The organism is Nonomuraea sp. NPDC052129 (assembly GCF_040680095.1).
Lineage (GTDB): Bacteria > Actinomycetota > Actinomycetes > Streptosporangiales > Streptosporangiaceae > Nonomuraea.
In genome coordinates, this window is the sequence record NZ_JBFAVX010000006.1 from 1 (window position 1) to 415,508 (window position 415,508).

Sequence of the window (415,508 nt, forward strand, 5' to 3'; positions counted from 1 at the left end):
GCCCCGGGGCCCCGCGCCGGTCAGATCAGACGCGCCGGTCGGATCAGAACAGTCCTCCGAAGAAGTCGTCAAGGCCGCTCTGGTCAAAGTAACGGACGAAACGGCCAGTGGTATCGCTGATGGTGCCGGTCTTCGTCATGGGCGGCTCCTGCTCCATCGGCTTGTAGTCCTGTCTCATGCCCTGGCCCGAGTTCGAGGGCGGGACCAGGTTAGGCGGCGGTTCCCCGTCCGGATACATCTTCCCGTTGCAGAACACCGAGACGGATTGGGTCGGCTGCGAGACGCCGTTGTTGCCGTAGACCTGTCCCGGCCGCACGGCGGCCAAGCGGGTCGCCCTGGGCGGCGACTGCCGTTGCGCGGCTCGGTGGCTGGTCGGTCTCCTGGCGGGACGTGGGCGTGACGCGGGTCTGGATGGGAGCCTGGTCACCCGCCCGTTGGTCACCTTCTTCACGTGCTTCCTGGTCTGCCTCCTCCGGATGGCGACCTCACCGTTGCCGGCGCTCGGCGCGCCGATTGCGGCACCTGCTCGCCGGTCGACCGGCGCACCGTGCGAACCTCTTACACGAAAGCGGGCCCGGCGCCCGTCCGACTGTGAGGAGCCCGACGTGTCCCCCGTGATCCTTTCCGCCGCAGGCACCTGTCTCGTCCTTGACGTCGCGGGCTCCGGCCTGCCGCGAGTGCGCCATTTCGGCGCCGACATCGGTGCGGTCGCCGAGGAGCAGCTCCTGCCCGCGCTGGCCTCTCTGACGCCGGCGCCGCCGCTGGTGCCGCTCCAGGGCGACAGCTGGTACGGGCGGCCGGGCCTGTCAGGAGCCCGCACGTCCGCGCATCGGCCGGTCAGGTGGAGCCTCGACGGCCTGGTCGTGACGCGGCCCGCGCCCGGTGCGGGCGGCAGCGTGACCGTGACAGCGAGCGACGATCGGGCGGGGCTCCGGCTGGTGAGCGAGCTGGCCATGGACGCCAACGGCGTGGTCACGATGCGGCACGCGCTGACCAACACCGCCGCCGACCCGTACCGCGTGGAGGAGCTGACCTGCGCGTTGCCGCTGCCCGCGCGGGCGGATGAGCTGCTCGACTTCACCGGGCGGTGGGCGCTGGAGAAGGTGCCGCAGCGCCGGCCGCTGGCCTACGGCCTCTGGTCGCGGGAGAACCGGCGCGGGCGCACCGGGCACGACGGCACGGGCCTGCTGGTGGCGGGAACGGCCGGGTTCGGGTTCCGGCACGGCGAGGTGTGGGCGGCGCACGCCGGATGGAGCGGTGACCACATCCACTACGTCGAGCGGCTGCCGGAGGGCGTGACGCTGCTGGCGGCCGGTGAGCTGCTCGCGCCCGGCGAGATCATCCTGGGCGAGGGCGAGACGTACGAGACCCCGCTGGTCTATTTCACCTGGTCGGACTCCGGGCTGGACCCGGCGGCCGGGCGGCTGCACGGTCACCTGCGCTCGCGCGGCCCGCGCCCGGCCCGCCCGGTCACCCTGAACAACTGGGAGGCCACCTACTTCGACCACGGCCTCGACCGGCTGCTGGCGCTGGCCGACCGGGCCGCGGAGGTGGGAATCGAGCGGTTCGTCCTCGACGACGGCTGGTTCCGGCACCGCCGCGACGACAAGGCCGGGCTCGGCGACTGGTACGTGGACGAGGGGGTGTGGCCCGACGGCCTGCACCCGCTGGCCAAGCACGTGCGCAAGCTCGGCATGCAGTTCGGGCTCTGGTTCGAGCCGGAGATGATCAATCTCGACTCCGACCTCGCCCGCGAGCACCCCGAATGGGTCCTCGGCCGCGCCGACCGGCTCCCGCCGCCGCAGCGCAACCAGCACGTGCTCGACCTGGCCCGGCCGGAGGTCTTCGACTACCTGCTGGACCGGATCGGCACGCTGGTGGGCGAGTACGAGCTGGACTACATCAAGTGGGACCACAATCGCGACATCGCCGAGCCCGTCCACGACGGTGTGGCGGGTGTGCACGCGCAGACCGTGGCCGCGTACCGGCTGATCGACGAGCTGCGGCGCCGCCATCCCGGGCTGGAGATCGAGTCCTGCTCGTCCGGCGGCGCGCGGATCGACTACGGCATCCTGGCCCGTACCGACCGGGTCTGGACCTCCGACAGCAACGACGCGCTCGACCGGCAGGCGATCCAGCGCTGGACCGGTCTGCTCGTGCCGCCGGAGCTGATGGGCAGCCACGTCGGCGCACCCCGCGACCACGTCACCCACCGGTCGCTGGCGCTGTCGTTCCGCTGCGCCACCGCGTTGTTCGGTCACATGGGCGTCGAGTGGGACCTGACGTCGGCGAGCGAGGCCGAATGCGAGGAGCTCGCGGAATGGATCGCCCTGCACAAGCGGCTGCGGCCGACGCTGCACGGCGGGACCGTGGTCCGCGCCGACCATCCCGACCCGGCGGTGCTGCTGCACGGCGTGGTCCGGGACGGGCACGCGGTGTTCGCCTGCGTCCAGCTCGCCTCCCGGGTGGCCATGGGCCCGGCCCCGCTGCGCCTGCCCGGACTGGACCCCGAGGCCGTCTATGAGGTGCGGGTGGCCGGCCGCCTGCCCACGGGTGTCGGGCTGCCGGAGTGGACGGCCGCCCCGGTACGCCTGCGGGGCTCGGTCCTGGCCGGGCTCGGTCTGCCGTCCCCGGCGCTGAAGCCCGCCACCGCGCTGGTCTTCGAGCTGGAGGCCGTCTAGAGACTGGCTTTCAAGGGATTGCGGGTGCGCTGAACCTGGCTCGGTAACCGGACGGGCTCATCGCGAAGAACTGCCGGAAGCGGCGGCTGGCGTAGTTGGGGTCGCTCCACCCCACCTGCCTGCCGATCGCCGCGACCGGCAGGTCCGTCTCGATGAGCAACGCCGCCGCCCGCTCGGCGCGCAGCCGGTTCAGGTACGCCATCGGCGAGATGCCGAGCTGGGCGGTGAACGTCCTGGCCAGGTGGGCGGCCGAGACGCGCGCGAGCGCCGCCAGGTCGTCCACCGACCAGTCCCGCCGCGGGTCGCCCTCCAGCTCCCGTACGGCCAGCAGCACCGCGGGATGCGTCCCCGCGCTCCCGGCGGCGGGCTCACCGAGCGAAGTCAGCGAGGCCAGCGAGGCCGCCGCCCCGCCCAGCAGGCACAGCAGCGCTCCCACCTGCGTGATGTGCCCGCCCACCGCCGCCGGAAGCGCGGCCTCCACCACCGCGAGCGCCCCGTCGTCCAGCCGCGACACATGCCCCGAGCGGTGCAGCAGCCTGCCGACATGCGGTTCGGCCCGCAGCCAGGCCAGCTCCCGCTGGAACATCTCCGGACCGACATACACGTTGTGCACCACCAGCCCACGGCAGTCGCGGTAGCCATGCCAGTCGCCCGGTCGCAGCAGCGCGACCGAGCCGCGGCTCAGCTCCTGCTCCCCGATGGCCGAGACGTGCGTGGCCGTGCCCTTGGTGACCACGGCCAGCTCCAGGAAGTCGTGGCTGTGGGCGCTGTTGTCGGCGGCCAGCTCGTGCCGCTCAGCCACCACGGGCAGCCGGTCGGGGGTGAAGACGTCGTCGCGTCGTACATGGTGCACATCAGGATTGTGCTACATGCGAGCAACCCCCGTCCTAGCCCGTCCCGGCACCGCCCGGCAAGAGTGGAGGCACCACCGACAAGGGAGAAGAACATGCTTGACGACGCTCAGGTGTCCGCGTACCGACGTGACGGTTTCATCCACCTGCCCCAGGTGATCTCGCGTGAGGAGGCCGCCCGGTACGCCAAGGCGGCGCTGGCCGCGCAGGAGACCGTGCGGAACAACCGGGAGGGCGACATCTTCGTCCAGTTGCTGCAGCTCTGGCAGCAGGACGAGACCCTGCGCGAGCTCACCCTGCACCCGGGGCTCGCCGCGCTCGCGACCCAGCTGGCGGGCGTGCCGCTGCGGCTGTGGCACGACCAGCTGCTGATCAAGAAGCCGCACAACGGCGCGGCCACCGAGTTCCACCAGGACCAGCCGTACTGGCCGCACACCGGCTCGCGGCACGCCCTGTCGGCCTGGATCGCGCTGGTCGACGTGCCGGTCGAGCGGGGCTGCATGACGTTCGTGCCCGGCTCGCAGGACCTCCAGGATCTGCGCGCCCAGGACTTGTCGGACGGCCAGGACCTCTTCCGGATCGCGCCCGAGCTGCGGTGGCGGCAGCGGGTGACCGTCCCGTTGAAGGCGGGCGACTGCACTTTCCACAACTCGTACCTGGCGCACTGCGCCACGCCCAACTTCACCGACGACCCGCGCATCGCGCACGTGGTCATCTACATGGACGCCGACGCGGTCTTCGCCGCCGAACCGGCGCACGTGCTGACCGACCCGCTCGGCCTCACCCCCGGCCTGCCGCTGCCCGACGAGCACTTCCCCAGCTTCGCTCGCTGATCGACCCCGACGTCACGCGAGTCGACGCGTCGTGCTGCCTCTGGACCCCGGCGTCACCCGGGTCGGCGCGTCGCGCTGCCTCTGACGATGAGGCTCGTGGCGAGCTCGATCCGGGTGCCGGCCGAGCCCTTGCGGTGGGCCAGCTCTTCGGTGATCAGCCGGACCGCCTCGTTGGCCATGTCGTCGAGCGGCTGACGGACCGTGGTGAGCGGCGGGGACAGCATCTCGCACAGCGGGGAGTCGTCGAAGCCGACCACGGACACCTCGTCGGGGATGCGGATGCCGCGCTCGGCCGCCGCCTGGTAGACGCCCGCGGCCTGCAGGTCGGAGCCCGCGAAGATGGCCGTGGGCCGGTCGGGGTGGTCGAGCAGCTCGGCGCCGAACGTCTTGCCGCCGGAGACCTGGAAGTCGGCGAACCGCGTGAGGTCCGCCGACGGCTCGACGCCGAAGGTGCGGTGCGCGGCCAGATAGCCCTCGTAGCGGTCGAGGGTGCACTGCGTGTCGAGCGGCCCGCCGATGAAGCCGATCCGCTCGTGCCCCAGCTCCAGGAGATGGGTCGTCGCCATCACCCCGCCCGACCAGTTCGTCGCGCCCACGGTCGAGAGCCGGGGGTCGCGCTTGCCGACCGGATCCAGGAGCACCAGCGGGACCCGCAGCAGCTCTTCGACCGCTGCGATCTCCTCCTGGTTGGCGCGCGAGAGCACCAGGACGATGCCGTCGGTGCCGCGCTTGCGCACCATCCCGATCCAGCGCCGCAGGTCGAAGTCGGAGCGCGCGGAGGAGGTCACGACGAGCGAGAATCCCCAGCGCGCGGCCGCCTGCTCCGCGCCCTTGACCAGGACCTCCGCCCAGGGCGAGCCGAGCCCGTCGATGAGCAGGTCGACGAGGCCGACCTGCGGGGCACTGGGCGGGCGGAGCGCTTCGTACCCGGAGGCGCGGACCGCTTCGAGCACCTTGCCGCGGGTGGCGGCGGAGACGTGCTTCTTGCCGCTCAGCACTTTCGAGACCGTCGGGACCGACACTCCGGCCGCCGCCGCGACATCGGAGAGCGTGGGTCGGGGCACAGTACCTCCCGTTTGCCGACTTTCGGAAAATCGTCTGGCCCGCAGACGCTTATCTAACTGGGCTGATTAGGCGCGTTCGGCAAGTGTTGACACGACTACAAGCCGGAATCTACCGTAACAAAACGGCAATGTCACGGCGTCTTTTCGGAAAACTATCCGGAAACTTTCCGATGCGATGACGGAAGCCCGCGCCCAACCGGGCGCACCAGATCAACAGTGAGGGTGCGTGCATGACGATCGATGAGCGTCGAGCGCGACGCGTCGGCGACCTGCTGGCCGACATGTCGCTCGACGAGAAGCTCGCGCAGCTTGTGGGCGTGTGGCTGAACGTCAATCGCGAAGAGGGTGTCGTCGCGCCGCTGCAGGATTCGATGCAGGGCGAGGACGTCGCGTTCGAGGAGTTCGCCCGCCACGGACTCGGGCAGATCACCCGGCACTACGGGACCCGGCCCGTCGATCCGGAGTGGGCGAGCACCCTGCTGGCCGCGCGGCAGCGATGGCTGCTCGACCACACCCGCCTCGGCATCCCGGCACTGGCGCACGAGGAATGCCTCACCGGGCTGGCGGCCTGGCAGGCGACGACCTATCCGGTCCCGCCGGCCTGGGGTGCGTCATTCGACCCCGAGCTGGTCGAGCGGATGGGCCGGCGGATCGGGGCGAGCATGGCCGCGCTCGGCGTTCATCAAGGGCTCGCTCCCGTGCTCGACGTGATTCGCGACCAACGGTGGGGGCGGGTCGAGGAGTGCGTGTCCGAGGATCCGTACGAGGTCGCGACGATCGGGGCGGCGTACGTGCGGGGGCTCCAGTCCGCTGGCGTGATCGCCACGTTGAAGCATTTCGTCGGCTATTCGAACTCCCGCGCCGGACGGAACCTGGCCCCGGTCCACGCGGGGCCGCGGGAGGTGGCCGACGTGCTGCTGTTCCCGTTCGAGGTGGCGATCCGGGACGCGGGGGCGGGTTCGGTGATGAACTCCTACGCCGAGATCGACGGGATTCCGATCGCCGCGGACGGCCACTACCTCACCCGGGTCCTGCGTGACGAGTGGGGGTTCGACGGCACCGTCGTCGCGGACTACTTCGCGGTCGCCTTCCTGCACACGCTGCACGCCGTCGCCACCGACGCCGAGGACGCCGCCGTGCAGGCGCTCACGGCGGGGATCGACGTCGAGCTCCCCACCGGGGTCGCCTATCTGGCGCCGTTGAAGCAGGCCGTGTCGAGCGGGCGGATCGCCGAGTCGCTGATCGACCGGGCGTTGAGCCGGGTGCTGCTGCAGAAGGCGAAGCTCGGCCTGCTCGACGACGACTACGAGCCGGCTCCTTCGGGGCCCGTCGACCTGGACGGCGCCGAATCCCGGGCGCTGGCGCGGCGGCTGGCGGAAGAGTCCATCGTGCTGCTGACCAACAACGGCCTGCTCCCCCTCGGCGACGCTGCGGGACAGCGTGTGACCGTCATAGGCCCGAACGCGGACAGCGTCACCGCGCTGTTCGGCTGCTACTCCTTCGTCAACCACGTCCTGCCGCACTTTCCCGAGGTCGAGCCGGGCATCGAGTCGCCCACGCTGCTCGACGCCCTGCGGGCGGAGTTCCCGGACGCGGTGCTGCGGGTCGCGCACGGCACGGGTGTCGACGACGGCGACCGCGCGGGGTTCGGCGAAGCCGTGGATCTGGCGGCCGCCTCCGACGTGGTGATCCTCGTGCTCGGCGACCGGTCCGGCCTGTTCGGCCGGGGCACCTCCGGCGAGGGCTGCGACGTGGACACCCTCGATCTGCCCGGCGCCCAGCAGGCACTCGCCGACGCGGTCCTCGCCACGGGCACTCCGGTCGTGGCGGTCCTGCTGACCGGCCGGGCCTACGCCGTGCCGGGCATCCTCCGCGAGGCCGCCGCCGTGGTGCAGGCATTCTTCCCCGGCGAGGAGGGCGCGGGGGCCATCGCCCGGGTGATCAGCGGAGCCGTCAACCCGTCGGGGCGGCTGCCGATGAGCCTGCCCGGCTCGGCCGCCGGTCAGCCGTACAGCTACCTGCATCCCCGGCTCGGCGCGGCCAGTTCGGTGAGCAACATCGACCCCGCTCCGGAGCTGGGGTTCGGTCACGGGCTGAGCTACACGAGCTTCGCCTACGACGAGGTGTCCGTGGCAGCGACCGCTCCGGCTGCGGACGGGTCGATCCACTGCTCGGTCGTCGTCCGCAACGCGGGTGATCGGGCGGGCGCGGAGATCGTGCAGGTCTACGCGTCGGACGTGGTCGCCTCGGTGACCCGGCCCGTCGCCCAACTGGTCGGATACGCGCGCGTCGAGCTCGCGCCCGGCGAGCGGGTGTCGGTCGGCTTCGAGGTGCCGACGCGGCTGCTGGCCTTCACCGGGCGCGACGGCCGGCGCGTCGTCGAGCCCGGCGAGGTGACGGTGACCATCCGCCGCTCCGTCACTGACGTCGTCGCCGAGCGGTCGGTGACGCTGACCGGGCCGGTGTACGAGATCACCGGCGCCGAACGGCGGCTGACCACGGTCGTTCAGACGAGCGTCCTGCTCCGCTGAGCGGCGGCTGACCACGGTCGTTCAGACAAGCGTACTGAGCGGCAGCTGACCACTGTCGATCAGACAAGCGTCCTTCTCCGCTGAGCGGCCCGCCGCCATGACGCCAGTCGTACCACCGGCGCCACGAGCACCACGACCGCGACGACCAGCACCGTCAGCCCGGCGGTCCGCTGGTCGGCGGACAGGTCCGATACCCCCGGCGGCGACACCAGCGTGAACCAGTCCACGCCCACCCCCGGCCCGAACCGCAGGGCCAGCCCGAGCGCGAGCTGCGCCACGGCGACCACCGCGAGCAGCCGCACCCGCGCCACCCAGGTGATCGGGCGCGGCAGCGGATCCACTCCGGCCAGCACCCAGAAGCACAACACCCCGGTGCAGAAGAGCACCGCCAGGGTGAGCAGATGGAGCGCGTAGCTGTACAAGGACTGCCCCAGCCAGCCGGTCCCGTACAGCACCGCCATCGGCACGATCTGCGCGGCGGCGACGGTCACCGGATGGGTGAGCCGCGAGGCCAGGCGGCTGTCCAGGATCGCGCGGGTCACGTCGCCGTATTGGGACCGGTCCGTGGTGGTCTGGGCGGCGAGCGTCAGCGGCGCGCCCAGCGCCAGGAGCAGCGGCGCCACGAGCGCGACCAGGCCGTACTGCAGCGCCTGCGCGGACAGCATCGCGCGGGCGTAGCCGCCCACGCCGCTGAGCAGGGCGAACGCCAGCACCGCGAGCCCGGCGAGCCACGCGGCGGTACGGCCGGGCGGCCACACGATCCCATCGCGGGCCAGGCGGCGCAGCCCGACGAGGTAGCCGATCGCGAGGACGGCCAGCACGAGCAGGATCAGCGGGTCCAGCCTGATCTCGGTGACCAGGCCGCCGATCGAGAAGGGCGGCAGGTTGTACTCCAGCAGGAGGTGGTCGTGGCCGCCGCCGCCCTCTGAAGGCGGCGGCGGGGTGCGTGACAGGGCGACCGCGAGCCCGACGGCCGCCGCCATGACGATCGCCTCACCGGTGGCCAGCCGGACGAACGTGCGCCGCACCGGGTGTTCGGCCAGGCCCGCGACGGTACGGCGGCGATGGTTCTGGCCGAAGACGCCCAGGGCCACCAGCGCGGCCGCCTTGGCCAGGATGAGCAGGCCGTAACGGGTCTGCCACAGCTGCGCGACGGCGTCGAGGCGCACCCAGGCGCTGGCCACGCCCGATACGGCCACCGCGCCGAAGCAGGCCAGGGCCAGCGTGCTGAACCTGGGCACCACCTCCGTGAGCCGGTCCGACCGCCGGAAGTGGACCAGGACGGCGGCCAGGCCGCCCACCCACACCGCCACCGCCGCCAGGTGCGCCATCAGCGCGGAGATCGCGATGTCGTGGTCGCCCGCCGAGGCGGCGTGGCCGACATAGGCGGGCGGCAGGATCGCGAAGACGGCGACCGCCAGCAGGAGGGCGTTCCACCAGGGCGAACGCCATAGGCTGGTGCCGATCGCCACCACCCCCGCCGCCGCGGCCACGATGAGCAGCGCCTGGGTCTGCGGGACGGTCGTGCCGAACGACAGGATCGACGGGCTCTCGAACAGGTCGGTGAGCGGCAGGCCGACGACCTCCGAGATCGTCAGCAGGTACGTCACCGCCGCAGCGGCGGCCCAGCCCAGCCCCCAGCGGCCGGCGGCGCGCAGGCAGGCGGCGGCCTGCGGCGTGCCGCGCGGCGCCAGGATCACGGCGGCCACCAGCGTTCCGACGGTGGCGAAGGCGCACAGGTCATAGGCGAACCGGGCCAGGGGCATCCCCCAGTCGGTGAACGGTCCCGCCTTGGGCAGGCCCGGGATCGACGGCTGCGGCACGCTTCCGCCGAACAGCAAGGCCGCGACCAGCACCAGGACTCCGGCGGCCACGGCGACGACGGCATATCGGCGGGCCGGCGTCGCCCCGCCTCGGAAAGTGGACACGGCTGCTCAGGTGCCGAAGGGCAGGGATCGACGGCGTTGGGGGGTTGACGGCATGGTGATCTCCACGTGGCTGCGGGACGGGGGTCAGAAGGCAGCCGGGAGCGGGGGTCCACGCCGGACGACCGCGTGACGCAGGACGCTTTCATACGGTCCGCCGGGTGAGCGATAGGCGGGCGCCGGTGCAGTGCGTGGGAATGTGGAGCACGGCGCCAGGACCTGGAGCAGGCGTACGGCCAGCCGCCGCAACACCGCCCACAGCGCGGTCTCGCCCCTGGCCACCCACCATCCGGTCACCAGAGCGGCGGTGAGGTGGCAGAGCACCATGCCCAGGTCGGTGGCCGGTCCGTGTCCAGGCGGCATGGGCGCGGGTGCGTCGTGCCAGGAGAACAGCCCGTGCAGGAGGACTTGCGCCGAGCCGAGCAGGACAGCGATCAGGACCGGTTCGCGCTCCCGGCCGGCCAGCGCGGCGGCGCCCGCCGTTACTAGCCCGGCGCCGAGCGCGAGATGGCCGGGGCCCGGCAGAGTGCCGTCGGCGAACCAGTGGGCCAGGGCGGCCAGCGTCACACAGACGGCCGCGAAGAGGGCCGACCGCGCTAATCGCAACGGCAGCATGGCTCGCATGGTGCCCAAATGCTCCCACACCAGCAGCTCGCCGTGAGGCGCGTTCCCACCTATAGCGTTTATCCGAAATTTCAGCTTTTCCAGGCTTATAACGGTGACGCCGAGCGGCTCGCTCAACGCATGAGCGCGCGCCGGTGGCATCCGTATCGGGACCACCGGCGCGCTGATCAGGTGAGCGTCAGGCGTGCAAGCCCCGACAATTGATCTTGAACGAGTCGCCGTAGCCTTCCCAGACCCCTACCAAGGTCCATCCCTGGGCGACCTTGTCAGCGTGCTGCCAGGTGCAGGCCGCATGCAGGTCGAGGCGGATCTGAGCACCGTCGTTCCTGGTGCAGACCCAGCCGGTCACATTGTCGCCCAAGTGCTTCGCGCCGTTGTAGCCGATCGACTGGCAGAAACCGGCGAGGTTCATGCCCTTGTAGAACTCGGTCGCTCCCGGCGTGGCATGGCACTTCCACTCGCCGGCGCTGGTGCCGTTGGTCGACGCGGTGACCGGATAGCCGGCGGCCACGAGCGGACTGAACTGCCACTGGCAGGCGCTGACCACCGAGAGGCCGACTTCGTCGTTGCCGCTGACGCACCGCCAGCCATCGAAATGGCTGCCCACCAATTTGGCGTGGTCGTACCCGATCGACCTGCAGTAACCGTTGAGGTCGACGCCGCCCAGGTAGGCGTCGACTGATTGGACTGTGAGCGGTGCGGCTTGGGCGGGTGAGGCGCCCAGCCAGGTCGCGCCCAGGCACGCCAGCAGCACGGTCAGGATGAGATGACGCAGTCGCATACCGATCCCTTCGTCGGAGGGTGGATGGCGCCGCAGCCGAACCACGCCGCGGCCTGCCAAGTATCAAATTCGCCCGGCGAGCAGGTCTTCGTGGCGGCGACACAAGGTCACACGCGCTGTTGCGCGTTCGCGTAAGGAGCATTGATCCACGACGAGCGGGACGACGAATACGCCGGGGGGCAAGCACCGAACCTGACCGTTGAGGGGGAACGGAACGTGGGCGGACTGTTCGAGTCGTTACGTGAGCAGGTGGAGGACAACGCGCGCAACGCCGTGTCGGCGTATCAGCGCGAGATCCCCGAGTATCGAGACATCCCGAGCATCGGCGGCGAGCGCGACCACCAGGCGAGCATGTACGGTTTCGCCGTCTTCATCCGGTCCCGCAGGCTCGACCTGGCACCGGCGCGGCTGCCGCTCAACGACGATGACCTGTCGACGATCTCGTCGGTGGGCCGCCAGCGTGCCGAGCTGGGGCTGTCCGTACTGTCGCAGCAGCGGGTACTCGGGCTGCACACGCATCTCACACTCCAGGAGATCCACCAGGTGGCCGGCCCGGAGGACGGCGACGACCTGCTGCGGATGCTCGGCTGGATCGGCTCGCAGAGCGTCCGGGCCAGAAGCGCGTACCTGCACGGGTACACCGACGGGGTGGGCCGGTCACGGTCGCTGGCGACCCGCAACGAGCTGCTCGCGCGCACATTGCTCGCGGACGAGCCGGTGGAGCCGCGACTGGCCGACCCGCTGCGGCGCTTGGTGGCCTCCCGCTACGCGGTGTCGGTGCTGCGCTTCCCCGCCCCCGCCGTGCCCGAGCAGGCCCGCTCCGCCGTGGTGAGCGCGCTCGCCGCCGGCTCGCTGGTCGCCTGGCTGAGCTGTGGCGAGCTGGTCATCCTGACTCCCGGGACCGTGGATCGTACGGTGGCGCTGCAGCAAGTGCGGTCGGCGGTGGCGCTGCTCGGGCGGGCCTGCCAGGTCGCCTCCGTGGAGGGCGTGACCGGTCAGCTCGCCGAATCCCTCACCTGGGCGCGGGAGGCCAGCCGGGTGGCGCCGACGGAGGACCGGCCGGCCCGCCTGTACGTCCTCGCCGACCTGTTCGTGGAGATGGCCGTGGCGAACACGCCGGAAATCGACGCATGGCTGCGCGCCTTCGCCCGGCGGCTGTCCAAGGGGCCGGACCTCGTGTCGACCCTGCACGCCTACTACAGCCACGACATGAACCGCGCGGCGGCGTCGGCAGCGTTGCGCATCCATCCGCGCACCCTGGACTACCGGCTGCAGCGCGCCCGCAAGGTGACCGGCCTCGAGCCCGGGTCGACCCTCGGCGTACGGATGCTCAGCACGGCGGTGGCGCGCCTGCTGGCCCGGTGAGGCGGTTGGGGCACGGCCATGTGCGGCGGTCAAGATGGAGATGCCTGCAAGGCCACGCATCGGACGCAGGCGCGGCGTGAGGTCGGCGCGAACGGCAGAGACCAGCCGCAGATCGGCAGAGGGCCGACCGGCTCCGCGCACAGGCCGGTGGATGTGCCGGGGAGCACGGCGTGTAGTACGGCGTCCTGCCCGCTTCCCAAGACGCCCGTCCGGTACTCGCGCGGGGGTGCTGTTCCCGCATCGGCAACGGGTTCGATGGTGAGGTCATCCCAATGGACAGGCCAACGGCGAATGCCGGCGGGCAGGTCAAAGTGATCCCCGTCAAGCCGGATCAAGGCGTTGGTACCGTGGGTGAGGATGCTGATCACTGTGCCGCTACGCCCGATGAGCCTGGCACGGTGAGCGCGGGTTCGTGCGTGGCTGTGCAGGAGTTCCGTGATCGTGACGCGGCTTCCCACTTGTCGCGTATCGATGCTCAACTGACTGGCCCCGAAGCTGCCGCCTGCACGTATATCGGCTGGGGTAGGGGATGGCTTCTGCGGAGGTCCGCGTAGCGGGAGGCGACGCGACGGGCAGCCCGCTCGGGATCGAGCGCGGGATGGTAGGCGTAGATGACCCGTTTGCGATGCGGGTCCCAGCCGGTACGCCACCAGTAGCGGTCGCCATCGCACCAGACCACCAGGCCCACCCAAACCGACACCAGGGCCAGCCCGTATCCATCGTGGATGTCGGCAGGGACGCCGAGTGCGACAAGGGCTTGGCCTATGTCGCGGGCGGCCTGCAAGGGGTGCTGTGGGGGCGTGATTTCTGGTTGGTTCCGCGTCATGGAGCCAGTGGACTCGGCGCGGGATCGCTCTCATAAGCGCGTGATCGCGACGGGTGGTGGGAGTCGGTTCACACCCTGTGTGAATGCGATAAAGCTGTGATGCGCTCGCCTGTCAACCTGCCTGTTCGTTCTGTAACTTTCTGCTTACACTCCGGATATGGCGTCGCTCGACGGAGGGGCTGAAGTGAGTGAGCCGAACATCCTGCTGGATGCCTTGCTTGCGGAGGCGGGCATCTCGCACGCGGGAATGGCCGCACGAATCAACAAGGCCACCGCGACCGCCCGTCGCCCCACGCGCTACGACCACACGGCCATAGCGCGATGGGTCAGAGATCACGCCATCCCAAGGGGTGACGTTTCGGAGATCATCTGCGAGATCATCGGGCCCAAGGTCGGGCGGGTCCTCGCACTGTCAGATATCGGGATGGCGAGAACGGCGGGTGACGCCTGTGAGATGGAGTTGCCCAAGGTTGTTGACCAGGCCGTCGCCCTGTGGCGAGGAGACCTGGGGAACAAGGTCTTTCCGGTGGGCGCATCGTTGATCGAGGGCTCGGCCGCCATCGCACCGGTCTTCGAGTGGGAGAACCCGCCGTACGAGATCGACGTCTCGCAGCGAGGTCCGCGCCCAGTGTCGATGGACGACGTCCAGGTGCTCAAGGACGCGCGTGGCCGCTATGAGCAGATGTACCGCAGGGTAGGCGGCATCCCGGTACGGCCGCGCCTCGTGGCCTTCCTCAACACCGGCGTGACGCCGTTGCTCAGAGGTAGCCATGACGACGAGATCGGCAGGCGACTGTTCCGGGCGGCTGGTGGGCTGATCGCGCTCGCGGGCATATGTGCGTACGACTCCGACAGGCAGGCGCTGTCGCAGCGCTACCTGTTCCACGCGCTCAGGATGGCCAAAGCGTCGAGCAACCTGGCCTTCGGCGGCTACGTGATCGCGTTGCTGGCGAACCAGGCGATGGCCCAGGCGAAGTACCGGCGCGTCATCCAGTATTGCGAGACAGCTCTGCGCGCAGCGCGGGGTCACCTGAGTCCCGCCCTCGCGACGGACCTGCACATTCTCCAGGCGAAGGCGTACGCACGTGTCGGCGATCGGGCGAGTTGCCACGCGCGCATGCGCCTGTCGGAGGCCACGGCAGGGCAGATCCGGCAAGGAGAGGAGCCTCCGGAGACCGGCTATGTACAACCGGGTCTGCTTGAGTGCCAGCACGCCGAGGCCCTGCGGCGTCTCGGCGACCTGACACCTGCCCAAGAGTACGCAGAGGAGGCTCTGCGTTCGGCCAGCACCTGCCATCTACGGGGGCAGGCTCACCGGCAGGCGACTCTCGCCTTGATCCTGGCCGAACGCGGCGAGCTGGAACAGGCCGTCTCCACCGCGGAAAGCATGCTCGACTGCACCGAGGGCATGGAGTCCGAGCGCCTTGCCGAGCGCATCGAATCGGTGACGACGGCCCTGAGTGCCTACGACACGCAACCGGTCAAGGTGTTTGTCGCCCGCGCGAGGCAGCAGGCTGGCATCCCCTTGTAGCGTGGTGCCGGTCCAGGCGTCCACGCAGGGGAGCAGTCGCATGCGCTGGCAGGTCCACTCGGAAGAACCGCTCTACACTGACCGCTGGCTCGACGTCCGCGTGGCCGATGTGGAACTGCCAGACGGACGGCATCTTGATCATCGGCTCATCCGCACCGCGCCCGGAGCCGGTGCAGTCGTCACTGACGAGCAGAACCGTGTGTTGCTCATCTGGCGGCACCGCTTCATCACCGACACCTGGGGTTGGGAGATCCCGATCGGCAAGATCGAGGAGGGCGAGGAACCGATCGCCGCCGCCGCCCGCGAGGTCGAAGAAGAGACCGGCTGGCGACCTGGCCCCTTGTCGCCACTGCTCTACACCCAGCCGACCAACGGCATCTCCGACTCCGAGCACCACATCTTCCGCGCCGACAGCGCCCAGCACATCGGGCCGCCCACCGAAGGATGGGAGGCGGAGCGCATCGAATGGGTCCCCCTGACGGACATCCGCCGCCTGATCGACAAGCGCGACATCATCAGCGGCACCAGCATGAACGCTCTGCTCTACGTCCTCGCGGGGGTGTAGCGACTCGCGGCTGTGGTGCCGCCAGCCCTCACCGCTTCGCGGTTCTTCCAGGGCCCCGGCAAAGTTAGTTGATCATGTGAGTCCGAGGATGGTCAGGGGGCGGGTGGCGTCGCGGGAGAGGTGCCGGATGGCCTGGGCGAGGTTGGTCGCGCCGGTCAGGCGTAGCGCGCCGATGGCGAGGTTGCGCAGGGCGGCCATGTTGCGGGGTGCGTTGCCGGTGCGGGCTTGGGAGTGGTCTTCGCCGTAGGTGACGTCGCGGACGTGGTGGAGCCGGTTTTCGATGCTCCAGTGTCCGCGGATCAGCGCGGCGAGCTGGGCGTGGGTGATGCGTCCTGGTGGGAGGCTGGTGACGGCGTAGATCGTGACGATGGTGGTCTTGCCGGTGCGGTGGTCGGTGCGGCGGCGTTTGACCTGGATCGCCTGGGCGGCGTGGGGGAAGGGCAGCCCGGGGCGGACGGTGCAGATCTTCATGCGGCGGATCTCGCGGCGGCCGTGTCCGGTCTCGTCGGTGCGGTCGTTGAGGATCGCTTCGCGCCAGGGCAGGGCCTTGAGTCGGCGGTGCAAGGTGGGCTGGTTGCCCTTGACGATGAACAGGTGGTGGCCGCCGGCGGCGATGATGTGGCGGGCGTGTTCGTGCTGGGTGTGCAGGGCGTCGGCGGTGATCACCGTGTGGGTGAGGTCGAGTCCGGACAGCAGGGGTGTGAACGCGGGGATCTCGTTGCTGTGGGCTTCGACCTGCCGCTGAGCTACGACGGTCTGAGTGTCGTGGCGGGTGGCGGCCAGCAGGTGCACCGTGGTGTCGGGGGTGCGGCTGCCGCGCAGGGTCTTGCCGTCCAGGGCCAGGCTGATGAGCGGGGTTCGGTCCGAGGGCGGGCCGCGGGCGGCGAGTGAGGCCAGGTAGCCGCAGGTGGCAGTGTCGAAGGCGTCGCCGTCCAGCCGGGGCGGCAGCCGCCCCAGGGTGCTGGCGGCCAGCTTGGCCGTGCCAGGCAGCCCGGAGCGGGCGCGAAGGTGTGGGTCGTATCCGGCGATGACCCGGGTGATCTTCGCCAGGGAAGTTGCGCCGCCGAGCACGGCGAGCAGGGATAACGCTAGCAGCGGGCCGAGCCGGTAGCGGCGTCCCCGGCGGCTGCGCGGGTCGGGCACCGTGTCCAGCACCTCGGCCAGGGCCGGCAGATCGAGCAGGTCGGTCAGTGGGTCGGTGAGGGAGACGTGCTCCAGGTGGCGGGCGAGCACGTCGATCGGGGATGATGGCACGCGAACGCGGCCCCTGTTCTTGATCGACTGGCGTAGACAACCAACGATCATCAGGGGCCGCGTTTGTCATTCACACCCCGGGGGTGCCCTCAACCACCCGGCCTCGTCGAGCCCGCGTAGGTCCTACCAGCCGAGAACGCTTCGCCCCTGACTGGGTGCCTACCCCGGCACGCCCGACGAGATCCTGATCGCCGGCCCGCTGTCCGAGGTGGCCGGCCACCTCGAACAGGTGCGTGCGCGGGCCCGCGCGCGCAAGGGCTGGACCATGGACACGTACCTGCTGCGGCGGCGCTAGCGCGGCTCAGCCACGGGTGCGGATCCACCAGCCGCGGTTCTCGTGGGTGCCGTCGGCCCATTGGCAGTAGTGCGAACGCCCGTCGAGCTGGTCCCAGAAGCGCCTGCGGTGATCGCAGGCGTCGAACGTGGAGAACGGCCCCTCCTGGGTCCAGTCCGTCGTGGTCGGCGGCGGCGCCGCCTGCGCTGCGGTGGCCGCCAGGGCGGGGGTGGCCGCCAGGGCGGGGGTGACGAGCGCGGCGGCCATCAGCGCACCGGCGGCCAGCTTGGATACTCGCATCGACTCTCCTCGAAGTTGGGAATGCCGCAACCGTAGGAAACAGCGCTTACAGATCGCTCACCGATCGCTTTCAGCCCAGGGTCGAAACGTTCTCATGTTGTAAGACCGAGTAGCTGGAGGCCGTCGGCGGGGTGGCTGCGGTAGTGGTCGGTGGCGGCGGCGATGTTGGTCCAGCCGATCAGGCGGGCCAGGCCGATGGCCAGGTTGCGGAGGCTGGCCATGATCCGGGGTGCGGTGCCGGTGCGGACTTTGGAGACGTCTTCGCGGTAGGTGACGTCGCGGACGTGGTGGAGCCGGTTTTCGATGCTCCAGTGTCCGCGGATCAGGGCGGCGAGCTGGGCGTGGGTGATGCGTCCTGGTGGGAGGCTGGTGACGGCGTAGAGGGTCACGGTCCGCCATTTGCCCTTCTTCAGGTCCCTGACCTGGCGTTTGATCTGCATGGCCTGGAGCGCGTGCGGGAAGAGCAGCCCGGCTTTGACGGTGAGCACCTTCAGCGTACGGCGCTCCTCGCGGCCGTGCCCTCGGTCGCGTTGGCGGTCGGCGACGGGGACCTGTTTCCATAACAGCCGCTTGAGTTGGGCGTGCAGGCTGGGCTGGTTGTTCTTGACGATCAGGATGTAGTGGGCGTTCTTCTCGGTCACCAGGAACGTGGCGTGCTCGCGCTGGGTGTGGAGCGCGTCGGCGGTGAGAACGTATCCGTCCAGGTCAAGGTCTGCCAGCAGAGGCTGGAAGCGGGTGATCTCGTTCGTTTTGCCGTCCACGTCGGTCTGTGCCAGGACCAGACCGGAGGCGTGGTCGAACGCCGACAGCAGGTGCACTGTCCGGTGCTCGTCCAGGCGGGCGCCGCGCAGCGCTTTGCCATCCACCGCGACCGCCCGGCGTCGGGGTCGCTCATCTGGGGGTTTGGGATTTGCTTTGAGGTGGGCACGACTGCGTGCGGCCAGCCAGGCGGTGAAGACGGCGTCCAGGGCGTCGGCGTCGACACGTGCCAGCACGCGGCGAAGCGTCGCCTCGTGCGGCGGTTGGGCAACGCCGGCGATGGGGTCGTGCCGGACTCCAATGCGGCCTGGACCTGGACAGGGGCATCGGCGATCCATTCGGCGACAGCGGTGAAGGACCGCGCCCCGGCCAGTACGGCAGCTGCCGTGATCGTCAGGAGCGAGGCCAGCGCGTGGCGGACGCCGCGTCGCCGCCGCGGATCGGGAACCTGCCGCAGATGATCGAGCAGGCTGGCGTACTCGGGGGCGGCTACAGGCGCCGAGCCGCAGGTCACGGTCGTCAAGTGGTCCAGGGCAGGGGTGATCGGCAATGATATGGGGGCAGGCACGGTCTTCTCTGATCATTTGGCGTCGAGAACCTCATGATCTCGAAGGTCGTGCCTGTTCGTTTAGCTGATCGCCCGCCCCGCCGCTTCGCCCCGGCTGCACCGCCCTCATGCGCCTGAACTGGACATCACGGCCATCGGTGCCACTTTGCCGGGGCCCTGGCGGTTCTTCTGATGCTCTGATGGCGCCAGAAGCGCTCAGGCCACGCAGGTCCTGCGCTACTTGCATGTCGGTCTTTCACGGGAAGTCCCGCCTCGCGCCTTCGTTATATGCCCATAGGCGAGGATGCATATAGGGTAGCCCTCAAAACGCGATCGTCTCGATTGCATCACTACTCGTCATCCCACGTAGCAGCCTATTCGCATATTGGCGATACTTGCAGCATGGATACAATGGAGCCACTCCCAAGCCTACTAGAACCCGATTGGGAGACGGCCGAAACAATCCTCTACCAAGGGAGAGGGCGCATTATAGAAATGGATGTTCCCTGCGAAGTAACCGTTGATCTACAATGGCTACCTCGCCATGAAGTCCGCCTCCTTCTGTCATCGACCGTAGACACTCCAGTTAATTGGCTACACCTAAACAAGCATAAGCCATTTCATGTCCATCTTGACAACCTAGCTGGACCGAATAACTTGGTCGAAGCTTATCATCGCAAGTCATCTTGGGACAAGGCGACGGCATGGCTTGCGGAAAGAACCCTAACCGGAGACGCAGCCGCTCCCGGTTAATTGGATTCGGGATCCCTCGTAAACTTCATCGAGGCCAATGGATCTCCCCTCAAAGGGGCAATAGAGGGCGTTGAGTGGGATTGGCTCGGCCGGAACAGATGGGTCGTTGAGGGCTGGGAAATCATTCTCGATGCCCATCCAGGAGCAGGCTCCACCCTCAGGCGCATTCGTGACAATGGAGGATATTCCCGCACACACGCTCTACGCATATCTAAGGTCGACGGGGCGCAGTTCATGGCGGTCGATGCTGAAGCGGCGATGGAAGCAATACATCTCGCGCTTTCATTCCTCGCCGGACGCTTTACCGCTCCCCAATTCGAAGGCATCCGAGCAAACGGGGAAAGAGCATGGCAAGAATGGGCTACCCCTAAAGTGGATCAGCTCACCCATGGACATCAAGAGCTGTGGAGTGGACATAGAGGACAGTCGATCGAACTCATGGCCGCCCCTCTCATCAAAGCCTTCCTTAATGCCGCCCGTCGCCCTACTCTGGCGTTTCTCATTCAGGCCCACCTTGGAGCGAATGGTTCTGCTCTATTGGAGCAACGGCTCCTGCTAGCCTTCGCAGCAATAGAGCACTTAGCCTGGATCAGGCTAGTACATGAGCAGGGAAAGAATCCACAGAAGATCGATAGCAAGGGCGCTGAATGGCGAATTCGAAGGATGCTGACAGATTTCCAGATTCCTACGACACCCCCAGCCCACCTACCAACGCTGAAGGCATATGCTGCCACTACAAATATGGATTCCGCAAAAGCGGTGACAGAACTTCGCCATGCTCTAACACATCCCAAAGACCCACACGCCTTGTATGCTCAAGCGGGACTTCTGAGAGAGGCATGGCTGCTGACCTCGCACTGGCTCAGCCTTCTGATCCTTGCGTGGGTTGACTATCGCGGAGAGGTCATCGATACGTCAGATCTTAACCGATGGGGAAGCGATACTATAACGACCCCCTGGTGACATAGTCAGAACGTTCTGCCATATACGCGCTGGGCCGTTCACGCTGAGTGGCTTTCACGTTCACTGGCCAGCCGGGGGATTTTCGCTTCCAATCGTTCGGCCTTCGCCAAGAACAGCTTGTTGCTGATCTTCTCACCTATGGACCTGCGGGCCCGTGTGAGCCCCATCAGTCGTCCAGGCCGCGGGCGCTGAGGGCCTCGCCCAGCGCGTCCGCGTGCCGCAGCGCGCTCACCACCAGCGGCACGGCGAAGGCCCGCACGCTCCACTGCACTCCCCTGGCGCGCTGCGCCTCCCGTACGCGGGTCGCCAGGTCGGCCATGACCGGCACGCTGCGGATCGTGAGGGACAGCAGCAACGACAGCCGGAACGGGTCCAGACCCACCCAGCTTGCCGGCGACAGGCAGCGTTCCAGGAACGCCATCATGGCCTCCGTCCGCGTCGTCAGGGTGACCAGCCCGGCCAGGGCGACGGCCAGGACGACCCGGGACACCGAGGTGATCGCCGACGGCAGGTCCGCGAACACCGCCTGCACGGCGAACAGCGCCACCGCGAACCAGCGGACCGGCCGCACCTGCGCCCAGGCCGCCGCCGCGCCCACCCCCGAGACGGCGAACAGCACCCCCACCGCCAGCGCGGCGGCCGCCATCGACACCGGCGCGCGCAGCAGGACGAGCACCGTGCAGCACGCCGCCAGGCCCGCGAGCTTGGCCCCCGCGGGCAGGCGATGCAGCGGCGAGCCGCCCGGGACGTAGGCGCCGGTGAGCCCGTTCACGACATGAGCTTCCGGTAGTGGCCGATGGCCGCCGGCGGCGCGGCGTCGGCCACGATCCGCCCCTCGTCCATGACCAGCAGGCGGTCGAAGTCCGCCAGCAGTGCCAGGTCGTGGCTGATCACGACCACCTGCTGCGGCAGGTCGCGCAGCACGTCGGCGACCAGCCGGGAGTGGCGCAGGTCCAGGAGGGTCGTGGGCTCGTCCATGACGAGGATCTCGGGTTCGAGTACCAGGACCGAGCAGAGGGCGAGCAGCTGCTTCTGGCCGCCGGACAGCTGGTGGGCGGGGTGGTCGGCGTGGCCCGCCAGGCCGTACCTGTCCAGCACGTCCGTGACCCGGCGCTGGACCTCCTCGCGCGGCAGCTTGTGCCGGCGCAGGGAGAACGCGACGTCCTCGGCCACGGTCGGCATCACGATCTGCGCGTCCGGGTCGGTGAACAGGAACCCGACGCGCCGCCTGATCCTGGCCGCGTGGCGGCGGGTGTCGTCGCCGAGGACGGTGACGGTGCCGGAAGTCGGCAGGACCAGGCCGTTCAGCAGCCGGGCCAGCGTGCTCTTGCCTGACCCGTTGGCCCCGATCACGCCGACCCGCCGCTCGGGCAGGCGGGCCGTGACGCCGCGCAGCACCTCACGCTGCCCGAGCCGGACCCGCACGTCGTCCAGCTCGATCACCCGCACCACCTACGCATCTCAACCGGCTCACACCACATGGGCATTTCAACCGACTCGCTCACTGCCTCACACCACCTCGAACAGGGCGGCGACGCCGAGGCCGCCCCCGACCGCCGCCGTCGCCAGCCCCAGCGTCCCCGGCGGCGCGCCCGACCGCACGAGCCGCGTGAACAGCCGGGTGACCACGACGGCTCCGGTTGCCCCCCACGGATGGCCGAGCGCCAGCGCGCCGCCATCGGCGCAGACCCGGTCCCGGTCGGCGCCGAGCGGGTCGAGCCCGAGCGCGTCGGTGACGGCCAGCGTCTGGGCCGCGAACGCCTCCACGATCTCCACCGCCGCGATCTGTTCCATGCTCACTCCGGTACGGCCGAGCAGCCGTCGTACGGCGGGCACCGGGCCCCAGCCGGGCAGAGCGGGATCACAGCCGACGACGGCCCCGCCCCGCAGCCGGAGCCCCGGCAGCCCGGCCCTGGCGCGCAGGCGTTCCGTGGTGAGGGCGACCATCGCCGCCCCGTCGCTGACCGGCGAGGAGTTCCCGGCCGTCACCGTCCCTCCGGGGACGAACGCCGCGGGCAACCGCGACATCGACTCCGGCCGCAACACCCGGGGCCGCTGGTCCTCCGTCCGCCCCTTGACCTCGACGATCTCCGCCGCGAACCGTCCCGCCTCCCGTGCGGCCACCGCCTTGGCGTTGCTCGCGCGCGCGTAGTCGTCCTGGCGGGCCCGATCCACGCCACGCGCCGCGGCCAGCGCCTCGGCCGCGGCGCCCATGTCCGGATCCGGGTGGCCGGCCGGGGTGAAGGGCGCCCGCTCGTACGGCACGGCGGGGCTCCCCCGGTGCGCCCGCAGCGGCGCGGTGGAGGCGCTCTCGGCCCCACCGGCGAGGACCAGCTCCATCTCCTCGCTGGCCACGGCCTGACCCGCCATCAGGATCGCGGCCAGCCCGCTGCCGCACTGCCGATCCACCGTGGCACCGGGAACGGCCTCGCCCAGCCCCGCGCCCAGCGCCGACACGCGGGCCAGGTTCCCGCCCGGACCCATGCAGTTGCCGAGCACCACGTCCTCGATCGGCATGCCGAGGCCGGCGACGTCACCCGCCAGCACCTCGATGACGGGCGAGGCCAGCATGTCGGCGGTCACCTCCTTGAAGGCGTGCCCGGCGGTCCCGATCGCCGTACGGCGCGCGGCCACGATGACCGGCGCGATGTCCGATCGCATCAGGTGAGCCGCCACAGGTCAGGGTCGCCGCCGGCCAGGCGGGCGGACAGGAGGCCGCGGGCCGGCTTGCCCGCCGAGGTGCGGGGCAGGCTGTCCACCGCGTACCAGCGGCGGGGCCGTTGCACCGCGGCCAGGCCGCCGCGGGCCACCGCCTCGAGCGAGGCCCGCGAGGGCGGGGTTCCGGCGCCCACCTCGACGATCGCCGTGACCACCGCGCCCAGGTCCGGGTGTGGCGAGCCGACCACCACGACGTCGCCCACCCCCCGCACGCTCCTGAGCACCTCTTCGACGTCCTCCGGCACGACCGTGGCGCCGCCGGTCTGGATCGCGCCGTCGCCCCGGCCGCGCAGCCGCAGGACCTCACCCGGCAGGTACGGCTCCGCCACGTCGCCGACGCTCATCCACCCGTCGCCGTCCACCCGCAGCGGGCCCGCCGCGCCGGCCAGATAGCCTTCGGCCAGCCAGGGCGACCGCGCCCACACCTCGCCGAGCGTCTGGCCCGGCAGGGTCCTGACCTGGAGTTCCACACCCGGAAAAGGGCGCAGCCCCGCGCCGTCGGCGTCGGCGGCCACAAAGGACAACTCGGTCGCGCCGTAGTAGGACACCACCCGTACGCCGACGGCTGCCGCCCGCTCCCGCAGGACGCCGGGCAGCGCCGCCCCGCCGATCACGACGGTCCGCAGCGGGGCACCCTCTTCCAATGCGTCCAGTGCGGCCGGCAGGCAGTGCGGCACCAGGTGGGCCACGGTCGCCCGGCTGAGCTGCTCGCCCAGGGCGCCGGGCGACCAGCGGCCCGGCACCAGGGCCGTGGCGCCGACGGCCAGCGCGTGCACGGCCGCGAAGCCGTACAGGGAGGAGCCCAGGGGTCCGGGCACCAAGACGACGTCGCCGGGCCCGATCCCGGCCAGCTCGCTCACCCACGGGAACGACGCGGTCCAGGACGCGCGCGTGCGGACCACGGCCCGGGGACGGCCGGTGCTCCCGGAACTGAAACACGCCCAGGCCCGATCGCCGTCCTCCGGCTGCGGCCACGCCGCCGCGTGAGGAACCAGCGTGCCCGTCTCAGCGGATGGCCCCGCGCCCGCCTCGGCGGGTGACAGAACGTCGTTCGCCCCAGCGGGCGGGAGGCTGTCGAGGTGGCGGTCCGCGGGGATCGCGGCCCGTACGCGTTCGTCCCAGGCCGGGTCGCACAGCAGTGGCGTACCCCCCGCCAGGTCCGTTGCCAGTGCGGCGATGAGCTGGTCCACCGGGTCGGCCAGACTGATCGCGACCAGCACCCCGCGAGCCAAGCCCGGCGCGGTCAGGTGCGTCGCGGTGTCGCGGATGCGCCGGGCGAGTTCGGCGTAGCTCAGTTCGCCCGCCGGGCCGCACACCGCGAGGCGGTGCGGGTGGTCGGAAGCGTGGCGCAATACCTGTGCGGCGACCGGCATGACCGGTTCAGCCCTCCTTGCTGGCGCGGAGCCGTTCGCGATGCACGGCCGGGACCGCGTCAGGGTATGCCCGTTGAGTACCTTTCGTCACAATCGCCGCCAGCACCGCCTTGATCAGGTCGCCGGGCAGGAACAACGTGGCGCTGAGCAGCGCCGTCCGGCCCAGCGGGACGCCGGTGACAGCCGCCTGCACGGGCAGACCGATCAGGTAGATCACCCCGATGCCGCCGACCACGCAGGCCACCACCAGCCGTACGATGCCCGGCCGATGGCCGCCGCGTTCGACGATCCAGCCGGTCACGGCCGCGCCGGGCAGCCAGCCGATCAGGTAACCGGCCGACGCCCCCGCGAACACGCCCAGCCCGCCACGCCCGCCGGCCAGCAACGGCAGGCCCGCGGCCACCAGCACGAGCAGTACGGCGACGGCCAGGGCGGCCCGCCACGAGCCCAGGATCGTGCCCGCCAGCATGACGCCGAACGTCTGCAGCGTGATCGGGACCGCGTTGCCGAACAGGTTCAGGGTGCCCGGCAGGCCGAGCGCGGCGATCAGCGCCGCGAAGACGCTGATCCGGGCGATGTCGCCGGTGGGGAAACCCTTTCCCCCGGTGAGCCTCGGCATGTCGCCGCCTCCACTTCTCGTAGGTGCTTCTCGTAGGCGCACGGAACTTCTCGTAGTCGCGTGGAACTTCTCGTAGGTGCGGATCCGATCTCACACCACAACGTCCCGGGACACGCATGGAGGGATGCCACAACATTCGCCCGCGAGCGTCGTCACCGCTCAACTTGAGTAGGGGCCTACTCTCGCCAACGGGCGGACCTGAGCGCACGATCCGCTCATGACGTGGTTCCGTTGGCGTCCCGAAGAACGGGCGACCGCTCCATTATCGCGGGCGGAGTTCGCCACTCTCCAACCCATAGAACGCGCTGAGCTGCACCGCGCGGCCCAAGACAGCCGGCGCCAGTTCGTCACCACCCTGCTGCAGGTCCCGGCGACCATCGCCGTGCTGGGCGGGCTGCTGCTGACGGCGCAGGGACTGGCGCAGACCGCGAAATCGGTCGAGGCCTCCCGTGAGGAGTTGCTGATCGCCAGGAAGGGCCTCGAAGTCGCGCAGAAGGGCCAGGTCACCGACCGATTCACCAAGGCCGTCGAACAACTCGGCAGCGCGAGCATGGAGGTGCGGATCGGCGCCGCCTACGCCCTCGAGAACATCGGCAGGGATGTCCCCGACTACCGGCAGACGACCGTTGACGTTCTCGCCAGCTATGTCGTGGGAAACGGCCGCACATCGACCAAGAAGAGCTACGGGCAGGCGAGAGATGTTCGGGCCATGCTCACCGTGCTGGGCCGGGTCCGTCCGGCCAACCCGAAGAAGGAGTGGATCGACCTGTCACACGCCCGGCTCGGCGACGCCGACCTGAGCAACGCCTACCTGCCGCGAGCCAGGATGTACGGCGTGTTCCTCGCCGGAGCCGCGCTTTTCGGAGCAAATCTGTCCGACAGTGTCATGCCCTTCTCCGACTTCTCCTCTGCCTACCTGATGAATGCCAACCTCGCTCGCGCCAATTTCAACCTCGCCGACCTGACCAAGGCATCCCTGGAGAACGCCGACCTGACCGACACCATCTTTCTCACCGCGGACCTGAGGGGCGCCAACCTGACGGACGCCACTTTGACGGGCGCCGATTTCGACAACGCTGACCTGACCGGCGCCATAGGACTGCCCCCCACCGCCCAGCTCAAGAAGATCGTCCGATGGAACCGCCAGACGAAGTGGCCGTGACCGGTCAGCTCCGGGGAGCGGCCAAAACCCCGCCACGCCAGGTGGGCAGCGGCCGGTGGCCGGCCGCGACCTCGTACGCGGCGACCGCCATGAGGCGGGTGGAGTCGAGTGTGGGCAGCGGCGACGCCTCGGGTGTCACCAGGAGCGGGATCTCGGTGCAGACGAGCGCGACGGCGTCGCACCCCCGCTCCGCGAGCCGCGAGATGACACGGACGTACTCCCGCCGCGACTCCTCGGTGAACACCCCGCTCACGAGCTCGGCGAAGATGATCTCGTTGATGATCCGCCGGTCGTCCGGATCCGGCACCTCCGCCGCGATCCCACGCGCGGCGAACGCCTCCGGATAGAGCCCGCTGTCCATCGTGTACGCCGTACCCAGGACGCCGACCTTCGTCCGCCCGTCGCGAACGGCCTGGTCGGCGACCACCTCGGCGATGTGCAGGCCGGGCAGGGCCAGATCCGCGCCGGGCCGTTCGAGCGCCAGGTGGGCGGTGTTGTCCGGGCAGGCGAAGAAGTCGGCCCCGGCCCGAGCCAGCCGCCCCACGCTGATGGCCAGCGTGTCCCTGATCGAGTCGTACTCGCCCGCGTCCCACGCGGGCATGCTGTAGCCGAAGGCGATGTAATCGAGGGTCACGTCGGGATGCTCGTGCCGGCCCACACGGCGAAACCCCTCCTGGCAGTAGGCCAGGAAACACAGGGCCGCCCCTTCGGTGCTGTGGGCGAGGATGCCGAGATGCCGCATAGTGATCACTCCTCCGATGGCGGGAACCTTCGCCCACCACCGCCCAAGGTGCCACAGCCGACCGCCCCGAGCGCGGTTGGCGGAGCTCCGTCCTCTCCGGTCGCTCGCCGCCCAACAAACCAGTAGCGATCACCGCACTCCCGTCGAATACGCTGCTACGAGATCATCGACCAGAAAGGCAGCCCCTCATGCCGCAGCGGGTAGCACCCGGACTCATCTCATGGGCGAGCGACATCGAGCCGGACGCCATCGAACAAGCCGCCCGGGCCGCCCGCCTGCCCTTCGTGCCCAGCCACGTCGCGCTGATGCCGGACGCCCACGTCGGGATGGGCGCCACCGTCGGCTCCGTCATCCCGACCCAGGGCGCCATCATCCCCTCGGCCGTGGGCGTGGACATCGGCTGCGGCATGGTCGCCACCGAGACCGACCTGACCGCCGCGGCCCTGCCCGACACCCTGGCCGCGCTCATGCCGCTCATCGAGCAGCGCATCCCGGCCGGCGTCGGCCAGGGCCATGACGACCCGTCCACCGACGCCTCACTCAACGCGATCGGCACACCCGGCACCTCACTGACGGGCAAGCAGGAGCACACGGTCATCGCGCAGTTCGGGACGCTCGGCTCCGGCAACCACTTCGTCGAGGTCTGCCTGGATGAGCGCGACCGTGTGTGGACGGTGCTGCACTCCGGCTCGCGCGGCATCGGCAACCAGCTCGCCACCATGCACATCACGCAGGCGAAGAAGCTGATGAAGCAGTGGTTCATCGAGCTGGCCGACCCGGATCTGGCCTACCTCGTGCAGGGCACGCCGCAGTTCACCGCCTACATCGAGGACATGCTGTGGGCCCAGCGCTACGCCATGGCCTCACGCGCCCGCATGGCCGAGGTGCTGGTCGCCTCCCTGTTCCAGGTCGTCGGTCATGGTGCCGCGCTGCGCACGATCAACGCCCATCACAACTTCACCCAGATGGAACGCCACCACGGCCGCGACATGTGGATCACCCGAAAGGGAGCGATCAAGGCGGCCAGCGGGGACGAGGGAATCATCCCCGGCTCCATGGGTACCCGCTCCTACATCGTGACCGGCCTGGGCAGCGCCGCTTCCTACAACTCCTGCTCCCATGGTGCGGGACGGCGCATGTCCCGCACCGAGGCGCGCAAGAAGCTCACCGCCGCCTCGCTCACCGAGGCGATGGGCAGCCGCGTCTGGAACGCCGACCGCGCCGGGGCGCTGGTGGACGAGCACCCGGAAGCGTACAAGTCGATCGACCAGGTCATGGAAGATCAGAAGGACCTGGTCACCGTGCAACACACGCTGCGCCAGATCTTCAACTACAAGGGCTGATCCCGACCCTCGCCACCCGTCACGGAGATCAAGGGGCCTTCGAGCATGGAGGTGATCCGCTGGAGCACCGCGTGATTCGCGGGCACCTGTACAACCATCACCAGGTCGGGGCGCTCGACCAAGCGGACCTGGAACATCTCCAGTTCGATCCGCCCGGCCTCGGGGTGATCGAGTTCGATCGTCGCGGGTCTGAAGGAGCGGATCGGGTATTCGTTCCACCATTCCCGGAACTCCGAACTCGCCGCGGTCAACCCGGCCACGATGTCGGCGAACCGTGGGTCGTCCGGACGCTGCCCCACCAGGGCCCGGAACTGGCTGAGGACGGCCCGCGCCGCCGGCTCCCATCGGGTCATGCGGGCCCGGTTCTCCTCGTCGGTGAACATCATCCACACCAGGTTTCGCCGATCGGCGGGAAACCTGTCTGGATCGTGGCGGACTAGCGCGTACGCCCGGTTCCACGCCAGGTAGTCGAAATGGCCGTCATAAATGGAGGCGATGTTCGGAGCCACGGCGTCGACCAAGCGTCGCAGTCGCGGACGTACGTCCTCGGAGGGGGTTTCCCGGTCCGGGGCGGCGAGACCGGCGAGGTACCGAAGGTGCCGGTGGTGGTCCGGGCCGAGCAGGAGCGCGCGGGCCAGCGCGTCGATCACCTGAACCGACGTGGAGATGTTCCGGCCCTGCTCCAGCCAGGTGTACCAGGTGACACCGACGCCGGACAGCTCGGCGACCTCTTCGCGCCGGAGGCCGGCGGTCCGGCGTCGCCCCGGTATGCCGTCTTCCGGCAGCCCCACGTCTCCCGGCCGCAGCCGGGCTCGCCGGGCGCGCAGAAAGGCACCCAGCTCGGCGCGCCGCGCCGCCTGTCCGTTGTCGTGGCCGCTTTCCACACAGCTCCCGTGGACGGTGAACCGACCGGCAGATTAGCAGTATCTGTACCAGGACCGGCCGTCTCTTCGTCGTTAGCCTGATCATTGTCACTGTCGGGCGAAGGAGGGCATATGGCACAGCAGAAGGGACCGGTGCTGGTGATCGGGGCCACCGGCCAGCAGGGTGGCGCGGCCGCGCGCCAGCTGCTCGATCGTGGCTGGGAGGTGCGCGCCCTGGTACGGAATCCCGGCTCGCCGGGCGCTGAAACGCTGCAGGCGGCGGGAGCCACCCTCGTCACCGGCGACCTGGACGACGCGGCGTCGCTTCGGGCGGCGATGGACAGCGCGTACGGCGTCTTCCTGGTGCTGACCATGCTCACCGGGCCCAAGGTGACCCCTGAAGGAGTGATCGCCGAGGAACGGCGCGGCAAGGCGGTGGCGGAGATCGCCAAGAAGTCCGGCGTCAGGCATCTCGTCTACAGCTCGATCAGCGGCGCCGGCCTGGTGAGCGGCATCCCTTACTACGACAGCAAGGCCCGCATCGAGGAACGCGTCGACTCGCTCGGGCTACCGGCCACCGTGCTGCGGCCTGTCATGTTCATGGAGAACTTCACCTCCCTCACCCGCCCGGTCGTGGACGGCGACGAGCTGGCGGTCAACCTCGCCGTACGGCCGGAGACGCGGGTACGGCTGATCGCGACGCAGGACATCGGGGCTTTCGCCGCGATCGCGTTCGACCAGCCCGACGAGTTCATCGACCGGAAACTCGAGATCGCCGGGGACTGCCTGTCCGCTCAGGCGATCGCCGAGGCCTTCGGCCGGGCCGGCGGCCTGCCCAGCCGCTTCCATCAGGTGCCCATCGAGCAGGTGCGAGCCTTCGACGAGCAGGTGGCCAGGATGTTCGCCTGGCTCGGCGACCGCGACGACGATGAACCCGACTTCCCAGCGCTGCGGGCCGCCCACCCAGGCCTGATGACGCTGGAGAACTGGCTGGAGGCAACCGAGTGGAAGCCATGAACGACCCGGACCTGACCGATGGACTGCTGCTCGGGCCTGGCGCCGGACGCCGGATCCAGACCGCCGGCATGACGGTCAAGTTGGGAGCGGAGCGGTCGGCCAGCTGGTCCATGTTCGAGGCAGACGTCGCACCGGGATTCGACGTCGGGGCGCATCTGCATCATGAGGCCGAGGAGGTCTTCTACATCCTCGACGGGGAGCTCGACCTGCTCGCCTTCCATCCACGCGAGAAGGCCGACGGCGACTGGCGGACGTGGGAGTCGGACACCGGCACGCCGGTGTTCAGAGGCGGTCCGGGGAGCGTCATGTTCGTACCCGCCGGCTGCCCGCACGCCTTCTTCAACCCCGGCCCCAAGCCTGCGCGAATGCTCTTCCTCGTCTCCCCGTCCGGCCACGAGCACTACCTCCGCGAACTCGCCGATCTGATAGCCGCCACCCAGCCACCCGATCAGGAGGCGATCGCGGCCCTGCGGGCCCGCCACGACATTCACCAGCTGACCTCCCTCATGAACCGCCCCTTGACGTAGCGGTAGACCACGGCCCGGCCAGATGCCTCCGATAGGCAGGGCCACCGGAAGACCCGTTCCCACCGATGGCGTTTTATCCGACATTTCGCCTTTTCTCGCCTTATGGGGTTGTTGCGATAGGTTGAGGCAGTGACGTACAGGTGGCCTCGCCGGCCGTGGAGAAGGCGCGCGACCGGCCGGAGTGCGTGATTACCTGGCATCGGCGTAATCAGATGGCCCTGCTGCTGGCCCACTCTGTGGGAACGCAGGTGGTGACGTTCGTGCTGCGGCCGACCATGTCGTACGGGGCGATCGAGCTGCACGTCTCTGCGGCGTGGCTGGGCGTGCTCGGCGCCAGCTTCGCCGTCGCGCCGCTCCTCCTGGCCATCCCCGCCGGTCAGGCGGCCGACCGGTACGGCGAGCGGCGCATGGCCGTGGCGGGCGCGATCCTGCTCACGACCGCCTGCGCCGCCTTCCTCGCGTTCGGTCACACGATTCCCGGGCTGATCACCGGCGGCGTCCTGCTCGGCACGGGGCATCTCGGCTGTGTCATCGCCCAGCAGGCGCTGGTGGCCAATGTGACCGAGCGTGGCCGCCACGACACCGCCTTCGGGCACTACACCTTCGCAGCCTCGCTCGGGCAGGCCGTGGGCCCGATCCTGATCATCGCGTTCGGCGGCGCCCACGCCATCCCGGACACCGGCCGGATCTACCTGTGGACCTGCGGACTCGCCGCCGCGCTCGTCGTGCTGTCGGCGCTCCTGACCGGCAGTCCGCGGGCCACCGCGCGAGCCGGCGGCGAAGCCACGGGGGTGCGCTCGCTGCTGCGGCTGCCGGGTCTCGCGCACGCGCTCGTGACCAGCTGCGTGGTGCTGGCCGCGGTCGACATCACGCTCGTCTACCTGCCGGCGCTGGGCACCGAGCAAGGGCTCGCCTCAGGAGTGGTGGGTGTCCTGCTGGCGATCCGCGGCGTGGCCTCCATGGGGTCGCGCTTCTTCCTCGGCCGCCTCTCGCACGCCTTCGGCAGACGGCGTCTCCTGGTCGCCGGCACCGTCGCGGCGGCCCTGGCCATGGCGCTCACGCCGCTGCCGATGCCGCTGTGGCTGCTGGTCTGCGTGCTGCTCGTCCTGGGGTTCGGGCTCGGGGTGGGACAGCCGATGACCATGTCGTGGCTCGCCGAGTCCACGCCCCCCGGTCTGCGGGGGCGGGCGATGTCGCTCCGGCTCGCGGGCAACCGTACCGGGCAGATCCTCATCCCGGGCGCGGCCGGGCTGGTGGCGGCGGGCGCGGGGGCCGCGGGAGTGCTCCTGATCACCGCGCTGGGCCTCGGCTGGGCGGGCGTGGCCGCCCGCCGCCTGCCCGTCGACACCTGACCGGCGCAGCACGGACAAGTCGACACCTGACCGGCGCCCCACGCCTGCTCGCCGGGTGTGCCACGCCGCCGGACCGCCGCAGCGCCTAGACTTCGCGACCGTGGCAGGCATTGTTTTCAGGCAGCTCACCGGAGTGCTGGCCGGGCTGGTCACCGGAGCCGCCGCCCTCGCCCTGTGGACCTTCGCCTGGCCGTACCGGAGCAGGTGGGCCCCGGGAATGGTGGCGCTCGAACGGGCCCGGCTGGCCGCCTGGTTCGGGCAGGAGACCGACGGAGCCGCGTCCGGTCACGGCTATCTCGCGCTGCGTGCCCTGGTCGGCGTGCTCGGGGGCTATCTCGCGCTGGCGCTGCTGTTCCTGGCCCTGCTGTTCCTGGGCGGCAGCACGTGGGTGCTGTTCTCCGGCGACTACGCGCCGGTGGCGCTGGACCTGCCGGGCATCAAGCTGTCGATGCACAGCTGGGCGGTCGGCCTGGCCTGCGGGGTGCTGATGCTGGCCCTGGGCGCGTTCTGGTGCCGCCTGCTGGTGGCGACCGAGCGGCGGCTGGCCGTACGCTTCCTCGGTCCCGGGCCGCAGGAGCTGATGCGGCGGCGCATCGCCGAGCTGACCGTCAGCCGGTCCGGCATCGTACGGGTGGTCGACGACGAGCGGCGCAGGATCGAGCGGGACCTGCACGACGGCGTGCAGCAGCGCGGCGTGGCGCTGGCCATGCTGCTCGGGCGGGCCCGGCACAGCCCGGCCGGGGCGGCCGAGCTGGTGGACCAGGCGTACGCCGAGTCCCGGCAGTTGCTCGACGAGCTGCGCAGCGTGGCGTGGCGGATCTACCCGACCGCGCTCGACGAGCTGGGCCTGCGCACAGCGCTGGCCGGGGTCGCCGAACGTTCGTGCGTGCCGGTGACGGTCGACTACGGGCTGGCCGGGCGGCCCGTCTCGGAGGTGGAGACCGCCCTGTACTTCGTGGCCAGGGAGGCGATCACCAACGCGGTCAAGCACGCGCGGGCGCGGGACGTCCTGGTCGTGCTGAGCGAGGACGAGCGGGCGGTACGCGTGGTGATCTCCGACGACGGCCGCGGCGGCGCCGACCCAGCGGGCGGCGGGCTGTCTGGGCTGGCCAGGCGGGTGATGGCGCTCGACGGCCGGTTCGAGGTCGACAGCCCGCCCGGCGGCGGCACCAGGGTCTGCGCGACCCTCCCGAAGGCGGCATCGTGCGGTTGATCCTCGCCGACGACGCCGTACTGCTGCGTGAGGGCCTGATCAGGCTGCTGGAGGAGGCCGGGCACGAGGTCGTGGCCGCGATCGGCGACGCGGAGTCCCTGATCGAGGCGGTGGCCGAGCATCGGCCGGAGGTCGCGGTGGTGGACGTGCGGATGCCGCCCACCCACTCCGACGAGGGCCTGCGCGCGGCGCTGGAGATCCGCGCGCGCTGGCCCTCGGTGGGCGTGCTGGTCCTGTCGCAGTACGTGGAGAAGACGTACGCGGCCAAGCTGCTCTCCGAGGCCACCGAGGGCATGGGCTACCTGCTGAAGGACCGGGTGTCGGAGGTGGCGGACTTCCTGGGGTCCCTGGAGCGGATCCGCGCGGGCGGCACCGTCATCGACCCCGAAGTGGTCAGGCAGCTCCTCGCCCGCACCACCCGCGTGGACCCGCTGCGTACGCTCAGCGAACGCGAGTCGCAGGTGCTGCGGCAACTCGCCGAGGGCTTCACCAACGCCGCGATCGCCACGAACCTGCACGTCTCGCTGAGCACGGTGGAGAAGCACGTCAACGCCATCTTCGACAAGCTCGACCTGCCCGTGACCCCCGCCTACAGCAGACGGGTGCTGGCCATCCTGCGCCACCTCGACGGCTGAGGCGAGGTCGGTCAGAGCTGGGCGGCGCGCGACTCCAAGTAGCGCTGCTCGGGGAGGCTGAGGGTGCGGCGGGCGGCCAGCTCGTACTGGGTGCGCGCCGCCTCCCGGTCGCCCGCGAGGTCCAGCAGATGCGCGTGTACGGCCAGCACCCGGTGATGCCCGGTGAGCGCCGGATCGGTCTCCGCCTTCGCCAGCCCCTCCAGCCCAGCCTGCGGCCCGTGGACCATGGCGACGGCGACGATCCGGTTGAGCGTGACCATGGGCCCCGGCGCGATGCCGTCGAGCAGGTCGTACAGGGCGAGGATCTGCCGCCAGTCGGTGTCCTCGGCCCGCGGCGCCTCGTCGTGCACGGCCGCGATGGCCGCCTGCACCTGGTAGGGGCCGAGCGGCGCGGCGGCCAGCGTCTCGGTGATCAGCTGGACGCCTTCGGCGATGGCCTCGGCGTCCCATTTGTCGCGGTCCTGCTCGGCCAGCGGCACCAGCCCGCCGTCGGGCCGGGTGCGGGCCGGGCGGCGGGCGTCGGTGAGCAGCATCAGGGCGAGCAGCGCGGCCACCTCACCGTCGCCGGGCAGGCGGTCGTGGAGCTGCCGGGTCAGGCGAATGGCCTCGCTGGACAGCTCCACGCGGTGCAACCTACCGCCGGAGCTGGCGGTGTAGCCCTCGTTGAAGATCAGATACAGCACGTGCAGCACCGCGGCCAGCCGCTCGGCCTGCTCGGCCTCGGGTGGCAGCGTGAACTCGGCGCCGCTGCTCTTGATGCGCTGCTTGGCGCGGCTGATGCGCTGCGCCACGGTCGGCTCGGGCACCAGCAGTGCGCGGGCGATCTCGGCGGTGCTCAGCCCGCCGACGGCGCGCAGTGTCAGCGCCACCTGGGAGACCGTGGTGAGCGCGGGATGACAGCAGAGCAGCAGAAGTGTGAGCGTGTCGTCCACGGCGGGCGAGGGATCCGGCTCCGGCGGTGCCAGGGCGGCGGCGGACTCCTCCCTGCGCCGCCGGGCGGACTCGCTGCGCCACAGCTCGATCCGCCTGCGGGCGGCGACGGTGATCAGCCAGCCCTTGGGATTGGCGGGCACACCTTCGTCGGGCCACTGTACGGCGGCCGCGAGCAAGGCCTCCTGCACGGCGTCCTCGCACAGGTCGAAGTCGCCGTAGCGCCGGACGACCGCGCCGAGGACCTGCGGCGCCAGCTCTCGCAGCAGCCCTTCCAAAATTCCCCCTCGAAACGTGTCGAATTCGGCGGCCCGGGTTCTACGTCCCCCATGACGGAAGGAAACCATCATGTTCGAGAACACCAGAGCCTTCAGCGGCTTCTCCACCGACGACATCCCGGCCGCCAAGCGGTTCTACGGCGAGACACTCGGCCTGCCCGTCTCCGAGGCCCACGGGATCCTCACGCTGCACATCGCGGGCGACCGCGACACGATCGTCTACCCGAAGGAGGATCACACGCCGGCGACGTTCACGATACTCAACTTCCCGGTCAGCGACATCGACAAGGCGGTGGACGAGCTGGTGGCGCGCGGGGTCGTCTTCGAGCGGCTGGAGGGCACCGACGACAAGGGCGTCAACCGGGTGAGCGGGCCGCTGATCGCCTGGTTCAAGGACCCGGCGGGCAACTGGCTGTCGGTGATCCAGCTGGACTGAGCTCACGAACTGTTCAGGTACGCCGGTACGGCCAGCACCCGGCGATGACCGCCGTCGGCCCCTGGCGTACACCTTCTCCACGTACTGCGACAGGACCAGCACCGGCAGGCCGGGGTGCGCGCGCCGGATCTCCAGCGCGGCGACCTCTAACCGAGGCGGGGCACGGCGTCCACCAGGGCGCGGGTGTAGGGGTGCCGGGGCCGCTGGAACACCTGCTCGACCGCGCCCTCCTCCACCACCCGGCCGTCCTTCATGACGAGCACCCGGTCGCTCACGTGGTGGACGACGCCCAGGTCGTGGGAGATGAACAGCAGGGCGGTGCCGTACTCGGCCTGGATCTCGGCCAGCAGGTCGAGCACCTGGGCCTGGATGGAGACGTCGAGCGCCGAGACGGGCTCGTCGCAGACGAGCACGTCGGGGTGGGGGGCGAGGGCCCTGGCGATGGCGACGCGCTGGCGCTGGCCGCCGGACAGCTCTCTGGGGTGGCGGGCGGCGTACGCGGCGGGCAGGCCGACGCGCTCCAGCAGGTCCAGTGCCCGCGCCCGGCGTTCGCGGCGGGGCAGGGCGAGCGGCTCGGTGACCAGGCGGCCGACGGTGTGGCGGGGGTCGAAGGAGTCGAGCGGGTTCTGGGAGATGAGCTGGACGCGCTGCCGCATGGGGCGCCGCTGGCGTTCCGGCAGCCCGCTCCACTGCCGCTGGTGCAGGCTCACCCGTCCCGTCTCGGGTTCGAGCAGGCCGAGGACGAGCCTGGCGAGCGTGGTCTTGCCGGAGCCGGACTCGCCGACGATGCCGAGCGTCTCGCCTTCGTGCAGGGTGAAGGAGACGTCGTCGACGACCCGGCGCGGTCCGTACGACCTGGTCAGGGCGGTGGCGGCGAGGACCTGCGCGGACGGGTTCGGGGCGCGGCGCGGGAGCGGCGGGCCGCCCGACAGGCGGGTGCCCCTGGAGGCGGCGGAGGGGACGGCGGCGAGCAGCGAGCGGGTGTAGTCGTGCGCGGGCGCCGACAGCACGCTCCGGACGGGCCCCTCCTCGACCACCCGGCCGTCCTTCATGACCAGGATCCGGTCGGCGATCGAGGCGACCACGGCGAGGTCGTGGCTGATCAGCAGCAGTGCCGTCCCGGTGGCCTTGCGCTCGGCGAGCAGCCGCAGGATCTGGGCCTGCACGGTGACGTCGAGCGCGGTGGTGGGCTCGTCCGCGATGATCAGCTTGGGTTCGGCGGCGATGGCCGAGGCGATCAGCACCCGCTGCCGCAGCCCGCCGGACAGCTGGTGCGGGTGCTGGCGGGCGCGGGCGGCCGGGTCGGGGACGCCGACCGCGTCGAGCAGCTCCAGCACCCGTTCCGGGCGCCGGGCGCGGGGAACGACCTCGTGTACGGCCAGCACCTCGCCGATCTCGGCGGCCACGGTACGCAGCGGATCGAGCGAGACCAGCGCGTCCTGCAGCACCAGCCCGGCGAACCCGCCGCGCAGCCGCCGCCAGTCGGCCGGGCGGAAGTTCCGGGCATCCCTGCCGGACAGGTCGAACGTACGGGCCTCGACCCGGGAACCCGGCCCGGCCAGACCGAGCAGCGACCGGGCGGTGACGCTCTTGCCGGAGCCGGACTCGCCGACGATCGCCACGCACTCCCCCGCCGCGACCGACAGCGAGACACCGCGCACCACCTCGGTCCCGCCGAAGCTCACCCGCAGATCCGCCACGGCCACCAGCGGGAGGTCCGAGCCGGGCGCGCGGCCGGGCGCCGCGTCCTCTTCCTGGAACGTGGTCATGGCGTCCTTCCCTCGAAGCGGCGCTGCAGCCGCCGCCCCAGCACGGTCAGGCAGACGACGGTCAAGGTGATCGCGACGCCCGGGAACAGCGCCTCCCACCAGGCGACGCGCAGGTAGTTGCGGGCCTCGGCGAGCATGGCGCCCCACTCGGCGGCCGGCGGCTGGGGTCCCATGCCGAGGAAGCTGAGCCCCGACGCGCCGATGACGGCCTGGCCGAGCCCGATGGTGGCCAGCACCGGGATCGGGCCCAGCACGTTCGGCAGCACGTGCTGGGCGGTGATGGCCGCGCGGGAGCGGCCGAAGGTCACGGCCTGTTCGACGTACCCGGCGTAGCGGACCACGAAGGTCTGGGCCCGGATCACCCGGGCGTAGTTGGGGATCTGCGCGACGGCGATCGCGAAGATCACGCTCCCGGTGCCGGGGCCGGTGATCGCGATGACGAGCAGCGCCAGCAGCAGTTCGGGCAGGGTCGACAGCACGTCGAACGAGCGGGCCAGCGCCTCGTCCAGCCATTTGGGCGACAGCCCGGCGGCCAGGCCGAGCAGGATGCCGGAGGTGACGGCCACGGCGGTGGCCGAGACGCCGATGCTGAGGGAGTGCCGGGCGCCGTGCACAACCCTGGACAGCACGTCCCTGCCGAGGTGGTCGCTGCCGAACCAGTGCGCGCCGCCGGGCGGGGTCAGCGCGCGCAGCGGGTCGGCCGACAGCGGGTCCACGCCGGTGAGCAGGCCGGGCACGGCGACGGCCAGCGCCAGCAGGATCAGGAAGGCGACGGGTACGAGGGTCCTGGCCGGCACGCTCAGCCCCCGATCCTGGGGTCGATGGCGCGGTAGGCCAGGTCGAGCAGCGTGCTGATGGTCACGTACGCGATCGCCGACAGCAGCACCACGGCCATCACCACCGGCATGTCCCGCCCGGTGACCGCCTGCATCGCGACCTGGCCGAGCCCCGGGCGGCCGAACAGCACCTCGGTGATCACCGTCCCGCCGAGCAGCGTGCCGGTGAACCACCCGGCCAGCGTCACGGCCGGGATCAGCGCGTGCCTGAGCGCGTGCCTGGCGACCAGGGCCCGCTCGGTCAGGCCGCGTGCCCTGGCCGTGACCGCGAACGGCTGCTCCAGCGCGCGTTCGAGCCCGCCGCGCAGCACCTGCCCGAGCACGCCGGCGATCGGCAGGCCGAGCGCCAGCGCGGGCAGGACGAGCGCCTGCGGCCCCGAGGCGCCGGAGACCGGGAACCAGCCGAACGTGAACGAGAACACCGACAGCAGCACGATCCCGATGAGGAACGGCGGCACCGAGACCGACACCAGCTCGGCGGCCGAGGCCGCGCCGCGCGACCAGCGGCCCCGGCCCGCGGTGGCCAGCGCGATTACCCCGGCGAGCGACACTCCGGTCGCCGCGGCGGCGAGCGTGAGCTGGAGCGTCGGGCCGATCTGGGTGGCGAGGATCTCGCCGACGCCGCGCTGGAGCTGGTACGAACGACCGAGGTCGCCGTGCAGCAGCCGCCACAGGTAGGACAGGTATTGGACCACCTCGGGACGGTCGAGCCCCCATTCGGCGACGATCCTGGCCCGGATCTCCGGGGTGTCGGCGCCGTCGCCGATCAGGATGTCGATGGTGTCGCCCGGGGCCAGGAGCAGCGCGACGTAGGAGGAGGTGGCGGCGGCCCAGAGCACGGCCAGCCCGGTGCCCAGACGTTTGATCATGTGTCGGCCTGGACGTCGTAGGCGTTGCGCGGCGTGCCCGAGCCCGGGTCGAAGCCGAGGCCGCGCACGCCGTTCTGGGCGGCCAGCTGGTCGGCGGGCACGTAGATCGGGAAGGCGACGGCCTTCTCGGTCACCACGGCGCGCTGCACCCGGGTGTAGAGGTCCTTGCGGAGTGCCTGGTCGGCGGTGGTGGACGCCTGGGTCAGCCACTTGTCCACTTGGGGGTCGGAGAAGTGGGTGCGGTTGATGGCCCCCTTGCTCGGCAGGATGAGGTTGAGCGCGGCGCCGACGTCGGAGTCGCCGCGGGAGTTCTCAAAGATCTCGTACTGGTTCTCGTCCACGGCCTTCTGCGCCGTTCCCTGGTCGACGATCTTCACCTGGAAGTCGATGCCCGCGCTCTGCTTGACCTGGGCCTGGATGGCCTGGGCGAGGATGTCACGGCGGTCCCTGACGTACGGCGCCGCGGAGACGCTGCGTACGGTGAGCCGCTTGCCGTCCTTGACCCTGAAGCCCTCGCTGTCGCGCTGCCGCCAGCCGGCCTCGTCGAGCAGCGCGTTGGCCTTGGCGGTGTCGCCGCCGAAGGTGTGCTCCAGCGACGGGTCGTAGAACGGGCTCGCCTTGCCGACGATGCTCCACGCCCTGGTGGCGGTGCCCTGGTAGACGGAGGCGAGGACGGCGTCGACGTCCACGGCCTCGCGGAAGGCCTGCCGTACGCGCTGGTCGTCGAAGGGGGCGTGCGAGACGTTGAAGTAGTAGATGAAGGAGGTGCCCGAGTTGAGCGCGGTCTGGAAGGCGTGCTCCTTCTTGATCAGGCTCACGTCGGTGGCGGGGACGCCCTCGATGACCTGCACCTGACCGGAGGTGAGCGCGCCGACGCGGACCGCGGCCTCGGGCAGGAAGCGGTAGGTGATCTCGGAGAGGTAGGCGGGCCCCTGGTGCCCGGCGCTCGGCGGCGCCCACTTGTAGGCGGGGTTGCGGTGGTAGTGGAGCTCCTGGCCCTGTACGTACCGATCGAGGATGAATGGCCCGGTGCCCACCAGGTCGGGGCCGCCGAACTTGAGGTTCTTGGCCGTCTTCAGCGACTTGGGCGAGACCTGCCCGCCGTACGGCGAGGCCAGGAAGTCGAGGAACAGCCCGTCCGGCTTCTTGAGCGTGACCTTCACCGTGGTGGGCGACACCACCTCGGCCTTGTCGAAGGCGGCCAGCTGGATCGCCGCCACGGCCGCGTTGTAGCCCGGCACCAGGAACTGCTCCAGGTTGGCCTTGACCGCCGCCGCGTCGAACTTCGTGCCGTCGTGGAAGGTCACGTCGTCGCGCAGCTCGAAGGTGTAGGCCAGCCCGTCGGGCGAGACCTTCCACGCCTTCGCCAGCCACGGCTGGAACGAGCCGTCGCGACTGCGGGACAGCAGCGCGTCGAACTGGTTGAACACCAGCAGCCTGACCTTGTTCTGCGCCCACTGCTGCGGGTTCAGGGTGATGGGCTGCGTCTCGATCGCCCAGGTCAGGGTGGTGCTCTGGGCCTGCTGGGCGGACGGCTGGGAGCCGCAGGCGGCCAGGGCGAGCATGAGGACGACCAGGGTCCGCTTCATGCGCGGCCGTCCCAGGCGTCGGCCAGCAGCTCGTAGGAGCGTACGCGGGCAGCGTGGTCGTGGGTGATGGTCGTGACCAGCAGCTCGTCGGCGCCCGTCACCCGCCGCAGCACGCGCAACTGCTCGGCAACGGCGCCCGGCGTGCCGACGAACCGCGTGTCGATCCGGTCCTTCACCAGCGCCAGGTCCTCGGCGCTCCAGAAGTGCGCGTCGGCTTCCTCGGGTGTCGGGTACGTCCTGGCGCCCGCCCCGGTCCTGATGCTGCGTACCCACAGCCCGTACGGCTTGGCCAGCTCCCGCGCGGTCGCGTCGTCGTCGGCCACGACGACGTCGGCCGACACGATCACGTAGGGCTCGGCCAGGGCCTTCGACGGTTTGAACGCCTTCCGGTAGCCCTCGACGGCTTCGAGCACGCTGGACGGGCTGACGTGGTAGTTGGCCGCGAACGGCAGCCCGCGTTCGCCCGCCACCTGGGCGCTCTGGCCGCCGCTGCTGCCGAGGATCCACAGCTCCACCTCCGCCCCCTCGCCGGGCACGGCGTGCGCTTGGTGGTCGCCGGTCAGGAACGCGATGACGTCGTCGATCTGCTCGGCGAAGTCGGGCGTCTGAGCGCCGGGCTGCTGGAGCAGCGAGGCGTGGAAGGCGAGCTGCGGGTGCGCGGCGAGCCTGGACCAGTCGAACGGCGGCGGAATGAGCAGCCCGTCGACCACCCGCCCCGCCGCCTCCCCGCCGGGCGCGGCGCCGGCGGAGGCCGGTGGCGCGGGATCGCCACGGGAGGGCTTCGCCGGGGCGGCCTCGGCGGTGAGTTCGGCGCGGCGTTGGCCGGAGCGGCCGATGCCGAGGTCGATCCGGCCCGGATACAGCGCGTCGATCAGCCCGAACTGCTCCACCACCGACAGCGGCGTCTGATGCCCGAGCTGCACGGCTCCCGATCCGACCCTGATCCGGCCGGTGGCCGCCGCCACCAGGCCGATGAGCACGGCCGGGGCCGAGCTGGCCACACCGGGGGCGAAATGGTGCTCGGCCAGCCAGTAGCGGCGATAGCCGAACGATTCGGCCCGCCGGGCCAGGTCGAGGGTGTTGAGCAGGGCGTCACGCGCGGTGCCGCCGGAGGGGATGGGGGCGAGGTCGAGGATGGACAGCGTCACGCGGCACCTCCGGGGAACGGCCTGCTGGGGATCTCCTGGCGCAGTACGGGCGCGATCTCCGCCTGGAACAGCTCCAGCGCGTCCCGGTGCTGCTTGGTCGTGAGCCCGTCGGCGTCGGCGTGCAGGTGCATGACCTCGTGCCCGAACCGCTGGTGATAGCGCAGCACTTTGTCGATGATCTGCTGCGGGCTGCCGACCAGGATCGAACTGCGTTCGATGGCGTCCTCCAGCGTGGCGAAGACCGGATCGATCCCGAGCTTGGCGAACAGCGCCAGCCGGGCGTCGAAGATCGGCCGGTAGGTCTCGATCGCCTCCTGCGAGGTGCGGGCCGCGTAGTAGCCCGCCGTCCCCGCCCCGACCAGCGCGTCGGCCGGGTCGTGCCCGTAACGGACCCATTGCTTGCGGTAGTAGTCGATCAGGTCGGCGTACGGCTCGATGGGGTTGGTGACGTTCGCGGAGAACAGCGGGTCGCCGTAGTAGGCGGCCAGGTCCACCGACTCCTTGCTCGTGGCGCTGCCGTGCCAGATCCTGATCGGCCGCTGGAGCGGCCGGGGCCAGGTCTCGGCCTCGGTCAGCGCGGGACGGAACCGGCCCGACCAGGTGACCTTGTCCTCCCGCCAGAGGCGGCGGAACAGGTCGTACCCTTCGCGGTTGCGGTCCCACTGGTCCTCGGCGGTGACGTGGAAGAGCTGGGCCTGCGCCGCCCCGTTCCCCTTGCCGATGATCAGCTCCAGCCTGCCGTCCGAGAGGTGGTCGAGCGTGGCGTAGTCCTCGAAGGCGCGTACGGGATCGAGCAGGCTCAGCGTGGTGACCGCGGTGAACAGCCGGATCCTGGACGTCTTGGCCGCGATGTGACTCAGCACCACCGGTGGCGAGGAGGAGATGAACGGCCGCTCGTGCCGCTCCCCCACCCCGAACCCGTCGAAGCCCAGCTCCTCGGCCAGCACCGCGTTGTCGACGACCTCGCGAAACCGCTCTGTGTGCGACCGCTTGTCGTTATGGACGATTAACGTGATGGCCAGAAATTTCATGACACCTCCGCATAGCGGCTGGCCGGGCGCGGCAGGCCGAGCAGCCCGCGCAGCGTCGTGGCCTCGTACGAGCGCCTGAACGCCCCACGCCCGCGCAGCTCCGCCGTCAGCCCTCGGGTGATCGCCTCCAGGTCGTACGGCAGCGCGCCGGGGCGCAGCCGGAACCCCTCGATCCCGGCCCGCCGCCACTGGAGCAGCAGCTCCGCCAGCTCCTCCGGTGTGCCGGTGAAGATCGCGGCGTCGGAACGCAGCTCGGCCCCGTCGAGCTGGTCGAGGCGGGCCTTGCGCTCGGCCGCGTCGTCGCCCAGGAACACCACCAGGTCGGCGAAGACCCGCAGCTCCGCCGACAGCTTCCTGACCTCCTCGACGATGCCGCGCGCCTGGTCGGCGGAGTGCGGCGTGACGTACACGACGTCGGCGCCGCCCGCGGCGAACTCGTACGGCAAGCGCGCGTGGGCGAGCGCCGTGACCACCGGCTGGCCCTGCGGCGGCCGAGGCGTGATCGACGGCCCGCGCACCGAGAAGAACCGCCCGGCGAAGTCGATGTAGTGAAGCTTGTCCCGGTCGATGAAGCGGCCGGTCGGCAGGTCGCGGATCTCCGCGTCGTCCTCCCAGCTGTCCCAGAGCCGCCGTACGACCTCGACCGCGTCGGCGGCCTCCTCGAACAACGCCCGGACGTGCTCGTCATCGATCGAGACGGGCCCGTCCAGCCGGGGGAACGGGCGGCGCCCGAAATGCGCCGCCTCGGTGCTTCTGGCCGAGATCTGCGGCCGCCACCCGGCTCGCCCGCCGCTGACGTGGTCGAGCGTGGCGATGCCGATAGCCACGTGGAACGGCTCGGTGTGCGTGGTCGTGGCCGTCGGTACCAGCCCGATCCGGCTGGTGAGCGGCGCCAGCCGGGCGGCCAGCAGTACCGCGTCGAAGCGCCCGCGTACCTGGTCGGCCCGCGCGTCGGGCCCGTCCGGCAGGGTCGACTGGAGGCTGAGCGAGTCCTCGATCGTGACGAAGTCGAGCAGCCCCCGCTCGGCCTCGGCCACCAGCGCCGCCCAGTAGCGGGCCGAGAAGATCGCCTCAGGTTGCGCGGACGCCTCGCGCCAGGCGGCGGGATGCCAGCCGGCGCCGGCCAGCGCGACGGCGATATGCAGGGTCACTAGGGCACCATCCTTCTGGTGGGCATGGTCACGGTGCTCGCTGTCACGACAGCTCCAGGTGCTCGCGCAGCGTGGTGCCGGTGTAGTCGGTACGGAAGGCGCCGCGTTCCTGCAGCAGCGGCACCACGCGGTCCACGAACTCGTCGAGCCCGCCGGGCGTCAGATGCGGCACCAGGATGAACCCGTCCGCCGCGTCCGCCTGGACGTGCTCGTCGATCTGGCGGGCCACGCCCGCCGGAGTCCCGACGAACGTCTGCCGCCCGGTCACCTCGATCACCAGCTCGCGGATCGTCAGCTTCTTCTCCTCGGCCAGCGCCCGCCATTTCGCGGCCACCGCCGCCCGGTCGCCGAACGGCACCCGCCCCTGCGAGACGCCCTCCGACAGGTCGGGCTCGACGTCCGGCAGCGGCCCGTCCGGGTCGTAGGCCGACATGTCACGACCCCACACCTGCTCGATGAAGGCGGTCGCGGTCTGCGGGCCGACCTGCTGGCGGCGAATGGCGGCCGCGTTCTCGGCGGCCTCCTCCTCGGTGTCACCCAGCGCGTACGTGGCCGCGGGCATGATCTTCAGCTGGTCCGGCTCGCGGTGGTAGCGCGCCAGGCGGCCTTTGACATCGGCGTAGAAGGCCCGGCCGTCCTCCAGCGTGCCGTGGCGGCTGAAGATCACATCGGCCGTGGCGGCGGCGAACTCCCTGCCCTCGTCGGAGTCCCCGGCCTGGATGATGACGGGGTGCCCCTGAGGGCCGCGCGGCAGGGTGAACTGCCCTTCGACGGTGAAGTGCGGACCCTCGTGGTGGACGGTTCCGATGGCGGCGGGGCGGACGAACTGGGCTTGGCTCTTGTCGGCGAGGTGCGCGCCCGGCTGCCAGGAGTCCCAGAGCTCGCGCGAGAGGCGGACGAACTCGGCGGCGCGGGTGTAGCGGTCGGCGCGGTCGAGGTAGCCGCCACGCCGGAAGTTCTCGCCGGTGAAGGCGTCGGAGGTGGTCACCACGTTCCAGGCGGCCCGGCCGTCGCTGAGGTGGTCCAGCGTGGACAGGCGCCTGGCCAGTTCGTACGGCTCGTTGAAGGTGGCGTTGACGGTGCCCGCGAGCCCGAGGCGCTCGGTGACGGCGGCCAGCGCGCTCAGCACGGTGAGCGCCTCGGGGCGGCCGACCACGTCGAGGTCGTGGATACGGCCTTTGAGCTCGCGCAGCCGCAGCCCTTCGGCCAGGAAGAAGAAGTCGAACTTGCCCCGCTCTGCCGTCCTGGCCAGGTGGGCGAACGAGGCGAAGTCGATCTGGCTGCCGGAGCGGGGGTCGGCCCAGACCGTGGTGTTGTTCACGCCGGGGAAGTGGGCCGCGAGGTGGATCCGCTTGCGCGTCACTGGTCGCGGAGGTTCGGGTGAGTGGAGTGGGACATCGCGCCTCCTTGAATGCCTACACAAACAGTAGGAAAAGAGGGTTTTTATGTCAATGGCCACGAGGGAACTCCAGACGAGTGGCGAAGACGGGCCGGGCCGTCGCTTCAGAACAGGCCCCGGATCCGCGTACCGCCCGATCGCGCGGGGCCGACAGGCGGCTTTATCCGGGCGCGGCCGCGACGGCTTTAGCCGGGTGGGTTCAGCAGGCCGCGCAGGATGCGGGTGAGCTCGGTCGCGTCGTCCGGCGGCAGGCCGGCGGCCAGCCGGGCCAGGTTGGCGGCGTGCTCGGTGAGCGCGACGTCGATGACCCGCCGCCCCTCCTCGGTGAGCGCGATGCGGAAGCTGCGCCGGTCGGCCGGGTCGAGACTCCGCTCGACCATTCCCGCCGCCTCCAGCCGGTCGAGGCGGTTGGTCATGCCGGCCCGCGACATCATCAGCGTCGCCGACAGCTCCGACGGGATCAGGGTGTACGGGGGCCCGCCCCTGCGCAGCGCGGACAGCACGTCGAACTCCCCTTGGCGCAGCCCGTGACGCGCGAACACCTGCTCGACCGCCGCCTCCGCGACCCGCGCCACCATCGCGATCCGGCCGAACACCGCCATGGCCGACAGATCCAGATCCGGCCGCTCACGGCGCCACTGCTCCAGAATCACGTCGATCGCGTCCCGTGACTGGTCAGATGCCTGCTCTTCAGGCGCGCCGTTCATGCGCTCGATCCTATTCGGCCCGCGATGGTCGGCCCCCGAACCCATCACGGTGCAGTGGGCCCCCGAACCACCCACGGCCCTTTGGGCGATGGCTTGGATATGCGCAACTTTATTTGCGCAACTTTTCTTTCGCTTCTATGGTGGAGTCATGGCCACGCATGAGACCCGCCGCCTCAGCGATCTCGACGAGCTCAAGGCGTTCACGCACCCACTGCGGTTGAAGCTCTACCGGGCCTTGATCGTGGCGGACACGGCCACCGCCTCCCAGCTGGCCGACCAGGTCGACGAGGCCGTCTCCCTGGTCAGCTACCACCTGCGCAAACTCGCCGCGCACGGCCTCATCGAGGAGGCCGCGCCACAGACCGGCGACGGCAGGGAGCGCTGGTGGCAGGTCGCCTCGCACCACGTCAGCGCCAGGGCCCCGTCCCCGGAGGAGGGCCCGGAGATCGTCGCCGCCCGCACCGCCCTGTCCCGTGTGGCCTCCCGGATCCAGGGCGAGATGTACCAGCGCTACCTCGACGAGCAGCCCGCCTGGCCCGCCGAGTGGCGCGGCGCCGCGTTCGCCAGCGAATACCTGGCCTCGCTCACCGCCGAGGAGCTGCGACTGCTCGGCCAAGAGATGGACGCGGTCGTCGAGAAGTGGTGGGCGCGCGGCAAAGCCGCCGAGGCGGCGGGCGACACCGAGGGGCGCGAGCACGTCGCCCTGCAGTTCTTCGGATTCCCGTTCCGGGCCTGAGCGTCATGGCCCCCGAGACTTCCAGGAGGTCGGCACATGCACGCCGACACGCACCTCTACACCGAACGCCACAGAGCCGCCGAGTTACGAGCCGAGGCCACCAGGCGGCGCCTGCTCCGAGACTGCCGGCGCGAGCTCCCGCCCAGGTGGGCGACCGGCGTGACGGCGCTCGGCTGGACCATGGTGTCGGCCGGCCTGCGCCTGATCAGCCTGCCCCGGCGGCCATCGGGCACCGTCCCGCGCTTCGGTGATCACCACTGATATCCTTATGGCGTAAGGAGATTATGGCGTTAGGGATTATCGCGTCCGTGGGAGGGTTGTCAGGTGGTGGTCTTCGCCGGCCAGGGAGACGCGCGCCGCTCGATGGCCCTGCTGTGGCGCGCGACGGGACCAGGCCCGCGCACCGGTCCCGGCCCCAAGCCGGGGCTGAGCGTGGACATGATCGTGGACACCGCGATCGCGGTCGCCGACGAGCAGGGCATGGCGGCCCTGTCCATGCGCGCGGTGGGCGAACGCCTCGGCCGTACGGCGATGGCCCTCTACACGTACGTGCCCAGCAAGAGCGAGCTGATCGACCTGATGCACGACCGCGCCCTGGCCGAACTGCCCACCGGCTACGACCTCGGACCGGGCTGGCGGGCGGCCGTGACCTCGTGGGCCGAGGACGTCCGGGCGTTCTACGTACGCCATCCGTGGGTCCTGCAGGTGTCGCAGGCGCGGCCGGTGCTGGGGCCCAACGAGTTCGTGATGATGGAGACGATGGTGGGCGTCTTGCGCGCGACCGGGCTGCGCGCCGGTCCGCTGCGGGGCGTCGTCTCGCTGCTGACCGATTTCGTCCGGGGCGCGGCCAGGACGGTCGCGGAGTCACGGCAGGCGCCGGCGGCGACCGGGGTGTCCGACGAGGAGTGGTGGTACGCCCGATCGGCCCTGCTCGAAGAGGTCGCCCCCGGTTTCGCCGAACGATTCCCGATGGTCGCCTGGATCGAGACCGACGACCCGCCTCCCCCGCCGCCCCGCGAAACCCCGCAGTCCGGGCAGGCCACGACATACCTGGAAGACAAGGCACGACCGGCCTTCGCCGCCGGGCTCACCGTGGTCCTCGACGGGATCGAGGCGGCCATCGACCGGGCGGGCGTCAGACCAGCAGGCTGAGCTTCGGGTCGCCGCCGGTGTACCACTCGGTGGCGAGCAGCCGGTCGCGTGTCGCCTCGGGCAGGGCGGTCAGCAGCCCCATCGAGGCGCCGCGCTCGATCTCCGACTCGTGCGCCCGCACCGCCGCCCACTTGCGCTCCACCCATGGCCGGACGTCCACGGTGGCGGTGACCTCGTCGTCGGGTATCCCGGGCAGCGTCTGGTCGCCGCCGGGCGCGGCTCCGAAGAGGTCCTCCCAGGCGGACCGTACGATCGACCGCGGCAGGGTCACCAGATAGAGCGCACCCGGCCGCCACGGCGGGCCGGCGGCGGGATAGAGCTGGTCGTACCCGGCGGCTTCGACGGCCGCCAGGGTCACCCGGTGCGTGTGGACATGATCCGGATGGCCGTAACCGCCGTACCCGTCATAGGTGATCACCACATCGGGCCGGAAGTCTCGGATGTGCCCGACCAGCCGCCCGACCGCCTCGTCCAGCGGCGCGTCGACGAAGCGGGCGGCGCCCGGCGCCGACAGCCCGGCATTGCCGTCGGCGTACCCGAGCAGTCGCGGCTGGCCCGCGCCGAGGATCTCCAGCGAGCGCGCCAGCTCGGCGACCCGGCGCGTGCCCTCGGTCCACGTGCAGGTGACGACGCCCGTCCTGGCGCCCGCGTCGGCGAACCGGGCGAGCGTTCCACCGGTCCACAACGCCTCGTCGTCAGGATGCGCGTGCACGCACAGCAGGCTCGGCTCGGTCACGGATCCCCCTAGATCATCAGCCCGACGCCTGACGACGATACCGGCCCGAAAGCGGTAACGGCCCGAAAAGCCCCGCCCGCCGGGCTTCTCCTCGCCAGCAGACAAATACGTTGCTCCGCCTTCCCCCGCTGTGGCAGCGTCGGCCGGGACGGTATCCCGCGATCCAACAGGAGGTGTGGCACATGGCCACCAAGGTCCTCGGCGAAATCTCGGCTCACACTTCGACGCGAGAGGTCGCCTGACGCGTACCGGGCTCCTCGCGTTGGAGTGATCTTCCATCACGATCACGAGGAGCAAGAGTGTCTTCCCAACCATCCTTCGAGCCCCTGCTGGGCGCCGAGGGCAATCCCACGCCGGTGGTCCGGCACGGCGACGTCGTGCTGCGCCCGGCCGGACCGTGGACGGACAGCGTCCACGCGCTGCTGCTGCACCTGGAGAACGCGGGCTTCACCGGGAGCCCACGCCTGGTCGGCGACGGTTACGACGAGGAGGGACGAGACGCCGTGACCTACATCGACGGCGACTTCGTCCACCCGCACGCCTGGTCCGACGAGGGCGTGTGGCAGGCGGGCCGCCTGCTGCGCGAACTCCACGACGCGACGGCCGGGTTCCGGCCGCCGCCGGACGCGGTGTGGCAGCGGTGGCCGTTCCACAGCTCCGCGCCCGATGCGATCATCAGCCATCGGGACACGGGACCGTGGCACACGGTGGCCCGCGACGGCCGGCCGGTCGCGTACATCGACTGGACCAGCGCCGGTCCGATCGACCGGCTGGACGACGTGGCGGGTGCCGCGTGGTGGAACGCCCAGTTGCACGGCGACGACGTCGCCGAACGGCAGAGCCTGCCCGACGCGGAGACGCGCGCCGGTCAGCTGCGCCGCTTCCTCGACGGCTACGGGCTGTCCGCCGCCGAACGCGACGGCTTCGTCACGCGGATGATCGAATTCGCCATCCGTGACTGCGCGTCCGTGGCGGTCAGGTCGCGGATCACGCCCGAGAGTACGGACCCGGGCCCGCTGTGGGCCCTGGCCTGGCAGGCGCGGGCGGCGGCGTGGATGCTACGCCACCGGCCACTCCTGGAGAACGCCCTCACTGCGTAGTCGAACAACGGTGGCTGCCGTTCACCGAACGGCAGCCACCCCCACACCGCCACCCAGTTCACCGAACAGCGGCCACCTGCCACCCGGTTCACCGAGAGTCCGGCGCGCCCAGGTGGCCCAGCCCGTTGGCCAGCAGGGCGTATGCCCGCTCGGCGTCGCTCACCGCGCCCGGGTAGCGCTCGTCCGCGCTCTCGCCGCCCGCCAGCCGCATGGCGTTGTCAATCGTGAGGGTCCAGTGGACCGCCTGGATCTGGACGGCCGCCACGCGGGCGCTGAGCTCATCGACGCCCGCCGTCTCCCGCAGCGCACCGGCGAGTGCCTGCTCGGCCGCCGCCTGGAACCGGTGCATCCGGGCCGCCAGCGACGAGGTCTCGAAGACCATCCGGTAGAGCGCCACGATCGCGGGTATGTCGTTGAGCCCGCTGGCCGGATCACGCCTGGCCAGCGCGTCGAGGTAGTGCACCCGCAGCGCCTCCAGCGGCGTGACGTCCGCCGCGCGGGACTCGACCACCCGGGCGCTCTCCGTCTCGTGGTCGGCGAACCGCTGCACCACGAGATCTTCCTTGGCCGGGAAGTAGGCGAACAGCGTGCGCCTGGACACCTCGGCCGCCTCCGCCACCTGGGCCACCGACACCTGGTCGTACCCGTGCCGCAGGAACAGCTCGATCGCCGCTTCGGAGATCGCGGCGTGTGTCCGCTGCTTCTTGCGCTCGCGCAGTCCGGGCTCGCTCGTCACGCTCGTCACCTTATCAGAAATCTGCACTTGGACTTTTTCTGCACTGAGTATATATTCGCACTCAGACGAGAGAACCATGGGAAGAGGGCGGGTCATGAAGGACTTCGAGGTGGTCATCGCGGGTGCCGGGCCGACCGGCCTGATGCTGGCGTACGAGCTGGCACTGGCCGGGGTCGACACGCTCGTGCTGGAGAAGCTGCCCCAGCGCATCGAGCAGATGAAGGGCGGCGCCGTCCAGCCCCGCACGCTGGAGCTGCTGGAGCTGCGCGGGCTGGTGGAGCCGCTGCTGAGCCGGGCTCTGGTACGGGAACCGATCGGCGGCCATTTCGCGGCTCTGCCGGTGCCGCTGGACTGCGAGCCGTGGCGGACCCGGCATCCGTACCCGATCGCGGTTCCTCAGTGGGAGATCGAGGAGGTCCTGGAGGAGGCCGCGACCGCCCTAGGCGCGCGCGTCCTGCGCGACGCCGGGGTCACTGCGGTCGAGCAGGACACCGACGGGGTGACGGTGAGCGTGGGTGAGCGCCGGTTCCGGGCCGACTACCTGGTGGCGTGCGACGGCGGGCGGAGCACCGTACGCAAGCTGCTGGGCATGCCGTTCCCCGGCCGGGACGGGACGTTCGTGGCGGTGCTGGCCGACGTCCGGCTGTCCGCCACGTCGGCGTCGGTCCCCACGGCGCTGGGCCACATGAGCAGCCTGGTCCGCGAGGGCGGCGGCTACTGGGCGATGCTGGTTCCCATCGGTGGCGAGCGTTACCGGCTGACGTTCGGCAGCGAGGAGCAGGCAGACTACGGCCGCGACGCGCCGGTCACGGAGGAGGAGGTGGCCACCGCGCTACGGGCCGTCTATGGCGAGGAGACCGTGCTGCGCGCGGTGGACAACTCCTCGCGCTTCACCGACGCGACGCGGCAACTGGCGGACTACCGGGCGGGCCGCGTGCTGTTCGCGGGCGACGCCGCGCACATCCACCCGCCGTTCGGCGGGCAGGGCCTGAACCTCGGCGTGCAGGACGCGATCAACCTCGGCTGGCGGCTGGCCGCCACCCTCCAGGGCCGGGCGCCCGAGGGCCTCCTGGACCGCTACCAGGCCGAACGGCATCCGGTGGCCGCCCAGGTGCTGCACCACACGTCCGCGCAGCGCGTACTGAGCGCGCCTCGGCCCAGCGCGGACGTGGCCGCGCTGCGCGAGATCTTCAGCGACCTGCTGCGGCTGCCGGACGCCAACCGCCACATGGCGGGCCTGATGTCCGGCCTGTCGCTGGCCTACGACGTCGGCGGCGAGCATCCGCTGGCCGGGCAGCGGGTGCCGGACGCCGACCTGCTCGTCGGCTCGACGTCGACCCGGCTGTCCGGGCTGTTCGGCGCCGGGCACGCGGTCCTGCTCGACCTGGCCGGGATCGTCCCCGCCGAGTTCCGGCTGCCCGCGCGGGTCGATCTCGTACGGGCCAAGTGCGTGGACGACCTGGGCGCGGCGGCCCTGCTGCTGCGGCCCGACGGCTACGTGTGCTGGGCCGCCGACGACGCCGCCACCTGCGAGCGGGCCCTGACGTCCGCGCTGGGCGAGCACGTGGCCGCACTGGACTGAGCGCCACGCGTCCGCAGTAGGTGGACTGAACTCCGCTCGCCGGGCGCCGCCTCCCCGCGCCGCGCGGGGCCAGTGCGGCGCCCGGCGACAGGTCCCATACGTGGGCCGCGACCTCGTTCAGGCTTTCACTCGGCGAAAAGATGATCGAGCCAGGCGTGCCAGGCCGGACCCTGGTCGCCGGGGCCGGCGAAAAGGTGGTGCGCGGCGACCATCGAGCCGCCGAACCCCTGCAGGAACCGGTAGAGCGCGTCCGGGGTCCGTACACCGAGCGTCTGGGCGTTGGCGTAGTAGACGACGCCTTCGATCGGGGCGAGCCCGGCGGGCGCGAACCGTACGGTGTCGCCCGGCTTGGCGTGGCCCGGGGTGCCGAGCGCGCCGTAGAGGATCTCCCAGGCGCGCGGCCAGTCGGCGACGGGCGGCCCGAACTCGGTGACGGGCGTGGCGGTCCGGCCGCGGAAGTGCGTCAGGTAGGCGACCAGAGTGGCGAAGAACATCTCCAGCCCCCTGGACATGGCCTCGAACTCGGCCTCCCAGTCGTCGCCCGGCAGGAAGCCGCTGGTCACCATGCGCAGCGTGGTGCTGCCCTGGTCACGCCCCTCGACGAGGAACTCGTAGGCGACGAACCGGCCGTCCTCCGCCGTCGCGCTGGTGTGCGCGAACCGGGCGGGCGGCTCCTCGGCGGTCACGGTGGATTCGGGGATGTACTGGCCGAAGGCGGTGCGCACCACGCCGTCGGCCACCTCGTTGCGGCCCATGAACCACGAGTCGATGCCGGGGCCGGTCGCGATGGCCGCCCACACCTCCTCGGGGGTCGCCCCGACCTCGGCCTCCTGGGGAAGCTCGAAGGAATGTCCCACTTCACCGCTCCTTCAGCGACGGGTGCACGGCGACGACCAACCGGTGGTCGCGACCGCTCTCGGCCGTCTCGTCGTGGTATTTGCTCACCAGCGCGGTCACGGCGTCGGCCAGTTCCTCGGCGAAGGCCGCGCGGTCGGCCGCCGAGGCGAACCGTACCTCGCCGTCGATCGCGAACGTCGCCACCCGCTTGCGGGCCTCGGTGGCGCCGGTGATCAGCGTTCCGACGTCACGGACGAGCTGAGCGGCGACGGCGAGCAGCCAGCGGGCCGACAGCCGATCGGGCGCCTTCTCGGGATCGGGCTGCACCGCGGCCAGCGCGACCGGGGAGATCACGAAGGAGGCGGCCGTGGCCTGCATCACCCGCTCGGTGACGTTACCTTTCTTGCGCTCCTCCACCAGCTCGACCAGCCCGTGCCGCTCCAGCGTGCGCAGATGGTAGTTGACCTTCTGCCTGGCCAGGCCGACCCTGGCCGCCAGCGACGTGGCCGAGCCGGGCTCGACCAGCTCGGCCAGCAGCTTCGACCGCATCGGGTCGAGCGACGCCTCGGCCGCCGCGGGGTCTTCGATCACCGCCACTTCGTACATGATGAGACGATGACACCGAAAAAAGTTGTTGTCAAGAAATTCTGGTTGCTCGGCGGTCGACCATGCCGGCCGCCGAGCGGAGGACGTCACGCCGCTTGAGGCGTCAGGCGGGCGGCAGCCAAGCGTGGAGGGCCGCCGTCAGGGTGGTGGTGTCGGCCGGGCCGGGGCCGGATGCCCAGGCGACCGTGCCGTCGGGGCGGACGAAGGCGGCCGACAGGCCGTCACGGTCCTCGACGGTCGCTTCGACGATATCCAGTGCGCCTCGCCAGGGTGCCGCCGCGTGCGCGATCTCGGGCTGCGACGGCGCGTGGACGAGCAGCGGCCGACCCGACGTGGCGAGTTCGGCGAGGGTCCGGCTGTCGCAGGAAGGCAGCGCGAGCCGCAGGTCGGGGCAGGGGCGGCCGGCCAGGGGGTGGGTTGCCGGGTACGGGAGGTCGTAGCGGGTGCCGAGCCCGTTCAGCAGCCGCCCGAAGTAGCGGTTGACCTCCGGCAGGTCGAGCAGGTCCGACACGATGTCGCGCATGGCCGCCGCGTGCGCGCCGGGTCGCAGCAGCGCCGACTGGGCGCGGGTGTTGTGCAGGACGGCGGCGCCTACGGGGTGACGTTCGGCGGTGTAGGTGTCGAGCAGGCCGTCCGGCGCGCGCCCGGTGACCGTGGCGGCCAGCTTCCAGCCCAGGTTGACCGCGTCCATCAGCCCCAGGTTCAGCCCTTGGCCGCCGTTGGGAGAGTGGACGTGGGCGGCGTCGCCCGCGAGCAGGACGCGGCCGAGCCGGTAGGTGGCCGCCTGACGGGCGACGTCGGTGAAGCGCAGCGTGTCGCGGACCGCCGTCACCTCGACCTCCACGCCCGTCACCCTGAGCAGGCTGTCGCGCATCTCCTCCCCGGTCAGCGGCGCCTCGCGGTCCTCGGGGAAGCCGTCGTGCTCGACCGTCGCCACCATGCCGGGCGCGCTCATGAACATCCCCGTCGGCTGCCAGCCCGGCGCGGGCAGCAGCTCCATGCCCGAGATATCGCCGATCAGCCGCCGCACGACACTCGTGGGGGCGGTGCCGGGGAAGTCGAACCCGGCCAGCTTCCGTACCGTCGATCGGCCGCCGTCGCAGCCCGCCACGTACGCCGCGCGGACGCGCCGCTCCCCCTCCGGCGTCCGTACGGTCAAGGTGACGCCGGAATCGTCCTGGGCCAGGGCCGTCACCTCGTGTTCGCACCGGACCGCGACGCCGAGCGAGGCGAGGTGCTCGGCCAGGATCCGTTCCAGGTCCGGCTGCCAGATCAGCGCGCCGATCCGCTCGGGTTCCTCCTGGAGGTCGGAGTCGATCTTGTGGATCTGGGCGAAGTGCCCTTTCTCGCTTCCGTGGTCGCGTGCCTTGTCGGCAAGACCCTGTTCCTGGAACTTCGCCAGGTCGTCCCCCAGCCCGCGGCGCCGCAGCGCCTCCGCGGCCAGCGGCCCGATCCCGCGCGCCTTCGGCTCGCTCGTCGGCCGGGCGAGCCGGTCCAGCACCAGCGGCGTGACCCCGGCCAGCCGTAACTCGGCGGCGAGCAGCAAACCCACAGGTCCGGCTCCGACCACCACAACATCGGCGTCCATACGCCCTCCAAACTAGACTAGACCGTCTAGTCTCGTAGACTAATACCCATTCGGAGAAAGTGGGGACAAGCCATGGCCGACCACGGCCCGCGACGCTCACCGGCCAAGCGCCGGGCCATCCTCGGCGCCGCCATCCAGGTTTTCACCGACCTGGGCTACGCCCGCGCGAGCGTCGACGCGATCGCCGCGGCGGCGGGGGTGGGCAAACAGACCGTCTACGGCCACTTCGGCGACAAGGAACAGCTCTTCCTCGCCGCCGTCCAGGAGGCAAGGTCAGCGATGGGAGGCACGCCGGGCCAGGCCGTAGCCCTCACCGGCGATCCGGGAGCGGACCTGACCGTGCTCGGGGAGCGGACACTGGACATCGCGCTGTCGGCGCGGGTGGCGGCGCTGCACCGGCTGACCATCGCGGAGGTGGGTCACCATCCGGAGCTCCAGCGCACCTGGCGGGCGAGTTCCTCGTCGCTGGACAGCGACGTCGTGGACTACCTGCGCGCCTGCGACGGTGACGGCAGGCTGCGGGTGCCGGATCCGGTCAGGGCGGCCCGCCAGTTCCTGCACCTGGTGATCACCGACGCGCGGGTCGAGACGGCGTACGGGATGCTGCCCCTGCCACCGGCGCGACGGCACGCCATCGCCGCCGAAGCCGCCGACCTCATCGTCCGCGCCCACCGGCCCTGAGCCCGCTCGTAAAGCGGAACGAAACGGCCCTCGGACACAATTTGGTACATGATCGCCTGAGCTGAGCTCTGGCGATCACCTTCCTGTCGCCGGCTTTGCCGGTCTGCGAGTCGGTGGCCCATACCTCGTCGCCAACCTTGACGTCATCGATGTTCTTCGCGTTCTGTCGGCCATGCGGGCTTGGGTGCCGCCATGCAGACGCGATCACCCGAAAAGTGGCAGTCCGTCACATTTAATCGCATAAATAGATCTTGTGTCTATTTTATGTGGAGCTTACGCTCAGTGCGTTTGGCAGTCGCGCTTCGAGCCGCACGCGGTCTCGTGCTGGCGGTGGAGCTTCGTTGGGCGCCGCTGGCGTCCCGCGTGCTTCGGAGTGTGACGGCGTATGCGTCGGTTGCTGGCCTGGTCTCGTTCTACACGCTTCCGCATCATCTTCGCGCTGGGGGTGATGGTGTCGGGGCCTTTGGCGTTGCCGGTGGTCGCCGATTCGGTGAGTTCCGCCGCTACGGCGTCAGCAGGCGGTACGCCGGAAACGCCGCAACAGATGATGGGCGGCGCGACCAGTCTTTCGTCATCTGTTTCCGCGGATGCGACGCGCCCGACGGCTGATCCGGGGACGGCGAAGACAAAGGCGTTGGCGGTAAAGGGATTGCAGGAAGAAGTGCGGGCGAGTGTCGTCCGCACCACCCAGGTTGGTTCGCTTTCACGGCTGTTGACGACTAACCTCGATTCTTCAGCGGGCTGTGTTCTCTGAGTCGCTCCGCGGTCTGCCCGTAATGTCCCCGGTGCGGTTGGGGTGGGCCATCGCATGACGCTGCGGGGCGCCGGGTTCCACGGGCCCGGTGAGGCTCCTTTCTGGATCGTTGTGGTGGGGTCCGGCTCTGCAGCCCAATGAGCTGTATCCGGGCCACACCCAGGAGAAGGTCGGGTCGGACACGTTCGTACTGCTGTTGTTCGGCCACTCCTCGGCTGGACGGCTGGGCCTGGCCGTCGAAATCACTGCGCCGATCGGCAACATCGGCTTCCACGGCCAGTGGACCCTGATGCTCGCACCAGTACGACCTCTCCGCGTCCACTCGGACATGAAGATCGGGCAGATCATGTTCCTCGTCGCCACCGGCCCCGTCGACATGTATCGCGGCAAGTACCAGGACGCCACCGGCCCGCAGCCGTCGCAGTACTGGCGCGACCTGCTCAAAACAGGCACGTCATGATCTTCTCCAGGCCAACCATCACCCCTGGAGACGCACCCCGATACGATCCCGCGATTCCACCGTGAGGTACCCAGCAGATTCCGGACAGCTTGCTACATGAGCTGACAGAAATCTGGAGGAGGTAGGTACGTGACGAGACGTCGAAGGAAGTTCTCACCGGAGTCAAGGAAGGCATTGTCACATCCCGGAGACATGTACTCGCCCGTACCCTTTGTTAGCGACAAGGCGTACCGGCGATCACGCGACACCCCGCCCACTGTCCCGACCGACGCGGCGGTGAAAGGCCGACCGGGATAACCCTTCTCAAACACTCAGCAAGTTCTCTCGCAAACTGGAGCCTGGAAGATCGCAGCCAGCCGGCAGAAGAACGTCACATCTCGTTTGCTTGGGATGACAAGCGAGCGGGAGTTGGTCGCCGATCAGACTGGCTGCCAAACCAATAACCCACCACAGTTCCTGCTATGCCGGTGAGCGGCGCAATGTAGATCGAAACATCCTGAACATCCACTTCCTTCACCATGGCCACCACCGTTATGGATGCCACTGCTATAAGAACAATGAACAAAGCCAAGGTCCGAGCCGCTTCAGATGACCGCTCCATGTGGCCAACACCTGCATCGTGGCCGTCACCATATGCGGCCTTAATACGCTTCTCAATTGCTGCAACTACTGCGGCTTCGGCATTTTGCGCTTCCATACTTTGTTTCTGCTGGCCAAGTCGCTCACAATCATGCACTTGCGCCTTGATATAGTAGACTTCCGCCGCACTTAGACTTAGATCTTTGGCTGTCACATGAGATAGGCTTCCCGCATCACCTCCATATCAATCAAGATACGGCAGGTCTTTTATGTTCCCATACTAAGGATTTTCACTATGCAAGACATTCATTCCTGAAGCCGACCGCAGTGAACTAGCGCAGCAGGTCGTGGACCGTCTTGTCAGCGCCGTCATCACGCCACTAGCTGAAGTAGTAGTACGTCGCGCTCTTGGGCGGCAGGTCGTGCGGCAGACAATCCCATTGGACCCCGGTTCGTCCCTGACAGCGGATGGCGTTAATAGCAGGTTGTTGGCCCGCACGAACATCGCCCGGGCGGCGTGGTAGTTCAGCGGCCGGAACGGCACCTTCTGGCTCGCCCACGCTCTGGCACTCGCAGGCGAGAGCGCCCCGGCCAAGCAGGCGTTCCAGACCGCGGCCTCATACGCCAACGACGTCGGCCTGCTGGCCGAGGAGGTCGACTCCGCCACAGGCGAACCCATCGGGAACTTCCCGCAAGCCTTCAGCCATATCGGCCTGATCAACGCCGCCCGCGCCATCCGCGACACGACACAGCCGCCGACTGGGTGACCACCCTCCATAATAAGGACCCGACGAGATCGTCCAGTGCCACCCTGGCTTCCTGCGGCTATCCAGTGGCCCTGCGCCGACATCCACCAGACGCCGCGTGCGATGGGCGCGCACCGATGGACTGCGGCGGAGGCTTCTCCAATGGGAACCCCAAACGATCGTCCCGATGGCGCAATGGATTCGTTGAGGTATGTCTGGTGTGGAGGGGTCGGTGCTGTTAACGTCGATCCTGGAGCGCCGGGAAGTCTGGTCGGCAACGTCATATCGGACCGGCTTCAGGGAGGCGCCCATGCCGGGCAATCCTGCCATTCTCATCAGTGGGCTGACCAAGTCCTTCGGGCGCGTGCGCGCCCTGGACGGGCTCGATCTCACCGTGGACACCGGCGAGGTCCACGGCTTCCTCGGCCCGAACGGCGCGGGCAAGACCACCACCTTGCGTATCCTGCTCGGCCTGCTGCGGGCCGGCTCCGGCCACGCCGAACTCCTCGGTGGCCACCCGTGGCGCGACGCGGTCGAGCTGCACCGGCGCCTGGCCTACGTACCCGGCGACGTCGTGCTCTGGCCGACGCTGTCCGGCGGCGAGGCCATCGACCTGCTCGGGCGCCTACGCGGCGGGCTCGACCAGCGGCGCAAGAAGGCGCTGCTGGAGCTCTTCGACCTCGACCCGACCAAGAAGGGCCGCGCCTACTCCAAAGGCAACCGGCAGAAGGTGGCCCTCGTCGCGGCCCTGTCCTCCGATGTGGAACTGCTGCTGCTGGACGAGCCGACCGCCGGGCTCGACCCGCTGATGGAGGCCGCCTTCCGCGAGTGCATCACCGAGGAACGCGGCAACGGCCGTACGGTGCTGCTGTCCAGCCACATCCTGTCCGAGGTCGAGGCCCTGTGCGACCGGGTCACCATCGTCCGCGACGGCCGAGCCGTCGAGAGCGGCACCCTGGCGCAGTTACGCCACCTGACCCGCAGCTCCGTCACCGCCGAGCTGGACCGGATCCCCGACGGCCTGGCCGAGCTGGCGGGCGTGCACGAGCTGGCCGTCAGCGGCGCGCGCGTGCGCTTCGAGGTCGAGGCTGACCGGCTCGGCGGCGCGCTGCGACTGCTGACCGACGCGGGCGTACGTAGCCTGACCTGCCAGCCGCCTACGCTGGAAGAGTTGTTCCTGCGGCACTATCAGAGCGCGTCATGACGGGCACGTTCAAGCTGGTACGGCTGGCGTTGCGCCGTGACCGCCTCCTGCTGCCGGTCTGGATCGTGATGATCACGGGTGTCGTCGCGGCCACCGCCGCGGCGATCGGCGAGCTCTACCCCGGCATGGCACAACGCCTCGCCCTGGGCGTCACCATCGGCTCGACCCCCGCGCTGCAGGCGCTCACCGGCCCGGTCTTCGACCCGACATCGGTGGGCGGACTGACCGCCTGGCGAGCGACCACCCTGGCCACCGGCCTGGCCGGCTTGATGAGCATCATGGTGGTGACCAGGCACACCCGCGCGGAGGAGGAAACCGGCCGCGCCGAGCTGATCGGGGCCTGCGCGGTCGGCCGCCAGGCGATCCCGGCGGCCGCGGTGATCGTGGCAGGTGGCGCCAACCTCCTCATCGCGCTCCTGCTCACTGTGGCTCTGACCGGCCAAGGACTTCCCGGCTCCGGCGCGCTCGGGTTCGGGCTCGCGGTGGGCGGCACCGGGTGGGTGTTCACCGGCATCGCTGTGGTGGCCGCGCAGGTGACCGAGCATGCCCGCACCGCCAACGGGCTGGCCGTCTCGGTACTCGGCCTGGCCTATCTACTGCGGGCTTCGGGTGACGCCGCCGGTGTCGAGGCGCTGGCGTGGCTGTCGCCGTTGGGCTGGGCTCAGCGGGTACGTGCCTTCGCCGGCGAACGCTGGTGGGTGGTCGGTCTGCTGGCGCTGGCCGGACTCGTCCTGGTCGGGCTGGCCGCGCTGCTGTCCAGGCGGCGAGATGTGGGCGCCGGACTGCTGCCGCCCCGGCTGGGCCCATCGGACGCGGCGCCGAGCCTGGCCGGTGCGCTCGCGCTGGCGTGGCGGTTGCAGCGGGGCGGGCTGCTGGGCTGGGTGATCGGCTTCGCGATCGGCGGGGCCATGTTCGGCTCGCTGGCCCAGAGCGTGGGCGACATCGTCAACGACAACCCTCAGCTCGCCGCGATCCTGGAGCGGATAGGCGGCGCGGGGGCGCTGGCGGACACCTTCCTGGCCGCCGTGATGGGGCTGCTCGGCCTGGCCGTAGGCGGTTTCGCCGTACAGGCCACGCTGCGGTTGCAGGGTGAAGAGGCCGGCGCCCGCGCCGAGCCCGTGCTGGCGGCGGCCGTACCCCGCCGGCGGTGGACGCTCAGCCATCTGGTCATCGCACTTGGCGGCACCCCGATCATCATCACGGTCGGCGGCCTGGCGGCCGGGCTGGCTCACGGCGTGCGAACGGGCGAGGTCGGCGAGCAGGTCCCCCGGCTACTCGGGGCGGCCTGGGTGCAGGTGCCCGCAGCATGGGTACTGGCCGGGATCGCGATGCTGCTGTTCGGCCTGCTGCCCCGGCTGACCGCCCTGGCCTGGGCGGCTCTGGTGGCCTTCGCCCTGCTCGGCCAGCTCGGCGAGCTGCTCCAGCTCGATGACTGGATCAGGAACCTGTCGCCCTTCGCCCACCTCCCCCAGGTGCCCGGGGGCGAGGTGAGCGCCGCGCCGCTGCTCTGGTTGACCGCCGTCGCGTTGACGCTCGTTCTGGCCGGTGTCACCGCCTTCCAGCGGCGCGACCTGGCCGGCAACTGACTCGTGGGAGATGTCCTGCAAATGCGAGACGAGGCGCCGTCCGCCATCCCCGGGGCTCTGCCGCACAGGATGGCGGGACTTCAGGGGAGTATCGCGGTGAGCAACCCACCGGCCTTGCGGACATCGGCGTCCAGCGGGCGGTCGGGATCGACGGGTGGGATCGCCTCGACCAGGGCGTCGAGGAGTGCCGCGCAGCCTGGGGCCGTGGGGCGGCGGGCGCCGACGTACGCTGCCTGCCGCAGTCCCACCGCCAGCGAGCCGCAGAGCAGATGCAGCAGGGCGGCCATGTCATAGGCGCGAAGGGCGGCCTGGGTACCGAACGGCACGACATCCTGGTTGTGCAGGTTGGTCGGCAGGCTCTGCATGCCGGCCGGAACGGCAGCGCGGCGGATCTCGGCGACGAACGCGGTCGTGGCGAGCTGTACGCCTTGCATCCCGTGTTGGCGGCCGGGCCCGGCGGCGAGCATCGGGGGGAGCCCGCCATTGCGGGCCGGGTCAACGAGGAGGTCGAGCTGCCGCTCGGTGAGGTTGCCGAGCTGAGCGGTGACCATCGCCAGGACATCGGCCGCGAACGCGGCCGGCTGCCCGAAGAAGTTACCGCCGTGCACCACCAGGTCGTCGTCGGGGAAGAACAGCGGGTTGTCGCTGACGCTGGACAGGTCGGCCTCGACGACACCGTCGACGTACCGCAGGGCGTCCTCGGCGGCGCCCAGCAGTTGCGGGGAGCAGCGGATGCTGTACGGCTCCTGCAGCGCACGTGTGCGGGTCGGGCTGATCCCGGAAAGGGTCTTGCGCATGCCGTCGGCGACGTCGATCGCGCCGGGATGGCCATAGGCGTCGAGCAGACGCGGGTTGAGGAAGCCCGGGTCGCAGCCGAGCAGATCGACCAGCAGACAGGTGAGCGCCTGTATCGCGCGGTGGGAGGACCGGATGCTGTCCAGGGCCAGGGCGGTCGCGGCGGTGGTGAGGGAGGTGCCGTTGACGAGCGCGAGGGCATCCCGGCCGTCGAGCGTCAACGGGGTCAGCCCAGCATGGCGCAGCGCCTCGGCGGCGGGCATCCGCCGGCCGTCGACAGACGCCTGTCCCCGGCCACGCAATGCCTGGGCGGCATAGGCGAGCGGGATCAGGTCTCCGCTGGCGCCGACCGAACCGTAGCGTGGGATCACCGGAACGAACGTCGTGGCCAACATCGCGGCCAGCCCGTCGACCACGTGAGCCGAAACCCCGGACAGTCCCTGGGCGAGAGACCACACTCGCACGAGAATCGCGGCGCGGCTCACGTCATGGGCCAGATCCGGCCCCTGTCCGGCACCGAGGTGGGCCAGGGTGTTGTCACACTGGTCCGCCTCCTCGTCCCGGCCGGCGAACCCGACCAGGGCGCCGAAGCCGGTGGTCGCGCCGTAGACCGGGCGTTCCTCCTCCCTCAGCACGCCGCGCAGGTGGTCACGGCCGCGCTCGACGCGGCCGCGGACGGCCTCGTCGACCACGACGGCCACCGGTGTCGCGGCGCGGTGCAGGTCGGCGGAGCGCAGCGGGGCGCTGAGGTTGATGGAGCCTTCGACGGCGGGCATGCCTGGACCATAGGCGGTGAATTCTCAGAATTCTCTGAGAATCCGTCCGTAGCTTCCGGATCATGGCGCATGACTACCTGATCATCGGGGCCGGGCCGGCCGGGCTGCAGCTCGCCGCGCTGCTGGAACTGAGCGGTCACGACTATGTCGTCCTGGAACGCGGAGCCGGGCCGGGTACCTTCTTCACCCGGTTCCCACGGCACCGCCAGCTGATCTCCATCAACAAGGTGCACACCGGGTACGAGGACCCGGAGTTGCGGCTGCGGATGGACTGGAACTCGTTGCTCAGCGACGATCCGGAGCTGCTGTTCACCCGGTACAGCGAGCTGTACTTCCCGCAGGCCCACGATCTCGTGCGCTACCTGTCCGACTTCGCGTCGGCGACCGGCGTCCGGGTGCACTACGACACCCACGTCTCCCGGATCAGCCGGGACGACGATGGGTTCACCGCCGTCGACCTCGGTGGACGTTCATGGCGGGGCCGGCGGCTGGTCGTGGCCACCGGCGTCTCCCAGCCGTACATCCCGCCGATCCCCGGCATCGAGGCCACAGAACGCTACGACACGTTCGAGGCCGACCCGGCGTCCTTCGTCGACCAGCGGGTCCTGGTGATCGGCAAGGGCAACTCGGGGTTCGAGACCGCCGAGGCACTCATGGACAAGGCCGCGGTCATCCACGTCGCCGGGCCGCACTCCATCAAGATGGCCTGGCAGTCGCACTTCGTCGGGCACCTACGCGCGGTCAACAACAACTTCCTCGACAGCTACCAGCTGAAGTCCCAGAACACGGTCCTCGACGGCACGGTGGAAAGCATCGAACGCCGTGATGACGGTCGCTACCGGGTGATGTTCCGCTACGCCCGTACCGTGGAAGCGCTGCGCGAGCTGTTCTACGACCGGGTGATCGTGTGCACCGGTTTCCGGTTCGACGCCTCGGCGTTCGACGACAGTTGTCGGCCGGCGCTGGTCATCAACGACCGTTTCCCCGAGCAGACGTCAGCGTATGAGTCGACCACCGTGCCCGGTCTGTACTTCGCCGGCACGCTCACCCAGCAGCGCGATTTCAAGAAGTCCACGAGCGGGTTCATCCACGGCTTCCGCTATGGGGTGCGTGCGCTCCACCGGATCCTGGCCACCCGCTACCACGGTGGGACCTGGCCTGCCAGGAAGGTCGAGCCGGCCCCGGAGGCGATCAGCGACGCGATCATCGCCCGGGTCAACCGCTCTTCCGCGCTGTGGCAGCAGTTCGGCGTGCTCGGAGACGTGGTCACCGTTGAGGGCGACACCGCGCTGTACCAGGAGGAGGTCCCGGTGGCGTACGCCGCCGACGGCGGCCTCGGCCGTGCCCGGCACAGGTTCGTCGTCACCCTGGAGTACGGAAAGGATCACGACGCCGTCGACCCGTTCGACATCTCGATCCGGAGGGTCGTCGAGAACGACGTCGCCAACGCTCACGACGCGAACTACCTGCACCCGGTGGTGCGGCACTACCGAGAGGGGACGCCGACCGGCGTCCACCACCTCGCCGAGAACCTGGACAACCAGTGGAACCTGCCGGCGGTGCACCAGCAGCCCCTGGCCGTCTTCGTCAAGGAGTGCCTTGCCGACGCCGGCTGAACCCTACCCGCGTTCCATTCTGGACCTCCTTGGCGCGGCTGGGGACCGATCCGTCTTCGAGCATGGTGCCCGTACCGTCACCGGCGCGCAGATGCTCGACCTCGTCCGGCGGATGGCCACCGGACTGCGCGCGGCGGCCATCGGGCCAGGGGACGGCCTCGCCATGCTGCTGGGCGTCACTGCCGAAGCGTTCGCCGCGATGATCGCCGGCTACGTCGTGGGGGCTCGGGTCGTCGGTGTGCGGCCCGGGCTGTCCGACGGCCAACTGCGCCACGTGCTCCACCAGGACGTCGCCGCGGTCGTGACCGACGCGGCCACCCGGCCGGAGCACGCTCCGCGCACCCTGACCGTCTCCGAGCTGCTGGCCGCACCCGACGAGGACGGTCCGCTGCACCTGTCCGGCCACCCGCACGACGTCGCCCGGCTCGTCTACACCAGCGGCAGCACCGGCACACCAAAGGCATGCGCACAGACCTACGCCGCGCTGAACGCGGCGTGGACGGCCCGCCCGGCGGCGTGGCCGCCGGCGATCCGAGAACTGGCGTCCCGCCTGCGGCGCTACCTCGTGTTCGGGTCGCTGAGCAGCCAAGTGATGATGGAGTACGCTGTCCTCACCCTTGCCGCGGGCGGGACCATGGTCGTCGCCGACCCGCCCGTGTTTCCCGACGCGATCACCAGGCATCGGGCGTCCGCCAGCGTCATCACCGTGCCCCGCCTGTACAAACTCGTCGCCGCGCAGCGTAGCGCCCCGGCCGACCTGAGCAGCCTGCGGGCGCTCATGGTGTCCGGGTCGCCGCTGGAGGCGTCCCGGCTCCGCGAAGCACTCGATGTGCTCGGCCCGATCGTGTTCCAGGGCTACGGGCAGAGCGAGACCGGCACGATCTCCATGGCCAGGCCGTCAGATGTCGCCCCTTCGGTCGGGTTCCCGCCCGACGTCATCGACGTCGTGATCCGGGACGCGGACGGCAGGCCCGTCCCGCCCGGTGTCGACGGCGAGCTGTACGTCCGCACGCCCTCCCAGGCCACCGGGTACTGGGCCGAACCGACGCAGACCGCGGAGGTGTTCATCGACGGGTGGGTGCGCACCCGGGACCTGGGCCACTTCGACCAGGACGGGCGACTGTACCTGGTCGGGCGGACGCGGGACGTCATCATCGTCAACGCGAACCTCTACTACGCCGGTCCGATCGAGCGGGTACTGGCCGCTTCCCCTGACATCGCGGAAGCGTACGTGATCGGCGCCCCGGACGAGGACACCGGCGAGGCGGTGCACGCATTCGTGGTACCAGTGGCGGGCCGAGCCCTCGACCTCGCCTCGCTGCGGACACTGGTCAGCGAGCGACTCGGTGACGCATGCGTACCGGCGACCATCACCGTCATCGACGAGGCGCCGACGGCGCCGAACGGCAAACCGGACAAGCGCCTCCTGATGACCGCGATCCCCCGGACCGAGCCCTGCCGGAAACCGCCAAAAGGGTACTGACGTGAGATCTGCCTCGTACGAACATCCTCTGGCGTTCTGGTCCGGCGTAACGATCACCACGGTCGGCGTGCTGTTACAGCTGCCGAGCTACTTCATGGCCCATGACATGCGCTATCACCTTGCCGGCATGCCCGTGACGACCGAGATGGCCGTCGGCATGGTCCTGCTGTTCATCGGCGTCGGCATCACCACCTACAGCCTGTTCCCGAAGTCCCGAGGCAGCAAACGCCGCGATCATCGGGTTCCCGTTCAGCCTGCCGATCGCGCTGCTGTACGGATTCTGGAGCAGCAAGAAGACCATCATCCTCGTGACCGCGGTGATGGGGGGACCCTCGCCACCTTCGCGTTGCTGGGCGATCAGGTGGCCGCCAACCGCACTCTGCTGTACGTCCTGCTCGTTGTGCCGAACCGCCGCCAGGTGATCCTCGCCGTGCCGGAGACAGAGCTCATGCATGTGACGGAACGAGACGATGGCCGCGATCCCGGCCAGCAGTACAACCCCGCCGATCGTCGTACGCTGAATGTTGCGCACCGCAAGAATACTCGGCTCCACCATTCACCCCTGTCCCAACAGAAACTTCGTGGTGAGCGTGAAGTGGTGTGCAATTGGTTCGGGTCCTCCTGCGACACCGCCCGAAACGCGGAACGAATCTTGCCGCATTGCTCCCTAGGGTCGGTCTCATGATGAAGATGTCGTGGTCCCAGGTCAGCGCCAGGCGTTTGGAGCGGCACGGCCTGGCCGCCCCCGCGAAGGACTCCACCCCGGCAAACGTGGTCGCCGCCATGTGCGGCGCCCATGCCCAGGTGATGTCGGCGGCCGAGCTGTCGATCGGCCTCCGTCTCGACGGCGTCACCCGCACCGGGGTGCGCGAGGCGCTGTGGGGCGAGCGCACCCTGATCAAGACGCACGGCCCGCGCGGCACCGTACACCTGCTGCCCACCCGCGACCTGCCGATGTGGGTGGGAGCCCTGTCGACGCTGCCGGTCGCGCACTCGGTGTTCGCCCACGACGTACGCATGACGTCCGCGCAGACCGACCAGGTCGTGGAGGCGATCCGCGATGTACTGGAGACCGGAGTGGCCCTGACGATCGACGAGCTGAGCGACGCGGTCGTGGCCACCACGGGGCCGTGGGCCGGAGACCTCGTCATGCCGGCCTTCCAGACCATGTGGCCGCGCTGGCGGCAGGCCATGGCGACGGCGGCGCACCGGGGGGCGTTCGTGTTCGGCCCGGCGAGGGGGCGCAAGGTCACCTATACCGCCCCGCCCGCGGATTGCCACCCGGCCGAGGGGCGCGCCGAGCCGGTCAACGAGCCTTCGGCCGAGCCGACCAACGACCACCTGGTTGAGCTGGTCAACGCCTATCTGAGGGCGTACGGTCCCGCCACGCCCGAGCAGTTCGCCAAGTGGATCGGGGCGCCGGTCAAGTGGGCGGCCGCGGGCTTCGCGGCGGCCGAGCCGGAGCAGGTGCTGTTCGAGGGCGTCCCGGCCTGGGTGGCGGCCGGTGACACCGAGGTGCCGGACGAGCCGTCGAGGGGTGTGCGGCTGCTGCCGTACTTCGATGCCTATGTCGTGGCCGGGAGGCCGCGCGAGCTGGTGTACCCGGGCCCGGCCGCCGGGCGGGCGCTGAACGGCGGCCAGGCGGGCAACTTCCCGGTGCTGCTCGTGGACGGGCAGGTGGCGGGAGTGTGGCACCAGCGGCGGTCCGGTCGCCGGTTGGCCGTCACGGTGGAGTCGCTGCGCGAGCTCACCCCCGCCCAGCTGCGCGAACTCGACGAGCAGGTGGCGCTCACCGGACAGATCCTGGAGGGCGAACCGCAGCTGACACTCGGCCCGATCACCGTGGGCGGCCACGCCTGACTTTGACCGATCCGATGTCATGATTTACAGCCATTGATCGCGCCCGGCGGCGAGGGCAGCGCGGGCTCATCCCCCAACGGCACGCGAGCTGTCGGCGAACTCCGCCTGCACCCGCTCGGTTACGGCGGCTGGACCGCCCTGCATTCTTGCGAAGGAAACGCACGGTCGAAAACTCTATGGGCACGGGAGCTGTTCGGAGCGCGCCCTTAACGTGCTCGATATGGGACACCTTCGGAATGCGTATGCAGCCGTCCCTGCAGCAAGGGAGCACGACGGGCGTCTGCCCGTGCCCGCATCAGACGCCGAAGCCGGCGACGCGAACGCCGGACGCTGAGCACATGCCCGCCTACGCAACCCACGAGTGCCGCAACAGTAAGCGCGTCCAATCTGACGAGGTCGTCGCGCCCGAACACCAGCTCCCCTCTGGCGTGCACCAGGAAGCCCGTCGCGAAGCACCAAGCCATCACTCCCGTCGCAAGCGCCGCCAGGTAGTGCCTTGCCCAGACTGAGAACAGGCCGACAGTCACCGCCACCAGGATGACACGTGCCGTGGTCTCCGAGATGATCATCGCGGCCATCGCACAGCCGCCGACCGCCAATATGAATCCGGCTGGAAGCAGTACTTCCACAGGACGCCCGCGCATCGACCATTCCTTCCGGCGGGAAGGTTTTCATGCAACACGATCTGGCGTGCACAAGCGCCATTCCCTACGACATTCCTACGCGTTCACCACGGCCGCTGACGCATTATTTACGCCCGCCGAATGCGTCAAAGCCATAAGAGGGCCGCGATCACCCCTTGCAAGCGGATGCGGATGCTCGACCGAGTCGACGCAAGCGACCACTGGCCGCAGGAAACCTGGTCGGCGGTCGACAGTGATGACCGGATGCTTGGTCGATCATCCGCGGCCGGGGTAGAAGTAGCGCGTTGACCTCGACAGATATGACGTCAGGGCTGGAGGTTCGCGGCAATGCCTCGCTACCTGAGCAGGGATCGCATCGCACTCGTGGCCGCGCTGGTGGTCCCACTGGCCGTTACGGTGGTCCTTCTGCCGTTTCGTACCAGTCTGCCGAATACGAGCGTGGCTCTTTTTCTGGTCGTGATGGTTGTCGCGGTCGCCGCCAACGGGAACCGTCTTGCCGGGGCGCTCGCGGCGATTTCTGCTGGGGTGTGGTTCGACTTCTTTTTCACTCAGCCCTACCAGCGCTTCGCCATCACCAAGTCCGTAGACCTTCAGACCGCGGTTCTCCTGCTTGTCGTCGGCCTTGCGGTCTCGCAACTGGCCGCTCGCGCTCGGCGGCTGGAAGTGATCACTATCACCGACGCCGGCTACCTGGCCCAGATCCACGACACCGCCGACCTGGCCCAGTCGGCGAAGGCGCCTGACACGGTAGTCGATCACGTGACAGTCCAGCTCATCAACCTGCTGAACTTGCGCGGGTGCCGCTTCGAGTACGGGACTCTGATCGGTCACCCTCCCCGTCTTGATCAGGACGGCACCGTGGTCTGGGGCCACAAACGCTGGGATGTAGATCGCCTGGGCCTGCCCGACGAGGAGGTTGAGGTGCGCACGTTCGGCAATGGCCGCTTCTACGGTCGCTTCATGCTCGATCCCACACCTGGGACCATCCCGACCCTGCAGGCACGACTGGTCGCGGTAACCCTCGCCAACCAGGTGGGCGCCGCGCTTGATACCGCGTCGAGATAAGGCTGCTACGGATCGCTCTGGTCGCCCCGCCACTGTTCGACATCTTGGGCAGTGCACCCCGCACTGGCCATTCCAGCCACGTCGCCGGATGGGGCGAAGCGTCAAGACCGCAAGGGGGCGCGTCGAGTCCGCGTAGGCGTTTCGTCAGAACGTACGCGGTCCAAGCCGCCCTGAGCCACGCTGGAAAGATCACAAACACCAGCGAAAGCGACACATGACGATAAATCCAAATCCATGGACTTTTGAGGAGCCGGCTAGCCCGCACGAGGTGGAGGTCGAGCGAACCCGGCTGCGGGAGATCAGATCCCGGCTGCCCGAGGCCGTCAAGCCGCTCGACAAGGTACTGCCCCGCCTGGCCACGCTCACCGTGTCGGAGTCCGCCTTCACGTCGTTCACCTACTCGCTGGCGCTGGCGTACAACGAAGTCGAGGCGTTCACCATGGTGGAGGTGCGCCATCGGGTGGAGGACACGGGATGGATCCAGGACGGCATGACCGCCTCCATCACGACCTGGCAGGACGCGGAGCACGCGAGCTCTGTGAGGCCGATGTCCATGAGATTGACATGAACTTCGCCGAACTGGCCCGGCGGAGCCTGGAACTGGGCACGGGCTCGGCTCTGAGCTTGTCGGCGCTGGGTGTCCCGGCGGGATGGCCGTTCGTTGGCAAGATGTACATCCACCAGTACCACCCGCAGGCGTTCTTCGACGGCGCGGGCACCTGGCTGGCGGTGCACGACGATGTGGTGACCGCCCGGCTGAACGTCGAGGCCCTCGTCGACGAGGTGGCCGTGACTAGCTGGCGCAGCGAGGACGGCCGGGCCTTCCAGCGCCGCATGGACGCCTACCTGGCCGACCTGCGCGGCATCGAGATCCGTGCCGTGGTCACGGCCATCGTCCTGTACACGGCCGGGGCGGCGCTGGCGGCGATGATCCTGTTCCAGTTCCTGGTCGCGGCGGCCATGGCCGCGGTGGCGCTGTGGGTGCTGACCGCGGCCGTCACGCCGCTCAGCCTGGCCCGGGCCAGGCTCCTGGCCATGCAGTGCCTGGTCAAGCTCTTCGAGGGCTACCAGGCGGTGGAATCGCTGCTGAACATGATCCTGCACGGGTGTGCCGCCGCGCTGAGCGCGACCGTGGTCGTGGACGTGGCCTACGGGGCCGCCCACAGCGACCACAGCGGCCTGAAGGACCTGGCCGCGGCGACCTTCGCCCAGGGCCCCATGCTCGTCTGGGGCACGGCGAACCGGGTCGAGCGCGACCTTACCGCCCACGGCCTCGGCGGCCGCCATCCGGGCGGCGGGCTCTGGTCGAGCTCGCGGGCCGGCGCGCCTCTGCCCAACGGCCTGCCCCAGTTGGCGGGCGCCAAGGCGGTCGACGACATCATGACCGGCAGCCAGACGATAACCGGCCGGTACGTGCCGGAGCAGGCCGCCAACGGCTCCTACTCGTTCCCCTGGGAGTGACCATGGACTTCAAGCACGAGCTCGGCCTGGACCCCGAGCAGCTCGCGGCCGACGCCGACCGCCTCTTCGACCAGATGCGCCGCCTGCACGGCGGCACCGAAGCCACCGGGCGAGCCGAGTCCGGGAACGGCTGGGTGAGCGTCGAATACGGCAGCACGTCAGGCGTTCAAGCGCTGCGCCTCGATCCCCGCGCCATGCGCATGGACTCGGCCCGGCTCGCCGAAACCATCCTCGATCTGATCCACCAGGCCAAAGAGCAGGCCGAAGCCGAGGAACGCGAGAGAGCCGAAGCCATCCTGGGCAACGGGCTCCGCACCGACCGTGAACTCGTCGCCGAACGGCTCCGCCATGCCGCTGGCACACTCCAGGAGAACCTGGAACGCGCCGGCGCGACCATCGACCGGGTACGCGCCCTGCTGCGGCCTTGATCGGCCAGAATCGTGAGGGCACGCGCCCTCACGATTCACTCTGCGAGGGGTGTCAGGAGACGCGGAAGCGCATCCGGCACACCACCGCATCGGTACGGCGGCGCAGCGCCCTGGCCAGTACGGCCCCGCGCTGGTTCTGCAGCATCCGCTGCCAGGCGTGCTCGGGCTCGACCTCGGCGATGAGCACGAACACGTGCGGTTCGGGCACCTGGGCGAGGTAGCCGAGCAACGGCTGATCCAGGCGCCGGTGGGCGTCGAAGAGCTGTACCAGCTCCACGCCCGGATCCCAGCGGTCCCAGTCCTCGGCGAACGCCCGTGCCTGCCGTTCGTCCTCGGGATGGGTGATGTTGACGGCCACCACCCGATCGCCCAGCGACAGTGCCGCGCTCAGCGCATCGCGGGTCAGCCGGGTGACGGCGTGCACCGGCACCACCACGAGCGAGCGGTGCGGCCGGGGCGGGGCGGGGGTCTTGCCGAGTTCGAGCCGCGCGCCGATGCGCGCGTAGGAGCGGTTGACCCACTCCATGCCCGCCACCATGAGCGGCAGCGCCACCACGATCAGCCAGCCGCCCTCGGCGAACTTCGACACCGTCACCACGATGGCGGCGACGAAGGTGAGCAGCGCGCCGAAGCCGTTGAGCAGGGCCCGCCACCGCCAGCCCGCGGGCCGGTCGGTCACCCAGTGACGGACCATGCCCGCCTGCGACAGCGTGAACCCGACGAACACCCCGATCGCGAACAGCGGCACCAGCACGTTCATCGCGCCACCGGCCACGACCAGCAGCAGGGCGCTGGTGACGGTCAGGAAGGCGATGCCGTAGCGGTGCACCTGCCGGTCGGCGCGCAGCGCGAAGAAGTGCGGCAGGTTGTTGTCACCGGCCAGCAACTGGGCCAGCACCGGCAGCCCGCCGAAAGAGGTGTTGGCGGCCAGCGCCAGCAGCACCACAGTGGAGAACTGCACCAGGTAGAACAGCGGCCCGTCCCCCAGCGAAGCCTGCGTGACCTGCGCGAGCACGGTCACCCCGTCGGCGGGCGCGATCGCGAACTTCTCGATCAACGCGGCGATGCCCAGCAACATCACCGCCAGCAGCGCGCCCAAGGCGACCTCGGCGCGTTGCGCCCGCCGTACCCGGGGCTGCTTGAACGACGGGACGGCGTTGGCGATCGCCTCCACGCCGGTCAGCGAGGCGCAGCCGTTGGCGAACGCCTTGAGCAGGAGCAGGACGCCGACCGTCTGCAAGCTGCTCACCTGGTGCGAGACGTCGACGGCGGGCTCGCTCCTGAGCAGCCCGGCGACGATGACCAGCAGAATCGCGCCCACGTAGATCGCGGTCGGCGCGATGAACGCGCGGGCGCTGTGCGCGATGCCCTTGAGGTTGATCGCGGTCACCAGCGCCAGCACAGCCAGGCAGATCCACACCGTGTACGGCAGCAACTCGGGAAAGGCGGAGGTGAGCGCGGCGACCCCGGCGGCCACCGACACCGCCACGTTGAGCACGTAGTCGATGACCAGCGAGGCGGCGGCGACCAGTCCGGACCGGCGGCCCAGATAGGTCTTGGCCACACCGTAGGCGCCGCCGCCTTGCGGGAAGGCGGCGATGACCTGCCGGTAGGAGAGCGTCAGCACCGCCAGCAGGGCCGCGATGGTGAACGTGACGGGGATGGTGAAGCCGAGCCCCGCGCCACCCGCGAGGGCCAGCACCAGCACGATCGCCTCGGGCCCGTACGCCACCGACGCCATCGCGTCCAGCGACAGCGCGGCCAGACCACCGATCACCGACAGCCGATGCCGATCACCGATATCGGCGGGCTCCTTAACAGGAGGGGAAGTTTTCACACCAGACATTGCAGAATGCTCCTGAACGGGGGATTTCATCCTCATGGTGACCCCGCGAGCGACCGCGCAGGCCTGTCTATATGCATCCCTGACGCCGAGAGAACAAATAACTACGCGAAAAGTACGGCAGCCAATTCCGTGGTGTCCCGGCAGCACATTCGCGTCAGTTTTCCGGGTGAGCCAGCCAGGCGGTCATGGTTTGAAGCGGTAGCCCATTCCGGGTTCGGTGATCAGGTGGGTGGGGCTGGCCGGGTCGCGTTCGAGTTTGCGGCGGATCTGGGCCATGTACTGGCGCAGGTAGTGGGTTTCCTTGACGAAGCGGGCGCCCCACACCTCGGTGAGAATGTGACGCTGGCTGATCAGCTTGCCGGGGTGGCGGAGCAGCATCTCCAGGATGTGCCACTCGGTCGGGGTGAGGCGCACATTGCCGGAGATCGTCTTGTTGGTCAGGTCGATCACGTGGTCGCCGAGCTGGATGTGGGCCAGTTCGGCTTCCTGGGTGGCGGTGCGCCGGGTGACGGCGCGCACTCTGGCCAGCAGTTCGTCGATGCCGAATGGCTTGGTCACGTAGTCGTCCGCACCGGCGTCCAGGGCCTCGATCTTGTCCTGGTTGCCGGCCCTGCCGGACAGCACGATGATCGGGATGGTGGTCCAGCCGCGTAGACCGTGGATGACGTCGATCCCGTCCAGGTCGGGTAGCCCCAGATCGAGGATGACCAGGTCCGGTGAGCTGTCGACGGCCGCGCGCAGAGCCGATGCGCCGTCGTCGGCGATGTCCACCTCATAGTGGCGGGCGGCCAGGTTGATGCGCAGCGCGCGCAGGATCTGCGGTTCGTCATCGACGACGAGGATGCGGGTCATGCCGTCGCCCTGCTGGAAATGGGCAGTGTGAGGGTCATGGTGAGACCTCCCCCTGGTGTCTCCTCGGGTACGAGGGTGCCGCCCATCGCCTCGGTCAGGCCCCGCGAGAGGGCCAGGCCGAGGCCGACGCCGGAGTGGTTGTCGCGGTCGCCGAGCCGCTGGAACGGCTGGAAGACACGGTCGTGCGCCTCGGGCGGGATGCCCGGGCCGCGGTCCATCACGCGGATCTCCACGTGCTCGCCATACCGGCTGGCGGTGATCAGTACCGTCTTGTCCAGCGGGCTGTAGCGGACCGCGTTGGACATGAGGTTGACCAGGACGCGCTCCAGCAGGGCCGGGTCGGCAAGGATCTCGGGCAGCTCGATGGAGATGTCGCCCTCGATCCGGTCGCGCAACGGACCGAGATCGTCGATGGCGCGTGGGACGATCTCCTCCAGGCCCACCGGTTGCGGGGTCACACCGAGTACCCCGGCCTGCAGACGGCTCATGTCGAGCAGGTTCGTCACCAGACGGTCCAGCTTGTCCAGCGACTCCTCGGCGGTGGCGAACAGCTCGGCGCGGTCCTGTTCTGACCAGGCGACGTCCGTGTTGTGCAGGCTCTCCACCGCGGCCTTGGCCGAAGCCAGCGGCGTGCGCAGGTCGTGGCTGACGGCGGCGAGCAGGGCGGTGCGCATCTTGTCGGCCTCGGCCAGCGGGCGGGCCTGTTCGGCCTCCTGCTGGAGGCGTTCCTGGCGGAGCGCGACGGCGACCTCGGCGGCGAACGCCTCCAGCACGGCGCGGTCGGCGGCGTCCAGCGGCCCGCCCTGGGCGGCCAGGATCATGTCGTCGTCGATGACCACGTCGGTGTCGGATTGGCCAGGGCAGGTGGACGGGGCGCCGCCGAAGGTGGCCGCGATCCGCCACGCGTCCGGATCCGACTGGTTGTCGGGTGTGCGGGCGGCCTCGGGCCGTCGTTCGAGCAGGGTGACCGAGGTGAGGCCGAACGTCTCGCGCATCCGCTCCAGCAGGGACGACACGGCGGCCTGGCCGCGCAGCACGTGCCCGGCCAGGGTGGACAGCAGTTCGGCGTCCGCGCTGGCGCGGGCGGCCTCGCGGGTGCGGCGGGCGGCGATGTCCACGATCGTGCTGACCGCCGCGGCCACCAGGACGAAGACGATCAGCGCGAAGAAGTTCTCCGGGTCGCTGATGGTGAACTCGCCGACCGGTGGCGTGAAGAACCAGTTGAGCAGTAGCGACCCGCCGACGGCGGCGGTGATGGCCGGCCACATTCCCCCCGCCAGCGCCACCCCGATGGTCAGGCAGAGGAAGAACAGGATTTCGCTGGGCAGCGACAGCATGTCCCTGAACGGCGACAGCGCGGCGGTCAGCGCGGGCATCCCGGCCACCGCCATCACCCAGCCGGTCAACCGGCGCGTGCGGGTGAGCGCGGCGCGTGAGCCGACCGGTCGCCGTCGGCCTTTCTTGGCCTCATCGTGGGTGATCATGTGGACGTCGATCGAGCCGGACAGCGCCGTGGTCTCCACCCCCACACCACGCGAGAAGATCTGCGCGAACCGCCCCCTTCTGGAGGCGCCGAGGACGAGTTGGGTGGCGTTGACGCCGCGGGCGAAGTCCAGCAGGGCGCGTGGGATGTCGTCGCCGACGACCTGGTGGTAGGTGCCGCCCATGTCCTCGACCAGCGATCTTTGGCGGGCCAGGCTGGCCGGATCGGCTCCGGCCAGGCCGTCGGCGCTGGTCACGTGCACGGCCAGCAGGTCGGCGCCCTTGGTGCGGGCGGCGATGCGGGCAGCACGCCGTACCAAGGTGTCGCCTTCGGGGCCGCCGGTCAGGGCGACCACGACGCGCTCGCGCGCCTCCCAGGTGCTGGCGATGCCATGCTCGGCGCGGTAGCGGTCGAGCTGGTCATCGACTTTTCCCGCGACCCACAGCAGGGCCAGCTCGCGTAGGGCGGTGAGGTTGCCGACGCGGAAGTAGTTCGACAGTGCCGCGTCGACCTTCTCCGGGGCGTAGACGTTGCCGTGCGCCATCCGGCGGCGCAGCGCCTCGGGCGACATGTCGACCAGCTCGATCTGATCGGCCCGCCGTACCACCTCGTCCGGCACCGTCTCGCGCTGCGGCACACCGGTGATCTCCTGGACCACGTCGTTGACCGACTCCAGGTGCTGGATGTTCACCGTGGAGATCACATCGATCCCGGCGTCCAGGATGTCGTCGATGTCCTGCCAGCGCTTGACGTTGCGCGAGCCCGGCACGTTGGTGTGCGCCAGCTCGTCGATCAACGCCACCGTGGGCGCGCGAGCGATCACTGCCTCGGCGTCCAGCTCGGTGAACCTCGCGCCCCTGTACGTCATGGTCTTGCGCGGGATCACCTCCATGCCCTCCAGCAGGGCGGCGGTACGGGCGCGGTCGTGGGTCTCGACGAAGCCCACGACCACGTCCCGGCCGCGCTCCAGCCCTCTGCGGCCCTCGCTGAGCATCGCGTACGTCTTGCCGACCCCGGGGGCCGCCCCGAGGTAGACCCGTAGCCGCCCCCTCATGTCACGCCTTGTCCAGGGCCAGGTTGAGTTCGAGCACGTTCACCGCGGGCTCGCCCATGAAGCCGATCGTCCGGCCGGTGGTGTTCGCTTCGATGAGCTGCTTGACCTTGTCGAGCGTGATCCCGCGCTCCTTGGCCACGCGTGGCGCCTGGAGCTCGGCGTAGGCGGGCGAGATGTGCGGGTCGAGCCCGGAGCCGCTGGCTGTCACCGCGTCGGCCGGTACGGCGGGGGTTCCCGCATCTCCCCTGACCGGGACGGTCCGGCCTGCGGCGTAGTCCTCGCCGGGCCTGCCGCATTCCACCTTCAGCCCCTGGTAGGTGGCCACGAACGGGGCTGCCGGACACGCCTGGTTGACGCTGACGGCATGGTCGGGGAAGACCTTCAGCACCGCGCCCACGCCGTCCGGCGTGCAGTACGGGCGGGCGCCGCTGACGCCCTCCAGCTCGCCGATCGCCTTGGAGCGGGCGCAGACCTGGGTGAGCAGTGACTGTTTGCCCTCGTCCGGGTTGCCCTCCGCGTCCTTGGCGCCGGGCACCGGCAGCGTGTCCACGATGTCCTCGGGGCCCAGGTTGCTGGCGCTGGTCGAGGTCGGGTCGTAGCCGTCACCGGCGGCCGATGGGCGAGACTGGAAGTACTTCTTGACTGGGTTGCCGTCTTTGTCGGTGAAGTTCTGGCCGATGATCGCGCTGCCGACGTCCTTGCCGCCGACCTGGAGGATCGAGCCGTTGGCCTTGCCGTTGAACAGGGCCTGGGCGACGCCGGTGGTGACCAGCGGATAGATCACGCCGAGCAGCACGGTCAGCACGACGACCGCCCTGATCGCGGCAAGATGCTGGCGCAGCCAGCTAGGTAGACGTTCCATTACGACATCCCCGGAAGGAACTGGATCAGCAGGTCGATGAGCTTGATGCCGATGAACGGCGCGATGATGCCGCCCAGGCCGTAGATGTACAGGTTGCGGGACAGCAGTTTGGCGGCGCTGGAGGGCCGGTAACGCACTCCTCGCAGCGCGAGCGGGATCAGCGCGATGATGACGATCGCGTTGAACACCACCGCGGACAGGACGGCCGACTGCGGGCTGGCCAGCCGCATGATGTTGAGCGCGTCCAGGCCCGGGTAGACCGCCGCGAACATCGCCGGGATGATCGCGAAGTACTTGGCGATGTCGTTGGCGATCGAGAACGTCGTCAGCGCGCCGCGCGTGATGAGCAGTTGCTTGCCGATCTCGACGATCTCGATGAGTTTGGTGGGGTTGGAGTCGAGGTCGACCATGTTGCCGGCCTCTTTGGCGGCGGACGTGCCGGTGTTCATGGCCACGCCGACGTCGGCCTGGGCGAGCGCGGGGGCGTCGTTGGTGCCGTCGCCGGTCATCGCGACCAGGCGGCCGCCCTCCTGCTCCTTCCTGATCAGCGTCAGCTTGTCCTCGGGTGTGGCCTCGGCCAGGAAGTCGTCCACCCCGGCCTCGTCCGCGATGGCCTTGGCGGTCAGCGGGTTGTCACCAGTGATCATCACGGTCCGGATGCCCATCCGGCGCATCTCGTCGAACCGCTCCCGCATGCCCTGCTTGACCACGTCCTTGAGGTGGATGACGCCGAGCACCCGGCCCTGCTCCGCCACCACCAGCGGCGTGCCGCCAGAACCGGAGATGCCGTCCACCAGGTGGCCGATCTCGTCGGTCGGGTGGCCGCCCTGGTCGCGCGCCCATTTCATCACCGCGGTCGCGGCGCCCTTACGCACCTGGCGGCCGTCCAGGTTCACACCGCTCATCCTGGTCTGAGCGGTGAACGGCACCCACTCGGCGTGCGCCAGCTCTCCGGGCTGTCGCTCGCGCAGGCCGTACGCCTGCTTGGCGTGGACGACGATCGAGCGGCCCTCAGGCGTCTCGTCGGCGAGGCTGGACAGCTGCGCCGCCTCGGCGAGTTCCTGTTCGGTGACGCCCGCGACCGGGACGAACTCCGACGCCTGCCTGTTGCCCAGCGTGATGGTGCCGGTCTTGTCCAGCAGCAACGTGGACACATCCCCGGCGGCCTCTACTGCGCGGCCGCTCATCGCGAGCACGTTGCGCTGCACGAGGCGGTCCATCCCGGCGATGCCGATCGCCGACAGCAGCGCGCCGATCGTGGTCGGGATCAGGCACACCAGCAGCGACACCAGCACCACACCGGTGACGCCGTTCGCGTTCAGGGCGAGCGAGTCGGGCACGCCCGGGTTGATCGACTTGGAGTAGATGGCCAGCGGCTGCATGGTGGCGGTGGCGACCAGGAAGATGATCGTCAGGGCGGCCAGCAGGATGTTGAGCGCGATCTCGTTCGGCGTCTTCTGCCGATTCGCGCCCTCCACCAGGGAGATCATGCGGTCGATGAAGCTCTCGCCGGGCTTCTGGGTGATCTCGACGACGATCCGGTCCGACAGCACCTTCGTGCCGCCGGTCACCGCGGACCGGTCGCCGCCCGACTCGCGGATGACGGGCGCCGACTCGCCGGTGATGGCCGACTCGTCCACGCTGGCGATGCCCTCGACCACGTCGCCGTCGCCCGGGATGATCTCCCCGGCCTCGACGACCACGAAGTCGCCCTGCTTCAGCTCAGGCGCGCCGACCACATCCCATTCCGAGGAGGTGCGGTTCTTCATGCGGCGGGCGGTGGTGTCCCGCTTGGCCGCGCGCAAGGTGGCGGCTTGGGCCTTGCCCCGGCCCTCGGCCACGGCCTCGGCCAGGTTCGCGAAGACGACGGTCAGCCACAGCCACACCACGATGGCCCAGGCGAAGAACGACGGGTCGAGCACCGCCAGGACGGTGGTGAACACCGCGCCGATCTCGACGATGAACATGACGGGGTTGCGCCACAGCGTGACCGGGTTGAGCTTCTTCACCGCGTCCGGCAGCGAGGTCAGGAGCTGCTTGGGGTCGAGCAGGCCGCCGCCCACGCGGCCGTTCCGCTTGGGTGTGGGAGCCTTGCCCGGCGCTTCGAGCACTGGGGTTGACATATCAGGACAGTCCTTCTGCGATGGGGCCGAGCGCGAGGGCCGGGAGGAAGGTGAGGGCGACGAGGATGACCGTCACGCCGACGACCATGCCGACGAACTGCGGCCGGTGGGTCGGCAGCGTGCCGGCGCCCGCGGGTACGGGCGCCTGCTGGGCCAGCGAACCGGCCAGCGCCAGCGCCAGCACGATCGGCAGGAACCGGCCGAACACCATGCACAGGCCGAGCGCCACGTCATACCACGGCGTGTTGACCGTGATGCCGGCGAACGCCGAGCCGTTGTTGTTGGAGGCGCTGGTGAAGGCGTACAGGACCTCGGACAAGCCGTGCGGCCCCGAGTTGAGCATGCTCGCGCGCTGCTCCGCCGAGCCCATTGCGAACGCCGTGCCGATCAGCACGAGGACCGGGGTGACCAGGAAGTACAGCGAGGCGAGTTTGATCTCCCGGGCGCCGATCTTCTTGCCCAGGTACTCCGGGGTCCGGCCGACCATCAGCCCGGCCACGAACACGGTGATGACGGCCAGGATCAGCATGCCGTACAAGCCGGAGCCGACGCCGCCGGGCGCGACCTCGCCGAGCATCATGTTGAACATCGTCATCATGCCGCCGAACGGCGTGAACGAGTCGTGGAAGGAGTTCACAGCACCGGTGCTCGTGAGCGTGGTGGAGGCGGCGAAGGTGGCCGAGTTGGAGATGCCGAAGCGGACCTCCTTGCCCTCCATCGCCGCGCCGACGGCCTGCGGCACAGTGGCGTTGCCACCCAGCTCGAACACGTTGGTGAGCAGAACGCTGGTCAGCGCGATGATGCCCATCACGGCGAGAATGGCGTAGCCCTGCTTGACCTGGCCGACGAGCTTGCCGAAGGTACGCGGCAGCGCGAACGGGATCAGCAGGATCAGGAAGATCTCCAACCAGTTGGTCCAGTTGGTGGAGTTCTCGAACGGGTGGGCGGAGTTGGCGTTGTAGAAACCGCCGCCGTTGGTGCCCAGCTCCTTGATGGCCTCCTGCGAGGCGACCGGACCGCCGGTGATCCCTTGGGTGCCGCCGGTCAGCGTGGTCACCTCGTGCACGCCGGAGAAGTTCTGGATCAGCCCGCCGGCCACCAGCACCAGCGCGCCGACGAAGGCGATCGGCAGCAGGATGCGGAGCGAGCCGCGCACCAGATCCACCCAGAAGTTGCCGATCGTCTCCGACTTGCGGCGAGCGAAACCGCGCACCAGCGCGACCGCCACCGCCATGCCCACGGCCGCGGACACGAAGTTCTGCACGGCCAGGGCCGACATCTGCACCAGGTGGCCCATCGTGGACTCACCCGAGTACGCCTGCCAGTTGGTGTTGGTGACGAAGCTGATGGCCGTGTTCCAGGCGATGTGGTCGGTGACCGGCTTCATGCCCAGGCTCAGCGGGAGCTTGTCCTGCAGACGCTGCATGCCGTACACGACCAGGATCGAGATCACCGAGAACGCCAGCAGGCTGCGGGCGTACACGCCCCAGCTCTGCTCGGCATCGGCACGCACGCCGAGCAGCCGGTAGATGCCCCGCTCGACGACGTTGTGCTTGGTGCTCGTGTAGACCCGGTACATGTAGTCGCCCAAGGGCTTGTGCGCCAGGCCCAGCGCGACGATCAGGGAGACGATGAAGATCATCCCTGCGGCGGTCGCGCTCATCAGAAACGCTCCGGGAACAGCAGGGCCGCGACCATGAAGATCACCAGAGCCACGACGACCACGAGACCAGTGGCGTTGATCGCGCTCACAGGCGCTCCACCGCCTTGACGACGAGCCCGATGACCACGAAGATCGCGATCGTCAGGGCGACGAAGATGACGTCTGCCATCCCCAACTCCTCAGCTCCGGAACACAATGCCTACCGCCCGGGATGAGCGGTTCGTGATTAAGCAAAACCCGGAAATAGGCCCGTTTCGCCGTTCTTGACGGCTTCCATACGGTTGTGGAGCGATCCTTGACGACATTCGTACGCGGCACGCCGCCAGGAAAGCGCAGCAGGTTGCGCGGATGCCGCGCTCAACGCGTGCGCCACTCCCTGCAACGTCACCTGGACCGCGAGGACCCGCGCTTCACCAACGGCTGATGTCCGTCAGCCGACGTGGACGTGCGGCCTGCGTTCCGGGTCCGGCTCGGCCTTGCGGAGCACCTCGCGGGTCAGCGGCGGAACGTCGCCGCCGCCGAAGACGAGATAGCGCAGCATCGCCACGATCGGGTTGCCCTCCGCCCAGTGGAAGTAGATGTGCGGGGCCCTGCCGGTGCGATCGCGCAGGTGGAGCAGGAGCGCGGCCAGCGAGTTGGGCACGGCCGAGCTGTCGATGGTAAGGATCTTGTGGCCGTAGCGTTCCTCGCCCTTGACGTGCAGTTCGGTCTCGAACTCCGAGGCGTCGGGCACCTTCACCTCGACGAACAGGACCGGCTCGGCGCTGCGCAGCCGGTGGTTGATCCACTGCTCGCGCAGCTTGTCGTTGTACTCGGCCTGGTCGCGCTCATGCGGCTCGTTCGCGATGAGGTGGATGTCGCCGCTCGCTTCGTTGACGAACTTCTCGGCCAGCGGGTCCAGGTGCACTTCGGTGACCCTCAGCTCGGTCGAGCGGGTGGCGCGGGAGATCAACGAGGTGACGATGATGGCCGCGATGAAGAAGCCGGCGATCTTCACACCGTCCGGCCGCTCGATCACATTGTCCACCAGCGTGTAGGCCAGCACCGCCGTGATCACGGCGAACCCCGCCGTCGCCGCGTGCTGGCGCTTCTTGCGAGCCGACAGTGTCACGGCGACCGCCGCCGACAGCATGAGCACCAGCACACCGGTGGCGTACGCGCCGCCCTGGGCGTCGACGTCGGCGTCGAAGATGATCGTGATGGCGAACGCGATGGCGGAGAAGACCAGCACGAGGGGCCGCACGGCCCCGGTCCACTCCGGCGCCATGCCGTACCGGGGCAGGTAACGCGGCACCAGGTTGATCAGGCCCGCCATCGCCGACGCCCCGGCGAACCACAGGATGGCGATCGTGCTGACGTCGTAGGCGGTGCCGAACCAGTCGCCCAGGTACTGGTGAGCCAGGTAGGCCAGCGCCCGCCCACTCGCCTTGCCGCCCTCTTCGAACTCCTTGTGCGGGATGAGCACGGTGGTCACGAAGCTGGAGAAGATCAGGAACACGCTCATGATCAGGGCCGCGACCGTCAGCATCCGCCTTGTGCCCGCGATCCGCTGCTGGATGTCACCCTTGACCACCGGCATCACGGCGACACCGGTCTCGAACCCGGACAAGCCCAACGCCAGCTTCGGCATCACCAGCAACGACAGCCCGATCATCACCAAGGGACTGCTGAAGTCCGCGCTCAACGCACGCTCCCAGTCCACGACCACTTGCGGCGCCTGCAGGACGTGCACCAACGCGGTCGCGACCACGACCGCGTTGAGTGCCAGGTAGATGAAGACGAGCAGGACGGCAAGGCCGATCGCCTCGCTGAACCCCATCAGGAACACCCCGCCGAGCAGGGCCAGCAGCACCAGCGTGACGATCACCCGCTGCCCGGCCAGGAAGTCGGGCATGAACGGGTTCTCCAGCAGGTGCGCGGTGGCGTCGGCGGCCGACAGCGTCATCGTGATCACGAAGTCGGTCGCGGCGAACCCGAGCAGGGCCAGCACGAAGAACTTGCCCCACCACTGCGGGGCGAGCTTCTCCAGCATCGCGATCGAGCCCTGCCCGTACGGGCTCTCGGCGGCCACCCGCCGATAGACCGGCAACGCGCCCAGCAACGTCAGGGCCACCAGGAACAGCGTGGCCAGCGGCGACAGCAGTCCGGCCGCCAGCGCGGCGATGCCCGGCTGGTAGCCGAGCGTGGAGAAGTAGTCGACACCGGTCAGGCACATCACCCGCCACCACGGGTGCTTCACATGGGGACCGTGCTCGATCTGCTTGCGATCGGTCTGCAGACCCTGGAGCAGCCAAGAACGCAGGGTCCCTTCCGTAGCGGCCGGCCGTTTCGCCAGCACCATCCCGGTCACCTCTCCGTCAAAACCACATAAATACGCATTGCACCCTACTGACGGTCAAGAGCTGTACGACCTGGTGAGGGCGTCAAGAAAACGTATGGATGCGTCTCGACGGATTGTCAGCGGGGCCGGGCGACTCCTACGACATGGTCGAAGCCGCGGAAGGCGAACCGGTCCAAACTCTCGACTCCGAACCCCGCCTGCTTCATCTCCGCCAGGATGTCGCGAGCGGGATGGCAGCCACCGGCGGCGCGCGACCAGATGGGAGTCACCAGGCCGCTCAGCAACGCGACCGGCCACCTGTTCGAGCGCTGATGCTCGTAGAAACGCAGCTCACCACCCGGCCGCAACACACGCCGGATTTCCCGGAACGTCTCGGTGACCCGGGAGGAACAGCACAGGATGAGGGAGCAGACGACAACATCGCAAGAGGTGCCGGGCATCGGCAGCCGCGTCAGATCGCCATCGAGGAGCCGGACCGGGGTGGGCAGATCGGCGGCGAGCGCCTTGGCCGCCGACCGCAGGAAGGGATCTGGCTCGACGAGCAGAATCTCGTCGACGCCGGGCGGGTAGCAGGTGAGCTTGACCCCGTCGCCCGCGCCGATCTCCAGCACACGCCCGCTGATGTGCTTCATGAGCCGCTGACGCTGCGAAGTTGGATGCAGGCGGCTCCTATCTCCGAAGCCGACCGGCCGCGGATGGTGGAATTGCTCCATACCCACCCCTACGGCTCGTCCACCATCCAATGAAATTGAGGAATTGTCCGTACGCACAGCCCGCCTCCTGAGAAGAACATTTCCACTATCGGGTCAGCTGTGGAGCTCGGGTGCGATACTTACGCGATTCTGACGGACAAAGAGCGCATTCATCCGTTGGCTTGGTGCCGAGGCGGCCGACCGCTCAACGTTCCTCGCCGCCCGCGCGGATCGCCGCGTGGGTGTCCGCCTCGATGCCCGGGATGACTCTCAGCAGCACCTTCTGCCGGTGTCCCGGCGGTACTCGCGGTGCGCGCCCATGCCCAGCGTGCCGTCCTGCTGCGCCGCGAGCGGAAACTGACCGAGCGGGGGTCCCCACTCCCCGTCCACCCCGACCTGTGCCAAACCCCTTCAGGACCGGCTGGACAACGACTCGGACCGGAAGGGCAACCCCACCGCGGTCTTCCTCAACCAGGAGTGCGAGATCATTGGAGAGTGGGGGCATGATTTGGGCGGCTTCCGACGGACCGGCTACCAGCAAGGGATCACCCGAGGGGGTGAACCGAATGGACATTCGCCTGATCAACGATGAGGGCGTTGAGGAACGTCCCGTCGAAGAACTAAAGGCGCTGCTTGACGATGAAGACGCCCTGGTCTGGGTCGACATCTCCAGCTGTGATCTGGAGGCCGCGCGCATGTTGTCGGAGGTTTTCGGCTTCCATCCGATGGCGGTCCGCGACTGCGTCGAGCGCAACCGTGTGCCTAAGGTGCACGCCTACCCAGACCACGTGTTCGTCGTCCTGCACGCCCCCGAACGAGGGCAACGCGGCCACGTGCACTACATCGAACTCGACCAGTTCGTCGGCCGGAACTATCTGGTGACCGTCCACGGACCGATCAACCCGGCGGCCGACCCGGCGGCAGCTCTGCGCGAGACCGACGAAGTCCTCACACGGATCAAGGCGGGCCGCCTGCATCCCGCCACGCCGTTCGAACTGTCCTATGCGATCATCTCCGCCCTGACCCGCAATCAGGAGAACTTCGTGGAGACGATGACCAGTGACGTGTGGCGACTGGAGCAGCGGGTCACCAGCGGAAACGTCGGTGATCCCGAGGAGTTCCTCAATGAGCTGTTCCGTGCCCGCCACGGGCTGCTCGCCGTGCGCACCATGGGCGCGCTGAGCTGCGCGATCTACGGGAGGATGACCAATCTCACCCGCGTCTCGGCCGGAGGGCAACGGCTGGTGGCCGACATCGCCGACCAGTTCGACCGAGTCCGCGCCGTGGCCGACGGAGAAAGGGAATACCTCCAAGGGGTGATCGAGTTCTATCAGACCACCCTCACCATCAAGGCCACGCTGGTCGGCCAGGCGCACACCGCCGAAGTCAATCGTCTGACCGAAGCCAGCTACGCCCAGAACGAAGAGATCAAGAAGATCTCCGCGTGGGCAGCGATCTTCTTCGCCCCCACGCTCGTCGGCACCGTGTACGGCATGAACTTCACCCACATGCCAGAGCTGCAGTGGGCCTTCGGCTACCCGTCGGCGCTAGCCCTGATGGTGCTCGCCTCAGTCGTGCTCTTCATGGTGTTCAAGCGGTGGGGATGGCTGTGACGTACGGCAGCGCGTATCGATACCCAGGAGCCGACATTCCATCGCCCTGGCCGCACGATAGCCTTGATTGCCCCTGCTCAGAGCAGGTTCGGTGACCCATGACAGGGGGTTGAGGTGTCCAGGGTCAGGCGCGGCTGATCACGATGTCGCCGTCGTTACTGCGGGCGCGTACCTCGACGACCTCGTCGCACGCCTCCGGGCTCTCGTGGGGGTCGAGGGAGTTGCGCAAGCTGCCATCGGCCGTGCTCACGTCGAGCCACGCGGCGGTGCCCCGCGCGATGCCGATCTCGAGGTCGCCGGACGCGCTGGTCAGGGCGACCGAACCGCGGGTGACCTCGCCGATCCGCACGCTGCCGTGCACGGACTTGGCCTCGACGGCGCCGTGGACGCGGTCGACGGTCATGTCGCCATTGACGCCGATCACCTGGAGATCGCCGGTGATGTTGCCGATGTGGGTCTCGCCATCGTCGTTCCTGATCGACGCGTTGCCATCGATCACACGGACCATGATCTCGCCCGATGCGCTGGTGATCTCGGCACGGCCGGTGACCCGCTCCACGGAGATCTCGCCACTGTCGCTGGTCAGGTCCACCGTGCCGGTATAGTCCAGCCGGATGTCGCCGTAGTCGGTACGGAGCCGGCACTCGCCGAGCCGGCCCGAGCCATGGAACCCGCCCCCCATCGTCTGGCCGTGGACGTGCGAACCCGACGGTAGCTCGATCGTCACCTGTCCCGATTCACCGCCGCCGAGCGACATTCCCCAGCTCAGCTGTTTCACGGCCTCGACGATCAGGTTGCCGCCGTGGCGGATCGGGTCTGAGCCCTGTCGGCTCGCGCTCTTGACGACCAGGTTGCCGCCCACGTATTCGACCTGGACCGCGGCCTCCTCATCACCGTCTTCGTGCTGCACCTCGACCACCGTGTCTGTACGGTCGCTCGCGATGATCCGCACGTCGCCGGCTGGTAGGTCGATCCTGACCGAGATCGGCTCGGGGGTGTCGAAGGTGGGCATGGGGACCTCTCGTGGGGTTGGTGGGTGTCCGGGCCTCGATCCGCGCGGGGCCGTCCTCCCCTGCCCTTGGCAGCGCCGGAGGGTTGCAGGCCAACCTCCACCGAGCACGGCACCAGGTCGCGCGTCATCTCGTCCGCAGCTGGCGGCGGCGACCGCAAGGTCTCGCCGGAACCTGGCGGCGTATGGCTTGAGGTCCGTGACACCATGACGACGTCATTTCGACGCCTTGACAAGCCATTGTGCCATAGATGGCGCCACATTGACGCCATCTATGGCGTCCGCGCACTTCCTCGGCAATCGGCAGGGTGCGGCCGCCGTTTCAGCGGCACCGTCACATGCTTGCGACCCCGGTTCGCACTTCAGCTATTCGGTGTTGCTACATACCGGTAGTCAGTGATACTTTATACTGGTAGTCGGCAACACCGAGTAGCTGGAAGGGGGGCTCCATGGCAAGCAGATGGCAGACGTCGAGCAGCGCGGCTTCGTCGACGTCCTCGCTCGTGCGCGCAAGCACCTGACTGCCGCCATCACGCGCGCCGCCGGCGAAGATACCGGAAAATACGACAAAACAGTCTTATAACAGACACAGCACATCGCGCTCGGGCCGGGCACCACGTCTATCGACTGTACGCACGACGCGGCCCGGTGGCGACTACGCGCCCACCGGTCAGTTCGGCTGGGACGGCGGGGCCAGCACCACCACCTACGCCGACCCGCACAACCAGCTCGTCGGGCTCCTGCTCACCCAGACCGGGATGTCCACCCCGGATTCGGCGCGGGCCATCTACTGGACACCCTCTACCAGGCCATCGACGACTGGCACCGAGCCCAGCCCGGTAGGCCTGCCCTCGGTCGGCCAGCAGCGGACCGGCAAAGGACCCGGTCACCATTCGCCCGCACTGTGACGAGCTTGCCGCTGCCCGTCGGCGCACTCGCCGCCACCTCCGTATGCTCCGCCGGCCGCCGATCCCGCTGATCTGGCGAGCAGGTCCGCATCGGCAAGAAACCCACAGCTTGGCGCCAACTTGGTGCCACTAACGGCAACAGCCGACCCCAAGAAGGAATTCACATGTCAAATTCGCGACGGCGAGGGTTCCTCGCCGCAGCCACCCTCGCGACCACGCTCGTGATCGCCGGCGCTCCCGCCGCATCCGCGACGGCGAAGCCGGAGATCAAGGTCTCCGGCGGGCTCACGCAGCCGGTCTTCTCCTACCAGGACGCGATCCGTGAGCACGTCCGGGTGGAGTCGTCGGTCGACAGCGACGGCGATGGCAAGAAGGACTTGGTGCGGGTGGACATCATCCGACCGAAGGAGTCCAGTTCCGGGCTCAAGGTCCCGGTGATCATGCAGGAAAGCCCGTATTACGACAACCCTGGGGTCGGCTTCGAGATTGAACACAAGAAGTACGACGCGGATGGGAACGTGACGAAGTTCCCGATGTATTACGACAACTACTTCGTGCCGCGCGGGTACGCGTTCGCGTCCGTCGACATGATCGGCACCAGGCTGTCAGAGGGCTGCCCGATGTCCTACGGCGCCGCCGACGTATTGGGCGGCAAGGCGGTCGTCGACTGGCTGAACGGCCGCGCGACCGCCTACGACGACAAGGGCGATCCGGTCAAAGCCACCTGGACCACCGGCCGTACCGGGATGATCGGCCACTCCTATGAGGGAGCACTCGGCGTCGGCGTCGCCGGTACCGGCGTACGAGGGCTGGAGACGATCGTGCCGCTCTCGGCCTACACCAGCGGATACGAGAACGGGCACGCCAACGGCGTCCTCACCTGGTTCAAGGGCGGAGCGAGGTGGCAGTCCGAGCACGTCGACAAGGATCCGGCGGAAAAGTGTGAGGCGGTGCGCCAGCGGATGGACGCCGAATCCGACGATGAGACCGGCAACTACAACGCCTACTGGAACGAACGCAACTACCGGACCGGGCCGATCTCGAAGGCGCGCAACATCCGCGCCAGCGTCTTCGCGGTGATGGGCATGCAGGACCGCAACGTGGTGGGCAGCCAGTTCGCCCAGTGGTGGGCCAAACTGCCCCGCGGCGTGCAGCGCAAGGCGTGGGTGACACAGTACGGGCACCTCGACCCGTTCTGGGCCCGCCGCGAAATATGGCTCAACACCCTCAACAAGTGGTTCGACCACGAACTGATGGGCGTGGCCAACGACATCATGCGCCAGCCGCGCGCCGACGTACAGCTCGGCCCGGACCGCTGGATCACCCAGGCCGACTGGCCGGCACCGACGCAGAAGGTGGCCCTCAGACCGCAGCAGGACGGCTCGCTTGGCCGCACGCTCTCGACCGGCACCGGCAGCTACCTCGACACCGCCCAGACCGAGATCGCGATGGCCACCGACCCCTCCACCACCCACCCCAACCGGCTGGCCTACCTGACCCCGCCTCTGAAGAACACGACACGGCTGTCCGGAACGCCGACGGTGAGCCTGCGCCTCAAGCTGGACAAGCCGACCGCCAACCTGGGCGTCCTGCTCGTCGACTACGGCACCGACACTCGCATCAACTACCGCGAGAAAACCGCGACGTCCTCAGAAGGCCTCAAGATCATCGGCGGCGAGGACTGTGTCGGCGAAAGCACGGCCGATGACGACGGCTGCTACTTCAGGGGCGGTGACAACACGGCCGCCTCCGGCCTCAATGTGGTCACCCGCGGCATCCTGGACGCGCAAAGCCACAAGTCGCTGAGCCGCCAGGCACCGCTGACGCCGGGCAAGTCGTACCAGATCACCTGGAAGATGCTGCCGCAGGACTACGAGTTCAAGGCCGGGCACCGGCTGGGCCTGGTACTGACCGGAACCAACGACGACTTCAACCTCGACGAGACCGGCACCGGTACCGGTACCGACGTTGAACCTGGCACCGGAGCCAAGGTCACCATCGACCTGGCCGGCACGTCGGTTTCACTACCACTGGTCACGTCCATCAAGTAACAACAAGATCGACATTCGCGGACGGTCGCGGCCGGCGTGGCCGCGACCGTCCGCATGACGTCTCGGGCATTCGTTGCCGACCCCTACCACCGCAAGCCGGACGCGACGTGCCGCCGGAAGGCGAAGAACACGGTTCGCCACTCAGGGGTACTGGCGGCACGTCATCACCGTGGGCGCGGTCCTGGTTGACGGGGCGCAGCCGAACAACTGGATGAACGAGGCCATAGAGCAGCAGATCCGCAAGCTGTTCAGGCGGTTGAACTGGTTCATGCCGCTGCTGCGCCCGACGGGCCTGACCCGCGGATGAACGCCGAACAGATGGCGAACTGCAACATCGAGCTCGGCTGGCTCGCCCGCGAGCGCGAGCTGGGCCCCGTGGTGGACGACATCGTCGTACCGACCCGGTATGTGCTCGCTTCGGAGGCGTCCTTCGGAAGCCGCCGTGATGGTGATGGGCAAGAACGGATACGCGATCCAGCCGCCGCAAGCGGTGACGAGGTGCTCGGATCGCGCTACTAGGACCGCGATGCGGGAATCTTGCTGATCCAGCACAAGTGGGACGGCGCCGTCGTCACCCCGACTGTCCCGGCGTCAACGAGGGCACGGTGAGCCGGCCGCAAGTCGTGCTTGCAGGCCGTCGAGGAGGGCGTGCAGACCGAACTCGAAGGTGGCCTCGGCCGGCTGGGCGGTGGTGGCGTCCACTGAGAGCGTGGTGCGGGCGCGCAGCCGGGGGAACTCCTGAACGATTTCGCTGATGTGCGCGATGATGTCGCGCAACTGCTGCTCCTCGTCCGCGCCCGCCCGGCGTACCTGAGCCCGCCAGGCCGACTCCGCGACCTCGCCCTGCGCGGCGCCGATCACGAACATCAAGACCGTGGCGGCAGCCTGGTCGGCGTCCTGGTCACTGAAGCCTGCGGTTTCGTAGACGGCCAGACAGTGCTCGTCGTAGCGGGCCTTGCCAGGCCCGTAGATGAGATGCGTGCTCATGGCCGGTATCAACCAGAAATGCCGCGTGATCATCGCATGGGCGCCGCGGGCCAGCGTCGCCGCTGCCTCCCGCCATCCGATCGCGCCGAGGTCTGGCAGCTTGATTTCGCCGAAGACATGATCGGCGGCGAGCACCACCAGCTTGTCCTTGCTCTTGACGTGGTAGTACATCGCCGTGGCCGCCGAGCCCAGCTGGGCTCCGAGCCGCCGCATGTTCAGACCGTTCACGCCTTCGGCGTCCAAGACCTCGATTGCGGCCAAGACGATCTGTTCCTTGGTCAGCGTGTCACGCGGCATGACCTCAGGATATCCACCGACTTGCACAAAGTTCGAACCACCGTTTGCACTTAGTTCAACTCCATCGTACGGTTGCACTTAGTTCAACATCGCGGTGAGGAGCAGGCATGACCCACCATGTTCATACTCAGCGAAAGCGCCGCCCGCGCAGCGTCATCGTCGCCGCGACGCTGCAACTGCTAACCGTTGTACCGTTCCTGCTCGGAACCTTCTCCGTTCTGGCCTATGGGGCAGGCGCTCAAGCGGCCGCCGAGGCAGAGATCGCGCGGCAAGGGCTCCCCACCGCGATCTTGGCCCAGCACGGCATCAACTTCGGAGGGAGCGAGACGTTAGCGATCGTGCTCGCTCTGATTCTGGCTTCGCTGGCGCTGCTCAACCTGGCCGGCAAGAGAGCGGGCCGGATCCTTTCCTGGATCTTCCAGCCCATCCTCGTCGCCCTGGGGGTCATTATCATTCCCGGACAGCTTTTCACCGCTCAGTTCCTGAAGTCCTCCTTCAAGAACTCCGGGAACTCCATGCTTGCGCGCATCGATGTACAGGCCCTGATCGACGCGGCCACGCACGTCATGCCCGGCTGGCTCCCTTACGTGACCGTCGCCAAGCTCATCCTGACCACTCTGGGTTCGCTCCTCGTGATCATTCTGCTCGCGGTTCCGTCGGCGAGAGCGTATTTCCGAAAGGCTTAGCAAGCGGCAGGCCGCCACACCCGCCGGAAACGGCAACGCCTTCCGCCAGCTCCACCACCTCGTGGGCACCCGCTCGATTGCCGCGCGTGGTCTCGGCGGCAATGAGCGTCCGGGCCGTCGCCGACGCACTCAGCCCTTGATGTATCGCCGGGCCATGTAGCGGCGCACGGCGGGCAGGGAGGCCAGGCGTAGCGGCAGCTGGCTCAGCCACAGGACAAAGGGGTTTGCGGGGGCGTAGACGCCCTTCACCCGACGGCCCAGCTTCTGCTTCTTGTCCACTTCCGGGCGCAGCCTGGCCTCCCACGCGGTGAGGGCGGCTCGCAGGTCGCCGGGGTTGTTGTCCAGCGCCGTGCCCAGCAGGTCGGCGCCGCCGACGGCCAGTGAGGAGCCATATCCGGCGAACAGAGTGACGCACCATGCGGCGTCGCCGAGCAGCACTACCCGGCCACGGCTCCACCGGTCGAGCACCATCTGGCTGATGGTGTCGAAGTAGACCGACTCGGCCGTGCGCAGCCCCGCCAGGACCTCGGGTACCACCCATCCCATGTCGCCGTAGACCTGGGGCAGCACCTCGTACGGGCCATCGGCCAGCGAGCCGATGCCGCGCTGCCCCGGCAGACCAGCCGACCACGGTGCCGCCGACCGTGGGCGTTGGATCAGCGGGATCGTAGCGGTAGACGCTGGGCGGACCGTCGCTCGCGGGCCGGGTGTCCAGGCGTCCCGTCCAACGCGGCCAGCGCGTCCTGCATGCCGGGGCGGGTGTAGAGGCCCTGCCGTGACCCCACGGCCCGATGAGCAACCGGACCTGACGTCCTGCGGCCCGTAGCGCGGCGTAGTCGGCCAGCATGCCGGGCAGGAAGAAGTCGTCCCAGCCGCCCTGCAGATGCACCGCGGGTGGCATCCGGGGCGACGTTGGGCCGATGGTCCGTACTGAGCATGCTCATCGGGATTTCGCCTTTCAGGGTCGGCACATCAGCTCGCCGACCAGGCTTCCCGGCACACCATCGACCCGCCGCGATAGCGGGCGATCACCAGAGAGTACCGAATTTTCGGTAATTTCTGAAGACTCATTCCCTTGGCAACCCTGCCTCAGACAGGTGGCGTGTGAACGACAGGCGGCAGCAGTGGGACGCGGCGGAACGATTGGCCCTGGTCCTGACCGAGACCGGGATGCAGCGAATGCACGCGCGGACGCTGGCAGTGTTCCTGTTCACCGACGCCGAAGCGGTCACCATGGGCGAGATCGGTGAACGGCTCGGCGTCAGCGCCGGCTCGGTATCCGGTGCGATCAAGGGGTTGCTGTCGGTCGAGCTGATCGAACGGCTACCCGCACCGGGCAGCCGCCGCGCCTGACCGGCCGTTCCCGTGCTCGCCGCGTTCGGCCGCCGGCACTCGGCCGTGGCCATACTGCTCACTCTCGCCGCCCGCGTGACGAGGGACTGGTCGCTCACACCGGAAAGTGGCCTGCTCCATTGGCTCAGTTTCGGAGGGTGCTCAACGAGCCGGTCCGCCTGCTCCTCTACCCGGCGCTGATCCTCTGCATCCTCCCCATACGGCGTTCCGTCTTGGCCCGTGGGGTGCCACGGTGACGCGCTAGGCGGGGGTGGAATCCACCGTCACATTGTCGTCGGCCGAGGGTGTCGCGAGTTGGTGTTCGATGACCTCGGCCAGGCTGGTGTCCATGTCCGGCCCATAGAGGTCCCCGGCGATGTCGAGGTGCCGTCGCATCGCCTCGCGCGCCCCGTCGGGATCGCGGTCGAGGATGTGCTCCAGGATCACGGTATGCAGGGGCTCGCCGGCGGCGCGTACCTCACGGTCGCTGAGGCTGCGCAGCATCAGGCCGTAGGTGAGGTCCTGGATCGCGGTGAACATCATGTGGATCACCGGGTTGCCGGAGGCCCGCGCGATGGTCTCGTGGAAGGTGAGGTCGACGCGCGCCCTGGCGTGCACGTTGCCCGGCTGGGCGAACAGCTGGTGGATGCGCAGCAGGTCGGTCCGGTCCTGCTTGGTGGCGTTGGTCGCGGCCAGGCCGGCGGCCTCGGTCTCCAGCATGACGCGGGCCCGCATGAGTTGCCGGGCCGTGACGCCCGCCGCGCGGGCCGCGAGGTTCATCGGCCGCATCAGGTTCTCGGCCGTGTACTGGCGCACGAAGCTGCCGCGCTGCGGCGAGACCTCGACCAGCCCGCGCTCCTGCAGGGCCTTCAGCGTCTCCCGGATGACGGGGCGGCTGACGGTGAACTCGGCCGCCAGATCGCGTTCGGACGGCAGGCGGACACCGGGTGCCCACTGTCCGGTCAGGATCCGGTTCTCGAGTACGGCGATGAGTGTGCCGAGGTTCGTCGTCGACGGTTTTTTCCCGCGCCCAGCGGTCATGCCGACCACGGTAGCGGCTGGCCGTCGTCGGCGAGTTCGGTGCCGTGCCAGCACGCCCGCCCATCAGGGCCGAAGAGATGAAGATCGGCGAGCGGCACCTGGAAGGTCGCGTGTTCGCCGTCGCGCGGCCCGCTGCGGGGCGGCAGCCGGGCGATGATGGTTCGTCCGGTGCTGTCGCGGAGGTGGAAGATGCTCTCGTTGCCGAGGTTCTCCCGGTACGACACGGTCGCCGCCAGCTCATAGGCGGGAGTACCGGTGTCGACGGGCAACCGTACCGACTCGGGCCGGAACCCGACCTGCACCGACTCGGGCAGGTCCGCGGGCAACCCCTCGCGCGGCAGCCGCCAGCTCAGCTCACCGCTGGTCAGCTCCACGTGCGTGTCGGCCGGGCGTACGGTGGCGTCGAGCAGGTTCATCCGGGGGCTGCCGAGGAACGTGGCGACGAACACGCTGGCCGGCTTCTCGTAGATCTCGGCCGGGGTGCCGATCTGCGCGAACTCGCCCTCGTTGAGCACCGCGACCCGATCTCCCATGGTCATGGCCTCGACCTGGTCGTGCGTCACGTAGAGGACGGTGCCCTGGGTGCGGCGGTGGAACTCGATCAGCTCGGCCCGCATCTGCACGCGCAACGCGGCGTCCAGGTTGGACAGCGGCTCGTCCATCAGGTACGCGGCCGGCTCCCTGATCATGGCGCGGCCGAGCGCGACCCGCTGCCGCTGGCCGCCGGAGAGCTGTCCGGGCTTCTTCTTGAGCTGGTCGGTGAGCCCGAGGGCCTGGCCGGTGTCGGCCACCCGCTGACGGATGACCTCCTTCGGCACGTGGTGGGCGCGCAGCCCGAACGCCAGGTTGCCCTCGACGCTCAGATGCGGGTAGAGGGCGTAGTCCTGGAAGACCATGCCGATCCCGCGGTCCCCGGGGTGGGCGTGGGTGACGTCCCGCCCGCCGACCGTGACCCGGCCGGCGCTGACCGGCTCGATGCCGGCGACGATGCGCATGAGTGTGGACTTCCCGCAGCCGGACGGGCCGACGATCACCAGGAACTCCCCGTCCCGTACGTGCAGGTCGATGTCGGCGAACAGCACCTGGTTGCCGTAGCGCTTGGTGACCCGCTCGACGCGGATGCCGTCGGTCATCGTTTGACCCCTCCGAGGGTGAGACCTGAGACGTAGTAACGCTGCAGGAAGGAGAACAGGACGAGCGGGGGCAGGATCGAGATGAGCGCCGCCGCGGTCTGGAGGTGGTAGACGATCCCGTGTTCCCCCTCGAAGGACGACAGCGCCAGCGGCAGCGTCCACAGGTCCTGCTCACTGGCCGCGATCAAGGGCCAGATCAGGTTGTCCCACTGGGCGAGGAACTGCAGCAGCAGCACGGTGAGCAGCGCCGGCCGCAGCAGCGGTACGGCGATGCGGAGGAAGATGCGCAGCTCACTGGCGCCGTCCACCCGCGCGGCGTGCAGCATCTGCACGGGGATGCCCAGCGCGAACTGCCGGACCAGGAAGACGCCCAGCGCGCTGGCGGCGAACGGCGCGATCAGCCCCTGGTAGCTGTTGAGCCAGCCGATCTCGCTGAGCATGACGAACACCGGGATCATGACGACCGCCGGGGTCAGAGACAGCGCGACGACCACCAGGTTCAGCAGGGCGGCCCGGCCGGGGAAGCGCAGCCGGGCCAGCGCGTACCCGGCGGCGGCCGAGATCGCCACGTCGAGCACGGAGACGGCCGACGCGATCAGGACGCTGTTCATCAGGTAACGCGGGAACCGGCCGTCGGACATGATCTCGCCGATGTTGTCGAACAGCGCGAAACCGGTGAACCGCAGCCCGGACAGGTCGGTGTCGTCCGGCGCCGACGCGAGCACGATCATGGAGTAGAGCGGGAGCAGCATCAGCGCCACGAAGCCGATGAGGGCCACGGCGCTGAGCGACCGGCCGATTCTCATTCGTCGTCACTCCTGACCAACGTGAACTGGGTGAACGCGAACACCAGCAACACGACCAGCAGGACGATCGCGATCGCGGAGGCGTAGCCGAAGCGGGAGAAGGAGAACGCGTTGTTGTAGAGGTACAGGGGCAGCACCTGGGTGGCGTTGACCGGGCCGCCCTTGGTGAGCAGGTAGGCGGGCACGAAGGACTGCATGGCCCCGGTGACCGCCACGACGATCACGAAGGTGAAGGTCCGGCGCAGCAGCGGCACGGTGACCAGGAAGAAGGTACGCAGCGTGCGGGCGCCGTCGATGGCCGCGGCCTCGAAGACGTTGGCCGGCAGGGCCTGCAGCCCGGCCACGAAGATGATCACGTACAGGCCGACGTACTTCCAGATGACCATCACGAGCAGCGCCCAGATGGCGTAGTCGGAGTCGGTGAGCCAGGGACGCGGGCCGACCCCGGCCGCGCCGGCGAGCGCGTCGGCCAGGCCGCCGGTCGAGTAGATCACCTGCCACAGTACGGTGGCGCCGACCAGCGGCATCACCGCCGGGATGAAGACCAGCCCGCGCAGCCAGGCACGGAACCTGCCGGGTTTGGCCAGCGGCACGGCCACGACCAGCGCGATCACGATCGTCGGGCCCACCGCGAAGACCGTGTACAGCAGCGTCACCCACACGCTGCTCCAGAACTCGTCGCTCGTCACCATCTCGCGGTAGTTGTCGAGCCCGACCCACTGTGGGGTGCCGGAGAGGTCGTACGAGGTGAAGCTCAGGTACAGCGCGGCGAGCGCGGGCAACGCCCAGAACAGCACGAAGTACACGATCGCCGGGGCGGCGAGGCCCGCGCCGGCGCGGGCCTCGACCGCGCTCATGGTGCGGGCCTTGCTGCCGATCACTTGAGGATCCGTCCCACCGCGGCGTCGAAGGCGGTCGCGGCCTGCTGGGCGGGCGCCTGCTTGTGGATCACCGATTCGAGCGCGTCGAGCAGCGCCTTGATCGTCTCGGTCCATTGCGGCAGCACCGGGCCGAAGTCGGTGTACGGGATCTGCTGCTCCAGCTGCTGGCTGGCCTTGTCACCCGCAGCGGGCAGTTTCTGCCAGCCTGCCGTCGGCGTGACCAGGCCGGTGGCGGCCAGCTGCTGGTTGACGTTATCCCCGTTGAGCAGCCAGTTAATGAAATGCCACGCCGTGTACGGATTTTTCGCCTTTTTGGCGACAAACCACCCCCAGGAGTAGCCGGCGGCCACCTTCTCCTTGCCCTCCCAGCTGGGTACGAGGGCGCTGTCGAAGGTCTGGCCGAGCTTGGCGTTGGGGTTGATGGCCGGGATGAGGCTGGAGGTGAACCGGCCGGACATCAGCATGGCCGAGGTGCCCTTGGCGAACAGGCCGAACGCGCCGACCGGGTCGCTCAGCTTGGGATTGCCCAGGCTGCCGTAGTATTCGAGCGCCTTGATGCCCTCCGGCGTGTTCAGCATGCCGCGCCGGGAGCTCTCGTCGATGATCTGCCCGCCCAGTCCGCGGATCAGCGGGATGAAGTTCAGCATCGCCCAGATGTTGTCGGCGAGCTGCCACTGGAGCCCGACCTGGGAGGCGTCGGCGTTGGTGAGCTTCTTACTGAACTCGGCGACCTCCTCCCAGGTGGTGGGGGGCTTGTCGGGGTCGAGCCCGGCCTTCTCGAAGCGGTCGCGCCGGTACCACAGGTGGACCGAGTTGAAGTCGATCGGCGTGCCGTAGACCTGCTCCTCGTAGGTCAGCGCGGCGAACGCGTTGGTCTCGAACTTGCCCTTGAGCGCGTCGATGGACGCGGCGCCGAACTCGGCCGGCGGCAACGGCGCGAGCTGCTGCTTCGAGGCCCGCTCGGCGAGGGTCCAGGCGCCGACCTTGATCAGGTCGGGCGGCGCGCCCGTGGTGAACGCCGTGGAGAGCTTGGTGTCGAGGTTGGCGATCGGGACGTACAGCGGCTTGATCGACACCTTCGGGAACTGCTTCTGGTACTCGGCGATCTTGGCGTTGAAGTACTTGGTGTTGGCGGGCTCCTCGTGCATCCAGACGACGACCTGGCCCTGTGGCCCGGTCTTGCTGGAGCCGGCCTGCGGCTCGGACGACCCGCACCCGGTCAGGGTGAGCTGGCTCGCCGCGCCACCGAGCGTGAGCAGGGCGGCGCCGCGCAGGAGGTCTCGACGGGGGATGGCACTCATGTGTTCGTTCCTCTCAGGACACGAGCCGTTGTGGGGTGAGACCGCTCAGGGAAGGGGCCGCTCAGGGAGAAGGCCGCTCAGGGAACGGCGGTGAATTCGGTTGCCCCCGCGTGTATGGCGTCGGTCATGCCGCGGTGCCAGGCCACGTCACGCCACATGCCGGCGAACTGCGGCCCGCAGAAGTTGCTGGTCGACAGCGCCTCCCAGCGACCGGTGGCCAGCGCGGCGCGTACCCCGACCTCGCACAGCTCTTTGATCCAGCCCCAGTCCCGGCCCGGCCCGTCCTTGTAGTTGACGATGGCCCAGCACTCGGTCGTCACCAGCGGCTTGCCGGCCGACCGCGACCACTCGGCGACGCGCTGGATGTGGTCGATGAGGCCGCCGGCCCACCGCCCCGGGTCGGCCCGGTACAGGCGTTCGGCCGGGCCGGACAGCGGCTCGTAGGCGCGCGGGTCGAACTGGGAGTGCTCCAGGTCGTAGCCGATCTCGTCGTAAAAGCCGGTGGCCTGCGGCGTCATCCACACGTGTGGTTCGAGCAGGTCCAGCTCGGTGAGGTCCTCACCGTCGGCGCCGGTGGTCTCGGTGGCGCTGGACAGCGTGTAGCGGTGGCGCGGATGCTTGGCGCGCAGGGTGGCGATCGCCTCGCGTGTCCAGCTTCGTACCCGCTCGTCCGCCCGGGACAGCGCGGCGGCGTCCGCGTCGTTGCCGTACAGGAAGGGCGCCCACATCGCCAGCGGCCACTCGTTCACCAGGTCCACGAAGTAGATCGCGTCGGCCAGACCTGCCTCCTCGATGGCCGTCAGCGTGACGTCCCAGACGGCGGCCAGGTCGGCGGCGGTCCGGATCCGGGATCGGGTGTCGAGCTCGTCCCGGCGGAACCAGGAGGACAGCGCCACCCGCAGGCCCCTGCTCGCGCACGCCTGGATGAACTCCAGCAGCTCGGGCAGCACTCGTACGGACACCGGCTCGGTCGCGCCCCACTGCTCGAAGTGCCAGACGGGCAGCAGGCGCCAGGTCCGCCCCGGATCGGCCGCCACCAGGTGGGGGAAGGCGTCGATGCGCACCGCGTCGTAGCCGCGCTCGACGAGCTCGTCCAGCGCGCGATCCCAGTCTTCATACCCGGCGCCGTCCCAGCGCCGTTCGAGCCAGGAGAAGTCCCACATGGTGATCGCCAGAGGTCTGCCGGTCAACGTCATAGTTCTCAACATCCGTCCGGACTGTGGTCTTACCAGATTGCTAGAGCTTTGCTGGCAGTGGCGCCACTGTCAAGGGTGATTTGTTTCTTGCGGATTACTGGTCTTACCAGATACGGTCCTGGAATCATGAGTACCCAAGCCGTCGTGAGCGGACTGGAGACCATCCGCTGTTCGATTCAGCCCAACGTGCTGCTGGTGCGGCTGCACACCGACGACGGGCACGCCGGCCTCGGCGAGTCGTTCTTCGGGGCCGAGGCGGTCGAGGCCTACCTGCACGAGACCGTCGCACCCCTCCTCGTCGGCGCGCCGGCGCCCAGCCCGGAGCGGCTGCGCCGGCTGCTCACCGGCCATGTCGGCTTCCAGGGCAGCGGCGTGGAGACGCGCGGCAACGGCGCGGTCGACCTCGCCGTGTGGGACCTGCTGGGCAAGACCACGGGGCAGCCGGTGTCCACCCTGCTCGGCGGGCCTTTCCACGACCGCCTCCCGGTCTACAACACCTGCGCCGGCCCCTCTTACATCAAGAACGAGCCGCGCCAGGCCGTGTCCAACTGGGGGCTGGCGGCGTCGGCCTACGACGATCTGCGGGGCTTCCTGGAGCGGCCGGCGGAGCTGGCCAAGTCCCTGTGGGAGGAGGGTTTCCGCGCCATGAAGGTGTGGCCCTTCGACCAGGCGGCCGAGCGTACCGGCGGCATGCGGCTGGACCGGGAGGACCTGCGCGCCGGCCTGCGGGTGCTCGACGAGATCAAGAACGCCGTGCCCGAGATGGAGGTCATGGTCGAGTTGCACGGGCTGTGGAGCCTGTACGCGGCCGTCGGGCTGGTGCGCGAGCTGGAGCGGTTCGCCCCGTTGTGGGTGGAGGATCCGTTGCGGTCCGACAGCCACGGCTCCTACGCGACGCTGCAGGCGTCGACCTCGGCGCCGCTGGCCACCGGCGAGACGCTGACCGGGCAGCGGTCCTTCCGCGCGCTGCTGGAGCGGTCGGCGATCCGGGTCGCGATCATCGACATGGGCTGGTCGGGCGGGCTCACGGAGGCTCGCAAGATCGCCGCGCTGGCCGACTCGTACGACATCCCCTTCGCGCCGCACGACTGCACCGGCCCGATCTCCTTCGCGGCGTGCGTCCACCTCGCCCTGAGCCAGCCCAACACGCTGATACAGGAGAGCGTGCGGGCCTTCCAGCACACCTGGTACCAAGAGCTGGCGACCGGCCTGCCGCTGGTGGAGGATGGCTGGGTGAGCCTGGAGGGACGACCGGGGCTGGGGGTGGAGCTCGTCCCCGGCCTCACCGAACGCGCCGACGTCACCACCCGCCTGTCCGGGACCCGGCCGTGAGCGTGGTCGGGGATCCGGCCGCGAGCAGGGGCCGGATGGCCGCACTGCGTTGGTACGGGCGCGGCGACGTGCGGCTGGTCGAGACCGAGGTGCCCGCTCCGGGTCCCGGCCAGGTCCTGATCGCGGTCACGCTGTGCGGTCTGTGCGGCAGTGACATCGAGGAGTACCGGTTCGGGCCGGTCGTGGTGCCGGTCGAACCGCACCCGCTGACCGGCCGGACCGCGCCGCTCACCCTGGGGCACGAGGTCGTCGGCGTGGTGGCGGAGGCCGGCCCCGGCGTGCGCCTCGCCCCCGGCACCGCGGTCGTGCCGGACGTCGTGCTGGGCTGCGGCCACTGCTGGTGGTGTACCCGCGGCGACTACCCGCTGTGCGAGCGTGGCGCGGCGCTCGGGTTGCAGGACGACGGCGGCCTGGCCGAATACCTGGTGGCGCCGGCCGCGCGCTGTGTCCCGCTGCCCGATGGCCTGCCCGCCGCCGTCGCCGTCTTCGCCGAGCCCGCGGCGGTCGCCGTCCGCGCGCTCGACAAGGCCGGCGACGTGTCCGGGGCCGTGGTCGCGGTCGTCGGCACCGGGGCCGTCGGCCTGCTGGTCGCCGAGGTGGCCAGGTGCCGGGGCGCGGCGACGGTCGTCGCGGTCGACCCTGATCCGGGCCGCCGCGCGCTGGCCCGGTCGTTCGGCCTGGTCGGCGTGGCGCCGGACGCCGCCCTCGAAGCCGTACGCGAGCTGACCGATGGGCGCGGCGCCGACGCGGTGGTGGAGAGCGCGGGGCCGGCGGCCGCGGTGGAGAGCGCGCTGTCGCTGTGCCGGCGCGGCGGGAGCGTGGTCCTGCTCGGCGTGTCGCCGGACCCGGCCGCCTTTCCCACGCTGGACGTGGTGCTGGGCGAGAAGCGGGTCGTGGGGTCGGCCTCCCACCGGTGGGACACCGACCTGCGGGCCGCGGTCGCTCTGCTGCACGGCGGGCAGATCCGGGTCGATCGGCTGCCCACGCAGACGGTCCCGTTGTCCCAGGCCGTGGCACGCGGGCTGGCCGACCCGCCGCGCGACATCGTGAAGACCATTGTCGTCATGGGGTGATTTGCGAATTATGCAGATCGGTCTATTCTCGGTGGCGTGGCGGTCAAGGGTGATGAGACGCGGGCGCGGCTGATCGAGGCGGCTCGGACGCTGGTGGAGGCGAAGGGCTACCACGGCACCGGGCTCAATGAGGTGCTCGCGGTGGCGGGAGCTCCTCGGGGGTCGCTGTATCACCACTTCCCCGGCGGCAAGGACCAGCTGGTCAGCGAGGCCCTCGCCGCCGCCGGGCGTGAGGTCGACGGCATCGTGGTCGAGCTGGCCTCGACGGCGCCCAGCTCCCGCGATCTTGTCAGGGCGCTGATGGGGGCGCTGGCCGACAGGATGGTGGCCGCCGACTACGCCAAGGGGTGCCCGGTGGCGACCGTGGCCCTGGAGGTCGCCGCGACCAACGACGTCCTGCAGCCGATCTGCGGGGACATCTACGCGGGCTGGCAGGGAGCGCTGGCCGACGCCCTCCGGGCCGACGGTCATGACGCAGCCGAGGCGGACGAGCTCGCGGCGACGGTGCTCGCCCTGATCGAGGGCGCGCTCGTGCTGGCCCGCGCCGGTCGTAGCCGGACTCCCATCGAGCAGACCAGCCGACGCATCGCCAAACTGCTCGGCACCGCCTGATCCTTTTCGCTGGAGATCGGGCGTTTTTTGTTGTCCACGGATTATGTAGATCGGTCTAGAGAGGTACGTGGGATGAACGAGACTTCGGGGAACGTGCCGGACGTCGTGGTGTTCGGGGCGACCGGCTTCATCGGCAGGTGGACGGTGCTGCGCCTGCTGGAACAGGGCCGCACGGTCGCGGCCGTCATCCGCAACCCGACTCAGGGCCGTACGGGCACGGGTGGCGAAGGTGAGTTGCGGGCTTGGCTGCAAGGGCATGGCGCGGACGCTGCGCGGCTCACGGTCGTGGCCGGTGATCTCACGGGCGGTCCGGGTCTGGGGCTGAGCGCGGCGGACGACGAGCGGCTCACAGGGGTACGGGATGTCGTCAACGCCGCCGCCATCTACCGGTTCGGGCTGGGGCGCGAGGAGGCCAGGACGGTCAACGTCGAGGGCGCCCTCAACGTGCTGCGCTGGGCCGCGACCCGGCCCGGACTGCGCAGGCTGATCCACGTGTCGGGCTACCGGGTCGGGCTGGGCCCACGAGAGCGGTATCCCCTCTCGGAGGCCGAACTGGCGGAGCTCTACCGAGGCCAAGGGGCCTACGAGGGCTCCAAGACCGAGGCGGACGCCGCCGTACGGGTCGTCGCTGAGCGGTTGGGGGTCCCGCTGACCGTGGTGAACCCGAGCGCCGTGATCGGCCACTCGACCACGGGCGAGGCCGGCCAGTACATCGGCCTGGCCGAAGTCGTCCGCGACCTGTGGAACGGCCGCCTTCCGGCGCTGCCGGGAACCGCCCGTACGTTCGTGCCCGTGGAGACCGTGGATCATTTCGCGTCGTTCATGGCCGCGATCCCCGAGCACGACCCGAGGCCCGGCGGCCTGCACTGGGTGCTCGACGAGAACACCCCGAACCTGCCCGATCTGGTGCGCCTGCTCGCGGCCCACCTGGGTGTACGCGCGCCGAAAACACTCGTGCCCGTGTCCCTGATCCGCCGCCGCCCGGCCGCGCTGACCGGAGCCAACCCCGAGACCCTGGCCTTCCTGACCGAGGACCGTTACGACACCGCCTCAGCCGAGCGGGTCGCCGAGGCCGCCGGGCTCCGGCAGCCGCCCGTCGAGACGGCGCTGCGCCGCTGGGCCGATCGGCTGGTGGCGGACCGGTTCGGAATAGCTCCGGCCGTGCTTCCCGGTGGGTTCCACGATGTCGGCGGATCCCGTACCTACGTCGCCGGGGACAGGACCTCGCCCGGCTTCGTACTCCTGCACGGACTCCCCCTCGACGGCGAGTCCTGGCAGGGCGTGCTCGGTGAACTGGACGACGCACCTGCCCTCGTCGCCGACCTGCCGGGACTCGGCCGCTCGGCCCCCACCTCGGCCACCCCGCCGGCCTGGCTCACCGATCTGCTGGCGCCCGTACGGACCCGGCCCGTGATCGTCGCCCATTCCGCGGCGGCGGCCCCTGCGCTCCGCTACGCCGCCGCCCATCCCGATCGCCTCAGTGCCCTGGTCCTCGTCTCCCCCTATTTCCTCCAGGAGGCGGCCCTGAGACCGCTCCGCACACCGGCGCTCGCCACGCCGCTCCTCAAGAGGATCTCCGCCGACCGTCTCGCTACCTCGCTCCTCGGCGATGGCACTTCCTCGGACGAAGCCCACCGGGCCGTGGCGAGCGCCGCCGCCCAGTTGCACCGGCCTGGCGTCGCCCGCCGTACGGCCCGCCTGCTCCGGGACGCCAACCAGCCCGCCGAACGCGCCGCTCTCCAGGCCCTGCTCAGCGAGACGGTCTCGGTCCCGGTCCACCTCGTTGCCGGGCAGCTGGATCCGCTGATCGCCGACCCGGGCCCGGTCACCGTCACGACCATCCCCGGCACCGGTCACCACCCGCACCTCACGCACCCCGCCGCCATCGTCTCGATCATGCGGCGCGTCGCCGCCGAAGCGACCCGCCGGACGTCGGCGTCAGGCCGCTGACCAGGGCAGTCAGGGTGGACCCGCCTGGCGCGCCGGGCTGAGGTCACAAGGTCGGCGCGCCGCTCCAGACCGCGGGATCATGGAGCATGATGATCGTCTGCGTGCCTTCCGCGTCCACGATGTCGAAGGCCCGGGGCATGTCGGGCACCACGGTATCGGCGAATATCGTCTGCGGCCGCTGGATGAGGTGAGCGAGCACCACCGGATACCGCCCGTCCCGCCCGCCTATCGCCACGGTGAAGATGTCGTCCTTGTCGTCGTACTCGAGATAGGCGAGCGGGAGCTTCTCGGCCTGCATGAGATCGCCGAACGTCCGGCTCAGCACCTCGACGGTCACGTCCGAGCCTTCGTACTGCCTTGACAGGTTGTCGAAGAACTGGCGCCATTGCTCGCGCGGCAGCTCGGGTCGCTCCTCAGCCATCTGACGGTTCCTTCCCTCCGGGTACGGGCCCCCGATCTCCTCCATGCTGGTCGGACCGCACCCGCTCGCACATCACACGGTCGGGTAGGTCCTCCCTCAGCCCCTGTTCTGAAGAGCCGCCCGCAGCAGCCCGGTGAGCAGCGGATGCGGCTGTTCCGGTGTCGATCGGGCCTGCGGCACGAACAGGGTCGCCACGTAAAAGGGATGTCCGGGAAGCTCCAGCACCCGCGCCTCCCGCTCCCCATCGACGCCCGTCATCCGGAACCCTCCGTCGTGCAGGGTTCGCCGATGGCCGGGCTCCAGGCCGAAGTTGCAGTAGTACTGCTCCTCGACCTCCGTGAGGCCGTACAACTCGGCTGCCCGCGAGCCCTCCACGAGGCTGACGGGCATGGTCTTGCCGGCGAGCGAGCAGGTCAGCGCGGAGACGAACAGCTCCGAGGCGTACGGGTCGTACTCGCCGTGCTGGGCGTCCTCGAACCCGAGCACGTGGCGGGCGTACTCGATCACCATGTGCTGGAAGCCGCCGCAGGTGCCCAGCGTCGGGACGCCCTGCTCGCGGCCGTGACGCAGGGCGGCGACGGCCCCGGTCAGGCTGCGGTACGGGCTGCCGGGCGCGCACAACAAGGCGTCGGCGGCGCGTACTGCCGACAGATCCCGTTCCAGCGGCTCGGTCGCCTGCCACTGGACCTCGATCTCGATCCCCAGCTCGGCCGAGGCGTGACGTAGCGCGTCGTTCGTGGCCGCGTGCGTAGGGAATGTCGGGTCGAAGTCGCCCACGACGGCGACGATCAAGGAAGGAGCCATGGCGTCCACTATCGGATAGGGCGGACCGGACAGCCAAGTCCGCGCTGCGGCGTCGGCCATGTCGTTCACACCGTTCGACCTGCGGAAATGATAAGTGTCGCCATATGACTAAAACGATCATCGGGGGCGCTCTGGCCGGCGCGGCGCTGCTTACGGCGACCGCCTGCGGGGGCGACGCCCGTCAAATGACCGAGCCGTTCGGCGCTCCTCCCACGCCGTACGTCGCCACCGGGTCGCCCATGAACCCGGGCGACGCCCAAGCCGACCCGCAGAAGCGCTCGGCGGTGAAGAAGCTGGAGGAGGTGGGGCAGGCCGCGACGAAGGCCGTGCCCGGCTCGACGCTCGTCTCGATGGAGACCGAGGAGAACGGCGGCCTCTGGGAGGTACAGGTCGTCGACGACAAGGGCGTCGAACACCAGATGGACGTCGAATCCGGCACCGCCAAGGTCGTCAGCGGCCCACGGGCGGAGGACGACGAGAACGCCGGCGACAAGGCCCGATACCTCGACCGCCTCAAGGCCGCCAAGCTCGACTACGCGCAGGCGGCGGCCAAGGTCCTCGCGGCCGTGCCGGGGGGCCGCATCACCGAGATCAACCTGGACAGCCACCGGGACAAGATCGTCTGGGAGGTGGACGTGGTTCCGCCGAACGGGTCCAAGCAGGACATGACGGTTGACGCGACCGACGGCGCGGTGACCAAGGACAGCCACTCGGACTGATCGGGGACGCCGAGCGCTGACCGCGCCCCCGACGGTCAGCGCACCCCTCCTCAGCGTCAGCGAGCGCGGCGGGTCATCGACCCGAGGCCGAAGCCGAAGCCGGGCCCGAGTCCGCCAGCCAGGCGTCCACCCCCGCCCGCAACCCCGCCTTGAGCTCCTCCTCGGCGAACGAGGCGTCGATCGAGGCACGGGCGAACCCGGCCAGTTCCGCGTCGTCGTACCCGAAGACCTCCCGCGCCAGCGCGTACTCGCCGGCCAGGTCGGTCTCGCCGTCGGTGTTGAGCGTGACCGCCAGCCCCGCCGCGCTCAGCCGCCGCAGCGGATGCTCGGCCAGGCTGGGGACGACGCCGAGCAGGACGTTCGACGTGGGACAGACCTCCAGCGGCACCCCACGCTCCCGCACCTCGGCGACCACCGCCTCGTCCTCCAGGACGCGTACGCCGTGCCCGATCCGCTCGGCGTGCCCGATCGCGAGCGCTTCGCGGATGCTGTCCGGCCCGCCGAACTCCCCCGCGTGGTGCACCAGGCGCACCCCGGCGTCGCGGGCCGCGTCGAGCACCTCGGCGAACGGCGCCACCGGGTGGCTCTCGTCGCCCGCCAGCCCGATGCCGACGACCGCCTCGTAACGGGTGGCCAGCCGCAACGTCTGCCAGAGCCGGTCGACGGAGCGCCGCCGGGAGTGGTCGAGCAGCACCCGGCACTCGATCCCATAGCGGCGCGACCCCTCGGCCAGCCCGTCCAGCACCGCCTCCAGCGGCATCTCCGGCACGCCGAGCCGCTCGCCGTGCGAGGCCGCGGTGAAGGACACCTCCGCGTAGCGGGTGCCCTGGGCCGCCTCGTCCTCGCAGAACTCCAGCGCCACCCGCCGGAAGTGCTCGGCCGTGAGCAGCCGCCCGCGCACCAGCGCCCGATGGTCGGCGAACTCCCGGAACGTGGCGAACGGCCCGCCCCGCCCGGACGGCCCGCCGAACTCGCGCGAGGTCTCGGGGCGTACCGTGCTCTCCAGGTGAACATGCAGGTGGGCTTTGGGCAGCAGCCGTACGTCTCTCACTGTCAGCACCCTAGCCAGGGAAACGGACATACCGCATCTCGATTTGGGTATTGACTGACTGGTCAGTCATAATGATCATATGTCCCCCAGGACGGTCGACAAGGCCGCGCGACGCAAAGAGATCCTCACCGCGGCGGTGCGGGTGTTCGCCCGCAAGGGCTTCGCCGCCACCCGCATCGACGACATCGCCGCCGAGGCGGGCATCGCCAAGGGCAGCGTCTATCTCTACTACGACAGCAGGGACGCGCTGCTGGAAGCCGCCTTCGAAGGCTACCGGACCATGTCGGCCGCCATCTTCGACCGGGCGCTCAACGGGCGCGGGCCCGCGCTGGAGCGGCTGGCCGAGATGGTACGCGAGGTGCTCGGCGTGCTGACCGCGCGGCGCGAGCCCGCCCGGATCATGGTCGACCTGTGGGCGGCCTCCCGTGACTCGGAGGGCTCGCTGGTGGACATGGCGGCCGTCTACGGCGACGCGCGGGCCGTGATCACCGAGCTCCTGCGCCAGGCCGCGAAGGAAGGCGTGCTGCGTGAGGGCCTGGACGAGCGCCACGCGACCGTCATCGTGGGGACCATCGAGGGCTGTCTGCTGCAGTGCCTGGTGGATCCCCGGCTACCGGCGGCGGAGCTGGCCGAGCCGATCATCCAGATCTGCCTGGAGGGGCTGCGCCGACCGGCCGCTTGACAAGCCCGGAGGGCTGATAGAGCCTCCTTGCAGAGATCTCCGGTACACCAGCCACTTCGCCTCTCTCACAGGTGAGGAGACGATGCCGGAAGAACACGAGCCGATGCCGTCGCCCGCACAGCAACGGCTGTGGTTTCTCCAGCAGCTCGCGCCCGATTCGCCGCAGTACAACGTCTTCCGGGGCTACGAGCTGCGCGGGCCGCTGGACGTGGCGGCGCTGCGCCGGGCCCTCGGCGCGCTGGCCGACCGGCACGTCGCGTTACGCATGAGGTTCCCCACCGACGGCGGGGTGGCCCGCGCGGTGGTGAGCGGCACCCCCTTCGACGTCGAGCTGCCCAGCACCGACCTCGGCTTGGAATCGACGGCGGCCGATCTCGCGGGCGAGCCTGGTTGGGACGCGGCGGCGACGGAGTTCGCCCGGCTGTGGTCGGCGCGGCCGTTCGATCTGGCGCGGGACGACCTGATCCGGGCCCACCTCCTGCGCGTCACGCCCGAGTTGCACGTGCTCCTGCTGTGCGTCCATCACATCGTGATCGACGGCTGGTCGGTACCGATCATCGACGAGGAGCTCGGGCTGCTGTACGCGGGCCGGCCCCTCGGCCCGCCGCCCGCCGGCTACCTCGACTACGCCCGGTGGCAGCAGGAGCTGGCCGGTTCCCCCGCGGCCGAGCGGGTGCTCACATACTGGCGGCGGCGGCTGGCGGGCGCGCCCGAACTCATCACGCTGCCCGCCGACCGGCCGCGGCCGAGGATCCAGGACTTCCGCGGCGGCCTGCTCGTCACGCCCGTGCCGGTGGACGTGACCGCCACGCTGCGGTCCTTCGCCGCGGCGCACCGGGTCACGCCGTACACCGCCGCCTACGCCGCCTTCGCCGTCCTGCTCGCCCGCTACGCCCGCGCGAGCGACCTGGTGATCGGCGTGGTCGTGGCCGGGCGTTCGCGGCCGGAGTTCGCCGGGACGGTGGGCTTCTTCGTGGGCACGCTGCCGGTACGGATGGATCTGTCCGGGGATCCGAGCTTCCTCGCGGTGCTCGCGGCGGCCCGAGAGGCGCTGTTCGACGCCTACGACAACGACCTGCTGCCCTTCGACGTCCTGGTCGACCAGCTGTCCCTGCGGCGCGACCCCTCGTACATCCCGCTGGTCCAAGTGATCTTCCAGATGCTGGTCACTCCGGCGTACGGCACCGAGACGCGCTGGGGCGACCTCGGCTCCCGGCTCTGGGGCCGGGACGTCTCGCAGCCCGCCACCCGCTTCGACCTGGAGGTCCACCTGCTGGACCAGGCCGACGACGACATGGTCATGGAGGTCTCCTTCAACGCCGACCTGTTCGACGAGGAGACGGTCGCGGGGCTGGCCGATGACTACGTGCAGGTGCTGCGCCTGCTGTGCGGCGACCCCGAGCAGCCCGTGTCCGGGGCGTACGCGCTGCTCGGCGGGGGTGCGAGGCAGGTTCGGGTGTCGGTCCGCGACGAGCATGGGGTGTCGTTGCCGTACGGGGTGCCGGGCGAGGTCTGGCTCGACGGGACGCCCACGGGGCTGCTCGGCCGTATGGGGGCCGGCGGGCTGGACGTTCTGGGACGTACGGACGCCGAACTCGTGGTCCGCGGCTGCCGGGTGCCGGCCGAGGTGATCGAGCGGGCGCTGCTCGACGAACCGTCGATCGCGGCGGCCGAGGTCTCGGCGGGGGACGGCGGCGAGCTCACGGCCCGCCTCACCGCCGTGCCCGGTGCGACCCGCCCGGCCCGGCCCGAACTGCGCGCCCGGCTCCGCCGGCGGCTGCCCGGCTTCCTGGTGCCCGGCGCCTTCCTCTGGAACGACGAGCCCTCCCCCGCCGAAGCCCCGGCTCTGAACGTACTGGACCTGACCGCACCGGACCTGGCCACGCTCGGCCCGAACGCGCCTGACCTGACCGCGCCTGACCTGACCGCGCCTGGCCCGAACGCGCCGGATTCGGCCGCGCCCGACCCGACCGCACCGGGCCTGAACGTGTCGGGTCCGGCCGCGCCGGTTCCAGGCGAGCCGATGGTCTTCTTCGTGGCCGCCGAACCACCGGGAGAGGCTTCGTGAGCACGTCAGCGGCGGCCGCCTGTTTCTGGACGCCGCGCCGCCGACCCGGCGCGGCGCTGCGCGCGGTCTGCTTCCCGCACGCCGGCGGTGACGCGCTGTCGTACGCCTCTCTCGCCCGCGCGCTGCCCGACGACGTCGAGGTCCTGGCCGTGCGGATGCCCCGGCCCGGCGACCGATCCGGACCCCCCGTGGCCGATCTCGTGACGTTCACCACCCGGATCGCGGCCGCGCTCACGAACGTGGCGCCGCCGTACATGATGGTGGGCCAGAGCCTGGGCGCCCTGCTCGCCTTCGAGACCGCCAGGGCGGCGCCGGGTATGCCCCCCACGGCCTGCCTGTTCATCTCGTCGGCGCCGCCGCATCGCTGGGCGGAGACGCTCGACCTCTACGCCGCGAACGGCGCGGACCGGGCGCTGCTGGCGTACCTGCGTGACGGCGATGGGGGTGTGGGCGCGGCGCTGGACGATCCGGCGGCTGAGGCGCTCGTACTCCGGGATCTGCGGGCCGATCTGCGGCTCTTGCAGGGGTACGCGACATCCGTGGAGCCGCGGCTCACTTGTCCGGTTCGCGTTCTGGTGGGTGCCGAGGACCCGGCACTGTCGCCGGACGACGTCACCGCGTGGCGCCGCTACACGACCGGCCCCTGCTCGGTCGGGTCGGTGCCCACCGGCCACTTCGTCGTACGGCAAGGAGAGGTTTTCGTCGTCCAGGAGATCACCCGCGTCGCCGCCGCGGGACTCATCGCCGAGGGAGAATGATGTTCGACGCGGAGATCGGCCGACGGGTCGCGGAGCACGCCGCCCAGGCCCCCGGCAGCCCGGCGGTCGTGTCCGCCGAGGGCGTTCTGACCTACCACGGCCTGGCCACGCGGATGGAAGGCTACCGCGAGGCGCTGGTGGCGGCGGGCCTGCGTCCGGGCGACGTGGTGGCGATGGCGCTGCCCGACGGTGCGACCGGCATCGCCGCGATGCTGGCCGCGTTCACCGCCGGCGTCGCCTTCGTCTGGCTCGACGAGGACCAGCCCGCCGCCCGCCACCGCGCGATCCTGGAGGACTGTCACCCGACGGGCTTGGTGACGACGCCGAACAGCGCGGAAGGGGCCGCAGGCTCGCCTCCAGCGGTGGTGACCGTTCAGGGCGGCCGGGCGGCAGGGTCGCCTCCAGCGGTGGTGACCGTCCAGGGCGACGAGGCGGCGGTCGTCTCGGGCGCGCCGTCCGGGCCGCGAGCGGAGACGGTGCCGCGGGACACCAGCTGCCTGGTCTACACCTCGGGCTCCACAGGCCGGCCCAAGGGCATCGTCCAGCGCAGCGGGAACCTCCTGCACTTCGCCCGCTGGCTCGCCTCGGAGACGGGGCTGCGCCGCGGATCCCACATGCTGCAGCTGGCCCGCCTCAGCTACGACGCCGCCTACCTGGAGATCCTCAGCGCCCTGGACGCCGGTGCCGCGATCGTCATCCCGCCGCCCACGGTGAAGCCCGACGGTGCCGAGCTCCTGCCGTGGCTGGACGGCCGCGAGGTGACGCACGTTTTCTGCGTGCCCACGCTCATCCGCCGCCTGCTGCTGGCCCGGGAGAGCGCGGGCGAGCCGCCCGACCTCGGGATGCGGGCGGTCAGCCTGTACGGGGAGCCGCTGCACAGCTCCACCGTGGACCAGGTACGCGCCCATTTCCCGCGAACGGCGGTCTACAACATGTACGGCCCGGCCGAGACGACCGTGGCGACGTTCCACCTGGTCGAACCGGACTGCACCGGGGACATCCCCATCGGCCGCGACATCCCGGGGGTGGAGACCCTGCTGCGCGGAGCCGACAGCACTTCGGATACTTCGAATGCTTGGAATGCTTCGGATGTGTCCGATGCGTCAGATGTGTCCGATGCTTCGGATGCCTCGGATGCCTCGGATGACGAGGGTGAGGTCTGGATCAGGACCCGGTTCCTCGCCCGCGGTTACCTGGGACGGCCCGCGGAGACCGCCGCGGTCTTCTCGGCGAAGGACGAGTCCGGCCAGCGTACGTACCGGACCGGGGACCTGGCGCGCAGGCGGCCCGACGGCGCGCTGGTGTTCCTCGGCCGCCGCGACCATCAGGTCAAGATCCGTGGCGCCCGCGTCGAACTGGCCGAGATCGAAGCGGTGCTGCGGGCCGAGCCGGGCGTGGCGCAGGCCGCCGTCGGCGTCTTCAGCGACGAGCAGGGCACCGTGCATCCCGCCGCCTATCTGGAGCCGGTCTCGGCGGCGAAGGTGGATGTGCGGGTCCTGCATCGCCACGTGGCATCCGTCCTGCCCGCGTACATGGTGCCCGCCGCGTACGTCATGCTCGACAAGCTCCCCCTCACCGCGACCGGGAAGATCGACCGGAACCGGCTACCGGACCCGAACACGCTCACCTCGGGGACCGGCGCCCGGGGAGCGTTCGAGACCGAGACCGAGCGGCGGCTGGCCGCGATCTGGCGCGAGGTGCTCGAGCGCGAGGAGCTGGGCGCAGATGACGACTTCTTCGAGCTGAAGGGTCACTCCCTCATGGCCGTCCGGATCGCGGCGGCGGTGATCGGGGAGTTCGGGGTGGAGATCCCCGTCCGGGCCGTCTTCGAGCATCCCACCGTGCGCGAATTGGCCGCCTACATCGACGAGGACCCGTCCCGCTTATAGGCGGCCTCCTGCATCGACGAGGACCCGTCTCACCTGTAGGCGTCCTCCTGCATCGAGGAGGGGCCGTCTCACGGTAGGCGGCCATTTCCCTTGTAGCCCGCCGTCTCACTTGTAGGCGGCCTCCTGGGCGGGGATGCCCCGGATCCGGCAGGGGCGTTCGGCACGGAGCAGGAAGCGGTGCAGCTCGGCCCGGACGCGCCGTACCGCGTCATCGGTGGCGTCGCGCATGTACAGCTCCAGGACGAACCGCTGCCCGTCGTGCTCGGTGTGCTCGTCGTCACCCGCGTACGTGCCGCGCCCGTGGTCACCCGCGTGCGTGCCCTGCCCATCGTCGCCGGCGCGCCCAGTCCGGCGGCCGGGGCACAGGCGGGTGGTCGCGGCCACGACTCCGGGCAGCCCCATGGCCAGGCGGCGTACAGACGGCAGCGACACCTTGACCCCGTCCACGACACAGGAATCCCCCATGCGGCCGGCGAAGTGGAGATAGCCATCCGTGTCGAGACGGAACAGATCCCCGGTAGCGACCTGCCCCGGAGCGGTATGGGGGTCGGGAGCGCGGCCGTCAGTGGCGATCTGCCCGGGAGCGGTACGGCGGTCGAAAGCGCGGCCCTCAGTGGCCACCTGCCCCGGAGCGGTACGGCCGTCGGTGGCGCCGACCCGCCGCACGAGCACGGTGTCGGAGGTGACCAGCAACTCCCCCACCCCATCGCGTACGTCACGCAGGGACACCCCGACGCCGGGCAGCGGGCGGCCGACCGAGCCGTGCCGGTGGGCGGGTTCGCGATGCGCGGCCAGGGTGCTGACCCGTGGTCCCGCCTCCGTCAGGCCGTACGTGATGTACACCTCCAGGTCGCTCCGCGCCCGCACCAGCGCGGTGACCTCCTCCGACGGCAGGGCGTCGCCGCCCACGGTGAGCATGCGCAGGTCCCGGGGCGGCTCGCCGGGCACCAGGTTCCGCAGGAGGAAGGGGGTCAGCGAGGAGCTCGTCACGCCGTGGCGGCGCACCGCGTCGAGGTAGCCCCGCGGGCTGAACGGCGGCCCGGTGACCACCAGGCGGGCGCCGGTGACCAGGCCCGCCAGCGCCTGGGCCACCAGGGCGTAGGAGAAGTTCAGCGGCAGCGTGACCAGCATCGTGTCGTCGGCCCGCAGCCCGACCGCCCCGGCGTGACGGGCGGCGTTCCGGAGCAGGGACGAGGCCCGGTGGAGGCAGCCGCTGAAGATGCCGGAAGTCCCGGAGGTCAGGATGATCACATGGCTGGGATCGTGGTACTGCCAGGGACCGGGGAGCGTGGCGAGGGCGGTACGGCCGAAGCGCCTGACCTCCGTACCGGGAACGGCCCTGCCGTACGGGGTGACCAGCAGACGGGCACCGAGACGGCGAGCGACCTCCACCAGGCGGCTCGCGGGCATGGCGGGCGGGACGGCGACGGGCACCGCCCCGCCGTGGAGCGCGCCGAACAGGTACCGCAGCAGCGCCGTCCCACTCGGGAGGGCGAGGACCACGACGTTCCCCAGCCCATCGGTCCCGAGCCGATCGGTCCCAAGGCGATCGGTCCCAAGGCGATCCGCCCCCAGACGATCCGCCCCCAGACGATCCGTTCCCAGCCGGCCGGTCAGCGCAGCGAACAGCTCGGCGATGGCCGCGACATGCGCTGACGAGCCAGGCCCAGCCCCGCCACCGCTGCCGCCGCTGTCAACGCCGCCGTCGACGTCGACGGCTCGCTCGGCAAGATAGGTCTCCACCTCGCTGAGCGACAGGCCCAGGTCCTCGGCGCTCATCGCGGACCTGGGATCCGGCCGTCCGCGCTCTGGTCATCGGGTGCCGGGGCCAAGAGGCGGGCGACGGCGGTGTGGTGGCCGTTGTTCGTGCTGTGCTCGGCGACGGCGACGTAGCGGCACTGGCCGGTCGCCAGCCAGCCGGCCGCGATCAGCGCCACGATGGGCCCCGCCCGCTCCGGCGGCATGCACACCAGCAGGCTGGGGCCGCGGAAGCCGAGCGTGATGCAGAGCAGACCGGCGAGCGAGCCGGGGTTCGCGCCGGCGAAGCGTAGCGGGGAGACGCGGCCCCGGGCGGCCGTGTCGGCGACCGAGCGCATGGTGTGGCGGCTGCCGTGGTCACTGACGGCCAGCGCGCCGATCTCGGCCGCCTGCCGACGCACCACCTCCGGCGCCCCGGCCAGCGCCGCCTCGACCGCGGACACCACGAGCCACGCCGCCGGATCGGCATAGAAGGAAGCGGTCCGGCGCCCAGCCGCCGCCAGGTCACCGGTCTCACGCAGCCCGTGAGCCACGGTGACCAGGCCGGGGCCATCCCCGTACGTGCCCCGCTTGCCGGGCGGCCGATCACCGTACATCCCGTACTCGCCGGGCGGGCGATCACCATACATCCCGTACTCGCCGGGCGGGCGATCACCGTACATGCCGCGCTCCCCGAGTGAAGGCCAGGCTCGTGATGAACCCGCCGAAGCCGAGCGTCAGGCTGAGCCCCGCTCCGGGCCGCAGCCCGCTCGGCCGACCGGCGGGGACCGGAAGGGGGAACCCCTCCAGCACCTCTTCCAGGCCCGCGACCGGCGGCACCGTGCCATAGTGCAGCGCCAGCACGACCGCGATGGCCTCCAGTACGCCGGTGGCGCCGAGGGTATGCCCCAGCGCCCCCTTGGTGGCGAACACCACCGGCGGCGCCGCGCACCCGGCGAACAGCCCGGTCAGGGCGGCCGACTCGGCGGCGTCGTTGACAGGGGTACCGGACCCGTGGGCGTTGATCACGGCGATGTCGTCCCGGGCGATCCCGGAGGCGGCCAAGCAGCGCCGTACGGAGAGGCCGACGCCGCTGCCGGTGGGGTCGGGCGCCGTCATGCCCGCTCCGTCGTTGGCCGCCCCCGTTCCGGCCAGCACCGCGTACGGCTCGGCGCCTCGGGCGCGGGCGGACTCCTCGCGTTCGAGCACGACGAATCCCGCGCCCTCCCCCAGCAGCGTCCCGTCGCCCCGGCGATCGAACGCGCGCAGCCGGGTGGGCGACATCGTGCCCAGTACGGTGTGCGCGAGCCGCTTGGCCGGGGTGACCACGTCGGCCGCGCCGCACACGCTCACCTCGGCGGCTCCCGACCGGACCACCTCGGCGCCGACCGCGATCGCGTCGGACCCGGACGAACAGGCCGTGCTGACGGCGACGGGCGGCAGCCGCAGCCCCACGGCGGCGGCGACGTCGGCCGCCCACTGGTACAGGTCCCCGTCCTCGTCATCCAGATGCGCCCCGAAACTGGTGCCCAGCACGGGGTACGGGTCCACCACCGCGCCAGGGACGGCCCCGGACGGCCCGCCGACGTCCAACGAGCGGGGCATGAGCCCAGACGACCCACCGACGTCCGAAGAACGGGGCACGAACCCGAGTGGCCTGCCGTCGTCCGAGGAGCGAGGTGCGAGCCCGGCGTCGGCGAGCGCGCGCGACAGTGTGCTCTCCGCCAGGGCCCGCTGCCGTGACGACGGCTTCAGCTCCGGTGACGGGTCGGGCAGGGTCGCGGCGAGCGGGTTGCGCAGCCGGTGCTCCGACGGCACCTCCCGGAACCCGTCGTCCCCGTCGAGCAGCCGCTCCCACACCCCGGCCAGGCTGTCGCCCAGGGCGGTTGACCAGGCCATCCCGGTGACCCAGACGTTCACCACAGCCGCCGCCCGAGCTGCTCGACCGTGACCCGGATGAGGGAGCCACGGAAGGCCGCCACCCGTTCGCCCTCCACGGTCGCCCGGCAGGAGAAGTGGAAGGTGTTGCCGATGATCCTGTCGCTGCGCACGTCGAAGATCACCTGGTCGCCGACCACCACGATGCGGTGGAAGCGGCTGTGCGCCGAGCCGATGAGCGTGAGCTCGTCGTCGGCCAGCTTCGACGTGCTCATCTGGTAGAGGATGATGCCCGACTGGGCGATGGCCTGGACCAGGTGGCTGCCGGGGTAGATGCCCCGCTCGGGGAAGTGCCCGGCTATGGCGTCCATGGTGCCGGACACCGACAGCATGCTGCGCAGGTACTCCCCTGGCACGTAGTCGAGCACCCGGTCGATGTAGATCATGGGGTGGCGGTGCCGCAGCCACTGCTTGATCTCCGTGAACCCCAGGGTCGACTCACCCGTCTCGGCCATCGGCCCTCTCTTCGCTCAGCTGGGCGCGCAGCGCGGCGCGTAAGGCAGCGGGCAGCGGCGCCGGACTGCCGTCGGCCGCGTTGACCAGGCACAGTACGAGCGTGCCCGAGGCGAGCAGCAGCCCGGCCCCGTCGTCCGGACGATCGGGCAGGCGGCGTACCGTGCCGGAGACCCGCCAGGAGGCCCCGCCCACATGGTCGACGTCGGCGCGTACCTCGATCCGGTCGGGGAAACGGGCGGCGGCTCCGTAGCGCATGCGTAGTTCGGTCACGGCCGGTTGCAGCTGGTGCTCGCTCAACAGGCGGGTGCCGACGCCCATCGCCTCCAGGTCCTCCAGCAGCGCGGTCTCGATGAGCGAGGCGTAGCGGGTGAAGTGGACCACCCCCGCGGCGTCGGTGTCCACGTGCTCGACCCGGCGGCGAAGCGGCCGCGGCCCACTCGCCGAGGCGCTCACCGGCCCGCTCACCGAGCCGCCGTACCGAGGAACGTCGCCGTCCCCCGCCGAATCGCGGCGACCAGCTCCTCCACCTCGGCTGGGCTGGTGACCAGGGGCGGCGCCACGCGCATGGTGGGGAAGACGTACGGCAGGCCGTGGGAGCGGCGCCCCGCCCCGGCCATGAACTCGATGTAGCAGCCCGCCCTGATGATGTGCGACCGCAGCTCGCGCAGCCGGTCCGCCGCGTCCTCCGTGAGCTCCAGCCCTTGCAGCAGCCCCGTACCCCGCAGCCCGCGATAGGTCTCGGGGAAGCGGTCGAGCACCTCCCGGCCGAGGAGCGCGGTCAGCCGCGCGCCGAGCTCGGCCGAGCGTTCGAGCAGCTTCTCCTCCTCGATCAGCCGCAGGCCGTCGTGGATCACCGCGCAGGTCAGCGGGCGCAGATCGGAGGTGGCCACGGCACCGGACGGCCGTACGGCCAGCGACCGCCTGGCGATCACCATCGAGGTGGACAGCACGCCCATGCCGAGGCTCTTGCCGATGACGGTGATATCGGTGGGAATCGGGCCGTCCTCGTCCGCCATGGCGAAGAACCGGCCGGTCTTGGCGAACGTGAGGACCTCGTCGGCCACCAGCAACGCCCCGTGCTCGGCGGCGAGCGCGGCCAGGGTCCGCAGGTAGCCGGGCGGGGGGACCAGCAGGCCCGCGTCACCCTGGACCGGCTCGACGACGACGGCCAGCAGCCGCTCTCCGTGGCGGTCGAAGAACTCGCGCAACGGCTCCGGGACACCGAACGGAAGGTGTTCCACCGCCAGCCCGTACGGGCCGTCGGCGGCCATCCCCGGGAGCCCGACGCGGAAGTGGCGCCGGTTGAGCAGCGGCGTGAGCGCGCCCGTCCATCCGTGCCACGCGCCCTGGAAGGCGAGCACGAGATCGCGGCGGCCCCGCTCCGGGTCGGGCCGCGTCCGTCGGTGGTCATATCTCGACTCCAGCACCAGCCGCAGGGCCAGTTCCATGCCTTCAGAGCCGGAGTTGCGGCCGGATGCGTGGTATTCGCCCGGTGGGAAGTGGTCGCACCACAACCCGCCGGGGCCGAGCGTCGCGGCGAGGAGGCGGGTGCGTTCGGCGACCTCGATCTCGTCCGTCGCGTACCCGAGATCCGTCGCCGCGCGCGTCAACGCGCGCAGCACGGACGGATGTCCGGCCCCGAGGCAGGCGCTGGCGTACCCACCGGAGGCGTCGATGACCTCGAACGGTTCCCCGGCGCCGCCGCGCTCGGCCAGCCGCAACCGCACGCCCCTGCCGCCGACCGAGACGAACGGAAGCCGGCCGCCACCGTAGTGATCCAGGTGCAGGCTGTGGGACGGCGACGCGGCGGTCAGGCCCGCCTGGCTCACGTCCCGCCACCCCGCAGACGCCGGATGAGCGCGGCAAGGGCGGCGATGGTACGGAAGTTCTCGGGTACGAAGTCCTCGTCGGAGACGCGGACGTCGAAGATGTCCTCACATTGCACGCGGAGTTCGGTGAATCCCAGAGAATCGAGCCCGTAGATGTCGCGCAGGCTCTCCTGGTCGCTGATTTCCTCGGCCGGCGTCTCGACGAACAATTCGGTCGCCAGAATCTTCTTTATGGTGCCCTCGATTTCCATTACACCTCCGGACAAAGCGCATGGTAAAGAGAACAGCACAGGACGTGGCAGCTTCGTCACGGAATAGCAGGTCGGCCGGGAAATCCCGGGGCCGTTGGCCGCCAACACCGCCCAGCATGAACCAACCGATGTTGTTCGTCAATTGCATCCGGCGTCACGGAGTTCACAGCAATTCCGCAGGGCGAAGTGGAAATGGGAATTACCCCGGCGAGCCGCCTTTCCGATCTACAGTGACGCATATGAACACGGGCACTGGACCGGGGGTGTTCACCTCCGACGGCTCACCGGTGGAGTTCTATGCCGCGATCGACGCCGCGGGCGAACCGGAGATCATTCAGCGGGGTGTGCCCGCGGGCGGGTCGATCCTCGAACTGGGCGCGGGCGCGGGCCGGGTGACGCACGCCCTTACAGCCCTCGGCTACGACGTGGTGGCCGTTGACGAGTCGGCCGAGATGCTGGCCAGGGTCGAGGGCGCGGAGCGGGTACACGCGCGGATCGAGGACCTCGCGCTCGAGCGGCGCTTCGACGCCGTGCTGCTGGCCTCGCTGCTCATTCACGTGCCGCTGGTCTCGACCAGGCGGCGCTTCCTCGACTGCTGCCGCCGCCACGTGCGTGACGACGGCGTGGTGGTGATCCAGTGGATTCCGCTGGACGTACGGGCCACCTGGTCAGTGGGGACGATCTTCGGGCGGTCCGGGTTCACCACCACGATCACGGAGTTCGCCCCGTCAGGGCGGGATCTGGTGAATCTCACCCTGAGGTACGAGACCGACGGCCGCCTCTGGACCCAGTCGATCGTCGAGCGGCCGCTCAGCGACGACCAGCTCACCACGGCTCTGGCCGAGTCCGGGCTGGTCGTGGACCGCTTCCTGACCCCCGACCGGACGTGGCTGGCCGCACGTCCCAGCTGAGCCGCCCGCCCCCGGCTGAGCCCCCGTCCTAGCTGTGGTACGCCCGCCCTAGCTGAGGTATTCGCGCAGCGCCAGAGCCCTCGACGGGTGGCGGAGCTTGGACATGGTCTTGGCCTCGATCTGCCGGATCCGCTCACGGGTCACGCCGTAGATCCTGCCGATCTCGTCGAGGGTCATCGGCTTGCCGTCGTTCAGGCCGTACCGCATGGAGATGACGCCCGCCTCACGCTCGGACAACTCGTCGAGCAGCGCCCGCAGTTGCTGTTGGAGCAGGGTGAACGAGACCGCGTCGGCCGGGGAGACGGCCTCGGTGTCCTCGATGAGGTCGCCGAACTCGCTGTCGCCCTCCTCGCCCAGCGGCGTGTGCAGGGAGATCGGCTCGCGGCCGTAGCCCTGCACCTCGGCGACCCGGTCGATGGGCAACTCGGTCTCGGCGGCGATCTCCTCGGGCGTGGGCTCGCGGCCGAGCTCGCCCGACAGCCGCCGCTGCGCCCGCGCCACCTTGTTGATCATCTCGACCATGTGGACCGGGATGCGGATCGTCCGCGCCTGGTCGGCCATCGCCCGGGTGATGGCCTGCTTGATCCACCACGTGGCGTAGGTGGAGAACTTGAACCCGAGCCGGTAGTCGAACTTCTCGATCGTACGGATCAGCCCGAGGTTGCCCTCCTGGATCAGGTCGAGGAAGAGCATGCCGCGGCCGGTGTAGCGCTTGGCGATCGACACCACCAGGCGCAGGTTGGCCTCCAGCATGCGTTCCTTGGCCCGCAGGCCGTCGCAGGCGATCCATTCGAGGTCGGCGCGGAGCTGACCGGGCAGATCGGGCTCCGTGCTGAGGCGCTCGGCGGCGAACAGTCCGGCCTCGATCCGCTTGGCGAGGTCGATCTCCTGCTCGGCGTTGAGCAGCGGCACCCGCCCGATCTCCTTCAGGTACGCCTTGACCGAGTCAGCGCCGGCGACGGGTGCGCCGTCGGCGATGCTTTCGTCTAGCTCGAGAACCTCTGCTGCTTGGGACAAGACACTCTCCTCGCTCGGGTCGTTCGACTGGCGAATATCGATCTCGGACCAAGAAGTCCCTCGGGGGCGAGGGAGCGGGAGACGCAGCGGGTCGTCGCCGACCACGCTGTCCGGCTGCTCCTGATGCGCGGGTCCGGCTGGACGACCGCGGCCCGGGGGGCGAAGATGGCCATCATCGGTTACTTCCCGCGCGCGGGTGATTCGGCACCTGTCCGTCGTAAGAGGTTCGCCGTAGCCGCGCGGGGCAGGGCGAGAGTGAACTCGCCGCCATACTCGTTAAGGCGACGAGACGCGTGTCCGGCCTCAGTCCCACCATCGTCTTCCACGCTACCCGCTGCCCGGCCATGCTCGGCGCCCGCCCGGCGACCGGTAAAAGCCGCCGGTAGAAAACGGCGCAGCGTGCGCTATTGCGGCAGGTTCCGTTCCGCGTTGAGCAGTTCGTCCAGCGCCCCGCGCAGATCGTCGGCGAGCTCCCACGCGTCGGGCACCATCTCCCGGTCGGTGACCACGCCGATGTCCAGGGAGCCGTCGTAGGAGAAGGCGGTGATGTTCACCCCGCCGCTCACGTCGGTGATCACCGAGACCGGGTAGTGGGTGAGCAGCCGGGCGCCGCACACGTACAGGGGGAACTGCGGGCCCGGTACGTTCGAGATGGCCACGTTGATGGGCGGCGCGGTCTGCCCGACCAGGCCGAACGCCGATCTGGACGCCAGCCCCATGAGGGCGGCGGGCATCGACTCGCTCAGCTCGCGCAGCCACCGAGCGGGCGCCAGCGAGAACCTGTCCTTGATCCGCTGCATGGCGAGCCGCACCTGCTGCAGCCGCGCCACGGGATCCTCGAGGTGGACGGCCAGCGGCGCGGTCATGAACGTCACCTGGTTGCCGCCCGTCCCCGCCTCCCGCAGCGAGAACGGCACCCCGGCGATCAGCGGCTGGCGCGGGACGCCGCCGTGCGCGGCCAGCCACCGGCGCAGCGCGCCCGCGCACACGGCCATCACCACGTCGTTCACCGTCACTCCGAACGCCTTGCGCACCTGCTTGATCTCCTCCAGCGGCAGCGAGACGAACGCGAAGCGCCGGTGCTCGGAGACCGGCCCGCTGAACGGCGTCTTGGGCGCGGGCAGCGACGGCAGTTCCGGAGCCTGCCCAGAACCGGCGACCCGGCGGGCCAGCCCCGACACCATCCGGCTGCCCGGCAGCGACGACACGACGGGGATCTCGTCCAGGTGCGGCATCGCCCGGGCGGCGAACCGTATCGCCTGCGCCGGATTGCCGGCCAGCCTGGCGAGCCCGCGCAGGACCATCTCGGCCGCTCCCGGCGGCTCCGAGTCGCGCTCGGGCGCGACCGCGGGCGCCGGCGCGGGTATGGGGCCCACGTCGAGGAGCGCGGCCAGTACGTCGGCGCCGCCGATGCCGTCCACGGCCGCGTGGTGGATCTTGGTGTAGAGCCCCATGCGGCCGCCGGACAGGCCGTGGATCAGGTAGATCTCCCACAGCGGCCGGCGGCGGTCCAGGCGGCGGGCGTGCAGCCGGGACACCTGGTCGGCCAGCTGCCGGTCGTCGCCGGGCGGCGGCAGCCCGATCTCCCGTACGTGATAGTCGAGGTCGAGGTCGTCCTCCTGCACCCAGTAGGGGTGGTCCAGCCCGAGGGGCACGAACGCGAGCTTGCGCCGCAACGCGGGCACGTACGGCAGGCGCCGTTCCAGCAGAGCCTGGAGGTCGGCGCGGTTGAGATCGCCGTCCAGGATGGCCAGGCCGGCGATGTTGGCGATGTTCGTCGCCGTCTCGAAATGGAGAAACTGGGCATCCAGGGCGGTCAGCTGCGGCATGGCTCATACCTCCGCCCCGAACAAATCAGACTCAGCCCATTACTTCAAGTGAGCGAGCCTCCACGTCCGGCTCGGCGAAGGCCAGCAGGGCCATCGCCTCCTCCTCCAGCGCCTCGGTCGGCACCGGGGTGAAGGGCGTGAGGAGCAGCCTGGCCTTCTTACCCGTACGCCTGATCTGCCAGGTCCCGGCCACGAAGCCGTCGACCAGGTAGGTGGCGCGGACGCGCAGGTTCTTGGTGACGACCTCGCCGCGATGCTCCTCGGCCAGCACACGGGTACGGTCGGCGTGGCCGAGCATCAGATTGTCGAAGTCGGGCAGGAACCTGACCGGCGCCGGCACGTCCCCCTCCGGCCTGGGTGCCTCGGGCAGGTCGAACAGCTCCCGGCCGCGCTCGTCCACCAGCACCTCCAGCCGGTCGCGCATGCCGTTCAGCACGGCCTTGAGCCCGCTCAGCCCCGACCACGTCTGCATGTCGGCGGCGGTGGCCGGCCCGAACGCGGCCAGGTATCGCTCGACGAACGTCCCGATGTCCGGCTCCGCGGCGAGCTCGATGCCCGGCAGGGCGAAGGCGGCCTCGCGCGGGAAGCTCCACCGGTCCTCGGTCGGCACCATGATCAACGGGACCATCATGCGCACCGCGTAGCCGAGCGCCCGGTCGTAGGCGCCCGGGAACTCCCTCTCCAGCCTCGGCCGCAGCTCGTTGAACGTGTGCGGCCCCTCGGCCAGCAACCGCTCCGCGGCTACCGCGACGGCGGCGAAGTCGACCTCCGGGAAACGGCGCGCCGCGGCGGTGAGCAGCGGCTGTAACAGGGGCCGGAACTCGGCGAAGTCCGCCGCGGTCACCATGTGCAGGGTGGCGCGCATCATGGTGGCGCGCACGAGCGTCCGCGCGCGCAGCGCCGCGTGCAGGTCGGCGCGGGCGAACCCGTCGAGCCGGGTCCACAGTCCCAGGTACGGCGGGCGCGGCTCCTGCGCCTGCAGCCCGGCCAGGCGGTGCACGACGGCGGCCACGCCGCCCTGGTGGCGGCGAAGAAGATGCTGCCGCGCCAAGGTGGCCCGGTTGAGCTCTCTCAGGGTGAGCATGAACACATCATGCCCTTTGCCACTAAATTTCCTGTCGCTAAATTCCCTGTTCAGTCCGTGCGCGCGACCTATCCCGCGCTGGACGACGGCCACGCCTATCTCGACGGCGCGGCGGGCACTCAGGTCCCGCAGTCGGTGATCGACGCCATCGTGAGCGCCTACCGTACGGGCATCGGCAACGCGGGCGGTGCCTTCGAGGCCAGCCACCGCGCCGACGAGATCGTGGCGGCCTGCCGCGCGGCCGTGGCCGACCTGGTCGGCGGCCTGCCGGACGGGGTGATCCTCGGACCGAACATGACCACGCTGACCTATCGCCTGGCCGGGGCGCTGGCCCTGGGCTGGGGTCCCGGTGACGAGGTGGTGGTCTCGCGGCTCGACCACGACGCCAACGTCCGGCCCTGGATACAGCTCGCCACGCGCGCCGGGGCGACGATCCGGTGGGCCGAGGTGGACCCGGCGACCGGGGAGCTGCCGGTGGAGCAGTACACGAACCTGATCGGCGAGCGCACCAGGCTGGTGGCGGTGACCGCCGCGAGCAACGTGCTGGGCACCCGCCCGGACGTGGCCGCGATCACCGCGCTCGCGCACGCGGCGGGGGCGCTGACCTACGTGGACGGCGTGCACGCCACCGCGCACGGCCCGGTGGACATCGCGGAGCTGGGCGCCGACTTCTACGCCACCAGCGCCTACAAGTGGTCGGGCCCGCACATCGGTGCGGTCATCGCCGATCCGGCGCTGCTGGAGACCATCAGGCCGGACAAGCTGGCCTCCTCCCCCGACACGGTTCCGGATCGTTTCGAGAGGGGTACATCCCCCTTCGCCGACCTGGCCGGTGTGACGGCCGCGGTGAACCACCTGGCCACCATGGTCCCCGGCACCGGGACGCGCAGGGAGCGGCTGCTCACCTCGCTGTCCGCGGCCGAGGCGTACGAGCAGGAGCTGTTCGGCGTGCTGATCGCGGGCCTGGAGGCGATGCCGCACGTCACGTTGTACGGCAAGCCCGCCAGGCGTTCGGCGACCGCCTACTTCACCGTCGCCGGGCGCACCCCTCGCGAGGTCGCGGAGGCGCTGGCCGCGCGCCGCGTGAACGTGTGGAACGGTCACAACTACGCCTGGGAGCTGACCGGCGCGCTGGGCATCCGCGACTCCGGCGGCGCGGTGCGGGTCGGGCTGGTGCACTACAACGACCATTCGGACGTCGACCGCCTGCTGAAGGCCGTGACCCGCCTGGAGGAGTGAGCACGTGACCCGCCTCCAGGAGTGAGCGCGGGGCTAAGATCGCCGGGTGAGCCTGCCCGCCGTACCGGGCCTGCCGACCACGCTCGTCGAGCCGGCCCGCGACCCCTATCACGTCTATCTCGACTCGCTGACCAGCCAAGAGTCGCGCCGCACGATGCGCGGCTGCCTCGACCGGCTGGCCCGCCTGCTCACCGGCGATGAGGCGGCCAGCGGCGCGGGCCAGCCGTGGCATCTGCTGCGTTACGAGCACACGGTACGCATTCGCACTCTGCTGACCGATCAGGGGTGGTCGGCGGCCTACGTCAACAAGCACCTGGTGGCGCTGCGCCGGGTGCTGAAGGAGGCGTGGCGGCTCGGGCAGAGCAGCGCGGAGGACTACGCGCGCGCCTCCGACCTGGCTCCGGTACGCCAGAGCCGCCTGCCCACCGGTCACCACGTGCCGCCGGAGGTCGTGGGGGCGGCCCTGTCGGCGTGCGACGACTCGCCTGCCGGGATCCGCGACGCGGCGCTGATCGCGGTGCTCTACTCCACCGGCTGCCGCCGCGCCGAGATCGGCGGGCTGTCGCTGTCCGACTACGACCCGGGCGCCCGCTCGCTCCGGGTCCGCGGCAAGCGCGACAAGGAGCGGATGGTCTACCTGACGACAGACGCGATCGGGCTGGTCGAGCGGTGGCTGGCGGTGCGGGGCGATGAGGCGGGCGCGTTGTTCAGCCCGATCAGCAGGATGGGCCGCGTACGGATGCGCGAGGGCCGCCCCGTCGGGCTGACCGGTCAGGGCATCGCCGACATCCTGGCCAGGCGGCTGGGCGAGGCGGGGGCGTCCCGGCGTACGGCGCACGACTTCCGGCGCACCTTCATCGGCGAGTTGCTGGACGCGGGCGTCGACCTGGCCACCGCCCAGGCGCTGGTCGGCCACTCGTCACCGGCGACCACGGCCCGCTACGACCGCCGCCCGGAGAAGACCCGCCGCGATGCCGTCGACCGGCTCCGCCTGCCCGCCGCGCGACCGCTCCGCTGAACCTTCGCGGTGGCGCGTGATCCGCTGTCCCTGCCCACCGTCCTGACCGGGCGGCAGGCAGGGGACGGCGCGATCAGGTGTTCATGTTGGACACCACGATGTAGCCGAAGACCATGCCGAGGATCATCGCCACACCCGCGGTGACCGCGGCCCACTTGCCCAGCGTCTCGCCGCGCGTGTGACCCGCGATGCCCAGCCCGATCCCGGCCAGGCCGAACAGAATAGGAATGAACAGCAGAGATATCGCCGCGCAGACGAACGCGATGATCGACAGCAACTGCCCGGCCGATTTCTGACCGGACTGCGCGTACGGCGCCTGCTCGTAGGGGGGCGGAGGCGGCGGCCCGGGGGGCGGCTGCTGCGCCCACTGGGCCTCACGACGGGACGGATCGTCGCCCGGGGGCGGATCCTGGGGGGAGGTCACGATCTGGGCTCCTCTCGAGAACACAACCAAGTCGGCGGCCCGTTCCTGACGTGAGGCCATCACACACCGTGTCGGTCGTCCTGTCGAGCGGATCAGGCTAGGACATCTGGTGATTCAGGTGATTTCGGCGGTGGTAAAGACATCGAGAGGTAGCGGCCGGGAGTGCACCACGTCCAGCCGGGAGACCGCGCGGGTCAGCGCGACGTACAGGCGGTTGAGGCCGCGTGCCTCAGCCTCGACGATGGCCGCGGGCTCGGCCAGCACGACGTGGTCGTACTCCAAGCCCTTGGCCATCGAGGCGGGCACCACGCTGAGCCGCTCGCCGATGTCGAGGCCGCCGTTCCACAGGGCGTCGGTGAGCGGGCCTGCGTCGGCGTCGGCCGCGATCACACCGATCGACCCCTCGAAGGCCAGCGCCTCACGCGCGGCCGCGACGACCCCTTTCTCCAGCTCGGTCACCTCGGTGACGAGCAGCCTGCCGTCGGTGCGGTACGACGTGGTGGCGGGCACGTCCACGTCGAGCGCCGCCAGCAGCCGGTTGGCCGGGCCGACCACCACCGCGGGCACCCGGAACCCCGTCGTCAGCGCGACGATCCCGGCCTCCGGCTTGCCGAGCAGTTCCAGGTGCCGCGGCCAGGACGCGGCCGCCCATGGCGTGGTGCCCTGAGCCAGGTCGCCGAGCACGGTGATCGAGCCGTGCTCGCTGCGCCTGGCCACCGCCCTGCACTGCATCGGCGACAGGTCCTGCGCCTCGTCCACGATGACGTGGCCGTAGCCGCGCGGCCGTTCCAGCAACCCGGCGATCTCGTCGAGCAGCACCAGGTCGGCCGCTGACCACTTGGCGCTCTTGTACCCGCGCGGCGGCCGGGCCCAGGTGATGGCCGCCCGCTCGTCGGCCGTCAGGATCGGGGCGGCCGGGCCCGGGTCGCTCAGCAGCGCGCACAGGAGCTCCTCAGGGCGTACGGCCGGCCAGATCTCGTCCAGGAACGGCGTGAGCGCCTTGCCGATCTTGCGCGTCCAGACGGCGTTGCCCGTGTGACCGCGCGACTCGGCCTGGCGTCGCATCAGCTCGGTGATCCGGGCGCGCACCCGTTCACGCCCGATCGCGTACGGCATGGCCTCGCGCCGTGTGTCGTCGACGATGCGGCGCAACTCGTCCGCGCCGACCCGCCACCGGTAGGAGCCGTCGGCGACGGAGACGGGCTCGACCGGCTTGCCGATGCGCCCGTACAGGGCCTCGCGCAGGACCTCGGCCATCCGCGCGTCGTGCTTGACCAGCGCGGCGACCGGGCTGTCCGTGGCCGTGACCGCGACCCTGCCCAGCAGCCGCTCCAGCGTGGTCTGCTCGACGTCGACCTCGCCCAGCGCGGGCAGCACCGCCGAGATGTAGCCGAGGAAGGCCCGGTTGGGGCCCAGCACCAGCACCCCCGAGCGCTCCAGCCGCTGCCGGTGCGCGTACAGCAGGAACGCCGCCCGGTGCAGCCCGACGGCCGTCTTGCCGGTGCCAGGCGCGCCCTGCACGCAGATCGACTCCTCCAGCCCGGCACGGACCAGGTCGTCCTGCTCGGGCTGGATGGTGGCGACGATGTCGCGCATCGGGCCGACGCGCGGCCGTTCGATCTCGGCGGCCAGGATCCGGCTCTCGGTCTCCTCGCCTTGGGCGAGCCGTTCGTCCTCGAAAGACGTCAGCGTGGTGCCGGCCCAGCCGAATCGGCGGCGTACCTCGACGCCCAGCGGGTCGCGGGCGCTGGCCCGGTAGAACGCCCGCGAGACGGGCGCCCGCCAGTCGATGACGACCGGCGGGCCGCCGTGCTCGCCGGTGATGTGCCGCCTGCCGATGTGGTAGCCGCGCCCCCGGTGTTCGACGGAATCGCCGCCGAAGTCGAGCCGCCCGAAGAACGGCGGGCCCTCCGGCTCCTCGCTCAGCTCCTTGGCCAGGCTCTTGAGGTGGCGGCCGAGCCGTTCGGCGCTGTAGCGGTCGCCCGCCACGCTCTCGCCGACGATCACGTTGTCCCGTGCCGCGTCGAGCATCCTGCGCAGCCCGGCTCCGCACTGTTCGACGTATCGCCTCTCCTCGTCGAGCGTGGACATCCCACCTCCATGGTTAACTCGGTTAATACTTTTACCAGGTTAACACTTTGCTAGAGTGGTCTCATGACAGGACTTCGGCAGTTGCAGAGGGAACACGTGCGCGAGGCCATCTCCACGGCGGCCATCTCGCTCTTCCTGGCGCGTGGTTTCGACGAGGTTCCCGTCACCGAGATCGCCGCCGCCGCGCGGGTGTCGAAGCCGACGCTGTTCAAGTACTTCCCGGCCAAGGAGGACCTCGTCCTGCACCGCATCAGCGACCACCAGGGCGAGTTCGCGCGGGTGGTGCGGCAGCGCGCCGCCGGCGAGCATCCGCTGACGGCGCTGCACCGGCACTTCCTCGACGCCCTGGCCCGGCACGACCCGGTCACCGGGCTGAACGACCAGCCGGAGGTGATCGCCTTTCGCCGCATGGTGTTCGGCACGCCCAGCGTGGCCGCCCGCCTGCTGCACCACATGTCGATGGACGAGGACGCCCTGACGGCCGCGCTCGTGGAGGCTCCGGAGATCCCCGATGCCGTGACCGCCTCGCTGCTGGCGGCGCAGGTGCTGGCCGCGCACCGGGTGCTGGCCAAGCACAACTGGCAGGCCCTGGCGGACGGGCGCGCGCTGGCGGAGGTCGAACCGGAGGCCGTACGCCGCGCCGACCGCGCCTTCGCCCTGCTGCGCCACGACTGACACGCCTTCGTCCCCCTGCGCCACGACTGACGCGCCTTCGTCCTGCTGCGCCACGATTGAGGAGCGACATGCCAGACCTCGAAACGGCCCTCGAAACGGCCAGGGCCCGGCTGCGCCACGAATTGCTGGACACCGCCTCCGGCACCACCGCCGTCGGCGCAGCCACCGGCCTGGCCGCCCCTGGCCTGCCGACCAGCCCCGCCCCCGGCCTCATCTCCGGCCCGCTGGTCAGCCCTGTCCCCGACCTTTCAACCGGCCCGATCCCCGGCCCGCTCGCCGGTCCTGACCCTGATCTCCCGACCGGCCATGCCCTTGGCCCGCTGGCCGATCCCGGCGCCGCCGGGCCCAGTCCTCTGGTGAACCGGCCCGGCGCTGACGGCACGTGGCCGGACCTCGATTACGCCGACCGGGGCGACGGCCGGAACTGGGCGCCGCTGGAACACCTGTCCAGGACCCTCTCCCTGGCGCTCTCCCCACAGCACCAGCCCATCGCGCTGACCGCCCTCGACGCCTGGCGCCGCCACGGGCCACGCAGCGCCAACTGGTGGTACAACGAGATCGCCGCACCCCAACTGGCCGGAGACACCCTCCTCCTGCTCGCCGACCGGCTCGACCCGGCCGAGCGCGTGGCCTGGGGCGCCTGGCTCGCGGGCTGCGCGGGCCCCGGGGAGATGACCGGCCAGAACCTCGTCTGGACCCAGGCGGTCGTCCTGCGCCACGGCCTGCTGGTGGACGACGCCGACCTGGTCTCCTCAGCGGTCGCACGGATGGCGACGACCCTGCGGCCGACCCGCGACGAGGGGATCCAGGACGACTTCAGCTTCCACCAGCACGGCGCGCAGCTCTACTCCGGCGGCTACGGCTTCGCGCTGGCCGCCGACCTGGGCTTGTGGATCTATGTGGTGTACGGCACGCCGTGGGCGTTCGGCGCCGCCGAGGTGGGCTTCTTCACCGATTTCCTGCTGGACGGCCTGCAGTGGGCGATCCACGGAGGCAGCTTCGACTTCACCACCATGGGCCGCAACATCACCCGAGCGGACGCCCACCGACCCACCCCCGACCTGCGGACCGCGATCCGCCGCCTGCGCGCGGCCGGTGCACCCCGACAGACCGAGCTGGCGGCATTCGAGCAACAGCTGGCCCAGACCGAGGCCCAGGCCGAGGTCGAGGTCGAGGTCGAGGCCGAGGTCGAGGTCGAGGCCGAGCAGCCGACTGCGGGACTCACTGCCGGGCCCGTCGGGTGTCGTTATTACCCGCGTTCCGACTATCTCGTGCACCGGCGGCCCGGCTGGTCGGTGTCCGTGCGTATGTCGTCCACCCGTACCGCGCCCACCGAGAGCATGAACGGAGAGAACCTGCGTGGCCGCCACCTCGGCGACGGCGTCGCACCCATCCGGGTCGGCGACGGGCCGGAGGACGGCTACCGGGCCGTCATCCCGCTGTGGGACTGGGCGCGACTCCCGGGCGTGACCGCCGAGCAGCCGCCCGACCCGGCGGCGCTCCTCCCGCGCCCCAACGGCCGGCACGGCGCGTCGCCGGATGTCGGCGGCTGGACGGACGGCCGCCACGGCATGGCCGTGATGCGCCTGGCGGGGACCGACCGGATCGCGGACGGCTGGAAGGCGTGGTTCTGCTTCGATGACGTCTTCGTCGCGCTCGGGGCCGGGATCACCGCGCCGTCGGCCCAGTACCCGGTGATGACGACGATCGACCAGCGCCTGGCGACCGGTCCGCTGACGACCGGTCCGTCGGTCACCGGGCCGGGGACGACCGAGCCGTTGTCCACCGGTTCGCTGACGACCAGGCCGCCGATCACCAGGCCATTGACCACCAGGCCGCTGTCCACCGGGCCGCTGGCTACCGGGCCGGGGACGACCGGGCCCTTCGTGCATCAGGGGCAGATCGGTTACCTGCCGCTGTCCGACCGGGAGTCGATGTCGGCGCGGGTGGAGCGCCGGAGCGGCAGTTGGTCGGACATTACCGCGACCGGCTCCACCGAGACGCTGGCCGCCGAGGTGTTCACCGTCGGCTTCGACCACGGCCCGCGGCCGGTCGGCGCCACGTACGCGTGCCTGGTCCTGCCCGGCGCGGACGCGGCGGCCACGGCCGCGCGCTGCGCGGACCCCGGTGTCACCGTCCTGTCCAACACTCCCCTGCTGCAGTCGGTCCGCTGCGACCACAGCGGCGTGACCCTCACCGCCCACCACGACACGCGAGAGCTGACCTTCACCCGGAGATGAGGTCTACGCGGTCCCTTGCGACCGCAGCTGCATGACCCTCACCGCCCGCCACGACGCACGAGGGCTGGCCTTCACGCGGAGCTGATGTTTACTTCGCTATATCGTTCGATATAGCATCCGAGCCATGATGAACGCACGCCGCGCGCCCGGCGGAGGCGGTCTCGGGCCGACGGGGCGCTTCTTCGGGCCCGGTGAGCTGCGCCTGGCGATCCTGGCCCTGCTCGCCGAACAGCCCGGCCACGGCTATCAGGTGATGAACCGCCTCGCCGACCGGTTCAACGGGACGTACGAGCCCAGCGCGGGCTCCATCTACCCGACGCTGCAGATGCTGGAGGACGAGGGTCTCGTCCGGGTCGAGGCGGCCGAGGGCCGCAAGGTGCACCACATAACCGAGGCGGGCCAGAGCGTGGTCGGCGAGCAGGCCGAGGAGATCGACCGGCTCTGGGCGCGGGCGGCCAGCCGGGGCGAGTGGGGGATGTTCCGCGAGCCCGAGGCGGCCGAGATCATCGGCCCGGCCCTGCGCCTGGTGAAGGCCGCGGTCAAGACACTCGCCCACGCGCACGGCGATCCCCGGGTGGTCGACGAGATCCAGACGATCTTCATCGAGGCCCGGCGCCGGATCGAGCAGCTGGACCCCCGCCGCCGCTGACCATCCGCGCTCAGCTCCACAGGTCCGCGCCCAGCCCGGCCACAGGTCCGCACACAAGCCGGTCCGCACGTTCTCGCTCAGCCCGCCCGCACACAGCCCGTACGCGCGCAGCCCGTACGCACCTAGCCCGTACGCGCGCAGTCCGCGTCCGCACTCAGCAAGGAGTTGGAATGAAGACGACCATCACCCGCGCTCTGCGCGACCGGCTGTTCGTCGTCGGGGAGGTGTTGGAGACCGAGCAGGTGACGCCGCGCATGCGCAAGATCAAGATCGGCGGCGAGGCCCTGGGCGAGCTGAAGTGGACCCCGGGGCAGCACGTACGGCTGGTGGTCAACGACATCTTCGCCGCCCGTACGTGGTTACGGGGCGAGGTCACCGACGCCCTGCGTACGTACTCGATCTGGCACCACGACCCCAGCTGGCAGACCATCGAGCTGATCGGCTTCGACCACGGCGGCGACGGACCGGGCACGACCTGGATCAGGAACGCCCGCCCCGGCCAGGAGATCGCCTTCACCAAGCCGGAAGGCAGTCTCGTGGTACGCCCCGCGCCCTACCACCTGTTCGCCGGGGAGGAGACGGCGTCGGTCGCGTTCGGCGCGATGCTGCGCGCGCTGCCGCTGGGCGAGACGGTGTTCGGGGCCGTGGAGGCCGACGGGCCCGGCGACCACCTGGACCTGCCGCGCGAGCTCACCCGGGTCTGCCGCGACGGAGCGTCCGCGGCGAGCTCCGAGCTGCTGGTGGAGGCCGTCAGGAAGCTCGACCTGCCGGACGAGCCCGGGGTGGCCTACCTCGCCGGGGAGGCCAGGACGATCCAGGCCGTCCGGGCGCATCTCGTACGCGAGCGGGGCTGGCAGCGCGGGGACGTACGGACGAAGCCCTTCTGGACGCCCGGCAAGCGCGGACTCGACTGACACCTTCTGTACGCCCGGCAAGCGCTCTCTCGACTGACATAGGTGGATATAGCGGGCGTGAGATCCTGTGCTGGTGCTTCCTCCGATCGATGAGTTGCGTGAGCTGGTCACCACCCGCCTGACCGCCTTCGACCGCCGGGAGGTGCCTCCGGCCGAGGGGGTGCGCCGGGCCGCCGTGACGGTGTGCGTGCTCAGGGACCCGGCCGGCCTGCCGTACACGATCCTCATCAGGCGTGCGCCGCGCGGGCGCAATCCCGGGCAGTGGGCGCTGCCGGGCGGGCGGCTCGACGACGGCGAGCAGCCGGTCGAGGCGGCGCTGCGGGAGCTGGCCGAGGAGACGGCCGTCACCGGTGTCGAGGTGGCGGGGCTGCTCGACGACTTCGTCACCGACTCGGGGTTCGTCATCACACCGGTGGTTGCCTTCGGCGGGGAGCAGCGACCGGTCGCCGACGCGCACGAGGTGGCCTCGGTGCACGCGGTGCCGCTGGAGCGGTTCCTGGCGCCGGGGGTGCCGCGCTGGCGCGGTGGGCTGCTGCAGATGCCGCTGGGGCCCTCCATCGTCGTCCACGCGCCGACGGGGGCGATTTTGTGGCAGTTCGCGGAGGTCGCTCTGCGTGGCCGTGAGCTGCGGGTCTTCGACGTCGCACAGCCACACTGGACCAGAACCTGACCGTTTCTTTTGGGCCGGTGGAATACGTGCCGCCGGATGTCCGTTAGCATCGAATGGCCGATGTGGTCTGTGTCCCCCGGGCCGCAAATTACCGCCTTCACGGAATACCGTTCGGCTGGAGCCGTGTTGTGCATCTCGCCGAGGAGGCGACCGCCACATCGGCCTTAGGCTTTTCAGGCGCCCCGGCTTCGGCCGGGGCGCCTGCTCTAGGGTGGGTGGCCGGACCGCCGATCATCCAGGAGAGCCCGTTGCTATATGAAGTGGTCAAGTTCGCCGCTACGCCGATCGCCCATGCGATGTGCCGCCCGCACATCTCCGGCGCGGCGCACGTGCCGAGGACGGGACCGGCGATTCTCGCCGCCAACCACTTGTCGGTGCTCGACTCCTACCTGCTGCCCGCGCTGCTGCCGCGGCACGTGACGTTCGCCGCCAAGAAGGAATACTTCTCCGGCAACCCGGTCTCCGGCTGGTTCATGCGCCTGGGCGGCAGCCTGCCCACCGACCGCGACAGCGCGCACGCCGCGCAGGAGATGCTCGACGCCGCCGCCGACCTGCTGGACCGCGGCGAGCTGTTCGGCATCCACCCCGAGGGCACCCGCTCCCCCGACGGCCGCCTCTACCGCGGCAAGATCGGCGTGGCCTGGCTGGCGCTCAAGACGGGCGCGCCCGTACTGCCCGTGGCCCTCAGCGGCACCGAACGCGTGCTGCCGGTCGGCGCCAAGATGCCGCGCCCGGCCAGGATCGGCATCACGATCGGCGCGCCGATGCGGTTCGAGGGCGACCACAGCAAGGCCCGCGACCGCCGCCGGGTGACCGACGAGATCATGGCCGCGATCCGGGAGCTGTCCGGCCAGGAATACGTGCCGACCTATGCGTCGAGCTTCAAAGCTGCCAGCAATATGTCCTAATTTGTCGCTAAGCTCTGCAACCTGTCGATGACCTGGGGGCTGACCAGTGGCGCGTGGCCGCACCATCGCGATCGTGTCCTGCGTCACCGTGCTGGCGGCGGGGGCCGCTGCCGGTGGCGCGTACTACGTGCTTCATACGAGAGGCACACCCGCCGAGACGGCGCGGCTCTTCGCCGCCGCCTGGCAGTCGGGTGACAAGGCGGCCATGAGCGCCACGCTGGCCGCGCCGCAGCAACTGACGGCGTACGACCAGATGCGCACCGGCCTGGCGGTCGAGTCGACCTCGGTCAAGCTCGGCACCGTCACCAAGTCCGGCGACGACCGGGCCCGCGTGCCGTACACCACGACCTTGACGCTGAAGAACATCGGCGACTGGACCTACGAGGGACAGATCGACCTGAAGGTGGCCGATCGCGCCTGGAAGGTCGACTGGACACCCAAGACCCTGCATCCGTCGCTGACCGCCGGCGCCACGTTCGCGCTCAAGACGCGCTGGCCCGACCGGGCGAAGATCACCGACGCCGACGACGGCCGCATCGACGACGACTCGGCCGGCGGGTCGGTGCAACAGCTCGTCGGCTACCTCGAGAAGGCGACCAAGAAGGACGTGGCCAAGCTCGGCTCCTCCTACCAGGTCGGGCAGGCCATCGGCCGGGGCGGGCTGCAGGAGACGTTCCAGAAGCAGCTGGCCGGCACCCCGGCGACCGAGATCAAGGTCGGCGACAAGACGCTGCAGACGATCGAGGGCAGCGACGGCGAGGACGTGAAGACGACGCTCGACCCGCGCGCGCAGGCCGCCGCGGTCGCCGCCGTCAAGGACGTCAAGAAGCCCACCTCGATGGTCGCGATCAAGCCGAGTACGGGCGAGATCCTGGCCGTGGTCAACAACCAGGGCGGCTTCAACCGGGCGCTCGACGGCCGCTACCCGCCGGGCTCGACGTTCAAGGCCGTCACCGCGATCGGGCTGCTGGCGGCCGGGATGTCGCCGGAGGACAAGGTGAGCTGCCCGATGTACGCGACGGTGGGCGGATTGAAGATCCGCAACTCGGAGAAGGAGGAGTTCGGGTCGCTGTCGTTCCTGGACTCCTTCGCGCACTCGTGCAACACCACATTCGCGCCGCTCGCCGAGACGCGCCTGGGCGCCGACAAACTGCTCAAGGCGGCCGAGGACGTCGGATTCAACCAGCCGCTGAACATCGGGGTGTCGGCCACCAAGGCGAGCTTCCCCAAGGCCGAGTCGGACGCCGAACTGGCCGCCGAATCGTTCGGGCAGGCCAGGATCACGGCCAGTCCGCTGTCGATGGCCTCGGTCGCGGCGGCCATCGCCGACGGCACCTGGCGGCCGCCCACGCTGGTGCCCGACCTGAAGCAGAAGGCGGCCGAGCAGCCGCTGCCCGAAGGCGTCAAAACCAACCTGCACGCCATGATGGCCGCCGTCGTCTCCAAGGGCACCGCCAAGGCGTCCGGGCTGCCCTCGGGCACGCACGGCAAGACGGGCACGGCCGAGTACGGCACCGGCGACAAGCTCAAAACTCATGCCTGGTTCATGGGGTTCAAGGATGACGTGGCCTTCGCCGTGGTGGTGGAGGGCGGCGGCACCGGGGGCAAGATCGCGGCCCCGGTGGCGGCCACCTTCCTGCGCCACCTGTGACCCGACCAGGCCCCCAGGCCGCCTATGCCCCGGCGGCCACGTTTCTCCGCCATCCGTGACTCGATCGGGCCACCTGTGCCCAGGCGGTCACATTCCACCGCCATCCGTGATTCGATCGGGTCACTTGTGCCCCCATACCTGCGCCCTCTGCGACCCGGTCAGCCCGCCAGGCCGCCTCTGTCCAGGCGGGCTCTTTCCATCGGCCCGGTCTCGTCCGTGTGGCCCCTTGTCGCGGGGCCCGTCGGGACCGGTGCGGTGCGGGTGTTCTGGTAGTAGACCTGCCACTGGTCGAGGCCGGGGAACGTGCCGATCGCCAACTCCGCCAGCAGCGCCCCGGTCCACGCCTCCTCCGCCATGCTCATGGCCAGGGCGTATTCGGACTCGATGAGGAACAGCCGCGGGATCTCGCCGCGCTCGACCTCGAGGGTCTCGCGCTGGACGGCGATCCGATCGCGGAGCAGGGCGAGCCGCCGCCGGAGCAGCGCGGTGACCTCGTCGGGGTCGAGCCCGCCCATCACCGACAGCCCGGCCTCGAACCCCGTCGGCTCCCGCTCGGGAGTCCCCAGGAGCTCGCGCGTCCAGTCCTCGGCCTCCTCGCGGCCGTCGGCGGTGATGCGGTAGACGGTCCGCTCGGGCCGGCCCCCTTGCCGGGCGCTCTGCGTGGCCGCGATCAAACCGTGCTTCTCCAGATTGCGTACCACTGTGTAGAAGGAGCCCCACTTGATGGGTGTCTCGCGGTCCTTGCCACGGGCCCGCAGGACGGATGCCATCTCGTACGGATGCATCGGCCGTTCCGCGACCACCGTGAGCACGGCCAGGGCCAGCAGATTGGCCACCCGGCGTCGTTGCGCCACCCACACCATCCTCGTAGACGAATATTCGTGGGCGACTATACGCATGCGAGTATTCCGGGAGCAATAGGGCTTGTGTCTCAAGGCGGGCGAGATCGCGGCCTGCGGACCCGGCGCCTGGCGTCTGGCGTCTGGCGTCGCGAAGCGCCGGATATTTCGGGAGATGCGTTAGAGCGAGGCGGCCAGCGCCAGGGCCGTCGCGGCCTCGTGCTGCAGGACCATGATCAGCAGCGTGGCGACCAGAGTGGCGATCAACAACCAGCTGATCAGGATGATGACCGTCGAGCGGCGCGGCCTGCGCCGGCGGCCGGACTCCCCGTCGACCTTCTCCTCGCTGCGACGAGCCCGCTCGTTGAACGACTCCAACCTCGCCACGAGTCGCGGATCGTCGTCGACGAGGTGCTGCTCGATCTGCGCCAGCATCCGCTCCTCGTCCTGCGACCAGGCCATGGGTGCACCTCCGGAACGCAAGCTCTGTGCCGGGTTTCTGCCCAACCATGAAGATCATTAGCCCCCGCCCAAGCAGGTAATTGCCACCTCTTTTCATTTGCGATCATCGTCGAACCTTTGTTCTAATCATGGGATGCGCTGGGACAACCTGCGCCTGGCCGACTCCGGCCGGGACGATCCGGCCGTGCCGCTGTTCGCCCGCGGCGCGGTCACCCGCACGTTCGACACTCCCGAGTTCAAGGGGATGACCTTCTACGAGATCCAGGCCCGCTCGATCATCAACCGGGTGCCGGCGGCCAGCCGGGTCCCGTTCGAGCACACCATCAATCCCTATCGGGGCTGCGGCCACCGCTGCGTCTACTGCTTCGCGCGCAAGACCCACCAATATCTCGACCTCGACGCCGGCGCCGATTTCGACTCGAAGATCGTGGTCAAGGTCAACGCCGCCGAGCTGGCCCGCAAGGAGCTGGCATCGCCGCGCTGGCACGGCGGCCCCATCGCCATGGGCACGAACGTCGACTGTTACCAGAGGGCCGAGGGCCGTTACCAATTGATGCGCGGCATCCTGGCCGCCCTGCGCGACGCCGCCAACCCGTTCTCGATCCTCACCAAGGGCACGCTCATCCTGCGCGATCTCGACCTGCTGACCGAGGCCGCCGATGTCACCCAGGTGAGCGCCAGCGTGTCGGTCGGCTTCGTCGACCCCGATCTGTGGCGCTCCGTCGAGCCCGGCACCCCCGCCCCGCTGCGACGGCTGGAGGTCTGCGCCACACTCAACGACAACGGCATCCCCTGCGGTGTGCTGATGGCGCCGATCCTGCCGTACCTCACCGACTCCCCCGACCAGCTCGAACGCACGGTCAAGGAGATCGCCCAGGCGGGCGCCACCCACCTCGCGCCCATCGTCCTGCACCTGCGGCCCGGGGCGCGCGAGTGGTGGCTGAGGTGGCTGTCGCGCGAGCATCCTCGGCTCGTGCCGCGCTATCTGGAGCTGTACGGAAGGGGCGCGTACGCTCCGCAGGCCTATCAGCAGCGCATCACCGACCAGGTCAAGGAGCTGGCCCGACGCCACGGTGTCGGCCGGGTGACCGCGGCTTCAGCCCGCCGCCTCCCGCCACGCGCCGAGCTCGCGCCACCGGCCCACCCCGAGCCCGCTCCACAGGCCCGGCCCGCCCCGACGGCGCGGCAACTCAGCCTCCCCGGCCTGTAACGGTGCGGCAGGTCGACCTGCATGGCCTGTGATGGTGCGGCAGGCCAGCCCCTCCGACCGGCGAGGCGCGACCAACTCAGCCTCTCCGGCCTGTGACTGCGCGGCTGCTCGGCCTGTCCGGGCCGACGGGCGAGTGAGCCGCGAATAAATCGCTGGCAGTGCGGCCGACGCGAGTGACATCATGAGGCCGTTTCTGACGTCGACCAGCAGGAGCATGTAATGCGGTGCCTTCGAGTCTCCCAGCGCCCCATTGGCACGAGAGTTCTCGAGGCTTCGACCACGCATGTACATCCTCAACATCGGCATCCTCGCGCACGTAGACGCGGGTAAGACCAGCCTGACCGAGCGGCTGCTGTTCCGGACCGGCGCGATCGACCGGCTGGGCAGCGTCGACGACGGCAGCACACAGACCGACAGCGGGGCCATCGAGCGGCGCCGCGGCATCACCATCCGCACCGCCGTCGCCTCCTTCACCGTGGGCGACCTACGGGTCAACCTCATCGACACACCCGGCCACGCCGACTTCGTGGCCGAGGTCGAACGCGCGCTCGGCGTGCTCGACGGCGCCGTGCTGGTGCTGTCGGCCGTCGAAGGGGTTCAGCCGCACTCGCGGCTGCTGATGAAGACGCTGCGCAGGCTGCGGGTGCCTACGCTGATCTTCGTCAACAAGATCGACCGGGCCGGAGCCCGGGAGCGGGAGTTGCTGGACGACATCCGGCGGTGGCTCTCGCCGCACACCGTCGCCTTGAACACCGTCGAGAAGATCGGCGGTCGGGATGCCCGCACGCGCCGCATCATCGGCCCGGACGAGGCGGACGGTTCCGGCGATTCTCTCCTTGGCGGTGAGGCGGTCGGCGGCGAGGTGGCCGAGATCCTGGCCGAGCATGACGACGGCATCCTGGAGTCGCTCGTCGAGGGGCGGGCGCCGAGCGGCCCGCAGGTGTGGGCGGCGATGGCCCGGCAGTGCGCCGAGGGGGTCCTGCATCCGGTGCTGTTCGGGTCGGCGATGACCGGGCGGGGTGTCGGCGATCTGCTCGACGGGTTCCGGCTGCTACCCGCCACGGCCATACCGAACATGCCCGGATCGGCCACGGCCGCATCGGGTGAGGCGCTCAAGGCGACCGTGTTCGCGATCGAGCGGGGCGCCGCCGGGGAGAAGGTCGCCTATCTGCGGATGCGGTCCGGCGTGCTGCGGGCGCGGCAGCGGGTGCCCTTCCATCGCCTGCGCCGTGACGGGACGGTGGAGGAGTACGGTGGGCGGCCGACCGCGGTGCGTGTGGCCGGGTCGGCGGAGTCGCAGGCGGCGGCCGGGGACATCGCCAAGATGTGGGGCGTGCCCGAGGTCCGGGTCGGCGACCACCTCGGCCTCCCGCCAAGCGACCGGCTCTGCATCCCGCCAAGCAGCCGCCTCGGCACCGCACCAGAGGACGCGCCCAAGAGCGGGCACTTCCCGGCGCCCAGCCTGGAGACGGTGGTCAGGCCGCGGGTTCCCGGGCAGGAGGGCCGGCTGCATGCCGCGCTCGCCGCCCTGGCCGAGCAGGATCCGCTGATCGGCACCCGCGCCCTGCCCGGCGGCCAGACGTCGGTACTGCTCTACGGGGAGGTACAGAAGGAGGTCATCGCCGAGACGCTGACCGGGGAGTTCGGGGTGGAGGCGGTGTTCGAGCCGACCCGGCCCGTCTATCTCGAACGGCCCGCGCGCCGGGCGGAGGTCGTCGAGGAGATCGCCCGCCACGGCCGCAACGACTTCGTCGCCACCGTCGGCCTGCGGGTGGAGCCCGCCGCGATCGGGTCCGGCGTCGGATACCGGCTGGGCGTGGATCTGGGGTCGCTGCCGCTGGCCTTCCACCGGGCCATCGAGGACACCGTACGCGACACGCTGTCCGAGGGCCCGCACGGCTGGCCGGTCACCGACCTCCTGGTCACGCTGACCAGAACCGGTTATGCCAGCCCGATCACCACGGCGGCCGACTTCCGCGGGCGGACGACGAACGTGCTGCGGCGGGCGCTGCGTCAGGCGGGCACCCGGGTGTACGAGCCGTGCCACCGCTTCGAGCTGGAGGTGCCGCCGGAGTCGCTGAGCGCGGCGACCGTACGGCTGGCGGCGCTGGGCGCCGTGGTGGCCGATGCCGTGCGGCGGGAGGCGGTGTGGCTGGTCAGCGGCGATATCCCGGCCGTAGCGGTGCGTGACTTCGAGCTGGCGCTGCCCGGCCTGTCGCATGGCGAGGGCGTGTGGTGGTCGCGGCCCTTCGGAGACCGCCCAACCCGAAGGTAACGATATGTGACCGTTCATCCGCTTACAGTTATTTCACATGTCGGTTTTCTGCCGGAAATGGGTACTAAGGCGGTTGATGTACTTATCCCACATCATCCGTTCAGGGGGAACCAATGGCTCAGACGAACAAGAAGCCGGCCGCCAAGTCCGGCAAGACCAAGAAACAGACGATCAAGCCCGCCCGCCAGGACAAGGACGTCAAGGACGCCAAGAAGGAGCCCAGGAAGCCGGACGTGGCTTGACACGGTGAAAGGATCAGGCAGCCGCGGCCGGAGTCCCGGCTGCCTGATCACGGAGCACACATGTCCGCCTACCTGCGCTTCCCCTCCATCTTCCAGGACGTGGTCGTTTTCGCGGCCGAGGACGACCTGTGGATGGTCTCCGCCCTCGGGGGTCGCGCCTTCCGTCTGACCGCCGGGCTCGCCGAGGCCGGTTACCCGCGCATCTCGCCGCGCGGCGACCAGCTCGCCTTCGTCGGGCGCGAGGAGGGCCCGGAAGAGGTGTACGTCATGCCCGCCGACGGGGGCGCGGCCCGGCGGGTCACCTATCACGGAGCCCGCTGCACCGTGACCGGCTGGGACCCCGAGGGCCGCATCCTGTACGCCAGCGACGAGTGCCAGCCGTTCGAGGGCCGCAAGTGGCTGCACCGGGTCGCGCCGGGCGGCGTGCCGCACCGCCTGCCGTACGGACCGGCGAACTCCATCGCCCACGGCCCCCGCGGCATGATCGTCCTGGGCCGCAACACCGCCGATCCCGCGCGCTGGAAGAGGTACCGCGGCGGCACCGTCGGCGACCTGTGGATCGACCCCGACGGCGAAGGCCGCTTCCGCCGGCTCATCCGGCTGCCCGGCAATCTGGCCTCGCCCTGCTGGAGCGGTGACCGCGTCTGCTTCTTGTCCGACCATGAGGGCGTCGGCAACGTCTACTCCTGCACTCCGGACGGCGACGACCTGCGCAAGCACACCCACCACGACGACTACTACGCGCGCAATCTGTCCGGGGACGGCCACCGCCTCGTCTACCACGCGGGCGCCGACCTCTACCTGCTCGATCCAGAGGACGCGCCCCAGCGGATCGACGTACGGCTGGCCAGCTCCAGGACCCAGCGCAACCGCAGGTTCGTGGAGGCCGACGACTATCTCGAGAGCGCCACGCTCACTCCCGACGGCAGCGCCCTGGCCGTCACCGCGCGCGGCAAGGCGTACACCATGGCCGGTTGGGAAGGGCCGGTCCGGCAGCACGGCGAGCCTGACGGCGTCCGCTACCGCTTCCTGACCTTCCTCAACGACGGCCGCCGCCTCATCGCCGCCGCCAGCGACGACGGTGACGAGGAACGGCTGGTCATCCTCGGCGACCCGGCCGCCCCGGAGATCGCCCGGCTCGGGCGAATCACCGCGCTGGTGCCCGATCCCGCCCACGACCGCGTCGCCGTGACCAACCACCGCGACGAGCTGCACCTCGTCGATCTGGCCACCGGGCGGGCCGTACTCGTCGAGGCCAACCCGCACGGCCCGCCGGCGGACCCCGCCTGGTCGCACGACGGCCATTGGCTCGCGTACGCCACCCCGCTGAACGCCCACACCGCCGCGATCATGCTGCACCACCCCGCGACCGGCCAGACCGTCGCCGCCACCGAGCCCCTGCTCGAAGACTCCCGCCCCGCCTTCGACCCGCGCGGCCGCTATCTCTACTTCATCGGCCAGCGGGTCTTCTCCCCCGTCTACGACCAGCTCCAGTTCGACCTCGGCTTCCCCCTCGGCACCCGCCCCTACGCCATCGCGCTGCGACGGGACGTCCCCGACCCGTTCGTCCCGACCCCCCGCCCTCTGGGAGCGAAGGACGATGAGGAGGAAGAGGAAGAGGAGGAGGGCGAGCCCGAGCCGCTGCGCGTCGACCTCGACGGCCTGGCCCGCCGCGTCACCCCGTTTCCCCTGCCGGAAGGCCGCTACGAGCGCGTCGCCGGGCTGCCGGGCAAGGCCCTCATTCTCAGCAGCCCGCTGCAGGGTGAGAGCATCCTGGACCTGTACGACTTCACCAAGGGTGAGCGCGAGACCTTCGCCCGCGGCGTGAGCGACTTCGAGCTGGGCCGCGATCACAAAACGCTCCTGTACCGGGCGGGCGACCGGCTGCGCGTGCTGAAGGCCACCGAGACACCCGACGACGACGACACTCCGGGCCGCGAGAGCGGGTGGATCGACCTGTCCCGGATCAAGGTGTCGGTCTGCCCGGCGGCGGAATGGCGGCAGATGTTCCGTGAGGCGTGGCGCCTGCAGCTCGAGAACTTCTGGACCGAGGACATGGCCGGCGTCGACTGGCACGCCGTCTACGAGCGCTACCTGCCGCTCGTCGAACGCGTCAGCACCCGCGGCGAATTCTCCGACCTGCTGTGGGAGCTCCACGGGGAGCTGGCCACCAGCCACGCCTACGAGAGCGGCGGCGAATACCGGCCGGGCCCGGACTACACGCAGGGCAAGCTCGGCGTCGACTGGGACTATCGCGACGGCGTCTACCACATCGGCGCCATCGTCACCGGCGACGCGTGGAACCCCGAGGCCACCTCGCCGCTCAACCGGATCGGCCTGGACGTACGGCCGGGCGACGCGGTCCTGGCCATCAACGGCGCCCCCATCGGCGAGACCGCCACCCCCAACGAACGCCTGGTCAACCAGGCCGACGAGGAGGTCGAGCTCACCCTGCGCCGCGACGAGCGCGTCTTCACCGCCGTCGTCCGCGCCATCGCCGACGAGGGGCCCGCCCGTTACCGCGACTGGGTCAACCTCAACCGCGCCCGCTGTCATCAGCGCTCGGACGGCCGCGTCGGATACCTACACATTCCCGATATGGGAACCGACGGGTTCGCCGAGTTCCACCGCGGCTTCCTGGCCGAGCACGACCGTGAGGCCCTCATCGTCGACGTCCGCTTCAACGGCGGCGGCGACGTCTCGGCACTGCTGCTGGAGAAGCTGGCCCGTCGCCGTCTCGGCTACGACTATCCCCGCTGGGGCGATCCCGAGCCCTACCCGCCGGAGTCGACGCGCGGCCCGCTGGTCGCCATCACCAACGAATGGGCCGGCTCCGACGGCGACATCTTCAGCCACACCTTCAAGCTGCGGGGCCTCGGCCCGCTCGTCGGCAAGCGAACCTGGGGCGGGGTCATCGGCATCTGGCCGCGGCACCGGCTGGCCGACGGCACTGTCACCACACAGCCAGAGTTCTCCTTCGCCTTCGACGACGTCGGCTGGCAGGTCGAGAACTACGGCACCGACCCGGACATAGAGATCGACATCACCCCGCAGGACTACGCGGCGGGCACGGACACCCAGCTCGAGAAGGCCATCGACGTGATACTCGGGCTGCTGGCCGAACACCCCCCGCACACCCCGGATCCAACACATCGGCCACGGATGCAACCTTAAGAGGATTTGCAACGTCTATAGATCATGCGTGGGGTTAGTCCTCGGGGATGGACAGGACACTCCACCGAAGCGGGACAATAAGCCGGTGGCGAATTCGCACAGATCGCCACTGGCCACTTGTGTAGTGACACTCTCGGTTCAAGGGGGACTTCTCAGGTGCGCGCACTGGCACGCAAGGGCAAGTCGGCGATGGTCCGGCTGTACAAGGGCTACAACCGCCGCAAGGTGCGCAAGGCGCCGCCGCCGTCCACGGACAAGGTCAGGATTCTGATCCTGCACGCGTACGGCATGGGCGGCACGATCAGGACCGTCTTCAACCTCGCCAGTTATCTGGCCGAGAACCACGACGTGGAGATCGTCAGCATCCTGAAGGAGGCCGAGGAGCCCTTCTTCCCGATCGACCCGCGGGTCAAGTTCCGCTTCCTGGACGACCGGCTGAACCCCGGCCCGGATCCGGTACGCGCGATGCTGTCGAAGAGGCCGAGCAAGCTCATCCCGCCGGAGGAGTCGGCGTTCCACCGCTTCAACCTGTGGACCGACCTGAAGCTGGCCCGCTACATCCGCTCGCTCGACACCGGGATCCTCATCTCCACCAGGCCCGGCCTCAACCTGGCGATGGCCCAGTTAGCGCTGCCGAGCGTCATCACCATCGGCCAGGAGCACGTCGCGCTGCGCACTCAGCCGGAGGCGGTGCAGGAGCTGATCAAGTGGCGCTACCGCCGCTTCGACGCGCTGGCCACCCTCACCAAGGCCGACCTGCGCGACTACCGCGCCGCCCTGCCCAAGAAGCCGAAGCGGCTGATCCGCATCCCCAACGCCGTGCCGCCGATGACCGGCGACGTGGCCAAGCTCGACTCCAAGGTCGTCATCGCCGTCGGCCGACTGACCCGCCTCAAGGGCTTCCACCGGCTCATCGTCGCCTGGGAGGAGGTCGCCAAGACCCATCCCGACTGGAAGTTGCGCATCTACGGCGCCGGCCCCCAGGAGGACAACCTGCGCCAGCAGGTGATCGACGCGGGTCTCGAAGGCCAGATCGAGCTGCCCGGCGCCACCTCCGACGTCGGCGCCGAACTGGAGAAGGCATCCGTCTTCGTGCTCAGCTCACGCCACGAGGGCTTCCCGATGACCATCCTGGAGGCGATGGCCAAGGGGCTGGCCATCGTCAGCTTCAACAGCCCGCACGGGCCAAAGGAAATGATCACCGACGAGGTCGACGGGCTGCTGGTCAAGCCGCGTACCAACGCCAACCTCGCCACCTCGCTCCTGCGCGTCATCGAGGACGAGGAGCTGCGCCGCAGCCTGGCGGCCGGGGCGCTGGAGACGGCGCGCACGTACGACGTGGACGTCATCGGCGCCCAGTGGGACGCCCTGTTCGAGGAACTCCTGGCCCGCCGCAACGGCACCTACGTCAAGCCGACGCCGCCCACGCCCGCGGAACCGACATCGGCCGAACCGGCACCCGCGGAATCCGCACCGGCGCCGGCCGAGCCCGCGCAGACTCCGCGGTCCTCCTGACGGCCGACTAAGTGCGGCTCGTCAGCTCGACCGGCTCCGCGATGACGTCCACCAGCGCCCCGTTTCGGTGGACCGTGATCGGCAGGGACCGCCCGATCGCCTCGGCGAACATCAGCCGCTGCAAACTCTGCGCGTCGCCCACCGGATGGCGGTCCGCGCTCAGCACCAGATCCCCCGCCCGCAGGCCGGCCCGGTCTGCGGGCGTTCCGGGCATCACCTCCACCACCCGCAGCGCGCGGTCCTGGCCGGTCCGCCGCCGCAGCGGCTCGCTCAGCGGAGCCGGCGAGGTCACCAGCCCGAGGTAGGCCCGTCGTACCCGGCCGTCCTTGATCAGCGTGGCGATGATCGCCCGCGTCGTGCTGTTGACCGGCACGGCCAGCCCCACCCCGACGCCGGCCACGGCCGTGTTGACGCCGACCACCCGCGCCCGCGAGTCGGCCAGCGCTCCTCCCGAGTTGCCGGGGTTCAGGGCCGCGTCGGTCTGGATCACGTCCTCTATGAGGCGTACGGCCTGACCGCTCCGGGCCGGTAATGACCGTCCCAGTCCCGACACCACGCCGGCCGTCACCGAACCGGCCAGCCCCAGCGGGCTGCCCACCGCCACCACGAGCTGTCCCACCACCAGCTCGTCGCTGTCGCCCAGGACGGCGGGCTCGGGCGTGGTCACCTGCGCCCTGATCACCGCCAGATCCGACAGCGGGTCGCGCCCCACCACCAGGAACTCACCCGACGACCCGTCGGCGAACGCCACCGTGCCCGCCCTCGACGAGCCCACCACGTGCGCGTTCGTCAACAGGAACCCGTCGGCCGTGAAGACCACCGCCGACCCGCTGCCCCGGTCCGCCCGAACACTGGCCACCCTCGGCAGCAGCTCGGCCGCCACCGAGGAGACGACGCGGGAGTAATCATCCATGACGACACCCTTCTCAGTTGCTTACATCATTACTCCGCAACTGAGAAAACGGCCACCACCCATGAAGATCCACGCCCGGATCAACAAGACCGTGCGCCACACACCCCTCTCTCTGCCGCCTCAAACCTCTCACTGTGTCAAACACCACAATGTCGGGAATTGATCTCTAGAGAACCTGTGCCCAAGAATCCCCGGAGGCGTACTTGAGCACAAAGGAAACGGTCGCCCTCCTGGCAGGGGGCGTGCTGGTCGTCTCCCTCGTCGGCGGCACCAAGACCAGCCCGGCCACCGCGGCCAGCCCCCTCACCAACACCAGCGGAACCCGCCCAGGACTCGCCCCCATCGCCACCGACGCCGACCGGGCCAGCGCCCGCACCCTCATCAAGCGACTCCGGGTCAAGGGCCGCGGCCCCAAGACCGGCTACGAGCGGACCAGGTACGGCGACAACTGGGCCGACACCGCCACCGGCGTCCCGTACGCCCGCAACGGCTGCCGTACCCGCGACGACCTGCTCGCCCGCGACGGCCATGACGTCAAATATCGCCAGGGCTCCCGCTGCGAGGTCGTCTCCCTCGTCCTGACCGACCCCTACACCGGCCGGACCATCGACTGGCGCAAGGACCACGCCGACGAGATCCAGGTCGACCACGTCATCCCGCTCGCCTACGGCTGGCGGATGGGCACGCCGCGCTGGTCGATGTCCAAGCGCGTGGACTTCGCCAACGACCCGCTCAACCTGCTGCCCGTCTACGGCGCCGCCAACGAGCAGAAGGACGCCTCAGGGCCGGCGGGCTGGCTGCCGCCGCAACACCGTATCCGCTGCGCCTATGTCACCCGCTTCACCCAGGTCGCGCTCAAGTACGACCTGCCCGTCACCCGCGCGGACAAGAACGCCATGCTCGCCCAGTGCCGCTGACCCCCGCTCAGAAGACCAGCACCGCTCAGCTGACCAGCGCCCCTCAGAGCACGTCGATCCACTCGAAGCCGTTCTTGAACGTCAGCTGGGCCAGGGCCCGCTGCCCCTGGGCGTTGGGGTGGAAGTAGTCCCACTTGCTGATGTGGTCGAGCGTGAACGGGTAGGCGAACACCGCGCCCCCATCCGTTCGGCACGCGGTTCCCAGCGTCGCGCACGCCTCGGCGGCCTCGTGGTTGTAGGCCATCACCCGCGCCCGCACCCTGGCCCGCCGCGCCACGTCCGCGGGCTTGGCCGACGAAGGGGAGGCCAGCATCGTGGGGCAGATCCGGCCGAGCGTCCAGAACGTGCGGGCCAGCGCGTTGCTCTTGCCGACCTGCCACAACCGGCGCAGGTCGGGAATGCTGGCGAAGAACACCCTGACCCCCGGCACCCCGGCCCGCAACTCCGCCAGAGCCGCGTCGAGCCGCTGCCGGTAGACCCGCACGGGCGTCATGTCCTTCTCCGCCGGCTTGCAGGCGTCCTGGGCGCCGATGAGGATTGTGACGTATGTCGCCTTGGCGGTGATCGCCTGCTTCACCTGACCCATCAGGTCCGCGCTCGTCGACCCGGGCACCGCGAAGTTGCGATTGTGCCCCATGATCGACCGGCTCAGCCCGGCCAGCCGCAGGTAATGGCTGGTCACCTCGGCGTTGTCCCCCGCCGACCAGGAGCGGGAGGTGCACGAGACGTACCAGCCGCACGCGTTGAACCCCGCCGAGACCGAGTCTCCCAACGCCGCCATGACCTCCGGGACGGGCTCCGCCGAGGACGACGCGTGTGCCGTACCGGAACCGAGAAGAACGAGGGCAGCGGCGAAGAGGGGTGCGAGACGAGTGATCATGCGGCCCAAAGTAGGGATGGGCGCGGAGGCCGACTATGTCGTCAAGGCAACATCTGCCATCTCGGGACCGTGTTCATATCGCTGCTTGACAGTCCTCGTCCGATGAGGATGCTCCGAATATCATGCGGGTTCCCCCTTTATCTGGGTTCATTGACCGTAACCGGTCATTCACGGGGGTCCCAGTCGAACGTGTTCAGTTCCCGCATAGAGTGTCTGGGTGAGTGTCGCGCTCGGAACCACCCGCCCGCTACCGGTTCGCACCGCCCCCATAGGTGACCCCGGTGACCTGCTGGCCTCCCTGCCCCGGACCGCCGCCCCCTATGCCTGGATCCGGCACGGCGAAGGACTCGTCGGCTGGGGTGAGGCCGCGCGGGTGGCCGTTCCCGCAGGTCCCGACCGGTTCGCCTGGGCGAGCCGGTGGCTCGCCGACCTCTTCGGCGACGCCCACATGGACGGCTACTTCGACGGTCCCGGCGGGATGCCCGGCGTCGGGCCCGTCGCCTTCGGCTCCTTCACCTTCGACGAGAACGCCGCCGGCTCCGTCCTCGTCGTGCCGCAGGCGGTGCTCGCCCGGCGCGACGGCCGCGCCTGGCTCACCACCATCGGCGACGCGCGCCTCGAACCCCTCACGCCCGTACGCGATCCGGGCCGCATCAGCTACGGCGACGGCAGCCTGTCCGCCCCCGAATGGGAGCATGTCGTCGCCCAGGCCACCCGGCGCATCCGCGAGGGCGAGCTGGAGAAGGTCGTCCTGGCCCGCGACCTGATCGCCACGGCCGAGCGGCCGATCGACGTACGCCTCCTGCTCGACCGCCTCGCACAGCGCTATCCCGACTGCTACACCTTCTCCGTCGCCGGCCTGGTCGGCGCCACCCCCGAGTTGCTCATCCGGCGCACCGGCAAGGAGATCGAGTCGCTCGTCCTGGCCGGCACCACGCCGCGCGGCACCGGTCCGGCCGACGACCTGGCGCGCGGCGCGGCGCTGTTCGCCTCGGCCAAGGACCGGCACGAGCACGAGTGCGCGATCGCGTCCGTACGCGAGACGCTCGCCCCGCTGTGCTCGTCGCTGCAGACGCCCGACGAGCCTGAACTGCTCATGCTGCCCAACGTCCAGCACCTGGCCAGCCACGTCACCGGGCGCCTGGCCGACGGCGCGTCAGTGCTTGACGTGGTCGCCGCCATGCACCCGACCGCGGCCGTCGGCGGCACGCCCACCGACACCGCCATCAAGGTGATCCGGGAACTGGAGGGGATGGATCGCGCGGGCTACGCGGGTCCGGTCGGGTGGATCGACGCGCACGGGGACGGGGAGTGGGGGATCGCGCTGCGGTCGGGGATCGTCCGGGGGCGCCGGGCGCGCCTGTTCGCGGGTGCCGGCATCATGGGCGACTCCGACCCGAGCTCCGAACTCGCCGAGGCGCAGGCGAAGTTCCGCGTGATGCAGTACGCCCTCGAGGGATGACGTTCCTGGTTGCTGTTACGGCGTTGTTCTTAACCGGCTACGTGGATTCTGTTGCCCGGTGTCACCTGAGCCCTGCCCGCGGTCAGGGTGGCCAGCCAGTCCGTGAAGGCGGCCGTCTCGTCGTCCGCCACCGCCACCGTGAAGACGACCTTGCTGCCATAGGACACCTCCCTGATGGGGTGTCTCGATGCCCGTAGGTCGTTCTCTATGCGGCCCGCCTGGTCGTGGGCCACTGTTACGTCGATGAGCGTCGCCGGGATCATGCGGATCGGTACCGCCTGGTCCAGGGTCTCGGTCACCGCGGAGCTGTAGGCGCGGACCAGGCCGCCGGCGCCAAGGAGGGTGCCGCCGAAGTAGCGGGTCACCACCGCCACCACGTCGTTGAAGCCCCGGCCGGTCAGGGCCTGGAGCATGGGGGTGCCCGCCGTGCCGCCTGGTTCGCCGTCGTCGTCGCCCTTCCGGTCGTCGCCGATCACGTAGGCCGTGCAGTTGTGAGAGGCGCTCGGGTGCAGGTGGCGGCGCTCGGCGATGAAGGCCGAGGCTTCCGCGGGTGTCCTCGCCGGGGCGACCGCGCAGACGAAACGGGAGCGGCGGGCCTCCGTCTCGTGCTCGATGGCGGCGCTGAGGGTGAGGTAGGAGGACACGTCCACAGATTAGTGCTCGCCGGACAGACCGTCGGGGCTGGCATACTCCGCGTCATGGGCTGCGGCTGCTCTCCGCTGATGCGGGTGCCGAAGGCGAGCCCACGCCACGAGACTGGTCCATCTGCCGCCATTCACGGCGCAACCCGGTCAGCCCGATGGTGAGGAAGTAGGCCGCCCCGCACACGACCAGCACCGGCGACAGTCCGGCGGCGGCCACCGCCGCGCCGGCCATGAGCCCGCCCAGCGGAATCCCAGCCCAGGCCAGCGAGTCTCCCAGCGCGTTGACCCGCCCCAGCAGCCGGCGCGGCACCCGCTCGAACAAGATCGCGCCCAGAATCGGGTTGATGAGCCCTCCGCCGAGCCCGCTCACCGCGAACACGACCAGCATCATCCACACCGGCGCGTCCATCGCCAGGACCAGGTACCTCGGCGGCCCCGCCACCAGGAAGGCCACGAAGAACACCGCCCGGCGCCGCATCCGGTGCGCCACCGCGGCGGCCACCAGACTCCCGCCGACCGCCGCCAACCCCATGACGGCGCTGTTCAGCCCGATCACGGCGGGGCCGTGGCCGGACTCCCGGGCCCACACCGGCACGAGTACCTGGGCGAACGCGGCGTCCAGCAGGTTCGTCACGGCGACCATGAGGGTGAGGGCCAGCAGTATCGGCTCGGCGCGCAGAAAGGCGACCCCCTCGGCGAACCGCCGCCAGTAGCCAGCCGCCAGCTCGCCCTCACCGCCCGCCGAATCACGGACCGGGCCCTCGCCAGGTTCCCGTACGGGGTTCAGGCCGTTCTGAGGGTCTGGCGTCTGGGCGGGGATCGGGGCGCCCGCGTACGGTGCCTGCGCTAGCGCCCACATGATGACGACGGACCCGAGCGCGAAGCAGGCCCCGCTGACCGCCAGCCCCACCAGCGGACCGGCCAGCGCCACCAGTGCCCCGCCCATCGCCGGACCCAAGGTGGCGGCCAGCCGTTCGGTCACGCCCGACAGTGCGGCGGCCCGCTCCAGCGGTATCCGGCCACGTTCGGCCGCCTCCGGCACCATGATCTCCTTGGCCAGGTCGCCGGGCCCGCGAGCCGCGCCGATCAGCGCCACCAGCCCGAGCAGCACCGGGAAGGCCAGCAGATCGAGCGCGTGCAGCAGAGCCACGGCCCCGGCGCCGGCGGCACTCACCACCTCGGCGACCCACGAGACCCGGCGCGGGCCCAGGTGATCGACCAGTGGCCCGGCGAGCAGCTTGACCAGGACGTACGGCGCCATCTCGCAGAAGGCCACGAGCCCGGTCATGGCGGCGCTGCCGGTCGTGACGAGCACGAACCACGGCAGCGCGATGGCCGACACCCGAGTGCCGGTCAGCGACATCGCCATGGCGGCCAGGACACCGGCCAGCGGGCGTAAAGACCGTCCGGTCACAGGAGGAGTCATGACGGATCCGGCTCCGATCCGGCCGGCTCCGGCAGAAAGTGCATGACCAGCGACACGCGTTCGGCACCCTCGGCCGTCTGCTCGGACGCGTCGCGCCGGTAGCGGTCGATCACGGACAGCAACTCCTCACGCATCCGCCCCGCCTCGTCCGGAGTGAGGCGGAGCGCCCAGTGGCTGATGTCGAAGGCGTCGAACCAGGGGCGGGGCATGGTCTGCAGTTCGTTCAGCGCACGCTGTGTCAGCAGGCTGTGCGCGGCGGCCACGGACCGCAGGTACGCCATCAGCGCCTCGGGCTCCTGCCTGGCCACGTCGCTGGAGGTCAGCCGGGTCACCTCGTGCACCGCGCGCCACCACCGCTCCCGCGCGTTCCCGCGTCCGGTGTCCTCCTCGACGAAGCCCGCCGCCGCCAGCCTGCGCAGGTGGTAGCTGGCCGTACCGGAGTTGACGCCGAGGCGCTCGGCCAGCCGGGTGGCCGTCGAAGGACCGTACTTGCGCAGCAACTGGACCAGTTCCACCCGCACCGGGTGGGCGAGGGCCCGCAGGCCCTTGGCATCGAGAACTACGACTGACGTCATGCCCCCACCCTAGATTGCCAACAGTTCTTCGCAAAGAGTCCTTCGCGAAGAGATGTTGGCAATCGCCTGGCTTCGCCGTCTGCCTTTACGTTGTAGATTTACTGGCGTGGTAAAGTGCGATTGTGAATCCCCCCTTCACACCCCTCGCCCCTGAAGACCCTCCCGAGATCGGCGGCTACCGTCTGGTGGCGCGGCTGGGAGCCGGTGGCATGGGGCAGGTCTACCTCGCCAGCACCCAGAGCGGCAGGCGTCTGGCCGTCAAGGTGATCCGTGCCGAATACACCGGCGACCCCGAGTTCCGGCGGCGCTTCCAGCAGGAGGTCGCCGCGGTCCTGCGGGTGCAGAGCCTCTACACCGCGCCGGTCGTCGACGCCGATCCCCATTCCAGGACACCCTGGCTGGCCACCGCCTACGTACCCGGGCCCTCGCTTGACAAGGCCGTCGCCCAGCACGGCCCGCTCCCGCCCCAGACGGTCCTGACCATGGTCTGCGGCGTGGCGGAGGCGCTGCAGGCCATCCACACCGTGCAGGTGGTGCACCGCGACCTCAAGCCCTCGAACGTACTGCTGTCCCCCGAGGGTCCCCGCGTCATCGACTTCGGCATCGCCAAGGCCGTCGACGCGACCCCGCTGACGGGCACGGGCATCCGCATCGGCACGCCGCTGTTCATGGCTCCCGAACAGGCGCTCGGGCATCCTGCCGCGCCGCCGGTCGACGTGTTCGCGCTGGGCGGTCTGGCGTTGTTCGCGGCGACCGGCCGTACGCCGTTCGGTGAAGGCCCCGACCCGGCGGTGCTCTATCGCGTGGTGCATGACGAGCCGCAGCTCGACGGCTGCCCACCGGAGCTGCGCGACCTGATCGCCCGCTGCCTGGCCAAGGACCCCGCGCACCGGCCGACGCCACGCGCCCTGGTCGCCGAGCTCGAACGCTACGCGCAGCCCGGCCCAGGGCCCGAGTGGCTGCCGCCGCCTCTCACGCATGCCCTGCCCGCCTACGCGGCCCCGCCCTCCCCTCCTCCGGTCCGCGCGCGCCGCACGTTCGGGTTCGGCGTCGTGGCGGGTGCGGCCGTGGCCGCCGCGGTGGTCGCGGCGGCCGTCACGGCCGTGCTGATCAGGCCGGGCGCCGCCGACGGCACTCCGCTCGCTCAGCCCGCCGCGACCGTCACGGTCACCCAACAGGCACCCGCGCGTACGACCCCCACCGGAGCGACACCCGACACCGGGGAAACCACGCCGAGTCCCGGGGGCACGGCGACCGAGGGCTCGGTGGCCGGGGCGAAGGCGGGCACGCTGCTCGGCACGTACAAGGGCATCGACGTGACCCGCTACTACGGGGTCAACTTCACCGACGACCCCACGCACCCGACGAAGAACGAGGGCGACGTCAGATACGGCGCCATCGGCCTCGACGCGGACAAGATGGCCGTGCTCGACTCCGGACAGACCGGCACCTATCAGGCGTGCGTCGACAACACCAAGTACATGGACACCTACGAAGCCGAACAGGCCAAAGGCAGACTGGTGTGCGTCTTCGGCCAGAGCACGATCGGTCTCGTCAAGGTGACAAAGGTCAGCGAAGGTGACAGTGACTACATCACTATGGACCTGACAGTCTGGCAGCGCTGACGCCTACTCTTGAAGTCATGTCCGTGACGCCCTTGCGGGGCGGGCCGGCGCGCGAGGCCGAGTTACTCGGCGTCGTGCTCGATGTGCTGCGCGAAACCGGCTACGACCGGCTGACCATCGACGCCGTGGCCGCACGCGCGAAGGCGGGCAAGCACACCGTCTACCGGCGCTGGCCGTCCAAAGCGGAATTGGTGGTCGCGGCATTCGTCAACGCCGTCTCCACCACGCCGGTGGCGCCCGACACGGGTGAGCTGCGGGCCGATCTGCTCGGGCTGATGGAGTCGCTGGTGGGCGAGCTGGCCCGGCTGGGCGACGTTGTCGCCGGACTGGTCGGGGAGATCCTGCACAACGCCGACCTGGCGCGCGCGGTGCAGCAGAACTACGTCGCGACGCGCCGCCGGTTGACGCTGGAGGTGTTCGAGCGGGCCTGGGCCAGGGGCGAGCTGTCCCGCAGCGCCGACACCGACCTGCTGTGGCAGGTGGGCCCGGCGGTCCTGTTCTTCCGGGCACTGGTGAGCGGCGAGCCCGTCGACAGCGAGCTGGCCCGGCGACTCGTGGACCACGTCGTGCTACCCCTCGCACTCAACCGCCGATAGCGTCTCTGATCAGCCCTCGCTAGGCCCGCCGCCGGGCCCGATACGCGCTGGCCTTGGCGCGGTTCTGGCACGACAGCCCGCAGAACCGCCGCGAGGCGTTACGCGTCACGTCGAAGAAGACCAGCGAGCACCCCTCCGCCTCGCACGACCGGAGCCGCACCCCCTGCCCCACCCCGATCACCATGGCCAGCGCGGTGCCGATGTCGGCGGCCCAGGCGTCGACCAGTGAGGCCCCCGGCTGGTGGAAGGCCAGCATGGGCGGCTCTCCGCTCAGGTGGGCGACGGCCGCGTACCGTACCAGCAGCGCGTTGAGCGACGCGACGGAATCGGGACCGCCGCCGAAGACGGGCCGCAGCTCGGCGGCCACCGCCGCCAGGTGGTCGGCGTCGGCGGCGGTCGGCGCCCCGGCGGGCGGCCGTTCGAGGCGGGCCGTGGCATCGAGTACGGCGGCACGGCGCGCGGCTCCGCCGGCCGGCGGCTCAAGATCGCGCCCATGCGCCTCGCCCACGGCCAGGACGTTCACCAGGAGGACGGCGAGCTCCACCCACCGGCCAACATAACTGTCTATTTGCGATTGACCAGTGATGCGCCAGGAGTCTATCGTCACTGTCATAGCGTACCTAGGCAGTGAGGAATCGGCATGTCCATCGATGGCAGACTCGCCCGACGCATGTGGCACCAGCTGGAGCCGATCCACGCGGCGCTGTACTTCTCCCCCCAGTCCTTCGAGGAGGCGGCGGCGATCGGCTACGACGTGGAGTCGCGCTGGCCGAGCTACTTCGCCTACCGCACCGCGCCGTTGGGCCGCGCGGGCACGAACCTGGCCTTCGCCACCTATTACAGCTTCAGCCCGCGGACGATCGCCGAACACGTTCCGGCCGTCTGGGACACCGCGAGCCCCGCAGAGGTACTGCGAGCCCGCCTTCGGGCCGTGGACCGTACCTATCGGACCCTGCTCGGCGACGGGATCGGGGCGCTCGGCGAGGCCGCCGAGCTGGCCCGGCGGGTGGCGGAGAGCGTGACGGTGGGCGGACGGCCGTTCGCCGCCGCCAACCTGGACCTGCCCTGGCCCGATGAGCCGCACCTGGCGCTCTGGCACGCCGCCACCGTGCTGCGCGAGCATCGCGGCGACGGCCATCTGGTGGCGCTGCAGGCGGCGGAGCTGGACCCGTGTGAGTCGCTGGTCTCCCTGGCCGCGATCGGCGGCGCCCCGGTGGCCAACTTCGCCGGGCGCGGCTGGAGCGAGAGCGAGTGGGCCTCAGCCCAGGACCGGCTGGCCGGGCGCGGCCTGGTGGACACCGAGGGCCAGGCCACCGACCAGGGCCGGGCACTGCGCGACCAGGTCGAGCGGATGACCGACGACCTGGCCGCCGACCCGTGGCGGCAGTTGGGCGAGCAGCGCGCCGATCGGCTGGCTCAGCTCATCCAGCCGGTCCTGGGAGCCGTCTTCGAGGCGGGCATCCTCCCGATGACCAGCACGCTCGGCATCGCCACCGTGAAGGCCCCCGACTGACCGGGCGTACCCTCCCCGAGCGGCCCGCCCGGTCAGAAGCCGGGCGCGGGCCGCCAGATGCTGATCTCGGTTGCGACGAGGGGCCGGAAGCGGTGCGGCCCCATCGGCACCGTGGTGTTCGTCACGTGCCCGTAGAATCCGCCTGTGAGTCGTGACGAGGAGGCCGTGCGCCACACGGTCGAGCGGATGGCGCGGATCTTCTCCGACTGGGGCTTGCCGCCCATGGCCGCGCGAGTGCTGTTCACGATGATGGCGGCCGAGGAGCGGACGCTGACGGCCGCCGAGCTCGGCGAGCGGCTCGGCGTCAGCCCGGCCGCCATCTCCGGCGCGGTGCGTCTGCTCACGCAGATGCACCTGGTGGTGCGCGAGCCGGTGCCCGGATCCCGCCGTGACGTCTACCGCCTGCCCGACGACGCCTGGTACGAGCTCACGCTGACCAAGATGCCGATCTTCCGGCAGATCACCGGCGAGGTGTCGGCCGCGGTCGAGGCGGTCGGCGGCGACGACACCGCGGCCGGCGCGAACCTGGCCAGAATGCGCGACTACTTCGAGTTCGTGGAGCGGGAGTTGCCCCAGCTCCTCGACAAATGGCGCGCACGCTGAAGAGCCGAACGCTAGCCCCTGCCGTACTTCTTGTGCACGGCCTGCTTGCTCACCCCGATCGCGTTGGCGATCTGCGCCCACGGCAGCCCGGCCACCCTGGCCCGGCGCACCTGAACCGCCTCCATGCGCTCGAGTTCGTGCCGCAACGCGGTGGTGGCCTGCAGTGCTAGCAGTGGATCCTCGTCCTGCGCCTGCCGCATCAGCGTCGCCAGGTCGTTCGTCATTCCCTTAACGTAATCCCCTTAACGTCGTCCTGCGGCCCGTCATCGCGAATCCAGGACGAGCCTCAGGCCGAGGCCGATGAGGACGACGCCGGAGATCTGCTCCAGCCGCCGCCTGACCGCCGGGCGCCCCAGAAACGCCTTGGCCTTGGCGACGGTCCAGATGAGCAGGCCGTACCAGAGCAGGTCCACGAGCACCCAGACGACGGCGAGCGTGACCAGGGTGAGCGGGACGTTCTGCCCGCGCGGCACGAACTGCGGCAGGAACGACATCGCGAACACCGCCGCCTTCGGATTGGCCAGGCAGGTCCCGAATCCGGCCAGGAACGACCTGCGCCGCCCGCTGACCGCGTCCACCTCGACCGGCGGCGCGTCCTTGCGGCGGGCCTGCCAGAGCGACTGCGCGCCCATCACGACCAGCAGGACCGCGCCCGCGACGCGCATCACGTCGTAGGCCACCTGCGAGGCCAGCACCAGCGCCGACAGGCCGAACGCGGCGGCCAGCCCCCAGATCAGGATGCCGGCCTCGTTGCCGAGAGTGGCGGCCAGGCCGGAGCCGCGCCCGGCCCGCAGGGTCTGTCTGAGAATGATCGCGGTGCTGACCCCGGGAACCATCGCCACCAAGATGCACGCGCCAACGAATGCGATGAGATACATGTGGGGCATCGTGGCAGAATCGCCCGGATTCAGCCGTAGATTTTTCCGAGCTCCGCGATCGCCTCGGCCATCAGCGCGCGCAGTTCGGGGGGTCCCAGCACCTCGACGCTCGCCCCGAGCCGCAGCAGCAGCCAACGAGCGTGCGTGAGCGACTCGATCGGTACGGTGAGCGTGCGCCAGCCCTCCGCGTCGGGCTCGCCGCCCTCGGCCAGGGCGGCGGTGACGACGTCGTTGCCCATTGTGTACGCGAGCAGGCTGTCGGTGCCGGGGGCGACCTTGATGACGGCCTCGGCGGTGTACATGCGCTCGCGGAACTCGCGCGAATAGTCCTGCCAGAAATCACCTAGGTCGAAGCCCTCGGGCCGGTCGAACCCGCCGGGCAGGGTCTCCAGCGTCAGGATGCGCGCCACCCGATAGGTGCGCGGCGTCTGCCCGTCGGGGGCGGCGATCAGGTACCAGGAGCCGCCCTTGAGCACGAGCCCGTAGGGGTTCACCTCGCGCTCGACATCCTGTTGGCCCCAGCGCCGGTAGGTCATCCGCAGCCGCCGCTGCTCCCAGACCGCCGCGGCCACCTCGCTGAGGTGCGGCACGTCGTCCGCGTCGCGATACCAGCCGGGTACGTCCATCAGGAAGCGCTCGCGCATCCGGGAGGCGTGCGAGCGCGGCTCGGGCGGCAGCGCGGCCAGCAGTTTCAGCTCCGCGCTCGCCACCACCTCCGACAGCCCCAGCTCGGCCGCGGGCCCGGGAAGACCGGCCAGGAACAGCGACGACGCCTCTTCTGCCGTCAGCCCGGTCAGCCGGGTGCGGTAGCCGTCGAGCAGTTGGTAGCCGCCCGCCGGGCCGCGATCGGCGTAGACCGGAACCCCGGCGGCCGACAGCGCCTCGACGTCGCGATAGACGGTCCTGACCGACACCTCCAGCTCCGCGGCCAGGTCGGTGGCGGTCATCCGGCCGCGCGCCTGCAGGAGCAGCAGGAGGGAGAGCAGACGGCTGGCGCGCATGGCCCCATTGTATTGCGCACATTATTCGTGTTTGTATGAACACATGGAACGTGTGATGTCCATCATGAACGCCCTCCGCACCCACGACAGCGTCTCGGTCGCCGAGCTGGCCGCCGAGCACGGCGTGTCGGAGATGACGATCCGCCGTGATCTGGACGAGCTGGCCCAGCAGGGCGTACTCCGCCGGGTCAGAGGCGGCGCTCTGTCGCTGCTGCTGCGCGGCGAGGAGCCGCCGTTCGGCGTGCGGGAGCGCGAGGCGGTCGAGACCAAGCAGCGGATCGGCGCCGAGGTGGCCGGGCTGATCGCCGACGGCGAGGCGGTGCTGCTCGACGGCGGCACGACCGCGCTGGAAGTGGCGCGCGCGCTGCTGGACCGCCGGCTCACCGTGCTGCCGCTGGCGCTCCAGTCGGTGTCACTGCTGGCCGCGGCGCCGCGCGTACGTCTGGTGCTGCCCGGCGGAGAGGTACGGCAGGGCGAGCTGAACTTCATGGGCCCCCTGACCGAGACCTCCATCAAGGCCCTGCGCTTCGACACGGCGGTGATCGGCTGCTGCGGCCTGTCCGCCGAGCACGGGCTGACCGCCCACGACCTGCCGGAGGTGGCCGTCAAGCAGGCCGCCATCGCCGCCGCCAGGCGGGTGATCGTGGCGTGCGACTCGGGCAAGTTCGCCAGGACGGCGTTCGGCGCGGTCTGCCCGATCTCGCGGCTCGACGTGGTGGTGACCGACGACGGCATTCCGCGCGGGCAGCACGACGCCCTGGCGGCCGCCGGGGTCGCCGTCCGTCTCGTCCAGGAGTCCCAGTGAAGCGTTCCCGGGTCGCCGTTCGTCTCGTTCAGGAGTCGCCGTTGAACCGCGCCCGAGTCACCGACCGTCTCGCTCAGGAGTCGCCGTGAGCCGCGCGCGGGTCGCCGTTTATTTGCTGTTCTTCCTCGCCGGGGCCGCCGTGGGCACCTGGACGGCCCGGATTCCGGCCATCAAGGAGAACCTCGGGCTGAGCGACGGGCGGCTGAGCCTGGCGCTGCTGGCCATCGCCGCCGGAGCGGTGGTGGGCATGCAGGCGGTCGGCCGCCTCGTCGACCGCTACGGCAGCAGCCGCGTCATGATCCCGGCGGCGCTGCTCCAGGGAGTCGTGCTCGTCCTGCCCGCCTACGCCGCGAACCTGGGCACGCTGGCCGCGGCGCTGTTCGGGTTCGGCGTGGTGCACGGGGTGCTGGACGTCTCGATGAACGCCAACGCGGTGGAGGTGGAACGCGCATGGGGACGGCCGATCATGTCGTCCTTCCACGCGGTGTTCAGCATCGGCGGGTTCGCCGGCGCCGCGGCCGGTGGGCTGTTCGCGCACCTGGCGCTCTCCCCCGCCGTCACGTTCCTGTCCGTCGGGGTGGTGATCGCGCTCCTGGCCGCGTGGGCGGCGGCCTGGGCGCTACGCTCCCGCCCTGCCCCGGTGATCTCGGCCGACGGGGTACGCCCGGGACTGCCCAAGGGCATCCTCTTCCTCGGCGTGCTGGCTTTCTGCTGCCTGGTGGGCGAGGGCGCGGCGGCCGACTGGAGCTCGGTCTACCTGCGGGAGGACCTGGCCGCGTCCGCGGGGTTCGCGGCGGCGGGATATGCGGCGTTCTCCATCATGATGACGGCCGGACGCCTGGCCGGGGACCGGCTGGCCGCCCGCTTCGGGCCGGTGGCGCTGGTGCGCGGGTGCGGGCTGCTGGCCGCCGCCGGGCTGGGACTGGCCCTGACGATCGGGCATCCGGTGGCGGCGGTGGCCGGGTTCGGGTGCTTCGGGGCGGGGTTGTCGTGCATCGTGCCGCAGGTGTTCTCCGCCGCCGGGCATCGTGACCCGGCGTTCGCGGGGCGAGCGCTGGCGAGGGTGGCGAGCGTCGGCTATCTGGGGTTCCTGTCCGGGCCGGTGCTCATCGGAGGCATCGCCGAACTCTCCGGGCTGCCGCGGGCGCTGGCCGTACCGGCGCTGCTGGCCGCTTTCGTGGCGCTGGCCGCGACCGCGCTGCGCACTCGTACGACCGAGCCGGTCGGATCCTGAGCGGTCGGGTCGGGTCGGTCGAGTCTGGACCGGTCGGGTCGGGACCGGTTGCCGGTTGGGTCCTAGCCGAACTGCTGCCAGCCCAGCCTGATCACCATGGCCACCACCACGCACAGCAGCACGACGCGGACGAAGCCCGTGCCGCGCTTGAGCGCCATGCGGGCGCCCAACTGCGCGCCCGCCACGTTGCAGACGGCCATCCCCAGGCCCAGCCCCCACAGCAGATGCCCCTGCCAGCCGAACACGAACAGCGCGCCCAGGTTGGTCCCGGTGTTGATGATCTTCGCCGAGGCGGAGGCCGACACGAAGTCGAGCCCGAGGATCGTGGTGAACGCGATGATCAGGAACGTCCCCGTACCCGGCCCCATGATGCCGTCGTAGAAGGCGATGCCCACGCCCGCGATCATCACGGCCGCCACGACGCGGCCTTTCGTCCGCAGATGGGGCTGCGGCACCGCGCCCATAGCCGGACGCAGCGTCACGAAGGCGGCCACACCGACCAGCACCACCATCACGGCGGGGCGCAACACCTCGGCCGAGATCGCGGCCGCGGCCAGGGCGCCCAACCCGGCGCTGACCACGGCCAGCCCCACGCCGGGCAGCGCGACCGCCCGATCCAGCTTGGTGGTGCGCGCGTAGGTCACGGCGGCCGAGGCGGTGCCGAAGACGGAGGAGAGCTTGTTGGTGGCCATCGCTTGTACGGGCGGTATGCCCGTCACCATCACCGCGGGCAGCTGCACCAGCCCGCCACCGCCCACGACGGCGTCGACCCAGCCCGCGCACAGGGCAGCCGCCAACACCAACACCACATGCTCCAGCGGCACGCCACTCCCCCGATTTCCCCCGAGAACCGCCAGAAGCGTATATGTCCTGCTTTCGCAGTCGGTCAGGTGGGATGCCCCTTTGGTCCCGAAGGGCTCGGGCGGCCGCTACACACAAGGCTCAAGCAGGCCGCCCCGCACGTCCTCGTCCTCGTCCTCGTCATCGCCTGGCGCCAGCGAGCGGCTGTCGGTGTCCGCTTCCGCGCTTCAGCGGACGACTGTCGGTGACCGGTTCCGCGCTTCAGCGGGCGTTGGTCAGTGTCCGTTTCCGGGAGGCGTAGATGTCGTCGATCAGGTTGTACGAGCGTGCCTGCTCGGCCGTGAAGATCCGGTCCCGCTCGATGTCCTTCCTGATCTCCAGGTCCGTCCTGCCCGTGTGCCTGGCCAGCATGGCCTCCTGCTGGTCGCGCATGCGCAGGATCTCCCTGGCGTGGATCTCCATGTCGCTCGACTGGCCCCGGCCGCCCTCAGTGGCGGGCTGGTGCAGCAGGATGCGGGCGTGCGGCAGGGCGGCGCGCTTGCCGGGCGTGCCCGCCGCCAGCAGGACCGCGGCGGCCGAGGACGCCTCGCCGATGCAGACGGTGTGGATCTCCGGCCGGACGAACTGCATCGTGTCGTAGATCGCCGTCATGGCGGTGAAAGAGCCGCCCGGCGAGTTGATGTACATGTTGATGTCCTGGTCGGGGTCGAGCGACTCCAGCGTCAGCAACTGCGCCATCACGTCATTGGCGCTGGTGTCGTCGATCGGCGTGCCCACGAAGATGACCCGGTCCTCGAACAGCTTGTTGTACGGATTCATCTCCTTCATGCCGTAAGAGGTGCGCTCGGTGAACGAGGGCAGCACGTAACGTCCGCTCATGTCAGTTCATCCCCTCGGCCAGGCGGTCGACGAATCCGTATTCGAGCGCCTCCTGCGCGGTGAACCAGCGGTCGCGGTCAGAGTCGGCCTGGATCTGCTCCAACGGCCGGCCGGTGTGCTGGGCGATGATCTCGGCCAGCCTGCGCTTGGTGTAGAGCAGGCTCTCCGCCTGGATCTGGATGTCGCTGGCCGAGCCGCCGATGCCGCCGAGCGGCTGGTGCATGACGATCCGCGCGTTGGGCAGCGCGTAGCGCTTGCCGGGGGCGCCGGCGCACAGCAGCAGCTGCCCCATGGAGGCGGCGAAGCCCATCGCGACCGTCGCGACGTCGCACGGGACGAACTGCATCATGTCGTAAAGAGCCATACCCGCGGTCACCGATCCGCCGGGCGAATTGATGTAAAGCGTTATGTCCCGATTCGGGTCCTCAGCCGCCAGCAAAAGGAGCTCGCCGCACAGTCGATTGCATATCTCGTCGTCGACCTCCTGGCCGAGAACAAGTATGCGCTCCTTCAGCAGGCGCTGACTTACCTGGTCAGGCCAGGCCGCGCGCTGGGTCTCCGTCATGGAATCGCCTTTCTCTCGAACTATTCAACGACGCTAGACCCGGACCGCCGGAATTCCAGCTCCTTTTCGCTGGGGGCGCATTCTTCTAAAGGCGCATTCCACCGAGAGCGAATAACCATCGACATACAATCGCAAGTGTGAGATGGAACCTGCCCCGGCGATGGGCGTGCCTGATCCTCGGCGGCGCGCTGCTGATGCCGTACATGATGGCCGGGGTCCTGACGTCGGGCCTGCTCCAGGGCCAGTCGGTCAATATGTTCCTGCCCGCCCAGCTCGGGGTGTTCGTAGCGGTGCTGCCGGTCGTGGCGCTGACCGGGCTGTTCCTGCCGGTACGAGCGCTGGAGGTGAGCGCCGCTCAAGGGCTGCTCGGCGTCGGCGTGGAGACGCCGCCCCGGCAGGCGCGCCGGTCGTGGGAGGAACGGTGGCGCACGACCGCCTGGTACACCCTCCACCTGGGAGTCGGCGGCGTGGCGAGCGGGTTCACGCTGGCCGGGATTCCGTTCACGGTCTTCACGTTCGCGGTGCCGTTCGCCGGCGGGCCCGCGCGCCTGCTGGGGTTCGACGTCGAGCCGGGCTGGGCGGCACTCTACTGGCCCCTGCTCGGGCTGGCCGTGCTGGGCGCGGTGGTGCTGGTGGCGGCCGGTGGGGGCGCCCTGCTGGCCCGGCTCGCCCCCGCGCTGCTCGGCCCCACCCCGGGCGAACGACTGGCCGCGGCCGAGCGTCAGGCCCGTACGCTGGCCGAGCGCAACCGCCTGGCGCGCGAACTGCACGACTCCGTCGGCCACGCCCTGAGCGTCGTCACCCTCCAGGCCGCCGCGGCCGGACGGGTGCTCGACCGCGACCCGGAGACGGCCAGGACGGCCCTGACGGCCATCGAGCAGTCGGCCCGCGCCGCCCTCGACGACCTCGACCACGTCCTCGGCGTCCTGCGCGACGGCTCCCCGCCCCCGGAGGCCGGGCCGCCGCAGGCGACGCTGGCCGATCTCGGCGACCTCGCCACCGCCACCGGCGCCGACGTGCGCCCCGAGGTGGGCGACCTGACCGGCGTGCCCGCCGTGGTCTCCAGGGAGGCCTACCGGATCGTCCAGGAAGCGCTGACCAACGCCATCAAACACGGTCAGGGGCCGGTACGCCTGGCCGTCGCCGTACAGGACGACGACCTGAGGCTGGAGATCACCAACAGGACCGCCGCGAACGGCGCCCGGTCAGGCGGCCGGGGTGTGACCGGTATGCGGGAGCGTGTCCGGCTGCTGCGCGGCGATCTGCAGGCGGGACCGGTGGAGGGCGGCTGGCGCGTGTCCGTCCGGCTGCCGCTACGGTCGGTTTCATGACGCTCAAGGTCGTGATCGCCGACGACGAGGACCTCATCCGGGCCGGTCTGCGGGTCATCATCGACGCCGAGCCGGGGCTGAGCGTGGTCGGCGAGGCCGGTGACGGTGCCGCGGTGGTGCCCGTGGTGCGCCGTGAGCGGCCCGACGTGGTCCTGATGGACGTACGCATGCCCGCCGTGGACGGCATCCAGGCCACCCGGCGCCTGGTGGCCATGGACGAGGCGCCCAAGGTGCTGGTGGTCACCACGTTCGAGAACGACGACTACGTCTACGAGGCGTTGCGGGCGGGCGCCAACGGGTTCCTGCTCAAGCGGACCAGGCCCGACGAGCTGGTCCACGCGATCAAGCTGGTGGCGGCCGGGGAGTCGCTGCTGTTCCCGGCGGCGATCCGGACGCTGGCCGGCCGTCAGTCCCCTGAGGCCCGGCCCGCCTCGGTGCCCGGCATCGGGCGGCTGACGGGCCGCGAGGGTGACGTGCTGCGGCTGATGACCAGGGGGCTGTCCAACGGCGAGATCGCCGCCGAGCTGGTCGTCAGCCAGGAGACCGTCAAGACGCACGTCGGCAACGTGCTCACGAAGCTGGGCGCGCGAGACCGCACCCAGGCCGTGATCGCCGCCTACGAGTCGGGCTTCGTCTCACCCCGTTGAGGTCACCCCGTTGAGATCTGGCCTCACCCGGCTAAGACGAAGCCTCGCCCCGCCGTACGAGCTGCGACAGCGGTAGTGCCGTGCTCTCCGCGACCGTCATCCCAGTGGCGGCCAGGTGTGCGTCCACGAGCCGCAACCCCACCGCATATCCCGCCATGTCCGGAATACCGCGAGGCTCCTGCCCGAACCGCGCCACGGTGGTGTCCCCCAGCACGTACGCGGACGTGAGGTGCATCCCCTCCAGATCGAAGTCGGCCATGATCTTCTCGTAGGCCCGCTCCAGCTCCTCGCCGCTAACCATCGACGACCACGGCCCCATGGCCTCGACCCCCGACAGCTCCCGTACGAACGCCTCCGCCAGCCCTTCGGAGATCACGTGCTCCCCCACCGTCGGATGCCACGGCACGTTGGTGTAGCGCGCCTGGTGGTGGAACTCGTGGACGGCACAGTGCGCGATCCTGCCGATGATCTCCTCCGACGGCCAGCCGAGCAGGTACAGCAGGCCAGGCGAGCTGCCCATCCCGTAGTAGCCGCCCGTGACCTTCATCAGCTGCTCACTGCCGGGATCGCCGAGCACGAACAGCACCCGCAACGAGTCGGGCAGCTTGAGGCCGGACAGCCGATCGGCGGCCCGGTGCAGCTCGCGCTCGATCTGCCCCAGGACGTCCGCCTCCATCATGGCGTGGAGCGCGGGCAGATAGCGCGGGTCCTCGGCGTCCACCCGGAAGCCGCTGCCCTGATGGTGGATGTCGACGATGTCGCCCGGCACCGGGATGACCTGGCGGATGGGCGCGAGCAGCTCGCGCAGCAGGTCGGGACGCCGCTGCAGCGGCTGCTCCAGCAGCTCGGCCATGGGCGTGAGCGTGTCTTGAACAATGAACTCCATGTCCAAGGACGCTAGGACCTCACGCAACGTGAGGCTCAAGCCAATTAACAGCGGTCAGAGTGGCGAGCCGTCTCCCGTGTCCTCGCCGGGCGACGGCCCCGGCGTGGCCTGACCGCTCTTGCTCGGCGCCGGCGTCTGGCTGGGCGTCGGTTGCTGCGGCTCCGGTGTGGCCGGCGTCGGGGGCGCCGTCGGCTGGAAGTTCGTCGGCGGCAGGGGCCTGGGCAGCGGCTCGGTGTCCTCCCTGCCCATGATCAGCAGCAGCGCGATCACCGTACCGAGCAGCAACAGCACGGCGAGTGCCAGCGCGGCCAGCAGCACCCGTCGGCGCGTCTCGGTGAGCGGGCGGCGTCCGCGCGGTTGGCCGGGCAGGGCGGGGGCGCGGTCGGTCAGCCAGTACGGCACGAAGTCCGGGCCGTGCGCCTGGCCGATGAGGGTGCCGCCGACCATCACCGGCTCCAGGAACCACTCGGCCCCCGGCCGGCCCGGCGTGTACGGCACCGCTACCCATGGCGCCGTACCGGTCTCCATCGCCAGCACCTCTGGGGCGCCGTCCAGCACCGTGGCGCGCGTCTTGGTGGCCCGGCCGAGCCAGCCGCGCATGCCGGCGGGCGCGGCCTCGCGCATCACGGTCACGAACCGTTCGCGCGCGGCGGCGTCGAAGGCGGCGCCCCGGGTCAGCACGGCCAGGGAGACGGCGCGCCCGTCCGCCCCCTGCCCGAGGTAGACGAAACCGGCCGGCGCCGAGTGCAGGCGGGCCTGCACCACGAACGGCCCCAGCCGGGGCGGATCTCCGTACTGCAGCGGACTGGCCACGTTTGCCATGAAAGCACAGACCGGCGCCGTGCACGTTTGCGGGACGTTTGGTGGAATGGCGTCATGAGCGTCGCCGAAGATTTGCCAGACGAAACCGATGCGGCCGTGCTGCGTCAGACCCTTGACGAGGTCCGGCGGGTGATCGTCGGCCAGGACCACATGGTCGAGAGGCTGGTCGTCGCGTTGCTGGCCCGCGGTCACTGCCTGCTGGAAGGCGTGCCAGGCGTCGCCAAGACCCTCGCCGCCTCCACCTTGGCCACGGTGGTGGGCGGCACGTTCGCCCGGATCCAGTTCACCCCGGACCTGGTGCCGAGCGACATCGTCGGCACCCGCGTGTTCCATCCCTCCAACGAGAAGTTCGACGTCGAGCTGGGTCCGGTGTTCGTCAACTTCCTGCTCGCCGACGAGATCAACCGGGCGCCCGCCAAGGTTCAGTCGGCGCTGCTGGAGGTGATGGCCGAGCGCCAGGTCACGCTGGCCGGGGTCACGCACCAGCTGCCCAGGCCGTTCATCGTGCTGGCCACCCAGAACCCGATCGAGTCCGAAGGCGTCTACCCGCTGCCCGAGGTGCAGCGCGACCGGTTCCTGTTCCGCGTACGGGTGCCGCACCCGAGCGCGCACGAGGAGCTGGAGATCCTGCACCGCATGAGTGTCACCCCGCCGACGCCCGAGCGCGTGCTGGACCCCGCGCGGCTGATGGCGCTGCAGGAGGCGGCCGAGCAGATCTCGGTCCACCAGCTCGTCGCCGACTATGTCGTACGGCTGGTCATGTCCACCCGATCGCCCGCCGAGTACGGCCTGGGCCAGCTGGCCGAGACCATCGAGATCGGCGTCAGCCCGCGCGCCACGCTCGGCCTGGTCTCCGCCGGGCGCGCCCTGGCCCTGCTGCGCGGCCGTGACTATCTGCTGCCCGACGATGTACGGGACGTGGCCGTCGACGTGATGTCGCACCGGCTGATGCTCACCTTCGACGCGCTGGCCGACGGCGTCGATCCCGAACAGGTCGTCCGGCAGATCCTGCACGCCGTACCGCCGCCCCTTGTCGTGTGGAACCAGAACCGATGACGGAACCAGAGCGCATGACGCGGACGGAGCACGGCTGATGAGAACGGCCGAGCAGGCGCTGCGGCGGCTGGAGCTGACGGTGACCCGGCGGCTCGACGGGCTGCTGCACGGCGCTCACCTGGGGCTGCTGCCGGGGACGGGCAGCGAGGCGGGCGACAGCCGCGTCTACGTGCCCGGCGAGGACGACGTGCGCCGGATGGACTGGGCGGTCACGGCCCGCACGACCGTGCCGCACGTCCGCGACCTGATCGCCGACCGCGAGCTGGAGACCTGGGCGCTGGCCGATCTGTCGCCCAGCATGGACTTCGGCACCGCCGACAGCGACAAGCGCGACCTGGTGGTGGCCGCGGTGGGCGCGATCGGGTTCCTGTCCAGCCGGATGGGCGACCGGTTCGGGGCGCTGGTGCTGCACGACGAGTTCGTGCACCGGATGCCGGCGCGCACCGGGCGGCCCGCCCTGTACGGGCTGCTGCACTCGCTGATGGACGCGCCGCGCGGGCAGGCCGTACCCGACGCGCCCGACCTGGCGGAGGGCATCGACGTGCTGGCCGCCACCCGCAGGCGGCGCGGCATGCGGCTGATCGTGTCGGATTTCCTCGACGCCAAGCCCGAGCTCGACCCCGGCGCCGAGCGGTCCTGGGAGCGGCCGATCAAGCGGTTGTCGGCCCGCCACCAGGTGCTGGCCGTGGAGATCATCGATCCGCGCGAGCTCGAACTCCCCGATGTGGGCCGGGTCGCGTTCGCCGACCCCGAGAGCGGGCACGTACGCGAAGTGCACCTTTCCCCTAAAGTACGCCGAGACTATGCCGAAGCTGCAGCACTGCAACGCGAAGGCACCAAGGCCGCGCTGCGCCGCGCCGGCGTGGCGCACCTGGTGCTGCGGACCGACAGGGACTGGGTGTTCGACGTCGCGCAGTTCGTCCTCCGCCAGCGGCGCATGACCCATCTCGCCCATCGGAGGGCACATGCGTAGCAGGACCGCCATCGAACAGCGCGACAATGGCCCTGTGCCGAAGGAGGCAGGCCGAAAGAAGGAGGCAGGGTGACCTTTCTGTCGCCGGCGTGGTTGTGGCTGTTCGCGGTGGTGGCGCTGCTCGTGGTCGGATACGTCGTGGCGCAGTTCGCCCGGCGCCGCTACACCGTGCGCTTCACCAACCTCGCGCTGCTCGACCTGGTCGCGCCCGCGGGCCCCGGCTGGCGGCGGCACGTGGCGCCGCTGCTGTTCCTCGCCATGATGTCGCTCCTGGTCATCGGCGCGGCCAAGCCGGCCGACCAGGTGAAGGTGCCGCGCGACCGGGCCACCATCATGATCGCGCTGGACGTGTCGCTGTCCATGGACGCCGACGACGTCCAGCCCAACAGGATCAGCGCCGCCAAGGCCGCCGCCCAAGCCTTCGCCAGGGAGCTGCCCGACCGCTTCAACGTCGGCGTGGTCTCCTTCGCCCGCTCGGCCAACGTGGTCATCGCCCCCACCACCGACCACCAGGCCGTCGTGACCGCGATCGGCAACCTGACCACCCGGCCGGGCACCGCGATCGGCGAGGCGGTGTTCAACTCGCTCGACTCCGTACGCTCCTTCGACCAGCAGGCGGCCACCGACCCGCCGCCGGCCGCGATCGTGCTGCTGTCCGACGGCGACAACACCTCGGGCCGGGGCGTCAACGAGGCCATCGACGCCGCCCGGCAGGCACGCGTGCCGGTCTCCACGATCGCGTACGGCACGCAGGAGGGCACCGTCTCCATCGACGGCCGGCCGGTGAACGTGCCGGTCAACAAGCAGACCCTGCAGTCGCTGTCCGACGGCACCAGCGGCCGGGCCTACGCCGCGGAGTCCGGCAGCGAGCTGCGTGACGTCTACGAGCAGATCGGCACCTCTCTCGGCTTCAAGCTGGTGGACCAGGAGGTCACCCAGTGGTTCATCGTGGCCGCCATCGTGGCCGGGCTGCTGGTGGCGGGTGCCGCGGTCCTGTTCGGTGCCCGGATCCCGTAACGTTTTGGCACGTGGCCCACTACTTCTCCGAGCAACCGCGGACCGCGAGCCGGCCGGGCTCCGTCGACCTGGTGCTGCCCGACCTGCACCTGCGTTTGGAGACCGACCGGGGGGTGTTCTCGCCCGAGCGGGTCGATCTCGGCACCCGCGTGCTGCTGGAGAGCGTGCCGCCGCCGCCACAGGAGGGCGACCTGCTCGACCTGGGCTGCGGCTACGGCCCGATCGCGCTGACCATGGCCTCGCGGGCGCCCGGCGCGAGCGTGTGGGCCGTCGACGTGAACCGGCGCAGCGTGGAGCTCACGGCGCGCAACGCCCAGGCCGCGCGCCTTGACAAAGTAAGGTCGCTACATATCGACGAGGTACCCGATGACGTGAAATTTCGGGCTATCTGGTCTAATCCCGCTATCCGTATTGGCAAGCCCGCCCTGCACGAGATGCTCACCCGCTGGCTCACCCGGCTGACACCCGACGGCGTCGCCTACCTGGTCGTACAGAAGCACCTCGGCTCCGACTCGCTGCAACGCTGGCTCGGCGAGCAGGGCTGGCAGGCCGGCCGCGCGGCCTCCCGCGCCGCCTACCGAATCCTGAAGGTAACCCGATGAGAAGGCAGCTGCGCCCCACCGACGTCAAGCGGCTCAACCGCACCTGGCGCAGAAACACCTCGAACCGGCTGTCGCTGATCCTCGAGTCGGTCACCGGCCCGTTCAACGTCGGCTCGATCTTCCGCAGCGCCGCCGCGTTCGGCGTCGACCAGATCTGGCTCGCGGGCAACGCCACCCCGCCGACCAACCCCAAGGCGGGCAAGACGGCACTCGGCACCGAGCGGCTGGTCACCTGGCACGAGCCGGTCCCCGCCGTCGACGCGGTGAAGGCCGCCCGCGAGGACGGCTACTCCGTGCTGGCCATCGAGCTGACCGCCGAGGCCGTGCCGCTGCACCAGGCCGACCTGGGCCGCGACGTGTGCCTGGTGGTCGGCAGTGAGGACCACGGCTGCTCACCGGCCCTGCTCGACGCCGTCGACGGGGTCTGCTACATCCCGCAGGTCGGGCGGGTCGGCTCGTTCAACGTCTCGGTGGCCGCCGCCATCGCGCTGGCCGAGGCCCGGCGCCAGGAATGGCAGAATCTCCCTGATTCGTAACCTTATTTTTCACCCACGGAAGGCATACTTCAGGACGTGCTGAGCCGCCGCTTCGCGTTTCTCGATCATCCGGGCCCGCTGGCCTTCGCGCATCGCGGGGGCGCCGCCGAGGGCGCCGAGAACTCCGTCGCGGCCTTCGAGCAGGCCGTCCGGCTGGGCTATCGCTACCTGGAGACCGACGCGCACGCCACGGCCGACGGCGTGCTGCTCGCCTTCCACGACCACACCCTCGACCGGGTCACCGACCGGCGTGGCCGCATCTCGGAGCTGCCCTACAGCACGGTCAGACAGGCGCGCATCGGGGGTGTGCACGAGATCCCGCTGCTGGAGGATCTGCTCGGCGGCTGGCCGGAGATCCGCTTCAACATCGATGTGAAGGAGGCCGCCGCGATCGCGCCGCTCGCCGAGGCGGTCCGGCGCACCGGGGCCTATGACCGGATCTGCCTGACCTCCTTCTCCGACGAGCGCCTGGTGCTGGCCAGGGCCGCGCTCGGCCGGGAGGTCTGCTCGGCGCTCGGCCCGCGCGGCGTCGCCGCGCTGCGCGCCGCCGCGTCCACCTCCGGCTACGGCCGGCTGCTGACCCGGCTCAAGCGCGCGGGCGTGCCCTGCGCGCAGGTGCCGGTGGGCTTCCGTGGCCTGCGCGTCACCACCGGCCGCCTCATCCGTACGGCGCACGCCATCGGCATGCAGGTGCACGTATGGACGATCAACGACCCCGCCCGCATGGAGCACCTGCTCGACCTCGGCGTCGACGGTGTCATGACCGACAACGTCACCGGCCTGCGTGACGTGCTGGAGCGTCGCGGCCTGTGGCATCCGGGCCGCATGGCCGCATAGGAGCGACACGACACATGCCCGTACCCGCACCCCCCGCGGCTCCCGACGACACCGCCGACTCCCCGTCGGCACGCAGGCGCGAACAACGCGGCTGGTACGTCTACGACTGGGCCAACTCCGCCTTCTACACCACGATCATCTCGGTCTTCCTCAGCCCTTACCTCATCTCGGTCGCCAGGACCGCGGCCTGCGCCAAGGACTTCCCCTCGGTCGCGGCCGCCACCTGCTCGACCGACTTCGACAAGCTGGCCGAGGCCAACCCGGGCCTGGGCTATGTCGATGTGCTGGGCGCCGACATCAGACCGGCCGCGTTCTTCGGGCTGACGCTGACCGTGGCCGTGCTGCTGCAGATCCTCTGCCTGCCGGTCGTGGGCGCGCTGGCCGACCACACCGGCCGCAAGAAGGAGATGCTCGGCGGCTTCGCCTACGTGGGCGCGCTGGCCACCGTGGGCCTGTACTTCCTCGAGGGCGACCGCTACATGCTGGGCGGGGTGCTGTTCATCCTGGCCAACCTGGCCTACGGCTCGTCCGTGGTGGTCTACGACTCGTTCCTGCCGCAGATCTCCACCGCCGAGGAACGCGACCGCGTCTCCTCGCGCGGGTGGGCGATCGGCTACCTGGGTGGCGGCGTGCTGCTCGCGCTCAACCTGATCCTCTACCTCAAGCACGAGAGCTTCGGGCTGAACGAGGGCATGTCTGTGCGGATCAGCATGATGTCGGCGGGCCTGTGGTGGGCGATCTTCACGATCGTCCCCCTGCTGAGGCTGCGCAACCGGCCGGTCGCGGCCCACGAGAGCACGGCGCTGCGCTCTGTCGGCGGTAGCTTCAAGCAGCTCGGCCGTACGCTGAGCGAGCTGCGCCAATATCCGCTGACGCTGCTGTTCCTGGTGGCCTACCTCGTCTACAACGACGGCGTGCAGACCGTCATCGGCAACAGCTCGGCCTTCGCCTCCGAGGCGCTCAAGCTGAGCAAGGAGACGCAGATCAGCGCGATCCTCATGGTGCAGTTCGTGGCGTTCTTCGGCGCGCTGCTGATGGGCTGGCTGGCCCGCCGGTTCGGCACCAAGCACACGGTGCTGGGCAGCCTGGTGGTGTGGACGGTGATCGTCCTGGCCGCGTACTTCCTGCAGGAGAAGGCCGCCCTGCAGTTCTACCTGCTGGCCTTCGCCATCTCGATCGTGCTGGGCGGCACCCAGGCGCTGTCGCGCTCGCTGTTCTCGCTGGTGATCCCGAAGGGGCGGGAGGCCGAATACTTCAGCCTGCTGCAGATCAGCGACAAGGGGTCGGCGTTCATCGGCTCCCTGACGGTGACGATCGCGATCCAGCTCACCAACAGCTACCGGATCGCCATCATCTCGATGATCATTTTCTTCATCATCGGCTTCGTCCTGCTGGCCATGGTCAACCTGCCGAAGGCCATCCGCGACGCGGGCAACGAGGTGCCTGCGCGGATCTGACGCCTGTCTTTTGGGGCCGCCTCGTCGTCTTCACGGGGCGGCCTCGTCGTGTCTGTCAGGGGCGAGCCCGTCACGTCTGTCGGGGACGAGCTCGTCGCGCCTGCCGGGGGCGGCGAGGACCATCGTGCCGGGTCCCTGAGCGGCGCCGGGGCCGCCTACGGCCCGCACCGTGTCCGCGTCGGCCCGCCCCCCGCAGTGCGGGCACGTCACGACCGGTGTGAACTGCTCGCCGCAGGAGTGCACCAGCAGCGCGGGCGGCCCGCCGGGCGGAGTCGCCCAGCGGTCCCCCCAGGCCATCAGCGTGAACAGCGCGGGCACGATGTCACGGCCCGCCTCGGTCAGCGTGTACGTGAAGCGCACCGGCCGTTCCTGATAGGGCCGCCGCTCCACCACCCCCGACTCCACCAGGCGCTCCAGCCGCCGCGTCAGCAGGTTGCGCGAGATGCCCAGATCCTCCGCGAGGTCGTCGAACCGGCACACCCCCAGGAACAGATCCCGCAGGATCAGCGGCGTCCACGGCTCGGCGACCACGCCGACGGCCTGAGCGATGGAGCAGTGCATCTCCCCGAACCTGTTCACGACCCCAGCATAGTGGGTTGATAAAGTGAACTCATGACAGTTCACATTCAGGACTCACCTGCCCGCGCCTACCGCGAAGCCGGCGAGGCGAAGAACGTCAACGCGATCATGTCCACCCTGGCGCCGGACGTGATCTTCCACTCCCCCCTCAGCGCCACGGCGACCTTCCACGGCCAGGAACAGGTACGCGACCTGTTCACCGCGGCGATGGGCGCCCTGTCCGACCTGCGCTACCACACGGACGTGGGCGACGAGCGAACCCGCGTGCTCGCCGCCACCGCCCGTCTGGGCCGCCAGGAGATCGAGGAGTCGGCCCTGCTGCAGCTCGACGACCAGGGCCTGATCAAGGAGATCACCATGTGGATCAGGCCACTGCCGGGCCTGACCGCCATGATGGCCGCCCTCGGCCCCGCCCTGGCCAGGGCGACGGGCAAGCCGGGCCTGCCGCTGCTGGTCGGCGCGGCCACGAAGCCGCTGGCCGCGATGACCCGCTTCGGCGACCGCACCCTCGTACCCATGCTCGCCAAGCGAGAGCACCGCTCTTGACATCAACGCTCCAAGGAGAGAGCATTGCTCACACAAGAGAGCAATGCCCTTCTCCCCCTTTGGAGTGACCATGAACGCCCGGCTGACCTCTGCGGCCTTCGCCGCCGGCGGTGTGCTGTTCCTCATCTACCCGGCCGTGCGGCCGTCCGGCGACGACGCGGCCGCCATGGCATCGGGCGCGTGGGTGGCCGGTCATCTGGCGGCCATGATCGGCTTCATCCTCACCGGGCTGGCCGTCCTGGGACTGCACCAGGTGCTGGGCGACCGGCTGTCGCTGCGGGCGGCGGTGGTGACATGGGTCGGCGCGGGCCTCACCCTGCCCTACTACGGCGCGGAGGACTTCGGGCTGAGCGTCATCGCCCGCCGGTCGCTGCGCGACCAGGCTCCGGCGCTGATGGAGCTGGCCGCGGAGTTCCGGTTCGGGCCGGTGGCGGTGACCATGTTCGCCGCCGGGCTCGCGCTGCTGGGCGTGGGGGCGGTCATGGCGGCGCTGGCCCTGTGGCGGTCCGGCGCGCTGGCCAGGTGGAGCGGGGTGCCGTTCGCGGTGGGGTTCGCGCTGTTCATCCCGCAGTTCTTCGGGCCGTACTCGCTGCGGATCGCGCACGGCGCGCTGATCGCCGTCGGCGGCCTCTGGCTGGCCGTCTCGCTGTGGCGCGCACGCTCCACGGCGCCGAACTCACCCATCGAGGTTGGGCGCTAGGAGGACAGCAGGAGGGCCGGGTGGCCGATGACGCGTTCGATCACCACGCCGGCCGCGCCGAGCACCGCGGCGTTCCCCGCCAGCTCCGAGGCGACCACCGGCGGTACGGCGGTACGCAGCGAGCCGCTCCCCTCCCCCAGCGCGGCCTCGACCGCCGGGCCGATCCATGAGGCCAGCGGCGAGAAGATGCCGCCGAGGACGATCGCGCCGGGGTCGACCAGGTTGACGGCCGAAGCGAGGGTGGCGCCGAGTGCCCGGCCCGCCCCGTCGAGCGCGGCCAGCGCCCGCTGGTCCGAGCGTTCCAGCAGGTCGATGAGCTCCCTGATAGGGCCGTCCGGCTTGGCCGCCGTGGTGGCCGTGACGGCGGGCAGCCCGGCGGCGCGCAGGATGGCGTCCTGGCCGGCGATCTGCTCCAGGCAGCCGCGCCCGCCGCAGGTGCACGGCGCGCCGCCCGGCTCCACGACGAGGTGGCCGAGCTCGCCGGCGAACCCGTGCGTGCCGCGCAGCACCTGACCGTCCATGACGATGCCGGCGCCGATCCCGATCTCGCCCGAGACGTGGATGAAGCCGCCGTGCCGCGCGCCGTCGCCGAACCACAGCTCCGCCAGCGCGGCCAGGTTCGCCTCGTTGTCGTGGGCGTCGGGGATCGGCAGGTCGGGCAGCGCGTCGCGGAGCAGGGCGCTGACCGGGACGTCGGTCCAGCCGAGGTTCGGGGCGCGGCGGACCAGGCCGTTCTCCCGGTCGAGCAGGCCGGGGACGGCGACCGTCGCGCCCGCCACCGCCAGGCCCTGCCCGGCGGCCGCGGCGACGGCCTCGGCGGCCAGCCGGCCCAGCGAGGAGATCACCGCCTCGGGCGCACGCCCCCGGTTGTCGAAGGTCACGAGCTGGTGGTAGCGGGTGCGCCGGCCCAGGTCCAGTACGCACGCGGCGAGGTAGTCGACGTTGATCTCCAGCCCGAGCGCGGCGGCGCCGTCGCCGTTGACCGAGACGGCGATCCCGGGCCGGCCGCGCTCGCCGCCCTGGACCAGCGCGCCGTCCTGGACCAGCCCGGCGCCTTCGAGCACCGCGAGCAGGTTGGAGACGGTGGTCTTGGTGAACCCGGTCTGCTCGGCGAGCCGGGCACGGGTGACCGGCTGGCAGCGTACGACCTGCTCCAGCACCACGGCGAGATTGCGTTCGCGCATGGTGGCGTGCCGGAGCGGCCCTTCCCTGGGTTTTGTCACAATCTAAGACTAATGGGTCTTCCTGGTGATTCGCTGGTCTGTTAGGCTATTTAATCCATACAGTTGACTAATATGGAGTCCTGGTGACAGAGGCACTGGTGGCCGGGGTCGACTCCTCGACTCAGTCGACGAAGATCGTGCTGTGCCGGGCCGGTGACGGCACAGTGGTCGACGAGTTCGCGGCCCCGCATCCCGACGGCACGGAGTGCCATCCCCACCATTGGGAGAGCGCGCTCGACAAGGGGCGGCACCTGCTGGAGCGGGCCGCGGCCGTCGCGGTGGCGGCCCAGCAGCACGGCATGGTCGCGCTCGACGGTTCCGGCGAGGTGGTGCGGCCCGCCCTGCTGTGGAACGACACGCGGTCGGCACCGCAGGCCACCCGGCTGACCGCCGAGCTGGGCGGTCCGGCCCGGTGGGCCGAGCTGACCGGCAGCGTGCCCGTGGCCTCGTTCACGGTCACCAAGCTCCGCTGGCTGGCCGAGCACGAGCCGGAGCTGGCCGCCCGCACCGCGGCCGTACTGCTGCCCCATGACTGGCTGACCTGGCGGCTGGGCGAGCGCCGCGCCTTCACGACCGACCGGGGCGACGCCTCGGGCACCGGATACTGGTCCCCGGCGACGGGAGCGTACCTGCCCGAGTTCGTGTCGGCCGCGATCGGGCACGAGGTCGAGCTGCCCCGCGTGGCCGCGCCGAACGAGATTGTCGGGCACCTGCCGGGCGGCGCCGCGATCGGGCCCGGCACCGGCGACAACATGGGCGCGGCGCTCGGGCTCGGGCTTCGGCCCGGCGACGTCGCGGTGTCCATCGGGACCTCGGGCACGGTGTTCGCGGTGAGCGAGGTGCCCGCCGCCGACGAGTCGGGGATGGTCGCCGGGTTCGCGGACGCGACCGGGCGCTTCATGCCGCTGCTGGCCACGCTCAACGCGGCCAGGATCCTCTCCTCGGCGGCCTCGATGATCGGCTGCTCGCTGGCGGAGCTGTCGGAGCTGGCGCTGGCCGCCCCGCCGGGCGCCGGCGGCCTCACGCTGCTGCCCTACCTCGACGGCGAGCGCACCCCGAACCGGCCGGACGCCTCGGGCACGCTCACCGGCCTGACCACGCGCAACGCCACGCGCGAGAACCTGGCGCGGGCGGCGGTCGAGGGGCTGCTGTCCTCCCTCGCCGACGCCATCGACCACCTGACCGCGCAGGGCGTACGACCGCGCCGCGTGCTGCTGATCGGCGGCGGCGCGAAATCCGAGGCGGTGCGCCGCATCGCGCCCCAGATCTTCGGCAAGCCCGTCGCCGTCCCCGAGCCGGCCGAATACGTGGCGCTCGGCGCGGCCCGCCAGGCCGCCTGGGCGCTGGCCGGCACCCCCGAGCCGCCCGTCTGGACGGCCCAGCCGGTCCAGGAGTACGACGGGCCACCCACTCCCCATGTCCGTGACCAGTACGCCGAGCTGCGCGACCGTACGGCCGGCTGGCAGCACCACCGAGAGGATCGATCATGAGCGTAGACCCCTACACGCCCACCCCCGAGGACCGTTTCTCCTTCGGCATCTGGACCGTCGGCTGGGCGGGAGTCGATGTGTTCGGACCGGCGACCAGGGCGCCCATGCCCGCCGACCGGGCTGTGCGCAAGCTCGCCGAGATCGGCGCGTACGGAGTGAACTTCCACGACAACGACGTGTTCGACTTCGACGGCCATGACCGCGACGAGCGGGTCGGCGCCTTCCGCAAGGCGCTGGAGGAGACCGGCCTGGTGGTCACCACGGCGACCACCAACCTGTTCTCGCACCCGATCTTCAAGGACGGGGCCTTCACCTCCAACGACCGCGACGTGCGCCGCTTCGCGCTGCGCAAGGTGATGGACAACATCGACCTGGCCGCCGAACTGGGCGCGCAGGTGTACGTGTGCTGGGGAGGCAGGGAAGGCGCGGAGAGCGGCGCGGCCAAGGACGTCCAGGCGGCGCTCGACCGCTACAAGGAAGCCTTCGACGTGCTCGGCTCGTACGTGCTGGACCACAACTACGACCTCAAGTTCGCGATCGAGCCCAAGCCGAACGAGCCGAGGGGCGACATCCTGCTGCCCACCATCGGCCACGCGCTGGCGTTCATCAACGAGCTGGAGCACCCGGAGCTGGTCGGGCTCAACCCCGAGGTGGGCCACGAGGAGATGGCCGGGCTCAACTACGCGCACGGCATCGCGCAGGCGCTGTGGCACGGCAAGCTGTTCCACATCGACCTGAACGGGCAGAACGGTCCACGCTACGACCAGGACTTCCGCTTCGGCGCCGGCAATGCCCGAGGGGCCTTCTGGACCGTCGACGTCCTGGAGTCCAACGGCTTCTCCGGCCCGATCCACTTCGACTTCAAGCCGCCGCGCACGGAGGACGACGAGGGCGTGTGGGTGTCGGCGGCGGCGTGCATGCGCAACTACCTGATCCTGCGGGAGAAGGTACGGGCCTTCCGCGCCGACCCCGAGGTGCGGGAGGCGCTGACGGCGGCCCGGCTCGACGAGCTGGCCGTGCCGACGCTCGCCGACGGGGAGAGCTGGCGCGACGTGCGCTCCTTCACCCCCGACATCGACGCGCTGGCCGCCCGCGGCGCCGCGTTCGAGCACCTGGACCAGCTCGCCATCGAGCACTTGTACGGCGTGCGCTAGACCCGCTGTCCCCCGCCGGTGGGCGCTCGTCCCCGGCGGGGCGGTCTTGTCGGCCCGCGTCCCTTGGCTATCGTCAGGCGCTGCCGTCCCGCTACCACCGTCCGGCGCTCCCGTCCCGGATGACAGGGAGCGAGCAAAGGCCGCCTTGCGGTCAGACCGATTCGCGAACTGTCTCAGAAACCACCATGGCCCTCACGTGGCCCGGAGCTCCAAAACGCCGACGGAAGCCCGGTTGCGGGCAACTCCTCGGGAAGAGAGCGATTGGATCACCCCGCAGGGGGGAATCCCATCACGGTACCAAGCGTTACACACCGTGGGAGACAGACCCCTCACGATGGGGGCCCTGTAGGAGGCATTTAAACATGGGCGAGCGCGCGCTTCGTGGCACCCGGCTCGGGGCAACCAGCTACGAGAACGACCGTAACACGGATCTGGCCCCGCGCCAGGACGTGTCCTACACCTGTCCCAAGGGCCATCGCTTCGAGGTTCCGCTTGCCGCCGAGGCCGAGATTCCCGCGACCTGGGAGTGCCGCATGTGCGGCGCTACCGCGGTTCGGGTCGACGGCGAGCAGCCGGAGTCGAAGAAGACGAAGCCCCCGCGGACGCACTGGGACATGCTCCTGGAGCGACGGTCCATCGAGGACCTGGAAGAGGTGCTCAACGAGAGGCTGGCGGTCCTGCGGGCCCAGCGTCGAAAGAGCGCCTGACACCTTCTCACGGTGAAAGCCCCCGGACACCTTGTCCGGGGGCTTCGCATTGCCCAGAGCCCGTCTCGCGGCCGGTAGGGCTTGCCGGTCAGTAAACCTCACCGGCCGTAGGACGGCTCTCGGTCAGGACGGCTCTCGGTCAGGACGGCTCGCAGTCAGGACGGCTCGCGGTCTTCCTTGATCACTTCGCCGTGCACCACACCAGCGCCTCGCGCGTTGACGTGTCCGTCGACGGGCCCGCCGCCCGGCGCCGAGAAGAGGTGCGCGTACGGCGAGGCCGCCGCCATCCTCTTGACCCGGCGGTCGAAGAACCAGGACACCAGGCGCCGCATCGCCGGCCGCGTGACCGGCAGCACGCACAGGAACCCGAGGATGTCGCTCAGGAACCCCGGCGTCAGCAGCAACGCGCCGCCCACCAGGATCAGGCCGCCGTCGGCGAGCTCTTTGTCGGGCATACGGCCGGACTGCAGCGCGTCCTGCAGCGCCCGCCAGGCCCTGCGCCCCTCACGCCGGACCAGCCACGCGCCCAGGAGGCTGTCGGCGATGAGCAGGGCCACGGTCGTCCAGCCACCGATCACCGAGCCGACCTGGATCAGCAGCCAGATCTCCAGCACCGGGACGATCAGGAAGGCCAGGAAAAGCAGGAGCCGCATCGTCTTCCCCAATCCGCGCCCGCGACATATCTGAAGGCGTACCTAAAGACCGTGTACACAACGACAACGCCCGGCGGGCCCGAACCGTTCCGCCGCTACCTGAGGGCGGCCACAGGTTCTCAGCCGCGCTTGCCGCGCAGCCGGGCGGGCAGGCCGGACAGCCCCCAGACGGCGATGCGCCAGAACGACTCGGCCATGACGCGGGTGCTCATCTTGCTCGTGCCGACGGTCCGCTCCACGAACGTGATCGGCACCTCGACCACCCGCAGGCCGTGCCGGGTCGTCCGCAGGGTGAGGTCGACCTGGAAGCAGTAGCCCTGCGACTCGACGTCGGCCAGCCCGATCTTCTCCAGCGTAGCGGCGCGATAGACGCGGAACCCGGCGGTCGCGTCGCGCACGGACATGCCGAGCATGAGCCGCGTGTAGATGTTGGCACCCCTGGAAAGGAGCTCGCGGGAGACGGGCCAGTTGACCACCTTGCCGCCGGGCACCCAGCGCGACCCGATCGACAGGTCGGCGCCGTCGGAGACCGCCTCCAGCAGCTTGTGCAGCTCCTCGGGCTGGTGCGAGCCGTCGGCGTCCATCTCCACCAGCACGTTGTAGCCCTCGTCGAGGCCCCAGCGGAACGCGGCGATGTAGGCGGCGCCCAGCCCTTCTTTGCCCGCCCGGTGCAGGACGTGGACGTGGTCGTCCTTGTCGGCCAGCTTGTCGGCGATCTCACCGGTGCCGTCAGGGCTGTTGTCGTCGACCACCAGCACGTGGGCGTCCGGCAGGGCGGTGCGCACCCGCTCGGTGATCAGCGGCAGGTTGTCGCGCTCGTTGTAGGTCGGTATGACGATGAGTATCCGGCCAAGAGTCTCCATGATCAGTCATTCCTCACCGGTCGCCTTGCGCCTGACACGCCACGCGGCGACCCCGGCGGCCGCCACTCCCATCAACGCCAGCGCCCACTCTGGCAACGCGCCGATCTGGGTCGCGACCGTCGCCTGGGTGCGCACGGGCACCTTCACCACGTTCATGTCCGCCACGAGCTCGCGGGTCTGCCAGGAGACCTTACCGTCAGGTGTGACGAACGCCGAGATGCCCGTGGTGGCCGCCGTCACGACCGCCCTGTTGTGCTCGACGGCCCGCAGCTTCGACATGGCCAGCTGCTGCGGCGGCAGGTTGGACTCGGCATAGGTGGCGTTGTTGGTCTGCACCACCAGCGGCGTGGCCCCGGTCTTGACGGTCCCGCGCACGGTGCCGTCGTAGGCCACCTCGTAGCAGTTGACCGCGCCGATCGTCACCGGGCCCATCTTCAGGTCGCCCGGCTTGATGCCCGGGACCGACTGCCTGCCCACCAGACCGGCCCGCTCCCACAGGGCCAGCACGATCTCCTTGAAGGGTGTGTACTCGCCGAACGGCACCAACTGCTGCTTGTCGTAGTAGGCGCCGGGTCCGGTCACCGGGTCCCAGACCAGGCTGCGGGTCGCGCGGTTCTCCTCGCCGATCGCCACGACCGCGCCGACCAGCGTGGGCACCCCGACGTCCTTCACGGAGTCGTCGATGATCTGGCGAGCGGTCGCGTCCCGGTAGGGATCGATGTCGGTGGAGTTCTCGGGGAGGACCACGATGTCGGGCTTGGCGAGTTTCCCGTCTCGTACGGCCTGCGCCAGCTTTTTGGTCTCGTTGGCATGATTTTTCAGGACAACGGCGGGCTCGTCGCCCATGACGTACATACCGCGGCCCGGCACATTGCCCTGCACGATGCCGATGTTGACCGTGCGCCCCTCGTCGCCCGGCCTCGGCACGGCCAGGGTCAGCAGGGGCACGACCAGAGCGAGCGCGAGCGGGACGAGCCGCCCGGTGACACGCCGGGCGTCCGGAGGCCGCCGCAGCAGCGCGAAGGCGAGCAGGGCCCCGCACAGCGCGACGGCGAACGACACGAGCGGCGCCCCGCCCAGCGCGGCGTACTCGGTGAACAGCGACTCGCCCTGGCTGAACGCCAGCCGCGCCCAGGGGAAGCCGCCGATGGGGAACAGCCCGCGCGCCCACTCCATGGCCACCCAGAGCCCGCCGAACCACAGCGGCCACAGCCGCAGGCGGAACACCAGCGCGGCCAGGGCGGCCATCACGGCGTAGAACAGGCTCTCGACGCCGACCAGCATCACCCAGACGTCATTGCCGATCGTGCGGACCCAGGCCAGGGTGGGGAAGAGGAACACGGCGGCGGCCAGGTAGCCGAGCCAGGCGGCGCGCCGGGGGCGTGTGCGGTAGAGGGCGGCGACGATCAGCGCGACGCCGAGCGGCGCGGCCGGCCACCAGTCGATGGGCGGAAAGGCGAGGAACAGCAGTCCCCCACCGGCCACGGCGGCGGCCACCCGGGCCATCAGCACGCGTCCGGGCTCCCGCCCCACGGGGGCGGGCGGGCCGGATTCGGGCGTGGGCGAGTCAGGGGTGTGCGGGGTTCCGCCGCCCGTGGGCGGTGGGCCCGTCTTGTCCTGCACCACGCGGGTTTCTCCTCGCCGTTCGCACGCCTGCTTGCGAAAACGCTACCGCCCCCGGGCGGCGATTCGGCCCTCGCGGCACCCGGTGATCCGCAAATAGGGGTCCCAGGCGCTGGACGACCCAGGATAGGGGTCGGCGAGAACGGGCGAGGAGCGGCGGCGAAAGGAGCGGCGGCGAAAGGAGCGGCGGCGAAAGGAGCGGCGGCGAAGGGAGCGGCAGGGTGATCCCGTGACCTGACGGGACCACCCGGCGCTGATGGCGATCCTGCGCACGAGAGGGAAGAGGGCCCGGAAACCCTTCGGACCGGACCCGTCTCGTCGGCGGCGAGCGCGGAATTCCGTTGTCTACTGGGCTCCCGGGCCCGTCCCGGGTCCAACCCCCCGCCCGGTTGGGGTGCCCCGACTCGACGGACCGACGGCCCTGCACCTGGCTGTGTGGACGAAGTCACGCTCCGTCACGGACGCAGGATCCGACGATGTCAGAGACGGCCAACCGGCCAAGTCCCGTGCTGGACTGCGCAGCAAACTACCGACTCCACCTCAGATGTCAACCGTGTCCCGATCAGCAGAAACATCAAGTTTCCGCAGGTAGGACATGCTTGCGTTGTCGCATTAAAGCGATCTAATGCCCATTTGTCGGCCCGGACGCGCGGCTTGGCAAGCCGCCCAGCGCCCCCGAAAGGAGGGCTGACAGCGGCCGCTCGTGGACGACGCCGAGCCGCTGGGTGGCCCGGGTGAGAGCGACATATAGGTCACTCAGGCCGCGCGGCGACTGCGAGGCTATCAGGTCCGGCTCGGCCACGATGACCGAATCGAACTCCAGCCCCTTCGCATCGGTCACACCGAGCACGGCCACGGGGGCGTCGAGCGCCGCGGTGCCCCGGGTGGCGCGGGCGGAGACCACGGCGGCCCCCTCCACCGCGTCGGAGATCACCTTGCCGAGCTCGCCGAGCAGCGCGTCGGGGACCACCACGGCGACCTTGCCGCCCTCCCCGACCTCGGCCTTGACCAGCTCCGGCAACTGCGACAGCGGCGCCGACCAGGGCTCGGCACCGGTGTCGCGGACCGAGGCGGGCGCCTCGAGCGCCGGGTCGATGGTGGCCAGCACGCGGGCGGCCACCTCCATGAGCTCCACCGGCGTGCGGTAGTTGACGGTGAGCCGCTCCTGGCGCCAGCGCCCCGCCACGTAGGGGTCGAGCACCTGGTTCCACGAGCGGGCCCCGGCCATCGAGCCGGTCTGCGCGATGTCGCCGACGATCGTCATCGACCGGGTGGGCACCCGCCGCATGATCACCCGCCAGGCCATGGCCGACAGCTCCTGCGCCTCGTCCACGATCACGTGACCGTAGGCCCAGGCGCGGTCGGCGGCGGCCCGCTCGGCGGTGGTGAGGTAGGGACCCTCGCCGCGCTGGCGTTCGGCCAGGCGCTCGGCCTCCATGACGTCGGACAGGCCCGTCAGTTCGAGCACCTCGCGGGCGTAGGCGAGCTCGGCCTCGCGCTCGTGCTCGGCCGCCTGCCGGGCCGCGGCGAGCTCCTCCTCGGCCTGCAGGGCGCTGGCGCGCAGCACCTGCTCGTCGATCTCGCCGAGCAACTCGGCCGCCTCGTCGAGCAGCGGCACGTCGGACTCGGTCCACTCTCCTCCCTCACGCCGCAGCAGCGCGCGCTCCTGCGGCGTCAGGGCCGCGGCGGCGTAGTCGAGCCGCTCCGGCGCGCCGTACAGGCCGAGGAGAAGGCGCTGCGGGGTCAGGTACGGCCAGAGCCTGTTCAGGGCGGTCTTGACCGGCTGCTCGGTACGCAGCTCCTCACGCAGGTCGGCCAGCTCGTCGTCGTCGATGAGGCCCTTGCCGAGCTTCTTGGCCGCCTGCCTGGCCAGGGCGTTGAGCAGGGACCTGACGAACACCGCGCGCGCCTGGTTGTGCGCGCGGCGCGAGCGGGTGGCCTTGTTCTTGGCCGATTCGAGCATGTTGCGGTCGATGGTGAGGGTGTAGCGGCCCAGGTTCAGCTCCACGGGCTTGCGGGGCACCCGCTGACGGTCGCGTACGGCCCGCGCGATCACCTCGGCCATACGGAGGTCGCCCTTGATCGCGGCCACCTCCGGCCGGTCCCTGGCGGTGGCCGTCAGGCCGGGATAGAGCTCGCCGACCGTCGACAGCAGCACGTCGGTCTCGCCCAGCGAGGGCAATACCTGCTCGATGTAGCGCAGGAAGGTGAGGTTGGGGCCGAGGATCAGCACACCGCGGCGTTCGAGGCGCTCCCTGTGGGTGTAGAGGAGGTACGCGGCGCGGTGCAGGGCCACGACGGTCTTACCGGTGCCGGGACCGCCCTGGACGACCAGCACGCCGTTGAGGTCGGCGCGGATGACGCGGTCCTGCTCGGCCTGGATGGTGGCGACGATGTCGCGCATCCGGCCGGTGCGCCGCTCGTCGAGGGCGGCCAGCAGCGCGGCCTCGCCGTTGAGCGTGGCGCGGTCCTCGTCGGTCAGCGTGTCGAAGTCGAGCAGGTCGTCGTCGACGCCGATGACCGCGCGGCCCTTGGTCTGCAGGTGCCGCCTCCTGGTGAGGCCCATGGGCGCGGCCGGGGTGGCGCGGTAGAACGGCTGGGCCACGGGCGCGCGCCAGTCGATGAGCAGCCGCTCCTGCTCGTCGTCGGTGATGCCGAGCTTGCCGATGTAGAGCCTGCCCTCGTCGACGTGATCGAGCCGGCCGAACACCAGCCCGCGCTCCACCGCCCAGAGCCGGGCCAGCCTGGAGGCGTACATGCCGGCGAACGTGTCACGCTCCGACCTGTTCTGCAGCGTTCCGACGGCGCCGGTGCCGAGCACCTCCTTCAGCTGGCTCTGGGTGCGTTCACGCAACGCGTCGAGGCGGGCATAGAGGCGGGCGACGTACTCCTGCTCCCTTGCGAGCTCTGTTTGACGAGTTGCCGCCTGACCATTATTGTTGTTAATGGGACACTCCGGGCCATTCTGCTTGTTGTTACAACAAACGACGACATTAGCATGCCTGTTGAGGCACTCCCATCTTCCCGCGCGACATCCCGGCCCGCATCCGGTCACGGCTTGGTTTCACCCCTTGACCGAAACCCTCCGGGCCTCTTAGGTTCGCATCAAGTTAGGAAAGTTTCCTAACTTCGGGTCAAGGGGTGGAAGTTGAGCGGTCCGGTACCAGGTACTCCCAGTCTGCTCCGCGCCATCAATGATCGCGCGGCATTGCAGGCCCTCCTGGAGCGCGGCCCGCTGACCCGCCCCGAGATCGGTACCCTGACCGGCCTGTCGAAGCCGACGGCCTCGCAGCTGCTGTCCCGCCTCCAGGAGGCGGGACTGGTGGTGCTCGACGGCATCAGGGAGGGACTGCCCGGCCGTACCGCGGAGGTCTACCGGATCAACCCGGCGGCGGCCTACGTGGGCGCGCTGGACGTCACCCCCGCCCGGATCGAGGCCAGGGTCGCCGACATCACCGGCACGACCGTGGGCTCGTACACGCTGCCCACCCCGCGCCGGCCGGGCGGCGAGCTGGTCGCCAGGTTGCGCGCGGCGCTCGACGGCGCGGGCTCCCCCGGCCCACTGCGCCGGGTGGTGATCGGCGTGCAGGCGGCGATCGACCCGTCCACCGGCCGGCTCGGCTACGCCACCGCCAAGGACATGCCGGGCTGGCAGATCGGCGACCTGGTGCCGACGCTCGCCAAGGGGCTCGGCGTGCCGGTGTCGGTGGAGAACAACGTCAACCTGGTCGCGCTGGCCGAGATGGCGCACGGAGCCGCCCGCGGCGACTCCGACTTCGTGCTGCTGTGGGCCGACGAGGGCATCGGCTCGGCCATCGTGCTGGGCGGGCGGATGCACCGGGGCGCCACCGGCGGCGCCGGCGAGGTCGGCTACATGCCGACCCCGGGCGCGCCGACGGCCCGCGAGGCGGGACGCTACGCCAACCACGGCTACCAGGCGCTCACCGGCGGCCCCGCCGTGCTGAAACTCCTGCGCTCGTACGGCGTGCGCGGCACGGACTTCCGCCAGGCCATCGTGAACGCGGTGCGCGCGGCGGACGACCACCAGACGGGCCAGAAGGCCGACGACGCGAGGGCGGGGCTGCGCGACATCGCCGCGCGGCTGGCGGTGGGCCTGGCCGCCATCACCTCCGTCATCGATCCCGGGCTCATCGTGCTGACCGGCGGCGTGGTGCTGTCGGGCGGCGAACCCCTGCGCGAGCTGGTCGAGCACGAGCTGCACGCGCTGACCATCCCGCGGCCCCGGCTGCGCCTGTCGTCCGTCGAAGGCAACCCCGTCCTCGCCGGCGCGCTCGACCTCGCCCTCGACCTCGTCCGCGACGAGGTCTTCGGCTCCACGGTCCCGACTCCCTGAGTTCAACGACAAGAGCCACACAACCACATGAGTAACGTCATGAGGAGGCACCCCCCGTGCGCTTCGTCCCCTTGGCGGCCGCAGGGCTCGCCGTCCTGACTCTGGCCGCGTGTACCGCGGGCAAAGAGGGCGGTCCCGCTCTCGGCTCCCAGTCCAAGCCCAGCGGCACCGCGCCGACCGCGCTGCCGGCCGCCTCCATCGAGCTGTGGCACGGGTTCTCGGCGGACTCGGAGGTGAAGGCGTTCACCGACGCCATCGCCGGGTTCAACAAGAAGTATCCGCAGATCAAGGTCAAGCTGGTCAAGGGCGTACAGGACGAGCAGATCACCCAGGCCGTACGCGGTGGCCGCCCGCCGGACGTGGCCTCGTCCTTCACCACAGACTCGGTGGCGACCTGGTGCAAGAGCGGCGTGTTCCAGGACCTCAACCCGGTGATCAAGCAGGACGGCGTCGACCTGTCGGGCCTGCCGCCGGTCGTGAACGACTACACGCAGTACGAGGGCAAGCGGTGCGTGATGCCGCTGCTGACCGACGCGTACGGCCTCTACTACAACAAGGCCCTGATGAAGGGCAAGCAGCCGCCCAAGACGCTGTCGGAGCTGACCAAGCTGGCCAAGGAGCTCACGGTCCGCAACCCCGACGGCACCATCAAGGTCGCCGGGTTCATCCCGAGCGGCCAGTACTACGAGAACACCGCGGGTCACTGGGGCGCGATGGTCGGCGCCAAGTGGACCAACCCCGACGGCACCTCGGCGATCGGCTCCGACCCCGCCTGGAAGACCCTGCTGAACTGGCAGAAGGAGCTCGTCGACTGGTACGGCTACGCCAACCTGGACAAGTTCCGCAAGAGCCTGGGTGACGAGTTCTCCGGCAAGCACCCCTTCTACCAGGGCAAGGTCGCCATGGGCATCGACGGCGAGTGGCGGGTGGCCATGATCGCCAACGAGGCGCCGAAGCTCGACTACGGCACCGCCCCCATGCCGGTCGACGACGCCAAGCCCGACCTGTACGGCAGCGGCTTCACCGCGGGCACCGTGATCGGCGTGCCGAAGGGCGCCAAGAACCCCGAGGCCGCATGGGCGCTGGTGAAGTACCTGACCACCGACACCGACGCGCTGGTCACGCTGGCCAACGCGATCCGCAACGTGCCGACCACCAAGGCCGCGCTGCAGTCGCCCGCGCTGAAGAAGGATGAGCACTTCCAGACCTTCCTCGACATCTTCGCCAACCCGAAGACGAGCACGATCCCGGCGCACGTCAACAGCGTGTTCAACCAGGAGGCGCTGCAGGGGTTCGTCACCTCGTGGGAGAAGGGTTCGGTCAAGGACCTGGACGCGGGGCTGAAGGGCGTGGACAAGACCATCGACGCCAAGTTCAAGCTGTCGGGCGGCTGAGGTGGCGGGCGTACCGCTCAGGCGCCGGGAGGGGTTCCGTGCCCTGCTGTGGCTGTCGCCGTGGCTGGTGGGGTTCGGGGTGTTCTTCGCCTATCCGCTGCTGGCGACCGTCTACTTCTCCTTCTTCAACTACGACCTGTTCTCGCTGAAGTTCAACGGCTTGGCCAACTACCGCTACTTCCTGCAGGACGAGCGGGCCTGGCTCTCGATCGGGAACACGGCCTGGCTGGTGGTCGTCATGGTGCCCGCCCAGGTGCTGTTCGCCCTGGGCGTGGCGCAGCTGGTCACCAAGCTGAAGGCGGGCGTGGGGTTCTTCCGTACGGTGTTCTACCTGCCGTCGCTGGTGCCGGTGACGGCGGGGACGGTGGCGTTCGTCTTCCTGCTGAACCCGGCCACCGGGCCGGTCAACCGGATCCTCGCGCTGGTGGGGATCTCCGGGCCCGACTGGTTCGGCGACAAGGACTGGTCGAAGCCGGGGCTGACCTTGCTGGCCATGTGGGGCGTCGGCAACGTCATGGTGATCTTCCTGGCGGCGCTGCTGGACGTGCCCAAGCATCTGTACGAGGCGGCGGCCATCGACGGCGCCGGGGCGTGGCGGCAGTTCCGCAGCATCACGCTGCCGACGATCCGTCCCGTGCTGATGTTCTCGGCGGTGACGGGGGTCATCTACACGCTGCAGTACTTCACCCAGGCGATGATCGCCTCCCGGGTCGCGGCGGGGGTCACCGACGCGCCGGGCACCTCGTTCGTGCCCGGCTATCCGGAGATGTCGACGCTGACGCTGCCGCAGTGGCTGTTCCAGACGGGCTTTCGCGACTACGCGATGGGCTACGCCTGCGTGCTGGCGCTGGTGCTGTTCGCGGCGTCGATGGTGTTCACGCTGATCCTGCTGCGCCAGTTCCGCGGGTTCGAGGAGGTGGCCGAATGACCGCCACGCTGGTGGCGCCCCCCACGCGGGCCGCCGGGCGGCGCGCCCGGGAGCGGCGTGGCCGTACCAGGAGGGTGCTGTACTGGATCGCCACGCACGCGGCGGCCGTCGCACTGGGGATCGCGTTCATCGGGCCGCTGGTCTTCGTCCTGCTGACGGCGGTGATGAGCGACAACCAGACGCTCACCGACGAGTTGTGGCCGCACAGCTGGAACTGGGGCAACTTCGGCGAGGTGTTCGCCAAGTCGCCGATCCTGCTGTGGCTGCGCAACACGATGATCTACGCGGTGACCGGCACGGTGTTCACGCTGGTGTCGTCGATCCCGGTGGCCTACGCGCTGGCCCGCTTCCGCTTTCCCGGGCGCAGGCTGGCGTTCCTGCTGGTCATCACCATGATGATGCTGCCGCCCCAGGTGGTCGCGGTGCCGATCTACCTGATCTGGGCGCGGCTGGACCTGACCGGGACGCTGCTGCCGCTGATCCTTCCGATGCTGCTCGGGGACGCGTTCTCGATCTTCCTGCTGCGGCAGTTCCTGCTCTCGATCCCGCGCGAGTACACCGACGCGGCGCGGGTGGACGGCTGCACCGACTTCAGGACGCTCATCCGGGTGATCCTGCCGATGGCCCGGCCGGGCATCGCGGCGGTGGCGCTGTTCCAGTTCTTCTATTGCTGGAACGATTACTACGGGCCGCTGCTGTACGCCTCCACCAACCTCGACAGCTGGACCCTGTCGGTGGGGCTGGCCTCGTTCAAGGCGCTGCACAGCGTGCAGTGGAACCTGACCATGGCGGCGACGCTGCTCGTCATGGCACCGGTGATCATCGTGTTCTTCTTCGCCCAGAAGGTCTTCATCGAGGGCGTGACATTGACGGGAGTGAAGGGTTGAAACTGGCCGTGGTGGGGGGCGGCTCGACGTACACGCCCGAGCTGATCGACGGGTTCGCGCGGCTCCGCGACGAGCTGCCGGTCTCGGAAATCGCACTCATAGATCCCGATTTATCGCGACTTGAGGTGGTTTCTGGGATGGCGCGCCGCATGCTGGCACATGCCGGGCATCCGGCCCGGGTGCTGGCCACCTCGTCCGTCGAGGAGGGGGTCTCGGGGGCCCAGGTCGTCCTGTTCCAGCTGCGTGTGGGCGGGCAGGCGGCGCGCGACGTGGACGAGACGCTGCCGCTGCGCTGCGGCTGCGTGGGGCAGGAGACGACCGGCGCGGGCGGGCTGGCCAAGGCGCTGCGCACGGTGCCGGTCGTGCTGGAGATCGCCGAGAAGGTGCGTACGCACGCGCCGGATGCGTGGATCGTCGACTTCACCAACCCGGTCGGCATCGTCACCCGCGCGCTCCTGGACGCCGGGCACCGGGCGATCGGGCTGTGCAACGTGGCGATCGGCTTCCAGCGCCACGTCGCCGACCTGCTGGGCGTGCCGCCGTCGCGGATCTCGCTCGGCCACGTGGGGCTCAACCACCTGACCTGGGAACGGGCCGTGTACCTGGACGGCGAGGACGTGCTGCCGTCGCTGCTCGCCGAGCACGCGGAGTCGCTGGCCGACGGCCTGGGGCGCCCCGAACTGCTCCGCCGGCTCGGTGTGGTGCCGTCGTACTATTTACGCTATTTCTACGATCATGACGCGGTCGTGGAGGAGCAGCGGGCCAAGCCGTCGCGCGCGGCCGAGGTCGCGGCGATGGAGGCGAAGCTGCTGGAGATGTACGCCGACCCGTCGGTCGTCGAGAAGCCGGCGCTGCTGGGCGAGCGCGGCGGCGCCTACTACTCCGAGGCGGCGGTCGCGCTGATCGCCTCGCTGCTCGGCGACCGCCCCGGCACTCATGTGGTGAACGTCCGCAACCACGGCACCCTGCCCTTCCTGGCCGACGAGACGGTGATCGAGGTGCCCGCGCACGTCACCGCCGCCGGGGCCGCGCCGCTGCCGGTGCCGCCGGTCGAGCCGCTGTTCGCGGGGCTGATCGCGCACGTGTCCGCCTATGAGACGCTCGCCCTCGAGGCGGCCCGGCACGGCGGCGCGGACCGCGTGCGTAACGCCCTGCTGGCCCATCCCCTGATCGGGCAGGACGCGACCGCGGAGGAGCTGACCGGCCTGCTGCTGGAGGCCAACCACGCCTACCTGCCATGGACGACTCGCTATGGCCAGGTGAGGTAGTGGAGCACCGCAAGCTCGTCCTCGCGGTCGACGGCGGCAACAGCAAGACCGACGTGGCGCTGGTCACGGAGGACGGCGACGTGCTGGCCACCGGCCGCGCGGGCCCGTTCGCGCCGCAGAGCGACGGCGTTCCGGCGGCGCTGGACGCGGTGGAGGAGGCGGTACGGCAGGCGCTCGCGCAACTGCCGCCGGACGGCGCCCTCGGCCCGGACGGCTCGCCGGACCGCTCCTCTGGACGCTCCCCGGACCGTTCCTCTGAGCGCTCGCCGGACCCCTCCCCGGACCGCTCCCCCGACCGGCCCGTGGTCGTGGGCCGGTTCGATCATGTGGCGGCCTATCTGGCGGGGGCCGATCTGCCGGTCGAGGAGGAGGCCCTGGCCCGCGAGTTCGCCCGCCGGGGCTTCGGCCCGGACATCTCCGTCCGCAACGACACCTTCGCCCTGCTCCGGGCGGGCGCCTCGAACTCCTGGGGCGTGGCCGTGGTGTGCGGTGCGGGCATCAACGCGGTCGGCGTCTCCCCCACCGGCGAGGTGGCCCGCTTCCCCGCCCTCGGACGCCTCAGCGGCGACTGGGGCGGCGGCCAGGGCGTCGCCGAGGAGGCGCTGTGGCACGCCGCCCGCGCCGAGGACGGTCGCGGGCCGGCGACCGCGCTGGCGGAGCTGTGCACGCGGCACTTCGGCGTACGCACGGTCGAGGAGCTGATCCTGGAGCTCCACTTCGGCCGCCTGGACGAAGGCCGCCTGCACGAGCTCACGCCGGGCGTCTTCGCCACGGCCGCGGCGGGCGACCCGATCGCCAGATCACTGGTGGAACGCCAGGCGGAGGAGATCACCGTGCTGGCCGAGGTCTGCCTGCGCCGCCTGGACCTGCTGGAGACGCCCACGGAGGTGGTGCTGGGCGGCGGCATCCTCCGGGCCCGCGACCCGCTCCTCACGGCCCTCCTGGACGCCTCCTTCGCCGCCAGGGCGCCGCGGGCCAAGCTCGTGGTCGCCGATGTCCCGCCGATCGTCGGCGCCGCTCTCAACGGCCTGGAGCACCTGGGCGCGACGGACCTGGCCAAGACCCGCCTGCGCGCCCGCTACGAACAGACCTGACGGGCCTTCGGGGGGCGCCTGGGGGCGGGCCTTGGCGGCGACGGACTCGCGGTGACGGACCCTGGCGAGGTCAGGACGCGGGAACCGGGCCGCCCGTGAGGAGCGTCTCGACGCGGGTGCGGACCTCCGGGGTGTCGAGGCCGCGGACCGTGAGGGTGGTGCGGCGCCGTACGACGTCGTCGACCGTCGCCGCCCACTCGTGGTCGCGCGCGTAGACCGCCTGCGCCCAGATGTCCGGCCCGTCCGGATGGATCCGCTCGCCCAATGCGGGCGTGTCGCGGATGAGCCTGGCCAGGTCGAACGCGATCGAGCCGTAGTGGGAGGCGAGATGGCGGGCCACCAACGGGTCCATCCGGGTGCCCGGCTCGCGGTCGGTCCACAGGCGCATCGCGACCGCGTCCGGGCTGGCCAGGCCGGGCAGCGGCATGGCGGGCAGGATGGCCGCGAGGTCGTCGCCGAGCGGGTGGCCCGGCAGGTGGGCGAGCATGTCGAGGACAAGCTTGCCGATGTGCCGGTAGGTGGTCCACTTGCCGCCCGCCACCGACAGCATGCCGCCCTTGCCCCGGCTGAGCACCGTCTCCCGCTTGGCCGACGACACGCCGCCGGGGCCGCCCGGCAGCACGCGCAGCCCGGCGAAGGCGTAGGTGATGTCCTCGCGCCGCAGTTGCGACTCGCGTACGGCGTGCCCGGCCTCGTCGAGGATCTGGGCCACGTCGGCGTCGGTGGCGCGCACGTCGGCGGGGTCGCCCTCGTAGGCCTCGTCGGTGGTGCCGAGCAGCAGGTGATCCTCCCACGGGATGGCGAAGGACACGCGGTATTTGTCGATCGGGGTGGTCAGAGCCGCCTTCCACGGCTCGTGGCGGCGCATGACCAGATGGGCGCCCTTCGACAGGCGGATGCTCGGCGCCGCCCCGGGGTCCTCCATCCGGCGAAGGTGGTCCACCCATGGGCCGGTGGCGTTCAGCACGAGGCCGGCCCCGATGCCGATCTCCGTACCGTCGAGCCGGTCGCGCAGCTCCGCCCCCGAGACGGTGCCGCCGCTCTCGCGCAGGCCGACGACCTCGGCGTGGTTGAGCACGACCGCGCCCGCGTCGACGGCCGCGCGCACGGTCATCACCGCGACGCGGCTGTCGTTCATCTGGTGGTCGCCGTAGACGGCGGCGGCGCGCAGCCCCTCGGAGCGGAGCGCGGGCACCCTGGCCAGCGCCTGGTGCGGAGTGATGACCCGGCCGAGCCCGTCGCCGAACACCGACAGCGCCGAATAGAGGAACACCCCCGCGCCCAGCTTGGCGGCGCCGTGCGGGCCGCCCCGGTAGACCGGCACCACGAAGGAGAGCGGCTTGACCAGGTGGGGGGCGATGTCGCCGGCCAGCGCCCGGCGTTCGCGGTGGTTCTCGGCGACCAGCTTGACGTTGCCCGTCTGCAGGTAGCGCAGGCCGCCGTGGACGAGCTTGGAGGAGGCGCTGGAGGTGGCCCCGGCGAAGTCGCCGCCGTCGACCATGGCGACCCGCAGGCCCGCCTGGGCGGCCATCCAGGTGACGGAGGTCCCGAGGATGCCGCCGCCGATGACCAGCAGGTCGTAGGTGCCCCTGGACAGCTCCTCGCGGGTCTCGGCGCGGGAGGCGGTCGTGGTCATGGCGTGCTCCAGTCGAGGCTTCGGTCGATGGCCTTGCGCCAGTTGCGGTATTCGCGGTCGCGGACGTCCTGGCCGATCTTCGGCCGCCATTCGGCCGCCTTGTGCCAGTTGGCCCGCAGGCTGTCGGTATCGGGCCAGTAGCCGGTGGCCAGCCCGGCCGCGTAGGCGGCGCCCAGGCAGGTGGTCTCCGACACCATCGGGCGTACGACCGGCACCGCGAGCACATCGGCCAGGATCTGCATGAGCAGGTTGTTGGCGGTCATGCCGCCGTCGGCGCGCAGTGAGGTGAGCGCGAGCCCGGCGTCGGCGTTCATCGCGTCGACCACCTCGCGCGTCTGCCAGGCGGTCGCCTCCAGCACGGCCCGCGCGATGTGCCCCTTGGTGACGAACCCGGTCAGCCCGGCGATGACCCCGCGCGCGTCGGAGCGCCAGTGCGGGGCGAACAGGCCGGAGAACGCCGGGACGAAGTAGCAGCCGCCGTTGTCCTCGACGGTGCCCGCCAGGGTCTCGATCTCGGCGGCGCTGGAGATCAGGCCGAGGTTGTCGCGCAGCCACTGCACGAGCGAGCCGGTGACGGCGATCGAGCCCTCCAGCGCGTACGTGGCGGGGGCGTCGCCGATCTGGTAGCCGACGGTGGTGAGCAGGCCGTGCTTGGAGGCGACGGGCTCAATGCCGGTGTTCATCAGCAGGAAGCTGCCGGAGCCGTAGGTGCTCTTGGTCTCGCCCGGCCCGAAGCACGTCTGGCCGAACAGCGCCGCCTGCTGGTCCCCCAGCGCCGCCGCCACCGGCACGCCGTCGCCGGTGGTGCCGTAGACCTCGGCGGAGGGGCGGATCTCCGGCAGCATCGCGCGCGGCACGCCGAGCGCGGCGAGCAGCTCGTCGTCCCAGCTCAGGGTGCGGAGGTTCATCAGCATCGTACGGCTGGCGTTGGTGACGTCGGTGACGTGGCGACCGGTGAGCCGCCAGATCAGCCAGCTGTCGACGGTGCCGAACAGCACGTCGCCGCGCTCGGCCCGCTCCCGCAGCCCGGGGGTCTCGTCGAGCAGCCACCGGATCTTCGGCCCGGCGAAGTAGGTGGCCAGCGGCAGCCCGGCCCGCTCGCGGAAGAGCTGCTCGTGCTCGGACAGGGACCGGACCAGGGCGTCGGTACGGGTGTCCTGCCAGACGATCGCGTTGGCCACGGGCCGCCCGGTGTGGCGGTCCCACAGGACGGTGGTCTCGCGCTGGTTGGTGATGCCGAGGGCGACGAGCTGGCCGAAGTCGATGCCGCTGCCGGTGACGGCCTCGGCCACCACGCCCTGGACGGCCTCCCAGATCTCGGCGGCGTCGTGCTCGACCCAGCCGGGCCGGGGGAAGATCTGCCGGTGCTCCCGCTGCGCCACCGAGACGATCCGGCCGGCCTGGTCGAACACCATGCACCTGCTCGACGTGGTGCCCTGGTCGATGGCGGCGACGTAATGCGGTCCAGGCACGGCTTCCTCACTTCGATGTGTTCGGCATTACCGAACGGTTGCCAAATCCTAGCTGTGGTCGGGCCGGGCGTGTCAACACATCACCGGCTCAGGTCGCGGGTGATGGCGCGGGCGGCGTCGCGGACGTAGGAGACGATCGTGATGCTCGGCTCGCCACCCTCGGCCAGCCGCTCGACCGCGCCTCTGACGCCGATGGCGCCGACGGTGACGCCGCGCGCGTCCCGGATCGGAGCGGCTATGGAGACCTCGCCCTCGACCAGCTCCTCCACGTCGCAGGCCCAGCCACGGCCGCGCACCAGCTCCAGCTCCTTGGCCAGGTCGTCGGCGCGGGTGAGGGTCCTGGGCGTGAAGGCGGCCAACCCCTCGACGACGGGCTCGCCGCCGGGCGCTGTGGCGGACGCCGTACTGGATGATGCCGTGGGTTCCGGGGCGGACGGCGCGTGGAATGCCGCGCCCGCGTCGCCGTACGGGTCGTAGGCCAGGAGGACCTTGCCCAGCGCGGTCGCGTGCGCGGGCAGCAGCGTGCCGACCTGCAGGACCTGCATGCTGTCGTCGGGCCTGAACACATGGTGGACCACCAGGACGCCGCCCTCGTGCGCGGTGCCGATCCACACGCTCTCCCTGCTGCGCCCGGCCAGCGCGTCGGCCCAGTTGAGCGAGCGGGTGCGCAGCACGTTGACGTCGAGGTAGCTGCTGCCCAGGTGCAACAGCGTGCCGCCGAGCCGGTAGCGGCCCGTGGCTTCATCCTGCTCGACGAAGCCGACATGGACGAGCGTGCGCAGGATGCCGTGCAGGGTGCCCTTGGGCAGGCCCATCGCGCGGGCCAGCTCGGCCACGCCCAGCTCGCGCGGGCCGGAGGCGAGCAGCCTCAGTATGCCGGCGGCCCGTTCGACGGACTGGATGGTCTCTCCCACGCCCCACACCGTAGCGCAGTTCGGTAATGCCGAACAGATCCCGCTAGCTGCGGCGGCCCGTCATCGGACAGAGCGAGCCTGCCAGGACCGGTGGCCCGCCGTCAGGCAGGGGGAGCCGAAGTGGGCGCCGGACCGTCGGCGCCGTCGCCCGCCACGTCGGGCGGCCGGTGCTCGTAGGGGGTGCTCAGCACGACGGTGGTGCGCGTGGAGACGTTCGCCGACGCGCGGATGTGCTGCAGCAGCTCCTCCAGCGCCAGCGGCGTGGCGACGCGCACCTTGAGGATGTAGCTCTCGTCGCCCGCCACGCTGTGGCACGCCTCGATCTCGGCCAAGTGGGCCAGCCGCTCGGGCGCGTCGTCGGGCGCGGCGGGGTCGATCGGCTTGATGGACACGAACGCGGTCATCGGCAGCCCGATCGCGTCATAGTCGATGATCGCGGCATAACCGCGCACGACTCCGCGCTTCTCCAGCCGGCGCACCCGCTGGTGCACCGCCGAGACCGAGAGCCCGGTCTCCCTGGCCAGATCGGTGAAGCTCATCCGGCCGTCCCTGGCGAGCAGCGTGACGATCTGGCGGTCGATCTCCTCCATCGGTCAAAGGTAGCCGGTGATGGTCACGACATGGTCCCGACCGGGGTGGCTCCCTGGCGCATGGCGTGCTCGACCAGCGTGATGAGCACTTCCCGGCCGGAGTCCTTCCTGCGGGCGTCGCAGCGCACGATGGGAATCTCCGGTTCGAGGCCGAGCGCCGACCGTACCTCGCCGACCGTGAAGGGGCGCGCGCCGTCGAAGCAGTTGAGCGCCACCACGAACGGCTGCCCCCGCCGCTCGAAGTAGTCGATGGCCGGGAAGGAGTCGGCCAGCCGACGCGTGTCGGCCAGCACCACCGCCCCGAGCGCGCCCATCGCCAGTTCGTCCCAGACGAACCAGAAGCGTTCCTGGCCGGGCGTGCCGAACAGGTACAGCATGTAGTCGTCGCGGATCGTGATCCGGCCGAAGTCCATCGCCACGGTGGTGGTCGGCTTGGCCTCGACGCCCGACAGGTCGTCGATGTCCACGCCGATGTGCGTGAGCGCTTCTTCCGTACGCAGGGGACGGGTCTCGGAGACCGCGCCCACCATGGTGGTCTTGCCCACGCCGAACCCGCCCGCGATCAGAATCTTGATCGCGGTCGGCAACCGCCATCGATCAGAGCGACCGAAGTCCATCCAGCACCGCCTGTACATCCCTCCGCGGCCGTGCCGCGCATGCACAAATCCGCCCTGAGGAGCCGTGGTCAGTGGAACCTGTCAAGGCGCAGAGAAAAGGTCGAGCCACGTGCCTGGCATCGAGACACCCTAGCAACGCCACATATTCCACTCAAGCCACAATCATCCTCAGGAATCAATATGTCACGGTTTGTCGTATCTAGACCAGTTATTCGCCCCCCGTTCATCCAAGGGTAAAGGCCCCTGTCATGGGAGGTTGCGAGACCGTAACGGCTTCAGAGGGCCTAGCCGGAAATACCGTGCAAACCGGCGTTGAACCCGATCTGTCGCCGCAGGTAGGCGGCCGTGCGCGGACTGCGTTCGCGTACCGGCTTGAGCAATTCCAGCGCCTCGCGCGCCAGCTCCCCCATCGCGTCCGTGACCTCGGTACGGCTGACGCCGAGCATCAGCACGTTCAGGTCGCCCCAGCTGACGTCCTTGCGGTAGGAGGCGAGGTCGCCCAACAGGTGCAGATAGCGCTGCACGTGCGCGCTGACGGCCCGCAGCTCCTCCAGATGACGCCTGGCCCACTCGTCGCCCGCGTAGATCCAGTACGACAGGTCCACGAAGCAGGACCCCCGGCTGTCGGCGTTGTCCAGGTAGCGGGCGAAGGTGGGGACGGCCCGGGTGTCGCGCCACACCCACGCCCTGGCCATCGCGTCGAACATGCCGGCCAGCTGGTCGCGCCAGAGCGGGTGCAGGTCCTCGAAGTCCTTGACCGTCGCCAGCTCGTCGCGCAGGTCGGCCAGGAAGCGGGTGACCGCGGCCCGCGGCGCCGCGCCGTCGGCCACGTCCAGACAGTCGCGAATCAGGGCCTCCACCTGAGACCGCGTCGTCGTCGTGTGGCCCACCAGGCGGTCGACGGCCGACACCCAGAGCGACGTCCGGTTGACGATCTTGAGCGCTTCGGACGTGGCCCAAGGGGCGCTGAAGGCGCCGGTCAGCGCCAGCGCGGTGTAGAAGTCGGAGTCGAAGGCCGCCCGTGGGAACAGCCCACCGTACATCTGGGCGCAACGACGTAGATCCCGGCCGCACTCCGCGGCGAGCGCGCACGCCAAGCCCAGCTCGTACGCTTCATTCAACTCGTCGTCCGGCATCCTAGAGCCGCTCGATCGGCATGCGGATCATGGGCGACGACCCCCCAAACCGGCATTTCTGCCGCTACTGGCGAATTTTCACATGATCATCCACATTTGATCAAGGTAGGGACACGGCCGCACCACCCCCCACAGTCACCGCGCACTGTCACCCCCATGTCATCCACCGTGTTCAGCATCCACCGTTCGGGCCGCTCTGTCAGCCATCCTTTCCGCCACTTGTGGGCCCGCTCCTCGGTCCCGCTCGGCCCCCCTCAACCCGCGCCTCAGCCCGCCCCGATCGCGACGAACGAGACGTCGTCGCCGCGGGCCTCGCTGAGCGCCTCCGCTCGAGGTCGTCGAGCGCCTCACCGTGCCGGCCGAGGATCCAGCGGGCACCGGCCCGCCGGAACAGTACCCGCGCCCGGGTGGTGCCGAGAGAAAGGGCGGCGGCCGTGTCGAGCGCGGACAGGCCGGGCCTGGTGCGGCCGTGCTGGAGGAGCGCGATGCCGAGCGTGGCCAGTACGTCGGCCTCGCGGTCGGCCGAGCCGGAGCGCCGTGCCAGCCGTACCGCCTGCCGCAGCTCGCGGATCGCCGCGTCGAGGTCGCCGAACTCGCGGCGCAGGATGCCGATCGCCTGACGCGCTATCGAGCTCTCGTACGGCCTGCGGCCGTCGGCGAGCATGGCGGTGGCGGCCGTCATGGCCTGTCGCGGACGCGCGAACACCATGGCCAGCACATCGTGCGGATCATCCGGACTCCGGGAATCGGCAGCTGACGACCACGAGGACGCGGCCGGTGCGCAGGCGGCCCAGCAGGTAGCCAAGCGCCCGCAGCGACGCCCTGTCGGCCCACTGGGCGTCGTCCACGAACACGACGACGGGGCCGTCGGCCTGCAGGCGCCCGACCAGTTCGCACAGCGCCTCCCCCACGAACCACAGGTCCCGTGCCGCCGCGCTCCTGGTAACCGCATCTGCCAAGCCGCTCCGCCTCGGCCTGGCGCCCCGTAGCCCGGCCCCCCGCAGGCCGGTCCCGCCCGGTCCGGACCCACCGACTCCTGTGTTCGCCGGCCCGGTGCCGTCCAGGACGGACCACGGCTGGTCGGCGAGCTGGCGGACGATCCCGTACCGCAGGTGCCGCTCTGCCTCGTCCCCGCTCGCCGCCAGCACCCGCACGTTCGCCTCTCCCCCGAGTACCTGGCGGAGCAGCGCCGTCTTCCCGATACCCTCGGGCCCCTCTATGACCATCCGCCGCACGGCGCCCTTGCCCGCGGCACGCAATTCCCCGCGCACCAGGGCGAGCTCCGTTGCTCTCCCCACGAATGCTCTCCCAACGAAGACTCTCCCCACGAAGACTCTCCCAACGAAGACTCTCCCGCCGAACATCCCTTCTCCCTCCGTTGCCCCTCGACTTCCCAGAGCACGCGCGGCGGCTTCTGATACACCTCTTTTCATCGCAAACCTGCAGCGAAGTGGCGGTAATCGCTTTCCAGTCGTCCGATGTGCGCAGCAGTCAGCGTTGTCCGCCGCTGAAAGGCATCATTAGCATTGGCGGGGTTTGGCCGACGGAGAGGGCGGTGGGGATGGCTGTCCTGATTCGTACCCGTGACGTGCCCGCCGCGCGCAGATACGAGGAGTGGCGCAGCATCGTCTGTGACACGCTCGGCCCCCTCGACATGCGGATGGATCCGGACGTGCCGCTGCGGGGCGCGATCGACGCGGGGCAACTCGGTTCGGTGGGTGTGGGCATCGTCCAGACCTCGACGCCGCACAGCGTTCACCGGACGCCTGGCATGATCCGCCGCGACAGCCCCGAGCTCTATCGGGTGGTACTGGCCATGTCGGGCCGGCCGCTTCTGGCGCAGGACGGCCGGGAGGCGCAGCTTCGGCGCGGCGAGTTCGCGATCTACGACTTCGCGCGGCCGTACGAGCTGGCCTATGACTCGGCGGTGCATCTGGCGGTGTTCAGTTTTTCCCGGGAGATGCTGGCTCTGCCCGTCGATTCCATCGCGAAGCTCACGGCCGTTCCGATCACCACGGACGGCGGAACGGGTGCCCTCGCCGCACCCCTGCTGCGCAGGGTGGCGCTGGATCTGGAGACCTATCAGCCGGCCAGCGCGGCGCGGCTGTCCACCGTGGTGACGGATTTGGTCACCACGGCCGTCGCCGAACGCGCCGACCAGAACGACACGCTGCCGGTGGAGTCGCGATCACGAACGCTGCTGCTGCGCGTCCACACCTTCATCGAACAGCACCTGGGCGAACCCGGCCTCGACCCCGCCACCATCGCGGCCGCGCACCATGTGTCCGTGCGGCAGTTGCACCGGCTGTTCGAGACGCAGGACACCACAGTGGCCGCCTGGATCAGACATCGGCGGCTTGAGCGGTGCCGCAAGGACCTGGCCGACGTCGCACTCCGGGATACCTCGGTGAGCGTGATCGCGGCCAGATGGGGGCTGCCTGACTCGGCCCACTTCAGCCGCTTGTTTCGGCACGCGTACGGGCTGCCGCCCGCCGAGTATCGCCGCACGTGCCTCGTACCGGGTGGCTGAAAGCCCTGGCACGGAAAGTCAATCGGACGGCGCCAGGGTGCAAGCGGCGCGGGCTCGTGATCAGCAGACTGAAGTTGTCCGCAAGACGCTGTGCTGAGGAAAGGACCCAGCGATGTCCACCACTCTGTTCGTCAACCTGCCGGTCAAGGACCTGGACCGGTCGAAGACGTTCTTCGGCGAGCTCGGCTTCCCCTTCTTCGGGGCGACCGATGACATGGCGTCCGTGGTGATCAGTGAGCAGACCCAGGTCATGCTCCTGACGGAGCCGACGTTCGCCTCCTACGCCAGGACGGAGGTCGCCGACCCGACCAAGAGCACACAGGTGATCATGGTTCTGGGTCTCGACAACCCCGCGCAGGTCGACGAGATGGTCGACAAGGCGCTGGCGGCGGGTGCGACCGCCGTCGGTGAGCCGCTGAACGTCGCGGGCCGCTACCAGCGGGGCTTCGCCGACCTCGACGGTCACCACTGGGCTGCTCTGTGCCTGGCGACCCCTGAGGGCTGAGGGGCCCTGCCATGAGCCATCCCGTGACCGGCAAGGTCACCTCGGCCGACGGCACGCCGATCGTCTTCGGCCGGTCCGGGACCGGACCGGCCGTCATCCTGGTCCACGGCGCGTTCACCGATCGGACTCACCCCACCCTGCGCGGTGTGGCCGAGGCGCTGGGGTCATGGTTCACCGTGTTCAACTACGACCGTCGCGGACGTGGCGAAAGCGGCGACACCCAGCCCTATGCCGTCGAGCGTGAGATCGAGGACCTGGCCGCCCTCATCGAGACGGCGGGCGGGCCGGCCATGGTGTTCGGCGGCTCCTCGGGCGCCGCTCTGGCGCTGGCCGCCGCTCCGAAGCTGGCCATCGCGAAACTCGCCGTGTGGGAGCCGCCGTACCACGTCGACGACAGCGCGCCCAGCCTGCCGTACGACTTCGCGTCTCAGCTGGAAGACCTGGTCAAGCGGGGTCGGCGCGCGGAGGCGATCGAGCTGTTCATGGTCGTGGCCGCCGAGGTCCCCGTCGAGGCGGTGGCCGCGATGCGTGTCCAGCCCTCCTGGCCGCAGCTGGAGGAGATCGCCCACACCTTGGCGTACGAGGCCGCCGTCTTGGGGCCGGCGAACGCCCTTCCCGCCGAAGTTCTCGCCTCGATCGCGCAACCCGTGCTCGTACTGACGGGTGGGGACAGCCCTCGGTGGATGGCCGAGGCGGGAAGAGCGGTCGCCGAAACCGTGCCCCGTACGGTCCACAGAATCCTGGAGGGCCAGACCCACAACGTGGCGCCTGAGTCTCTCGCCCCGGAACTGCTGGAATTCTTCACCATCGCCTGAAGAGTGCGCCCCCGCTCGCCGGCCCGCCCACGGGGCCGGCGAGCGGACGTCACGGGACCGTCAGACGATCACCAGCTCGCGGGAGGTGACGTTCAGCCGCTCTCCCCCGGTCTCGGTGCACACCACGATGTCCTCGATGCGCGCCCCATGCCGGCCGGGCAGGTAGATGCCCGGCTCGACGGAGAAGGCGAAGCCCGGCTCCATCGGCTCGGCGTTGCCGGACACGATGTACGGCTCCTCGTGTGTCTCCACGCCGATCCCGTGCCCGGTGCGATGGATGAAGTAGTCGCCGTAGCCCGCCTCGGCGATCAGGTCGCGGGCCGCCGCGTCGATCGACTCGCAGGGCACGCCCGGCCGTACGGCGGCGCAGGCGGCGTCCTGGGCGCGGCGCAGCACCTCGTAGTACTCGGCGAAGTCGGCGGGCGGCGAGCCGACGGAGTACGTACGGGTGGAGTCGGAGCAGTAGCCGCTGTGGAACTGCCCGCCGATGTCCACCACCACCGGCTCGCCCGCCTGGATGACCCGGTCGGACACCTCATGGTGCGGGCTGGAGCCGTTGGGGCCCGAGGCGACGATGACGAAGTCGACCGTCTCGTGCCCGGCGGCCAGGATCGCCTCGGCGATGTCCCGGCCGACCTCGCGCTCGGTGCGCCCGGCCCGCAGGAACTCCGGCACCCGCCGGTGCACCGCGTCGATCGCCTCTCCCGCCTCGCGCAGCGCCGCCACCTCGACCGGGGACTTGCGCATCCGCAGCTCGCGCAGCACGCTCCCGGCCAGCACCTGCTCGGCCTCCGGCATGACCTCGCGGAAGCGCAGCGACGCCATCGCCCACATCCGGTCGGCCAGCCCCACCTTGGCCACCCGGCCGAGCCGCGAGGCGGCGATGCGGTAGGGGTCGTCGGTCTCGTCCCACGCCACGAAGTCCAGGCCGAGCCGCGAGGCGGGCGAGGCCTGGGCGGCGGGCAGTTCGAGCCGGGGCACCATCATGTAGGGCTCGCCGGCGGCGGGAACCACCAGGCAGGTCAGCCGTTCGAGCGGCTTGGCGTCGTAACCGCTCACGTAGCGCAGGTCGGGGCCAGGGGTGAGCAAAAGGGCGTCGAGGCCGGACTTCGCGGTGGCCTCCTGGACGGCGGCCAGCCGGGACACGGGATACAAGTCTGAGGACGTCACAGGCACAATCTACTCGGACCGCTCCTCCTAAAATCCGCGAAAAGCTCTCACAACGCGAGAAGCCATGGCTACACTCCGCCCACAGACAGTCACGTACTGTGGTGTCAAATGTCCCCTTCCACCCGCGTTCCGAGAGAGAGGCTCATGGTCGACGTCTGGGGTAGCCACCAGCGCCGCCCGATGAGTGCGGCCGACCTGGTCCGGCAGCTCGCGGAGCCGCCCGCGGCCGAGCGCGACGCCGAGATGCTCGCCGTACGCCTGGCGCACGCCGAACGCCTCGGCAACATGGGCTGGGCCGAATGGAACCTCCACACCGGGACGGCCACCTGGTCCGACCACGTCTACCTGATCTTCGGGCGGGACCGGGAGGACGGGCCGATCCGCCTGCCCGACCTGGCGGCACACGTCGAGCCCGGCGACCTGGGCGCGCTCGACCAGCTCCTGTGGAGCGTCGTGCAGGGCGTGGAGCCGGTGCAGGCGGAGTTCCGCATCCGGCGGGGCGGCGAGCTGCGCAACATACGGGTCGTGCTGGAGCCGCTGATGGCGCCCGGCGGGCCGGAGGGCGTGCACGGCGTGGTCCAGGACATCACCGGCCGCCGCCGCGCCGAGCGCATCATGTCGGAGTCGCGCCGTCAGTTGCTGGAGGCCCGCGAGAAGGCGGCCGAGGAGCGCCACGTGATGCTGGCGCTGCGCGAGGCGATCCTGCCCGAGCCGGTCGGCTGCCTCGACCTGCCGTGCACCCGGATCGCGGTCCGCTACGTGCCGGCCGAGAAGACCTCGAACCTGGGCGGCGACTGGTTCGAGGCCGCCGCGCTGCCCGATGGCCGGGTGCTGCTGGCGATCGGCGACGTCTCGGGCCACGGCCTGCCCGCCATCGCGCACATGGCGCAACTCCGCCACGCCCTCATCGGCCTGACGATGACCGGCGAGCCGCCGAACCGGCTGTTGGCCTGGCTGAACGAGCTGGTCATGCACCGGCTGCACGAGACCACGGCGACCGCGGTGATCGGCCAACTCGACACCGCGAGCCGGGTCTTCACCTGGAGCCAGGCGGGCAACCTGGCGCCGATCCTGGTCCGCGACGGCGTGGCGGGCCCGCTGGGCCAGCCGAAGGGCGTCCTGCTCGGCGCCACCGACCAGCCGTACGGCCTGGCCACCACGCGGCTGCGCGACGGGGACGTGCTGCTGCTGTTCACGGACGGGCTGGTGGAGCGGCGCACCCGCGACATCGACGAGGGCCTGGCGCTGGCCACGGCGGCGGCCTGCGAGCTGCCGGGCCGCGACCTGGACGCCGGGCTGGACCGGCTGCTGGCCGGCATCGGCGGCCCCAACCCGGAGGACGACGCCTGTCTCCTCGCGGTGGGGCTGGGCGGAGGGCTGGGCGAGAGCTGAGCGGAGCCGGGAGTCCGGGCCGGGAGTGGGCGGCCGACCTGCGGAGGTGCGACCATAGGCGGGTGCTGATGCTTCTCGACACCCCGTCGCTGTACTTCCGCGCCTTCTATGGCATCCCGGAGTCGATCACCGCGCCCGACGGCTCGCCGGTGAACGCGGTGCGCGGCCTCATCGACATGATCGCCACCCTGGTGCGCCACCACTCCCCCACCGAGCTGGTCGCCACGATGGACGCCGACTGGCGCCCCGCCTTCCGGGTGGCCGCCATCCCGACGTACAAGGCGCACCGGGTCGCCCACGGCGACGTCGAGGAGGTGCCCGACGCGCTGGTGCCGCAGATCGCGGTCATCGAGCAGGTGCTCGACGCGCTCGGCATCGCCCGGCTGGAGGCGCCCGGCTACGAGGCCGACGATGTGATCGGCACGCTGACCCACCGCGCCGGCGGGGCGGTCGACATCGTGACGGGCGACCGCGACCTGTTCCAGCTGGTCGACGACGCCCGACCGGTGCGCGTCCTCTACACCGTGCGGGGCATCCGCAACCTGCAGACGGTCGACGAGGCGTTCGTGACGGACAAGTACGGCATTCCCGGCCGTACCTATGCCGACTTCGCGACGCTGCGCGGCGACCCGAGCGATGGCCTGCCGGGCGTGGCGGGCGTCGGCGAGAAGACGGCGGCCGCGCTCATCACCCGGTTCGGCTCGCTCGGCGCGCTGCTCGACGCCCTCGACACGGGCGCCACGGACGGCTTCCCGGCGGGCAGCCGCACCAAGCTGGCCGCCGCCCGCGACTACCTGCGGGTCGCCCCCGCCGTGGTGGCGGTCGCCTCGGACGCGCCACTGCCCGAGGCCGACCTGACGCTCCCGCAGAAGCCCCGCGACCCCGACTCCCTCGTACGGCTGGCCGACCAGTACGGCCTCGACAGCCCCCTCAACCGCCTGCTGGAGGCACTCGGCCAGGCATGACCGCGCGCCAGGCCCCCACCGCCACGCTGAGGAGTTCATGCGGAGCAGGCCGAGGAGCTTGTGACGATAGGTTGCTCTTGTGACGAACATCCGGGTACCCAGCGACGTCCCCGCCCGCCTAGACGACGGGTTCGAGCGGATCCGGCGGGAGCAGCGGCTGCCCGGCGAGTTCCCGAGAGCCGTGCTGGACGAGGCCGACTGGGTGGCGTCGGTGCCCAGGTTCGGCGGCAAGGACATGACGGAGCTGCCATTCGTCACCATCGACCCGCTCGGCTCGATGGACCTCGACCAGGCCGTCCACCTGGAGCGGCTGCGCGGCGGCTACCGCGTCTGGTACGCGATCGCCGACGTCGGCGCGTTCGTACGGCCGGGCGGCGCGATCGACGCCGAGGCGCGCACCCGGGGCGAGACCGTCTACCTGCCCGCGAGCAAGGTGCCGCTGCACCCGAAGGTGCTGTCGGAGGACGCGGCCAGCCTGCTGCCCGGCGTGACCCGCCCGGCCGCGGTGTGGCGGATCGACCTGGACGCGGAGGGCCGCACGGTCGGCGCCGACGTACAACGGGCCCTGGTACGCAGCCGCGAGCGGCTCGACTACGCCTACGTGCAGGCGGCCATCGACACCGACACCGCGGGCGGCGCGCTCGGTCTGCTGGCCGAGATCGGCAGGCTGCGGCTGGAGCTCGAACGCGAGCGCGGCGGCGTCACCCTGCCCACCCCGGAGCAGGAGGTGGTGCCCGACAGCGACGGCTACCGCCTCGAATACCGGCTGCCGCTGCCCGCCGAGGCGTGGAACGCGCAGATCTCCCTGCTCACCGGCATGGCGGCGGCCTCGATGATGCTCGACGCGGAGATCGGCGTGCTGCGCGTGCTGCCGGCGCCGCGCTCCGGCGACCTGGACAAGGTACGCCGGGTGGCCGACGCGCTGGGCGTCCCGTGGCCCGGCGGCGCCTCCTACGGCGACGTGGTCCACGACCTGGATCCGAAGAACCCGCAGCAGGCGGCGTTCCTGCACGAGTCGAGGGTGCTGCTGCGCGGCGCCGGCTACGTGGCCTTCAACGGCGAGCCGCCGAAGCTGGCCGAGCACGCCGCGGTGGCCGCGCCGTACGCGCACGTCACGGCGCCGCTGCGGCGCCTGGTCGACCGCTACGCGACGGAGGTCTGCCTGGCGATCGCCGCGGGCGAGCCGGTGCCGCAGGACGTGACGGAGGCGCTGACGGGCCTGCCGGAGATCATGTCCGGGACCGGTCGCCGCGCGGGCGCGGTGGAGCGCGCCTGCGTGGACCTGGTGGAGGCGTTCCTGCTGCGCGACCGCGTCGGCCAGGCGTTCGACGCGATGGTGATCGACGTCGACGAGCGCCGCGAGGGCGGCCAGGTCCAGATCGCCGACCCGGCGGTGATCGCCCGCTGCGACGGCCCGCTCCCCCTGGGCGAGCAGGTCTCGGTACGCCTGACCCAGGCCGACCCGGCCACCCGCGAGGTCCGCTTCACCCTGGCGTAACAGAGCAGTGCCCCTGACATGACGGAGCCGCGCGCAGGAGGCCAGGCCCCGCACGCGGCTCCATGAGTTCCGGCTACCGCTTGAGGGGCTTCCAGGCTGCCCCCAGCCCCATCAGGTGCAGCGCGACGCAGAGCAGCCCGGCGGTGCTGAGGGTGGTGGCCGTGAGCACGCCGCCCACGGCGACGTTGGCGATCTCGAAGATCAGCGCGAGCAGGAACAGCACCGCGGCGATGAGAGCGAACATGGCGACCTCCGGCTTGTCAAAACCCGCTTCGACCTGGGCATTTCCACACCGAACCGCCCGGAAACTGACCTCATGGTGACGTTGCGTATACAGCCCACTACATCACCTTGACCGGACGGTCAGTCGGACAGGAAGGCCCTGGTCAACAGGGCCCTTAGACCTGAAGACAGAGCCGCAACAGATCAAGACGGAGACGCAACGCATCAAGACAGGGACGAATACGCGACCACCCCCCGGCGCATGGCGTCCATGGCTTTGGCGGCGGTTTGCTTGATCTTGCTCCCCTGCGGAGCGGCGTGCCCCAGCTGGCCGAGCAGGTCCATCAGCTGCTTCACCCAGCGCACGAAGTCACCGGCCGCCAGCTCGTTGCCGTTGATGCCGTCCATGAGCACCGCGTCGAGGCTGTGCCCCTTGGTCCAGCGGAACGCCGCCCACGCGAACCCCAGGTCGGGCTCACGGATCGTGGACAGCCCGTGGTCGGACTCGATGCCCTCCAGCTCGCCCCAGAGCCGCATCATGGCCGTCAGCGCGTCCTGCGCCCGCCCGGCGGGGATCTTGGGGCGGCGGGCGTCGTCGGCGTTGCGCGACTCGAAGACGAGCGCCGACACGCACGCCGCCAGCTCCGCCGGCTCCAGCTGCTCCCACAGCCCGCTGCGCAGGCACTCGGCGGTGAGCAGGTCGAGCTCGGTGTAGAGGCGGCCCAGGCGGCGGCCCTCGTCGGTGACGGCCTCGTCGTGCAGGTAGCCGAGCTGCTCCAGCACCGAGCAGATCCGGTCGAAGGTGCGGGAGATGACGTGCGAGCGGCCCTCGACCCGCCGCCGCAGCCCTTCGGTCTCGCGCTGCAGCTTGTGGTAGCGCTCGGCCCAGCGGGCGTGGTCCTCCCGCTCGTCGCAGCCGTGGCACGGGTGCTGGCGGATCCGCCGGCGCAGCTCGTTGATCTCCTCGTCCTCGACGGCGTGGTCGCGGGCCCTGGTGGGCTTGCCCAGGTCGCGGTCGCCGATCTTGGCCAGCAGCGTGGAGACGAGGTTGGCGCGCTCCTTCGGCGAGCGGCCGTTGAAGTTCTTCGGGATGCGCAGCTTCTCGATCGGCTCGACCGGGACGGGGAAGTCGGCCGGATCGAGCTTCTTGACCTGCTTGCCGATCGTCAGGACCAGCGGGCTGGGGCCGGTGCCGCGTGGGTTGCGCCCCGGGTCGAGCACGATCGCCAGCCCGGCCCGGCGCCCGCCCGGCACACGGATGACGTCGCCGGGCTGCAGCGCCTCCAGCGACTTGACGGCCGCGGCCCGGCGCGCGGCGCCGCGCTGCTTGGACAGCTCGGCCTCGCGGTCGGTCAGGCGGCGGCGCAGCGCCGCGTACTCGGGGAAGTCGCCCAGGTGGCAGGTCATCGCCTCCTGGTAGCCCTCCAGCGCCTCCTCGTGCTTGCGCAGCTGCTTGGCCAGCCCGACGACCGCCCGGTCGGCCTGGAACTGGGCGAAGGACTCCTCCAGCAGCGTGCGGGCGCGCTCGCGGCCGAACTGGCCGACCAGGTTGACGGCCATGTTGTACGAAGGCTGGAAGCTGGAGCGCAGCGGATAGGTGCGGGTCCCGGCGAGCCCGGCGACCGACAACGGATCCATGCCGGGCTGCCAGAGCACCACGGCGTGGCCTTCGACGTCGATGCCCCGCCGCCCGGCCCGGCCGGTGAGCTGGGTGTATTCGCCGGGGGTGAGGTCGGCGTGCGTCTCGCCGTTCCACTTGTCGAGCTTCTCGATGACCACGCTGCGGGCGGGCATGTTGATGCCGAGCGCCAGCGTCTCAGTGGCGAAGACCGCCTTGACCAGGCCGCGGGTGAACAGCTCCTCGACGACTTCCTTGAAGGCCGGCAGCATGCCCGCGTGGTGGGCGGCCAGGCCGCGCTCCAGGCAGTCGCGCCACTCCAGGTAGCCGAGCACGGACAGGTCCTCGTCGGGCAGGTGCGCGGTGCGCTCGTCGACGAGCTGCCGGATCTCGTGCCGCTCCCGCTCGTCGGTGAGCCGGATGCCGGCGTGCAGGCACTGCAGGACGGCCGCGTCGCAGCCGGCGCGGGAGAAGATGAAGGTGATCGCGGGCAGCAGCGCCTCGGAGTCGAGCTTCTCGATCACCTGGGCGCGGTCCGGCGGGCGCGAACGCTGCGGCCGGCCGTAGCCGCGCCGGCCGCGCCCGGCGGTCAGCCGCTCGGTGTCGCGGGTCACCCGCATGAGCGTGGGGTTGATGCGCGGCGTCAGGTCGTCGGTCATGAACAGGTCGTAGATGCGGTTGCCGATCATCATGTGCTGCCACAGCGGCACCGGCCGGTGCTCGTCGACGATGACCGTGGTGTCGCCGCGTACCTCGCCCAGCCACTCGCCGAACTCCTCGGCGTTGCTGACCGTCGCCGACAGCGCCGCCAGCCGGACCGACTCGGGCAGGTGGATGATGACCTCTTCCCAGACGGCACCGCGGAAGCGGTCGGCCAGGTAGTGGACCTCGTCCATGACCACGTAGCCCAGCCCGCCCAGCGTGGCCGAGCCCGCGTAGAGCATGTTGCGCAGCACCTCGGTCGTCATGACGACGATCGGGGCCTCGCCGTTGACGCTGTTGTCGCCGGTCAGCAGCCCGACCTTGGCCGTGCCGTAGCGCTTGACCAGGTCGTTGTACTTCTGGTTGGACAGCGCCTTGATCGGAGTGGTGTAGAAGCACTTGCGCCCCTGCTCCAGGGCCAGGTGGACGGCGAACTCGCCGACCACCGTCTTGCCGGAGCCGGTGGGGGCGGCCACCAGCACCCCGTCGCCCGCTTCCAGAGCGCGGCAGCCGTCGACCTGGAAGTCGTCGAGCTCGAAGTCGTAGAGGCCCCGGAACGATCCGAGAGCGGCTCCGTCGTCCCCGTATTTCTCGCGGAAGGCCGCGTACCGCTCCGCTGGACTCGTCATACCCGTCACCCTACCGAAATCGCTATTCCGGTCCGTCCCGGCTAGCCCGCCAGATAGTCACCCAGGCCCCCGCGCAGCAGGTCGAAACCGGCGTTGGCCGCGGCGACCGCGTCGGGGTATGCCTCCTCGGCGCTCTGCCCGAGGTAGATGCGCCGGCTGTTCTGCACCTGCAGGGTGCGCAGCAGCGCGTAGAGCTGCCCGGCGGCGAACGGCGCGCGCGGGTCGCCGGGCCGCTCCCGCTCGATGGCCTCGGTCATCGCCCCCTCGGCCGCGATGTGGAACATCAGCAGCCTGGCCGCCAGCGAGGGCGTCTTCCTGAACAGCTGCAGCTGTGCCGTGTAGGCCGGAGCGTCGTCGAGCCCGGTCTCGGGGGCGTGGCGGGCCAGCCGCTCCAGGAACTCGCGGCGCGCTCCCTCGACCAGTGACTCACCCGGCCGCCGGCCGCTCACCATCTGGGCGATGTCGTTGAAGCCCTCCCCCATCACGTCGAGGACGATGTCCTCTTTCGTGGGGAAGTAGTTGAAGACGGTCATCTTGGAGACTCCCGCGCGCTCGGCGATCTCCAGGACCGACACCTCGGCGAATCCACGCTGGGTGAACAGCTCCATCGCCGTGTTGTGGATCTTCTGCCGGGTCTCCCGTTTCTTGCGCTCGCGCAACCCCTCTTCCACAGCGCCCATCCTAACGGAGTTGACTAGGTCTAAATTTTGACCCAGTCTACGAATATGACCGAAGCGCAGAAACGGATCGCCATGGTCGGCGTGCTCCTCACGCTCATCCTGGCCGTGCTGGACCAGAACATCGTCGCGACCGCGTCCTGGTCGATCGTCCGCGAACTCGACCCCGTCCACGGTCTGGAGCGGCTGCCCTGGCTGGTGACCGCCTACTCCCTGGCCGCCACCGCCGCCCTGCCCCTGTACGGCAAGTTGTGCGACGTCTACGGCGCCAAGCACGTCTATCTGGGCGCCGTAGGCCTGTTCCTGGCCGGGTCCGCGCTGTGCGCGCTGGCTCAGGACATGGGGCAGCTGATCGCCTTCCGCGCGGTGCAGGGACTCGGCGGCGGCGGCCTGATGAGCGTCACGATGATCGTCGCCGCCCACCTCACCCCGCCCCAGCAGCGGGCCTCGGCGGGCGGCGCGGGCGGCCTCATCGCCGGACTCGGCCTGGTGGCGGGCCCGCTGCTGGGCGGCGTGTTCACCGACCACGCCACCTGGCGCTGGATCTTCTACCTCAACCTGCCGATCGGCCTGTTCGTCCTGGTCTCGGCCGCCATCGCGATCAGGCTCGGCGACGGCGGGCTGCGCCACCGCATCGACTATCCGGGAGCGGCGCTGATCGCGGCGGCGGCCTGCCTGCTGCTGCTGGTCGTCGAGTGGGGCGGCAAGACCTACGCCTGGGACTCGGCCACGATACTGTCGCTCACCGGCCTGGACGTGGTGCTGTTCGCCGCGTTCGCCTGGCGCCAGCTCACCGCGGCGGAGCCGATCCTGCCCTTCTCCATGTTCCGCCACCCGACGCTCAGGATCGCCCTGCCGCTGCAGCTCCTGACCGGCCTCGGCATGGCGGGCGGCATCTTCTACACGGTCATCTACCTGCAGGCGGTGGCCGGCGTCAAAGCCACCGACTCGGGGCTGTACCTCATCCCGATGGCGATCGGCATGGTCGTGTCGGGCACCATCTCCGGCCTGCTCATCGGGCGCGGTCGCGACACCAAGCCGTTCCTGATCGCGGGCATGGCCTGCGTGACGGCCGCGATGGTGCTGCTGAGCCGCCTGGAGACGGCCACGTCGTCCTGGACGCTGCGCTTGGACCTGTTCGTGATGGGCGTCGGGTTCGGCATGGTGCTGGGCATCGTCGTCATGCTCGTGCAGAACTCGGCACCGCGTTCCCAGCTCGGCGTGGCCACCACGTCGATCCGCTTCGTCCAGGTGCTCGGCTCGGCGCTGGGCACGGCCATCTTCGGCATCGTGCTGAACCGGGCCACCGAGTCGCACCTGCCGCCCGGAACCCGGGCCGGGAGCCTGGCGAGGGCGGTGCCGCCGGAGACGCGTGAACGGGTGGTGGACGCGCTGCTGTCAGGTGTGCACGTGGTGTTCCTGTCGGCGGCGGGCGTGATGGCCCTCGCCGTACTGCTCGCCGCCTTCCTCAGGACCAGCCCCGCGCTGCCCGCCGACCCGCCCGCCCCGCAACTGGTGGATCTCAGGTGATGACCCGCAGCGCTCCCGGCTGGATCTCGCACGTGATGGGGCTCGGCCCGATCCGCTCCCCGTCGGCATAGGCCACCACGTCGGGCGCCTCCAGCCGCACGCTCCGCACCCGCCTGACGGACACGGCCTGGTGAGAGACGTGCGAGCCCCGATAGACGCTCGGGAACACCCGGACGAACTCGGCCGTCGACACCGCCTCCAGGATCATCACGTCGAGCAGCCCGTCATCGGGCCGGGCGTCGGGGCAGACCCGCATCCCGGCGCCGTAGGAGGAGGTGTTGCCCACCGCGACCAGCATGGCCTCCCGCTCGATCGGCTCGCCGTCGTCGAAGGTGACGCGGAAGGCTATGGGCCGGAAGCGCCGCAGCTCCTGGACGGTGGCCAGCAGGTATCTGGCCATCCCCGGCGGCCAGGTGAGCCCGTTGGCCCGCTCGTTCACCCGGGAGTCGAACCCGCAGCACACCACCCCGGCGAACAGCTCCTCGGCCCGGCCCGTGCGCACGCGGGCGGCGTCGACCAGGCGGGAGCGGCCGCGCAGCACCGTACGGGCCGCCGCGATCGGATCCTTGCGCGGCACGCCCAGGGCATTGGCGATGTCGTTACCAGTGCCCGCGGGGATGATGCCGAGCGGCACGTCCGTCCCGGCGACGGCCTGCACGGCCAGGTGGACCAGGCCGTCGCCGCCGAAGGCCACCAGGGCGTCGGGGCGCTCGGCCACGGCGGCGCAGGCACGCTCCAGCGCGTCGGCCGCGCTGTCACCGACGATCACCGACACCTCGGCGCCGCCCGCGCGCAGGCGCCGGGCCACGGGTCCGAGCAGGCGCACCGTCCGGCCGCCTCGGGCGGCGGGGTTGACGAGCAGGACGAGTTGAGGGGCCACGCCCGGAACTTATCGCCTATCGGTCCGCATCGGAATCCTGTTCCAGGGGTGATGCCTCGTCGTCGGACAGGTGGGAGAAGTTCTCGCCGGCGGGCAGTCGCCGCTCGCGCAGGTACATGAACAACTCGGCCGCCGCGAACAGGACGATCATGGGTGCGGCCAGGGCCATCATCGCGAACGGATCGCCACCCGGCGTGATCACCGCGCCGAACACGAACATGATGAAGATGACCATGCGCCGGTGCTTGGCCACCGTCGCGTGCGACAGCGCCCCGATGACGTTGAGGAACACCAGGAAGAGCGGCAGCTCGAACGATATCCCGAAGATGGCGATCATGATCAGGACGTAGTCGAGATAGTCGTCGATCCCGATGGTGGCGACCGTGTCGTCGAGCGAGAAGCCCAGCAGGAAGCCCAGGCTGGTGTGCATGATGATGTAGGCCAGCACCGCGCCCAGGGCGAACAGCGGGATCGCCAGGAGCAGGAACACGACCGTGTAACGCTTCTCGGCGCGATAGAGCGCGGGCGTGACGAACGCCCAGATCTGGTGGAGCCAGACCGGCGAGGCCAGCACCAGGCCGACCATCGCCGACACCTTCAGCGTGATGAAGAACGACTGGAAGATGCCGCTGTAGGTCAGGCTGCAGTGGCCCTTGACGAGTTGCTGCGACTGGATGGTGTCGCAGTAGGGGGCCTTGAGGATCGCCCACACGGGGTCGAAGAAGATCCAGCCGATGACGATGCCGACGACCACCGCGATCGTCGCGATGAGCAGCCGGTTACGCAGCTCCCGCAGGTGATCCATGAGCGGCATGCGGCCCTCGGGATCGCGGGCCGAACCTTCTCCGCTCGACTTCTTGAGCAGCGCCATCTAGCAGTCCCAGGAGTGCGAGGAGGGGCAGGGTCAGGCTTTCTTGTCGGCGCTGGCGCGCAGCTTGGCGGCCTGCTCCTCCAACTGGCGAGCCTGCTCCTCCACCGACAGCGCGGGCGCGGCGTGGATGGGCTGCGGAGGCGCGGGCTGCGGCTGGGCGGTCGTCTGCGTCGCCGTCTCGACCGTGGCCGGCCGGTCGTCGTAGTCGTCTTCGCGCAGCTTGGCCGTCTCCGACTTGAAGATGCGCATCGACCTGCCGAGGCCCCTGGCCATCTCCGGCAGCTTCTTAGCACCGAACAGCAGGACGAGCACGCCGGCAATGATCAGAAGCTCAGTGGGTCCGAGGTTTCCCATGAAACGTCCTTTTTGAGCGAGTGCTGTTTCAGCCACGATCGTACGCTGCCGGAGGGTTGGTCTCATCCCCCCGGTGCCTCAATCTGGCCTGCCGCGGCTCGAGCTGGGCCCGCGCCTCGGCTACTTCACTGCTCAGACTACGCGCGGCGGACAGGAGTCGTACACCCACGACCCCGAGCGCGGCCAGCCCGGCGACGCCGAGCCCGGCCGCCACGAAGATCCAGGTCATGTCCGGTGAGCGTAGCGGCTCAGGGCCCGCTCGGCCTCCTCTCGCACCCGCTCGGCCATCGCGGGCGGCGAGAGCACCCTGCCGGTGTCGCCGAGGCGCAGCGCCAGCTTGAGCAGCCAGTCCTCGTCGCGGGCCCGCAGCGCCACCCGCAGCCGTCCCTCACCCAGCTCGGTGACCTCCTCGCACGGGTAGTACTCGGCCACCCAGCGCCCGGCGGCGGTCACCTCAAGCTCGACCAGCTCGTCGGTGGGCGAGGGCCGGAACACGCCCTGCGCCACGTCGATCGGCTCGGCCTCGGCGGGCGGGTCGGCGGCCACCTCGAGCACCTCGACGCCGAGCATCCGGTCCAGCCGGAACAGCCGCATCGCCTCGGCCCGGTAGCACCAGCACTCCAGGTAGGTGCGGCCGTCGACGACGACCAGCCGCATGGGGTCGACCTCGCGCGGCGTCACCTCGTCGCGGCCCGGCACGTAGTAGCGCAGCGACAGGCGGCGCCGCCTGGTCAGCCCCTCGCGCACGCGCAGCAGCGCGTCGGGGGTGGCGTCGACGTCGACCGCGACCTGGCTGCTGACGGCCGCCGCGCCCTCCCCGGCGGCCCGCTCCAGCTTGGCGACCACCCGGGGCAGCGCGTCACCGGGCACCTCGGCCAGCTCCGGCATGGCGGCGAGCATGCGCAGCGCGACCAGCAGCGCGCTGGCCTCGTCGATGCCCAGCCGCAGCGGCCGGGCGATGGTGTCGGCGTTGTCGATGAGGATCTCGCCGCCGTCCCACGACACGTCGATCAGGTCGCCGGGCGTGTGGCCCGGCAGCCCGCACATCCACACCAGCTGCAGGTCATCGATGAGCTGCTTCTCGCTCAGCCCGAACACCCCGGCCACCTCGCCGAGCTGCGCGCCCGGGTGCGACATCAGGTACGGCACCAGCGCGAGCAGCCTCGGCAGCCGGTCGGCGGATCCACTCACGCCAGCGCTCCCTTCAGTCGGCGGATGACGGCCTCGCGGGCGTCGGGCGGCCCGACCACCTCGACGTCGGCGCCCAGGCTGGCCATCCAGCCGGCCAGCCGTTCGGGGTCGGTGAAGCCCAGCTCGACCTCGTCCCACCCGTCTGAGCCCACACGCTCGGCCGTGGACAGCTGCCGCAACCCCTCGCAGGCGCCCTCACGTACGCGGATGACCGCCGTGCGCCCTTCGACCGGCTCCTCGGGGAAGCCGACCATGGCCCGCAGGTCGACGCCGGGCGGCACCTCGACCGAGCCGGGCCGCCCGACGGTGGCGACCTGCCCGGTGATGCGGCTGAGCCGGAAGGCGCGCGGCGCGTCGCGGCCGCGGTCGAACCCGGCGAGGTACCAGCGGCCCCGGCGGCTGACCACGCCCCAGGGCTCGACGGTGCGGCTGCGGACGCTCTCGCTGCCGGCGCTGCGGTAGTCGAAGCGCACCAGGCGCCGGTCACGCACCGCGTCCCACAGCGCGGGGAAGGCCGGGTCACGGGTGTCGAGGCGCAGCTCCAGCGCCCCTGCCCCGATGGTCTCGTCGGTGGCCACGCCGCCCGCGCGCAGCTTGAGCAGCGCCCCGGAGGCGGCCTCGGCGAGGCTGGCGCGCTGCCACACCTGCGCGGCCAGGCCGAGCACGGCGGCCTCGTCGGCCTCCAGGGTGATCTCCGGCAGCTCGTAGGACTGGCGCTCGATACGGTAGCCGGGCTCGTCCTCCCACGGGTCGCGCACCACGTCGATGGGGATGCCGATCTCGCGCAGCTCGTTCTTGTCGCGCTCGAACATCCGCTGGAACGCCTCGTCGCCATCCCGGTCATAACCGGGGACGGCCTGGCGGATCTGCTCGGCCGACAAAGGGCGGCGGGTGGCGAGCAGGCAGATCACCAGGTTCAGCAATCGCTCGGTCTTGCGGCGCGACATCCTGCCTCACTCCTCCTTCAACGACGCTACCCTGCCCGAGTGATCAGATGGCGCAAGGGCGAGGTCGTGCGGATCCGGCGCGAGTGGCCGGGAGCCATGGAACTGGACGTCGCCGTCTCCGGAGGGGACCACCAGCCGGGCGTCGAACCCGGCGGGACGTACCGGGCACTGGCCTATCCGCTCCTGGTGGGCCGTCCGGAACCCGGCGACGAGGTCCTGCTCAACACGACGGCACTCGCGATGGGTCTCGGTACGGGAGGTTACGCCATGGTGGTGGCAGTCCCGAACCGTTTACCGGAAGATCCGCAGGGACCTGGGCACCTGGTGAAGGCCCGCTACACCCCGTTGCAGGCCACCGTGCTCGGCGCTGACGAGCAGGACTCGCCCTTCCACGAGGTTCTGCGCGAGGCCGACTCGGTCGACGGCATGCCGGTGGTGGTCGCCGACCTGCACTCGGCCTTGGCGCCGATCCTGTGCGGCCTGTACGAGGCGCGCCCGGGCGTACGCGTCGCCTACGTGATGCAGGACGGCGGCGCGCTGCCCGCCTGGTTCTCGATGGCCTGCGCGAAGTTGCGGGAGATCGACTGGCTGGCCGGGGTGGTGACGGCGGGACAGGCGTTCGGCGGCGACGTCGAGGCGGTGACCGTCCATACCGGCCTGCTGGCCGCCAGGCACGTGCTGGAGGCCGACGTGGCGATCGTCACGCAGGGACCCGGCAACCTCGGCACGGGCACGCGGTGGGGCTTCTCGGGCGTCTCGGCGGGCGAGGCGGTCAACGCCGCCGCGGTGCTGCGCGGCCGCCCGGTGGCGGCGCTGCGGGTGAGCGAGGGCGACCTGCGCGAGCGCCACCTCGGCGTCTCGCACCACTCGCTGACCGCCTACGGCCGCGTCGCGCTGGCTCCGGCGCGGGTGGCGGTGCCGCTGCTGCCTGGTGAGTTCGGGGAACGGGTCAGGGACCAGTCCGAGCTGCTGGCCGTCCGGCACGAGCTGGTGCCCGTGCCGGTCGGCGGCCTGCACGAGGCGCTGCGCGACTCGCCGGTCAGGCTCTCGACGATGGGCCGGTCCCTGGAAGAGGACCTGGCCTACTTCCTGGCCTCGGCCGCGGCGGGCAGGTGCGCGGCCTCGCTGCTGTCGTAGGAGTCCTTGTACGTGAACGCCTCAGGGCTGGGTCCCTCGGCCTTGAGGCGTTCCAGGCGCGCCATGCCCTCGGCGAGGGTCGGGATGTGACCCTCGGGGATCCACCACATCACCATGTACGGCTCGGCCATCCGCAGGAACCACTCCCTGCGGCGGCGCAGCACGTCCAGATGGGCGCTGCGGTAGACGTAGTTCCACAGTGAGTCGAGCGACTCCCACACCGAGAAGTTGAGCAGCAGGTGGTCGCCGTACTCGTGGGTGAGGGTCGCGGTCGGATCCTCGTCGCTCTCTTTCATCCGCCACACGAATCCGGGATAGCCGTCGGCGAGGGTGTTGATGGGCTCCAGCGCGGCGACGAACTCGGCCAGCTCGGGGCTGTCGATCGGGGCGCGCATGTGGGCGATGTTCAGCTCGGCTAGATGCATGACGCTCAGCACACCACCCCTCCTTCTTCTATGTCAATCTTCTTTTGTTTTAGAGTCTTTCGTCTCCGAAAGAGCCACGCAACACTCGCCCGGCCGCGGATCCAGCCGGGCCCGCCCGGGATCGTCGCCGAGCCCTTCGAGCACCCCCTGGCACAGAGCCAGGTTCATGGAGCACACGAGCAGCGGCTGCTCGTGGCTCAGCACGTGGAAAGGGCAGTTGCGCATCCGCAGCGTGCCGCCTTCGGCGTAGGGCTCGTAACCCCGCTCACGCAGCACCGCCTCGACAGGCTCACTCCGCCCCCGGCCCAGCCGCTCCCCCGCCGCGCGCGCCGCCTTCTCGGCCGCCTCCTCGGCGCCGAGGGAGTCGACGACCTCGGCCAGCACCGAGGCCAGCGCCACGTAGTCACGCGGCGGCAGACTCACCGACCGCTCTCCCCCGGCCCTGCGGTAGACCTTCGCGGGCCGCCCGCTGCCGGGCCCCTTCTTCTCCTGCTGCCTGAAGGTGCTCTCCAGCAGCCCGGCGTCGACGAGCTTGTCCAGGTGGTGCCCGGCCAGCGTCCTGGACACTCCGGTGAGCTCGGCCGCCTCTCCCCGGCCCAGGTCGCCGCCGCTGCCCGCCACGGCCTCGTACAGGCTGCGCCGCACCGGATCGTGCAGCAGCGCCAGGGCCTCGAGGTCGTCATCGCTCACAGCGGGAGTCTAGGCGCCCCTCTCCACCGCGGACCGCACCGCCATCTCCCGCCGGCGGCCGTACCGCCATCTCCCGGCGCAGGCCGCACCCCCTAGGCTTCTCCCCGTGAGCGAACCCTCCCCCCTTCTCGCCGCCTACGACCGCACCAGGCTGCGTGTCCCCGAGCACCCCGCCGACGGGCTCGTGTACGAGATGGACGGCCCGCTGCTGCGCGTCACCGGCAGATTCCGCGGCTTCGTCGAGGGCCCGCCCGTGCTCGGCGTCGAAGGCGACCGGCTGGACGCGCTGATCGCCCGCCAGCGCGACCACTTCGCGGCCCGCGGCGAGGCCGTCGAGTGGAAGACCCGCGCCCACGACCTGCCCGCCGACCTGCCGGACCGGCTCGTCCGCGCGGGCTTCGCGCCGGAGGAGCGGGAGACGGTGCTGGTCGGCGTCGCCAAGGAGATGCTGGAGGCGCCGCCCCTGACCGCCGGCGCGACGATCCGCCAGGTGACCGCCGACGCCGACCTGCGGGCCATCGCCGCCATGGAGTCCGCCGTCTGGGGCGAGGACTGGAGCTGGCTGGGCGAGGACCTGATCCAGCGGGTCACGAGCGATCCCGGCGGCATCGCCGTACTGGTGGCCGAGGCGGACGGCCGGGTGGTCTCGGCCGCCTGGCTGGTGCACATGCCCGGCACCGGCTTCGCCGGGCTCTGGGGCGGCTCCACGCTGCCGGAGTGGCGGGGCCGCGGCATCTACCGCGCCCTGGTCGCCCGGCGCGCCCAGCTCGCCGTGGCGGCCGGGGTGGACCATCTCCAGGTGGACGCCTCGGACGACAGCCGGCCGATCCTGGGACGCCTGGGCTTCCACACCGTGACCACGACCACGCCGTACGTCTGGACGCCCTGACCCCGTCCCGTTCGCTCCAGCACACGACAAGGACCGTCACAGCAGGCCGCCAGGACGTCTCGGCAGACCGCCAGGACGTCTCAGTAGGCGGCCAGGACGTCCACCACGAAGACCAGCGTGTCGGCGGCGCGGATGCCGAAGGCGGGCTGGCCCGTGGGCCCGTACCCGTAGGCGGGCGGGACGATCATCAGCACGCGGCTGCCGACCGGGACGCCCACCAGCGCCCGGTCCCAGCCCTTGATCACACTGCCGTCGCCGATCGTGAACGCCTTCGGCTGCCCGGTGCTCCAGGTGGCGTCGAAGATCCGCCGCTGCCCCCAGATGGCCCCCTCGTACTGGGTGACCAGCAGTTGCCCCGCCCGCGTCCGGCGGCCCGTCCCCTTGGCCAGCACCTTGGCGGCGAACCGGCGGGGCGGCGCGGTTGCGGGCACCGAGAGCCCCGGCCGAGCGCCGCCGGTCACCCGCACGCCCGCCATCGACCCGGCCCGCCCCTTGACCGAGGCGTTCTTCGGGTGCGCGCCGAGGATGTCGATCACGTAGAACAGGTCGTCGCCCGAGCCGACCCCCTGCGGCGGGTTCGCGCCGAAGCCGTCGGCCGGCGGGATGGCGGCGATCACCCTGCTGCCCACCTTGCGGCCCCGCAATGCCAGGTCCAGGCCGGGCATCAGCCGGCCGACCGGGAAGGCGGCGGGGGCGCCGCGGTTGAAGCTGGAGTCGACGAGCCGGTTCTCCCCGCCGTCCCAGACGTGCGCGGTGTACTGGACGATCGCCACGTCGTCCTTGCCCAGCGGCGCGCCCTTGCCCTCGGCGAGCTGGTCCACCTGCAGCCCCGCCGCCGGCTTGCCGGCCGGGAAGACGATCGTGGGCTTGGCGCCGAACCGGCCGCCCACCTTCAGCTCGGGATCGCCCGTCTCGGTGCCGGTGCAGGCCGTCAGCAGGGCCAGCGGTAACAGCAGCACGGCGGTACGGCGGCGCATCGGACCCCTCCCGAGCGGGCGGGCCCGGCGACGGTGTCGTCGCCGGGCCCGGAGATGCTACCGCGTTATCAGATCACCCGTCAGTAAGCCGACAGTACGTCCACCACGAACACCAGGGTGCTGTTGGCCGGGATGCCGTTCTGCTCCTGCTTGCCGTAACCGAGGTCCGGCGGGATGCTCATCACGACCCGGCTGCCGACCGGAACCCCGGCCAGGCCCTGCTGCCAGCCCTTGATCACGTTCGCGAGCGGGAACGAGGCCGGCTCACCCTTGGTCCAGCTGGAGTCGAAGACCTTGTCGGTGCCCCAGATCTTGCCCGTGTAGTGGGCGACCACGGTCTGGCCCTCCTTGACCTTCGCGCCGGTGCCCTGGATCACGGTCTTGACCACGAGCTCCTTGGACGGCTTGTCCTTGGTCTTGGTGGTCAGCTCGGGCGCCTTGTCACCACCCGGGTTGACGACCTTGACACCCTTGATGCTCTCGCCGACCTCCTTGCCGGTGGCCGCCTTGAGCGCCGCGGGCGGCGCCCCGACCACGTCCACGACGAACACCTTCGTCGGCTGCGGCTGCTGGCCCTGCTGCTGCGGCTGCTGAGCGGCGTCGGCGGCCAGCACGGCCAGCACCCGGCCGCCGTGCTTGACCTTGGAGAAGCCGTCCTGCAGCACCTGCGGCAGCTGCTGGTCGACCGCGATGGTCTCCGGCGCCTTGGAGTCGTAGGAGGAGCCTTGGAAGGCGTTCTGCTTGCCGTCCCAGTTGTAGACGGTCAGGTTGATGATGATCTTGTCGCCGCTCTTCACCTGCGGGCCCGTGCCAGGGGTCAGCACCTCGTAGGAGGACTTGGTGGCGGGCGAACCGGCGGGGAAGGTCACCGTGGGCTTGGCGCCCACATTGCCGGTGACCTGCACCTTGCCCGGAGCGCTGCTCGCGGTGGCGGCGGCTCCGTTGGCACCCGAGTCGGAGCCGCCGCACGCGGCGGCGAAGAAGATCAAAGGCACGGCGGCCAGAGCGGCCAGAGCGCGGCGCATGGATTTCCCTCGGAAAGACGTCAGATTCGCGTCACCCTATCCGACAACGAAGTAGGGCCGTGGTAAACCAGTCGCTACATTCCGGCGATGAGCTTGTCCACCCGCTCGTCGACGCTGCGGAAAGGGTCCTTGCACAGCACCGTGCGCTGCGCCTGGTCGTTCAGCTTGAGATGCACCCAGTCGACGGTGAAGTCGCGCCGCTTCTCCTGCGCCTTCCGGATGAACTCACCCCGCAACCGCGCCCTGGTCGTCTGCGGCGGCACCGACTTGGCCTCGAAGATCTTCAGGTCGGACGCCACCCGCTCCACCGAGCCACGCTTCTGCAGCAGGTAGAACAGGCCGCGCTTGCGGTGCACGTCGTGGTAGGCCAGGTCGAGCTGCGCCACCCTCGGCGACGACAGCGGCAGGTCGTACTTCTTGCGGTAACGCTCGATGAGCTGGTATTTCGTCACCCAGTCGATCTCGCGCGCCACCAGGTCGAGGTTGCCGGTCTCGACCGCGTGCAGCGTCCGCTCCCACAGCTCCAGCACCCGGCGCGCGATCGCGTCGCCGCCCCGCCGGTCGACGAAGTCCTTCGCCTTCGACAGGTACTCCTGCTGGATCTCCAGGCTGGAGGCCTCGCGGCCGTTGGCCAGCCGCACCCGGCGCCGCCCGGTCATGTCGTGCGACACCTCGCGGATGGCCCTGATCGGGTTCTCCAGCGACAGGTCGCGCATCACCGTGCCCGCCTCGATCATGCGCAGCACCAGGTCGGTGGCGCCGACCTTGAGCAGCATCGTGGTCTCGCTCATGTTCGAGTCGCCGACGATGACGTGCAGGCGGCGGAACCGCTCGGCGTCGGCGTGCGGCTCGTCGCGCGTGTTGATGATCGGCCGGGACCGGGTGGTGGCCGAGGAGACGCCCTCCCAGATGTGCTCGGCCCGCTGCGAGACGCAGTAGACCGCGCCGCGCGGCGTCTGCAGCACCTTGCCCGCGCCGCAGATGATCTGCCGGGTGACCAGGAACGGGATCAGCACGTCGGCCAGCCGGCCGAACTCGCCGTGCCTGCCGACCAGGTAGTTCTCGTGACAGCCGTAGGAGTTTCCCGCGGAGTCGGTGTTGTTCTTGAAGAGGTAGATGTCACCGGCGATGCCCTCTTCGCGCAGCCGCTTCTCGGCGTCGACAAGGAGTCCCTCGAGGATGCGCTCGCCGGCCTTGTCATGGGTGACGAGTTCGATGACGTTGTCACACTCGGGTGTTGCGTATTCAGGATGGCTGCCCACGTCGAGGTACAGACGTGCGCCGTTGCGGAGGAAGACGTTGCTCGATCGGCCCCAGGACACGACCCGCCGGAACAGGTAGCGCGCGACCTCGTCGGGGGACAGCCTGCGCTGTCCTCTGAACGTGCAGGTCACGCCGTACTCGTTCTCCAGCCCGAAGATGCGACGATCCATCACCTCACACTATGCCCACGGATCGTCAAGCGGGAGAGATCTTCCCCGTGTTTCCCTCACGCGCTTCCGTCCGTCTCGCGAGGCGGCCCCGCCGGATCGTCATACCGGCGTCATTTTCCGCTTGTACGGCCGCTTGGGGCATCAGGGGGTGTAGATCTCCTGGACCTGGACGATCTCGCCCTTGTAGACCGTGATCAGCGACGGGTGGGCGTTGCTCTTGTGCCGCTTGATCAGGACCGACCGCGAGCAGCGCTTGCTGCCGAGAGCGTCCTTCTTGCCGACCGTGAGGTCGCCCTCGGCCACCTTGCAGCCGAACGCCGACAGGAACACCACGTTCTTGGCGATCCGCGAGGAGTAGGCCATCGACTCACCCTCGGGCGGGGTGACGAACTGCCCCTCCGTCATGGTGCCCTTCTTCCACTTGACCGGCGTGTACTCGGCGGTGTCACCGCTGAGGTGCGTGATCTGGCCACGCAGGATGCCGTCGTGGCGGGAGGAGATGTGCTTGGTGAAGTCGTGCTTCGGGTCGGCCTGGAAGGTCGTGCCGAAGGTCTTGGGCGCCTTGAACTTGGGCAGGCCCGTGGTGGCGGCGTTCGCGGCGGTGGCGGCCGTAAGGACGACGGTCGCGGCGGCGGCGCCAGCCAGGAGGGTACGCATTGGGTTCTTCACGCCTTCTGAGATCCTCGTTCCCGCTCGGCGGTTCGCCCAAATGCGTGTGAACCAGGTCACACTCCCCCAGGGCTCGCGGGCGGTCCCGTGACGGCGCCCGATCCCCTTCCAGCCGGGCGGACGCCGGCCCTGTACGACAAAAGCTCGGACGGGCGAAGATCGCCCGCCCGAGCAGGACGAGATCAGAGCACCCGAGCCGCGCACACCCGGAGCGGTGGCCATGCCCGGCCACGCATGCCCGGAGGCGGGGCCTAGAGCGGCGGCGAGCCGTCGTCGACGTCGCCCTCAGGACCGGTCGGAGGCGGGGTGTCGGAGCCGGCATCGGATTCGAGCGGAGAGCCGCCGGCGGCGGGCGGAGTGGCAGCGGGCGGAGCGGCGGCGAGGAGACGCTCCAGACGCGGCCCCGCGAGCCGCTGGAACTTGCGGTGCTCGCGGTTGCGGTCCAGCACCGCCACCTCCAGCTGCCCCACCGGCGGACGCTCCCCACCGGGCTCCGTGAGCGCCGTCAGCGCCACCTCCAGCGCGGCGGCCAGCGGCATGCCCTCCCGGTAGCCCTCCTTCAGCCGCGTCGCCACCGCCTCCGCCTGACCGCCCATCGCCGCGAAGCCATGCTCGTCGAAGACCGACCCGTCGAAGGTCAGCCGGTAGATCGCGTCACCCTCCGGCGTGTCACCCACCTCGGCCACCACGACCTCCACCTCGAGCGACTTGATCGACTCGGTGAAGATGCGGCCCAGGTTGGACGCGTAGAGGTTGGCCAGCCCACGACCCGTCACATCGGAGCGGTCATAGGTGTAGCCGTTGATGTCGGCGTAGCGGATGCCGCCCAGCCGGAGCTCCTCGAACTCGTTGTAACGACCCACCGCCGCGAACCCGATGCGGTCGTAGATCTCGCTGACCTTGTGCAGCGCCCGCGACGGGTTGGGCGCGACGAACAGGATGCCGTCCTCGTACTGCAGCACGACGACACTGCGGCCCCGCGCGATGCCTTTGCGCGCGTAGTCGGCCTTGTCCCGCATGATCTGCTCAGGGGACGCATATCCAAAAGGCATGGACACGGAAGGGGTCCTTTCTAGCGCAGCGGGGCGATGGGGCCGTCAGGGGAGATGAGGCGGAGTTCGAGCATCTGCTCGACGTAGCCGGCCACCTCGTCGTCCGACAGCCGGCGGAAGCCGTCGGCGTCGATCACCGAGACGATCGGCCAGATCTTCCGCGTCACATCGGGCCCGCCGGTGGCCGAATCGTCGTCCGCCGCGTCGTACAGCGACTGGATCAACGCCATCACCGTGTCGTCCGCCGACATCCCATCGCGATAGAGCTTCTTCAGCGCCCCCCGCGCGAAGATCGAGCCGGAACCGATCGCGTCGAACCGGTCACGCTCGTAGGGGCCGCCCGCCACGTCGTAGCTGAAGATCCGCCCGCCGTCGCGCTCCGCGTCATAGGCGGCGAACAGCGGCACCACCACCAGCCCCTGCATCGCCATGCCGAGATTGCCGCGGATCATCGCGGCCAGCCGGTTGGCCTTGCCGTTGACCGATAGCGTGCGGCCCTCCAGCTTCTCGTAGTGCTCCAGCTCGACCCGGTAGAGCCTGGCCATCTCGATGCCCGTGCTGGCCGTGCCGGCGATGCCCATGCACGAATAATCGTCGGTCCTGAACACCTTCTCCACGTCACGCTGAGAAATGATGTTGCCGGACGTCGCCCGCCGGTCGCCCGCCATGACCACGCCACCCGCGAACGTGGCGGCGACGATCGTGGTCGCGTGCGGAACCTGGTCGCCGATCGGCGCGGCCAGAATCTCACCACGCACCGGAAGCAGCCCTGGCGCGCGCGAACCGACGAACTCGGTGAACGAGGAACTTCCGGTGTTGTGGAAAAGCTGGTCCATCAAGCCGACGGGCAGATCCCTGTGCGATGCCACGCGACTCCCTCCCAAACGTCACTGTCCCTAAAGGGGACCCTACTCATGTTGCGTCGCTGTCTGCACTTCCCACGATCAGCCCACGGCGAACCGGTCACCAGATCGTTTCTTTACGCCCAGTAGAGGCCGTGCGATTGTCGGTATGTCTGCACGTCCTGAACAGGAGGCCGACGTGCGACTCCCCAGCCGACCTGCGGTGATCGCGGCTCTCGCCATCGTGGCCCTCAGCTCCTGCGGGACCGGCGCGCCCGCCGGAGGGGAGGGCATCACCCTCGTCATCACCGCCAACTCCATCTCCGGCGGCAAGAACTCCGAGTCCGCCGACTGGATCAAGCGGTGGGTGATCCCCGGATTCGAGCAGACCCACCACAACGTCAAGGTGCTCTTCCAGCCCAGCGGCGTCGACGACGAGCAGTACAAGACCAAGATCGCGCTCGACCTCAAGTCCAAGGCCGGAGCCGACGTCATCGACCTCGACGGCATCTGGGTCGGCGAGTTCGCCCAGGCCGGCTACATCAAGCCGCTCACCGACGTGGGCGGGCCCGCCGTCGACTCCTGGGAGGGCTGGTCACAGATCCCGCAGGCCGTACAGGGGCTCGGCGTCTTCGACGGCAAGAAGTACGGCCTGCCCCAGGGCACCGACGGCCGCGTCCTGTTCTACAACAAGACCCTGTTCAAGAAGGCCGGACTGCCCGACCCATGGCAGCCGACGAACTGGGAGGACATCCTGACGACCGCCGGCAGGCTGAAGGCCGCGGGCGTGCCCACCCCCATCCAGATCAACGCCGGCACCGCGATGGGCGAGGCCACCACCATGCAGGGCGTGCTCCCCCTCCTCGCCGCCGCCGGGTCCGAGATCTACGCCGACGGCAAGTGGACCGGCGCCACCCAGGCCATGAAGGACGTCCTCGGCTTCTACCAGCGGCTCTACGCCTCCGGGCTCAGCGACCCCAAACTGCAGCAGGAGGCCAAGGGCCGCGACAAGTCCTTCGCCCAGTTCGCCGCCGGCAAGATCGGCATCCTGGCCGAGAGTGACTACTTCTGGCGCTCCGTCATCGAGCCGAAGGCCGGGGTCGCCCCCATGGCCGACCGCGACTCGGCCGTCGGCTACGCCGAGATCCCCGCCAAGAACCCCGGCGGCGCCATCCGCGGCCAGGATTTCGCCAGCATGTCGGGCGGCGCCGTCCGAGTCCTGAACCCCTTCTCCAAGAACCCCAAGCTCGCCTGGGAACTGCTCGCGTTCATGCACTCCGCGGCGGCCACCAAGTCGCAGCTGGCCGGACAGGCCCGGATCAGCTCCCGCGGCGACGTCAACAGCGAGGTCCTCACCGCCGACCCGATGCTGAAGTACATCGCCGACAAGGTGCTGCCCATCACCGCCTACCGCCCCGGCCTCGCCGTCTACCCACAGGTCTCCGTCGCCCTCCAGGAGGCCACCGCCGCGATCGTCAGCGGCAAGACCGCCGACGAGGCGGCGGCCGCCTACCAGACCAAGCTGGAAGGGCTGGTAGGCGGCGCCGACCACGTCGCCGGGTGAGGGAGCGGAATGATCACTGACGCGGCTGGGCTTGGCAAGGCCAGAGCGGCCGGGTTCGTCCTGCCCGCTCTCGTCCTCATCGGCGTCTTCCTCGTCTTCCCCGCCCTCTGGACGATCTACCTCGGGCTAACCGACTATCGCCTCACCGGCCTGGCCGCCGCCGACCCCCAGATCGTCGGCCTGGACAACTACACCACCACGCTGACCGACCCACGCTTCCTCAGCTCGCTGTGGCTCACCGTCGTCTACGTCGGCGGCTCGGCCGTCCTCGGCCAGGCCGGGCTCGGCTTCACCCTCGCCTGGCTGCTGCGCACCCGCCGCGGGCCGCTACGACGGGCCGTCGAAGGCGTGGTACTGCTGTCGTGGATCCTGCCCAGCACGGTCGTCGGCTTCCTCTGGTTCGGCCGCCTACTCTGAGAGAGGCGTCCACCGGGCTCTGAGTCCCGCACGTCCAAACTCTGAGAGACGCGTCGACCAGGGACTGGAGCCCGTCTGAGAGACGCGTCCACCAGGGACTGGGTGCTGCACGTCCTACTCTGAGAGACATGTCCACCAGGGACTGGGTCCTGCATGTCGACCTCGACCAGTTCATCGCCGCCGTCGAGATCCTGCGCCACCCCGAACTCCGCGGCAGACCCGTCGTGGTCGGCGGCTCCGGCGACCCCACCCAGCCGCGCACCGTCGCCGCCACTGCCACCTACGAAGCCCGCGAACACGGCGTCCACTCCGGCATGCCGCTCCGCACCGCGCTCAAACGCTGCCCCGACGCCGTCTTCCTGCCCAGCGACCCGCCCGCCTACGAGGCCGCGTCCGAGCGCGTCATGGCCACGCTGCGCGGGTTTCCCGTCCTGCTGGAGATCTGGGGCTGGGACGAGGCGTTCATCGGCGCCCGGACCGACGACCCCGAGGCGCTGGCCACCGCCCTCCAGCAGGCCGTTCTGGCCGAAACCGCCCTGTCCTGCTCCGTCGGCATCGGCGACAACAAGCATCAGGCCAAACTCGCCTCCGCGTTCGCCAAACCCGCCGGGATCTACCGTCTCACCGGCGACAACTGGGCCGAGGTCATGAACGACCGGCCCACCGACGCGCTCTGGGGCATCGGCGCCAAGATCGCCAAAAAGCTGGCCGACCTGGGCCTCGACACGGTCGCCCAACTCGCCGCCGCCGACCCCGCCGACCTGGCCCGCCGCTTCGGCCCCACCAACGGCCCCTGGTATCGCTATCTCGCCCTCGGCAAGGGCGAAGCCGAGGTCGTCACCACTCCCTGGGCCGCCCGCGGGCACAGCCGCGAGATCACCTTCCCGCACGACCTCACCGACGGAACCGAAATATCCACCCACATAGCCACACTGGCCCGACAGGTCGCCTCAGACGCGACGGCCGCGGGACGAGTGATCGTCCGCGTCTCGGTAAAGGTGCGATTCGCGCCCTTCCTCACCCGCACCCGCCAGTCGAAGCTCCCCTCACCCACCACCGACGCGGCCGAGCTGTCCCGCGCCGCCCTCACCGTGCTCGACCGCTTCGACCTCAACCGGCCGGTCCGCCTCCTCGGCGTGGCCGTCGAATACGCCCCACCGGATCAGACCCGGACCGCTCGCTCATAGAACTCGGACCGCATCTCCTCATCGGCGCGGATGAACTCCTGGATCTCCTCCTCAGACACATCCTCGATGTCCTGCCACTCGACCGTCGCCTCGATATAGGCCAACGCCCGCCACGCCACACCCGGATCGTCCCTGAACTGGCCGATACCGGTGTTGCACGGCAAGCAGAGCGCGTAGCGCACATCGCCCGTACGGTGACAGTGATCGACATGCTCGGGCGAACGGTCCCAGCAGACCACACACAACCCGTACTGATCGACCACCATGCGCTCGACATCCTCATGCCGCATGCCGTAACGCTGGGTCAGGTGGTAAGTCCTCGTCGGCGCCACCGACTCCGGACGCCGCTGCGGCGGGATCACGAACTCGGGCCAGAGGATCTCCCCGTCCAGATAGAGGGCGGCGAGTTCGAGCAACACGGTGTTGTCACCGAAATGCCCCAGCCCGTTGTTGCAGTTGAAACAGAGAACCCCCCGCACCAGGCCGCTCTGGTGGCAGTGGTCGACGAACGTGCCGGGGACCACCTGGCAGATGGCACATAGCCCATTCTGCTGGGCAAGCATGCGCTCGAAGTCGTCCTCGGTTATGCCGTAGCGGTGTTTGAGCAGGTAGTTCCGCTCGCTCCCGTGATTCTTGATCTTGTTTTCCCGCATCACCTGGGAGTGGCAAGGCTTGCAATAATCAGTCAACCCATCCTTGCTGGATCGATTGCGCCCGAAGCCATCCCACGCCTTAACTTCCGCGCATCGCGGACAGTACTTGTGCCCAGCAGGAACCTCGACCTTCTCGCGAACAGTCTTCCCCTGCTCGGCCTTACGCTTCCGGTAGCTCCGAAGCGAGCGGACCTTGAAGCATTCCCTGCAGTACCGCGCAAGCCCATCACTCATGCGCCTGTTGAGCCCGAACTCAGAGACCTCCTTCACCTCCTTACAGTCCGGGCACCACTTCATCCCCTCAGGCGTTTCCACCCCATTCCTCCCGATTTTGATGTCCGATTTGCCCTACTCTCCGCCCTTTTGGACGTACGAGCGCACGAATTCCTCTGCGTTCTCTTCGAGAACTTCGTCGATTTCGTCCAGAATCGCGTCGACATCGTCAGTGAGCTTCTCCTGACGCTCCTGCACATCCGGCGCCGCCGAAGCCTCGGTCTCCTCGACCTCGCTCTCGCGCCGACCGGCCTGCTTCTGGCCACCTGTGTCCTTGCTTGCCATGTCCTACCTACCTCCGCTTGGGGGACTGCTCTCTAGGCATATCTTCCCCGAACCGGGCGACATTTCGCGCCCAAGGCCCCGCGATCTTGCCGACTTGACTAGATAGTTCCCCTATCCAATAATGAGGCCCCTGTCCCACAGGAGGTTTCGATGTCCCCCTCGTCTCTGAGCACGGCAGGTGTGCTTCTCATCACAGTCCCGGCGGTGGCCTTCGGCGGCGTCTCGCTGCTGACGTTCCTCATGCGAAACGTCCCCGGCTACAACGACAACCCGGTACGCCGCAGCCTCTGGCGGGCCGGTCACGCTCACGCGGGCGTGCTGGTGCTGTTCAGCCTCGTGGCGATGCTCTACGTGGATCAGGCGGATCTTTCGGACGGCCTGAAGAGCCTGGTCCGCATCCTCATCGTGGCCGCCCCGATCCTCATGCCGCTCGGCTTCTTCCTGTCGGTGGTCCGTCCCAGCGACACCAAGCCGAGCAAGCTCATCGGGCTGACGGTGGTGGGCGGCGCGTCGCTGGCGGTGGGCACGCTGACGCTGGGCATCGGCCTGCTCTGACCGGACACCTCCGGGGACCGGAAGTCCAAGGACCGGAAGACCAAGGGCTGGAAGAACGCCCGTGGCCGGGAGCGCGACGTGACAGCGGCCCGGCCCGGAGACGTACGGCGGCTAGTCTCCGCCGGTGAGGGCGGCGACCAGGTCGGCGGCGGTGCGGCAGCGGTCGAAGAGTTCGCCCACGTGGGCCTTCGTGCCGCGCAGTGGTTCGAGGGTCGGCACGCGCTGGAGGGATTCGCGGCCCGGGATGTCGAAGATGACCGAGTCCCACGAGGCGGCCGCGACGGACTCGCTGTATTGGCGCAGGCAGCGGCCGCGGAAGTAGGCGCGGGTGTCGGTGGGTGGGTTCTCGACGGCGCGCTGGACGTCGTCCTCGGTGACCAGGCGCTGCATGCGTCCGCGGGCGACGAGGCGGTTGTAGAGGCCGCGGTCGGGGCGGATGTCGGAGTATTGCAGGTCGACGAGTTGCAGCCGGGGGTGGGACCAGGTGAGTGAGTCGCGGGTGCGGTAACCCTCGAGGAGTTCGAGTTTGGCGACCCAGTCGAGTTCGCGGGAGAGCTGCATGGGGTCTTCGGCCAGGCGGGTGAGAACGGATTCCCAGCGGTCGAGGATGTCCTTGTTCATCTCTTCCTGGGCGGTGCCGCGTTCCTCCACGTACTTGCGGGCCTGCTCGAGATATTCCATCTGCAGTTGGATGGCGGTGAGCTTGCGGCCGTCGCGCAGGGGGATCTCGTAGCGGCAGGTGGGGTCGTGGGAGACCGCGCGCAGGGCTTGTACGGGGTTCTCGACGGCGAGGTCGCGGCTCAGGAAGCCGTCTTCGATCATGGCGAGGACGAGGGCGGTGGAGCCCAACTTCAGGTATGTCGAAATTTCCGACATGTTGGCGTCGCCGATGATCACGTGCAGCCGCCGGTACTTCTCCGGATCGGCGTGCGGCTCGTCCCTGGTGTTGATGATCGGCCGCTTGAGCGTGGTCTCCAGGCCCACCTCGACCTCGAAGAAGTCGGCCCGCTGGCTGATCTGGAAGCCCTCGCCGCGCGAGTCCTGTCCGATGCCGACCTTGCCCGCGCCCACGACGACCTGACGGGAGACGAAGAACGGGGTGAGGTGACGGACGATGTCGGCGAAGGGGGTGGCGCGCCGCATGAGGTAGTTCTCGTGGCAGCCGTAGCTGGCGCCCTTGGCGTCGGTGTTGTTCTTGTAGAGCTGGATCGGCGCGTTGGACGGGATCGCGGAGGCCCGCTGGGCGGCGTCGTACATGACGCGTTCGCCGGCCTTGTCCCAGATGACGGCGGCGCGCGGGTTGGTGCATTCCGGGGTGGAGTATTCGGGGTGGGCGTGGTCGACGTAGAGCCTGGCGCCATTGGTGAGAATGACGTTGGCGAGGCCGAGGTCCTCGTCGGTGAGCTGGCTGGGGTCGGCGACCTCTCTGGCCAGGTCGAAGCCGCGAGCGTCGCGCAGCGGGTTCTCCTCTTCGAAGTCCCACCTCGCCCTGCGCGCCCTGGCGGCGGAGGCCGCCAGGTAGGCGTTCACCACCTGCGAGGAGGTGACCATCGCGTTGGCGCCTGGCTGACCTGGTACGGAGATGCCGTACTCGGTCTCGATGCCCATCACCCGACGCACCGTCATGCAACACCCTCTGTTCGTCCGGATCTGCCTATCCGCCGTTTATATGCCCGAGCCTATGCCCTTCACAGTGCCCCAGGGTCACAGAGTTATGGCACCGCAGTCTTTTCCACCTTTACGGCGGGAACTGGGGGGGTTTGTGGACGCGCACGGGGCTTAAGGAGACGCTGGATGGGGCGTTCGGCGAGGGAGTAGACAAGGTAGGACAGGAGCACGGCCGCGAGCGTGGTGGTGAGGGCCGTGGCCCAGGGGGCCATTCTGGTGGCCAGGATGGGGATCAGAGCCACGGCGACGACCGAGTGGAAGAGGTAGAGCGGGTAGGTCGTCGCGCCGAGCGCAGTGAGCGTTCTGGACGGTCTTAGCCGGAACACTCCGAGGGCGACGAACGACATCGCGGCGAAGATGACCGTGATGGTGATGATCACGCTCAGGTCGGTGACGGGCATGCTCTTGAATCCGGCGACCTTGATCCGGCCGTGGACGCGTTCGAGCGCGGAGTGCACCGCCAGGACGTAGCCGCAGGCGACGTAGAGCCAGGGCAGCACGGCGTTGCGGTGTTTGTGGATGAGATAGAGGGCCATGCCGGCGGCGAAGTAGGGGGCGTAGCGGGGCATGACGATCTCGTTGAGCACCTCGTTGCCGAGCAGTTCGGCGCCGAGCGCGGCGGCCAGCCAGACACCGGCGAAGATCAGGACGCGACCGTAGGTGACACCGATGATCACGAGGATGGCCATGAGGAGATAGAAGCGGAGTTCGGCCCAGAGCGACCAGTAGACGCCGCTGGCGTCCAAGACCTTGAACAGCCGCTGGAACATACTGGCGTTCACCAGATACTCCCCAGGCGAAAGCTTGGGGTCGAGCACCTTGGTGCCGGTGAGACCGTAGAGAGTGGCGACGGCGGCGAGGCTGAGCCAGTAGGCCGGATAGAGGCGGACGAACCTGCTCCGGGCGAACGCTCCGAGCCCCCTCCCCCACGCGCTCATGAGGATGACGAAGCCGCTGATGACGAAGAATAACTCCACGCCCAGGATGCCGAGCCCGGCGAACGGAGCGACGGCGGGGAAGAGCTCGGCGGGCCTGTCTCCCCAGACGGAGGCGAACGCGATCAGGTAGTGGAAGGCCAGCACCGCGAGGGCGGCGACGAACCTGAGCAGATCGAGTTCGGCCAGCCGGCCTTCTCCGGGAGAGCGCCTCGGCCGGTTGGGTGGTTGCACGCCCTGTTGGACGGCACAACGATCACTTTGGTTCCGTTGGTCCCAATTTTCACACGGGTCCCTCGGCGACGCGGAGAAGATGGGGCGGCATGAGAAGGGGCCGCGCGGGGATCCGCGCGGCCCCTTCTCAGCAGCCTCTTACAGGTATTGGCCGGTGTTGGCGACGGTGTCGATGGAGCGACCCGCCTCCGCGCCCTGCTTGCCCGACACGAGCGTGCGGATGTAGACGATCCGCTCGCCCTTCTTGCCGGAGATGCGGGCCCAGTCGTCCGGGTTGGTGGTGTTGGGCAGGTCCTCGTTCTCGGAGAACTCGTCCACGCAGGCCGTGAGCAGGTGCTGCACCCGCAGGCCCTTCTGGCCGCTCTCGAGGAACTGCTTGATGGCCATCTTCTTGCCTCGGTCGACGATGTTCTGGATCATCGCGCCGGAGTTGAAGTCCTTGAAGTAGAGGACTTCCTTGTCGCCGTTGGCGTAGGTCACCTCGAGGAAGCGGTTCTCTTCGCTCTCGGTGTACATGCGCTCCACGACGCTCTGGATCATGCCGTGAATGGTGCCCTCGCGGGAACCGCTGTGCTCCGCGAGGTCGTCGGGGTGCAGCGGCAGTTCGGAGATGAGGTACTTGGAGAAGATGTCCTTCGCCGCTTCGGCGTCGGGCCGCTCGATCTTGATCTTGACGTCCAGGCGGCCGGGCCGCAGGATCGCCGGGTCGATCATGTCCTCGCGGTTGGAGGCGCCGATGACGATGACGTTTTCCAGGCCCTCGACACCGTCGATCTCCGAAAGGAGCTGGGGAACGATGGTGTTCTCGACGTCCGAGGAGACGCCGGAGCCTCGGGTGCGGAAGATCGAGTCCATCTCGTCGAAGAACACGATCACCGGGGTGCCCTCTGAGGCCTTCTCTCGAGCCCGCTGGAAGACCAGGCGGATGTGCCGCTCGGTCTCGCCGACGTACTTGTTGAGCAGTTCGGGGCCCTTGATGTTGAGGAAGAAGCTCTTGCCTTCCTGGCCGGTGCGCTCCGCGACCTGCTTGGCCAGGGAGTTGGCGACGGCCTTGGCGATGAGCGTCTTGCCGCAGCCGGGCGGGCCGTAGAGCAGAACGCCCTTGGGCGGGCGCAGCTTGTGCTCGCGGAACAGGTCGGCGTGCAGGTAGGGCAGCTCGATGGCGTCCCTGATCTGCTCGATCTGCCTCATCAGGCCACCGATCTCCTCGTAGGAGATGTCGGGGACCTCTTCGAGCACGAGCTCTTCGACTTCGGACTTGGGAATCCGCTCGTAGACGTAGCCCGAGCGGGGTTCGAGCAACAGCGAGTCGCCCGCCCTGATCGGCTGCCCGACCAGTGACTCGGCGAGCCGCACGACGCGCTCCTCGTCCGCGTGCGAGATGACCAGTGCGCGCTGCCCCTGGTCGAGGAGCTCTTTGAGCATCACGATCTCGCCGACCTCTTCGTAGCCGAGGGCTTCGACCACGTTGAGCGCCTCGTTCAGCATGACCTCCTGGCCACGCCGGAGCGAGTCGACGTCGACGGCGGGGCTGACGTTCACCCGCAGCTTGCGGCCGCCGGTGAACACCTCGATCGTGCCGTCTTCTCTGGCCTCCAGGAAGGTGCCGAATCCGGATGGCGGCTGTGCCAGCCGGTCGACTTCTTCCTTGAGGGCAACGATCTGATCCCTGGCCTCCTTGAGTGTGGCGACCAGGCGCTCGTTCTGGCCGGTGACGGCCGCGAGGTTCGCCTGCGCCTCGTGGAGACGCTCTTCAAGGACTCTGGCCTGACGGGGTGACTCGGCCAGCTTCCGCCTCAGCGCGGTGATCTCCTCTTGGAGGAAGGAGACCTGTGTTGAAAGATCAGCGACCTCCCGTTCGCGCTGCGCGGCTCGAGCCTCAGCATCATCGCGAGCTGCCACGCCCCGTCACCTCCTTCCCAGTCGAGGGCGACTACTAAGGACCTTACCTATCTCGGGCCCCTCCGTAACCTGGCCGGGCAGTGTTCGTCGTGTGACATTCAGTGTTCGGCGAATAATCCCTAATAGTGCGTTTAATACTGGCAGCATAGGAACACGGCGATCTGTTCCCGTGTCACGCACCAACGCACCCTCGTGGCCAAATTGTCATAGTTCCTCAGTGGTCCCCTTCGGTCGTCGGCGGCGTGGTGGCGGTGCCACACCGTCCGCCATGCGGCGGGCGCTGACGAGGAATCCGGTGTGGCCGATCATCCGATGATCCGGTCTCACCGCGAGCCCTTCGACATGCCAGTCGCGAACCAGGGTCTCCCACGCATGGGGCTCGGTGAAACTCCCGTGATCGCGAATGGCCTCGACGGTCTTGGACATCTGGGTCGTCGTGGCCACGTAGCAGCAGATGACGCCGCCCGGTGTGAGGGCCTTGGCGGCGGCGTCGACGCACTCCCAGGGGGCGAGCATGTCGAGGATGACGCGGTCGACGTCCACCTCGTCGATCGAGGCGACCAGGTCGCCGACGACGAGCCGCCAGGTGTCGTCCATGGGGCCGCCGTAGAACTTCTCCACGTTCTTGCGCGCGACGTCGGCGAACTCCTCGCGCCGCTCGTAGGAGGTGACGTGACCCTCGGGGCCCACGGCGCGCAGCAGGAAGCAGGTCAGCGCGCCGGAGCCGACCCCCGCCTCGATCACCCGGGCGCCGGGGAAGACGTCGGCCATGCCGACGATCTGCGCGGCGTCCTTGGGGTAGATCACGGCGGCGCCGCGCGGCATGGCCAGAGTGTAGTCCTGCAGCAGGTGGCGGAAGGCGAGGTATTGGGTGCCGCCGGAGGAGCGCACCACGGAGCCTTCGGGCTGCCCGATCAGGTCGCTGTGGGGGATGGCGCCCTTGTGCGTGTGGAAGACGCCGTCCTCTTTGAGCGTGATCGTGTGGCGCTTGTTCTTGGGGTCGGTGAGCTGCACCTGATCCCCCGCCTGGAACGGCCCATGCCTGCGGAAACCCATGTCGGCAAGGTTATAGGGCTTTCGAGCACGCCTTGACGCGCGATATCTATGAGGGATGTTCCCCCATGCAGTGATCTCTACCGGTCCCTTGGTGTTGCGACGTCCCTGCGATTCCGACGCCGAGGCGATCGTACGCGCGTGTGACGACCCGGTGACGGCCCGGTTTCTGTACGCCCTGCCGTCGCCGTACACGTTGCAGGACGCGCGCGCCTACCTGCGGGCGGCGGAGGCGAAGTGGGCGGACGGCGGCGCCGAGTTCACGATCACCGAGAACGGCCACTACGTCGGTGCCATCGGCGTCCAGCCGCCCGATCCGTGGGGCGTGGCGGCGATCGGCTACCTGGCCGCGCCGTGGGCGCGTGGCAAGGGCGTGGTGAGCCGGGCGACGCGGGCGGTGACCGAGTGGCTGTTCGACCATGGCGTCGAGCGCGTGGAGTTGCACGCCGCCGTGGAGAACATCGCCAGCCTGCGAGTCGCCTACAAGGCCGGTTTCCAGGAGGAGGGGCGAAGGCGCGACGCCAAGGTCGGGCGTGACGGGCGCCGCACCGACATCATCACGTTCGCCCGGATCCGGCGCGACTCCGGCCTGCCGGCCGAGTCCTACCTGCCGTTCTTCGACGGCGGCGAGCTGAGCGACGGGGTGGTACGGCTGACACCGATGGAGGTGGCCGACGCCCCCGAGTTCCACGCGATGATGCGGGAGCCGAGTGTGGCCGCCTACGCGGTCGGGCCGCGTGCCACGCTGGAGGACAACGAGCGGCGCTGCCGCTACACCGGCTACTGGTGGGTGTCTGGGCAGCGGATCGAGCTGGCGATCAAGGATGCCGTCTCCGGGAGGTTCGCGGGGCACGTGCAACTGGTGCAGGTGGCGCCGATGATCGGGCAGGGCATGATCGGATATTCGCTGCGGTCGGAGTTCCGGGGCAGAGGGTTCATGACGCGGGCCGTGCGGCTGCTGGTGGACTGGGCCTTCGCCAACACCCAGCTGCACCGGATCGTGGCCGGGACCGAGGTGGGCAACAAGGCTTCGCAGCGGGTGCTGGAGCGGTCGGGCTTCGTCCAGGAGTCGACGCTCCGCGAGCTGTTCCCCAGGGAGGACGGGACCCGGTCGGACGAGCTGGAGTGGCTCCGCCTGCGCTCCCACTGATCGGAAATCCCGGTTTCCGGTTTGGGGGTGGTCAAGTGACACGGCGGCGGTGAGACTCGGGGTCACCGCCCCTGAGATCGCGTGATCAGGCTGCGCGATCTCACTCTCCCCTCCTCAGAGGGATACAGCGATGACTTACAACCGTGCCGACGTCGCCATGCGCGAACTCATCGCCTCGTTCTCCTGCCTGGACCCCGCGGGACTGATCGACAGGCTGAGCGGGACCGCCGCGGCGGTCACCGGAGCGGCCTACGCGGGATTCGTACGGGTGGACGCGCTACGGGAGGTCGCCCAGGCCGTCAATGTGCACGCGCCCCCGGTCGATCCGCTGCGGGTACGCCCGTGGCTGGAGGAGTCCGGGGTGCTCAAGACGCTCGCCACGCGGACCGTCCGGCTGCTGATCGTGCCGGACGCGTCGATGGGCGAGCCCGGGTTCCTGGCCATGCCGGTGCCGCTCGCCACGAGGGAGCACGTGTTCCTGTGGGTGGCGGGGCGCCGGTTCGGGGAGCCGGAGGAACACCTGCTGAGCCGCTTCGCCACCGCCGCGGGCCGGGCCCTGGAGGCCGCCAGCGGGCTGGAGGCGGCCACCCGGCTGTTACGCGGCGTGCAGGCGTTCTCCCGCGGGTGACGGGCGTCGCCGGGCCGGGTTCGGTACGGGCCGGATCGCGAGAATACGGATGACCTACGGGTGGGTCCGATGGGTGCGGCGGCCGTTTCCGTGCTGCCGTTCCAGGAGATTCTTCGCGCTTTTCTATGCCCAAACTTGGAAATTACGGGATTTCCACAGAATGGGTGAAGGTGGCCTTCCGGACACCTGTGGCGGGGTCGCGGCTCGCGCGGCCCCGCTGCTCAGGGGCTCCCGGCGATCGGCGGCTCGGCGGCCAGGATCGGCGCGTGGCCTGGCGAATAGCCGGCCTGCTTGCCGCGGAAGCGGCTTTGCGGACCGCCTAGTTCGTACACCCCGCTGCGGCCGCCGGGCACCGCGGTAATCGTCGGCATATTTCGCATCCTGCCGCCCTAGGGAACGACGAGTGTGCCCGCACCAATGGCGCATCGCCTGCGCGATCACGCATCAGCGGCACCGCTCCACCAACGTCGCGTCAGCTGTCGCTCGGGACCGGTGCGTGTGAGATGTCGCTCGGGATCGGTGCGTGTGAGATGTCGCTCCGCGACCACTGCGCGTCAGACGTCTTGCCCGAGCATGGCGCTTGTCGCCTCGTCGACGATGTCGCCCATCGCGCGTTGCGCCTCCGCGGGGTCTCCGGCCTGGATCGCCTGGGCCACCTCCGCGTGCCGGCGGATCACCGCAGGCTCCGGGAAGGCCGGCATCAGGTGGTGGTGCGTACGAGCCGCCAGCACCTCCGTGACCACCGTGGTGAGCGCGCCGAGCATGTCGTTGCCCGAGGCTTCCAGCAGGGTCCGGTGGAACAGGATGTCGGCGGCCAGGTAGGACTCCAGGTCGCCGGACCTGCCGTGGACGGCCATCCGCATGACCGCCTCCGTCAACCGGCCGCACTGCTCGGGAGTGGCGTGGGTGGCGGCGAGCGCGGCGGCGACGGGTTCGACGCCGCGGCGGAGCTCGCCGAGGGAGCGGAGCAGCGAGGCGCGTTCGCCGCTGTCCAGCCGCCAGCGGATGACGCGGGGGTCGAACAGGTTCCAGGAGGTCCGGGGCGACACCGTGATGCCGACACGCCGGCGGCTGCTGACCAGGCCCATGGACTCCAGGACTCGTACGGCCTCGCGCACGACCGTACGGGACACCCCGAACCTGGCCTCCAGCTGCTCGATCCTGAGCACCTGACCGGCGGCGTAGGCGCCCGCGACCACGAGGGCGCCCAGCTCGTCGAGCACGCTGCCGTGCAGACTCTCGTCCGTGACGTCCCTGCTCACATGCCTCACGTGCTTCGATTCAAAAGTATGATTTATTCGACTTCTCAGCTTGATTGATATGACGCAAGCTGTCTAGTCTGACGCGCATTCGAGCCCGAGAGGTTGCCCCGCATGGACGACTCACCCCGCCCGCAGCTCATCGTCGTGATGGGGGTGACGGGATGCGGCAAGTCCACCGTCGGCGCCGCGCTCGCCGAACGCCTCGGGGTGCCGTTCGCCGACGCCGACGACTTCCACAGCCCCGCGAACGTCGCCAAGATGTCCGCCGGAATGCCGCTCGACGACACCGACCGGCTGCCGTGGCTGCGCGCGGTGGGCGCCTGGCTCGCCGAGCACGCCGGCACCGGGGCCGTGATGGCGTGCTCGGCGCTGAAGCGCCGCTACCGTGACCTGCTTCGGGAGGCCGCCCCCGAGGTGAGCTTCCTGCACCTCGACGGCAACGTCGACATGATCAGGAAGCGGGTGGCGCACCGGCCCGGGCACTTCATGCCCGAGTCGCTGGTGGCCTCGCAGTTCGCGGCCCTCGAACCCCTCGGCCCCGACGAACGCGGCGTCGCACTCGACCTGTCACTGCCGGTCGACGACCTCGTGAACGCCTATCTCGCCCGTACGACCTCGTGAACGCCCACTCTCGGCCGGACGGCCTCCTGAGCGCGTGCCTCAGCCGTACGACCTCCTGAGCGCGTGCCTCGGCCGTACGACCTCCTGACCGCACCCTGCGCGACGTCCAGCACGCTCCTGGCCGACCGGCGTCGGCCGCCCGGAAATGCGCCAGATCCGCGACCGAAAGCGAGACGGCACGGCCGAAGCGGATAGGGCTGAGGACACGAGGGCCCAGGGACGAGAAACCCCGGACCGAGAGGCCCCAGGAGCGAGAAGCCCAGAGACGCGAGGGCTCAGGAGCGAGAAGCCCCAAGGCGAGAGGACCGACGTCGTTCCTGAAGGCCCTCCTGAAGGCCCTCCTGAAGGCCCTCAGCCCTGGGCGGCCAGCGGGTGGCGCATGGGGGCCTGGCGCACGGGGCCCATTGGCGCACGGCGGCGGCTCCGTCGGCGGCTGGCGGCGGCTGGCGGTGCACGGTGGCGGGCGGTGCACGGTGGCGGGTCACAGCAGGACGCCCGCACCCCCAAGCGGAGCACGGGCCGAAGCGGAACGCCCGCACTCCCACCAGGAGCACGGGCGTTCAGCAAGTTTCGGAAAGGTTCTGGACGAAGGGCTCATCCCCGGTGGGCTTCGAAGCGCATCGTGCGGGAGACGCCGACGCGGACCGTGGTGCCCGGGACGATGGTGACGGGCTCGTTGGGTGGGATGTCGTAGAAGTTGGGGTCGCCGGGCGGCTGGATCTGGGTGCCGTTGACCGACCCCAGGTCGACCAGGTTGACGTCCCAGCCGTCGAGCGCCACCCGCAGATGCCTGCGGGAGACCGACCCGTCGGGGCTGGTCACCTTGGCGGGCCTGGCCGTGCCGCCCGCCACCTCCGGCGCGCGCTCGGGGTCGCGTCCGAGCAGGTAGTCGCTCTCCAGCGGCAGCGCGGTGCCGTCATCGAGGATGAGGACGCCCAGCGGGGGCCGCGGCCCCTTGTACGGCACGAGGGTGCGCTGGACGAGCGCGATGCCGCAGACCGCGCAGTAGGGCACGCGTGGGTCGTTGAAGTGGTCGTTCTTGCAGTCGACGCCGTAGACGAGCTGCCGGTCGCCGTGCTCCTCCTGGGCGGGCGGAGGCGGCGGCTGCTCGAACAACTCGCGGGGCTGTTCGAAGTGCTCCCGCGGCTGGTCGTAGGGGGAGGCGGGCTGCTCGAAATGTTCGCGGGGCTGGTCGTACTGCTCCCGCGGCTGATCGTAGGGGGAAGAGGGCTGCTCGTACTCGGGCATGGTGCCGTTGCCGGAGTGCGCGGGTGCGGGCTCGTCGTAGGTGGGGAACCCGCTCGGCTGCTCGGCCGGGGGCGGCGGGTCCGGGACCGCTGACAGGAACGGCGGCTGCTGCTCCAGCGCGGGAGGCGGCGGCTGCGGCCCTGAGGCGGGCTGGGGGCCCGACAACGGCTGCGGGCCTGACAAAGGCTGAGGGCCCGAGAACGGCTGCGGGCCCGAGGGTCCGGCGGCCGAAGGGGTGGCGGGCTGGTCATTGCCCGACAGCGGATAGGGGGCCATCTGCACCGGAGGCGGCACGACCAGGTCGGGCTCGAAGTGCAGGGCAGTGTTGGGCAGCTCGCTGGTCAGCGGCCTGGACTGCGCCGCGGGCCGCTCGGCGACGTCACCGAAGTCGCCCATCAGCCCGCCGCCGTGCACCACGCCGCCGTCGAAGCTGACCGCGGGATGCGGCTCGCCCCCGCCGGGCAGGCTCAGCGAGACGCGTTGGACCGGCCCGTTGATGAGCCGGTCGGCCCAGGTCAGAGAGTCGCTGCCGGCCAGCCGGGTCTCGCCGGAGGCCGTGGTGACCGTGGCCGACGCGGAGCCGCTGACCAGGACGGCCACACCACCGTCGACCGGCCCCGCGACCGCGCAGGTGGCGGGGTCGCCGGTCATGTTGGCCGCGAGCACCTGGGCGGCGCGCCTGGCGAGCGCTCTGCCGTCGCCCCCGGCGGCGGCCGTCTCGCGTAGTGCCTTGAGCAGTTCATCGGCCGCGGCCTCGGCCGCGTCGCACACCAGCAACAGCCCGCCCAGATAGGCGACCAGCCCATCTCCGGGAAGCGGGCGTACCGCCCCGAAGCCCTGGCCCGTCATGACTCCTCCTTCATGACGACCGCGCTGCGCTCATCGGTGCCCTCGCTGCGCTCGGTCACTCAATTCTCCTCCCCGGAAGCCGGCGTGATCACGGCACCCGCACTGCCGTGCCGGCCACCAGCCATACGCATACCCATACGGCGAGGCGGCGTCGCGGCCGCCCCCGTCTCGATTCGGTGAACCGGTGGACCGGTGGACCGCAATAAACCTGGCCGAACAGAACACTATCGGCCAGCCGTCTCATCCTCGAACCGCCGGGTGCGATCCGGAATCACCTGATCACTGGACACGACACTAGCCGGGGGCTGCCGGTTATACGAGTGGGACATATCAGACGCCGCTGAAGACGCGGTTGACGTCGGCCGTGGCGAGCACTCCGTAGATCTCGCCGCCGCGCTCCACGAGCAGGTATTCGCCGGCCGGGGCCTCGCGCATGGCGTCGATGAGCGCCTCCCCCGTCAGGTCGGCGGCCAGCACCATGGACGGCTCCAGCGACTTGGCCATGGAGCCGGCGTTCACCCAGGGGCGGCGGTGCTCGGGAGTGGCCTGTACGGACGCCTCGTGCACGATCGCGACGGGGCGGCCCTCGTGGTCGACGACGACCAGGGCGCCGGCCCGCTTCTCGGTGGCCTGGCGCAACGCCTCCGACAACGGGGTCTCGGCGACGACGGGAATCGCCCTACGGGCCAGGGTACGGGCGTTGACCTGCGGGATCCTGGCGCGGATGCGGGCCACGCGCAGCGACTGGGTGGCGCCGAGCCAGATGAAGGAGGCCAGCACCAGCGGCCACAGCACGTCGCGAAGGTCCACTTCCTGCCCGCTCATCAGCGGCGTGGCGATCGGCAGGACCACCAGCAGCACGGCCAGTACCCTGCCGCCCCAGGCGGCGGCGATGGTGCCGGAGCCGGCGTTGCTGGTCAGCTTCCAGACACCGGCGCGCAGCATCCGGCCGCCGTCGAGCGGCAGCCCGGGCAGCAGGTTGAACACGCCGACGATGAGGTTGGCCAGCCAGAGCTGCCAGATCAGTACCTCAGGGATGCCGCCGCCGTTGATCAGGAAGACGTCGGCGGCCAGGCCGATCCCGGCCAGGCCGAGCGACAGGGCCGGGCCGGCGGCGGCGACCATGAACTCCTTGCCGGGCGTCGGCGGCTCCTTCTCGATCTCCGACACGCCGCCGAGCAGGTAGAGGGTGATCCGGCGGACCGGCAGGCCGTAGAACTTGGCCAGCACGCTGTGGGCCAGCTCGTGCAGCAGGACCGAGACATAGAGGAGGACGGCGAAGACGAAGGCGACGGCGTAGGCCGCTGTGGCGTCGAGCTCGGGCAGCATGGCCCGCACCTGATCACCGAACATCCAGGTGATGAAGGCCGCGACGATGAACCATGTCCACGACACGTAGACCGGGATGCCGAACGGCTTTCCCATCCGAAGACCGGAAAATTCCTGCTGCGGGCTCTGCTCGCTCACCGCGCTCCTTGCCGTTCATTACGTGCTTCCGCTGCCTTGATGCTACGCGCCGGACGAGGTGCTCCCGGCTTCGCGGGCCCTATTCTGTCGGGCTCTTGACCTAGAGTGCGGTGCATGACGTTGACCGAACCGGTGATCATCGGAGCCCTCTCCCCCTCCCGGGCGGGCGACTTCATGACCTGTCCGTTGCTCTATCGCTTCCGCGTGATCGACCAGTTGCCGGAGAAGCCCTCGGCGGCCGCTGTGCGCGGCACGGTGATCCACGCCGTCCTGGAGCGCCTGTACGACCTGCCCGCGCCGCGTCGTTCGGTGGAGGCGGCGCTGGAGCTGCTGGAGCCGCAGTGGGCGCGGCTGCTGTCCGACGATCCGCACTACGCCGAGATGTTCGCCGACGACGAGGAGCAGGCGACGTGGCTGGCGCAGGCGCGGGCGATGCTGGAGCGCTATTTCACGCTGGAGGACCCGACGCGGCTGGAGCCCGCCGAGCGGGAGCTCTATGTGGAGGCGGTCCTCGACGGCGGCCTCATGCTGCGCGGCTATGTCGACCGGCTCGACGTGGCGCCGACCGGCGAGGTGCGGGTCGTCGACTACAAGACCGGCAGCGCGCCAGGACCCGACTTCGAGGCCAAGGCGCTGTTCCAGATGAAGTTCTACGCGCTGGTGCTGTGGCGGCTGCGCGGCCACGTGCCGAGGCTGCTGCAGCTGGTCTACCTGGGCGGCGGCGGCGAGGTGCTGCGTTACGCGCCGGATGAGGCCGATCTGCTGGCCACCGAGCGCAAGGTGCGGGCGCTGTGGACGGCGATCGAGCGGTCGCTGGAGACGGGCGAGTGGCGGGCGCGGCGCAGCCGCCTGTGCGACTGGTGCGACCACCAGGCGATCTGCCCGGAGTTCGGCGGCACCCCGCCGCCGGTGCCCGACCGGCAGCCGGGCGACACCGTACGGAGCAACCGCCGGGCGGCCACGGACGAGCTGTAGGCCACCTGCTGCGGAGCGACCGCCGGACGGCCACGAACGAGGTGCGGGCGGCACGGTCCGGAGCGGCCGGCGGGCGGTCATGGACAGCCTGCAGGAGTCCGGCTCTCCTCCCAAGGGAGGAGGTTCCGGGCTTTCACCTGGACCTACAGTGAAGCGGTGCGCATCGATCGGGCCAGGTTCCACGACTCCCTGTTCGCCGTGGCGATGGCCGCGGTCTCGGTCTGGCTCTTCCTGTCCGCCGATTCGGCGTTGCTGGAGCCGGGCGGTGGGCAGGCGGTCGGCGAGACGCGGGACGCCGACCCGTTCGGCGCCGTACTGGTGCTCCTGGCGTGCGCGCCGGTCGCCGTACGCAGGCGCTGGCCGCTGGCGACGCTGTGCGCGGGGCTGCTGCCCGAGACGCTGCTGACCGGGCTGGGTTACGGCTCCGGCGCGGCGGCGGCGCCGGTGCTGGTGCTGCTCTACTCGGTGGCCTCTTTCCGGGGGCTGGCCGTGGCGCTGTGCGCGCTGCTGCTGTCGTTGCTGGCCTACGCGTTCGCCGGGGCGCTGAGCCCGGTCACCGGCGGCAACTGGAGTGAGCACCTGGTGGCGTTCATCGTGCTTCTCGCGGTCTGGGGGGCCGGGCGGAGCCTGCGGCTGCGCCGCGCGTACCTGGAGGAGCTGAAGGATCGCGCGGCCCGGCTGGAGCGTGCCTACGCGGCCGACACGCGGGCCGCGCGGGCCGAGGAGCGGTCGAGGATAGCCCGCGAGCTGCACGACGTCGTGGCCCATCATGTGAGCGTGATGACGGTGCAGGCGGCGGCCGCGCGCCGGGTGCTGGCCGCCGATCCGGACATGGCGCGCGAGGCGCTGTCGGCCATCGAGCACACGGGCCGGATGGCGATGAGCGAGATGCGCAACATCGTGGGTGTGCTGCGTACCGACGCCCGGGCCGAGCTGGGGCCGCAGCCGGGGATGGACGACCTGCCGGCGCTGGTGGAGCAGATGCGGGAGGCGGGGCTGGCCACGCGGCTGTCGGTCGAGGGCGATGCCCGGCCGATTCCCGCCGGGGTCGATCTGGCCGCCTACCGGCTGATCCAGGAGGGTCTGACCAACAGCCTGCGGCACGCGGGCGCGGGCGCCAAGGCGGTGGTGACCGTACGCCATGGTCCGCGTGAGCTGGACGTGGGAGTGGAGGACGACGGGCGGGGGCCGGCGAGCCTCTCCGGGCCGCCAGGGCATGGTTTGGTGGGCATTCGCGAGCGCGTTGCCCTCTATGGTGGAATCCTCAGCATCGGTCCGCGACCGGGGGGCGGTTTCGAGGTGCGCGCGAGGTTCCCGTTGAAGGACTCACCATGACGATCAGGGTGCTGCTGGTGGACGACCAGCCGCTGCTGCGCACCGGTTTCCGGCTGATACTCGAGGCCGAGCCCGACATCACGGTGGTGGGGCAGGCCGGTGACGGCAAGGACGCGCAGGAGCAGACGCGGGCGTTGCTGCCCGACGTCGTGCTGATGGACATCCGGATGCCCGGGGTCGACGGCATTGAGGCGACGCGCAGGATCGTGCGGGAGGCGGCGCCGACGGCGCACGTGCCGAAGGTGCTGGTGCTGACGACGTTCGACCTGGACGAGTACATCGTGGAGGCGCTGCGGGCGGGCGCCTCCGGGTTCCTGCTGAAGGACGTGCCGCCGGACGAGCTGGTGCAGGCGATCCGGGTGGTGGCGGCGGGCGACGCGATCGTGGCGCCGAGCGTGACCCGCCGGCTGCTGGACCGCTTCTCCAAGCGGCTGCCGTCGGCGTACGAGCAGGCGACCCCGGCGCGGCTCGACCGGCTGACCGAGCGGGAGCTGGAGGTGCTGCGGCTGATCGCCAAGGGGATGTCCAACGCGGAGATCGCCCGGAAGCTGGTGGTCAGCGAGACGACGGTCAAGACGCATGTCGGCAACGTGCTCACCAAGCTGGGCCTGCGCGACCGCGTGCAGGCGGTCGTCCTCGCCTATGAGACCGGCCTCGCGACACCGGGTGCCGCTTCCTGATCTTCACCGTGACGGCCGCCGATCTGGTGGCGGCGGCATCCGCTGGTCCAAAGGAAACCGGTCGGCGGTGGGGCTCCCCTCCGCCGACCGGCGTCAGGAGGTCGTGGCGGCCGTCTCCGGCGCCTGGGCGGGGGCGTTCTCCGGGAAGTGACAGGCCACGCGGTGGCCGCTGGCCAGCTCCTCCAGGGGCGGCTCCACCGTCTTGCAGATGTCCTGGGCCTTCCAGCACCGGGTGTGGAAGCGGCAGGCAGGCGGCGGGTTGAGCGGGCTCGGGACGTCGCCCGTCAGCCTGATGCGGTCGCCGTCCGCGCGGGCCCTGGGATCCGGGATCGGGACCGCCGACAGCAGCGCGTTGGTGTAGGGGTGCATGGGGCTGCTGTAGAGGCGCTTGCGGTCGGCGATCTCCACGATCTTGCCGAGGTACATCACCGCGACCCGGTCGCTGATGTGGCGGACCACCGACAGGTCGTGGGCGATGACCACGTAGGTGAGGTCCAGCTCGTTCTGCAGGTCCTCCAGGAGGTTGACCACCTGGGCCTGGATCGAGACGTCCAGCGCCGAGACCGGCTCGTCGGCGATGATCAGCTTGGGCTTCAACGCGAGCGTGCGGGCGATGCCGATGCGCTGGCGCTGGCCGCCCGAGAACTCGTGGGGGTAGCGGTTGTAGTGCTCCGGGTTGAGCCCGACCAGCTGGAGGATGTCCTGGACGGCCTTCTTGATCCCGTGCTCGGTCTGCACGCCCTGGATGCGGAACGGGGCGCCGACGATGGTGCCGACCGTGTGGCGGGGGTTGAGCGAGGAGAAGGGGTCCTGGAAGATCATCTGCATGTCGCGGCGGAGCGGCCGGAGCTTGCCCTGACTCATGTGGGTGATGTCGCGGCCCTCGAAGACGACCTTGCCCCCGGTCGGCTCCAGCAGCCTGGTCACCAGCCGGCCGGTGGTGGACTTGCCGCAGCCCGACTCCCCCACCAGGCCGAGCGTCTCACCCTTGAACACGTCGAAGCTGATCCCGTCGACCGCCTTGACGGCCCCGACCTGCCGCTTGAGCAGGCCCTTGGTCACCGGGAAGTGCTTCTCCAGGTCCTGGACGGAAAGAAGCGGCTCGTTCGAGGTGGTCACTGCGTCTCCAGCACTGGCTTGACTTCGTTCTCCCACAGCGTCCGCCGCTGCGTCCTGCTCAGGTGGCAGCGCACCAGGTGGCCGGGGTCGGTGTTGATCAAGGCAGGGATCTCGGCCTTGGACTGACCGTCGGTCTGGTCGGAGTAGGGGCAGCGGGGGTGGAAGGCGCAGCCCGACGGCACGTTGATCAGCGACGGCGGGGTGCCCTTGACGGGCAGGAGCCGTTCGGTGGGCTCCCGGTCGAGCCGGGGCATCGAGCCCAGCAGTCCCCACGTGTAGGGGTGCTCGGGCCGGTAGAAGATGTCCTCGGCCGAGCCGTACTCGATGCACTTGCCCGCGTACATGACCAGGATGTCGTTGGACAGCTCGGCCACCACGCCCAGGTCGTGGGTGATGATGATCAGCGCGGAGTTGAACTCACGCTGCAGGTCGCGCATCAGGTCGAGGATCTGCGCCTGCACGGTCACGTCGAGCGCGGTGGTCGGCTCGTCGGCGATGAGCAGCTCGGGGTCGCACGACAGCGCCATCGCGATCATGGCGCGCTGGCGCATGCCGCCGGAGAACTCATGCGGGTAGGAGTCGACCCGGCGCTTGGGCTCGGGGATGCCGACCCGGCCCAGCATGTCGATGGCGTGCTTGCGGGCCACGCTCTTGGAGACCTTGTGGTGGATGCGGTACGCCTCGATGATCTGGTCGCCCACCGAGTAGAACGGATGCATCGACGACAGCGGGTCCTGGAAGATCATCGCCATCTTGCGGCCGCGCAGCCGGCGTACGTGCTCCTGCGAGGCGGTGACGAGGTCTTCGCCGTCGAGCCAGATCTCGCCGGAGACGTGGGCGTTCTTGCCGCGGTGCAGGCCGAGGATGCCGAGGCTGGTGACCGACTTGCCCGATCCGGACTCGCCGACGATGCCAAGGGTCTTGCCGCGTTCGAGGCTGAAGGACAGCCCGTCTACGGACTTGACCACGCCGTCGTCGGTCGAGAAGTGGATCTTCAGGTCCTTGACGTCGAGAAAGGGGCTCTCGCTCACGTCAGCCTCACTCTCGGGTCAACCACCGCGTAGAGCAGGTCGACGATCAGGTTGGCCAGGATGATGAAGACCGCCGCGGTCAGCGTGACGCCCATCACCTGGGGGAGGTCGTTGTTGTTGATGGCGTCGACCGCGTACTTGCCGATGCCGGGCAGCGAGAACGTGCTCTCGGTCAGCACCGCGCCGCCGAGCAGCAGGCCCAGGTCGAGGCCGAACATGGTCATCACGGGCGTGAGCGTGGCACGCAGGCCGTGTTTGACCACCACCATGCGTTCGGGCAGGCCCTTGGCCCGCGCCGTGCGGATGTAGTCCTCCGACATGGTCTCCAGCATGCCCGCTCTGGTGAGCCGGGCGTAACCGGCGGCGTACAGGAAGGCCAGCGTCACCCAGGGCAGGATGAGGTTGTTCGCCCAGGTGAGCGGGTCTTCCGAGAACGGCACCCAGTCGGCGACGTCGCCGACCAGGCCGAGCTGGTCGCGGAAGATGGCCAGCGACACGATGCCGGTGAAGAAGATGGGCAGCGACACGCCCGCCAGGGCCACACCCATCGAGAGGCGGTCGAAGAAGCTGCCGCGCCGCAGAGCCGACAGCACGCCCGTCGAGACGCCGAACACCACCCACACCACGGCGGCGCCGAGCGCCAGTGACAGGGTGATCGGCAGCCGGTCGAGCAGGTCGGGCAGCACCGGGTTCTGGGTGACGTAGGAATAGCCGAAGCACGGGGCGGGGCAGTGCTCGACGCCGGGACCGTAGTTGCGGTCGACCCCGACGAAGATGCCCTTCACGAACCGCCCGTACTGCACGACCAGCGGGTCGTTGAAGCCCAGCCTGACGGCGGCCTCGTGGATCATCTGATCGTTGGCGGCCTTGCCCACGTAGCGGGAAGCGAGGTCGTCAGCGGACATCCCGGCGAGCCGCGGGACGAGAAAGAAGATGGCGAACGTCGCGATGCTCACCACGAAGAGCAGCATGACGGCCGCTATCAACCGTCTGATGATGTATGTGGCCACTGATCTCGGCTATGGCGGCCGGGCCTTGTGGGCCCGGCCGCCGAAGCCTTCACCTGCTTTCGACGAACGTTCCGGAGGTTTTCCCGGACCGGGTTACTGGGTGCTCAGCGTCAGGAACTCGTACATCCCGAAGTTCTGGCTGACGAACGCGTTCTTCAGCGTCGGCGGCCGGTAGAACAGGCCGTGCGCCCAGACGTAGGGCAGGATGAACGCGTCGTCCATGACCTTCTTGTCGACCGAGGCCCAGACCGCGTTGCGCTTGGTGGCATCCTGCTCCGCCGCGGCCTGGTCGATCAGCTTGTCGATCTCCGGGTCCTTCACGCCGAGGTTGGTGTTACCGGCGGCGCGGATGACGCGGCTGTCGACGATCTGCTGGAAGAAGCCGAAGCCCTCGGGGTAGTCGGCGCCCCAGCCGTAGACCATGAGGCCCAGGCCGTTCTTCTTGGCGAAGTCGGGCTTGCCGGCGTACAGCTTGAAGTAGTCACCCTGCGGGAAGCCCTTGACCTCCAGCTTGATGCCCACGCGGCCGAGCGACTGCTGCAGCGCCTCGGCGGTCTGCTTCTCCGCCGCGCGCTCGACGCGGAAGGAGATGGTGGTGCTGAAGCCGTTGGGCTGGCCGCAGGCCTTCAGCTCTTCCTTCGCCTTGTTCACGTCGCCGCCGGGGTTGGCCTCGACGCCGTAAAGGTCGTTCTTCTCGTAACCGGTCATCTTCGACGGCATGAGGCTGAGGGCGACCTCGCCACCGGCGTCGGGACCACCGTAGGCGCCCTGGATCGCGGAGCGGTCAGCGGCGTACAGCACGGCCTTGCGGCAGTGGATGTTGTCCAGCGGCGGCACGTCGGCGTTGAGGTTGGTGAACCAGGTGCGGTCGAGCGGCGCCGAGTCGGCGTACTGCTTGACCTTGTCGTCGGTCAGGACGGTCTTGCGGGCGTTGGCCCCCACACCGGTGCTGTTGATCTTGACGTCGATCTTGCCCGAGAGCAGGCGCTGGTCGAGGTCGTCCTCGTTCTGGCCGAGCAGCACCTCGATCGAGTCGTTGAGCTGCTTGCGGTTGGGGTCGGTCGCCGCGTCCCAGTTGGGGTTCTTGACCAGCTCGATGCGCTTGCCGAGCTCGTGGGCCTTGAACATGTACGGGCCGGTCGCGACCGGGTGCTCCTTGTACTTGGTGCCGGTGTCCTTGGCCGCCGGCACCGGGGCCGTCGACGGGAGCATGGCGAAGTAGTCGAAGCCGCCGTAGGCCTTCTTCAGATGGAAGACGACCGTCTGGTCATCGGGCGTGTCGATGCCCTTCCAGGAGTCGAGCTTGTCCTTCATCTTGTACGGGCCGGTGTAGTCGCCGTTGTCGAGCCAGTCGTTGAAGTAGGTCGGGCCGCTGGGCAGGATCTCCTTGTCCAGCGAGCGGGCCACGGCGTACTTCACGTCCTTGGACGTGATCGGGGTGCCGTCCTCGAACTTGATGCCCTTGCGCAGCGTGTAGGTCCAGGTCTTGCCGCCGTCACTGGCCTTGCCGAGGCCCTCGGCCAGGTCACCGACGAGCTCGAGGCCCTCCTTGCCCGGCACCGGCTTGAACATGGTCAGCGCGCGCGTGTAAAGGCGGGAGAAGTTCCAGGCGTAGCCGTAGTACTGGTCGCCGGGGTCAACCGAGTCGAAGTCGCCCGGCATGCCCATGTGGAGCGTGCCGCCCGTCTTGTCGGACGGGTTGACGACCTGCGTCACTCCGGCGTTGTACTGGCTGGCGGGTGCCTCAGCGGTGGCACCGCCGGTCTTCTTGGCAGAGCCGCCGCCACCACACGCGGAGACGGCCAGGGCGAGAGCGGCGGTGATCGCGACCGCCGACGCCATGGATTTTATCTTCATCGACCTGACACACCCCTTGTAACTAGGAGTCCAAAATTTGCGGGATAACTCACGAGGTCATCGAGCCTTGGGATCGAAGGCGTCCCTCAGGCCGTCGCCGAGCAGGTTGAACGCCAGCACGGTGACGAAGATCGCGAGACCGGGGAAGACCATGTAGTTGGGCGCCACTTCGTAGTTGTGGACCGCGTCAGCCAACATGCCTCCCCACGTCGGGGTCGGCGGCCGTACGCCCACGCCGAGGAAGGAGAGCGCGGCCTCGAACAGGATGTTCGACGGGATCAGCAGCGTCGAGTAGACCAGGATCGGGGCCAGCAGGTTCGGCAGGATCTCCTTGAACAGGATGATGTGGTTGCGCGCGCCCAGGCTCCTGGAGGCGTCGACGAACTCCCGTTCACGCAGAGACAGCGTCTGACCTCGGATAATACGCCCGATATAGGGCCAGTTGAAGAAGCCGATGATGAACACGAGCAGGCTGATCCTCAGCGTGTCACCGGACATCCCGAACGCCTTGTCGGGGATCACCCCGCCGAGCGCCAGCGCGAACACCAGCAGCGGGAAGGCGAGGAAGATGTCCATGAGCCGGCTGATGACCGTGTCGATCCAGCCGCCGAAGAAACCGGCGATCATCCCGAACACGGTGCCGAGCAAGACGCAGAGCAGCGTCGCGAAGAAGGCGATGAGCAGCGAGACGCGCGCGCCGTAGAGGACCCGGCTGAACAGGTCACGGCCCGTGGTGGGCTCGACCCCGAACAGGAAGTCCCAGCTCATGCCGCCGAACGTGCCGATCGGCGCCTGGATGGCCGGGTCGATCTTCTCCCGGTGCCATTCCGCCGGCGGGTGACCGAGCCACGACACCAGCAGCGGCGCGAAGATGGCGACGAGGATCAGCACGATGATGACGATGCCGCCGATCATCGCGATCTTGTCGCGCTTCAGCCGCATCCAGGCGATCTGGCCAAGGGAACGCCCTCGGATGACTGAGGAGTCCGCGCCCTCCAGAACGGTTTCCGGTCCGGCTTCGATAGCCGAGCCCGGAACATCGAGCGGTGCGGTCATGCCAATGGCCCCCTGGATGCCAGACGACGTCGTCCGAATGGGCGGCGGTCCCGATCAGGTTATGCGCCGCGCTGGTGAAGTCGCTAGTCGCGTCCTCAGGAGGCAGAATCTATGGCCTGAGCTGGTGTGACCAGCCCCTCAGGGCGGGATGTGGCTCAACTGTGATTGACGCGAAACTCATTCGTATCGATCTTGGGAAGATTGTCTACACCCCGTCCCGGTTGCGTCTCGGAACTGTGACACACCTCGGATCAGCTGATGCCCCTGCGCTTGAGAATATCCTCGATGTCGGAGAAGTCATCGTCGTTGTTCTTCTTCGCCGCCGCCGCGGCGGGCTTTCCTGCAGGCTGGCCCGCCGGTCCCGCCGCCTGCCCTGGCGCCTGTCCGGCCGCCTGCCCCGCCCTTTGGCCGACCGCGCGTTGCTGCGGCGCGGCCGGGGCCTCCGCGGCCTTGCCCGGCTTGCCGTCGCGCGCCACCTTCAGCTTCCGGCCGCGCATGAACCCGGAGGCGACGAACAGCACCACGGACAGCCCGGTCACGGCGACACCCGCCCAGACAAGGGGGTTGAAGATCAGGCTCGTCACGAAACTCACGATGGTGGCGCCGATGGTCCACAACGACTGCAACGCGCCGGTGAGGTAGGCGGCCAGCGGGAGCAGCGCCCACGCGGCCATCCTCATGCCGGCCGCCGCGCCTCTGCGCCGGAAGGCCAGGAAACTGAGCACCAGCCCCGCGATGGTCACACCGGCGCACAGCGGCAACCAGTAGATCTGCTCGAAAGTCATTCCGCCGCCCCTCGGTTATGTGGCTGTGCTTCCCATCCTGGCACGCTCTCTCCCACCGTCCCTCCTCCCCAAGTACCGGCCCTCCCTTAGGGGATCGGCTTACGCGCGGTTGGGGGTCGCCCTTTTGCCGGGGTGAAAGCTTTACTTTTTTGTACGGCAAGCATGGGGAACCCGCCACCCGCCGCACGGGGCGGAGGGCCTCCAGGAATACGGCCTCTGACCGGATGGTGGCCGGCCGCCGTTACGCGCGCTCCTCGGTTTCGACGGATCGTCAGCCGGAGGCGCGGCCAGGGAATCGGCCCGTTCAGGGAACTCGGCCGGGTCAGGGGATCAACGCGCGGAGGGTAGGAATGGTGACGTCCGTCAGAGAGGGAACCACGAGGCGGCCGGGAGCCGGGTCGATGGGCAGGAGGCTGGGGACCCCTACGACCGCGCAGCCCGCGGCTGTGGCGGCGGCCACGCCGTTGGGCGAGTCCTCCAGGACGACACAGCGCACCGGGTCAACGCTCAGCAGCTCGGCCGCCGTCAAGTAGGGCTCGGGGTCGGGCTTGGTGCGAGTCACGTCGTCGGCCGTCACGATGGCGTCGAAGCGGTCACGGCCGACGCCCTTGAGCACCGCGTCGGCGATCTCCCTGAGCGACGAGGTCACCAGCGCGACCGGAATGCCCTCCTCGCGTACGGCATCGAGCAGTTCGGAGGCGCCGGGCATGAGCGCCACGCCGTCCGCCAGGCGGGCCACCATGCCGTCGATCATCCACTCGCGCAGGTCCTCCGGGGAGACGGACGAGCCGGAGACGGCGAGCATGTAGGCGACGGTGCGTTCCATGGAGCCGCCGACGAGGTGCGCCTGGTGGTCGAGCGTCCACTCGCCGCCGAGTCGCGCCATCACCTCGGTCTCGATCTCCAGCCACACCTTCTCGCTGTCGACCAGCAACCCGTCCATGTCGAAGAAGACGGCTTCCATGCATCCCCCGATCAGTTCGTGTACGGCACCGCGACGGCACCCCGTCCCGCCATTCTCACCGCCGACGAGAAGATCGCGAGCGCCGGGGCCTCACCCACGGGCGTGACCGAGAGCGAGGCCGGACGAGCGCCCCACAACGCCCAGAGACCCCCAGATGAGCGCCCCACAACGCCCGGAGGCCGCCGGATGAGCGGCGCTCGGGCCAAGGTCAGACGTTGAAAGTATTCAGACGTTAAAGTATTTCGCCTCCGGGTGGTGGGCGACCAGGGCGGAAGTGGCCTGCTCCGGGTGGAGCTGGAACTCCTCCGACAGCGTGACCCCGATCCGCTCCGGGTCCAGGAGCTGGAACAGCTGCACCTGGTCCTCGAGGTTGGGGCAGGCCGGGTAGCCGAAGGAGTAGCGGCAGCCCTGGATGTTGACCTTGAGCATGTCGTCCAGCGACTCCTCGCCACCGATCCCCCACTCGGCGCGGACCCGGGCGTGCCAGTATTCGGCCAGCGCCTCGGTGAGCTGCACCGACAGCCCGTGCAGCTCCAGGTAGTCACGGTAGGCGTCCTTGGCGAACAGCTCGGCCGTCGCCTCGGAGATCTTGCCGCCCATCGTGGCGACCTGGAAGCCGACCACGTCCACCTCGCCCGACTCGCGCGAGCGGAAGAAGTCGGACAGGCACAGGTGCCGGTCACGGCGCTGGCGCGGGAAGGCGAAGCGGGTGCGCTCGTTTCCGGCCTCGTCGAGGATGATCAGCGAGTCGCCCTCGCTGACGCACGGGAAGTAGCCGTAGACGACGGCCGCCTCCAGCAGCCCCTCGGTCTGGATACGGTCGAGCCACATGCGCAGCCGCGGCCGTCCTTCGGTCTCGACGAGTTCGTCGTAGCCGGGGCCGTCGCCGCCGCGCGTGGGCTTGAGGCCCCACTGCCCGAGGAAGAGCGCCCGCTCGTCGAGGAAGGCGGAGTAGTCGCTCAGCGAGATGCCCTTGACGATGCGGTCGCCCTGGAAGGGCGGCACCGGCACCCGGTTGTCGGCGGCCACGTCGGAGCGGGCGGGCAGTTCCTCCTCCGGCGTGCGGGTCAGGACGGCGCCGGTCTTGACCCGGCGCTCGCGCAGCGGCGGCAGCGTGGCGCCGGCGACGCCGCGCTTGACGGCCATGAAGGAGTCCATGAGCCGCAGCCCCTCGAAGGCGTCGCGGGCGTAGCGGACCTCGCCGGCGAACAGCTCGGCCAGGTCCTGCTCGACGTAGGCGCGGGTGAGGGCGGCGCCGCCGAGCAGCACCGGGTAGCGATCGGAGATGCCCCTGGAGTTCATCTCCTCCAGGTTCTCCTTCATGATGACCGTCGACTTCACCAGAAGTCCGGACATGCCGATGACGTCGGCCTTCTGCTCGTCGGCCGCCTCAAGGATCGCGGAGACCGGCTGCTTGATGCCGAGGTTGACCACCTGGTAGCCGTTGTTGGACAGGATGATGTCGACCAGGTTCTTGCCGATGTCGTGCACGTCGCCCTTGACCGTGGCCAGCACGATGCGGCCCTTCGTCTCGCCCTCGACGCGGTCCATGTGCGGTTCGAGGTAGGCGACGGCGGTCTTCATCACCTCGGCCGACTGCAGCACGAACGGCAGCTGCATCTGCCCAGAGCCGAACAGCTCGCCGACCGTCTTCATGCCGTCGAGCAGCACGTTGTTGATGATCTCCAGGGCGGGCCGCTGCTCCAGGGCGGCGTCGAGGTCGGCCTCCAGCCCCTTCTTCTCGCCGTCGATGATGCGCCGCTTGAGCCGCTCCCACAGCGGCAGCGCGGCCAGCTCCTCGGCCCTGCCCTCCCGCATGGCCGAGGCGTCGACGCCCTCGAACATGTCGATGAAGCGCTGCAGCGGGTCGTAGCCCTCGCGGCGGCGGTCGTAGACCATGTCGAGCGCGACCTGACGCTGATCGTCGGGGATGCGCGACATCGGCAGGATCTTGGAGGCGTGGACGATGGCCGAGTCGAGCCCGGCGTTGACGCACTCGTTGAGGAACACCGAGTTGAGCACCATGCGCGAAGCCGGGTTGATGCCGAAGGAGATGTTGGACAGGCCCAGCGTGGTCTGCACGTCGGGGTAGCGGCGCTTGAGCTCGCGGATGCCCTCGATGGTCTCCAGGCCGTCGCGGCGGCTCTCCTCCATGCCGGTGGCGATGGTGAAGGTGAGGCAGTCGACGATGATGTCGGACACCTGCATGCCCCAGTTGGCGACCAGGTCGTCGATGGTCTCGCTCGCGATGCGTACCTTCTCGGCGGCCGTGCGGGCCTGGCCGTTCTCGTCGATGCACATGACCACGACGGCGGCGCCGTGCTCGCGTACGGCCGTCATCGTCTTGTGGAAGCGTGAGTCGGGGCCGCGGCCGTCCTCGTAGTTGACCGAGTTGACCACCGCGCGCCCGCCGAGCATCTCCAGGCCGGCCCGCAGCACCTCCGACTCGGTCGAGTCGAGCATGATCGGCAGTGTGGAGGCGGTGGCCAGCCGGAACGCCAGCTCCTTCATGTCGGCCACGCCGTCGCGGCCCACGTAGTCGACGCACAGGTCGAGCAGGTGGGCGCCGCCGCGCGCCTGCTCGCGGGCCATCTCCACGCAGTCGTCCCAGCGGCCTTCGAGCATGGCCTCGCGGAAGGCCTTGGAGCCGTTGGTGTTGCACCGCTCGCCGATGGCCAGGTAGGACGTGTCCTGGCGGAACGGCACGGTCTGGTAGAGCGAGGAGGCGCCCGGCTCGGGGTGCGGGCGGCGCGCGGCCGTCTGCCTGCCGCGCACGCGGTCGACGACCTTGCGCAGGTGCTCGGGGGTGGTGCCGCAGCAGCCGCCGACCAGCGACAGGCCGTAGTCGCGGGTGAAGGTCTCGTGCGCGTCGGCGAGCTCGTCGGCGCCGAGCGGATAGTACGCGCCGTCGGAGGTCAGCACCGGCAGGCCGGCGTTGGGCATGCACGAGAGCTTCAGCCGGGAGTGCCGGGCCAGGTAGCGCAGGTGCTCGCTCATCTCGGCCGGGCCGGTGGCGCAGTTGAGGCCGATCAGGTCGACGCCGAGCGGCTCGATCGCGGTCAGCGCGGCACCGATCTCGGAGCCCAGCAGCATGGCGCCGTTGGTCTCGATCGTCACCTGGGCGATGATCGGCACGTCGCGCCCGGACTCCTCGGCGGCCCGCTTGGCGCCGATGACGGCGGCCTTGACCTGGAGCAGGTCCTGGCAGGTCTCGATGATCAACGCGTCGGCGCCGCCCGCGATCAGGCCCGCCGCGTTGTCGCGGTAGGACTCGCGTAGCTTGTGGTACGGCAGGTGCCCCAGGGTCGGCAGCTTGGTGCCGGGGCCCATCGAGCCGAGCACGAAGCGCGGCTGCTCGGGCGTGGACCAGTGGTCGGCCCGCTCGCGCGCGATCCTGGCGCCCGCCTCGGAGTATTCGAAGACCCGCTCGGGGATGTCGTACTCGCCCAGGGCCGCCAGGTTGGCGCCGAAGGTGTTGGTCTCCACGCAGTCGACGCCCACGGCGAAGTAGGCGTCGTGGACGCCGCTCACGATGTCGGGACGGGTGACGTTCAGCACCTCGTTGCAGCCCTCGTGCCCCTCGAAGTCGTCGAGGGTGGGGTCCTGGGCCTGCAACATCGTCCCCATCGCCCCGTCGGCGACGATCACTCGCTGGGACAACACTTCACGGAAGGACGGGGAGCTGCTCATGGGCTAGAGCTTATCGGCTGTGCAGAAAGGCTTGAGCGGACGGCTATTCTGCCAGGAAGACAATTTGACCAAATGTCTAATAGGGGTTCCCGATGGCCTACCGCACCGTGCTGGCCGGCACCGACGGCTCCGCCTCCTCCTTCCGCGCCGTCTCCGCGGCGGCGTCCCTGGCCGGCGCGACCGGCGCCACCCTCGTCCTGGCGTGCGCGTACCTGCCCATGCGGGCCAGCGAGCGGGCCGCCGCCGCGGACCGGCTCGGCGACCTGGCCTACAAGGTGAGCGGCTCCACCCCCGCCGACGACGCCCTGAGAGCCGCCCGCGAGCACGCCGTCGCCGCCGGCGCGACCGAGGTCGTCCTGGCGGCGGAGGAGGGTGACGCGGTCGACGTACTCATCACGCTGGCCGCCGCGCACCAGGCGGATCTGCTGGTCGTCGGCAACCGCGGGCTCAACAGCCTGGCGGGGCGGCTGCTCGGCTCGGTGCCCTCGCACGTGGCCCACCGCGCCTCCTGCGACGTGCTGATCGTCCACAGCACCTCCGGCGGCCGCGCCTGACCATCACCCCGTGCTGGCGGCCGCGCCTTACTCTCACCCCGCACCGAGTGCGAGCGCCTGACCTGAGGGCGCCCGGGCCGTCGCCGCGTGGCGGCGTCTGACCGGTCGCTCCGCGACGATGACTGATCATCGTTACTCCGTGACATGACCGCCTCCTCACCGCATAGGCTTAGCTGGACAGCGGAGAGAGGAGGCGACACGTGATCGAGTTCGAAAGGCTCCCCGAGCTCGTCGACCCGGTGCTCATAGCCGCGTTCGAAGGGTGGAACGACGCCGGCGAGGCATCCAGTGGTGTGATCGCCCACCTCGAGTCCGCCTGGAAGGCGGAGCCGCTGGTCGAGCTGGATCCCGACGACTACTACGACTTCCAGGTCACCCGGCCCGTCGTGGAGATGGGCGACGGCCTGACCCGCTCCATCATCTGGCCGACGACGCGGCTGCTGCGCGCCCGGCCGCCGGGCGTCGAGCGTGACGTGGTGCTGCTGCGCGGCATCGAGCCCAACATGCGGTGGCGGTCGTTCTGCGCCGACATCGTCGAGGTCTGCCGCGAGCTCGGCGTCGAGCTGGCCGTGATGCTCGGCGCGCTGCTCAATGACTCACCACACACCCGCCCCGTGCCGATCCTGGGCGGCGCCACGGACGAAAACCTGGCCCGCTCGACCAACCTGGAGCTGAGCCGCTACGAGGGCCCCACGGGCATCGTGGGCGTCCTCCAGCAGTCGTTCGGCGACGCCGGCCTCGACGCCGTCTCGCTGTGGGCGTCGGTGCCGCACTACGTGGCCCAGCCGCCCAACCCCAAGGCCACGCTGGCGCTGCTGCGCCGCCTCGAAGACCTGCTGGAGATCCCGATGCCGCTCGGCGATCTCGACGAGGAGGCCCGCGCCTGGGAGAACGGCGTGGACGAGCTCGCCTCCCAGGACAGTGAGGTGGCCGAATACGTCAAGGAGCTCGAGGAGCGCAAGGACGCCGCTGAGCTGCCCGAGGCCAGCGGCGACGCGATCGCCGCCGAGTTCGAGCGCTACCTGCGGCGCCGGGACCGCGACACTGACAGCTGACTCGCAGCCTTTGTTTACCGAACTTTCTGGAAGTTTCAGGTAATAATCGGTAGCCATACAACTTTGCACCAAGCTGGAACCACAGGACCGGCTCGTCACTAGGACCCCGGCCGCGAATGCCACGTTGCACCTACCCACGTGAACCTATCCATGTGACTGCGCACGTTAGGCCAACCATGGCGACTTCCCACGTAGACCCGCACCAGAGGAGTCAGGACACCCGGCGACGCATCCTGGAGATGGCGCTCTCTCTCAGGGATGACCGCCCCGGCGGCTCCGTGGACCATTTCCTCGCCCTGCTGCAGGACCGGCTCCCGCTCTGGCTCAGCATCCTGCACGGACTGTCCCACCGCGTCGGCAGGGGCAGCGTCACCGACAACCTGCTGCCCATCGTGCGGGCGGGCATCGACTACTACACGGATGTGCAGGCCGTGGCGCTGCCCGCGTTCACCTCGCCGTCCGTCACCGTCCGCTTCCGGCAGGCCGTACGCGATCACGGGCTCGGGCCGATGGCGGAGATCCTCCCGCTGGCCGCCTACCTGGAGGGCGAGCAGCGTCTGGGCCGGGTGACCGCCGGCGTCGACCCGGAGGGCACCGCCCGGCTGCTGCTGGCGGGGTGCTTCCACCACGCCTACATCGAGATGTTCGTGGGCGCCGACGCGGGACCGTCCCGGGACGCCGGCGCCCAGGAGATCGTCCGCGAACTCCGCCTCGAACCCGCCCCCGCCTGACACTCCCCGGCTGCACCGCCCACCCTCCCTAAAACCGCCAACCACCGACCATGGCGTCCGTCGACCACGGCGTCCGTTGGGATCGAAGGAGCTGCGGGCGGCGGGGATCGCGGGCGCCGGATCACGTCCGTCCGAATCGCGGGCGTCCGAACCACGTCCCTCGGGATCGCGGGCGTCCGAACCACGTCGGTCCGAATCGCGTCCCTCGGGATCGCAAGCGCCGGGACCGCGGGCGTCGCGGCCGTGAGTGCTGCGACCGTGAGTGGCCCGGGCCCTGAAGTGTCGTGGCCGGGGAAACCGTCGGCGGCGGGTGAGCCGCGCTAAGCGGTCTGTACGGCGCTCCAGGTGTTCGGTACGGCCGTCCGGGTCGTCGTCTGGTCGAAGCGGTGCCAGATCAGCTCCACCACGGCCGGGTCGGCTCCCAGAGGCTCGCTGACCAGGTCCGCGCCCGCCTCCGCCAGGCGGCCGTGGAAGAAGCCGGGCGCCAGCAGGTACGAGGCGACCGCCAGGCGCGACGCCGGGCCCGAGCGGAGGCGTTCCACGGCCTCGCCTGGCAACGGACCCGACCTGAGACGTTCCACGGCCTCGCCGAGCGACGGGCTGCCCGCCGAGGTGAACGCGGCCGTGACCGGGCGGCCCAACCGTACCGCCAGCAGGTGGGCGGCGGCGCGGACGTCGGCGAGCCCGGCCGGGTCCGAGGAGCCCGCCGCGCCCAGGATGACCGTGTCGGCGGGGCCCAGTCCCGCACGGGCCAGCTTGCGGGCGAGCGCGACGGTGAGCAGCCGGTGCGGGCCGAGCGGCGGCGCGACGAGCGCGTCAGGGCGGTGTTCGGCGACGACGTTCGGCAGGTCGATGTGCACGTGGTAGCCGCCGGCGAGCAGCAGCGGCACCACGACCACGGGCCCGGGGACGGCGGGCAGCACGTCGGCCAGCAGGGGCGAGCTGATCTCCAGGTAGCTCAGCTCGACGCGCTGCCGGGGCCGCGCCCGCCTGACCGCCGCCGCCAGGGCGGCCAGCGACCGCTCCCCCGCCGCGCTCCGCGTCCCATGCGCGGCCAGAACCAACGTGGGCACGGCCGAACCGGCCCGTCCGGACACGACCGGCACCAAAGCGCTCGAACCAACCTTCCCGCATTCAACAGGCACCGAAGCGCCCAAACCAGCCCCCACAGACCCAGCCGGCACCGACGCACCCGAACCAGCCCGCACGGACGCGGCTGGCACCAACGCGCTCGAATCGGCCGATGTGGACGCGCCCGGAATCGGCGCGCCAGAAGCGGGAGTGGCCCGCGACGACGACGTCACAGGGGCGCCGTCTCGTGGCTGCAGGCGAGCCGGTAGCCCCGTTTGACCACCGTCTCGACGATCCCGGCGGGCCCCAGTGCGCGCCGCAGCCGCGTGATCGCCATCTCGACCGCGTGCTCCGCCGAGTCGCGCGACAGGCTGCCCGGCAGCACGGTACGCAGGTCGGTGCGGGAGATCACATTGCCGGGCTTGTCGGCCAAGCGCTTGAGCACGGCCATCGGCGCGGGCGGCAGCGGCCTGAGCTCGCCGTCGACGACCACCGCGTGCCCGCGGATCTCCAGCCGGTGCCCGCCCGCCACCAGCCGGATGACGCCGTGTTCGGGCAGGTGCCTGGCCAGGGCCCTGGCCAGGGCGCCGAGGCGGGATCTTTCGGGCTGCAGGGTAGGTACGCCGCGCGTGACCAGCGGCCCGGCGGTGACCGGCCCGACGCAGGCCGCCACGACGCGGTCGCCGAACGCCGCCAGCAACTGGTCCTCCAGCCCCTCGGCGCGGGCGGCGCCGAGCATGGCGTGTACGGCGGGCGCGCTGGTGAAGGCGACGGCGTCCACGGCGCCGGAGAGCGTCTGGGTGATGAGGCGGCGCAGCGGTGAGGGGTCGCGGTAGGGCAGCCACCGGTAGACCGGGATCTCGATCACCTCGGCCCCGGCCTCCCGCAGCGCCTCGACGAACTCCGTCAGCGGCTCGCCGTGCTGCTGCACCGCGATGCGGCGGCCGTGCAGATCCTGGGCCAGGAGGTACTGCTTGACCTCCTCGCAGGACTCGGTGGCGGGGGTCCAGTGGTCGTTCAGCCCGGCGGCGCGCACCGCTCCCCTGGCTTTGGGGCCGCGGGTGAGCAGGCGGGCCCTGGTCAGGTGGTCGGCCAGGTCGGCGGACAGGCCCCAGCCCTCGGCCGCAGCCATCCAGCCGCGGAAGCCGACGCCAGTGGTGATCACCACGTCGTCCACCGGGCCGGCCAGGCTGAGCCGGGTGGCGGCCAGCAGGTCGGAGTCCTCGGAGAGCGGCACCAGCCTGATGGCGGGCGCGCTCACCACCCGTGCGCCGCGCCGTTCGAGCAACGCGCCGAACTCTTCGCGCCGCCGGGTGGCGGTCACGCCGACGGTGAAGCCGGACAGCGCGTCCGGCGCCGTCTCCAGCTCACGCGCCGGGTCGTCGAGGGGAAGCGCGTTCACGCGAACACCCCCCGTGGTGGTGGGCTTGGCCGGGCCCCGAGCGCCCGGCCAAACATCACAGGTCCATGAGCCGGAAGTGAGATCACAGAGTAGATAGTGCTTTCGGGCGGTTTCGCCGCTGGGTCCCCCTTGTTACCGCTGTGCTACAACCCAGAACCGCTACCGCTCTGCCGCAACCCAGAACCGCTACCGCTCTGCTGCAACGCAGAACCGTTACCGCGATGCCACAACCCAGAACCCTGGCGGTTGATCCCGAAGGCGGATGGGAAGCACCACCCCAGACCACGCGACCGATCGGGGAGTTGCGGTGACAGTCCGCCCTATTCGCATGTTCAGCGATCCGGTGCTCCGCTCGGTGGCGGCGCCGGTTCACGACTTCGACCGCGAACTCCGGGGGCTGGTGAAGTCCCTGACCGCGACGATGCGCGCGGGAGCCGGCCGCGCCGGGCTGGCCGCGCCCCAGATCGGGGTGCCGCTACGTGTGGTCGTCTACTCCTACGACGGCAAGTCTGGATGCCTGGTCAATCCGCGGCTGGAGCTGTCGGAGCGGCGTGTCACGGCTGACGAGGCGTGCCTGTCGGCGCCGGGACTGTGGTGGCCGCTGGAACGTTCGTACATGGTGACGGCTCGGGGCCGCGACGCCTTCGGCAAGGGCGTGACCGTGCGGGCGCTGGGTGTGCTGGCCAGAGTGCTGCAGCACGAGGTCGACCACCTCGACGGGGTGCTGTTCAGCGACCACCTCGAGGACGGCGAGCGCCAACGCTTTCTCGCCGAGGTGATGCCAGGATGATCTCCCGTCGTTGCGACGGGTCGGTGCCGCCCCAGACGCCGTAGGCCTGTCCGGTGCTGAGCGCGTAGTCGAGACAGGGCTCACGTACTGGGCAGTCGCGGCAGATCACTTTCGCGCGCTCGGCTTCCGCGTGACCCAGCCCCTCGGGCGAGATCGGGAAGAACAATTCCGGGTCTTCGACCAGGCAGGCGGCCTTGTGCGACCAATCTATTGGCATCATGCCAAATGGCCCTACCCATCACTTTCTCGGTCATACATCCTCAAGAAAGCGATCCAAGCCGGCCAGGAACCTGGGCCGGGAACGAGCGGAAGCACATAGTCGTGCTCGTCACATATGAAGGAGCCGTGCACCTGCCGGTGCGAGTCCTCACCAACGACTCCAGCCCACCAGCGGTGACCAGACCGCCGCGCTCGTGCTCACGCGAGCCGCCTGGCCGGCCTGGGCGACGGCGCTCAGCACCCGGTCCGCCACGTCGGACAGGTCCTCGGCCACCTCGGCGGCCTGCTGGATCTCCTCCCTGCGGGTCTCGCCGGTCGGCACCAGGATGCCCCTGGCCCCCGCCGCCCTGGCCGCCTCCATGACCCTGCCGATGTCACCCACCACGACGCAGTCGCGCGGGCTGACGTCGAGGACGGCCGCCGCCCTGATCACCAGGCCCGGCGCGGGCTTGCGGCAGGTGCAGCCGTCGGAGTCGTCGTGTACGCAGATGGCCCACGCGTCGAACGGGCCGAGGAGCTCCTCGACCCTGGCGTTCACCTGATCCATGTCGTCCGGCGTGAGCAACCCCTTGGCCACGCCCGACTGGTTGGTGACGACCGCCACCGGCACGTCGGCCCGGCGCAGCCGCGCCAGCGCCTCCAGCGCGCCCGGCATCGGCTCGACCCTGGCCGGGTCGCCGTTGTAGGGGACGTCCTTGATCAGGGTCCCGTCCCGGTCGAAGAGCACGGCTCCGGGACGTCGTGGTTCGAACACCCTTCACCTCCGTAGCACAGCTCCGTAGCAAAAACTCCGTAGCAAAAGCTCCGTCGCGCTGTCCCTCAGCTACCCGAGGACCCCTTCCACAAACAACTACATAGCGTGACAAACCACCAGACATTCGACCTGTTTCCGCAGTACAGAGGGCTGAATCAGGTTTGAGAGCCGCTTCTCTCGGTAGCCGCCCTCTCTACGTCCAGGAGTAGGAACGAGATGAGGGCCGATGGCGGACGATCCCTCGCCGGTCGAGGTGCCGGCTCTGGGGCGGTACGTGGGGCGGCGCGGGCGGATGTTCGCGCCCGCGCAAGCGGCCGGGTACGAATTATCGCCCGATGATCAGGGAAAACTCGCTGTCCGGCGCCCCCTCCCGGATATCGGGCACGTTATCGGGAACCTTATAGATACCGGCACAGGCGCCGGCGAAGGCGCGTATGTAGTGGTGCACACGGGGACGTCAGCACCCGCCAGGACCTGGCCTGCCGAACGGCTCGGCAAGCGGTCCGGGAGCTGGCCGAAGACGGGCACCGGGTCATCGTGACAGGCAAGGAGCACGAGCTCACCGCCTATGTCGCCCACAATGTCGCGGTCGGCCTCGGCGGAAGAACGACGCTTTCACAGCTGGCAGCCCTCATCGAGCGGGCCGGCGTGCTCGCGGCGGGAAACACCCGGCCCGCGCACCCGGCAGCCGTGGTCGGTACGCCTGCTGTGAGCCTGTTCACCCCGCTCGTCCTGTCCGCCCGGTGGGCCCCTACGGAGTGCCCTCGGTGTCCCGCGAGCCCCGGCCGGGACACCAGGGGACTCAGGTCTGTCACAGGTGACAAGCGAGCAGGTGGTCAAGGCAGTGGTGGTCAAGGCAGTGAGGGAGCTGACCAGTGAATGTCGATCTGATCTCTGAACACGCGGACCCCCTGGCCGCGATCGGCAGCGTCGACTCAGGTGGCCAGAACGTCTACGTCGCCGCGCTGGCCGTCGCGCTGGGAGAGCGCGGGCACACGGTCGTCGTTCACACCCGCCGCTCCGATCCGGCCCAGCCGGACTCGGTGCCCCTGACGCCCGGCGTCACGGTCGAGTACGTCACGGCCGGGCCCGCAGGTCCGATCCCGAAGGACGAGCTCCCGCTGTACATGCCGGAGTTCACCGATCGTCTCGCCGACCGCTGGTCGATGCGCCGGCCCGACGTCGCGCACGCGCACTTCTGGATGAGCGGCCAGGCGGCCCTGCAGGCAACCGAGGACGTACCGGTGGTGCAGACGTTCCACGCGCTGGGCACGGTCAAGCGGCGCTGGCAGGGCCCCGCGGACACCAGCCCCGCGCACCGCCTCGCGACGGAGCGTGAGATCGGCGCCCGCGCCGACAGAGTGCTGGCCACCTGCGGCGACGAGGTGAGCGAGCTGCTCTCGATGGGTGTGCCCGAGCGGCGCATCGCGGTCGTGCCGTGCGGCGTCGACCTGACCGAGTTCTGCCCCCGTGGCCCCGTCGCGCCGCGCGTGGCCGTGGGCGCCCGGCGCCCGATGGTGCTCAGCATCGGCCGCCAGGTGCCGCGCAAGGGCGTCGACACCGTGATCCAGGCCATGCGCGGGCTCCCCGGGGCCGACCTGGTGATCGCCGGCGGGCAGCGGGACGGCGAGGAGGCGGCGCGGCTGCGCGAACTGGCGGCCGGGTGCGGGGTCGGGGACCGGGTGCACGTGATCGGCAGCGTCCCCCGCGAGCGGGTCCCGGCGCTCATGCGCTCGGCGGACGTGGTGGTCTGCGTGCCCTGGTACGAGCCGTTCGGCATGGTGGCGGTCGAGGCGATGGCGTGCGGCGTGCCGGTCGTCGCCTCCGCGGTCGGCGGCCACCTCGACACGGTCGCGGGCTGCGGCGTGCTGGTGCCGCCCCGCCGCCCGCGCGCGCTGGCCAGGGCCCTGCGCGACGTGCTCGCCGACGAGGACCGGCGCCGGGCACTGGGCGCGGCCGGGGCCCGCCGCGCCCAGGAGAGGTACGGCTGGGCCCGCGTCGCGCAGCAGACCGAGGCCGTGTACACGCAGGTGATCGACGGCAAGGTAGGCCGCCTCGCCGCGTCGTCCGTCTAGAGTGCGACGCCCAGCAGGGCGTCGGTCAGGTCGCGGACCAGGGCCGCCGCCGCCGGGTCCGAGCCGCCCTCGGACAGGGCTCGCTCGACCCAGGCGTCGACGGCGGCCAGCGCGCCCGGGGTGTCGAGGTCGTCGGCGAGCCGTTCGCGCACCTCGGCCAGCAACCGGCCCGCCTCGGGCGCGGTGGCGAGCCCGGCCGCCGAGCGCCACTTGGCGAGGCGGGCCTCGGCCGTGGCGAGCTGGGCCGGGACGTACTCCCAGTCCTCGCGGTAGTGGTGGGCGAGCAGCACGAGCCGGATCGCCATCGGATCGTGCCGCCCCCGCAGCTTGGAGACGAAGACCAGGTTGCCCTTGGACTTCGACATCTTCTCGCCGTCGAGCGCCACCATCCCGGCGTGCGTGTAGAACTTGGCGAACGGCCACTCCCCGGTGGCCGCGTGCCCCTCGGAGGCGCCGCATTCGTGGTGGGGGAAGATCAGGTCGGTGCCGCCGCCCGCGACGTCGTAGCCGGCGCCCAGGTTGTCGAGGGCGATCGAGGTGCACTCGATGTGCCAGCCGGGCCGGCCGCGGCCGAGTGCCGACTCCCATGACGGCTCGCCGGGCCGCTCGGCCCGCCACAGCAGCCAGTCGAGCGGGTGGCGCTTGCCGGGCCGGTCGGGGTCGCCGCCGCGCTCGCCGAACAGCTCGACCATGAGCTCCTCGCTGTAGCCGGACACCTGCCCGAACTTGGGCGCGTCCGCCACGCTGAAGTAGACGTCGCCGTCGAGGTCGTAGGTGACGCCCTTGGCCGCCAGCTTGGCGATGAGCTCGGCCACCCGGCCGACGACCTCGGTCACTCCGACGTACTCGCGCGGCGGCACGATGCGCAGCGCCTCCATGTCGGTGCGGAACAGCTCGATCTCCCGCTCGGCCAGGTCCTGCCAGCTGACACCGGTCTGCTCGGCCCGCTCCAGGAGCGGGTCGTCGACGTCGGTGGCGTTCTGGGTGTAGTGGACCTCGTGGCCCATGTCGCGCCACACCCTGCCGACCATGTCGAAGGCCAGGTAGGTGTTGGCGTGGCCCAGGTGGGTGGCGTCGTAGGGGGTGATGCCGCAGACGTACATGCGGGCGGTCGGACCCGGGTCGCTCTGCCGGACCTGCCCGGCCGCCGTGTCGTAGAGCCGCAGTGGGACGCTCTCACCGGGAAGCGCGGGAATGGCGGGGGCAGACCACGATCTCATGCCTTTGAGCCTATCCGTCCAGAATCAGCGGTCAGGTCCGTGAACTCGTACGTCACGCCCTCCGCCGCCAGCGTGACCAGGGTCACCGACAGCGAGGCGAAGACGCGGCCGTCGGGCAGCTCGTGCCGGATGATCAGGGCCGCCGGGTCGGACGAGGGGGCGGCGGCGATGAGCTCGCGCCAGTCGGCGGTGCTCTCGAAGCGCGGCCGGAAGGCGGCCACCCGTTCGTGTTCCGGATTGAGACCGGTGTTGACGATCATGCTGGTGCCGTCGGGCACCTCGGAGGCGCTGAGCCGTTCCCCGTCCCAGCTGAACAGCCGCACCCGCCTCGGGTCGGCGAGCAGCAGGTGAAAGGGGTCGTAGTAGGTCAGGTCGACATCGGGCAGGTCATTGGCCGCGACGGCGAGGAGCGGCAGGTCGCCGCGGGAGATCTTGGTGGCCTCGGCCGCGGGCCGGCCGTGCCCGTTGAGGAGGGCGGCGGCGCGGCGCCGGGCGGGGTCGACGGCCAGCCAGGTGCCGCCCGCCTTGAGGTCGCGCCCGCCCACCACGCCGGGGTGTTCGGGCCAGTGCTCTCCCGGCCCTTCCCAGGGCCGGTCGGCGAACTCGTCTCGCACGCCCATCAGCGTCAGGGGCTGACCCGTCTTCACGATCACCGTGCACATAGGGCAAAGCGTAGTAAACGGTTTTCCATGAGCGGCCAGGGGATGGCCAGTTGACGCGTCGGTCTACATGGGCGGCCACGGGATGGCCGGCCAGTCGCGGGAGGGGTAGGGGTGCAGGCCGGTTTCGAGCAGCTTCCTGATCCGGTTCCAGGTCGCCTCGACCTCGGCGAGCGTGAGCAACTCGCGCAGCCTGCGGCCGAGCTGACCCGACTCGATGTCGCGCTCCAGCTTGGTGAGCGTGGTCACGGCGTCGCGGGCCAGCGGCTTGCCCCGCCACTGCCAGAGCACGGTACGGAGTTTGTCCTCGGCGGAGAAGCAGACGCCGTGGTCGACCCCGTAGACGTGGCCCGTGGGCAGCGGCAGCAGGTGGCCGCCCTTGCGGTCGGCGTTGTTGACCACCGCGTCGAACACCGCCATCCGGCGCACCACCGGGTTGCGGCTGCGTACGAGGCGCATGAGGTCGACCTCACGCTCGGTGTCGATCCACAGCTGGCACATGCCGGGACCGAACGGGCCCTCCCGGAGGACGGTCGGCGGCACGATCTGCCAGCCGGTCGCCTGGGAGACCTCGAACGCCGCGACCTCGCGGGCGGCCAGCGTGCCGTCGGGGAAGTCCCAGAGCGGGCGCTCGCCGCGTACGGGCTTGTAGACGCAGGCGGCGGTGCGCTCACCGAGCGTGATCGAGCAGTAGAGCGTCATGTTGGTCGCCTCGACGAGGCGGCCCGCCACTTCCAGGCGGCCGTCGCGGAGCAGCTTGAGCGCCCCCTCGTCCTCCATGGGCGACGGGTGCGACGGCGGCCTGGTAGCCGGTTCGCTCTCCGGAGCGCTCATGATGTCGCCTCACCCCCGCGATAGCCGTTGAGGCGGACGCAGACGTGTCCCTCGGGGTCGAGTGGCTGCCCGCAAAGGGGACAGGCCGGTCGGCCCGCAGCGACGAGCTGGAGCGCCCGCTGGGTGAACGCACGGGCGACCCCGGCGCTGATCCGCACCCGCAGCATGGCGGGCTCGGGTGCTTCGACGGCTTCCTCGTCGATGATCTCCTGCGCTTCGATCACCACCTGTGAAGTATCGGGATCCCAGGCCAGTGCCATGGTGCCGACCCTGAAGTCCTCCGTGACAGGCACCTCTAGGGGCTTGTCGTCCGTCAGGTCGGCGGGCGCCATGGCGGGCACGTGCGCGGTGCCCCCGCTGCGGCGCAGCACCTCGTCGAGCAGCTCGTCCAGCCTGCCCGCGAGCGCCGCCACCTGCAGCTTCTCCAGCGCTACCGTGGTCAGTCTGCCCTCGGCTCTGGCCTGCAGAAAGAAGGCTCGCGCGCCCGGTTGCCCCAAGGCACCGGCCACGAACCTCTCTGGTGGGTCGTAGTCGAAGACCGGCATAGCCTGACCTTACGTGGTTCCGGGTCCACCGCCGACGGCGGCATCGCTCCCGGAGAGTTTTTCTCCCCCGTCTTTCTCCTCCGAATCCTCGGGAAGCTGCAATTCCCCCATATCGTTAAGCCTGAGAACAAAGGGGCGCAAGGGGGCATAGCGAATGACGGTGAGAGCTCCGGGATCTGCAGTTATCCGCTGAAAGTGATCCAGGTGGAGCCCCAGCGCGTCGGCGACGATGGCCTTGATCACGTCTCCGTGACTGCACGCCAGGTAGACTCCCTTCTCCCCCAGGCGTTGATTCCACTCCCGTACGGCGGCCACGGCCCGGTGTTGCATTTCCGTCAAGGCCTCCCCTTCCGGAAATGTCACCGCGCTGGGGTGCGCCTGCACCACCTGCCACAACGGCTCCTTCGCCAGTTCCTTGAGTGGCCGCCCGGTCCACGCTCCGTAACCGCACTCCACGAACCGCTCATCGGTCTGTACGGCCATGCCGCGCCCCTCGGCGACGGCCTGGGCCGTCTCCTGGCAGCGTTCGAGCGGGCTGGAGACGATGGCGTCGAGCCGGACGCCCGCGATGCGCCCGGCCAGCGCCGCGGCCTGCGCCCGGCCCGCCTCGCTCAGATGCACTCCGGGAGTGCGGCCGGCCAGCACCGGCCCGGTGAGTGCGGTGAGCCCGTGGCGGGCGAGAAGGAGGGTGGTCACCGACCAAGTGTCGCAGGCGTGGATCACGGCGTTTGACGCACCCGGGCGGTAACCTGGCGGGATCATGGAGCAGCGCTATGTCGGCCGGAGCGGCCTGTCGGTGTCCCGCCTGGGGCTCGGCACGATGACCTGGGGGCGTGACACCAGCGCCGACGACGCGGCGGCGCAGCTGCGCACCTTCATGAGCGCGGGCGGCACCCTGGTCGACACGGCCGACGTCTACACCGGCGGCGACGCCGAGCGACTGCTCGGCCGGCTGCTGCGCGACTCGGTGCCGCGCTCGGAGCTGGTGATCTCGACCAAGGCGGTGGTGACGCCCTCGGGCCGCCGGCCGCGTGACGCCTCCAGGCGCCATCTGATCGCCGCGGTCGACGACTCACTCAACCGCCTGGGACTCGACTACATCGACCTCTGGCAGCTGCACACCTACGACGCCGAGGTGCCGCTGGAGGAGACGATGGCGGCGCTCGACGCGATCGTCTCCTCGGGCCGGGCCGTCTACGCGGGCGTCTGCGACTACGCCGGCTGGCAGCTGGCCGCCGCCGCGGTCATGCAGCGGGCGATCCCGGGCCGCATCCCCATCACTTCCGCCCAGGCCGAATACTCCCTGCTGGCCCGCGAGCCGGAGCGCGAGCTGCTGCCCGCCGCCGAGCACGTGGGCGCGGGCGTGATGGCCTGGTCGCCGCTCGGCAGGGGGGTTCTGACGGGGAAGTACCGTACGGGCATCCCGGCCGATTCGCGGGCCGCTACGCCACATTTCGCCGATTTTGTCCGCCCTTATCTCGACGAACGCAGCCGTCGTGTGGTCGAATCCGTGATGACCGCGGCCGACGGGCTCGGGGTCTCGCCGTTGGCGGTGGCGCTCTCATGGGTTCGCGACCAGCCGGGCGTGGCCTCCGCTATCGTCGGTGCCCGTACGCACGCTCAGCTCGCCGGCGCACTGACCGCCGAGGACGTGGTGTTGCCGCGAGAGATACGTGAGGCCCTGGATGACGTGTCGTCGCTCGACTGAGAGCGAACGAGAGTCATGCTCGCGTGTCACGCGTCGATACCGAATCGCAACTTTAGCCGGAAAACGCCTGCGACACACCGCCGATGTCCATAAAGATTTCCCCCGTAAGCGACGCAGGAGGGGACGGATGGGCAGCAGGACCGCGATCTCGGCTGGAGCTCTCGCGCTGGCGCTGGCCGCGATCCCGGTCGTCTCCTCGCCCGCGCTGGCCGAGGCGGTCGACTGCAAACGCGGCGACGGGCTGCTGTCCGGGGTGACGAACGGCCTGTGCGACGTCGTGGAGGCGGTCACCGGCACGGTCGACAGCCTCACGGGCGACACGCTCAAACCCGTGACGAAGAAGGTCGGCGGCACCGCCGACGACCTCCTGGGAACGGTGGGCGACGCGGTCCCGACGACGATCCCCACCAGGTCGGGGCAGCCCCAGCCGACTCCGTCGGACCAGGACCTGCTGCCCAACACCCTCAGCGAGGTCTGCCTCCCGGTGCTGGCCTGCGAGCATAAGGACGCCCAGCAGCACAAGGACCCCGAACACGTCCTGGAGACCCCGTCCCCCCAGGACTCCGCCAAGCCCACTCCCACGGCGAAGCCGAACAAGCGGGAGAAGAGGGACTCGACGACGACCACCCTTCCGACGGACGGCCCGACACCGCCCGAGACCGATCCCCGCGAGCCGGACACGACCGCGAACCCGATCAAGATCCAGACGGCTGACACCGACGAGCCGCGTATCGACCTCCTGTGGCCCAACCCCTTCGCCCAGGACCTCACGGCCCCCCTGCGCGACCAGCCGATCATCCGCCCGTCGAAGCCCACTTCGGACGTCCTGGGCACCTCCTTGACGATCGCCCTGCTGACCTCGGCGATCCTGGCGACCCGCATCGTCCAGCAGCGCCGCCAGCGCACGGAGCAGCCGGACTCGATCCCCTTCGAACCGGCCAGAGCGAACAACGGCCGCCGCCACCGCCTGGCTTAGCGCCCTGCACAACAGGTCCGCCGCCACCTCCTGGCCTGACGCCCCGCCCAACAGGTCTGCCGCGGACAGCTTGCCTCGTCCGTGGAGCGCCCTGTCACGGATCCTCAGGGGCCGTGGGCGGCCACTGGGCGGATCCTCAGCGCAGGCAGATCAGCGTCTGCTGGCCGGTCGCGATGAGCTCCCGCTGGGCGCCGGTGACGCCGAAGACCTCGACCCGTGGCGGGCGCGAGAACCGCCCAGCGCCTCAGCTCCACTCTCGTCATCAACTACCACTGGTTGAAGCTGGTGGTTTGCTCTCACGGTCCCGTCTGGCGGAAGGGAGGCCGGTAGCGTGTGGCTGGTTGATAACAGCCCAGCCCGCAATGCCGCGTGCGGCGATGTTGCGGGCCGCGATGTGGTCGGCGTGCCCAGCGAGGCCGCACCTTTGGCAGACGAACCGGCCCCGCGCCGGCCTGTTCGCCCTGGACACCCACCCGCACTCCGGACACGCCTGCGAGGTATACGCGGGGTCGACCAGCACGAAGGCGACTCCGGCTCGGGCGGCTTTGTAGCGGGTGAAGGTGATCTGCTGGGCGAAGGCCCAGTTGTGCAGGGTGCGCCGCTGGAACCGATGAACCCTTACCCGCCCGCGGATACCCTGCAGATCCTCCAGGGCGATGCCACGGCCGGTGCGTTCGGCTTCGCGCACCACGTGCTTGCTGATTTGGTGGTTGAGGTCGGTCATCATCCGGTGCTCACGCCCAGACAGACGGCGCAGCACCCGCCGCGCCGCCGACGTGCCCTTCTTCTGCAGCCGTCGGCGTTGCCGGTGCCGCCGTTCCCGCAGAGTACGCACGTGCCCGTTGCCGTCGACCGACCCGGCCAAGGCGGGGCCGGGCAGCACCGCGCCGTCGCAGGTGACCGCCAGGTTCGCCACCCCTTGATCCACCCCCACAAAGCCGTGAACCGGCTCACGCACCACCGGCTTGGGCAGGATGAGGGCGACCTGCAGCAGCCACACGCCGCGCCGGCAGATCAGGTCGGCCTCCCCGAGCGGCAGCGCCTCCACGGCCTTGAGGTCTTCCGGCCGGCCGACGTAGGACACGGTGACGCGGCCGGTGGGGGTCCACAGCGACACCGTGCGGGCGTCCCGGTTGAAGCTCATCAGCCGTGCGTCATAGGGGACGGCACCGTGCGGGCGGAAGATGTGAGCGCGTTTCTTGCTGGCGCGCCGGTTGGCGTAGGCGCCGGCGACCCGGGCGATCGCCCGCACGGCAGCTTGGGCGCCCAGCCCGGCCACCTGCCCGCGCACCTCGTAGTAGGCCAGCCGGTGCAACTCCACCACAGCGAAGACACGGTGCTGCCAGGCCAGCCGGGACACGGCAGTGGCCGCCTGATTGCACACCTGCACCGCCGCGGCCAGGGCGTCGGCCTGGGCCGGGGTGGGTGTGAGCCGCAGTTGCACGATCATGGGCAAGCCGTTGCGTTTGGTGGCGGAGCGGCGGATCGCCATCGCGCACCTCCTGTCACAGCAGCCTCACCCACCGCACATATTACCGAACGTGACCGAGCCTTTCCATACTGTTTTCGAAAGGAGGAGTGGCGCTTCCTCCCGGCCCTGAAGGACCGAGTCTCCATTCAGATGAAGAGCGTCGTGGAGAACCGGCCCTGCCTCTGTGAGCTGCCGGGTTGGAACACCTTCGCGCAAACTACGCATAAGCTTCCCTTTCATGACTTTGGGCGGAGGAAGAGGCGAAACCGCGTGACCGGCACCGTAGATCGTGGCGTGAGAATCTCGCGACGCGCACAGGCTGTCGCGCCGTTCTTCGCGATGGAGTTCGGCAAGCACGCCGCTGCGCTGGAGTCCCAGGGCCATCACGTCATCAAGCTCAGCATCGGCGAACCGGACTTCGGCGCGCCCCCGGCGGTACTCGACGCGATGCGTGAGGCCATGGACGGCAGGCCGATGCCCTACACGGCGGCACTCGGGCTGCCCGAGCTGAGGCGGGCGATCGCCCGGTTCTACCGGAACGAGCACGGCGTCGAGGTCGACCCTTCCCGGGTCGTCGTGACCGCGGGAGCCTCGGCCGCCTTGGTGCTGGCCACCGCGGCACTCGTCGACACGGGCGACGAGGTGCTGATCGCGGACCCGTCGTACCCCTGCAACCGGCAGATCGTCGAAAGCTTCGGCGCCCGTGTCACGCTCATCCCCGCCACCGCCGAGACCCGGTTCCAACTGGACGCGGCATCGGTGAAGGAGAACTGGACGGACCGGACCCGAGGGATCATGATCGCCACCCCGTCGAACCCGACGGGCACCTCGGTTCCGGCCGGCGAACTGGCCGCGATCTGCGAACTCGCCCGCGAGCGTGACGCGTGGCGCCTGGTCGACGAGATCTACCTCAACCTCAGCGACCACGACGAACGGAGCCGGCCACCGCGGAGTGTGCTGTCGTTCGATCCCGGCGCCATCGTCATCAACAGCTTCTCGAAGTACTTCGGCATGACCGGCTGGCGACTCGGCTGGTGCGTCGTCCCGGAGATCCTCGTGCCGGCGATGGAACGCCTGTCCCAGAACTACTTCCTGTGCGCCTCCGCACCCGCCCAGCATGCCGCTCTGGCCTGCTTCACCCCCGAGTCCCTGGCGGTCTGCGAGGCACGCCGCGTCGAGTTCGCCGAGCGGCGCGCGCTCGTCCTCGACGGGCTGGCGCGGATCGGACTGCCGGTTCCCGTCCCGCCCGACGGCGCGTTCTACGTGTACTTCGACGTCGGCCACACCGGGCTCACCTCCTGGCAGTTCTGCGAGCGCGCGCTGCGGGAGGCCCACGTCGCCCTCACCCCGGGCAGGGACTTCGGCGTCCACACGGCGGAGACACACGTCCGGCTCTCGTACGCGGCGCCAGCGGACGATCTTCGCGAAGGACTCACCCGGCTCGGGAAGTTCGTGGCCACCCTTCAGTGAGCCGCGCGGCCGGCGAGCGACGCGTCACAGGTTGAAGGTGATGTCGTCTTGGTCGCCATGTTGAGGCCGTAGCTGCCGTAGGGTGGCGCGGTTGTCGACGTACGCCTGGTGGAAGAGTTCGGGGTCGTGGGCGGCGAGTTCCCGGTACAGGCCGACCGCTTCCTGTACTACCCGCAGTTGCTCGTCGTGCTCACCCACCCGGTCCAGCGCGGCCGACAGGTTGCCCAGGGCTTCGCCGAGGACACGGCGGTGGGCGGGGTTGCCGTCCGCCAGCTCACGGCACAGGCCGGCCGCTTCCCGTGCCACCCGCAGCTGCTCGTGGTGTTCACCCACCTGGTGCAGCGCGAACGACAGGTTGGCCAGGGCATCGGCGAGGTCGGACCGGTAAGCGTTGCCGTCCATCAGCTCACGGCACAGGCCGACCTCTTCCCGTGCCACCCGCAGTTGCTCCCCGTGCTCACCCGCCCGGTGCAGCGCGACCGACAGGTTGCCCAGGGCTCGGCGGAGGGCGGGCCGACAACCGGGGTTGCCGTCCGCCAGCTCACGGCACAGGCCGACCGCTTCCCGCGCCACCCGCAACTGCTCACCGTGCTCACCCACCCGGTTCAGCGCGGTCGTGCATTCGATCAGGGCCTCGGCGAGGTCGAATCGGTGGGCGGAGTTGCCGTCCGTCAGCTCACGGCACAGGCCGACCACTTCCCGCGCCACCAGCAGCTGCTCGCGATGCTCACGCACCCGGTTCAGCGCGGCCGACAGGTGGATCAGGGCGTGGGCAAGGGTGGGCCGGAGGGCGGGGTCGCCGTCCGCCAGCTCACGGCACAGACCGACCGCTTCCCGCGCCACCAGCAGCTGCTGCTCGCGATGCTCACCCGCCTGGTGCAGCGCGCCCGCGAGCCTGATCAGTGATCGGCCGAAACCGGGCCGGTGGGTGGGGTGATCGTCCGCCAGCCCGCGTCGCAGGTCGACCTCTTCCCGTGCCACCTGTAGCTGTTCGCGAGGGTCACCCGCGTGGTGCAGCGCGACCGACAGGTTGCCCAGGGCTCGGCCGAGGTCGCGCCGATAAGCGGGGGCACCGTCCGCAAGCTCACGGCACAGATCGACCGCTTCCCGCGCCGCCAGCAGCTGCTCGCGAGGCTCACCTGCCCCGTTCAGCGCGACCGACAGGTTGCCCAGGGCCTCGGCGAGGTCGAATCGGCGGGCGGGGGTGCCGTCCGCCAGCCCGCGCCGCAGGCCGACCGCTTCCCGGGTCACCAGCACCTGCTCCCTGTGCTCACCCACCCGCTCCAGCGCGGCCGCGAGGTCGGTCAGGGCGTCGGCGAGTTCAGGTGGGGTGCCGGTGGCGCGGGCGCCATGCAGGCGGCGGCGGGTCAGCGTGAGGGCGCAGCGGGGCAAGGCGTACGCGGGGGTGAGCCGCAGAAGCCGGGTGGTGGTGTCGGGGTCGAGGTCGGCGGCGGCAAGGGCGGTGGCGGTGGTGTGGTCCAGCTCGCGACGGTTCGTGGCGGTGGTGAGGGCGGCGTAGATGGCGTGGCGGGCCAGCCGTACCGGGTCGCCGCCCAGCAGCTGCTCGAACAGCAGCCGGGCGGGTGGGTGATGTTCGCCCGCGCGGGCCAGCAGGGTCAGGATCCGGGCGGCCTGCTCCTCGGTCGGGTCGTTCAGCAGGTGGCGGGCGAAATGGCGGTCGCCCTCCGTACGGGTCAGGCTGGTGGTGATGAACCAGTCGGCCAGCAGGTTCGGGCCGAGACGTACTCCCGCCCCTGCGGCGGGCGGGTAGAGAGAGTGAGCCCAGCGGACCAGGTTGGTGACCCGTTCGGCGGGGGCGTCGGCCAATTCAGGGACGCGCCTCAGCACCCCGATGGCGTCCGGCTCATCGGCGGGGGCGAACAGGGCCAGGGCGGCGACGATGCGGGCCAGCAGCACGTCGGTGACCGGGCCGACCGCCCACCGGTCCAGTGCGGCGGTGCCGCGCCACCAGCGTGCCTCGTGCTCGAACAGTACGCCGGCGACCTCGTCCAGGGGCGCGGGTGAGCCGGTCGGCGCGGCTTGGCGCAAAACCGTCACCATCGCCTGGGTCAGCACCTCGACCATGGTCTGGCCCTCCCGGACCGGCGCGATCGTGTCCGAGACCGGGGGCGCCGGCGTCGCCCGCGCGGCCGCGAACGCGCGGACGGCCTCGCCGTACCAGCGGATCAGGTCGGAGGTCTCCCCCAGCGGCAGCAGCGACATCACCGGGGCGCTCTTCACCAGCAGGGCGTGTTGTTCGGGGAGGTGAGATTGCAGCGCCTGGCCGAGTTCGACGCCGTGCCGGGTGATCAGCACCACCCGCAGCCGGGCCCGCCCCTCGTAGCGCGCCAGTGCGCCCAGCAGGTTCGCCAGGTCGGTTCGGATGTCGGCGTTGTCGACCAGGACCAGTACCTGGGAGTCGGCCACCGCCGCGGCCGCGTCGACCAGGTCGGCGGCCTTGCCCTCGCGCAGCCAGCCGGCCACCCACCCGTCCGCGGCGGCCTCCTGGGCGGCCCGTAACGCCAGCCGGGTCTTGCCGCACCCGCCCGGCCCGTCCACCACCAGCAGGCCCGGCACCGCCTCCTCCTGGCACCAGGCCCACAACCAGTCCCGCTCGCCACGCCGCCCCCAGAAGGGGGTGGGGCATGACTGGGGCAGCAGCAGCTCGAACACGCTGCGCTCTCCGCCGGCCGGGCCCTGCGGGTGGTGGATCAGCGGGTCCAGAACCAAGTGCAGCGCCTCGATGGCCGCGGCGGCGTCCTCGGCTCGGGTCAGCACCACGCCGAAGTACGATCCGCTGGCGCCGGCCAACGCGGCCGCCACGACCGCGATCAGCGCCCGCCACACCAGCGGCCACTCCCCCGGCACCACCAGGGGCAGGACCCCGGCACCGATACTGGCCACCGTGCCCAGCACCCACGGGTTCTTCAGCGCGCTGAGCGTCTTCAGCCTTGCCGGGTTCTTGAGCCAGCGCCCCATCACACCAGCATCCGCGCTCGCCTGCCCTCCATGCCAGGGCCTCACCAAGACAAGCCTCAGCGAAATAAGCCTCAGCGAAATAAGAAGGGCGACGCCTGTGCGGCGTCGCCCAACGTACTGGCCCGTTCAGCCTGGTATCACGCGCCGATCGCGTGGGCACCGCCGTCCACGTGGACGATCTCGCCGGTGGTGGCGGGGAACCAGTCGGACATCAGCGCCACGCACGCCTTGGCGGCGGGGACCGTGTCGGACAGGTCCCAGCCCAGCGGGGCGCGCTCCGGCCAGCTGTCCTCGAACTCCTTGAAGCCCGGGATCGACTTGGCCGCCATCGTGCGCAGCGGCCCGGCGGCGACGAGGTTGACGCGGATGTTCTGCTTGGCCAGGTCGCGGGCGAGATAGCGGTTGCACGACTCCAGGCCCGCCTTGGCGACGCCCATCCAGTCGTAGACCGGCCATGCCTTGCTCGCGTCGAAGTCGAGGCCGACGACGGCGCCGCCCTCCTTCATCAGCGGCAGGCAGGCCACGGCCAGCGACTTGTAGGAGTAGGTCGAGATGTGCAGGGCCGTGGCGACGTCCTCCCAGGTGGTGTTGAGGAAGTTGCCGCCCAGAGCGCTCTGCGGGGCGAAGCCGATGGAGTGGACGACGCCGTCGAGGCCGTCGACGTGCTCGCCGACCCGGTCGGCCAGCGTGTCGAGGTGCTCGGTGCTCTGGACGTCGAGCTCGATCACCGGCGGCGTCTCGGGCAGCCGCTTGGCGATGCGCTCGACCAGGCTCAACCGGCCGAACCCGGTGAGCACCACAGTGGCGCCCTCCTCCTGGGCCAGCTTGGCCACCGAGAACGCGATCGACGCGTCGGTGAGCACGCCGGTCACCAGGATCCGCTTGCCTTGGAGAATTCCCACGTCAGTGCCCCATTCCAAGTCCGCCGTCGACCGGGATCACGGCCCCGGTGATGTATGAGGCGTCGTCACTGGCCAGGAAGCGGACGACGCGCGCGACCTCGCTCGGCGACGCCTGGCGCCCGAGCGGGATGTTCTTGGTGATGGCCTCCACGTCGAGGTCGGCCGTCATGTCGGTGGCGACGAAGCCGGGCGAGACCACGTTGACGGTGATGCCGCGCGAGCCGTACTCGCGCGCCATGGACCGGCCGAAGCCGACGAGGCCCGCCTTGGAGGCGGCGTAGTTGGTCTGGCCCGCCGAGCCGGACAGGGCGACGACGGAGGAGACGAGGATGACGCGGCCGCGCTTGAGCTTCATCATGGGCCTGATGGCCCGCTTGGCCACGCGGTAGGCGCCGGTCAGGTTGGCGTCGATGACGTCGGTGAAGGTCTCTTCCTTCATCATCGCCAGCAGCGTGTCCTTGGTGACGCCGGCGTTGGCGACCAGCACCTCGACCGGGCCCTGCTCGGCCTCGACCTTGTCGAAAGCGGCCTCGACGTCGGACATGCTGGTCACGTCGCACTTGACGCCGAACAGCCCCTCCGGCGGCTCTCCCGATCGATAGGTGACCGCGACGGCGTCGCCGGTCGCGGCTAGTTCACGGGCGATCGCGAGGCCGATGCCGCGATTGCCTCCGGTGACGAGTACAGAGCGTGCCATGACACCTGACGCTATCTCCTACCGGCGGGTATCCACTTGTCCGGGGGATACAAGATCGCAGGGTTAGGATCGTGGACATGCGCCAGATCGATTCCGATTTCCTGGAGCTGCCGATGCGGCAGCTGGCGGACGCCGCCCTGCAACGCGCTCGTGACCTGGGCGCCGAGCATGCCGACTTCCGGTTGGAACGCGTGAGAGCCGAGTCGCTCAGCCTCTACGACGCCCGGCTCGAAGGAGCCATGGACGCCGACGACCTCGGCTACGCGGTTCGCGTCGTCAAGGGCGGCACCTGGGGCTTCGCCGCAGGCATCCATCTCACGCCCGAGGCGGCCGCGAAGGTGGCCGAGCAGGCCATCCGGGTGGCCGAGGTGAGCGCCCCGATCAACCGGGAGCCCATCGAGCTGGCCCCCGAGCCGGTCCACTCCGAGGTGGTGTGGGTCTCCGCCTACGACGTCGACCCGTTCGAGGTGCCGTCGGCGGAGAAGGTGGCGCTGCTGGCCGACTGGTCGGCCGGGCTGCTCAAGGGCGCCGACCACGTCTCGGCCCGGCTGCTGCAGGTCAAGGAGCAGAAGTTCTACGCCGACACGGCGGGCACGGTCACTACGCAGCAGCGCGTACGCGTGCATCCCAAGCTCAACGCGATGAAGGCGGCCAACGGCGGATTCGACGACATGTCGACGATCGCGCCTCCGGTCGGCCGCGGCTACGAATACCTGACGGGCACCGGCTGGGACTGGGCCGATGAGCTGGCCCAGCTGCCCGGGCTGCTGGCGGAGAAGCTGGCCGCGCCCTCGGTGGAGGCGGGCGACCACGACCTGGTGATCGACCCGTCCAATCTGTGGCTGACCATCCACGAGTCGATCGGGCACGCCACCGAGCTCGACCGGGCGCTCGGCTACGAGGCCGCCTACGCGGGCACCAGCTTCGCCACCTTCGACCAGCTCAACGAGCTCGTCTACGGCTCCCCGGTGATGAACGTGACCGGCGACAGGACCGTCACGCACGGCCTGGCCACGATCGGCTTCGACGACGAGGGCGTGCAGGGGCAGAGCTTCGACATCGTCAGGGACGGCATCCTGGTCGGCTACCAGCTCGACCGGCGGATGGCGCTGATGAAGGGGTTCGGGCAGTCCAACGGGTGCGCGTTCGCCGACTCGCCGGGGCACATGCCCATCCAGCGGATGGCCAACGTCTCGCTGGCCGCCGCGCCCGGCGGGCCGTCGACCGAGGAGCTCATCTCGCGGGTCGAGCGGGGCCTCTACATCGTCGGCGACAAGAGCTGGTCGATCGACATGCAGCGCTACAACTTCCAGTTCACCGGGCAGCGGGCCTACCGGATCTCGCACGGCCGGCTGGCCGGGCAGGTGCGCGACTTCGCCTACCAGGCGACCACAACGGACTTCTGGCAGTCGATGGAGGCCGTCGGCGGGCCGCAGACGTACGTGCTGGGCGGCGCCTTCAACTGCGGCAAGGGCCAGCCTGGCCAGGTCGCGCCGGTCAGCCACGGCTGCCCGTCCGGCCTGTTCAGGGATGTACGGATCCTCAACACCGTGCAGGAGGGTGGAAAGTGAGCGAGCAGCGATCCGCAGCGGGCCATACCGGTCTGCCTGTCCAGATCTCTCCGCAGGACATGGTGGAGAAGGCTCTGGAGCTGTCCACCAACGATGGCTGCGTCGTGCTCGTGGACGAGGGGTCCACGGCCAACCTGCGGTTCGCGGGCAACACGCTCACGACCAATGGCGTGGCCCGCTCCGCCCGGCTGACCGTGATCTCGATCGCCGGCCAGGGCGTGGGCGTGGTCTCGCGCGCCGCCGTACGACCGCATCAGCTCGCCGACGTGGTGGCCGCGGCCGACCGGGCGGCGCGCGAGGCGCAGCCGGCCGAGGACGCGCGGCCGCTGGTCGAGGGCCTGCCGGCGAGCGCCTCGTGGGCCGAGCCGGTGACCCCGACCGACATCGGGGTGTTCGAACGGTTCGCGCCCGCGCTCGGCGAGGCGTTCGCCGCCGCGGAGGCGGGCGGCAGGAGGCTGTACGGCTTCGCGGAGCACTCGCTGACCTCGACGTTCCTCGGCACCTCCAGCGGGCTGCGGCTGCGCCACGACCAGCCGTCCGGCCGGCTGGAGCTCAACGCCAAGTCGGCTGACCTGAAGCGCTCGGCCTGGACGGGCGTGGGCACCCGCGACTTCTCCGACGTGGACGTGGCGGCGCTCGACGCGTCGCTGGCTCAGCGGCTCGAGTGGGCCAAGACCCGGGTGGACCTGCCCGCGGGGCGCTACGAGGCCCTGCTGCCGCCGAGCGCGGTGGCCGACCTGATGATCTACGCCTACTGGTCCGCGGGCGCCAGGGACGCGCTGGACGGCCGCTCGGTGTTCGCCAAGCCGGGTGGCGGCACCCGGGTCGGTGAGCAGTTGGCCACGCTGCCGGTGACGCTCGTCAGCGATCCGGCCGCCCCGGGCATCGAGTGCGCGCCGTTCGTGGTCGCCCACGCCTCCAGCCGCGAGAGCTCGATCTTCGACAACGGCCTGCCGCTGTCGGCGACCGAGTGGGTGCGGGAAGGGCAGCTCACGGCGCTGCGGCAGACGCGCTACTCGGCCGAGCTCAGCGGACTGCCGGTCACGCCCTCGATCGACAACCTGATCGTGCGGGCTCCCGGCGACGGGCGCTCGCTGACGGAGATGATCGCCGACACCGAGCGCGGCCTGCTGCTCACGTGCCTGTGGTACATCCGCGAGGTCGATCCGCAGACGCTGCTGGTGACCGGGCTCACCCGTGACGGGGTCTACCTGGTCGAGCACGGCGAGGTCGTGGGCGAGGTGAACAACTTCCGCTTCAACGAGAGCCCGGTCGACCTGCTGGGGCGGGTCTCGGAGGTGGGTTCCAGCGAGCAGACGCTGCCGCGCGAGTGGGGCGACTACTTCAGCCGTACCGTGATGCCGGCCATCAGGGTGCCGGACTTCAACATGTCCACGGTCAGCCAGGCGAGCTGACCCTTTCGCCGTAGCACTGGCTCATGAGCGCGTCCGGGACTCACCTGGGCGCGCTCATGGCCGTTTCAGCGCTCTGCTCGGGGCCGTCAGGCGTCCTCGAGGCGGAAGCCCACCTTCATGCCGACCTGGAAGTGCGCCACCTCGCCCGCGTCGATGTGCCCGCGCACCTCCGTCACCTCGAACCAGTCGAGGTGCCGCAGCGTCTCCGACGCGCGTCTGATCCCGTTGCGGATGGCCTGGTCGATGCTCTCCCCCGACGTGCCGACGATCTCGGTCACCCGGTACGTACGATCCGTCATCTCCACACTCCTTACTCGAAGGCCATGATCGCATGACCGCTGCCGCCGCCCCTGGTCGCTGTCGCGTGCGGCGCACCCGGGGTCTACCGTGGATGTCATGAAGGGGTGGCGCAAGAAGCAGGACGTCCACCAGGTCACGGACGCGAAACCGTCGCTGAGCTCGGACATCCACCGGCGGGAGATCAGCTACCTCATCAAGATGGGGATCCGCACACTGTGCCTGATCCTGGCCGTGGTCGTCCCGGTGCCCGTGCCGTACCGGCTGCTGTTCATCGCCGCGGCCGTCTTTTTGCCATACATAGCCGTAATCGGGGCCAATGAGAGGGGCAGGGATGCCCCTCCCCCTACCTTTCACACACCGGAAGCTAACCAAAGCGAGATACCAAGGCATCGACGCGAGATCGGGTCGTGACTAAGTCTTGACGCATCCCATGGGTTGTAGGTGTACGCTTTAGGCAAGCGCTCCGGTCCCCCGTCGGAGTGCTGGTGCCGGCGTTCCGGGCCCCCGTCGGAACGCCGATGAAGCGACGCCGGGTGGTTTGCCCCCGTAACCACCCGGCGTCGCCCTTTTCCTGGGGAAACTCTCACTCGGACGATCAGTCCAATGCCCCGGAACCCTGTTGGGTAGGGCCGCTTTCCCAAAATCGTTTACGCTCTCTGCCGCTCATTATTCGCAGAAAATTGGCAACTTTGAGCATGGCTTGACACCAACAGTTCGTTGGGGTGTCAACTCTCGGTCAGCGTCTCGGTCGTGGCCGCGCCCCAGTTCTTGGCGAGCGCGGTAATCCGGGCGACGGCGTCCTCGGGCGCGGTGCCGGCGCCCTCGGCGAGCCCCAGCAGATAGGCGGTCAGCGGCGCGGCGGGCCTGGCGACGCCGTGCGCCACCTCCTTGGTCAGGTCCAGGATCAGGTCCCGGTCGACGCGGGCCGGGTCGATGCCCAGCTCCTGGCAGGCCAGGGCGGTCCACTCGTTCAGCACGTTCATGCGAGCCTCCTCTAGATCGTCCATTGTGTCGCAGTCGAACCACGGCCGGCCGGACAGCGCGACGCGCGCGTGGACGAGCGGGCCGAGCAGCCCTTTCAGTGAGCGCCCGGTGTAGCCGTCCAGCGCTCGGCGCAGCGTTTCGGCAGGCCACAGGCTCAGCAACCACTGCTCCCGCCCGCCGTCGTCCACCGCCACCACTCCGCCACCGACGCTCCCGGCGTCCATGCCCTCGCCGATGACGCCCCTGGCATCCGCGCATTCGCCACCGGTGCCCGTCGCACGAGCCGAGGCGCGGAGCAGTTCGGCGACGTGTCCGGCTCTGAGGTACGGGAGATCTCCCGCGAGCAGCACCACCCGTGGCGCCGTGACCTCGCGCAGCCCGGCCCGCAACGCCGGAACCGGCCCGCCGCCCGGCGGATCCTCCCGCGCGAAGAACACTCCCGGCAGTGGGCGTTCGGGGCCGACCACGATCACCCTGCGGGCTCCGGCGGCCGCCAGGACGACGCCCTCGATCATCGCCCGCGCCCCGACACTCAAGCCGGGCTTGTCCACGCCGCCCAGCCGGCGCGCTTGTCCCCCGGCCAGGATGACCGCGTCGTACTCTCCGCCGATCGTCACGCCCCCACGGTACGCACCCCGGCCACGGCTCTCGGTCGGCGGGGCAGCGCCCGCACCGCGTACGGATACGGGCAAGCCGCTCCGTACGACGTACGGCTAAAGAGGGCTAGCCGCCGATCGCCGACATCGGGCGGGACGGCTGGAGGAAGGACGGGTCGTCGATGCCGTGCCCGGCGCGCTTGCGCGAGACGGCGGCGATCCAGCGAGCGGCGAGTTCCTCGTCGGAGGCGCCGGCCCGCAGGGGTGTCTTCAGGTCGGACTCCTCGGTGGCGAACAGGCAGTTGCGGATCTGCCCGTCGGCGGTCAGCCGTACGCGGTCGCAGGCGCCGCAGAACGGGCGCGTCACCGAGCCGATCACGCCCACCCGGGCGGGGCCGCCGTCCACCAGGAAGCGCTCGGCGGGGGCGCTGCCGCGATCCTCCAGATCGTCGGCCGTGAGGTCGAACGAGTCCGACAGCATCGCGAGGATCTCGTCGGCGGTCACCATGTTCGCGCGGCTCCAGCCGTGCTGGGCGTCGAGCGGCATCTGCTCGATGAAGCGCAGTTCGTAGCCCTGCTCGAGGCAATAGCGCAGCAGCGGCACTGCCTCGTGGTCGTTGATGTCGCGCATCAGGACCGTGTTGACCTTGACGGGGCGCAGGCCCGCCTCGTGGGCGGCGCTGAGCCCGGCGATCACGTCGTCGAACCTGTCGCGGTGCGCGAGCCGCTTGAAGGTGTCGCGGTCGAGGGTGTCGAGGGAGACGTTCACCCGGTCGAGGCCGGCTTCGACGAGCACCCCGGCCAGCCGGGCCAGCCCGATGCCGTTGGTCGTCAGCGACACCTGCGGCCTGGGGTCGAGCGCCACGGTGCGCCCGACGATGTCGGGCAGTTCGCGGCGCAGCAGCGGCTCACCGCCGGTGTAGCGGATCTCGGTGATCCCCAGCCGCTCGACGCCGATCGTGACCAGCCTGACGATCTCGTCGGCTGTGAGGAGCTGGGCGTTGGGCAGCCAGTCGAGCCCTTCGGGCGGCATGCAGTAGGTGCAGCGCAGGTTGCACTTGTCCGTGAGGGACACCCGCAGATCCGTCGCCACCCGTCCGAACGAGTCTCGCAACATGGCGTCACCTCCAATCCGTCGCCAGAGCCCAGCCTATGCCGGTCTTCCTGCCGCTCCCAAACCCGACAACTCACCGGACGACAACGCGGTTCGCGATCAGGTGATTCCTCGCCCGGCGTTCCGGAACTCCGTGGCGTGGCGAGTGATGTGTTCGATGTCCGTCAGGTACAGGTCGGCGTGCCCGTCGGTCAGGTGGGCGGCGAACGCCTCGTTCCCGGCCGCGGCCTGCCGCCGCATGTGATCCACCATCGCCCGCAGCCGTTCGGCCGCCATCTCGGGCAGGGCCGTACGCTCGTCACCGGAAAGGCCATAGGCGTCGGCGAGCAGCCGGAGCCGCCTGGCCTGCTCGGTCACCGACGTCACGGCCTCGCCGTTGCCGACGGCCGACAGCGGGACGAACCGGTAGGCGGCGTAGGCGACGTCCCACAGGCGCGGCCCGGGATGGGCGGTGTCGAAGTCGATGAGCGCCACCGGCAGGCCGTCGCGGTAGACGCAGTTGTAGGGCGCGATGTCGCTGTGGCAGACGACCTCGGCCGGCTCGCGCGCCGGGAAGTACCACTCGGCGTCCGGTGCCGCGAAATCGGTGGTGGCGTCGTGATAGGCCCGCATGAGTACGGCCAGCGCCTCCAGCGCGGCGTCGCTCCAGGCGTAGGCGGGCACCGGGTAGTGCGCCACATCGCCCGGGACGAAGTCGAGGATCTCCCGGCCGGCCTCGTCCAGCCCGTACGCGCGGGGCGCCCCGTCGAACCCGGCGGCGGCGAGGTGATCCAGCAGACGGTGTACGGCGGGCGTCCAGGGACCGGCCGGCCGCCGGACGGTGTTCCCGACCCGGACGACCTCATTGACCCCGCCACCCGCCAACGGCTCTTCGATCATCCGCGGGACTCTACGCCATCACCGGTTGAGCCATGCGCCCGCCTGGGTGGCGCGCACCTAGGAACAGCGCTGCCTGTCAGCGGACAGGGGTGGGCGGGAGACTGGCGAAGGAACAGAGAACCGACGAGGGGGGATCCGATGTCCGACGTGAACGTGGTCGGCATGTGGGTGACGGCCGACGGCTACATCCGGCAGGAGCTTCTGCCGGACGGGCGCTACGACGAGGCGCGCGGCGACCGGCGCAGCGCCTACACCGGCCGCTACACCGTGACGGGCGCCCATCTGGACTATGTGGACGACACCGGGTTCACCGCGACGGGCGACATCCGTGACGGCGTCCTCTATCACGAGCACCTGGTGCTCTACCGGGAGGAACCACATCCCGGAAAAAGCGCAGGTAAAGCCTGAAACCAGAAATGCCCGGCCCCGTGCCGGGGACCGGGCATTTCTCGAACCGCGTGCGGTCAGTGGCGGCGGCCGACGACCTTCACCCAGTCGGTGGCCTGCGAGCCGTCGAGCCACTCGGCGCCCTCGAAGACCGCCTTCCAGGTGCCCGAGGTGTAGGCCGGGACGCGGGTGGAGAAGTAGCCGTCACGGCTGGTCCGGACCGACTCCACGTACTCCCACCGGCCGCTGCCGTCGGCCTTGAAGAGGATCGAGATCCGCTTCCAGCCGAGGCGGTGCCACGACTCCGACTCCTTGCAGTAGTCGGCGTGGTGAACGGACACGAAGCCGCTGATGTAGTCCTCTTCGCACTGAACCGACAGCTTGCCCTCGAGATTGAGGGGCTTGCCGCGCCAGGCCGGTTCGGGGTTGGCGTCGAACTGCAGGGCGGTGTGACCACCGTCGGGCCCGGGATCCGCCAGCGCCGGAGTGGCGGCGGTCGCCACGACCGTGGCGCCCAGAGCAGCCGCAGCCAGTCCGGCGGCGAGACGTCGCATCATGAATGAACTTCCTTCCCCGTGTGGAGAACGCGCCCCTAGGACAGGGCACGTCAACGCCATTGACGCGTTGGGGAAAGGAAAAGTTGCGAAAGCCCCGATCACAATCTTGCAACGACAATTCACCCGACGGGCTTTATGACACCGTTTTTAGGTGTTTATCCCGCTTTCGTGGATTTTCGAGACCTTTGCGGCATAATGGTCGGTTCCCAGGTAGCGGGCTCGCCAGTAGCCGCCGGAGCGTCCCCGTACCGTCCTGCCGAAGTCGCCCGTCTCGCCGGTGGTCGCGATCGCCACCCGCTCCCACGTGTCCTCGGCCTCCGCGCGCCACAGGATCTCCACCTGCTGGTCGGCGAACGGTGCGTAGTCCTCGTAGCCGCGCGGGTCCACCCTGGTCAGGGAGCCGCGCAGCCGTACGGAGTCGGCTCCGCCCGCCTTCTCCGCCCGTACGGACGACATCTTGGTCTCCCGCTTGAGCTGGAACGTCTGGTTGCGCGTCACGCTCTGCCCGTCGTCGCCCGTCGCGGTGGCGGTGATCGTCCAGGTGCCCGACGGGTAGAAGCGGGTGAGGACCTTGTCGGGCAGGAACCTCCAGGTCTGCCAGCCGTCCAGCATCCGCATCCCGACCGGCACCGTCCGCCACTCCGGCATGAACGGCAGCGCGGGCTCCACGGTGATGGGCCGCGGCTGCGGCCGCCTGGCCGACGCCCAGATGTCCGGGCCGAACCAGGCCGGCCACCCCTCCCCGACGGGCCGCGCCCCGGTGTCCACGGCGTGGGCGGGATCCACGACGGCCTCTCCGCCCGGAGCGGTGACGCGCATGGCGCCCGTGGCCGGGGGTACGGCGCCGACGGGTGATCCGCCGGTGATGGGCGTCTGGCCGGTGGCGCCGGGCGTGGACCCGGGCTCCACCTTGATGCTCACCCCGTCCTTGCCCTTCACCCCCTTGGCGACCACGTCGATCACCAGGCGGACGGTGTTCCCGGCCCCGACGACGGGGCTTGCGGGCCGGATGTTGATCTCACGAATGGCGAGCTCGGTCGCTGCGGAGGACGCCGGTATGGGCACCGCGAGGGCCCCCGCCGCGAGCGAGACGAGAAGAAGACTTCTGGTCATGGTCGAGACGCTAGGAAGCACCCGGTAATGACCAGGACCACGACGCACGCCCCGAACGGCAAAGGATCAGCCGGAGTACAGGCCCTCGATGACGTCGGCGTACTTGGCGTGGATCACCCGCCTCTTGAGCTTCAGGCTGGGCGTCAGTTCCTCCGTCTCGGCCGTCCACTCGGTGCCGAGCAGCGCCCACCGCTTGACCTGCTGCACCCTGGCCAGCTTGGCGTTGGCCACCACGACGGCGGCCTCCACCTCCTTGAGCACGGCGGAGTGCTCGGCCAGTTCGGCGAGCGAGCCGAAGGTGATGCCGCGCGCCTGGGCCCAGCCGGGCGCCACCTCGGCGTCGAGCGTCAGCACGGCCACCGGGTAGGCCCGGTTGTCGCCATAGGCGAGGGCCTGGCCGATGAGGGGGTGCTCCTTGAGGTGGTTCTCGATCTCGGCCGGGGAGATGTTCTCGCCGCCGGCGGTGATGATCAGCTCCTTCTTGCGGTCGACGACCCGGTAGAAGCCGTCGTCGTCGACCGAGCCGATGTCGCCGGTGTGCAGCCAGCCGTCCTCGTCGATCAGCTGGGCGGTGTCCTCGGAACGGTTGTGGTAGCCGCGGGTGTTGAGGGGGCTTCGGGTGAGGATCTCGCCGTCCTCGGCGATGCGGACCTCGACGCCCGGCTCCGCCCGGCCGACGGTGCCCAGGCGGTAGCAGGAGGGGCTGTTGCCGGTGAAGGCGCCGGTCGTCTCCGTCATGCCGTACACGTCGATGACCTTGAGCCCGAGACCGGCGTAGAAGCGCTGCACCTCGGCGGGGAGCGGCGCGGCACCCGTGGCGGTCCACCCGGCGCGATCGAAGCCGATCATGCCGCGGATGATGGACAGCAGCGAGGAGTCGGCCTGCTCGTAGGCGGCGGCGATCTCGGGGGTGAGCGTGCCGCCGTACTGCCCGGCCTCGACGTAGGCGACGCCGGCGGCCATGGCCCGTCGTACGGCGTCCTGCTGCTCGTCCGTCTGAGTGGCGAGGACCGCCAGCAGGCGGGCCATCATCTTCTCCCACACGCGCGGCACGCCGAAGAACATCATCGGCTTGACCTGCCCGAGCGTGGCTCCGAGGTTGGCCAGGTCGGTGCAGAAGTGCACGTGGGAGACCTTCACCAAGGGCAGGTAGAGGCTGAGCACCCGCTCGGCGATGTGCGCGTAGGTGAGGTAGGAGATCTGCGTGCCCTGGATGGGCAGCGAGGTGATGCGGTCGGTCGACTCGACCTCGTAGAAGACGTTCGCGTGGGTGAGGGGGACGCCCTTGGGCCGGCCGGTGGTGCCCGAGGTGTACAGGACGGTGACCACGTCGTCCGCCGTCACGGCGCGCCAGCGGGCCTCGACCTCTTCCGGGCGCGCGGCCAGCGCGGAGCGGCCCAGCTCCAGGAAGTCCGTCCAGGACAGGAACCGGTCGTCGTCGGGCGCGCCCTCCAGCATGATGATCTTGCGGAGTCCCGTCAGCCGGTCGAGCACCGGCTGCCAGCGGGCCAGCTCGGCGGGGCCGCCGAGCACCGCGATCCGGGCGCTCACATCGGCGGCGACGAACGCGATCTGGTCGGGCGCGAACGTCGAGTAGACGGTGCAGCCGACGCCACCCGCGTGCACCGCGCCGAGGTCGGCGAGCACGTGCTCGCTCCTGTTGACCATCATCAGCGCGACGGATTCGCCGGGTTCGAGGCCGAGCGCGGCGTATCCGGCCGCTATCTCGAGCACCCGCTGCCTGGCCTCGCCGTAACTCAGCGTGTTCCAGCCGCCGTCGACGGGGTCGGAGTAGGCGGGCGCGTCAGGGTAACGCTCGGCCAGCTCGCTGAGCTGCCCGCATACCGTACGGCCGGCGATTAAACGGTCGATCTCCGCCCGGACTTCGAGGACATCTGCCATGGCACCCGCCTCCAGTCAGTAATCACTTGCTCAGCTGGGATGCATCGCACCACACCGCCGGGGTAGCGGCAAGACCTCGCCACCGTCGTCACGTAGAGTGATGGATCGCGCACAAAAGCGGGAGGTCGCATGACCAAGGGCGAAAGGACGTTCTTCGGGCATCCGTGGGGCCTGGCGACGCTGTTCGGCACCGAGATGTGGGAGCGGTTCAGCTGGTACGGCCTGCGCGCCATCCTGGCCACCTTCATGGCGGCCTCCCCCGCCCAGCATGGCCTCGGCATGACCGAGCAGACCGCGCAGGCGGTGGTCGGCGTCTACGGCGCGCTGATCTACCTGGTGGCGCTGCCCGGCGGCTGGATCGCCGACCGGGTGCTGGGCCCGCGCAGATCGGTCTTCCTGGGCGGCTTCATCATCATGTGCGGCCACATCAGCATGGCCCTCCCGGTCGGCGGGTCGTTCTTCGTCTGGCTCGGGTTGCTGCTGATCATCGCGGGCACCGGCCTGCTCAAGCCGAACATCTCGGTCATGGTCGGCCGGCTCTACCGCGACGAGGACGACGGGCGCAGGGACGCCGGGTTCTCGCTGTTCTACCTGGGCATCAACATCGGCGCCTTCCTCGCGCCGATCGTGGTGGGCGAGTTGGCCAAGGGTGGCCGCTGGCATCTGGGCTTCGGCGCGGCGGCGGTCGGCATGGCGCTCGGCCTGCTGCAGTACACGCTGGGCAGGAAGAGCCTCAGGGGCGTCGGCGACGAGCCGGGCCTGCCGCTGACGCCGTCCGAACGGGCCAGGGCCGTCAAGCTCGTCTCGTTCGCGGTGGCCGTGACCGTGGTGGCCATGGCGATCTGGGTGGCGACGGGGACGTTCACTCTGTCCAGGCTCACGGTCGTGGTGACGGTCGTGGTGCTGGCGGTGCCGGTGCTCTACTTCGGCTACATCATGCTCGGCAGCCACGACCTGACCGAGGACGAACGGCTGCGGATGAAGGCCTACATCTGGCTCTTCGTGGCGGCCGCGATCTTCTGGATGATCTTCGACCTGGCGCCGAGCAAGCTGCTGTTCTTCGCCCAGCACAACACCGTCCTGTCGCTGTTCGGCATCCCCATCGAGGCGGCGACGACGCAGTCGTTCAACTCGCTGTTCATCCTGCTCCTGGTGCCGGTGTTCGCGGCGCTGTGGACGAAGCTGGGGACCCGGGTGAGCACACCGCAGAAGTTCGCGTTCGCGCTGTTCATGGCGGGCCTCAGCTTCGTGGTCATGGCGCTGGCCGCCAAGCTGGCCGAGACGGGCAAGATCTCGGTCTGGTGGCTGGTGCTGGTCTATCTGATCCAGGTGTTCGGCGAGCTGTCGCTGAGCCCGGTCGGACTCTCGGTCACCAGCAAGCTGGCGCCTCAGGCGTTCAAGGGCCAGATGCTCGGCATCTGGTTCATCGCGGTGTCGGTGGGCGACGCGGTCGGCGGGCAGACCGGGCGGCTCGGCAACGTGCTGTCCGAACCCGCCTACTACCTGCTCCTGGCCTCGACGGCGGTCGTGGCGGGAGTGGTGCTGCTGGTGTTCACCCGGCGGTTGCGGGTACTGATGGCGGAGCACCACACCAAGCCGCTCCGGTAGAAATCTCTCTCGTGTCGGAAATTCTCGATCTCGTAGGCATCTTCGTCTTCGCCCTGTCGGGCGCGCTGATGGGCGTACGCAAACGGCTCGACGTGGTGGGCATGGCGGTGATCGCCGAGATGACCGCGCTGGGCGGCGGCGTCGTGCGCGACCTGATCCTCAACGTCCGGCCCACCGCCTTCCAGAGCTCCGGCTACGTGCTCGTGCCGCTCGCGGCCACGGTCATCGTGTTCTTCTGGCATCCGCACGTGGCCAAGGTGATGCCCGCCATCCTGGTGCTCGACGCGGCGGGCCTCGGGCTGTTCTGCGCGGTGGGCACCGAGAAGGCGCTCGACTACGGGCTCGGCCCCCTGCACGCGGCCCTGCTCGGCGTCACGACGGCGATCGGCGGCGGCATGCTGCGCGACGTGCTGGCCGGGGAGATCCCGACGCTGCTGTACGACCGCCAGCTCTACGCGGTGCCCGCGACGCTCGGCTCGGCGGTGATGGCCGCGCTCTACACGCACGATCTGCACGGCTGGCCCGCCACGCTGGCCGCCGCCGTGCTGGCCTTCGGCCTGCGCATCGCCGCGATGCGCTACAACTGGCGCGCCCCGCTGGCCAGGGGTGTCAAACCCCCGGAATAAGCCAGGCGCTTCAGACCATCGGCATGAGCGAGTCGGGCAGCCGCGGCCTGGTCCCGGCGGCTCCGCGCTCGCGAGCCGCCGCGATCCGGCTGACGGCTTCGGCGAGCACCTGGGGCGAGTGCGTGTACGGCAGGCGCAGGTAGCCCTCCAGCGTGCCTTCCAGCCCGAACCAGGGCCCCGGAGCGAGCCGTACCCCATGATGGGCCGCCGCGTCGGCCAGAGCGACCGAGGAGCCCCCGTCCAGCCGTACCCACAACGTGCCGCCGCCTTTCGGCACGGTGAAGCTCCACCCGGGCAGCCGTTCACGCAGCCCGGCGACGAGCGCGTCGCGGGAGGCCCGCAGCGTGCGGCGGCGCTCGGCCCTGGTCTGCTCGATCCGGTCGAACAGCCGCGCCACCACGAGCTGCTCCAGCACCGGGCTGGCGATGTCCACGGCCCCGCGGTGGACGGCCAGGCGGCGGGCCAGCGCGGCCGTGGTGCGCACCCAGCCGATGCGCAGCCCGCCCCACCACAGCTTGGAGGCCGAGCCGATGCTGATCATCCGGCTGTCGGTGTCGAAGGCGGCCATGGGCGCCGTGCGCGGCACCTCGTCCAGGGCCAGCTCCGACCAGGTCTCGTCGACCACGAGCACGGTGTCGGTACGCCTGGCGGCCCCGGCGATGGCGGCCCTGGTGGCGTCGTCCATGAGCGCGCCGGTCGGGTTCTGGAAGTCGGGCATCAGATAGGCCAGCCGGGCCGCCGACTGGCGCATGGCGCAGGAGACCAGGTCGGCCTGCCAGCCCTCGTGCGAGATGCCGACGGGCACGATCCTGGCGCCGCGCTGGCGGGCCACGTCGATGGCGTGCGGGTAGGTGGGCGACTCGACGAGCACCGGGTCGCCCGCGCCGACCAGCAGGCCCAGCACGAGCTGGATCGCGTGCTGGGAGCCGGTGGTGACGAGGATCTGCTCCGGCCTGGTGGCCAGTCCGCGGCCGGTGTAGTGGGCGGCGATCCGCTCCCTGAGCGCGGGCAGGCCCATCGGGTCGTAGCCGTGGCCCATGCCATACCTGGGCAGGTCCGCCACGGCCTCGGTCATGGCCTCGGCCAGCGCCGACGGCGCGGGCGGGGCGGCGCAGTGCAGCGGGATGAGCCCGTCACCGTCGACGGACAGCCACGGGTTGTCCGCCGACATGGCCGGGTCCGGCAGCGCGGTCCAGCTTCCCGAGCCCTGCCTGCTGTCCAGGTAGCCCCGCTCGCGTAGCAGGTCGTAGGCGGCCGTTACAGTGGTGCGGCTGACCTCCAGGGTCTTGGCCAGGTCGCGTTCGGCGGGCATGCGCACCCGCACCGGCAGTTGCCCGTCCATGATGAGCGCGCGCACGGAGTCGGCGAGCGCGCGGTAATAGGGCCGGGCGCCCGCCGGGACGTCCACCAGCCTGGCCACCTGAGTCGCCGACAAATGCCTCATAAAGGCCACTTTCCGGGATTGGCCCTGTTTTGGCAAGCCATGCCCCTGCCACTCTGGGACCATTATGAGCGAAGCGACCGTCCCACGCCCGAACACCCTCCCTGTCCGTCTCCTGCGTCTTTACGGCGGTCTGGCGCTGTACGGGCTGGGCATCGCCTTCCAGCTCGTGTCCGGGCTGGGCAACGCCCCGTGGAACACCCTCCACCAGGGCCTGGCCATGCGGACGGGCCTGTCGGTCGGGACGATCATCCTCGTGGTCGGCGTGCTGGTGATGCTGCTGTGGATCCCGCTGAAGGAGAAGCCCGGCCTCGGCACGATCAGCAACGTCCTGTTCGTCGGCCTGTTCGCCGACGCCGCCTTCTCGGTGCTGCCCACCGCCACGCACTGGGCGGCGAGCTGGCTCTACCTGGCGCTCGGCGTGCTGTCGATCGCCCTGGCCACTGTCCTGTACATCGGCGCGGGGATGGGCGCGGGACCGCGGGACGGCATCATGACCGGCCTGACCCGGCTGGGCCTGTCGCTCCGGCTCGCCCGCTTCCTCATCGAGATCATGGTGCTGGCCGCGGGCTGGCTGCTCGGCGGCACGGTCGGCGTCGGAACCCTGATCTTCGCGCTGGCCATCGGCCCGCTGACCCAGCTGCTCACCCGCTGGTTCCCCATGACGTGACCCCGCTGCCCACCCGCTGGTCCCCATGACGTGATCCCAGCCGCTCGCCCGCTGGTTCGCCATGACTGATCTCGCGGCCGTGCCCGCTCACGACGCGACGTGCGCGGAGCGGCCGCGAGATCGCCCTTCCGCCGGTAGCGTCAATACATGCGGATCGAGGACTATGCGCTCATCGGGGACATGCAGTCGGCGGCCCTGGTCGGCAGAGACGGCTCCATCGACTGGCTCTGCCTGCCCAGATTCGACTCCCCCTCCTGTTTCGCGGCCATGCTCGGCAGCGAGCGCAACGGCCACTGGTGGCTCGGCCCCACAGGCAGGCGGCCCGCCACGCGGCGGCGCTACCGGCCCGACACGCTCATCCTGGAGAGCGAGTGGGACACCCCCACGGGCACGGTCCGCGTCATCGACTTCATGCCGCCACGTGACCGCAACCCCGACGTGGTCCGCATCGTCGAGGGCGTCTCGGGCACGGTCGAGATGTCCACGCAGCTCAGGGTCCGTTTCGACTACGGCAGGATCGTGCCGTGGGTCCGCCGTAACAACGGCCACCTGCAGGCGGTCGGCGGCCCCGACTCCATCTGGCTGCACTCCCCCGTCCCGCTCAAGGGCGGCGACTACGCGCACCGCGCCACCTTCACCATCAAGGAGGGCGAGCGGCTGCCGTTCGTGTTCACCTGGCACCCCTCACACCAGCCGATGCCGTCGCAGATCCACGCCGAGACCCAGCTCACCGAGACCGAGGCGCTGTGGAAGGAGTGGGTGGCCAAATGCAGCTATGAAGGCCCCTACCGCGAGGCCGTCGTCCGCTCGCTGATCACCCTCAAGGGCCTCATCTACGACCCCACCGGCGCCATCGTGGCCGCGCCCACCACCTCCATCCCCGAAGACCTGGGCGGGGTGCGTAACTGGGACTACCGCTACTGCTGGCTGCGCGACGCGACGATGACGCTCGACGCCCTGATCAACTCCGGCTATCTGGACGAGGCCGCCGCCTGGCGGGCCTGGCTGCTGCGCGCGATCGCGGGCCGCCCGCAGGACCTGCAGATCATGTACGGCGTCGCGGGCGAGCGGCGGCTGCCGGAGATGCAGCTCGCCTGGCTCGACGGCTACGAGGGCTCCCGCCCGGTCAGGATCGGCAACGACGCCGTCATGCAGCTCCAGCTGGACGTCTACGGCGAGGTGATGAGCTGCCTGTTCTTCTCCAGGACCTCTGGCCTGGCCGCCGACGACCGCGCCTGGGCGATCCAGCGCCAGCTGCTCGACTACGTGGCCGAGCACTGGGACGAGCCCGACGAGGGACTGTGGGAGGTACGCGGCCCGCGCAGGCACTTCACCCACTCCAAGATGATGTGCTGGGTGGCCCTCGACCGGGCCGTGAAGTACGTGGAGAAGTTCGGCAGGACCGGCCCCGTCGACCGGTGGCGGGAGCTGCGCGACGTCGTGCACGCCGAGATCTGCGACCGGGCCTACGACCCCACGCGCAACACCTTCACCCAGTACTACGGCTCGACGGCCCTCGACGCCTCGCTGCTGCTCATGCCCATGGTGGGCTTCCTGCCGGCCGACGACCCGCGGGTGGTCGGCACGGTGGCGGCCATCGAGAAGGAGCTGATGTCCGACGGTTTCGTGCTGCGCTACCCGGTGGCCGAGGACAACGACGTCGACGGCCTGACCGGCGGCGAGGGCGCGTTCCTGGCGTGCAGCTTCTGGCTGGTCGAGGTGATGGCCATGCAGGGGCGCAAGGAGGAGGCGACGCAGCTGTTCGAGCGGCTGCTCGCGCTGCGCAACGATGTGGGGCTACTCGCCGAAGAGTACGACCCGCGATACGACCGTATGGTGGGAAATTTCCCCCAAGCGTTCAGCCACGTCCCCCTGGTGCACGCCGCCCGCGCGCTCTCCCGGCTGGGCTAAGCGGCGAGCCGGGCCAGCACCTTGGCGAACTCCGGCGGCGGCGCCACCACGAGGCGGGCCAGGCCGTCCTGCAGGACGATGTCCGCCCTGATGAGGGTCAGCCGCCCCTCGTGCCACCAGTAGACCTGCGGGCTGAGCCCGTCGGTGCGTACGGCGTGCACGCGCAGCCGCTCCAGGGCCCGCACCACGCCGATCCCGTCGACCGGGTGCACGATCAGCGTGTACGGATCCGGCAGCACCACCAGCACTCCGTCGGCGGGCAACGGCAGATAGTCGCCGAGCCAGCGCAGATGGGTGGCGGCGGCCGGGGTCCGGCTGGTCAGGCGCCACACCGGCGTGCCCGACAGCTCGATGGACTCGATCTCCAGCCGCTCGTCCCGGCCGACGTTCGTGACGGCCAGCTCCAGCGCCCGGCCCGACGGGACGGGCCAGCAGCCGGCCTCCTCGGGGCGTACCGGCCTGGAGCCCACCGTGAGCAGCTCGACCAGGTCGCCGTTGAGGTGGCGGCCGATCACCCTGGTCAGGTCGGCGACCTCGTCGACCGCCTCGACACGGGTCCGCAGCAGCGGCTTGACCTGGTCGAGATCGCACACGTCGAGCCGCTCGTCGGCCGCCGCGACCGCGTTGGCGAGGTGCTCGGAGACCAGCATCGGCCAGTCGTCCCTGGGCCTGCGGCCCGCCTCGCGGCGCAGCCCGGTGAGCCTGACCAGGATCTCCCTGCCGCCGCTCAGCGTCAGCGAGGCGCCGTCGGCGGCGAAGACGCAGGTGAAGCCGAGGGAATCGGCGACGAGCCCGAGCAGGGAGTCGAGATCGGTGTCCTCGATCGAGCGTCGCGAGGGCTCCCGGTCACGCCTGAACAAGTTCACGCGCCGTGTCCCCTCTGTCCGTTTTGTCGGTATGCGTGTATTCCTACCTTGCCTGCTCCTCGTCGCGGAACAGACCAGCCAGCGAGCACGATTCGGTATCGATAGCCCCAAGAGCCCCAAGCCACACACTCATCTGTGGTGTGCCGTGACCCACCGGCAACCCCGCCAGGACAGGCACTCCGAGCGGCAGCAGCCGGTCTTTAAGCACGGGATAGGGATCCCCGCAGTCCACCCACGAACCGAGGGCGATCCCGCGCACGCCGTCGAAGGCACCCGCCTGCAAGAGCTGGGTGAGCATCCGGTCGATGCGGTAGGGCTCCTCGCCGATGTCCTCCAGCAGCGCGATCTTCCCGGCGAACGACGGATGGTAGCGGGTGCCGCACATGGAGGCGAGCAGCGACAGGTTACCGCCCGCCAGTATGCCCTCGGCCCGGCCGGGAGCCAGCACCTGGTCGCCGACGACGGGCGGCGCCTGGCGGGCCAGGGCGGCCCGCAGGTGCTCCCAGGTGCGCGGCTCGGCCCGCTTCTCGTTGGCGATCACGTCGCAGGCCGGCATCGGACCGTGCAGCGTGGGCACGCCCAGCTCCGCCGCGAACGCGTGGTGCAGCGCCGTGATGTCACTCGACCCGATCAGCGTCTTGGGTCCCGCCGCGCGCATGAGGCCCCAGTCGAGCAGGCCGAGCAGCCTGGCCGCGCCGTAACCGCCCCTGGCGCAGAACACCACGGAGACGGCCGGGTCGCACCAGGCGGCCTGCAGGTCGGCGGCGCGGGCCGCGTCGGCTCCGGCGAGGTAGGGAAGGTCCTGGCTGCCGAGAACGTGCTCGCCGACCACGACCTTCAGCCCGAGCCCCTCCAGGCGCTCGACCCCCCGCCTGAGCAGGATGGCGTTCGGTGGCCCCGAGGGCGAGACGACGGCGACGGTGTCACCCTGCCGCATTGATCAACTCCCGGACGGGCGGCGACGCCGACGTTGGCTTTTTCACTCGCCAAACGGTGTCACACTTACCTCTCGTATGCGACTTCCGCCCCACATCCTCGTGGTCAACGGCATCAAGGTCCGCCGGCCGGTCTTCCTGCTCGGTGCTCCGCACTCCGGCGCGGACCTGCTCGCCCGCGCCCTGAAACGGTCCCCCGGCTTCCACGTCACGATGGGCCGCGCGTCCGTCGCCCACGTGGTGTACGCCTTCGCCCGCAAGCCGTCGATCGGCCAGACATCGGGGGCCGTGCGCGTGCTGCGCGACGCGCTGGCCGAGTCGTGGCAGGTGCTGCCCCGCTCGTGCGGCCAGTGCGCCGCGGCGTGCCGGGAGGCGGGCGGCGTGATGAGCTTGGGCCCGTGCGTGGCCACGAGCGAGGTGACCAGGTTCGGCGACGGCAGCCCCGACCTGCTCTACAGCGCGCCGGTGCTGCTCCGGGCCTTCCCCGACGCCCGGTTCGTGCAGCTCATCCGCGACGGCCGCGACGTGGTCGCCGACATGCTCGACGACCCCGACTGCCTGGCCTGGTTCAAGCCGGTGATGCTGTCGGAGGAGACCGAGTTCCCCAACCCGTTCCTCGGCGTCAACCGCGACGAGCACCGCGACCGCTGGAAGGGCATGCCCGCCGCGGGCAAGAGCGCCCTGCGCTGGCGCAGCGCCGTACGGCTCAGCGCCACGCTCCGCAAGGAGCTGCCACCCGGCCAGCTCCTCACGCTGCGCTACGAGGATCTCGTGCAGCGGCCCGCGGAGCCGGTGGCGGCGCTCACCGAGTTCCTGGAGACGCGCGTCTCCAAGATCGGCTTGTACGCCCCGCGCGTCTCCGAGGTCGGTTCCTGGCGCACCCGCCTGCGGCCCGGCGACCTCACCCTGGTGGAGAAGGTCACCAGGCAGGAGCTCACGCGACTGGGCTATCTGAAGCGCTGAACTGGGTGCGGTAGAGCTCGGCGTAGAGCCCGCCGCGCGCCAGCAGCTCCTCGTGGCGGCCCCGCTCGGCGATGCGGCCGTCCTGCACGACGAGGATCTCGTCGGCCTCCCTGATCGTCGAGAGCCGGTGCGCGATCACCAGCGAGGTGCGACCGGCCAGCGCGGTCTTCAGCGCCTGCTGCACGGCCGCCTCCGACTCCGAGTCGAGGTGCGCGGTGGCCTCGTCGAGCACCACCACGCGCGGCGCCTTCAGCAGCAGCCTGGCCAGCGCCAGCCGCTGCTTCTCGCCGCCGGACAGCCGGTAGCCGCGGTCGCCCACGACCGTGTCCAGCCCGTCGGGGAGCGCCTCGATGAGGTCACCTATCTGCGCGGCCCTGAGAGCGTCCCAGATCTCCTCATCGCTCGCCCCTGGCCTCGCGTAACGGAGGTTGGCCCCGATCGTGTCATGGAAGAGATGAGCGTCCTGCATGACCACGCCCACGGTGTCGCGCAGCGAGGCGAGCGTGGCCTCGCGCACGTCGAGGCCGTTGATCCGCACCGCGCCCTCGTTGACGTCGTAGAGCCGGGAGACCAGCGAGGTGATCGTGGTCTTGCCCGCCCCCGAGGGACCGACCAGGGCGATGAGCCGGCCGGGCCCGGCCGTGAACGACACGCCGCGCAGCACCTGCTGGGACGGGCCCGTGTCCTGCCTGGCCACCGACTCCAGGGAGGCCAGCGACACCTCCTCGGCCGCCGGGTAGCGGAACTCGACGTCGTCGAACTCGATCGTCACCGGCCCGTCCGGCAGCGGCCGCGCGCCCGGCTTCTCCGACACCATGGGCTTGAGATCGAGGATCTCGAAGACCCGGTCGAAGCTGACGAGCGCGGTCATCACGTCCACCTGCACGTTCGACAGCGAGGTGAGCGGCCCGTACAGCCGCATCAGCAGGGCGGCCAGGGCCACCAGGGTGCCCAGCTCGAAGGCGCCGCCGACGGCCAGCACACCGCCGATGCCGTACACCAGCGCGGTGGCCAGCGCCGCGACCAGGCCGAGCGCGACCCGGAACACGGTGCCGTACATGCCGACCGTCACGCCCACGTCGCGCACCCTGGCGGCGCGGGAGCTGTAGACGGCGGTGTCGTCCTCGGGGCGGCCGTAGAGCTTGGCCACCATCGCGCCCGCCACGTTGAACCGCTCGGTCGTGACCGAGCTCATCTCGGCGTCGAGCTGCATCTGCTCGCGGGTCAGCGCGGACATGCGCCGCCCGACCCACTTGGCGGGCACGATGAAGATCGGCAGCAGCACCATCGCGACCACCGTCACCTGCCACGACAGCGCCAGCATCGCGCCCAGCACCAGGACCAGGCTGATCACGTTGCTGACGACCGAGGACAGCGTGCTGGTCACGGCGCGCTGAGCGCCGATCACGTCGCTGTTGAGCCGGCTGACCAGCGCGCCGGTCTGCGCGCGCATGAAGAACGCCACCGGCATGCGCTGCACGTGGTCGAACACCTCGGTGCGCAGATCGTAGATCAGCCCTTCGCCGATGCGCGCGGAGAACCAGCGCTGCACGAGCGTGAGAGCCGCGTCGACCAGCGCGAGCGCGGCGATCGCCAGGGCCAGGCCGACCACGACGCCGCTCCGCCTGGGCAGGATGCCGTCGTCGATGATCGCCTTCATCAGCAGCGGGTTGGCGATCACGATCACCGCGCCCGCCATCACCAGCAGTAGGAACGCGGTTATCTGCCGGGTATAGGGCTTGGCGTAGCGCGCGATGCGCCGGACCGTGCCCGGGGTGAGCCGCTGCTTGGTCACGGAGCCGTCGCGCCGCAGGGACGCCCATACCTGGGGGCCGAAGCCCCCTCCCATCATCGCCATTCGGGGGTCCTCCTCCCCCGCCTCAGCACCCGGGAGCCCCGTGGGATTCCCGGGTCAGCTCAGCGCGAAACATCGGCGCCGCCGGGCCGGCCCAACGCGGCACCCCCAGCGGCTCCCGAGTCAGCGCGACGCTCAGGTTGCGCCGAAGAGCGCCTTGAGGCGGCGTGCCTGCTCGACACCTTCCGCCACGCTCTGCTCCTCCAGGGTGCGCGCCCGCGCTCCCTGGAGGAGTCGCTTGGTCGCCGCCGCCGCGTCCCGGTTGGTCGACAGCAGCTCCGCGATCTTGTCTTGTACGGCTCGCGCCAGGTCATCCGCCGCGACCACGCGTTCGGCGAGGCCGATCCGCAGGGCCTCCTCCGCCCCGATCGTCCTAGAAGTCAGGCAGATGTCGATCGCCTTGGCCAGCCCCACCAGCTCGACCAGTGGCTTGGTGCCGGTCAGATCGGGCACCAGCCCCAGTGCGGGCTCCTTCATGCAGAATTTGACGTCGTCGGCCACGATGCGCAGGTCACAGGCGAGCGCGAGCTGGAACCCCGCGCCGATCGCGTGCCCCTGCACGGCCGCAATGGAGACGATCTCCGGTCGGCGGAACCACAGGAACCCTTGTTGGGCCTTCCTGATCTGCTGCTCGAACGCTGTGGTGTCGAGTTGTGCCGCCGAACTGAACGAGCCCTGTCCGGGCACTCCCTCGGGCGTGAACATTCGCAGGTCGATGCCTGCTGAGAAGGACGGTCCCTCGCCTTTCACGACGACGATGCGCACCTGCTCAGGCAGGTTGCCCCCGATGTCAGCCAGTGCCGCCCAGGTCGCGAACGTCTGTGCGTTTCGCTTACTGGGCCGATCCAGCGCGATCGTCGCGATCTCACCGTCCACCTCGAAGCGAAGTCCGATCTCCGCCAGCCTTTCGGCAGAGACGTCCTCCGTGTACCCCCCACGCTGTGGCGCCTGCGCTTCCGCCATCGCCCGCTCCCTCATTGCCTTAGCCGTCGCGCCCGAGCCTACAGAATGTCATTCTGGGACTCGGGCGCGACGGCGGCTGACTTGGGACGAGCGGCTGCGGTCGCACGTTCCGAGGCGGCCGTCAGCGCTTGGACTTGCCTCGGGTCGCTCCTCCGCGCCCGCGCAGAGTCACACCGGACTCGCTCAGGATGCGGTGGATGAACCCGTAAGACCGACCGGTCGAAGCGGCCAGGGCGCGGATGCTCTCGCCCGCGGCGTAGCGCTTCTTGAGATCGCCGGCCAGTTTTTCACGATCGGCCCCGGTTACCCGGGTGCCCTTCTTCAGTGTCTCGGCCACGAGTACCTCCTGTAGTGCCGGACTTCCGCAGCGTTACTCCGCCATGATCAGTCATTTCAGCGGGATCGGCTACCTACTCCACGGGAAAAGATCCGTACCCACCCAAATTAAGATCAGGCAAGTGCCACAAGATCGGAAAATTCCTCGCTCCACGCGTCTTCAGTTCCGTCTGGTAGCAAGATCACCCTATCCGGTGACAAGGCGTCAACGGCACCCTCGTCATGGGTAACGAGCACGATCGCTCCTGAATATGACCTCAGAGCGTTCAGAACTTGCTCGCGGCTGACCGGATCTAGGTTGTTCGTGGGCTCATCGAGCAGAAGTACGTTCGCACTAGACAGCACCAGCATGGCCAGCGCCAGCCGGGTCTTCTCGCCGCCGGACAGCACGCCCGCCGGCTTGTCGGAGTCGTCACCGGAGAACAGGAAGGAGCCGAGGACCTTGCGCAACTCGGTGTCGGTGAACTTGTCGCCGGCCGAGCGCATGTTCTCCAGCAGGGTGCGCTCGCCGTCGAGCGTCTCGTGCTCCTGGGCGTAATAGCCGATCTTGAGGCCGTGGCCGGGCCTGATCTCGCCGCTGTCGGGCTTTTCGACCCCGCCCAGCAGCCTCAGCAGGGTGGTCTTGCCCGCGCCGTTGAGGCCGAGGATCACGACCCGGTGACCTCGGTCGATGGCCACGTCGACGTCGGTGAAGACCTCCAGCGAGCCGTAGGACTTGGACAGGCCCGCGCCCGTGAGCGGGGTGCGCCCGCAGGGCAGCGGGTCGGGAAAGCGCAGCTTGGCGACCTTGTCGCTCTGGCGCTCCTCCTCCGTGCCGGCCAGCAGCCGGTGCGCGCGGCGCATCATGTCTTGAGCGGCCTTGGCCTTGGTGGCCTTGGCCCGCATCTTGTCGGCCTGCGACAGCAGCGCGCCCGCCTGCTTCTCGGCGTTGGCCCGCTCGCGCTTCCTGCGCTTCTCGTCGGTCTCGCGCTGCGCCAGATAGGCCTTCCAGCCGACGTTGTAGTGGTCGATCACACTGCGGTTGGCGTCGAGGTGCAGCACCTTGTTGACCGTCGCTTCAAGAAGGCCCACATCGTGACTGATGATCACCAAGCCGCCCTGATGGGATCGCAAAAAATCACGAAGCCACCCGATTGAGTCCGCATCTAGGTGGTTTGTCGGCTCGTCGAGAAGGAGAGTTTCCGCTCCGCTGAAAAGAATGCGTGCCAATTCCACGCGCCTTCGCTGGCCGCCGGAAAGCGTTTCCAGTGGCTGCCCGAGGACCCGGTCGGGCAGGCCCAGACTGGAGGCGATGGAGGCGGCCTCGGACTCGGCCGCGTAGCCGCCGAGCACATGCATCTGGTCCTCGAGCCGGCCGTACTGCTTGACGGCCTTGTCGCGGGTGCGCACGTCGGCGGAGGACATGCCGAGCTCGGCCTCGCGCAGCTTGCGCAGCACCTCGTCGAGCCCTCTGGCCGACAGGATGCGGTCGCGGGCGAGCACCTGCAGGTCACCGGTGCGCGGGTCCTGCGGCAGGTAGCCGACGGCGCCACTGGTGGTGACGCTGCCGGCGGCGGGCATGCCCTCGCCGGCCAGCACCTTGGTCAGCGTGGTCTTGCCCGCGCCGTTGCGGCCGACGAGCCCGATCTTGTCGCCGGGATTGACCCGGAACGAGGCGTTCTCTATGAGTAGCCGCGCGCCCGCGCGCAGCTCGATGTCACTGGCGATGATCATGATTGACGGAACACTCCCGAGCTAGGGGTAAGAAGAGTTGGGCGTGGGGGACGCCGGTCAATCGGGAGTGTGCATACAGATCAGTGTAGAGCCCTCGCCGGGAGCCCCACCTCTGCTTAATCGGCCGGCAGGTGGTCTCCGATCAGTGCGAGGTTCTGGATCGCGGCCAGGCCGTACTGGGCGGCGTCGTTGGTGGAGACGAACGGCGCCTCCAGCACATGCGTCAGGACGTGCGGCCCCTCGACCCGGGTCAGGCGCCAGTCCGGCTCGCGCTGCAGGGGGTTGCGGTTGAGCTGGTCGCCCTCGTCGAGGAAGAACTTGCGCCAGGCCAGGTCGGCCAGCTCGGCGTCGCCTGAGCGAGCCGCGGCGTACGCGGCGAGGCGGCTGTGCGCCTGCACCAGCGAGATGCCGCTCAGCGGGTGACCCACCTCGGCGGCCTGCCGCTCGGGGGAGGCCAGGTAGAGCCGGCAGTAGTCCAGCCACGCCTGCTCGAACCCGGCGACGTCCAGGTCGAGCGCGATGAGCTCGGAGCACATCTCGGGCAGCCCGAAGACCGACGACAGGTGGGAGACGGAGATCTGGTCCCGCGAGGTGTCGAAGCGGCCCGTGGCCAGGTCGAGGCGGGCCTCGCCGGTCAGGAACCCGCGCGGCAGTGCCCCGATGCCGGCCATCGTGCCCAGCAGTCTGTCCTTGGCGTGCTCGTCGCCGTACCGCTCCCACCGGGTGAGCCAGGCCGCCGCGAGCGCGCCCCAGTCGGTGCCGAGCCCGACCGCCAGGGCGGACGGATCAGGGGTGTAGACGTCCTCGCGCACCTTGCGCGTGGGGTCGATCACGAGGAACGTCTCCTCGGGCCTGGCCAGCTCGTCGAGCAGGTCGCCGGTGCGCTCGTCGGCGGTCAGGTAGTAGAACACGCGCCGGTAGGCGGCGTTGGAGATGCGCAGCTGCTTGGCGCTGCATCCCCAGTGCTGCACGTTGTGCCTGGTGCCCAGGCCCTTCCAGCGGCCGAGGTGATAGACGTCGACCTCGCCGGTGTGGCGGGTCATGGCCTCGGCGAAGCGGAAGACGTCGGCCCGTCCCGTACGCAGATACTGGTACCAGAGCCACAGATCGGGCGAGAGCTCGGAGTTGTCCCAGGCGTAGCCGCCGACGTCGTAGCGCCAGGTGTGCCGGTCGGCGTCATAGGTGTGCATGACGTCGCCGTAGTCCCAGAACCCGTACCACCTGCGCTGCTCCCGCTCGCGCCGGTAGAAGTCGAACAGCAGGTCCAGCCGGTCCTCGATCGCGGCATGGGCGGGCGTGGCGCGGTCGGGCAGCGCCCAGTCGCCGAACACGCCCGCCTCGCGGACGCGTTCCGGGGCGGCGGCCAGCAGCGCGGGCTCGTTCATCGCGTCCGCGTGCCCGGCCAGGCCCTCTGATGACGGCGTGGCGTCGTGGACGCGCAGCGTGAGCTCGTGGGTACGCGCGATGCCCTGGGCGTGGCCGAAGCCCGGCTCGTAGTCCTCGTAGGTGATCTCCAGGCCCTCCAGCTGCTCGGCGAAGGTGTCCTGGCCCATGCCGTCGTGGTAGAAGCGCAAGTCCATGGCGGGCGCGGAGGGCGACCAGAGCCAGACGGTCGCGGTGGCCAGGTCCGTGGCGGCGCCTCTGACGTCGAGCCGGGTCGGGTGCAGCCGCCAGAAGTCGCGCAGGCCGAAGCCGAGGCCGCCGCTCGCGCCGCCGAGGTAGCCGTACCCGGCCGAGCGGGTGCCCGACGGAACGGTCACCCATGCGTGGCCGTCGGCGGTGCGTTTGCGCAGGGTGAAGCCGTCGGCCGAGCTCTGGTCGAGGGTGTAGTCGTTCCACGCGGGGATGAGGTGCAGGCGATCGGCCACCTCGGGGTTGCCGATCGGGCCGCACGGCCTGCCCTCGACCTGGGCCCGCCGTACGGCTTCCCCCGGGTCGCGGCGCAGCCCGGTCAGGCCGCGTACCGCCTCGGTGAGGAAGCCGTCCTGTCCGGCCAGCCGTACGTGGCGGTCGTGGAGCTCGTCGCGCATGACCACGTCGGCGCGCAGGCCGAGCCCGGCCAGGAAGTCGCGCTCCGGGTCGCCGTCCCAGACGAAGGTGTGCATGACGCGTACGTCCTCGGCGCCCGCGTAGAAGTACAGGCGGACGGTGAACGGCAGCCGGCCGCCGTGGTCGCCCGTCAGGCGGATCACGGCCCGGACGGGTCCGTCCTGCTCGACGGTGACCTCGCGGACGATGCCCGTGGCCTGCTCGCGGGTGACGGTGCCGCCCTCGTCCGGGGTGGGGCCGTCCTGGTGGAGGCTGACCAGGCGGACGTCCCTGGCGATCTCGCGGGAGCCGTGGGAGACGGAGCGGGCCAGCGTGTCGCCCGCCTCCTCGATCGTCCAGATGACGGGCCCGGTGCTGACCCGCAGCACGCCGCCCGCACGGACGACGGTGACGGGCCGCTCCGGCACAGTGCCAGGTTGCCCCGCCGCATCGTCCTGGTCGGCGCTCGGTGGTCCCGCCGCGAGTTCGTACGACGCGGCGGGCTGGGCCTGCGGCCCGATGGCGTGCGCCGACCACTTGACCGACCCGTCCGGCCAGGTGGCTGTCACCCAGCTCTGCACCGGCACCGCGCGGCCCTCGGGGTCGGTGAGCGCGAACGGGGAGTCGCGCTCCACCGTGCCGCGCGCCCACGGGACCCCCCAGGTCACGCCCTGTTCCTTGGGCCGGTCGAGCCAGTTCAGCGTGGTCAACAGATCTCCTTGAGTCGCCCGGCGACGATCGCCGCCGCCTCGTCGGCGCCGCGAAAGCAGAAGTGGGTGTCGTCGGCGACGCCATCGGGATAGAGCGGGTGCTCGCCGGGCGCGAAATGGGTGAACAGGGCCTTGGAGCCCTCGGGGCCGAGCCGCTCGTACAGCTCAGTGGTCGCGGCGGTCAGGTCGATCAGCGGCAGACCCTCGGCCGCCGCCAGCTCACGCACCTGCCCGGGATAGTCGCCATGCGTCGGCACCAGCCGATCGCCGTCGAACCTGCGCCGCTGCACCGGCGTACACAACACCGGCAGCGCCCCCACCCCGCGCGCCTCCTCGACGAAGACACGCAGGTTGTCGCGGTACGGCAGGTCGGGCTCCTTCTGATCGTTGTGCCCGAACTGGAGCACCACGACGTCGCCGAGGGCGGCCTCCCGCAGGAGCGCCGCCCACAACCCTTCCGCCCGGTGGCTGGCCGTGGTGGCGCCACCTTTGGCGAAGTTGCGCACCGGGCCGCCGACATGGGCGCCGAGCTGCGCCCCCCAGCCCGACATCGGCGCCTCGAACGCCGGGCAGGAGGCGACCGTCGAGTCACCGGCCAGCAGCACGGTGCGGGTCACTCCTTGACCGACCCGAGCAGGACGCCCTTGGAGAAGTGCTTCTGCAGGAACGGGTAGAAGAACAGGATCGGCAGCGTCGCGATGACGACCACCGCGAACTTCAGTCCCTGGGTGGGGAAGAACACCGACTCCAGCATGGCCATCGCGTTCTGGGCGTCAGGGCTGGTCAGCTGCCTGACGAGCACCTGCAGCGTCCACTTCTTGGAGTCGTCGATGTACAGCAGCGGCGACATGTAGTCGTTCCAGATGCCCACCGCGTAGAACAGCGAGAACGTCGCGATGATCGGCTTCGACAGGGGCAGCACGATCTTGAAGAAGACGCCCATCTCGTTGCAGCCGTCGATGCGCGCCGCTTCTTCCAGCGCCTGCGGCAGCTCCTGGAAGAAGCTCTTCACGATGATCAGATAGAACGGGTTGATCGCCAGCGGCAGGATCAGCGCCCAGTAGCTGTCGAGCAGCCCCAGGTCCCGAACCACCAGGTAGGTGGGGATCATGCCGCCGGTGAAGACCAGCGTGAAGATGACCAGGTTCAGGACCAGTGTCCGTCCCGGCAGGTACCGCTTGGCCAGCGGGTAGGCCATCGTGAACGTCAGCAGCACCTGCACCACCGTGCCCACCGCCGTCACGCAGATCGTGGTGAGCAGTGCCCGGACGAACGTGCCCGAGTCGAAGATGTACTCGTAGGTGGTGGTGACGAACTTCTCCGGCCACAGGAAGAACGGCCGCGAGGCGATCTCCGCCTCCGAGGCGAACGATCCGGCCAGCACGTACAGCAGCGGCAGGATCGTGATCAGCGCCAGGAACAGCAGCACGGCGATGTTGAGCACGTCGAACACGCGGCTGCTGAGCGTGTGCTGGTGTGTGGGCGACTGGTTGGGCATTCAAGCGCTCCTTAGAACAGTCCACGCTGGCCGAGGCGCTTGGCCAGCCAGTTGGAGCCGAAGATCAGGAGGACGCCCACCAGTCCCTTGAACAGGCCGACGGCCGTGGAGTAGCTGAAGGCGCCCTGGGTGATGCCCATGTAGTAGACGAAGGTGTCGAACACGTCCGCCGACGAGCGGTTCAGCGCGCCGGTCATCAGCCAGATCTGCTCGAAACCGGTGTCGAGCAGGTGGCCCGAGGTCAGGACGGCCATCACCACGATCGTGGGCCGGATCGCGGGCAGCGTGATATGCCAGAACTGCCGGAAGCGCCCGGCGCCGTCCATGCGGGCCGCCTCGTACAGGTCGGTGTTCACGCCCGCCAGCGCGGCCAGGTAGATGATCGTGCCCCAGCCGGTCTGCTTCCACAGCAGCTGGAAGACGATGATCGGCCGGAACCAGTCGGGCTGGGCCACATAGTCGACCTTCTTGCCACCGAGCAGCTCGTGGAAGAAGGTGGCGATCACCCCGAAGTCCACGGAGAACAGCAGGTACGTCAGCGAGGCGACGATCGTCCAGGACAGGAAGTGCGGGATGTAGACCAGCGACTGGATCGACCGCTTGAGCACGCTGTGCCGCAGCTCGTTCAGCATGAGCGCAACGATGATCGGCGCCGGGAAGACGAAGACCGCCGTCAGCAGCGCCAGGATGAGCGTGTTGAACATCAGGCGGCCGAAGTCCGGCCCGTTGAACAGCTCCTCGAAGTGCTTGAAGCCGACCCACGGGCTGCCGGAGTAACCGAGGAACGGCAGGAAGTCCTGGAAGGCGATGGTCACGCCGTACATCGGCAGGTACTTGAACACGACGAAGTACGCGAGACCGGGCAGCAGCATCAGGTACAGCCAGCGGTAGCGCAGCATGGCGGTCCGGAAGGTCAGCCTCTCGCGGGGACGCCCGGGCTTGGTGGCCGCCTTCACGGGAGGCGGCGCCAGGTCGGTGGCCACAGCCACCTCCTTTCACAGAAGGGGCCCGGGAATGTCCCGGGCCCCTTGGGCGAGGTCAGTTGCCGAGCTTGGAGACCAGGTCGTTGGTCTCGGCGGCGATCTGGGTGCCGCCGTTGTCGTACCAGCGCTTGATCTCGGCCTTCAGCCCCGCCTCGTCGATCGCGCCGGAGATGAACTTGATCCGGGCGTCGGTGATGATCGGGTCGAGGGTCTGGCCCTTGGCGATGGTGGTGGGCGCCATGACCGGGAGCGCCGGGTTGTGCACGGCGGTCTTCAGGTCCTCCTCGGCCAGCTTGGTGCGCAGCTTGACCTGGTCCTGGTGCGGCTTGTCCGGGTACAGGTCCGGGTAGGCGCCGAGGCCGACGCTGGCCGTGGTGCCGAGCTGGATGAACGCCTTGTCCACGTCCTGCTGGATCTGCTTGACCTTGGGGTCGTCCTGGTTGACGCGGGCGGCGTAGCCGTCCTGGACCTTGAAGTTGCGGCCCTCGAGCCCGTTGCTCAGCAGGATCCCGCCCTCCTTGGAGGCCATCTTGTTCAGGACCGTCAGCACTTCATCGAGTTGCTGCTCGGTCTGCACGCTCTGCCGCGGGATGGCGATGACGCCGTTGTAGCCGGTGAACGGGGAGGAGAACTTCTTGCCGTCCGAGCGCTTGAGGTTGCCGACCGTGAGGACCTTGTCGAAGTCGTTGGGGTTCTGCTCCTTGAGCAGGTCGAGGAGGTTGGTGCCACGGACGTTGACGTCGACGATGATGCCGCCCTTGCCCTGGATGAACGGGTCGTTCCACTTGGCCGAGTCGAGGGTGGCGTAGTCGGGGTTGACCAGGCCCTCGTCGACCATCTTCTTGACGAACTTGTTCGCCTCGATGAACTCGGGGGTGTCGAAGCCGGGGACGAGCTTGCCGCCCCGCTCACCCCAGCCGTTCGGGGCGCCGAACCAGGTCTCGATCACGTCGTACGGGCTGGAGCTGGCGTACTGCGGGGACGGCCACTTCGGGATGATCAGTCCGTAGGTGTCCTTCTTGCCGTTGCCGTCGGGGTCCTTCTCGGTGAACGCCTTGGCGACGTCATAGAGGTCGTCGACGGTCTCAGGCGTCTTCAGCCCGAGCTTGTCCATCCACTGCTTGTTGATCACTACGGCCGAGCGGAGCAGGGGACGGATGCGGTAGATGCCGTAGATCTTGCCGTTGGTGGAGGAGTTCCGGACCGTCTGCGCGTCCCGGTTCTTCAGGTTCGGATACTTGTCCAGCTTGTCGGTCAGGTCCCAGAACGCCCCAGCCTGGGCGGCGCGGACGAACGACGAGGTCTTGTCGCCCTGGATGACCATGATCTGCGGCATCTTGTCCGAGGCCAGCGTGACGTTGGTCTTGTCGTTGTAGTCGGCGTTGGGCACCCAGGTGATCTGGAGCTTCTTGCCGACGAGCTTTTCGACCGCCTGCTGCATCTCGCCCTTGGGGTCGGGGGCCGTGCCGAACAGCGGGACCATCATGGTCACCGTGCCACTGTCGGCCTCACTGCCCCCACCGCCGCTGGAGCACGCGGACGCGAGTAGCGCCGCCGTCAGCGTTAGTGCACCGGCGACGAGCCGGCGACGAGATGCGCTCATGAGTTCCCTTTCGAATGCAGGCGCGCCTCGTTCTCCTCGAAGAAACGCAGGCAGAGCCACGTGTTGAGATAGATCCACGCACCGATGCTGATCACCGCGGTGAGAACGGGCGCCGCCGAGGTCACGAAGACGATGGTTGCGAGCGCGAACAACAGCACCACTGACGAGGCCGGCCGAGTGAGCGCTAACAGCGACGCTTTGGGCAGGTAGGCCCACAGCGGTAGCTCATAGTGCGCGTAGAGCGGCCCGAGATAGGTCCCCACCCCGGCCAGCGCCACCATCGCCACCAAGGTCGCGATCCGCAACGCTTCCGAGCCGGGCCCGAGAGCGGAGAGGTACAGGTAGTTGCCCACAAGGACGGTGCCGATCACCGCCACCGGCAGGACCAGCAGCGAGGCGCGGACGAACTCCCGCCGGTAGACGGTCCAGAATTCCCGCCAAGCCTGAAACGATTCACCTTGGCTGTGCCGCCGGGCCAGCGTGTAGGCGGCGACGGTGGCGGGCCCGAGCCCGAGGATCACGCCACCCAGGAGGGTGAACACGATCCAGAGGAGGTTCAGCCGGGCCGCCCAGATGAGCTCTGAGCAGGCAGCTTGAATTCTGATCGACGTGGCGGGATGGTTCATCCGGCACCACCTTCTCGTGGCGTGTGCGCGGACACGGGGGTGGAGTGTTGCGCCGCAGTTCCTAGTCCGTTTCGTACGGGTGAACGGCGGTTGGTGCGAAATTAGTGTTGAATCGACTCAATGTCAATGACGTGAAACCCGCAGATTCGCATACTCCCCGATCATCGGGGCCATCTGCCGGAATCCGATCTTGCCGCCACGCAGCGCGGGACCACCCGTACTCCCGTTGTCCGTCCAGCGGAACGAGACCACATCGTTGATCGAGAAGGTGATCTCGCCGCCCAGGACGTCCAGGCGCACGGCGTACGGCCCGACGGCGTCCAGCGCCGCGGGCAGCGGGTCGGCACCCTGCGTGACCAGGTGAAACCCGTGGCTCTTACGCAGATTGCAGGTGTGCAGAGCGCGCTCCGACGACCACATCCGCCGGAAATAGGACACGTGGTAGGCATCGATGTCGCCGTGGTGATACTGCTCGTACGGCCCGTTACGCGGCGCGAGGCCCGGATCGAACAGATCCTCACCACGCCGGCCGCGGGCATGGAAGAACATGATGCACAGCCCCGGCTCCCTGACCGGCCAGAAGTCCCATTCGATCCGTACGTCGGCGGGCAGCTCCTCGGGGCACCACAGCACCACGTTGGCCGCCTGCCCGTCAGCGGGCGGTCTGAGGCTCTCCAGCCGCATCCGCCCCATCGGGAACGTCGTCGCCCCGTCCCCCTCCAGCCGGAATCCCGCCAGGTCGTCGGGGCCGGCTAGCGGGTTGCGGTAGATCTCCGTCAAGGTGGGCTCCTGTGCGGGTCGTCGGGGGCCGGCGACCGGGTTGCGGTATCTGTCAAGGTGGGCTCCTGTGCAGGTCGCTGGACTGCCGCACCACCAGGTCCGGCTGGAAGATGACCTGCCGGTGCCGGTGCAGCTCGGGCTCCGCCACCTCCTCCAGCAGCAGGTCTATGGCCGTACGCCCGAGCAGCTCGCGCGGCTGGCCGACCGACGACAGGGGCACGGTCGCCGCCGCGGCGAAGTCGATGTCGTCGTAGCCGACGATCGCCATGTCATGCGGAACCCGCAACCCGTGCGCGGCCATGGCCTGCAGGAATCCCAGGGCGAGCAGGTCGTTGGCGCAGAAGGCGGCCGTCGGCCGCTCCTCGACAGGCAGCGCCGCCACCCGCTCGCCCGCGATCCGCCCGTGGGCCACGCTCAGCGCGGGCATGAACCAGGCGATCAGCTCGACCCCGCCACCCGGCCCGCCGCCGGGCTCGACTCCCCCACCCGGCTCGGTGTCCCGCGCCTCGGAGACGGCGCTCGTGATCCCTAAATGCCGGTCCCCCACCTGCTTGATCGACCGCGGCCCGCCGACGAACAGGATCTTGCGGTGTCCCCGCTCGATCAGATGAACTCCGGCGATGTGGCCGCCGAGCCGATCGTCGACCGCCACCGAGCACTGGAGCCCGGTGGCCGCGCTGTCGACGAGCACCACGGGCGTACCCCTGGCGGCGAGCTCCGCCAGTCTCGGGCTGCTCGCGTCGACCGGCGTGATCAGTATGCCCATGACCCGCTGCTGTTCGAGCTGGTCGAGATGGCGCAGCTCGCGGGCCGGGTCGGCGGCGCTGTTGCACAGCACCACCATGGTGTCGTGCTCGTCCGCCAGGGCGTCGGCGCCTTGCGCGACGTCGGCGAAGAACGGGTTGGCCACGTCGAGCACGACCAGGCCGACCGTGCGGCTGCGGCCGACCCGCAGGTGGCGGGCCACCTCATTGCGGACGAAGCCCAGCTCGCGGATCGCGTCGAAGACGCGCTTACGCGTGGCGGGGGAGACGATCTCGGGGCGGTTGAGCACGTTGCTCACAGTGCCCACGGAGACGCGTGCCCGCTGCGCGACCTCCTTGATGTTCGTGGTCGACATTGATCCTCACGAGGCCGCTCCATTGTTGAACGCGGCTTATCATAGCCTTACTCATGATCTTTTTGAATCGACTCAAGACACCGATCTTCCGGCGAGCATACACTCACGGTCAGTGCTTCCCCGACGGGCGTTATTCTCAGGGGTCACCGCTCACCCCCCGACGGACGATGTCGCTTAAGATTCCCCGCCCGTGGTGGGTGGGTCCACCACGCGGATGCGTACCGCGCGGAACAGCGCGGGCGTGTCCTTGAGTACGGCCAGCTTCGGGTCGGGGACGACGAGGAACGGCTCCGTCTCCAGCGCCAGCAGGCCGGCCAGACGCCGGTCGGCGCGCAGCGCGTCCACGGCCCGGCGATCGCCGCCGAGCACGACCGCGTCCAGCTCGCCCAGGCACGGCGACAGGACGCGCACCACGGTCTCGGCCGCCGCCTCGAAGGCCTGGTCCGCCTGGTTCTGGCGGCGTCTGGCGAAGCGCTGCTGCGACCACCCGCCCGCCGCGGTACGCCCCTGGACCAGGCGGGACCCGACCTTGGACACCACCAGCCGCGACCCGTGGAACATGCCGGTCGCGTAGCCGCCCATCCGTACCAGGATCACCCCCACGCGCCGCTCGGCCCGCGCGTGGGTGACGAGCCTGGTCACGTACGGTGGCCCGAGCGGCAGGGGCGGGAAGGGCACGTGCAGCTCCGCCAGCGCCCCGTCGGCGGCCACCAGGCGTACGACCAGCTCGTCACCGGTGGCCTCGAACGGACCGTGCCGATCGGCGAAGCCGTCGATCCACGGGTGCACGCGCTCGGGCACGACGGACACCCACCGTCCGCCGCCCTTGGCCGGTCGCGCGCTCATGGGGGGAAGGTTAGCCGACCGGGGGCCGGAGCCCGCGTGCCCGAAAAGCCAGCCGGCCAGGGTGCGCGCCCACCCCTCCCCGAGGGCCGGGAACTCTGAACGAAATATCGGTGAATTTCGTTTCAAGTCACTTCTGCCGAACCCGACACAAGCCCATCATCGCTACGTGTCCTCCCTGCTCACCAGCCCCGTGGTGGACCTCGACACGGGAGCCGTCATCGCGCGCCCGGCGGTCATCGACGCGGCGGGCTACCTCCGCCCCGACCCGCTGCCCGTCGTACTGGAGCTGCCCATGCGGATCGTCCTGGGAGGCGCGGGGGCGCTGGCTCCCCTGCACGAGGCGCTGCGGCGGTCGGGCAGGCACCCGCGCGAGGCCATCGTGCTGCTCACCGGCCCGTGCGGGCCCGCCGACCGGCCGGTGCTGAACGTGACGCTCAACGGGCTGCGCAACCTCGGCTACCTGCTGGGCTTCGCCGACGTGGGCGCGGAGAGCGTGCCGCTCGACATCATCGCCGACGCCTCCCCGTACCTGCTGGCCCTGGCCCCGGAGCCCATCGGAGGGCTGCCGGGCGACCGCCGGCCGGCGGCGGTGGCGCGGTCGGTCGTGGCGCTGGCCCGCGGCCTCGGCGCGCACGCGCTGGTCTCGGGGGTCGAGCGTGAGGCGCAGCTGGCCGCGGTGCGCGGCTGGGAGGTGCGGCTGGCCTGCGGGCCGCTGCTGAGCCCGGGACCCGATGGGAAGGTACGGGTGCCGCTCCCGCCCACCGAGGAGCCGTCAGACACGGTACAGCTCGGGCCGCGCGTGCAGGAGTTCCTGCTGCCCGCCGTGACGCTGCCCGCCGGGGCCAAGGCGGAGGAGGTGGTGGCGGCGTTCGGGCAGGAGCCGTCGATCACCAGTGTGATCCTGGTGGACGAGTACCAGCGGCCCAAGGGGAGCCTCGACCGCAGCCGGTTCCTGCTGTCGTTCGCGGCCCGCTACGGGCACGCGCTGCACGGCGCGAAGCCCGCCCAGCGACTGGCGGACCCGCCGCGCACGGTGCCGAAGACCACCCCGGCCGTGGCGGCCATGCGGGCGGCGGGCCAGGACCCCGGCCGCGTCTACGACGACCTGGTGGTGACCGACGAGCTGAACCGCTGCCTGGGCATCGTGCGGGTGTCGGACCTCATCCGGCACGTGGCCTGGGCAGGATGATCAATTCTGGATAACCCGCCTCAGAGCCACCCCTGTGACTTGGCACGCTGGACCGCCTCGATGCGGTTGCGGGCATGCGTCTTCTGGATGGCCGACGACAGGTAGTTGCGTACGGTGCCCTCCGACAGGTGCAGGTGCCGGGCGATGTCGCCGATGGTCGAGCCGTCCACTGCAGCCGCCAGCACGTCCCGCTCGCGCGCCGACAGCGGATTGGGCCCCGCGCTGAGCGCCGCCGCCGCCAGGCCCGGGTCGATGACGCGCTCCCCCGCGTGTACGCGCCTGATCGCCGCCGCCAGCTCCCGGGCCGGGCTGTCCTTGACCAGGAAGGCCACCGCCCCCGCCTCCATGGCGGTCCGCAGGTAACCGGGACGGCCGAACGTGGTCAGGATCATCACCCGGCAGCCGGGCACCTGTGAGGTGATCTCGGCGCTCGCGCTGAGGCCGTCCATGATGGGCATCTCGATGTCGAGCAGCGCGATGTCAGGGAGTTTCTGGACCGCGACGGCCACGGCCGCCTCGCCGTCGGCCGCCTCGCCGACGACCTCGATGTCGGGCTCCAGGCCGAGCAGCGACGCCAGGGCGCCGCGTACCATGGCCTGGTCCTCGGCCAGGATCACGCGGATCACGCCGCCGCTCCCACGGGGACCAGCACCCGCAGCCGGAAGCCCGCCTTGGCCCCGGGGCCCACCTCGACGTACCCGCCCGCTTCGCGCACCCGTTCGGTCAGCCCCTGTAAACCACTGCCGAGCCGGACCGGCTCCTCGCCCTGCCCATCGTCCATGATCTCCAGGATGGCGTGTTCGCCGTCGTGCGTCACCTCGATCCGGCAGCGACGCGCCCGCGCGTGCCGTACGACGTTGGTGGTGCCCTCGCGTACCGCCCAGCCGAACAGGCCGTCGAGCAGGCCGGGCAGCGGCGTGCCCGAGACCCGCACCAGCGGCTCCACGCCCGCCGCCCGCAGCACGGCCCTGGCGTTGTCGAGCTCTTCCGGCAGGCTGCGCTGCCGGTAGCCGGTGACGGCCTCGCGCACCTCCGTCAGCGCCTTCCTGGCGACGGACTCGATGTCGTGGATCTCCTGGAGCACCTTCGGGGAGTCCTCGGCCAGCCGCCCGGCCAGCTCGCTCTTGAGCACGATCAGCGACAGGCTGTGGCCGAGCAGGTCGTGCAGGTCGCGGGCGATGCGCAGCCGCTCGTCCGCCGCGGCGAGCCGGGCCACCTCGCCCTGCGCGTCGCGGAGCTGCATGGCCAGCAGCCTGGTGTTGCGTACGCCGATGAACAGCGCGCCCAGCGTGACCACCTCCAGCCCCAGAATGGCGAGGGTGGTCTCGTCGGAATGGTGCAGCAGCCCAGCGCCGACGACGATCGCCAGCATTCCGGCGATGCCGAAGAGCGCCCGCCGGGGCGGCAGGATCATGGCGAAGAGCACCGTGGAGTAGATGGGCAGGGCCAGCCAGCCGCCGCCGAAGACGAACGCGCCGGCCACCACCTGCGCCGTGGTGAGGGCGAGCAGCGGGTACGTCGACCGCGACCGCTCCTTCATGCTGCGCGGGCTCAGGACCGTCGCCAGGTACGAGACCACGAACGCGATCAGCGACAGCCACGCCCAGACGACCTTGGCCCCGGTGAACTCCCCGCTCAGGATCTCCGCCACCGGGAAGATCAGGTAGACCATTCCGAAGCTGATCCCGAACAACCGCCGGTAGCGGGACGAGTCTCCTCTCGTCCCGCCGAAGGTCAGCAGATTGGCCCAGTTCATGCCCGAACAGTAGCCCGCCGGTAGGCGTAGGCGGCCGCGCCGCCGAGCACGATCCCCCACGCCACCACGATCAGCGCGTCGGACATGGACACGCCGTGGCCCGCGATCACGTTCCAGCCGAGGCTGGCGTAGTGGTAGGAGGGCATGAAGCCGGCGATGGTCCGCATCGTGCCGCCGATGGCGTCGATGGGAAACCAGAGGCCGCCGAGCAGCGACAGGGCGAACATACAGATCATCGCGGCGGGCTGGGCGGCGTCGGCGCTCAGCAGGGAGCCGATGAACAACCCGAGCGCGATGAACGGGATCGCCCCCACCCACAGCGACAGCAGCAGCGCCACCCACTGCCCGGCGGGCATCGACACGCCCTGCTGCAGCACGGCCGCCACGCTGACCAGCAGCAGGGACGGCAGCACGAGGACCATCGCGGCGCCGAGCTTGGTGACGATGATCGCCCAGCTCGGCAGCGGGGTGATCTGCAGCTGACGCAGCCAGCCGGACTGGCGCTCCTGCGCCCAGGGCACGGCCGAGCTCATCATGGACGAGGCGAGCGCGCCGTAGGCGGCCATCGACACCAGCAGGTAGGTGCTCATCCGCACGCCGGCCGAGTCCGTCTGGGTGCCGTAGATGTTGGCGTTGATCAGGTAGAACACGACGGGGAACAGCACCACGAAGATGATGTACCGGCGGTTGCGCAGCATCCGCAGCGCCTCGGTCTTGGCGTAGTAGAGCATCAGGACTCCCTGGTGAGGGCGAGGAAGGCGTCCTCTAGGTCGGCGCCGGCGAGGTGGAGGCCGCGCACGTCGAGCGTGGTGCCCCGGTAGAGGCCGGCGAGGGTCGCGTCGGCGTCGGAGGTACGCAGCGTGGCCGTGCCCGCGGCGATCTCGACCGCCGTGACGCCGGGCAGCAGGTCGAGCCCGGCCGCGGGCTGCTCGCCGAGGGTGAAGCGGATGACCTGCCCGCCGACGCCCGCCTTGATCTGCGCGGCGGTGCCGTCGGCGACCACCATGCCCCTGGCGATGACGATCACCCGGTCGGAGTGCTCGTCGGCCTCCTCCAGGTAGTGCGTGGCGAACAGCACGGTCCGCCCGCCCGCCGCGTACGCGCGCATGCTCTCCCAGAACCGCAGCCGGGACTCCACGTCCATGGCCGCGGTCGGCTCGTCCAGCAGCAGCGTCTTGGGCGCGCCCGCGATCGCCAGGGCGAACCTGACGCGCTGGGACTGGCCGCCCGACAGCTTGTTCGCGCGCCGCTTCACCAGGTCGGTGAGGTCGGCCAGCTTGAGGATCTCCTCCAGGTCCAGCGGCTGGGGGTACAGGTTGCGGACCAGGTCGATGAGCTCCTGGACCGTCAGCTCGGGGATGAGCTGGCCGCTCTGCAGCATGGCGCCCATCTGGCCGGCCGCGACCGCCTGGCGGGGAGTGCGGCCGTACACGCTGACCGTCCCCTTGGAGGGCCGCAGCAGGCCGAGCAGCATGTTGATGGAGGTCGACTTGCCCGCGCCGTTGGGGCCGAGCAGGGCCACGGTCTTGCCGGGCTCTATCTCCAGGGACACATCATCGACGGCAAGGACGTCCCCGTAGTCCTTGCTGACGTGGTCGAACACGATGGCGTTCATGACATCAACGCTAGGGCGGTGGATCTTGCCTGGTTAGTGCGTTACTTCCGGGGTTGACGGTGACATTTGTCAGGCGACGCGCCGCACCAGCCCGGTGTCGAGGCTGTAGTAGGCGCCGACCACGGTGGCCTTGCCGGATAACAGGGTGTCGGCCCTCAGCCCCGACACGGTCCGCACGATGTGCGCGCGCACCATCGCCTCCACCTCGCCCCCCGAACCGGTGTAGACGGGTTCGAGGGCGGCGACGATGCTGGGCAGCTCTCCGGGCAGTGTCTCCCGCTCGCGCAGCGCCCTGGCCGCCGCGGTGACGGCGCCGCAGCGCTGGTGTCCCAGGACGACGACGAGGCTGGCGCGTAAGTCCTGCGGGCCGTACTGGACCGCCGCGGTGACGAGCCGGTCGACGGTGTGCGCCGCCGTACGGACGACGAGCAGATCGCCCAGCCCGGCGTCGAAGACGACCTCGGGCGGCACCCGCGAGTCGATGCACGACAGCACCACCGCGTAGGGAGACTGCCCCGCCGCCACCTGCCTCCTGCGGGCGGGATCCTGGCGGGGGCGGCGGGACGCGCCCGCCGCCCAGCGCCGGTTGCCGCGCTGCAATGCCGCCCAGGCCTGCGAGGCGGCGGCATCACAGAACGGGACATAACTACAAGCAAGCGTTTCGTCACCCACAGCTAGCTGATTCCCGGACGGGACATCACCTAGCGGACAGATCTCAGAGGCGGCAGGCGTAGATGTCGGTGGCCAGGATGGCCCTTGCCCCGATCTCCCAGAGCTGGTCCATCACCTGCTGGTGCCCGCGCCGCCGGACCATCACCCGGACGGCGACCCAGCCCTCGCGGTGCAGCGGCGAGACCGTGGGCCCCTCCATACCGGGCGTGAGCGCGATGGCCTCCTCGATCCGCTCGGCGCGGATGTCGTAGTCCATCATCACGAAGTCGCGGGCGTGCACGACACCCTGCAGGCGGCGAACGAGCTGCTCGATGCCGGCGTCCTCCCCGTTGCCGTTGCCCTGCTGCTTGATCAGCACGGCCTCGGAGCGCATGATCGGCTCGCCGAACACCTCCAGGCCGACGTTGCGCAGCGTGGTGCCGGTCTCCACGACGTCGGCGATCGCGTCGGCGACGCCCAGCCTGATGGCGGTCTCGACCGCGCCGTCGAGCTTGATGACGCGGGCGTCCACACCGGACTCGGACAAGTATTTGCCGAGCACCCCGGCATAGGAGGTGGCGATGCGCAGGCCGTCGAGGTCCTTGACCGACGTCATGGCACCCGCCTTGGCGGCCAGCCGGAAGGTGGAGCCGCCGAAGCCGAGCGGCATGATCTCCTCGACGGGGGCGCCGGAGTCGACGCGCATGTCGCGGCCGGTGATGCCGGCGTGGAGCATGCCCTCGCCGACGTAGACCGCGATGTCGCGGGGGCGCAGGAAGAACAGCTCACAACTGTTGTCCTCGTCGACGACGACGAGCTCCTTGCTGTCCCTGCGGGACCGGTAACCGGCCTCTTTGAGCATGGTCTGGGCGGCCTCACTGAGCGCGCCCTTGTTGGGTACGGCCAGACGCAACATGGCTGTGTGTCCTTGATGTCTCGCGAGCTGGTAGGTGTACGGGCTGACGGGCGCGGGGCGCCCTAGAGATGCTTGTACACCTCGTCCAGCCCGATGCCCTTGGCGAGCATGAGCACCTGAACGTGGTAGAGCAGCTGGGAGATCTCCTCGGCGGCTCGGTCACTCGACTCGTGCTCGGCGGCCATCCAGCTCTCGGCGGCCTCCTCGACGACCTTCTTGCCGATGGCATGGACGCCGGCGTCGAGGGCGGCCACGGTGCCCGAACCCTCGGGTCGGGTGCGTGCCTTCTCTGACAGCTCGGCGAACAGCTCTTCGAAGGTCTTCATGATCTCTCTCGTCGGTCGGCTGGCATGCGTGACAAGCCTAGTCTGCGCGCACGGGTCAACAGGCCCCTGTCCGCCACCCGAGACGGCAAGTCCTATCCGCCGACGGAAACCCCGTCCACGACGGACCAGCTCCTTCCGCACCCCCGAAGGGGGTATCCCCCTCAAAGGACCCCAGCCACAACGGACCGCTGGCGGTCCTGCTGGTGTCCGGCGTGGCGCTGCCCCGCCCGCTGATCGCGACGGCCGAGACGGCCGTCGTCGCCGTGCTCCTCCTGGAGGCGGTGACCCTGTACCGGCTGTTCGGCGCCGAGCGCCGAGGCGGCGCGGACCGGCGGACGGCGTTGCGGGCGGCCTTCGGCAGGCTGGTCCCCGATCAGGTGCGCCGGATCGTGGAGTTCGACGCGAAGGGCATGGTCAGCCTCGCCCTGTGGGTCGCGCGGCGCCGCCACGGCGTGCCGCATGGTGCCACCGCCCTCTCCTACTCCCGCGCGCAGACCTCCACGATGATGATCTTCCTGTTCGCGATGGTCATGGAGTTGATCGTCGCGGAGATCTTGCTGCGGGCGTTCGGCGCGCCGGTCGGCCTGCGCGTCGTGTTACTCGTGGTGGACGCCAATACGGTCCTGGTCGTGCTCGCGGTCATCGCGGCCTGCGTCACCCGGCCCCACGTCGTCTCCGCCGACGAGGTACGCATCCGCTACGGCGCGTTCTTCGACCTGCGCGTCCCGCGCGAGCGGATCGCTCAGGTACGCCAGGTCCGCAACTTCAACGAGAACGGCACGATCAAGGTGGAGGTGGAGGGCGAGCGGCTGGTCGTGGCGGTGGCCTCCCAGACCAACCTGATCCTCGAACTGACCGAACCGATCCCCGCCGTCCGTCCTCTCGGCCGCCGCGCCGAGGTCAGGGTGATCCGCTTCTTCGCCGACGATCCCGGGGCTGCGATCCACGCGCTGCGACCCCGTCGGGAACACGTGCCCGACTCCTGAGCAGAAAACGGCGCTGCCCGCCGTACCCCCATGAAGGAGTACGGCGGGCAGCGCCGTGCGTTGATCAGCGTCGGCCCCCGGCGTTCACCGGTGGCCCGCCGGGGTCAGCGGTCGAAGCGGCGGCCGGTGCCGCTGCGGAAACCGCCCTGACGGTCATCGGAGCGGTAGCCGCCCTGACGGTCGTTGGAGCGGTAGCCGCCACCCTGACGGTCGTCGGTGCGGGCGGGACGGTCGCGGTCGGCCGAGAACGGGCGGCCACGGTCGCCACCGGGGGCGCGGGAGCCGCGGTCGTCCGAGCGATAGCCGCCGCCACGCGGGCCGCGGTCATCGGAGCGGAAGCCACCCTGACGGTCGTCCGAGCGGTAGCCGCCCTGACGGTCGTTGGAGCGGTAGCCGCCACCCTGACGGTCGTCCGAGCGCGGTCCGCTCTGACGGTCGTCGGAACGGTAGCCGCCGCGCGGGGCGTCCGAGCGGGCCGGGCGGTCGTCGCCGCGGTAGCCGCCGCCACGCGGGCCACGGTCACCGCCACGGTAGCCGCTGCCCTGGCCGCGGTCGTCGCCGGAGGTGCGGGGCTCCTGCGAGCCGCCCTCGGCGTGCCGGCGCGGGTAGCGGTCGTCACCGTCGTGACGGCGGGGGCGCCGGTCGTCGCCCGAGGCGAAGGGACGCTGCCCGTCCTCGTGGCGGCGCGGACGGCGCTCACCGTCGAACTCGCGGCGCGGACGGCGCCCGCGACGCTCGGAGCCACTGTGGCCGCCTTCGCGGCGGGGACGCAGCGGCTTGCGGACGTCGGGCTCCCAGACGGGGATGGGCTCGCCACTCGGGACGCGGGCGCCCGTCACCTCGGCCAGGCGGGGGTGGCCCGGCTCGGCCTTGAGGCGGAACGGGTGGATCCCGGCCCGGCGGGTGAGCTGGTCGGTCGAACGGCGCTCGCTCGGCAGCACCAGGGTGACCACGGTGCCCTTCTCGCCGGCGCGGGCGGTGCGGCCGCCGCGGTGCAGGTAGCTCTTGTGGTCCTGCGGCGGGTCGACGTGCAGCACGAGGCTGATGTTGTCGACGTGGATGCCGCGCGCCGCGACGTCGGTGCAGACGAGCACGTTGACGGAGCCCTCGCGGAACTCGGCCAGGATGCGGGTGCGCTGGTTCTGGCGCTTGCCGCCGTGCAGGCCGCCCGACTTGATGCCGACCCGGGCCAGCTGCTTGCAGAGCCGGTCGACGCCGTGCTGGGTGCGGACGAAGATGATCGTACGGCCCTCGCGGTTGGCGATCTCCGCGGTGACGTCGAACTTGTCGTCGCGGCTGACCTGCACCACGTGGTGCTCCATGAGCTCGACCGGGGAGGTCGCCGGAGCCACGGAGTGCGTGATCGGGTCCTTGAGGAAGCGCCGCACCAGCTTGTCGACGTCGCCATCGAGCGTGGCCGAGAACAGCAGCCGCTGACCGTCGGCCGGAGTCTGCGCGAGCAGCTCGGTGACGACGGGGAAGAAGCCCAGGTCGCACATGTGGTCGGCCTCGTCGAGGACGCTGACCTCGATGTCGCCCAGAGAGCACTCGCCCTGCCGGATGAGGTCGCCCAGGCGGCCGGGGGTGGCGATGACGACGTCGACGCCGCGGCGCAGCGCCTCGATCTGCTTGCCCATCGACATGCCGCCGACGATGACCTTCATCCGCAGGCCGAGTCCCCGGCCGAGCGGCTCGAGGGCGTCGTGCACCTGGAGCGCGAGCTCACGGGTGGGGACGAGGATCATCGCGCGGGGGCGGCCCGGGGTGGGCCGGACGCCGGAGATGCGGGCCATGAGGGGCAGCCCGAAGGCGAGGGTCTTGCCGGAGCCGGTCTGGCCGCGGCCGAGGACGTTGGCGCCGGTCAGAACGTCGGGGATGGTCGCGCTCTGGATGGGGAACGGGCTGGCAATGCCCTGCTTGGCCAGCCCGGTGACGAGCGGCTTGGGCAGGCCGAGCTCCTCGAACCCGGGCCCCGCCTCGGGGGCGCTCTCGTCGAGCTCGGGCAGGACCTCGTTGAACTCGGGCAGGACAGCGTCAAGCATGGTCACGAACTTCGTGCCTTTCAGTCGAAGTGGCGCGTCACTTCTGCGAAAAGGACGAGCCGGGACGTACGGCGGTGCCGTACTTCATTGCGAGGCGCAGGTGGTCGGCACCTGCTGGGTGGGGACTGGCCCGGAGGACAGGCCGTCTACGCGCACCCATTTGCCGGCCGCAGGCGGCGTTGAAACGCACATCGGTGCGCTAGGTGCACGTGTTGCCAACACGAGGAAGACACCATGTATTCCCCGACTTGTCCGAATTTCAGACTTTGGCAGGCTGAAGCGGCTGGCACCGAGATGCCAGCCGTACAGCAACGATCAGACGTTGAAGCCTAGCATACGAAGTTGCTCGCGCCCTTCGTCAGTGATCTTGTCCGGTCCCCACGGCGGGAGCCAGACCCAATTGATCTTAACATCCGAAACCATGCCTTCGAGCGCGGAATGCGCCTGATCCTCGATGACATCGGTCAGCGGGCAGGCCGCGCTGGTCAGCGTCATGTCAATGGTGGCCACAGGCTGGCCGCCCTCGGCGGGGTCGAGATTGAGCCCGTAGATCAGGCCCAGGTCGACGACGTTGATGCCGAGTTCGGGGTCGACGACGTCCTTGAGCGCCTCCATGACCTCGTCGACGGTGGCCTCACCATCGAACCCGGTCGGTGTCTCCACCGGCTTGCTCATCGGGCAGCACTCCTCACTACAGCGTCCTTGTAGGCCATCCACGACAGCAGCGCGCACTTCACGCGCGCGGGGAACTTGGCCACGCCCGCGAACGCCACCGCGTCGCCGAGCACGTCCTCGTCGGCCTCAACCTTGCCCCTGCCCTGCATGAGGCGGGTGAACTCGTCGACCACGGACAGCGTCTCCTCGACCGTCGAGCCGGTGGTCAGCTCGTGCAGCACAGAGGCGGCGGCCTGGCTGATCGAACAGCCCTGCCCGTCGTAGGAGACGTCCTCGATCTTGCCGGCGTCGCCCAGCTTGACCCGGAGCGTGATCTCGTCGCCGCACGTGGGGTTCACGTGGTGAACCTCGGCGTCGTAGGGGTCACGGAGCCCCCGCCCCTGCGGGTGCTTGTAGTGTTCCAGGATCAGTTCCTGGTACATCGACTCGCCGATCATGGCTATGCGAACACCTTCTGAACGTGATGGAGGCCGCGGACCAAGGCGTCGATCTCGTCCGTGGTGTTGTACAGATAGAACGACGCCCTGGTGGTCGCCGGTATTCCGAAGCGCAGGTGGAGCGGCCGCGCGCAGTGGTGGCCGACCCGCACCGCGATGCCGAACTCGTCGTCGAGCAGTTGCCCGACGTCGTGCGGGTGGATGCCCTCAAGTGTGAACGACAGGGTGGCCCCCCGCTGGTCGAGCGAGTCGGGCCCGATCAGGCGCAGCGTGGGGACCTGGCGCAGCGCGTCGAGCGCGTAGGCCGTCAGGCCGCGCTCGTGCGCCTCGATGGCCTCCATGCCGACACCGGTCAGGTAGTCGACGGCCGCGCCGAGGCCGATGGCCTCGACGATCGGCGGCGTGCCCGCCTCGAACTTGTGCGGAACCGGCGCGTACGTCGAGTGGTCCATCCAGACGGCCTCGATCATCTCGCCGCCGCCCATGAACGGGGGCATGGCGTCGAGCAGCTCGGCCCGGCCCCAGAGCACGCCGATGCCCGAGGGGCCGACCATCTTGTGGCCGGTGAAGGCCACGAAGTCGACGCCCAGCGCGGCCATGTCGACGGCGTGGTGCGGGACCGACTGGGAGGCGTCGAGCATCACCAGCGCGCCCACCTCGCGGGCCCGGCGCAGCACGTCGGCGACCGGGTTGATGGTGCCGAGCACGTTGGACTGGTGCGCGATCGACACGATCTTCGTGCGCTCGGTGATCAGTCCTGAAATATCCGAAATATCGAGGCGGCCGTCGTCCGTGACGCCGAACCACTTCAGGGTCGCCCCCGTACGCTGCACCAGGAACTGCCACGGCACGATGTTGGAGTGGTGCTCCATCTCGGAGATCACCACCTCGTCGCCGGGACCGAGGGTGAAGCGGGGGTCGGTGTTGCCCGGGTTGCCGAAGGAGTAGGCGACCAGGTTGAGCGCCTCGGAGGCGTTCTTGGTGAAGATCACCTCGTCGCGCGACGGGGCGCCGATGAAACCGGCCACCTTGTCGCGCGCGCTCTCAAAGGCCTCGGTCGACTCCGCGCCGAGCGCGTGCATGGCCCGCCCGACGTTGCTGTAGTGCATCGCCAGGTGCTCACGGACGGTCTCGACGACCGCGGTGGGCTTCTGTGAGGAGTTGCCCGAGTCGAGGTAGACGAGCGGACGCCCGCCGGGCAGCTCGCGGGAGAGAACCGGGAAGTCCTTCCTGATCCTCTCCACGTCCAAGCTGGTGGAAGTCATGCAAGCGCCTTCGTGTACTGCTCGTAGCCTTCGGCCTCGAGCTTGTCGGCCAGCTCCGGCCCGCCCTCCTCCACGATCTTGCCGCCGGCGAAGACGTGGACGAAGTCGGGCTTCACGTACCGCAGGATGCGGGTGTAGTGCGTGATCAGCAGGATGCCCGTCTCGCCCGAGGCACGGAAGCGGTTGATGCCTTCGGACACCACGCGCAGCGCGTCGACGTCGAGGCCGGAGTCGGTCTCGTCGAGCACCGCGACCTTCGGCTGGAGCAGCTCCAGCTGGAGGATCTCGTGGCGCTTCTTCTCGCCGCCGGAGAAGCCCTCGTTGAGGTTGCGCTGGGCGAACTCGGCGTCGATGGCCAGCGCGTCCATGCCGGTCTTGAGGTCCTTGGCGAACTGGCGCAGCTTGGGCGCCTCGCCGCGGACCGCGGTGACCGCGGAGCGCAGGAAGTTGGAGACCGACACGCCCGGCACCTCGACCGGGTACTGCATGGCGAGGAACAGGCCGGCGCGGGCCCGCTCGTCGACGGTCAGCTCCAGCAGGTCGACGCCGTCGAGCAGCACCTCACCGCCGGTGATGGTGTATTTCGGGTGACCGGCGATGGCGTAGGCGAGCGTGGACTTGCCCGAGCCGTTCGGCCCCATCACGGCGTGGGTCTTGCCCGACTGCACGGTGAGGTTGACGCCGCGCAGGATTTCCTTGTCCTCGACGGCGACCTTCAGGTCACGGATCTCAAGGGTGGACATGTGTTTATGACTCCTTCGAGAGCGAGACGAGGACGTCGTCGCCGTCGATCTGGACTGTGTAGACGTTCACGGGTCGGATGGCGGGCGGGCCGGTGGGCTTGCCCGAGCGGATGTCGAAGCACGAGCCGTGCAGCCAGCACTCGAGCGTGCCGTCGTAGACCTCTCCCTCGCTGAGCTTCACCTCGGCGTGGGAGCAGACGTCGTGCAGGGCGAACACCTCGCCGCCCTTGCGGACGAGCGCGACCGGGGTCTCCCCGACCTCGAGGCCCAGGACCCCGCCGTCGGGGATGTCCTCGACCTTGCACACCTTCTCGAAACTCATCGCGCGAGCTCCGCCTCCACCGCGTTCATGACGCGGTCACGGATCTCCGCCACCTGGATCTTCTCGATGAGCTGGCCGAGGAAGCCCCGGATGACCAGGCGACGGGCCTCGTCGAAGGGGATGCCGCGGGCCTGCAGGTAGAAGATGTGCTCGTCGTCGAGGCGCCCGGAGGCGCTGGCGTGGCCGGCACCGGCCACCTCGCCGGTGAGGATCTCCAGGTTGGGCACCGAGTCGGCGCGGGCGCCGTCGGTGAGGATCAGGTTGCGGTTGAGCTCGTAGGTGTCGGTGCCCTCGGCCTCGACCCTGATGATCACGTCGCCGATCCACACGGCGTGCGCGTCCTCACCCTGCAGGGCGCCGCGGTAGTCGACGTTGCTCTTGCAGTGGGGCTGCGAGTGGTCGACCAGGAGGCGGTGCTCCAGGTGCTGGCCCGCGTCGACGAAGTAGACGCCGGACAGGTCGGCGTCGCCGCCGGGACCGGTGTAGGACACGCTCGGCGACAGGCGCACCAGGTCGCCGCCCAGGGTCACCGCGAAGCCCCTGAACGTGGCGTCCTTGGCGAGCTGGGCGTGGTGGTGGGAGACGTGTACGGCGTCGTCGTCCCAGTCCTGCAGGCTGACGACCTTGAGCGTGGCGCCGTCGCCGACGACGAACTCGATGTTGTCGGCGTAGACCGCGCTGCCCTGGTGCTCGATGACGACCACGGCCTCGGCCAGCGGCTCGACCACGACCACGATGTGGCCGTAGGTGGCCCCGTCGTTGCCGCCGCCGCGCACCTCGATGCGGATGTGCTCGGCCGGCACGGCCTCCTTGGGCACGGTCACGACCAGCGCCTTCTCGAAGGCGTTGTAGGCCTGCGCGCTGACGCGGTCGGCCGGCACGTACGCCTTGCCGATGCGCGCGTCCTCACGCCCGACCCACTCGGCGGTGACGCCCGCCGGGGTGTAGGCCTGGGTGAGCACCCGGCCGGTGATCTCCGCCTTGCCGCTGTGCAGGCCCTTCAGGCGGGACAGCGGCGTGAAGCGCCACGCCTCTTCGCGCCCGGTCGGGACCTCGAAGTCGTCCAGGTCGTAGGACGCCTTCTCGTGCAGGGTCGACAAGGGCTTCTCGGTCAGGCCCATCAGCCGACGGCTCCTTCCATCTGCAGCTCGATGAGGCGGTTGAGCTCAAGGGCGTACTCCATGGGGAGCTCGCGGGCGATCGGCTCGACGAAGCCGCGCACGATCATCGCCATCGCCTCGTCCTCGTTGAGACCGCGGCTCATGAGGTAGAACAGCTGGTCCTCGCTCACCTTGGAGACCGTGGCCTCGTGACCCATCGAGACGTCGTCCTCGCGGACGTCGACGTAGGGGTAGGTGTCGGAGCGGCTGATCTGGTCGACCAGGAGCGCGTCGCACTTGACCGTGCTGGCGCTGCCGTGGGCGCCCTCCTCGATCTGCACGAGACCGCGGTAGGAGGTGCGGCCGCCGCCGCGCGCCACCGACTTGGAGATCACGGTGGAGCTCGTGTGCGGAGCCAGGTGCACCATCTTGGACCCGGCGTCCTGGTGCTGGCCCTCGCCCGCGAAGGCGACGCTCAGCGTCTCACCCTTGGCGTGCTCGCCCATCAGGTAGACGGCCGGGTACTTCATGGTGACCTTGGAGCCGATGTTGCCGTCGATCCACTCCATGGTCGCGCCCTCGTAGGCGACGGCGCGCTTGGTGACCAGGTTGTAGACGTTGTTGGACCAGTTTTGAATGGTCGTGTAACGGCAGCGGGCGTTCTTCTTCACGACGATCTCGACGACCGCGGAGTGCAGCGAGTCGGAGGAGTAGATCGGCGCGGTGCAGCCCTCGACGTAGTGGACGTAGCTGCCCTCGTCGACGATGATCAGGGTCCGCTCGAACTGGCCCATGTTCTCGGTGTTGATCCGGAAATAGGCCTGCAGCGGGATCTCGACCTCGACGTTCGGCGGCACGTAGATGAACGAGCCACCGGACCACACGGAGCTGTTGAGGGCGGCGAACTTGTTGTCGCCCACCGGGATGACCGAGCCGAAGTACTCCTTGAAGAGCTCCTCGTGCTCCCTCAGGCCCGTGTCGGTGTCGACGAAGATGACGCCCTTCTCCTCGAGGTCCTCACGGATCTTGTGATAGACGACCTCGGATTCGTACTGGGCGGCGACACCGGCGATGAGGCGCTGCTTCTCCGCCTCGGGGATGCCGAGCTTGTCGTAGGTGTTCTTGATGTCGTCGGGCAGCTCGTCCCAGGAAGCGGCCTGCTTCTCGGTCGAGCGCACGAAGTATTTGATGTTGTCGAAGTCGATGCCCGTGAGGTCGGAGCCCCAGGTGGGCAGGGGCTTCTTGCCGAACAGGCGGAGGCCCTTCAGGCGAAGGTCGAGCATCCACTCCGGCTCGTTCTTGAGCGCGGAGATGTTGCGGACGACCTCCTCGGACAGGCCGCGCTTGGCAACCGCGCCTGCGGCATCCGAGTCGGACCAGCCGAACTTGTAATTCCCGAGGCCTTCCAGCTCCGGGCGGTCGGTGACAGTCACCTTCCGGTCTCCTTGCTTTTGTCGCTATGGGTGGCCCTGCTCGTCGCAAGACCCAGCGCGTGCGGGCTCACATGTGTGGTGCAGACCCCGTCGCCGTGCGCGATCGTGGCCAGGCGCTGCACGGGGGTGCCGAGCAGCTGCGCGAACGCCTCGGTCTCGGCCTCACACAGCTGCGGGAACTCCGCGGCCACGTGCGCCACCGGGCAGTGGTGCTGGCAGAGCTGGTCGCCGCCCAGATTGGCCTTGGTGGCCGAGGCGGCGTATCCATCCGCCGACAGCGCCTGCGCCAGCACTTGTACGCGCTGGTCGGCCGGCACCGTCCGCATGACCGGCTCCAGGCGCCGCAGCAGGCTGGACACCTGCGAACGGGCGAAGTCGGTCACGGCTTCCTCACCCACGCGCTCGGCCAGGAAACGCAGCGCGCTGCCGGCCAGGTCGTCGTAGGCGTGCTCGAAAGCACTGCGCCCCGCGTCGGTGATGGCGAACAGTTTGGCCGGTCGCCCTCTCCCGCGCTGCCCGCGCGGACGCACGGTGCGAGGCTCGATCATCCCGTCGGCCAGCAACGCGTCGAGATGACGGCGGACGGCGGCGGGCGTGAGCCCGAGTCGCTCGCCCAGCGCGGCAGCCGCGACGGGACCGTGCTCAAGGATCAGCCGAGCCACACGGGCGCGGGTGCCGCGCTCGTGTCCAGGCTCGATCGACGTGGGCACGTTTTTCACAACATCAGTGTGCCGTAATTCCTTCCCGATTCACAAATGGATCCAGGAAGACGGAGGAATGGAATTTCTCACGCAGGGTAGGCTTACCTAACTCTGCCGATGACCAGGAACGACACGGCCGAGCAGGCGATGAGCCCCAGCATCACCGACGCCATCGGCACCGCCGTACCCGAACCCACCAGGCCGACCAGCGGCGCGGCCAGGGCGCCCAGCGCGAACTGGAGCACGCCGAGCAGGGCGGAGGCACTGCCCGCGATCTGCTGCGGCTGGCTGGCCAGCGCCAGCGCGCCGGTTCCCGGAAGCACCAGGCCCTGGCCGCACATGATGACGAACAGCCCGGCGACGATGCCCGCCAGCCCCATGCCGATCATGGCCGCGGCCAGCAGCAGCGCCGCGCCGGTCAAGCCCACGCACAGGCCGATGGCCACCAGCCGGGCCGGCGGCACCCGCCCCGAGAGCCGCCCGCCGACCTGCGCCATGAGGGTCAGGCCGAGCGCGTTGAGCCCGAAGATGAGCGAATACTGCTGCGGTGTGGCGTGGTAGACCTCCTGCAGCACGAACGGTGAGCCGGAGATGTAGCCGAACATGGCGGCGAAGGCCAGCCCGGCGGTCAGCGCGCCGCCCATGAACGAGCGGTCGCGCAGCAGCTGCCAGAAGGTGCGCACGGTGTGACCGAGCCCGCCGCTCTCCCGCTCGTACGCGGGCAGCGTCTCACGCACCCCGCCGAGCACGGCCATGAGCAGCACGATCCCGGCCAGGCTCAGCGCGACGAACACCCCGCGCCAGGAGGTGAAGCCGAGCAGCTGCGCGCCCGCGATCGGGGCCAGGATCGGCGCGAGGCCGCTGACGAGCATGAGGGTGGCGAAGATGCGCGCGATGGCGGCGCCGTCGTACAGGTCACGGACGACGGCCCGGACGATGACCAGGGCCGCGCCGCCGAGAATGCCCTGCAGCAGGCGGAACACGATGAGCACCGGCACCGAGGGGGCGAAGGCGCACAGCAGCGAGGCGAGGGTGTAGCCGGCCACGCCCACGATCAGCGGCAGCCGGCGGCCGCGCACGTCGCTCACCGGCCCGGCGACCACCTGGCCGACGGAGACGCCGATGAGGCAGGCGGTCAGTGTCAGCTGTACCTGGGCGGGGGTGCTGACCAGCTCGCCGGTGATGGCGGGCAGCGCGGGCAGGTACATGTCGATCGAGAGCGGGCCGATGGCCGAGAGCGCTCCGAGAATGATTAACAGCAGTCCGCGGCGGTTCCCTTTGACGACAGGTGACGTGAGTGGCGTGGCTTCTGCCACGGACATGCGTGAACCCCTCTCCCTCGCAGGCGTGTGGCCCACGAGGGCCGAGGGATGGAACCAAGATCCGGTCTACCTAATTCCCGGTTATGGGATATTTAGCTGACTTCGTGGAGTTGGATCACGGACAGTGCCGCGCCCTGCGGGTCGGTGAGCATGGCGAAGCGGCCGGGAGGCGCGTCCATCGCCCCGACGAGGATCGTGGCGCCCGCGCGCTCGGCGGCGGCGACGGTGGCGTCGAGGTCGTCGACGGCGAAGTACGTCATCCAGTGGGACGGCGTCTCCGGCGGATAGTTCGGCGACAGCTCGATCATGCCGGCGATGCTCGCGTCCCCGAGGTGCCACTCGGTGTACTTGACGCCGTCCATCTCCTGGTGGTGCGGGGTCCAGCCGAAGACGGCCGGGTAGAACCGCTCCGCGCTCGCGACGTCGCGGGTGACGAGCTCGTTCCAGCAGAAGGAGACCGGCTCGTTGACCAGCTCGGCGCCGTTGTGGCGGCCGGCCTGCCAGGCCGAGACGAACGACCCGTCGGGCGCCTGGAAGACGGCCATGGTGCCTTCCTCGAACACCTGCATGGGCTCCATGACGACGGTCCCGCCCGCGTTCTTGACCCGGTCGGCGGTGGCGGCGGCGTCTTCTATGGCGATATAGGTGTTCCAGGTCGAGGGCATGCCTTCCCCCATGACGGGGCCCACTCCGGCGACCTTCTCGCCGTCGTAGGTGAACTGGCCGTAGCCCCCGGCCGCCGGGTCGTCGATCATCTCGGCCTGCCAGCCGAAGACGTCGTCGTAGAAGCGGACGGACGCCTCGACGTCGGTGCTCGACAGATCCACCCAGCACGGAACACCGGGCTCATAGCCACTACGCTGTGACATGGAAACCTCCTGTGATGTGGACGTCCCTCTCAGACTTTCACTCCTGGTGGGGACTTTCCGGGAAACGGCCGGGTCAACAGCTGTCCATATCCGGTCACGCGATTGACGCGATCGGCCTTGGGCGGGCCGGGCAGGGTTGCCAGGCGGACCGCCGCGGACAGTCCCTAAACTCGTGGCCATGGAATCCCCAGCCGTCGAGCTCATCGACCTGGTCAAGCGTTACGGCGGCGCCACGGCGGTCGACGGCCTGACGCTGCGCGCCGAGCGGGGCGCGGTCACCGCCGTGCTCGGGCCCAACGGCGCCGGCAAGACCTCCACGGTCGAGATCTGCGAGGGGTTCCGCGAGGCCGACTCCGGCACCGTACGCGTACTGGGCCTGCCGCCCGACCAGCCCAAGCTGCGGCCCCGGGTGGGCGTGATGCTCCAGGCGGGCGGCGTGCCGCCCGCGGTACGCTGCGGCGAGTGGCTGCGCCTGGTCTCGCGCTTCTACGCTCGCCCGCTCGACGCCGGCGCCCTTCTGGTACGGCTCGGCCTGGCCGACCACGCCCGCACCCCTTACCGCCGCCTGTCGGGTGGCCAGCAGCAACGGCTCTCCCTGGCCGCGGCGGTGATCGGCCGGCCGGAGCTGGTGTTCCTCGACGAGCCGACGGCCGGGCTCGACCCGCAGGCCAGGCACGCCTGCTGGGACCTGGTGGGCGAGCTGCGGGCCGCGGGGGTCTCCGTGGTGCTCACCACCCACCACATGGACGAGGCCGAACGGCTGGCCGACCACGTGGTGATCATCGATCGGGGCCGGGTGGTGGCCGAGGGCAGCCCGGCGTCGCTGACCGGGGCCGAGCGGCAGCTGCGCTTCCGTGCCCGGCCGGGGCTCTCGCTGGACGAGCTGCTCCACGCGTTGCCGGGGGGTAGTGCAGCCAAGGAGTCGCCCGCCGGCCACTACATCATCGAGGGCCAGGTGGGCCCAGAGCTGCTGGCGACCGTGACGACCTGGTGCGCCGCCGAGGGCGTGATGGCCGACGACCTGAGCATCGAGCGCCGTACGCTCGAAGACGTCTTCCTGGAGCTGACCGGCAGGGAGCTGCGATGACCACGCTCGACTTCACCCCCGCCCCGGCGGCGGCGCCGTTCGCCCGCATGGTGCTGGCGCAGGCGGCGGCCGAGACGCGCGCGACGCTGCGCAACGGCGAGCAGCTGCTGCTGACGCTGATCATCCCGGTGCTGCTGCTCGTCGGGTTCTCGCTGGCTCCGCTGATCGACGTCGGCGGGGGCCGGCGCATCGACTTCCTCGCGCCGGGCGTGCTCGCGCTGGCGATCATGTCGACGGCGTTCACCGGGCAGGCGATCGCGACCGGCTTCGAGCGCCGCTACGGCGTGCTGAAGCGGCTCGGCGCGACTCCCCTGTCCAGGGCCGGGCTGCTGCTGGCCAAGACGGTGGCGGTGCTCGCGGTCGAGGGTGTCCAGGTCGTGGTGATCGTGGCGGTCGCGCTGGCGCTCGGCTGGCGGCCCCAGGGCTCGCCGGTGGGCGCGCTGCTGCTCGTGCTGCTGGGGACGGCGGCGTTCAGCGGGCTGGGGCTGCTCATGGCGGGCGTGCTGCGGGCCGAGGCGACGCTGGCCGCGGCCAACCTCGTCTACCTGGTGCTGCTCGGAGCGGGCGGGGTGATCTTCCCGCTGGCGAAGTTCCCCGCCGGGATGCGGCCGGCCCTGGAGGTGCTGCCGATCTCGGCGCTGACCGGCGGGCTGCGTTCCGTGCTCGCCGGGGGTGCGGCCGTGCCGCTGGGGGCGCTGGGAGTGCTGGCCGCCTGGGCGGTGCTGTCGCTGGGCATCGCCGCGCGCACGTTCCGCTGGGAGTGAGCTGGGCCTGAGCTGGGCGGCCCTTTGGTAGACGGCCCTTTGGTAGACGGCCCTGAGCCGAGCGCGCCTGCGCTGGACGGGGCGGGGTGTCAGGCGCGGCCGGTGACACCGTAGCGGTGGCGGCCGATGACGGCCACCACGGTGAGCGGCACCGCCACGGCCGCCGAGACGCCGAACAGCAGCGCGTACCTGCCGTCCTGGGCGGCCGGGCCGCCCGCCCACGACGACACCGCGCTGCCGACGAACAGCGCCGCGGCGAAGAAGGCCACGCTGGTCCCCCTGGCGTTGGGCGCGACGGTGGTGATCCAGGTCTGCAGCGAGGAGTGCATGAACGACCACCCGACGCCCAGCAGGAGCGCGGTGGCACCGACGGTCGCCAGGCTGACGTGGACGGCCACGAGCGCGTACCCGGCGCAGAGGTGCGCTCCACCGATGGCGATGAGCACGGGCGGGGACCATGTCCGCGACAGGCGTTTGACCAGTCTGGTGAACAGCCACAGGCCCACGCCGTAGGTGGCGGTGGCCAGACCGGCGACCGCCGCCCTGACGCCGTTGTGCTCCAGGGCCGTGGCGAGGAAGGCCATCGTGCCGAGCAGCACCGCGCCCTCCACGAAGGCCAGCCCGAACACCAGCAGCGCCCACGGCTCGCGCAGCACCGCGCCCACGTGCCTGCCCAGCCCGCCGATCTCGGCCCGGGGCGGCTCGGGCAGGGAGCGCAGCGCGAGCGCGCAGGCCAGCGCGCAGGCCGCGGGCACGGTGAACGCCACGTGCCAGTCCACCAGGTCGGCGAGCACGCCGCCGAGACCGGTGGCCATGGCGATGCCCAGGGCTCCCGCGCCCATCAGGTCCGACAGGGCGCGCTGCCGTACGACGGGGGCGACCGTGTCACCGACGTACGTGAGCGAGGTGGGGATCACCGCGCCGAAGCAGGCGCCGGCCACGATCCTCGACACCACCAGCGCGCCCAGCACCGGCATCAGGGCGGAGGCCACCCCGGCCAGCGCGGCGCCGAACATCGCCGCCCGCATCACCCGCACCCGGCCGAACCGGTCGGAGAGCACGCCCCACAGCGGCTGCGTCAGGCCGTAGGCCAGGTAGTAGCCGCTGGCGACCGCGACCGCCGCCGACAGCGGGACGCCGAGGTCGGCGGCGATCAGGACGAGCATGGGGTTCACGGCGAACCGGTCGAAGCTGCTGACGAAGGTGGCCACGGACAGCACGAGCGGGGGACGGACGAGGGAGGCCGGGGGTGCGGTCATGGCTCCATAGTCAATTGTCGGCTTCAACGGTTAAGTGCGTATAAGTACCACCCTAGTGGGGGAATGTCGGCCCAGCTCGGTACCGTTCTACCCGCCGTCCCGCTACTGAGCCCGCCATGCCTACTGAGGAGTGCTGTGAGCGCCTTCGCCCTGGATGATCCCTTCGACCGGGGATCCGGCCTGCCCAGACCCGGCAGTGTGCTGCGCAGCGCCGCCGACTCCATACCGCCTTCCGGGCTGGTGCTGCTGGCGATCTTCTCCGTACAGCTGGGGGCGGGCTTCGCCAAGGAGCTGTTCGCGGCGCTGCCGCCGAGCGCGGTGGTGTTCCTGCGCATCGCCGCGGGCGCGTTGATCATGGGCGCGGTGGCCAGGCCCAAGCTGAAGGGCATGTCGTGGCGTGACCTGGGGGTCGGGCTCGCCTTCGGCGTGACGCTGGCGCTGATGAACCTGTCGTTCTACGAGGCGATAGCGCGGCTGCCCCTGGGGATCGCGGTGGCGATCGAGTTCCTCGGGCCGCTGGGCGTGGCGGTGGCGGCCTCCAGGCGGCGGCTCGACCTGGTGTGGATCGGCCTGGCGGCGGCGGGCGTGGCGCTGCTCGCGCCCTGGGGCCAGTCGGCGTCGGTGAGCTGGGCCGGCATCGGGTTCGCGCTGGGGGCGGGAGTGCTCTGGGCGGCCTACATCCTGCTGTCGGCCTCGGTGGGGCGGCGCTTCCCCGGCACCACCGGGCTGTCGGTCGCGATGATCGTGTCGGCCGTGGTGGTCGCGCCGGTGGGCATCGCGTCGGGCGGCGGCGACCTGCTCCAGCCGCATCTGCTGCTGATCGGGCTGGGGGTGGGGCTGCTGTCGTCGGTGATCCCGTACTCGCTGGAGCTGCAGGCGCTGCGGCGGATGCCGAAGCACGTGTTCGGCATCCTGATGAGCCTGGAGCCCGCGGCGGCCGCGCTGGTCGGCGTGCTGGTGCTCAGCGAGATGCTGCACGCGCAGCAGTGGGCGGCGATCATCTGCATCGTGGCCGCGAGCCTGGGCACGACCCGCGCGACGAAGACGAAGTAGCCTCCCCGGACGTGATCAGTGCGGGCCGGTCCGAATACCGCGGACGCGATCAGTGCGGGCCGGCCCGGACAAGTAGTCAGTGTGGGTCGGCCCAGATGCCGCGGACGTGCTGGATGTGCTCGGACATGATGTGGCGGGCCGCCTCGGTGTCACCGGCCTTGAGCGCGTCGAGCAACGCGACGTGCTCGCGGGCCGAGTCCGACAGCGTGCCGCGCTCCGACAGCTGCGACAGGCCGTAGAGCCGGGCCCGGTTGCGCAGGTCCTTGACCACCTCGACCAGGTGGGCGTTGCCCGACAGCGTCAGCAGTTCCACGTGGAAGCGCAGGTCGGCGTCCACGTACGCGAGCAGGTCACCCCGCTCGGCGGCGGCGACGATCTCCTCGGCGACGGGCCGCAGCCGCTCGAAGTCGGCCGCGCGCGAGCTGTCGGCCAGCCGGGTCACGGTGGGCACCTCGATGAGCTGCCGGATCTCGGTCAGCTCGTCGAGATCGCGGTCGGACAGCTCGGTGACCCGGAAGCCCTTGTTGCGCACCGCCTCGACCAGTCCCTCCTTGGCCAGGTCGAGCATGGCCTCACGGACCGGCGTGGCGGAGACGCCGAACTGCGCGGCCAGCACCGGCGCGGAGTAGACCACCCCCGGGCGCATCTCACCCGTGATCAACGCGGCGCGGAGCGCGTGCGCGACCTGCTCGCGCAAGCTCTGCCGCTCGCCCACCATCGGCAGGTCGAGCCGGTCCTCGGCAGCCATCCGGCCATCCCTTCGCTCAGTACACGCCCGCTGATCACCCCCCGCTGGGGGCACCCCGCTAAACCCACGCCTCGTACGCGGCGGCGGCGACCACCAGGTCCTCCCACGCCATCCCGGTGCTCTTGAACACGCGGGGACCGGAGCCCGCAGGAACCCGGCCGGCGATCAGGTCGGCGAGGTTCCCGGCGAGATGACCGGTGGTGATCGTACCTTGGCGCACCGGGATGACCACATCCCCCGCTTCGGCCAGCGCCGCCGACCTGGCCTCGACGACGACCGTGGCGCGAGCGACGAGGTCTCCGGCCAGCTCGCGCGCCTCCGGTTCGTGCGATCCGACCGCGACCACCGTGGCGTCGTCGCGGACCAGCTCGCCGGGGAAGAGCGGCTCCCTGGCCGTGGTGCAGCAGGCGATCAGATCCGCCTCCGCCACAGCGCTCAGGTCCGGAGCCTGGCCGTGCACCGCGCGGGCCGGCAGGCCGTGGTCGCGGCAGCGGGCGGCGAGGCTCTCGGCGCGTTCGGGGTCACGGCCGACGATCGTGACCCGTTCGACCGGCCGGACCGCGCCCAGCGCGAGGATGTGCCCCCACGCCTGCGGGCCCGTGCCGAACACCACCAGGTTACGGGCGTCCGGCCCGGCCAGGTGCTTGACGGCGAGCGCCGAGACCGCCGGGGTGCGCAGTGAGGTGAGCGTGATGCCGTCCATGGCGGCCAGCGGGCTCAGGGTGTCGCCGTCGAGCAGCAGGTACGTCCCCTGGATGCGGGGCAGCCCGCGCTCGGCGTTGCCGGGTGCGATGGTGACGGCCTTCACGCCCGCGTACCGTCCCGCGGCGGCGGGCATCAGCAGGAGCTGCCCCGCGGGCAGCTCGACGATCGGCCGCAGCGGCGTCTCCTCCGGATCGAGCCCGTCCCGCAGGGCCTCTTCCAGGATGCGTACGGCCCGCGCCACGGGCACCAGCCGCTCGATGGTGGCGGCGTCGAGGTAGGGCAGCGCGTTCACCGCAGCACGAACCCGGTGCCGAGGGGGTCTTCCGGATCGAGCTCGAAGGTGTGCCGCCCGGTGCGGTAGGCCATGCCCTCGATCTCGGCGACGACGCCCCGGTCGGTCACCTTCCCCACGGTGGCGACGAACGTGCCGCCCGCGATGCCGGTGTGGATCAGCGGACCCTGGTGACCGTCGTCGTACAGCAGAGCGAGCCGGGCGGCCGTGCCGGACCCGCACGGCGAGCGGTCCACCTCGCCGTCGGCGAACACGGTCACGTTGCGCTGGCGCAGTCCGTCGCCCGGGACGTCCTCGTAGAAGATCACCCCATAGACGCCGGACAGCCGTTCGTCCGACGGGTGCCGCGTGGCCGGGTGGCCCGCCAGGGCGGCCTTGATCCGGCGGCCGTGGCCGACGAACTCCGTCAGGCTCCCGGCCTTGACGGACAGGCCGACGGCCGAGGCGGGCAGGGTGGCGTAGATGGCTCCGCCGTAGGCGAGGTCGACCTCGACCCCGGCGACGGGGAGGGCGCGCGCGATGGCGTACGACGGGACGTTGACGAAGGTGACCGACTCGACGCGGTCCCGCGAGCCGCGTACGCGGGCCGTGACGCGGCCCGAGGGCACGTCGACGACCACGTCCGTCTCGCCGCCGGGGTCCGCCTCGACCAGGCCCTCGCGGACGGCGTGCACGCCGAGCGCGATCGTGCCGTGGCCGCAGGCGGTGGAGTAGCCGTCCTTGTGCCAGAACAGCGCGCCGAAGTGGGCGCCGGGGTCGTCGGGCGGGACCAGGAAGCAGCCGTACATGTCGGCGTGGCCGCGCGGCTCGTGGCAGAGCAGCCGCCGCACCCGCTCGGCCGGGCCGTCAGGTGCGGCGGCCCGGCGTTCGAGGACGGTGGCGCCCGGGATGTCCGGGGCGCCACCGGTGACGATCCTGAACGGTTCGCCGGCGGTGTGGTAGTCGACCGTGGTGACGCTCACAGCTCGAATCCCTCGGGGAACGGGTCGCGCGGGTCGAGGAAGTATTGGGCGGTGCCGGTGACCCAGGCGCGCCCGGTGATGGCCGGCACGACCGCCGGCCGTCCGCCGACGGTGGTCTCCCCCAGCAGACGGCCGATGAAACGGGTGCCGATGAACGACTCGTTGACGAACTCCCCGCTGCCCGGCCCCTCGCTCACGGCCAGCTGGCCACGGGCGTGCAGCTGGGCCATCCGGGCGCTGGTGCCGGTGCCGCACGGCGAGCGGTCGAACCAGCCCGGGTAGATGGCCATGGCGTGCCGCGAGTGGTGGGCGTCCGAGCCCGGCGCGGCGAAGTAGACGTGATGGCAGCCCCGGATGCGGTCGTCCTCGGGGTGCACGGGCTCGTCGGCCGCGTCGATCGCCGCCATCGTGGCCAGCCCGGCAGCGAGGATCTCGTTCTTGGCCTTGCGGTCGAAGGGCAGGCCGTAGTCGTCGAGGTCGACGATCGCGTAGAAGTTGCCGCCGTACGCCAGGTCGTAGCGGATGTCGCCGAAGCCGGGCACCGTGACGACGGCGTCGAGCCGGTCGCTGTAGGCGGGCACGTTACGCAGCGTCACCGACATGGCCATGCCGTCCTTGACGGCCACGTCCACCTCGACGAGCCCGGCGGGCACCTCCAGGCGCACGGTGGTGACCGGCTCGACGACCTCCACCATGCCGGTCTCCACCAGCACGGTCGCCACGCCTATGGTGCCGTGACCGCACATCGGCAGCAGCCCGGACACCTCGATGAACAGCACGCCCCAGTCGGCGTCGGGCCGGGTGGGCGGCTGCAGGATGGCGCCGCTCATGGCGGCGTGGCCGCGCGGCTCGTTCATCAGCAGCCTGCGGATGTGGTCGAGATGGTCGCGGAAGTAGACGCGCCGCTCGGCCATGCTCGCGCCGGGGATCACGCCCACGCCGCCGGTGATGACGCGGGTGGGCATCCCCTCGGTGTGCGAGTCGACGGCGTGGAAGACCCGCTTCGTCCTCATCGCATGCCCTCCGCCAGCGCCTTCTCCGTCGCGCCGCGTACGGCCGCCTCCTGCGTCTCGGTCAGCGGCACGCGCGGCAGGCGGCAGGGCCCGCCGTGACGACCCGCGATGTCCATCGACAGCTTGATGGCCTGCACGAACTCCGTCTTGGAGTCCCAGCGCAGCAGCGGGTGGAGCGTACGGTACAGGGGCAGCGCGGTCTCGAGGTCACCGGCCAGCGCGGCCCGGTAGAGGGCGACGCTGGAGGCGGGCAGCGCGTTGGGGTAACCGGCGACCCAGCCGACGGCCCCGGCGATCGCCAGTTCCAGCAGCACGTCGTCGGACCCGATCAGCACGTCGAGGCCGGGCGCCAGCTCGCCGAGCTCGTAGGAGCGGCGCGGGTCGCCGCTGAACTCCTTCACGGCCACGATCAGGCCCTCGCCGTACAGGGTGGCCAGCAGCGCGGGCGTCAGGTCCACCTTGGTGTCGTAGGGGTTGTTGTAGGCCACGATCGGCACCCCGGCCTTGGCCACCTCGCGGTAGTGCGCGATCACGGAGCGCTCGTCGGCCCGGTAGGCGTTGGGCGGCAGCAGCAGCACCGAGCCGCAGCCGGCCGCGGCGGCGCGCTCGGCCCACAGCCGTGACTCCGCCGCGCCGTACGCGCCGACGCCCGCCATCACGTTCGCCCCGCCGACGGCCTCGACGGCCGTCTCGATGACCTTGGCCCGCTCCTCGGCGGTGAGCGTCTGGTACTCGCCCAGCGACCCGTTGGGGACCACGCCGTCGCAGCCGTTCTCGACCAGCCAGCGGCAGTGCTCCGCATAGCCGTCGAAGTCGACGGACAGGTCCTCACGCAGAGGGAGAGCCGTGGCCACCATGACACCGTGCCAGGATTTAATGCGATTTGTCATTAAAGGGTCCTCCAAATCAGGGTTTATCGAGCTCGGCGAGAGCGCCGAGAGAGATGGGTTGCGCGATGGGGCGGCGAGGGGGCCGGGGCGACTCCCCGGCCAGGCACGCGACCGCGTAGCCGCAGACGCGGCCCTGGCACCAGCCCATTCCGGGCCTGGCCAGCAGCTTGACCGAGCGCGCGTCGGTGGCGCCGAGCTCCAGCGCCGCGCGTACACGGGCGACCGGCACCTCCTCGCACCGGCACACCAGCGTGTCGTCGCGCAGCCAGCCCTGCCAGCCCGGTTTGACCGGATACGCGTGATGCAGCGCCTCGCCGAACGCGCGCATCCGCCGGCGCCGTCTGGCCAGCACGCCGGGCACCGGCTCACCGGCCACGGCCAGGCCGGCGATGCGGCCCTCCAGCTCGGCCACGTACCGCCCGCCCACGCCGACCGGCTCGCCCGCCGCCCAGACGCCGTCCGCCGTGGTGCGCTGGCGGCCGTCCACCGCGAGCACGGGCATGCCGTCCGCGTCCTGGCGGGTCTCACAGCCGAGCTCGACGCCGAGCTCGATCTGAGGGACGAAGCCGTAGCCGACGGCCAGCGTGTCGCAGGCCAGCTCGCGGGTGGCGAGCACGTTCCAGTCGGCGTCGAGCCGCGCCACGGTGACCGCCTCCAGCTCGCGCTCGCCGTGGGCGGCGATCACCGCCTGGTGCGTCCGGTACGGCACGCGGTGCCGGGCCATGGCCAGCCCGTAGCCCGCCGCCTCCCCCGCCTTGCCCGCGGCCAGCAGCGGATGCCGGGCCAGGCCCAGGCCGCCGTTGGCCTCGAACACGCCCAGCACCTCGGCCCCCGCCCCCGCCAGGCCGGTGGCCACAGGCAGCAGGAACGGCCCGGTGCCGGCGACGACCACCCGGCCGCCCGCGACGACGCCGTTGCCCTTGAGCAGCGCCTGGGCGCCGCCCGCCGTCAGGACGCCGGGCAGGTCCCAGCCCGGGAACGGCAGCGGCCGGTCGTGGGCGCCGGTGGCGATCAGAAGGTCGCGGCAGCGGATCGCCACCGCGCGGCCGTCCGGCGTCTGGCAGTGGACGGTCAGCCGGTCGCCGTCGCGCGTCACGGTCCACACCTGGTGCCCGAGCAGGACCTCGGCCCGCTCGTCGAGCGCGCGAGCCTGCCTCAGGAACCGGTCCAGACCCGGCGTGCTCGCGCGCGCCGCTCCGGGCGGGTGACGGAAGTACTGGCCGCCGAGGCGGGCACCCGAGTCGACGAGGACCACGCTCAGGCCGCGCAGCGCAGCCGTCACGGCCCCCGCCACTCCGGCCGGCCCACCACCGACCACGGCGAGATCGCAGGTGTAGTCGTCGCGCGCGCGCTCGCCACGAACACCGTCGGCAGGAACGCGGTCGTCGGGCGCGCCCACACGGTCGTCGGTCGGGCTCATGCGGTCGTCACCTCGTCTCCGGGCCGGGCCTCCAGCAGGCAGGCGCGTTCTGGTGGGCGGCCGTTCACCGTGATCAGGCAGTCGAAGCAGACGCCGATGCCGCAGAACAGGCCGCGCGGCCGCCCGCCGAAGCGGGTGGTCCGCCAGGCGCGGACCCCGGCGGCGTGCAGGGCCGCGCCGATCGTCTGCCCCGGCTCGACCGGCACGGCCCGGCCGTCGATCGTGATCTGGAAGGTCACGCGGACTCCTCGGTCGCACGGGAGGACCCGGCGGACGTCTCGGTCGGGGACCCGCCATGGGTCGTGGTCGCGGACCCGGACGAACTCCCGGACGGGGACCCGGACGAACTCCCGGACGAGGATCCGGCCGAGGTCGCGAAGCGGTCCGGGCGGAAGGGGGACAGGTCGAGTTCGGGGCGGGCGCCGGTCAGCAGCTGGGACAGCAAGAGCCCGGTCGCGGGCGCGAGCCCGATCCCGGCCCCTTCGTGCCCGCACGCGTGATACAGCCCGGGCGCGCGCGGATCCGGCCCGATCACCGGCAGGTGGTCCGGACAGTACGGCCGGAACCCGCAGTACGACCGGATCACCCGCACCTCCCGCAACGCCGGGAACAGGGCGACGGCCTGGGCCGCCAGCCGGGCCAGCACCCGGGGCGAGGTCGTACGGTCGAAACCCACCCGCTCCCGGCTGGCCCCGATGAGCACGGTCCCCGCCGGGGTGCCCTCGACGACGGCCGAGGTCTCCAGGTCGGCGGAGTCGCTGGCCACGTTGGTGACGTAGGCGGCGGTGTAGACCTTGTGCCGGATCAGCGGCTCGCGCAGCGGCTCGGTGACGAGGATGAACCCGCGCCTGGGCAGGACCGGCAGTGCCACGCCCGCGAGCCCGGCGATCTCGCCGCCCCACGTGCCGGCCGCGTTGACCACCGCGCCGCCGAGGATGTCGCCCTGGTCGGTACGTACGCCCGTCACCCGGTCCCCGGCCCGCGTGAACCCGGTCACGGTGACGCCGGTGCGCAGGTGGAGCGTGCCGTGACCGTAGCTCTCCGCGCCGTGCCTGAGCAACTGCGCGGCGGCCAGCATGGGCTGCACCTGGGCGTCCTGCGGGTAGTGGACGCCGCCCGCGAGCCCGTCGGCCAGGTGCGGCTCGTAGTCGCGCAGCCCGGCGGCGGGCACGGCGGTGTACTCGACGCCCTGCTTGCCCGCCAGCCCGACCAGCTGCCGCTGGACCTCGTCGGTCTCGGCCACGACCAGGCCGCCCTTGGGCTCGTACTCGAACCCGCCCAGCCCGGCCAGCTCTCCCCACAGGCGGTTGGACAGCAGCGCGAGGTCCAGCTCCGGGCCCGGCTCCTTGTCCGAGACCAGCACGTTGCCCTCGCCCGCGCCCGTCGTGCCGCCGGCCACGGGGCCGCGGTCCACCACGGTCACGTCCAGCCCGGCCCGTGCGGCGTAATAGGCGCACGCGGCGCCCACCACTCCGGCGCCGATGACGATCACATCCGACATCCTCACCTCCCATCTGTAATATGTCACATACCCATGCTGCTTGAGAAGCACGTTCCCGGGTTAAGGACCGGACAACCAGGCCCTTACCATCGATGACGTGAAGCTCGCCGACGTGAAACTACCCACGGACCACCCCAATGCCCTGGTCCAGCGCCTGTTCTCCTTCTGGGCGCCGACCGCCGAGTCGATGCGGGGTTGGGCTCTGGCGTCCGTGGTGGTCAACGCGGGCATCACCGTGACGGGCGCGGCCGTGCGGCTCACCGGCTCCGGGCTCGGCTGCCCGACCTGGCCGAGGTGCACGCCCGACAGCTTCGTTCCCGTCGCGCATCCCGAGATCTCGCCCGCCACCATGGCCGTCGAGTTCGGTAACCGGCTGCTGACGTTCCTGGTGCTGGCGGTGGGGTTCGCCTGCGTGGTGTCGGCGATGCGGCTGGCCCCGCGGCGCCGCCCGCTGCTGTGGCTGGCCCTGCTGCAGCCCGCGGGCATCGTCTTCCAGGCGCTGTGGGGCGGGCTGGTGGTCAGGAGCCTGCTCAACCCGTTCACGGTCAGCGTGCACTTCCTGGTCTCCATCGCGCTGATCGCCGCCTGCTGGACGCTCTACGCGCGAGCCGGCGAAGGCGACGGCCCGGCCCGCCGGGTGACGCACCGCGACATCCGGCGCCTCGGGTTCGTGCTGGTCGCGGCGGTGGCGGTGCTGCTCCTGGCCGGGGTGCTGGTGACCGGCACGGGGCCGCATTCCGGCGACGCGGTGGCCTCCCGCTTCGATCTCGACATCGAGAGCGTGGTGCGCCTGCACTCCGACATCGTCTACATCGTGCTGGGGCTGTCGTTCGCGCTGCTGTTCGCGCTGCACGTGACCGACTCGCCCAGAGCGGCCCGCCGGGCGGCGCTGGCGCTGCTCGTGGTGGAGCTGGCCCAGGGCGTGATCGGCTACATCCAGTACTTCCTGGCGGTGCCCGCGCTCCTGGTGGGCCTGCACGTGCTCGGCTCGACCCTGGTCTGGATCGCCACGCTCAGGGTGGTCACCTCACTGCGCACCCGCGACCCGCTGACGGCCCCCGCCACCCCCTCCCCCGCCGAAGCGCCGGCCAGAGTCTGAGCCTCTGAACCCCTCCCCCACCGAAACGCCGGCCACAATCTGACCCGCTATGCCAAGGTATGAGGGACTACCTCCCCCTACCTTGTGAGGTCCCTGAGTGGCTTTGGCCCGTCCCGCTCGGAAGACCCTGCGACGCCTGTACCAAGCGCTGGTGCTGCTCAGCGTGCTCGTCCTGGCGCCGATGACCTGGGCGTGGCTCGACAGCTCGGACCACCGCGAGGTGGCCGACACCGCCGGCTGGCTGGCACGGGTGCCCACCTCGCAGGTGGCTCTCGTGCTCGGCGCGGGCCTGTACGCCGGCCGTCCCTCGTCCATGCTGGCCCGCCGCCTCGACATCGCGGCCGAGCTTTACCACGCGGGCAAGGTCAAGGCGCTGCTGCTGTCGGGCGACAACAGCCGCAAGGAGTACGACGAGCCGACGTCCATGCGCGACTACCTGCGGGCCAAGGGCGTGCCGGACGCGGTCATGGTGCTCGACTACGCCGGGTTCGACACCTGGGACTCGTGCGTGCGGGCCCGCAAGGTCTTCGGCGCCGAGCGGCTGACCGTGGTCACGCAGGTGTTCCACCTGCCGAGAGCGGTCACGCTCTGCCGTACGGCGGGCCTGACGACCTTCGGCGTGGGCGACGACTCCGTCAAGCAGTGGGCCGCGACCACCTACGCCTCGGCCGCCCGCGAGGTGTTCGCCACCGGCAAGGCGTTCGCCGACGCGCTCCTGCTGCACTCCGACCCCGTCTATCCCGGCCCGCGGGAGACCTCGCTGCGCACGATCCTTGCTCAGCCGGGCGCGTAGCCCGGTGGCGGGTTGCCCCGCGTCGCGGCCCCGAGTTGGGCGGGGGGCACCGGGAAGCTCGCCTTGGCGGTGCTCATGCATTCGAGCAGGGCCCGCTGCTCCTCGTGGAAGGTCTGCTCGTCGATCATCCGCCGGGCCGCCCGCTCGTGCAGCAGGCCCAGCTCGGTCGCCGCGAGCTGGTAGTCGCTCATCGCACGCAGCCCGCGCTTGCCGCCGTGGACCTTGGCCCACTGCCTGGCCCGCCGGCGCCGTGACAGGGCGGACAGCATGTGGATGTCGGCCCGGTTGACCAGCTTGGTCGGCTCGTACGGCGGCAGGTAGCGCTGGATCAGGGCGACGATGCGCCGCCGGTCCCTGATCACCAGCGCGATCAGCACCACGAGCACGACCAGCAGCACCAGGTAGGCGATGACCAGGCCGGGGAAGCCGCCGTAGGAGCTCAGACCGTTCCAGAGGCCGTGCAGGAGCATCGCGCCGACCCAGCCGGCCAGGATGGAGAAGACCCGGTCCGACCCCTGGCGCTGGGCGGCGTAGGCGACCGCGACACCGATCATCGAGGTGAACAGCGGGTGCGCGAACGGCGACAGCACGCCGCGCAGCACCACCGTGACGGCCAGCCCGATGCCGCCCTGGTCGGAGTTGAGCGCGGCGATGTAGTAGCTGACGTTCTCGCTCATCGCGAAGCCGAGGCCGACCATGCTGGCGTAGATGATACCGTCGGTCGGCCCGTCGAGCTCGGCTCGGCGGAACCTGAGCAGCCCGAGCAGCACCAGCCCCTTCATCGTCTCCTCGACCACGGGGGCGCCGAAGGTGGCGGCGACGTTGCGCGCGCTGGCCGCGCTGAGGTTGGCCGCGTCGATGATGTAGTGCAGGTTGAGCGAGTTGATCACGCCCGCGACCAGCACCGCCACGCCCGCTCCCCAGGCGAAGGCGAAGATGAGGTTGCTGCGCGGCTCCGGTTCCATGCGATCCAGCGCCAGCACGGCGGCCAGCAGCAGCGGCACCGGCGCCAGCGCCAGGATCAGCGAGATGAAGAACTGCACCGGCGCGCCGTTGAGCACGTCGAAGGCGAAGGAGACGAGTGCGCACAGGCCGGTCACGATCAGCCCGATGATCAACGCGAACGACGGGCGGTCCTTCAACACCCAGCGTGGATCACGGGACGCCATACCGTGACTGTAACGGATCAAAAAGGCGCTGTCCTGCCCAGGTGGCGCGGTCCGTGCGGGTCCTCACAATGCTCCGTCCGGTCCTTGAGACCGTGGTCCACCTGCAGCGTGGTGTGGCCGATCTCGAAGCGATCGTGCAGCAGGTCAGCCAGGCGGGTGCGGACCTGGTGGCAGTCGGACCCGCGGGCCACGATCACGTGCGCCGACAGCGTCGGATACCCACTGGTCACCGTCCAGACATGCAGATCGTGCACCTCGACCACATCAGGGTCGCCGGCCAGGACCCCGCCGATCTCGTCGGGGTCGAGGTCGCTCGGCGCGGCCTGGAGCAGCACCCTGGACGAATCGCGCAGCAGCCCCCAGCCGGCCTTGAGCATGAGCGCGGCGACCACGAGCGCGGCTATCGCGTCGGCCTGCCGGAACCCGGTCAGCCACACCACCACGCCGGAGATCGCGGTGGCGATGAAGGCGTACATGTCGTTGAGCACGTGCTGGAAGGCGCCCTCGACGTTGAGGCTGCGCCGGTCGGCCCTGGACAGCAGCCAGGCGGCCAGCGCGTTGACCACGATGCCGGCCACGGCCGTGGCGACCACGATGGGCCCGGAGACCTCGGGCGGTTCCAGCAGTCTGCGCACGCTCTCGTAACAGAAGTACGCCACGAGCAGCAGCAGGGTGAGGCCGTTGAGCTGGGCCGAGAGGATCTCGGCGCGCTTCCAGCCGAAGGTGTAGGCGCCACGGGCGGGCCGGGCGGCGAAGCGCATCGCGACCAGGGCCAGCGCGATCGCGCTGGCGTCGGTGAGCATGTGGGCGGCGTCGGAGATCAGCGCGATCGAGTTGGCGATCAGCCCGGCGACCACCTCGATCGCCATGTAGCCGACGATCAGCGCGAGCGCGCCCACCAGGTAGCGCTTGTCGGCGTCGGCCGCGTGGCCGTGCCCGTGACCGTGGCCCATCAGCGCTCCTCCCTCATGTGCTCGCGGCTGAGGTCGAGCAGCATCCGTACGTGCGCGTCGGCCAGCCGGTAGTAGATCATGCGGCCCGCCCGGCGGCTGGCCACGATGCCCGCCGTACGCAGCAGACGCAGGGCGTGGGACACGGCCGTGTCGGTCACCTCGACGGCGTCGGCCAGGTCGCACACGCACAGCTCGCCCGCCTCCAGCAGGGCGTACAGCAGGCGGGCCCGTGTGGCGTCGCCCAGCAGGCGGAACAGGTCGGCGAGCCGGGTCGCCTCGTCCGGCGTCACCAGCCGGTCGCGGGTGGCCGCGACGCGCTCGGCGTCGGGCTCCTGAACCACGCAACCGTCGAGCGAAGCAACAACACCTGAAGAGCTGTTCATGTGTTCACCATAACGACAGGACAAAGCCCACCGCAACGGGCGGTGGGCTCAGCTCAGCAGCGGATCGATGGCGACGGCGAGGAACAGCAGCGCCAGATAGGCGTTGGACCAGTGGAAGAAGCGCATCGGGCGCAGATCGACACCGGTCTTGCCGGAGTTGAGACGGGCCAGCAGGCGATGCACCTCCCACAGGCACATGGCGCCCAGGGCGACGGCCGCGATCGGGTAGAACAGCGTGGTGTGCGCCACCGGCCACAGGGCCAGCGAGCAGAGCACGGTGGCCCAGGTGTAGGCGATCGACTCCAGGATCACCCGGCGCTCGGTGGCCACCACGGGCAGCATCGGCACCTTGGCCGCCGCGTAGTCCTCCTTGTAGCGCATGGCCAGCGTCCAGGTGTGCGGCGGCGTCCAGAAGAACACCACCCCGAACAGCGCCAGCGGTGCCCAGTCGAGCCGCCCGGTGATGCCCGCCCAGCCGATCAGCACCGGCATGCAGCCCGCGATGCCGCCCCAGACGATGTTCTGGGCGGTGCGCCGCTTGAGGATCATCGAGTAGACGATGACGTAGAACAGGATGGCGCCGGTGGAGAGCATGGCGGCCAGCCAGTTGGTGGTCAGCCAGAGGCCGACCAAGGACAGCACGCCGAGCACGATGCCGAAGACGAGCGCGCCGGTCGGCGAGACCTGGTGCCTGGCCAGCGGACGCCGCCTGGTGCGGCGCATCTTCTGGTCGATGTCGCGGTCCACGTAGCAGTTGAGCGCGTTGGCGCTGCCCGCGGACAGGGTGCCGAACACCATGACCGATATCGACGTCCACAGCGGCGGCAGCCCGCCCGCCGCGAGGAACATCACGGGGAGAGTCGTGATCAGCAGGAGCTCGATGATCCGCGGCTTGGTCAGAGCGATGTAGGCCTTGACGAGCATGCCGATCGTCCTCGGCGGCTCGGCCGCGGGAGCGGGGGCCGTCGTCTGCCTGTTCGTCAGCACCGTCAAGGCGCTTCCAGCACGTGCGGAGTCAACGCGTAACCTCTGATTGGAGCGGAATCTCATGGACGGACGCCACGGCGTCCCTGTGATGACAACGAGAACAACCAAACTGTAGTAGCAGGGTCGTCCGGTCCGGCCAATGGGGGGACACGCACGGGGGTGGAAGGGGAATCTTTCGCCGACTCCACTCAGTTAGGGTCCGGTGTGGCGGGATATGCCAACCGGTACCACCAATGACAACTAGATTCCGGAGACCGAGCACTTGAGCACCGAACTCGTGCCAGACCTCGAATGGACCGACCTAGACAAGCAAGCGGTCGACGTCGTTCGAGCCTTGGCCATGGACGCAGTCGAAAAGGCGGGTTCGGGTCACCCGGGCACCGCCATGAGCCTGGCTCCCGCCGCGTACCTGCTGTTCCAGCACGCGATGCGCCACGACCCCACGGATCCCACGTGGCTGGGGCGTGACCGCTTCGTCCTGTCGTGCGGGCACTCCAGCCTGACGCTGTACATCCAGCTGTTCCTGTCCGGATACGGACTCGACCTGGACGACCTGAAGGGGTTGCGCCAGTGGGACAGCCTGACCCCCGGTCACCCGGAGCACGGGCACACGGTCGGTGTGGAGACCACCACGGGCCCGCTCGGCCAGGGCCTGGGCAACGCCGTCGGCATGGCGCTGGCGGCCCGCCGAGAGCGCGGCCTGTTCGACCCCGACGCGGAAGCGGGCGCCTCGCCCTTCGACCACCACATCTGGTGCATGGTCAGCGACGGTGACATCGAGGAGGGCATCAGCCACGAGGTCAGCTCGATCGCCGGCCACCAGAAGCTGGGCAACCTCACCGTCATCTATGACGACAACCACATCTCCATCGAGGACGACACGCTGATCGCGAAGTCCGAGGACGTGGTCAAGCGCTACGAGGCCTACGGCTGGCACACGCTCAGCGTCGACTGGACCGAGTCCGGCGAGTACGTCGAGGACATCCAGGCGCTGCACGCGGCGCTGGAGGCGGCCCGCGCCGAGACCGACCGGCCGACGTTCATCCGGCTGCGCACGATCATCGGCTGGCCCGCCCCGAACAAGCAGAACACCGGCAAGATCCACGGCTCCGCCCTCGGCGCCGACGAGGTCGCCGCCACCAAGCGGGTTCTCGGCATGGACCCCGAAAAGAGCTTCGACGTGCCCGCCGAGGTGCTGGAGCACGCGCGCGAGGTCGCCCGCAGGGGCCACGAGGCGCACGCCGCCTGGCAGAAGGGCTACGACGCCTGGCGCGAGGCCAACCCCGAGCGGGCCGCCGAGCTGGACCGCATCTCCCGCCACGAGCTGCCCGCCGGGTGGACCGAGGCGCTGCCCGCCTTCGACAAGGGCGGCTCGATGGCCACCCGCAAGGCCTCCGGCGAGGTGCTCAACGCGCTCGCGCCGGTGCTGCCCGAGCTGTGGGGCGGCTCGGCCGACCTGGCCGAGTCCAACAACACCACGATGAAGGGCGAGCCGTCCTTCATCCCGGAGGAATACCAGACCAAGGAGTTCCCCGGTAACCGCTACGGCCGCACGCTGCACTTCGGCATCCGCGAGCACGGCATGGGCGCGATTCTCAACGGCATCGCCCTGCACGGCGGCACGCGGCCCTACGGCGGCACGTTCCTGGTCTTCTCCGACTACATGCGCCCCTCCGTGCGCCTGGCGGCGCTGATGAAGCTGCCGGTCACCTACGTGTGGACGCACGACTCCATCGGACTGGGCGAGGACGGCCCGACCCACCAGCCGGTCGAGCACCTGTGGGCGCTGCGCGCGATCCCCGGCCTCGACGTGGTGCGCCCCGGCGACGCCAACGAGACGGCGTACGCCTGGCAGGCCGTGCTCGAGCACGACGACCGGCCCGCCGCGCTCGCCCTGACCCGGCAGAACCTGCCGATCTTCGAGGGCACCAGCGCCGAGGGCGTGGCCAAGGGCGGCTACGTCCTGCACGAGGCCTCCGACGGGCAGCCCCAGGTGATCCTCATCGCCACGGGCAGCGAACTGGAGCTGGCCGTCAACGGCCGCGAACTCCTCGAAGCCGAAGGCATCCCGACGCGGGTCGTGTCGATGCCGTGTGTGGAGTGGTTCCAAGGGCAGGACATTGCGTATCGGCAGACTGTTCTGCCGTCAGCGATCAAGGCCCGGGTCGCGGTCGAGGCGGGCATCGCTCTGGGCTGGCGCGAGTTCGTCGGCGAGAGGGGCGAGGTCGTCAGCCTTGAACACTTCGGCGCGTCGGCGCCGTATAAGACGCTGTACGAGCAATTCGGGCTGACGGCGGAGCGCGTGGCCGCCGCGGCCAAGGCGAGCCTCGCCAAGCTGGGCCACGACAAAGGCGAGACGACGGGAAACTGAACGAAATGAGCGAGAACCTCAAGAAGCTGTCCGCCCAGGGCGTGTCCATCTGGCTGGACGACATCAGCCGTGAGCGCCTGCGCACGGGCAACCTGGAACAGCTGATCCGCGAGAAGAACGTGGTCGGCGTCACTTCCAACCCGACCATCTTCGCCGGCGCGCTCAGCAAGGGCGACGCCTACGACACCCAGCTGCACGACCTGGCCGTGCGCGGGGTCGACCTCGGCGAGGCCGTACGCGCCATCACCGCCTACGACATCCGCTGGGCCGCCGACGTGCTGCGCCCGGTCTACGACGCCACCGCCGGCGTCGACGGCCGCGTGTCCCTGGAGGTGGACCCGCGGCTGGCCCGCGAGAGCGACAAGACCGTGGCCGAGGCGCGGGCGCTGTGGTGGCTGGTCGACCGGCCCAACCTGTTCATCAAGATCCCGGCGACCGTCGAGGGACTGCCCGCGATCACGCAGGCGCTCTCCGAGGGCATCAGCGTCAACGTCACGCTGATCTTCTCGCTGGAGCGCTACCGCGCGGTCATGGACGCCTGGCTGGCCGGCCTGGAGGCCGCGCAGGCCAAGGGCCTCAACCTGGGCACGATCGAGTCGGTGGCGTCGTTCTTCGTCAGCCGGGTCGACACCGAGATCGACAAGCGGCTCGACCAGCTCGGCCGGCCGGAGCTCAAGGGCAAGGCGGGCGTGGCCAACGCGCGCCTGGCCTACGCGGCGTTCGAGGAAGTGATGAACTCCGAGCGCTGGCAGCGGCTGCGCGCCGCCGGTGCCCGCCCGCAGCGCCCGCTGTGGGCCTCGACCGGCGTCAAGAACCCCGACTACTCGCCCACGCTGTACGTCGACCAGCTCGTCGCTCCCGGCACCGTCAACACGATGCCGGAGAAGACGGTCGACGCGACCGCCGCCGGCGCCAACATCACCGGTGACACCGTGCGCCCCTTCTACGAGGACGCGTGGAACACCATGGCGGCGCTCAAGGAGGCCGGCGTCGACTACGACGACGTCGTCAACGTGCTGGAGGACGAGGGCGTCGAGAAGTTCGAGGCGTCCTGGAACGAACTCCTCGAAAGCGTCAGCAAGAACCTGGCCCGCTGATGACCGTCTCGTACCGCGAGGAGGGGGTGGCCAACGCCGCCTCCTCCGCCGCGGGGCGGCTCGTCGCCGACGGCGTGCCCGCGCGGCTCGCCGCCGGCGATCCCACGCTGTGGGGCAGCGACGCGGAGGCGGGGGCAGCCGTCCGGCTGGGCTGGCTGACCCTGCCCCGCACCTCGCGCGAGCTGCTGCCCGAGCTCGGCAAGCTGGCCGAGCGGGCGCGCGCCGAGCACCTGACCAACGTGGTGCTGGCCGGGATGGGCGGCTCGTCGCTGGCGGCCGAGGTGATCTGCGCGAGCGCCGACGTGCCGCTGACCGTCCTGGACACCACCGACCCCGGTCAGGTGCGCCGGGCGCTGGCCGAGCCGCTGGAGGCCACGATCGTGGTCGTGGCCAGCAAGAGCGGCTCGACGGTCGAGACCGACAGTCACCTGCGCGTCTACGAGGAGCTCTTCCGCCAGGCGGGCATCGACCCGGCCGACCGCATCGTGGTCGTCACCGACCCGGGCTCGCCGCTGGAGCAGGCAGCCGTGGACGCCGGCTACCGCCTGGTCCCGGCCGTGCCCGACGTGGGTGGCCGCTACTCGGCGCTGTCGGCCTTCGGCCTGGTGCCCAGCGCGCTGGCCGGAGCCGACGTCGAACGGCTGCTCGACGACGCCGACGAGGTGCTGCCGCTGCTCTCGCTCGAAGCCGGCAACCCCGGGCTCGACCTGGGCGTGGCGCTCGGCGGGGCGGCACTCGCCGGACGCGACAAGCTGATCGTCGACGACCGGCTGTCGGTGATCAGCGGGCTGTCGGACTGGATCGAGCAGCTCGTCGCCGAGTCCACGGGCAAGAACGGCCTGGGCATCCTGCCGGTCGCCGGCGCCGAGCCGAACGGCGCCCGTGACGAGTTGGTCGTCGGGATCGACTCCGACGACGGCGACGTGCGCGTCGACGGGCCGCTCGGCGCGCAGTTCCTCATCTGGGAGTACGCCACGGCCGTGGCCGGGCTGCTGCTGGGGATCGACCCGTTCGACCAGCCGAACGTCGCCGAGTCCAAGGACAACACGGCCGCGCTGCTCGACATGGAGGCGCTGCCGCTGGGCGAGCCGGCCTTCGTCGACGGGCCCGTGGAGGTGTACGGCGCCACCAAGGCCAGGGATCTGCCGGGCGTGCTGACCGAGCTGCTCGAAGCGGTGCCCGACGACGGCTACCTGGCCGTGATGGCCTATCTGGACCGGCTGTCGGCCTTCGATGTGTTCGTGCCGGACGGCGCGGACTTCGAGCAGATGACCGACGCGTGGATGGCGGCCGACCCGGCCACGCTGCGGGCGCTGCTGGCCCTGCGTACCGACCGGCCGGTCACCTTCGGGTGGGGGCCGCGGTTCCTGCACTCCACCGGCCAGTATCACAAGGGCGGCCCGCAGAACGGGGTGTTCCTGCAGATCACCGGTGCCGTGGCCGACGACGTGCCGGTGCCCGGCAGGCCGTACACGCTGGGCGGGCTGGAGCTCGCGCAGGCCCTCGGCGATCTCGGGGCACTGCTGCGGCGCGGCCGGCCGGCCGTACGCCTGCACTTGACCGATCGCGCGGCCGGAGTCGCGCACCTGCTCGCAGCCGCACAGGAGGCTTGAGATGAAAGACCCGGAAACACCCTCGGACGAGGCTCTCGACTTTGAGGAGACGATCGCGGCGACGATAGCCACCTCGGCCGCGGCCACCTCCACCACCTTGGAGGTGGCGGCCGCCAATCCGCTGCGCGATCCGCGCGACAAGCGGCTGCCCCGGGTGGCCGGACCGTGTGTGCTGGTGTTGTTCGGCGTGACGGGTGACCTGGCCAAGCGCAAGTTGCTGCCGGCGATCTACGACCTGGGCAACCGAGGGCTGCTGCCGCCCGGTTTCTCGCTGGTCGGGTTCGCCAGGCGCGACTGGAAGGACCAGGATTTCGCCCAGGTGACGCATGACGCCGTCAAGGCGCACGCCAGGACGCCCTTCCGTGAGGAGGTCTGGAAGCAGCTGCGCGAAGGCATCCACTTCGTGCCGGGCGAGTTCTCCGACGACGGCGCGTTCGACGCGCTGGCGATGGCCTTGAAGGAGATCGACGAGACCCGGGGCACCGGCGGCAACTATGCGTTCTATCTCTCCGTGCCGCCGAAGTTCTTCCCCGTCGTGGTGGAGCAGCTCAAGCGGACCGGCGTGTCCCAGGCGCCTCCCGGGTCCTGGCGGCGCGTGGTGATCGAGAAGCCGTTCGGGCACGACCTGAAGTCGGCGCACGAGCTGAACGAGATCACCACCTCGGCCTTCCCGGAGAGCTCGATCTTCAGGATCGACCACTACCTGGGCAAGGAGACCGTCCAGAACATCCTGGCCCTGAGGTTCGCCAACAACCTCTACGAGCCCATCTGGAACCGTAGCTTCGTCGACCACGTGCAGATCACCATGGCCGAGGACATCGGCATCGGCGGCCGGGCCGGCTACTACGACGGCATCGGCGCGGCCCGCGACGTGATCCAGAACCACCTGCTCCAGCTGCTCGCCCTGGTGGCGATGGAGGACCCGACGTCCTTCGACGCCTCCGCGCTGCGGCGGGAGAAGGAGAAGGTGCTCAAGGCCGTGCAGCTGCCGTCGGACCTGGCGCTCAACACCGCGCGCGGCCAGTACGACGCGGGTTGGCAGGGCGGCGAGAAGGTCGTCGGCTACCTGCAGGAGGACGGCATCTCCGCCGACTCCACGACCGAGACATACGCGGCCATCAAGCTGGAGATCGCCAACCGGCGCTGGGCGGGCGTGCCGTTCTACCTGCGCACCGGCAAGCGCCTCGGCCGCCGGGTCACCGAGGTGGCCGTGGTGTTCCAGCGGGCGCCGCACCTGCCCTTCAGCAAGGACGACACCGAGATCCTCGGCCAGAACGCGCTGGTCATCAGGGTGCAGCCGGACGAGGGCATCACCGTGCGGTTCGGCTCCAAGGTGCCGGGCACGGCCATGGAGGTGCGTGACGTCTCCATGGACTTCGCCTATGGGGAGTCGTTCCTGGAGTCGTCCCCCGAGGCGTACGAGCGGCTGCTGCTCGACGTGATGATCGGCGACCCGCCGCTCTTCCCGCACCAGCGGGAGGTCGAGCTGTCGTGGAAGATCCTCGACCCGATCGAGGAGTTCTGGGCCACCCAGGGTCAGCCCGAGGGCTACCCGTCCGGTTCGTGGGGGCCGCCGTCCGCCGACGCGATGATGGGCGACGGCCGCGTATGGAGGAGACTCTGATGACCACCTTCATGCTCACCGACACGACGGCGGGGAAGATCTCCGCGCAGCTGACGCAGCTGCGCCACCAGATGGGCGCGCCCGCGGTCGGGATGGTGCTGACGCTGATCGTGGTCTGCGAGGAGCGCGACCAGTACGACTCGCTGCGCGCGGCCAGCGAGGCGGCGCGCGAGCACCCCTCGCGCATCATCGTGGTGATCAACCGCGAGCCCGACGAGGCCAACCGGCTCGACGCGGAGCTGCGCATCGGCGAGTCCACGCCGGGCGAGGTGGTCGTGCTGCGGCTCTACGGCGAGCTGACCGAGCACGCCGACTCGGTGGTCAGCCCGCTGCTACTGCCCGACACGCCGGTCGTGGCCTGGTGGCCGGGGCTGGCGCCCGAGGTGATGTCCAAGGACCCGGTCGGTATGCTCGCCCAGCGCCGCATCTCCGACGCCAGGGGCTCGCGCGACGGCGGGGTCGAGTCGCTGGTGACCAGGGCCAAGGGCTACGCGCCCGGCGACACGGACCTGTCCTGGGCCCGGCTGACGCCGTGGCGCAGCCTGCTGGCGGCCGCGTTCGACCAACCCACGGGCAAGGTGCGCAAGGGCACCGTGGAGGCGTCCCCGGGCAACCCCAGCGCGCCCCTGCTGGCCGCGTGGCTGTCCGAACGTCTCGGCGCGCCGGTCAAGGTGGCCGACTCCAACGGGCCCGGCCTGACCGCCGTCCGGCTCACGACGGCCGACGGCATGCTGGCGGTGTGCAGGAGCGACGCCCGGCTGGCGACGCTGTCGCGGCCCGGCCAGCCGGACCGGAACGTGGCCCTGGCCCGGCGGCAGACCGCCGAGCTGCTGTCGGAGGAGCTGCGGCGGCTCGACTCCGACGAGATCTACGGGGCGGCGGTCAAGCGGCTGGCCCGCTCGTACAAGTCCTGACGCCTCCTCCCACCGGTCGTGGCGGGCCCTGTCTTTTCGATGGGGCGCGCCCCGGCCGGTGGGCACCGATCGTGAAAGAGTTGATAGCGAAAAGAGTGAGTACGTGAGCGTTCCCAATGTGGTCGTCCATCGTGACGGCGATGTCCTCGCCAAGGCCGTGGCGGCGCGGATCATCACCCGGCTGGTCGACGTGCAGTCGGCCAAGGGGTCGGCGTCGCTGGTCCTGACCGGCGGCACGGTCGGCCACGCGACCCTGGCCGCGATCGCCGCCACGCCGGCGCGCGACGCGGTCGACTGGCACCACCTCGACATCTGGTGGGGCGACGAGCGCTTCCTGCCGACCGGCGACCCCGAGCGCAACGAGACGGGCGCCCGCAAGGCCCTCCTCGACCACGTCGACCTCGATCCCGACCGAGTGCACGTCATGGCCGGGCCCGACTCGGGGATGTCGGCGGAGGAGTCGGCCGAGGCCTACGCGGCCGAGCTGCGCAAGGCGGCCCGGCCGGAGGACCACGGCCCGGTGCCCGGCTTCGACGTGATGCTGCTCGGCATCGGGCCCGACGGGCACGTGGCGTCGCTGTTCCCCGGGATGCCCGCCCTGTACGACACTCGGCCGGTCGTGGCCGTGCACGGCGCTCCCAAGCCGCCGCCCACCCGCATCTCCCTGACGCTGCCGACCATCCAGGCCTCGCGCGAGGTGTGGGTGGTGGCGGCGGGCGAGGAGAAGTCGGGGGCCGTACGCCTGGCGCTGTCCGACTCCGGGCCCGTGCAGGTGCCCGCGGCCGGGGCCAGGGGGCGGGTGCGGACGCTGTTCCTGCTCGACCGGACCGCCGCAGCCAAGCTCCCGCCGGGGTTGGGCCGAATCGCCTCTCCGTAGTGCCCTCAGTCGGTCAGTGAGTCGATCTCGGTCAGCAGGGCCTGCTTGCGCGCCGGCGGCAGGAAGGACGCGTGCACGCCGTTGCGGGCGAGCTGGGCCAGCTCCGGCTCGCCGAGGCCGAAGACGTGCGCGGCGACGCGATACTCACCGGCCAGGGTGGTGGCGAACATGGGCGGGTCGTCGCTGTTCAGCGTGACGAACAGCCCCTCCTCCAGCAGCCTGGGCAGCGGGTGCTCCTCGATGCGGGTCACCTGTCCCGTACGGAGGTTGGAGGTCGGGCAGACGTCCAGCGGCAGCTGCGTCTCGCGCAGGTGAGCCACCAGGCGCGGGTCCTCCAGGCAGGAGATGCCGTGCCCGATGCGCTCGGCGCCCAGCCCCTCGATGACCTCCCACATGGTCTCGGGACCGGTCATCTCGCCGCCGTGCGGCACGCTGTGCAGGCCCGCCGCCCGCGCCGCCGCGAACGCGTCGCGGTAGGCGTCGCGGTATTGTGCCCGGCTCTGCTCGATCCCGCCCAGGCCGAAACCTACCAAAGCTGCGGGAGGTTCTTCCAAGGCGTGCATGACCGTGATCTTGGCCGCCTCCTCGCCGAATTCCCCCGGGATGTCGAAGATGTAGGCCATCTCCACCCCGTGGTCGCTCTCCGACCGGCGGGCGGCCAGGTCCAGCGCCTCGGTGACCTCGCGCATGGGCATCCCGACGATGCTGTGGGCGTACGGGGTGACCTGCAGCTCGGCGTAACGAGCGCCCTGGGAGGCCAGGTCGCGGGCCAGGCCGAGCACGAGGGCGGCGATGTCCTCCGGCTCCCGGACCAGCGCGTTGACGGCCTGGTACACCTGCGCGAAGTGGGGGAAGTCGCGGAAGGCGTAGAAAGCGCGCAGCTCCTCCTCCGTGGTGGGAACCGGGCCGCCGGGGTGGCGGCGGGCCAGCTCCAGCACGGTGGGCACGGAGGCGGAGCCGACCAGGTGCACATGCAGCTCCACCTTGGGGAGCGCGTCGATGAAGGCGTCAATGGGGGTCGTCATGGCGACGACCCTAAGCCCGACTTTTCGCCTCAAGCCATGGCTTGAGGCGAAATCTCACACAAGAATGTCAGATTTAGTGCGCCCAGGCCCGCACCAGCGGCAGCAGGACCTCGTCCACCGATTCCGCGACGAAGGACTCGTCGAACAGCGGCCCGAGGAAGATCATGCGGTGCCAGACCAGCGCCTCCGCCACTCCGAACAGGCGGCCGGGGTCCACCGGCCCCGGCAGGTCGCCGCGCTTCCTGGCCCGCTCCAGCAGCGCCTCGACCCCGCCGAGGTCCTTGGCCGGCATGTGCTCGCGCAGCGTCCTGGCCAGCTCCTGGTGCGAGACCAGCGTCGAGGACAGCCCCATGATGAGCCCGTGCTTGCGCTCGACCGCGCCGCACAGGCCGCCGAGCACCGAGGCGAGGTCGCCGCGCAGCGAACCGGTGTCCTCGGCGGCCGGCGTGTCCATGTCGAACCGGCGGCAGATGACGTCGACCACCAGCTCCGGCTTGCCCGCCCACCGGCGGTAGATGGTCGCCTTGCTGGCCTTGGCCCGCTTGGCGATCTGGTCGACCGACATACGGTCGTAGCCCATCTCGGACAGCAACTCCAGCGTCGCGTCAAGGATGGCCCGCTCCCGCTCGGGGTCGAGTGGTGGCACGTGCACGTCCCTCAGCTGTAGGCGATCTCCTCGAATCGTACGCCGGTCAGCCGCGTGGACACCTCCCACAGATCGGCGGCGAGCTGCTCGGAACGGGCCGCCTCCGACGGCGTGAGCAGCTGGGTCTTGGGACCGACGAACTCCCCGCCGTGGATCTCCGGCGAGGTGGCCGCGTAGAGGGAGGACACCGCACCGGCCGCCGCGCTCTTCAGGAACAGCCCCACGAGGGGCTGTAGCGGCCCCACGCTGAAGAAGTTGGTGGCCGTGGCACCAGGATGGGTGGCGGCGCTGACGAGGTCCACCTGGGCCCGCTGAGCGCGCCGTTGGAGCTCCAGGGTGAACAGCAGGTTGGCCAGCTTGGAGCGGCCGTACGAGCTCATCTTCTTGTAACCGCGCTCCAGGCCCAGATCGTCGAGGTCCAGCCTGCCCATCTTGTGCGCGTCGCTGGAGACGTTGACCACCCGCGCGCCGGGCCGGGCCAGCAGTAGGGGCAGCAGCAGTCCGGTGAGCGCGAAGTGGCCCAGGTGGTTGGTGCCGAACTGCATCTCGAAGCCGTCACGGGTCAGCTGGCGCGGGATCATGCCGATGCCCGCGTTGTTGACCAGCAGATCCACCCGATCGACGCCGACCGCGAAGCTCCTGACCGAGGCGAGGTCGGCCAGGTCCAGCGTGCCGTGCTCGACCTGGGCGCCGGGGACGGCCCGGCGGATCTCCTCGACGGCCGCGCCGCCCTTCGCCGCCGAGCGGGTGGCGACGACGACGCGGGCGCCGTGCCTGGCGAGTTCGAGCGCGGTGGGCAGGCCGATGCCGCTGTTGGCGCCGGTCACGATCGCCGTCTTGCCACTCAGATCGGGCATGTCGGCGGGGGTCCAGGTTCTCATCGCCACTCCAGGTGTACGAAACCGTTTCGTACACCTTAACCTACCGATCCACGCGATGCCGAGCGTGCCGCTCCTCCCGCTTGGCGACCTCCAGCCGCTGCGCGCTCTCGGCGAGCCGCTTGCGCGCCTTGGCCAGCTTCCGCTCCAGCCCGGCGACCCGCTCGGCGCGCTCGTCGTGCTCCTGTACGGCCTGTTCCAGGACGGCGACCCACTCGCGGTGGGCGTCCAGCGCCTCCTGTCGTTCGGCGGCCTTCCTGGCTTCAGCCTCCGCCCGCCTCTTCGCCTCCGCCTCTTCTCGTCTCTTGGCCTCCGCGCGCTTCGCCTCCGCGCTCTTGGCCGCCGCGCCTTTCGCCGCCGCGCCCTTCGCCTCCGAGGCCGAGTCGGCCGATGCTGTCGACTCCGTCGGCTTCTTGGCGGGCTTGCCGCGCGGCGCCGGGGCTGGGGCTGGGGCGAAGCCGCTGTAGCTGAGCGGCTTGGCCAGGCGGCCGCGCCGTACCTCCTCGGCGGCGCCCGCGTCCACGACGGCGGCGTCGAGCGTCTGCTCGGCCTCGGCCGCCGCGGCGGCCGACAGCCCGGCCTCCCGCCTGATCAGCCGGGACAGCCGTCCCGCCAGCTCGCCGCGCCGCCGGGTCAGCTCCGCCAGCGCCTCGGCGTCGTGCCGCTCCCACGCCTCCCGCAGCTCCTGCCCGAGTGACAGCAGCTCGCCAAGGTCGTCCGGGTGCTCGCGGGCCAGCCGGTTCACGGCCGCCGCGGAGACCGTGGGTTTGCGCAGCCCGGCGATGTCACGGGCCAGCCGTACGTCGCCCACGTCCTTGGCGGCACGGGCCTCGGCGTCGCGCGCGGCGGTGAACTCGGACGGCGGGAGCCCATACAGGCGACCTGCCACCTCGTCAAGATCCACACCTGTCAATTACCCCACATCCGCTGGTTTGTAGCGCATAGTGGAGACACGCCACTCGAACGGAGGCCACCGGTGTTCGAGCGCTTCACTGACCGTGCCCGCCGGGTCGTCGTCCTCGCCCAGGAGGAGGCGCGGACGCTGAACCACGCCCACATCGGCACGGAGCACATCCTGCTCGGCCTCATCCACGAGGGCGAGGGCGTGGCGGGCCTGACACTCGACAGCTTCGGCATCGAGCTGGGGAACGTGCGCGCCTTCGTCACGCGCGAGGCGGGCCAGGGCGACGAGGCGCCGAGCGGGCACATCCCGTTCACCCCGCGCGCCAAGAAGGTCCTGGAGCTCTCGCTGCGCGAGGCGCTGCAGTTGCGCCACAACTACATCGGCACCGAGCACATCCTGCTCGGGGTGATCAGGGAGGGCGAGGGGCTGGCCGCCCAGGCGATCGTGGACGCCGGCGTGGAGCTGGGCGAGCTGCGGCACCGCGTGCTCACCCGGCTCGGGCAGGGGACGAAGGACCGGCCGGCCGAGATGTTCTTCGCCGGCGGTTTGGCGCTCGGCGAGCGGCTCACGCAGATCCAGGACAGCCTCGAACGCATCGAGCGCCACCTGGGCATCCGGCAGCCGGACCAGGCGGCGCCCGACGCGAAACCGGCAGAACAGGGTTCCGGGCCGAACCCGTCAGAAGAGGACTCCAACCCGCAACCGATAGAACGGGACTCCGGGCCGGACGAGGACGAGCGGGACGAAGGGCGGGGCGAGAGCGCCTCAGGCTGACGCCATCGCGCCGACCGGCAGCCTGGCCTCGATCACGCCCGGGTCCTCGGTGTAGCCGAGCGTGGCGCCCAGCGACAGCAGGAGCCGCCGCATCCGTACGTTGTCGGACAGCATCGTGGCCCTGACCTCGGCGTAGCCGAGATCGCGCGCCTCGCGCACCAGCGTCCTGGCCAGCGCCGTGCCCAGACCGCGCCCCTGCCAGCGGTCCTCGACCAGGAAGGCCATCTCGGCGATGCCCGGATCGGGCGTGAACATCAGGGAGGCCATGGCCACCACCTGGCCGTCGTGCCCGGCGACGATCGAGCGGCCGCGGCTGCGGTCGCAGAGCCGGTCGAACATCCGCGGCGGCAGCTCGGGCATCGAGGTGAAGTAACGGAACCTGCGCGCCTCGGGCGAGCACCGGTCGTGCAGGTCGCGGACGGCCTCGCGGTAGATCGAGGTGAGCGGCCGGACCGTGACCTCCTCGCCGTCGGCCAGCTTGACCGTGGGCTCGGCGGCGCCCTGCTCGACCGGCGGTTGCGCGAGCCGGACGAAGGAGGCGGCCCGAGCCGCCTCGGTCAGGGTGAAGGGCAGCTCGGCGCGGCGCAGCCGGACGGCGCGCCTGGGTGCGACGGGCACCACGAGCAGGGTCGGGTCGGGAAGATCACTCACCGCTTCACCATAGATCCACCTGGCATCGTCGGCGCGCAGCAACTCGGCCAGGAACTCCGGCAGCCGCCACGGCATCGACCGCAGCCGGGAGGCCAGCAGCAGCGCACGGGTGGGCTCGTCGGTCAGCTCGTGCGCCGTCGCCGGGACCACCTGGACGCGGCGGCCACCGGCCGCCTCCAGGGCCGCACGCACGGCCTCGGGCGCGGCGGGGATGTCGGCGACGAACTCGTCGACGGTGCCGTCCGCGTCCGACTGGACGCTCAGGCCGAGGATGTTGCCGCCCCTGTCCGCCAGGGCCGCGGCCAGGGAGGCCAGTCGTCCCGGACGCTCGTCCACCGTGGTGCGAATGCGCAAGAATCCCATAGGAAGAGGATGCCGGGGAGGTGTTACCTGGCCGCTAACGCCGTGTTTCGAATGCGAGTTTCGTAGCTAGATGCGGCGTATAGGAGGATACCGGCCATGAACGCGCATGTCTCCCTGTCGTCCGGATTCGTGAACGGCGACGTCTCCTTCTGGTACCGCTCCTCCGGCGTACCGGCCCCTGGTCCGCGCCTCGACGGCGACCTCCAGGCGGACGTGGCGATCGTCGGCGCGGGCTACACGGGGCTGTGGACCGCGTACTACCTCAAGCAGGCCCAGCCGTCGCTGAACGTCGTGGTGCTGGAGAAGGACTTCGCCGGGTTCGGGGCCTCGGGGCGCAACGGCGGCTGGCTGACCGGCGACCTGGCCGGCTCGCATCAGCGCTACGCCAGGACGCACGGGGTGGAGGGGGCGCGGCGGCTGCAGCGCGAGATGTACGCCTCGATCGACGAGGTGATCCAGGTCTGCGAGAAGGAGGGCATCGACGCCGACGTCGTCAAGGGCGGCGTGGTCAACGTGGCCCGCACCCCCTCCCAGGCGGCCCGGCTGCGCGCCTCGGTGTCGGCCGCCCGCGTCTGGGGCATCGAGGAGGCGGACCTGCGGCTGGTCGATCCCGCCGAACGGCTGCGGGTGGCGGGGGCGGTGGCCGCCTCCTGGAGTCCGCACTGCGCGCGGGTGCAGCCCGCCAAGCTGGTACGAGGGCTGGCACGGGCCGTACGGGAGCTCGGAGTGACCGTCTACGAGCGGACACCCGTCACGGAGATCGCCCCGGGGCTGGCCGTGACGCCGTTCGGGACGGTCCGGGCGCGCCACGTGCTCCGCGCGACCGAGGGGTTCACCTCGCGGCTGAAGGGGCTGCGGCGCCAGTGGCTGCCGATGAACAGCTCGCTGATCGTCACCGAGCCGCTGCCCGCCTCGTTCTGGGAGACGGTCGGCTGGGCGGGGTCCGAGCTGCTCGGGGACATGGCCCATTACTACATGTACGCGCAACGGACCGCCGACGACCGCATCGCCTTCGGCGGGCGCGGCCGACCGTACCTGTACGGCTCGCGGGTCGACGCCAGGGGGCACACGCACGAGCAGACGGTCGAGGCGCTCTGGCGGCTGCTGATCGACTTCTTCCCCGCCGCGGCGTCCTCGTCAGTGGCGCACGCGTGGTCGGGAGTCCTGGGGGTGCCGCGCGACTGGTGCTCGACCGTGCACGTCGACCCGGCCACCGGCCTGGGCTGGGCGGGCGGCTACACCGGGCACGGGGTGACGACGGCCAACCTGGCCGGCCGGACGATGCGGGACCTCGTCCTGGGCGAGCGTACGGCGCTGACGGAGCTGCCGTGGGTGGGCCGCCGGGTGCGGGCCTGGGAGCCGGAGCCGCTGCGCTGGCTGGGGGTGCACGCGATGTACCGGTTGTACCGGGTGGCGGACCACCGGGAGCGGTCGATGCCGGGCACGTCCGTGCTGGCTCGTATGGCCGATCTGATCACCGGCCACTGACAAGATTGGGAGCAGGATGAACACGCTCTTTCGAGGGGGACGGGTCTTCACCGCGAAGACCGGCTTCGCCGAGGCCGTGCTGGTCCGCGACGGCGTGATCGCCGCCGTGGGCGACGAGCGGGACCTGGTACGGCTGGCGCCGGGGCACGAGACCGTGGACCTGGACGGGGGCCTGCTGGTGCCCGGGTTCATCGATGCGCATGTGCATCCGGTGCAGGCAGGGCTGGAGCGCGCCAAGTGCGATCTATCCGAAATTTACGGACTCGATGCCTATTTGGCGAAGATCGCCGACTATGCGGCGAAAAATCCTGAAAAAGAGTGGATTGATGGCGGCGGGTGGGACATGTCGGCCTTCCCGGGTGGGCTGCCGCACCGGGACCAGCTCGCCTTCGCCGACCGGCCCGTCTACCTCATCCAGCGCGACCATCATGCCGCCTGGGTCAACGCCCGCGCTCTGGAGCTGGCCGGCGTCACCGCCGACACCCCCGACCCCGCCGACGGCCGCATCGAACGCGACGCCGACGGCACGCCCAGCGGCGTCCTGCACGAGGGCGCGATGGACCTCGTCGGCCTCCTCACCCCCCGCCCCTCCTCTCGCGACCTGGACCTGGCTCTGGCGGAGGCGGAGCGATACCTGTTCTCGCTCGGCATCACCGGCTGGCAGGACGCCATCGTCGGCTCCTACGCGGGCTCGGTGGACCAGCTCCCCACCTACCTGTCGGCGGCCGGCTCCGGCAGGCTGCGGGCCCGCGTGGTGGGCGCGCTGTGGTGGGACCGTACTCGTGGCCTCGACCAGATCGGCGACCTGACCGCGCGGCGCGCCTCGGCGGAGGGGCTGGACCGGTTCCGCGCGACCTCGGTGAAGATCATGCAGGACGGCATCACCGAGAACTTCACCGCCGCGACGCTGGAGCCCTACTGCCTGTGCGGCGGCACGGGCCTGTCCTACGTCGACCCGGCCAAGCTCAGGACGTACGTGGCCGAGCTGGACCGCCTCGGCTTCCAGGCGCACGTCCACGCGATCGGCGAGCGGGCCGTACGCGAGGCGCTGGACAGTTTCGAGGGCACCTCGCCCGCCAACCGGCACCACATCGCGCACCTGCAGATCATCGAGCCGTCGGACGTGCCCCGCTTCGCCGCGCTCGGCGTGACGGCCAACCTGCAGCCGCTCTGGGCGACCCACCACGCGCAGATGGACGAGCTGACCCTGCCGTTCCTGGGCGAGCCCCGCTCCTCATGGCAGTACCCCTTCGCCGACCTGCTCTCCCACGGGACGAGGTTCTGCGCGGGCAGTGACTGGCCGGTGTCGAGCGCCGACCCGCTGCAGGGCATGCACGTGGCCGTCAACCGTACGGAACCCGGCAGCTCGGTGCACGCCGGCTACCCCACGGCGCAGACGCCGTTCCTGCCCGGCCAGCGCCTCGATCTGGCGACCGCGCTGACGGCGTACACGGCGGGCTCGGCCTGGGTCAACCGCTCACCCGCCGGGGTGATCGAGCCGGGCCGCCCGGCGGACCTCGTCGTCCTGGACCGCGACCCGTTCACGCTGCCGGAGCGCGACATCTGGACCACCGGGGTGCGCATGACGTTCGTGGACGGCGTCGCCGTCCACGAAAGGTAGTCCCGACGGAACGGGTAGGTGCGCGATCCGGCGCTACGGAACGCGCACCCTTCCCGCGTACGGTCGCCTCCGACACAAGTGGAGGCTGACATGGTGATGCGGCGAACGTGGGCCGTCGCGGCGCTCGCCTGCGCGATGACGGTGACCATTCCCGGCGTCGCACAGGCGACGACCCAGAGCGGCAGGGACGTGGTGATCACGTCCAGGCGCGGCTGGCAGGACACCGGGATCTACGTGTACGCGGGCGACCGCGTCCGGGTCGCGCAGGTGGGCGGCAGCTGGACGGTCGACAACAACTCCTTCCCGTGGGTGGGCGCCGACGGGTACGACTGGGACACCGACTCGCACATCTACCAGGGCTGCAAGATCCACGACAGCTCCCCGTACGGCAGGCTCCTGTCCCGGATCAACGGCGGCTCGCGTGCCCTGGGCGCGCACCGGAGCTGGCGGGCCGGTTCCGGTGGCCGGCTGTTCATGAGGATCAACGATCAGAACCGCTGCCTCGGCGACAACGCGGGCGCGCTGATCATCAGGATCTGGCACTAGCCATCAGGTCCGGAGTGTAATGACCGTGTGACGGGGACACACGGCAAGCGCGTGGTCGTCGTGGACGACGACGACATCAGCCGCACCGGCATCGTCGCCATCCTGTCCGAGACACCGGGTGTGGAGGTGATCGCGGGACTCGATCATCGGGCGGCGGCCGGCTGGTCGTACGAGGGCGTCGACGTCGTGCTGGTGGACGCCGCCGACGAGCGCAGCCCCGACGACCACTTCCCCGGTGTGGCGGTCGTGGAGGCCGTCCGCCGCGTCCGGAGCCGTCAGCAGACCACGGTCATCGTGCTCACCGGCCACTTCCTCGACGGCGCGGTCCGGCGGCGCATGCGGGAGGCCAGGGCCGACTACTTCTACCATCGCAGCCAACTCGGGGACGCGGCCCGCCTGCGCGCCGCCGTACTCCAGCCGTCTGGGGGCGTGCCCGGCCCCGCCGACCCCGAAGAGGAGATCCGGCTCGGCGTCTCCCCCGTCAGCCGGGTCAACGCGGCCGTGGCGCACGCGCTTTCGGAGCACCTGCCGGAACGGCTGGACAAGCGGGCCAGTCCCCGGTCGCGGGCCTGGATCCGATTACGGGAGCGGTTCAACCGGCAGGCCCGGCTCGCGCCGACGACCTCCGACGGCCGCGCTCCGGACCGCACCCAGTCCCTGCCGTCACTGCCACAGATCACCCGCTTCCTGACATGGGCGACAAGGGTCAAAACACCCCCGCCACCGCCAGCCCCACCACCTTCACCACGTTCACCCTCGCGATCTCCCGCACCACCTCCGTCACCACGGCGACCACCCCGCCCCTCCCGGTCACAGTCGCCGCCACCGGATGAATGAACCGCTCAGGGGCGCCACGCGGTCCACCTCGTTCACCGCCGTCCGCCTCTTCCTCAACCTGCGGCTGGCCTCGCGGGTGACGATCTGCGTGACCCTCTGGGAGACCCTCACGCCACCCGTGGCGCTGCTCACCCTGCTCGCCTCATGCCTGTACGACGTGCTGGTCTTCCGCGCCCTCAGACGCCACGGCGTCCCCGTCCCGGTACGGCTGGCGCTCGACGTCGCCGACGTGGCCGTCTGGTCGGCGCTGGCCGGCGACCCGATCGACGCCCCCGCCCTGCTGGCCGCACCCCTGGCCTACGAGCTGGCCTTGGCGCACGGCTGGACGGCGCTGACCGTACCGCTCACGTCGGGCGCGGTGGCCAATGTGGCGCTGGCCGTGGCGGGCTGGTCGTACAGTCCCGCGCCCTTTCTCTGGCCCGCCGGCGGTGTGGCGGGCGGTGTGTTCATCGGCCGGTACCTGCGCGGGCGGCTGCGGCAACGGCTACGCGTGGCCGCGGCGGAGCGGCAGGCCGCCAGGAGCCGCGCCGAACTGGCCGGTCGGCACAGCGTGGCCATGGGCGCCGACACCGTGGTGGACCTGCTGACCCGTACCTGGCCGCTGCTGGCGGGGCCGGGCCGCCAGGTGGCGTCGCCACTGTCGGCCTGGCGGCAGCGGCTGGCGGAGGAGACGGCCGACCACGCCGAGTACCTGGCGGTCGCGTTGCTGCGCTGGGAGCAGCGCCACAATCTGGCCAGCCCGGACCTCTCCCGCGACGTGGAGTTCCGTCCCACGGACGGGAGCGGCTCGCTGCTGCTCTCCCCCGCCCAGACCGTCGCCCTGCACGACGCCCTGGTACGGCTGGCGCCCACGGGCTCGCTCCCCGTCACCGCGGACGAGCCTCGGCCGCTCGGGCGACGGCAGGAACTGCGGATCGGCTCCAGGAAAGTGGTCCTGCCTGAGGACGCCCGCCCGCACACTCCGCCGTTCGACGCGGGACCGATCGCCATCGCCCTCGGCGCCGTCGGCTCGCTCAGCCACTCGTGGCGCGACATGGACGGCGTGCCGCTCCCGGCCTGCGCGGCCCTCACGGTGACCGGGCTGCTGGTCGCCTTGTGGGCGCACCGGCGCGTCCTCGCCCGCGGCACGGCGGCGCACACGCGGGTGCTGGCCGCGGGACTCTGCTTCGGCGCGGTGGACGCGCTGGTCTCGACGTCCCTCATGCGGACGATGGCCGCCGGCGGGCTCACCCGGATGCCGTTCCTGCACGCGATGCTCTTCGCCGTCCCGCTGACGGTCATGTACTGGCGCGACCTGGGGCTGGGACGCCGGATCGCGGCCGTGGCGTCGGTGGCGTCGATCCTGTGCGTCTGCGTGTGGCTGCTGCCCGTACCGCTGCACTGGGCCGACCTGGCCGGACTGGTGTGGCCATTGGCGTTCACGATCGGCGCCTCGGCGGTGCGCGACCTGCTGGACCTGGACACCACCGGGGTGGATCACGAACTGGCCGCCGAACACGCGGCTGCGGTGCGCGAGGGCTACCTCAGCGGCCGGGCCGACGTGCTGCGACTGGTGGAACAGGTCACGGACGAGGCCGCCCACCGCCTGAGCACGGACCGCGAGTCACTCGACCCGCGCTTCCTCCCGGAGATCGAACGCCGCCTGTCCCAGGTCCGCGACCGCGTCGCGGCCCTCCGGCACCAGCCAGATCCCTGACCACTCCACAGACCCCGGCATTCCGAACCCTGCCAAACCTCACAGGACCCAGCATCCCGCGAACCCCACGGACCCGGCACCCCGCCAAACCCACGCCGCAGGTGGCCGCCCATGGCACCGCCGAATCCGGTGAAACCGGGGTCGCCCGTGACGACCCACGCCACGAACAGCGAAGGACCCCGGCGCAGTGTGCCGGGGTCCTTCGGAGATAACTCTGAGATAACAAGGTCCTACCAGGGGGACTTGTTGTTGCGCAGACGCTCCAGCGCTTCCTCGAGGATCGCCTTGCCGTCCTTGTCGCTCCTGCGCTCCTTCACATAAGCCAGGTGCGTCTTGTACGGCTCGTTCCGGGGCGGGGCAGGCGGGGCCTGCTCGTCCTGGCCGGCCGGGAGGCCGCAGCGCGGGCAGTCCCACATTTCGGGCACCGCCGCATCGCTGGCGAAGCTGGGACGCGTCTCATGCATGTTGGCGCACCAGAACGAGACCCGCACTCTCGGAGCTGCCTCGCCGCGCTCGGCCTCCCCCATCGGGCCGGCGCCGACACGGCTGCCACGGATCGCGTTGCCACTACCCACGGATGAACTCCTCGCTCGATCGCCCCGTGACACACGGGGGGAGAATCACTGTCACGCGTCAATCTGACTCAGGGCCGCAGAAGCAGACCCAGAGCGATGATGCAGACGAACCAGACGGTGCCCGTGATCACGGTCAACCGGTCGAGGTTACGCTCCACCACCGAGGAACCACCGAAGTTCGACGAGAAACCGCCGCCGAACATGTCAGACAGGCCACCACCCTTGCCCTTGTGGAGCAGGACGAGCAGGATCATGAGACAGCTCGCCAGGATGAGGGCGATGGAGATTCCGATTTCCACGGTATGCCTAGTCCTTCAATGCTCTGTCACGCGTGACGATTCAAACTTGCTTCTAGAGGGTACGGCTTGTTGTCAAGTCGCACCCCCGGAACGACTCAGTTAGCCAGACATATCGGAGAAACGGCAGATCTTAACGAACTCCCCGGCATCGATGCTGGCACCGCCCACGAGCGCGCCGTCGATATCGGGTTGAGCCATGATCCCAGCGATGTTGCCTGACTTGACTGACCCTCCGTAAAGGATACGTACTGCGGAGGCCACTTCGGCGTCGTACAGCTCAGCGAGTCTGCCTCGCAGCGCCGCACAGACCTCCTGCGCGTCCTCGGGAGTGGCCACCTCGCCGGTGCCGATCGCCCACACCGGCTCGTAGGCCACTACCATCGATTGTGCCTGCTCAGCGGAGACTTTGCGCAGTCCGCCGTCAAGCTGAGCCAGGCAATGTGAAACTTGCTCGCCCGCCTGGCGCACAGGCAGGCCCTCGCCGACGCACAGGATCGGCGTGAGCGAGTGGCGGAACGCGGCGTGCACCTTGGCGTTGACCAGGTCGTCGTCCTCACCGTGATACTGGCGCCGCTCCGAGTGGCCGGCCAGGACGAACGTGCAGCCCAGCTTGGCCAGCATCGCGCCCGAGATCTCGCCGGTGTAGGCGCCCGCCTCGTGCTGGGACAGGTCCTGGGCACCGTAGACGATGCGCAGCTTGTCGCCGTCGACGAGCGTCTGGACGCTGCGCAGGTCGGTGAACGGCGGCAGGACGGCTATCTCCGCCTTGTCGAAGTCCTTGTCGGTGAACGCGAAGGCGAGCTTCTGGACCAGTGCGATGCCCTCAAGGTGGTTGAGGTTCATCTTCCAGTTGCCGGCGAAAAGCGGCTTTCTCACGGTCAGTCCTCCAGGGCGGCGAGTCCGGGCAGGGTTTTGCCCTCGAGATATTCCAGGCTCGCCCCACCACCGGTGGAAATGTGCGAGAAGCCGTCTTCGGGCAGGCCGAACTTGCGTACGGCAGCCGCCGAGTCGCCACCGCCGACCACCGTCAGGGCGTCGGCCCCGATCAGCGCCTCGGCCACGGCCCGGGTGCCGCCGGAGAAGGCGTCGAACTCGAAGACGCCCATGGGGCCGTTCCAGAAGATGGTCTTGGCGTCGGCCAGCTTGGCCGCGAACAGCTCACGGGTCCTGGGACCGATGTCGAGCCCCTCGCGGTCGGCCGGGATCGCCGTGGCCGCGACCACGTCGTGCGGCGCGTCCTCGGCGAAGCCGGTCGCGGCCAGCACGTCGACGGGCAGCACGAGGTCGACGCCGCGCTCGGCGGCCTCGTTGAGGAAGCCGCGCACCTGATCGAGCTGGTCTTCCTGGAGCAGCGACTTGCCGACCTCATAGCCCTGGGCCTTGAGGAAGGTGTAGGCCATGCCGCCGCCGATCAGCAGCCGGTCGACCTTGGCCAGCAGGTTGGCGATGACGCCGAGCTTGTCGGAGACCTTGGCGCCGCCCAGCACCACCACGTAGGGGCGCTCGGTGTCCTCGGTGAGCCTCCTGAGCACCTCCAGCTCGGCCACGATGAGCTTGCCCGCCGCGTGCGGCAGCAGGCGGGGCACGTCGTAGACGCTGGCGTGCTTGCGGTGGACCGCGCCGAAGCCGTCGCCGACGTAGAGCTCGGCGAGCCCCGCCAGCTTCTCGGCGAACGCGCCACGCTCGGCCTCGTCCTTGGACTCCTCGCCCGCCTCGAACCGGAGGTTCTCCAGCAGGGCGACCTGGCCCCCCTCCAGCGCGTCGGCGACGCCCTGGGCGCTGTCACCGACCACGTCGGTGGCGAAGGCCACGTCCTCGCCGAGCAGCTCGGCGAGGCGCTCGGCGACCGGCTTCAGCGAGAGGCCGGGGTTGGGCCGCCCCTTGGGGCGGCCCAGGTGAGCACAGACGACGACCTTCGCGCCCGCGCCGGTCAGCGCCTTGATCGTCGGCACCGACGCACGGATGCGGCCGTCGTCGGTGATCGTCTCACCGTCGAGTGGGACGTTGAGGTCGGCGCGCACGAGCACGCGCCGACCCTTCACATCGAGATCGTCGAGCGTACGCATCAGAGGTCCGCGCCCACCAACTGGATGAGGTCGACGAGGCGGTTGGAGAAGCCCCACTCGTTGTCGTACCAGCCGACGACCTTGACCTGGTTGCCGATGACCTTGGTCAGGCCGGCGTCGAAGATGCAGGAGGCCGGGTCGGTGACGATGTCGCTGGAGACGATCTCGTCCTCGGTGTAGCTGAGCACGCCCTTGAGCGCCCCCTCGGCGGCGGCCTTGTACGCGGCGTTGACCTCTTCGACGGTCACGTCACGGGAGACCTCGACGGTCAGGTCGGTGGCCGAGCCCGTGGGGATCGGCACGCGCATCGCGAACCCGTCGAGCTTGCCCTTGAGCTCGGGCAGCACCAGGCCGATGGCCTTGGCGGCGCCGGTGGAGGTGGGCACCACGTTGACGGCGGCGGCGCGAGCGCGGCGCAGGTCCTTGTGTGGGCCGTCCTGCAGGTTCTGGTCCTGCGTGTAGGCGTGGATGGTGGTCATCAGGCCCTTCTCGATGGTGAAGGCGTCGTTCAGGACCTTCGCCAGCGGAGCCAGGCAGTTGGTGGTGCAGGAGGCGTTGGAGATGATCGTGTGCTTGGCGGCGTCATAGGTGTTGTCGTTGACACCCATCACGATCGTGACGTCTTCGTTCTTCGCCGGGGCGGAGATGATGACCTTCTTGGCGCCGTTGTCGGCGTGCACCTTGGCCTTGGCCGCGTCGGTGAACAGGCCGGTCGACTCCAGCACCACGTCGACGCCGAGGTCGGCCCACGGCAGCTTGGCCGGGTCGCGCTCTTCGAAGACCTTGATCGTCTTGCCGTCGACGGTGATCTCGTCGCCGGAGACCTTCACCTCGTACGGCAGGCGGCCGAGGATGCTGTCGTACTTCAGCAGGTGGGCGAGCGTCGCGTTGTCGGTCAGGTCATTGACCGCAACGATCTCGATGTCCTTGCCGCTGGCGGCCACCGCACGCCAGAAGTTGCGACCGATGCGGCCGAAGCCGTTGACGCCTACGCGGATGCTCACGGAAACCGATCTCCTCGTACGTGATGGCGAGCTAAAAACCTCAATGCCAAACCCTATCGGAACCAAATTGGTTTAGACCACTCGACTCCCCCTACCGTGAATCCGCGATCAGGCGGCGTAATTTGTGAGCTTCGAGTAAAGTGCCCGACTCATCGGAGTAAGTTCCGGCATTCTCTGGGGGCTGAGATGTCACAACCTAGGTCCGGCCTGCTGTCTGGCCTGATCGTGGGTTTCGTTGCCACGCTCGTCTGCGCCATCGCGCAAGCGGCGGTACTCCTGTACGGAGACCGCTTCATCCCGGCTGCCTTCCTGACCGCCGGCGACGGCCTCTGGGCGATGACCACGATCGCCTTCGCCTCGGCCCTGCTCCTGTCTCTCCTGGTATGCCTGTTCAGGCCGGGCAGCCGGCTCCTGCCATGGTGGTCGGGCCTCTGCTCGGCGGCGGCGGTGGCCCTGGGATGGACCACCGCCCGCGCGACGACCACCGGCGGCCGGCCCGACCTGAGCCTCGAGCGCCTCACCACCAACTTCCCGGCCGAGCTGACCAGCCTCTGGCCCTCGCTGAAGGACTCGTGGGAGCCCTGGCTCCCGCTGGTGGTGGCGGCCCTGACGGCCTATTTCCTCGTACGCATACGAGTACGTCGCGTCCGAGCCCGCCGAGCCTCCCTCACCCCACCGGAAGACCCGGCCCCGGCCGAACCGGAGTACCGGGCCCCCTTCGAGCCCCTCCAAAGCCCCACCAACCCCTCACGCCCCACGGGCGACCTCTTCACCCCGAGAGACTCGGGCCGGTCCTGAAACGGCTCACCGGCCCGATCCACGGAGACGGCCAGGCATGCGCACGTCACGGCGGGAAGTCCCGCCACCGGAGGAGCGTTCCCCTGGACAGGGCCCAGCCCACCACGGCGATCGGCGCCCACCGTGCCTGCCGTAATGCATGAACCGCCTTGACGGAAAGGCACACACGGCAGAGCCCCACGGGGAGAACCCCAAGCGATCCCCGCACAGAGAAGCTCGCCCAGAACCCAGCGACCTCCGCGCGCAAGCCCGCTCAGAACCCAGCGACGCCCGCACGCAGAAGCCCGCCCAGAACCCTCAGAACCGTCCTGCCACGCTCCCGGAGACCCCTCCCCGGCACGCACGCAGTCACGCGCCCGCAGACATATGCCCGCGGTCACCGGGCCCCAGTCACATGCCCGCGGTCACCGCACCCCAGTCACCGGGCCGCACACATAACGCCTGCACTGAGTCACCGCACCGCACAGAGAACGCCCTCCCCACCGGCCACCAGACGGCACAGAACCCTTCACTGGCCCACCGCACCGCACAGAACCTTCACGGGCCCACCACACCGCACAGAACCCTTCCCGGGGCCACCACACCGCACAGAGACCGCGCAGAGGCAGAGGCCACTCAGAGAACCCTCACTGGGCGAGCATGTCCACGGTGAGGTTCGCCTCCGTGTTGGGGATGCCCAGGTCGGTGGCACGTTTGTCGGCCATCGCCAGCAGCCGCCGGATGCGTCCGGCGATCGCGTCCTTCGTCAGCGGCGGATCCGCGATCTGCCCCAGCTCCTCCAGAGACGCCTGCTTGTGCTCCACCCGCAGCCGCCCCGCGATCACCAGGTGGTCGGGCGCCTCCTCGCCCAGGATCTCCAGCGCCCGCTGCACCCGCGCCCCCGCCGCCACCGCGGCCCGCGCCGAGCGGCGCAGGTTGGCGTCGTCGAAGTTGGCGAGCCGGTTGGCCGTGGCCCGCACCTCGCGGCGCATCCGGCGCTCTTCCCAGGCCAGCACGCTGTCGTGCGCGCCGAGCCGCGTCAGCAGCGCGCTGATGGCGTCGCCGTCGCGTACCACCACCCGGTCGACGCCCCGCACCTCCCGCGCCTTGGCGTGGATCTTGAGCCGCCGCGCCGACCCCACCAGCGCCAGCGCTGCCTCGGGCCCCGGGCAGGTGACCTCCAGCGACATGGAGCGCCCCGGCTCGGTCAGCGAGCCGTGCGCCAGGAACGCCCCGCGCCACGCGGCCTCGGCGTCGCAGGCGGCCCCCGCCACCACCTGACGAGGCAGGCCGCGGACCGGGCGCCCGTGGTTGTCGATGAGACCCGTCTGCCGGGCCAGCGCCTCACCGTCGCGGTAGACGCGCACGACATAGCGCGAGCCTTTGCGCAGCCCGGCGGGTGCCAGCACGAGCACTTCGGCCTTGTGACCGAACACCTCCCCGATGTCCTTGATCAGCCGCCGCGCGGTGGCGTTGGTGTCGAGCTCCGCCTCGATCACGATGCGCCCGCCCACCAGGTGCAGCCCGCTGGCGAACCGCAACAGCGTCGACACCTCCGCCTTCCGGCAGCAAGGCTTCAGCACTGGCAGGCGGCTCAGCTCGTCCTTCACCACACCCGTCATCGCCATAAGCGTTAGTCCTCCCCCATTCAGACCGGCTCTCAGCAGTGTCTCGCACCTTTGCGCCGCGCCGACCAGGATCAACGCTTCTGGAGGAAAATCTCGTCCAGGACGGAGGCAAGACGTCGTGAGTCATGCCGGGGGGAGCCGTCGGCGGCCGCGACGTCGGCCATGACGAGCCGCCCGCCGAGCGCGGTGGCGGCCTTCTCCAGAGCGTCGCGGTCGTCGACCACGCCGGTGTCGGCGAGCACGACGTCGACGCGCAGGCCGGGCGCGTGCTGCCGGAGCACCTCCAGGTGCTGCTGGGGTGAGAAGTCGTCGGTCTCGCCGGGCTGCGGCGCCAGGTTGAGCGTGACCAGCCGCTGGGCCTTCGACTCGTGCAGCGCCCGAGCCAGCTCGGGCACCTTGAGATGCGGTAACACGCTGGTGAACCACGATCCGGGCCCGAACACCAGCCAGTCGGCCTCCAGCACGGCGCGTACGGCCTCGGGCCGCGCCGGCGGGTCCTCCGGCACCAGCGAGATCGCCTGCACCCGGCCGGGGGTCAGGGCGCAGGCCACCTGCCCGCGTACGGTCGAGGTGACGCCGTCGAGCTCCACCTCGGCCACGATGTCGAGCGGCACCGACGCCATCGGCAGCACCCTGCCGTGGGCGCCGAGCAGCCGGCCCACCCAGTCGAGACCCGCCACGGGGTCGCCGAGCAGCTCCCACAGCGCCACGATGAGCAGGTTGCCGACGGCATGGCCGTGCAGGTCGCCCTCACTGCGGAAGCGGTGCTGGACCACCTCGCTCCAGGTGCTCCCCCACTCGTCGTCGCCGCAGAGCGCGGCCAGCGCCATGCGCAGATCGCCGGGAGGAAGCACGCCGAGTTCACGCCTGAGCCGCCCGCTGGAGCCGCCGTCGTCGGCGACCGTCACCACCGCGGTCAGGTCGCCCACCACGCCGCGCAGCGCCGACAGCGAGGCATAGAGCCCATGCCCCCCGCCCAGCGCCACCACCCGCGGCCGGTCATCCGGCGGCGCCCCGGCTGCGACGGCGTCACCCAGCGCCGCGCCAGCCACAACCGCCTCACCCGGCGGCGCGTCGGCTACGGCCACCTCACCCTGGTCTTGGCCTTCATCGGTCACTCCCGCCCCACATCCCGGTGGCTGACCTGGACTTCCATGCCGCGGTCACGCAGCCGGCCGGCGACCTGCTCGGCCATCGCCACGCTGCGGTGCTTGCCACCCGTACAGCCCACCGCCAGCGTGGCGTAGCTCTTGCCCTCGCGCGCGTAACCGGCGGCGATCACCTGCAGAACCTCCTCGTACGCGTCGAGGAACTCCTTGGCTCCCGGCTGGCCGAGCACGTAGTCGCGCACCGGCGCGTCGAGCCCGCTCATCGGCCGCAGATCCGGCACCCAGTGCGGGTTGGGCAGGAAGCGGCAGTCGACCACGAGGTCGGCGTCGACCGGCAGGCCGTACTTGAAGCCGAACGAGACCACGTTGAGCCGCAGCCCCGGCCGGTCCTCGCCGCCGAAGAAGTTGACGATCTTGTTGCGCAGCTCGTGCACGTTGAGCGAGGAGGTGTCGATCACCAGGTCGGCGTTGGCCCGCACCTCGCGCAGGATGCCGCGTTCGCGGGCGATGCCGTCGACGAGCCGGCCCTCGCCCTGGAGCGGGTGGGGCCTGCGGACGTTCTCGAACCTGCGCACCAGCCCTTCGTCGCTGGCCTCCAGGAAGACCACGCGCACCCGCACGCCGCGGCCCTCAAGCTCTTCGATGGCGGCGTTGAGGTCGCTGGTGAAGGCCAGGCTGCGCACGTCGACGACGGCGGCCACCTTGTCGGCGGCCAGCTTGACCTTGCCCGCCTCCTCCGCCATGGCGAACAGCAGCCCCGGCGGCAGGTTGTCGATGACGAACCAGCCCAGGTCTTCCAACGCCTTGGCCGCGGTGCTGCGACCCGCGCCTGACATGCCGGTGACGATGACGAACGCCGGCTCGGTGTTCATTGCCTCACTCCGTTCGGCGGGCTCACTGTCCCTCCCCCTTCAGCGTCGACGCGATCACCTCGGCGATGGCCGGGCCGATGCCGGGGACCTCGCACATTTCGGCGGCGGTGGCCTCGCGCAGCTTCTTCACGGAGCCGAAGTGTTTGAGCAGCGCCTGCCGACGCGCCGGTCCGAGGCCGGGCACGGTGTCGAGCGCGCTCTCCTTCACGGTCTTGGACCTCTTAGCACGATGGTAGGTGATGGCGAACCTGTGTGCCTCGTCCCGCACGCGTTGCAGCAGGTAGAGTCCCTCACTGGAGCGCGGCATGATCACCGGCTGGTCGTCGCCGGGCAGCCACACCTCTTCGAGCCGCTTGGCCAGGCCGCACACGGCGACGTCATCGATGCCGAGCTCGTCGAGCGCCCGCTGGGCGGCGGCCGCCTGGGGACCCGCGCCGTCGACCACGACCAGATTGGGCGGGTAGGCGAACTTGCGCGGCTTTCCGGTCTCCGGGTCGATGGGCTCGTTGGGTCCGTCGGCGTCGTCGTCGGCCGCCAGCTCCCCGGTGTTCGAGCGCTCCTCCAGGTAGCGCCGGAACCGCCGCTGGATGACCTCGTAGATGGAGGCGACGTCGCCTTCCTTGGTCTTGACGGCGAAGCGGCGGTATTCGCTCTTGCGGGCCAGGCCGTCCTCGAACACCACCATCGACGCCACGACGTTCTCGCCCTGCAGGTGGGAGACGTCGTAGCACTCGACGCGCAGCGGCACCTGGTCGAGGTCGAGCGCGTCGGCGATCTCCTGCAGCGCCTTGCTGCGGGTGGTCAGGTCGCCGGCCCGGCGGATCTTGTGCTGGGCGAGCGACTCCTTGGCGTTGCGCTCGACGGTCTCCATCAGCGACTTCTTGTCGCCGCGCTGCGGCACCCGGACCTCGACGCGGGCGCGGCGCTGCTCCGACAGCAGCTCGGTGATCGCCTCGTGGTCGGGCGGCAGCACGGGCACGAGGACCTCGCGGGGCATCGACTCGGCGCCCGCCTCGCCGTACATCTGCAGCAGGAACTGCTCCACCAGCTCACCCGGCGAGCTCTCCTCGACCTTGTCGACCACCCAGCCGCGCTGACCGCGGATGCGGCCGCCGCGCACGTAGAAGACCTGGACGGCGGCTTCGAGCGGATCCTCGGCCAGCGCGATCACATCGGCGTCGGTGCCCTCGCCGAGGACGACGGCCTGCTTCTCGAGCGCGCGCTGCAGAGCCTGGATGTCGTCGCGGAGCCTGGCGGCCCGCTCGTATTCCTGCGCCGCGGCGGCCTCGCGCATGTCGCGCTCCAGCCGCTTGATGAAGCGGCCGGTGTTGCCCGCCATGAAGTCGCAGAAGTCTTCGGCCAGGAGGCGGTGCTCTTCCGGGGTGACCCGGCCCACGCACGGCGCCGAGCACTTGTCGATGTAGCCGAGCAGGCACGGGCGGCCGATCTGCCCGGCCCGCTTGAACACTCCCGCGCTGCACGTGCGGACGGGGAAGACGCGCAGCAGCAGATCGACGGTCTCGCGGATGGCCCAGGCGTGGGAGTAGGGGCCGAAGTAGCGGGTGCCCTTGCGCTTGGCGCCCCGCATCACCTGCACGCGCGGGAAGTCCTCGCCCATGGTGACGGCGAGGTAGGGGTAGGACTTGTCGTCGCGGTATTTGACGTTGAAGCGGGGGTCGAACTCCTTGATCCAGGAGTATTCGAGCTGCAGCGCCTCGACCTCGGTGCCGACCACCGTCCAGTCGACGTCGGCGGCGGTGGTGAGCATCGTCTGGGTGCGCGGATGCAGCGCGGAGAAGTCGGCGAAGTAGGAGTTGAGCCGCTGCCGCAGGCTCTTGGCCTTGCCGACGTAGATCACCCGGCCATGCGCGTCCCTGAACCGGTAGACCCCCGGAGAGTCGGGAATGGACCCCGATTGGGGGCGGAAACTCAGGGGACTGCGCGCTGATCTCGCCACGTTCAAAGACTAACGGGCCCCACCGACAAGGCGGCCCGCCGTACCAGTCGTCCTGGTACGGCGGGCGTGCGCCTAGGCGAGCGTGATCTGGTCTCCCTCAACCTTGATCTGCTGCTCAGGAAGCGGCTTCTTGGCCGGTCCGGCGGAGACGGATCCGTCGTCGATCTTGAACTTGCTGCCGTGGCACGGGCAGTCGATCATCCCGTTCGCGACGCCGCCGACCGTACAGCCCTGGTGGGTGCAGATCGCGCTGAACGCCTTGAACTCGCCCGACTTGGGCTGCACCACCACCACTTTCTGCTCCTTGAAGACCGTCCCCCCGCCCACGGGGATGTCGGAGGTCTTCGCCAATGCGCCGCCCGCGGCCGCCGGAGCACTCGACTGCGTATCGGCGGTCGAGGTCTGCGCGCCGCTCGCGGCGTCGTTACTGCCGCACGCGGTCAGCGCCAGTGTCAGGCCACCCACGCCCACACCGGCGATCATCGCTCTGCGACTCTGAAAGTCATCTCCCATGAGCTCACCCAACCGCACACAGGTGAGAAATTCATGAGGACCCGCTAGGCGAGCGTGATCTTACCGTCGCTGACCTTGATTTTCTTCTCCGCGAGCGGCTCGGAAGCCGGGCCACCTGCGACGGAACCGTCTGAAATCTTGAACTTGCTCCCGTGGCACGGGCAGTTGATGGTGCCGTCCGCGACCTCGTCGACCGTGCATCCCTGATGGGTGCAGACCGCCGTGAACGCCTTGAACTCCCCCTCCGTCGGCTGGGTGACGACTATCTTCTGGCTCTCGAAGACCTTCCCGCCCCCGCTGGGGATGTCGCCGGTTTCGGCGAGCGCCTTGCCGGCGGCGGCTTTCTTCTTCTTCGGGGCCGCGGACGACGGCTCGTCGGCCGCGGGTGCCTCACTCGCCTGGGTCGTCGGCGAGCCGTAGCTCGCGCAAGCGGTCATCACCACTGCGAGCCCGGCGCCTCCGGCCCCGAGCACCACCGCCCGGCGCGTCGTTTCGGTCATATTGCGTCCTCCCAGGTCTAGTTCTCACTTCAGGTACGGCCAGCGCCCTCGCGCCGGTTCAGCGTGCCGTACGCCAATCCCGGGAACCACGCAGAATTACCTGTTCAGGCCACCACGACGCCGTCACCCACGACCTTGACCTGATAAGCCACGAGCGGCGCGGTCGCCGGGCCCTTGAGCGCCTTGCCGCTGTCGGCGGCGAACTCGCTGCCGTGGCACCCGCATGTGATCACGTTCTCCTCGGGCGAGCCGACGGCGCAGCCCTTGTGCGTGCAGACCGCGCTGAACGCCTTGAAGACGCCCTTCGCCGGCTGGGTGACGACGATCTTGTACTTCTCCACCAGGACGCCGCCGCCCACGGGCACGTCCGCGGTCTTGGCGAGCACCTGCCCCTTGATCCCGGCCGGCTCCGCGCTGGCGCCGCCGCCACACCCCGCGGCCGCGAGACCGCACGCCGCCAGTCCGGCCACGCCCAACGCCTCGCGACGCCCGATTTCGGGCATGGCGCTGCCCAGCTCCGTGATCCCCATGGTGTGAGCCCTTCCCCGTGGCCACTGACCCCCTGCAGGCCAGGCCGCTATCGTCGGGTCAACTTTATTGCCGACACCCCTCGGTCCCCCGCCCGGGTCATCGCCGCGAGGCCGCGAATCCCGAGCCACCGCGCCTCACCCGACGTAGACCCCACAGGTCCGCCCGACCGTTCAACGCCCGACCGGCACCCCAGGGACCCGCACCTGCTGGGGCTGTGACCGCCTTGCTGCCGGACCCCTAAGGGACCCGCCCCTCCGAGGGGTGGCTGTGATCGCCTTGCTGCCGGGACCTCATGACGCCCCCTTAGGGACCCCCGCGCCCCTTCGGACCCCGGCCATCACCAGGCCGGGCCCGACCGTCTCGTGCCGACGGACACGGCCGGTCCCCGGGTTTCTGTACGGCGGCCACCCGCCGTACAGAAAGACCCTGGAGAAAAGGGAACCTCAGAGCGAGAGGATCTTGCGCAGGAAGCGCCCCGTGTGGCTCTCGTCCACCAGCGCGATCTCCTCAGGCGTCCCCGTGGCGACCAGCGTGCCGCCCCGCGAGCCACCCTCGGGCCCCATGTCGATCACCCAGTCGGCCGTCTTGATGACGTCGAGGTTGTGCTCGATGACGATCACCGTGTTGCCGCCGTCGACCAGCCGACCGAGCACTCCGAGGAGCCGCCGGATGTCCTCGAAGTGCAGCCCGGTGGTCGGCTCGTCGAGCACGTAGATCGTCCGCCCGGTCTGCCGCCGCTGCAGCTCGGAGGCCAGCTTGACGCGCTGCGCCTCGCCGCCGGACAGGGTCGTGGCGGGCTGCCCGAGCCGTACATAGCCGAGGCCGACATCGTTGAGCGTCTGCAGGTGGCGCTTGATCGCCGGAATCGCGTCGAAGAAGCCGAGCGCCTCCTCGATCGGCATGTCGAGCACCTCGGAGATCGTCTTGCCCTTGTAGTGGACCTCCAGCGTCTCCCGGTTGTAGCGGGCGCCGTGGCAGACCTCGCATGGGACGTACACGTCGGGCAGGAAGTTCATCTCGATCTTGATGGTGCCGTCGCCGGCGCACGCCTCGCAGCGGCCGCCCTTGACGTTGAAGCTGAAGCGTCCCGGCTGGTAGCCGCGCACCTTCGCCTCGGTGGTGGCCGCGAACAGCTTGCGTACGTGGTCGAACACGCCGGTGTAGGTGGCCGGGTTGGAGCGCGGGGTGCGCCCGATCGGCGACTGGTCGACGTGGACGACCTTGTCGGCCTGGTCGATGCCGTTGATCCGGGAGTGCCGCCCGGGCACGGTGCGCGCCCCGTTGAGCTCCTTGGCCAGCGCGTTGTAGAGGATGTCGTTGACCAGGGTCGACTTGCCGGACCCCGACACGCCGGTGACCGCGGTGAACAGGCCGAGCGGGAACTCGATGTCGACGCCCTTGAGGTTGTGCTCGCGCGCGCCCTTGACCGTGATCTGCCGCTTCCTGTCGCGCTTGCGGCGCTTGGCGGGGATCGGGATGCTCCTGCGTCCGGACAGGTATTGGCCGGTCATCGACTCTTCGCTGGCCAGCAGCTCCTGGACGGTGCCGGACACGACGACCTGGCCGCCGTGCTCACCCGCGCCCGGACCGATGTCGACCACCCAGTCGGCGGCCGCGATCGTGTCCTCGTCGTGCTCGACGACGATCAGCGTGTTGCCCATGTCGCGCAGCCTGATCAGCGTGTCGAGCAGCCGCATGTTGTCGCGCTGGTGCAGGCCGATCGACGGCTCGTCCAGGACGTACAGGACGCCGACCAGGCCGGAGCCGATCTGGGTGGCCAGCCGGATGCGCTGGGCCTCGCCGCCCGCCAGGGTGGCGGCGGCGCGGTCCATGGTCAGGTAGTCGAGGCCGACGTCGAGCAGGAAGCCCATGCGGGCGTTGATCTCCTTGACCACCCGCTCGGCGATCTGCATGTCGCGGTCGGACAGCTTGAGCTCGGACAGGAACTCCGCGCACTCGCCGATCGACATGGACGACACGTCGGCGATCGACTTGTCCGCGACGGTGACGGCCAGCGTGACCGGCTTGAGCCTGGCGCCCTTGCAGGCCGGGCACGGGATCTCGCGCATGTAGCCCTCGAACCGCTCGCGGGTCGAGTCGCTCTCCGCTTCGACGTGCCGGCGCTGGACCCACGGGATGACGCCCTCGTAGGTCGTGTAGTAGGAGCGCTGCCTGCCGTAGCGGTTGCTGTAGCGGACGTGCACCTGCTCGTCGTGGCCGAACAGCAGGGACTTCTGCGCGGCCTTGGGCAGTTTCTCCCACGGCGTGTCGAGGGTGAAGCCCATGGTGTGGCCGAGCGCCTCGACGAGCCTGACGAAGTATTCGCTGGTGTGGCCGCCCGACCAGGGGTGGAGCGCGCCGTCTCGGAGCGTGGACTCCGGATCGGGTACGACCAGGTCGGGGTCGACCTCCATCTTGGTGCCGAGCCCCGTGCACTCCGGGCAGGCGCCGAAAGGCGAGTTGAAGGAGAACGAGCGGGGCTCCAGCTCCTCGAACGACAGGTCGTCGTAGGGGCAGTAGAGATGCTCGGAGTAGAAGCGCTCGCGGTTGGGATCGCCTTCGGGCAGGTCGACGAACTCCAGCGTGATCGTGCCGCCGGACAGCTGCAGCGCGGTCTCGACCGAGTCGGTGAGCCGCCGGCGCGACGACTCCTTCACCGACAGCCGGTCGACGATGACCTCGATGTCGTGCTTCTCCTGCTTCTTCAGCGTGGGCGGCTCCTCCAGCCGGATGATCACGCCGTCGACCCGCGCCCGGGCGAAGCCCTTGGTCTGCAGCTCTCGGAACAGCTCGGCGTATTCGCCCTTGCGACCCCTGACGACCGGGGCCAGCACCTGGAAGCGGGTGCCCTCCTCCAGGTCCATCACGCGGTCGACGATCTGCTGCGGCATCTGCCTGGCGATCGGCCGCGCGCACACCGGGCAGTGGGGCTTGCCGATGCGCGCCCACAGCAGCCTCAGGTAGTCGTAGACCTCGGTGATCGTGCCGACGGTCGAGCGGGGGTTCTTGCTGGTGGCCTTCTGGTCGATCGACACCGCGGGTGACAGGCCCTCGATGAAGTCCACGTCGGGCTTGTCCATCTGACCGAGGAACTGGCGGGCGTAGGCCGACAACGACTCGACATAACGCCGCTGGCCCTCAGCGAAGATCGTGTCGAAGGCCAGGCTCGACTTGCCCGAGCCGGACAGGCCGGTGAAGACGATCAGAGAGTCTCGCGGCAGGTCCAGCGAGACGTCTTTGAGGTTGTGTTCTCGTGCACCACGCACGATCAGGCGGTCTGCCACGGCGATCCCGGATGTCGAAAGGCGGATAGGTCCACGGGGGATGGTAGACGGGGGCTCCGACAATTTCGGCGGCCCGCTCGTCGAACCCCGAAAATCCGTCGCTACCAGGTTACGGCCTACTCCCACCCCTGCAGGTGGCCTTTAGCCGTCAACCGCGTGACCAGCCATTTTATGCCCCCAGCAGTCCCCAGAACCCCCCGAATGATGAAATATCCGGCATGACCGTTCTGCTGACGCTCCAGGCCGAGCTGGCCGCGTCGACCGCCCGTTTCCTGGCCACGGCGGCGTCCCTTACCGAGGACGACGTCGCCGCCCCCTCGCTCCTTCCGGGCTGGTCCAGGGGCCACGTGCTCGCCCACGTGGCGGCGAACGCCGACAGCCACATCAACCTGCTGACCTGGGCCAGGACCGGCGTCGAGACGCCGCAGTACCCGACCGGCGCGGCGCGGGAGGCGGGCATCGAGGCGGGCGCGGGCCGTACTCCCGCCGAGCACGTCGCCGAGCTGGCGGCCGCCGACGCCCGGCTGGCCGCCGAGATCCACGACCTCCCGGAGGCGGCGTGGCGGGCGACCGTCTCGGCCATGCGCCCGCCGCCGCACCCCGCCTGGTACATCCTCGTACGGCGGCTGCGCGAGGTCGAAGTACACCACGTGGACCTCGGCGCGGGCTACGGCCCGGCGGACTGGCCCGAGACGTTCGTCGACCGGGAACTCCACGACTGCCTGCGGTGCTGGCCGTACGCGCGAAGCACCGTCAGCGAGATCACCCTGCGCGGTGGGCGGACGTGGCGCGACCTGGGCCCCGGGCCGGCGGTCGAGGGCGACGCGGCCGACGTTCTGGCATGGCTCATCGGGAGATCCGACGGCACGGGCGTTAGGGTGGTGACGGAGGGGCGGCTGTCAACGCCGGTTCCCGTGGCGCCGCCCTGGATGACGATGCCCGCCCCCGCTGATCTGCCCGCGACGCCCCCGAAGGACTACCCATGACCTACACAGGTGACGTCCAGGTCGGCGGTCCCGCCGACGTACGCGAGCTCCCGAAGCTGTCGATCTGCAAGCTGGCAGTGGGGCCGTTCGACAACAACGCCTACCTGCTGCGCTGCACCCAGACCGGCGACGGCCTGCTGATCGACGCCGCCGCGGAGGCCGACCGGCTGCTGGCGCTCATCACCGACCAGCCGATCAGCGCGATCGTCACGACCCACCAGCACGGCGACCACTGGCAGGCGCTGGAGCAGGTGACCAAGGTGACGGGCGCCCAGGTGATCGCGCACCCGCTCGACGCGCCCGGCCTGCCGATCCCGGTCGACCGCACGGTCGAGCACGGCGACAGGATCACGGTCGGCGTGGTCGACCTCGAGGTGATCCACTTGCGCGGTCACACGCCGGGTTCGATCGCCCTGCTGTACGACGGCGGCGACGAGGGGCGACACCTGTTCACCGGCGACTCGCTCTTCCCGGGCGGGGTGGGCAACACGCAGAAGGACCCGGAGCGCTTCGCCCAGCTCTTCAGCGATGTCGCCGAGCGGATCTTCGACCGGCTGCCCGACGACACATGGGTGTACCCGGGCCACGGCAAGGACACCACACTCGGCGCCGAGCGCCCGTCCCTGCCGGAATGGAAGGCCCGAGGCTGGTAAGACCCGCCAACGTCAGCGGTTCGCCAGGACTCGGGCGATCCGCTGGGCGGCCAGGGCGGGATCGTCGGCGAGGCCGACGACCTCGCCCCACGACCAGCGGTAGAACCACCCCTCCGGCAGCGGCACGCAGTCGACCGTCTCGACGAGCATCACGGTGTCGGGATCGCTGACCCGCAGCGCGGGTGGGTAGGGCAGCAGGGTAGTGGTCAGCCCGTGCAGCTCCAGCTCCCTGGCCAGCTTCGCGAGAAAGTACGTACGCGTGTGCTCGCGCGGCGTGGCCGACATGGCTCCATCACCACCCGGATGACGGCGGACGTATCCGCTCAGCTGCCGATGCGCTCGGCTTCCCTGCGCTGCTCACGCTTGTAGAACAGCACCCGCAGCGGGATCGCCGCCACGAGCGCGATCTGCATGGTGGCGCCGATCTTGATGGGCAGGTCGCCACCCTCGGGCCAGGCCACCCAGAAGGTCAGGAAGGCCACATTGATCATGATCCATCCGAGCACCACCGCGGCGAGCTGCCCCTTGGGCTTGGGGTATTCGATCCGGCTCACCATCAGCCAGGCCACGCCGAGCACCGCGAGCAACGAGTAAAGACTCGGCTGGAACAGCATCACGATCGAGATGACGGTCATGGCGCCCATGGGAATGGGCAGGCCCATGAAGTCGCCGCTCTTGGTCTTGACGCAGGCGAACCGCGCCAGCCGAACGACACCGGCGACCAGCACCGCCGCGGCAGCGGCCACCACAGCGGCGAACGGCACCTTGTCCGTGAAACCACCCCAGATCACGACCATGAACGCGGGCGCGAACCCGAAGCTGATCACGTCGGCGAGGTTGTCGAGCTCGGCGCCCATGGCGGAGGCGCGGAAGCGCCGCGCGACCAAGCCGTCGAACAGGTCACAGGTGGCGCCGATGAGCAGCAGCACCACGGCGGTCGCGAAGTAGCTCGGCGCGGGCGTGAAGTCGCCCCCGGCCTTGAGCGACTGGATCGCCGATGAGGCCAGGACGCACACCGCGAGGAACCCGCAGATGGCGTTGCCCAGCGAGAGCGAGTCCGCCGCGGACAGGCGGAATGCCTTGCCAACGGGTCCTCGAGGTTCTTCGTCGTCGGCCTGCCAGCTGCCGGCGTCAGCCGCGGTCAATTCTGGTCACCCCCGCAACCGTCTTCTCGCCCACGGACACCGCGGACGAGATCCCTTCGGGAAGGTAGATGTCGACCCGCGAACCGAACCTGATGAGCCCGATCCGCTCGGTCTGCGAGACCTTGGCGCCGACGGTCACGTATGGCACGATCCTGCGCGCCACCGCGCCTGCGATCTGCACCATCTCGACGTCGCCGAGCGCCGTCGCGAAATGCCACACCACGCGTTCGTTCTGGTCGCTGTCCTTGTTGAAAGCCGGCAGGAACCCACCCGCCACATGCTGCACGGAGGTGACATTTCCCGCAAGGGGGGCCCTGTTCACATGGACGTTCAGCGGACTCATGAAGATCGCGACGCGGGTGCGCCCGTCGGCCTGCGGGTCGATGCTCTGCACGACGCCGTCGGCCGGTGACAGGATCCGCCCCTCGCCCGGCGTGCGGTCCGGGTCACGGAAGAACCAGAGCATGGCACCGGTGAGGGCGCCCAGCGGCACGGCCGCCAGCGCCCATCGACGGTCCCGGCGCGTCAGCAGCGCGGTGGTGGCCGCGGCGGCGACGGTGGGGAAGAGCCACGGGGACACCCCGCGCGCGAGCCGCACGCGGCCCGTCTTGGCAGAATCGTCTGACACGTACAACCTTCGATGGTGACTGGACTGGGCGCTTTGCCGTGATGTTACAGAGTCAGCAACTATTACACGGCGCAACTTCTCAAGCAAAGCGCCTCGAAAGCCATTTAGCTAGCCCTGCTGGCTTCCTCGCCCTTGCGCGCATCGACACGGGCCTTGATCAGGCTGGCCGCGGTGGTGATGACCATGGTGGCGCCGATGACCGTGAGCGAGACCCAGATGGGGATTTCGGGCGCCCAGGAGACCTCGCTGGCATGCAGTGCCTCCAATATGAGCTTAACCCCGATGAAGCCCAATATGAACGCAAGTCCATAGCTGATGTAGACCAGCCGCTGAAGCAGGCCTCCCAGCAGGAAGTAGAGCTGACGTAGTCCCATCAGCGCGAACGCGTTGGCCGCGAAGACGATGAACGGGTCCTTGGTGAGTCCGAAAATGGCGGGAATCGAGTCGAGCGCGAACAGCAGGTCGGTGCTGCCGATGGCGACCATCACGATGAGCATCGGGGTGACCATCCGACGCCCGTCGATCTTGACGGTGACCTTCGACCCGACGTAGCCCTCGGTGGTGGGGAAGGCCTTGCGCACCCACCTGAGCAGGATGTTCTCGTTGAACTCCTCTTCGTCGCCCTTGAGGTGCTGCCGGATCAGGTTGATCGCGGTGTAGACCAGGAAGGCGCCGAAGACGTAGAACAACCAGCTGAACCGCTCCAGCGCCGCCGCGCCGAGCGCGATGAAGATGCCGCGCATGACCAGCGCCAGCAGGATCCCGACGAGCAGCACCTTGTGCTGGTACGCCTTGGGCACCGCGAACCTGCTCATGATGATGAAGAAGATGAACAGGTTGTCGACGCTCAGGCTGTATTCGGTGATGTAGCCGGCGAAGAACTCCCCCGCCTTGGCGCCGCCGAGCGTGGCCCACAGCAGACCGCCGAACACCACGGCGAGCAGCACATAGAACGTGACCCAGTATCCGGCCTGCCGCATCGAGAACTCACGGGCTTCACCGCGGTCGACGATCCAGAGGTCGATGGCGAGAACGACCAGCAGGCCGCCTATGACGGCGATCCAGGCCCAAACAGGTACGATCACGTGGTCTACCTCCGGCATGCAAAAACAGAGCGCCGGAGGTCTCTCCCGCCCGCCAAACACGCGGACCGGCAGCCCCGGGGGCCCCGTGGAGCGGGACTACACCGTGATGACGAGGCTGCCGCGAAGGGATACTCCCCTCCCTAACGCACGCAGTATATGAGAACGCGTAAGTCTCGCCTAATCATTCGTGCTGTCTTGACTGTCTGTAGACATTCAGCACACTTTCCACCGCTTCGTCGGCATCCGGAAGCTCGGCCCCCCGCCGCGCCGCCGCCCCGGCCAGCCGCGCCGCCTCGGCGCCGTCTCCGACCACATCCTGTACGGCACCCCGCAGCGCCGCCACGTCCCCGTACGGCACCAGGATCCCAGCCCCGGCCAGCAGATCGGGGACCCCGCCCACCGCAGTCGCGATGACCGGCCGCCCCACCATGAGGGCCTCGCTCACGCTCAACGGCTGGCCCTCCCACCTGCTCGCCCACACCACGACAGTCGCGGCGGCGAGCAGGTCGGGCACGTCATCCCGGTTACCCAGAAGCATCACGGGCAGCGCCTCGGCCTCGATCCTGCGCCGCAGTTCGCCGAGCAACGGCCCATCCCCCGCCACCGCGAACAGCGGCGTCTCACCCTTGCCCGCCCAGGGCCCGCGAGCGGTGTCGAGGAGAGTCTCCAAGCCCTTCTGCTGGGCCAGCCTGGCAACGGTCAGCACGATCGGCCGCCGCCCGGCCCCCAACTCGGCCCTGACCTCCTGCGGCGAACGCCGGGCGGCCCGCGGCACGGGCGCGGGCACCACGGCCGGCCCCACCTTCCGCGCCCCCAGCGCCCTCATCCGCTCCCCCAGGTCGGGCGAGACGACCAGCACCTGGTCGGCCCGCCTGGCCACCACCCGTTCGAGCCCGCCGTAGACGACCCCGATCAGCCCCCCGGCGGTGAGCGCGTTGTGCAACGTCACCACCAGCGGCACCCGGCCCCACAGCCCCAGCCCGGCCAGTGCTCCGGCCCGCAGGCCGTGGGCGTGCACCACGTCGGCGTCCTTGGTCACCCGCCGGATCGCGAGCACGGCCCGCAGGTCATTGACCGGATGCGGCCGATCCGACATCGGCGCCTCCACGAACCGGGCCCCGGCCTCCCCGAACGAGAACTGCTCCTCGACGCTCGCCGGCCCCACGACCACCACGCGATGACCACGCCGGATGAGCCCCTCGACCAGCATCCGGACATGCCGTCCCGTCCCCCCGGACGTGGTGCCCAGCACGAACGCCACCCGCACAGCCGCTCCTCACTTCCCAGATCCACGCCTGAACGAACCGGCCACCGCCCGAGCCGTCGGCCGGTCCACCAGCGCCACCACCACGCCGCCGGCGACCGCCGCCGCGAGCGCCGCCAGCACGGTCGCCCCGACATTGGGCCAGATGCCCCGCGCCCCCAGCACCCCCACGACCGCCGCGCCGGCGAGGTAACCCGCGCCACCGCCGGCGACCGAGGCCAGCGCGGCCCGGCCCAGCCCGGCCACCGCAACGCGCCCCCGCGCCCGCACCACCGAGGCGAGCAGCAGCGCGCCCCCCACCGTCATCCCGGTGGTCATGCCAAGCGCCAGCCCCCCGAGCTTCCAGTCACCGGGAAACGTCAGCGCGAACACGGTCTGCGCCACCATGACGACGCCCCACCCCAGCACGGTGCCCGTTGCCACGGCCCGCCCGCGCCCGGCCGCGTACAGGACACGACTCAGCTGCGCGATGAGCCCGTAGCCGACGAGCCCTGGCGCGAACAGCGCGATCGCGCGGGCGAAATCCGGCGCGGGCACGTCGCTCTTGAAGCCGAGGAACACCACCGCCCCGGGCTCGGCCACCGCGGCGAGCACCCCGGCGGCCAGCCCCGACACCAGCACCACCGCCCGCGTGGTCCGCGCCGCGAGCGCCGCGAACCCCGCCGTGTCGCCGCTGCCCGCCTGCGCGGACAGCCGCGGAAAGGCGCTAGTGGCGATGGGCACGGCCAGCACCGCGTAGGGCACCAGGTAGATCGCCCACGCGTAGTTGTAGACCACGATGGCCCCGTTGCCGACCTCCCGGTTGGACAGCACGACCACCATGGCCATGGCGGCCTGCTGAGCGATCAGCGCGGCCACCCCGGCCAGCGCGAGCCTGCGCACCTGGACGGCCACGCCGTCGGGGAAGCGCAGCGTGGGCCGCCACCGCAACCCGAGCCCGGCGACCGGGCCGATCACGGTCAGCACCAGGGCCAGCACCCCGAGGCTGGTGCCCACGGACAGCGCGAGCTCGGCGGGCCCCAACTCCCGGGCCGGAGCGCTGATCCCGCCGCTGAGCGGCACGAACAGCAGGTAGGCGACGATGACCACGAGACTGGACACCAGCGGGGCGACGGCGGGCCCGGCGAAGCGGTGGTGGGACTGGAGCACGCCGTAGAGGACGACCGCGACGCCGTACAGCGGGATCTGGGGGGCGAAGACGACCAGCATGCGGGTGGCGACCGCGGTCACCTCGCTCAGGTCACAGTGGGGCACCGCGTTACCGAAGAACAGCCCGAGGATCGGCCCCGCGAGCACCGCGGTCAGCACGCCGAGCGGCACCAGCACCACGAGCACCCAGCTCAGCAGCGCCGAACTGATCCGCCCGATCCGCTCCCGGTCCGGGCCGCCGCTCGAATCGTGCCCCGGCCCGGCTCCCGCGAGCACCGGGACCACCATCCCGGCGAGCGCGCCGCCGACGACGACCTCGAAGACGATGTTGGGGATCCCATTGGCCGTGGCGTAGGCCGTCGCCAGGCAGTTGGTGCCCACCGTCTGGGCGAACGCGTATTGCTTGGCGAACCCGGCGACCCGGGCCAGCACGGTGATGGCCCCGATGAGCAGCGCCCCACCGGCGACGCCGCGGACGAGCCGCTCCCTCACCACACCCGCCCCGCCCCGAACCCGATCACGCGAACATCCTGGCAGGCCGCACCGACAATCGCGCAGGGCGCCCCATCACCTAACAGGACAACGACTCACACAGCGCCACAGGGCACAGACCTCGCACCACGCAGCTCACAGGGCACCACACACCACATCGACGGGACGCCGACTCACGCCGCGTCGACGGGACGGCGACCGAGCATGTCCAGCCGGTTGAGCACCGGATTACCGGCGATGACCTTGGTGAAGCTGACCTTCTCTGACGCCGCCGTCAGCGCCGCCACCGTGCCGAGCAGCACGAACCGCCCCCGACGCCCCAGTTTGGTCACCGCGGCCAGCCCGAGCAGCGCGCCCAGCGCGTTGGCCCCGGCGTCGCCGAGCATCGCCCGCTCGCCGAGGTCGTCGGGGAGCAGCGCGGCGGCGGCGCCCAGGGGCACGGCGGTTAGCGCGGCGGTCAGCGGCGCGTCGCGGAAGAGCGAGGCCGCCAGCAGCGGCCCGCCCGTGAGCAGGCCCACTTTGATCGCCCGGCCGGGTCGCAGGTCGAAGAGGTTGGCCAGGTTGGCGGTGCCCGCGATGGCCGCGCCGTTGACCAGCGTGTCGACCGGCCCCCGCGAGACGAGCGCCGCCGCGCCCAGCCCGGTGGCCCCGATGCCGAGGATCTTGACCGCACCGCTGGTCACCTCGCCGCGGCCCAGCGCGGTCAGGTGCCCCTTGAAGCCCTTGGACTTGGTCGTGCCGTAAAGGTCGTCGTAGGCGCCGAGCGCTCCGCTGCCGACCCCGGCCAGCAGCGCCGCCAGGCGTACGCGGGGCGGAAGACCCGGCGCGAGCGCGGCCGCCGCGCCGGAGCCGGCCACGAACGCGGGCCCCTCCAGCAGCGTGATCGGCTCGCCGCGGTGGTTGGTGCGGGTCCAGCGGCCCGGCTCCTTCTCGTCGGCGCGCGGCGCCAGGCGGGTGAAGGCGGTGTAGGCGGCGCGGGCCGCGACGGCGCCGATCGCGGCACCGGCGAGGGCGTAGAGGAGGCCACGAGCCATGTCAGCTCCCTGACTGGGTGGGGGACGGGGTCGCGGTCGGTGCCGCGGGCTGGAATGTAGGGGCTCCCGTGCCGATGCCGTAGTGGCCGGCGCGGCCGCTCAGCTGCTCGCGAAGCGCGTCGATGATCACGATCCGGCCCGCGGGCATGTCGGGCGTGTCGACGGTCGAGACACGCTTGGCGATCTCGCCCTCGTCGCGCAGCGCGCCGACCACGCCTCCGGAGACGGCGGCGGTGGCGGCGGTGCCCGTCACCACCGCGCCCTTTCCGCCGGCGTCGAGGCCGCTCACGAGCGAGACGAGGGCGTCGGCCTGGGCTTCGGCGTTCTCGCCTTCGTACGGCTTCTCCGGGGCGAACATCACGGCCAGTGTGGCCCGCTTGCTCGGATCGCCTTCGACGCTGAGGAAACCGCCCTCCTCGAAGCCGCCGAGGACCGCGCCGGTGGCCGGGTTGGCGGTGCCGGCCACCGCCTGGTCGGTGGTCATCACGGCGGCGGCCAGCACGGCGCCGGCCTTCTGGTACGCGGTGATCGCGGCAGGGAAGGTGATGTTGTCCGGTTTAAGGCTGTTGGCCAGGCCGTCGATCACACCGCTCTGCTTGGTGTCGACGAACTTCTCGCTCAGCACGACACGCCCCGTGACCACGGCGCCCGACTGGGCCAGCACCTGCTGCTCGGCCTCGCGGTAGGTGGCGTTGGAGCCCGGCGCCTCGATGAGCACGACGTGCTGGCCGGTCAGCTGGCCCGCGACGCGTTGCGCGGTGAGCGCGGTGACGAAGGAGTCGTTGCCCGCCTCCCTGCCCCGCAATGCGTCGATCGTGGCTCTGAGGCTGGTGTTGTCCTTGGTCATCTGGTCGCTCGTCCGTCTGGCCAGCTCGATGGCGGGCGACTGGAGCAGCGTGGTGCCCATGACGATGCCGACCGCCAGCGCGAGGAAGATCGCGACGATGGACACGAGGTGATAGCGGAAATCGATCACGAGAAGAGTCCGACCAACCAGAAGATGAAGGCGTTCCAGAAATCTTGCATGCCGTTCAGCCAGGTCTGGCCGATCGGCGACAGGAAGAGCGCGACGCCCATCGTGATCAACGCGGTGATCACGAGCAGCAGCAGCTGGGACGTCGAGATGCGGCTTCGGTAGAGCCTACTCACTCCCTTGGCGTCGATGAGCTTGCTGCCGACCCGCAGCCGGGTGAGGAAGGTGCTGGCCATCCCCGAACGACCCTTGTCGAGGAACTCCTCCAGCGTGCCGTGGGTGCCGACCGCCACGATCAGCTCGGCGCCCTTGTCGTCGGCCAGTAGCATCGCGATGTCCTCGCTGGTGCCGGTGGAGGGGAAGATCACCGCTTCGCGGCCGAGCTGGTGGACGCGCTCCAGGCCGGGCGCCCTGCCGTCGCGGTAGGCGTGCACGACGAGCTCGGCGCCGCAGCTCAGCGCCTTGGTGGAGACAGAGTCGAAGTCGCCGACGATCACGTCGGGCAGGTAGCCGGCCTCCAGCAGCGCGTCGGCACCGCCGTCGACCCCGACGAGCACCGGGCGGTATTCCCTGATGTAGGGGCGCAAGGTGGCGATGTCTTCTTTGTAGTGGTAGCCGCGCACCACGATCAGGACATGCCGGCCCTCCATGGGGGTGCGGATGTCCGGCACGCCGACTCCGTCGATGAGCAGCTTGCCCTCGCCCCGGACGTACTCCATCGTGTTGACGGCGAACGCCTCGATCTGCACCGCGAGACCGGCGCGCGCCTCGGCCATGGCGGCCTCGACCGCGTCGGGGGTCTGCTCCTCGCCCTTGCCGACCACGTCACCGTCGAGGTAGACGACCCCGTCGTGGATCCGGACGACATCGCCGTCCTTGACCCGCTCGAACAGATCCTGGGTGGCGTTGTCGACGAAGGGCACCCCGGACTCGATGATGATCTGCGGGCCGAGGTTGGGATAGCGTCCGCTGATGCCGGCGGCGACGTTGACCACGGCCGACACTCCGCACGCGACAAGCGCCTCCCCGCTGACCCGGTCCACGTCGACGTGGTCGATAATCGCTATTTCACCGGGCTGGAGGCGCTTGGTCAGCCTCTTAGTCCGCCGATCGACTCTCGCCACTGCCGTGACACCGGGAAGGTCCGTGACCTTCCTAGCGCGGAGGCCCGGCATCCTGCTCCCCGGAACCTTCATCAAGACCATCCTGCCAGAGTGAAGCAGCGCAGAGGCCACGCACTGCGCGGCGTGTCCGCTATGTCACTCAGGATCACCGATCGGCGGCCGCTAGCCCGAGGAGTTCTTCGGCGTGTGCTCTGCCCAGCTCGGAGTCTTCCAACCCCGCCAGCATGCGGGAGAGCTCGCGTACCCGGCCTTCGTGGTTGAGGGTGAGGACGCCACTGCGTACGACACTGCCGTCACTGGCCTTCTCGACCACCAGATGCTGGTCGGCGAACGCGGCCACCTGCGGCAGGTGGGTGACGACGATGACCTGGGCAGTCCGTGCCAGCCTGGCGAGGCGGCGCCCGATCTCGACCGCGGCCTTGCCGCCCACCCCCGCGTCGACCTCGTCGAACACGAACGTCGGCACCGGATCGGCGCCCGCGAACACCACCTCGATCGCCAGCATGACGCGACTCAGCTCGCCGCCGGACGCGCCCTTGTTCAGCGGGAGCGGCGGCGCGGCGGGGTGGGCGGCCATGCGCAGCTCGACCTCGTCGACGCCTTCGGGGCCGAAGTCCGCGACCTGGGTGAGCTGGACGATGACCCTGGCGTGCGGCATGGCCAGCGCGGTCAGCTCGTCGGTGACGGCCTGGCCGAACCGCTCGGCGGCGCCCTCGCGCACCCGGGTCAGCTCAGCGGCCAGCTCGGTGAGCCGGGCGGTCAGCTCGTCGTGCTCGCGGGTCAGCTCGTCGATGCGCTCGTCATCGCCCTCCAGCTCGACCAGCCGGGCGGACGCCTCCTGAGCCCACTGCAGGACACCGGCGCTGTCTTCAGCATATTTCCGGACCAGTCCGGACAGAAGGGCCCGGCGGTCCTGCACGGCGGCGAGCCGCGCGGGGTCGGCCTCGATCGACTCGGCGTACGCGGCCAGGTCGGTGGCGACGTCGGAGATGAGGTAGCCGGCCTCTGCCAGCCGGTCAGCCACCCCGGCGAGCTGCGTGTCGTAGTCGCGCACCGCCTCGACGGCCGAGCGGGCCTCACCCAGCAGGGAGATCACGTCGCGCGAACCGCTCGCGGCCTCCATCGGGTCGCCGAGCAGCGCCGTGTGCGCGCTCGTCGCGGCACCGCGCAGCGCGTCGGCGTGCGAGAGCCGCTCCTCCTCGCCGCGCAGCTCGACGTCCTCACCGGCCTTCGGCTCGACCTTCTCGATCTCCTCCAGGCCGAACCGCAGCCGGTCGGCCTCCTGAGCGCGCTCACGCGCCCTGGTGGTGAGCTCGTCGAGCAGCGCCCCCACCTGCTTGTGCCGTTTGTACGCCTGCGAGTAGGCGCGCAGCGGCTTGACCAGATCGTCACCGGCATAGCGGTCGAGGGCGGCCCGCTGCTTGGCCGGCTGCAGGAGGCGCTGCTGGTCCATCTGCCCATGGACGGCGACCAGGTCGTCGGCCAGGTAGGTCAGCGTGCCGACCGGCACCGTCCGGCCGCCGAGCCAGGCCCGCGACCGGCCCTCGGCCGAGACGGTGCGGGAGATGATGAGCTCGCCGTCCTCGATCTCACCGCCGATGTCCTCGACCTGCTGGGAGACGCGGCCGCCGGCTTCGATGACCAGCGTGCCCTCGATGGTGGCCTTGTCGGTGCCCGGCCGGATGCGGGAAGGGTCGGCCCGGCCGCCGAACAGCAACCCGAGCCCGGTGACGACCATCGTCTTGCCGGCACCGGTTTCGCCGGTGACCACGTTGAAGCCTGGCGAAAGCTCCAGAACAGCCTCGTCGATGACGCCGAGCCCCTGGATGCGGACCTCCTCGACCCTTGGTCGCACTGCCCACTCCCGTCGCTCCGAACGCTTGTGCGATCTAACTGTACGCGCTGCACCTGTAATTGAGTCAGGGACGCACCCTTCCGCGCCAGCCCTGGACGGGTAGTTCGAACTTGGCGACCAACCTGTCGGTGAAGGGGGCGCCGGTGCTCTCCACCCCGTGCAGCCGGGCCAGTCGTACCGGCTGGGAGCCGCGGCGTACCTCCACCCGGCTGCCGGACGGCAGGTCGAAGCGGCGCCGCCCGTCGCACCAGAGGACGCCGCCGGGCGTGTCGGGCAGGATCTCGACGGCGAGCGTGGACCGCGGCGAGATCACCATCGGCCTGGCGAACAGAGCGTGCGCGCTGATCGGCACCATCAGCAGCGCCTCGACCTCCGGCCACACGACGGGACCCCCGGCGGAGAAGGCATAGGCGGTCGAGCCGGTCGGGGTCGCGCAGATCACGCCGTCGCAGCCCCAGCGGGACAGCGGCCGCCCGTCGATCTCGGCGACCACCTCCAGCATGCGCTCGCCCTTCTCCACGCTGGCCTCGTTGAGCGCCCACGTGTCGGCGAGCACCTGGCCGTTCTGTCTGGCCAGAATGTCGATCGTCATGCGTTCCTCGACGTCGTAGCGGCCCGCGACCACACTGTCGACCGCCGACTTCAGGTCGGCGACCTCGGCCTCGGCCAGGAAGCCGACGTGCCCGAGGTTGACGCCGAGCAGCGGGGTGCCGGTGGGCCTGGCCAGGTCGGCCGAGCGCAGCAGCGAGCCGTCGCCGCCGAGCACGATCAGCATCTCCGCGTCCTTGGCGGCACCGGGATCGCAGGGCACCACTTCGGCGCCGCGGCAGCCGATGTCGTCGGCCTCCACATCGAGCACCCTGACCCGGATCCCGGCCGTGACCAGGCGGTCGATGACCAGGCGGGCGCTGTCGACCGCGGCCTCCCGCCCTGTGTGCACGGTGACCAGCACAGTACGGTTCATTGTGGCCCTTCCGCGACGGCCCGCTCGATCTCGGCTTCGAGGTCGGCGACCGGCGGCTCGCCCTCCCCCTTGCCCAGCCAGAGCAGATACTCCACATTTCCCGACGGACCTGGCAGCGGGCTCGCGGTCACGCCGCGCACCACCAGGCCGAGCTCGTGCGCCTTGGCCGCGGCCTGTCGCACCGCGCCCGCCCGCAACACCGGGTCTCGCACCACGCCACCGGCACCCACCAGGTCCTTGCCCACCTCGAACTGCGGCTTGACCAGCAGCACGAAGTCTGCCTGAGCGGCGGCCACCGAGGCCAGCGCGGGCAGCACCAGCCGCAGCGAGATGAACGACAGATCGCCTACGATCAGCGAAGGGGGCTCACCGACCAGATCCGGGGTGAGATCACGTACGTTGACGCGCTCCATCACGGTCACCCGGTCGTCGGTCCGCAACGACCAGGCGAGCTGGCCGTAACCGACGTCGACGGCCAGCACGCGTTCGGCGCCGTGCCGCAGCAGCACGTCGGTGAACCCGCCCGTGGACGCCCCCGCGTCGAGGCAGCGGCGGCCCCGGATCTCCAGCGCGCCGAACGCCTCGATCGCACCGAGCAGCTTGTGCGAGCCGCGCGAGACGTAGTCGGGACCGTCGGCGGACTCGGCCACGACGATGGCCGAGGCGGTGTCGACCTGGGTCGCCGCCTTGCCGGCCCGCCGTCCGCCGACCGTGACCCGGCCGGCTTCGATGAGCTGGCCGGCCTGCTCACGCGACCTGGCGAGGCCGCGCCGCACCAGCTCGCTGTCCAGCCGGATGCGTCGGCTCACCGGTCGCCCGTCCGGCCGTCCACCTGGCCGTTCACTTGCCCATCCACCTGGCCGTCCACGGCCCCCAGCGCGGCCTCGAGCCCGGAGAACGCCTCGTCGAACACCGCGACGTGCTCACCCACCGGCCGCCCGGCCAGGTCACCGAGACCGGCGAGGACCGCGTCGACTCGCTCGTCGCCGGTCTCCTCCGGTACCTCACTCATGACAACGACCGTAACGCCTCATGCGAGCACCCGGCACCTTGGCAGGTGTGTCACACGTTGAAGGGTCACACGGGGGTGCCACTGATGTGGAACGCTACCGTCCTGAAATGGAAGAAAGGATCCCGACATGGCAAGCGTCGAGGAGTGCCGGGCGGCACTGGCCAAGCTCGTCGACCAGTTCGACGAGATCGGCGAGGAGGACCGGGCCAAGCACGTGGTCGAGCGTACGGTGAGCTGCCGGATCTCCGACCTCGACTTGATCTTCTACGGCCGGCTGCATCCTGACGGACTGGACCCGTTCAGTGAAGAGCCGCCCTCGAACGGCAGGTCGGCCGATGTGAAGCTGACGATCGCCAGCGACGACCTGATCGCCCTTGTGGACGGGGAGCTCGATCTGGCGCGCGCGTTGCTCGGCGGCCGGGTACGGATCGACGCCAGCTTCGGCGACCTGCTCCGCCTACGCCGCCTCCTCTGATCCTCCACTCGCTGCCGGCCGCTGGGCCCCATCAGTGAGGCCGCACAGTCAGGAGGGCAGCGCGTCCGGCTCAGCCGATCCGATCCAGCACCGGTTTGACCGCGTCCTCCTCGGCCCGGCTTTCGCCCGCATATGTCCAGGCCGCGTCACAGGCGGCCCTCAACCCGTCGACGCGGCTGCCGTCACCCTCCAGCGTGAGCACTCCGTCGACCCACTGGGCCCGCCATCCCCCGCAGACGCCCTGCCGTACCTCCGGATAGGGCCGCAGCAGCGCGGACAGATCCTCGGCCACGTACGTCGGCCGCTGCTGAGGAGAAGCCGTGAGCACGTCGAGCGGCGTGGCGACCCCGGTGAGCACCAGCAGTCCGTCGACGCCCGCGTTGACGGCGCCCTCGATGTCGGTGTCGAGACGGTCGCCCACCACGAGCGGCCGCTTCGCCTCCGTACGGATCATCGACTCCCGATGCAGCGGCGGATCCGGCTTGCCCGCGAACACCGGCTCCACCCCGGTCGCGGTGGCGATCACCCGCGCCATCGCCCCGTTGCCGGGCAGCTCACCCCGCCGCGTCGGCAGCGTGCTGTCCCTGTTGGCGGCCACGAACAACGCGCCCTGCCGTACGGCCAGCGCGCCTTCCGCCAGCAGCCCGTACGCGAGACCGAGCGCCATGCCCTGCACGACCGCGACCGGCGCGTCCGCCGCCGTGGTGACGGGCCTCAGTCCTTGATCCCGTACGGCCAGCCGCAGCCCGGAACCGCCCACCACGAGCACAGGGGAACCGGCCGGCACCCGCTCGGCCACCAGCCGGGCGGCGGCCTGCGCCGAGGTCACTACGTCTTCTGCCCTGGCGGAAAGGCCAAGCTCGCGCAGGTGCGCGGCGATGGCGGCGGGGGTGCGTGAGGCGTTGTTGGTGACGTACGCCAGCCGCGTACTCCTGCCCCGCGCCTCCTCCAGCGACTCGACCGCATGGGGAACCGCGTGGGCGCCCAGATAGACGACCCCGTCGAGGTCGAGCAGCAGGGTGTCATAGCCGTCGATCAGCACTGCGCCTCTTCCCGTTGACTTGTCACACCGCGTGAGACTTTAGCGTCGCCTTCGTACTCATCTGGAGAAGGGCTGACCCTGTCCACAGATTCCCCCGTCAACCTCCCAGAACCCACCGATCTGCTCGGCGACCTCAGCCCCGCGACGCACGCGGTGAAGGCCGAGGAGGCGATGCACGGCACGGCTGGCCGCGCACGCGGCGTACGGGGCAGGGGTGGCATGCAGGGCGAAAGTGACACAGGGGGCGAAAGCGGCGCATGGGGTGGACGGAGGCCGAGAGTCGCGCACGGATTCGGGTAGATGGATGCCACGAATCGGCCACCTGAAAGCAGCCCGCCCGTAATGTCAGGTCCACTTTCCACACACCGCACAGCGATTTGATCTCGCACAGCAACGCCAATGCCGGCGCCCCATGCGACCGAACGAGCTAAATACCCCAAATATGCCATTTCAGAGCCGTCCACAAGCAGCCTAGTTAAGCCCACTACCCACGCCGAACCCAGCCGCGCGGCAGAATAATCGCTGTGACGAACACCCCCAGCGCGAAGCAGACAGTTCACACGATCAAGGTCACCTTGCGCGGTTCCCGACCACCGGTCTGGCGCCGGTTGGAGGTCGCCTCGGACAGTACGCTGCGGCACCTGCACGACGTCATCCAGGCGTCCTTCGGCTGGCAGAACTACCACATGTGGGTCTTCGACACCGCAACCGGCCGCTTCGGCGACACCGACCGCGAGCTGGAGATCCGCAGCGCGGCCTCCACCCGACTCGACCAGGTCGCCCCTCAGGCCAATGACCGGCTCCGCTACACCTACGACTTCGGCGACGACTGGGAACACGACATCCTGGTCGAAGCCATCACCGACGCCGAACCCGGCACAGCCTATCCACACTGCCTGACCGGACGCCGCGCGGGACCACCCGAGGACTCCGGCGGCGTCTGGGGCTACGAATATCTCCTCGAAATCCTCGCCGATCCCACCCACGACGAACACCAGGAGCGCCTGGAATGGCTCGGCCTCGACTCAGCCGACCAATTCAACCCGGCCAGCTTCGACGCCAACAAGATCAACGACGTACTCTCCGGCCTGGCGATCGTCCTCACCAAGGACTGACCACCCGCCATCTCCAACGAAATCGAAGCATTCGCACGATCAACACGCAGCACCGAAGCAGATCAGACGCTCCGGCGTTCGTCCGGATCTGACCCGTCGTGGCTGTTCAGCAAGGCCCAGCATTCGCCGAACTCGCCCTGGGCATAGAGCAGATCCGCCGGCCGCTCACGCTGGACGAGCGCATCCGGATGGTCGGGCCTGAAGGAGAGCCCGTACCCATCGACGCCTCACGGTGCTCAGCCTCGGCTTCGGCCAGCCGACCGAGCATATGGAGACTCTCGCCAAGCCCGGCACGGATCTCCAGCATGACCACGCCCCCGGGCGCGACACGAGCAGACGCGACACGAGCAGACGGGCGTTGGCTCCGCAGGTACCTCGCCGCGACGCCCAGCGCCTCCCGACAGCGCCGGATGGCGTCCCGCGCGCCCGCCCGCCGCGCGCCGGACGGCTTCCTCCAGCTCACCATTGACGCGGAGCGCCTACGCGAAGTGCTGCCAATCGCTCAGCGATGGACGGTCGTAGGGCGCGGCCCCCGTGAGCTGCTGCCGGTGGTAGGAGATGGCGGCTCCGAAATCGGCGGCCCGCAGCAGGACGACACCGTCGTCGAGCACCGAGGCGACCTGAACCGTGAGCCTGTCGTGCGGCTTGTCGCCCTCTCCAGGGCGCAACCGGGTGCGAGCGCCGACCGACACCGCCTCGGCCGGCCTCCTGTCTATCGTCTACATCTCACGCCGAGCCCGCAGAGTGGCGCGGACGCTCTTCAGCGCGGACACGTAGTGACGCTCATCCGGCCGCATGGCCACAGCGATCGCAAGGGGTTCCTGGGCCCCTTCAATGTCGCCTGTTCGCCACAGCGATAACCCAAGCCCGAAATAGGCGTAATCCTCAGTCGGATTGGCGTCGACGATCTGGCGGAAGCTCGCCGCAGCCTCCGCGTACTGCCGCGAATTGAACTGCGCTCGCGCAAGAGCCTCCCTGATGCTGCGCGAATCGGGCTCCGCAGCAGCGGCACGCTCGAGCAGAGCGGCAGCAGCCGCCGGACTGCCCTCTTTCAAAAGCTTCACCCCGCGCTGATACCAGTCGTAAACGCCACCCCCCGGAGCCCCAGGGGATTCATCGTGCACGTTTCTACCTTGGACCATGCGTGAGGCCTCCTTCATCGGCCGAGAGGGTTCCGTTGAATTCGCCGCGGAATCAGGAGCGTTGGGAGATTGGGGGCGACTTTCGGAAGACCCGGACACTTATGGGAGCATGCCCGGTATGGGGAATCCTGAACTGCCGGTGCCTGATGGACTGCTCCTACGCCCCTTCCGCGGCGTCCGCTTCACGGTCGACGATCCCGCCAAGGTGACCTCCCCGCCGTACGACCTGATCGCTGAGGGTGACGTACGCGCCCTCCTGGATTCCCATCCCAACAACGTCGTCCGCCTCATCCTTCCCTGCTCATCGCCACCCCAGTCCCCCGAAGGACACCCACCCGCTCCCGACTCCCCCCACCACAACACGCCCCCCAGTGCCGCCCCCCACCACAGCACGACGCCTGGCGTCACCTCCCACCACAGCACGACGCCCAGCGCCGCCTCCCACCACGCCGCCCCCGCTGCGACGACAGCCGACGAACAACCCGCTGCCACAGCGGTGAGCCCCGGGCTGGGCCCAGCGGTGAGCACCCGTCCGAGCGCACCTGACGATAAGAGCGCACCCGACACGGCCGTCAGCATCCCCCAACCCCACGGCTCCATCAGCGCCCACAAGCACGACGCCGAAATCGCAGCCAGCGATCACGACAGCGACACATCTCCGGCCCCGATCGGTCACCACCCCGCCGGAACACGCGACAACGCAGCCGTCAGCCGACACAACATCCCTCCGGAAAAAACCGCCGAACAGCTCCACGACGACCACCCCGGCGGCAGGCGGCCTGATGACGAGCGGCCCGAGAGCGAGCAGCTCAGTGACAAACACCTCAGGGGCGAACAATCCGTGGACGAGCAGCCCACGGGCAAGCACCCCAAAGACCGGCAGCCCGGGCACGAACAGCCTCGTTCCGAGCAGGGGGACGAGCAGCCTCGTTCCGAACAGTACGAACGGTCCCATGACGAGCGGCCCGCTGACAGTGACAAACAACCCAACGACATACGACCCGGCGATGAGCGCCAGGGTGCGGCACATGGGGATGCAGCGGTCCAGCCATCTGCCGACATACCCGAACAATCAGCGAACGAGCGCTATTGCGAAGCCCGTGACACCCTCCTCGCCTGGCTGGACGCAAAGGTGCTGGTCGCTGACGAGCAACCGGCTCTATATGTGTACGAACAGCACGGACCGGGCGTCCTACAGCGCGGCCTCATCGGCGATGTGGCCCTGGCGGACCCGGCCCGACGCATCATCCTCCCCCACGAGGACATCTTCCCCGGACCCGTCGCCGACCGGCTCGCCCTCATGAGCACCACCCAGGCCAACCTCGAACCCATTTTCCTCCTCTACGACGGCGGCCAAGGCACGGCAACCCTCCTGGTGGATCATGTGGCGTCGACACGCCCGCCTCTGGTGACGGCTGATACGCAGGACGGTCTCCGCCACCGCCTCTGGGCGATCACGGATCCGGCCGAGATCGACGCCGTCAACGTCGACCTCCGAAACCGCCAAGCTCTCATCGCCGACGGCCACCACAGGTACGCGACATACCGGGTCCTCCAACGCCAGGAGCACGCGGCCCGTGCCAGCCAGGTCCCCACCTCCACCTCATGGCCCGCTCCGACAACACCGGTATCCACCACCCCACAGCCTCCGCTCACCTCGCCGCTGAACACACAACCGCACCTCAACGCTCAAGCAGAGCCAACACCCGCGCCACCCCACGGCGCTCAGCCTTCCGTCGCATCGGCCCAGCCGTCAGCGCCCCCTGTCACACCCGTTCAGGATTCAACGCCCAATGCCGCCTCCCCTCAGGGTCCAGCGACCAACACGACACCCCCTCAGGATCCAGCAACCGACCCGACACCAGCTCAGGGCCCAGCAAACGACGGCGAACCAGGCCAGGTGCCAGGGCCCGCCACCGCATCAGCCCCCGGAGCGCAGCAGCCCACGGGGCAGCATGCGCGTGGCGGCGAGCAGGGACAGCCCACCTTGGGTCCATGGGACTTCGGGCTGGCGTTGCTCGTCGATTCGACCGCGTACCCGCCCGATCTCAAGGCCATTCACCGCGTCATCCCCGGCCTGCCCCTGACCGAGGCGGCGGCCAAGGCCAAGGGGTCTTGGCGTGTCCACGATCATGCCACCCTCGACCATGGCCTGGCCGCGCTTCAGGCCGCAGGGGAGCCCGCATTTCTGCTCGCCGGTGAAGGTGGCTGCCACCTGCTCACCAACCCTGATCCGGTCCAGCTCTCCCGTGCCATGCCTGCGGACCGCTCCGATCGGTGGAACTCGCTGAACATCTCCGTACTGAGTGAGTTCGTCCTGCCCAAGGTGTGGGGCATGCAGGACGATCAGCAGGCCGTACGGATCGTGCATCATGACCCGGAGGCCGCCCTGCAGTTGGCTCTCGATACGGGCGGCACCGCCGTGATTCTGAAGCCGCTAGCCGTCGACGACGTGCTGGCCATCGCGGCGGGGGGCGAGCGCGTGCCTCGCAAATCAACCTCCTTCGGCCCTAAGCCCATTACGGGCCTCGTCCTCCGTACCTTCGCCACCGGTTGAGGCGGGACATCGATCTGGACCTCCAGCAGCACTGGATGACGTCCCGCAGAGTGGTGTAGCTCCACATCCGCTCAGCCCTGTCGCCCACGTAGGAAACGCACAACGAGATCGTTGATCTACCACTGGATGGGACACCACCCGGCGCTGTGAAGAGGCTTCAGAGCGCCCCTCTGAGCGCAGGCTGCAAGTACGAGAAATGGCGTAGCGGCCAGGGCAGACTGCTCCGTCCTGGTCTGCCGCTGCTGATCGGCGACGCAACGGTCCGGCTGGTGCAGTGCCCGGAAACGTTCACCGGGTCGCAGCGGCAGGGCAGCGTCGGCCGAAAATGGTTTCACTTCTTTAAGGCGGCGCCCCTACTGTGTACGCCGTGACAACGCAGGTGATCGTGCTCAATGGCGGATCCAGCGCCGGCAAGTCCTCGATCGTCCGGAACCTGCAGGCCATACTGCCGCAGCCCTGGCTTGCCATCGGGGGTGTCGACTCGATGATCCAGGCGATGCCCGAATCCATGATGACATCGGACACGGGACTTAAGATCGCCTCCGACGGAGGCATGACCGTCGGGCCGGAGTTCCTGCAACTGCAGGCGGCGTGGCGGGAAGGCATCGCCACGATGGTCCGTGCCGGAGCCCGGGTCATCATCGATGACGTCCTTCTCAGGGGCACGGAGTCCCAGCAGCAGTGGCAGAGAGTTCTTGGCGGGCTCGACGTCCTGTGGGTCGGCGTCAGGTGTGACAGCGCGGTCGCCGCCGAGCGCGAGCGGGCTCGGGGAGACCGCATCCCGGGCATGGCCGTGGCCCAGGCGGAGGCGGTACACGACCGTATGGTCTATGACCTGGAAGTGGACACCGCGCGTACCGAATCGCTGATGGTTACCCACCGCAAGATGACCTCCCACCACGTGGTGGAATTCGTCCCCAGCTTGAAGGTCCATGGCGTCGTCGCGAGCGTAGGCGGTTGCCGCGATGACGTCCCGCAGAGCGGTGTAGCTTCTCACCCGCTCAGCCGTGTTTGCCCACGTAGGAAAACACACAACGAGATCGTTGACCCACCATTGGGCGTTGCCCGCTCGATGCCATCGCGAAGATCATCAGAAATCCCATCGTTCCGGAGGGCCGCGAGCTACCCGCGCGGCAACGGGGAATGTCCACCGATCGACGGTCGCTCAGCCGACAGGAGCTATTCCGCAGCCGCAGCCATGATGGGCCACGCCCAGCATGACTTCCAGCCGTCGCTGGACAGTCCCGGCAACGTGGCAGGGGCTGTCCAGCGAACCTGACAGTGCGGTCGAGGGGCGGGGGTGACGTCCCACTGAGTGATGGATCCACGATCTCGCTGTATGGCTTCTACCAGGGATGAATAGGGCCGAGTGGCTAAGGCAACTACACCAGCCTGCGGGATGTCCTCAGCACACTGGTGGCGAGCAGTGCGCGGGTCGCGAGCAGGGCGCAGGTGGTGAGCAGGGCGACTACCTGTAGGAACGGTGCGGATGGGCGCGCTCCCCTGTCACTGACCCCCGGGCCCCCGCCGTCGATCGTCCGGCGATCGCCGGACACTTCCACGGGGTGCCACGCCCGAATAGCGAGCTAGCCGGTCGGGGCCAGGTCCGGGGCTGAGCGTGGCGAGGGGATGGACGGGAGGATGTCGTGCTTGTCCTGGGTCATCGCGTTTCCGGATGGCTTTGGGGTTGGGGGAGGGGCCGGGCCTCGACGGCACTCCTGAGCGTCCGGAGGTTCCGGGTCGTTTCCGAGCCGTCGGCTCTGTGCGAGTGGGAAAGGCTTTCGGCGCGGTCGGGACGGCCGTGGCTGGTCAGCTGGATCAGGTGGGGCTGCCTTCGCCATCGTGACCTCGACTTCGTAGCGCCAGATCTTGGCGGCGGTCGGGCCGTAGACGTGGCAGCGGAAGGCGCCCTTGATCTCCATGGTGTCGCGGGGTCTGAGGTTGCGGACGAAGGCGGCCGCCTCGGGATCGAAGGTCGCGCATGGCACGCTGTCCGTCATCGTTTGGCCGTGTCTGTTTTCCGGGCGGCGCACGATCAGGCGCCATTTCGTGAGGATGTCGCCGCTCGGCAGGGGTTTTTCCTCTGGCGTCGCGGACAGCCTTCCCACCAGTACGACCTCGTTGCGGTCCACTGTCGTCCTCCCATCGGGGTTCTGGTGAGATCACTCTTTACGATGAGGGGTACGCCGGATCGGCTCGAACGCCATTCTGGGGATAACGGCAGCGGATCAGGAGTGACTGTGGACAACATCACCGCCCTGGGCGGCGACGTCTATGAGATCGATACGAAGATGGCCGGCTATTCGGGCATCACGGCTGGATATCTGATCCTGGGTGACCGCCCATGCCTGGTCGAGACCGGCACCTCGACCTCGGCGCCCGTGGTCCGTGACGCACTCGCCTCGCTCGGCGTGGGCCCTGAGGACCTTGCCACGGTCGTGGTCACGCACATCCATCTAGATCACGCCGGCGGCGCTGGGGACATGGCGAGGTACTTCCCGTCCGCCCAGATCGTGGTGCATGAGAAGGGAGCCAGGCACCTGGCCGATCCGTCCAGATTGATGGCCAGCGCGAGGATGGTGTGGGGTGACCGCCTTGACACGCTATTTGGTGAACTATCGCCAACCGAGGCCCACCGCATCGTCGCACTCGGCGACACCGGATCCATCGACCTGGGCAACGGAAGGACACTGAACAGCCACTACTCCCCCGGCCACGCCAAGCACCATGTGGGTCTCATCGATTCCGCCACTGGCGATCTGTACGTAGGCGACGCCGCCGGCGTGTACCTGCCTCAGACCGGGGACCTGCGCCCGGCCACCCCGCCTCCGGACTTCGACCTGGAGACCGCGCTCAACTCGATCTCGCTGTTCAAGGCACTCGGCCCGCAGCGACTGCTGTTCAGCCACTACGGACCGGTCGGCGCCGTACAGGAGACGCTCGGACGCTCTGCGGAGGAACTTCGCGTCTGGGTCGATCTCACCCGCCAGGTACACACGGAGGGCCTCGACCTCGACCACGCCGTCGCCATGGTCAGGGACCGGACCATGGAACGGTATCAAGCGCTCAAGGCGGACGATGACACAGCGGAGCAGTTCGAGCTCCTGAGTGGCGCTCCGTCTAACGTCGCGGGCATCTACCACTGGCTCGACCGCGTCTCACCCTGACTTCTGATACGAAACAACTGTCGGTACGAAATGCCGTACCAGAACTCCGCCGTACACCGTGGAAGGTGTACGGCGGAGCAGGACGTCAGTCTTCGCGCTTGGAGTCGCGCTTAGCGGCGTCCTCGGCTGGTTCGTCGGGCTGGTCCAGGATGTCGCCGAAGTTGGGCTCGATGAACGCCGGAGTGATGCCTAGCGCCATCGGGGTCTCAACCGCAAGGGCCTTGGACTCCGGGACGCTCGACTCTGCCGTGCCGGAGTCGTCGTCCAGCAGCTCGTCGGGCTCGGTGTCCTTCGAAGCGTCCTTTGAGGCGTCCTTCGGGACGTCCTTCGAGGCGTTCGCCGAACCGTCCCGGAGGTCGCCGGACTCGGCGGCCTCCTGCTCGGAAGCGGATTCCGCCTGCTCAGGAGTGGATTCCGCCGCGCCGGCAGGCCCGTCCTGCTCGTCGTCGGCGTCCTCCCGGTCGGCAGAGCCGTCCTGCTCACGGATGGCGCCCTGCCGGTCCGCGGCGCCGTCCTGCTCATCATCGGCATCCTGCCGGCCGACCGGCTCATCCTCCTGGTCCACCGGCTCGGCTTCCGCAGCCTGATCGTCGGTGGGCTCGGAGCCGTCGAGAAGGTCGTCTGCCTCAGCGAGGGCCGCGTCCTCGTCGACGTCCTCGTCCACCTCGATCATGGCGTCGGCCTGGCCGGCCGTACCCGCGTCGTCGGAGTCGTCCTCGTAGTCGTCGAAGTCTTCTTCGACGTCCTCGATGACGGCACCCGTCAGCTCGGCGTACCGTTCGGCGGCATCCGTCTCACCGTCCTCGTCGAAGGCCATCGCCTTGGCGAACCAGTCGGTCGCGGCCTCCTGATGACCCGCGTCGGCCAGCGCGTCGGCGTACGCGAACGCGAGACGAGCCGACCAGGGCTTCGCCTGCGGGTCGCGCAGCTCGGGCAGGCGTTGCAGGGTGATTACGGCGGCGTCGTTCTGGCCCAGGTCGCGGCGGGCGCCCGACTCGACGATGGAGAGCTCGATGCGTCCCGCCCTGTCGAGGCGTTCGGCTTCGGGCGAGCGGACCAGGTCGAGGGCGCGTTCCGGACGGCCGAGGCCGCGTTCGCAGTCGGCCATGACCGCGAGGTAGGCGTCCGAACCGGTCATCCGCCTCGCCGCGCGCAGGTCGCTGAGGGCCTCGGAGAAGTGCCCAGCCCGGTAGGCGACGATTCCCGCCGCCTCACGTACAACACCGATGCGGGCCGCGAACCTGCGGGCCACCTTGGTGTGCTCGTGAGCCTGATCGGGGTCGTCCTCCTCCAGCGCACGCTCGGCGGCGACCATGTGCCTGCCCACCAGCTCGGCGAGGTCGCCGGGGAGGGAGCGCAGCTCGTCGCGTACTTCCTTGTCGAGCTCTTCGGCGGTGATGTCGGGCGCGACCTCAGGCAGCGGCTCGCGCTTCGGAGCGTCGTCCTCGGGACGGCCGAACCTGGCACGGGTGCCGCTGGACGCCCGGTCGTCACGAGAATCGCGCGAGAACGGGCGGGAACGGTCATCGCCACGCGGGCCCCGGTCGTCGTGGTAACCACTCTCACGGGGACCCCGATCGTCACGGGAGCCACCCTCGCGGCGCGGACCGCTGTAACCGCCCTCGCGACGAGGGCCACGGTCATCACGATCCCGGAAGGAACGACGATCGTCGCCACCCTCAGAACGCTCACGGAACCCACCCGGCCGATGATCGTCACGGTCGCGGAAGCCACCCTCGCGCCGGGGACCCCGATCGTCACGGAAGCCACCCTCGCGGCGCGGACCACCGTAACCACCCTCGCGACGAGGGCCACGGTCATCACGATCCCGGTACGAACGACGATCGTCGCCACCCCCAGGACGCGAACCGCGGTCGTCGCGGAACCCACCTTCACGGGGCGGGCCGCTGTAACCACCCTCGCGACGGGGGCCACGATCGTCGCGGTCCCGGAACGGACGGCGGTCGTCGCCGCCACGCGAACCCCGGTCAAAGCCGCCCTCACGGCGGGGACCTCGGTCACTGCCGCCCTCGGGACGCGGACCCCGGTCGCTGCGGAACCCACCCGGGCGTTGGTCATCACGGTCACGGAAACCACGACGATCCCCGCCGCCGTCACGGTCGCGGAAACCGCCCTCGCGACGGGGGCCGCTGTATCCGCCCTCACGACGCGGACCGCCGTAACCACCCTCACGACGGGGGCCACGGTCATCACGATCCCGGAAGGAACGACGATCGTCGCCACCCTCAGAACGCGGACCCCGATCATCACGAAACCCACCCGACCGGTGATCATCACGGTCCCGGAAGCCACCCTCACGGCGCGGGCCACCGTATCCACCTTCGCGACGCGGACCCCGGTCGCCGCCGCGGTAACCCCCCTCGCCACGCGGGCCACGATCGCCACCGAACCCGCCCTCACGGCGCGGCCCGCCACCGTAACCACCTTCACGGCGCGGACCAGCGTAACCACCCTCACGGCGAGGGCCACGGTCATCGCCGGAGCCGGCGTCACGACGCGGGCCACGGTCGTCACGGTCACGGAAGGGACGTCGGTCATCGCCACCGCGTCCGCCCCGGTCATCACGGAAGCCACCTTCGCGACGCGGACCCCGGTCGCCGCCGCGGTAACCCCCCTCGCCACGCGGGCCACGATCGCCACTGAATCCGCCCTCACGGCGCGGGCCGCCACCATAACCGCCTTCACGGCGGTCACCGCTGAACCCGCCTTCACGGCGCGGACCGCCGTAACCACCTTCGCGGCGGGGGCCGCGGTCACTACCGAACCCGCCTTCGCGACGAGGCCCCCGGTCATCACCGGACGCACCCTCACGACGCGGGCCGCGATATCCTCCGCCGTCGCGGCCGGTGCCCCGGTCGCCGCGCCCCTGGTAGCCGGAACGCTCGCCGTATCCGCGATCCCGCGACGCCCCTCGGTCGCCGCCGTCGCGTCGTGGCTCTCGGTCGCCGGAGCGCGGCCTGTCGTCGGAACGGAACGGACGGTCGCCCCTGGAGTCGCGCTGGTCGCGCCCGCGGGAGCCATACCCGCCGCTCCTGTCGCCGCCCTGGGGACGCTTGTCTCCGGCGTCGCCCCGTTCGCGCTGTCCGCCGTCCGATCCGTTATCACTGTTCACTTCTGGTCCATTTCGTTGGCTCACTCAGCAGACCCGTGCGTCACATGACGGTCCGCCGTGGCAGGTCGCCGCCCGATTTTCGGGCCTTACGCGACGAAGGCCACCCGCGGTGGGATGGCCCGGTACCACCAGCCTAGCAAGCCGCAGCATGTCACCGAGCCTGGCCCGGCCCGCATATTCGGTCGCGGTGATTGACCACTTCGGGAAAACTGCTCGACATGTCACTCCGCTTCCATGAGATCGCCGAGTCCCAGCACCGCATTCTGAACCCCATCACTGACGAAAAATTGCGACTCCTCGGCGAAATCTGCCGCATCACACCTGGCGCGCGCCATCTGGATCTCGCCTGTGGGAAGGGGGAAATGCTCACCCAATGGGCCGCCCGTTACGGCTCGTACGGGGTGGGCGTGGACATCAGCAAGGTCTTTCTCACCGCCGCCAAAGATCGCGCGGACGAGCTCGATGTGGCCGACCACGTACGCTTCATCGAGGCGGACGCCGGGACCTATGAGGACGAACCGCACTCGTACGACATCGTCTCGTGCATGGGCGCCACGTGGATCGGCGGCGGCCTCGCCGGCACTCTCACGCTCATACGCCGCCTACTCCGCCCTGGCGGACTCGCCCTGGTCGGCGACTGCTACTGGATCACTCCGCCATCGCCCGTAGCCTGTGCATCGCTCCAAGTGCCGAAAGATTCTTTCGCTTCGCTGTCCGGTACGGCCAAGCTCATCGAAGACGCCGGCTATGAGTTGGTGGAAATGGTCCTGGCGAACCACGACACCTGGGACAGGTACGTCGCCGCCCAATGGTGGACGCTGAGCAAATGGCTACGCGAAAATCCGGACGACCCCGATGCGCCGGCCTTGCGGCAATTCTTGGACCATGGACGTGACTCTTATCTTGAGTACGGCAGGCGGTACATGGGCTGGGGCGCCTTCGTTCTCCGCGGATAAGCCGTTGATTGTACGATCCGGCGCCTGCGACTGCTCGGCAGTGCGGTCGCCTCGGTCCTGAATCGGCCACTCCGGTTCAGGACTGCAATCCGAAACTCGTACGTCTCCTGGTCGCGAACAGGCAGCGTCCCGTAGAGCAGCGCCCGCTACTGCTTGCGCCAGAGCCGGTAACGCAGAAAAGGGCCCCACGCGTCATGCGTGGAGCCCTTTCTGCAACCAAAGATTGTCCGGCGGTGACCTACTCTCCCACACCCTCCCGAGTGCAGTACCATCGGCGCTGGGAAGCTTAACTTCCGGGTTCGGAATGTAACCGGGTGTTTCCTTCCCGCCATAACCGCCGTAACTCTATGAAACTGTCAAACACAATGTATTTGCCGTCTCAGAATTGCATAGTGGACGCGAGCAAGAAGATCTGCGGTGTGGCGCTGCTCTGGACCCGGCGAAGAGTAACAGAGCGCAGCACACACCACAGCATTATACTTTGTGGTCAAGTCCTCGGCCTATTAGTACCGGTCAGCTCCACACGTTACCGTGCTTCCACCTCCGGCCTATCAACCCGGTCGTCTACCGGGAG

General features: G+C 70.1%; 393 protein-coding genes, 2 rRNA genes and 4 pseudogenes. 159 read left to right on the forward strand and 240 right to left on the reverse strand.

Annotated elements, in window-relative coordinates:
• Window positions 1-43: 43 nt before the first annotated feature.
• Window positions 44-325, reverse strand: a complete 282-nt coding sequence (locus AB0L53_RS15955; RefSeq protein ID WP_363993670.1) for a hypothetical protein — start codon at window positions 323-325, stop codon at window positions 44-46.
• A 280-nt stretch (window positions 326-605) separates the two neighbouring features.
• Between AB0L53_RS15955 and AB0L53_RS15960 the strand changes: the two genes are divergently transcribed.
• Complete coding sequence (locus tag AB0L53_RS15960; protein WP_363993672.1) at window positions 606-2,681, forward strand: alpha-galactosidase; 2,076 nt, start codon at window positions 606-608, stop codon at window positions 2,679-2,681.
• A 10-nt stretch (window positions 2,682-2,691) separates the two neighbouring features.
• Here AB0L53_RS15960 and AB0L53_RS15965 read toward each other — a convergent pair whose 3' ends face one another.
• Window positions 2,692-3,534: an AraC family transcriptional regulator gene (locus tag AB0L53_RS15965; RefSeq protein WP_363993674.1), complete on the reverse strand. Its 843-nt coding sequence runs from the start codon at window positions 3,532-3,534 to the stop codon at window positions 2,692-2,694.
• 93 nt (window positions 3,535-3,627) lie between these two features.
• Between AB0L53_RS15965 and AB0L53_RS15970 the strand changes: the two genes are divergently transcribed.
• Window positions 3,628-4,365, forward strand: a complete 738-nt coding sequence (locus AB0L53_RS15970) for a phytanoyl-CoA dioxygenase family protein (RefSeq protein WP_363993676.1) — start codon at window positions 3,628-3,630, stop codon at window positions 4,363-4,365.
• 53 nt (window positions 4,366-4,418) lie between these two features.
• Here the strand turns inward: AB0L53_RS15970 and AB0L53_RS15975 are convergent, their stop codons facing one another.
• A complete protein-coding gene (locus AB0L53_RS15975) occupies window positions 4,419-5,429 on the reverse strand; it encodes a substrate-binding domain-containing protein (protein WP_363993678.1) in 1,011 nt (336 codons plus the stop codon).
• Between the two features lie 230 nt (window positions 5,430-5,659).
• Between AB0L53_RS15975 and AB0L53_RS15980 the strand changes: the two genes are divergently transcribed.
• Window positions 5,660-7,960 carry a glycoside hydrolase family 3 N-terminal domain-containing protein gene (locus AB0L53_RS15980; protein WP_363993680.1) on the forward strand — a complete coding sequence of 767 codons (2,301 nt, stop codon included), beginning with the start codon at window positions 5,660-5,662 and terminating at the stop codon, window positions 7,958-7,960.
• 59 nt (window positions 7,961-8,019) lie between these two features.
• Here the strand turns inward: AB0L53_RS15980 and AB0L53_RS15985 are convergent, their stop codons facing one another.
• The 3 genes from AB0L53_RS15985 to AB0L53_RS15995 form a co-directional block, all read right to left on the reverse strand.
• Window positions 8,020-9,888 carry a cytochrome c oxidase assembly protein gene (locus tag AB0L53_RS15985; RefSeq protein WP_363993681.1) on the reverse strand — a complete coding sequence of 623 codons (1,869 nt, stop codon included), beginning with the start codon at window positions 9,886-9,888 and terminating at the stop codon, window positions 8,020-8,022.
• Between the two features lie 84 nt (window positions 9,889-9,972).
• Complete coding sequence (locus AB0L53_RS15990) at window positions 9,973-10,500, reverse strand: MFS transporter (protein ID WP_363993683.1); 528 nt, start codon at window positions 10,498-10,500, stop codon at window positions 9,973-9,975.
• A gap of 187 nt (window positions 10,501-10,687) precedes the next feature.
• Window positions 10,688-11,290 carry a hypothetical protein gene (locus AB0L53_RS15995; protein ID WP_363993685.1) on the reverse strand — a complete coding sequence of 201 codons (603 nt, stop codon included), beginning with the start codon at window positions 11,288-11,290 and terminating at the stop codon, window positions 10,688-10,690.
• A gap of 141 nt (window positions 11,291-11,431) precedes the next feature.
• Between AB0L53_RS15995 and AB0L53_RS16000 the strand changes: the two genes are divergently transcribed.
• Window positions 11,432-12,655: a helix-turn-helix domain-containing protein gene (locus tag AB0L53_RS16000; RefSeq protein ID WP_363993687.1), complete on the forward strand. Its 1,224-nt coding sequence runs from the start codon at window positions 11,432-11,434 to the stop codon at window positions 12,653-12,655.
• A 475-nt stretch (window positions 12,656-13,130) separates the two neighbouring features.
• Here AB0L53_RS16000 and AB0L53_RS16005 read toward each other — a convergent pair whose 3' ends face one another.
• The gene (locus AB0L53_RS16005; protein WP_363993688.1) at window positions 13,131-13,481 is read right to left on the reverse strand and encodes a hypothetical protein; all 351 of its coding nucleotides are present in this window, start codon (window positions 13,479-13,481) and stop codon (window positions 13,131-13,133) included.
• A 157-nt stretch (window positions 13,482-13,638) separates the two neighbouring features.
• On the opposite strand from AB0L53_RS16005, the gene AB0L53_RS16010 reads away from it, so the two are divergent.
• Both AB0L53_RS16010 and AB0L53_RS16015 read left to right on the forward strand, forming a co-directional pair.
• Entirely contained in the window at window positions 13,639-15,012 is a 1,374-nt protein-coding gene (locus AB0L53_RS16010) for a transcriptional regulator (protein ID WP_363993690.1), read from the forward strand.
• Window positions 15,013-15,052: 40 nt separating this feature from the next.
• Entirely contained in the window at window positions 15,053-15,577 is a 525-nt protein-coding gene (locus AB0L53_RS16015) for an NUDIX domain-containing protein (protein ID WP_358541132.1), read from the forward strand.
• A gap of 72 nt (window positions 15,578-15,649) precedes the next feature.
• Here the strand turns inward: AB0L53_RS16015 and AB0L53_RS16020 are convergent, their stop codons facing one another.
• From AB0L53_RS16020 to AB0L53_RS16035, 4 genes and pseudogenes are all read right to left on the reverse strand, one after another.
• Window positions 15,650-16,831, reverse strand: coding sequence for an ISAs1 family transposase (locus AB0L53_RS16020; RefSeq protein WP_363993692.1), 1,182 nt, complete (start codon window positions 16,829-16,831; stop codon window positions 15,650-15,652).
• 301 nt (window positions 16,832-17,132) lie between these two features.
• Complete coding sequence (locus AB0L53_RS16025; protein ID WP_358443838.1) at window positions 17,133-17,405, reverse strand: hypothetical protein; 273 nt, start codon at window positions 17,403-17,405, stop codon at window positions 17,133-17,135.
• A 92-nt stretch (window positions 17,406-17,497) separates the two neighbouring features.
• The gene (locus AB0L53_RS16030) at window positions 17,498-18,502 is read right to left on the reverse strand and encodes an ISAs1 family transposase (protein ID WP_363993695.1); all 1,005 of its coding nucleotides are present in this window, start codon (window positions 18,500-18,502) and stop codon (window positions 17,498-17,500) included.
• Window positions 18,418-18,732, reverse strand: a pseudogene (locus AB0L53_RS16035) (transposase family protein); the annotation flags it as partial. The gene AB0L53_RS16030 and the pseudogene AB0L53_RS16035, both read right to left, overlap by 85 nt.
• A 966-nt stretch (window positions 18,733-19,698) precedes the next feature.
• Here AB0L53_RS16035 and AB0L53_RS16040 point away from each other — a divergent pair.
• Window positions 19,699-20,427: a hypothetical protein gene (locus AB0L53_RS16040; protein WP_363993697.1), complete on the forward strand. Its 729-nt coding sequence runs from the start codon at window positions 19,699-19,701 to the stop codon at window positions 20,425-20,427.
• Between the two features lie 166 nt (window positions 20,428-20,593).
• On the opposite strand, the gene AB0L53_RS16045 is transcribed toward AB0L53_RS16040, so the two are convergent.
• The 5 genes from AB0L53_RS16045 to AB0L53_RS16065 all read right to left on the reverse strand — a co-directional run bounded on the left by AB0L53_RS16045 (window position 20,594) and on the right by AB0L53_RS16065 (window position 25,137).
• Complete coding sequence (locus AB0L53_RS16045; RefSeq protein WP_363993699.1) at window positions 20,594-21,199, reverse strand: energy-coupling factor transporter transmembrane protein EcfT; 606 nt, start codon at window positions 21,197-21,199, stop codon at window positions 20,594-20,596.
• On the reverse strand, window positions 21,196-21,870 hold the full coding sequence (locus AB0L53_RS16050; protein ID WP_363993701.1) for an ABC transporter ATP-binding protein: 675 nt from the start codon (window positions 21,868-21,870) through the stop codon (window positions 21,196-21,198). Before AB0L53_RS16050 ends, AB0L53_RS16045 begins: the two co-directional genes overlap by 4 nt.
• Before the next feature lie 66 nt (window positions 21,871-21,936).
• On the reverse strand, window positions 21,937-23,088 hold the full coding sequence (locus AB0L53_RS16055; RefSeq protein ID WP_363993703.1) for a thiolase family protein: 1,152 nt from the start codon (window positions 23,086-23,088) through the stop codon (window positions 21,937-21,939).
• On the reverse strand, window positions 23,088-24,518 hold the full coding sequence (locus AB0L53_RS16060) for a class I adenylate-forming enzyme family protein (protein WP_363993705.1): 1,431 nt from the start codon (window positions 24,516-24,518) through the stop codon (window positions 23,088-23,090). The genes AB0L53_RS16055 and AB0L53_RS16060 overlap by 1 nt, the downstream gene beginning before the upstream one ends.
• A gap of 7 nt (window positions 24,519-24,525) precedes the next feature.
• On the reverse strand, window positions 24,526-25,137 hold the full coding sequence (locus AB0L53_RS16065) for a biotin transporter BioY (RefSeq protein WP_363993707.1): 612 nt from the start codon (window positions 25,135-25,137) through the stop codon (window positions 24,526-24,528).
• A gap of 217 nt (window positions 25,138-25,354) precedes the next feature.
• Between AB0L53_RS16065 and AB0L53_RS16070 the strand changes: the two genes are divergently transcribed.
• Window positions 25,355-26,299, forward strand: a complete 945-nt coding sequence (locus tag AB0L53_RS16070; RefSeq protein WP_363993709.1) for a pentapeptide repeat-containing protein — start codon at window positions 25,355-25,357, stop codon at window positions 26,297-26,299.
• Window positions 26,300-26,303: 4 nt separating this feature from the next.
• Here AB0L53_RS16070 and AB0L53_RS16075 read toward each other — a convergent pair whose 3' ends face one another.
• On the reverse strand, window positions 26,304-27,041 hold the full coding sequence (locus tag AB0L53_RS16075) for an amino acid racemase (RefSeq protein ID WP_363993711.1): 738 nt from the start codon (window positions 27,039-27,041) through the stop codon (window positions 26,304-26,306).
• A gap of 188 nt (window positions 27,042-27,229) precedes the next feature.
• Between AB0L53_RS16075 and AB0L53_RS16080 the strand changes: the two genes are divergently transcribed.
• The gene (locus AB0L53_RS16080; protein ID WP_363993712.1) at window positions 27,230-28,384 is read left to right on the forward strand and encodes an RtcB family protein; all 1,155 of its coding nucleotides are present in this window, start codon (window positions 27,230-27,232) and stop codon (window positions 28,382-28,384) included.
• Here the strand turns inward: AB0L53_RS16080 and AB0L53_RS16085 are convergent.
• On the reverse strand, window positions 28,372-29,268 hold the full coding sequence (locus tag AB0L53_RS16085) for a helix-turn-helix transcriptional regulator (RefSeq protein ID WP_363993714.1): 897 nt from the start codon (window positions 29,266-29,268) through the stop codon (window positions 28,372-28,374). The genes AB0L53_RS16080 and AB0L53_RS16085 overlap by 13 nt on opposite strands.
• 111 nt (window positions 29,269-29,379) lie before the next feature.
• Here AB0L53_RS16085 and AB0L53_RS16090 point away from each other — a divergent pair, with 111 nt between their 5' ends.
• The 5 genes from AB0L53_RS16090 to AB0L53_RS16110 all read left to right on the forward strand — a co-directional run bounded on the left by AB0L53_RS16090 (window position 29,380) and on the right by AB0L53_RS16110 (window position 33,991).
• Window positions 29,380-30,264, forward strand: coding sequence for an NmrA/HSCARG family protein (locus tag AB0L53_RS16090; RefSeq protein WP_363993716.1), 885 nt, complete (start codon window positions 29,380-29,382; stop codon window positions 30,262-30,264).
• The gene (locus AB0L53_RS16095) at window positions 30,261-30,791 is read left to right on the forward strand and encodes a cupin domain-containing protein (protein ID WP_363993718.1); all 531 of its coding nucleotides are present in this window, start codon (window positions 30,261-30,263) and stop codon (window positions 30,789-30,791) included. Before AB0L53_RS16090 ends, AB0L53_RS16095 begins: the two co-directional genes overlap by 4 nt.
• Before the next feature lie 155 nt (window positions 30,792-30,946).
• On the forward strand, window positions 30,947-32,143 hold the full coding sequence (locus AB0L53_RS16100) for an MFS transporter (protein WP_363993720.1): 1,197 nt from the start codon (window positions 30,947-30,949) through the stop codon (window positions 32,141-32,143).
• Between the two features lie 100 nt (window positions 32,144-32,243).
• The gene (locus AB0L53_RS16105; protein WP_363993722.1) at window positions 32,244-33,356 is read left to right on the forward strand and encodes a histidine kinase; all 1,113 of its coding nucleotides are present in this window, start codon (window positions 32,244-32,246) and stop codon (window positions 33,354-33,356) included.
• Window positions 33,347-33,991 carry a response regulator transcription factor gene (locus AB0L53_RS16110; RefSeq protein WP_358541094.1) on the forward strand — a complete coding sequence of 215 codons (645 nt, stop codon included), beginning with the start codon at window positions 33,347-33,349 and terminating at the stop codon, window positions 33,989-33,991. Before AB0L53_RS16105 ends, AB0L53_RS16110 begins: the two co-directional genes overlap by 10 nt.
• A gap of 11 nt (window positions 33,992-34,002) precedes the next feature.
• Here the strand turns inward: AB0L53_RS16110 and AB0L53_RS16115 are convergent, their stop codons facing one another.
• Window positions 34,003-35,202: a DUF6596 domain-containing protein gene (locus AB0L53_RS16115; protein WP_363994557.1), complete on the reverse strand. Its 1,200-nt coding sequence runs from the start codon at window positions 35,200-35,202 to the stop codon at window positions 34,003-34,005.
• 67 nt (window positions 35,203-35,269) lie between these two features.
• Here AB0L53_RS16115 and AB0L53_RS16120 point away from each other — a divergent pair, with 67 nt between their 5' ends.
• Complete coding sequence (locus AB0L53_RS16120; protein ID WP_363993724.1) at window positions 35,270-35,635, forward strand: VOC family protein; 366 nt, start codon at window positions 35,270-35,272, stop codon at window positions 35,633-35,635.
• Window positions 35,636-35,781: 146 nt separating this feature from the next.
• Here AB0L53_RS16120 and AB0L53_RS16125 read toward each other — a convergent pair whose 3' ends face one another.
• From AB0L53_RS16125 to AB0L53_RS16165, 9 genes are all read right to left on the reverse strand, one after another.
• Window positions 35,782-37,404, reverse strand: coding sequence for an ABC transporter ATP-binding protein (locus AB0L53_RS16125; RefSeq protein ID WP_363993726.1), 1,623 nt, complete (start codon window positions 37,402-37,404; stop codon window positions 35,782-35,784).
• Entirely contained in the window at window positions 37,401-38,201 is an 801-nt protein-coding gene (locus AB0L53_RS16130) for an ABC transporter permease (protein WP_363993728.1), read from the reverse strand. The genes AB0L53_RS16125 and AB0L53_RS16130 overlap by 4 nt, the downstream gene beginning before the upstream one ends.
• 2 nt (window positions 38,202-38,203) lie before the next feature.
• Window positions 38,204-39,109 carry an ABC transporter permease gene (locus AB0L53_RS16135; protein WP_363993729.1) on the reverse strand — a complete coding sequence of 302 codons (906 nt, stop codon included), beginning with the start codon at window positions 39,107-39,109 and terminating at the stop codon, window positions 38,204-38,206.
• Window positions 39,106-40,698 carry an ABC transporter substrate-binding protein gene (locus AB0L53_RS16140; RefSeq protein WP_363993731.1) on the reverse strand — a complete coding sequence of 531 codons (1,593 nt, stop codon included), beginning with the start codon at window positions 40,696-40,698 and terminating at the stop codon, window positions 39,106-39,108. Before AB0L53_RS16140 ends, AB0L53_RS16135 begins: the two co-directional genes overlap by 4 nt.
• Window positions 40,695-41,846 (reverse strand): MsnO8 family LLM class oxidoreductase, encoded by a 1,152-nt coding sequence (locus AB0L53_RS16145; protein ID WP_363993733.1) that lies wholly within the window; start codon window positions 41,844-41,846, stop codon window positions 40,695-40,697. Before AB0L53_RS16145 ends, AB0L53_RS16140 begins: the two co-directional genes overlap by 4 nt.
• Window positions 41,843-42,877: an LLM class flavin-dependent oxidoreductase gene (locus AB0L53_RS16150; RefSeq protein ID WP_363993735.1), complete on the reverse strand. Its 1,035-nt coding sequence runs from the start codon at window positions 42,875-42,877 to the stop codon at window positions 41,843-41,845. The genes AB0L53_RS16145 and AB0L53_RS16150 overlap by 4 nt, the downstream gene beginning before the upstream one ends.
• Window positions 42,874-44,028 (reverse strand): LLM class flavin-dependent oxidoreductase, encoded by a 1,155-nt coding sequence (locus AB0L53_RS16155; protein WP_363993737.1) that lies wholly within the window; start codon window positions 44,026-44,028, stop codon window positions 42,874-42,876. The genes AB0L53_RS16150 and AB0L53_RS16155 overlap by 4 nt, the downstream gene beginning before the upstream one ends.
• 43 nt (window positions 44,029-44,071) lie before the next feature.
• A complete protein-coding gene (locus tag AB0L53_RS16160; RefSeq protein ID WP_363993739.1) occupies window positions 44,072-45,391 on the reverse strand; it encodes an NtaA/DmoA family FMN-dependent monooxygenase in 1,320 nt (439 codons plus the stop codon).
• A 221-nt stretch (window positions 45,392-45,612) separates the two neighbouring features.
• Window positions 45,613-46,134, reverse strand: coding sequence for a MarR family transcriptional regulator (locus tag AB0L53_RS16165; protein ID WP_363993741.1), 522 nt, complete (start codon window positions 46,132-46,134; stop codon window positions 45,613-45,615).
• A 148-nt stretch (window positions 46,135-46,282) separates the two neighbouring features.
• Here AB0L53_RS16165 and AB0L53_RS16170 point away from each other — a divergent pair, with 148 nt between their 5' ends.
• The 3 genes from AB0L53_RS16170 (at window position 46,283) to AB0L53_RS16180 (ending at window position 48,022) form a co-directional block, all read left to right on the forward strand.
• Window positions 46,283-46,870: a helix-turn-helix domain-containing protein gene (locus AB0L53_RS16170; RefSeq protein WP_363993743.1), complete on the forward strand. Its 588-nt coding sequence runs from the start codon at window positions 46,283-46,285 to the stop codon at window positions 46,868-46,870.
• A 36-nt stretch (window positions 46,871-46,906) separates the two neighbouring features.
• Window positions 46,907-47,131 (forward strand): hypothetical protein, encoded by a 225-nt coding sequence (locus AB0L53_RS16175; protein ID WP_363993745.1) that lies wholly within the window; start codon window positions 46,907-46,909, stop codon window positions 47,129-47,131.
• A gap of 63 nt (window positions 47,132-47,194) precedes the next feature.
• Entirely contained in the window at window positions 47,195-48,022 is an 828-nt protein-coding gene (locus AB0L53_RS16180; protein WP_363993746.1) for a TetR/AcrR family transcriptional regulator, read from the forward strand.
• Here the strand turns inward: AB0L53_RS16180 and AB0L53_RS16185 are convergent.
• A complete protein-coding gene (locus AB0L53_RS16185; protein ID WP_363993748.1) occupies window positions 48,006-48,758 on the reverse strand; it encodes a PIG-L family deacetylase in 753 nt (250 codons plus the stop codon). The genes AB0L53_RS16180 and AB0L53_RS16185 overlap by 17 nt on opposite strands.
• Before the next feature lie 299 nt (window positions 48,759-49,057).
• Between AB0L53_RS16185 and AB0L53_RS16190 the strand changes: the two genes are divergently transcribed.
• Window positions 49,058-49,858 carry an aminoglycoside phosphotransferase family protein gene (locus AB0L53_RS16190; protein WP_363993750.1) on the forward strand — a complete coding sequence of 267 codons (801 nt, stop codon included), beginning with the start codon at window positions 49,058-49,060 and terminating at the stop codon, window positions 49,856-49,858.
• An 88-nt stretch (window positions 49,859-49,946) separates the two neighbouring features.
• On the opposite strand, the gene AB0L53_RS16195 is transcribed toward AB0L53_RS16190, so the two are convergent.
• Entirely contained in the window at window positions 49,947-50,594 is a 648-nt protein-coding gene (locus tag AB0L53_RS16195) for a TetR family transcriptional regulator (RefSeq protein ID WP_363993752.1), read from the reverse strand.
• Between the two features lie 94 nt (window positions 50,595-50,688).
• Here AB0L53_RS16195 and AB0L53_RS16200 point away from each other — a divergent pair, with 94 nt between their 5' ends.
• Entirely contained in the window at window positions 50,689-52,176 is a 1,488-nt protein-coding gene (locus AB0L53_RS16200; RefSeq protein WP_363993755.1) for an FAD-dependent monooxygenase, read from the forward strand.
• 125 nt (window positions 52,177-52,301) lie between these two features.
• Here AB0L53_RS16200 and AB0L53_RS16205 read toward each other — a convergent pair whose 3' ends face one another.
• From AB0L53_RS16205 to AB0L53_RS16215, 3 genes are all read right to left on the reverse strand, one after another.
• Window positions 52,302-53,033: an SRPBCC domain-containing protein gene (locus AB0L53_RS16205; protein ID WP_363993758.1), complete on the reverse strand. Its 732-nt coding sequence runs from the start codon at window positions 53,031-53,033 to the stop codon at window positions 52,302-52,304.
• A gap of 1 nt (window position 53,034) precedes the next feature.
• Complete coding sequence (locus tag AB0L53_RS16210; protein WP_358541065.1) at window positions 53,035-53,619, reverse strand: helix-turn-helix domain-containing protein; 585 nt, start codon at window positions 53,617-53,619, stop codon at window positions 53,035-53,037.
• 103 nt (window positions 53,620-53,722) lie between these two features.
• Window positions 53,723-55,207 (reverse strand): FAD-dependent monooxygenase, encoded by a 1,485-nt coding sequence (locus AB0L53_RS16215; protein WP_363993761.1) that lies wholly within the window; start codon window positions 55,205-55,207, stop codon window positions 53,723-53,725.
• Window positions 55,208-55,279: 72 nt separating this feature from the next.
• Here AB0L53_RS16215 and AB0L53_RS16220 point away from each other — a divergent pair, with 72 nt between their 5' ends.
• The 3 genes from AB0L53_RS16220 to AB0L53_RS16230 all read left to right on the forward strand — a co-directional run bounded on the left by AB0L53_RS16220 (window position 55,280) and on the right by AB0L53_RS16230 (window position 57,102).
• Entirely contained in the window at window positions 55,280-55,888 is a 609-nt protein-coding gene (locus AB0L53_RS16220) for a TetR/AcrR family transcriptional regulator (RefSeq protein ID WP_363993764.1), read from the forward strand.
• A 385-nt stretch (window positions 55,889-56,273) separates the two neighbouring features.
• Complete coding sequence (locus tag AB0L53_RS16225; protein ID WP_363993766.1) at window positions 56,274-56,642, forward strand: hypothetical protein; 369 nt, start codon at window positions 56,274-56,276, stop codon at window positions 56,640-56,642.
• A gap of 88 nt (window positions 56,643-56,730) precedes the next feature.
• A complete protein-coding gene (locus AB0L53_RS16230) occupies window positions 56,731-57,102 on the forward strand; it encodes a hypothetical protein (RefSeq protein WP_363993769.1) in 372 nt (123 codons plus the stop codon).
• 370 nt (window positions 57,103-57,472) lie between these two features.
• On the opposite strand, the gene AB0L53_RS16235 is transcribed toward AB0L53_RS16230, so the two are convergent.
• On the reverse strand, window positions 57,473-57,895 hold the full coding sequence (locus tag AB0L53_RS16235) for a hypothetical protein (RefSeq protein WP_363993772.1): 423 nt from the start codon (window positions 57,893-57,895) through the stop codon (window positions 57,473-57,475).
• 349 nt (window positions 57,896-58,244) lie between these two features.
• Here AB0L53_RS16235 and AB0L53_RS16240 point away from each other — a divergent pair, with 349 nt between their 5' ends.
• The 3 genes from AB0L53_RS16240 to AB0L53_RS16250 all read left to right on the forward strand — a co-directional run bounded on the left by AB0L53_RS16240 (window position 58,245) and on the right by AB0L53_RS16250 (window position 61,217).
• The gene (locus AB0L53_RS16240; protein WP_363994560.1) at window positions 58,245-58,448 is read left to right on the forward strand and encodes a glycoside hydrolase family 15 protein; all 204 of its coding nucleotides are present in this window, start codon (window positions 58,245-58,247) and stop codon (window positions 58,446-58,448) included.
• Between the two features lie 289 nt (window positions 58,449-58,737).
• Entirely contained in the window at window positions 58,738-59,631 is an 894-nt protein-coding gene (locus tag AB0L53_RS16245) for an ABC transporter ATP-binding protein (RefSeq protein WP_363993775.1), read from the forward strand.
• Complete coding sequence (locus AB0L53_RS16250; RefSeq protein WP_363993778.1) at window positions 59,628-61,217, forward strand: ABC transporter permease; 1,590 nt, start codon at window positions 59,628-59,630, stop codon at window positions 61,215-61,217. The genes AB0L53_RS16245 and AB0L53_RS16250 overlap by 4 nt, the downstream gene beginning before the upstream one ends.
• 80 nt (window positions 61,218-61,297) lie before the next feature.
• Here the strand turns inward: AB0L53_RS16250 and AB0L53_RS16255 are convergent, their stop codons facing one another.
• Complete coding sequence (locus AB0L53_RS16255; protein ID WP_363993781.1) at window positions 61,298-62,788, reverse strand: aromatic amino acid ammonia-lyase; 1,491 nt, start codon at window positions 62,786-62,788, stop codon at window positions 61,298-61,300.
• Between the two features lie 62 nt (window positions 62,789-62,850).
• Between AB0L53_RS16255 and AB0L53_RS16260 the strand changes: the two genes are divergently transcribed.
• Both AB0L53_RS16260 and AB0L53_RS16265 read left to right on the forward strand, forming a co-directional pair.
• Window positions 62,851-64,404, forward strand: a complete 1,554-nt coding sequence (locus AB0L53_RS16260) for an NAD(P)-binding domain-containing protein (protein ID WP_363993784.1) — start codon at window positions 62,851-62,853, stop codon at window positions 64,402-64,404.
• Complete coding sequence (locus tag AB0L53_RS16265; protein ID WP_363993787.1) at window positions 64,388-65,887, forward strand: fatty acid--CoA ligase family protein; 1,500 nt, start codon at window positions 64,388-64,390, stop codon at window positions 65,885-65,887. The genes AB0L53_RS16260 and AB0L53_RS16265 overlap by 17 nt, the downstream gene beginning before the upstream one ends.
• A 73-nt stretch (window positions 65,888-65,960) precedes the next feature.
• Here the strand turns inward: AB0L53_RS16265 and AB0L53_RS16270 are convergent, their stop codons facing one another.
• Window positions 65,961-66,443: a DUF2637 domain-containing protein gene (locus AB0L53_RS16270; protein WP_363993790.1), complete on the reverse strand. Its 483-nt coding sequence runs from the start codon at window positions 66,441-66,443 to the stop codon at window positions 65,961-65,963.
• 125 nt (window positions 66,444-66,568) lie between these two features.
• Between AB0L53_RS16270 and AB0L53_RS16275 the strand changes: the two genes are divergently transcribed.
• The 5 genes from AB0L53_RS16275 to AB0L53_RS16295 all read left to right on the forward strand — a co-directional run bounded on the left by AB0L53_RS16275 (window position 66,569) and on the right by AB0L53_RS16295 (window position 71,345).
• Complete coding sequence (locus AB0L53_RS16275; RefSeq protein WP_363993792.1) at window positions 66,569-67,747, forward strand: winged helix DNA-binding domain-containing protein; 1,179 nt, start codon at window positions 66,569-66,571, stop codon at window positions 67,745-67,747.
• A gap of 971 nt (window positions 67,748-68,718) precedes the next feature.
• Window positions 68,719-69,456 carry a DUF4118 domain-containing protein gene (locus tag AB0L53_RS16280; protein ID WP_363993795.1) on the forward strand — a complete coding sequence of 246 codons (738 nt, stop codon included), beginning with the start codon at window positions 68,719-68,721 and terminating at the stop codon, window positions 69,454-69,456.
• Between the two features lie 268 nt (window positions 69,457-69,724).
• Window positions 69,725-70,024 (forward strand): hypothetical protein, encoded by a 300-nt coding sequence (locus AB0L53_RS16285; protein ID WP_358442941.1) that lies wholly within the window; start codon window positions 69,725-69,727, stop codon window positions 70,022-70,024.
• On the forward strand, window positions 70,021-70,917 hold the full coding sequence (locus AB0L53_RS16290) for a hypothetical protein (protein ID WP_363993798.1): 897 nt from the start codon (window positions 70,021-70,023) through the stop codon (window positions 70,915-70,917). Before AB0L53_RS16285 ends, AB0L53_RS16290 begins: the two co-directional genes overlap by 4 nt.
• 2 nt (window positions 70,918-70,919) lie before the next feature.
• On the forward strand, window positions 70,920-71,345 hold the full coding sequence (locus tag AB0L53_RS16295; RefSeq protein ID WP_363993801.1) for a YbaB/EbfC family nucleoid-associated protein: 426 nt from the start codon (window positions 70,920-70,922) through the stop codon (window positions 71,343-71,345).
• A gap of 52 nt (window positions 71,346-71,397) precedes the next feature.
• Here the strand turns inward: AB0L53_RS16295 and AB0L53_RS16300 are convergent, their stop codons facing one another.
• The 9 genes from AB0L53_RS16300 to AB0L53_RS16340 all read right to left on the reverse strand — a co-directional run bounded on the left by AB0L53_RS16300 (window position 71,398) and on the right by AB0L53_RS16340 (window position 84,201).
• A complete protein-coding gene (locus AB0L53_RS16300; RefSeq protein WP_363993804.1) occupies window positions 71,398-73,182 on the reverse strand; it encodes an APC family permease in 1,785 nt (594 codons plus the stop codon).
• A gap of 192 nt (window positions 73,183-73,374) precedes the next feature.
• Complete coding sequence (locus AB0L53_RS16305; protein ID WP_363993807.1) at window positions 73,375-74,043, reverse strand: response regulator; 669 nt, start codon at window positions 74,041-74,043, stop codon at window positions 73,375-73,377.
• Window positions 74,040-76,580 carry a sensor histidine kinase KdpD gene (locus tag AB0L53_RS16310; RefSeq protein WP_363993810.1) on the reverse strand — a complete coding sequence of 847 codons (2,541 nt, stop codon included), beginning with the start codon at window positions 76,578-76,580 and terminating at the stop codon, window positions 74,040-74,042. Before AB0L53_RS16310 ends, AB0L53_RS16305 begins: the two co-directional genes overlap by 4 nt.
• 1 nt (window position 76,581) lies before the next feature.
• Window positions 76,582-77,442, reverse strand: a complete 861-nt coding sequence (locus tag AB0L53_RS16315) for a potassium-transporting ATPase subunit C (RefSeq protein ID WP_363993813.1) — start codon at window positions 77,440-77,442, stop codon at window positions 76,582-76,584.
• Window positions 77,442-79,565, reverse strand: coding sequence for a potassium-transporting ATPase subunit KdpB (kdpB, locus tag AB0L53_RS16320; RefSeq protein WP_363993816.1), 2,124 nt, complete (start codon window positions 79,563-79,565; stop codon window positions 77,442-77,444). Before kdpB ends, AB0L53_RS16315 begins: the two co-directional genes overlap by 1 nt.
• A gap of 1 nt (window position 79,566) precedes the next feature.
• Window positions 79,567-81,228: a potassium-transporting ATPase subunit KdpA gene (gene kdpA, locus AB0L53_RS16325; RefSeq protein ID WP_363993819.1), complete on the reverse strand. Its 1,662-nt coding sequence runs from the start codon at window positions 81,226-81,228 to the stop codon at window positions 79,567-79,569.
• A complete protein-coding gene (gene kdpF, locus AB0L53_RS16330) occupies window positions 81,228-81,317 on the reverse strand; it encodes a K(+)-transporting ATPase subunit F (RefSeq protein WP_336203760.1) in 90 nt (29 codons plus the stop codon). Before kdpF ends, kdpA begins: the two co-directional genes overlap by 1 nt.
• 341 nt (window positions 81,318-81,658) lie before the next feature.
• Window positions 81,659-83,569, reverse strand: coding sequence for an amino acid transporter (locus AB0L53_RS16335; RefSeq protein WP_363993823.1), 1,911 nt, complete (start codon window positions 83,567-83,569; stop codon window positions 81,659-81,661).
• Window positions 83,570-83,685: 116 nt separating this feature from the next.
• Window positions 83,686-84,201 carry a class I SAM-dependent methyltransferase gene (locus AB0L53_RS16340; protein WP_363993826.1) on the reverse strand — a complete coding sequence of 172 codons (516 nt, stop codon included), beginning with the start codon at window positions 84,199-84,201 and terminating at the stop codon, window positions 83,686-83,688.
• Between the two features lie 626 nt (window positions 84,202-84,827).
• Between AB0L53_RS16340 and AB0L53_RS16345 the strand changes: the two genes are divergently transcribed.
• On the forward strand, window positions 84,828-85,874 hold the full coding sequence (locus AB0L53_RS16345; RefSeq protein ID WP_363993829.1) for a magnesium transporter CorA family protein: 1,047 nt from the start codon (window positions 84,828-84,830) through the stop codon (window positions 85,872-85,874).
• Window positions 85,875-85,998: 124 nt separating this feature from the next.
• Here the strand turns inward: AB0L53_RS16345 and AB0L53_RS16350 are convergent, their stop codons facing one another.
• A complete protein-coding gene (locus AB0L53_RS16350) occupies window positions 85,999-86,886 on the reverse strand; it encodes a DUF4097 family beta strand repeat-containing protein (protein WP_363993832.1) in 888 nt (295 codons plus the stop codon).
• 457 nt (window positions 86,887-87,343) lie between these two features.
• On the opposite strand from AB0L53_RS16350, the gene AB0L53_RS16355 reads away from it, so the two are divergent.
• From AB0L53_RS16355 to AB0L53_RS16370, 4 genes are all read left to right on the forward strand, one after another.
• Complete coding sequence (locus AB0L53_RS16355; RefSeq protein WP_363993835.1) at window positions 87,344-87,466, forward strand: hypothetical protein; 123 nt, start codon at window positions 87,344-87,346, stop codon at window positions 87,464-87,466.
• A 489-nt stretch (window positions 87,467-87,955) separates the two neighbouring features.
• A complete protein-coding gene (locus AB0L53_RS16360; RefSeq protein WP_363993838.1) occupies window positions 87,956-89,842 on the forward strand; it encodes a CocE/NonD family hydrolase in 1,887 nt (628 codons plus the stop codon).
• 169 nt (window positions 89,843-90,011) lie between these two features.
• Window positions 90,012-90,149, forward strand: coding sequence for a hypothetical protein (locus AB0L53_RS16365; RefSeq protein ID WP_363993841.1), 138 nt, complete (start codon window positions 90,012-90,014; stop codon window positions 90,147-90,149).
• Entirely contained in the window at window positions 90,146-90,361 is a 216-nt protein-coding gene (locus AB0L53_RS16370; protein WP_363993844.1) for a hypothetical protein, read from the forward strand. The genes AB0L53_RS16365 and AB0L53_RS16370 overlap by 4 nt, the downstream gene beginning before the upstream one ends.
• 72 nt (window positions 90,362-90,433) lie before the next feature.
• On the opposite strand, the gene AB0L53_RS16375 is transcribed toward AB0L53_RS16370, so the two are convergent.
• Window positions 90,434-91,126 carry a TetR/AcrR family transcriptional regulator C-terminal domain-containing protein gene (locus AB0L53_RS16375; protein ID WP_363993847.1) on the reverse strand — a complete coding sequence of 231 codons (693 nt, stop codon included), beginning with the start codon at window positions 91,124-91,126 and terminating at the stop codon, window positions 90,434-90,436.
• A gap of 107 nt (window positions 91,127-91,233) precedes the next feature.
• Between AB0L53_RS16375 and AB0L53_RS16380 the strand changes: the two genes are divergently transcribed.
• Window positions 91,234-91,812: a hypothetical protein gene (locus tag AB0L53_RS16380; protein WP_363993850.1), complete on the forward strand. Its 579-nt coding sequence runs from the start codon at window positions 91,234-91,236 to the stop codon at window positions 91,810-91,812.
• A gap of 129 nt (window positions 91,813-91,941) precedes the next feature.
• Here AB0L53_RS16380 and AB0L53_RS16385 read toward each other — a convergent pair whose 3' ends face one another.
• Window positions 91,942-92,358 (reverse strand): FAD-dependent monooxygenase, encoded by a 417-nt coding sequence (locus tag AB0L53_RS16385; protein WP_363993853.1) that lies wholly within the window; start codon window positions 92,356-92,358, stop codon window positions 91,942-91,944.
• A 558-nt stretch (window positions 92,359-92,916) separates the two neighbouring features.
• On the opposite strand from AB0L53_RS16385, the gene AB0L53_RS16390 reads away from it, so the two are divergent.
• Complete coding sequence (locus tag AB0L53_RS16390; RefSeq protein ID WP_363993856.1) at window positions 92,917-93,165, forward strand: helix-turn-helix domain-containing protein; 249 nt, start codon at window positions 92,917-92,919, stop codon at window positions 93,163-93,165.
• 240 nt (window positions 93,166-93,405) lie between these two features.
• Here AB0L53_RS16390 and AB0L53_RS16395 read toward each other — a convergent pair whose 3' ends face one another.
• From AB0L53_RS16395 to AB0L53_RS16420, 6 genes are all read right to left on the reverse strand, one after another.
• Complete coding sequence (locus tag AB0L53_RS16395; RefSeq protein ID WP_363993859.1) at window positions 93,406-94,185, reverse strand: FadR/GntR family transcriptional regulator; 780 nt, start codon at window positions 94,183-94,185, stop codon at window positions 93,406-93,408.
• Entirely contained in the window at window positions 94,182-95,318 is a 1,137-nt protein-coding gene (locus tag AB0L53_RS16400) for an ABC transporter ATP-binding protein (protein WP_363993861.1), read from the reverse strand. Before AB0L53_RS16400 ends, AB0L53_RS16395 begins: the two co-directional genes overlap by 4 nt.
• Window positions 95,315-96,124 carry a carbohydrate ABC transporter permease gene (locus AB0L53_RS16405; protein ID WP_363993864.1) on the reverse strand — a complete coding sequence of 270 codons (810 nt, stop codon included), beginning with the start codon at window positions 96,122-96,124 and terminating at the stop codon, window positions 95,315-95,317. The genes AB0L53_RS16400 and AB0L53_RS16405 overlap by 4 nt, the downstream gene beginning before the upstream one ends.
• Entirely contained in the window at window positions 96,121-97,005 is an 885-nt protein-coding gene (locus AB0L53_RS16410) for a sugar ABC transporter permease (RefSeq protein WP_363993866.1), read from the reverse strand. The genes AB0L53_RS16405 and AB0L53_RS16410 overlap by 4 nt, the downstream gene beginning before the upstream one ends.
• Window positions 97,002-98,306 (reverse strand): extracellular solute-binding protein, encoded by a 1,305-nt coding sequence (locus AB0L53_RS16415; protein ID WP_363993869.1) that lies wholly within the window; start codon window positions 98,304-98,306, stop codon window positions 97,002-97,004. Before AB0L53_RS16415 ends, AB0L53_RS16410 begins: the two co-directional genes overlap by 4 nt.
• 77 nt (window positions 98,307-98,383) lie before the next feature.
• Entirely contained in the window at window positions 98,384-99,502 is a 1,119-nt protein-coding gene (locus AB0L53_RS16420) for a cellulase-like family protein (protein WP_363993871.1), read from the reverse strand.
• A 126-nt stretch (window positions 99,503-99,628) separates the two neighbouring features.
• Between AB0L53_RS16420 and AB0L53_RS16425 the strand changes: the two genes are divergently transcribed.
• From AB0L53_RS16425 to AB0L53_RS16440, 4 genes are all read left to right on the forward strand, one after another.
• A complete protein-coding gene (locus tag AB0L53_RS16425) occupies window positions 99,629-100,834 on the forward strand; it encodes a mandelate racemase/muconate lactonizing enzyme family protein (RefSeq protein ID WP_363993874.1) in 1,206 nt (401 codons plus the stop codon).
• Window positions 100,831-101,907, forward strand: coding sequence for an alcohol dehydrogenase catalytic domain-containing protein (locus tag AB0L53_RS16430; protein ID WP_363993877.1), 1,077 nt, complete (start codon window positions 100,831-100,833; stop codon window positions 101,905-101,907). Before AB0L53_RS16425 ends, AB0L53_RS16430 begins: the two co-directional genes overlap by 4 nt.
• A 36-nt stretch (window positions 101,908-101,943) precedes the next feature.
• On the forward strand, window positions 101,944-102,519 hold the full coding sequence (locus AB0L53_RS16435) for a TetR/AcrR family transcriptional regulator (RefSeq protein ID WP_363993880.1): 576 nt from the start codon (window positions 101,944-101,946) through the stop codon (window positions 102,517-102,519).
• Window positions 102,520-102,591: 72 nt separating this feature from the next.
• Window positions 102,592-104,469 carry an alpha/beta fold hydrolase gene (locus AB0L53_RS16440; protein ID WP_363993882.1) on the forward strand — a complete coding sequence of 626 codons (1,878 nt, stop codon included), beginning with the start codon at window positions 102,592-102,594 and terminating at the stop codon, window positions 104,467-104,469.
• A gap of 43 nt (window positions 104,470-104,512) precedes the next feature.
• On the opposite strand, the gene AB0L53_RS16445 is transcribed toward AB0L53_RS16440, so the two are convergent.
• Together AB0L53_RS16445 and AB0L53_RS16450 are read right to left on the reverse strand one after the other, a co-directional pair.
• A complete protein-coding gene (locus AB0L53_RS16445) occupies window positions 104,513-104,890 on the reverse strand; it encodes a DUF5335 family protein (protein ID WP_363993885.1) in 378 nt (125 codons plus the stop codon).
• A 96-nt stretch (window positions 104,891-104,986) separates the two neighbouring features.
• A complete protein-coding gene (locus tag AB0L53_RS16450) occupies window positions 104,987-105,694 on the reverse strand; it encodes a hypothetical protein (RefSeq protein WP_363993888.1) in 708 nt (235 codons plus the stop codon).
• A gap of 104 nt (window positions 105,695-105,798) precedes the next feature.
• Between AB0L53_RS16450 and AB0L53_RS16455 the strand changes: the two genes are divergently transcribed.
• A complete protein-coding gene (locus AB0L53_RS16455) occupies window positions 105,799-106,413 on the forward strand; it encodes a PepSY domain-containing protein (protein ID WP_363993891.1) in 615 nt (204 codons plus the stop codon).
• 73 nt (window positions 106,414-106,486) lie between these two features.
• Here AB0L53_RS16455 and add (AB0L53_RS16460) read toward each other — a convergent pair whose 3' ends face one another.
• Entirely contained in the window at window positions 106,487-107,473 is a 987-nt protein-coding gene (gene add / locus AB0L53_RS16460) for an adenosine deaminase (RefSeq protein WP_363993894.1), read from the reverse strand.
• A gap of 70 nt (window positions 107,474-107,543) precedes the next feature.
• Between add (AB0L53_RS16460) and AB0L53_RS16465 the strand changes: the two genes are divergently transcribed.
• The 4 genes from AB0L53_RS16465 to AB0L53_RS16480 all read left to right on the forward strand — a co-directional run bounded on the left by AB0L53_RS16465 (window position 107,544) and on the right by AB0L53_RS16480 (window position 112,861).
• Window positions 107,544-108,146: a TetR/AcrR family transcriptional regulator gene (locus AB0L53_RS16465; protein ID WP_363993897.1), complete on the forward strand. Its 603-nt coding sequence runs from the start codon at window positions 107,544-107,546 to the stop codon at window positions 108,144-108,146.
• A gap of 82 nt (window positions 108,147-108,228) precedes the next feature.
• A complete protein-coding gene (locus tag AB0L53_RS16470; protein ID WP_363993900.1) occupies window positions 108,229-110,214 on the forward strand; it encodes a condensation domain-containing protein in 1,986 nt (661 codons plus the stop codon).
• The gene (locus tag AB0L53_RS16475; RefSeq protein WP_363993903.1) at window positions 110,211-110,972 is read left to right on the forward strand and encodes an alpha/beta fold hydrolase; all 762 of its coding nucleotides are present in this window, start codon (window positions 110,211-110,213) and stop codon (window positions 110,970-110,972) included. Before AB0L53_RS16470 ends, AB0L53_RS16475 begins: the two co-directional genes overlap by 4 nt.
• Entirely contained in the window at window positions 110,969-112,861 is a 1,893-nt protein-coding gene (locus AB0L53_RS16480) for a non-ribosomal peptide synthetase (protein WP_363993906.1), read from the forward strand. Before AB0L53_RS16475 ends, AB0L53_RS16480 begins: the two co-directional genes overlap by 4 nt.
• A gap of 105 nt (window positions 112,862-112,966) precedes the next feature.
• Here AB0L53_RS16480 and AB0L53_RS16485 read toward each other — a convergent pair whose 3' ends face one another.
• From AB0L53_RS16485 to AB0L53_RS16515, 7 genes are read right to left on the reverse strand one after another with little or no spacing between them, the layout of a single operon-like run.
• Window positions 112,967-114,640, reverse strand: a complete 1,674-nt coding sequence (locus AB0L53_RS16485; protein WP_363993909.1) for an AMP-binding protein — start codon at window positions 114,638-114,640, stop codon at window positions 112,967-112,969.
• On the reverse strand, window positions 114,637-115,281 hold the full coding sequence (locus tag AB0L53_RS16490; RefSeq protein ID WP_363993912.1) for a hypothetical protein: 645 nt from the start codon (window positions 115,279-115,281) through the stop codon (window positions 114,637-114,639). Before AB0L53_RS16490 ends, AB0L53_RS16485 begins: the two co-directional genes overlap by 4 nt.
• On the reverse strand, window positions 115,271-116,518 hold the full coding sequence (locus tag AB0L53_RS16495; protein WP_363993915.1) for a beta-ketoacyl-[acyl-carrier-protein] synthase family protein: 1,248 nt from the start codon (window positions 116,516-116,518) through the stop codon (window positions 115,271-115,273). Before AB0L53_RS16495 ends, AB0L53_RS16490 begins: the two co-directional genes overlap by 11 nt.
• A complete protein-coding gene (locus tag AB0L53_RS16500) occupies window positions 116,515-116,991 on the reverse strand; it encodes a hypothetical protein (RefSeq protein ID WP_363993918.1) in 477 nt (158 codons plus the stop codon). The genes AB0L53_RS16495 and AB0L53_RS16500 overlap by 4 nt, the downstream gene beginning before the upstream one ends.
• Window positions 116,975-117,457: an acyl-CoA thioesterase gene (locus tag AB0L53_RS16505; RefSeq protein ID WP_363993921.1), complete on the reverse strand. Its 483-nt coding sequence runs from the start codon at window positions 117,455-117,457 to the stop codon at window positions 116,975-116,977. The genes AB0L53_RS16500 and AB0L53_RS16505 overlap by 17 nt, the downstream gene beginning before the upstream one ends.
• The gene (locus AB0L53_RS16510; protein WP_363993924.1) at window positions 117,454-118,821 is read right to left on the reverse strand and encodes an aminotransferase class III-fold pyridoxal phosphate-dependent enzyme; all 1,368 of its coding nucleotides are present in this window, start codon (window positions 118,819-118,821) and stop codon (window positions 117,454-117,456) included. The genes AB0L53_RS16505 and AB0L53_RS16510 overlap by 4 nt, the downstream gene beginning before the upstream one ends.
• Window positions 118,818-119,072, reverse strand: coding sequence for an acyl carrier protein (locus AB0L53_RS16515; RefSeq protein WP_363993927.1), 255 nt, complete (start codon window positions 119,070-119,072; stop codon window positions 118,818-118,820). The genes AB0L53_RS16510 and AB0L53_RS16515 overlap by 4 nt, the downstream gene beginning before the upstream one ends.
• Window positions 119,073-119,311: 239 nt before the next feature.
• On the opposite strand from AB0L53_RS16515, the gene AB0L53_RS16520 reads away from it, so the two are divergent.
• Complete coding sequence (locus AB0L53_RS16520; RefSeq protein ID WP_363993930.1) at window positions 119,312-119,983, forward strand: class I SAM-dependent methyltransferase; 672 nt, start codon at window positions 119,312-119,314, stop codon at window positions 119,981-119,983.
• Window positions 119,984-120,031: 48 nt separating this feature from the next.
• Here AB0L53_RS16520 and AB0L53_RS16525 read toward each other — a convergent pair.
• The 3 genes and pseudogenes from AB0L53_RS16525 to AB0L53_RS16535 form a co-directional block, all read right to left on the reverse strand.
• Window positions 120,032-120,940: pseudogene (locus AB0L53_RS16525) on the reverse strand (RNA polymerase sigma factor); the annotation flags it as partial.
• 464 nt (window positions 120,941-121,404) lie between these two features.
• The gene (locus AB0L53_RS16530) at window positions 121,405-122,829 is read right to left on the reverse strand and encodes a wax ester/triacylglycerol synthase family O-acyltransferase (RefSeq protein WP_363993933.1); all 1,425 of its coding nucleotides are present in this window, start codon (window positions 122,827-122,829) and stop codon (window positions 121,405-121,407) included.
• A 31-nt stretch (window positions 122,830-122,860) separates the two neighbouring features.
• The gene (locus AB0L53_RS16535) at window positions 122,861-123,913 is read right to left on the reverse strand and encodes a winged helix DNA-binding domain-containing protein (protein WP_363993936.1); all 1,053 of its coding nucleotides are present in this window, start codon (window positions 123,911-123,913) and stop codon (window positions 122,861-122,863) included.
• A gap of 9 nt (window positions 123,914-123,922) precedes the next feature.
• Here AB0L53_RS16535 and AB0L53_RS16540 point away from each other — a divergent pair, with 9 nt between their 5' ends.
• Both AB0L53_RS16540 and AB0L53_RS16545 read left to right on the forward strand, forming a co-directional pair.
• On the forward strand, window positions 123,923-125,152 hold the full coding sequence (locus AB0L53_RS16540) for a cysteine desulfurase-like protein (protein ID WP_363993939.1): 1,230 nt from the start codon (window positions 123,923-123,925) through the stop codon (window positions 125,150-125,152).
• A gap of 46 nt (window positions 125,153-125,198) precedes the next feature.
• Window positions 125,199-126,170 carry a tyrosine-type recombinase/integrase gene (locus tag AB0L53_RS16545; RefSeq protein ID WP_363993942.1) on the forward strand — a complete coding sequence of 324 codons (972 nt, stop codon included), beginning with the start codon at window positions 125,199-125,201 and terminating at the stop codon, window positions 126,168-126,170.
• 73 nt (window positions 126,171-126,243) lie between these two features.
• Here the strand turns inward: AB0L53_RS16545 and AB0L53_RS16550 are convergent, their stop codons facing one another.
• Both AB0L53_RS16550 and AB0L53_RS16555 read right to left on the reverse strand, forming a co-directional pair.
• Entirely contained in the window at window positions 126,244-126,594 is a 351-nt protein-coding gene (locus tag AB0L53_RS16550; protein ID WP_358443046.1) for a hypothetical protein, read from the reverse strand.
• A 114-nt stretch (window positions 126,595-126,708) separates the two neighbouring features.
• Window positions 126,709-128,685: an AAA family ATPase gene (locus tag AB0L53_RS16555; RefSeq protein ID WP_363993945.1), complete on the reverse strand. Its 1,977-nt coding sequence runs from the start codon at window positions 128,683-128,685 to the stop codon at window positions 126,709-126,711.
• A gap of 63 nt (window positions 128,686-128,748) precedes the next feature.
• Between AB0L53_RS16555 and AB0L53_RS16560 the strand changes: the two genes are divergently transcribed.
• The 7 genes from AB0L53_RS16560 (at window position 128,749) to AB0L53_RS16590 (ending at window position 136,392) form a co-directional block, all read left to right on the forward strand.
• Window positions 128,749-129,360 carry a TetR family transcriptional regulator gene (locus AB0L53_RS16560; RefSeq protein ID WP_363993948.1) on the forward strand — a complete coding sequence of 204 codons (612 nt, stop codon included), beginning with the start codon at window positions 128,749-128,751 and terminating at the stop codon, window positions 129,358-129,360.
• Between the two features lie 68 nt (window positions 129,361-129,428).
• Window positions 129,429-131,600, forward strand: coding sequence for a polysaccharide lyase family 8 super-sandwich domain-containing protein (locus AB0L53_RS16565; protein ID WP_363993951.1), 2,172 nt, complete (start codon window positions 129,429-129,431; stop codon window positions 131,598-131,600).
• A gap of 124 nt (window positions 131,601-131,724) precedes the next feature.
• Window positions 131,725-132,249 carry a PadR family transcriptional regulator gene (locus tag AB0L53_RS16570; RefSeq protein WP_357951874.1) on the forward strand — a complete coding sequence of 175 codons (525 nt, stop codon included), beginning with the start codon at window positions 131,725-131,727 and terminating at the stop codon, window positions 132,247-132,249.
• Between the two features lie 170 nt (window positions 132,250-132,419).
• On the forward strand, window positions 132,420-133,163 hold the full coding sequence (locus AB0L53_RS16575; protein ID WP_363993954.1) for a siderophore-interacting protein: 744 nt from the start codon (window positions 132,420-132,422) through the stop codon (window positions 133,161-133,163).
• A gap of 73 nt (window positions 133,164-133,236) precedes the next feature.
• Window positions 133,237-133,833: a CoA pyrophosphatase gene (locus AB0L53_RS16580; RefSeq protein ID WP_363993957.1), complete on the forward strand. Its 597-nt coding sequence runs from the start codon at window positions 133,237-133,239 to the stop codon at window positions 133,831-133,833.
• 248 nt (window positions 133,834-134,081) lie between these two features.
• A complete protein-coding gene (locus tag AB0L53_RS16585; RefSeq protein ID WP_358443064.1) occupies window positions 134,082-134,741 on the forward strand; it encodes a lysophospholipid acyltransferase family protein in 660 nt (219 codons plus the stop codon).
• Window positions 134,742-134,814: 73 nt separating this feature from the next.
• Complete coding sequence (locus AB0L53_RS16590) at window positions 134,815-136,392, forward strand: penicillin-binding transpeptidase domain-containing protein (RefSeq protein ID WP_363993960.1); 1,578 nt, start codon at window positions 134,815-134,817, stop codon at window positions 136,390-136,392.
• A 158-nt stretch (window positions 136,393-136,550) separates the two neighbouring features.
• Here the strand turns inward: AB0L53_RS16590 and AB0L53_RS16595 are convergent, their stop codons facing one another.
• Together AB0L53_RS16595 and AB0L53_RS16600 are read right to left on the reverse strand one after the other, a co-directional pair.
• Window positions 136,551-137,246, reverse strand: coding sequence for a PadR family transcriptional regulator (locus AB0L53_RS16595; protein WP_363993963.1), 696 nt, complete (start codon window positions 137,244-137,246; stop codon window positions 136,551-136,553).
• A gap of 165 nt (window positions 137,247-137,411) precedes the next feature.
• Complete coding sequence (locus AB0L53_RS16600; RefSeq protein ID WP_358443073.1) at window positions 137,412-137,693, reverse strand: DUF3040 domain-containing protein; 282 nt, start codon at window positions 137,691-137,693, stop codon at window positions 137,412-137,414.
• A gap of 133 nt (window positions 137,694-137,826) precedes the next feature.
• Between AB0L53_RS16600 and AB0L53_RS16605 the strand changes: the two genes are divergently transcribed.
• The 5 genes from AB0L53_RS16605 to AB0L53_RS16625 all read left to right on the forward strand — a co-directional run bounded on the left by AB0L53_RS16605 (window position 137,827) and on the right by AB0L53_RS16625 (window position 146,109).
• Complete coding sequence (locus AB0L53_RS16605) at window positions 137,827-138,903, forward strand: Rv2578c family radical SAM protein (RefSeq protein WP_363993966.1); 1,077 nt, start codon at window positions 137,827-137,829, stop codon at window positions 138,901-138,903.
• A 283-nt stretch (window positions 138,904-139,186) separates the two neighbouring features.
• Window positions 139,187-141,178 carry a translation factor GTPase family protein gene (locus AB0L53_RS16610; RefSeq protein ID WP_363993969.1) on the forward strand — a complete coding sequence of 664 codons (1,992 nt, stop codon included), beginning with the start codon at window positions 139,187-139,189 and terminating at the stop codon, window positions 141,176-141,178.
• Window positions 141,179-141,291: 113 nt separating this feature from the next.
• Window positions 141,292-141,420: a hypothetical protein gene (locus AB0L53_RS16615; RefSeq protein WP_358540947.1), complete on the forward strand. Its 129-nt coding sequence runs from the start codon at window positions 141,292-141,294 to the stop codon at window positions 141,418-141,420.
• 60 nt (window positions 141,421-141,480) lie between these two features.
• Window positions 141,481-144,594: a S41 family peptidase gene (locus AB0L53_RS16620; RefSeq protein WP_363993972.1), complete on the forward strand. Its 3,114-nt coding sequence runs from the start codon at window positions 141,481-141,483 to the stop codon at window positions 144,592-144,594.
• 156 nt (window positions 144,595-144,750) lie between these two features.
• Window positions 144,751-146,109 carry a glycosyltransferase family 4 protein gene (locus tag AB0L53_RS16625; protein WP_363993975.1) on the forward strand — a complete coding sequence of 453 codons (1,359 nt, stop codon included), beginning with the start codon at window positions 144,751-144,753 and terminating at the stop codon, window positions 146,107-146,109.
• Window positions 146,110-146,116: 7 nt separating this feature from the next.
• Here AB0L53_RS16625 and AB0L53_RS16630 read toward each other — a convergent pair whose 3' ends face one another.
• Window positions 146,117-147,022, reverse strand: coding sequence for a trypsin-like peptidase domain-containing protein (locus AB0L53_RS16630; protein WP_363993977.1), 906 nt, complete (start codon window positions 147,020-147,022; stop codon window positions 146,117-146,119).
• A 203-nt stretch (window positions 147,023-147,225) separates the two neighbouring features.
• On the opposite strand from AB0L53_RS16630, the gene AB0L53_RS16635 reads away from it, so the two are divergent.
• Window positions 147,226-147,939: an HNH endonuclease family protein gene (locus AB0L53_RS16635; protein ID WP_363993980.1), complete on the forward strand. Its 714-nt coding sequence runs from the start codon at window positions 147,226-147,228 to the stop codon at window positions 147,937-147,939.
• 43 nt (window positions 147,940-147,982) lie between these two features.
• Here the strand turns inward: AB0L53_RS16635 and AB0L53_RS16640 are convergent, their stop codons facing one another.
• Entirely contained in the window at window positions 147,983-148,819 is an 837-nt protein-coding gene (locus AB0L53_RS16640; RefSeq protein ID WP_363993982.1) for a GDSL-type esterase/lipase family protein, read from the reverse strand.
• A gap of 217 nt (window positions 148,820-149,036) precedes the next feature.
• Here AB0L53_RS16640 and AB0L53_RS16645 point away from each other — a divergent pair, with 217 nt between their 5' ends.
• On the forward strand, window positions 149,037-150,281 hold the full coding sequence (locus tag AB0L53_RS16645; RefSeq protein WP_363993985.1) for an isochorismate synthase: 1,245 nt from the start codon (window positions 149,037-149,039) through the stop codon (window positions 150,279-150,281).
• A gap of 29 nt (window positions 150,282-150,310) precedes the next feature.
• On the opposite strand, the gene AB0L53_RS16650 is transcribed toward AB0L53_RS16645, so the two are convergent.
• Genes AB0L53_RS16650 through AB0L53_RS16660 form a run of 3 tightly spaced genes read right to left on the reverse strand, consistent with a single transcriptional unit; the run spans window position 150,311 to window position 152,926 of the window.
• Complete coding sequence (locus tag AB0L53_RS16650; protein WP_363993988.1) at window positions 150,311-150,925, reverse strand: YigZ family protein; 615 nt, start codon at window positions 150,923-150,925, stop codon at window positions 150,311-150,313.
• Window positions 150,926-150,977: 52 nt separating this feature from the next.
• A complete protein-coding gene (locus tag AB0L53_RS16655) occupies window positions 150,978-152,339 on the reverse strand; it encodes an MFS transporter (RefSeq protein WP_363993991.1) in 1,362 nt (453 codons plus the stop codon).
• An 8-nt stretch (window positions 152,340-152,347) separates the two neighbouring features.
• A complete protein-coding gene (locus AB0L53_RS16660) occupies window positions 152,348-152,926 on the reverse strand; it encodes a helix-turn-helix domain-containing protein (RefSeq protein WP_363993993.1) in 579 nt (192 codons plus the stop codon).
• Window positions 152,927-153,048: 122 nt separating this feature from the next.
• On the opposite strand from AB0L53_RS16660, the gene AB0L53_RS16665 reads away from it, so the two are divergent.
• Together AB0L53_RS16665 and AB0L53_RS16670 are read left to right on the forward strand one after the other, a co-directional pair.
• The gene (locus AB0L53_RS16665) at window positions 153,049-154,551 is read left to right on the forward strand and encodes a serine/threonine-protein kinase (RefSeq protein ID WP_363993996.1); all 1,503 of its coding nucleotides are present in this window, start codon (window positions 153,049-153,051) and stop codon (window positions 154,549-154,551) included.
• A gap of 17 nt (window positions 154,552-154,568) precedes the next feature.
• Window positions 154,569-155,147: a TetR/AcrR family transcriptional regulator gene (locus tag AB0L53_RS16670; RefSeq protein WP_363993999.1), complete on the forward strand. Its 579-nt coding sequence runs from the start codon at window positions 154,569-154,571 to the stop codon at window positions 155,145-155,147.
• A gap of 19 nt (window positions 155,148-155,166) precedes the next feature.
• Here the strand turns inward: AB0L53_RS16670 and AB0L53_RS16675 are convergent, their stop codons facing one another.
• Window positions 155,167-155,691 carry a CGNR zinc finger domain-containing protein gene (locus AB0L53_RS16675; protein ID WP_363994002.1) on the reverse strand — a complete coding sequence of 175 codons (525 nt, stop codon included), beginning with the start codon at window positions 155,689-155,691 and terminating at the stop codon, window positions 155,167-155,169.
• A gap of 96 nt (window positions 155,692-155,787) precedes the next feature.
• Here AB0L53_RS16675 and AB0L53_RS16680 point away from each other — a divergent pair, with 96 nt between their 5' ends.
• Window positions 155,788-156,660: a hypothetical protein gene (locus AB0L53_RS16680; RefSeq protein WP_363994005.1), complete on the forward strand. Its 873-nt coding sequence runs from the start codon at window positions 155,788-155,790 to the stop codon at window positions 156,658-156,660.
• A gap of 144 nt (window positions 156,661-156,804) precedes the next feature.
• Entirely contained in the window at window positions 156,805-157,263 is a 459-nt protein-coding gene (locus AB0L53_RS16685; protein WP_358540905.1) for a MarR family transcriptional regulator, read from the forward strand.
• An 11-nt stretch (window positions 157,264-157,274) separates the two neighbouring features.
• On the opposite strand, the gene AB0L53_RS16690 is transcribed toward AB0L53_RS16685, so the two are convergent.
• The 3 genes from AB0L53_RS16690 to AB0L53_RS16700 form a co-directional block, all read right to left on the reverse strand.
• The gene (locus AB0L53_RS16690; protein WP_358540901.1) at window positions 157,275-157,487 is read right to left on the reverse strand and encodes a hypothetical protein; all 213 of its coding nucleotides are present in this window, start codon (window positions 157,485-157,487) and stop codon (window positions 157,275-157,277) included.
• Between the two features lie 39 nt (window positions 157,488-157,526).
• Complete coding sequence (locus AB0L53_RS16695) at window positions 157,527-158,099, reverse strand: LysE family translocator (RefSeq protein ID WP_357952189.1); 573 nt, start codon at window positions 158,097-158,099, stop codon at window positions 157,527-157,529.
• Window positions 158,100-158,170: 71 nt separating this feature from the next.
• Entirely contained in the window at window positions 158,171-159,142 is a 972-nt protein-coding gene (locus AB0L53_RS16700; RefSeq protein WP_357951832.1) for a YafY family protein, read from the reverse strand.
• A gap of 55 nt (window positions 159,143-159,197) precedes the next feature.
• Between AB0L53_RS16700 and AB0L53_RS16705 the strand changes: the two genes are divergently transcribed.
• Together AB0L53_RS16705 and AB0L53_RS16710 are read left to right on the forward strand one after the other, a co-directional pair.
• Window positions 159,198-159,947 carry a DeoR/GlpR family DNA-binding transcription regulator gene (locus tag AB0L53_RS16705; RefSeq protein ID WP_363994010.1) on the forward strand — a complete coding sequence of 250 codons (750 nt, stop codon included), beginning with the start codon at window positions 159,198-159,200 and terminating at the stop codon, window positions 159,945-159,947.
• An 85-nt stretch (window positions 159,948-160,032) separates the two neighbouring features.
• On the forward strand, window positions 160,033-161,181 hold the full coding sequence (locus AB0L53_RS16710) for an MFS transporter (RefSeq protein WP_363994013.1): 1,149 nt from the start codon (window positions 160,033-160,035) through the stop codon (window positions 161,179-161,181).
• 62 nt (window positions 161,182-161,243) lie between these two features.
• Here the strand turns inward: AB0L53_RS16710 and AB0L53_RS16715 are convergent, their stop codons facing one another.
• The 3 genes from AB0L53_RS16715 to AB0L53_RS16725 all read right to left on the reverse strand — a co-directional run bounded on the left by AB0L53_RS16715 (window position 161,244) and on the right by AB0L53_RS16725 (window position 163,426).
• Window positions 161,244-162,005 carry a TSUP family transporter gene (locus AB0L53_RS16715; RefSeq protein WP_363994016.1) on the reverse strand — a complete coding sequence of 254 codons (762 nt, stop codon included), beginning with the start codon at window positions 162,003-162,005 and terminating at the stop codon, window positions 161,244-161,246.
• Between the two features lie 238 nt (window positions 162,006-162,243).
• On the reverse strand, window positions 162,244-162,861 hold the full coding sequence (locus AB0L53_RS16720) for an ATP-dependent Clp protease proteolytic subunit (RefSeq protein ID WP_363994019.1): 618 nt from the start codon (window positions 162,859-162,861) through the stop codon (window positions 162,244-162,246).
• 1 nt (window position 162,862) lies between these two features.
• On the reverse strand, window positions 162,863-163,426 hold the full coding sequence (locus AB0L53_RS16725) for an ATP-dependent Clp protease proteolytic subunit (RefSeq protein ID WP_363994022.1): 564 nt from the start codon (window positions 163,424-163,426) through the stop codon (window positions 162,863-162,865).
• 137 nt (window positions 163,427-163,563) lie between these two features.
• On the opposite strand from AB0L53_RS16725, the gene AB0L53_RS16730 reads away from it, so the two are divergent.
• Both AB0L53_RS16730 and AB0L53_RS16735 read left to right on the forward strand, forming a co-directional pair.
• Window positions 163,564-164,757: a histidine kinase gene (locus tag AB0L53_RS16730; RefSeq protein WP_363994025.1), complete on the forward strand. Its 1,194-nt coding sequence runs from the start codon at window positions 163,564-163,566 to the stop codon at window positions 164,755-164,757.
• Window positions 164,754-165,404, forward strand: coding sequence for a response regulator transcription factor (locus tag AB0L53_RS16735; RefSeq protein ID WP_363994028.1), 651 nt, complete (start codon window positions 164,754-164,756; stop codon window positions 165,402-165,404). Before AB0L53_RS16730 ends, AB0L53_RS16735 begins: the two co-directional genes overlap by 4 nt.
• Before the next feature lie 31 nt (window positions 165,405-165,435).
• Here AB0L53_RS16735 and AB0L53_RS16740 read toward each other — a convergent pair whose 3' ends face one another.
• Window positions 165,436-166,290 (reverse strand): DUF2268 domain-containing putative Zn-dependent protease, encoded by an 855-nt coding sequence (locus AB0L53_RS16740; protein WP_363994031.1) that lies wholly within the window; start codon window positions 166,288-166,290, stop codon window positions 165,436-165,438.
• Window positions 166,291-166,344: 54 nt separating this feature from the next.
• Window positions 166,345-167,112: a hypothetical protein gene (locus AB0L53_RS16745; protein WP_363994033.1), complete on the reverse strand. Its 768-nt coding sequence runs from the start codon at window positions 167,110-167,112 to the stop codon at window positions 166,345-166,347.
• A gap of 54 nt (window positions 167,113-167,166) precedes the next feature.
• Here AB0L53_RS16745 and AB0L53_RS16750 point away from each other — a divergent pair, with 54 nt between their 5' ends.
• From AB0L53_RS16750 to AB0L53_RS16780, 7 genes are all read left to right on the forward strand, one after another.
• On the forward strand, window positions 167,167-168,168 hold the full coding sequence (locus AB0L53_RS16750; protein ID WP_358443153.1) for a MoxR family ATPase: 1,002 nt from the start codon (window positions 167,167-167,169) through the stop codon (window positions 168,166-168,168).
• A 37-nt stretch (window positions 168,169-168,205) separates the two neighbouring features.
• Entirely contained in the window at window positions 168,206-169,141 is a 936-nt protein-coding gene (locus AB0L53_RS16755; RefSeq protein ID WP_363994037.1) for a DUF58 domain-containing protein, read from the forward strand.
• Between the two features lie 69 nt (window positions 169,142-169,210).
• On the forward strand, window positions 169,211-170,158 hold the full coding sequence (locus AB0L53_RS16760; RefSeq protein ID WP_363994040.1) for a VWA domain-containing protein: 948 nt from the start codon (window positions 169,211-169,213) through the stop codon (window positions 170,156-170,158).
• 11 nt (window positions 170,159-170,169) lie between these two features.
• A complete protein-coding gene (locus tag AB0L53_RS16765; protein WP_225291218.1) occupies window positions 170,170-170,760 on the forward strand; it encodes a methyltransferase in 591 nt (196 codons plus the stop codon).
• The gene (locus tag AB0L53_RS16770; RefSeq protein WP_358186117.1) at window positions 170,757-171,296 is read left to right on the forward strand and encodes a TrmH family RNA methyltransferase; all 540 of its coding nucleotides are present in this window, start codon (window positions 170,757-170,759) and stop codon (window positions 171,294-171,296) included. Before AB0L53_RS16765 ends, AB0L53_RS16770 begins: the two co-directional genes overlap by 4 nt.
• Window positions 171,297-171,335: 39 nt before the next feature.
• Entirely contained in the window at window positions 171,336-172,133 is a 798-nt protein-coding gene (locus AB0L53_RS16775) for a glycerophosphodiester phosphodiesterase family protein (RefSeq protein ID WP_363994562.1), read from the forward strand.
• Window positions 172,134-172,147: 14 nt separating this feature from the next.
• A complete protein-coding gene (locus AB0L53_RS16780; protein WP_363994044.1) occupies window positions 172,148-173,590 on the forward strand; it encodes an MFS transporter in 1,443 nt (480 codons plus the stop codon).
• Window positions 173,591-173,620: 30 nt separating this feature from the next.
• Here the strand turns inward: AB0L53_RS16780 and AB0L53_RS16785 are convergent, their stop codons facing one another.
• On the reverse strand, window positions 173,621-174,169 hold the full coding sequence (locus AB0L53_RS16785) for a helix-turn-helix domain-containing protein (RefSeq protein WP_363994047.1): 549 nt from the start codon (window positions 174,167-174,169) through the stop codon (window positions 173,621-173,623).
• Window positions 174,170-174,202: 33 nt separating this feature from the next.
• Here AB0L53_RS16785 and AB0L53_RS16790 point away from each other — a divergent pair, with 33 nt between their 5' ends.
• Together AB0L53_RS16790 and AB0L53_RS16795 are read left to right on the forward strand one after the other, a co-directional pair.
• Complete coding sequence (locus AB0L53_RS16790) at window positions 174,203-174,715, forward strand: nuclear transport factor 2 family protein (RefSeq protein WP_363994050.1); 513 nt, start codon at window positions 174,203-174,205, stop codon at window positions 174,713-174,715.
• Window positions 174,716-174,785: 70 nt separating this feature from the next.
• The gene (locus AB0L53_RS16795; RefSeq protein ID WP_363994053.1) at window positions 174,786-175,415 is read left to right on the forward strand and encodes a hypothetical protein; all 630 of its coding nucleotides are present in this window, start codon (window positions 174,786-174,788) and stop codon (window positions 175,413-175,415) included.
• Here AB0L53_RS16795 and AB0L53_RS16800 read toward each other — a convergent pair.
• On the reverse strand, window positions 175,412-176,638 hold the full coding sequence (locus tag AB0L53_RS16800) for an ROK family transcriptional regulator (RefSeq protein ID WP_363994056.1): 1,227 nt from the start codon (window positions 176,636-176,638) through the stop codon (window positions 175,412-175,414). The genes AB0L53_RS16795 and AB0L53_RS16800 overlap by 4 nt on opposite strands.
• A gap of 83 nt (window positions 176,639-176,721) precedes the next feature.
• Between AB0L53_RS16800 and xylB the strand changes: the two genes are divergently transcribed.
• The 3 genes from xylB (at window position 176,722) to AB0L53_RS16815 (ending at window position 179,989) form a co-directional block, all read left to right on the forward strand.
• Window positions 176,722-178,128 (forward strand): xylulokinase, encoded by a 1,407-nt coding sequence (gene xylB / locus AB0L53_RS16805; RefSeq protein WP_363994059.1) that lies wholly within the window; start codon window positions 176,722-176,724, stop codon window positions 178,126-178,128.
• Entirely contained in the window at window positions 178,125-179,282 is a 1,158-nt protein-coding gene (gene xylA, locus AB0L53_RS16810; RefSeq protein WP_363994062.1) for a xylose isomerase, read from the forward strand. Before xylB ends, xylA begins: the two co-directional genes overlap by 4 nt.
• Before the next feature lie 362 nt (window positions 179,283-179,644).
• Window positions 179,645-179,989, forward strand: coding sequence for an RNA polymerase-binding protein RbpA (locus AB0L53_RS16815; RefSeq protein ID WP_103962598.1), 345 nt, complete (start codon window positions 179,645-179,647; stop codon window positions 179,987-179,989).
• Between the two features lie 155 nt (window positions 179,990-180,144).
• On the opposite strand, the gene AB0L53_RS16820 is transcribed toward AB0L53_RS16815, so the two are convergent.
• From AB0L53_RS16820 to AB0L53_RS16835, 4 genes are all read right to left on the reverse strand, one after another.
• Complete coding sequence (locus AB0L53_RS16820; RefSeq protein ID WP_363994065.1) at window positions 180,145-180,642, reverse strand: FxsA family protein; 498 nt, start codon at window positions 180,640-180,642, stop codon at window positions 180,145-180,147.
• 119 nt (window positions 180,643-180,761) lie between these two features.
• A complete protein-coding gene (locus AB0L53_RS16825; RefSeq protein WP_363994067.1) occupies window positions 180,762-181,505 on the reverse strand; it encodes a polyprenol monophosphomannose synthase in 744 nt (247 codons plus the stop codon).
• A gap of 6 nt (window positions 181,506-181,511) precedes the next feature.
• Window positions 181,512-183,131, reverse strand: coding sequence for an apolipoprotein N-acyltransferase (gene lnt, locus AB0L53_RS16830; RefSeq protein ID WP_363994069.1), 1,620 nt, complete (start codon window positions 183,129-183,131; stop codon window positions 181,512-181,514).
• 619 nt (window positions 183,132-183,750) lie between these two features.
• Window positions 183,751-185,982: an ATP-binding domain-containing protein gene (locus AB0L53_RS16835; protein ID WP_363994072.1), complete on the reverse strand. Its 2,232-nt coding sequence runs from the start codon at window positions 185,980-185,982 to the stop codon at window positions 183,751-183,753.
• Between the two features lie 294 nt (window positions 185,983-186,276).
• Here AB0L53_RS16835 and AB0L53_RS16840 point away from each other — a divergent pair, with 294 nt between their 5' ends.
• From AB0L53_RS16840 to AB0L53_RS16865, 6 genes are read left to right on the forward strand one after another with little or no spacing between them, the layout of a single operon-like run.
• Window positions 186,277-187,482: an ROK family transcriptional regulator gene (locus AB0L53_RS16840; protein WP_363994075.1), complete on the forward strand. Its 1,206-nt coding sequence runs from the start codon at window positions 186,277-186,279 to the stop codon at window positions 187,480-187,482.
• Between the two features lie 56 nt (window positions 187,483-187,538).
• Window positions 187,539-188,876 (forward strand): ABC transporter substrate-binding protein, encoded by a 1,338-nt coding sequence (locus AB0L53_RS16845; protein WP_363994078.1) that lies wholly within the window; start codon window positions 187,539-187,541, stop codon window positions 188,874-188,876.
• A gap of 1 nt (window position 188,877) precedes the next feature.
• Window positions 188,878-189,804 carry a sugar ABC transporter permease gene (locus tag AB0L53_RS16850; RefSeq protein WP_363994081.1) on the forward strand — a complete coding sequence of 309 codons (927 nt, stop codon included), beginning with the start codon at window positions 188,878-188,880 and terminating at the stop codon, window positions 189,802-189,804.
• Window positions 189,801-190,691 carry a carbohydrate ABC transporter permease gene (locus AB0L53_RS16855; RefSeq protein WP_363994084.1) on the forward strand — a complete coding sequence of 297 codons (891 nt, stop codon included), beginning with the start codon at window positions 189,801-189,803 and terminating at the stop codon, window positions 190,689-190,691. The genes AB0L53_RS16850 and AB0L53_RS16855 overlap by 4 nt, the downstream gene beginning before the upstream one ends.
• Window positions 190,688-191,959: a 6-phospho-beta-glucosidase gene (locus AB0L53_RS16860; protein ID WP_363994087.1), complete on the forward strand. Its 1,272-nt coding sequence runs from the start codon at window positions 190,688-190,690 to the stop codon at window positions 191,957-191,959. The genes AB0L53_RS16855 and AB0L53_RS16860 overlap by 4 nt, the downstream gene beginning before the upstream one ends.
• Entirely contained in the window at window positions 191,959-193,053 is a 1,095-nt protein-coding gene (locus AB0L53_RS16865) for a BadF/BadG/BcrA/BcrD ATPase family protein (RefSeq protein ID WP_363994090.1), read from the forward strand. Before AB0L53_RS16860 ends, AB0L53_RS16865 begins: the two co-directional genes overlap by 1 nt.
• Before the next feature lie 70 nt (window positions 193,054-193,123).
• Here AB0L53_RS16865 and AB0L53_RS16870 read toward each other — a convergent pair whose 3' ends face one another.
• The 8 genes from AB0L53_RS16870 to AB0L53_RS16905 form a co-directional block, all read right to left on the reverse strand.
• Window positions 193,124-194,689, reverse strand: coding sequence for a glycerol-3-phosphate dehydrogenase/oxidase (locus AB0L53_RS16870; protein ID WP_363994092.1), 1,566 nt, complete (start codon window positions 194,687-194,689; stop codon window positions 193,124-193,126).
• Window positions 194,686-196,161, reverse strand: coding sequence for a glycerol kinase GlpK (gene glpK / locus AB0L53_RS16875; RefSeq protein WP_363994095.1), 1,476 nt, complete (start codon window positions 196,159-196,161; stop codon window positions 194,686-194,688). Before glpK ends, AB0L53_RS16870 begins: the two co-directional genes overlap by 4 nt.
• 80 nt (window positions 196,162-196,241) lie before the next feature.
• A complete protein-coding gene (locus tag AB0L53_RS16880) occupies window positions 196,242-197,075 on the reverse strand; it encodes an IclR family transcriptional regulator (protein WP_363994098.1) in 834 nt (277 codons plus the stop codon).
• A 101-nt stretch (window positions 197,076-197,176) separates the two neighbouring features.
• A complete protein-coding gene (locus tag AB0L53_RS16885) occupies window positions 197,177-197,665 on the reverse strand; it encodes an Lrp/AsnC family transcriptional regulator (RefSeq protein WP_363994101.1) in 489 nt (162 codons plus the stop codon).
• Window positions 197,666-197,688: 23 nt separating this feature from the next.
• Complete coding sequence (locus tag AB0L53_RS16890) at window positions 197,689-198,282, reverse strand: ATP/GTP-binding protein (RefSeq protein ID WP_363994104.1); 594 nt, start codon at window positions 198,280-198,282, stop codon at window positions 197,689-197,691.
• Window positions 198,283-198,566: 284 nt separating this feature from the next.
• Window positions 198,567-199,403 carry a terpene synthase family protein gene (locus tag AB0L53_RS16895; RefSeq protein ID WP_363994107.1) on the reverse strand — a complete coding sequence of 279 codons (837 nt, stop codon included), beginning with the start codon at window positions 199,401-199,403 and terminating at the stop codon, window positions 198,567-198,569.
• Between the two features lie 214 nt (window positions 199,404-199,617).
• Window positions 199,618-200,127 carry a tetratricopeptide repeat protein gene (locus AB0L53_RS16900; protein ID WP_363994110.1) on the reverse strand — a complete coding sequence of 170 codons (510 nt, stop codon included), beginning with the start codon at window positions 200,125-200,127 and terminating at the stop codon, window positions 199,618-199,620.
• Between the two features lie 19 nt (window positions 200,128-200,146).
• The gene (locus AB0L53_RS16905) at window positions 200,147-200,716 is read right to left on the reverse strand and encodes an ATP-binding protein (protein WP_363994113.1); all 570 of its coding nucleotides are present in this window, start codon (window positions 200,714-200,716) and stop codon (window positions 200,147-200,149) included.
• A gap of 263 nt (window positions 200,717-200,979) precedes the next feature.
• Here AB0L53_RS16905 and AB0L53_RS16910 point away from each other — a divergent pair, with 263 nt between their 5' ends.
• The 3 genes from AB0L53_RS16910 (at window position 200,980) to AB0L53_RS16920 (ending at window position 203,268) form a co-directional block, all read left to right on the forward strand.
• A complete protein-coding gene (locus AB0L53_RS16910) occupies window positions 200,980-201,948 on the forward strand; it encodes a helix-turn-helix domain-containing protein (protein ID WP_363994116.1) in 969 nt (322 codons plus the stop codon).
• A 112-nt stretch (window positions 201,949-202,060) separates the two neighbouring features.
• Complete coding sequence (locus AB0L53_RS16915) at window positions 202,061-202,453, forward strand: VOC family protein (protein ID WP_358540795.1); 393 nt, start codon at window positions 202,061-202,063, stop codon at window positions 202,451-202,453.
• An 11-nt stretch (window positions 202,454-202,464) separates the two neighbouring features.
• The gene (locus tag AB0L53_RS16920; RefSeq protein ID WP_363994119.1) at window positions 202,465-203,268 is read left to right on the forward strand and encodes an alpha/beta hydrolase; all 804 of its coding nucleotides are present in this window, start codon (window positions 202,465-202,467) and stop codon (window positions 203,266-203,268) included.
• Between the two features lie 60 nt (window positions 203,269-203,328).
• Here the strand turns inward: AB0L53_RS16920 and AB0L53_RS16925 are convergent, their stop codons facing one another.
• Complete coding sequence (locus AB0L53_RS16925; RefSeq protein ID WP_363994122.1) at window positions 203,329-204,438, reverse strand: Xaa-Pro peptidase family protein; 1,110 nt, start codon at window positions 204,436-204,438, stop codon at window positions 203,329-203,331.
• A 144-nt stretch (window positions 204,439-204,582) separates the two neighbouring features.
• Between AB0L53_RS16925 and AB0L53_RS16930 the strand changes: the two genes are divergently transcribed.
• The 3 genes from AB0L53_RS16930 (at window position 204,583) to AB0L53_RS16940 (ending at window position 208,293) form a co-directional block, all read left to right on the forward strand.
• Entirely contained in the window at window positions 204,583-205,830 is a 1,248-nt protein-coding gene (locus AB0L53_RS16930) for a SpoIIE family protein phosphatase (RefSeq protein ID WP_363994125.1), read from the forward strand.
• 68 nt (window positions 205,831-205,898) lie between these two features.
• Window positions 205,899-206,795, forward strand: coding sequence for a 5'-3' exonuclease (locus AB0L53_RS16935; RefSeq protein WP_363994565.1), 897 nt, complete (start codon window positions 205,899-205,901; stop codon window positions 206,793-206,795).
• Window positions 206,796-206,874: 79 nt separating this feature from the next.
• Window positions 206,875-208,293 carry an RNB domain-containing ribonuclease gene (locus AB0L53_RS16940; protein ID WP_363994128.1) on the forward strand — a complete coding sequence of 473 codons (1,419 nt, stop codon included), beginning with the start codon at window positions 206,875-206,877 and terminating at the stop codon, window positions 208,291-208,293.
• Window positions 208,294-208,366: 73 nt separating this feature from the next.
• Here AB0L53_RS16940 and AB0L53_RS16945 read toward each other — a convergent pair whose 3' ends face one another.
• The 3 genes from AB0L53_RS16945 to AB0L53_RS16955 form a co-directional block, all read right to left on the reverse strand.
• A complete protein-coding gene (locus tag AB0L53_RS16945) occupies window positions 208,367-208,537 on the reverse strand; it encodes a hypothetical protein (protein WP_357951746.1) in 171 nt (56 codons plus the stop codon).
• Window positions 208,538-208,740: 203 nt separating this feature from the next.
• Window positions 208,741-211,464 carry a DEAD/DEAH box helicase gene (locus AB0L53_RS16950; protein WP_363994131.1) on the reverse strand — a complete coding sequence of 908 codons (2,724 nt, stop codon included), beginning with the start codon at window positions 211,462-211,464 and terminating at the stop codon, window positions 208,741-208,743.
• Window positions 211,465-211,505: 41 nt separating this feature from the next.
• Window positions 211,506-212,135: a TetR/AcrR family transcriptional regulator gene (locus AB0L53_RS16955; RefSeq protein WP_363994133.1), complete on the reverse strand. Its 630-nt coding sequence runs from the start codon at window positions 212,133-212,135 to the stop codon at window positions 211,506-211,508.
• 54 nt (window positions 212,136-212,189) lie between these two features.
• Between AB0L53_RS16955 and AB0L53_RS16960 the strand changes: the two genes are divergently transcribed.
• A complete protein-coding gene (locus AB0L53_RS16960; protein ID WP_363994136.1) occupies window positions 212,190-213,671 on the forward strand; it encodes an MDR family MFS transporter in 1,482 nt (493 codons plus the stop codon).
• On the opposite strand, the gene AB0L53_RS16965 is transcribed toward AB0L53_RS16960, so the two are convergent.
• The 6 genes from AB0L53_RS16965 to AB0L53_RS16990 are packed head-to-tail and all read right to left on the reverse strand — an operon-like array spanning window position 213,664 to window position 217,914.
• Window positions 213,664-214,551: a YegS/Rv2252/BmrU family lipid kinase gene (locus tag AB0L53_RS16965; RefSeq protein ID WP_363994139.1), complete on the reverse strand. Its 888-nt coding sequence runs from the start codon at window positions 214,549-214,551 to the stop codon at window positions 213,664-213,666. The two genes, AB0L53_RS16960 and AB0L53_RS16965, sit on opposite strands and share 8 nt — an antisense overlap.
• 16 nt (window positions 214,552-214,567) lie before the next feature.
• Window positions 214,568-215,422, reverse strand: coding sequence for a twin-arginine translocase subunit TatC (gene tatC, locus AB0L53_RS16970; protein ID WP_358540774.1), 855 nt, complete (start codon window positions 215,420-215,422; stop codon window positions 214,568-214,570).
• Window positions 215,423-215,455: 33 nt separating this feature from the next.
• Window positions 215,456-215,776, reverse strand: coding sequence for a Sec-independent protein translocase subunit TatA (gene tatA / locus AB0L53_RS16975; protein ID WP_363994143.1), 321 nt, complete (start codon window positions 215,774-215,776; stop codon window positions 215,456-215,458).
• Window positions 215,777-215,804: 28 nt separating this feature from the next.
• Window positions 215,805-216,005 carry a hypothetical protein gene (locus tag AB0L53_RS16980; RefSeq protein ID WP_358540770.1) on the reverse strand — a complete coding sequence of 67 codons (201 nt, stop codon included), beginning with the start codon at window positions 216,003-216,005 and terminating at the stop codon, window positions 215,805-215,807.
• Window positions 216,002-216,967: a WYL domain-containing protein gene (locus tag AB0L53_RS16985; RefSeq protein WP_357649564.1), complete on the reverse strand. Its 966-nt coding sequence runs from the start codon at window positions 216,965-216,967 to the stop codon at window positions 216,002-216,004. Before AB0L53_RS16985 ends, AB0L53_RS16980 begins: the two co-directional genes overlap by 4 nt.
• Entirely contained in the window at window positions 216,964-217,914 is a 951-nt protein-coding gene (locus tag AB0L53_RS16990) for a WYL domain-containing protein (RefSeq protein ID WP_363994146.1), read from the reverse strand. The genes AB0L53_RS16985 and AB0L53_RS16990 overlap by 4 nt, the downstream gene beginning before the upstream one ends.
• A 39-nt stretch (window positions 217,915-217,953) precedes the next feature.
• On the opposite strand from AB0L53_RS16990, the gene AB0L53_RS16995 reads away from it, so the two are divergent.
• A complete protein-coding gene (locus AB0L53_RS16995) occupies window positions 217,954-219,051 on the forward strand; it encodes a DUF3866 family protein (RefSeq protein ID WP_363994149.1) in 1,098 nt (365 codons plus the stop codon).
• On the opposite strand, the gene AB0L53_RS17000 is transcribed toward AB0L53_RS16995, so the two are convergent.
• The gene (locus AB0L53_RS17000; protein WP_363994568.1) at window positions 218,997-219,485 is read right to left on the reverse strand and encodes a DUF3291 domain-containing protein; all 489 of its coding nucleotides are present in this window, start codon (window positions 219,483-219,485) and stop codon (window positions 218,997-218,999) included. The genes AB0L53_RS16995 and AB0L53_RS17000 overlap by 55 nt on opposite strands.
• A gap of 24 nt (window positions 219,486-219,509) precedes the next feature.
• Complete coding sequence (locus tag AB0L53_RS17005) at window positions 219,510-220,166, reverse strand: helix-turn-helix domain-containing protein (protein WP_363994151.1); 657 nt, start codon at window positions 220,164-220,166, stop codon at window positions 219,510-219,512.
• A 106-nt stretch (window positions 220,167-220,272) separates the two neighbouring features.
• Here AB0L53_RS17005 and AB0L53_RS17010 point away from each other — a divergent pair, with 106 nt between their 5' ends.
• Window positions 220,273-221,055 (forward strand): GNAT family N-acetyltransferase, encoded by a 783-nt coding sequence (locus AB0L53_RS17010; protein ID WP_363994154.1) that lies wholly within the window; start codon window positions 220,273-220,275, stop codon window positions 221,053-221,055.
• A gap of 80 nt (window positions 221,056-221,135) precedes the next feature.
• On the opposite strand, the gene AB0L53_RS17015 is transcribed toward AB0L53_RS17010, so the two are convergent.
• From AB0L53_RS17015 to prcB, 6 genes are all read right to left on the reverse strand, one after another.
• Window positions 221,136-222,032: an FKBP-type peptidyl-prolyl cis-trans isomerase gene (locus tag AB0L53_RS17015; protein WP_363994157.1), complete on the reverse strand. Its 897-nt coding sequence runs from the start codon at window positions 222,030-222,032 to the stop codon at window positions 221,136-221,138.
• A gap of 80 nt (window positions 222,033-222,112) precedes the next feature.
• The gene (locus tag AB0L53_RS17020) at window positions 222,113-223,057 is read right to left on the reverse strand and encodes an FKBP-type peptidyl-prolyl cis-trans isomerase (protein WP_363994160.1); all 945 of its coding nucleotides are present in this window, start codon (window positions 223,055-223,057) and stop codon (window positions 222,113-222,115) included.
• A gap of 74 nt (window positions 223,058-223,131) precedes the next feature.
• Window positions 223,132-224,490: a Pup--protein ligase gene (gene pafA / locus AB0L53_RS17025; protein WP_363994163.1), complete on the reverse strand. Its 1,359-nt coding sequence runs from the start codon at window positions 224,488-224,490 to the stop codon at window positions 223,132-223,134.
• Between the two features lie 141 nt (window positions 224,491-224,631).
• The gene (locus tag AB0L53_RS17030) at window positions 224,632-225,147 is read right to left on the reverse strand and encodes a hypothetical protein (protein WP_363994166.1); all 516 of its coding nucleotides are present in this window, start codon (window positions 225,145-225,147) and stop codon (window positions 224,632-224,634) included.
• Window positions 225,148-225,410: 263 nt separating this feature from the next.
• Window positions 225,411-226,211 carry a proteasome subunit alpha gene (gene prcA, locus AB0L53_RS17035; protein WP_358204892.1) on the reverse strand — a complete coding sequence of 267 codons (801 nt, stop codon included), beginning with the start codon at window positions 226,209-226,211 and terminating at the stop codon, window positions 225,411-225,413.
• 20 nt (window positions 226,212-226,231) lie between these two features.
• Window positions 226,232-227,047, reverse strand: a complete 816-nt coding sequence (gene prcB / locus AB0L53_RS17040; RefSeq protein WP_363994572.1) for a proteasome subunit beta — start codon at window positions 227,045-227,047, stop codon at window positions 226,232-226,234.
• Between the two features lie 205 nt (window positions 227,048-227,252).
• On the opposite strand from prcB, the gene AB0L53_RS17045 reads away from it, so the two are divergent.
• The 3 genes from AB0L53_RS17045 to AB0L53_RS17055 all read left to right on the forward strand — a co-directional run bounded on the left by AB0L53_RS17045 (window position 227,253) and on the right by AB0L53_RS17055 (window position 230,221).
• Window positions 227,253-228,617 (forward strand): extracellular solute-binding protein, encoded by a 1,365-nt coding sequence (locus AB0L53_RS17045; protein WP_363994169.1) that lies wholly within the window; start codon window positions 227,253-227,255, stop codon window positions 228,615-228,617.
• Window positions 228,618-228,626: 9 nt separating this feature from the next.
• A complete protein-coding gene (locus AB0L53_RS17050) occupies window positions 228,627-229,034 on the forward strand; it encodes a hypothetical protein (protein ID WP_363994172.1) in 408 nt (135 codons plus the stop codon).
• A gap of 128 nt (window positions 229,035-229,162) precedes the next feature.
• On the forward strand, window positions 229,163-230,221 hold the full coding sequence (locus AB0L53_RS17055; protein ID WP_363994175.1) for a DNA polymerase IV: 1,059 nt from the start codon (window positions 229,163-229,165) through the stop codon (window positions 230,219-230,221).
• Here the strand turns inward: AB0L53_RS17055 and AB0L53_RS17060 are convergent.
• Together AB0L53_RS17060 and AB0L53_RS17065 are read right to left on the reverse strand one after the other, a co-directional pair.
• A complete protein-coding gene (locus AB0L53_RS17060) occupies window positions 230,197-231,144 on the reverse strand; it encodes an endonuclease domain-containing protein (protein ID WP_363994178.1) in 948 nt (315 codons plus the stop codon). The two genes, AB0L53_RS17055 and AB0L53_RS17060, sit on opposite strands and share 25 nt — an antisense overlap.
• A gap of 78 nt (window positions 231,145-231,222) precedes the next feature.
• Window positions 231,223-231,432 (reverse strand): ubiquitin-like protein Pup, encoded by a 210-nt coding sequence (locus AB0L53_RS17065; RefSeq protein WP_225291274.1) that lies wholly within the window; start codon window positions 231,430-231,432, stop codon window positions 231,223-231,225.
• A gap of 150 nt (window positions 231,433-231,582) precedes the next feature.
• On the opposite strand from AB0L53_RS17065, the gene AB0L53_RS17070 reads away from it, so the two are divergent.
• The gene (locus AB0L53_RS17070) at window positions 231,583-231,987 is read left to right on the forward strand and encodes a hypothetical protein (RefSeq protein ID WP_363994181.1); all 405 of its coding nucleotides are present in this window, start codon (window positions 231,583-231,585) and stop codon (window positions 231,985-231,987) included.
• A 111-nt stretch (window positions 231,988-232,098) separates the two neighbouring features.
• On the opposite strand, the gene dop is transcribed toward AB0L53_RS17070, so the two are convergent.
• The 4 genes from dop to AB0L53_RS17090 form a co-directional block, all read right to left on the reverse strand.
• Window positions 232,099-233,613, reverse strand: coding sequence for a depupylase/deamidase Dop (gene dop, locus AB0L53_RS17075; RefSeq protein WP_263654939.1), 1,515 nt, complete (start codon window positions 233,611-233,613; stop codon window positions 232,099-232,101).
• Window positions 233,614-233,699: 86 nt separating this feature from the next.
• On the reverse strand, window positions 233,700-234,824 hold the full coding sequence (locus AB0L53_RS17080) for an acyltransferase (RefSeq protein WP_363994184.1): 1,125 nt from the start codon (window positions 234,822-234,824) through the stop codon (window positions 233,700-233,702).
• A 138-nt stretch (window positions 234,825-234,962) separates the two neighbouring features.
• On the reverse strand, window positions 234,963-236,726 hold the full coding sequence (arc, locus tag AB0L53_RS17085; protein ID WP_225291277.1) for a proteasome ATPase: 1,764 nt from the start codon (window positions 236,724-236,726) through the stop codon (window positions 234,963-234,965).
• Window positions 236,727-236,930: 204 nt separating this feature from the next.
• A complete protein-coding gene (locus tag AB0L53_RS17090; protein ID WP_225291278.1) occupies window positions 236,931-237,782 on the reverse strand; it encodes a tRNA (adenine-N1)-methyltransferase in 852 nt (283 codons plus the stop codon).
• Between the two features lie 91 nt (window positions 237,783-237,873).
• Here AB0L53_RS17090 and AB0L53_RS17095 point away from each other — a divergent pair, with 91 nt between their 5' ends.
• Both AB0L53_RS17095 and AB0L53_RS17100 read left to right on the forward strand, forming a co-directional pair.
• A complete protein-coding gene (locus tag AB0L53_RS17095) occupies window positions 237,874-238,929 on the forward strand; it encodes a GNAT family N-acetyltransferase (RefSeq protein WP_363994188.1) in 1,056 nt (351 codons plus the stop codon).
• Between the two features lie 130 nt (window positions 238,930-239,059).
• The gene (locus AB0L53_RS17100) at window positions 239,060-239,557 is read left to right on the forward strand and encodes a hypothetical protein (protein ID WP_363994191.1); all 498 of its coding nucleotides are present in this window, start codon (window positions 239,060-239,062) and stop codon (window positions 239,555-239,557) included.
• Between the two features lie 221 nt (window positions 239,558-239,778).
• Here the strand turns inward: AB0L53_RS17100 and AB0L53_RS17105 are convergent, their stop codons facing one another.
• Both AB0L53_RS17105 and AB0L53_RS17110 read right to left on the reverse strand, forming a co-directional pair.
• A complete protein-coding gene (locus tag AB0L53_RS17105; protein ID WP_363994194.1) occupies window positions 239,779-239,928 on the reverse strand; it encodes a hypothetical protein in 150 nt (49 codons plus the stop codon).
• Between the two features lie 183 nt (window positions 239,929-240,111).
• Window positions 240,112-240,828 carry an FCD domain-containing protein gene (locus AB0L53_RS17110; RefSeq protein ID WP_363994197.1) on the reverse strand — a complete coding sequence of 239 codons (717 nt, stop codon included), beginning with the start codon at window positions 240,826-240,828 and terminating at the stop codon, window positions 240,112-240,114.
• Window positions 240,829-240,930: 102 nt separating this feature from the next.
• Here AB0L53_RS17110 and AB0L53_RS17115 point away from each other — a divergent pair, with 102 nt between their 5' ends.
• A complete protein-coding gene (locus tag AB0L53_RS17115; protein ID WP_363994200.1) occupies window positions 240,931-241,440 on the forward strand; it encodes a gluconokinase in 510 nt (169 codons plus the stop codon).
• 594 nt (window positions 241,441-242,034) lie between these two features.
• On the opposite strand, the gene AB0L53_RS17120 is transcribed toward AB0L53_RS17115, so the two are convergent.
• Both AB0L53_RS17120 and AB0L53_RS17125 read right to left on the reverse strand, forming a co-directional pair.
• Window positions 242,035-243,537 (reverse strand): FHA domain-containing protein, encoded by a 1,503-nt coding sequence (locus AB0L53_RS17120; RefSeq protein WP_363994203.1) that lies wholly within the window; start codon window positions 243,535-243,537, stop codon window positions 242,035-242,037.
• A gap of 330 nt (window positions 243,538-243,867) precedes the next feature.
• Window positions 243,868-245,004 (reverse strand): site-2 protease family protein, encoded by a 1,137-nt coding sequence (locus AB0L53_RS17125; protein WP_363994206.1) that lies wholly within the window; start codon window positions 245,002-245,004, stop codon window positions 243,868-243,870.
• A gap of 114 nt (window positions 245,005-245,118) precedes the next feature.
• Between AB0L53_RS17125 and AB0L53_RS17130 the strand changes: the two genes are divergently transcribed.
• The 3 genes from AB0L53_RS17130 to AB0L53_RS17140 all read left to right on the forward strand — a co-directional run bounded on the left by AB0L53_RS17130 (window position 245,119) and on the right by AB0L53_RS17140 (window position 247,994).
• The gene (locus AB0L53_RS17130) at window positions 245,119-245,979 is read left to right on the forward strand and encodes a RecB family exonuclease (protein WP_363994209.1); all 861 of its coding nucleotides are present in this window, start codon (window positions 245,119-245,121) and stop codon (window positions 245,977-245,979) included.
• 156 nt (window positions 245,980-246,135) lie between these two features.
• On the forward strand, window positions 246,136-247,314 hold the full coding sequence (locus AB0L53_RS17135; protein ID WP_363994212.1) for a sensor histidine kinase: 1,179 nt from the start codon (window positions 246,136-246,138) through the stop codon (window positions 247,312-247,314).
• A complete protein-coding gene (locus tag AB0L53_RS17140) occupies window positions 247,311-247,994 on the forward strand; it encodes a response regulator transcription factor (protein WP_225291287.1) in 684 nt (227 codons plus the stop codon). The genes AB0L53_RS17135 and AB0L53_RS17140 overlap by 4 nt, the downstream gene beginning before the upstream one ends.
• 93 nt (window positions 247,995-248,087) lie before the next feature.
• On the opposite strand, the gene AB0L53_RS17145 is transcribed toward AB0L53_RS17140, so the two are convergent.
• The 8 genes from AB0L53_RS17145 to metH all read right to left on the reverse strand — a co-directional run bounded on the left by AB0L53_RS17145 (window position 248,088) and on the right by metH (window position 259,506).
• Window positions 248,088-249,113, reverse strand: coding sequence for a dipeptide ABC transporter ATP-binding protein (locus AB0L53_RS17145; protein ID WP_363994215.1), 1,026 nt, complete (start codon window positions 249,111-249,113; stop codon window positions 248,088-248,090).
• Entirely contained in the window at window positions 249,110-250,144 is a 1,035-nt protein-coding gene (locus AB0L53_RS17150; protein ID WP_358540699.1) for an ABC transporter ATP-binding protein, read from the reverse strand. The genes AB0L53_RS17145 and AB0L53_RS17150 overlap by 4 nt, the downstream gene beginning before the upstream one ends.
• The gene (locus AB0L53_RS17155; RefSeq protein ID WP_363994219.1) at window positions 250,141-251,154 is read right to left on the reverse strand and encodes an ABC transporter permease; all 1,014 of its coding nucleotides are present in this window, start codon (window positions 251,152-251,154) and stop codon (window positions 250,141-250,143) included. The genes AB0L53_RS17150 and AB0L53_RS17155 overlap by 4 nt, the downstream gene beginning before the upstream one ends.
• Window positions 251,155-251,247: 93 nt before the next feature.
• The gene (locus AB0L53_RS17160; protein ID WP_363994222.1) at window positions 251,248-253,011 is read right to left on the reverse strand and encodes an ABC transporter substrate-binding protein; all 1,764 of its coding nucleotides are present in this window, start codon (window positions 253,009-253,011) and stop codon (window positions 251,248-251,250) included.
• A 57-nt stretch (window positions 253,012-253,068) separates the two neighbouring features.
• The gene (locus AB0L53_RS17165) at window positions 253,069-254,067 is read right to left on the reverse strand and encodes an ABC transporter permease (RefSeq protein ID WP_363994225.1); all 999 of its coding nucleotides are present in this window, start codon (window positions 254,065-254,067) and stop codon (window positions 253,069-253,071) included.
• A gap of 251 nt (window positions 254,068-254,318) precedes the next feature.
• Window positions 254,319-254,852, reverse strand: coding sequence for a cellulose synthase (locus AB0L53_RS17170; RefSeq protein ID WP_363994228.1), 534 nt, complete (start codon window positions 254,850-254,852; stop codon window positions 254,319-254,321).
• A gap of 322 nt (window positions 254,853-255,174) precedes the next feature.
• Window positions 255,175-255,816, reverse strand: coding sequence for an HAD family phosphatase (locus tag AB0L53_RS17175; RefSeq protein ID WP_363994231.1), 642 nt, complete (start codon window positions 255,814-255,816; stop codon window positions 255,175-255,177).
• A 225-nt stretch (window positions 255,817-256,041) separates the two neighbouring features.
• The gene (gene metH / locus AB0L53_RS17180; RefSeq protein WP_363994234.1) at window positions 256,042-259,506 is read right to left on the reverse strand and encodes a methionine synthase; all 3,465 of its coding nucleotides are present in this window, start codon (window positions 259,504-259,506) and stop codon (window positions 256,042-256,044) included.
• Between the two features lie 92 nt (window positions 259,507-259,598).
• Here metH and AB0L53_RS17185 point away from each other — a divergent pair, with 92 nt between their 5' ends.
• From AB0L53_RS17185 to AB0L53_RS17195, 3 genes are all read left to right on the forward strand, one after another.
• On the forward strand, window positions 259,599-260,060 hold the full coding sequence (locus AB0L53_RS17185) for a universal stress protein (RefSeq protein WP_358540678.1): 462 nt from the start codon (window positions 259,599-259,601) through the stop codon (window positions 260,058-260,060).
• A 200-nt stretch (window positions 260,061-260,260) separates the two neighbouring features.
• Window positions 260,261-261,115: a PAC2 family protein gene (locus AB0L53_RS17190; protein ID WP_358540675.1), complete on the forward strand. Its 855-nt coding sequence runs from the start codon at window positions 260,261-260,263 to the stop codon at window positions 261,113-261,115.
• Between the two features lie 239 nt (window positions 261,116-261,354).
• Window positions 261,355-261,846 (forward strand): hypothetical protein, encoded by a 492-nt coding sequence (locus AB0L53_RS17195; protein ID WP_363994238.1) that lies wholly within the window; start codon window positions 261,355-261,357, stop codon window positions 261,844-261,846.
• Between the two features lie 320 nt (window positions 261,847-262,166).
• Here the strand turns inward: AB0L53_RS17195 and AB0L53_RS17200 are convergent, their stop codons facing one another.
• Window positions 262,167-262,919 carry a CbiX/SirB N-terminal domain-containing protein gene (locus AB0L53_RS17200; protein WP_363994241.1) on the reverse strand — a complete coding sequence of 251 codons (753 nt, stop codon included), beginning with the start codon at window positions 262,917-262,919 and terminating at the stop codon, window positions 262,167-262,169.
• 227 nt (window positions 262,920-263,146) lie between these two features.
• Window positions 263,147-264,319 carry a uroporphyrinogen-III synthase gene (locus tag AB0L53_RS17205; protein WP_363994244.1) on the reverse strand — a complete coding sequence of 391 codons (1,173 nt, stop codon included), beginning with the start codon at window positions 264,317-264,319 and terminating at the stop codon, window positions 263,147-263,149.
• Window positions 264,320-264,626: 307 nt separating this feature from the next.
• Here AB0L53_RS17205 and AB0L53_RS17210 point away from each other — a divergent pair, with 307 nt between their 5' ends.
• Window positions 264,627-265,109 carry a peptide deformylase gene (locus AB0L53_RS17210; RefSeq protein ID WP_358540664.1) on the forward strand — a complete coding sequence of 161 codons (483 nt, stop codon included), beginning with the start codon at window positions 264,627-264,629 and terminating at the stop codon, window positions 265,107-265,109.
• Here the strand turns inward: AB0L53_RS17210 and AB0L53_RS17215 are convergent.
• A complete protein-coding gene (locus AB0L53_RS17215; protein WP_363994248.1) occupies window positions 265,048-265,329 on the reverse strand; it encodes a WhiB family transcriptional regulator in 282 nt (93 codons plus the stop codon). The two genes, AB0L53_RS17210 and AB0L53_RS17215, sit on opposite strands and share 62 nt — an antisense overlap.
• A 147-nt stretch (window positions 265,330-265,476) precedes the next feature.
• Window positions 265,477-266,082 carry an HAD-IIIA family hydrolase gene (locus AB0L53_RS17220; protein ID WP_363994251.1) on the reverse strand — a complete coding sequence of 202 codons (606 nt, stop codon included), beginning with the start codon at window positions 266,080-266,082 and terminating at the stop codon, window positions 265,477-265,479.
• A gap of 537 nt (window positions 266,083-266,619) precedes the next feature.
• On the opposite strand from AB0L53_RS17220, the gene AB0L53_RS17225 reads away from it, so the two are divergent.
• Both AB0L53_RS17225 and AB0L53_RS17230 read left to right on the forward strand, forming a co-directional pair.
• Window positions 266,620-266,961: a glycosyltransferase family 9 protein gene (locus AB0L53_RS17225; protein ID WP_363994254.1), complete on the forward strand. Its 342-nt coding sequence runs from the start codon at window positions 266,620-266,622 to the stop codon at window positions 266,959-266,961.
• On the forward strand, window positions 266,958-268,157 hold the full coding sequence (locus AB0L53_RS17230; RefSeq protein ID WP_363994257.1) for a glycosyltransferase: 1,200 nt from the start codon (window positions 266,958-266,960) through the stop codon (window positions 268,155-268,157). Before AB0L53_RS17225 ends, AB0L53_RS17230 begins: the two co-directional genes overlap by 4 nt.
• Here AB0L53_RS17230 and mshC read toward each other — a convergent pair.
• The 5 genes from mshC to AB0L53_RS17255 all read right to left on the reverse strand — a co-directional run bounded on the left by mshC (window position 268,154) and on the right by AB0L53_RS17255 (window position 272,111).
• Window positions 268,154-269,377, reverse strand: a complete 1,224-nt coding sequence (gene mshC, locus AB0L53_RS17235) for a cysteine--1-D-myo-inosityl 2-amino-2-deoxy-alpha-D-glucopyranoside ligase (protein WP_363994260.1) — start codon at window positions 269,375-269,377, stop codon at window positions 268,154-268,156. The genes AB0L53_RS17230 and mshC overlap by 4 nt on opposite strands.
• Complete coding sequence (locus AB0L53_RS17240) at window positions 269,374-270,039, reverse strand: NRDE family protein (RefSeq protein WP_363994263.1); 666 nt, start codon at window positions 270,037-270,039, stop codon at window positions 269,374-269,376. Before AB0L53_RS17240 ends, mshC begins: the two co-directional genes overlap by 4 nt.
• A 63-nt stretch (window positions 270,040-270,102) precedes the next feature.
• A complete protein-coding gene (locus AB0L53_RS17245) occupies window positions 270,103-270,870 on the reverse strand; it encodes an SCO1664 family protein (RefSeq protein ID WP_358540648.1) in 768 nt (255 codons plus the stop codon).
• Window positions 270,867-271,415, reverse strand: a complete 549-nt coding sequence (locus tag AB0L53_RS17250) for a DUF3090 domain-containing protein (RefSeq protein ID WP_219528509.1) — start codon at window positions 271,413-271,415, stop codon at window positions 270,867-270,869. Before AB0L53_RS17250 ends, AB0L53_RS17245 begins: the two co-directional genes overlap by 4 nt.
• 9 nt (window positions 271,416-271,424) lie before the next feature.
• Entirely contained in the window at window positions 271,425-272,111 is a 687-nt protein-coding gene (locus tag AB0L53_RS17255) for an MSMEG_4193 family putative phosphomutase (protein WP_358204684.1), read from the reverse strand.
• Between the two features lie 64 nt (window positions 272,112-272,175).
• On the opposite strand from AB0L53_RS17255, the gene AB0L53_RS17260 reads away from it, so the two are divergent.
• Together AB0L53_RS17260 and AB0L53_RS17265 are read left to right on the forward strand one after the other, a co-directional pair.
• Window positions 272,176-273,123 carry an aldo/keto reductase gene (locus tag AB0L53_RS17260; protein WP_358204678.1) on the forward strand — a complete coding sequence of 316 codons (948 nt, stop codon included), beginning with the start codon at window positions 272,176-272,178 and terminating at the stop codon, window positions 273,121-273,123.
• Between the two features lie 127 nt (window positions 273,124-273,250).
• Window positions 273,251-274,099 carry a hypothetical protein gene (locus AB0L53_RS17265; RefSeq protein WP_363994268.1) on the forward strand — a complete coding sequence of 283 codons (849 nt, stop codon included), beginning with the start codon at window positions 273,251-273,253 and terminating at the stop codon, window positions 274,097-274,099.
• A 262-nt stretch (window positions 274,100-274,361) separates the two neighbouring features.
• Here the strand turns inward: AB0L53_RS17265 and AB0L53_RS17270 are convergent, their stop codons facing one another.
• Window positions 274,362-275,591, reverse strand: coding sequence for a transposase (locus AB0L53_RS17270; protein ID WP_363994271.1), 1,230 nt, complete (start codon window positions 275,589-275,591; stop codon window positions 274,362-274,364).
• Window positions 275,592-275,864: 273 nt separating this feature from the next.
• Here AB0L53_RS17270 and AB0L53_RS17275 point away from each other — a divergent pair, with 273 nt between their 5' ends.
• Complete coding sequence (locus AB0L53_RS17275; protein WP_363994274.1) at window positions 275,865-277,040, forward strand: pyridoxal phosphate-dependent aminotransferase; 1,176 nt, start codon at window positions 275,865-275,867, stop codon at window positions 277,038-277,040.
• Window positions 277,041-277,064: 24 nt separating this feature from the next.
• On the opposite strand, the gene AB0L53_RS17280 is transcribed toward AB0L53_RS17275, so the two are convergent.
• The 3 genes from AB0L53_RS17280 to fabG form a co-directional block, all read right to left on the reverse strand.
• Window positions 277,065-280,019 (reverse strand): hypothetical protein, encoded by a 2,955-nt coding sequence (locus tag AB0L53_RS17280; protein WP_363994277.1) that lies wholly within the window; start codon window positions 280,017-280,019, stop codon window positions 277,065-277,067.
• Between the two features lie 137 nt (window positions 280,020-280,156).
• Window positions 280,157-280,921: an enoyl-ACP reductase FabI gene (gene fabI / locus AB0L53_RS17285; RefSeq protein ID WP_358540636.1), complete on the reverse strand. Its 765-nt coding sequence runs from the start codon at window positions 280,919-280,921 to the stop codon at window positions 280,157-280,159.
• 1 nt (window position 280,922) lies between these two features.
• Entirely contained in the window at window positions 280,923-281,618 is a 696-nt protein-coding gene (gene fabG / locus AB0L53_RS17290) for a 3-oxoacyl-ACP reductase FabG (RefSeq protein ID WP_363994280.1), read from the reverse strand.
• Between the two features lie 77 nt (window positions 281,619-281,695).
• Between fabG and AB0L53_RS17295 the strand changes: the two genes are divergently transcribed.
• Window positions 281,696-283,189 carry a TldD/PmbA family protein gene (locus tag AB0L53_RS17295; RefSeq protein ID WP_363994283.1) on the forward strand — a complete coding sequence of 498 codons (1,494 nt, stop codon included), beginning with the start codon at window positions 281,696-281,698 and terminating at the stop codon, window positions 283,187-283,189.
• Between the two features lie 59 nt (window positions 283,190-283,248).
• Window positions 283,249-284,604, forward strand: coding sequence for a metallopeptidase TldD-related protein (locus tag AB0L53_RS17300; RefSeq protein WP_363994575.1), 1,356 nt, complete (start codon window positions 283,249-283,251; stop codon window positions 284,602-284,604).
• 86 nt (window positions 284,605-284,690) lie between these two features.
• On the opposite strand, the gene AB0L53_RS17305 is transcribed toward AB0L53_RS17300, so the two are convergent.
• Complete coding sequence (locus tag AB0L53_RS17305; protein WP_225291326.1) at window positions 284,691-284,903, reverse strand: dodecin; 213 nt, start codon at window positions 284,901-284,903, stop codon at window positions 284,691-284,693.
• Between the two features lie 97 nt (window positions 284,904-285,000).
• Here AB0L53_RS17305 and AB0L53_RS17310 point away from each other — a divergent pair, with 97 nt between their 5' ends.
• Window positions 285,001-285,315 carry a DUF3099 domain-containing protein gene (locus tag AB0L53_RS17310; RefSeq protein WP_357958553.1) on the forward strand — a complete coding sequence of 105 codons (315 nt, stop codon included), beginning with the start codon at window positions 285,001-285,003 and terminating at the stop codon, window positions 285,313-285,315.
• Window positions 285,316-285,629: 314 nt separating this feature from the next.
• Here the strand turns inward: AB0L53_RS17310 and AB0L53_RS17315 are convergent, their stop codons facing one another.
• From AB0L53_RS17315 to AB0L53_RS17325, 3 genes are all read right to left on the reverse strand, one after another.
• Window positions 285,630-286,505 carry a DUF6457 domain-containing protein gene (locus AB0L53_RS17315; RefSeq protein ID WP_363994287.1) on the reverse strand — a complete coding sequence of 292 codons (876 nt, stop codon included), beginning with the start codon at window positions 286,503-286,505 and terminating at the stop codon, window positions 285,630-285,632.
• A gap of 106 nt (window positions 286,506-286,611) precedes the next feature.
• The gene (gene moaA / locus AB0L53_RS17320; RefSeq protein WP_363994290.1) at window positions 286,612-287,601 is read right to left on the reverse strand and encodes a GTP 3',8-cyclase MoaA; all 990 of its coding nucleotides are present in this window, start codon (window positions 287,599-287,601) and stop codon (window positions 286,612-286,614) included.
• 96 nt (window positions 287,602-287,697) lie between these two features.
• Window positions 287,698-288,477 (reverse strand): phosphotransferase, encoded by a 780-nt coding sequence (locus AB0L53_RS17325; RefSeq protein ID WP_363994293.1) that lies wholly within the window; start codon window positions 288,475-288,477, stop codon window positions 287,698-287,700.
• A gap of 138 nt (window positions 288,478-288,615) precedes the next feature.
• Between AB0L53_RS17325 and AB0L53_RS17330 the strand changes: the two genes are divergently transcribed.
• The gene (locus AB0L53_RS17330; protein WP_363994296.1) at window positions 288,616-288,885 is read left to right on the forward strand and encodes an Atu4866 domain-containing protein; all 270 of its coding nucleotides are present in this window, start codon (window positions 288,616-288,618) and stop codon (window positions 288,883-288,885) included.
• 56 nt (window positions 288,886-288,941) lie between these two features.
• On the opposite strand, the gene AB0L53_RS17335 is transcribed toward AB0L53_RS17330, so the two are convergent.
• The 3 genes from AB0L53_RS17335 to AB0L53_RS17345 all read right to left on the reverse strand — a co-directional run bounded on the left by AB0L53_RS17335 (window position 288,942) and on the right by AB0L53_RS17345 (window position 292,436).
• Entirely contained in the window at window positions 288,942-289,421 is a 480-nt protein-coding gene (locus AB0L53_RS17335) for a hypothetical protein (protein ID WP_363994299.1), read from the reverse strand.
• A 147-nt stretch (window positions 289,422-289,568) separates the two neighbouring features.
• Entirely contained in the window at window positions 289,569-290,534 is a 966-nt protein-coding gene (locus AB0L53_RS17340) for a hypothetical protein (RefSeq protein ID WP_363994302.1), read from the reverse strand.
• Between the two features lie 66 nt (window positions 290,535-290,600).
• On the reverse strand, window positions 290,601-292,436 hold the full coding sequence (locus AB0L53_RS17345; RefSeq protein ID WP_363994305.1) for an AMP-dependent synthetase/ligase: 1,836 nt from the start codon (window positions 292,434-292,436) through the stop codon (window positions 290,601-290,603).
• Between the two features lie 129 nt (window positions 292,437-292,565).
• On the opposite strand from AB0L53_RS17345, the gene AB0L53_RS17350 reads away from it, so the two are divergent.
• Both AB0L53_RS17350 and AB0L53_RS17355 read left to right on the forward strand, forming a co-directional pair.
• Window positions 292,566-294,044, forward strand: coding sequence for an oligopeptide:H+ symporter (locus AB0L53_RS17350; protein ID WP_363994308.1), 1,479 nt, complete (start codon window positions 292,566-292,568; stop codon window positions 294,042-294,044).
• Window positions 294,045-294,055: 11 nt separating this feature from the next.
• Entirely contained in the window at window positions 294,056-294,670 is a 615-nt protein-coding gene (locus AB0L53_RS17355; protein WP_357958530.1) for a trimeric intracellular cation channel family protein, read from the forward strand.
• A 10-nt stretch (window positions 294,671-294,680) separates the two neighbouring features.
• Here the strand turns inward: AB0L53_RS17355 and AB0L53_RS17360 are convergent, their stop codons facing one another.
• Window positions 294,681-296,114 (reverse strand): PLP-dependent aminotransferase family protein, encoded by a 1,434-nt coding sequence (locus AB0L53_RS17360; RefSeq protein WP_363994312.1) that lies wholly within the window; start codon window positions 296,112-296,114, stop codon window positions 294,681-294,683.
• A 64-nt stretch (window positions 296,115-296,178) separates the two neighbouring features.
• On the opposite strand from AB0L53_RS17360, the gene AB0L53_RS17365 reads away from it, so the two are divergent.
• Window positions 296,179-296,781: a hypothetical protein gene (locus AB0L53_RS17365; protein WP_363994315.1), complete on the forward strand. Its 603-nt coding sequence runs from the start codon at window positions 296,179-296,181 to the stop codon at window positions 296,779-296,781.
• A gap of 147 nt (window positions 296,782-296,928) precedes the next feature.
• Complete coding sequence (locus AB0L53_RS17370; RefSeq protein WP_363994318.1) at window positions 296,929-298,692, forward strand: glycoside hydrolase family 15 protein; 1,764 nt, start codon at window positions 296,929-296,931, stop codon at window positions 298,690-298,692.
• On the opposite strand, the gene AB0L53_RS17375 is transcribed toward AB0L53_RS17370, so the two are convergent.
• Window positions 298,689-299,558 carry a hypothetical protein gene (locus AB0L53_RS17375; protein WP_363994321.1) on the reverse strand — a complete coding sequence of 290 codons (870 nt, stop codon included), beginning with the start codon at window positions 299,556-299,558 and terminating at the stop codon, window positions 298,689-298,691. The genes AB0L53_RS17370 and AB0L53_RS17375 overlap by 4 nt on opposite strands.
• Window positions 299,559-299,601: 43 nt before the next feature.
• Window positions 299,602-300,495 (reverse strand): LD-carboxypeptidase, encoded by an 894-nt coding sequence (locus tag AB0L53_RS17380; protein WP_363994324.1) that lies wholly within the window; start codon window positions 300,493-300,495, stop codon window positions 299,602-299,604.
• A 76-nt stretch (window positions 300,496-300,571) separates the two neighbouring features.
• On the opposite strand from AB0L53_RS17380, the gene AB0L53_RS17385 reads away from it, so the two are divergent.
• Window positions 300,572-301,456 carry a sulfotransferase gene (locus AB0L53_RS17385; protein WP_363994327.1) on the forward strand — a complete coding sequence of 295 codons (885 nt, stop codon included), beginning with the start codon at window positions 300,572-300,574 and terminating at the stop codon, window positions 301,454-301,456.
• On the opposite strand, the gene AB0L53_RS17390 is transcribed toward AB0L53_RS17385, so the two are convergent.
• The 13 genes from AB0L53_RS17390 to AB0L53_RS17450 all read right to left on the reverse strand — a co-directional run bounded on the left by AB0L53_RS17390 (window position 301,428) and on the right by AB0L53_RS17450 (window position 316,517).
• The gene (locus tag AB0L53_RS17390; protein ID WP_363994329.1) at window positions 301,428-303,314 is read right to left on the reverse strand and encodes an ABC transporter ATP-binding protein; all 1,887 of its coding nucleotides are present in this window, start codon (window positions 303,312-303,314) and stop codon (window positions 301,428-301,430) included. The two genes, AB0L53_RS17385 and AB0L53_RS17390, sit on opposite strands and share 29 nt — an antisense overlap.
• A 132-nt stretch (window positions 303,315-303,446) precedes the next feature.
• Window positions 303,447-304,274, reverse strand: coding sequence for an enoyl-CoA hydratase/isomerase family protein (locus AB0L53_RS17395; RefSeq protein ID WP_363994332.1), 828 nt, complete (start codon window positions 304,272-304,274; stop codon window positions 303,447-303,449).
• A gap of 121 nt (window positions 304,275-304,395) precedes the next feature.
• A complete protein-coding gene (locus AB0L53_RS17400; RefSeq protein ID WP_020547488.1) occupies window positions 304,396-304,611 on the reverse strand; it encodes a helix-turn-helix domain-containing protein in 216 nt (71 codons plus the stop codon).
• A gap of 113 nt (window positions 304,612-304,724) precedes the next feature.
• Window positions 304,725-306,323, reverse strand: a complete 1,599-nt coding sequence (locus tag AB0L53_RS17405) for an ABC-F family ATP-binding cassette domain-containing protein (protein ID WP_358540582.1) — start codon at window positions 306,321-306,323, stop codon at window positions 304,725-304,727.
• Between the two features lie 116 nt (window positions 306,324-306,439).
• Window positions 306,440-309,061 (reverse strand): Tat pathway signal sequence domain protein, encoded by a 2,622-nt coding sequence (locus tag AB0L53_RS17410; RefSeq protein WP_363994335.1) that lies wholly within the window; start codon window positions 309,059-309,061, stop codon window positions 306,440-306,442.
• The gene (locus AB0L53_RS17415; RefSeq protein ID WP_363994338.1) at window positions 309,058-309,678 is read right to left on the reverse strand and encodes a rhamnogalacturonan acetylesterase; all 621 of its coding nucleotides are present in this window, start codon (window positions 309,676-309,678) and stop codon (window positions 309,058-309,060) included. The genes AB0L53_RS17410 and AB0L53_RS17415 overlap by 4 nt, the downstream gene beginning before the upstream one ends.
• Entirely contained in the window at window positions 309,675-310,559 is an 885-nt protein-coding gene (locus AB0L53_RS17420; RefSeq protein WP_225291347.1) for a carbohydrate ABC transporter permease, read from the reverse strand. The genes AB0L53_RS17415 and AB0L53_RS17420 overlap by 4 nt, the downstream gene beginning before the upstream one ends.
• 11 nt (window positions 310,560-310,570) lie before the next feature.
• A complete protein-coding gene (locus AB0L53_RS17425; protein WP_225291348.1) occupies window positions 310,571-311,542 on the reverse strand; it encodes an ABC transporter permease subunit in 972 nt (323 codons plus the stop codon).
• A gap of 55 nt (window positions 311,543-311,597) precedes the next feature.
• On the reverse strand, window positions 311,598-313,145 hold the full coding sequence (locus AB0L53_RS17430) for an extracellular solute-binding protein (RefSeq protein ID WP_363994342.1): 1,548 nt from the start codon (window positions 313,143-313,145) through the stop codon (window positions 311,598-311,600).
• Window positions 313,142-313,771 (reverse strand): DUF624 domain-containing protein, encoded by a 630-nt coding sequence (locus AB0L53_RS17435; protein ID WP_363994345.1) that lies wholly within the window; start codon window positions 313,769-313,771, stop codon window positions 313,142-313,144. Before AB0L53_RS17435 ends, AB0L53_RS17430 begins: the two co-directional genes overlap by 4 nt.
• A 123-nt stretch (window positions 313,772-313,894) precedes the next feature.
• On the reverse strand, window positions 313,895-314,551 hold the full coding sequence (locus tag AB0L53_RS17440) for a DUF1961 family protein (protein WP_363994348.1): 657 nt from the start codon (window positions 314,549-314,551) through the stop codon (window positions 313,895-313,897).
• 52 nt (window positions 314,552-314,603) lie between these two features.
• Window positions 314,604-315,671 (reverse strand): LacI family DNA-binding transcriptional regulator, encoded by a 1,068-nt coding sequence (locus tag AB0L53_RS17445; RefSeq protein ID WP_363994351.1) that lies wholly within the window; start codon window positions 315,669-315,671, stop codon window positions 314,604-314,606.
• Between the two features lie 174 nt (window positions 315,672-315,845).
• The gene (locus AB0L53_RS17450) at window positions 315,846-316,517 is read right to left on the reverse strand and encodes an acVLRF1 family peptidyl-tRNA hydrolase (protein WP_363994354.1); all 672 of its coding nucleotides are present in this window, start codon (window positions 316,515-316,517) and stop codon (window positions 315,846-315,848) included.
• A gap of 166 nt (window positions 316,518-316,683) precedes the next feature.
• Between AB0L53_RS17450 and AB0L53_RS17455 the strand changes: the two genes are divergently transcribed.
• A complete protein-coding gene (locus AB0L53_RS17455) occupies window positions 316,684-317,706 on the forward strand; it encodes an EAL domain-containing protein (RefSeq protein ID WP_363994357.1) in 1,023 nt (340 codons plus the stop codon).
• Between the two features lie 20 nt (window positions 317,707-317,726).
• Here AB0L53_RS17455 and AB0L53_RS17460 read toward each other — a convergent pair whose 3' ends face one another.
• The 7 genes from AB0L53_RS17460 to AB0L53_RS17490 form a co-directional block, all read right to left on the reverse strand.
• Window positions 317,727-318,332, reverse strand: coding sequence for a response regulator transcription factor (locus AB0L53_RS17460; protein ID WP_363994360.1), 606 nt, complete (start codon window positions 318,330-318,332; stop codon window positions 317,727-317,729).
• Window positions 318,329-319,462: a sensor histidine kinase gene (locus tag AB0L53_RS17465; protein ID WP_363994363.1), complete on the reverse strand. Its 1,134-nt coding sequence runs from the start codon at window positions 319,460-319,462 to the stop codon at window positions 318,329-318,331. Before AB0L53_RS17465 ends, AB0L53_RS17460 begins: the two co-directional genes overlap by 4 nt.
• Entirely contained in the window at window positions 319,459-320,193 is a 735-nt protein-coding gene (locus AB0L53_RS17470) for an ABC transporter permease (RefSeq protein ID WP_358540553.1), read from the reverse strand. Before AB0L53_RS17470 ends, AB0L53_RS17465 begins: the two co-directional genes overlap by 4 nt.
• Entirely contained in the window at window positions 320,193-321,077 is an 885-nt protein-coding gene (locus tag AB0L53_RS17475; RefSeq protein WP_363994366.1) for an ABC transporter ATP-binding protein, read from the reverse strand. Before AB0L53_RS17475 ends, AB0L53_RS17470 begins: the two co-directional genes overlap by 1 nt.
• A 69-nt stretch (window positions 321,078-321,146) precedes the next feature.
• Window positions 321,147-321,749: a carbonic anhydrase gene (locus AB0L53_RS17480; protein ID WP_363994369.1), complete on the reverse strand. Its 603-nt coding sequence runs from the start codon at window positions 321,747-321,749 to the stop codon at window positions 321,147-321,149.
• Between the two features lie 43 nt (window positions 321,750-321,792).
• Entirely contained in the window at window positions 321,793-322,644 is an 852-nt protein-coding gene (gene hisG / locus AB0L53_RS17485; protein WP_363994372.1) for an ATP phosphoribosyltransferase, read from the reverse strand.
• Window positions 322,645-322,706: 62 nt separating this feature from the next.
• A complete protein-coding gene (locus tag AB0L53_RS17490; RefSeq protein WP_357958461.1) occupies window positions 322,707-322,970 on the reverse strand; it encodes a phosphoribosyl-ATP diphosphatase in 264 nt (87 codons plus the stop codon).
• 212 nt (window positions 322,971-323,182) lie between these two features.
• On the opposite strand from AB0L53_RS17490, the gene AB0L53_RS17495 reads away from it, so the two are divergent.
• Entirely contained in the window at window positions 323,183-323,956 is a 774-nt protein-coding gene (locus AB0L53_RS17495) for a hypothetical protein (protein ID WP_363994375.1), read from the forward strand.
• 104 nt (window positions 323,957-324,060) lie between these two features.
• Here the strand turns inward: AB0L53_RS17495 and AB0L53_RS17500 are convergent, their stop codons facing one another.
• The 11 genes from AB0L53_RS17500 to AB0L53_RS17550 all read right to left on the reverse strand — a co-directional run bounded on the left by AB0L53_RS17500 (window position 324,061) and on the right by AB0L53_RS17550 (window position 334,865).
• Window positions 324,061-325,998, reverse strand: coding sequence for a DEAD/DEAH box helicase (locus AB0L53_RS17500; RefSeq protein ID WP_363994378.1), 1,938 nt, complete (start codon window positions 325,996-325,998; stop codon window positions 324,061-324,063).
• A gap of 315 nt (window positions 325,999-326,313) precedes the next feature.
• A complete protein-coding gene (locus AB0L53_RS17505; RefSeq protein WP_357656615.1) occupies window positions 326,314-326,673 on the reverse strand; it encodes a metal-sulfur cluster assembly factor in 360 nt (119 codons plus the stop codon).
• Window positions 326,670-327,110 (reverse strand): Fe-S cluster assembly sulfur transfer protein SufU, encoded by a 441-nt coding sequence (gene sufU, locus AB0L53_RS17510; RefSeq protein ID WP_225291366.1) that lies wholly within the window; start codon window positions 327,108-327,110, stop codon window positions 326,670-326,672. The genes AB0L53_RS17505 and sufU overlap by 4 nt, the downstream gene beginning before the upstream one ends.
• 2 nt (window positions 327,111-327,112) lie before the next feature.
• Entirely contained in the window at window positions 327,113-328,375 is a 1,263-nt protein-coding gene (locus AB0L53_RS17515) for a cysteine desulfurase (protein ID WP_363994383.1), read from the reverse strand.
• Window positions 328,372-329,118 (reverse strand): Fe-S cluster assembly ATPase SufC, encoded by a 747-nt coding sequence (gene sufC / locus AB0L53_RS17520; protein WP_363994386.1) that lies wholly within the window; start codon window positions 329,116-329,118, stop codon window positions 328,372-328,374. Before sufC ends, AB0L53_RS17515 begins: the two co-directional genes overlap by 4 nt.
• Before the next feature lie 4 nt (window positions 329,119-329,122).
• Complete coding sequence (locus AB0L53_RS17525) at window positions 329,123-329,440, reverse strand: non-heme iron oxygenase ferredoxin subunit (protein WP_225291368.1); 318 nt, start codon at window positions 329,438-329,440, stop codon at window positions 329,123-329,125.
• The gene (gene sufD / locus AB0L53_RS17530) at window positions 329,437-330,561 is read right to left on the reverse strand and encodes a Fe-S cluster assembly protein SufD (RefSeq protein WP_357958451.1); all 1,125 of its coding nucleotides are present in this window, start codon (window positions 330,559-330,561) and stop codon (window positions 329,437-329,439) included. The genes AB0L53_RS17525 and sufD overlap by 4 nt, the downstream gene beginning before the upstream one ends.
• Window positions 330,561-331,973 (reverse strand): Fe-S cluster assembly protein SufB, encoded by a 1,413-nt coding sequence (sufB, locus tag AB0L53_RS17535; RefSeq protein ID WP_357958449.1) that lies wholly within the window; start codon window positions 331,971-331,973, stop codon window positions 330,561-330,563. The genes sufD and sufB overlap by 1 nt, the downstream gene beginning before the upstream one ends.
• Window positions 331,970-332,683 (reverse strand): metalloregulator ArsR/SmtB family transcription factor, encoded by a 714-nt coding sequence (locus AB0L53_RS17540; RefSeq protein ID WP_363994577.1) that lies wholly within the window; start codon window positions 332,681-332,683, stop codon window positions 331,970-331,972. Before AB0L53_RS17540 ends, sufB begins: the two co-directional genes overlap by 4 nt.
• Window positions 332,684-332,775: 92 nt before the next feature.
• Entirely contained in the window at window positions 332,776-333,996 is a 1,221-nt protein-coding gene (locus AB0L53_RS17545; RefSeq protein WP_363994391.1) for a multidrug effflux MFS transporter, read from the reverse strand.
• A 92-nt stretch (window positions 333,997-334,088) separates the two neighbouring features.
• On the reverse strand, window positions 334,089-334,865 hold the full coding sequence (locus AB0L53_RS17550) for a VOC family protein (RefSeq protein ID WP_363994393.1): 777 nt from the start codon (window positions 334,863-334,865) through the stop codon (window positions 334,089-334,091).
• Window positions 334,866-335,043: 178 nt separating this feature from the next.
• Between AB0L53_RS17550 and AB0L53_RS17555 the strand changes: the two genes are divergently transcribed.
• Together AB0L53_RS17555 and AB0L53_RS17560 are read left to right on the forward strand one after the other, a co-directional pair.
• Window positions 335,044-335,952: an ABC transporter ATP-binding protein gene (locus tag AB0L53_RS17555; RefSeq protein WP_363994396.1), complete on the forward strand. Its 909-nt coding sequence runs from the start codon at window positions 335,044-335,046 to the stop codon at window positions 335,950-335,952.
• Window positions 335,949-336,716, forward strand: a complete 768-nt coding sequence (locus AB0L53_RS17560) for an ABC transporter permease (protein WP_358447901.1) — start codon at window positions 335,949-335,951, stop codon at window positions 336,714-336,716. Before AB0L53_RS17555 ends, AB0L53_RS17560 begins: the two co-directional genes overlap by 4 nt.
• Before the next feature lie 89 nt (window positions 336,717-336,805).
• On the opposite strand, the gene AB0L53_RS17565 is transcribed toward AB0L53_RS17560, so the two are convergent.
• A complete protein-coding gene (locus AB0L53_RS17565) occupies window positions 336,806-337,975 on the reverse strand; it encodes an MFS transporter (RefSeq protein WP_363994399.1) in 1,170 nt (389 codons plus the stop codon).
• 135 nt (window positions 337,976-338,110) lie between these two features.
• Between AB0L53_RS17565 and AB0L53_RS17570 the strand changes: the two genes are divergently transcribed.
• On the forward strand, window positions 338,111-339,028 hold the full coding sequence (locus tag AB0L53_RS17570) for an EamA family transporter (RefSeq protein WP_363994402.1): 918 nt from the start codon (window positions 338,111-338,113) through the stop codon (window positions 339,026-339,028).
• Window positions 339,029-339,104: 76 nt separating this feature from the next.
• On the opposite strand, the gene AB0L53_RS17575 is transcribed toward AB0L53_RS17570, so the two are convergent.
• Genes AB0L53_RS17575 through AB0L53_RS17610 form a run of 8 tightly spaced genes read right to left on the reverse strand, consistent with a single transcriptional unit; the run spans window position 339,105 to window position 346,559 of the window.
• The gene (locus AB0L53_RS17575) at window positions 339,105-339,776 is read right to left on the reverse strand and encodes a GntR family transcriptional regulator (protein ID WP_225291377.1); all 672 of its coding nucleotides are present in this window, start codon (window positions 339,774-339,776) and stop codon (window positions 339,105-339,107) included.
• A gap of 58 nt (window positions 339,777-339,834) precedes the next feature.
• The gene (locus AB0L53_RS17580; RefSeq protein ID WP_363994405.1) at window positions 339,835-340,773 is read right to left on the reverse strand and encodes an ornithine cyclodeaminase family protein; all 939 of its coding nucleotides are present in this window, start codon (window positions 340,771-340,773) and stop codon (window positions 339,835-339,837) included.
• Entirely contained in the window at window positions 340,770-341,735 is a 966-nt protein-coding gene (locus AB0L53_RS17585) for a proline racemase family protein (RefSeq protein WP_363994408.1), read from the reverse strand. The genes AB0L53_RS17580 and AB0L53_RS17585 overlap by 4 nt, the downstream gene beginning before the upstream one ends.
• The gene (locus AB0L53_RS17590; protein WP_358540512.1) at window positions 341,732-342,748 is read right to left on the reverse strand and encodes a proline racemase family protein; all 1,017 of its coding nucleotides are present in this window, start codon (window positions 342,746-342,748) and stop codon (window positions 341,732-341,734) included. Before AB0L53_RS17590 ends, AB0L53_RS17585 begins: the two co-directional genes overlap by 4 nt.
• Entirely contained in the window at window positions 342,745-343,638 is an 894-nt protein-coding gene (locus AB0L53_RS17595; protein ID WP_363994411.1) for a dihydrodipicolinate synthase family protein, read from the reverse strand. Before AB0L53_RS17595 ends, AB0L53_RS17590 begins: the two co-directional genes overlap by 4 nt.
• A gap of 16 nt (window positions 343,639-343,654) precedes the next feature.
• A complete protein-coding gene (locus AB0L53_RS17600) occupies window positions 343,655-345,058 on the reverse strand; it encodes an NAD(P)/FAD-dependent oxidoreductase (protein WP_363994413.1) in 1,404 nt (467 codons plus the stop codon).
• Entirely contained in the window at window positions 345,055-345,297 is a 243-nt protein-coding gene (locus tag AB0L53_RS17605) for a (2Fe-2S)-binding protein (protein ID WP_225291383.1), read from the reverse strand. Before AB0L53_RS17605 ends, AB0L53_RS17600 begins: the two co-directional genes overlap by 4 nt.
• Window positions 345,294-346,559 (reverse strand): FAD-binding oxidoreductase, encoded by a 1,266-nt coding sequence (locus tag AB0L53_RS17610; RefSeq protein WP_363994416.1) that lies wholly within the window; start codon window positions 346,557-346,559, stop codon window positions 345,294-345,296. Before AB0L53_RS17610 ends, AB0L53_RS17605 begins: the two co-directional genes overlap by 4 nt.
• A gap of 97 nt (window positions 346,560-346,656) precedes the next feature.
• Here AB0L53_RS17610 and AB0L53_RS17615 point away from each other — a divergent pair, with 97 nt between their 5' ends.
• Together AB0L53_RS17615 and AB0L53_RS17620 are read left to right on the forward strand one after the other, a co-directional pair.
• Window positions 346,657-347,658 (forward strand): COX15/CtaA family protein, encoded by a 1,002-nt coding sequence (locus tag AB0L53_RS17615; protein WP_363994419.1) that lies wholly within the window; start codon window positions 346,657-346,659, stop codon window positions 347,656-347,658.
• A 97-nt stretch (window positions 347,659-347,755) separates the two neighbouring features.
• Window positions 347,756-348,451 (forward strand): ElyC/SanA/YdcF family protein, encoded by a 696-nt coding sequence (locus AB0L53_RS17620; RefSeq protein WP_363994422.1) that lies wholly within the window; start codon window positions 347,756-347,758, stop codon window positions 348,449-348,451.
• Here AB0L53_RS17620 and AB0L53_RS17625 read toward each other — a convergent pair.
• Genes AB0L53_RS17625 through AB0L53_RS17640 form a run of 4 tightly spaced genes read right to left on the reverse strand, consistent with a single transcriptional unit; the run spans window position 348,436 to window position 351,949 of the window.
• On the reverse strand, window positions 348,436-349,620 hold the full coding sequence (locus AB0L53_RS17625) for a PrsW family intramembrane metalloprotease (RefSeq protein WP_363994425.1): 1,185 nt from the start codon (window positions 349,618-349,620) through the stop codon (window positions 348,436-348,438). The two genes, AB0L53_RS17620 and AB0L53_RS17625, sit on opposite strands and share 16 nt — an antisense overlap.
• Window positions 349,621-349,637: 17 nt before the next feature.
• Window positions 349,638-350,573, reverse strand: coding sequence for a cation diffusion facilitator family transporter (locus tag AB0L53_RS17630; RefSeq protein ID WP_363994428.1), 936 nt, complete (start codon window positions 350,571-350,573; stop codon window positions 349,638-349,640).
• Window positions 350,573-350,956 carry a metalloregulator ArsR/SmtB family transcription factor gene (locus tag AB0L53_RS17635; RefSeq protein ID WP_357958414.1) on the reverse strand — a complete coding sequence of 128 codons (384 nt, stop codon included), beginning with the start codon at window positions 350,954-350,956 and terminating at the stop codon, window positions 350,573-350,575. The genes AB0L53_RS17630 and AB0L53_RS17635 overlap by 1 nt, the downstream gene beginning before the upstream one ends.
• Window positions 350,957-351,004: 48 nt before the next feature.
• Window positions 351,005-351,949: a heme o synthase gene (locus tag AB0L53_RS17640; RefSeq protein ID WP_363994431.1), complete on the reverse strand. Its 945-nt coding sequence runs from the start codon at window positions 351,947-351,949 to the stop codon at window positions 351,005-351,007.
• Between the two features lie 334 nt (window positions 351,950-352,283).
• Here AB0L53_RS17640 and tkt point away from each other — a divergent pair, with 334 nt between their 5' ends.
• The 6 genes from tkt to pgl all read left to right on the forward strand — a co-directional run bounded on the left by tkt (window position 352,284) and on the right by pgl (window position 360,439).
• A complete protein-coding gene (gene tkt / locus AB0L53_RS17645; protein ID WP_363994434.1) occupies window positions 352,284-354,314 on the forward strand; it encodes a transketolase in 2,031 nt (676 codons plus the stop codon).
• Window positions 354,315-354,319: 5 nt separating this feature from the next.
• Complete coding sequence (tal, locus tag AB0L53_RS17650) at window positions 354,320-355,411, forward strand: transaldolase (protein WP_363994437.1); 1,092 nt, start codon at window positions 354,320-354,322, stop codon at window positions 355,409-355,411.
• Window positions 355,411-357,024, forward strand: a complete 1,614-nt coding sequence (locus AB0L53_RS17655; protein ID WP_363994440.1) for a glucose-6-phosphate isomerase — start codon at window positions 355,411-355,413, stop codon at window positions 357,022-357,024. The genes tal and AB0L53_RS17655 overlap by 1 nt, the downstream gene beginning before the upstream one ends.
• 1 nt (window position 357,025) lies before the next feature.
• Window positions 357,026-358,648, forward strand: coding sequence for a glucose-6-phosphate dehydrogenase (gene zwf, locus AB0L53_RS17660; protein ID WP_363994443.1), 1,623 nt, complete (start codon window positions 357,026-357,028; stop codon window positions 358,646-358,648).
• The gene (locus tag AB0L53_RS17665) at window positions 358,648-359,562 is read left to right on the forward strand and encodes a glucose-6-phosphate dehydrogenase assembly protein OpcA (protein ID WP_363994446.1); all 915 of its coding nucleotides are present in this window, start codon (window positions 358,648-358,650) and stop codon (window positions 359,560-359,562) included. The genes zwf and AB0L53_RS17665 overlap by 1 nt, the downstream gene beginning before the upstream one ends.
• A 103-nt stretch (window positions 359,563-359,665) precedes the next feature.
• A complete protein-coding gene (pgl, locus tag AB0L53_RS17670) occupies window positions 359,666-360,439 on the forward strand; it encodes a 6-phosphogluconolactonase (RefSeq protein ID WP_363994449.1) in 774 nt (257 codons plus the stop codon).
• Between the two features lie 5 nt (window positions 360,440-360,444).
• Here pgl and add (AB0L53_RS17675) read toward each other — a convergent pair whose 3' ends face one another.
• The 4 genes from add (AB0L53_RS17675) to AB0L53_RS17690 form a co-directional block, all read right to left on the reverse strand.
• The gene (gene add, locus AB0L53_RS17675) at window positions 360,445-361,464 is read right to left on the reverse strand and encodes an adenosine deaminase (protein WP_363994452.1); all 1,020 of its coding nucleotides are present in this window, start codon (window positions 361,462-361,464) and stop codon (window positions 360,445-360,447) included.
• A gap of 73 nt (window positions 361,465-361,537) precedes the next feature.
• Window positions 361,538-362,110, reverse strand: coding sequence for a TetR/AcrR family transcriptional regulator (locus AB0L53_RS17680; RefSeq protein ID WP_363994455.1), 573 nt, complete (start codon window positions 362,108-362,110; stop codon window positions 361,538-361,540).
• 11 nt (window positions 362,111-362,121) lie between these two features.
• Window positions 362,122-362,991 (reverse strand): oxidoreductase, encoded by an 870-nt coding sequence (locus AB0L53_RS17685; protein ID WP_363994458.1) that lies wholly within the window; start codon window positions 362,989-362,991, stop codon window positions 362,122-362,124.
• 40 nt (window positions 362,992-363,031) lie between these two features.
• Window positions 363,032-363,877, reverse strand: coding sequence for a hypothetical protein (locus AB0L53_RS17690; RefSeq protein WP_363994461.1), 846 nt, complete (start codon window positions 363,875-363,877; stop codon window positions 363,032-363,034).
• Between the two features lie 87 nt (window positions 363,878-363,964).
• Between AB0L53_RS17690 and AB0L53_RS17695 the strand changes: the two are divergent.
• Window positions 363,965-364,381: pseudogene (locus AB0L53_RS17695) on the forward strand (Clp protease N-terminal domain-containing protein); the annotation flags it as partial.
• Between the two features lie 276 nt (window positions 364,382-364,657).
• Here the strand turns inward: AB0L53_RS17695 and AB0L53_RS17700 are convergent.
• The gene (locus tag AB0L53_RS17700) at window positions 364,658-365,680 is read right to left on the reverse strand and encodes a GNAT family N-acetyltransferase (protein WP_363994464.1); all 1,023 of its coding nucleotides are present in this window, start codon (window positions 365,678-365,680) and stop codon (window positions 364,658-364,660) included.
• Window positions 365,681-365,776: 96 nt separating this feature from the next.
• On the opposite strand from AB0L53_RS17700, the gene AB0L53_RS17705 reads away from it, so the two are divergent.
• The 5 genes from AB0L53_RS17705 (at window position 365,777) to AB0L53_RS17725 (ending at window position 371,868) form a co-directional block, all read left to right on the forward strand.
• Window positions 365,777-367,168, forward strand: coding sequence for an FAD-binding oxidoreductase (locus AB0L53_RS17705; RefSeq protein WP_363994467.1), 1,392 nt, complete (start codon window positions 365,777-365,779; stop codon window positions 367,166-367,168).
• 16 nt (window positions 367,169-367,184) lie between these two features.
• Window positions 367,185-368,789: an amidohydrolase gene (locus AB0L53_RS17710; protein ID WP_363994470.1), complete on the forward strand. Its 1,605-nt coding sequence runs from the start codon at window positions 367,185-367,187 to the stop codon at window positions 368,787-368,789.
• Between the two features lie 90 nt (window positions 368,790-368,879).
• Window positions 368,880-369,335 (forward strand): hypothetical protein, encoded by a 456-nt coding sequence (locus tag AB0L53_RS17715; protein ID WP_363994473.1) that lies wholly within the window; start codon window positions 368,880-368,882, stop codon window positions 369,333-369,335.
• A 27-nt stretch (window positions 369,336-369,362) separates the two neighbouring features.
• Window positions 369,363-370,172 (forward strand): hypothetical protein, encoded by an 810-nt coding sequence (locus tag AB0L53_RS17720; protein ID WP_363994476.1) that lies wholly within the window; start codon window positions 369,363-369,365, stop codon window positions 370,170-370,172.
• Entirely contained in the window at window positions 370,165-371,868 is a 1,704-nt protein-coding gene (locus AB0L53_RS17725) for a hypothetical protein (protein WP_363994478.1), read from the forward strand. Before AB0L53_RS17720 ends, AB0L53_RS17725 begins: the two co-directional genes overlap by 8 nt.
• Window positions 371,869-372,098: 230 nt before the next feature.
• Here the strand turns inward: AB0L53_RS17725 and AB0L53_RS17730 are convergent, their stop codons facing one another.
• The 5 genes from AB0L53_RS17730 to gap all read right to left on the reverse strand — a co-directional run bounded on the left by AB0L53_RS17730 (window position 372,099) and on the right by gap (window position 375,812).
• A complete protein-coding gene (locus tag AB0L53_RS17730) occupies window positions 372,099-372,443 on the reverse strand; it encodes an RNA polymerase-binding protein RbpA (protein WP_214636247.1) in 345 nt (114 codons plus the stop codon).
• Window positions 372,444-372,511: 68 nt separating this feature from the next.
• Window positions 372,512-372,742, reverse strand: a complete 231-nt coding sequence (gene secG, locus AB0L53_RS17735) for a preprotein translocase subunit SecG (RefSeq protein ID WP_214636246.1) — start codon at window positions 372,740-372,742, stop codon at window positions 372,512-372,514.
• A gap of 99 nt (window positions 372,743-372,841) precedes the next feature.
• Window positions 372,842-373,624, reverse strand: a complete 783-nt coding sequence (gene tpiA / locus AB0L53_RS17740) for a triose-phosphate isomerase (RefSeq protein WP_363994580.1) — start codon at window positions 373,622-373,624, stop codon at window positions 372,842-372,844.
• Window positions 373,621-374,808 carry a phosphoglycerate kinase gene (locus tag AB0L53_RS17745; RefSeq protein ID WP_363994481.1) on the reverse strand — a complete coding sequence of 396 codons (1,188 nt, stop codon included), beginning with the start codon at window positions 374,806-374,808 and terminating at the stop codon, window positions 373,621-373,623. The genes tpiA and AB0L53_RS17745 overlap by 4 nt, the downstream gene beginning before the upstream one ends.
• Entirely contained in the window at window positions 374,808-375,812 is a 1,005-nt protein-coding gene (gene gap / locus AB0L53_RS17750; protein WP_363994483.1) for a type I glyceraldehyde-3-phosphate dehydrogenase, read from the reverse strand. The genes AB0L53_RS17745 and gap overlap by 1 nt, the downstream gene beginning before the upstream one ends.
• 186 nt (window positions 375,813-375,998) lie before the next feature.
• On the opposite strand from gap, the gene AB0L53_RS17755 reads away from it, so the two are divergent.
• Entirely contained in the window at window positions 375,999-376,610 is a 612-nt protein-coding gene (locus tag AB0L53_RS17755; RefSeq protein ID WP_363994486.1) for a hypothetical protein, read from the forward strand.
• A gap of 626 nt (window positions 376,611-377,236) precedes the next feature.
• Here the strand turns inward: AB0L53_RS17755 and whiA are convergent.
• The 8 genes from whiA to uvrA all read right to left on the reverse strand — a co-directional run bounded on the left by whiA (window position 377,237) and on the right by uvrA (window position 386,983).
• Entirely contained in the window at window positions 377,237-378,217 is a 981-nt protein-coding gene (whiA, locus tag AB0L53_RS17760; RefSeq protein ID WP_357656688.1) for a DNA-binding protein WhiA, read from the reverse strand.
• Between the two features lie 71 nt (window positions 378,218-378,288).
• On the reverse strand, window positions 378,289-379,206 hold the full coding sequence (gene yvcK, locus AB0L53_RS17765) for a uridine diphosphate-N-acetylglucosamine-binding protein YvcK (protein ID WP_357958576.1): 918 nt from the start codon (window positions 379,204-379,206) through the stop codon (window positions 378,289-378,291).
• 125 nt (window positions 379,207-379,331) lie between these two features.
• Complete coding sequence (gene rapZ / locus AB0L53_RS17770; protein ID WP_357958376.1) at window positions 379,332-380,198, reverse strand: RNase adapter RapZ; 867 nt, start codon at window positions 380,196-380,198, stop codon at window positions 379,332-379,334.
• 22 nt (window positions 380,199-380,220) lie between these two features.
• A complete protein-coding gene (gene uvrC, locus AB0L53_RS17775; RefSeq protein WP_363994583.1) occupies window positions 380,221-382,131 on the reverse strand; it encodes an excinuclease ABC subunit UvrC in 1,911 nt (636 codons plus the stop codon).
• A 96-nt stretch (window positions 382,132-382,227) separates the two neighbouring features.
• Complete coding sequence (locus AB0L53_RS17780; RefSeq protein WP_363994490.1) at window positions 382,228-382,638, reverse strand: Rieske (2Fe-2S) protein; 411 nt, start codon at window positions 382,636-382,638, stop codon at window positions 382,228-382,230.
• A gap of 74 nt (window positions 382,639-382,712) precedes the next feature.
• Entirely contained in the window at window positions 382,713-383,168 is a 456-nt protein-coding gene (locus AB0L53_RS17785; protein WP_358540427.1) for a Rieske (2Fe-2S) protein, read from the reverse strand.
• Between the two features lie 104 nt (window positions 383,169-383,272).
• A complete protein-coding gene (locus tag AB0L53_RS17790; protein WP_363994493.1) occupies window positions 383,273-383,698 on the reverse strand; it encodes a Rieske (2Fe-2S) protein in 426 nt (141 codons plus the stop codon).
• 444 nt (window positions 383,699-384,142) lie between these two features.
• Window positions 384,143-386,983, reverse strand: a complete 2,841-nt coding sequence (uvrA, locus tag AB0L53_RS17795) for an excinuclease ABC subunit UvrA (RefSeq protein WP_363994496.1) — start codon at window positions 386,981-386,983, stop codon at window positions 384,143-384,145.
• Window positions 386,984-387,201: 218 nt separating this feature from the next.
• On the opposite strand from uvrA, the gene AB0L53_RS17800 reads away from it, so the two are divergent.
• Together AB0L53_RS17800 and AB0L53_RS17805 are read left to right on the forward strand one after the other, a co-directional pair.
• Window positions 387,202-387,969 (forward strand): maleylpyruvate isomerase family mycothiol-dependent enzyme, encoded by a 768-nt coding sequence (locus AB0L53_RS17800; protein ID WP_363994499.1) that lies wholly within the window; start codon window positions 387,202-387,204, stop codon window positions 387,967-387,969.
• Complete coding sequence (locus AB0L53_RS17805; RefSeq protein WP_363994502.1) at window positions 387,966-388,622, forward strand: MBL fold metallo-hydrolase; 657 nt, start codon at window positions 387,966-387,968, stop codon at window positions 388,620-388,622. The genes AB0L53_RS17800 and AB0L53_RS17805 overlap by 4 nt, the downstream gene beginning before the upstream one ends.
• 12 nt (window positions 388,623-388,634) lie before the next feature.
• On the opposite strand, the gene AB0L53_RS17810 is transcribed toward AB0L53_RS17805, so the two are convergent.
• From AB0L53_RS17810 to AB0L53_RS17870, 13 genes are all read right to left on the reverse strand, one after another.
• On the reverse strand, window positions 388,635-388,907 hold the full coding sequence (locus tag AB0L53_RS17810; RefSeq protein ID WP_363994505.1) for a hypothetical protein: 273 nt from the start codon (window positions 388,905-388,907) through the stop codon (window positions 388,635-388,637).
• A 38-nt stretch (window positions 388,908-388,945) separates the two neighbouring features.
• Entirely contained in the window at window positions 388,946-389,767 is an 822-nt protein-coding gene (gene pssA, locus AB0L53_RS17815) for a CDP-diacylglycerol--serine O-phosphatidyltransferase (RefSeq protein WP_357958358.1), read from the reverse strand.
• Window positions 389,754-390,395, reverse strand: a complete 642-nt coding sequence (locus AB0L53_RS17820) for a phosphatidylserine decarboxylase (RefSeq protein ID WP_357958355.1) — start codon at window positions 390,393-390,395, stop codon at window positions 389,754-389,756. The genes pssA and AB0L53_RS17820 overlap by 14 nt, the downstream gene beginning before the upstream one ends.
• A gap of 104 nt (window positions 390,396-390,499) precedes the next feature.
• A complete protein-coding gene (locus AB0L53_RS17825) occupies window positions 390,500-391,480 on the reverse strand; it encodes a TerC family protein (RefSeq protein ID WP_358447821.1) in 981 nt (326 codons plus the stop codon).
• 181 nt (window positions 391,481-391,661) lie between these two features.
• The gene (locus AB0L53_RS17830) at window positions 391,662-392,747 is read right to left on the reverse strand and encodes a glycosyltransferase family 4 protein (RefSeq protein WP_363994510.1); all 1,086 of its coding nucleotides are present in this window, start codon (window positions 392,745-392,747) and stop codon (window positions 391,662-391,664) included.
• 9 nt (window positions 392,748-392,756) lie between these two features.
• Entirely contained in the window at window positions 392,757-394,385 is a 1,629-nt protein-coding gene (locus tag AB0L53_RS17835) for a lipid II flippase MurJ (RefSeq protein ID WP_363994513.1), read from the reverse strand.
• Between the two features lie 173 nt (window positions 394,386-394,558).
• Entirely contained in the window at window positions 394,559-395,419 is an 861-nt protein-coding gene (locus tag AB0L53_RS17840; RefSeq protein WP_363994516.1) for a hypothetical protein, read from the reverse strand.
• 1 nt (window position 395,420) lies between these two features.
• Window positions 395,421-396,395: a copper transporter gene (locus AB0L53_RS17845; RefSeq protein WP_363994519.1), complete on the reverse strand. Its 975-nt coding sequence runs from the start codon at window positions 396,393-396,395 to the stop codon at window positions 395,421-395,423.
• Window positions 396,392-397,588: a putative cytokinetic ring protein SteA gene (steA, locus tag AB0L53_RS17850; protein WP_363994521.1), complete on the reverse strand. Its 1,197-nt coding sequence runs from the start codon at window positions 397,586-397,588 to the stop codon at window positions 396,392-396,394. Before steA ends, AB0L53_RS17845 begins: the two co-directional genes overlap by 4 nt.
• Window positions 397,589-397,661: 73 nt before the next feature.
• On the reverse strand, window positions 397,662-399,371 hold the full coding sequence (gene recN / locus AB0L53_RS17855) for a DNA repair protein RecN (RefSeq protein ID WP_363994524.1): 1,710 nt from the start codon (window positions 399,369-399,371) through the stop codon (window positions 397,662-397,664).
• A gap of 64 nt (window positions 399,372-399,435) precedes the next feature.
• The gene (locus AB0L53_RS17860) at window positions 399,436-400,335 is read right to left on the reverse strand and encodes an NAD kinase (RefSeq protein ID WP_358540401.1); all 900 of its coding nucleotides are present in this window, start codon (window positions 400,333-400,335) and stop codon (window positions 399,436-399,438) included.
• On the reverse strand, window positions 400,332-401,144 hold the full coding sequence (locus AB0L53_RS17865) for a TlyA family RNA methyltransferase (RefSeq protein ID WP_363994527.1): 813 nt from the start codon (window positions 401,142-401,144) through the stop codon (window positions 400,332-400,334). Before AB0L53_RS17865 ends, AB0L53_RS17860 begins: the two co-directional genes overlap by 4 nt.
• A complete protein-coding gene (locus AB0L53_RS17870) occupies window positions 401,141-401,347 on the reverse strand; it encodes a hypothetical protein (protein WP_357958335.1) in 207 nt (68 codons plus the stop codon). Before AB0L53_RS17870 ends, AB0L53_RS17865 begins: the two co-directional genes overlap by 4 nt.
• Window positions 401,348-401,474: 127 nt before the next feature.
• On the opposite strand from AB0L53_RS17870, the gene AB0L53_RS17875 reads away from it, so the two are divergent.
• Entirely contained in the window at window positions 401,475-401,822 is a 348-nt protein-coding gene (locus AB0L53_RS17875) for an SCP2 sterol-binding domain-containing protein (RefSeq protein ID WP_363994529.1), read from the forward strand.
• A gap of 70 nt (window positions 401,823-401,892) precedes the next feature.
• Here AB0L53_RS17875 and AB0L53_RS17880 read toward each other — a convergent pair whose 3' ends face one another.
• Window positions 401,893-402,864, reverse strand: a complete 972-nt coding sequence (locus AB0L53_RS17880) for an HAD-IIA family hydrolase (RefSeq protein ID WP_363994532.1) — start codon at window positions 402,862-402,864, stop codon at window positions 401,893-401,895.
• 524 nt (window positions 402,865-403,388) lie between these two features.
• On the opposite strand from AB0L53_RS17880, the gene AB0L53_RS17885 reads away from it, so the two are divergent.
• Window positions 403,389-403,979: a plasmid pRiA4b ORF-3 family protein gene (locus AB0L53_RS17885; protein WP_363994534.1), complete on the forward strand. Its 591-nt coding sequence runs from the start codon at window positions 403,389-403,391 to the stop codon at window positions 403,977-403,979.
• 479 nt (window positions 403,980-404,458) lie between these two features.
• On the opposite strand, the gene AB0L53_RS17890 is transcribed toward AB0L53_RS17885, so the two are convergent.
• Entirely contained in the window at window positions 404,459-404,671 is a 213-nt protein-coding gene (locus tag AB0L53_RS17890) for a hypothetical protein (RefSeq protein WP_363994537.1), read from the reverse strand.
• Window positions 404,672-404,698: 27 nt separating this feature from the next.
• Entirely contained in the window at window positions 404,699-405,121 is a 423-nt protein-coding gene (locus AB0L53_RS17895) for a tetratricopeptide repeat protein (protein WP_357958326.1), read from the reverse strand.
• A gap of 118 nt (window positions 405,122-405,239) precedes the next feature.
• On the opposite strand from AB0L53_RS17895, the pseudogene AB0L53_RS17900 reads away from it, so the two are divergent.
• From AB0L53_RS17900 to cpt, 3 genes and pseudogenes are all read left to right on the forward strand, one after another.
• Window positions 405,240-405,428 (forward strand): annotated as a pseudogene (locus AB0L53_RS17900) (DUF1015 family protein); the annotation flags it as partial.
• 213 nt (window positions 405,429-405,641) lie between these two features.
• Complete coding sequence (locus AB0L53_RS17905) at window positions 405,642-407,678, forward strand: DUF1015 family protein (RefSeq protein ID WP_363994586.1); 2,037 nt, start codon at window positions 405,642-405,644, stop codon at window positions 407,676-407,678.
• Window positions 407,679-408,045: 367 nt separating this feature from the next.
• Window positions 408,046-408,957, forward strand: coding sequence for a chloramphenicol phosphotransferase CPT (gene cpt, locus AB0L53_RS17910; RefSeq protein WP_363994540.1), 912 nt, complete (start codon window positions 408,046-408,048; stop codon window positions 408,955-408,957).
• Window positions 408,958-409,264: 307 nt separating this feature from the next.
• Here the strand turns inward: cpt and AB0L53_RS17915 are convergent, their stop codons facing one another.
• Entirely contained in the window at window positions 409,265-409,810 is a 546-nt protein-coding gene (locus AB0L53_RS17915) for a single-stranded DNA-binding protein (RefSeq protein ID WP_363994543.1), read from the reverse strand.
• Window positions 409,811-409,918: 108 nt separating this feature from the next.
• On the opposite strand from AB0L53_RS17915, the gene AB0L53_RS17920 reads away from it, so the two are divergent.
• A complete protein-coding gene (locus AB0L53_RS17920; RefSeq protein ID WP_363994546.1) occupies window positions 409,919-410,845 on the forward strand; it encodes an MBL fold metallo-hydrolase in 927 nt (308 codons plus the stop codon).
• Window positions 410,846-410,930: 85 nt separating this feature from the next.
• On the opposite strand, the gene AB0L53_RS17925 is transcribed toward AB0L53_RS17920, so the two are convergent.
• Window positions 410,931-412,160, reverse strand: coding sequence for a hypothetical protein (locus AB0L53_RS17925; protein ID WP_363994549.1), 1,230 nt, complete (start codon window positions 412,158-412,160; stop codon window positions 410,931-410,933).
• Here AB0L53_RS17925 and AB0L53_RS17930 point away from each other — a divergent pair.
• Window positions 412,110-414,026 carry a hypothetical protein gene (locus AB0L53_RS17930; RefSeq protein WP_363994552.1) on the forward strand — a complete coding sequence of 639 codons (1,917 nt, stop codon included), beginning with the start codon at window positions 412,110-412,112 and terminating at the stop codon, window positions 414,024-414,026. The genes AB0L53_RS17925 and AB0L53_RS17930 overlap by 51 nt on opposite strands.
• A 170-nt stretch (window positions 414,027-414,196) precedes the next feature.
• A complete protein-coding gene (locus AB0L53_RS17935; protein ID WP_363994555.1) occupies window positions 414,197-414,934 on the forward strand; it encodes a class I SAM-dependent methyltransferase in 738 nt (245 codons plus the stop codon).
• 225 nt (window positions 414,935-415,159) lie between these two features.
• Here AB0L53_RS17935 and rrf read toward each other — a convergent pair.
• Together rrf and AB0L53_RS17945 are read right to left on the reverse strand one after the other, a co-directional pair.
• Window positions 415,160-415,276: ribosomal RNA gene (gene rrf / locus AB0L53_RS17940) — 5S ribosomal RNA — on the reverse strand.
• Between the two features lie 141 nt (window positions 415,277-415,417).
• Window positions 415,418-415,508, reverse strand: a 23S ribosomal RNA gene (locus tag AB0L53_RS17945); the annotation flags it as partial.

What these genes read in the sequence shown, in the direction of transcription:
- mshC (WP_363994260.1), bottom strand. Translation starts at nt 269,377, where the DNA reads ATGAGATCGTGGTCTGCCCCCGCCATTCCCGCGCTTCCCGGTGAGAGC.
- AB0L53_RS17810 (WP_363994505.1), bottom strand. Translation starts at nt 388,907, where the DNA reads ATGTCGGCCACGCCGCGCGAGCACACGCGTACGTACTTTCTCGCGAAG.
- AB0L53_RS17575 (WP_225291377.1), bottom strand. Translation starts at nt 339,776, where the DNA reads ATGGCTGCCGAGGACCGGCTCGACCTGCCGATGGTGGGCGAGCGGCAG.
- AB0L53_RS16290 (WP_363993798.1), top strand. Translation starts at nt 70,021, where the DNA reads ATGAACTTCGCCGAACTGGCCCGGCGGAGCCTGGAACTGGGCACGGGC.
- AB0L53_RS17840 (WP_363994516.1), bottom strand. Translation starts at nt 395,419, where the DNA reads ATGGCTCGTGGCCTCCTCTACGCCCTCGCCGGTGCCGCGATCGGCGCC.
- AB0L53_RS16065 (WP_363993707.1), bottom strand. Translation starts at nt 25,137, where the DNA reads ATGCCGAGGCTCACCGGGGGAAAGGGTTTCCCCACCGGCGACATCGCC.
- AB0L53_RS17630 (WP_363994428.1), bottom strand. Translation starts at nt 350,573, where the DNA reads ATGGGCCACGGTCACGGGCACGGCCACGCGGCCGACGCCGACAAGCGC.
- AB0L53_RS16695 (WP_357952189.1), bottom strand. Translation starts at nt 158,099, where the DNA reads ATGGTTCCCGGGGTCAGCACCGCGATCATTCTCAGACAGACCCTGCGG.
- AB0L53_RS17860 (WP_358540401.1), bottom strand. Translation starts at nt 400,335, where the DNA reads ATGAACCGTACTGTGCTGGTCACCGTGCACACAGGGCGGGAGGCCGCG.
- AB0L53_RS17550 (WP_363994393.1), bottom strand. Translation starts at nt 334,865, where the DNA reads ATGTCACAGCGTAGTGGCTATGAGCCCGGTGTTCCGTGCTGGGTGGAT.
- AB0L53_RS16610 (WP_363993969.1), top strand. Translation starts at nt 139,187, where the DNA reads ATGTACATCCTCAACATCGGCATCCTCGCGCACGTAGACGCGGGTAAG.
- AB0L53_RS17030 (WP_363994166.1), bottom strand. Translation starts at nt 225,147, where the DNA reads ATGCGTACCCTCCTGGCTGGCGCCGCCGCCGCGACCGTCGTCCTTACG.
- AB0L53_RS16670 (WP_363993999.1), top strand. Translation starts at nt 154,569, where the DNA reads ATGTCCGTGACGCCCTTGCGGGGCGGGCCGGCGCGCGAGGCCGAGTTA.
- AB0L53_RS17240 (WP_363994263.1), bottom strand. Translation starts at nt 270,039, where the DNA reads ATGTGCACGGTGATCGTGAAGACGGGTCAGCCCCTGACGCTGATGGGC.
- AB0L53_RS16380 (WP_363993850.1), top strand. Translation starts at nt 91,234, where the DNA reads ATGACCCACCATGTTCATACTCAGCGAAAGCGCCGCCCGCGCAGCGTC.
- AB0L53_RS16400 (WP_363993861.1), bottom strand. Translation starts at nt 95,318, where the DNA reads ATGACCGACGGCATCCGCGTCGAGCGGGTCACCAAGCGCTACGGCAAC.
- AB0L53_RS17790 (WP_363994493.1), bottom strand. Translation starts at nt 383,698, where the DNA reads ATGGGGATCACGGAGCTGGGCAGCGCCATGCCCGAAATCGGGCGTCGC.
- AB0L53_RS17070 (WP_363994181.1), top strand. Translation starts at nt 231,583, where the DNA reads ATGTCCCCCTCGTCTCTGAGCACGGCAGGTGTGCTTCTCATCACAGTC.
- AB0L53_RS17195 (WP_363994238.1), top strand. Translation starts at nt 261,355, where the DNA reads ATGGCGCTCTCTCTCAGGGATGACCGCCCCGGCGGCTCCGTGGACCAT.
- AB0L53_RS17725 (WP_363994478.1), top strand. Translation starts at nt 370,165, where the DNA reads ATGAATGAACCGCTCAGGGGCGCCACGCGGTCCACCTCGTTCACCGCC.
- AB0L53_RS17465 (WP_363994363.1), bottom strand. Translation starts at nt 319,462, where the DNA reads ATGAACTGGGCCAATCTGCTGACCTTCGGCGGGACGAGAGGAGACTCG.
- AB0L53_RS17805 (WP_363994502.1), top strand. Translation starts at nt 387,966, where the DNA reads ATGACCTACACAGGTGACGTCCAGGTCGGCGGTCCCGCCGACGTACGC.
- AB0L53_RS17120 (WP_363994203.1), bottom strand. Translation starts at nt 243,537, where the DNA reads ATGACGGGCCAGGGCTTCGGGGCGGTACGCCCGCTTCCCGGAGATGGG.
- AB0L53_RS17140 (WP_225291287.1), top strand. Translation starts at nt 247,311, where the DNA reads ATGACGATCAGGGTGCTGCTGGTGGACGACCAGCCGCTGCTGCGCACC.
- AB0L53_RS16930 (WP_363994125.1), top strand. Translation starts at nt 204,583, where the DNA reads ATGGTCGACGTCTGGGGTAGCCACCAGCGCCGCCCGATGAGTGCGGCC.
- AB0L53_RS16885 (WP_363994101.1), bottom strand. Translation starts at nt 197,665, where the DNA reads ATGGAGGAGATCGACCGCCAGATCGTCACGCTGCTCGCCAGGGACGGC.
- AB0L53_RS16275 (WP_363993792.1), top strand. Translation starts at nt 66,569, where the DNA reads ATGATGAAGATGTCGTGGTCCCAGGTCAGCGCCAGGCGTTTGGAGCGG.
- AB0L53_RS16455 (WP_363993891.1), top strand. Translation starts at nt 105,799, where the DNA reads ATGACTAAAACGATCATCGGGGGCGCTCTGGCCGGCGCGGCGCTGCTT.
- AB0L53_RS17610 (WP_363994416.1), bottom strand. Translation starts at nt 346,559, where the DNA reads ATGTCGGATGTGATCGTCATCGGCGCCGGAGTGGTGGGCGCCGCGTGC.
- AB0L53_RS16280 (WP_363993795.1), top strand. Translation starts at nt 68,719, where the DNA reads ATGCCTCGCTACCTGAGCAGGGATCGCATCGCACTCGTGGCCGCGCTG.
- AB0L53_RS16270 (WP_363993790.1), bottom strand. Translation starts at nt 66,443, where the DNA reads ATGGTGGAGCCGAGTATTCTTGCGGTGCGCAACATTCAGCGTACGACG.
- AB0L53_RS16520 (WP_363993930.1), top strand. Translation starts at nt 119,312, where the DNA reads ATGAACACGGGCACTGGACCGGGGGTGTTCACCTCCGACGGCTCACCG.
- AB0L53_RS17655 (WP_363994440.1), top strand. Translation starts at nt 355,411, where the DNA reads ATGACCGTCTCGTACCGCGAGGAGGGGGTGGCCAACGCCGCCTCCTCC.
- AB0L53_RS16680 (WP_363994005.1), top strand. Translation starts at nt 155,788, where the DNA reads ATGTCCATCGATGGCAGACTCGCCCGACGCATGTGGCACCAGCTGGAG.
- AB0L53_RS17245 (WP_358540648.1), bottom strand. Translation starts at nt 270,870, where the DNA reads ATGAGCGCTCCGGAGAGCGAACCGGCTACCAGGCCGCCGTCGCACCCG.
- AB0L53_RS17370 (WP_363994318.1), top strand. Translation starts at nt 296,929, where the DNA reads ATGCGGATCGAGGACTATGCGCTCATCGGGGACATGCAGTCGGCGGCC.
- AB0L53_RS16030 (WP_363993695.1), bottom strand. Translation starts at nt 18,502, where the DNA reads ATGGATCGCCGATGCCCCTGTCCAGGTCCAGGCCGCATTGGAGTCCGG.
- AB0L53_RS16150 (WP_363993735.1), bottom strand. Translation starts at nt 42,877, where the DNA reads ATGAAATTTCTGGCCATCACGTTAATCGTCCATAACGACAAGCGGTCG.
- AB0L53_RS17870 (WP_357958335.1), bottom strand. Translation starts at nt 401,347, where the DNA reads ATGAGTGAGGTACCGGAGGAGACCGGCGACGAGCGAGTCGACGCGGTC.
- tal (WP_363994437.1), top strand. Translation starts at nt 354,320, where the DNA reads ATGAGCGAGAACCTCAAGAAGCTGTCCGCCCAGGGCGTGTCCATCTGG.
- AB0L53_RS16815 (WP_103962598.1), top strand. Translation starts at nt 179,645, where the DNA reads ATGGGCGAGCGCGCGCTTCGTGGCACCCGGCTCGGGGCAACCAGCTAC.
- AB0L53_RS16950 (WP_363994131.1), bottom strand. Translation starts at nt 211,464, where the DNA reads ATGACGAGTCCAGCGGAGCGGTACGCGGCCTTCCGCGAGAAATACGGG.
- AB0L53_RS17335 (WP_363994299.1), bottom strand. Translation starts at nt 289,421, where the DNA reads ATGATGCGACGTCTCGCCGCCGGACTGGCTGCGGCTGCTCTGGGCGCC.
- AB0L53_RS17545 (WP_363994391.1), bottom strand. Translation starts at nt 333,996, where the DNA reads ATGTCCGTGGCAGAAGCCACGCCACTCACGTCACCTGTCGTCAAAGGG.
- AB0L53_RS17360 (WP_363994312.1), bottom strand. Translation starts at nt 296,114, where the DNA reads ATGAGGCATTTGTCGGCGACTCAGGTGGCCAGGCTGGTGGACGTCCCG.
- AB0L53_RS16575 (WP_363993954.1), top strand. Translation starts at nt 132,420, where the DNA reads ATGAAGACGACCATCACCCGCGCTCTGCGCGACCGGCTGTTCGTCGTC.
- AB0L53_RS16245 (WP_363993775.1), top strand. Translation starts at nt 58,738, where the DNA reads ATGCCGGGCAATCCTGCCATTCTCATCAGTGGGCTGACCAAGTCCTTC.
- AB0L53_RS16415 (WP_363993869.1), bottom strand. Translation starts at nt 98,306, where the DNA reads ATGAGTGCCATCCCCCGTCGAGACCTCCTGCGCGGCGCCGCCCTGCTC.
- AB0L53_RS17420 (WP_225291347.1), bottom strand. Translation starts at nt 310,559, where the DNA reads ATGCCCAACCAGTCGCCCACACACCAGCACACGCTCAGCAGCCGCGTG.
- AB0L53_RS16120 (WP_363993724.1), top strand. Translation starts at nt 35,270, where the DNA reads ATGTTCGAGAACACCAGAGCCTTCAGCGGCTTCTCCACCGACGACATC.
- AB0L53_RS16315 (WP_363993813.1), bottom strand. Translation starts at nt 77,442, where the DNA reads ATGGAACGTCTACCTAGCTGGCTGCGCCAGCATCTTGCCGCGATCAGG.
- AB0L53_RS16405 (WP_363993864.1), bottom strand. Translation starts at nt 96,124, where the DNA reads ATGAGAATCGGCCGGTCGCTCAGCGCCGTGGCCCTCATCGGCTTCGTG.
- AB0L53_RS16515 (WP_363993927.1), bottom strand. Translation starts at nt 119,072, where the DNA reads ATGGAAATCGAGGGCACCATAAAGAAGATTCTGGCGACCGAATTGTTC.
- AB0L53_RS16820 (WP_363994065.1), bottom strand. Translation starts at nt 180,642, where the DNA reads ATGCGGCTCCTGCTTTTCCTGGCCTTCCTGATCGTCCCGGTGCTGGAG.
- AB0L53_RS16700 (WP_357951832.1), bottom strand. Translation starts at nt 159,142, where the DNA reads ATGCGCGCCAGCCGTCTGCTCTCCCTCCTGCTGCTCCTGCAGGCGCGC.
- metH (WP_363994234.1), bottom strand. Translation starts at nt 259,506, where the DNA reads ATGAGCAGCTCCCCGTCCTTCCGTGAAGTGTTGTCCCAGCGAGTGATC.
- AB0L53_RS16025 (WP_358443838.1), bottom strand. Translation starts at nt 17,405, where the DNA reads ATGCGAGTATCCAAGCTGGCCGCCGGTGCGCTGATGGCCGCCGCGCTC.
- tkt (WP_363994434.1), top strand. Translation starts at nt 352,284, where the DNA reads ATGGACGCAGTCGAAAAGGCGGGTTCGGGTCACCCGGGCACCGCCATG.
- AB0L53_RS17755 (WP_363994486.1), top strand. Translation starts at nt 375,999, where the DNA reads ATGTCACAACCTAGGTCCGGCCTGCTGTCTGGCCTGATCGTGGGTTTC.
- AB0L53_RS15970 (WP_363993676.1), top strand. Translation starts at nt 3,628, where the DNA reads ATGCTTGACGACGCTCAGGTGTCCGCGTACCGACGTGACGGTTTCATC.
- AB0L53_RS17250 (WP_219528509.1), bottom strand. Translation starts at nt 271,415, where the DNA reads ATGCCGGTCTTCGACTACGACCCACCAGAGAGGTTCGTGGCCGGTGCC.
- AB0L53_RS16310 (WP_363993810.1), bottom strand. Translation starts at nt 76,580, where the DNA reads ATGAGGGGGCGGCTACGGGTCTACCTCGGGGCGGCCCCCGGGGTCGGC.
- AB0L53_RS17130 (WP_363994209.1), top strand. Translation starts at nt 245,119, where the DNA reads ATGACGTTGACCGAACCGGTGATCATCGGAGCCCTCTCCCCCTCCCGG.
- AB0L53_RS16255 (WP_363993781.1), bottom strand. Translation starts at nt 62,788, where the DNA reads ATGCCCGCCGTCGAAGGCTCCATCAACCTCAGCGCCCCGCTGCGCTCC.
- AB0L53_RS16440 (WP_363993882.1), top strand. Translation starts at nt 102,592, where the DNA reads ATGAACGAGACTTCGGGGAACGTGCCGGACGTCGTGGTGTTCGGGGCG.
- AB0L53_RS17300 (WP_363994575.1), top strand. Translation starts at nt 283,249, where the DNA reads ATGGTGGAGAAGGCTCTGGAGCTGTCCACCAACGATGGCTGCGTCGTG.
- xylA (WP_363994062.1), top strand. Translation starts at nt 178,125, where the DNA reads ATGAGCGTAGACCCCTACACGCCCACCCCCGAGGACCGTTTCTCCTTC.
- AB0L53_RS16660 (WP_363993993.1), bottom strand. Translation starts at nt 152,926, where the DNA reads ATGACGTCAGTCGTAGTTCTCGATGCCAAGGGCCTGCGGGCCCTCGCC.
- AB0L53_RS17515 (WP_363994383.1), bottom strand. Translation starts at nt 328,375, where the DNA reads ATGACTTCCACCAGCTTGGACGTGGAGAGGATCAGGAAGGACTTCCCG.
- AB0L53_RS17280 (WP_363994277.1), bottom strand. Translation starts at nt 280,019, where the DNA reads ATGGGGCGCTGGCTCAAGAACCCGGCAAGGCTGAAGACGCTCAGCGCG.
- AB0L53_RS16340 (WP_363993826.1), bottom strand. Translation starts at nt 84,201, where the DNA reads ATGAAGCACATCAGCGGGCGTGTGCTGGAGATCGGCGCGGGCGACGGG.
- AB0L53_RS16620 (WP_363993972.1), top strand. Translation starts at nt 141,481, where the DNA reads ATGTCCGCCTACCTGCGCTTCCCCTCCATCTTCCAGGACGTGGTCGTT.
- AB0L53_RS16945 (WP_357951746.1), bottom strand. Translation starts at nt 208,537, where the DNA reads ATGTTCGCTCTCATCGCCGCGGTGCTGTTCCTGCTCGCGCTGATCTTC.
- AB0L53_RS16370 (WP_363993844.1), top strand. Translation starts at nt 90,146, where the DNA reads ATGAACGCCGAACAGATGGCGAACTGCAACATCGAGCTCGGCTGGCTC.
- prcB (WP_363994572.1), bottom strand. Translation starts at nt 227,047, where the DNA reads ATGGACCAGCTTTTCCACAACACCGGAAGTTCCTCGTTCACCGAGTTC.
- AB0L53_RS17745 (WP_363994481.1), bottom strand. Translation starts at nt 374,808, where the DNA reads ATGCGTACGCTCGACGATCTCGATGTGAAGGGTCGGCGCGTGCTCGTG.
- AB0L53_RS16015 (WP_358541132.1), top strand. Translation starts at nt 15,053, where the DNA reads ATGCGCTGGCAGGTCCACTCGGAAGAACCGCTCTACACTGACCGCTGG.
- AB0L53_RS17015 (WP_363994157.1), bottom strand. Translation starts at nt 222,032, where the DNA reads ATGCGCCGCCGTACCGCCGTGCTGCTGTTACCGCTGGCCCTGCTGACG.
- AB0L53_RS17780 (WP_363994490.1), bottom strand. Translation starts at nt 382,638, where the DNA reads ATGATCGCCGGTGTGGGCGTGGGTGGCCTGACACTGGCGCTGACCGCG.
- AB0L53_RS16690 (WP_358540901.1), bottom strand. Translation starts at nt 157,487, where the DNA reads ATGACGAACGACCTGGCGACGCTGATGCGGCAGGCGCAGGACGAGGAT.
- AB0L53_RS17800 (WP_363994499.1), top strand. Translation starts at nt 387,202, where the DNA reads ATGACCGTTCTGCTGACGCTCCAGGCCGAGCTGGCCGCGTCGACCGCC.
- AB0L53_RS17350 (WP_363994308.1), top strand. Translation starts at nt 292,566, where the DNA reads ATGACCAAGGGCGAAAGGACGTTCTTCGGGCATCCGTGGGGCCTGGCG.
- AB0L53_RS17020 (WP_363994160.1), bottom strand. Translation starts at nt 223,057, where the DNA reads ATGCGCCGCGCTCTGGCCGCTCTGGCCGCCGTGCCTTTGATCTTCTTC.
- fabG (WP_363994280.1), bottom strand. Translation starts at nt 281,618, where the DNA reads ATGGCACGCTCTGTACTCGTCACCGGAGGCAATCGCGGCATCGGCCTC.
- AB0L53_RS16335 (WP_363993823.1), bottom strand. Translation starts at nt 83,569, where the DNA reads ATGGTGCTGGCGAAACGGCCGGCCGCTACGGAAGGGACCCTGCGTTCT.
- AB0L53_RS16420 (WP_363993871.1), bottom strand. Translation starts at nt 99,502, where the DNA reads ATGACGTTGACCGGCAGACCTCTGGCGATCACCATGTGGGACTTCTCC.
- AB0L53_RS16500 (WP_363993918.1), bottom strand. Translation starts at nt 116,991, where the DNA reads ATGGCCGAGACGGGTGAGTCGACCCTGGGGTTCACGGAGATCAAGCAG.
- AB0L53_RS17260 (WP_358204678.1), top strand. Translation starts at nt 272,176, where the DNA reads ATGGAGCAGCGCTATGTCGGCCGGAGCGGCCTGTCGGTGTCCCGCCTG.
- sufU (WP_225291366.1), bottom strand. Translation starts at nt 327,110, where the DNA reads ATGATCGGCGAGTCGATGTACCAGGAACTGATCCTGGAACACTACAAG.
- AB0L53_RS16855 (WP_363994084.1), top strand. Translation starts at nt 189,801, where the DNA reads ATGACCGCCACGCTGGTGGCGCCCCCCACGCGGGCCGCCGGGCGGCGC.
- dop (WP_263654939.1), bottom strand. Translation starts at nt 233,613, where the DNA reads ATGACGGTGCGTCGGGTGATGGGCATCGAGACCGAGTACGGCATCTCC.
- AB0L53_RS16780 (WP_363994044.1), top strand. Translation starts at nt 172,148, where the DNA reads ATGCCCGTACCCGCACCCCCCGCGGCTCCCGACGACACCGCCGACTCC.
- AB0L53_RS16990 (WP_363994146.1), bottom strand. Translation starts at nt 217,914, where the DNA reads ATGTCGCGCCGCAAGACCGAGCGATTGCTGAACCTGGTGATCTGCCTG.
- AB0L53_RS17265 (WP_363994268.1), top strand. Translation starts at nt 273,251, where the DNA reads ATGGGCAGCAGGACCGCGATCTCGGCTGGAGCTCTCGCGCTGGCGCTG.
- AB0L53_RS17895 (WP_357958326.1), bottom strand. Translation starts at nt 405,121, where the DNA reads ATGGTCCAAGGTAGAAACGTGCACGATGAATCCCCTGGGGCTCCGGGG.
- AB0L53_RS17100 (WP_363994191.1), top strand. Translation starts at nt 239,060, where the DNA reads ATGACTTACAACCGTGCCGACGTCGCCATGCGCGAACTCATCGCCTCG.
- AB0L53_RS16795 (WP_363994053.1), top strand. Translation starts at nt 174,786, where the DNA reads ATGAACGCCCGGCTGACCTCTGCGGCCTTCGCCGCCGGCGGTGTGCTG.
- AB0L53_RS16570 (WP_357951874.1), top strand. Translation starts at nt 131,725, where the DNA reads ATGATGAACGCACGCCGCGCGCCCGGCGGAGGCGGTCTCGGGCCGACG.
- AB0L53_RS17445 (WP_363994351.1), bottom strand. Translation starts at nt 315,671, where the DNA reads ATGTCGACCACGAACATCAAGGAGGTCGCGCAGCGGGCACGCGTCTCC.
- AB0L53_RS17395 (WP_363994332.1), bottom strand. Translation starts at nt 304,274, where the DNA reads ATGGCGGAAGCGCAGGCGCCACAGCGTGGGGGGTACACGGAGGACGTC.
- AB0L53_RS16385 (WP_363993853.1), bottom strand. Translation starts at nt 92,358, where the DNA reads ATGGGATGGGTGGTACCCGAGGTCCTGGCGGGGCTGCGCACGGCCGAG.
- AB0L53_RS16935 (WP_363994565.1), top strand. Translation starts at nt 205,899, where the DNA reads ATGCTTCTCGACACCCCGTCGCTGTACTTCCGCGCCTTCTATGGCATC.
- AB0L53_RS17390 (WP_363994329.1), bottom strand. Translation starts at nt 303,314, where the DNA reads ATGGCGATGATGGGAGGGGGCTTCGGCCCCCAGGTATGGGCGTCCCTG.
- moaA (WP_363994290.1), bottom strand. Translation starts at nt 287,601, where the DNA reads ATGTTGCGAGACTCGTTCGGACGGGTGGCGACGGATCTGCGGGTGTCC.
- AB0L53_RS17600 (WP_363994413.1), bottom strand. Translation starts at nt 345,058, where the DNA reads ATGAGCCCGACCGACGACCGTGTGGGCGCGCCCGACGACCGCGTTCCT.
- AB0L53_RS16165 (WP_363993741.1), bottom strand. Translation starts at nt 46,134, where the DNA reads ATGAACGGCGCGCCTGAAGAGCAGGCATCTGACCAGTCACGGGACGCG.
- AB0L53_RS17555 (WP_363994396.1), top strand. Translation starts at nt 335,044, where the DNA reads ATGGAATCCCCAGCCGTCGAGCTCATCGACCTGGTCAAGCGTTACGGC.
- AB0L53_RS16555 (WP_363993945.1), bottom strand. Translation starts at nt 128,685, where the DNA reads ATGTCCACGCTCGACGAGGAGAGGCGATACGTCGAACAGTGCGGAGCC.
- AB0L53_RS17090 (WP_225291278.1), bottom strand. Translation starts at nt 237,782, where the DNA reads ATGGGTTTCCGCAGGCATGGGCCGTTCCAGGCGGGGGATCAGGTGCAG.
- pafA (WP_363994163.1), bottom strand. Translation starts at nt 224,490, where the DNA reads ATGGATCGTCGCATCTTCGGGCTGGAGAACGAGTACGGCGTGACCTGC.
- AB0L53_RS17065 (WP_225291274.1), bottom strand. Translation starts at nt 231,432, where the DNA reads ATGGCAAGCAAGGACACAGGTGGCCAGAAGCAGGCCGGTCGGCGCGAG.
- AB0L53_RS16900 (WP_363994110.1), bottom strand. Translation starts at nt 200,127, where the DNA reads ATGGTGTTCGCGCGTCCGCGACAGGCCATGACGGCCGCCACCGCCATG.
- AB0L53_RS16915 (WP_358540795.1), top strand. Translation starts at nt 202,061, where the DNA reads ATGTCCACCACTCTGTTCGTCAACCTGCCGGTCAAGGACCTGGACCGG.
- AB0L53_RS17490 (WP_357958461.1), bottom strand. Translation starts at nt 322,970, where the DNA reads ATGAAGACCTTCGAAGAGCTGTTCGCCGAGCTGTCAGAGAAGGCACGC.
- AB0L53_RS16170 (WP_363993743.1), top strand. Translation starts at nt 46,283, where the DNA reads ATGGCCACGCATGAGACCCGCCGCCTCAGCGATCTCGACGAGCTCAAG.
- tatC (WP_358540774.1), bottom strand. Translation starts at nt 215,422, where the DNA reads ATGGCGCTGCTCAAGAAGTCGAGCGGAGAAGGTTCGGCCCGCGATCCC.
- AB0L53_RS16825 (WP_363994067.1), bottom strand. Translation starts at nt 181,505, where the DNA reads ATGGAGACTCTTGGCCGGATACTCATCGTCATACCGACCTACAACGAG.
- AB0L53_RS17475 (WP_363994366.1), bottom strand. Translation starts at nt 321,077, where the DNA reads ATGAACGCCATCGTGTTCGACCACGTCAGCAAGGACTACGGGGACGTC.
- AB0L53_RS17270 (WP_363994271.1), bottom strand. Translation starts at nt 275,591, where the DNA reads ATGGCGATCCGCCGCTCCGCCACCAAACGCAACGGCTTGCCCATGATC.
- AB0L53_RS17595 (WP_363994411.1), bottom strand. Translation starts at nt 343,638, where the DNA reads ATGACAAATCGCATTAAATCCTGGCACGGTGTCATGGTGGCCACGGCT.
- AB0L53_RS17685 (WP_363994458.1), bottom strand. Translation starts at nt 362,991, where the DNA reads ATGAGAACCTGGACCCCCGCCGACATGCCCGATCTGAGTGGCAAGACG.
- AB0L53_RS16135 (WP_363993729.1), bottom strand. Translation starts at nt 39,109, where the DNA reads ATGATCAAACGTCTGGGCACCGGGCTGGCCGTGCTCTGGGCCGCCGCC.
- AB0L53_RS17710 (WP_363994470.1), top strand. Translation starts at nt 367,185, where the DNA reads ATGAACACGCTCTTTCGAGGGGGACGGGTCTTCACCGCGAAGACCGGC.
- AB0L53_RS17875 (WP_363994529.1), top strand. Translation starts at nt 401,475, where the DNA reads ATGGCAAGCGTCGAGGAGTGCCGGGCGGCACTGGCCAAGCTCGTCGAC.
- prcA (WP_358204892.1), bottom strand. Translation starts at nt 226,211, where the DNA reads ATGCCTTTTGGATATGCGTCCCCTGAGCAGATCATGCGGGACAAGGCC.
- hisG (WP_363994372.1), bottom strand. Translation starts at nt 322,644, where the DNA reads ATGTTGCGTCTGGCCGTACCCAACAAGGGCGCGCTCAGTGAGGCCGCC.
- AB0L53_RS16720 (WP_363994019.1), bottom strand. Translation starts at nt 162,861, where the DNA reads ATGAGCGGACGTTACGTGCTGCCCTCGTTCACCGAGCGCACCTCTTAC.
- AB0L53_RS16040 (WP_363993697.1), top strand. Translation starts at nt 19,699, where the DNA reads ATGGCGGTCGATGCTGAAGCGGCGATGGAAGCAATACATCTCGCGCTT.
- sufC (WP_363994386.1), bottom strand. Translation starts at nt 329,118, where the DNA reads ATGTCCACCCTTGAGATCCGTGACCTGAAGGTCGCCGTCGAGGACAAG.
- zwf (WP_363994443.1), top strand. Translation starts at nt 357,026, where the DNA reads ATGAAAGACCCGGAAACACCCTCGGACGAGGCTCTCGACTTTGAGGAG.
- AB0L53_RS16640 (WP_363993982.1), bottom strand. Translation starts at nt 148,819, where the DNA reads ATGATCACTCGTCTCGCACCCCTCTTCGCCGCTGCCCTCGTTCTTCTC.
- AB0L53_RS16705 (WP_363994010.1), top strand. Translation starts at nt 159,198, where the DNA reads ATGTCCATCATGAACGCCCTCCGCACCCACGACAGCGTCTCGGTCGCC.
- AB0L53_RS16980 (WP_358540770.1), bottom strand. Translation starts at nt 216,005, where the DNA reads ATGACCTGGATCTTCGTGGCGGCCGGGCTCGGCGTCGCCGGGCTGGCC.
- AB0L53_RS16060 (WP_363993705.1), bottom strand. Translation starts at nt 24,518, where the DNA reads ATGCCGGTCGCCGCACAGGTATTGCGCCACGCTTCCGACCACCCGCAC.
- AB0L53_RS17525 (WP_225291368.1), bottom strand. Translation starts at nt 329,440, where the DNA reads ATGAGTTTCGAGAAGGTGTGCAAGGTCGAGGACATCCCCGACGGCGGG.
- AB0L53_RS17380 (WP_363994324.1), bottom strand. Translation starts at nt 300,495, where the DNA reads ATGCGGCAGGGTGACACCGTCGCCGTCGTCTCGCCCTCGGGGCCACCG.
- AB0L53_RS15990 (WP_363993683.1), bottom strand. Translation starts at nt 10,500, where the DNA reads ATGCTGCCGTTGCGATTAGCGCGGTCGGCCCTCTTCGCGGCCGTCTGT.
- AB0L53_RS17590 (WP_358540512.1), bottom strand. Translation starts at nt 342,748, where the DNA reads ATGAGGACGAAGCGGGTCTTCCACGCCGTCGACTCGCACACCGAGGGG.
- AB0L53_RS16250 (WP_363993778.1), top strand. Translation starts at nt 59,628, where the DNA reads ATGACGGGCACGTTCAAGCTGGTACGGCTGGCGTTGCGCCGTGACCGC.
- AB0L53_RS16870 (WP_363994092.1), bottom strand. Translation starts at nt 194,689, where the DNA reads ATGACCACGACCGCCTCCCGCGCCGAGACCCGCGAGGAGCTGTCCAGG.
- AB0L53_RS16470 (WP_363993900.1), top strand. Translation starts at nt 108,229, where the DNA reads ATGCCGGAAGAACACGAGCCGATGCCGTCGCCCGCACAGCAACGGCTG.
- AB0L53_RS16395 (WP_363993859.1), bottom strand. Translation starts at nt 94,185, where the DNA reads ATGACCGCTGGGCGCGGGAAAAAACCGTCGACGACGAACCTCGGCACA.
- AB0L53_RS17345 (WP_363994305.1), bottom strand. Translation starts at nt 292,436, where the DNA reads ATGGCAGATGTCCTCGAAGTCCGGGCGGAGATCGACCGTTTAATCGCC.
- AB0L53_RS16485 (WP_363993909.1), bottom strand. Translation starts at nt 114,640, where the DNA reads ATGAGCGCCGAGGACCTGGGCCTGTCGCTCAGCGAGGTGGAGACCTAT.
- rapZ (WP_357958376.1), bottom strand. Translation starts at nt 380,198, where the DNA reads ATGAACACCGAGCCGGCGTTCGTCATCGTCACCGGCATGTCAGGCGCG.
- AB0L53_RS17935 (WP_363994555.1), top strand. Translation starts at nt 414,197, where the DNA reads ATGTCACTCCGCTTCCATGAGATCGCCGAGTCCCAGCACCGCATTCTG.
- AB0L53_RS16890 (WP_363994104.1), bottom strand. Translation starts at nt 198,282, where the DNA reads ATGGACTTCGGTCGCTCTGATCGATGGCGGTTGCCGACCGCGATCAAG.
- AB0L53_RS16210 (WP_358541065.1), bottom strand. Translation starts at nt 53,619, where the DNA reads ATGTACGAAGTGGCGGTGATCGAAGACCCCGCGGCGGCCGAGGCGTCG.
- AB0L53_RS16345 (WP_363993829.1), top strand. Translation starts at nt 84,828, where the DNA reads ATGGACATTCGCCTGATCAACGATGAGGGCGTTGAGGAACGTCCCGTC.
- AB0L53_RS16740 (WP_363994031.1), bottom strand. Translation starts at nt 166,290, where the DNA reads ATGGAGTTCATTGTTCAAGACACGCTCACGCCCATGGCCGAGCTGCTG.
- AB0L53_RS16605 (WP_363993966.1), top strand. Translation starts at nt 137,827, where the DNA reads ATGCGCTGGGACAACCTGCGCCTGGCCGACTCCGGCCGGGACGATCCG.
- AB0L53_RS16540 (WP_363993939.1), top strand. Translation starts at nt 123,923, where the DNA reads ATGCCCTTTGCCACTAAATTTCCTGTCGCTAAATTCCCTGTTCAGTCC.
- AB0L53_RS16630 (WP_363993977.1), bottom strand. Translation starts at nt 147,022, where the DNA reads ATGGATGATTACTCCCGCGTCGTCTCCTCGGTGGCGGCCGAGCTGCTG.
- steA (WP_363994521.1), bottom strand. Translation starts at nt 397,588, where the DNA reads ATGAAGGTTCCGGGGAGCAGGATGCCGGGCCTCCGCGCTAGGAAGGTC.
- AB0L53_RS17405 (WP_358540582.1), bottom strand. Translation starts at nt 306,323, where the DNA reads ATGATCATCGCCAGTGACATCGAGCTGCGCGCGGGCGCGCGGCTACTC.
- AB0L53_RS16350 (WP_363993832.1), bottom strand. Translation starts at nt 86,886, where the DNA reads ATGCCCACCTTCGACACCCCCGAGCCGATCTCGGTCAGGATCGACCTA.
- AB0L53_RS17310 (WP_357958553.1), top strand. Translation starts at nt 285,001, where the DNA reads ATGAAGGGGTGGCGCAAGAAGCAGGACGTCCACCAGGTCACGGACGCG.
- AB0L53_RS17430 (WP_363994342.1), bottom strand. Translation starts at nt 313,145, where the DNA reads ATGAGCGCATCTCGTCGCCGGCTCGTCGCCGGTGCACTAACGCTGACG.
- add (WP_363994452.1), bottom strand. Translation starts at nt 361,464, where the DNA reads ATGACGACCCCCATTGACGCCTTCATCGACGCGCTCCCCAAGGTGGAG.
- AB0L53_RS17215 (WP_363994248.1), bottom strand. Translation starts at nt 265,329, where the DNA reads ATGATGCCAATAGATTGGTCGCACAAGGCCGCCTGCCTGGTCGAAGAC.
- AB0L53_RS16095 (WP_363993718.1), top strand. Translation starts at nt 30,261, where the DNA reads ATGAACGACCCGGACCTGACCGATGGACTGCTGCTCGGGCCTGGCGCC.
- AB0L53_RS16220 (WP_363993764.1), top strand. Translation starts at nt 55,280, where the DNA reads ATGGCCGACCACGGCCCGCGACGCTCACCGGCCAAGCGCCGGGCCATC.
- AB0L53_RS16295 (WP_363993801.1), top strand. Translation starts at nt 70,920, where the DNA reads ATGGACTTCAAGCACGAGCTCGGCCTGGACCCCGAGCAGCTCGCGGCC.
- AB0L53_RS16225 (WP_363993766.1), top strand. Translation starts at nt 56,274, where the DNA reads ATGCGTCGGTTGCTGGCCTGGTCTCGTTCTACACGCTTCCGCATCATC.
- AB0L53_RS16080 (WP_363993712.1), top strand. Translation starts at nt 27,230, where the DNA reads ATGCCGCAGCGGGTAGCACCCGGACTCATCTCATGGGCGAGCGACATC.
- AB0L53_RS16750 (WP_358443153.1), top strand. Translation starts at nt 167,167, where the DNA reads ATGAGCGTCGCCGAAGATTTGCCAGACGAAACCGATGCGGCCGTGCTG.
- AB0L53_RS16055 (WP_363993703.1), bottom strand. Translation starts at nt 23,088, where the DNA reads ATGCGATCGGACATCGCGCCGGTCATCGTGGCCGCGCGCCGTACGGCG.
- AB0L53_RS16490 (WP_363993912.1), bottom strand. Translation starts at nt 115,281, where the DNA reads ATGTACGGTGATCGCCCGCCCGGCGAGTACGGGATGTATGGTGATCGC.
- whiA (WP_357656688.1), bottom strand. Translation starts at nt 378,217, where the DNA reads ATGGCGATGACGGGTGTGGTGAAGGACGAGCTGAGCCGCCTGCCAGTG.
- AB0L53_RS17365 (WP_363994315.1), top strand. Translation starts at nt 296,179, where the DNA reads ATGAGCGAAGCGACCGTCCCACGCCCGAACACCCTCCCTGTCCGTCTC.
- AB0L53_RS16735 (WP_363994028.1), top strand. Translation starts at nt 164,754, where the DNA reads ATGACGCTCAAGGTCGTGATCGCCGACGACGAGGACCTCATCCGGGCC.
- AB0L53_RS17170 (WP_363994228.1), bottom strand. Translation starts at nt 254,852, where the DNA reads ATGACTTTCGAGCAGATCTACTGGTTGCCGCTGTGCGCCGGTGTGACC.
- AB0L53_RS17435 (WP_363994345.1), bottom strand. Translation starts at nt 313,771, where the DNA reads ATGAACCATCCCGCCACGTCGATCAGAATTCAAGCTGCCTGCTCAGAG.
- AB0L53_RS16465 (WP_363993897.1), top strand. Translation starts at nt 107,544, where the DNA reads ATGTCCCCCAGGACGGTCGACAAGGCCGCGCGACGCAAAGAGATCCTC.
- AB0L53_RS17325 (WP_363994293.1), bottom strand. Translation starts at nt 288,477, where the DNA reads ATGATCGAAGAGCCGTTGGCGGGTGGCGGGGTCAATGAGGTCGTCCGG.
- AB0L53_RS17050 (WP_363994172.1), top strand. Translation starts at nt 228,627, where the DNA reads ATGATCACTGACGCGGCTGGGCTTGGCAAGGCCAGAGCGGCCGGGTTC.
- AB0L53_RS16375 (WP_363993847.1), bottom strand. Translation starts at nt 91,126, where the DNA reads ATGCCGCGTGACACGCTGACCAAGGAACAGATCGTCTTGGCCGCAATC.
- AB0L53_RS17340 (WP_363994302.1), bottom strand. Translation starts at nt 290,534, where the DNA reads ATGACCAGAAGTCTTCTTCTCGTCTCGCTCGCGGCGGGGGCCCTCGCG.
- AB0L53_RS16070 (WP_363993709.1), top strand. Translation starts at nt 25,355, where the DNA reads ATGACGTGGTTCCGTTGGCGTCCCGAAGAACGGGCGACCGCTCCATTA.
- AB0L53_RS17305 (WP_225291326.1), bottom strand. Translation starts at nt 284,903, where the DNA reads ATGACGGATCGTACGTACCGGGTGACCGAGATCGTCGGCACGTCGGGG.
- AB0L53_RS16360 (WP_363993838.1), top strand. Translation starts at nt 87,956, where the DNA reads ATGTCAAATTCGCGACGGCGAGGGTTCCTCGCCGCAGCCACCCTCGCG.
- AB0L53_RS16445 (WP_363993885.1), bottom strand. Translation starts at nt 104,890, where the DNA reads ATGGCTGAGGAGCGACCCGAGCTGCCGCGCGAGCAATGGCGCCAGTTC.
- AB0L53_RS16125 (WP_363993726.1), bottom strand. Translation starts at nt 37,404, where the DNA reads ATGACCACGTTCCAGGAAGAGGACGCGGCGCCCGGCCGCGCGCCCGGC.
- AB0L53_RS16215 (WP_363993761.1), bottom strand. Translation starts at nt 55,207, where the DNA reads ATGGACGCCGATGTTGTGGTGGTCGGAGCCGGACCTGTGGGTTTGCTG.
- AB0L53_RS16355 (WP_363993835.1), top strand. Translation starts at nt 87,344, where the DNA reads ATGGCAGACGTCGAGCAGCGCGGCTTCGTCGACGTCCTCGCTCGTGCG.
- AB0L53_RS17715 (WP_363994473.1), top strand. Translation starts at nt 368,880, where the DNA reads ATGGTGATGCGGCGAACGTGGGCCGTCGCGGCGCTCGCCTGCGCGATG.
- AB0L53_RS17560 (WP_358447901.1), top strand. Translation starts at nt 335,949, where the DNA reads ATGACCACGCTCGACTTCACCCCCGCCCCGGCGGCGGCGCCGTTCGCC.
- AB0L53_RS17500 (WP_363994378.1), bottom strand. Translation starts at nt 325,998, where the DNA reads ATGCTTGACGCTGTCCTGCCCGAGTTCAACGAGGTCCTGCCCGAGCTC.
- AB0L53_RS16790 (WP_363994050.1), top strand. Translation starts at nt 174,203, where the DNA reads ATGACAGTTCACATTCAGGACTCACCTGCCCGCGCCTACCGCGAAGCC.
- AB0L53_RS17705 (WP_363994467.1), top strand. Translation starts at nt 365,777, where the DNA reads ATGAACGCGCATGTCTCCCTGTCGTCCGGATTCGTGAACGGCGACGTC.
- AB0L53_RS17330 (WP_363994296.1), top strand. Translation starts at nt 288,616, where the DNA reads ATGTCCGACGTGAACGTGGTCGGCATGTGGGTGACGGCCGACGGCTAC.
- AB0L53_RS16535 (WP_363993936.1), bottom strand. Translation starts at nt 123,913, where the DNA reads ATGCTCACCCTGAGAGAGCTCAACCGGGCCACCTTGGCGCGGCAGCAT.
- AB0L53_RS16960 (WP_363994136.1), top strand. Translation starts at nt 212,190, where the DNA reads ATGACCGAAGCGCAGAAACGGATCGCCATGGTCGGCGTGCTCCTCACG.
- AB0L53_RS16600 (WP_358443073.1), bottom strand. Translation starts at nt 137,693, where the DNA reads ATGGCCTGGTCGCAGGACGAGGAGCGGATGCTGGCGCAGATCGAGCAG.
- kdpA (WP_363993819.1), bottom strand. Translation starts at nt 81,228, where the DNA reads ATGAGCGCGACCGCCGCAGGGATGATCTTCATCGTCTCCCTGATCGTC.
- AB0L53_RS16260 (WP_363993784.1), top strand. Translation starts at nt 62,851, where the DNA reads ATGGCGCATGACTACCTGATCATCGGGGCCGGGCCGGCCGGGCTGCAG.
- sufD (WP_357958451.1), bottom strand. Translation starts at nt 330,561, where the DNA reads ATGGGCCTGACCGAGAAGCCCTTGTCGACCCTGCACGAGAAGGCGTCC.
- AB0L53_RS17925 (WP_363994549.1), bottom strand. Translation starts at nt 412,160, where the DNA reads ATGGTCGCCGCCGAGCGTGCGCTGGAGGAGGACGACCCCGATCAGGCT.
- AB0L53_RS16175 (WP_363993745.1), top strand. Translation starts at nt 46,907, where the DNA reads ATGCACGCCGACACGCACCTCTACACCGAACGCCACAGAGCCGCCGAG.
- AB0L53_RS17700 (WP_363994464.1), bottom strand. Translation starts at nt 365,680, where the DNA reads ATGGGATTCTTGCGCATTCGCACCACGGTGGACGAGCGTCCGGGACGA.
- AB0L53_RS16560 (WP_363993948.1), top strand. Translation starts at nt 128,749, where the DNA reads ATGACAGGACTTCGGCAGTTGCAGAGGGAACACGTGCGCGAGGCCATC.
- AB0L53_RS16565 (WP_363993951.1), top strand. Translation starts at nt 129,429, where the DNA reads ATGCCAGACCTCGAAACGGCCCTCGAAACGGCCAGGGCCCGGCTGCGC.
- AB0L53_RS17055 (WP_363994175.1), top strand. Translation starts at nt 229,163, where the DNA reads ATGTCCACCAGGGACTGGGTCCTGCATGTCGACCTCGACCAGTTCATC.
- AB0L53_RS15980 (WP_363993680.1), top strand. Translation starts at nt 5,660, where the DNA reads ATGACGATCGATGAGCGTCGAGCGCGACGCGTCGGCGACCTGCTGGCC.
- AB0L53_RS16005 (WP_363993688.1), bottom strand. Translation starts at nt 13,481, where the DNA reads ATGACGCGGAACCAACCAGAAATCACGCCCCCACAGCACCCCTTGCAG.
- AB0L53_RS17785 (WP_358540427.1), bottom strand. Translation starts at nt 383,168, where the DNA reads ATGACCGAAACGACGCGCCGGGCGGTGGTGCTCGGGGCCGGAGGCGCC.
- AB0L53_RS16480 (WP_363993906.1), top strand. Translation starts at nt 110,969, where the DNA reads ATGATGTTCGACGCGGAGATCGGCCGACGGGTCGCGGAGCACGCCGCC.
- AB0L53_RS17385 (WP_363994327.1), top strand. Translation starts at nt 300,572, where the DNA reads ATGCGACTTCCGCCCCACATCCTCGTGGTCAACGGCATCAAGGTCCGC.
- AB0L53_RS16200 (WP_363993755.1), top strand. Translation starts at nt 50,689, where the DNA reads ATGAAGGACTTCGAGGTGGTCATCGCGGGTGCCGGGCCGACCGGCCTG.
- AB0L53_RS16910 (WP_363994116.1), top strand. Translation starts at nt 200,980, where the DNA reads ATGGCTGTCCTGATTCGTACCCGTGACGTGCCCGCCGCGCGCAGATAC.
- AB0L53_RS17450 (WP_363994354.1), bottom strand. Translation starts at nt 316,517, where the DNA reads ATGAGCGCGCGACCGGCCAAGGGCGGCGGACGGTGGGTGTCCGTCGTG.
- AB0L53_RS15995 (WP_363993685.1), bottom strand. Translation starts at nt 11,290, where the DNA reads ATGCGACTGCGTCATCTCATCCTGACCGTGCTGCTGGCGTGCCTGGGC.
- AB0L53_RS17635 (WP_357958414.1), bottom strand. Translation starts at nt 350,956, where the DNA reads ATGAACAGCTCTTCAGGTGTTGTTGCTTCGCTCGACGGTTGCGTGGTT.
- AB0L53_RS17470 (WP_358540553.1), bottom strand. Translation starts at nt 320,193, where the DNA reads ATGCTCTACTACGCCAAGACCGAGGCGCTGCGGATGCTGCGCAACCGC.
- tatA (WP_363994143.1), bottom strand. Translation starts at nt 215,776, where the DNA reads ATGGGAAACCTCGGACCCACTGAGCTTCTGATCATTGCCGGCGTGCTC.
- AB0L53_RS16615 (WP_358540947.1), top strand. Translation starts at nt 141,292, where the DNA reads ATGGCTCAGACGAACAAGAAGCCGGCCGCCAAGTCCGGCAAGACCAAG.
- AB0L53_RS17160 (WP_363994222.1), bottom strand. Translation starts at nt 253,011, where the DNA reads ATGAAGATAAAATCCATGGCGTCGGCGGTCGCGATCACCGCCGCTCTC.
- AB0L53_RS17175 (WP_363994231.1), bottom strand. Translation starts at nt 255,816, where the DNA reads ATGGAAGCCGTCTTCTTCGACATGGACGGGTTGCTGGTCGACAGCGAG.
- AB0L53_RS17115 (WP_363994200.1), top strand. Translation starts at nt 240,931, where the DNA reads ATGGACGACTCACCCCGCCCGCAGCTCATCGTCGTGATGGGGGTGACG.
- AB0L53_RS17505 (WP_357656615.1), bottom strand. Translation starts at nt 326,673, where the DNA reads ATGAGCAAGCCGGTGGAGACACCGACCGGGTTCGATGGTGAGGCCACC.
- AB0L53_RS16425 (WP_363993874.1), top strand. Translation starts at nt 99,629, where the DNA reads ATGAGTACCCAAGCCGTCGTGAGCGGACTGGAGACCATCCGCTGTTCG.
- AB0L53_RS17165 (WP_363994225.1), bottom strand. Translation starts at nt 254,067, where the DNA reads ATGACCGCACCGCTCGATGTTCCGGGCTCGGCTATCGAAGCCGGACCG.
- AB0L53_RS16745 (WP_363994033.1), bottom strand. Translation starts at nt 167,112, where the DNA reads ATGGCAAACGTGGCCAGTCCGCTGCAGTACGGAGATCCGCCCCGGCTG.
- AB0L53_RS16305 (WP_363993807.1), bottom strand. Translation starts at nt 74,043, where the DNA reads ATGACCCGCATCCTCGTCGTCGATGACGAACCGCAGATCCTGCGCGCG.
- AB0L53_RS16010 (WP_363993690.1), top strand. Translation starts at nt 13,639, where the DNA reads ATGGCGTCGCTCGACGGAGGGGCTGAAGTGAGTGAGCCGAACATCCTG.
- AB0L53_RS17105 (WP_363994194.1), bottom strand. Translation starts at nt 239,928, where the DNA reads ATGCCGACGATTACCGCGGTGCCCGGCGGCCGCAGCGGGGTGTACGAA.
- AB0L53_RS16725 (WP_363994022.1), bottom strand. Translation starts at nt 163,426, where the DNA reads ATGACGGAGACCCAGCGCGCGGCCTGGCCTGACCAGGTAAGTCAGCGC.
- AB0L53_RS17665 (WP_363994446.1), top strand. Translation starts at nt 358,648, where the DNA reads ATGACCACCTTCATGCTCACCGACACGACGGCGGGGAAGATCTCCGCG.
- AB0L53_RS16140 (WP_363993731.1), bottom strand. Translation starts at nt 40,698, where the DNA reads ATGAAGCGGACCCTGGTCGTCCTCATGCTCGCCCTGGCCGCCTGCGGC.
- AB0L53_RS16075 (WP_363993711.1), bottom strand. Translation starts at nt 27,041, where the DNA reads ATGCGGCATCTCGGCATCCTCGCCCACAGCACCGAAGGGGCGGCCCTG.
- AB0L53_RS17625 (WP_363994425.1), bottom strand. Translation starts at nt 349,620, where the DNA reads ATGGCGTCCCGTGATCCACGCTGGGTGTTGAAGGACCGCCCGTCGTTC.
- AB0L53_RS16755 (WP_363994037.1), top strand. Translation starts at nt 168,206, where the DNA reads ATGAGAACGGCCGAGCAGGCGCTGCGGCGGCTGGAGCTGACGGTGACC.
- AB0L53_RS16090 (WP_363993716.1), top strand. Translation starts at nt 29,380, where the DNA reads ATGGCACAGCAGAAGGGACCGGTGCTGGTGATCGGGGCCACCGGCCAG.
- AB0L53_RS17185 (WP_358540678.1), top strand. Translation starts at nt 259,599, where the DNA reads ATGGCCTACCGCACCGTGCTGGCCGGCACCGACGGCTCCGCCTCCTCC.
- AB0L53_RS16450 (WP_363993888.1), bottom strand. Translation starts at nt 105,694, where the DNA reads ATGGCTCCTTCCTTGATCGTCGCCGTCGTGGGCGACTTCGACCCGACA.
- kdpB (WP_363993816.1), bottom strand. Translation starts at nt 79,565, where the DNA reads ATGTCAACCCCAGTGCTCGAAGCGCCGGGCAAGGCTCCCACACCCAAG.
- AB0L53_RS17295 (WP_363994283.1), top strand. Translation starts at nt 281,696, where the DNA reads ATGCGCCAGATCGATTCCGATTTCCTGGAGCTGCCGATGCGGCAGCTG.
- AB0L53_RS16770 (WP_358186117.1), top strand. Translation starts at nt 170,757, where the DNA reads ATGAGAAGGCAGCTGCGCCCCACCGACGTCAAGCGGCTCAACCGCACC.
- AB0L53_RS17565 (WP_363994399.1), bottom strand. Translation starts at nt 337,975, where the DNA reads ATGACCGCACCCCCGGCCTCCCTCGTCCGTCCCCCGCTCGTGCTGTCC.
- AB0L53_RS16530 (WP_363993933.1), bottom strand. Translation starts at nt 122,829, where the DNA reads ATGCCGCAGCTGACCGCCCTGGATGCCCAGTTTCTCCATTTCGAGACG.
- AB0L53_RS16920 (WP_363994119.1), top strand. Translation starts at nt 202,465, where the DNA reads ATGAGCCATCCCGTGACCGGCAAGGTCACCTCGGCCGACGGCACGCCG.